At 60.6% G+C, this 461,373-nt stretch carries 385 protein-coding genes, 4 tRNA genes and 1 pseudogene (2 of these 390 only partly in view); 141 read left to right on the forward strand and 249 right to left on the reverse strand.

The genetic code is table 11. From position 1 onward, the window contains the following. Both LVE68_RS00540 and LVE68_RS00545 read right to left on the reverse strand, forming a co-directional pair. On the reverse strand, positions 1-536 hold the 5' end (the start) of the coding sequence (locus LVE68_RS00540) for a DUF3604 domain-containing protein (RefSeq protein ID WP_232942148.1). The gene continues 1,504 nt to the left of window position 1, outside the view; 536 of the gene's 2,040 nt are visible here — the first part of the coding sequence; it begins with the start codon at positions 534-536; its stop codon lies off the left edge, out of view. Positions 537-770: 234 nt separating this feature from the next. Then, positions 771-2,387 (reverse strand): DUF1254 domain-containing protein, encoded by a 1,617-nt coding sequence (locus LVE68_RS00545; protein ID WP_232942150.1) that lies wholly within the window; start codon positions 2,385-2,387, stop codon positions 771-773. A gap of 251 nt (positions 2,388-2,638) precedes the next feature. Between LVE68_RS00545 and LVE68_RS00550 the strand changes: the two genes are divergently transcribed. Together LVE68_RS00550 and LVE68_RS00555 are read left to right on the forward strand one after the other, a co-directional pair. Continuing rightward, positions 2,639-3,751, forward strand: a complete 1,113-nt coding sequence (locus LVE68_RS00550; protein ID WP_232942152.1) for a cation diffusion facilitator family transporter — start codon at positions 2,639-2,641, stop codon at positions 3,749-3,751. Positions 3,752-3,961: 210 nt separating this feature from the next. Next, positions 3,962-5,641: an NAD-dependent malic enzyme gene (locus tag LVE68_RS00555; protein ID WP_232942154.1), complete on the forward strand. Its 1,680-nt coding sequence runs from the start codon at positions 3,962-3,964 to the stop codon at positions 5,639-5,641. 56 nt (positions 5,642-5,697) lie between these two features. Here LVE68_RS00555 and LVE68_RS00560 read toward each other — a convergent pair whose 3' ends face one another. The 10 genes from LVE68_RS00560 to LVE68_RS00605 all read right to left on the reverse strand — a co-directional run bounded on the left by LVE68_RS00560 (position 5,698) and on the right by LVE68_RS00605 (position 19,694). Then, the gene (locus tag LVE68_RS00560) at positions 5,698-6,525 is read right to left on the reverse strand and encodes an SDR family NAD(P)-dependent oxidoreductase (RefSeq protein ID WP_232942156.1); all 828 of its coding nucleotides are present in this window, start codon (positions 6,523-6,525) and stop codon (positions 5,698-5,700) included. 102 nt (positions 6,526-6,627) lie between these two features. Beyond that, the gene (locus LVE68_RS00565; protein WP_232942158.1) at positions 6,628-7,836 is read right to left on the reverse strand and encodes an efflux RND transporter periplasmic adaptor subunit; all 1,209 of its coding nucleotides are present in this window, start codon (positions 7,834-7,836) and stop codon (positions 6,628-6,630) included. Between the two features lies 1 nt (position 7,837). Continuing rightward, entirely contained in the window at positions 7,838-10,216 is a 2,379-nt protein-coding gene (locus LVE68_RS00570; RefSeq protein WP_232942160.1) for an ABC transporter permease, read from the reverse strand. A gap of 27 nt (positions 10,217-10,243) precedes the next feature. Beyond that, a complete protein-coding gene (locus tag LVE68_RS00575) occupies positions 10,244-10,972 on the reverse strand; it encodes an ABC transporter ATP-binding protein (RefSeq protein ID WP_232942162.1) in 729 nt (242 codons plus the stop codon). Between the two features lie 37 nt (positions 10,973-11,009). Further along, positions 11,010-12,341: an MgtC/SapB family protein gene (locus LVE68_RS00580; RefSeq protein WP_232942164.1), complete on the reverse strand. Its 1,332-nt coding sequence runs from the start codon at positions 12,339-12,341 to the stop codon at positions 11,010-11,012. A 270-nt stretch (positions 12,342-12,611) separates the two neighbouring features. Next, positions 12,612-13,478: a copper resistance protein B gene (locus LVE68_RS00585; protein ID WP_232942166.1), complete on the reverse strand. Its 867-nt coding sequence runs from the start codon at positions 13,476-13,478 to the stop codon at positions 12,612-12,614. 8 nt (positions 13,479-13,486) lie between these two features. Beyond that, on the reverse strand, positions 13,487-15,286 hold the full coding sequence (locus LVE68_RS00590; RefSeq protein ID WP_232942168.1) for a copper resistance system multicopper oxidase: 1,800 nt from the start codon (positions 15,284-15,286) through the stop codon (positions 13,487-13,489). 134 nt (positions 15,287-15,420) lie between these two features. Then, a complete protein-coding gene (locus tag LVE68_RS00595) occupies positions 15,421-16,719 on the reverse strand; it encodes a hypothetical protein (RefSeq protein WP_232942170.1) in 1,299 nt (432 codons plus the stop codon). Positions 16,720-17,194: 475 nt separating this feature from the next. After that, positions 17,195-17,704 (reverse strand): transcription elongation factor GreB, encoded by a 510-nt coding sequence (gene greB / locus LVE68_RS00600; protein WP_232942172.1) that lies wholly within the window; start codon positions 17,702-17,704, stop codon positions 17,195-17,197. A gap of 16 nt (positions 17,705-17,720) precedes the next feature. After that, complete coding sequence (locus LVE68_RS00605) at positions 17,721-19,694, reverse strand: S9 family peptidase (RefSeq protein ID WP_232942174.1); 1,974 nt, start codon at positions 19,692-19,694, stop codon at positions 17,721-17,723. A gap of 268 nt (positions 19,695-19,962) precedes the next feature. Here LVE68_RS00605 and LVE68_RS00610 point away from each other — a divergent pair, with 268 nt between their 5' ends. Continuing rightward, positions 19,963-20,817, forward strand: coding sequence for a 3-keto-5-aminohexanoate cleavage protein (locus LVE68_RS00610; RefSeq protein WP_232942176.1), 855 nt, complete (start codon positions 19,963-19,965; stop codon positions 20,815-20,817). Positions 20,818-20,977: 160 nt separating this feature from the next. Next, a complete protein-coding gene (locus tag LVE68_RS00615) occupies positions 20,978-22,456 on the forward strand; it encodes an alanine/glycine:cation symporter family protein (RefSeq protein WP_232942178.1) in 1,479 nt (492 codons plus the stop codon). A gap of 27 nt (positions 22,457-22,483) precedes the next feature. On the opposite strand, the gene LVE68_RS00620 is transcribed toward LVE68_RS00615, so the two are convergent. From LVE68_RS00620 to LVE68_RS00645, 6 genes are read right to left on the reverse strand one after another with little or no spacing between them, the layout of a single operon-like run. Next, positions 22,484-23,647: an acyl-CoA dehydrogenase family protein gene (locus tag LVE68_RS00620; RefSeq protein WP_232942180.1), complete on the reverse strand. Its 1,164-nt coding sequence runs from the start codon at positions 23,645-23,647 to the stop codon at positions 22,484-22,486. A gap of 43 nt (positions 23,648-23,690) precedes the next feature. Then, positions 23,691-25,742 carry an ATP-binding protein gene (locus LVE68_RS00625; protein ID WP_305080390.1) on the reverse strand — a complete coding sequence of 684 codons (2,052 nt, stop codon included), beginning with the start codon at positions 25,740-25,742 and terminating at the stop codon, positions 23,691-23,693. Next, positions 25,739-26,566 carry an enoyl-CoA hydratase/isomerase family protein gene (locus tag LVE68_RS00630; RefSeq protein WP_232942182.1) on the reverse strand — a complete coding sequence of 276 codons (828 nt, stop codon included), beginning with the start codon at positions 26,564-26,566 and terminating at the stop codon, positions 25,739-25,741. Before LVE68_RS00630 ends, LVE68_RS00625 begins: the two co-directional genes overlap by 4 nt. Then, positions 26,556-27,767, reverse strand: a complete 1,212-nt coding sequence (locus tag LVE68_RS00635) for an acyl-CoA dehydrogenase family protein (protein ID WP_232942184.1) — start codon at positions 27,765-27,767, stop codon at positions 26,556-26,558. The genes LVE68_RS00630 and LVE68_RS00635 overlap by 11 nt, the downstream gene beginning before the upstream one ends. A 45-nt stretch (positions 27,768-27,812) precedes the next feature. Further along, complete coding sequence (locus tag LVE68_RS00640; RefSeq protein ID WP_232942186.1) at positions 27,813-29,420, reverse strand: acyl-CoA carboxylase subunit beta; 1,608 nt, start codon at positions 29,418-29,420, stop codon at positions 27,813-27,815. Then, a complete protein-coding gene (locus tag LVE68_RS00645; RefSeq protein WP_232942188.1) occupies positions 29,420-30,313 on the reverse strand; it encodes an SDR family oxidoreductase in 894 nt (297 codons plus the stop codon). The genes LVE68_RS00640 and LVE68_RS00645 overlap by 1 nt, the downstream gene beginning before the upstream one ends. Before the next feature lie 180 nt (positions 30,314-30,493). On the opposite strand from LVE68_RS00645, the gene LVE68_RS00650 reads away from it, so the two are divergent. After that, positions 30,494-31,150 (forward strand): TetR/AcrR family transcriptional regulator, encoded by a 657-nt coding sequence (locus LVE68_RS00650; protein WP_232942189.1) that lies wholly within the window; start codon positions 30,494-30,496, stop codon positions 31,148-31,150. 266 nt (positions 31,151-31,416) lie between these two features. Further along, a complete protein-coding gene (locus tag LVE68_RS00655) occupies positions 31,417-33,879 on the forward strand; it encodes a hypothetical protein (RefSeq protein WP_232942191.1) in 2,463 nt (820 codons plus the stop codon). A gap of 38 nt (positions 33,880-33,917) precedes the next feature. On the opposite strand, the gene yciH is transcribed toward LVE68_RS00655, so the two are convergent. Continuing rightward, positions 33,918-34,241, reverse strand: a complete 324-nt coding sequence (yciH, locus tag LVE68_RS00660; RefSeq protein ID WP_255774483.1) for a stress response translation initiation inhibitor YciH — start codon at positions 34,239-34,241, stop codon at positions 33,918-33,920. A 221-nt stretch (positions 34,242-34,462) separates the two neighbouring features. On the opposite strand from yciH, the gene LVE68_RS00665 reads away from it, so the two are divergent. Beyond that, a complete protein-coding gene (locus LVE68_RS00665; RefSeq protein ID WP_334078925.1) occupies positions 34,463-35,419 on the forward strand; it encodes an ion transporter in 957 nt (318 codons plus the stop codon). A gap of 35 nt (positions 35,420-35,454) precedes the next feature. Here the strand turns inward: LVE68_RS00665 and LVE68_RS00670 are convergent, their stop codons facing one another. Beyond that, complete coding sequence (locus LVE68_RS00670) at positions 35,455-35,919, reverse strand: PaaI family thioesterase (protein ID WP_232942193.1); 465 nt, start codon at positions 35,917-35,919, stop codon at positions 35,455-35,457. A gap of 108 nt (positions 35,920-36,027) precedes the next feature. Between LVE68_RS00670 and LVE68_RS00675 the strand changes: the two genes are divergently transcribed. The 7 genes from LVE68_RS00675 (at position 36,028) to LVE68_RS00705 (ending at position 41,966) form a co-directional block, all read left to right on the forward strand. Next, a complete protein-coding gene (locus LVE68_RS00675) occupies positions 36,028-37,173 on the forward strand; it encodes a serine hydrolase domain-containing protein (RefSeq protein ID WP_232942195.1) in 1,146 nt (381 codons plus the stop codon). A gap of 19 nt (positions 37,174-37,192) precedes the next feature. After that, positions 37,193-37,429: a SlyX family protein gene (locus LVE68_RS00680; protein WP_232942197.1), complete on the forward strand. Its 237-nt coding sequence runs from the start codon at positions 37,193-37,195 to the stop codon at positions 37,427-37,429. Between the two features lie 789 nt (positions 37,430-38,218). Further along, positions 38,219-38,869 (forward strand): OmpA family protein, encoded by a 651-nt coding sequence (locus LVE68_RS00685; RefSeq protein WP_232942199.1) that lies wholly within the window; start codon positions 38,219-38,221, stop codon positions 38,867-38,869. Positions 38,870-39,362: 493 nt separating this feature from the next. Further along, the gene (locus LVE68_RS00690) at positions 39,363-39,731 is read left to right on the forward strand and encodes a hypothetical protein (protein WP_232942201.1); all 369 of its coding nucleotides are present in this window, start codon (positions 39,363-39,365) and stop codon (positions 39,729-39,731) included. A gap of 459 nt (positions 39,732-40,190) precedes the next feature. After that, a complete protein-coding gene (locus LVE68_RS00695; protein ID WP_232942203.1) occupies positions 40,191-40,694 on the forward strand; it encodes a hypothetical protein in 504 nt (167 codons plus the stop codon). A gap of 63 nt (positions 40,695-40,757) precedes the next feature. Beyond that, on the forward strand, positions 40,758-41,126 hold the full coding sequence (locus LVE68_RS00700) for an STAS/SEC14 domain-containing protein (protein ID WP_232942205.1): 369 nt from the start codon (positions 40,758-40,760) through the stop codon (positions 41,124-41,126). A gap of 36 nt (positions 41,127-41,162) precedes the next feature. Continuing rightward, the gene (locus tag LVE68_RS00705; protein ID WP_232942207.1) at positions 41,163-41,966 is read left to right on the forward strand and encodes a class I SAM-dependent methyltransferase; all 804 of its coding nucleotides are present in this window, start codon (positions 41,163-41,165) and stop codon (positions 41,964-41,966) included. 31 nt (positions 41,967-41,997) lie between these two features. On the opposite strand, the gene LVE68_RS00710 is transcribed toward LVE68_RS00705, so the two are convergent. The 4 genes from LVE68_RS00710 to LVE68_RS00725 form a co-directional block, all read right to left on the reverse strand. Next, positions 41,998-43,383 carry an L-serine ammonia-lyase gene (locus LVE68_RS00710; protein ID WP_232942209.1) on the reverse strand — a complete coding sequence of 462 codons (1,386 nt, stop codon included), beginning with the start codon at positions 43,381-43,383 and terminating at the stop codon, positions 41,998-42,000. A gap of 162 nt (positions 43,384-43,545) precedes the next feature. Further along, complete coding sequence (gene cmoB / locus LVE68_RS00715) at positions 43,546-44,523, reverse strand: tRNA 5-methoxyuridine(34)/uridine 5-oxyacetic acid(34) synthase CmoB (RefSeq protein ID WP_232942211.1); 978 nt, start codon at positions 44,521-44,523, stop codon at positions 43,546-43,548. 15 nt (positions 44,524-44,538) lie between these two features. After that, entirely contained in the window at positions 44,539-45,276 is a 738-nt protein-coding gene (gene cmoA, locus LVE68_RS00720; RefSeq protein ID WP_232942213.1) for a carboxy-S-adenosyl-L-methionine synthase CmoA, read from the reverse strand. 81 nt (positions 45,277-45,357) lie between these two features. Next, on the reverse strand, positions 45,358-48,288 hold the full coding sequence (locus LVE68_RS00725) for an insulinase family protein (RefSeq protein WP_232942215.1): 2,931 nt from the start codon (positions 48,286-48,288) through the stop codon (positions 45,358-45,360). A gap of 222 nt (positions 48,289-48,510) precedes the next feature. On the opposite strand from LVE68_RS00725, the gene LVE68_RS00730 reads away from it, so the two are divergent. The 3 genes from LVE68_RS00730 to LVE68_RS00740 are packed head-to-tail and all read left to right on the forward strand — an operon-like array spanning position 48,511 to position 50,364. Further along, a complete protein-coding gene (locus LVE68_RS00730) occupies positions 48,511-49,224 on the forward strand; it encodes a DUF599 domain-containing protein (RefSeq protein WP_232942217.1) in 714 nt (237 codons plus the stop codon). Between the two features lie 15 nt (positions 49,225-49,239). Continuing rightward, the gene (locus LVE68_RS00735) at positions 49,240-49,578 is read left to right on the forward strand and encodes a nucleotide pyrophosphohydrolase (protein ID WP_232942219.1); all 339 of its coding nucleotides are present in this window, start codon (positions 49,240-49,242) and stop codon (positions 49,576-49,578) included. 6 nt (positions 49,579-49,584) lie between these two features. Beyond that, complete coding sequence (locus tag LVE68_RS00740; RefSeq protein WP_232942221.1) at positions 49,585-50,364, forward strand: methyltransferase domain-containing protein; 780 nt, start codon at positions 49,585-49,587, stop codon at positions 50,362-50,364. A gap of 85 nt (positions 50,365-50,449) precedes the next feature. On the opposite strand, the gene LVE68_RS00745 is transcribed toward LVE68_RS00740, so the two are convergent. Then, positions 50,450-50,962 (reverse strand): molecular chaperone DnaJ, encoded by a 513-nt coding sequence (locus LVE68_RS00745; protein WP_232942223.1) that lies wholly within the window; start codon positions 50,960-50,962, stop codon positions 50,450-50,452. A gap of 39 nt (positions 50,963-51,001) precedes the next feature. After that, positions 51,002-52,267 (reverse strand): porin, encoded by a 1,266-nt coding sequence (locus LVE68_RS00750; RefSeq protein WP_232942225.1) that lies wholly within the window; start codon positions 52,265-52,267, stop codon positions 51,002-51,004. A gap of 171 nt (positions 52,268-52,438) precedes the next feature. On the opposite strand from LVE68_RS00750, the gene LVE68_RS00755 reads away from it, so the two are divergent. Together LVE68_RS00755 and msrA are read left to right on the forward strand one after the other, a co-directional pair. Next, positions 52,439-53,065: a class I SAM-dependent methyltransferase gene (locus LVE68_RS00755; RefSeq protein WP_232942227.1), complete on the forward strand. Its 627-nt coding sequence runs from the start codon at positions 52,439-52,441 to the stop codon at positions 53,063-53,065. Between the two features lie 40 nt (positions 53,066-53,105). Then, on the forward strand, positions 53,106-53,735 hold the full coding sequence (msrA, locus tag LVE68_RS00760; protein WP_232942229.1) for a peptide-methionine (S)-S-oxide reductase MsrA: 630 nt from the start codon (positions 53,106-53,108) through the stop codon (positions 53,733-53,735). Between the two features lie 103 nt (positions 53,736-53,838). Here msrA and LVE68_RS00765 read toward each other — a convergent pair whose 3' ends face one another. The 6 genes from LVE68_RS00765 to LVE68_RS00790 all read right to left on the reverse strand — a co-directional run bounded on the left by LVE68_RS00765 (position 53,839) and on the right by LVE68_RS00790 (position 61,227). After that, complete coding sequence (locus LVE68_RS00765) at positions 53,839-54,684, reverse strand: sulfurtransferase (RefSeq protein ID WP_232942231.1); 846 nt, start codon at positions 54,682-54,684, stop codon at positions 53,839-53,841. A 212-nt stretch (positions 54,685-54,896) separates the two neighbouring features. Next, complete coding sequence (locus tag LVE68_RS00770) at positions 54,897-56,147, reverse strand: DcaP family trimeric outer membrane transporter (protein WP_232942233.1); 1,251 nt, start codon at positions 56,145-56,147, stop codon at positions 54,897-54,899. Between the two features lie 121 nt (positions 56,148-56,268). Continuing rightward, positions 56,269-57,393 carry an amidohydrolase family protein gene (locus LVE68_RS00775; protein WP_232942235.1) on the reverse strand — a complete coding sequence of 375 codons (1,125 nt, stop codon included), beginning with the start codon at positions 57,391-57,393 and terminating at the stop codon, positions 56,269-56,271. Between the two features lie 216 nt (positions 57,394-57,609). Continuing rightward, the gene (locus tag LVE68_RS00780; RefSeq protein ID WP_232942237.1) at positions 57,610-59,307 is read right to left on the reverse strand and encodes an alpha/beta fold hydrolase; all 1,698 of its coding nucleotides are present in this window, start codon (positions 59,305-59,307) and stop codon (positions 57,610-57,612) included. 47 nt (positions 59,308-59,354) lie between these two features. Next, the gene (locus LVE68_RS00785; RefSeq protein WP_232942239.1) at positions 59,355-59,972 is read right to left on the reverse strand and encodes a trimeric intracellular cation channel family protein; all 618 of its coding nucleotides are present in this window, start codon (positions 59,970-59,972) and stop codon (positions 59,355-59,357) included. A gap of 70 nt (positions 59,973-60,042) precedes the next feature. Then, positions 60,043-61,227 (reverse strand): acyl-CoA dehydrogenase, encoded by a 1,185-nt coding sequence (locus LVE68_RS00790; protein ID WP_232942241.1) that lies wholly within the window; start codon positions 61,225-61,227, stop codon positions 60,043-60,045. Positions 61,228-61,595: 368 nt separating this feature from the next. Here LVE68_RS00790 and LVE68_RS00795 point away from each other — a divergent pair, with 368 nt between their 5' ends. The 3 genes from LVE68_RS00795 to LVE68_RS00805 are packed head-to-tail and all read left to right on the forward strand — an operon-like array spanning position 61,596 to position 67,497. Continuing rightward, positions 61,596-63,041, forward strand: coding sequence for an efflux transporter outer membrane subunit (locus LVE68_RS00795; protein ID WP_232942243.1), 1,446 nt, complete (start codon positions 61,596-61,598; stop codon positions 63,039-63,041). Further along, the gene (locus tag LVE68_RS00800; protein WP_232942245.1) at positions 63,041-64,333 is read left to right on the forward strand and encodes an efflux RND transporter periplasmic adaptor subunit; all 1,293 of its coding nucleotides are present in this window, start codon (positions 63,041-63,043) and stop codon (positions 64,331-64,333) included. The genes LVE68_RS00795 and LVE68_RS00800 overlap by 1 nt, the downstream gene beginning before the upstream one ends. After that, positions 64,330-67,497, forward strand: coding sequence for an efflux RND transporter permease subunit (locus tag LVE68_RS00805; protein WP_232942247.1), 3,168 nt, complete (start codon positions 64,330-64,332; stop codon positions 67,495-67,497). The genes LVE68_RS00800 and LVE68_RS00805 overlap by 4 nt, the downstream gene beginning before the upstream one ends. On the opposite strand, the gene LVE68_RS00810 is transcribed toward LVE68_RS00805, so the two are convergent. The 4 genes from LVE68_RS00810 to phhA form a co-directional block, all read right to left on the reverse strand. Continuing rightward, the gene (locus LVE68_RS00810; protein ID WP_232942249.1) at positions 67,472-68,641 is read right to left on the reverse strand and encodes a cation:proton antiporter domain-containing protein; all 1,170 of its coding nucleotides are present in this window, start codon (positions 68,639-68,641) and stop codon (positions 67,472-67,474) included. The genes LVE68_RS00805 and LVE68_RS00810 overlap by 26 nt on opposite strands. A gap of 112 nt (positions 68,642-68,753) precedes the next feature. Next, positions 68,754-70,382, reverse strand: coding sequence for an aminotransferase class V-fold PLP-dependent enzyme (locus LVE68_RS00815; protein ID WP_232942251.1), 1,629 nt, complete (start codon positions 70,380-70,382; stop codon positions 68,754-68,756). Between the two features lie 135 nt (positions 70,383-70,517). Further along, complete coding sequence (locus LVE68_RS00820; protein ID WP_232942253.1) at positions 70,518-70,988, reverse strand: Lrp/AsnC family transcriptional regulator; 471 nt, start codon at positions 70,986-70,988, stop codon at positions 70,518-70,520. 271 nt (positions 70,989-71,259) lie between these two features. Further along, on the reverse strand, positions 71,260-72,075 hold the full coding sequence (gene phhA / locus LVE68_RS00825; protein WP_232942255.1) for a phenylalanine 4-monooxygenase: 816 nt from the start codon (positions 72,073-72,075) through the stop codon (positions 71,260-71,262). A gap of 202 nt (positions 72,076-72,277) precedes the next feature. Here phhA and LVE68_RS00830 point away from each other — a divergent pair, with 202 nt between their 5' ends. Continuing rightward, positions 72,278-73,714 carry a TyrR/PhhR family helix-turn-helix DNA-binding protein gene (locus LVE68_RS00830; protein ID WP_370636704.1) on the forward strand — a complete coding sequence of 479 codons (1,437 nt, stop codon included), beginning with the start codon at positions 72,278-72,280 and terminating at the stop codon, positions 73,712-73,714. 32 nt (positions 73,715-73,746) lie between these two features. On the opposite strand, the gene LVE68_RS00835 is transcribed toward LVE68_RS00830, so the two are convergent. After that, positions 73,747-74,106: a DUF962 domain-containing protein gene (locus tag LVE68_RS00835; protein WP_232942259.1), complete on the reverse strand. Its 360-nt coding sequence runs from the start codon at positions 74,104-74,106 to the stop codon at positions 73,747-73,749. A 264-nt stretch (positions 74,107-74,370) separates the two neighbouring features. On the opposite strand from LVE68_RS00835, the gene LVE68_RS00840 reads away from it, so the two are divergent. Next, on the forward strand, positions 74,371-75,594 hold the full coding sequence (locus tag LVE68_RS00840) for a CaiB/BaiF CoA transferase family protein (RefSeq protein WP_232942261.1): 1,224 nt from the start codon (positions 74,371-74,373) through the stop codon (positions 75,592-75,594). A 57-nt stretch (positions 75,595-75,651) separates the two neighbouring features. Here the strand turns inward: LVE68_RS00840 and LVE68_RS00845 are convergent, their stop codons facing one another. The 3 genes from LVE68_RS00845 to LVE68_RS00855 form a co-directional block, all read right to left on the reverse strand. Then, positions 75,652-76,212, reverse strand: coding sequence for a serine O-acetyltransferase (locus tag LVE68_RS00845; protein ID WP_232942263.1), 561 nt, complete (start codon positions 76,210-76,212; stop codon positions 75,652-75,654). 149 nt (positions 76,213-76,361) lie between these two features. Further along, positions 76,362-78,386 (reverse strand): CocE/NonD family hydrolase, encoded by a 2,025-nt coding sequence (locus tag LVE68_RS00850; RefSeq protein WP_232942265.1) that lies wholly within the window; start codon positions 78,384-78,386, stop codon positions 76,362-76,364. A gap of 38 nt (positions 78,387-78,424) precedes the next feature. Next, the gene (locus LVE68_RS00855) at positions 78,425-79,744 is read right to left on the reverse strand and encodes an ATP-grasp domain-containing protein (protein WP_232942267.1); all 1,320 of its coding nucleotides are present in this window, start codon (positions 79,742-79,744) and stop codon (positions 78,425-78,427) included. Positions 79,745-79,971: 227 nt separating this feature from the next. Here LVE68_RS00855 and LVE68_RS00860 point away from each other — a divergent pair, with 227 nt between their 5' ends. Beyond that, positions 79,972-80,625 carry a lysozyme inhibitor LprI family protein gene (locus tag LVE68_RS00860; protein ID WP_232942269.1) on the forward strand — a complete coding sequence of 218 codons (654 nt, stop codon included), beginning with the start codon at positions 79,972-79,974 and terminating at the stop codon, positions 80,623-80,625. A gap of 97 nt (positions 80,626-80,722) precedes the next feature. Here the strand turns inward: LVE68_RS00860 and asnS are convergent, their stop codons facing one another. The 5 genes from asnS to metH all read right to left on the reverse strand — a co-directional run bounded on the left by asnS (position 80,723) and on the right by metH (position 89,013). Next, positions 80,723-82,123: an asparagine--tRNA ligase gene (asnS, locus tag LVE68_RS00865; protein ID WP_232942271.1), complete on the reverse strand. Its 1,401-nt coding sequence runs from the start codon at positions 82,121-82,123 to the stop codon at positions 80,723-80,725. A gap of 203 nt (positions 82,124-82,326) precedes the next feature. Then, positions 82,327-82,881: a DUF934 domain-containing protein gene (locus tag LVE68_RS00870; protein ID WP_232942273.1), complete on the reverse strand. Its 555-nt coding sequence runs from the start codon at positions 82,879-82,881 to the stop codon at positions 82,327-82,329. Further along, positions 82,868-84,526, reverse strand: a complete 1,659-nt coding sequence (locus LVE68_RS00875; protein WP_232942275.1) for a nitrite/sulfite reductase — start codon at positions 84,524-84,526, stop codon at positions 82,868-82,870. Before LVE68_RS00875 ends, LVE68_RS00870 begins: the two co-directional genes overlap by 14 nt. Positions 84,527-85,036: 510 nt before the next feature. Further along, positions 85,037-85,294: a DUF2970 domain-containing protein gene (locus LVE68_RS00880; protein ID WP_232942277.1), complete on the reverse strand. Its 258-nt coding sequence runs from the start codon at positions 85,292-85,294 to the stop codon at positions 85,037-85,039. Between the two features lie 23 nt (positions 85,295-85,317). Beyond that, complete coding sequence (metH, locus tag LVE68_RS00885; RefSeq protein ID WP_232942279.1) at positions 85,318-89,013, reverse strand: methionine synthase; 3,696 nt, start codon at positions 89,011-89,013, stop codon at positions 85,318-85,320. 296 nt (positions 89,014-89,309) lie between these two features. Between metH and nfuA the strand changes: the two genes are divergently transcribed. Further along, on the forward strand, positions 89,310-89,912 hold the full coding sequence (nfuA, locus tag LVE68_RS00890) for a Fe-S biogenesis protein NfuA (RefSeq protein ID WP_232942281.1): 603 nt from the start codon (positions 89,310-89,312) through the stop codon (positions 89,910-89,912). 74 nt (positions 89,913-89,986) lie between these two features. On the opposite strand, the gene LVE68_RS00895 is transcribed toward nfuA, so the two are convergent. From LVE68_RS00895 to murI, 7 genes are all read right to left on the reverse strand, one after another. Beyond that, positions 89,987-90,979, reverse strand: a complete 993-nt coding sequence (locus LVE68_RS00895; protein ID WP_232942283.1) for an endo alpha-1,4 polygalactosaminidase — start codon at positions 90,977-90,979, stop codon at positions 89,987-89,989. 449 nt (positions 90,980-91,428) lie between these two features. Continuing rightward, positions 91,429-91,572: a DUF3096 domain-containing protein gene (locus LVE68_RS00900; RefSeq protein WP_232942285.1), complete on the reverse strand. Its 144-nt coding sequence runs from the start codon at positions 91,570-91,572 to the stop codon at positions 91,429-91,431. A 137-nt stretch (positions 91,573-91,709) separates the two neighbouring features. Then, complete coding sequence (trxC, locus tag LVE68_RS00905) at positions 91,710-92,165, reverse strand: thioredoxin TrxC (protein ID WP_232942287.1); 456 nt, start codon at positions 92,163-92,165, stop codon at positions 91,710-91,712. 133 nt (positions 92,166-92,298) lie between these two features. Beyond that, complete coding sequence (locus LVE68_RS00910; RefSeq protein WP_232942289.1) at positions 92,299-93,372, reverse strand: 3-deoxy-7-phosphoheptulonate synthase; 1,074 nt, start codon at positions 93,370-93,372, stop codon at positions 92,299-92,301. 202 nt (positions 93,373-93,574) lie between these two features. After that, positions 93,575-97,093 carry a UvrD-helicase domain-containing protein gene (locus tag LVE68_RS00915; RefSeq protein WP_232942290.1) on the reverse strand — a complete coding sequence of 1,173 codons (3,519 nt, stop codon included), beginning with the start codon at positions 97,091-97,093 and terminating at the stop codon, positions 93,575-93,577. Continuing rightward, a complete protein-coding gene (locus tag LVE68_RS00920) occupies positions 97,090-99,858 on the reverse strand; it encodes a PD-(D/E)XK nuclease family protein (protein WP_232942292.1) in 2,769 nt (922 codons plus the stop codon). Before LVE68_RS00920 ends, LVE68_RS00915 begins: the two co-directional genes overlap by 4 nt. 46 nt (positions 99,859-99,904) lie before the next feature. After that, positions 99,905-100,837: a glutamate racemase gene (gene murI, locus LVE68_RS00925; RefSeq protein ID WP_232942294.1), complete on the reverse strand. Its 933-nt coding sequence runs from the start codon at positions 100,835-100,837 to the stop codon at positions 99,905-99,907. 87 nt (positions 100,838-100,924) lie between these two features. Between murI and rmuC the strand changes: the two genes are divergently transcribed. The 4 genes from rmuC to bla are packed head-to-tail and all read left to right on the forward strand — an operon-like array spanning position 100,925 to position 104,728. Then, the gene (gene rmuC / locus LVE68_RS00930) at positions 100,925-102,394 is read left to right on the forward strand and encodes a DNA recombination protein RmuC (protein WP_232942296.1); all 1,470 of its coding nucleotides are present in this window, start codon (positions 100,925-100,927) and stop codon (positions 102,392-102,394) included. A gap of 6 nt (positions 102,395-102,400) precedes the next feature. Continuing rightward, on the forward strand, positions 102,401-103,333 hold the full coding sequence (locus LVE68_RS00935) for an AEC family transporter (protein WP_232942298.1): 933 nt from the start codon (positions 102,401-102,403) through the stop codon (positions 103,331-103,333). 11 nt (positions 103,334-103,344) lie between these two features. Continuing rightward, the gene (locus tag LVE68_RS00940; RefSeq protein ID WP_232942300.1) at positions 103,345-103,809 is read left to right on the forward strand and encodes a DUF2489 domain-containing protein; all 465 of its coding nucleotides are present in this window, start codon (positions 103,345-103,347) and stop codon (positions 103,807-103,809) included. A gap of 43 nt (positions 103,810-103,852) precedes the next feature. Continuing rightward, positions 103,853-104,728 (forward strand): subclass B3 metallo-beta-lactamase, encoded by an 876-nt coding sequence (bla, locus tag LVE68_RS00945; protein ID WP_232942302.1) that lies wholly within the window; start codon positions 103,853-103,855, stop codon positions 104,726-104,728. Here the strand turns inward: bla and trmA are convergent, their stop codons facing one another. Next, on the reverse strand, positions 104,729-105,817 hold the full coding sequence (gene trmA / locus LVE68_RS00950; protein ID WP_233006745.1) for a tRNA (uridine(54)-C5)-methyltransferase TrmA: 1,089 nt from the start codon (positions 105,815-105,817) through the stop codon (positions 104,729-104,731). Between the two features lie 176 nt (positions 105,818-105,993). On the opposite strand from trmA, the gene LVE68_RS00955 reads away from it, so the two are divergent. Then, positions 105,994-106,398, forward strand: a complete 405-nt coding sequence (locus LVE68_RS00955; RefSeq protein WP_232942304.1) for a secondary thiamine-phosphate synthase enzyme YjbQ — start codon at positions 105,994-105,996, stop codon at positions 106,396-106,398. Positions 106,399-106,792: 394 nt separating this feature from the next. Continuing rightward, a complete protein-coding gene (locus tag LVE68_RS00960) occupies positions 106,793-107,875 on the forward strand; it encodes an alkene reductase (RefSeq protein WP_232942306.1) in 1,083 nt (360 codons plus the stop codon). A 216-nt stretch (positions 107,876-108,091) separates the two neighbouring features. Here LVE68_RS00960 and LVE68_RS00965 read toward each other — a convergent pair whose 3' ends face one another. From LVE68_RS00965 to LVE68_RS01005, 9 genes are all read right to left on the reverse strand, one after another. Further along, complete coding sequence (locus tag LVE68_RS00965; RefSeq protein ID WP_232942308.1) at positions 108,092-108,427, reverse strand: TusE/DsrC/DsvC family sulfur relay protein; 336 nt, start codon at positions 108,425-108,427, stop codon at positions 108,092-108,094. Further along, positions 108,427-108,708, reverse strand: a complete 282-nt coding sequence (gene tusB, locus LVE68_RS00970; protein ID WP_232942310.1) for a sulfurtransferase complex subunit TusB — start codon at positions 108,706-108,708, stop codon at positions 108,427-108,429. The genes LVE68_RS00965 and tusB overlap by 1 nt, the downstream gene beginning before the upstream one ends. 3 nt (positions 108,709-108,711) lie before the next feature. Then, positions 108,712-109,074, reverse strand: a complete 363-nt coding sequence (gene tusC / locus LVE68_RS00975) for a sulfurtransferase complex subunit TusC (protein WP_232942312.1) — start codon at positions 109,072-109,074, stop codon at positions 108,712-108,714. Positions 109,075-109,084: 10 nt separating this feature from the next. Beyond that, positions 109,085-109,477 carry a sulfurtransferase complex subunit TusD gene (gene tusD / locus LVE68_RS00980; protein ID WP_232942314.1) on the reverse strand — a complete coding sequence of 131 codons (393 nt, stop codon included), beginning with the start codon at positions 109,475-109,477 and terminating at the stop codon, positions 109,085-109,087. A 91-nt stretch (positions 109,478-109,568) separates the two neighbouring features. Next, the gene (locus tag LVE68_RS00985) at positions 109,569-110,246 is read right to left on the reverse strand and encodes a Bax inhibitor-1/YccA family protein (protein WP_232942316.1); all 678 of its coding nucleotides are present in this window, start codon (positions 110,244-110,246) and stop codon (positions 109,569-109,571) included. Positions 110,247-110,312: 66 nt separating this feature from the next. Beyond that, entirely contained in the window at positions 110,313-112,772 is a 2,460-nt protein-coding gene (locus tag LVE68_RS00990) for an endonuclease/exonuclease/phosphatase family protein (protein ID WP_232942318.1), read from the reverse strand. A 19-nt stretch (positions 112,773-112,791) separates the two neighbouring features. Next, positions 112,792-114,066, reverse strand: a complete 1,275-nt coding sequence (locus LVE68_RS00995; RefSeq protein ID WP_232942320.1) for a glycosyltransferase — start codon at positions 114,064-114,066, stop codon at positions 112,792-112,794. Next, positions 114,063-116,324 carry a hypothetical protein gene (locus LVE68_RS01000; RefSeq protein ID WP_232942322.1) on the reverse strand — a complete coding sequence of 754 codons (2,262 nt, stop codon included), beginning with the start codon at positions 116,322-116,324 and terminating at the stop codon, positions 114,063-114,065. Before LVE68_RS01000 ends, LVE68_RS00995 begins: the two co-directional genes overlap by 4 nt. Beyond that, a complete protein-coding gene (locus tag LVE68_RS01005; RefSeq protein WP_232942324.1) occupies positions 116,324-117,034 on the reverse strand; it encodes a TVP38/TMEM64 family protein in 711 nt (236 codons plus the stop codon). Before LVE68_RS01005 ends, LVE68_RS01000 begins: the two co-directional genes overlap by 1 nt. Positions 117,035-117,255: 221 nt before the next feature. Between LVE68_RS01005 and LVE68_RS01010 the strand changes: the two genes are divergently transcribed. Further along, entirely contained in the window at positions 117,256-118,017 is a 762-nt protein-coding gene (locus tag LVE68_RS01010) for a TorF family putative porin (RefSeq protein WP_232942326.1), read from the forward strand. 127 nt (positions 118,018-118,144) lie between these two features. Then, positions 118,145-119,608, forward strand: coding sequence for a betaine-aldehyde dehydrogenase (gene betB / locus LVE68_RS01015; protein ID WP_232942328.1), 1,464 nt, complete (start codon positions 118,145-118,147; stop codon positions 119,606-119,608). Positions 119,609-119,685: 77 nt separating this feature from the next. Here the strand turns inward: betB and betA are convergent, their stop codons facing one another. The 4 genes from betA to rne all read right to left on the reverse strand — a co-directional run bounded on the left by betA (position 119,686) and on the right by rne (position 127,654). Further along, complete coding sequence (gene betA, locus LVE68_RS01020) at positions 119,686-121,395, reverse strand: choline dehydrogenase (protein WP_232942330.1); 1,710 nt, start codon at positions 121,393-121,395, stop codon at positions 119,686-119,688. Between the two features lie 9 nt (positions 121,396-121,404). Further along, positions 121,405-123,471 (reverse strand): choline BCCT transporter BetT, encoded by a 2,067-nt coding sequence (gene betT / locus LVE68_RS01025; RefSeq protein WP_232942332.1) that lies wholly within the window; start codon positions 123,469-123,471, stop codon positions 121,405-121,407. A gap of 774 nt (positions 123,472-124,245) precedes the next feature. Further along, positions 124,246-124,333, reverse strand: a tRNA-Ser gene (locus tag LVE68_RS01030). 156 nt (positions 124,334-124,489) lie between these two features. Next, positions 124,490-127,654 (reverse strand): ribonuclease E, encoded by a 3,165-nt coding sequence (rne, locus tag LVE68_RS01035; protein WP_232942334.1) that lies wholly within the window; start codon positions 127,652-127,654, stop codon positions 124,490-124,492. A 770-nt stretch (positions 127,655-128,424) separates the two neighbouring features. Here rne and rluC point away from each other — a divergent pair. Continuing rightward, positions 128,425-129,417: a 23S rRNA pseudouridine(955/2504/2580) synthase RluC gene (gene rluC, locus LVE68_RS01040; protein WP_232942336.1), complete on the forward strand. Its 993-nt coding sequence runs from the start codon at positions 128,425-128,427 to the stop codon at positions 129,415-129,417. Positions 129,418-129,456: 39 nt separating this feature from the next. Further along, positions 129,457-130,101 (forward strand): HAD family hydrolase, encoded by a 645-nt coding sequence (locus LVE68_RS01045; protein WP_232942338.1) that lies wholly within the window; start codon positions 129,457-129,459, stop codon positions 130,099-130,101. 15 nt (positions 130,102-130,116) lie between these two features. On the opposite strand, the gene LVE68_RS01050 is transcribed toward LVE68_RS01045, so the two are convergent. Next, complete coding sequence (locus LVE68_RS01050) at positions 130,117-130,725, reverse strand: Maf family protein (protein WP_232942340.1); 609 nt, start codon at positions 130,723-130,725, stop codon at positions 130,117-130,119. 108 nt (positions 130,726-130,833) lie between these two features. Here LVE68_RS01050 and LVE68_RS01055 point away from each other — a divergent pair, with 108 nt between their 5' ends. The 21 genes from LVE68_RS01055 to LVE68_RS01155 all read left to right on the forward strand — a co-directional run bounded on the left by LVE68_RS01055 (position 130,834) and on the right by LVE68_RS01155 (position 148,591). Beyond that, positions 130,834-131,376: a YceD family protein gene (locus LVE68_RS01055; protein ID WP_232942342.1), complete on the forward strand. Its 543-nt coding sequence runs from the start codon at positions 130,834-130,836 to the stop codon at positions 131,374-131,376. 75 nt (positions 131,377-131,451) lie between these two features. Then, positions 131,452-131,643, forward strand: a complete 192-nt coding sequence (gene rpmF, locus LVE68_RS01060) for a 50S ribosomal protein L32 (RefSeq protein WP_232942344.1) — start codon at positions 131,452-131,454, stop codon at positions 131,641-131,643. 3 nt (positions 131,644-131,646) lie between these two features. After that, on the forward strand, positions 131,647-132,681 hold the full coding sequence (gene plsX / locus LVE68_RS01065; protein ID WP_232942346.1) for a phosphate acyltransferase PlsX: 1,035 nt from the start codon (positions 131,647-131,649) through the stop codon (positions 132,679-132,681). A gap of 24 nt (positions 132,682-132,705) precedes the next feature. Next, on the forward strand, positions 132,706-133,650 hold the full coding sequence (gene fabD / locus LVE68_RS01070) for an ACP S-malonyltransferase (RefSeq protein ID WP_232942348.1): 945 nt from the start codon (positions 132,706-132,708) through the stop codon (positions 133,648-133,650). Between the two features lie 17 nt (positions 133,651-133,667). Then, positions 133,668-134,423, forward strand: coding sequence for a 3-oxoacyl-ACP reductase FabG (fabG, locus tag LVE68_RS01075; protein WP_232942350.1), 756 nt, complete (start codon positions 133,668-133,670; stop codon positions 134,421-134,423). 223 nt (positions 134,424-134,646) lie between these two features. Next, positions 134,647-134,883: an acyl carrier protein gene (gene acpP / locus LVE68_RS01080; RefSeq protein ID WP_067080870.1), complete on the forward strand. Its 237-nt coding sequence runs from the start codon at positions 134,647-134,649 to the stop codon at positions 134,881-134,883. 196 nt (positions 134,884-135,079) lie between these two features. Next, positions 135,080-136,321, forward strand: a complete 1,242-nt coding sequence (gene fabF, locus LVE68_RS01085; protein ID WP_232942352.1) for a beta-ketoacyl-ACP synthase II — start codon at positions 135,080-135,082, stop codon at positions 136,319-136,321. A gap of 63 nt (positions 136,322-136,384) precedes the next feature. Further along, a complete protein-coding gene (locus LVE68_RS01090; RefSeq protein ID WP_232942354.1) occupies positions 136,385-137,146 on the forward strand; it encodes an aminotransferase class IV in 762 nt (253 codons plus the stop codon). Beyond that, on the forward strand, positions 137,140-138,237 hold the full coding sequence (gene mltG, locus LVE68_RS01095) for an endolytic transglycosylase MltG (protein WP_232942356.1): 1,098 nt from the start codon (positions 137,140-137,142) through the stop codon (positions 138,235-138,237). The genes LVE68_RS01090 and mltG overlap by 7 nt, the downstream gene beginning before the upstream one ends. A 2-nt stretch (positions 138,238-138,239) precedes the next feature. Then, complete coding sequence (gene tmk, locus LVE68_RS01100) at positions 138,240-138,860, forward strand: dTMP kinase (RefSeq protein WP_232942358.1); 621 nt, start codon at positions 138,240-138,242, stop codon at positions 138,858-138,860. A 37-nt stretch (positions 138,861-138,897) separates the two neighbouring features. Further along, positions 138,898-139,923 (forward strand): DNA polymerase III subunit delta', encoded by a 1,026-nt coding sequence (locus tag LVE68_RS01105; protein ID WP_232942360.1) that lies wholly within the window; start codon positions 138,898-138,900, stop codon positions 139,921-139,923. Positions 139,924-140,003: 80 nt separating this feature from the next. Further along, complete coding sequence (locus LVE68_RS01110) at positions 140,004-140,354, forward strand: PilZ domain-containing protein (RefSeq protein WP_232942362.1); 351 nt, start codon at positions 140,004-140,006, stop codon at positions 140,352-140,354. A gap of 7 nt (positions 140,355-140,361) precedes the next feature. Next, positions 140,362-141,138, forward strand: coding sequence for a TatD family hydrolase (locus LVE68_RS01115; RefSeq protein WP_232942364.1), 777 nt, complete (start codon positions 140,362-140,364; stop codon positions 141,136-141,138). Positions 141,139-141,165: 27 nt separating this feature from the next. Further along, on the forward strand, positions 141,166-141,795 hold the full coding sequence (locus LVE68_RS01120; protein ID WP_233006746.1) for a dUTP diphosphatase: 630 nt from the start codon (positions 141,166-141,168) through the stop codon (positions 141,793-141,795). 87 nt (positions 141,796-141,882) lie between these two features. Beyond that, positions 141,883-142,863 (forward strand): malate dehydrogenase, encoded by a 981-nt coding sequence (locus LVE68_RS01125; RefSeq protein ID WP_232942366.1) that lies wholly within the window; start codon positions 141,883-141,885, stop codon positions 142,861-142,863. Between the two features lie 187 nt (positions 142,864-143,050). After that, positions 143,051-143,569, forward strand: coding sequence for a DUF2244 domain-containing protein (locus tag LVE68_RS01130; RefSeq protein WP_232942368.1), 519 nt, complete (start codon positions 143,051-143,053; stop codon positions 143,567-143,569). 185 nt (positions 143,570-143,754) lie between these two features. Continuing rightward, positions 143,755-144,231, forward strand: coding sequence for a thioredoxin-dependent thiol peroxidase (gene bcp / locus LVE68_RS01135; RefSeq protein WP_232942370.1), 477 nt, complete (start codon positions 143,755-143,757; stop codon positions 144,229-144,231). Between the two features lie 565 nt (positions 144,232-144,796). Continuing rightward, a complete protein-coding gene (locus LVE68_RS01140; protein WP_232942372.1) occupies positions 144,797-145,243 on the forward strand; it encodes a helix-turn-helix domain-containing protein in 447 nt (148 codons plus the stop codon). Between the two features lie 106 nt (positions 145,244-145,349). Further along, on the forward strand, positions 145,350-145,682 hold the full coding sequence (gene yajC, locus LVE68_RS01145; protein ID WP_232942374.1) for a preprotein translocase subunit YajC: 333 nt from the start codon (positions 145,350-145,352) through the stop codon (positions 145,680-145,682). Between the two features lie 117 nt (positions 145,683-145,799). After that, entirely contained in the window at positions 145,800-146,813 is a 1,014-nt protein-coding gene (locus LVE68_RS01150) for a D-cysteine desulfhydrase family protein (RefSeq protein ID WP_232942376.1), read from the forward strand. Positions 146,814-146,932: 119 nt separating this feature from the next. Next, complete coding sequence (locus LVE68_RS01155) at positions 146,933-148,591, forward strand: alanine/glycine:cation symporter family protein (RefSeq protein WP_232942378.1); 1,659 nt, start codon at positions 146,933-146,935, stop codon at positions 148,589-148,591. A 91-nt stretch (positions 148,592-148,682) separates the two neighbouring features. Here LVE68_RS01155 and LVE68_RS01165 read toward each other — a convergent pair whose 3' ends face one another. Both LVE68_RS01165 and LVE68_RS01170 read right to left on the reverse strand, forming a co-directional pair. Beyond that, the gene (locus tag LVE68_RS01165) at positions 148,683-150,824 is read right to left on the reverse strand and encodes a M4 family metallopeptidase (protein WP_305080391.1); all 2,142 of its coding nucleotides are present in this window, start codon (positions 150,822-150,824) and stop codon (positions 148,683-148,685) included. 447 nt (positions 150,825-151,271) lie between these two features. Further along, entirely contained in the window at positions 151,272-152,606 is a 1,335-nt protein-coding gene (locus LVE68_RS01170) for a glutamine synthetase family protein (protein ID WP_232942380.1), read from the reverse strand. Between the two features lie 220 nt (positions 152,607-152,826). Between LVE68_RS01170 and LVE68_RS01175 the strand changes: the two genes are divergently transcribed. From LVE68_RS01175 to cysB, 5 genes are all read left to right on the forward strand, one after another. Next, entirely contained in the window at positions 152,827-154,134 is a 1,308-nt protein-coding gene (locus LVE68_RS01175; protein WP_232942382.1) for an NAD(P)/FAD-dependent oxidoreductase, read from the forward strand. A gap of 169 nt (positions 154,135-154,303) precedes the next feature. Further along, complete coding sequence (locus LVE68_RS01180; protein ID WP_232942384.1) at positions 154,304-156,664, forward strand: TonB-dependent receptor; 2,361 nt, start codon at positions 154,304-154,306, stop codon at positions 156,662-156,664. Positions 156,665-156,796: 132 nt separating this feature from the next. Further along, positions 156,797-157,483: a TetR/AcrR family transcriptional regulator gene (locus LVE68_RS01185; RefSeq protein ID WP_232942386.1), complete on the forward strand. Its 687-nt coding sequence runs from the start codon at positions 156,797-156,799 to the stop codon at positions 157,481-157,483. Between the two features lie 20 nt (positions 157,484-157,503). Then, entirely contained in the window at positions 157,504-158,388 is an 885-nt protein-coding gene (locus tag LVE68_RS01190) for a 5'-nucleotidase (protein WP_370636828.1), read from the forward strand. A gap of 239 nt (positions 158,389-158,627) precedes the next feature. Further along, positions 158,628-159,599, forward strand: a complete 972-nt coding sequence (gene cysB / locus LVE68_RS01195; protein ID WP_232942390.1) for an HTH-type transcriptional regulator CysB — start codon at positions 158,628-158,630, stop codon at positions 159,597-159,599. 10 nt (positions 159,600-159,609) lie between these two features. On the opposite strand, the gene LVE68_RS01200 is transcribed toward cysB, so the two are convergent. The 7 genes from LVE68_RS01200 to ppsR all read right to left on the reverse strand — a co-directional run bounded on the left by LVE68_RS01200 (position 159,610) and on the right by ppsR (position 166,249). Beyond that, positions 159,610-160,716, reverse strand: a complete 1,107-nt coding sequence (locus tag LVE68_RS01200; protein WP_232942392.1) for an ABC transporter permease — start codon at positions 160,714-160,716, stop codon at positions 159,610-159,612. After that, positions 160,713-161,666: an ABC transporter ATP-binding protein gene (locus tag LVE68_RS01205; protein ID WP_232942394.1), complete on the reverse strand. Its 954-nt coding sequence runs from the start codon at positions 161,664-161,666 to the stop codon at positions 160,713-160,715. The genes LVE68_RS01200 and LVE68_RS01205 overlap by 4 nt, the downstream gene beginning before the upstream one ends. Further along, complete coding sequence (locus LVE68_RS01210) at positions 161,656-162,708, reverse strand: HlyD family secretion protein (RefSeq protein WP_232942396.1); 1,053 nt, start codon at positions 162,706-162,708, stop codon at positions 161,656-161,658. Before LVE68_RS01210 ends, LVE68_RS01205 begins: the two co-directional genes overlap by 11 nt. Further along, positions 162,701-163,351 (reverse strand): TetR/AcrR family transcriptional regulator, encoded by a 651-nt coding sequence (locus LVE68_RS01215; protein WP_232942398.1) that lies wholly within the window; start codon positions 163,349-163,351, stop codon positions 162,701-162,703. The genes LVE68_RS01210 and LVE68_RS01215 overlap by 8 nt, the downstream gene beginning before the upstream one ends. A gap of 180 nt (positions 163,352-163,531) precedes the next feature. Beyond that, complete coding sequence (locus tag LVE68_RS01220) at positions 163,532-163,834, reverse strand: hypothetical protein (RefSeq protein ID WP_232942400.1); 303 nt, start codon at positions 163,832-163,834, stop codon at positions 163,532-163,534. A gap of 164 nt (positions 163,835-163,998) precedes the next feature. After that, entirely contained in the window at positions 163,999-165,336 is a 1,338-nt protein-coding gene (pabB, locus tag LVE68_RS01225) for an aminodeoxychorismate synthase component I (protein ID WP_232942402.1), read from the reverse strand. Between the two features lie 85 nt (positions 165,337-165,421). Next, on the reverse strand, positions 165,422-166,249 hold the full coding sequence (gene ppsR / locus LVE68_RS01230) for a posphoenolpyruvate synthetase regulatory kinase/phosphorylase PpsR (protein ID WP_232942404.1): 828 nt from the start codon (positions 166,247-166,249) through the stop codon (positions 165,422-165,424). A 170-nt stretch (positions 166,250-166,419) separates the two neighbouring features. Here ppsR and ppsA (LVE68_RS01235) point away from each other — a divergent pair, with 170 nt between their 5' ends. The 5 genes from ppsA (LVE68_RS01235) to LVE68_RS01255 all read left to right on the forward strand — a co-directional run bounded on the left by ppsA (LVE68_RS01235) (position 166,420) and on the right by LVE68_RS01255 (position 175,355). Continuing rightward, on the forward strand, positions 166,420-168,789 hold the full coding sequence (ppsA, locus tag LVE68_RS01235; protein WP_232942406.1) for a phosphoenolpyruvate synthase: 2,370 nt from the start codon (positions 166,420-166,422) through the stop codon (positions 168,787-168,789). 531 nt (positions 168,790-169,320) lie between these two features. Next, a complete protein-coding gene (locus LVE68_RS01240) occupies positions 169,321-169,890 on the forward strand; it encodes a L,D-transpeptidase family protein (RefSeq protein WP_232942408.1) in 570 nt (189 codons plus the stop codon). A gap of 154 nt (positions 169,891-170,044) precedes the next feature. Beyond that, the gene (gene rraA, locus LVE68_RS01245; protein ID WP_232942410.1) at positions 170,045-170,524 is read left to right on the forward strand and encodes a ribonuclease E activity regulator RraA; all 480 of its coding nucleotides are present in this window, start codon (positions 170,045-170,047) and stop codon (positions 170,522-170,524) included. A gap of 313 nt (positions 170,525-170,837) precedes the next feature. Next, positions 170,838-173,081, forward strand: coding sequence for an acyl-CoA dehydrogenase (locus LVE68_RS01250; protein ID WP_232942412.1), 2,244 nt, complete (start codon positions 170,838-170,840; stop codon positions 173,079-173,081). A gap of 48 nt (positions 173,082-173,129) precedes the next feature. Continuing rightward, on the forward strand, positions 173,130-175,355 hold the full coding sequence (locus LVE68_RS01255) for an acetyl-CoA hydrolase/transferase C-terminal domain-containing protein (RefSeq protein WP_232942414.1): 2,226 nt from the start codon (positions 173,130-173,132) through the stop codon (positions 175,353-175,355). Between the two features lie 56 nt (positions 175,356-175,411). On the opposite strand, the gene aceA is transcribed toward LVE68_RS01255, so the two are convergent. Continuing rightward, positions 175,412-176,746: an isocitrate lyase gene (gene aceA / locus LVE68_RS01260; RefSeq protein ID WP_232942416.1), complete on the reverse strand. Its 1,335-nt coding sequence runs from the start codon at positions 176,744-176,746 to the stop codon at positions 175,412-175,414. Positions 176,747-177,256: 510 nt separating this feature from the next. Further along, a complete protein-coding gene (locus tag LVE68_RS01265) occupies positions 177,257-178,855 on the reverse strand; it encodes an isocitrate lyase (RefSeq protein WP_232942418.1) in 1,599 nt (532 codons plus the stop codon). A gap of 115 nt (positions 178,856-178,970) precedes the next feature. Here LVE68_RS01265 and LVE68_RS01270 point away from each other — a divergent pair, with 115 nt between their 5' ends. Beyond that, positions 178,971-179,906, forward strand: coding sequence for a LysR family transcriptional regulator (locus LVE68_RS01270; RefSeq protein WP_232942420.1), 936 nt, complete (start codon positions 178,971-178,973; stop codon positions 179,904-179,906). Positions 179,907-179,984: 78 nt separating this feature from the next. On the opposite strand, the gene LVE68_RS01275 is transcribed toward LVE68_RS01270, so the two are convergent. Next, the gene (locus tag LVE68_RS01275) at positions 179,985-181,100 is read right to left on the reverse strand and encodes a cyanophycinase (RefSeq protein ID WP_232942421.1); all 1,116 of its coding nucleotides are present in this window, start codon (positions 181,098-181,100) and stop codon (positions 179,985-179,987) included. Between the two features lie 335 nt (positions 181,101-181,435). Here LVE68_RS01275 and LVE68_RS01280 point away from each other — a divergent pair, with 335 nt between their 5' ends. Continuing rightward, positions 181,436-183,613, forward strand: a complete 2,178-nt coding sequence (locus LVE68_RS01280; protein WP_232942423.1) for a malate synthase G — start codon at positions 181,436-181,438, stop codon at positions 183,611-183,613. A gap of 139 nt (positions 183,614-183,752) precedes the next feature. Here the strand turns inward: LVE68_RS01280 and LVE68_RS01285 are convergent, their stop codons facing one another. The 7 genes from LVE68_RS01285 to LVE68_RS01315 form a co-directional block, all read right to left on the reverse strand. Beyond that, positions 183,753-184,277, reverse strand: a complete 525-nt coding sequence (locus tag LVE68_RS01285) for a DUF7931 domain-containing protein (RefSeq protein WP_232942425.1) — start codon at positions 184,275-184,277, stop codon at positions 183,753-183,755. Next, complete coding sequence (locus LVE68_RS01290; protein WP_232942427.1) at positions 184,270-184,689, reverse strand: GNAT family N-acetyltransferase; 420 nt, start codon at positions 184,687-184,689, stop codon at positions 184,270-184,272. Before LVE68_RS01290 ends, LVE68_RS01285 begins: the two co-directional genes overlap by 8 nt. Before the next feature lie 19 nt (positions 184,690-184,708). Further along, the gene (locus LVE68_RS01295) at positions 184,709-185,875 is read right to left on the reverse strand and encodes a cupin domain-containing protein (protein WP_232942429.1); all 1,167 of its coding nucleotides are present in this window, start codon (positions 185,873-185,875) and stop codon (positions 184,709-184,711) included. A gap of 10 nt (positions 185,876-185,885) precedes the next feature. After that, the gene (gene purB / locus LVE68_RS01300) at positions 185,886-187,259 is read right to left on the reverse strand and encodes an adenylosuccinate lyase (RefSeq protein WP_232942431.1); all 1,374 of its coding nucleotides are present in this window, start codon (positions 187,257-187,259) and stop codon (positions 185,886-185,888) included. Between the two features lie 15 nt (positions 187,260-187,274). Then, positions 187,275-187,910: a high frequency lysogenization protein HflD gene (hflD, locus tag LVE68_RS01305; protein WP_232942433.1), complete on the reverse strand. Its 636-nt coding sequence runs from the start codon at positions 187,908-187,910 to the stop codon at positions 187,275-187,277. A gap of 80 nt (positions 187,911-187,990) precedes the next feature. Beyond that, complete coding sequence (gene mnmA, locus LVE68_RS01310; RefSeq protein WP_232942435.1) at positions 187,991-189,127, reverse strand: tRNA 2-thiouridine(34) synthase MnmA; 1,137 nt, start codon at positions 189,125-189,127, stop codon at positions 187,991-187,993. 106 nt (positions 189,128-189,233) lie between these two features. Further along, positions 189,234-189,821 (reverse strand): pseudouridine synthase, encoded by a 588-nt coding sequence (locus LVE68_RS01315; protein WP_232942437.1) that lies wholly within the window; start codon positions 189,819-189,821, stop codon positions 189,234-189,236. A 153-nt stretch (positions 189,822-189,974) separates the two neighbouring features. Here LVE68_RS01315 and icd point away from each other — a divergent pair, with 153 nt between their 5' ends. Beyond that, on the forward strand, positions 189,975-191,225 hold the full coding sequence (gene icd, locus LVE68_RS01320) for an NADP-dependent isocitrate dehydrogenase (protein WP_232942439.1): 1,251 nt from the start codon (positions 189,975-189,977) through the stop codon (positions 191,223-191,225). Between the two features lie 267 nt (positions 191,226-191,492). On the opposite strand, the gene cspD is transcribed toward icd, so the two are convergent. Then, a complete protein-coding gene (cspD, locus tag LVE68_RS01325) occupies positions 191,493-191,771 on the reverse strand; it encodes a cold shock domain-containing protein CspD (protein WP_305080392.1) in 279 nt (92 codons plus the stop codon). Positions 191,772-192,047: 276 nt separating this feature from the next. Here cspD and clpS point away from each other — a divergent pair, with 276 nt between their 5' ends. Together clpS and clpA are read left to right on the forward strand one after the other, a co-directional pair. Next, positions 192,048-192,425 carry an ATP-dependent Clp protease adapter ClpS gene (gene clpS / locus LVE68_RS01330; protein WP_233006747.1) on the forward strand — a complete coding sequence of 126 codons (378 nt, stop codon included), beginning with the start codon at positions 192,048-192,050 and terminating at the stop codon, positions 192,423-192,425. Between the two features lie 112 nt (positions 192,426-192,537). Next, the gene (clpA, locus tag LVE68_RS01335; protein WP_232942441.1) at positions 192,538-194,814 is read left to right on the forward strand and encodes an ATP-dependent Clp protease ATP-binding subunit ClpA; all 2,277 of its coding nucleotides are present in this window, start codon (positions 192,538-192,540) and stop codon (positions 194,812-194,814) included. A gap of 85 nt (positions 194,815-194,899) precedes the next feature. Here clpA and infA read toward each other — a convergent pair whose 3' ends face one another. From infA to trxB, 4 genes are all read right to left on the reverse strand, one after another. After that, positions 194,900-195,118 carry a translation initiation factor IF-1 gene (infA, locus tag LVE68_RS01340; protein ID WP_010130378.1) on the reverse strand — a complete coding sequence of 73 codons (219 nt, stop codon included), beginning with the start codon at positions 195,116-195,118 and terminating at the stop codon, positions 194,900-194,902. Between the two features lie 128 nt (positions 195,119-195,246). After that, positions 195,247-195,966 (reverse strand): arginyltransferase, encoded by a 720-nt coding sequence (locus LVE68_RS01345; protein ID WP_232942443.1) that lies wholly within the window; start codon positions 195,964-195,966, stop codon positions 195,247-195,249. Then, on the reverse strand, positions 195,963-196,691 hold the full coding sequence (aat, locus tag LVE68_RS01350; RefSeq protein WP_232942445.1) for a leucyl/phenylalanyl-tRNA--protein transferase: 729 nt from the start codon (positions 196,689-196,691) through the stop codon (positions 195,963-195,965). The genes LVE68_RS01345 and aat overlap by 4 nt, the downstream gene beginning before the upstream one ends. Before the next feature lie 156 nt (positions 196,692-196,847). Next, positions 196,848-197,792, reverse strand: coding sequence for a thioredoxin-disulfide reductase (trxB, locus tag LVE68_RS01355; protein ID WP_232942447.1), 945 nt, complete (start codon positions 197,790-197,792; stop codon positions 196,848-196,850). Positions 197,793-198,233: 441 nt separating this feature from the next. Between trxB and LVE68_RS01360 the strand changes: the two genes are divergently transcribed. The 3 genes from LVE68_RS01360 to LVE68_RS01370 all read left to right on the forward strand — a co-directional run bounded on the left by LVE68_RS01360 (position 198,234) and on the right by LVE68_RS01370 (position 202,626). Next, positions 198,234-200,576 (forward strand): DNA translocase FtsK, encoded by a 2,343-nt coding sequence (locus LVE68_RS01360; protein WP_232942449.1) that lies wholly within the window; start codon positions 198,234-198,236, stop codon positions 200,574-200,576. An 84-nt stretch (positions 200,577-200,660) separates the two neighbouring features. Next, positions 200,661-201,272: an outer membrane lipoprotein chaperone LolA gene (gene lolA / locus LVE68_RS01365; protein WP_232942451.1), complete on the forward strand. Its 612-nt coding sequence runs from the start codon at positions 200,661-200,663 to the stop codon at positions 201,270-201,272. Beyond that, positions 201,265-202,626, forward strand: a complete 1,362-nt coding sequence (locus tag LVE68_RS01370; RefSeq protein ID WP_232942453.1) for a replication-associated recombination protein A — start codon at positions 201,265-201,267, stop codon at positions 202,624-202,626. Before lolA ends, LVE68_RS01370 begins: the two co-directional genes overlap by 8 nt. A 66-nt stretch (positions 202,627-202,692) precedes the next feature. Here the strand turns inward: LVE68_RS01370 and LVE68_RS18145 are convergent. Next, positions 202,693-202,794 (reverse strand): annotated as a pseudogene (locus tag LVE68_RS18145) (SDR family oxidoreductase); the annotation flags it as partial. A gap of 170 nt (positions 202,795-202,964) precedes the next feature. On the opposite strand from LVE68_RS18145, the gene crcB reads away from it, so the two are divergent. The 4 genes from crcB to LVE68_RS01390 all read left to right on the forward strand — a co-directional run bounded on the left by crcB (position 202,965) and on the right by LVE68_RS01390 (position 206,484). Beyond that, entirely contained in the window at positions 202,965-203,339 is a 375-nt protein-coding gene (gene crcB, locus LVE68_RS01375) for a fluoride efflux transporter CrcB (protein WP_232942455.1), read from the forward strand. Positions 203,340-203,356: 17 nt separating this feature from the next. Further along, a complete protein-coding gene (gene serS / locus LVE68_RS01380) occupies positions 203,357-204,634 on the forward strand; it encodes a serine--tRNA ligase (protein ID WP_232942457.1) in 1,278 nt (425 codons plus the stop codon). Between the two features lie 48 nt (positions 204,635-204,682). After that, positions 204,683-206,062: a siroheme synthase CysG gene (gene cysG, locus LVE68_RS01385; RefSeq protein ID WP_232942459.1), complete on the forward strand. Its 1,380-nt coding sequence runs from the start codon at positions 204,683-204,685 to the stop codon at positions 206,060-206,062. A gap of 158 nt (positions 206,063-206,220) precedes the next feature. After that, positions 206,221-206,484, forward strand: coding sequence for a hypothetical protein (locus LVE68_RS01390; protein ID WP_232942461.1), 264 nt, complete (start codon positions 206,221-206,223; stop codon positions 206,482-206,484). A 23-nt stretch (positions 206,485-206,507) separates the two neighbouring features. On the opposite strand, the gene LVE68_RS01395 is transcribed toward LVE68_RS01390, so the two are convergent. Then, positions 206,508-208,862 carry a penicillin acylase family protein gene (locus LVE68_RS01395; RefSeq protein ID WP_232942463.1) on the reverse strand — a complete coding sequence of 785 codons (2,355 nt, stop codon included), beginning with the start codon at positions 208,860-208,862 and terminating at the stop codon, positions 206,508-206,510. 291 nt (positions 208,863-209,153) lie between these two features. Between LVE68_RS01395 and LVE68_RS01400 the strand changes: the two genes are divergently transcribed. The 7 genes from LVE68_RS01400 (at position 209,154) to LVE68_RS01430 (ending at position 219,249) form a co-directional block, all read left to right on the forward strand. Beyond that, on the forward strand, positions 209,154-211,724 hold the full coding sequence (locus LVE68_RS01400) for a TonB-dependent receptor (RefSeq protein WP_232942465.1): 2,571 nt from the start codon (positions 209,154-209,156) through the stop codon (positions 211,722-211,724). A 164-nt stretch (positions 211,725-211,888) separates the two neighbouring features. After that, the gene (egtB, locus tag LVE68_RS01405) at positions 211,889-213,196 is read left to right on the forward strand and encodes an ergothioneine biosynthesis protein EgtB (protein ID WP_232942467.1); all 1,308 of its coding nucleotides are present in this window, start codon (positions 211,889-211,891) and stop codon (positions 213,194-213,196) included. Next, on the forward strand, positions 213,193-214,161 hold the full coding sequence (gene egtD / locus LVE68_RS01410; RefSeq protein WP_232942469.1) for an L-histidine N(alpha)-methyltransferase: 969 nt from the start codon (positions 213,193-213,195) through the stop codon (positions 214,159-214,161). Before egtB ends, egtD begins: the two co-directional genes overlap by 4 nt. Next, positions 214,133-214,771, forward strand: a complete 639-nt coding sequence (locus LVE68_RS01415; RefSeq protein WP_232942471.1) for a DUF411 domain-containing protein — start codon at positions 214,133-214,135, stop codon at positions 214,769-214,771. Before egtD ends, LVE68_RS01415 begins: the two co-directional genes overlap by 29 nt. 49 nt (positions 214,772-214,820) lie before the next feature. Then, on the forward strand, positions 214,821-215,816 hold the full coding sequence (locus tag LVE68_RS01420; protein ID WP_232942473.1) for a hydrolase: 996 nt from the start codon (positions 214,821-214,823) through the stop codon (positions 215,814-215,816). A gap of 248 nt (positions 215,817-216,064) precedes the next feature. Then, positions 216,065-216,928, forward strand: a complete 864-nt coding sequence (fdhD, locus tag LVE68_RS01425) for a formate dehydrogenase accessory sulfurtransferase FdhD (protein ID WP_232942475.1) — start codon at positions 216,065-216,067, stop codon at positions 216,926-216,928. Further along, positions 216,925-219,249 (forward strand): FdhF/YdeP family oxidoreductase, encoded by a 2,325-nt coding sequence (locus LVE68_RS01430; protein WP_232942477.1) that lies wholly within the window; start codon positions 216,925-216,927, stop codon positions 219,247-219,249. Before fdhD ends, LVE68_RS01430 begins: the two co-directional genes overlap by 4 nt. 18 nt (positions 219,250-219,267) lie before the next feature. Here the strand turns inward: LVE68_RS01430 and LVE68_RS01435 are convergent, their stop codons facing one another. The 14 genes from LVE68_RS01435 to LVE68_RS01500 all read right to left on the reverse strand — a co-directional run bounded on the left by LVE68_RS01435 (position 219,268) and on the right by LVE68_RS01500 (position 231,003). Beyond that, complete coding sequence (locus LVE68_RS01435; RefSeq protein WP_232942479.1) at positions 219,268-219,588, reverse strand: YidH family protein; 321 nt, start codon at positions 219,586-219,588, stop codon at positions 219,268-219,270. A 216-nt stretch (positions 219,589-219,804) separates the two neighbouring features. After that, positions 219,805-220,449, reverse strand: a complete 645-nt coding sequence (locus tag LVE68_RS01440; RefSeq protein ID WP_232942481.1) for a lysophospholipid acyltransferase family protein — start codon at positions 220,447-220,449, stop codon at positions 219,805-219,807. 143 nt (positions 220,450-220,592) lie between these two features. Next, positions 220,593-220,859: a hypothetical protein gene (locus tag LVE68_RS01445; RefSeq protein WP_232942483.1), complete on the reverse strand. Its 267-nt coding sequence runs from the start codon at positions 220,857-220,859 to the stop codon at positions 220,593-220,595. Positions 220,860-220,976: 117 nt separating this feature from the next. After that, positions 220,977-222,014 carry a hydrogenase expression/formation protein HypE gene (gene hypE, locus LVE68_RS01450; protein ID WP_232942485.1) on the reverse strand — a complete coding sequence of 346 codons (1,038 nt, stop codon included), beginning with the start codon at positions 222,012-222,014 and terminating at the stop codon, positions 220,977-220,979. Continuing rightward, on the reverse strand, positions 222,004-223,107 hold the full coding sequence (gene hypD / locus LVE68_RS01455) for a hydrogenase formation protein HypD (protein WP_232942487.1): 1,104 nt from the start codon (positions 223,105-223,107) through the stop codon (positions 222,004-222,006). The genes hypE and hypD overlap by 11 nt, the downstream gene beginning before the upstream one ends. Next, the gene (locus tag LVE68_RS01460) at positions 223,104-223,343 is read right to left on the reverse strand and encodes a HypC/HybG/HupF family hydrogenase formation chaperone (RefSeq protein WP_232942489.1); all 240 of its coding nucleotides are present in this window, start codon (positions 223,341-223,343) and stop codon (positions 223,104-223,106) included. Before LVE68_RS01460 ends, hypD begins: the two co-directional genes overlap by 4 nt. Beyond that, a complete protein-coding gene (gene hypF / locus LVE68_RS01465) occupies positions 223,334-225,658 on the reverse strand; it encodes a carbamoyltransferase HypF (protein ID WP_232942491.1) in 2,325 nt (774 codons plus the stop codon). The genes LVE68_RS01460 and hypF overlap by 10 nt, the downstream gene beginning before the upstream one ends. Continuing rightward, positions 225,648-225,920, reverse strand: a complete 273-nt coding sequence (locus tag LVE68_RS01470) for a hydrogenase/urease maturation nickel metallochaperone HypA (protein ID WP_232942493.1) — start codon at positions 225,918-225,920, stop codon at positions 225,648-225,650. The genes hypF and LVE68_RS01470 overlap by 11 nt, the downstream gene beginning before the upstream one ends. After that, positions 225,920-226,402: a hydrogenase maturation protease gene (locus LVE68_RS01475; RefSeq protein WP_232942494.1), complete on the reverse strand. Its 483-nt coding sequence runs from the start codon at positions 226,400-226,402 to the stop codon at positions 225,920-225,922. The genes LVE68_RS01470 and LVE68_RS01475 overlap by 1 nt, the downstream gene beginning before the upstream one ends. Beyond that, complete coding sequence (locus LVE68_RS01480; protein ID WP_232942496.1) at positions 226,399-227,730, reverse strand: Ni/Fe hydrogenase subunit alpha; 1,332 nt, start codon at positions 227,728-227,730, stop codon at positions 226,399-226,401. Before LVE68_RS01480 ends, LVE68_RS01475 begins: the two co-directional genes overlap by 4 nt. Next, positions 227,717-228,541 carry an oxidoreductase gene (locus LVE68_RS01485; RefSeq protein ID WP_232942498.1) on the reverse strand — a complete coding sequence of 275 codons (825 nt, stop codon included), beginning with the start codon at positions 228,539-228,541 and terminating at the stop codon, positions 227,717-227,719. The genes LVE68_RS01480 and LVE68_RS01485 overlap by 14 nt, the downstream gene beginning before the upstream one ends. Before the next feature lie 40 nt (positions 228,542-228,581). Beyond that, complete coding sequence (locus LVE68_RS01490; protein WP_232942500.1) at positions 228,582-229,388, reverse strand: FAD/NAD(P)-binding protein; 807 nt, start codon at positions 229,386-229,388, stop codon at positions 228,582-228,584. Then, a complete protein-coding gene (locus tag LVE68_RS01495; RefSeq protein WP_232942502.1) occupies positions 229,385-229,867 on the reverse strand; it encodes a cyclic nucleotide-binding domain-containing protein in 483 nt (160 codons plus the stop codon). The genes LVE68_RS01490 and LVE68_RS01495 overlap by 4 nt, the downstream gene beginning before the upstream one ends. Then, the gene (locus LVE68_RS01500) at positions 229,867-231,003 is read right to left on the reverse strand and encodes a 4Fe-4S dicluster domain-containing protein (RefSeq protein ID WP_232942504.1); all 1,137 of its coding nucleotides are present in this window, start codon (positions 231,001-231,003) and stop codon (positions 229,867-229,869) included. The genes LVE68_RS01495 and LVE68_RS01500 overlap by 1 nt, the downstream gene beginning before the upstream one ends. Positions 231,004-231,136: 133 nt before the next feature. Between LVE68_RS01500 and LVE68_RS01505 the strand changes: the two genes are divergently transcribed. Together LVE68_RS01505 and ppsA (LVE68_RS01510) are read left to right on the forward strand one after the other, a co-directional pair. Continuing rightward, on the forward strand, positions 231,137-231,688 hold the full coding sequence (locus tag LVE68_RS01505) for a GNAT family N-acetyltransferase (RefSeq protein WP_232942506.1): 552 nt from the start codon (positions 231,137-231,139) through the stop codon (positions 231,686-231,688). 131 nt (positions 231,689-231,819) lie between these two features. After that, positions 231,820-234,240 (forward strand): phosphoenolpyruvate synthase, encoded by a 2,421-nt coding sequence (gene ppsA, locus LVE68_RS01510; RefSeq protein WP_232942508.1) that lies wholly within the window; start codon positions 231,820-231,822, stop codon positions 234,238-234,240. A 233-nt stretch (positions 234,241-234,473) separates the two neighbouring features. On the opposite strand, the gene LVE68_RS01515 is transcribed toward ppsA (LVE68_RS01510), so the two are convergent. Then, positions 234,474-237,140, reverse strand: coding sequence for a cation-translocating P-type ATPase (locus LVE68_RS01515; protein WP_232942510.1), 2,667 nt, complete (start codon positions 237,138-237,140; stop codon positions 234,474-234,476). A 261-nt stretch (positions 237,141-237,401) separates the two neighbouring features. Here LVE68_RS01515 and LVE68_RS01520 point away from each other — a divergent pair, with 261 nt between their 5' ends. After that, complete coding sequence (locus tag LVE68_RS01520) at positions 237,402-238,520, forward strand: glutaredoxin family protein (RefSeq protein ID WP_232942512.1); 1,119 nt, start codon at positions 237,402-237,404, stop codon at positions 238,518-238,520. A 73-nt stretch (positions 238,521-238,593) separates the two neighbouring features. Here the strand turns inward: LVE68_RS01520 and LVE68_RS01525 are convergent, their stop codons facing one another. From LVE68_RS01525 to atpD, 8 genes are read right to left on the reverse strand one after another with little or no spacing between them, the layout of a single operon-like run. After that, complete coding sequence (locus tag LVE68_RS01525; protein WP_232942514.1) at positions 238,594-239,505, reverse strand: F0F1 ATP synthase subunit gamma; 912 nt, start codon at positions 239,503-239,505, stop codon at positions 238,594-238,596. After that, positions 239,502-240,977 carry a F0F1 ATP synthase subunit alpha gene (locus LVE68_RS01530; RefSeq protein ID WP_232942516.1) on the reverse strand — a complete coding sequence of 492 codons (1,476 nt, stop codon included), beginning with the start codon at positions 240,975-240,977 and terminating at the stop codon, positions 239,502-239,504. Before LVE68_RS01530 ends, LVE68_RS01525 begins: the two co-directional genes overlap by 4 nt. Next, complete coding sequence (locus LVE68_RS01535; RefSeq protein WP_232942518.1) at positions 240,974-241,723, reverse strand: F0F1 ATP synthase subunit delta; 750 nt, start codon at positions 241,721-241,723, stop codon at positions 240,974-240,976. The genes LVE68_RS01530 and LVE68_RS01535 overlap by 4 nt, the downstream gene beginning before the upstream one ends. A 15-nt stretch (positions 241,724-241,738) precedes the next feature. Then, a complete protein-coding gene (locus tag LVE68_RS01540; protein ID WP_232942519.1) occupies positions 241,739-242,014 on the reverse strand; it encodes a hypothetical protein in 276 nt (91 codons plus the stop codon). Beyond that, positions 242,007-242,705 (reverse strand): F0F1 ATP synthase subunit A, encoded by a 699-nt coding sequence (locus LVE68_RS01545; RefSeq protein ID WP_232942521.1) that lies wholly within the window; start codon positions 242,703-242,705, stop codon positions 242,007-242,009. The genes LVE68_RS01540 and LVE68_RS01545 overlap by 8 nt, the downstream gene beginning before the upstream one ends. Further along, a complete protein-coding gene (locus LVE68_RS01550) occupies positions 242,706-242,984 on the reverse strand; it encodes an AtpZ/AtpI family protein (protein ID WP_232942523.1) in 279 nt (92 codons plus the stop codon). It lies immediately after the preceding gene. Positions 242,985-242,990: 6 nt separating this feature from the next. Then, positions 242,991-243,401: a F0F1 ATP synthase subunit epsilon gene (locus tag LVE68_RS01555; protein ID WP_232942525.1), complete on the reverse strand. Its 411-nt coding sequence runs from the start codon at positions 243,399-243,401 to the stop codon at positions 242,991-242,993. Beyond that, positions 243,398-244,804 carry a F0F1 ATP synthase subunit beta gene (gene atpD / locus LVE68_RS01560; RefSeq protein ID WP_441338253.1) on the reverse strand — a complete coding sequence of 469 codons (1,407 nt, stop codon included), beginning with the start codon at positions 244,802-244,804 and terminating at the stop codon, positions 243,398-243,400. The genes LVE68_RS01555 and atpD overlap by 4 nt, the downstream gene beginning before the upstream one ends. 234 nt (positions 244,805-245,038) lie before the next feature. Here atpD and LVE68_RS01565 point away from each other — a divergent pair, with 234 nt between their 5' ends. The 3 genes from LVE68_RS01565 (at position 245,039) to LVE68_RS01575 (ending at position 248,649) form a co-directional block, all read left to right on the forward strand. Beyond that, positions 245,039-245,530 carry a hypothetical protein gene (locus tag LVE68_RS01565; protein WP_232942527.1) on the forward strand — a complete coding sequence of 164 codons (492 nt, stop codon included), beginning with the start codon at positions 245,039-245,041 and terminating at the stop codon, positions 245,528-245,530. A 177-nt stretch (positions 245,531-245,707) separates the two neighbouring features. Then, positions 245,708-247,543 carry a DUF389 domain-containing protein gene (locus LVE68_RS01570; RefSeq protein ID WP_232942529.1) on the forward strand — a complete coding sequence of 612 codons (1,836 nt, stop codon included), beginning with the start codon at positions 245,708-245,710 and terminating at the stop codon, positions 247,541-247,543. Between the two features lie 92 nt (positions 247,544-247,635). Continuing rightward, on the forward strand, positions 247,636-248,649 hold the full coding sequence (locus LVE68_RS01575; protein WP_232942531.1) for a zinc-dependent alcohol dehydrogenase family protein: 1,014 nt from the start codon (positions 247,636-247,638) through the stop codon (positions 248,647-248,649). Between the two features lie 45 nt (positions 248,650-248,694). On the opposite strand, the gene LVE68_RS01580 is transcribed toward LVE68_RS01575, so the two are convergent. Further along, positions 248,695-249,564 (reverse strand): LysR substrate-binding domain-containing protein, encoded by an 870-nt coding sequence (locus tag LVE68_RS01580; RefSeq protein ID WP_232942533.1) that lies wholly within the window; start codon positions 249,562-249,564, stop codon positions 248,695-248,697. 144 nt (positions 249,565-249,708) lie between these two features. On the opposite strand from LVE68_RS01580, the gene LVE68_RS01585 reads away from it, so the two are divergent. Next, the gene (locus LVE68_RS01585; RefSeq protein WP_232942535.1) at positions 249,709-250,836 is read left to right on the forward strand and encodes an S-(hydroxymethyl)glutathione dehydrogenase/class III alcohol dehydrogenase; all 1,128 of its coding nucleotides are present in this window, start codon (positions 249,709-249,711) and stop codon (positions 250,834-250,836) included. Between the two features lie 13 nt (positions 250,837-250,849). Then, complete coding sequence (gene fghA, locus LVE68_RS01590) at positions 250,850-251,722, forward strand: S-formylglutathione hydrolase (protein ID WP_232942537.1); 873 nt, start codon at positions 250,850-250,852, stop codon at positions 251,720-251,722. Between the two features lie 38 nt (positions 251,723-251,760). Here fghA and LVE68_RS01595 read toward each other — a convergent pair whose 3' ends face one another. The 6 genes from LVE68_RS01595 to LVE68_RS01620 all read right to left on the reverse strand — a co-directional run bounded on the left by LVE68_RS01595 (position 251,761) and on the right by LVE68_RS01620 (position 258,456). After that, positions 251,761-253,194, reverse strand: coding sequence for an aldehyde dehydrogenase family protein (locus LVE68_RS01595; protein ID WP_232942539.1), 1,434 nt, complete (start codon positions 253,192-253,194; stop codon positions 251,761-251,763). A 50-nt stretch (positions 253,195-253,244) separates the two neighbouring features. After that, positions 253,245-254,885, reverse strand: coding sequence for an acetolactate synthase large subunit (locus LVE68_RS01600; RefSeq protein ID WP_232942540.1), 1,641 nt, complete (start codon positions 254,883-254,885; stop codon positions 253,245-253,247). A gap of 54 nt (positions 254,886-254,939) precedes the next feature. Then, positions 254,940-255,944, reverse strand: a complete 1,005-nt coding sequence (gene glsA, locus LVE68_RS01605) for a glutaminase A (protein WP_232942542.1) — start codon at positions 255,942-255,944, stop codon at positions 254,940-254,942. A 95-nt stretch (positions 255,945-256,039) separates the two neighbouring features. Continuing rightward, a complete protein-coding gene (locus tag LVE68_RS01610) occupies positions 256,040-256,537 on the reverse strand; it encodes a hypothetical protein (RefSeq protein WP_232942544.1) in 498 nt (165 codons plus the stop codon). Between the two features lie 85 nt (positions 256,538-256,622). Next, on the reverse strand, positions 256,623-257,363 hold the full coding sequence (locus tag LVE68_RS01615; protein WP_232942546.1) for a ZIP family metal transporter: 741 nt from the start codon (positions 257,361-257,363) through the stop codon (positions 256,623-256,625). 175 nt (positions 257,364-257,538) lie between these two features. After that, positions 257,539-258,456, reverse strand: coding sequence for a pirin family protein (locus LVE68_RS01620; protein WP_232942547.1), 918 nt, complete (start codon positions 258,454-258,456; stop codon positions 257,539-257,541). A gap of 261 nt (positions 258,457-258,717) precedes the next feature. Between LVE68_RS01620 and LVE68_RS01625 the strand changes: the two genes are divergently transcribed. The 3 genes from LVE68_RS01625 to LVE68_RS01635 all read left to right on the forward strand — a co-directional run bounded on the left by LVE68_RS01625 (position 258,718) and on the right by LVE68_RS01635 (position 260,964). Further along, complete coding sequence (locus LVE68_RS01625) at positions 258,718-259,569, forward strand: mechanosensitive ion channel family protein (protein WP_232942549.1); 852 nt, start codon at positions 258,718-258,720, stop codon at positions 259,567-259,569. A 144-nt stretch (positions 259,570-259,713) separates the two neighbouring features. Next, complete coding sequence (locus LVE68_RS01630) at positions 259,714-260,310, forward strand: FMN-dependent NADH-azoreductase (protein ID WP_232942551.1); 597 nt, start codon at positions 259,714-259,716, stop codon at positions 260,308-260,310. Positions 260,311-260,466: 156 nt separating this feature from the next. Then, a complete protein-coding gene (locus tag LVE68_RS01635; protein ID WP_232942554.1) occupies positions 260,467-260,964 on the forward strand; it encodes a nucleoside deaminase in 498 nt (165 codons plus the stop codon). Between the two features lie 4 nt (positions 260,965-260,968). Here the strand turns inward: LVE68_RS01635 and LVE68_RS01640 are convergent, their stop codons facing one another. The 5 genes from LVE68_RS01640 to LVE68_RS01660 all read right to left on the reverse strand — a co-directional run bounded on the left by LVE68_RS01640 (position 260,969) and on the right by LVE68_RS01660 (position 270,827). Then, a complete protein-coding gene (locus LVE68_RS01640; RefSeq protein ID WP_232942556.1) occupies positions 260,969-263,305 on the reverse strand; it encodes a TonB-dependent receptor in 2,337 nt (778 codons plus the stop codon). A 48-nt stretch (positions 263,306-263,353) separates the two neighbouring features. Continuing rightward, complete coding sequence (locus LVE68_RS01645; RefSeq protein ID WP_232942558.1) at positions 263,354-264,148, reverse strand: DUF547 domain-containing protein; 795 nt, start codon at positions 264,146-264,148, stop codon at positions 263,354-263,356. Between the two features lie 125 nt (positions 264,149-264,273). Further along, positions 264,274-266,349 carry a TonB-dependent receptor gene (locus LVE68_RS01650; RefSeq protein WP_232942560.1) on the reverse strand — a complete coding sequence of 692 codons (2,076 nt, stop codon included), beginning with the start codon at positions 266,347-266,349 and terminating at the stop codon, positions 264,274-264,276. A 117-nt stretch (positions 266,350-266,466) separates the two neighbouring features. Continuing rightward, a complete protein-coding gene (locus tag LVE68_RS01655) occupies positions 266,467-269,649 on the reverse strand; it encodes an efflux RND transporter permease subunit (RefSeq protein WP_232942562.1) in 3,183 nt (1,060 codons plus the stop codon). 11 nt (positions 269,650-269,660) lie between these two features. Beyond that, entirely contained in the window at positions 269,661-270,827 is a 1,167-nt protein-coding gene (locus LVE68_RS01660) for an efflux RND transporter periplasmic adaptor subunit (RefSeq protein ID WP_305080393.1), read from the reverse strand. A 254-nt stretch (positions 270,828-271,081) separates the two neighbouring features. On the opposite strand from LVE68_RS01660, the gene LVE68_RS01665 reads away from it, so the two are divergent. Beyond that, positions 271,082-271,726, forward strand: coding sequence for a TetR family transcriptional regulator (locus LVE68_RS01665; protein ID WP_232942564.1), 645 nt, complete (start codon positions 271,082-271,084; stop codon positions 271,724-271,726). Between the two features lie 55 nt (positions 271,727-271,781). Here LVE68_RS01665 and LVE68_RS01670 read toward each other — a convergent pair whose 3' ends face one another. From LVE68_RS01670 to LVE68_RS01710, 9 genes are read right to left on the reverse strand one after another with little or no spacing between them, the layout of a single operon-like run. Continuing rightward, entirely contained in the window at positions 271,782-273,476 is a 1,695-nt protein-coding gene (locus LVE68_RS01670) for a Na(+)/H(+) antiporter subunit D (RefSeq protein ID WP_232942566.1), read from the reverse strand. Beyond that, positions 273,469-273,819 carry a hypothetical protein gene (locus LVE68_RS01675; protein WP_232942568.1) on the reverse strand — a complete coding sequence of 117 codons (351 nt, stop codon included), beginning with the start codon at positions 273,817-273,819 and terminating at the stop codon, positions 273,469-273,471. Before LVE68_RS01675 ends, LVE68_RS01670 begins: the two co-directional genes overlap by 8 nt. Before the next feature lie 4 nt (positions 273,820-273,823). Beyond that, positions 273,824-275,290: a proton-conducting transporter transmembrane domain-containing protein gene (locus LVE68_RS01680; RefSeq protein ID WP_232942570.1), complete on the reverse strand. Its 1,467-nt coding sequence runs from the start codon at positions 275,288-275,290 to the stop codon at positions 273,824-273,826. After that, positions 275,290-276,771, reverse strand: coding sequence for a monovalent cation/H+ antiporter subunit D family protein (locus LVE68_RS01685; protein WP_232942572.1), 1,482 nt, complete (start codon positions 276,769-276,771; stop codon positions 275,290-275,292). Before LVE68_RS01685 ends, LVE68_RS01680 begins: the two co-directional genes overlap by 1 nt. Then, positions 276,765-277,172: a cation:proton antiporter subunit C gene (locus LVE68_RS01690; protein ID WP_232942574.1), complete on the reverse strand. Its 408-nt coding sequence runs from the start codon at positions 277,170-277,172 to the stop codon at positions 276,765-276,767. The genes LVE68_RS01685 and LVE68_RS01690 overlap by 7 nt, the downstream gene beginning before the upstream one ends. A 1-nt stretch (position 277,173) precedes the next feature. Next, the gene (locus tag LVE68_RS01695) at positions 277,174-278,190 is read right to left on the reverse strand and encodes a DUF4040 domain-containing protein (RefSeq protein ID WP_232942576.1); all 1,017 of its coding nucleotides are present in this window, start codon (positions 278,188-278,190) and stop codon (positions 277,174-277,176) included. A 14-nt stretch (positions 278,191-278,204) separates the two neighbouring features. After that, positions 278,205-278,609 (reverse strand): monovalent cation/H(+) antiporter subunit G, encoded by a 405-nt coding sequence (mnhG, locus tag LVE68_RS01700; RefSeq protein ID WP_232942578.1) that lies wholly within the window; start codon positions 278,607-278,609, stop codon positions 278,205-278,207. Beyond that, positions 278,606-278,917: a monovalent cation/H+ antiporter complex subunit F gene (locus LVE68_RS01705; protein WP_232942580.1), complete on the reverse strand. Its 312-nt coding sequence runs from the start codon at positions 278,915-278,917 to the stop codon at positions 278,606-278,608. Before LVE68_RS01705 ends, mnhG begins: the two co-directional genes overlap by 4 nt. Next, positions 278,917-279,387, reverse strand: coding sequence for a Na+/H+ antiporter subunit E (locus LVE68_RS01710; protein ID WP_233006750.1), 471 nt, complete (start codon positions 279,385-279,387; stop codon positions 278,917-278,919). Before LVE68_RS01710 ends, LVE68_RS01705 begins: the two co-directional genes overlap by 1 nt. Positions 279,388-280,347: 960 nt before the next feature. Here LVE68_RS01710 and LVE68_RS01715 point away from each other — a divergent pair. Together LVE68_RS01715 and xthA are read left to right on the forward strand one after the other, a co-directional pair. Further along, the gene (locus LVE68_RS01715) at positions 280,348-282,453 is read left to right on the forward strand and encodes a carboxy terminal-processing peptidase (protein WP_232942582.1); all 2,106 of its coding nucleotides are present in this window, start codon (positions 280,348-280,350) and stop codon (positions 282,451-282,453) included. A gap of 105 nt (positions 282,454-282,558) precedes the next feature. Further along, positions 282,559-283,374 carry an exodeoxyribonuclease III gene (xthA, locus tag LVE68_RS01720; protein WP_232942584.1) on the forward strand — a complete coding sequence of 272 codons (816 nt, stop codon included), beginning with the start codon at positions 282,559-282,561 and terminating at the stop codon, positions 283,372-283,374. A gap of 48 nt (positions 283,375-283,422) precedes the next feature. Here xthA and modC read toward each other — a convergent pair whose 3' ends face one another. Genes modC through modA form a run of 3 tightly spaced genes read right to left on the reverse strand, consistent with a single transcriptional unit; the run spans position 283,423 to position 285,931 of the window. Beyond that, entirely contained in the window at positions 283,423-284,547 is a 1,125-nt protein-coding gene (gene modC, locus LVE68_RS01725; protein ID WP_232942586.1) for a molybdenum ABC transporter ATP-binding protein, read from the reverse strand. Beyond that, on the reverse strand, positions 284,544-285,245 hold the full coding sequence (gene modB, locus LVE68_RS01730; protein WP_232942588.1) for a molybdate ABC transporter permease subunit: 702 nt from the start codon (positions 285,243-285,245) through the stop codon (positions 284,544-284,546). The genes modC and modB overlap by 4 nt, the downstream gene beginning before the upstream one ends. A gap of 2 nt (positions 285,246-285,247) precedes the next feature. Next, positions 285,248-285,931, reverse strand: coding sequence for a molybdate ABC transporter substrate-binding protein (modA, locus tag LVE68_RS01735; RefSeq protein ID WP_232942590.1), 684 nt, complete (start codon positions 285,929-285,931; stop codon positions 285,248-285,250). 308 nt (positions 285,932-286,239) lie between these two features. On the opposite strand from modA, the gene LVE68_RS01740 reads away from it, so the two are divergent. The 3 genes from LVE68_RS01740 to arsJ are packed head-to-tail and all read left to right on the forward strand — an operon-like array spanning position 286,240 to position 288,920. Continuing rightward, positions 286,240-286,584: a metalloregulator ArsR/SmtB family transcription factor gene (locus tag LVE68_RS01740; protein WP_232942592.1), complete on the forward strand. Its 345-nt coding sequence runs from the start codon at positions 286,240-286,242 to the stop codon at positions 286,582-286,584. 50 nt (positions 286,585-286,634) lie between these two features. Beyond that, positions 286,635-287,639 carry an ArsJ-associated glyceraldehyde-3-phosphate dehydrogenase gene (locus LVE68_RS01745; protein ID WP_232942594.1) on the forward strand — a complete coding sequence of 335 codons (1,005 nt, stop codon included), beginning with the start codon at positions 286,635-286,637 and terminating at the stop codon, positions 287,637-287,639. Positions 287,640-287,684: 45 nt separating this feature from the next. After that, a complete protein-coding gene (arsJ, locus tag LVE68_RS01750) occupies positions 287,685-288,920 on the forward strand; it encodes an organoarsenical effux MFS transporter ArsJ (RefSeq protein ID WP_232942596.1) in 1,236 nt (411 codons plus the stop codon). Between the two features lie 23 nt (positions 288,921-288,943). On the opposite strand, the gene LVE68_RS01755 is transcribed toward arsJ, so the two are convergent. Continuing rightward, positions 288,944-289,756, reverse strand: coding sequence for a S1/P1 nuclease (locus LVE68_RS01755; protein WP_232942598.1), 813 nt, complete (start codon positions 289,754-289,756; stop codon positions 288,944-288,946). Positions 289,757-290,015: 259 nt separating this feature from the next. Between LVE68_RS01755 and LVE68_RS01760 the strand changes: the two genes are divergently transcribed. Then, complete coding sequence (locus LVE68_RS01760; RefSeq protein ID WP_232942600.1) at positions 290,016-293,171, forward strand: TonB-dependent receptor; 3,156 nt, start codon at positions 290,016-290,018, stop codon at positions 293,169-293,171. Positions 293,172-293,231: 60 nt separating this feature from the next. Here the strand turns inward: LVE68_RS01760 and LVE68_RS01765 are convergent, their stop codons facing one another. The 16 genes from LVE68_RS01765 to LVE68_RS01840 all read right to left on the reverse strand — a co-directional run bounded on the left by LVE68_RS01765 (position 293,232) and on the right by LVE68_RS01840 (position 308,929). Continuing rightward, complete coding sequence (locus LVE68_RS01765) at positions 293,232-295,439, reverse strand: hybrid sensor histidine kinase/response regulator (protein WP_232942602.1); 2,208 nt, start codon at positions 295,437-295,439, stop codon at positions 293,232-293,234. A 53-nt stretch (positions 295,440-295,492) separates the two neighbouring features. Then, positions 295,493-295,696: a DUF2788 domain-containing protein gene (locus LVE68_RS01770; RefSeq protein WP_232942604.1), complete on the reverse strand. Its 204-nt coding sequence runs from the start codon at positions 295,694-295,696 to the stop codon at positions 295,493-295,495. A 97-nt stretch (positions 295,697-295,793) separates the two neighbouring features. Then, positions 295,794-296,063 (reverse strand): acetyltransferase, encoded by a 270-nt coding sequence (locus LVE68_RS01775; protein ID WP_232942606.1) that lies wholly within the window; start codon positions 296,061-296,063, stop codon positions 295,794-295,796. A 217-nt stretch (positions 296,064-296,280) separates the two neighbouring features. Next, complete coding sequence (gene gspM / locus LVE68_RS01780) at positions 296,281-296,772, reverse strand: type II secretion system protein GspM (RefSeq protein ID WP_232942608.1); 492 nt, start codon at positions 296,770-296,772, stop codon at positions 296,281-296,283. Between the two features lie 35 nt (positions 296,773-296,807). Then, positions 296,808-298,202, reverse strand: a complete 1,395-nt coding sequence (gene gspL / locus LVE68_RS01785; protein ID WP_232942610.1) for a type II secretion system protein GspL — start codon at positions 298,200-298,202, stop codon at positions 296,808-296,810. Further along, positions 298,199-299,215, reverse strand: coding sequence for a type II secretion system minor pseudopilin GspK (gene gspK, locus LVE68_RS01790; protein WP_232942612.1), 1,017 nt, complete (start codon positions 299,213-299,215; stop codon positions 298,199-298,201). Before gspK ends, gspL begins: the two co-directional genes overlap by 4 nt. After that, the gene (gene gspJ, locus LVE68_RS01795) at positions 299,205-300,038 is read right to left on the reverse strand and encodes a type II secretion system minor pseudopilin GspJ (protein WP_232942614.1); all 834 of its coding nucleotides are present in this window, start codon (positions 300,036-300,038) and stop codon (positions 299,205-299,207) included. Before gspJ ends, gspK begins: the two co-directional genes overlap by 11 nt. Further along, a complete protein-coding gene (gene gspI / locus LVE68_RS01800) occupies positions 300,038-300,463 on the reverse strand; it encodes a type II secretion system minor pseudopilin GspI (RefSeq protein WP_232942616.1) in 426 nt (141 codons plus the stop codon). Before gspI ends, gspJ begins: the two co-directional genes overlap by 1 nt. Then, positions 300,453-301,031, reverse strand: coding sequence for a type II secretion system protein (locus tag LVE68_RS01805; RefSeq protein ID WP_232942618.1), 579 nt, complete (start codon positions 301,029-301,031; stop codon positions 300,453-300,455). The genes gspI and LVE68_RS01805 overlap by 11 nt, the downstream gene beginning before the upstream one ends. Before the next feature lie 18 nt (positions 301,032-301,049). Next, positions 301,050-301,478 carry a type II secretion system major pseudopilin GspG gene (gene gspG, locus LVE68_RS01810; RefSeq protein ID WP_305080394.1) on the reverse strand — a complete coding sequence of 143 codons (429 nt, stop codon included), beginning with the start codon at positions 301,476-301,478 and terminating at the stop codon, positions 301,050-301,052. A gap of 56 nt (positions 301,479-301,534) precedes the next feature. Further along, the gene (gene gspF / locus LVE68_RS01815; RefSeq protein ID WP_232942620.1) at positions 301,535-302,752 is read right to left on the reverse strand and encodes a type II secretion system inner membrane protein GspF; all 1,218 of its coding nucleotides are present in this window, start codon (positions 302,750-302,752) and stop codon (positions 301,535-301,537) included. A 2-nt stretch (positions 302,753-302,754) separates the two neighbouring features. Then, positions 302,755-304,251: a type II secretion system ATPase GspE gene (gspE, locus tag LVE68_RS01820; RefSeq protein ID WP_232942622.1), complete on the reverse strand. Its 1,497-nt coding sequence runs from the start codon at positions 304,249-304,251 to the stop codon at positions 302,755-302,757. Then, on the reverse strand, positions 304,248-306,230 hold the full coding sequence (gene gspD, locus LVE68_RS01825) for a type II secretion system secretin GspD (protein WP_232942624.1): 1,983 nt from the start codon (positions 306,228-306,230) through the stop codon (positions 304,248-304,250). Before gspD ends, gspE begins: the two co-directional genes overlap by 4 nt. 81 nt (positions 306,231-306,311) lie before the next feature. Continuing rightward, on the reverse strand, positions 306,312-307,013 hold the full coding sequence (locus tag LVE68_RS01830; RefSeq protein ID WP_232942626.1) for a type II secretion system protein N: 702 nt from the start codon (positions 307,011-307,013) through the stop codon (positions 306,312-306,314). 237 nt (positions 307,014-307,250) lie between these two features. Beyond that, a complete protein-coding gene (locus LVE68_RS01835) occupies positions 307,251-308,180 on the reverse strand; it encodes an electron transfer flavoprotein subunit alpha/FixB family protein (protein ID WP_232942628.1) in 930 nt (309 codons plus the stop codon). Beyond that, positions 308,180-308,929, reverse strand: coding sequence for an electron transfer flavoprotein subunit beta/FixA family protein (locus LVE68_RS01840; protein ID WP_232942630.1), 750 nt, complete (start codon positions 308,927-308,929; stop codon positions 308,180-308,182). Before LVE68_RS01840 ends, LVE68_RS01835 begins: the two co-directional genes overlap by 1 nt. Positions 308,930-309,297: 368 nt before the next feature. Between LVE68_RS01840 and LVE68_RS01845 the strand changes: the two genes are divergently transcribed. Then, the gene (locus LVE68_RS01845; RefSeq protein WP_233006752.1) at positions 309,298-310,920 is read left to right on the forward strand and encodes an electron transfer flavoprotein-ubiquinone oxidoreductase; all 1,623 of its coding nucleotides are present in this window, start codon (positions 309,298-309,300) and stop codon (positions 310,918-310,920) included. 176 nt (positions 310,921-311,096) lie between these two features. Beyond that, a complete protein-coding gene (locus LVE68_RS01850) occupies positions 311,097-311,726 on the forward strand; it encodes a cysteine hydrolase family protein (RefSeq protein WP_232942631.1) in 630 nt (209 codons plus the stop codon). 99 nt (positions 311,727-311,825) lie between these two features. Here the strand turns inward: LVE68_RS01850 and LVE68_RS01855 are convergent, their stop codons facing one another. The 4 genes from LVE68_RS01855 to LVE68_RS01870 all read right to left on the reverse strand — a co-directional run bounded on the left by LVE68_RS01855 (position 311,826) and on the right by LVE68_RS01870 (position 318,055). Then, positions 311,826-314,549 (reverse strand): TonB-dependent receptor domain-containing protein, encoded by a 2,724-nt coding sequence (locus tag LVE68_RS01855; protein WP_232942633.1) that lies wholly within the window; start codon positions 314,547-314,549, stop codon positions 311,826-311,828. A gap of 118 nt (positions 314,550-314,667) precedes the next feature. Next, positions 314,668-316,317 (reverse strand): serine/threonine protein kinase, encoded by a 1,650-nt coding sequence (locus tag LVE68_RS01860; protein WP_232942635.1) that lies wholly within the window; start codon positions 316,315-316,317, stop codon positions 314,668-314,670. A gap of 501 nt (positions 316,318-316,818) precedes the next feature. Further along, positions 316,819-317,385 carry a DUF1285 domain-containing protein gene (locus LVE68_RS01865; protein ID WP_232942637.1) on the reverse strand — a complete coding sequence of 189 codons (567 nt, stop codon included), beginning with the start codon at positions 317,383-317,385 and terminating at the stop codon, positions 316,819-316,821. After that, positions 317,378-318,055 (reverse strand): TetR/AcrR family transcriptional regulator, encoded by a 678-nt coding sequence (locus LVE68_RS01870; protein ID WP_232942639.1) that lies wholly within the window; start codon positions 318,053-318,055, stop codon positions 317,378-317,380. The genes LVE68_RS01865 and LVE68_RS01870 overlap by 8 nt, the downstream gene beginning before the upstream one ends. A gap of 352 nt (positions 318,056-318,407) precedes the next feature. On the opposite strand from LVE68_RS01870, the gene tesB reads away from it, so the two are divergent. From tesB to LVE68_RS01900, 6 genes are all read left to right on the forward strand, one after another. Further along, positions 318,408-319,253, forward strand: coding sequence for an acyl-CoA thioesterase II (tesB, locus tag LVE68_RS01875; RefSeq protein WP_232942641.1), 846 nt, complete (start codon positions 318,408-318,410; stop codon positions 319,251-319,253). A 70-nt stretch (positions 319,254-319,323) separates the two neighbouring features. Next, positions 319,324-319,400: transfer RNA gene (locus LVE68_RS01880), tRNA-Pro, on the forward strand. A 152-nt stretch (positions 319,401-319,552) separates the two neighbouring features. Further along, positions 319,553-320,794: a hypothetical protein gene (locus tag LVE68_RS01885; RefSeq protein ID WP_232942643.1), complete on the forward strand. Its 1,242-nt coding sequence runs from the start codon at positions 319,553-319,555 to the stop codon at positions 320,792-320,794. Positions 320,795-321,308: 514 nt separating this feature from the next. Further along, positions 321,309-321,382, forward strand: a tRNA-Cys gene (locus LVE68_RS01890). Between the two features lie 87 nt (positions 321,383-321,469). After that, positions 321,470-321,556: transfer RNA gene (locus tag LVE68_RS01895), tRNA-Leu, on the forward strand. Between the two features lie 411 nt (positions 321,557-321,967). Then, on the forward strand, positions 321,968-323,299 hold the full coding sequence (locus LVE68_RS01900; protein ID WP_232942645.1) for a S8 family peptidase: 1,332 nt from the start codon (positions 321,968-321,970) through the stop codon (positions 323,297-323,299). A gap of 85 nt (positions 323,300-323,384) precedes the next feature. Here LVE68_RS01900 and pgsA read toward each other — a convergent pair whose 3' ends face one another. The 13 genes from pgsA to LVE68_RS01965 form a co-directional block, all read right to left on the reverse strand. Beyond that, positions 323,385-323,966 (reverse strand): CDP-diacylglycerol--glycerol-3-phosphate 3-phosphatidyltransferase, encoded by a 582-nt coding sequence (gene pgsA / locus LVE68_RS01905; RefSeq protein ID WP_232942647.1) that lies wholly within the window; start codon positions 323,964-323,966, stop codon positions 323,385-323,387. A 98-nt stretch (positions 323,967-324,064) separates the two neighbouring features. Continuing rightward, entirely contained in the window at positions 324,065-325,912 is a 1,848-nt protein-coding gene (uvrC, locus tag LVE68_RS01910) for an excinuclease ABC subunit UvrC (protein WP_232942649.1), read from the reverse strand. Positions 325,913-325,969: 57 nt separating this feature from the next. After that, positions 325,970-326,623 carry a response regulator gene (locus tag LVE68_RS01915; protein WP_232942651.1) on the reverse strand — a complete coding sequence of 218 codons (654 nt, stop codon included), beginning with the start codon at positions 326,621-326,623 and terminating at the stop codon, positions 325,970-325,972. Positions 326,624-326,909: 286 nt separating this feature from the next. Next, positions 326,910-327,545, reverse strand: a complete 636-nt coding sequence (locus LVE68_RS01920) for an alpha-ketoglutarate-dependent dioxygenase AlkB family protein (RefSeq protein ID WP_232942653.1) — start codon at positions 327,543-327,545, stop codon at positions 326,910-326,912. Between the two features lie 27 nt (positions 327,546-327,572). Next, a complete protein-coding gene (murB, locus tag LVE68_RS01925) occupies positions 327,573-328,589 on the reverse strand; it encodes a UDP-N-acetylmuramate dehydrogenase (protein WP_232942655.1) in 1,017 nt (338 codons plus the stop codon). 1 nt (position 328,590) lies between these two features. Continuing rightward, on the reverse strand, positions 328,591-329,361 hold the full coding sequence (kdsB, locus tag LVE68_RS01930; RefSeq protein WP_232942657.1) for a 3-deoxy-manno-octulosonate cytidylyltransferase: 771 nt from the start codon (positions 329,359-329,361) through the stop codon (positions 328,591-328,593). Beyond that, complete coding sequence (gene lpxK / locus LVE68_RS01935) at positions 329,354-330,385, reverse strand: tetraacyldisaccharide 4'-kinase (protein WP_232942659.1); 1,032 nt, start codon at positions 330,383-330,385, stop codon at positions 329,354-329,356. Before lpxK ends, kdsB begins: the two co-directional genes overlap by 8 nt. Positions 330,386-330,393: 8 nt before the next feature. After that, a complete protein-coding gene (gene msbA / locus LVE68_RS01940) occupies positions 330,394-332,214 on the reverse strand; it encodes a lipid A export permease/ATP-binding protein MsbA (RefSeq protein ID WP_232942661.1) in 1,821 nt (606 codons plus the stop codon). Positions 332,215-332,337: 123 nt separating this feature from the next. Next, complete coding sequence (locus LVE68_RS01945; RefSeq protein ID WP_232942663.1) at positions 332,338-332,757, reverse strand: ExbD/TolR family protein; 420 nt, start codon at positions 332,755-332,757, stop codon at positions 332,338-332,340. A gap of 10 nt (positions 332,758-332,767) precedes the next feature. After that, positions 332,768-333,388 carry a MotA/TolQ/ExbB proton channel family protein gene (locus tag LVE68_RS01950; RefSeq protein ID WP_232942665.1) on the reverse strand — a complete coding sequence of 207 codons (621 nt, stop codon included), beginning with the start codon at positions 333,386-333,388 and terminating at the stop codon, positions 332,768-332,770. Positions 333,389-333,601: 213 nt separating this feature from the next. Continuing rightward, positions 333,602-334,393, reverse strand: coding sequence for a hypothetical protein (locus LVE68_RS01955; RefSeq protein WP_232942667.1), 792 nt, complete (start codon positions 334,391-334,393; stop codon positions 333,602-333,604). Positions 334,394-334,431: 38 nt separating this feature from the next. Further along, positions 334,432-335,289 carry a hypothetical protein gene (locus LVE68_RS01960; RefSeq protein WP_232942669.1) on the reverse strand — a complete coding sequence of 286 codons (858 nt, stop codon included), beginning with the start codon at positions 335,287-335,289 and terminating at the stop codon, positions 334,432-334,434. A gap of 254 nt (positions 335,290-335,543) precedes the next feature. After that, positions 335,544-338,045, reverse strand: a complete 2,502-nt coding sequence (locus tag LVE68_RS01965) for a DNA internalization-related competence protein ComEC/Rec2 (RefSeq protein WP_232942671.1) — start codon at positions 338,043-338,045, stop codon at positions 335,544-335,546. A 283-nt stretch (positions 338,046-338,328) separates the two neighbouring features. On the opposite strand from LVE68_RS01965, the gene LVE68_RS01970 reads away from it, so the two are divergent. Then, complete coding sequence (locus tag LVE68_RS01970; RefSeq protein ID WP_232942673.1) at positions 338,329-339,297, forward strand: porin; 969 nt, start codon at positions 338,329-338,331, stop codon at positions 339,295-339,297. 136 nt (positions 339,298-339,433) lie between these two features. Here the strand turns inward: LVE68_RS01970 and LVE68_RS01975 are convergent, their stop codons facing one another. Further along, complete coding sequence (locus tag LVE68_RS01975; protein WP_232942675.1) at positions 339,434-340,918, reverse strand: bifunctional 2-methylcitrate dehydratase/aconitate hydratase; 1,485 nt, start codon at positions 340,916-340,918, stop codon at positions 339,434-339,436. 169 nt (positions 340,919-341,087) lie between these two features. Between LVE68_RS01975 and LVE68_RS01980 the strand changes: the two genes are divergently transcribed. Both LVE68_RS01980 and LVE68_RS01985 read left to right on the forward strand, forming a co-directional pair. Continuing rightward, entirely contained in the window at positions 341,088-342,041 is a 954-nt protein-coding gene (locus tag LVE68_RS01980; protein ID WP_232942677.1) for an MlaD family protein, read from the forward strand. After that, positions 342,038-342,673 (forward strand): ABC-type transport auxiliary lipoprotein family protein, encoded by a 636-nt coding sequence (locus LVE68_RS01985; protein ID WP_232942679.1) that lies wholly within the window; start codon positions 342,038-342,040, stop codon positions 342,671-342,673. Before LVE68_RS01980 ends, LVE68_RS01985 begins: the two co-directional genes overlap by 4 nt. A 1-nt stretch (position 342,674) precedes the next feature. Here LVE68_RS01985 and LVE68_RS01990 read toward each other — a convergent pair whose 3' ends face one another. The 7 genes from LVE68_RS01990 to LVE68_RS02020 all read right to left on the reverse strand — a co-directional run bounded on the left by LVE68_RS01990 (position 342,675) and on the right by LVE68_RS02020 (position 349,152). Then, positions 342,675-343,241: a cytochrome b gene (locus LVE68_RS01990; protein WP_232942681.1), complete on the reverse strand. Its 567-nt coding sequence runs from the start codon at positions 343,239-343,241 to the stop codon at positions 342,675-342,677. A gap of 101 nt (positions 343,242-343,342) precedes the next feature. Next, positions 343,343-343,657: a hypothetical protein gene (locus LVE68_RS01995; protein WP_232942683.1), complete on the reverse strand. Its 315-nt coding sequence runs from the start codon at positions 343,655-343,657 to the stop codon at positions 343,343-343,345. 38 nt (positions 343,658-343,695) lie between these two features. Continuing rightward, complete coding sequence (locus LVE68_RS02000) at positions 343,696-345,009, reverse strand: sulfite oxidase (protein ID WP_232942685.1); 1,314 nt, start codon at positions 345,007-345,009, stop codon at positions 343,696-343,698. A gap of 290 nt (positions 345,010-345,299) precedes the next feature. After that, positions 345,300-346,607: a serine hydrolase domain-containing protein gene (locus LVE68_RS02005; protein ID WP_232942687.1), complete on the reverse strand. Its 1,308-nt coding sequence runs from the start codon at positions 346,605-346,607 to the stop codon at positions 345,300-345,302. Between the two features lie 159 nt (positions 346,608-346,766). Then, the gene (locus LVE68_RS02010; protein WP_232942689.1) at positions 346,767-346,940 is read right to left on the reverse strand and encodes a hypothetical protein; all 174 of its coding nucleotides are present in this window, start codon (positions 346,938-346,940) and stop codon (positions 346,767-346,769) included. Between the two features lie 111 nt (positions 346,941-347,051). Further along, on the reverse strand, positions 347,052-348,248 hold the full coding sequence (gene purT, locus LVE68_RS02015) for a formate-dependent phosphoribosylglycinamide formyltransferase (RefSeq protein ID WP_232942691.1): 1,197 nt from the start codon (positions 348,246-348,248) through the stop codon (positions 347,052-347,054). A 55-nt stretch (positions 348,249-348,303) separates the two neighbouring features. Continuing rightward, the gene (locus LVE68_RS02020) at positions 348,304-349,152 is read right to left on the reverse strand and encodes a PA4780 family RIO1-like protein kinase (RefSeq protein ID WP_232942693.1); all 849 of its coding nucleotides are present in this window, start codon (positions 349,150-349,152) and stop codon (positions 348,304-348,306) included. A 646-nt stretch (positions 349,153-349,798) separates the two neighbouring features. Here LVE68_RS02020 and LVE68_RS02025 point away from each other — a divergent pair. Continuing rightward, positions 349,799-350,233: an OsmC family protein gene (locus LVE68_RS02025; protein WP_232942695.1), complete on the forward strand. Its 435-nt coding sequence runs from the start codon at positions 349,799-349,801 to the stop codon at positions 350,231-350,233. Positions 350,234-350,288: 55 nt separating this feature from the next. Here the strand turns inward: LVE68_RS02025 and LVE68_RS02030 are convergent, their stop codons facing one another. Further along, a complete protein-coding gene (locus tag LVE68_RS02030) occupies positions 350,289-351,212 on the reverse strand; it encodes a M14 family metallopeptidase (RefSeq protein WP_232942697.1) in 924 nt (307 codons plus the stop codon). Between the two features lie 270 nt (positions 351,213-351,482). After that, on the reverse strand, positions 351,483-352,310 hold the full coding sequence (locus LVE68_RS02035; RefSeq protein WP_232942699.1) for a DUF2306 domain-containing protein: 828 nt from the start codon (positions 352,308-352,310) through the stop codon (positions 351,483-351,485). A gap of 303 nt (positions 352,311-352,613) precedes the next feature. Here LVE68_RS02035 and LVE68_RS02040 point away from each other — a divergent pair, with 303 nt between their 5' ends. From LVE68_RS02040 to LVE68_RS02050, 3 genes are read left to right on the forward strand one after another with little or no spacing between them, the layout of a single operon-like run. Further along, positions 352,614-353,861, forward strand: a complete 1,248-nt coding sequence (locus LVE68_RS02040) for a sensor histidine kinase (protein WP_232942701.1) — start codon at positions 352,614-352,616, stop codon at positions 353,859-353,861. Continuing rightward, on the forward strand, positions 353,861-354,553 hold the full coding sequence (locus LVE68_RS02045) for a response regulator (RefSeq protein WP_232942703.1): 693 nt from the start codon (positions 353,861-353,863) through the stop codon (positions 354,551-354,553). The genes LVE68_RS02040 and LVE68_RS02045 overlap by 1 nt, the downstream gene beginning before the upstream one ends. Then, on the forward strand, positions 354,540-354,986 hold the full coding sequence (locus tag LVE68_RS02050; RefSeq protein WP_232942705.1) for a hypothetical protein: 447 nt from the start codon (positions 354,540-354,542) through the stop codon (positions 354,984-354,986). Before LVE68_RS02045 ends, LVE68_RS02050 begins: the two co-directional genes overlap by 14 nt. A 38-nt stretch (positions 354,987-355,024) precedes the next feature. On the opposite strand, the gene LVE68_RS02055 is transcribed toward LVE68_RS02050, so the two are convergent. Then, positions 355,025-357,454 carry a DNA polymerase II gene (locus tag LVE68_RS02055; protein ID WP_232942707.1) on the reverse strand — a complete coding sequence of 810 codons (2,430 nt, stop codon included), beginning with the start codon at positions 357,452-357,454 and terminating at the stop codon, positions 355,025-355,027. A gap of 189 nt (positions 357,455-357,643) precedes the next feature. Continuing rightward, entirely contained in the window at positions 357,644-358,198 is a 555-nt protein-coding gene (locus LVE68_RS02060; RefSeq protein ID WP_232942709.1) for a hypothetical protein, read from the reverse strand. 272 nt (positions 358,199-358,470) lie between these two features. Here LVE68_RS02060 and LVE68_RS02065 point away from each other — a divergent pair, with 272 nt between their 5' ends. Next, complete coding sequence (locus LVE68_RS02065) at positions 358,471-359,433, forward strand: IS110 family transposase (protein WP_232942711.1); 963 nt, start codon at positions 358,471-358,473, stop codon at positions 359,431-359,433. 28 nt (positions 359,434-359,461) lie between these two features. Here the strand turns inward: LVE68_RS02065 and LVE68_RS02070 are convergent, their stop codons facing one another. From LVE68_RS02070 to LVE68_RS02125, 12 genes are all read right to left on the reverse strand, one after another. After that, positions 359,462-359,923: a hypothetical protein gene (locus LVE68_RS02070; protein ID WP_232942713.1), complete on the reverse strand. Its 462-nt coding sequence runs from the start codon at positions 359,921-359,923 to the stop codon at positions 359,462-359,464. A gap of 299 nt (positions 359,924-360,222) precedes the next feature. Further along, positions 360,223-361,404, reverse strand: a complete 1,182-nt coding sequence (locus LVE68_RS02075; protein ID WP_232942715.1) for a hypothetical protein — start codon at positions 361,402-361,404, stop codon at positions 360,223-360,225. 120 nt (positions 361,405-361,524) lie between these two features. Then, on the reverse strand, positions 361,525-361,992 hold the full coding sequence (locus tag LVE68_RS02080) for a transposase (protein ID WP_232942716.1): 468 nt from the start codon (positions 361,990-361,992) through the stop codon (positions 361,525-361,527). Positions 361,993-362,004: 12 nt separating this feature from the next. Next, on the reverse strand, positions 362,005-362,217 hold the full coding sequence (locus LVE68_RS02085) for a transposase (protein ID WP_232942718.1): 213 nt from the start codon (positions 362,215-362,217) through the stop codon (positions 362,005-362,007). 152 nt (positions 362,218-362,369) lie between these two features. Next, on the reverse strand, positions 362,370-364,652 hold the full coding sequence (locus LVE68_RS02090; protein WP_232942720.1) for an AAA family ATPase: 2,283 nt from the start codon (positions 364,650-364,652) through the stop codon (positions 362,370-362,372). A 162-nt stretch (positions 364,653-364,814) separates the two neighbouring features. After that, positions 364,815-365,504 carry a hypothetical protein gene (locus LVE68_RS02095; protein ID WP_232942722.1) on the reverse strand — a complete coding sequence of 230 codons (690 nt, stop codon included), beginning with the start codon at positions 365,502-365,504 and terminating at the stop codon, positions 364,815-364,817. A 20-nt stretch (positions 365,505-365,524) separates the two neighbouring features. After that, positions 365,525-366,004, reverse strand: coding sequence for a hypothetical protein (locus tag LVE68_RS02100; protein WP_232942724.1), 480 nt, complete (start codon positions 366,002-366,004; stop codon positions 365,525-365,527). 418 nt (positions 366,005-366,422) lie between these two features. Further along, the gene (gene prpF, locus LVE68_RS02105; RefSeq protein ID WP_232942726.1) at positions 366,423-367,601 is read right to left on the reverse strand and encodes a 2-methylaconitate cis-trans isomerase PrpF; all 1,179 of its coding nucleotides are present in this window, start codon (positions 367,599-367,601) and stop codon (positions 366,423-366,425) included. 292 nt (positions 367,602-367,893) lie between these two features. Continuing rightward, positions 367,894-370,506 (reverse strand): Fe/S-dependent 2-methylisocitrate dehydratase AcnD, encoded by a 2,613-nt coding sequence (gene acnD / locus LVE68_RS02110; protein WP_232942728.1) that lies wholly within the window; start codon positions 370,504-370,506, stop codon positions 367,894-367,896. A 314-nt stretch (positions 370,507-370,820) separates the two neighbouring features. Continuing rightward, entirely contained in the window at positions 370,821-371,948 is a 1,128-nt protein-coding gene (gene prpC / locus LVE68_RS02115; RefSeq protein ID WP_232942730.1) for a bifunctional 2-methylcitrate synthase/citrate synthase, read from the reverse strand. Positions 371,949-372,032: 84 nt separating this feature from the next. Continuing rightward, on the reverse strand, positions 372,033-372,911 hold the full coding sequence (gene prpB, locus LVE68_RS02120) for a methylisocitrate lyase (RefSeq protein WP_232942732.1): 879 nt from the start codon (positions 372,909-372,911) through the stop codon (positions 372,033-372,035). Between the two features lie 3 nt (positions 372,912-372,914). Beyond that, on the reverse strand, positions 372,915-373,589 hold the full coding sequence (locus LVE68_RS02125; RefSeq protein ID WP_232942734.1) for a GntR family transcriptional regulator: 675 nt from the start codon (positions 373,587-373,589) through the stop codon (positions 372,915-372,917). Between the two features lie 321 nt (positions 373,590-373,910). On the opposite strand from LVE68_RS02125, the gene LVE68_RS02130 reads away from it, so the two are divergent. Further along, on the forward strand, positions 373,911-374,435 hold the full coding sequence (locus LVE68_RS02130) for a DUF2062 domain-containing protein (RefSeq protein ID WP_232942736.1): 525 nt from the start codon (positions 373,911-373,913) through the stop codon (positions 374,433-374,435). Here LVE68_RS02130 and LVE68_RS02135 read toward each other — a convergent pair. The 5 genes from LVE68_RS02135 to LVE68_RS02155 form a co-directional block, all read right to left on the reverse strand. Further along, positions 374,421-374,732: a hypothetical protein gene (locus LVE68_RS02135; protein ID WP_232942738.1), complete on the reverse strand. Its 312-nt coding sequence runs from the start codon at positions 374,730-374,732 to the stop codon at positions 374,421-374,423. The two genes, LVE68_RS02130 and LVE68_RS02135, sit on opposite strands and share 15 nt — an antisense overlap. Positions 374,733-374,759: 27 nt before the next feature. Then, positions 374,760-376,022, reverse strand: a complete 1,263-nt coding sequence (locus LVE68_RS02140; protein ID WP_232942740.1) for a lipoprotein-releasing ABC transporter permease subunit — start codon at positions 376,020-376,022, stop codon at positions 374,760-374,762. Beyond that, entirely contained in the window at positions 376,015-376,773 is a 759-nt protein-coding gene (gene lolD / locus LVE68_RS02145) for a lipoprotein-releasing ABC transporter ATP-binding protein LolD (RefSeq protein WP_232942742.1), read from the reverse strand. The genes LVE68_RS02140 and lolD overlap by 8 nt, the downstream gene beginning before the upstream one ends. 90 nt (positions 376,774-376,863) lie before the next feature. Continuing rightward, on the reverse strand, positions 376,864-378,108 hold the full coding sequence (locus tag LVE68_RS02150) for a lipoprotein-releasing ABC transporter permease subunit (RefSeq protein ID WP_232942744.1): 1,245 nt from the start codon (positions 378,106-378,108) through the stop codon (positions 376,864-376,866). Positions 378,109-378,310: 202 nt separating this feature from the next. After that, on the reverse strand, positions 378,311-379,942 hold the full coding sequence (locus LVE68_RS02155; protein WP_232942746.1) for an alpha/beta hydrolase: 1,632 nt from the start codon (positions 379,940-379,942) through the stop codon (positions 378,311-378,313). Positions 379,943-380,140: 198 nt separating this feature from the next. On the opposite strand from LVE68_RS02155, the gene LVE68_RS02160 reads away from it, so the two are divergent. Then, on the forward strand, positions 380,141-380,452 hold the full coding sequence (locus tag LVE68_RS02160) for a hypothetical protein (RefSeq protein WP_232942748.1): 312 nt from the start codon (positions 380,141-380,143) through the stop codon (positions 380,450-380,452). 59 nt (positions 380,453-380,511) lie between these two features. On the opposite strand, the gene LVE68_RS02165 is transcribed toward LVE68_RS02160, so the two are convergent. From LVE68_RS02165 to LVE68_RS02215, 11 genes are all read right to left on the reverse strand, one after another. Further along, entirely contained in the window at positions 380,512-380,976 is a 465-nt protein-coding gene (locus LVE68_RS02165; protein WP_232942750.1) for a thioesterase family protein, read from the reverse strand. Further along, on the reverse strand, positions 380,973-382,370 hold the full coding sequence (sthA, locus tag LVE68_RS02170) for a Si-specific NAD(P)(+) transhydrogenase (RefSeq protein WP_232942752.1): 1,398 nt from the start codon (positions 382,368-382,370) through the stop codon (positions 380,973-380,975). The genes LVE68_RS02165 and sthA overlap by 4 nt, the downstream gene beginning before the upstream one ends. A 121-nt stretch (positions 382,371-382,491) precedes the next feature. Further along, positions 382,492-382,731 (reverse strand): (Na+)-NQR maturation NqrM, encoded by a 240-nt coding sequence (gene nqrM / locus LVE68_RS02175; protein WP_232942754.1) that lies wholly within the window; start codon positions 382,729-382,731, stop codon positions 382,492-382,494. Beyond that, entirely contained in the window at positions 382,728-383,732 is a 1,005-nt protein-coding gene (locus LVE68_RS02180; RefSeq protein ID WP_232942756.1) for an FAD:protein FMN transferase, read from the reverse strand. The genes nqrM and LVE68_RS02180 overlap by 4 nt, the downstream gene beginning before the upstream one ends. An 83-nt stretch (positions 383,733-383,815) precedes the next feature. Further along, a complete protein-coding gene (gene nqrF / locus LVE68_RS02185; RefSeq protein WP_232942758.1) occupies positions 383,816-385,039 on the reverse strand; it encodes an NADH:ubiquinone reductase (Na(+)-transporting) subunit F in 1,224 nt (407 codons plus the stop codon). A gap of 18 nt (positions 385,040-385,057) precedes the next feature. Continuing rightward, on the reverse strand, positions 385,058-385,666 hold the full coding sequence (gene nqrE, locus LVE68_RS02190; protein ID WP_232942760.1) for an NADH:ubiquinone reductase (Na(+)-transporting) subunit E: 609 nt from the start codon (positions 385,664-385,666) through the stop codon (positions 385,058-385,060). A 3-nt stretch (positions 385,667-385,669) separates the two neighbouring features. Next, on the reverse strand, positions 385,670-386,326 hold the full coding sequence (locus tag LVE68_RS02195; protein ID WP_232942762.1) for an NADH:ubiquinone reductase (Na(+)-transporting) subunit D: 657 nt from the start codon (positions 386,324-386,326) through the stop codon (positions 385,670-385,672). Between the two features lie 2 nt (positions 386,327-386,328). After that, entirely contained in the window at positions 386,329-387,111 is a 783-nt protein-coding gene (locus tag LVE68_RS02200; protein WP_232942764.1) for a Na(+)-translocating NADH-quinone reductase subunit C, read from the reverse strand. After that, the gene (locus LVE68_RS02205; RefSeq protein ID WP_232942766.1) at positions 387,104-388,315 is read right to left on the reverse strand and encodes an NADH:ubiquinone reductase (Na(+)-transporting) subunit B; all 1,212 of its coding nucleotides are present in this window, start codon (positions 388,313-388,315) and stop codon (positions 387,104-387,106) included. Before LVE68_RS02205 ends, LVE68_RS02200 begins: the two co-directional genes overlap by 8 nt. 2 nt (positions 388,316-388,317) lie before the next feature. Next, positions 388,318-389,658 carry a Na(+)-translocating NADH-quinone reductase subunit A gene (locus LVE68_RS02210; protein WP_232942768.1) on the reverse strand — a complete coding sequence of 447 codons (1,341 nt, stop codon included), beginning with the start codon at positions 389,656-389,658 and terminating at the stop codon, positions 388,318-388,320. A 369-nt stretch (positions 389,659-390,027) separates the two neighbouring features. Next, the gene (locus tag LVE68_RS02215; RefSeq protein WP_370636830.1) at positions 390,028-391,488 is read right to left on the reverse strand and encodes a glyceraldehyde-3-phosphate dehydrogenase; all 1,461 of its coding nucleotides are present in this window, start codon (positions 391,486-391,488) and stop codon (positions 390,028-390,030) included. A 309-nt stretch (positions 391,489-391,797) separates the two neighbouring features. Here LVE68_RS02215 and mfd point away from each other — a divergent pair, with 309 nt between their 5' ends. From mfd to LVE68_RS02230, 3 genes are all read left to right on the forward strand, one after another. After that, positions 391,798-395,253, forward strand: a complete 3,456-nt coding sequence (mfd, locus tag LVE68_RS02220) for a transcription-repair coupling factor (RefSeq protein WP_232942770.1) — start codon at positions 391,798-391,800, stop codon at positions 395,251-395,253. A 63-nt stretch (positions 395,254-395,316) separates the two neighbouring features. After that, positions 395,317-396,045 carry a peptidoglycan binding protein CsiV gene (locus LVE68_RS02225; RefSeq protein WP_232942771.1) on the forward strand — a complete coding sequence of 243 codons (729 nt, stop codon included), beginning with the start codon at positions 395,317-395,319 and terminating at the stop codon, positions 396,043-396,045. 59 nt (positions 396,046-396,104) lie between these two features. Then, complete coding sequence (locus LVE68_RS02230) at positions 396,105-397,340, forward strand: DUF819 family protein (RefSeq protein ID WP_232942772.1); 1,236 nt, start codon at positions 396,105-396,107, stop codon at positions 397,338-397,340. A 281-nt stretch (positions 397,341-397,621) separates the two neighbouring features. Here LVE68_RS02230 and LVE68_RS02235 read toward each other — a convergent pair whose 3' ends face one another. From LVE68_RS02235 to LVE68_RS02250, 4 genes are all read right to left on the reverse strand, one after another. Further along, entirely contained in the window at positions 397,622-397,837 is a 216-nt protein-coding gene (locus tag LVE68_RS02235; RefSeq protein WP_091512424.1) for a cold-shock protein, read from the reverse strand. Between the two features lie 315 nt (positions 397,838-398,152). Beyond that, positions 398,153-399,250, reverse strand: coding sequence for a mechanosensitive ion channel family protein (locus LVE68_RS02240; protein ID WP_233006754.1), 1,098 nt, complete (start codon positions 399,248-399,250; stop codon positions 398,153-398,155). Between the two features lie 151 nt (positions 399,251-399,401). Further along, on the reverse strand, positions 399,402-400,427 hold the full coding sequence (gene nagZ, locus LVE68_RS02245) for a beta-N-acetylhexosaminidase (RefSeq protein WP_232942773.1): 1,026 nt from the start codon (positions 400,425-400,427) through the stop codon (positions 399,402-399,404). Positions 400,428-400,489: 62 nt separating this feature from the next. Next, positions 400,490-401,128, reverse strand: a complete 639-nt coding sequence (locus LVE68_RS02250; protein ID WP_232942774.1) for a TetR/AcrR family transcriptional regulator — start codon at positions 401,126-401,128, stop codon at positions 400,490-400,492. Positions 401,129-401,262: 134 nt separating this feature from the next. Between LVE68_RS02250 and LVE68_RS02255 the strand changes: the two genes are divergently transcribed. Then, positions 401,263-401,583, forward strand: a complete 321-nt coding sequence (locus tag LVE68_RS02255) for a DUF6763 family protein (RefSeq protein ID WP_232942775.1) — start codon at positions 401,263-401,265, stop codon at positions 401,581-401,583. A 9-nt stretch (positions 401,584-401,592) separates the two neighbouring features. Here the strand turns inward: LVE68_RS02255 and LVE68_RS02260 are convergent, their stop codons facing one another. Then, positions 401,593-402,234: a TIGR00730 family Rossman fold protein gene (locus LVE68_RS02260; RefSeq protein WP_232942776.1), complete on the reverse strand. Its 642-nt coding sequence runs from the start codon at positions 402,232-402,234 to the stop codon at positions 401,593-401,595. A gap of 175 nt (positions 402,235-402,409) precedes the next feature. Here LVE68_RS02260 and lexA point away from each other — a divergent pair, with 175 nt between their 5' ends. Beyond that, positions 402,410-403,015 carry a transcriptional repressor LexA gene (gene lexA / locus LVE68_RS02265; RefSeq protein ID WP_232942777.1) on the forward strand — a complete coding sequence of 202 codons (606 nt, stop codon included), beginning with the start codon at positions 402,410-402,412 and terminating at the stop codon, positions 403,013-403,015. A 330-nt stretch (positions 403,016-403,345) separates the two neighbouring features. Here lexA and LVE68_RS02270 read toward each other — a convergent pair whose 3' ends face one another. The 4 genes from LVE68_RS02270 to LVE68_RS02285 all read right to left on the reverse strand — a co-directional run bounded on the left by LVE68_RS02270 (position 403,346) and on the right by LVE68_RS02285 (position 407,697). Then, positions 403,346-403,600 (reverse strand): hypothetical protein, encoded by a 255-nt coding sequence (locus LVE68_RS02270; protein WP_232942778.1) that lies wholly within the window; start codon positions 403,598-403,600, stop codon positions 403,346-403,348. A gap of 162 nt (positions 403,601-403,762) precedes the next feature. Next, positions 403,763-404,260, reverse strand: a complete 498-nt coding sequence (locus LVE68_RS02275) for a DUF6586 family protein (protein ID WP_232942779.1) — start codon at positions 404,258-404,260, stop codon at positions 403,763-403,765. A 5-nt stretch (positions 404,261-404,265) separates the two neighbouring features. Continuing rightward, positions 404,266-406,965 carry a type I DNA topoisomerase gene (topA, locus tag LVE68_RS02280; protein ID WP_232942780.1) on the reverse strand — a complete coding sequence of 900 codons (2,700 nt, stop codon included), beginning with the start codon at positions 406,963-406,965 and terminating at the stop codon, positions 404,266-404,268. Positions 406,966-407,175: 210 nt separating this feature from the next. Continuing rightward, positions 407,176-407,697 (reverse strand): hypothetical protein, encoded by a 522-nt coding sequence (locus tag LVE68_RS02285; RefSeq protein WP_232942781.1) that lies wholly within the window; start codon positions 407,695-407,697, stop codon positions 407,176-407,178. A 154-nt stretch (positions 407,698-407,851) separates the two neighbouring features. Here LVE68_RS02285 and LVE68_RS02290 point away from each other — a divergent pair, with 154 nt between their 5' ends. Continuing rightward, positions 407,852-408,292 (forward strand): universal stress protein, encoded by a 441-nt coding sequence (locus LVE68_RS02290; RefSeq protein ID WP_232942782.1) that lies wholly within the window; start codon positions 407,852-407,854, stop codon positions 408,290-408,292. A gap of 99 nt (positions 408,293-408,391) precedes the next feature. Here the strand turns inward: LVE68_RS02290 and LVE68_RS02295 are convergent, their stop codons facing one another. Then, positions 408,392-410,263, reverse strand: coding sequence for an ATP-binding cassette domain-containing protein (locus LVE68_RS02295; protein WP_232942783.1), 1,872 nt, complete (start codon positions 410,261-410,263; stop codon positions 408,392-408,394). A gap of 158 nt (positions 410,264-410,421) precedes the next feature. Between LVE68_RS02295 and LVE68_RS02300 the strand changes: the two genes are divergently transcribed. Beyond that, positions 410,422-412,383 carry a transglycosylase SLT domain-containing protein gene (locus LVE68_RS02300; RefSeq protein ID WP_232942784.1) on the forward strand — a complete coding sequence of 654 codons (1,962 nt, stop codon included), beginning with the start codon at positions 410,422-410,424 and terminating at the stop codon, positions 412,381-412,383. 114 nt (positions 412,384-412,497) lie between these two features. Here LVE68_RS02300 and LVE68_RS02305 read toward each other — a convergent pair whose 3' ends face one another. Further along, positions 412,498-412,767: a glutaredoxin family protein gene (locus LVE68_RS02305; protein WP_232942785.1), complete on the reverse strand. Its 270-nt coding sequence runs from the start codon at positions 412,765-412,767 to the stop codon at positions 412,498-412,500. A gap of 3 nt (positions 412,768-412,770) precedes the next feature. Then, on the reverse strand, positions 412,771-413,655 hold the full coding sequence (locus LVE68_RS02310) for an FHA domain-containing protein (RefSeq protein ID WP_232942786.1): 885 nt from the start codon (positions 413,653-413,655) through the stop codon (positions 412,771-412,773). Between the two features lie 446 nt (positions 413,656-414,101). Between LVE68_RS02310 and LVE68_RS02315 the strand changes: the two genes are divergently transcribed. Genes LVE68_RS02315 through LVE68_RS02325 form a run of 3 tightly spaced genes read left to right on the forward strand, consistent with a single transcriptional unit; the run spans position 414,102 to position 417,915 of the window. Next, the gene (locus tag LVE68_RS02315; RefSeq protein ID WP_232942787.1) at positions 414,102-415,007 is read left to right on the forward strand and encodes a PP2C family protein-serine/threonine phosphatase; all 906 of its coding nucleotides are present in this window, start codon (positions 414,102-414,104) and stop codon (positions 415,005-415,007) included. A gap of 14 nt (positions 415,008-415,021) precedes the next feature. Continuing rightward, positions 415,022-417,493: a bifunctional serine/threonine-protein kinase/formylglycine-generating enzyme family protein gene (locus LVE68_RS02320; RefSeq protein ID WP_232942788.1), complete on the forward strand. Its 2,472-nt coding sequence runs from the start codon at positions 415,022-415,024 to the stop codon at positions 417,491-417,493. Between the two features lie 32 nt (positions 417,494-417,525). After that, entirely contained in the window at positions 417,526-417,915 is a 390-nt protein-coding gene (locus tag LVE68_RS02325; protein ID WP_232942789.1) for a hypothetical protein, read from the forward strand. Positions 417,916-417,944: 29 nt separating this feature from the next. Here LVE68_RS02325 and rlmKL read toward each other — a convergent pair whose 3' ends face one another. After that, positions 417,945-420,122, reverse strand: coding sequence for a bifunctional 23S rRNA (guanine(2069)-N(7))-methyltransferase RlmK/23S rRNA (guanine(2445)-N(2))-methyltransferase RlmL (rlmKL, locus tag LVE68_RS02330; RefSeq protein WP_233006755.1), 2,178 nt, complete (start codon positions 420,120-420,122; stop codon positions 417,945-417,947). Between the two features lie 644 nt (positions 420,123-420,766). On the opposite strand from rlmKL, the gene rmf reads away from it, so the two are divergent. Further along, positions 420,767-421,018, forward strand: coding sequence for a ribosome modulation factor (rmf, locus tag LVE68_RS02335; protein WP_232942790.1), 252 nt, complete (start codon positions 420,767-420,769; stop codon positions 421,016-421,018). A 100-nt stretch (positions 421,019-421,118) separates the two neighbouring features. Here the strand turns inward: rmf and LVE68_RS02340 are convergent, their stop codons facing one another. Together LVE68_RS02340 and LVE68_RS02345 are read right to left on the reverse strand one after the other, a co-directional pair. Beyond that, positions 421,119-422,198 carry a quinone-dependent dihydroorotate dehydrogenase gene (locus tag LVE68_RS02340; RefSeq protein WP_232942791.1) on the reverse strand — a complete coding sequence of 360 codons (1,080 nt, stop codon included), beginning with the start codon at positions 422,196-422,198 and terminating at the stop codon, positions 421,119-421,121. Positions 422,199-422,234: 36 nt separating this feature from the next. Then, positions 422,235-427,133 carry an NAD-glutamate dehydrogenase gene (locus LVE68_RS02345; protein ID WP_233006756.1) on the reverse strand — a complete coding sequence of 1,633 codons (4,899 nt, stop codon included), beginning with the start codon at positions 427,131-427,133 and terminating at the stop codon, positions 422,235-422,237. Between the two features lie 310 nt (positions 427,134-427,443). Between LVE68_RS02345 and LVE68_RS02350 the strand changes: the two genes are divergently transcribed. The 8 genes from LVE68_RS02350 (at position 427,444) to LVE68_RS02385 (ending at position 436,726) form a co-directional block, all read left to right on the forward strand. Further along, positions 427,444-428,418 carry an AAA family ATPase gene (locus tag LVE68_RS02350; protein WP_232942792.1) on the forward strand — a complete coding sequence of 325 codons (975 nt, stop codon included), beginning with the start codon at positions 427,444-427,446 and terminating at the stop codon, positions 428,416-428,418. Next, positions 428,418-429,407, forward strand: coding sequence for a DUF58 domain-containing protein (locus LVE68_RS02355; RefSeq protein WP_232942793.1), 990 nt, complete (start codon positions 428,418-428,420; stop codon positions 429,405-429,407). Before LVE68_RS02350 ends, LVE68_RS02355 begins: the two co-directional genes overlap by 1 nt. Then, positions 429,404-429,970, forward strand: a complete 567-nt coding sequence (locus LVE68_RS02360) for a DUF4381 domain-containing protein (RefSeq protein WP_232942794.1) — start codon at positions 429,404-429,406, stop codon at positions 429,968-429,970. Before LVE68_RS02355 ends, LVE68_RS02360 begins: the two co-directional genes overlap by 4 nt. Then, a complete protein-coding gene (locus tag LVE68_RS02365) occupies positions 429,963-431,009 on the forward strand; it encodes a vWA domain-containing protein (RefSeq protein ID WP_232942795.1) in 1,047 nt (348 codons plus the stop codon). Before LVE68_RS02360 ends, LVE68_RS02365 begins: the two co-directional genes overlap by 8 nt. Beyond that, positions 431,006-432,973, forward strand: coding sequence for a VWA domain-containing protein (locus LVE68_RS02370; RefSeq protein WP_232942796.1), 1,968 nt, complete (start codon positions 431,006-431,008; stop codon positions 432,971-432,973). The genes LVE68_RS02365 and LVE68_RS02370 overlap by 4 nt, the downstream gene beginning before the upstream one ends. Before the next feature lie 68 nt (positions 432,974-433,041). Next, complete coding sequence (locus LVE68_RS02375) at positions 433,042-434,706, forward strand: BatD family protein (protein WP_232942797.1); 1,665 nt, start codon at positions 433,042-433,044, stop codon at positions 434,704-434,706. A 270-nt stretch (positions 434,707-434,976) separates the two neighbouring features. After that, positions 434,977-435,765 carry a glycosyltransferase gene (locus LVE68_RS02380; RefSeq protein ID WP_232942798.1) on the forward strand — a complete coding sequence of 263 codons (789 nt, stop codon included), beginning with the start codon at positions 434,977-434,979 and terminating at the stop codon, positions 435,763-435,765. A 7-nt stretch (positions 435,766-435,772) separates the two neighbouring features. Beyond that, on the forward strand, positions 435,773-436,726 hold the full coding sequence (locus LVE68_RS02385) for a hypothetical protein (protein WP_232942799.1): 954 nt from the start codon (positions 435,773-435,775) through the stop codon (positions 436,724-436,726). Positions 436,727-436,740: 14 nt separating this feature from the next. On the opposite strand, the gene LVE68_RS02390 is transcribed toward LVE68_RS02385, so the two are convergent. The 20 genes from LVE68_RS02390 to rfbD form a co-directional block, all read right to left on the reverse strand. Continuing rightward, positions 436,741-437,994 (reverse strand): hypothetical protein, encoded by a 1,254-nt coding sequence (locus LVE68_RS02390; RefSeq protein WP_232942800.1) that lies wholly within the window; start codon positions 437,992-437,994, stop codon positions 436,741-436,743. Positions 437,995-438,053: 59 nt separating this feature from the next. Then, positions 438,054-439,268: an NAD-dependent epimerase/dehydratase family protein gene (locus tag LVE68_RS02395; RefSeq protein ID WP_232942801.1), complete on the reverse strand. Its 1,215-nt coding sequence runs from the start codon at positions 439,266-439,268 to the stop codon at positions 438,054-438,056. Between the two features lie 609 nt (positions 439,269-439,877). Beyond that, on the reverse strand, positions 439,878-440,567 hold the full coding sequence (locus LVE68_RS02400; RefSeq protein ID WP_232942802.1) for a hypothetical protein: 690 nt from the start codon (positions 440,565-440,567) through the stop codon (positions 439,878-439,880). A 310-nt stretch (positions 440,568-440,877) separates the two neighbouring features. Then, positions 440,878-441,873 carry a hypothetical protein gene (locus tag LVE68_RS02405; RefSeq protein ID WP_232942803.1) on the reverse strand — a complete coding sequence of 332 codons (996 nt, stop codon included), beginning with the start codon at positions 441,871-441,873 and terminating at the stop codon, positions 440,878-440,880. A 3-nt stretch (positions 441,874-441,876) separates the two neighbouring features. Beyond that, the gene (locus LVE68_RS02410; protein WP_232942804.1) at positions 441,877-442,335 is read right to left on the reverse strand and encodes an adenylyltransferase/cytidyltransferase family protein; all 459 of its coding nucleotides are present in this window, start codon (positions 442,333-442,335) and stop codon (positions 441,877-441,879) included. 26 nt (positions 442,336-442,361) lie between these two features. Further along, positions 442,362-443,855, reverse strand: coding sequence for a LicD family protein (locus LVE68_RS02415; RefSeq protein ID WP_232942805.1), 1,494 nt, complete (start codon positions 443,853-443,855; stop codon positions 442,362-442,364). 179 nt (positions 443,856-444,034) lie between these two features. Then, the gene (locus LVE68_RS02420) at positions 444,035-444,862 is read right to left on the reverse strand and encodes a sulfotransferase family 2 domain-containing protein (RefSeq protein ID WP_232942806.1); all 828 of its coding nucleotides are present in this window, start codon (positions 444,860-444,862) and stop codon (positions 444,035-444,037) included. A 123-nt stretch (positions 444,863-444,985) separates the two neighbouring features. Next, positions 444,986-446,737, reverse strand: a complete 1,752-nt coding sequence (locus tag LVE68_RS02425) for a hypothetical protein (protein WP_232942807.1) — start codon at positions 446,735-446,737, stop codon at positions 444,986-444,988. A 122-nt stretch (positions 446,738-446,859) separates the two neighbouring features. Next, positions 446,860-449,577, reverse strand: a complete 2,718-nt coding sequence (locus tag LVE68_RS02430) for a glycosyltransferase (RefSeq protein WP_232942808.1) — start codon at positions 449,575-449,577, stop codon at positions 446,860-446,862. Between the two features lie 27 nt (positions 449,578-449,604). After that, positions 449,605-449,880: a hypothetical protein gene (locus tag LVE68_RS02435; RefSeq protein ID WP_232942809.1), complete on the reverse strand. Its 276-nt coding sequence runs from the start codon at positions 449,878-449,880 to the stop codon at positions 449,605-449,607. 32 nt (positions 449,881-449,912) lie between these two features. Beyond that, positions 449,913-450,677: a sulfotransferase family 2 domain-containing protein gene (locus LVE68_RS02440; protein WP_232942810.1), complete on the reverse strand. Its 765-nt coding sequence runs from the start codon at positions 450,675-450,677 to the stop codon at positions 449,913-449,915. Then, positions 450,665-451,180, reverse strand: a complete 516-nt coding sequence (locus LVE68_RS02445) for a hypothetical protein (protein WP_232942811.1) — start codon at positions 451,178-451,180, stop codon at positions 450,665-450,667. The genes LVE68_RS02440 and LVE68_RS02445 overlap by 13 nt, the downstream gene beginning before the upstream one ends. An 883-nt stretch (positions 451,181-452,063) precedes the next feature. Further along, positions 452,064-452,831, reverse strand: coding sequence for a hypothetical protein (locus LVE68_RS02450; RefSeq protein WP_232942812.1), 768 nt, complete (start codon positions 452,829-452,831; stop codon positions 452,064-452,066). Beyond that, entirely contained in the window at positions 452,832-453,671 is an 840-nt protein-coding gene (locus tag LVE68_RS02455) for a sulfotransferase family protein (RefSeq protein ID WP_232942813.1), read from the reverse strand. Between the two features lie 6 nt (positions 453,672-453,677). After that, positions 453,678-454,961, reverse strand: coding sequence for a polysaccharide pyruvyl transferase family protein (locus tag LVE68_RS02460; RefSeq protein WP_232942814.1), 1,284 nt, complete (start codon positions 454,959-454,961; stop codon positions 453,678-453,680). A gap of 33 nt (positions 454,962-454,994) precedes the next feature. Then, positions 454,995-456,821, reverse strand: coding sequence for a glycosyltransferase (locus tag LVE68_RS02465; RefSeq protein WP_232942815.1), 1,827 nt, complete (start codon positions 456,819-456,821; stop codon positions 454,995-454,997). A 47-nt stretch (positions 456,822-456,868) separates the two neighbouring features. Further along, entirely contained in the window at positions 456,869-458,281 is a 1,413-nt protein-coding gene (locus tag LVE68_RS02470; protein WP_255701148.1) for a mannose-1-phosphate guanylyltransferase/mannose-6-phosphate isomerase, read from the reverse strand. A 31-nt stretch (positions 458,282-458,312) separates the two neighbouring features. Beyond that, complete coding sequence (locus tag LVE68_RS02475) at positions 458,313-459,185, reverse strand: NAD(+) kinase (protein WP_232942816.1); 873 nt, start codon at positions 459,183-459,185, stop codon at positions 458,313-458,315. A 408-nt stretch (positions 459,186-459,593) separates the two neighbouring features. Continuing rightward, positions 459,594-460,706, reverse strand: coding sequence for a dTDP-glucose 4,6-dehydratase (gene rfbB, locus LVE68_RS02480; RefSeq protein WP_232942817.1), 1,113 nt, complete (start codon positions 460,704-460,706; stop codon positions 459,594-459,596). A 50-nt stretch (positions 460,707-460,756) separates the two neighbouring features. Next, on the reverse strand, positions 460,757-461,373 hold the 3' portion of the coding sequence (rfbD, locus tag LVE68_RS02485) for a dTDP-4-dehydrorhamnose reductase (protein ID WP_232942818.1). 292 nt of this gene lie beyond the right edge of the window; the window shows 617 of its 909 coding nt (coding positions 293-909); its start codon lies beyond the right edge, outside the window — the gene reads right to left on this strand; its stop codon occupies positions 460,757-460,759.

The following is a 461,373-nucleotide window of genomic DNA, read 5'->3' on the forward strand; positions in this document are numbered from 1 at the left end:
GTCGGGTCCTTCAGCATTTCCGGGTTGCCGTCGATGATCTCGTTGATTGTACCCATGCCATCGGAGTGATCGGTGATCATGAACCAGTCGTAGGGCCGGTGCAGCTTGGCCTCAATGCCGCTGTTGGACTTCACCTCTTCACCCTGTGCAAAGCGATAGGCGTCGTCAGGAGTGAGGATTGCGCCATCCATGCCTGCATCCGCCGACCAGCCGGTATGTACGTGGCTGTCGCCGAAGTAGGCCTGGGTAGGGTAATCAGCGCCGTCAGCGACACCATTACTCGTTGAAGAGTCCGCTGTTGTACTTTTGACGGCCGGCCCCTTCGCGGAGTAGGGATTGGATTCGGGGTCGCTGTCCAATTCCGCAGAGTCATCCGCCCCGAATTCCTCCCCGATGATCTGGTCACCCCCTGTGCCGAGTTCTTGTTCACCGTTGACGTCAGGGCTTTCCCCGGCGGGAGATTCCTTATCACGGTCACCTCCGCAGCCCACCAGGAGGATGGTTGCGAGCAGGATGGGCAGGCCGATTTTGGTCATGGGGTGCCTCTTGGTTCTATTGAAAGGTTACCCGGATTACCCGTGAGAGTTCCGTGTAGTAGTAATAGCAGAGTAGTCCCAAGGGAATTGCCGGAGACACACAGATAAACACAGCCATTGGTGATGGCCACGGCTGGAGTGTCAACTGATACAGGAGGAGACGACGGCGAATGTAATGGTTTCCGACATCAGGCGCTGGGCCAGTGCGGCTACTCGCCATTCCTCCTTGTCCTGCTATTTAATCTCCTCGATCTCCCCAGCGCGCCACTCCTTGGTAAAGAAGGGCTCCAGCGGGCTGTAGAGCCGCAGAATAGTGAACCAGCCCTTTCCCGGGGTTGTCTGGATCCAGTTACCACTTGCTACACCGTCTGGTTGCTTCGGAGCGAAGTAAATAGTGGTTGATCCATCGCGACCTGGTTTGGCTGCCGGGGTTGGATAGGACTGGCTGCCAGCGCGTGGAAAGCGCTGCGGTGTTGCCAGCATGGAACGGGTCTGGTTGTCATAGGCGGTCAGCGACCAGAATTTTCCCGCCGGTATGTCCTTCGGCAGTGTGACCCTGTAGGTCTTGGCGCCGTCGAACGGTTCGCCGTTGGCGTCCGTAAAACCCATCAGGTATTGGGAGCCGACGTCGGGAATGCGCATGATCATCCCCGGCGAGTCGAGTGTATAGGCGAAATAAAAGGCAGTACGGGAGTCAAGTGTGCGTGCACCGGTGGGAGGGAAGGGCTTGAACATGCCGTCTTTGGTGAACTTTGGCGGCGGTGTTTCGAAAAAGGCGCCGCCTTCCCATAACATATTGCCCCACATGGAATCGGGGTAATAGGCCCAGTCCGGGTGGACCATGGGCCAGCGCCAGTTGAGAATGCGGCCAGTGGCGTTGCCTGCGGCGGCGGCATCGGTCAGGATCTTCTTCATCCGCACGTCGGGCTTGAAAGGCTTACCCCGGACGATGCCGATTGCTGCCAGTTGGCCCGCCAGTTCCACGTCGTAACTTCCCGCAGGTTCATTCTGCAGGTTTGCGTTAATCATTTCGAAGAAGCCGAAGTCACTCGGGGGAATTGTGTTGAATTTCTTTCCGCTTGCCTCGATAAAATGAGTCTCGGGAACCGGGGGATTCTTGCCAAGACGCACCTTGCCTTCCAGTGCCGTGGCGATACTGGTGCCATGGCCGCCAGGGGTATAGGGGTATATTTTCAGGGATTTGCGGATATTGGCCACGGCCGGGGCGGGGTCATTGTCCACCAGGTAGGTTCGGGCGGCGTAGAGGAGGTGGTTGGTTTTGGAGTGTGCGATAAAGAAGCCACCCTCCGGCAATGAGCCCTCATATCCAGGTGGAACCAGTAGATACTTGCCACCCGCACCGCGATCGGGACCGGGAAACCCGATGTCGATTACCCAGTTGAACCACATGTCGTTTATGGTCCCCAGACCCATCGAAGGCTGTTCCAGTACCAGTGGTCCCTTCGACAGGTCCAAAACTGCCATGTAATAGACAGTGTCCGCATTCGCGGTCAAAAACAGCGAATTGGAGTCCATCAATTCGGAGAATATGACGATGTCGTTGTCCTTCGCCCCGATGCTGTGCAGGCCTTCCCGAATTGCGTAAGCCGATGCCCCGCGAAAGCTGTTGTTGAAGGCCTCCAGGGCACGGGTGAAGTCCAGGGTGTCACGGACAGTCCGGGCAGTGTCCGGGGTCGGGACCCCATTGACGAATTCCAGGGTGCCTATTCGGGTGTCGATCTTATCTGGTGTGGTAATTGCTGCCGGCACTTCGGGGGCAGCGTGCGCTGGTGCAAAGGCGAATATGGTTGTTGCCAGAGCACTGTAAACCAGGCTCTTGAGATAGATCACTTGTTTCACTCCGGGAAAAAGGTCGCCTTCAAGAGTAAAGTTGATTCTGGGTGTCACTGAGCTACTGGATGGAAAGAGTGCCGCCAATCATGGCAACTACTATATATGCTGTATTGAGGCGGTGGAGTCAAAGGGGGGCCAGTGCCCTCGAAATCCGGCCACTGGTTTCGGCGCTATTCATCATTGGCGCCCATTGATGCCGCTAAGGCAAATCATTAACTTCAACAAACAGCAGAAAACTGGAAGCACCAATGGCCCAAGGCTCCAAGAAAGCGGTTTTCTATGCCATCTGCGTCAATGGCATCATCACCGTACTGAAAGGATTTGCAGCCCTTGCAACACATTCGGCCGCAATGATGAATGAAGCGGTACACAGCCTGATGGACACACTCAACCAGGTGTTCCTGATGATCGGTCTGTTGCGTGGTGGCCGGCCGGCCGACGAGAATTACGCCTTCGGCCACGGCCAGAAAAAGTACCTCTGGAACCTGTGGAGCGCCATTGGCCTGTTTTCCATCGGCTGTGGCCTGGGGCTGGCCCACGCCTGGCATGCCTACCACCAGCTGCATGTTTCAGAGCGGCCGACCGTGGTGTCGATCCTGGGCGTGGAAATTGCCCCAATCTGGATCTCCGCCGTGGTGCTGTTTATTGCCCTGGTGCTCGAGGCCTATGTGCTGTTAGTGGCGGCGAAGGAGTTCCGCGCGCAGATGCGTGCCCGGGGGGCCACCAACCCTTTCCGTTTCCTGCGGGAAGCCGACGATCCCACATTGATCGCGGTCTTGCTGGAGGACTCAATCGCGGTGACCGGTGTAATTCTTGCTGCCACCGGTATCGGCCTGGCCCAGGTAACGGGTGACAAGATCTGGGATATCTGGTTCTCGGTGGCCATCGCCGTGATGCTGGGCCTGACGGCGATCTTCCTGGGCGCAATCAATATGCGTTTCCTCACCAGTATCCGTGATGTGGATGCCGAGAAGGCTTTTGCGGAGATCTGCCGGGGGCGCCGGGATATCGAGCGCTTCCATGACCTGCGCTCGGTGATTGTCGACGAGACCCACGTGGTGGTGGTAGCCGAGGTGGAACTGCGCGAGGAAGTGCTGGTAAGGGATATGCGTGAGCGCATCCAGGCCCACGAAAAAGCACTGCTGGAGCGGGTGCCCGAGCATCGGCGCACTGAAGCGGTCCGGGCCTACGCCCAGGACCGCGCGGTGGTCCAGGCCACGCTGGAGCGCACCGAGCGGGTGATCGACGAACTGGAATCGGAACTCAAGGCGCGCTGCCCGCAGGTGTTCCACCTCACGGTAGAGGTGGAGGGGATTGCCCAGTCGTCGGTCCTGGATGAGCCCGGAGAGTTGTTATCCTGAGCGCGCCGCGTTAGGCTCTCCGCCCGCACGGTCACGTGCGGTGACAGCCCGTTTCAGGCTGGAAAACCAGTGTTTTTGTGACTGCAGCAAGGGCTCTGTTCACGCCGGTTGGCGGTGCAGCACCTTTACCTGATTCCCGAACAATGAATGCTGCGTGCCGGTGCGAATGGCCGGCGGCAGTTCGATATACTTCCAAGAAATACCGAGTCGATGACCAACGAAGATAAACGCCCCCTCTATATTCCCCACGCCGGTCCGTCCCTGCTGGAGATGCCCCTGCTGAACAAGGGCAGCGCCTTTACCCTGAAAGAGCGGCTGGAATTTAACCTGGTGGGGCTGCTGCCGAACAATGTAGAGACCATCGAGGAACAGGCGCGCCGCGCTTATCACCAGTACCAGCAGTGCAACTCCGACCTGGAGCGGCATATCTATCTGCGCGCTATCCAGGATGACAATGAGACCCTGTTTTTCCGCCTGATCGAGGAGCATATCGAGGAGATGCTGCCGATCATCTACACCCCGACGGTGGGCAAGGCCTGTGAGGAGTTCTCCAATATTTACCGCAACCACCGCGGCCTGTTTGTGTCCTACCCGGACCGCGAGTATATGGATGACATCCTGCGCAGTGCCACCAAGGACAATGTGAAGGTAATCGTCGTCACTGACGGTGAGCGGATCCTGGGGCTGGGCGACCAGGGCATTGGCGGTATGGGTATCCCCATCGGCAAGCTGTCCCTGTATACCGCCTGTGGAGGCATCAGCCCGGCTTACACCCTGCCGGTGACCCTGGATGTGGGGACCAACAACCGCACCCTGCTGAATGACCCCATGTATATGGGCTGGCGCCACGAGCGTGTGTCGCAGGAGGAGTACGATGAGTTTGTGGCCGAATTTATTGCGGCGTGTAAGCGGCGCTGGCCCAAGGTGCTGGTCCAGTTCGAGGATTTTGCCCAGACCAATGCCATGCCGTTGCTGGAGAAGTATCGCGATGAGCTGTGCTGCTTCAACGATGATATCCAGGGGACCGCTGCGGTTGCCCTGGGAACCATGCTGGCAGCCTGCAAGGCCCGTGGCGAGAGCCTGAGCGACCAGCGTGTGCTGGTCGTGGGGGCCGGCTCGGCCGGTTGTGGTATCGCCGAGCAGGTGGTCAAGGCCATGGTGGACGAGGGAACGAATGAATCCAGGGCCCGCGAAAACCTGCTGATGTTCGATCGCTACGGCCTGGTAACCAGTGATATGAAAGGCCTGCACGGCTTCCAGTCACGCCTCGCCCAGGATCCGGCCAAATACCCAGGTGTAAGCGAGTGGGACCTGCTGCAGCTGGTGCAGGCGGTCAAGCCCACCATCCTGATTGGTGTTTCGGGGCAGGGTGGCCTGTTTTCCCAGGAAGTGATCGAGGCGCTCCATGCAGGCTGCCCGCGGCCGCTGGTGATGCCACTGTCGAATCCCACATCCCGCGCCGAGGCCAGCCCGAAGGAAATCCTCACCTGGACCCGGGGCGAGGCCATGGTGGCCACCGGCAGCCCCTTCGAGCCGGTGGAGCTGGATGGACATTCGTACCGGATCGCCCAGTGCAATAACGTCTATATATTTCCGGGGGTTGGCCTGGGTGTTATCGCCGCCGGTGCCTCACGGGTGACCGACGGTATGCTGATGGCGGCCTCCAACGCCCTGGCTGAAAACGCACCGGTGGCCAAAACCGGTGAAGGTGCGTTGCTGCCGGCCCTTTCCAACATTCGCGAGATCACCAGGTATATTGCCCTGAAGGTGGGCCAGCAGGCCCAGGAAGATGGCGTGGCGCCGGTTGTGAGCGAGGAGAAGCTGAGTGCCTCCATCGAGCGCAATTTCTGGTACCCCGGTTACCGCAAGTACCGTCGGCGTTCGTTCTGATATGTCACCCTGTAGAAGCGGCCCATGGCCGCTCCTACAGGGAACTTTTCCTTCCGCTAACCCGATTCCTGTAGCGTCGAGGACTGCCTGCGCAACACCCGCACCAGCACCATGCTGCATATCCGGTAAAACAGCCGCGGGAACACCCGGTTGGCGAATGCGGTGAGCTTGCCCCTGGTGCCCGGGATAATCTGCCACTTGCCCCGGTCCAGTCCCGCCAGTATCTCGTCGCAGGCGGTATCCACATCAAGGGAACCGGCGACCTTGCGCAATTCCATCGACACCGGGTTGCCGTCCAGCTTCTCCTTTTCCACCATCGGCGTGCGCACCTCTGCCGGGCAGATACAGCTGACGCCGATGCCCAGTGGCTGGTATTCGAACCTGAGGGTAGTGGCCAGCCCCACCACGCCGAATTTGGATGCGCCGTAGGCGGCGTAGCCGTAGTTGCTGGTGAGGCCGGCAAGGGAGGCTACCAGGGCCAGGCGGGAACCGGGTTGCAGGTGGGGCAGCACGGCGCTGGCAAAGTGGAAGCTGCCATTCAGGTTGACGTCCACCACACGGTGGAATTCTTCTGGAGAAAGGTCGGGGAATGCCCGGTTGACGACAATACCCGCAGAATTGAGTGCGAGCTGCGGGTTGCCGAATGCTGCCACCGCCTGTTCGGTTGCGGTCTGCAGAGTTTCCTGGTGGGTGACATCGGCCTGGAAAAATTGCCAGCGGCAGTTGCCCTGTTCGGCGGCATCCCGTAGCTGCTCCCCTGCCTGGTCGGGCAGTTTCAGGTCGAGCACGGAAACACTGGTACCCCGGCGCAGGAGGCGCAGGGCAATGCCCAGGCCCAGTCCACTGCCGGCCCCGCTGATTACAGCATGAGTCCAGTTGATCATTATTGTTCTCCCCAACGCTGGTCCGGCAAGTCTGGCATATGGCGCGTTACCGGGCAATCTGTGGGCCCGGAGCGAAACCAAGGGGGGCAACAATGCAGGCGATTACAGATGCCGGGCTTCCACCTCCACGCCGTCCTCGATCCGTTCGCTGGGATGCAGTACCAGTGTCTCTCCTTCGCTGAGCCCATCGAGCACTTGTGCCTGCTGGCCATTGTTGTGCCCGATTGCGACGACCACCCGCTCGGCGCGGTCGTTGATTACCCGGAACACAGCCCACTCACCCTGGTACCGGAAGAGAGCACCGGTAGGCACCTGCAGGATATCCTCGCCACGCCAGATGCGCACCGCCGCGTCTACGCGGTAGCCATGCCCGAGTCGCTGCCAGCTTTCCCGCGGGTCGGTGAAGTCGATGATGACATTGACGCGCTGCTCCTCGATACCCAGGGCAGAAATCTTGGTAAAACCAAACGGCTCCACCAGGCGGACCTTGCCATTCAGGGGCTTTGCGCCGCCCCAGCTGGTCATACGGACATAATCCCCCGCTTCGACCTGGACCGCATCCCTGGAAAGCAGGTCGACTACTATCTCCAGCTGGGCCGGGTTGCCGATTTCCAGCAGGGGCGTCCCGGCATTCACCACGTTTTCACTTTCCTGCCGCACCTGCAGCACCCGGCCACTCACCGGGGCCTTGACCCTGACAATATCCTCGGGGCTGACCGGCTTGCCCTGCCGTGGTTCAATCAGGGCAGCGCGAGCGCTTTCCAGCTCGCTACGGCGAACATTCTCAGCGGCTTCGGCAGTGTCCACCGCCGCTTCGGCACTGTCGAGGGCCAGTTCTATCCGCTCCAGTTCCACTCTCGAGATATGGTCTTTCTTGATCAGGGCCCGGGCGCGCCGCGCATCAGCCTGCGCGAAATTGAGTTGTGCTCGCGCATCCCGGAGTTCCGCCCGGGCCAGCTCCAGCGCTGACTCCGCACTGCGCACCGCTGCCGCTGCCTGGTTGCGGGTGCGTTCGTCGAGAAACTGCGGGTGGGTAGGGAGAAGTTGCGCCAGCTCGGACTCCCCGGCAGTAACGTTATCACCAACCTCGTTCTCCACCCGTAGGAGGTAGCCGGTCACCGGGGCGGAAACCACGAAGACATCCCGGACCCGGGTGTAGCCCTCGTCGCGCACGTAGACCTCCAGGGGGCCGCGGGTAACCCGGGTAAGGTCCACCGGCACTGGCTCGGGCAGGAATGCGTAGGCAAAGAAGAGCCCCAGGCCAGCCAGCAGCCCGATAATTACCAGTCGGCGCAGGAGGTTTGCGCGCATATCACTCCCGTGTCTTGAGGACCGCGATCAGGTCCAGCCTGTCGATGCGCCGGCGTACCAGCAATCCGGAGCCGAGTGCTGCGAGCAGGACCACCAGCGCGGCATAGCCATAGGTGGATGGGCCGATTACCAGCGGGATACGGAATAATTCCGTGTCAAAAGACATCACCAGAGTGGCCGCCAGCAGGTAGCCGAGCAGGGCGCCCAGTGGCAGTGCGATTATTGTCAGCAGCCCCAGCTCGCCCAGCAGGATGTAGGAAATTTCGCCGCGGGTCAGGCCCAGCACCCGCAGGCTGGCCAGTTCCCGGCCGCGTTCCGACAGGGATATGCGCGCGTTGTTGTAGACCACGCCGACGGCGATCAGTCCGGCGAACAGGGTGTTGAAAAAAACAAAGGTCCCGAGGCTGTCCTGCAGGGTTTCATAAAATGCATTCTGCGCCTGTTCCTGGAGGCTGACGCCAGCAACCAGCGGGGTGTTCTTCAGTTCCCGGTACAGCGCGTCGGTCTGCAGCGGATCTACCAGCAGGTATGTGCCGTTGATGGATGTGTCCTCCCCGAGCAGGCGATTCAGGTGCGCCAGGTCCATATAGGCGGCTGTGCCCATGTAGGTCTTCACCACGCCACTGACCGGCACATCCAGTTCGGGGCGGCGTCCGGTGCGCACCTCCACCCGCAGTAACTCACCCGGCCCGATCTGCAGCAGTTCAGCAAGCTTGTCCGACAGGACAATTCCCGCGGGCGGAACCTCCACGGGCTTCAGCTCGGTATCCACGACACGGCTCAGTTGTGCGTCCGGCAATATACCGACGATGCTCTCCCGACGCATGCGCGGGCCATTGCGCAATACCACCGGGATGGCGCGGAAGGGCTCCGCGGTAATGACGCCGGGCGCATGCATGACATCGTAGATGGCGCGATCGTTGCGTGGGTCGAAGAAATTCACGGTCACATCCTGCCGGTCGATGACATTGAAGCTGATATCCACCATATACATCATGGCATCCATCGAGAAACTCGCGCCGATCAGCAACCCCATGGACATGCCAATGCCCAGCACCGCCATGGCCGCCCGGCGGGGCCAGCGGTAAATATGGCGCAGGATCATGCGAGTGGGCTGGTCGATCCATGCCGACAGGCGCTCGATCCAGCGGGCCGAGCGGCTGTAGTCGGGGGGAGGCGGGGGAACCATGGCCACCGCGGGTTCCAGTTGCATGACCCGGCGCACCGACGAGAAGGTGCCGGCCACGGCCACCAGCAGGCTGACCCCGACCGCCACCAGGTAGACCTGCAGGGGCGCGCGAAACAGCAGGAAGGGAAACTTGAAAAAGTCCTGGTACATGTTGGCCAGCCCGCGCCCCAGCCAGGTACCCAGCACGATGCCGACCAGGATCCCGAGTAGCACAATCACACCGATCATCTTCAGGTAATGGATCGCCACATCGCGGTCGGTATAGCCAAACGCCTTGAGCAGGCCGATCTGTTCGCGTTCGGTATCTATCAGCCGCCCAACCACGACATTGAGCAGGAAGGTGGCCACCAACAGGAAAATGGGTGGCAGGATCCGCCCGATGGTTTCCAGCTGGTCGATTTCGTTGGTCAGGAACTGGTCTGAGATTTGCTGGTCGCGGCCGTACGCACCGGTTGCACCATAGCGTTTCAGCAGGGTGTCCAATTGATCGATCAGCGCATCCTCATTACTGCCGGCGGAAGTGAGCAGTACTGCTTCGTTGAAGGCGCCATCCAGGTCGAACGCATTGGCGAGGGCTTCCCGGTTCATCCACAGCACGCCAAAGCGCTTCTTGTCCGGCACGATTTCCCCGGGTGAAATCGCATAGATATATTCCGGGGACAACACGATGCCGGTGATGGTCAGCCGCTTGCGGGTGCCATTGAGGATGGCGTGGAGATGGTCCCCCGGTCCCAGTCCATGGGCTTCGGCGAAGGCGTCCAGGGCCAGGACTTCCTCCTCATGTTGTGGGTCCACGTAGCGCCCGCGGCGCAGGACTATGTCGTTGATGTGTGGCGTGGGGACTTCCGGCAGTGACTGGATTTCGCCGGTAATCGGCGCACTGGAGCCTTCCACATCCAGGATCACACCGGCACGGATTCGGGTTTCCGCCCGGCGCACCCCGGGCAGGGCAGTGATTTCGTCCAGCAGTGCATTGGGGGCCCGCTTTACCGGTGCGACCACATCCGCAAAGCGGTAGCGCTCGTAGTAGGCGGCGCGGGTTTCGGAAAGCGACAGCAGCATGCCCCGGGACATCAGGTACATGCCCACGCCACAGCCGATCACAATGGCAATGGCCAGGCCCTGTCCCTTGATGGCCCAGAGGTCGCGGACAAGTTTGCGGTTCAGTGGCTTGAGCAGTTCTATCAGCATTGGCAGCGCCTGCGGGGTAGACGGCCCTTACCAGCTGAGCTGGTCCGGTGCACAGGGTTCCGGGTGGCGCTCGCTTCTCTGAATACGGCCATCGGCCATATAAAGCACGCGATCGGCCATGTCCGCGATACCGGCATTATGGGTGATGATCATGGTGGTGGTGTCCAGCTCGCGGTTGGCGCGGGCGATTGCTTCCAGCACCACAATTCCTGTTTTACTGTCGAGCGCGCCGGTGGGTTCGTCGCAGAATAGGACATTGGGTTGTTTGGCAATTGCGCGGGCGATGGCGACCCGCTGTTGCTCCCCGCCGGATAGCTGGGCGGGGAAATGTTCCATGCGCTGTTCCAGGCCCACCAGGCGCAGCGCCTCCTCCGGACGCATGGGGTTCTTTGAAATCTCGGTTACCAGGGCGACATTCTCGCGGGCGGTAAGGCTGGGAATCAGGTTGTAGAACTGGAACACAAATCCCACATGCTCGCGCCGAAACAGGGTCAGGTGGCGGTCATCGAAGGCTGTCAGTTCACGCCTGCCGAAAAACACCCGCCCCGAAGTGGGGGAATCGAGTCCACCGAGGATATTCAGCAGGGTCGACTTGCCGCTGCCGGATGGGCCCAGCAATACCACCATCTCCCCGCTGGGAACTTCCAGGTCAACGCCACGCAAGGCGTGCACAGTGGCTTCACCGCTGCCATAGGTTTTGGTGAGCTTCTCGGCACGGAACGCGATGGCCTCACTGTCAGTGGCTGTGCTCTCCATCGAGTGCCTCCATGTACCTGCAGCGCGGCCGGCCTGCTCAACCAGCGCCCGTTGGCCAGAGGAATATCACGGCAATGCCGGTAATAAAGGGTAAGGTAAACAGCAGCAGCACCCCCCTGAACAGCGCCCAGCCACCCAGGGCACCGGCAGCGCCCGCCTTGAAAACCAGGTTGGCCAGTGTCGCGATGATCATTGCACGCCAGGCGGTGGCGGCTTCCAGTGCCCCCCTGCCGGCCAGGTTGGCGGTGGACAGGGTAATGGCGTCCACGTCGGTAAAACCGGAAATCAACGCCACGACATAGATACCCTGGTTGCCGAAATAATCCTTGGCCGCGGCGACGGCGAGTAAGACCAGGGCATACATCAGGCCAAACACCAGTGCCGGGGTCAGTTCCGCCGGGTTGGTCTGCTCGGGCATCTGGTCTTCCCGGGCCCCGATTCTCAGGTAGCCCAGCCCGCACACCGTGACACTTACCACCAGCATAACCGCCAGGGGCGGGATGAGTTGCAGGACCATGCGCGGCGCAACCACGGCAATTTCCACGAACATGCGCAGGAACATGCTGGTGGAGGCAATCAGGATCACCAGGGCTGCCAGCCTGACCAGCGTTGCCTGATTGCGCGCCCTGCGCGCGTAACTGACCGTGGTGGCGGTGGAGGAGATCAGGCCACCAATAAGCCCGCTGAGCAGCGTGCCGGTGCGGGCGCCGACGATCTTGTAGGCGCCATAGCCGCCGAGGCCAATGCCCACGATCAGCACGACAAGCAGCCAGATCTTGAAGGGATTCAGTACATCGTAGGGGCCGAAGGTCCGGTTGGGGAGAATCGGCAGGATGATCAGGGAAATCAACGCAAACTGCATGATGGCACGCAGGTCTTTCTCCGGCAGGTGCTGGGCAAAGGCGTGCATACTGGGCTTGAGGTGTAGCAGTATGGCGATGGTGCCACCAACCGCCACGGCGATGGATTTCTCGCCCACCATCACATAGGCCCCCACCAGGTAGATCATCAGTGCGGTGATTTCCGTGGTAATGCCGGTGGTTTCCTCCTCGCCACGGAGTCGCTCAACATTGCCGAGAATGAGCAGGATAGTGACGCTCAGGAGTCCTGCGGGCACCAGCCACTGGGCCTGGTAGACCATGCCGATACGTGCCGCGAGGGCGCCAAATACCGCAATCAGGGGAAAGGTGCGAATGCCACCAATGCGATCGGTGGTGCGCTCGCGCTGCAGGCCCACCAGCAACCCCAGGCTGAGTGCGATACCGAACGCGATGGCGCTATCCAGGTCGACGTAGCCAATAGCGCCGGGTATCTCGTTGCTGGCGGGGTTCTCCAGTGGCTGTCCGGGGGAACCGGGGCTTCCTTGCAAGTCAGGGTCCATTTATTGGGATTATGCTGTCGGATCATTCAAGCCAGCCGGCATGGGGCGAATGCACTGGTGTGAGTTTTTCGTCAGTCCGGCAGGCGTCCTTAATCTGTCGCGGGTGAGTTCATCCTTTAATATAGTCGCTGGCCGCGGGCCCTGTGGCGGCCTGGTGATCCCGGGGGCGGCGGGGAGCAGGTGCCGGGATAGACATCACAGCCTGATCTGGCGTTGCTCTCAACAGCCTGTGCCACAGGAGGCAGCGGCGGCCAGTTATCAGAACCAGAAGCGCACACCGGCTACTGCGAAGGTGAATTCAGAGTCCTCCCCATCAGCTTCGACCAGGTCGGCGGATTCCCCAATCTTGCGTTCCCAGGAAACACCGAGGTAGGGGGCAAACTTGGGTGTAATCATGTAGCGCAGGCGCAACCCCAGCTCGATAGCGGTAAATCCCTCGCCAATGTTGTAGGCCGGGATATCGGAGAAAGAGAAATCCGTTTCCAGCCTGGGCTCCAGCACAACCCGTTGGCTGAAGTGGAAGCCCCGCTCTATCTCCAGCCGCCAGGAGACATGGCCGTCTTCGCTGATGTAGCCGGTCAGGTCGGTTTCAAAGCCATAGGGTGTCATTCCCTGCAGCCCCGACGCCAGAAACGAGCGACTTTCGCGGGGATTGAAGTCGTGTCGTATACCCAGCTGGTAGTCCCAGAAAGGGCGGATGGCGTGGTTCCAGAAAACCTCGAGCTTTGCCGCCTCGGTCTTGCCGCCGGCTTCCCGCTCGCCCTCGGACTCCAGATACAGTTTGTTATGGTCGCCACCATACCAGGCATCAATTTCCCAGAGCTGCTTTTCGGTATCACCGTCGCGTTGGTACTCGAGTCTCTTGCCCAGCACCTGCATAAATTTCTGGTTGTCGTGGATGGGAATAACACCAAAGTTTCCCTGGGGTTTTCCCGTCGCATCTTCTGCGTACTTGCGAATCTGCTTTCCAGGTTCAGGGGGCAGTGGCGGGCTCCGGTAGCCTTCCGGTTTGGGCTCGGTGCCATCCTCTGAGGCCTGGATCGGGACATTTTTCGGGGGCTCCGACGCTGCCGCGAAGCTCACCGGCAGCAACAGGAGAAGGGGCAGGGCAGGGTAGTTTTTCATAAGCTTGCTCAGGCAACCCGTACCACCTGGAACATCCCCGCCTCCATGTGGTAGAGCAGGTGACAGTGGAACGCCCAATCGCCTTTTTCGATGGGTGTAATCAGCACCGACAGCACCTCTCCCGGCTTGATCAGGATGGTGTGCTTGAATGGTATCCGTTCATTATCCTCGCCGTTTTCCAGCTGCATCCACATCCCGTGAAGGTGCATCGGGTGTTCCATCATGGTGTGGTTGACCATGAACAGCCGCAGCCTTTCGTTGTACCTGAACAGGTAGGGACCGGGTTGTTGGGTAAATTTCTTTCCATCCAGCGAGAAAATAAACCGCTCCATATTGGCGGTGATGTTGATGGTCATTTCGCGGTCGACCGTGGCGCTGTAGGGCTGGGGCTCCGCGGAAACCAGGTCAGAGTAGGTAAGGACTTTCCAGCCATCGTTGCCCAGGCCGATACCGGGCTGATTGAGCCGGCGCTGCGGATTCATCACCACCATGGCCACATTGGGGTTTTTCCTGTTGGGCAGGAAAGGCATAGGGCCATTGGGTCCAGGGATGGCGTCATCCTGCATTTGCAGGCGCTTGCGGTGCAGCTTTTCCTTCATTGCCTCTGACATGCCGCCGAAATACCGGCCCTTCATCATGCCCATGCCAATATCTTCCAGCTTGCGATCCGGCACTGGTCGCAGTTCCGGTACCGGTGCGGTCATTCCGGGTTCCGGGGCAAGGGTCCCGCGAGCGTAGCCGCTGCGGTCGAGCGACTCGGCAAACAGGGTGTAGGCGCGGGCTTCCCGCGGCCTGATGAGTACGTCATAAGTCTCTGCTACACCAATCCGGAATTCGTGGCAGCGTACCGGCTGCACTGCCTTGCCGTCGGCCATCACTACTTCCATATCCAGGCCCGGGATGCGCACATCGAAGTTACTCATTGCCGCGGCATTGATCACCCTTAACCTGACCGTCTCACCCGGAAGGAACTGGCCGCTCCAGTTCATGTCCGGCGAATGACCGTTCATCAGGTAGGTATAGATATACCCGGTGACGTTGGAGAGATCGCGGGGGCTCATGTTCATCCTGCGAAATGGCAGCAGTTCGGCATTGGCTTCTGCAAAGCCTTTTTCCCGCACCTCATGCAGATAGTCGAACACGGTGCGCTTGTAGTAGATGTAGTGTTCGGGGTTGAGATTGATATTGCGGAACAGGGACTCGGGATCGGTAAACGCCCAGTCTGAAAGGACGATTACATGGTCGCGGTCGTAGTGGAAGGGCTCACCGTCCTTCGGGTCAATCACCAGCGGGCCATAGGTGCCGGTCTGCTCCTGAAAACGTGAGTGGCTGTGGTACCAGTAGGTGCCCGCCTGTACCACCGGGAATCGATAGCGGTAGGTCTCGCCCGGTTGGATCCCATTGAAGTTCACCCCGGGCACACCATCCATGCGGAAAGGTACCAGGATCCCGTGCCAGTGAATGGAAGCGTGCTTTGTTCCATCGAGGTGGTTGGTGACATCCATTGTCACGGTATCGCCCTCGCGCCAGCGGATCAAAGGGCCGGGGACGGTGCCGTTGATGGCAGTGGCTGTGCCGTAGCGACCGTCGATACCCAGGGGGGTATATCGCAGCGCCAGGTCAAAATAGTCCTGCGGATGGTAATCCCCGATCCCGCCATGCAGGTTGCGGGGTGAAGCGAGCGCCCAGGAGGCCAGGGGCAGCGCCCCATTGATACCGGTGGTAAACAGGCCGACGCCCAGGCCCCGGAGAAACTGGCGCCTGCTGCAGGTTCCGGCCGTGCGATACGGCTTTTGCCTCGATTCCATTGTGACCTGTTTCCCCGCTGGCGAGATGGGGGAACTCTAGTCTATCCGTGTGGGCGCCGCGCGGATCGGGCCGCCGGCTCAACAAAGAAAAGAAGCCGGGGACCCGTATTGAATGTGCATTCTGCAGCCGTGGCTCAGCCGGCGGAACCCACGCCACAGGAGCCCAGGCGTTGCTTCCAGAGCTGTTCATTGGCCAGGAAATCCGCATACTCCTCGCGGAAATCCTCACAGGCTGCGGTCCCGTCCTCGGAGGAAGCACAGCAGGTCAGCGCCTTCCTGAGTTCGCGCTCGGAAACACTGTCAAAGGCGGTGGAATCGTCCGGTCCGTACATGATGCTGTCTTCCCAGGATTTCACCGGGCGCCAGGAATTATTGCCGTATGCCCCGCCATAGAAGCAGCCGGCGCCGGCTTCGCAGTCCAGGCCGATATCCTCGGTCCCCCAGACTGGCGCGCAGTTGGAGCCGAAGTAGTCGTCCGGGGTTTCCGACCAGGCGCAGCACTGGTAAACCCCGTTCTCGTCTTTGGTGCAGTCCCCGTCCTCGAGCCGGTTGTGGCTGACACACTGGTCACGGGTAGTGAGGGTGGGGCAGACGGAAGTCTCGGACTGCGTGTACTCGGAAGCCGGTTTGAAAGAATTGCACCATTTGGAGCAGCCGGGACCGTCCAGGTTGCGCCATTCCCGCGAGCGCTCGCTGGGCCAGCCTTCCACGGCATCGCCGTTCTTGTTGATGCCTCCACCGTAGAAGTCCGCCAGCCCGAAGTTGTGGCCCACTTCGTGGATTACGGTATTGGTCTGTTTTTCCAGCACTGTCTCCTGGTCCAGGTTCGAGTTCGATCCCACGTAAATTACTTCGCCGGCCGAGCCGCCGTTGGGAGAGTCCGCGAACGCCACCTTGATCAGCCCATTGATGTCACTGACATCGCACTGGGCCAGGATTTCCTGGTGGATTTTTTCGTCGTCGCACTGGAGGAGGTCACCGCCGTTGAGGCCCTGGTTGGTGCCCTTGCAGTTGAAGTCCTCGCCACTGCCGACATCCAGCTGGTAGAAAGCCAGGTGGCTGAAGTATTCGCTGAATGGGGGAATCGCCTGGAATTGCTCGTAAACCGCATTGTTGACCAGCTCGTCAAAATACGGTGCGTCGTTGATATTGAGGAAAAATATCTTCAGCTCGGCGTTTTCGCTGCCCTCGAAGGGTACGCAGTTGCCGACGGAGACATAGTCTCCGGGAAGCAGGCCGGTTGTACCGGTATTGCCGGAACCACCGCTATCGCCGCCGTTGCTGCCACCACTGTCACCGGAGCTGCCATTGTCAGTGGAACTGGAGCCGGGCGGGCTGGAAGGGGAGTCATCGCCACCGCCGCCACCACTACAGGCGGACAGCAGGCAAATAGAGACCATCAACAGCAGAGTGCGAATACAGGGAGACATCATTGGAATCACTTCTGGTGGCTATTTTTTATACATTTCGCGGAGCCGCGCTGCGTGTTATGTCCGCTATGCACCTGCAGCCTTCAATGACCTAATGGTCGCCTCATGGCGACCCGAAACTCCCTGTCTTTTTGGTGAACAAATTTTATGCAGCGCTTTTCGCCAGCCGCACACCCCATATGCGCGACGCAATTGGCGCAAAATGATACAGATTGATTTCGCTTTTGCATACCCTGCAAACGAAGTGGTTAGTAATTGATCAATTGGGGTTCCCCTTAAAATTGCAGGGGGGCGCATGCGAAGTGAGGTATGTGGTAATCGCCGGGAAGAACCCGGGCGAACTCCAGGAAGTTTCACGGCCGGAGAGAACCAGGAATCGGCTGAGCTGGATCCACTGCCGGCTACCGTTTATTTGATAGTGCCGTGAATTAATGATGAGGCAGGTTTTTTACTGCCGCCGGGAGTAAACGACGGTCATTCAGTCGGCAGCTTCCTCGTATCGGATTTCCAGGACGTAATAGGTTACCCACTGCTCCTCAATGCGAATATCCACCTCGTCGTCCAGTCGCTTGCCCAGCAGCGCGCGGGCTACCGGCGAGTCCATGGAGATCAGTCCCTCTTTCACATTGAATTCGTCCGGGCCCACAATGCGATAGGTACTGGTGTTGCCCTTGTCATCCTCAATGGTGACCCAGGCCCCGAAAAACACCTTGTCGCGCTCTTCCGGGATACGGTCCACCACCGTGATTTCTTCCAGGCGCTTGGTGAGAAACCTTACCCGGCTGTCGATTTCCCGCAGGCGTTTCTTGCCGTAAATGTAATCCGCATTCTCGGAACGATCGCCCAGTTTGGCAGCTTCACTCACGGCATTGGTTACGCGCGGCCGTTCCTCTTCCCACAGGAACTTTACCTCAGCGCGCATGCGGCGGGCGCCCTCGGGAGTGATATAGCGTGAGCCGCGGGGCCGCGGCGGTCTCCATCGTCCCACTGGAATTCAGCTCCTGTTATCCGTTGGCACTTTGCTGACTGAGATTCTCGATCTCGATACCGGGGCCGGGCTCCGCCAGCGGAAAGCCGAAAATACGGCTGTAAAACTCCAGCTCTGCAGACAGTGCCATCTTGATACTGTCGGCGGCGCGGAAGCCGTGCCCCTCCTCGGCAAAGGTAATGTAGGCCACGGGAATACCCTGCTGACGCAGGGCATCGACCATCGCTTCGGCCTGGTTGGGCGGCACCACTTTGTCTTCCATCCCCTGGAATACAATCACCGGGCAGTTGAGTTGCTCCACGTGATTGATCGGCGAGCGTGCACGGTACAGCGCTTCCGCAGCGGGCCACGGACCCACCAGCTTGTCCAGGTAGCGGGATTCGAATTTATGGGTGTCGCGGGCAAGCGTGGTGAGGTCGCCGACGCCATAAAGGCTGGCGCCGGCCTTGAAAGTGTGATGGAAAGTGAGGGCGGCCAGCACGGTATAGCCCCCGGCACTGCTGCCCTTGACCAGGAGCCGCTGCGGATCCGCAAGGCCCTTCGCAACCAGGTATTCCGCCCCGGCACAGACATCCTCTACATCCAGCACGCCCCAGCCATCCTTGAGGCGGTCGCGGTAGGCGCGGCCATAGCCGGTGCTGCCGGAGTAATTGACGTCCAGTACGGCAAACCCGCGACTGGTCCAGTACTGTATTTTCAGGTTTAGCCCGGCTGAGGTGGCCCCGGTGGGACCACCGTGGCTGAGGACTAGCAGCGGTGGCAACTCGTCCCCGGGACCGGTGTAGTCCGGGTTCTGCGGCGCGTAATAGAAGGCAAATACGTTCCGGTCGCCCACCGGGTACTGGATAGCCTGGGCCTGGGAGAAATTGTTTGCGGGCAGCCCTGCGCTATTGCTGCGGGCGATCTTGGTGAGTTGCCCGGAGTGGTCGTCAAAAGCGACTACTGAGGAAAAATCGCCGGGGGATGCGGCGATGAATACCGCCTTATGGCTCTCGCAGTGCAGGCTCTCGATATCGCAGTAAGGTTGCTCGATTCGCTCATGACCCCCGCCTTCCAGGTCAATGCGCCCGAGCTGCCAGCGACCCTCTTCGGTGTAGGTACAGAGTATCGAGTCACTGGTCAGGAAACTGTAAGTGGACATACCAAAGACCCACTGCGGCGTGGCGAACTCGGCGTCCTTCTCCCATATCGGTTTATCGTCGCCGCGACGATAGATATTCCACCAGTTACTGCGATCAGAAACATAGAACAGTTCACCCCCGGGGGACCACTGGGGCTGGAAGATTGATTCCTCCGCGCCGCCGGCAATGACTTCGATATTTCCGGGAATGCCGTCTTCATCCAGGTTTGCCAGGCAAAGCTCGGTTCCATCCCAGGGCATATTGGGATGGAACCAGCGCAGGAAACTGAGCCGCTGGCCGTCCGGGCTGAGCCGGGGGTTGGAGTAGAAGTCAGCTCCCTCTACCAGCACATCGGGTTCACCCTGCGTGGCAGTTTCCCCCAGTGGGACAGCCACAATGCGTGCCACTGGTTCATCGCCGCCTTCACATGGGCGGTAGTCCTCCTGGATACAGACCAGGCGATTGTGGTGCTGGTCCAGGGAAAAATCTGCGTAGCGGCAGGGATCATCCGGTGTGAGAGGCTGTGGCTCGCCACCCTCCAGCGGCATCCGGTAAATGCGCTGGTCCGTTGCGAGCACAAAGTACACCTGGTCCCCTGCAACCAGGTAGCTGGCGCCGCCATATTCATGCGCCTTGGAGCGGACACTGAGCGGGGCAGGGGTGATATCCCGGGTACCATGCTCCGGGCAGTGCTGGACCAGGACCGAGCGCCCCTTTTCTGCCGGGCGGGATTCCAGCCAGTAATAGCGGCCGTCTACCAGGCTTGCTTCACCGAGTCGCACGCTGCCCTTTACCAGGAGGTCGGCGGTAACGGCAGATTTCCAGCTGCCGTAGGGTGCGGCGGTAATGCCGTTGGGCTGCTCGCTCATGAATTGGTCTCCATTCTACCGCTGTTTATTTCGGGGCTGCTTGCCCGACTTATGGCGCGCATTCTGCCGAGCCGCCAGGCCGTGTACAAGTCGGCTTTGCCGGCCCGGCGGCCTGTGGTAGCCTGACAAACCAAGCAATTGCTTGGTTTGTGTTCTGTTCCAGCCGGCCCGGATTGCGGCCTGCGGCGCGAATTCCACTATGCCCCGGGATGGCGAGGTGCTTGCCCCGGGCCCGGGTTCCAATAAAGATAATTCAGGAGTCCTGCCCATGTCCGATGAAGTTGTCATTACCTGTGCCCTGACCGGCGTGCTCACCAATCCCCAGCAGCACCCGGTACCGGTCACGCCGGAAGAAATGGCTGCCTCTGCCCGCGAGGCCTTCGATGCCGGGGCGTCGGTGATGCATGTGCATTTCCGTTCCCAGGAACCGGGTATGGGACACCTGCCCAGCTGGGATCCCCAGGTGGCCGTGGCCATTGCCGAGGCGATTCGCCATGCCTGTCCGGGCGTAATCCTCAACTTCAGCACCGGCACCATCGGTCGGGACCAGCAGGGCGCGCTGGACTGCATTCGTGCCGGGCGGCCGGAAATTGCCGCCTGCAATGCCGGCAGCCTCAATTACCTGAAAGCCCGTTCGAATGGCACCTGGGCCTGGCCGCCGATGTTGTTCGAGAACACGGTGGAGAAAATTGAGGAGTTACTGGAGGTCTGCCGCGAGACCGGCACACGGCCGGAGTTCGAGTGCTTTGATGTGGGCATTGTCCGCTCTGTTGGTATGTTCAGCGATGTAGGTATGGTCGAGCAGCCCAACTATAACCTGGTGATGGGAGTCGCCTCGGGCATGCCCGCGGACCCGGACCTGCTGCAACTATTAACGCGATACATGCATGAAGGAACCCTGTGGCAGAGTACGGTGATCGGGCGCCAGGAAATCTGGGCACTGCACCGCAAGACCGCCGAACTTGGCGGCCACCTGCGCAGTGGGGTGGAGGATACTTTCTACCTCTCGGATGGCTCGCGTACCAGTGGCAATGGCCCGTTGATCGAGGCGCTGGTTAATTTGGCGGAGGAAGCCGGTCGTACCGTCGTGTCCCCGCAGCGGGCGCGGGAGATTTTCCTCTAGGGGCATGGGCCCCGTCGCCGGCAGGGGACCAACCGGTCTGCCACGGGTCATATAGTTCCCTCGGGGTAAACTAGTCTTAAACGCAGGTGTAGTCTTTTCCGCCACCAGTTGCGGGCCGGTGTCGTGCCCGCAAACCGGGGCCAACCAGCGGAGTGGCCGAATGCAATCCTTCCTTGATGCACTCTCGACAGTAATCGGCTGGGGCAACTCCCTTGCCTGGGGGGGGATCGGTGGTTTCTGGTGGCTGGGAGTCCTGATTGCGGCGTTGTTGCCCGCAGGCCTTTACTTCACCATACGCAGCCGGTTCATCCAGTTCCGCGCTTTCGGTCATATGCTCTACGTCATGCGCTGTAGCCTGCGCCGCGAGCACTATGACTCGGTTTCCTCATTTGAGGCCTTTGCCACCAGTGCCGCCGCCAGGGTCGGGACCGGTAATATTGCCGGTGTGGCGGTGGCGATTACGGCCGGTGGCCCGGGGGCTGTCCTGTGGATGTGGCTTGTGGCCCTGGTGGGCATGGCCACCAGTTTTGTGGAAAACACCCTGGCGCAGACCTATAAGGAGCGCGGGGAGGAGCACGGTACTTTCCGTGGCGGCCCCGCCTATTACATCGAGAAAGGCCTGGGTCGCCAGTGGAAATGGCTGGCGGTGGTGTTCTCGATTTTCCTGGTGATCAGTTTCGGCTTCTTCTTTAACGCCGTGCAGGCCAATGCAATGGCTTCTGCTATCAGCGCCGCGTTCGAGATAAACCCGCTGCTGGTGGGAGTGATTGTTGCCCTGGTGGCGGCAATGATCGTTTTCGGGGGGATTCATACCATCGGCCGCTTTGCCGGGCTGGTGGTACCGGTGATGGCGCTGGCCTACCTGGCCATTGCGATCCTGGTGATCTTTATGAACCTGGGTGAGCTGCCATCCGTGCTGGGCCTGGTAGTCAGCAATGCCTTCGGCGTGCAGGAAGCCGGGGCGGGTGCTTTCGGGGCGGTTGTTGCCAATGGCATCAAGCGTGGTCTTTTCTCCAATGAGGCCGGTATGGGCTCATCACCCAACGTGGGTGCCGCGGCGGACGTAAAGCACCCGGCGGTCCAGGGCTATGTGCAGATGGCGTCAGTATTCCTGGATACCATCCTGATCTGTACGGCGACAGCGGCGATCATCCTGCTGGCTGATGTGCATATGGTGGGTGACATCGAGGGCGTGACCCTGACCCAGGATGCGCTGGCCAGCGAAGTGGGCAGCTGGGGCAGCGGCTTTATTGCCATCGCGCTGATCTTCTTTGCCTTTACCTCCATCATTGCCAATTATTACTACGCGGAAACCAATATTTTCTACCTCTGGCACACCCGCACATCGATCCTCTGTTACCGGGCACTCTATATCCTGTTTATCCTCTTTGGTGCCTGGGTGGCGGCCAGTGGCAGCTCCGACAATTTCGCGCTGCTGTGGAATATGGCCGATATGTCCATGGGCTTTATGGCGACGGCGAACCTGCTGGCGATGCTGTTACTGTCCGGGGTGGCATTCCGGGTAATGGCTGACTACGAGGAACAGCGCGCGCGGGGCATTGACCAGCCGATGTTCGATGCACGCAAGCACAATATCCCGGGGGTGGAGCACGATGTCTGGGACGCTGATCGCTGGTAACTGTCCCTCTCTTCTCTGTGGTTGCCGTCAGATTCCCATCTGCCGCGACGCCAGGTCCCGCAGGATTTCCTCGGAACCGCCGCCGATCGCGTTGACCCGGACTTCGCGGTAAATGCGTTCCGTGCGGCTGCCACGCATATAGCCCGCGCCTCCCATAACCTGCATGGCTTCGCGGGCACAGAGTTCCATGGTTTCGGTGGCCTGCACCTTCAGCAGTGATACATCGGCAACCCCGAGTTCACCACGCTGCTCGGCAGCGGCACAGAGTTCCAGGTAGGCGGCGGTGGCGTTGATGCGCTGCAGCATCTGCGCAAACTTGTGGCGGATTACCTGGTGGTCGGCGAGCCGCTTGCCGAATGTCTTGCGCTCCCTTGCCCAGTCGATCGCTTCCTGCAGGCAGACGCGACTGTACTCTACGCAGGACGCGGCGATGCCGAGTCGTTCGCTGTTAAAATTGTGCACGATCGGCAGGAAACCGGCATTCTCCTCCCCGACCAGGTTGGCCCTCGGGACGCGAACCCCGTCGAAGAAAATACTGGCAGTGTCGGAGCACCACCAGCCCTGTTTCTGCTCCAGCGCCTGGCGCTCCACGCCGGCTGCATCGGCCGGGATCAGCAGCAGGGAAATTCCCCCGAAGCCTTCGCCGCCAGTGCGCACCGCGGCGGTGAACCAGTTGGCCCGCATACCACCGGTGATAAAGGTCTTTTCGCCGCGGACGATAAAGTCATCGCCATCCCGCTCGGCGCGGCACTGCAGGTTGGCAACATCTGAGCCGGCACCGGGCTCGGTGACCGCGAGGGCAATATGCCTTTCGCCGCGCAGTACCGGGGGAATCACCGCCTCCCTGAGGGCGGGACTGCCGTAATGGACGACTGGTGGCAGGGCGATGCCGTGCACCATCAGGCTGGCGTAAAGCCCGCCCGCGCCACACCGGGCGAGTTCTTCGGCGGCGACAATGGTGTGGAATATATCCCCGGGAATGCCGCCGTAGGCTTCGGGATAACCGAGAGGTAACAGGCCGACATCCGCCGCTTTGGGCCACAGCTCCTGTGGCAATTGGCCTTCCTCATCCCACTGGCTGACAAATGGTGCAATCTCTCGATCGACGAAACGGCGCAGTTGCTCGCGCCATTGATGATGCTCGTCGGTGCGGAAGGGGCTGTACAGGCGGCTGGAATCAATGTCGAACACAGGCTGTCCCTCTGGTAACCGTTGATGCACTTTGGTGGCCGGGTCAGGATGCGGCGGTGGACTGCTCGGCGGAGGAGAGCATTGCTTCCGGTTCTATCCGTACCAGCAATTGCCCACCGCGTACCTGCTCCCCGGGCCGTGCGGCAAGTTCAGCGATGACACCGTCGCAGTCGGCCCTGAGCGCATGCTCCATTTTCATCGCCTCAACCACTGCGACGGAATCGCCCTTGCGGACCGGCTGGCCCTGTTCCACACAGAGCTCAACCACGGTGCCATCCATGGGAGCCTTGAGGGTGCCGCTCGCCGGCCCTTCCATTGTACGTGCCGGGGCATGGGTACAGTCCCGCCATGCCAGCTGCCTGCCCCCGACCAGGGTAACCAGCTCGGAGGCGCGGTGATGAAAGACGACAGTTTCCTCCACTCCATCGACTGCCAGCAGCACCTGCTTTTCAGCAGAGCGCATCAGTGCCATCTCGAGGGTCAAGCCTTCGCAGTGGACACGATAATGCCGCGCGCGAAGTGGGAGCAGCTGGCACTCGAAACTGTTATTTTCCTGTTGCAGGCGGTAAACCAGTGGTGTGCTGTGATCGCCGCTGCGCCAGTCAGCCCGATGGCGGCGCAGGTCTGCAGGATCGAGCAGGCCGTGATGCATCAGCACTACTGCGATGGCGGCGTGCCGGGGAGTCGCCTGGGCACTCTCCGGGGCCTCAACAAGGTATCTTCCCTCATTGCCCAGGAATGCAGTTGTGGCCTGGCCGGCGGCAAATAGCGGGTCGGCCACCAGCCGGTTGAGGAAATAGCCATTATGTTTCGGGCCGATCAGTTCGAGCCGCGCCAGGGCGTCGAGCATGCGCAGCCGGGCCTGTTCCCGGTCCCGGCCGGCGGTAATCAGTTTGCCCAGCATGGGGTCATAATACGGGCTGACAAGGCCACCGTTGATGACCGCGTGATCGCAACGGATACCATCACCGGCAGGTGTCCGCCAGTGGAGTACCTCGCCGGTCTGGGGCAGGAAATCGCGATCCGGGTCTTCCGCATAGAGTCGTACCTCGATGGCATGGCCACAAAGCTGGATCTCGTCCTGGGTCACTGGCAGCGGCTCACCACGGGCGACGGACAGTTGCCAGGCTACCAGGTCGAGGCCGGTGACCATCTCGGTCACCGGGTGCTCAACCTGCAGGCGGGTATTCATTTCCAGAAAGTAAAAGTTCCCGCTTTCGTCCAGCAGGAATTCCACTGTGCCGGCACCGCGATAATCGCAGGCGCCCGCTGCCGCGATAGCCGCGCTACCCATGCGCTGGCGCAGGCCAGTATCTACTGCGGGGGAGGGGCTCTCCTCAACAATTTTCTGGTGCCGCCGCTGGACCGAGCAATCCCGCTCGCCCAGGTGGACAATATTGCCATGGTTGTCGGCGAAGACCTGGACCTCTACGTGACGGGCATTGACCAGTGCTTTTTCCAGGATAACTTCGTCGCTGCCAAAGGCACTGCGGGCCTCGCTGCGGGCTGAGCGCAGGTGGGCCTGCAATTCCTCGGCGGATTCCACCAGCCGCATGCCGCGGCCACCACCGCCATCGGCGGCCTTGATCATCAGCGGGTAGCCGATCTCTTCAGCAGCGCGGACCAGGTCGTTGTCGTCAGCGACCGCGTCACCGGCGGCAAAGCCAGGTATGCAGGGAACCCCGGCATCAGCCACGAGCGCCTTCGCGCGGCGCTTGTTGGCCATGGCCTCGATGGCCTGCGCCGGCGGGCCGACAAAAAGAAGCCCGCTTTCCGCACATGCGCGGGCGAAATCGGCATTTTCCGAGAGAAAACCGTAGCCCGGGTGCACGGCGTTAGCGCCAGCCCGTTGCGCGGCATCGAGTATCTTGCCGATATCCAGGTAGGATTCCTGTGGACTGCACCCGCCAATGGCGACGGCGGTATCGGCCATGCGCGCGTGCAGGGCGTCCCTGTCCGGCTCACTGTAGATGGCCACCGTACGGTACCCCTCACTGCGAGCAGTGCGGATAATGCGCACGGCGATTTCGCCCCGGTTGGCCACCAGAAGTGTGGGGCGGGCGGACGCTGGTGACTTCTCTGGTATCTGCATCATTGCTGCTGCCACTCCGGGGGGCGCTTCTCAATAAAGGCCCGGGTTCCCTCTCGGCCCTCGTGGCCCTGGACCGCATCGGAAAACTGTCGTGCAGCGTGGTCCAGCAGTTGGTCGAGGTCGCCAGCGAGCGGTACGGGGCTGCTGTCGAGGAGCAGCCGCTTGGTGGCGGCGAGCGCATCTGGTGCGCAGCGACCCACCGCCGCGAGCTGCTGTGCTACTGCGGTATCGAGTTCCCTTGCGTCTTTCACCGATGCGTGCACCAGGCCGATGCGCAGGGCCTCTCCGGCACCGATACTGGCGCCGGCGAGCGCCAGCCTGCGGGTCTGCGATGACCCGATACGCGCAACGATAAATGGGGCCACCTGTGCCGGCAGCAGGCCCAGGCGGGTTTCCGGCAGGGAGAAGCGGGCGGTCTCGCTGGCAATGGCGATGTCGGCGACGCAGGCCAGGCCCAGGCCGCCACCCATAATGGCCCCCTCGAGCGCAGCGATGGTTACCAGCGGTGAGCATTCGAAGCGTTGCAGCAGTTCGCCGAAACGGCGATTCATGGTTGCGAATGCATCGCTATCGCCGGCCTCGACCCGCTGCTGTGCGGCGAGCAGGTCAGTGACATCTGCGCCGGCGGAGAAATTCTCCCCGGAACCGCGCAATACCAGTGCGCGGATTGCCGGGTCCTGTTCGGCCTGCTCCAGTTGCGCCAGTAGCCCACCCACCATCTGCAGGCTGAGGGCATTGCGCTGGTCCGGGCGGTTCAGGGTCAGGAAAACTGCATGCCCCTCGTGGCGGGCCAGCAGTTCACCGCTTACTGTTGTGTCAGTGTGCACGCTGGGTTGCCTCCGCTTTGCCGGCATTTGAGCCCGTCGCTTCGGGTTTTCTCGCCCGGGGCAGAATCCCCATCAGTTTGCAGATGATGCCCAGCATTACCTCGTCTGCCCCCCCGCCGATGGCAGTGAGCCGCGAGTCCCGGTAGGCGCGGTTGATGGGCGTCTCTTCCATGTAGCCCATGCCCCCCCAGAACTGCAGGCACTGGTCGGGAATGGAGCGGGCCAGGCGCCCGGATTTCAGTTTGGCCATGGATGCGAGCGTGGTGACGTCCTCGCCCGCCACGTAAGCTTCTGTGGCGCGCCAGGTGAGCGCCCGCAGGCATTCCACCTCGGTCTGCATCTCTGCAAGGTTGAAATGCACCGTCTGGTTATCCAGCAGGGGGCCGCCAAAAACGTCGCGTTCACGGGTGTAGTTGATGGTGGACGAGACACAGTTTTCCAGGCCGCGAATAGTCAGCAGGGCACCGGCCAGGCGTTCCTCCTGGAACTGCAGCATCTGCAGCAGGAAGCCGTCGCCCTCGTTGCCGATACGATTACCCTGTGGGACCCGGACATTGTCGAAAAATACCGGTGCGGTTTCCGAGGAGCGCATGCCCATTTTTTTCAACCGGTCCCCGACCCGGACGCCGGGCGCGTCGGCGGGAATAACCAGCAGGGACTTGTTCCGGTGGGGCTTGCCCTCGCCGGTGTTCACCAGGGTGCAGAAAAAGTCGGCCCGGGGGGCATTGGTGATCCACATCTTGCTGCCATTAACAAGGTAGTCATCACCGTCCGGAATGGCCGTGGTTTTGACACCGGCCACATCGGAGCCGGCACCCGGTTCGGACACGGCGATGGCGCCGATCATTTGTCCGCTAATCGCCGGGAGGAGAAACTCTTCCCTGAGTGCGTCGCTGGCGAAATTGGCCAGCGCCGGTGTCGCCATGGCGGTCTGTACCGCAATTGCCAGCGGCACACCGCCACAGTGGGCCGCGCCAAGCTCCTCGAGGAAGACCGCCTCGTAGCTGAAATCGAGGCCCAGGCCGCCGTACTCGGTGGGCTTGCTGATGCCCAGCAAACCCAGTTCCCCCAGTTTTCCGAACAGCTCCCGGGTGGGGAATTCGCCCGCTTCCTCCCATTCGGTAACATGGGGATTGATTTCGCGCTCGACAAAATTGCGCACGGTGCGCTGAAGCTCGCGATGCTCGTCAGTCAGTATCATGGCGTTGTCCCTGATTCCTTGAACCTGGTTACCAGTCCGGCGCGGCTAGAACCTCGCCACACCGAAAGTATTTTTCCGCTGCGGCGCCAGTTCTGCTTCCCGGCATATTTCCAGCAGCATACCCAGCAGCCTGCGGGTATCGCGCGGATCGATGATACCGTCGTCCCACAGCCGCGCACTGCAGGAGAGGGCGTCCGAGCCGGCCTCCATGAAGGCGGCGGTGTCCTGCTCCAGTTTGTCCAGTGATGCCTCGTCGACAGCGCCGGCACGCTGCATTTTCTGCTCGGTCACTATCCGCAGCACCTTGCCCGCCTGCGCTGCACCCATCACCGCGGTGCGCGAGTTTGGCCAGGCAAAAATGAAGCGCGGGTCGAACCCGCGGCCGCACATGGCGTAATTGCCGGCGCCGTAAGAGCCACCGATCACGATGCTGATCTTGGGCACACTGGCATTGGCCACCGCCTGGATCATCTTGGAGCCGTGCTTGATGATGCCGTTGCGCTCGACTTCCGTGCCGACCATAAAGCCGGTGGTATTGTGCAGGAAGAGCAGGGGAGTGTTGCCCTGCTCGCACAGCTGGATGAACTGCGCCGCCTTGTTCGCCCCGGGGGGAGTGATAGGGCCATTGTTGCCAATTATCCCGATCACGCGGCCCTCGATCCGGGCATGGCAGCACACCGTCTGCCGGTCAAACTCCGGCTTGAAATCGAGGATGGCGGAGTCGTCGACCAGGCGCGCCAGCACTTCGCGCACATCATAGGGGCGCCTGCTGTCGGCAGGAATCAGCCCCAGTAGCTCTTCCTCGGGGTGACGGGGAGGGCGCCAGTCTTCCGTAGCCGTTGCTGGTGTTCCAGCGGGCAGGGCGGCGATTATCTCGCGGGCCATGCGGATACCATCGGCATCGTCTTCGGCCAGGTAGTCGCCGCTGCCGGATTGCCGGCAGTGCATTTCGGCACCGCCCAGGGTTTCCTCGTCGGCGATTTCACCGGTGGCGGCTTTCAGGAGTGGGGGGCCTGCCAGGTACATTCCGGTCTGTCCCCGGACCATTACCACATAGTCGGACAGGCCCGGTTGGTAGGCCCCACCGGCTGTGGCCCCCCCATGCACCACGGTGACCTGGGGGATGCCGGCAGCGGACATGCGGGCCTGGTTGGCAAACCCGCGACCGCCGGGCGCAAACGTCTCGTTGGCGAACATCAGGTTGGCGCCGCCACTCTGGGCCAGGGTAACCACAGGCAAGTGGTTTTCCCGTGCGATCTGCTGCATGCGCAGTGCCTTGTCCATTCCCGCCGGCGAGATGGTGCCCCCCTTTACTGCATAATTGTCGACGCGCACCATGCAGCGTCGGCCGCTGATCCTGCCGATGCCGCAGATGGCGCCGCCACCGGCACCGCTGCCGTCGTTATCGTCGTAGAGCCGGTAGCCCGCCAGGGAACAGAGTTCAATAAATGGGGCGCCGGGATCCAGCAGGCGGTTGAGCCTCTCCCGGGGCAGGAGCCAGCCGCGCTGGCGATAGCGATCGCCTTTGTCCGCCGCCACTGCCACCGGGCGTTGTTCGGCCTCGCGGAAGCGCGCGATGGCCTGGAGCATGGCTTCGCGGTTTTCGGCGAACTCCGCCGACCCTGTTTCCACCTGTGACTCGATTGGCTGCATCAGAGTTTGCCCTCCGCCTCGAGTTCGGTGACCACAGCCGGTTTTACGCTGCGATGGAATCCCTCGAAGCGCTTGCGGTTCCTGGCCGGGGCCGGTTGCCACAACGGGGAGTGGTGCTTGAGACTGGAGCCACCATCGATGCGCAGGGTCTGTCCGGTAATGTAGCCGGCGGCTTCGGATAGCAGGAAGCATACCGCCGCGCTGATCTCGGCCTCCTCACCCAGCCGGTAAAGGGGAATGCTGTCGCGAAACCCAGGAAGCAGTTGGCGCAGGAAATCCGGGTCATAGGTATCGAAACCGCTGGAGAGAACGTAACCGGGGGCGACCGCGTTCACGCGCACGCCGCTGGCTGCCCATTCCACCGCGGCGGTTTCCGTCAGGTTGTCCATACCGGCGCGGGCAGCACCGGAGTGCCCCATGAGGGGCATGCCGCCCGCATTGTCGGCGGTGATATTGACAATGGCGCCACCGTCGCGCTTCATCGACTGGGTGTAAACCTCCCGCGCCATCAGGAAGCCACCCAGCAGGTTGCTGCGAACCACTGCCTCGAACCCCCGGGCTGAAATCTGCTCGAGCTGCGAGGGAAACTGGCCGCCGGCATTGTTGACCAGGCCATGGATACGGTGGTGGTCCCTGAGGATGGTGCCCACGGTCGCGCGCACACCGTCCTCGTCGCGGATATCGAGGCAGTGGTAGCTGCTGTCGCCGCCATCCTCCCTTATCTCACCGCTTACGCGTTGTAACTTCTCTTCAGTGCGGCCGACCAGCACCACGTGGGCACCGAGGCTGGCCAGTTCATGAGCTATGCAGCGACCGATACCACTGCCGCCGCCGGTGACAATATGGACCTGGTCGGCAAAGCTGCCCGGTCGCAATTGGCTCTGGTAGGGCATGGAGCTCTCCTGTCTACCGTGTGACCCTGGGGTTGTTATTGTTTGTGCGGTTACCCGGGACCCGGCAGTTGCGCGAATTTTGCTGGCAGCATCTTGCACGGGACGGGCACATTGAGCATGATGGTCAACGCTACCAAGCAAGCGCTTGGTTATCAATAGTTTTGATTCGGGGGTGAGTCTGTGTCGGGCAGTAATGCGGTGGCGAAGAGTGGTGCGAAGTCGGGGGCTGGATCCGCGGAACTGGTGCAGGCGCTGGTGGCGGGCGGGGAGCTGACTGACCCGGATTCGCCGCGGGGGCGACTGCTCAACGCGGCGGCTCGGCTGTTTGTGGAAAAAGGTTTTGCGCGCACCACAGTGCGGGATATTGCCGCTGAAGTGGGGATACTGTCCGGCAGTATTTTCCACCATTTCCGCAGCAAGGAGGCCATTCTCTGCCAGGTGATGCGGGAAGTAACGACCTTCGCGCGGGCGCGCATGGAGCAGGCGGTTACCCGGGAGCGCTCACCTCGGGGCAGGCTGAGGGCCTGCATACTCTGCGAGCTGGAAGCCATCCACGGTAGGGCCGTGCCCGGCTTTACCATCCTGGTATCGGAATGGCGGAGCCTGAGCCCGGAGAGCCAGAAGCAGGTCCTGCGCCTGCGGGAGGGCTATGAGCAGCTGTGGCGGGAGGTGCTGGCAGATGCCGGCCGGATGGATGATCCGGCGCTGGCCCGGCGACTGCTGCAGGGCGCACTGTCCCACAGTTACAACTGGTACCGGCCGAAAAGGCAGGGCTTGTCGCTGGATGAGCTGGCCGGGCAGGTCCTCTCCCTGTTCGCCCGCCAGGGCGCTGCCTGAGCAGTATGCATGCTTGCTGCTGAGACGCGGTTATCACTCGGTGTGTGTGCGACCACGCTTTTTTCCCGGAATGACCCTTATGGGCCAGGGGCTGTGAGAACCAGTGCCCACCCTGGCCAATAATAATAAATTAGTCTTCGTGCACACTGCCCGACACCCCGGGAAAATAACAGGAACAAGTGTCACCGGAGCGCGCGATGTCTGCCGAGCTATTTCAAGTTGTATCTGCCGGGAAAACCCTGCGTGGTAAGCCCCCGGGAGAAGTCTTGCAGGCGGCCGCAAAGGCCTTTTCCATCCCCGAGGCAAAGGCGCGCAAGCTGCTGTTGAAGGGGTGGGTGATCAGGGACCGCCTCTCTTCCCAGCAAGTACTTGAATACCGTTCACGCCTGCAGCGTATCGGGCTTCGGGTCGAGGTTTTCCCGGCGGGCCAATACGACAACCGGGCACTCATAGCCCGGCTGGAGCACGCGCGAAAGAGACGCCGCCCGGAAGAGCCGGTGGCGAAGTCATCGCCGGGGGATGCTGCAGTCGCCCCTCCACCGGCTCATGCCACCCCGGCAGGGCGTAGTGAGAAGCAGCCGGTGAAGGGGACGCAGGGAGCGCGCGGTTCCAGGGCGCAGCGGCAACTTGAATCGTTGTTCGATGGCAGCGATGCCACTATTGCTGATCCCCTTTCATCCCGGAGTGCTCTATTGGCTGGTTTGCCCGGAGCCGTACTCGTTCCAGCGGCGTTCTCTCTATTGCTGGCGATTTGCATTTACAGTGCCGGCAGCGCCCTGTGGGAGTTCGGCCTGGCGCTGGTGGCCGGTGAGGCGGGCCCGGGATCGGTCGCCGGCCTGCTCCTGTCACTTCTTTTGAGTGGGTTGGTGGCCGCGCTACTGGCATGGCCATTTTTTGGTGCGCCGCGGCTTGCGCGGGACCTGTTGCCAGAGGCGCGTCCGCTCAAGCGCAGTGACGCCCGCGGACTCTACCTGTTACTGGATGTGCTGGCTGAAAAGACAGGCCTGCCCCGCACACCTGCGGTGACAGTTACCGCGGGCAGTGATATTCGGGTAGAGGCAACGAAGCTGTCGGAGGCCTTCAGGCAGAACCTGCCGCTCCAGGTGGGTCTGGGCACGGCCTATTGCCTGACCGGTAATGAGCTGCTGGCGCTAGTGGCGCGACAGCGTGGAATTTACCGTGGTCGCCTGCGGGCGACAGTCGCATGGTTGGCCCTGGAAACACCGCGGCGCCTGCAGTGGATGCAATGGGCGATGGAAAATGACCGCAGCGTTATCGCGCCGGCCGGTAATACGGGCGCGGCAATGCGACCATTGCACCACTTGCTGACCCTGTGCGGTCGCGGTGTGATCCCGATCCTGGACCGGCTCGAGGCATTCCACCAGGTAGTGGCGGGCCCTGCCGCGCGCATGCTGGAGCGGGAGGGTGACCGCTGTGCCGCCTGCCTGATCGGCAGTGACGCGATGGCGCCATTTGCGGAAAAGTGGCATCACATGGTGCATGCGGACCTGGTGGTGGCCGAGGTCAACCGCGAGGCCTCCATCGCGGGCCAGCGCCTGGAGAACTACCCGCGCGCTATTCAGTGGACCATGCGAAACCTGGACCGGGAGACCCTTTCCAACCTGGAGCTGGCGATGGGCCAGCGATCTGATTGCTGGGATACCGCCGCACCGGCGGATAACGACCGGATAGCGGCGGCCGAGGAGCTGGGCCTGCCTGCGGCGATCCGCACAGAGTTCTCCGTGCAGCGCCTGATCGACGACCTGCCTGGCCTGGCAGTGGATGTCAGTGCCGATATTGCCGCTCCGGACACGCGGCCAGTCGACAACCAGCAGCTGCTCACTTCCAGTGAGGACGCCGAGCAGGCCCTCCGGGTTATCGGTGAATATTTCAATCGTATCCCGCCTCGCCGCTTCCTGCTCCTGGAGCCGCCGACTGAGGAGAGCCTGGCGGCCATGGGGCTGCAGGAGTGTATCGACTGGCTGCGCACCAGGTTGGTGGAATTGCGCGAGCTTACAGGTCGCCTCGATGAGCTGGCCGTGCGCACACCCGCGGCGGAACTGGGTATCGAGTTATTGCGGCATTCCGTAAAAATACAGCCTTCTGACTTCTATCTCGAGGGTTCGGGCGCAGCTGCGGCAGAGGCGACCCTGAGGGAGTTCCGGCAGCAGCGCGATGGCGCGCAGGTGCAGTACCTGCAGATCCAGGGAGTATTCGCATTGCGCCTGAAGCGCGCGATTGGGTCCATGAAAAGCGATGACCGCAGCTGGGCGGATTCTGCCCGGCGCGAACTTGAGGCATTCGGCGGCCTGGCACCTCACCTGGACCGGCTCGATGAACTGGCGCGGATTCTGGGCCTCGGGATTGACCGGCTGTCACTGGACTCGGGCCAGCGCGAGACCCTGCAGAAATTCCATGGCCTGGCCCGGCGCGGCCTGCAGATCGTCCAGCACCGGGTGGAAAACAGCGAGACGCTCACCAGCCTTGGCCTGGGCGCAGCGCTGGAGCAGCGGCTGGCGGGTGCGGGACGTGTCGGTATGGAGGAGTTGCCCGGGGAGCGCCAGGCGCTGGTTGACGCCCTGCAGGAAATGGAGCTCCGTTGCAAAACCGTCAGTGCCACGGTCAACGAGCATTACCACCGGCACATCGCGCGGCTGCTCAGGCAGTGTCTCGAGTTGGAAAAAGCCCTGCAGGTGAAGCCGTTGCGGCTGGTGGGGGAGCTGAGCTAGGCAGGGCTACCCTTTGCCGGCGCAGTTGCGCGCCGGTTTCAGCCTCCGGCGAGCTTGACCTTGAAATCGCGCGCCTCCAGCAGCGCCTTGATTTCTGCGCGCTTGTCGCCCTGGATCTCGATGACCCCGTCTTTGAGGGCGCCGCCGCAACCACAGCGCTTCTTCAGCTCGGCCAGCAGTAACTTGAGCTCACTGTCGGTGCCCGGTACGCCGCGCACGCAGGTCACCCCCTTTCCCTTGCGCCCCTTGGTCTCCCGCTGGATGCGTACTACTCCGTCGCCCTCATGGCGCCGTTGCTGTTCCGGTTGTTCTTTGATCCGCCCTACATCGGTGGAATATACCCGGCGGGTATCTTTAGCCATAATCGCTGCCTTCCGCTCGTTCTCCAACTGCGGGAAGCCCGGTACCGGCCCGGGGCCGCTGAATTGGCGGTCCCGGCCAGTTGTACTTCATGCCGAGGCTCCCCGGCGGCAAGATTACAGGCAAAGGTCCGCCGGTGCCATCTGAAGACATTGTCTGGTCCCCCTGCACTCTGGCAGGGGGACGGCTGTGGCGCTATAGTCATGGCTATTGTGGAGGGGATATGGCATTAACCGGAAAGAGAAAGTGGCTCAACGAAGTCATCTTCGGCACTGACACGCCACTGGGGAAAGGGTTCGACGTCTTCCTGATCTGGGCCATCCTGATCAGCGTGTTGCTGGTGCTGCTGGTATCGGTGGAGAGTATCGCCGGCCGCTATGGCGAGTTGTTCTTTATCCTCGAGTGGGTTTTTACCGCGCTGTTCACGGTCGAGTACCTGGCGCGGATTTACTGTGCGGTCGACCGGCGCAGTTATATTTTCAGTTTCTACGGGGTTGTCGACCTGCTGGCGATCCTGCCCAGTTATCTCGCACTACTCTTTACCGGGGCAAGTTACCTGCTGGTTATCCGCCTGCTGCGTGTACTGAGGATTTTCCGGATTCTCAAGCTGGTGCGCTACCTGCGCGATGCCAACCTGCTGCTGCGCTCCCTGTGGCAGGCGCGACGCAGGATCCTGGTGTTTTATGCCGGTGTGCTGGTGGTATGCATTATTTTCGGCTCGCTGATGTTTGTGGTTGAGGGACCTGCACACGGGTTTACCAGCATTCCCAAGAGTATTTACTGGACCATTGTCACCCTGACCACAGTAGGTTTTGGCGATATCACACCGCAGTCGCCACTGGGCCAGGGGATTGCATCACTGACCATGCTGATCGGTTACTCCATTATCGCGGTGCCCACTGGCATTGTGACCGCGGAGCTGGCCTCTGAGCTGGGGCGGGAACGCCTGTCGATTCGCTGCGACAATTGTAGCCGGGCAGGTCACGACCGCGATGCGGAATACTGCAAGCATTGCGGTTACAAGCTGGAGGACGTGGAGCGCGAAGCGGAGAAGAAGCAAGAGCGGAAAGCGGAAAAGAAAGCTGAAAGAAAGGCTCACAGGAAGGTGCGGTCCTATGCCGAGGAGGAGAGCCGGCGGCAGACCGGCAAACCCGAATCTGGTGGGGACGACAGCGGGTAGGCTGGGCCTGTCCGCTACCGCCATCACCTGGTGCGTTACCAGTTGTCGGGCACCCTGACCGCTACCACGTCAGCAGTGGCACAGACCCGGCCATCGCTGGACAGGGTGCAGGCCAGGACCGTCTTGCGCTCTGACCGTTTGGTAATCTTTGCATCGAGTACCACCGGCTTGTCGATTGCGGCCGGGGCCTTGTACTGCACATCCAGTTTACCGGTCGCATACCAGATTTTATCCCCTGTCCCCACCTCACGGCCGGCCTGGCGGTATCCGTCGGCAATCGCAGTACAGATGGTGTGGCAGTCGATTACCGTGGCAATGATGCCGCCATTGAGGTAGTGGGTGGGCCCGGCACAGTGGTGGGTTGCCGGTATGAACTCGCAGTGACTGCTGTCGGGCCCGGTCCAGTAGCTTTTGATCTGCAGGCCCGCGCTGTTCTCGGGGCCGCAACCGAAGCAGTGGTTATGCGGGATCTGGTCCTGGATTGCGGTTTCTGCTGGCATGGGTCCCCCTGGAAGCCGTCATTACAATAGCTGGCAATGCTAACCATTTGCGCGGGGAAGGGGAAGAAACTACCCTTGCGCCTCGTTTTTGTTGCTGGACAGGTATCGATGGAGATTTACGGACACTGCGCCCCCGGGTTCGAAGCACTGTACGACTGCTTTGCCGACAACTTTCGCCACCATGGTGATACGGGAGCGGCCTTTGCGGTCCGCCAGGACGGCGAGACAATTGTGTCCCTATGGGCCGGGTTCGCCGACCGGGCCGGAGAGGTGCCCTATACAGAGGATACACTGGCCAATGTATTCTCCTGCTCCAAGGGCGTGCTTGCACTGCTGACCCTGCAGCAGGTGGCGGCGGGCCGCATTGAGCTGGATCGCCCGGTTGCAGACTATTGGCCGGAGTTCGCGGCCGCGGGCAAGCAGGCGGTGACGCCGCGCCAGCTGCTGTGCCACCGTTCCGGTGTGGTGGCTTTCCGGGAGCGGATGGAGGACGCGGTCATCTATGACTGGGAGCGTTCCTGTGCGGCGGTGGCTTCGACCGAACCCTGGTGGTCGCCCGGTAGTCGCCAGGGTTATTCCCCGTTCCTGTATGGCTGGGCCCTGGGCGGTTTGCTGGAGCGTGCCTGCGGTGAGTCCCTGCGGACGCTGTACCGCCAGTCCCTGGCCGAGCCGCTGGAGTTGCACGGTGGCTTTGGCGGTGTGAACCATCTTTCCGACCGGCTGGCGGACGTCGTTCCGTTGAAGCAGCCCCTGCCGGAGCTGCGGGAGAACGCAGTGGGCCGGGCAATGAAATCGGATCGTGAAGGGCCGGTTGCCAGGGCCTTCACAAACCCTATGAGCCTGATGATGAGCAGCAACAGCGAGCAGTGGCGCGGGGCGCTGATTCCGGCTGCAAACGGGCACTTCAGTGCGCTCGACCTGGCAACCATTTACGGTGACCTGGCGGGAGAGGAGCCGGCGATGCTGCCCCGGGAAGTGCTCTCAGAGGCGGTGCGACAGCAGAGCTGCGAGCGGGATACGGTGTTGCAGGCGGAGATCAGCTTCGGTTGCGGTTACATTCGGAGTGGCTCTGCGGCTGACCTGCGGTTTGGCAGTGAGCGCGGTTTCGGCCACCCGGGAGCTGGTGGCAGCGTTGGCTTTGCCGATCCCGAAACCGGCATCGGGGTCGGTTACGTGACCTCGCGACTGGGGCAAAGCCTGTTTATGGACCGGCGCGCTGTGGCGCTGGTTGACCTTCTGTATACCTTTCTGTGAAACAACACCGGGTGGCCCGATGAGTGAAGAACTGGCAGACCTGCGCAGCCGTGTCGAGGAGCTCGAGACTCGCCTGGCTTTCCAGGAGGATACCCTGGTGCAGCTGAATGATGTGATTGCCGAACAGGATGCAAATATCAGGACCCTGGTGGCACGGCTGCGGGAAATGGGAGAGCGTTACCGGGACCTTAGCGATGAGTTGCACGGTGGTGGGCGCGGTGGCGCGGATGCCAACGAGAAGCCCCCGCATTACTAATGGCTCGTTCATGCCCGCCCGGAACTGAAGGCGGGGACCTGTAGACCTGGCTGCCAGTGGATCCGGGATTTTGGGTGTAGCTTGCTGGTCAAAATATGATCGATCTTCATCTGGGCTGGTTGCCGTGCAGCGGGCTCGGAAAACAGCCTGGAACTATTGCCGCCAGGGACATAGTTACCGCTTCTTCATGCTTGTATAACACGATCGTCTTGGTTCAGCGCCATGTTCGACTGGTGAAGTCCTCGATGACGATTATTTTGCAAAAAAATTCCGGGTTTGCCCTCGTCAAGTGTTGACAAAACTTTTTCCACATGGCGAAGGGGCCATTGTGAATGCTTGGTCAACTTTCCCTAGTTGGTACGATAACTTTTGATGTAGTCGTAACATATTGTTTTTTAAGGATAAAATCCGAAGATTAAAAAGTGCGCAAAACGCTGGGAGCAAGTGAAGTCGCCGCTTGGCGTAGTCTTTTACCCATTCATTAACAGAGTTATCCACAGAAGTTGTGGAAGATATGCCGGCGATACCCGGGTTGTGGCGGTGCAGCATTTGCTGCCCGGTCATGTGGATTTCAACGTGCATGCAGAAAATACCGACTTCTGTTGTCCATAAATGCGCATTGCTTTATGGACCTCGGCGCAAATTCCGCCTAGTCTTCGCAACCTGAGGAAGGGGGGCGGTTCAGCTGCGAGTCAGCTGTTCCGCGGCAACATTTCCACTAATGCGGCGGGCGCCTCTGCCACGCCGCGACGTAATTCCCGTTCACTAAAAGCGTTAGGAGAACCTTACATGAAAAAATGGGTCGCAATTCTCGCACTGGGCTCACTGGTTGGCTGTACCACGCTGGATCCGTACACCGGCGAGAGCAAAACCAGCAACGCCGCGAAAGGTGCCGGTGCCGGTGCCGTGGCGGGGGCTATCATCGGCGCCGCGACTGCCAGCAAGGATGACCGCAAGAAAGGTGCGATCACTGGTGCCCTGGGTGGTGCCGCAATCGGTGGTGGCGTGGGCTACTACATGGATCGCCAGGAAATGGCACTGCGTGAGCGCCTGGAAGGCACCGGTGTGCGTGTCCAGCGTGAAGGTGACAATATTCGCCTGATTATGCCGGGCAATATCACTTTCGCCACTGATCGTGCTGATATCCGCCGTGACTTCTATGACACCCTGGATTCCGTAGTACTCGTTCTCAAGGAGTTCGACAAGACTGCCATCCGTGTCAGCGGGCACACTGACAGCACCGGTTCTGACGTCTACAACCAGACCCTGAGTGAGCGTCGCGCCAACTCTGTCGCCAGTTTCTTTACCAATGGCGGAATTGCCAGCGGTCGTGTCCAGGCTGTGGGTTACGGTGAGCGTTACCCCATTGCCGCAAATGACACCGCGTCCGGTAAGCAGGCGAACCGCCGCGTCGAGCTCGAGTTGCTGCCGATCAAATAATGTGAGACAAAAGAGGGCACTTCGGTGCCCTTTTTTGTGCACGGCACATACTGGATGTCGTCACTTTCCCTGCCTCGGGGGAATGTCCGGCACCATTTCTGCCATCGGTGAAAGTACAAAGGAGTAAAGTACACAGGAGTATTGGAAACTTCCTGTCGTAATGTTGGCGGCAAGCGCCGGGTAGCTGAGACCGACAGAGGCCTGACAGCCCCGAACAGGGTAGTGAGATAAAAGGGATACCAGACACAAGGGAGTGAGAACGGTGAAGAACTTCTTGCTGGGCCAGGATATTACTTGCGATAAAACCCTGCAGGGCCTTACCTGCCGAATACCCCGATCCTTTTGCCGGTCAATATGTTCAGCTGCACTGCTCGCCATGCTGCCGCTCGCCGGTCCCTCGAGTGCAGCCAGCAACCCCGGCGAGGCGTCTGGAGTTTCCTCCGGGCCAGATCAGGAATCCACCCTAACCGATAGTGGCTCTGCGGTAACAACTGTGGGGAGTGTCGGCAATGCCATCGCCACACGCTATCAGGAGGCGGCATTTGTCGCAGAGGTGAAAATTGCCGGGATTCACCGCGACGTGGACCAGGCCCTGTCGGAGCCCGGCATGGTGGCGATCAAGGGCTACGTTTACTCGGCCGTATCAGAGCAGGTCTGGAAAGGCGAGTCCAACCGGCTGGTGGCTTTCCGGCGCGGGCTGGATGCGTGTGAGAAAAAACTCCAGAAAGGTGCACGCTACCTGATTTTTGCCAGTCCCGATATTTACGGCAGGTTGCAGTTGCACAGCTGCGAGGCTGCTGTGCCGGAGTCCGAGGCGGCGCCCCTGTTGGCACGCATGAAGGAGTCCGGGCTGCAGGGGTAGGGGCGCTCTGGTTGGGCTCCAGGCTTGTCTGGGGTACTGCCTGCCACCACACTGCGAACAGCGAGTGATATCCGCTGCCGGCGTTCCCTGGTTTGTCGCGGATGTCGCTTGATGCCCCGGGTGTCTCGCCGTTAATCCCCGTCAGGGTCGCCTGATCGACATCTTTTTAAAACTATTCGTTATTACCACAGCGCCGGCTACAGCAAGACTGCCTGAGGTATAGGAACAATGTTCCTTGAATAACCCGATTGGCGAGTTATTCTTATCAATATTGGCGCCAACATCTTCCAAGTTGAGTCAACAGGCGATACCTCGCCCGGCGTCATGGACAGGCAGCGGGAAAACATTTTCCCGGCCCTTCGGGAACCGACCTTGATTGCGGCCGTCCCGGAGCGGGCCCCGGGCTTTCCGCGGCGATGTCTTGAATTCGTGTTACAGCCAGGGCTCAAAGGTGGGTTTATGAAAAAGTTACTGCTTCCGCTGATTATTCTGCTGCTGATTATCGGGTACTTCATGTCGCGGGGCGGCGATGATACGGCCGGCGATGCTTACGATTCGCTCGAGACGCCTGACAGCGAGACCATGGACCAGGGTACGCCGGACACCACGACCCCCGATGAGTCCCAGACTCCGCCGGACGGCATGGGTACCATGGAATCACCGGACACCGCGCCCGATACCGGCACCCCCGATACTGATACTCCGCGGGAAAGTGATGAGCCCGATACCGTGCCGCCGGGCGAGGAGAGTGCCCTCGAGAGAGAGGCGGAGGAGGCAATGAAAGCCACCAAGGAGGCGGCCGAGGAAACCGGTGAAGTGATTGAGGGTGCGGCTGAAAAGGCCGGCGAGGCGATTGAAGATGCCGGCGAGGCCACCAAGAAAGCGGCCGAGGACACAATGGACAGGATTAGCGGCGACGAGGATAAGGAAACCAAGAGCACTGATGAACCTCAGAATCAGTAACAGTATCCCCGGTTACCGGCAATCGGCGCAGCTTTCCCGCGGCGCCGATTTTATGTGTTGGCTATGATCGAGCATCACTGGCATCGCAATCACTCCGTGCTGGAGGTTGTGCCCAGGGCACCGCTGCAGAGGGAAGACTTTGAGGCGTTGGCACAGCAGGTTGATCCGGTAATCGAGGAGCATGGCAGCCTCGCCGGGGTCCTCATCAATGCCGCCAGCTTCCCGGGCTGGGAGGACTTCTCCGGGCTTGTTTCGCACTTCACGTTTGTACGCGATCATCACCGCAATGTGCACAAGATTGCGGTGGTTTCCGATCAGCCCCTGCTCGGGTATATGCCGCGGCTGGTGGACCATTTTGTCAGTGCGGATGTGCGTCCGTTTCCCGGCGAAGAACGGCGGCGCGCACTGGAATGGCTGGCCGAGCCCGGTTAGTATCCGCGTTTCTGCAGTAACTGGATCGGAACCCGCGTGACCCATACCCTGGCAGTGATCGCCGCAGCACCAGAGTGGCTGCCGGCTGCACGTGAACTGGCGGTGCAGCTTGGCCTCGAACTGCTGCAGGAAATCGACCCCACCCAAATTTCACAATACCCCTATGTTTTGCGGCGTGGCGAGATGTTGCAGCTGTGCGCTACCGGTCGCAAGGCGCCCGGTCCCGTAACGGTGGACTTTGTCAGCGGTGCCGCGGCCCATCGACGTAAATACGGCGGGGGCAAGGGCCAGCAGATCGCCAAGGCCGTGGGCATCCGTGCGGGGTTCAGGCCGCGGGTGGTGGACGCTACCGGTGGCCTGGGGCGCGATGCGTTTGTACTGGCATCACTGGGTAGTGAGGTAGTGCTGCTGGAGCGTAATCCTGTTGTCCGGGCGCTGCTCGCCGATGGCCTGTCGCGCCTGCGCGCGGCGGCCGAGCTGGATCCTGAACTTGCGGGAGTTGCGGCCCGCCTACAGCTGTCCGATGCTATCGAGGATTCGGTGAGCTGGCTGCAGGCGCAGCCGGCCGAGTCGATCCCGGTGGTATACCTGGACCCGATGTTCCCGGCACGCGGCAAGAGTGCGAAAGTGAAAAAGGAAATGGCCGCTTTCCACCAGCTGGTTGGCGAGGACCTGGATGCGGATGCGTTGCTCGAGCCGGCCCTCGCCGCCTGCTACTACCGCACCGTGGTCAAGCGTCCGCGTCTGGCGCCCTGGCTGGCAGGGCGAAAGCCGTCATTGTCGCTGGAAGGGAAGTCCGGGCGTTTTGACCTTTATACCAGGCACGGAGTGCCCGGCTGACGCGCGGGCACGGGGATGGCGGGCTCGATCTTCAGCAGTTGACGGCATTCACAGCCAGGCCGCCCTGGGATGTTTCCTTGTATTTGCTCTGCATGTCGATACCGGTCTGGCGCATTGTTTCGATCACGCTGTCCAGGGGTACGATGTGGGCGCCATCACCGCGCAGCGACAGCCGGGCGGCATTGATGGCCTTGACTGCCCCCATGGTGTTGCGCTCGATACAGGGAACCTGCACCAGTCCGCCGATGGGGTCACAGGTAAGGCCCAGGTTGTGTTCCATGCCGATTTCGGCCGCGTTTTCGATCTGCTGGTTGCTGCCGCCCTGGACCGCCGCGAGTCCGGCGGAAGCCATGGAGCAGGCCACCCCGATTTCGCCCTGGCAGCCAACTTCCGCTGCGGAGATCGATGCATTCTTTTTGAACAGCATGCCGATGGCGCCGGCAGTGAGCAGGAATTTCACCACCTGGTCTTTCAGGTCACCGTGTTTTTCCGGCTTGTGCACAAAATTTACGTAGTAGGCGATGGCTGCGGGGATTACCCCGGCTGCACCATTGGTGGGAGAGGTCACGATACGGCCCCGGGCTGCATTTTCCTCGTTTACCGCCAGCGCATAGAGGCTGACCCAGTCCAGGATAGCCAGGCCATCCTCACGCTCCTCACGGCTCTGCTTGCTCAATTCCTGGTACATTTCCGCGGCCCGGCGACGGACCTTCAGCCCACCCGGTAGCAGGCCATACTGGTGACAGCCGCGCTGGATAGAGGCGTCCATCACCTGCCAGATTTCCCACAGGCCATCTTTCACCGCCTGCTCCGGGCGGAAGGCCTTTTCGTTTTCCATTGCCAGTTCGGCAATGGTCCAGCCGTGTTTTTCGCAGATTGTCATCAGCTCGGCGGCATTGCTGAAATCATAGGGGAGCAGGGTGGCGATCTGGTCCTTGTGGGCAAAGTCCTCTTCGGAGAGTACGAAGCCGCCGCCGATGGAGAAATAACTGCGCTCGAACAGCAGCTCGCCGTCGGCATAGGCCTGGCAGGTCATGCCGTTGGCATGCTGTGGCAGGAATTCGTCCTCATGGAAAACCAGGTCATGTTCGCGAACGAAGCGAATGTCGTGGTCCCCATGCAGGCACAGTTGCTCACCGCGCTCGATGCGCGCCAGCTTGCTGTCGATGCTGTCGACGTCGATGGTGTCGGGGGATTCCCCCAGTAGCCCCATCAGTACCGCCATATCGGTGCCGTGGCCGATGCCGGTCAGGGCCAGGGAGCCGTAGAGGTGCACCTGGACGCGGTCGGTCTGCCTGAGTTCACCGCGCTGCCCGAGATCCGATACAAACTGCCGTGCGGCGACCATGGGCCCCACGGTATGCGAACTGGAGGGGCCGATACCGATCTTGAACAGTTCGAAAACGCTGATACTCATTGACGCTGGCGCTCCTGGACTGACTGGTCCGAAAATTATGGTGTGGTCACTTTGCCGCAACGTGGCAGACATTCAAGGCACACGGCGGCATTCCACAGAATATCCTTCCACTACAGTCTTTGACCGAGTTTAAGTGCCTAAATTGCGTCTTTGTGGCACAAGCTACGGTGTATTTGCGACCAGGATGGCCCTTTTGGGCGCGGGGTGACCCTCGATGGTGCGGTCCGGGAATTCCGGGTCGAGGAAGTCGGCCAGGGACTCAAAATGCATCCAGTCGGTCCGGCGCTGCTCACCCAGGCTGGTGGGGGCAACATCCACCGTGCGCGGATTGGTAAATCCACTTTTGCGCAGCCAGCTTTCCAGGGTCGCACAGCTGGGCAGGAACCAGACATTGCGCATTTTGGCATAGCGCCCCTCGGGCACCAGGCACTGGCCCAGCTCCCCGTCGATCACCAGGGTTTCCAGCACCAGCTGGCCACCGGGCCGCAGGGTTTCGCGCAATTCGCGCAGGTGGGCCATGGGTGAGCGGCGGTGGTACAGCACCCCCATGGAGAAAGTGGTATCAAAGGCGCGCAATTGCGGCGGGACTGACTCGATGCCGATGGGCAGGACATCCACCGGCAGTTCGTCTCCCATGTACTTTTTAAGCGCATAAAACTGGGCGACGAACTTGGCCGAAGGGTCAATGCCGATCACGCGGCGCGCACCCGCGCCATACTGGCGCCAGCAGTGGTAGCCATTGCCGCAGCCGACGTCCAGTACCAGACGATTCTCCATCGACTCCAGGTGCGGCAGGACACGCTCCCACTTCCAGTCCGAGCGCCACTCAGTATCGATATGCAGGCCAAATATTTCCCAGGGGCCCTTGCGCCAGGGGTGCAGGCGGCGCAGCTCGCGCTCCAGGCTTTCCAGTTGTCCCGGTGTGGCGTCACCGGCCTGGCCGATCACTACGCCATCGACAAACTCGGTGGAGTCGCAGGTGATTGCGGGCAGGTTGCTCAATGCCGCGCGCCAGTCGGGCAGGTCGCCCCAGCGATGCTCGCTCAGGCCGGCAGCTACCTGCTGGGGCAGCGTGGCCAGCCAGCCGCGCAGGGCAGGGGTATGCTGGAGGCCTTGATAGAGCTGGGTGTAGTCGATCATTGCTTGTTCCCGACCTCAGTGCGGTGCCTTGATGGCGATCATCGAGGCAAAATTAAAGCACTGGAACCATACGTCGACACTGCCGAACCCGACTCCCTTGAGGCGGTCCCGATGTGCTGCCAGGGTCTCCGGGATGAGGACGTTCTCCAGGGCGGAGCGCTTCTGTGCCACTTCGAGTTCGCTGTAGCCATTGGCGCGCTTGAACGAGTGGTGCAGGTCGATCATCAGCTCCTGGTGGTCGCGATCCTCGAAGGCGACTTTTTCCGACAGGATCAGGACTCCGCCCGGTCTCAGCCCCTCGAATATTCTCCGCAGGATACTTTCCCGCTCGGCAACGGGAATGAATTGCAGGGTGAAGTTGAGAACCACCACGGAAGCGTTTTCGATGGCTACATTTTGCAGGTCATCACAGATTAGCTGGACCGGGAGTTGGCCGCTGTCTGCCGCCAGGACAGTGCGGGCCCTCTCAACCATCGCGGGTGAATTATCGATCGCTACGATCTCGCAGTCCGCTGCCGGGATGCGGTGGCGCATGGCCAGCGTGGCAGCGCAAAGGGAGCTGCCGAGGTCATAGCAACGGCTACCCGACTGGGCATAGCGCTCGGCCAGGGTGCCGATCATGGCGACGATGGTGGTATAGCCCGGCACTGAACGCTGGATCATGTCCGGGAAAACATCCACCACGGACTGGTCGAAGCGGAAGCCCGCCACGTCGCCCAGGGGATTGGCGTAAATGCTGTCTTTCTTGCTCATGAATTTCTGCAAAGCGATTGCGTGGAATAGGCTGGTGGCCGTCGGTGCACTGCACCCGGCGGCCAGTGTGCCCATTTCCGCTTAGAGCTTTTCTTCCTCCAGCCCGAGAGCCAGTCCCGCCTCGCGACCCTGGTTGCCCGTGACTACCGCAGTACCGGCCTTTTCCGGGCTCAGGTAAGTGGCTGCCACGCGTTGCAGGTCGCCGAGTTTTACCTCGGTAACACGGCGGCGGAACTCTTCCCTTACCTCGTGGGTACGGCCGTAGAGCGCGGAGTGGAATGCCTTCTTGGCCTCGCCGGAAGGAGAACCGGGCTTATCCAGCCCGCCGACCACCCCGAGGATGGCCTCTTCCACCTGCGAATCCTGGTGCTGCCCATTGGCGAGCCACTCCAGGGAGGCATCGAAATCCTGCAGGGTCTCCGCCATGCGCGGGTCGCGATAAGAGAAGAATCGGAAGACCCCCAGGTTGTTGTCATGGCCGGCACCGCCGCCGTACGCACCACCCTGTTCGCGGATGGTGCGGTGCAGGAAGCCATTGCGCAGGAAGCCGCCCAGCACTGCCAGCGGGGCAGAGTCGGGGTGGCTCATGGGGACGGTCGCATAGGCTTTGGAGCAGAAGTTGACCTGGCTATTAGCCAGCCACAGCTCCCCCACCTGGTGGGGGTTGAATGAGCCGTTCTCGGTCGCGCCGGCACCGCTGGCTTCGTTGCCCAGGCTGGCCATGGCGCGGGTAAACTCCGGCAGTTTTTCCTCTTCCCCCACCAGCAGGAACTGTCGCTCTGCTGACAGGATCTTGCGATGGATCGCCTGCAGTTTCTCCTGGAGGACGTCCAGTCCACTGTCATCGAAGCTGCGCACCAGGCCCTTAAGGTGGCGCAGGCCCAGTAGTCCCCCGGTAGCGTGGCTCTCAAAGGCGGCACGGTTGAAACCGGCACTGGCGGCGGCCATTGCCAGTGCATGGCCGTTGCCCACCACGCCCTGTTCCCGACGCGCCAGCGTCTGCAACATCAGCTCGCGGATACGCGGCAGTTCGTCGAACCGCACCTGCTCCAGGGTGGCGTCCATAAGTTCCGTGAGCGCTTCCTGGTTTGGCGCCAGTGCCTTGCCGGACAGGACGAAATGCCCGCGCAGTTGCTGCAGGTCGTCGATGGCGGTGCGGCTGCTGGTAAAGCTGTGCAGCGCACCGCAGACGCGGGCCTGCCACTGCTGGACTTCCAGGTAGTCCTTCTCGCCCAGGCCGACTTCACTCAGCACCTGGCAGTAGTAGGGCAGGAGCTGCTTTTCCTCTTCGGTGAATTCCGGCAGGGCGCAGACCACCTGCTGGTAAACCAGGCCGTTGGTGCCGGCGCTATAGCGGGTCAGTTTCTGCCGCCCGACTTCCACTTCCTCGCCCTCGACCCGGGGCATCTCCGGTGGGATGTCCTCCACCCCGACCCGCGGCAGGATTGAGGCGTCGTCCTCGCGCTCCTGTCGCTCCTGCAGGGCGCTGGCGGTCTGGATAATCTGCTGTTTCTCGCCCTCGCTCAGGGCTGCCCGGATCTCCGCCAGGCGCGCTTTCTCGGCCTGGTCGCGGCGCCCGGCCAGCTCAGTGTCGGGGCGCAGCACCAGGCGGACCCGGTGCTGGTTGTCCACCAGCAGTTCGCGGGCCACATCGGCGATGAAGCGGGGGTCCTTGATCTGTTCGCGCAGCTTTTCCAGGGTGGCATCAATATTGAGCAGGCCAATGGCATCGCCGCGGTGGGTGGCGCCGGTGAGGGCGGTCATGATCAATTGCAGGCCGTAGGGGAAACCATCGCCGCCGATCTCCCGTTGCTGCAGCTCCAGCTGGTGCAGGCTGGCGGCAAGTTGCTCGTAGGGGATACCGTTTTCGGCCACGTCCCGCAGCACATCCATGACCTGCTGCTCCAGTTCATCGGCACGGTCGCGCTCGCTGCCCTCAATGCCGCAGACAAATGCCATCTCCCGCTGGGTATCGTCGAGGCCCAGGAGCGGGGAGGGCGAGGTACCCAGGTCGGTGGTTTCCAGCAGCTTCATCAGTGGCGAGGCACTGTTGTCCAGCAGGACGCCTGCCAGCAGGTGGGCGGTCAGCACGGACTCGAGATCGGTGACATCGCCCAGCAGCCAGGCCAGCACGATATGGGTCTTGCTGCCTACGTTCCCGCTGTCGCCTTCTTCGCTCTCGGTTTCGCTGAGGGGGTAGAACTCCTCGACCGACACCGGCGCCAGGTAGCGGTCTTCGCGGCCGACCTCGATGACCTTGTCCAGTTTCTCAAACCTGCCCAGGGCCTTTTCCTCAAAGGCTGCCTGGTGCTCGGCGGCGGGGATGTCCCCGAATGTCATAAAGGTGGCATTACTGGGGTGGTAATGGGTGCGGTAAAACGACTGCAGTTGTTCATAGGTGAGCTTGGGAATGTCTGCGGGCTCCCCGCCGGAATTCCAGTGGTAGGTGGTGGTGGGGAACAGGTAGCGACTGAGCGACTGCCATAGCTGGGAGGTGACAGAGCTCATGGCACCTTTCATCTCGTTGTACACCACGCCCTTGTACACCAGCTCGCTGTCGGCGTTACCCGCCTCACTGAATTCCAGCCGGTGCCCCTCCTGGGCGAAATCCAGCGGGTCCAGCTTGGCGAAGAAAACTGCGTCCAGGTAGACATCGAGCAGGTTGTTGAAGTCCTTGCGGTTCTGGCTGGCGAACGGGTAGGCAGTCCAGTCGGAACTGGTAAAGGCGTTCATAAAGGTGTTGAGGGAACGCCGTATCATCATGAAAAACGGGTCGCGTACCGGGTACTTGTCACTGCCACAGAGCGCCGTATGCTCGAGGATGTGGGCCACCCCGGTAGAATCCTGGGGCACGGTGCGGAGGGCCACCAGGAAGACGTTCTCCGGGTTGTCCGCAGCGATATGCAGGTGCTGCGCGCCTGTCACCTTGTGGCGGTATTCCTCCACCCTGACGCCGAGGGACTCAATCTCAGCGCTGGTGACCTGTTCGAAAGCGGGATGTGAATTACTCAAAAGACAGCTCCATGAGTTAGCTTGCGGGCCGGTGATGCCGGCTGCTCCGGGCGGGCCCGGCAGGATTTGGCCGTTATTCTACCGCCTCGCCGTCCGGGAAAAACAGTGTTGACAAGGGTGCCAGCAGGCCAAAGACTGCGGACAGCTGTTCCAGGCTCTGGCGTCCCGGCACTATAGCCGGGATTCCGGCAGGATAAATGTAGACGAATACGGAGACAGACGTTGACCTGGTTGGACATTGCCAGCGTGGCTGGATTTCTTGTTACCTGGGGCGGGTATACGCTGTTCGCCCGCAAGAAAGCGAAGGTGTCGTGGTGCCTCGCTTCATCCATGCAGTGGTACCGGGTGGAGTGGATGCTGCGGATGCTCGATCGCGACATGCGTATGCCGGATGCGGCGATCATCGGTAACCTGGAGCGGGTGATCGGCTTCTTCGCCTCTACCAGCATCCTGATCCTGGCGGGCCTGGTGACCGCGCTGAGTGCCAATCAGGCGGCGATCAAGGTCCTGAGTACCCTGCCGTTTGCCGAAGAGACCACGGTGCAGCAGTTCGAACTCAAGATCCTGCTGCTGATCCTGATTTTTATCTTCGCCTTCTTCAACTTCACCTGGTCGCTGCGGCAGTATTCCTTCGCCAACGTCCTGATCGGTGCGGCCCCGCTGCCCGACGCGGATGATACGTCCGACGAGGAGCGGCGCCGCTTCGCCATCAGCACCGCCAAGGTGATCGACCAGGCGGGTCACAGCTACAACTACGGACTGCGCTCATACTATTTCGCGATGGCGGTAATGGGCTGGTTTGTTCACCCGTTGCTGTTTGTTGCCGGCTACCTGGTGGTGGCGCTGGTATTGTTCCTGCGGGAATTCCGCTCGCGCACCCTGCGGGCAATCCTGGCGGCCGAGGGCAAGGTCCTCGAGCGTGCCGGGGAAAGCTAGAGAGGGGGAGTGACTATGGATACCGGGCAAATCCTGCGGGAATTCGATGCCATTGCGCGGGCGCGCGACTGGCAGTCACTGCATTCCCCCAAGAACCTGGCCATGGCGCTTGCGGTGGAGGTGGCCGAGCTCGGCCGCCACCTGCAGTGGCGCACCGATGGCGATATCGAGCAGCTGCTGGCGGAGCCGGAAAGCGAAGCAAGGGCGGCCATGGCATCGGAGCTGGCGGATATCCAGATGTACCTGCTCAAGCTGTCGTCGGTGATGGGGGTCGACCTGGAAGCGGCCGTTGCCGGCAAGATCACAGAGAACCGGCGGCGCTTCTTGCCCGCCGAAACGGGCCGGGGTGACTGAAGCGCAATGGCGGACAGGAACTTCGATGACCTGGCAGAGCGTTTCCGCAAGCGTATCTACGGCGGGCTCAAGGGCGATATCCGGCTGGCGGTACTGAACCGGGACTTGCAGCCGGTGCTGGACACCGGCGCCAGGCTGCGGGTGCTGGATGCCGGTGGCGGCCAGGGACAGTTCGCGCTCGACCTGGCGGAGGCGGGTCACCAGGTCACTATCGCCGATATCTCCGCCAGGATGCTGGCGCAGGCGCGGGAGCTGGCGGCCGAGCGCCACCTGCAGGAGCGGGTTGCGTTCGTGCAGGGGCCCCTGCAGGCGCTGGGGCGGGAGGAAAAGCACCAGGGCAACGACCTGGTACTGTGTCATGCAGTGCTGGAGTGGCTGGAGAAGCCACATGAGGCCGTACAGCAGCTCGTGCAGATGCTGCGCCCGGGGGGGCATTTGTCCCTGACGTTCTACAACCGGCGCGCGCTGGAGTTTCGCCTGCTGCAGCGGGGCAGTTTCCGCCAGCTGGATCGCAATATCGACAGTGGCTACTGGGGCGGCCACCCTGGCAGCCTGACCCCGGATAACCCGCTGTGCCCGGAATGGGTGCAGGACTGGGTGCTGCAGGCAGGACTGACGGTAACGGCACACAGCGGTATTCGCTGTTTCAACGATTTTATGACGCCCTCGATCCGCGACAAGCTGCCTGCCAGTGCAGTAGTGGGAAAGGAGCTGGAGTTTTCACGGCGGGATCCCTACCGGCAGCTGGCGCGTTATGTGCACCTGCTGTGCCGGAGGCCCCTCTGATGCGGGGTAGGGTGATTTTCAGGGCGGGCTGGTAGGGCTTGCAGCGGGGGCGGCCTGTTGGAAAGCTGGCCAGGTCATTAATTGGCTAGAGCTGCTTCAGGAGTAATTCCTTGGCGGCATTGATGCGGGAAGCCAGGTAGTCGTTGCCGCCCCGGTCCGGGTGCATCCTCTGGATCAGGCGGCGATGGGCGGCGAGTATTTCTTCCCGGGTCGCACCCTCGGGTACATCGAGAATCCGGCGTGCCTCTGCCACGGTAAGTGGGCTCTCGCCCGTGCCCTGCGTGGATTGCCCCTGTGTATCCTGTCCTGACTCCTGTTGCCGCGCCTGCGCGTGGCGGGCAATCAGTGGAGCCAGCCAGGGCAGGTGCCGGCCCAGCCAGCCCAGGATGCGGCCCAGTACCGGCAGTACCAGCGCCACGGCGGCACCGACCCAGTGCAGGCGGCCCGTGACAGCCAGTAATACCGCCACCATTGCCACGGCCAGCAGCGTCCACTGCAGTAACAATTTGCGGCGTTGGCGCGGGGGGCTGGCGGTAAATTTCTGCCAAGCAATCCAGGCAAAGATGCCGAGCGCAATCAGCAGGATGATTCTGGCCACTGGGTGTTCCTTGTTAAATAACCCGGGGCCGTGAGGTTATCAGATGTCGACGCGCATGCCGACCGCAATCACATCACCGGCGAACGCCGCACCCAGCGAGTTACTGTCATCGATGGTGTTTTCCGTATACAGCTTGACACGGTCGCTCCAGCGATACTGGAAGCCGATGAAATACTTTTTAAGCTCGAACAGGTCCTCGTCGATCAGCGCCTCCTCGAAACCGGGATCATCGGAGCGCAGGATATTGTGGCCGAAATAGAACGAGTAGCAGTCCTTGAGGCCCCAGGTGTAGGTAAAGATGGACTCACTGCCTTCGGCATCGAAGAAGTTGGTAATGCCCTCGGTGGAGCCCTCCGGGGCCAGCTCATTGTTCTGCGAGCGCTGGGCCACAACCCCGGCGTAGAGGCCTTCCTGGTAGGGCCCTTTGCCGTATTGAAATCCGGCGATCAGGGCCCAGGAGTTACTGCTGGCACCGATACTGAAGTCGGTCCTTATCAGGATCGGATTGAGGGGGTCGGTAATATCGAACACGCGCCCGCGCGTGGTTTCCAGGTCAATCTTCACGCGGTTATAGGCCGCGCCGAGTGTGAGGCCGTCGCCGACATCGGCCGTATACTGGAGTGAAATCGAGTGTCCCAGCCCGAATTCACAGTCTCCCTCCGGGCACTCCAGCAGCAGGTCTTCGCCGACCACGTTCTCTACTCTGACATCAATCGGGGCGGTGTGGGCCTGGTATTGCAGGCCAATCTTCATTTCGCCGCCCAGGCCGGCCCAGCTCTTGTGCCAGGTGATGGCGCTGTCGGCGCGACCGGTGCCGAGGATGCCGCCATCGCTGCCCAGCGAGAAGGCACCGCTGGCAAGGCCACCGGAAATCTCATACCAGTCGGTATAGCCAGCGACATCGTAATAGACGGCCCATTGCTTGCCGGCGACGAAGTCACCCCAGTGTTCGTGCTTGGCGAATACATGGCCCTGGCGGATAAACAGCGACCGACCGCGATCGCCCAGGCCCGCCTGTTGGTCACCGGCGATGATCAGCGGTTGCCCCGCCGAGATCGCATTGACCCCCCACTCTGCATTGAAACCGACATTCCAGTCCTTGTAGGCAGAGGTATTGAGGCCCAGGCGAATGCGGTTGAAGCCATCATCCAGAAAGGTGTTGCCATCGGTATTGATCTGGTTTGCGCTGAAATACCCGGAAATAAACAGCGTGACCTCATCCGATTCGTAAACCGGGACTGCGTTCGCCAGGCTTGCGCCGAGCAGGGTGACACCGGCGATACCGGTTGCTATATGCTTGTACATCCTAAGTCCACGATATCCATGTGGTGATTCACAGTGCATTGCACTGCGATTGGTCATTGAAAAATAGCCCAGTAAGCTGAAACCACAGTCCTAAATAGTTAAACTGGCGCCCAACTGACGGCTACTGCCTTGTTTTGGTTGAGCGAACTGAACCCGGGAGCTGAAAAAAACGTGACTGGCACGCAAAACGATACCCGTCGCCTGTTCGGGCTGACCGTACGCAAGAACGCCCATCCGGATATGCGCCGCCTGCGGCGTGAAGCCGGTGACCCCACCCTGCACGGCAACAAGTTCTGGAAGAGTTCCTGCCTCACCATGGACTACCTCAAGCGCCATCCCCTCAGGAAGGGCGCACGTGTGCTGGACCTGGGATGTGGCTGGGGGCTGGGTGGAATCTTCTGTGCAAAGCAGTTTTCTGCTGATGTGACTGGTCTGGATGCGGATCCCAGCGTATTCCCCTTTGTCGACTATCATGCAGAGTTGAATGGGGTCGATGTCAAAACCTGGCGCTGCCGTTACGAGAAAGTCACTGAAAAGGACCTTGCCGCCTTTGACGCGATCATCGGGACGGACATCTGTTTCTGGGACAAGCTGGAGGCGCCACTCTTCAACCTGACGCGCCGGGCATTGCGGGCCGGCGTGGAGAGGGTGGTCCTGGTGGATCCCGGCCGCTCACCGTTCCGGCGACTGGCGGAGCGCGCACAGGACAAGCTGGGGGCGGATTACCGGGAATGGCAGGTCAGCAGGCCGATGAAGGCCAGCGGCTGCATCATGGTTGCCGGTGAAGCCGGGAGTTAAGATTTACCAGGGCCAGCCGGCCCGGAGAGGTGGAGAGACGATGCAATACGACAAGTTCAAGATGCCCTGCGCGGACCAGATACTGCCGGGCCGCAAAGAGCCCATGGACATCACCGGGATTCATTTCGTCAACGACAAACCCATGAAGGGACCATTTCCCGAGGGAATGCAACAGGCCATTTTTGGCATGGGGTGTTTCTGGGGGGCCGAGCGCCTGTTCTGGGAAATCGACGGAGTGTACGTCACAGCTGCCGGATATGCGGACGGCTGTACCGAGAACCCGAATTACAAGGAAGTCTGCAGCGGCCGCACCGGCCATGCCGAGGTGGTACTGGTAGTGTTTGACCCGGACAAGGTGAGCTACGCGCACCTGCTGAAGCGCTTCTGGGAAGAGCATGACCCCACCCAGGGTATGCGCCAGGGCAATGACCTGGGTACCCAGTACCGCTCCTGTATTTTCTGTTTCGACGAAACCCAGCTGGAACAGGCGAAGAAGTCGAAAGAGAAGTTCCAGGCGGCCCTGCAAGACAAGGGGTATGACGAAATCACCACGGAAATCGCCATGGCGCCGGAATTCTATTACGCAGAGGAGGAGCACCAGCAATACCTGGCGAAGAACCCCGAGGGTTACTGCGGCCTGGCGGGTACCGGCGCCTGCCTGATTCGCTAAGGTTTTTCCATAGCCTGATGAGTGGCCGACGCGGCCGGCCCCGATGCGACCAGCAGGGTGCCGGCCGCTTCTGTTTTGGGGCTGGGCGGGCCGCTACCCGGCGTCAGCCGGCCTCATGGGAAGTGGGATGCAGTATGTGGGCGCACCAGTCGCTCCAGCTGCCCGGGTACAGGCGTGCATCGTCCCGACCGATGAGATGCAGGGACAGCAGGTTGACGCAGGCGGTGACGCCGGAGCCGCAGTAGCAGATCAGTGGCTCATCGGAACGGACGTCCTGCCAATGCTCCCTGAGCGCCCGTGGCGATTTCAGTCTGCCGTCCTCCCCGGTGTTTTCCTGCCAGGGTTTGTTGATGGCGGAGGGGATATGGCCCGCCACCGGGTCCATGGGCTCGTCAGTGCCGTCGAAGCGCGCCGGGTCCCGGGCATCCACCAGTTGCCAGGCGGGGTTGGCCAGGCCCGAGTAGATCTCCCAGTGGTCGGCGACCGCGGCGGGATCCGGGCTGGGGGCAAAGGTGCCATGGGGCACCGGTTGCGCCTCGCCGCTTTCCACCGGCAGGCCGGCATCGCGCCAGGCCGAGAAACCGCCATTCAGCACAGATACCCGCCCCAGCCCGAAAAAGCGCAACAGCCACCAGGCGCGCGCGGCAAAAGCCAGGCGCTGGTCGTCGTAGACCACCACACGGGAATCGGCACTGATCCCGAGCCGGCGGGCAACCTCGGCAAATTGCTCTACCGAGGGCAGGGGGTGACGGCCACCATAGCGCTCGTGCGGCCCGGAGAGGTCCCCGTGCAGGCTCGCATACTGGGCCCGCGGGATATGGGACTGCGCAAACCAGCCCTGGCCGGCATCCGGTTGGGCGAGGTCGTAACGGCAGTCAAGGATAACGAGTTCGGGATCCTTGAGGAGATCCGACAGTTCGGCAACTTCGATAACGGCCTGGGTATTCATCTTCCGTAACGTCTTTGTATTGTTATGAGGTAGAAATTACGGACAAACGGTGGCCGTGTCCAGCCTCTAGCGGATGACAGTTGGCGGGGTAAAGACGGCGCTGAGCCAAGCGGCTCCAGTTGCCGCGGAATGGAGCCAGCTGGGTGATGCGGGGGGCATCCCGCGAGGCAGCCGGGCTGCGCCGGGTCCTGGCTGGTGCTCGCGGGGGCAAGTCAGTCTCCAACGAGGTCCATATTGAATTTGTACTTGAAGGAAAACTGCAGGCGCCAGTCCTCCGAGCGAAAATCGTCCCGGGCCTCGCGGTCGGCCCAGATCAGTTCCGGGCCCAGGATTACACTCTTCACCGGGTGGTACAGCAGGTTGATGGACGCATACTCACCCTGTTCATAGGCCCGCTCCAGCTGGCCATCGGTATTGTTGATGTCGAGACCCGACCAGCCGACGCTAGTCGTCCAGTTGTCGTTCCAGTCAATGTCCAGGTATGCCATGAGTCCCAGCATCGGCAGTGGCTCACCGGTGAGAGGGGTTACCGGGTTGTTGAAGTTTTCCACCACGCCGATGTCCGCGGGCGCATCATTCATATAGCTCTGTATGCCTTCCCCGTAAGTTGCACTCAGGTTTAGCTCGGTATAATCCATCTTGATACTGCCGGAGAAGTTGATGCCCCAGCCGGTCACATCGCCGTCCAGGTCAAACTCACTATTCGGTGAATTCTGCCATTCGATCCGGCGGGCGAGGGCGGCCATCTGGAAGTGGCCCCAGTGGGTCGATTGTCGGTACTGGGCGGTAACGTCCGGAAGGCGGAAATGCCCCACAACGCCCTCTAGCTGGATAAATTCGTCGTAGTCGCTCTCGTCCCGGGTTGCCCCGGGGCGTTCCAGCGCCACTGCAAAATGCGAATCACCGTCCCTCCAGGGAGTCCAGCGAAGCTGGACATTGCGGAAGAAAGGAATGCCGTTGGGGCCCCACTTCTCTACCACATTGGGGAATATCGAGGAGTCCATGAACAGGGTCCAGGTCTGGCCTGCGCCCACCTGGCAGAATTCCGCCCAGCCATGGCGAAAACGGAAGGTGGTCTCCCCGACATTGCTGCCGGAACCAAAAAGTTCGTATTCAAACCAGGTCTTTACCTCGCCACAACGGGTTTGCCAGTTTCCCTTGAAGCCCATGCGTGTCTGCCGCACGCTGGCATAGAAATTTCCATCCGGTGGGAATTCATCCTCGAACGCTGGCAATTTGGTAGGCCGCATGACATCAAACCAGTCGTCTGCTGTCTGGTTCTTTTCGTATCCCATATCCAGCTGGATAGTGGTGTAGAGGTTGAGGTGTGGCTTGCCGAACAGCTCACCGCCGTCCTGTGCGGCAGAGACCGGTGCTGTTAACCATGCAAGTGCCAGGAATATTGCCGGCCGCAGTCGCAGTCCTTGCCGGGGGAAGGCAGCGTCAGGTTGTAAAGCTCTCATGAATCTTCCGTGATCATTGCCGGGTGTGGACCGGGGCCATTCCCGGCCCCTGTCGGGTGGAAGCTGCCCCGGAAGCGGGACAGTCAGCAGTTGCAGGTGCGTACGCAGGTAACAGGGCGTTTCACTGCTTTACGTTTTTCTCTTCCCAGGCGCGCACCTTGCGCCGGCCTTCATTGAAAATACGCTCGTAGTTGCCCTTGGTAATCTTCTCTTTCGCTTCCGGTGTGAGCTTGTCCCAGACCGGATTGTACTTTTCATAGACCGCTTTCTGCGCTTCGATGGAGTCGGGGGCAACCACATCGGAACCGAACAGGAACCGGTCGGGATACTTGTTGAGAAGGTCTGCTGTTTTCTGTACAGCCTCTGGAGTCTCCGTGGCGTACTTGGCCACTTCATCCCAGGAAATATCGATATTCACGTGCTTCATCTTGGGATTGGTGACAATCTTTTCCGCGATCGCAAGCTGGTCCTTGATTGGCCTCACCACACGCCCCAGTCCCATATGGGCCCAGATAATGGTTGTCTCCGGGTGGCGCTCAAAAAGGGCCTTTAACTGCTTCAGGGCAAAGGGTTCCTTGCCCGGCTTGGGAAATGGCGTATTGATATCGTTGTGGAGGATGACCACCAGGCCGGTCTCCCCGGCAAAGTCGAAAATTTTGTCGAGCGCGGGGTCCGTGAGGCTGGCGGTATCGCCCGCGACCTTGGACGATACAAACTCCTTGTGGATGGTGAATTCCCCGATCCCGGAAAATACGCCCGGGTAGGTTTCCAGCACGCGGCGGATGTGGTCGGCAGCGTACATGTCTGCCGGGTTGAAGCCGGTGATCATGGGGTCGAGCCGGGCCTTCTGCTCGTCCGAGAGGCTGTTATAGGCCTCGGCAATGTGGGCGTCGGTGAAGGAGTAGTAATACAGGGGTGAGTCCGACTCGAGGTAATAGGTTGGTGCTGTCTCGCCGGTATTCTCGTAAGACCAGGTTTGCTGCAGCGGAATCCCGAACAGCGTAGAGCGCCCGACAGTGTCACCCATTATGTCCAGGTAATCGTCAATATCGGTGCCTTCCTGAACGTAGTTGGTCAGGTGGAAATGGGAATCGTGGAAGAGGGCATCTTCGGGAACACTATTGTCCTGCCCTGTGGCTCCACTGGCGAGCAGTGTCGCGAGACAGAGGGCTACACAGGGAGCCGGTCCCTGCCTGTGGATTGTCCGGAGGAAGGTGCCAAGGTTGCCACTTGAAACACGCGCCATATGAAATTCTCCAATGCTCGTCGAGGCGACTGGTAACGGTAACCGGGCAGAGAGTCCTGACAGGAAACCCCGTTTAGTCTAGAAGGCTGGGGCGCATGGGCGTGGCAGGGGCCGACAACTTCGATATCGTTTCCCCGTGGGGGCGAAGGGAAAGAACGGGGGAAGGTAGGGGCGGAAAGATAGCGGCGACACCTCTGGTGCGCCGCCCCGGGACAATTACTGCGCAGCAGGTGTTTCCTGCGACACCGCGTCGCTACGGCTGCCGGGATCCGCCGGAGAGGTCCCGTCGGTAGCCTGGCCGGTTGCCTGTTCCGGCGGCTCTGCGAGCGGATTCTCCCCGTTGTCGCCCGGGTGCTCCTCGGGTTGCACGGGAGCCTTTTCCGCTGCGAGTTCCTCCTGGCGGCACTGGGCAACCCCCTCTGTGGCGTCGTTGCCTGGGTTGTCGAGGAAGCGGGCGGCGGCGCTCTCGGCGCAGTTACTGGCGGAGATCACATCATGGGCGAGTTTCGGGAACAGCAGCCACTGGTGATTGGGCAGTTCCTGCCGGGCCTCGTCCGCATCCGCGGCATCCAGCACCGGGTCCAGGGCGCCGTGCAGTACCAGGGCCGGTAACGGTGTGCGGATCGGCCTGGACTCGTCCAGTGGTGCCGAGGGAATGGCCCAGATCCGGCACTGTACCTGCAGGAGGTCGACATCGGCGCGCACAGCGCCACCGAGGATGCCCGATTCTGCCGCTTCTGCCCGTGCCCGGTCGAAATTAACGAACGGCGCCTCCTCGTGGCAGAAATGGCTCACCCCGGCGGCATCCCCGAAATAGGGGTCCAGCAGGATGTTCATGAATTTGCCGATCGCCTCTTTTACCGGGGCATTGTTGCCGTTTTCCAGCCCCTCGATCACTCGCGGCAGTTCCGGGTAGAAGCTCTCATCGTACAGGGCCTGGAACAGGACCCGCAGCAGCCGCTGGCCGGTCAGTACGAACGGGTATTCCTCCTCGGAGTAGAGATGCCGGATATCAATCTTGCGTGGATTCTCGTCCAGGGTCTGCACCAGGCTTTCCAGGCGGCGTTGCAGGTCCGGATAGCGGCTGTTGCACTGCTTGTCCTCGCGGCAGAAATCCAGGCCCCGCTGGTACGCTTCCAGGGTGTCTGCAGGCAACTGCTGGGTGTACTTGATTTCCGGGAATACGGCGCTGTTCAGCACCAGCGCACGCACCGACTGGGGGAAGTCCCGGGCCACGGTAAGGGCGTAGCGGGAGGCGTAGGAGACCCCGTACAGGTTGAGCTTGTCGAGATCCAGCTGTTGGCGCAGGGCATCCACATCGCGGGCCACATTGGCGCTGTGGTACTGGGCCAGGTCAGCCTGCTCGCTGAGCCGGCTGTAGCAGCGCTCCATGCTGAAGGTGAAGACCCGGGCCTCCTCATCCCGCGACAGGTGGCGCTGGAAAGCGGTCTCCGCATCCCGGATAAACTCGTCACAGGTCAGCCGGGGCCGGGCCATGCCCGTGCCGCGGGGGTCCATCACGATCAGGTCGCGGCCATCGTCGACCGTCATCTCGGCATAGTTGATCCACAACCACTCGGAGGCGTTTTCAGGTTCCAGCCCCAGTGCCGCACCGGGGCCCCCCGCGCCGAGGTGGAGTAGTGGAAGCTTGTCGGGATCCGGCTCGAAAGCGACAAACCGCACCACCGGGAACTGGATCCGTCGACCGGCCGGCTCAGCGTAGTCCTCCGGTACTTCCATCATGAAGCACTGTGCCAGGGGCCAGTCGCCATCGGTCTCGAACCAGCAGGGCTTGGGGACCAGTCGAGTGGGCTCTTCGCCCACGGCGGCCGTGCGCGGGTCGCGTTCGCAGGCCCAGAGCGTAGCGCACATCAGCAGCGCCAGGGCTGCCCTGGCAATACGGAGTTCAGTCAAGCGTAGTCACCTGTAATCTACGGACCGGGGATTTCGGCCGGTTGCTTTCAATGGTTGCCGAACCGCGCAATAGGCGCGCTCAGGTTCCAGCGCAGGGCGGCCAGGCGGATACCCAGGGTAACCAGTACGGCGATGGCCACCACCGCCTCACCGGGAAGTTTACCGCTGGCGTCGAGTAACACCAGTGTTGCGGCACCGGAGAGCGCAGCGGTGGCATAGATTTCACGGCGCAACAGCAGGGGGATGTCACCTGCCAGGATGTCCCGGATCAGTCCGCCAAAGGTGCCGGTCATGACGCCCATGACAATGGCGATGGCGGGGCTATGGCCAAGGTCCAGGCCCTTCTGGGTGCCGATCACCACAAACACTGCCAGGCCCATGGCGTCGGCAATTTTCAGCAGCCGCATCGGCACCTGCAGGTAGCGGATCAGGTAAAAGCTGACCACTCCCGTACCCGCCGCCAGCCACAGGTAGTGGCTCTCCTGCAGCCAGAAGACCGGGATATTGAGGATCATGTCGCGGGTGGTGCCACCGCCGGTAGCGGTGACACAGGCGAGCACCACTGCGCCGAACAGGTCCATCTGCTTGTGGCCGGCGGCGAGGACACCGGTAAAGGCAAAGACCACAATGCCGATAAGATCGAACCAGTACAGCAGTTGTTCCATTGGGAGGTGCCCGTGTTGAGAGTGCGCCTGCAGGCCGCCCGGGGGCGGCTACAGGCGCATCATACAGGCATCAGAAGAAGGCTTGCAGCCCGGTCTGTGCCCGGCCCAGGATCAGGGCATGCACATCGTGGGTACCCTCGTAGGTGTTGACCGCCTCGAGGTTCATGACGTGGCGGATCACATGAAACTCGTCCGAGATACCGTTACCACCGTGCATGTCACGGGAGACGCGGGCAATATCCAGCGCCTTGCCGCAGTTGTTGCGTTTGACCAGCGAGATCATGGTGGGGTCGAAATCCTTGCCTTCATCCATAAGGCGACCCACCCGCAGGGAAGCCTGCAGGCCCAGGGTGATTTCGGTCTGCATGTCGGCCAGCTTCTTCTGGAACAGCTGGGTCTGGGCCAGCGGGCGGTTGAACTGCTTGCGGTCCAGGCCGTACTGGCGCGCCGCGTGCCAGCAGAATTCCGCCGCACCGATGGCGCCCCAGGAAATGCCGTAGCGGGCCCGGTTGAGGCAGCCGAACGGGCCGCGCAGCCCGCCGATATCGGGGAATTTGTTCTCTTCCGGCACGAACACATTGTCCATCACGATTTCACCGGTGATGGAGGCGCGCAGGGAGAACTTGCCCTCGATCTTGGGGGCGCTCAGGCCCTCCATGCCCTTGTCCAGCACAAAGCCGCGGATTACATCGTCGTCATCCTTGGCCCAGACCACGAATACATCGGCGATGGGGCTGTTGGTAATCCACATCTTGGAACCGCTCAGACGGTAGCCGCCGTCGACCTTGCGGGCGCGGGTCTTCATGCCACCCGGGTCGGAGCCGGCGTCGGGCTCGGTGAGGCCGAAACAGCCGACCCACTCACCGGTGGCCAGCTTCGGCAGGTACTTCTCTTTCTGCGCCTCGCTGCCGTAGGCGGAGATGGGGTACATCACCAGGCTCGACTGCACGCTCATGGCGGAGCGGTAGCCGGAATCCACGCGTTCCACCTCACGCGCCACCAGGCCGTAGGAAACGTAGTTGAGTCCCGCGCAACCATAGCCCTCGATGGTGGAGCCCAGCAGGCCCAGCTCGCCCATCTCGTTCATGATCTGGCGGTCAAACTCCTCGTGGCGGTTGGCCTCGAGCACCCGCGGCATCAGCCGCGTCTGGCAGTATTCGCGCGCCGTGTCGCGCACCATGCGCTCCTCGTCGGTGAGCTGGCGGTCCAGGAGCAGGATATCGTCCCAATGGGCGAGTGGTTGCTGTTTGCTCATTATTTGTCTCGTCTACCTTCGCTGTCGGTTGCTTCCGGGGCCGGCCCCGGGCATTGCTGCTTGCATGGTAATCAGTTGCACCATAATTGCCACGGGTAGGTCCGCGACCGGCGCCTGACTGGGCGGCCGCTAGTATGGCTATGGTCATCCTTGCTGGAATTTGTGATCACTTTCCAGTGGTGGCCATGATACCGGAGTCCGCGGCAGAGGGCACTCCCCAGTTCCGGATGGAAAGGCCATTACCACCCGAAGAACGTAGAGAGGAGCGAGAGCGGAAGGGTAAACAAGCGTAAATACGCTTGTCCGGGCGCCTGGCTGCGCAATAATTTCCCGGCTTTCGATTGAATAACACAACTGGCGGACGTTTTTTGTCTATTTCGCGAATACTGGCACTGCTGTTACCCCTGTTGACGGCCTGTGCCACCCAGCCATTGCCACCGGGACTGCCGCAGCAGGCCCTGGGGTTGCCGGACGCCTTTTCCCTGTCGGGTGAGGCGGAGCCGGGATTGCGCTGGTGGGACAATTTCCGGGATCCGCAGATGGACCTGCTGGTCACCCGAGCGCTCGCCGACAGCCCGGACCTGCGGGGGGTGCTGTGGCGCCTGCAACAGGCCGAGGCCACAGCGCTCGGGGCCCGGTCGGGCCTGTGGCCACGGCTGACCGGCGGCCTCGACCACACCGAGCAGCGCCGCTCCAGTAACAGTGATTTCGACTTTTCCGGTGGTGAGAACGAGGGCGGCAGCTGGAGTGGCCGCCTGGCGGCCAGTTACGAGGTGGACCTGTGGGGGCGGGTGCGCTCCGGTGCACTCGCCGCGGAGGCAGCGAAGCTGGCGCAGGAAGAGAGTCTGCAGGCGGCCGCACTCAGCCTGGCAGCGGAGGTGGCTGCCACCTGGCTGCAACTGCGCGAGCAGTGGGGCCAGCGGGAGCTGCTGGCCAGGCAGCTGGATACCAACCGCAAAACATTGCGGGTGCTGGAACTGCGGTTTGGTGGCGGTACCAGCGCTGCCGCGGATGTCCTGCAACAGCGCCAGCTGGTGGAGCAGTCACAGCAGGAGCTGGATGCGGCCGGGTTCAATATCGAGATATTGAAAGTACAGCTCGCCACCCTGGTGGGCGTGAATACCGGTGAGCTCGAAACCATGGTGCAACCGGCGGCAGGTCTCCCGGCGCTGCCGGCACTGCCCGACACGGGGGTCCCCTCCCGGTTACTGCTGCGCCGTCCCGATGTGCGCGAGGCGCAGCGGAACCTGCTGCAGGGCCACTACCTGGCCAAACAGGCCTGGGCCGAGCGGTTGCCGGTGATCAGCCTGTCGGCGATCTATAGCGGGGGCGGTCCGGCCATCAGTGATATCGCCAGGGACTGGTTGCTGACCCTGACCGCCGCCGCCGAGGGAGTGATTTTCGACGGCGGGCAGCTGTCGTCAGAGCAACAGCGGCAGCAAGCCGCGGAGCAGGAGCAGTGGCAGCTCTACCGGGCCACGGTACTCGAGGCCCTGTCTGAGGTGGAGCAGGCGCTGGTGCAGGAACAGGCGGTGCGCGTGCGCCTGGAACACCTGCGTGAACGGGCGGCGCTGTCTGACCTGATTGTGGAGCGCCAGCGGCGCGCCTATAGCCGCGGCACCGTGGATTTTCTCAATGTCCTGGCTGCCACCAATGACCAGCAGAGCCTGGAGCGGCAATTACTCACCGCCAGGCGAGAGCTGATCGAGAACCGTGTAACCCTCTACCGGGCGCTGTCCGGTGGGATACCCGGAGAGGACCTGCCCCCGGCGCTGCCGGTGGAGCTGGAGTTGTACCGGGCGGGGGAATCCTGATGGCGAGACGCCTCAACTGGAATTTCGTATTGCCCATTGGGTTGCTGGTTGGTGCCGTGTTGCTTGCCAGTTGGTTCCTGCGGGAGAGACCCACCATGAGCCGCGCCGACCGGGCACCGCCTGCTCCGACCGTGGATGTCGCCGTGGCTGAGCGCGGGCGCTTCCCGGTGACCGTGGAGGCGCTGGGCCGGGTGCAGGCCCGGGAAATGGTGGAATTGCAGCCACAGGTGGAAGGTCGGGTGGACTGGCTCGATTACGACCTGGGGCAGGGATCGACACTGGAGGAAGACCAGCTGCTGGCCCGTATCGAAACCGAGCCCTATCAACTGGCCCTGCAGACCGCGCGCAGCACCCTGGCCGAGCGACGTGCCGAGTTACAGCAGGAGCAGGGCCAGCGACAGGTGGCGCAGGAGGAGTACGAGTTGCTGGGCAGCTCACTGCCGGAGGCGGACCGCGCCCTGGTACTGCGTGAGCCCCAGCTGGCGGCAGCCCGTGCCCGGGTAGATGCGGCCGAGGCCCAGCTGCGGCTGGCGCAACGGGACCTGCGCCTGACCGAGATCCGCGCGCCTTTCAAGGCATTGCTGGTCAGCCGCACTGTCGATGTGGGGGACAGGGTGGGGCCCGGTACTGTGCTCTACGAACTGGCCGGGGCCGATCGCTTCCATATCGAGGTGGAGGTGCCGGCAAACCAGCTCGCGCGCCTGCGTAGCAAGGGCGTGGAGGTGAATGTGCAGGGGAGCCAGTGGCCGGCCAACCGTTTTCGGGCGGGCCGTTTCGTGCGGCTGATCCCGGTGCTGGAAGAGCAGGGCCGGCTCGCGCGGGTACTGGTGGAGCTGGAGGACCCGCTGGCGATCGCCAATCCCGGCGAGCCGCAGCTGTTGCTGAATGACCTGGCACGGGTCCGTATTGTCAGCCCGGCGTCACAGGACCGCGTGCGGGTGCCGTTGTCGGCGGTGCAGGACGGCGATGTGGTCTGGGTCGTGGCAGACGGCAGGATCCGTATACAACCGGTCGAGGTGGCCTACCTGAGTGGCGATTTCGCGCTGCTGGATGAGGGCCTTACCGGTGGTGAGATCCTGGTTACCACGCGCCTGAATACGGTGATCGATGGAATGAAGGTCAGCGTCGCTGCCCCGGCCACGATGCGTGGCAGCGAGCGGCCCGCCGGGGACCCGAACCGCGCCGGCAGGCGCCCCACGAGTCGCCCGCCCGGGTCCGGGCAGGCTGGTCCCGCGGAAAGGCCGGCCGATGATCCGGCCGCACCAGTGAAGGACCGGGGAGTGCACAAATGAGTGACCCGTCTGCGGAAAAAACCGCACGCCGCCCGGTGGTGGAGACCCGCGGTGGCGCCATTGCCTGGATGGCCCACAACCATGTCACTGCCAACCTGTTGATGCTGGTGCTGATCGTTGGTGGGCTGGCATTTTCGATGATCGTGAAGAAAGAAGTATTCCCGGATTTCAGCCTGGACATGGTGACGGTGCAGATCTCCTATCCCGGCGCCAGTCCCGAGGAAGTGGAGCGCGGCGTGCTGGTGGCGGCCGAACAGGCGGTGCAGGGCATTCCCGGAATCCGCGAGATGCGTGGCAGTACGGGCGAGGGCAGTGCTTCGCTGACCCTGGAGCTGGACGAGGACGCTGACGGCAGTAAGGTCTACCAGGATATCCAGCAGGCGATCGACCGTGTAACCACCTTCCCCGGTGATATCGAGCGCCCGCAGGTGAGTCTTGCCGACCGCCAGCGGGATGTACTCGACCTGGTGGTGCACGGCGATATCGACGTGCGCGCGCTGCGCGCCATCACCATGCAGATTTACGAGGAGCTGGAAGCTCACCCGGGTATCACCTCGCTGGAAACCTATGGTGTGCGGGATTTCGAGGTGGCGGTGGAAGTCCGGCGTGAGGACCTGCGTCGCTACGGCTTGTCGTTGCCAGATGTGGCGGCACTGGTGCGCGATGCGGCGGTGGATGTGCCCGCCGGGGGCGTCAAGACCGGGGCCGGCGAGGTGCTGGTGCGGGTTACCGAGCGCCGCGACTGGGCGCGGGAGTTCGGTGATATCGTGGTGGTGCAGGGCACCGGTGGGGGCACGGTGCGGCTCAGGGATATCGCCACGGTGCGCGACGCGCTGGTGGAAGAGCCGCGCAACATGACCTTTAACGGCGAGCCGGCAATGGGCATCGACGTGTTCCGTATCGGTACCCAGACCCCCATGAGTGTCAGCGCGGCCACGCACGAGGTGTTGGCCGAAGTGCGTCGCACCCTGCCGGAGGGTGTACAGATCAGCGTGCGCGATGACGACTCACAGATTTTTCGCGAGCGCCTGTCGTTGCTGCTGAAAAACGGGTTTATCGGGCTGATGCTGGTATTCCTGGTCCTGGGGGCTTTCCTGGAGTTGCGCCTGGCTTTCTGGGTGACGCTTGGTATTCCCACCAGTTTCCTCGGTGCACTGCTGTTCCTGCCGGCGATGGATCTCTCCATCAATATGGTGAGCATGTTCGCGTTCATCATTGCGCTGGGTATCGTGGTGGATGATGCGATCATCGCCGGGGAAAATATCTACGAGTGGCGGCGGCTGGGTTACAGCAACCTGGAGGCGGCGATTGCCGGTGCGCGGCAGGTGTCGGTGCCTCTCACATTTGCCATCCTCACCAATATCGTTGCCTTTATACCGCTGATGCACCTGCCGGGATTCATGGGCAAGATTTTCGGCATTATCCCGCTGGTGGTGGGTTCGGTATTCGTAATCTCCTGGGTGGAGGCGCTGTTTATCCTGCCGTCGCACCTGGCATATTCCCGGCGCGGTTACCGTAACAACCAGGCGCGACGTTTCGCCGCGCGCCAGAAAATGGTTGCCCGCAGTCTTGATCGCTTCGTGGAAAAGCGCTTCAGGCCATTCCTGGACCTGTGCATCCGCCATCGATATACGACCATTGCGGTGGCACTGGCGACACTGATGGTGGTAACCGGCTATGCCGCCAGCGGGCGTATGGGGTTCACCCTGATGCCCAGGGTTGAGCGGGACTCGGGCCGGGTGCAGATCACTTTTCCGGCGGGCACCGCGGAACAGCAACTCGAGCGTGCCCGCGCCCAGATTATCGACGCCGCAAACCGTGTCCTGGATGAAAGGGGGCGGGAGGATGTGTTCCTGGGAATGCGGGGGTTGATCCAGGGCAATGAGGTGCAGGTGGATGTTTATTTTGTGCCTTCCGACCAGCGCACTTTTACCACCGGGGAATTTGTCCGTGACTGGCGGCGCGCGGTGGGGCCGGTGGCCGGGGCCCTGAGTTCCCGTTTTGCCGCGGACCGCGGCGGTCCCGGTGCCGGTCCGGCGCTGACGGTTGAGCTGCGCCACACGGATACCCGGATCCTGGAAGAGGTGGCGCTGCGGCTGGCGTCGGCGCTGGAGGATTTCCCCAATGTCAGCGATATCGATCCGGGTATTTCGCTGGGCAAGCAGCAGCTGGACCTCACCCTGACGGAAACCGCGAAGAGCCTGGGGCTTACCGCGGAGGAAATCGGCCGGCAGTTGCGCTCATCGATCTACGGCGCCGAGGCCATGCGCCAGCAGCGCGGGCGCGACCAGGTCAAGGTGATGGTGCGGCTGCCGGAAGCACAGCGGGGCACCCTTGAAGACGTGTCCAGTATCATGATCCGTGCCGGCAACAACCTCTGGTTGCCGCTGCCGGACCTGGTCGAGGTGGACAAGGGGCGTGCCTACGCCGGTATCAACCGGCGCGAGGGGCGCCGGGTAATGACGGTGACTGCCAACGTCGAACCCTCGGACCAGGCCACCCTGGTAATCAACGAACTGAACGCCTCCGTGGTGCCACAGTTGCGTGCAGAGTACGCAGGGCTGGGCATTTCCTATGAGGGACGCCAGGCCGAGGAGCGCGAGGGGCTGTCGTCCCTGGGGCTCACCTTTTCCCTGACCATGGCGGCGCTCTACCTGCTGCTGGCGATTCCGCTGAAGAGTTATATCCAGCCGCTGACGGTGATGGTGGCGATTCCCTTTGGTGTCATCGGCGCGGTGCTCGGGCACCTGGTAATGGGTTACGGGCTCAGTATGGTCAGCCTGCTGGGGATGGTGGCACTGGCTGGGGTGGTGATCAACGATACCCTGGTCATGATCGAGTACGGCAACCGCTTGCGGGAAGAAGGTGTCGAGATCACCGAGGCGATCAAGCGGGCCGCGGCGCGCCGCTTCCGGCCGATCATTCTCACCACTGTCACCACTTTCTGCGGCCTGATGCCGATGATTTTCGAAACCTCGGTGCAGGCGCGCTTTATGATTCCCATGGCCATCTCGCTGGGCTACGGCATCCTCGCCGCAACCACCATTTCCCTGTTGCTGGTGCCCTGCCTGTACCTGATGTTTGCGCGGGACATTCCGGCCCGGTTCGGGTTGCTGCGCACCGGCCGGCGCTCCCCGCTCAGTCCCGACGCAGGTGGTCCTTGATGGCGATCGGGTTGGGGAAATTCAGCACCACAATATAGGACGACACCAGGAAGGTGATAATGGCGGTGGCCTGGATCAGGTGCGAAGCGGCACTGCCGATCAACTGCTGCCCTGCGGCGAGGAAGGCAATCAGCAGCGAGAATTCACTGATCTGCCCGAGGCGAAACCCCACATCCCAGGACAGCACATTCTGCTCGCTCTGGTTTCCCAGCAGGTAACGGAACACCACCGGCTTTACCGCCAGCACAGCCGCCGCCGTCACCAGTGCGGGCAGGGCTATCTCCGGCACCATGGCCAGGTTGAACTGGGCCCCCAGGCTGAAGAAAAACAGGATCAGGAAGAAGTCCCGCAGCGGTTTCAGGCTCAGGGCAATGTACTGGGAGATGGGACTGGTGGCGAGGGTGATGCCACCAATAAAGGCGCCGATTTCCCGCGACAGGCCCGCTATCTCGGCCACTTCCGCCATACCCATACACCATCCCAGTGCCACCAGGAAGACGTATTCGTGGAACCGGTCGAAGCGCGTCAGCAGGGGCAGCAGGACGTATTTCACCACCGCCCAGGCGGCGACCACCAGCAGGGGCAGGGCGGCAAACGACATGCCCAGGCGGACGAAATCGACCTCGCCGGTACTGCCACTCAGGAGGATCATCAGGCAGGCAATGGCGACGAAATCCTGGAACAGCAACAGGCCCACCATGATCTCGCCCAGGTGCTTGTGGTGCAGTACGGTCGTGGGCAGCAGCTTGATGCCGATGATGGTGCTGGAAAACATCATCGCCATGCCGATCACCCAGGATTCGGCGTTGGTGAAACCGAACAGCTGGCCGATGGCATAGCCCATTCCCAGGAACAGCGCACAGCTGATCAGGCCCACAAACGTGGCCTTGCGCATTACCGAAACCAGTGCCCGGGGCTGCATGTCCAGTCCCAGCAGGAACAGCAGGAAGATGATGCCGATGGTGGACATGTCGGCCAGCAGCTGGACATTGTTGACCACGCCCACGCCGGACGGGCCCAGCAGCACCCCCAGCGCGATATACGCTACCAGCAAAGGCTGCCGGCCATACAGCGCCAGGGTGGCAATCAGCGCGGCGCCGCTGAAGATCAGGAAAAAAGACTGGAAGAGGGAGGTTTCCGCCACTGTCGCTCCTTGTGTCGCTGTCCCGTCCGGGGCTGGTCCCCGCATCCATTATCCACGGAAGCCGGCGCAGCGGAAACCACCGAGGCAATGTCGCCCCGGCAGGGGCGAACATTCAGAGGTTGAACCAGCGCAGGTTCTCGGCCCGCTCCGACAGGATCGGTTGGGCGCAGGTCTTGCCCTGTGGTGCGCGCAGGATCTCCCGTGCTTCCGCCAGGAAACCGTCCAGTGCGCCGGTCACCGGGGCCGGGATGTCGGTGCCGGCACTGTCGATCTCCAGCTGCAGTGGCGGTTCGGCCGCCTCGCCCTGGTAGCGCCACACCCCGCCGGCGGCGTCATACTGGTAATAGGGTAGAAGCCGGTAGCCTTCCGCGGCGATGATCTCGATGGCCTCGATCAGGTAATCGGCAGTCTCCTGGTCGAGGAAGTAATTGAAGTTGAGGCGCACCCAGCCTGGCTTGAGGATACTCTCGCCCTCACTGACCAGTTGTTCCAGCGCGGCGCTCTGTTCCGGGGTCAGGTGCAGCAGCTGGTGGCCGTAGGGGCCGGCACAGGAGCAGCCACCGCGGACCTGGATGCCAAACAGGTCGTTCAGCAGGGCCACCACAAACCCGTGGTGCAGGGGCTTGCCGTCGCGAAGAATGTGCATCGATACGATGCTCACCCGCGGTGCCCCGGTACCACCGAGGATCTCGATATTGGGGTTCTGTCCCCAGCGGCTGAAGGCGCGGTCCAGCCACTGGGCCTCCCGCGCCTCGATCTCAGCCGCGCCTACCCGGTCTTTCAGTGCAAAGACCATACCGGCGCGCACGGATTCCACGATGGCCGGGGTGCCGGCTTCCTCGCGACGCTCACCGGCGGGGAGGTAGGTGTGGCTCTCGGGGCCCACCCAGGAGACGGTGCCGCCTCCGGGTACCGCCGGCTGTTCCGCCGGCAGCAGGGATTTGCGCACCACCAGCAGGCCCGGCGTGCCGGGGCCACCGACGAACTTGTGCGGTGACAGGAACAGCGCATCCTTGCAGGTGCTGTTGCCATCCCCCTGCATGTCGATCTGGACGTAGGGCCCGGCGGCGGCGTAATCCCAGAACGACAGGGCGCCGTGGCGATGCAGCAGTGCGGTCACGGCATCCACGTCAGTGCGGATACCGGTGACGTTGGAGGCGGCGGAGAAGCTGCCGATGCGTAGGGGGCGGTCCGCGTACTGGCGCAGTGCCTGTTCCAGCGCCTCGAGGTCCACGCTGCCATTGTCGCCCTGTGGAATGGTCACCACCTCCGCGACTGACTCGCGCCAGGGCAGGTCGTTGGAGTGATGCTCATAGGGGCCGATAAACACCACTGGCCGTTGTGCCGCGGGGATTTCCGCAGAGGCGGCGCCGAAGCGCTGGTAATGGTCGGCGCGCAGTCCCAGGCAATCCACCAGCCGGTTGACGGCGGCGGTGGCACCGGCACCGCAGAAAATTACCGCGTGCTCTTCTCCGGCATTGACGGATTTGCGCACCGCCGCCCGTGCCTGCTCCCGGAAAGCTGTGGTCTGGCGGCCCGTCGCCGATGTCTCGGTATGGGTGTTGGCATACCAGGGCAGGACCTGGTTACGAATGGCATCCTCGATAAATGTCAGGCCGCGACCGGATGCGGTGTAGTCGGCGTAGACCAGTGGCCGGGTGCCGAAGGGGGTGCTGAGCGGCAGGCGCTCACCGATGACGCTGGAACGGATACGCTCGAGAAGGGGGGCAAGGTCTTGCATGTCTACCTCTACTGCCTGACGGCCCGGGACGCGCCCCGGGCCCCACGCCGGCAGTGCTTCCGCTGCGTGGGGTGGTGCGTGGCCCGCCGTCGATCGTTGTTAAAATTATCGGGTACGGTACTCGAGCGGCCGGTGTCACTCTCCGGAGGGGATCGGCAGTTCTGTGGTGCTCTTGATCTGCTCCATGGCAAAGTTGGAGACAATATCGCTGATGCCCACCTGGCGGATCAGTTCCTTGTAGAAGCGGTCATACGCGGCGATATCACTGACTACGATGCGTAGCAGGTAATCGTACTCACCGGCCATGCGGTAGCAGTCGACCACCTCGGGCAGTTTTGCCACCAGGGCCGCAAATGATTCGGCCCACTCGGCTGTGTGCTGGTCGGTTTTCACCTGGGCGAAAACCGATACCGGCAACCCCAGCACCTCCGCATTCAGGAGGGCCACCTTGCGGCGGATGATGCCGCTTTTTTCCAACTTCTGGATCCGCCGCCAGCATGGGGTCTTGGTCAGCCCCACACGCTCGGCCAGCTCTTCAATGGAGAGGCTAACATCTGATTGCAGGATAGCAAGAAGTTGTCTGTCAATCGCGTCAAGTGAGGACATTGCTCTACAAGGCTCCCTATAACGCGGGGTGTGTATCCCTGAACCGTAAACTGGGGGCCGTCAATGGCAACAAAATACCCCGGCTAATTTGTATGCAGTGCGGGGATCCGACGTTGGGAATCGTTGGCCTCTCACTGCACTCACACCGGTAACGTTAATCTCCGGTGAGGCGAGTCGGTAGCCCGGATTTCTCCCCGGGGCTGGGGAGTGGGGAAGCGGGAGGTGGGCATTGCCGAATGCGCGCCACAGGGGGCCTGTGGCGCGTACCGGGTCAGGCTGCGTTCTTGGGCGGGAAGCGGGGCTCGAACAGGCCCCGGTCGATGGCCTCGCGCACATGGCTCATCAGGTCTATTTCGGTGAGCTCCTGCAATTGCTGCAGGTCGTTCAGCACGTAATAAATCGGCTGTACGATATCGATGCGGTAGGGGGTGCGCAGCGCATCGAGCACGTCAAAGTCGTAGCGGGCCGGTTCATCGCCCAGTGCATACAGGGTCTCCTTGGGAGAAGACAGGATACCGCCGCCGTAGATGCGCAGGCCGTCACTGGTCTGCAGCAGGCCAAATTCCACCGTAAACCAGTACAGGCGGGCCAGGTACGCACGCTCCTTGGGGGATGCCGCCAGGCCCAGCTGGCCGTATTTCTGTGTGAAGTTGGCAAAAGCCGGGTTGGTCAGCATGGCGCAGTGACCGAAAATCTCATGGAAAATATCCGGTTCCTGCAGGTAATCGAACTCCTCCGGGGTGCGGATAAAGGTGGCGACCGGGAATTTGCGGTCCGCCAACAGCCCGAAAAAGGTCTCGAAGCCGATCAGGGCGGGCACCCGTGCAACTTCCCAGCCGGTCTCCCGACGCAGGACGCTGCTGACCTCTTCCAGTTGCGGGATGCGGTCCCGGGGCAGGTCCAGGAGCTCGAGGCCGCGCAGGTATTCGTCGCAGGCCCGTCCGGGCACCACTTCCAGCTGGCGTTCGATCAGGCGCTGCCAGGTCTGGTGCTCCACATCGGTGTAGTGGATATAGCCCTGCGCGTCCGGCTCCCGGGCCACATACTTGCTCGGTTTCTTGCCGTTGGCTTGTGATTCTTTCTTCATGGCTCTGCTCTCCCGTCGCTCCGCTTTTGACGTCCCTGCGTACCGATGGCCGCAGGGTCCCGCGGGCGCGTTAACTCTTTGTTGTTATCACCCGTACATTCTTAGACAGGCGCAGGCCCGAACGGCAGTCCCCGGGGCCCATAGTTGCGCCCTGGTGTGCGCCGGGACTAAGATTTCTGTAAATAATTGTTTACAGATTCTTATGCGAATAGAAATAACATGTGAAAATCGTGTAGGTATATTGCAGGAAATTACGGCCATATTTGCCGATTTTCGCGTTAACGTGACTTCCGGTGAGCTCGGTGGCGACAGTGGTGACAAGGTCTACCTTTCGGCGCCGGGGATGCTCAATACCCAGTTCAGCGCGATCGAGAAATCCCTGTTGCAGGTGCCCGGCCTGAAACGGGTACGCCGTATTTCCCTGATTCCCTCCGAACGCCGCCACTTCGAGCTGGACACACTCCTGCGCCATGTCTCGGAGCCGGTACTCTCGGTCGACCGCGAGGGGCGGGTGGTCGCGGCCAACCTGGCCGCAGCACGGGCCTTCGGCGTCAGTATGGACCGGGTGCCGGGCATGCAACTGCAGCGCTTCCTGCCGCTGCTGCAGGTGGCGGAGTTACTGCGGGATTTTGCCGTGCCACGCTATGGGGTGCCGGTTACCGTGCGCGGGCAGGATTTCCGGCTGGAGTGGGTACCCATTGCACTGGGGGACGACAGCGCGGTGGAATCCCTCGCTGGCGCAGTGTTGACCCTGCAGCCAGACGCAGATACAGCGGCCCTGTCGCGACTGCCATCACCGGTAGCGTTGTGGGATTTCGATCTTCGCCGGCAGGCCTGCCTGGACCTGCAGGAAATGGCGGCGTTGGCGTCGCCGCTCTTGATAACCGGAGAGGCGGGAAGCGGCAAGAGCACCTTTGCCGGCGCGGTTCATTACCTGTCGCCGCTGGCTTCCCGGGGGGACTGTATGCGCCTGGATCCTTCCCAGGGATTCGAGGCAGGCTTGCCTTCCGGTGCCTGGCCGGATGCCGGAACCCTGGTGATCGAGGAGCCGGAGCGGTTGGCCCCGGCCGCGCAGCAGTCACTCCTGCGGCAGCTGCGGGCGCTGCCCCGAACCGTCCGGGCAGTGGCCACGAGCCAGCAACCCGCGCTCCTGCAGCCGGCCCTGGCCCAGTTTTTCTCTGAACTGGTACTGGAGCTGCCACCCCTGCGCAGTATGCGTCCCGCGATCGGCCGTTTTGCCAGTGCGACATTGCGAGAGCTGGATAAACCCGGGGCGGCGGGTCAGCGGGAAGGGCTGGCCCTGGGCGAGCAGGCTGCGGAGTGCCTGCATGGGTTTGACTGGCCCGGTAACTTTGCCGGCCTGCATGATTGTCTCGCCGCGGCCGTGCGCCGCTGTCGCGCCCGAGGGGCAACGGAGATCAGCGCTGGGGACCTGCCACAGCCGGCACGGGCGGGAGATGGACTGCCGCTCGACTGGGCGCGGGGCCTGGGTTACCGCGAGGTGATGGACAAGGTGGAGCTGGGGCTGCTGCAGGCGCTGCTGGAGCAGCGCCTGTCGACCCGCGAAATGGCCCGCAGGCTGGGGATTTCCCATACGTCAGTAGCCAACAAGTTGCGCCGCCACGGCCTGGCCCGCTGAGGCCGGGCGGCTCCTCGGCTGTTGTCCGCGGTTCAGCGCTGGATCCGCCCCAGCAGCATATCCCGGAACATCACAAAGTCGCCCAGCAGGCTGTAGAGGGGATGCCTGAACGTGGCGGGGCGATTGTGCTCAAAGAAGAAGTGGCCGGCCCAGGCAAACCCGTATCCCGCCAATGGCATGGCCAGGAGCCAGAGCAGGTTGCCGGTAACCAGCGTGAGCAGCAGCAGCGCGATCACCAGTGAAGTGCCGACAAAATGCAGGCGCCGGCAGGTGATATCGGCGTGCTCACCCAGGTAATAGGGATAGAAGTCGGCGAATGAGCGGAATGCTTCCGGTTGGCCTTCCTCTCCAGGTGTTGAAGTGTGGGATTCTTGCCGGGATTCTGTCGTCATCACTGGGCCCTCCTGTGCTGGGCAGTGTGGGTATTTTTATTCTCGCCAAGAGTGTACGCCCGTACGCGGCCGGCTCCAAGCCGGCCGCCGGCGGTAAACCCCGGCGCCATTCCCTGTGGTGGGGGCCTCTCCCCGGGCACCGGCGAAGCTTCTGGCAACAGCGCGCCGGAGAATCTGGTAGTCTGCGTTCCGGATTTGAGCCCGCCGGGCCTGTGCCACCATTGCAGTAGGTCACGGGTGTGAAGAATAAAGGAGTACACAGTTATGCCGGGTCCGCTTTCCCACCTGAAGGTTCTCGACCTGAGCCGGATTCTCGCCGGCCCCTGGGCGGGGCAGGTCTTTGCCGATTTCGGTGCCGAGGTAATCAAGGTTGAACGCCCCGAGCGCGGCGACGACACACGCCACTGGGGCCCTCCCTACCTGAAAGACGGCCAGGGTGCCGACACCAGTGAGGCGGCTTACTACCTGAGTGCCAACCGGGGCAAGAAATCACTGACCCTGGATATCACCACGGAACAGGGACAGCAGATTGTGCGTGACCTTGCGGCGCGCTGCGACGTGCTGCTGGAGAATTACAAGGTGGGTGGCCTGGAGAAATACGGGCTGGATTACGCGTCCATCCGCGAGATCAATCCCGGCATCATCTATTGCTCCATTACCGGCTTCGGCCAGACTGGCCCCTATGCCAACCGCGCCGGCTACGACGCCATGATCCAGGGCATGGGAGGCCTGATGAGCCTTACCGGGGTGCCCGAGGGCCAGCCGGGCGCGGGCCCGCAGAAAGTGGGTGTCGCGGTTGCCGACCTGATGACCGGGATGTACGCGGTGTCGGCGGTGCTGGCAGCGGTGATCCACCGGCAGCAGACCGGCGAGGGCCAGTATATCGACCTGGCACTGCTGGACACCCAGGTGGCCTGGCTCGCCAACCAGGCGCAGAATTTCCTTACTTCCGGTCGCAGTCCCGAACGCCAGGGCACTGCCCATCCCAATATCGTTCCTTACCAGGCGGTACCCTCCCGGGACGGTTATTTTATGCTGGCGGTGGGCAACGATGACCAGTTCAAGCGCTTTTGCCAGATTGCCGGCCTGCCAGAAGTGGCGGAGCAGCCCGCGTACGCTACCAACGCGGCGCGGGTGCTGGCGCGGGAGAAGCTGGTTCCGCTGATCGAGCAGGCGACCCGGGAGCGGGATTCGGACTGGTGGCTGGAGAAACTCAGTGAAGCCCACGTACCCTGTGGGCCGATCAATAACCTGCAGCAGGTATTCGGGGATCCCCAGGTGCAGGCGCGGGAAATGGTGGTGGAGCAGGAGCACCCGACCGCGGGCACTGTGCGTACCGTGCGCAACCCGGTGCTGTTTTCTGCATCGCCGCTGCAATACGACCAGGCCCCGCCGGTGCTCGGCCAGCATACCGAGGAGATCCTGCGGGACCTGCTGGGCAAGGGCGCCGGCGAGATCGAAGAGTTGCGCAAGCAGAAAATTGTCTGATTACGGGGGCTGACCCGGGGGGAGCAGAGAGGCTGCCCCGGGTTGTACTGCCGGTGTTCACTCCGCCAGTGTTGCAGCCCGGTCCGTTGGGGACTCACCTGGAATTGGCCCGGAACTTTCCCGCCTATCGCTCAATGTGCTGGTCCTGGCGACCTGTGCGGGAATGCCGACAGCGACGGCACCGGCGGGAATATTCTCCAGAACCACCGCGTTGGCGCCAATACGCGCATAGTCACCGATGGTGACAGGCCGGATAATTTTAGCCCCGGCCCCGATGTCGACATTGCCCCCCAGAGTGACCCCGTTCACCAGGGTGACCTGCTGCAACAGCAGGCAGTTGACTCCCACACTGGCACCGGGGTGAATGACAACCCCGTTGGGGTGGGGCATCTGCAGGCCGCCGCCAATGCGACAGTTCAGGGGGATATCCGCCCCGGAAACGATGCTCCAGAAGCGGTGGCGCACTACCGCCAGCTTGCGGCGGAGCCTGTCCAGTGGGCCGCTGCCGGCAGACTGGTACTCGCGTATGCTTTTCAGCAGCTTGCGCGATGGGTCCCAGAAGCCCCTGGGCTGTTCGCGCGTCCAGTCGGGCTCTGTGGCGGAAATCTCCTGTGGCATCCCTGTTATTCCATCCCTGTATTTTCCACTTGCTGCGGGCGGGGTTTGCCCGCGCCGGCGTCCGGGCAGACAACATAGCATTGCTTGCCGGATCCGGGAAATGAAGAAAGCAGAAAGGAACAGCCTGCAGGCACCGGCCAGTAAACTGGTCAGAGGAAATCCCGGGGGATCTTCCGTTGCCAGTTTTCCGCGTACACCCGGCCATCGCCCTCCCAGGCATCCAGTTGTGCGTGGATATAGAAAAAGTCCGCATCCGCAGTGAGCACTGTGCGTGTGGTGGTGCGCACAGACCAGTCGCCACGGGAAAAAGTGCGTTCGGTACGGGTCTCGCCCTTCAGGGAGTTGAAGTCGTTTTCCTGGAACGTGTACCAGTTCCAGATGCGGCTGGCGAACTCCAGGTCGATCTCATCGATGCGGATCAGGCCGTCATCCTTGATCACCTCCAGGGTCCAGATATCCTCGGCCAGGTCTGAATGCACCAGCCAGTTATTGTGTGGGGACTTGATATATTCAGATTGTTCCGGCTTTGCTCCCACCGGTTCGTCGAACTGGATATCCGCATCGCTGGCGCGGGGCTTGCGCAATGGCAGCACCAGGTTGCTGGAGGAGCAGTAAATATCCAGCCTGACCGGCCGTGGTGGCGGCCAGGCCAGGGCCCAGTAGGAAGTCGATACGCTCACCCGCAGTCGGTGGCCCTTCGGGAATACCTGGGCGACATGGTTCATTGCCACGTTGATGCGGTATTTCATTCCCGGCACCAGCTCTGCGGGTTTGTCGTGCCCGTGCCTGTGGGCCAGGTTGAACAGGCCGTAGGTAACCCGGGTCGCGGCCCCGTTGGGATTTACATCCGAGAGCCGCACCGCGACCATCGCCATCGGTTGCGAAGAGGAGAGTTCAATCTCCATGCGCGGTGCGCCAAGGATCTCGATATCGTCCTGCAGGGGTGCGCTCTGGAATACCAGCGCTCCGCCATCCTCCTGGCGCTGGTCGTGGGGCAGGTCGGGGGCGGCGGTGTACGAGCACCATTTACCGGCGAACAGGCCAACGCTGAGGGGGGACTGTACGCTGAGCACATTCTCCATCACACAGGGTGGCTCGTTGCCGAACAGTATCCGGTAGGCGGAGAGATCGTAGACACGCTCGATGATATTGTCCGAGGGCCAGCTGTCCTCGCCGACCCAGCGCCCCGGCCGCTGCCAGTAGTATGTGGTGGGGGGAACACTGTCCTGCATCCACGCCCGCAGGGTGGGTTCGCGGGTAATACCGGTTTCTTCTCCCTTGAGCCACTGGTCCCACCAGCGCAATGCCTCGCCGAGGAAGTCGATGGCCGGGCCCGGTATTCCCTGGTGGGGATACTTGTGGCCCCAGGGGCCGATCAGGGCCATGCGGGGCCCCTGCAGGTGCTGCAGCAGTCGGAAGATGGCGTTGGTATAACCATCGGCCCAGCCGCCCACCAGCATCGTCGGGACCTGGATGGCGTGGTAGTTCTCGCTGACGGAACCGTGTTCCCAGTAGCCATCCCGGTACTGGTGGCGCAGCCAGATATCCAGCCACAGGCCACTGCCGCGCAGTCGCTCCAGCCACATATCGCGCCACCGGTCGCCCACCAGTTCGGGGTCCGGTGGGCAGGTATTGATGGAGAACATGGTGGTGGCCTCCGACAGGTTGTCGGTGAGCAGGCAGCCGCCCATGTAATGCATGTTGTCGACGTAAAGGTCGTCGGTGGAGCAGCAGGACACGATGGCCCTGAGCGGTCCGGGGCGCCGCGCGGCCACCTGCAGGGCATTGAACCCGCCCCAGGAAATACCCTGCATGCCGACACTGCCGTCACACCAGGGTTGCCGCGCAATCCAGTCAATGGCTTCCACCGCGTCGCTGAGCTCCTGCTCCCGATACTGGTCGATCATGACGCCGCTGGACTCGCCGCTGCCACGGAGGTCCACGCGCACACAGGCGTAACCATGCCCGGCATAGTAGGGGTGCATGATGGAGTCACGCAGGCGCGTTTTATCCCGCTTGCGGTAGGGAATATATTCCATGATGGCCGGTACCGGCCGCTGGGGGGCATCCTCCGGCATCCAGATACGCGCCGCCAGCCAGCCGCCGTCCGCCAGCGGGATTTCGATATGTTCGATCGCGGTGATCTTGCACGGGAATTCGGTCACTACCCGCATCGACACTCCCCAGGCGAAGGCTTGCGTGAACGCTGATTTCAGAAGCGAACGCTCTCGAACTGGAACGGCTCGAAACTGCGTCCGTCTGCAAATTCGAATCTCAGCTGGCCGGCCAGTTTCCGGTAGGTTTCCAGGAGTTCATCCTGGTCCTGGGCGCCCAGGCAGATATCGGCTATCTCATAACTGTAGCTGTCCTGGCCTGGCAGGTCGCTCAGTTGCTGGCCCTCTTCTACGATCGGGTGGATGCGGCAACCGGGGATTGACGCTTCCAGGGCCCGTATTTCCGCCTCCGGGGGGACGCGGGTGACGACGGTGTCGTGATAGCGGCGCAACATGAATTTTGCGGCACACCTGAACGGGCCCTGGAGTATGGAAAAGTCCGTGACGCGGTCGAGCGCGACGTCCAGGGCCGCTTCGTGGTTCGAGACGCCGTGGACCTTGACGAACTGGTCACTGTGGGACTGGGAAATCCGGGTATTGATTTCCAGCACCCGGAAACTGTCGGTGGCCGGGTCCCAGAAGAACTCGATCCCGAAGGCGGAGTTGTCGAAGCCGATCTGGCGCAACAGGCGCTCGCCGGCGGCACAGATCTTTTCCTGCGCATAATCCGGCCACACTGACGGGTATTCGTAGCGGGTGAAACTCTGGTTGCGGCTGTCCTTGACGGTATCGACAATCCCGTGAACCCGGTAGCGCCCATTGATCATGGTGCCCTCGATACCGCATTGCTTGCCGCTCAGGAGCTTTTCCGCCAGGCACCAGTTGCCATCCACTGAACCGACCTCGGGGGGAATGTCGACCCGGTCGAGGGCGTAATTGAGCAGCTCCCCCAGCTGGCGGATCTCGCCGCGAATAATGCCGATTGCGCGGTGGAAGCCCGCTTCGTCCTCGACCCGGAAGCCGAGCTGGGAGGAGTGGCTGACCACTGGCTTGAGCCAGAACGGGAAGCCGAACTGGAGTTGGCCCAGGGGATCGTCCGCAAACGGGTCCACCGGGCAGAAGTCCGGTATCCAGTCGGGCAGGGCGGCACGCTGTTCCAGCCGGCTCCAGTACTTGTGCTCGCATTTCAGCACCGCCAGCAGGTCTGCCGAGCGCAGGCCGTGTTGCCGGCAGAGGATGGGGTGCAGGGTGCTGGAGGGGAAGTCCCAGTGGTTGATGATGCCGGCGAGCTCGCCGTTGTAGGCGCTGACCTGCTGTTCGGCGTCGTCGAGCAGTTGCGCCATGGGCCGTTCGGGAAACCAGACGATCTCGTCGTCGGTAAAGAGTTTATGCCAGTGGAACTGTTCTGCACCGCGCACCGCATTCAGGTACTCGCGGTGCAGGGGCGCGAGCCCAAAAACAAAAAACTGCCTGGCCATGTCACTCCCCGTGGGCAGGTATATAAACATCAGGTTTTTGCAGCATAGCAGCCCAGATCTGGCCGAGTGCTGCATGCCGGTGTTGAATTCCTGTATTTCCACAGCGGCTTTCAGTCGGTGAACTTCCGGGTCAACAGGAAAGATTCCTGCGCCAGTGCTAGATTGGTAAAAGACGAATTCCAAGACGGTGAGAAGTGATGTCTGTCTCAGGTTTTCGGCGCAGGGCAATGCCCCTGGTCGGTTGTTTCCTCGCGCTATGGGTTCTTTCGTTACTGGCCATGGATGCCCAGGGGGCGGCGAGCCGGGTCAGTTGCGGAGACCTTTCAGGCCTGGCAATAGAAAACCTGGTGTGCCAGGATGCGGAGCTGGGCGCCCTGGATCGCGTGCTGCGGGAGGTGATGGACGGCGCCGCGACCTTACGGGATCTCGGTGGGGCGGCGCGCAAGCGCCTGCAGGCCTCCCAGCGCGACTGGCTGGAATCGCGCAATGGCTGCTGGCAGGCGGAAAACCCTCGCACCTGTGCATTGCGCCACTATCGTCGCCGCATCGCCGAATTGCAGGTTGAGCTGGCGCTGGCTGGCCCCGCGCGGGTAACCCGGTATGACTGTCGTGGCGAAGCCCTGACCCTGCGATTTTACGATACCAGCGTCCCCTCACTGACAGCAGCGTTCCGCGGCCGGGATATCTTTATGGTGCCCCCCGGGGGTGTCCCGGGCAGGCGCTATGCGGGGGCATCCCTGACCCTGGAGCTGGGCGATGGCGAGCTGCTGTTGCAGCCTGCCGGCAGCGCGGACGCCCCCCTGAGATGCGTTGACAGTCGCTGGTATGCAGGCCAGCAACAGCACCGCAGCGCGTTCGCCCAATGCGGGGACCGGCCCTAGGTCAGGGCGGTCACCAGTTTTCTGGTCGCGCCAGAAACAAAAAGCCCCGGCTTCGGGCCGGGGCTCTGGCGGTGCGCTATCGGTCAGTTGATAGCGATCAGAAGGCTGCGTTGCGCGGTGTGCGCGGGAAGGGGATCACGTCGCGGATATTGCCCATGCCGGTGACGTAAGACACGATCCGGTCGAAGCCCAGGCCGAAGCCCGCGTGGGGTACGGTGCCGTAACGACGCAGGTCCCGGTACCAGTCCAGGTGCTCTTTGGGGATTTCCATTTCGTCCATGCGCGCGTCAAGCTTGTCCAGTCGCTCCTCACGCTGTGAACCACCGATGATTTCACCAATACCCGGGGCGAGGACATCCATCGCCGCGACGGTCTTGCCGTCGTCATTCATGCGCATGTAAAACGCCTTGATGTCCTTGGGGTAGTTCATTACCACAACGGGCTTTTTGAAATGCTTCTCGGCCAGGTAGCGTTCGTGCTCGGAAGCCAGGTCGATACCCCAGGAAACCGGGAACTCGAACTTCTCCTTGCAGTTCTCCAGGATCTCGATGGCCTCGGAGTAATTGATACGTGCAAAGTCGTTCTCGACGATGTTTTCCAGCCGGCTGATGGCTTCCTTGTCGATGCGCTGGGCAAAGAATGCCATGTCATCGGCACGCTCTTCCAGTACTGCCTTGCACACGTATTTCAGCATCTTCTCTGACAGCGCTGCGATATCAGCCAGTTCGGCGAAGGCGATCTCGGGCTCCACCATCCAGAATTCCGCCAGGTGGCGGGTGGTGTTGGAGTTTTCCGCGCGGAAGGTCGGGCCGAAGGTGTACACCTTCGATAGAGCCAGGCAGTAGCTCTCCACATTCAGCTGGCCGGACACGGTGAGGAAAGTCTCCTCGCCAAAGAAATCCTCATTGAAATCCACCGCACCCTTGTCGGTGCGCGGCAGGTTCTCCAGGTCCAGGGTGCTGACGCGGAACAGCTCGCCGGCGCCCTCGCAGTCGGATGCGGTGATGATCGGGGTGTGTATCCAGTTGAATCCCTGCTCGTGGAAAAAGCGGTGGATCGCCTGGGCGATGCAGTTGCGCACGCGGGCCACGGCGCCGCCCACGTTGGTGCGCGGGCGCAGGTGCGCGTGTTCGCGCAGGTGCTCCATGGTATGGCGCTTGGGGGACATGGGATAGGTGTCCGGGTCCTCGACCCAGCCCACTACATGGACTTCGCTCGCCAGCAGCTCGATTGCCTGGCCCTTGCCCTCGGACGGCTTGATGGTGCCGACAATATCGACGGCACAGCCGGTGGTAAGGCGCAAAACCTCGGACTGGTAGTTGCTGATGGATGACTCGACCACCACCTGCAGGGGATCGAAGCAGCTGCCATCGTGGACCGCCAGGAAGGACAGCCCGGCCTTGGAGTCGCGGCGGGTACGGATCCAGCCCTGCAGCCGGGCCTGTTCGCCCTCGCGACCGCTGGATTTCAAAAGAGTATCTACAGACTCGACTTGCATTGTTCTCGCTCTGTATTGGCTAGTCATCGGCGGTGCCTGAATTTTGCACAGTACCGCGCGGGTCAATTACGGCGGGCATATTGGACTGTTGGCGAGCGGAAATCCAGCCCCCGGGCGGGTCCCAGGGGGGTGGTGGAACCTGGGACGCGCCCTGCGGACGACCAGGGGGAGGGAGGGGCCCGTCGTCGCCGACGGGCAGGGTGTTATCCCGCCAGGGGGCGGCGGCGAAAGATGGGCCGGGATTCGTCCACGGCGGCCTGGTAGCTGTCGCTGAAGTCATGCAGGGACGGGAGCAGGTCTTCCAGGGACTCCTCGCCCTCGTAGGCATAAGCGTCAAAACCGCAGCGGCGCAGGTATGTCAGCTGGTCGCGGATAAAGGCGCCCACAGCACGCAGCTCGCCGGTAAAGCCAAAGCGCTCGCGCAGGAGCCTGCCAGTGGTAAAGCCGCGGCCATCGGCGAACGCCGGGAAATGCACGGCAACCAGGGGCAGCTCGCGGGCCGCCTCACCGAGCAGGTCGGCGGTCTCGTTGCTGTCGAGCCATACGCCGATCTCCCCGCTGCGGTCGGACAGGTCCTCGCGCAGTCGTTGCCAGACCGGGAAAGGCAATATGACCTTGCCCGGAGCCAGCGTATCGGCGGTGATCTCCGGGGCCTCATCGCTGGCTGGCAGCAGTCGCCATTCATTACTGGCGACAGCGCCACCGCGGATCAGCTGGGCCGGGTTCTGGGGTTGCGGTCCGGCTTTAGGCTTTGGCATAGACTCTCTCCTTGAATGGCTGCAGGCCAATGCGCTGGTAGGTATCCAGGAACAGCTCGTCCGGGCGGCGCTGCTCCACGTAGATATTGAGGATTGTGCCGATCACGTCGGGGACCTCGGCCCGGGAGAAACTGGGACCCAGCACTTTGCCCAGGCTGGCATTCTCCGACGAGCTGCCCCCCAGCTGCACCTGGTAGAACTCCTCTCCCTTCTTGTCCACGCCGAGGATGCCGATATGGCCCACATGGTGGTGGCCACAGGCATTCATACAGCCGGAGATGTTCAGGTTCAGGTCACCCAGGTCGTAGAGGTAATCCATATCGTCGAAGCGGCGCTGGATCGCCTCTGCCACAGGGATCGACTTGGCGTTGGCCAGTGAGCAGAAATCGCCGCCGGGGCAGCAGATCATGTCGGTCAGGGTACCGATATTGGGTGTGGCAAAACCATGCTTGCGGGCGGCCTGCCACAGGGCCTGGAGCTCGTCCTGCTGCACGTCTGCGAGCACCACGTTCTGGTCGTGGGTGACCCGTGCCTCACCAAAGCTGAACCGGTCAGCCAGGTCGGCAATGGCCTCCAGCTGGGAATCCGTTACGTCACCCGGCGGCACGCCGGTGGGCTTGGTGGACAGCCGCACGGCCCGGTAACCGGGAACCCGGTGCGGGAAGGTGTTGCGTTCCAGCCAGCGTGCAAATGCCTTGTCGCCATCCGCCTGCGCCTGCAGGTCGGACTCCGTCGCGGCGGCATCAAACCGGGCGTAATCCGGGGCGTCGAAGAATGCGCGCGCCCAGTCGAGGGCCTCGGGCGTCAGGCGGTCGGCGCCGTCCCTGATCTGCTCCCATTCCCGCTCCACGCGGCGGCCGAACTCTTCAGGGCCCAGGGCCTTGACCAGGATCTTGATGCGGGCCTTGTACTTGTTGTCACGGCGGCCCAGCTGGTTGTAGACCCGTACAATGGCCTCGAGGTAGGACAGCAGGTCCTGCTCCGGGAGGAAGTCCCGGATCAGCTCCGCAATCACCGGGGTGCGGCCCTGGCCACCACCCACATAGACCTGGAAACCGATCTCGCCGTCGCGCTCGATGATCTGCACCCCGATATCGTGTACCCGGATCGCGGCCCGGTCTGCCTTGGCGCCATTGACGGCTATCTTGAATTTGCGCGGCAGGAAAGCGAATTCCGGATGGAAGGTGGACCACTGGCGGATCAGCTCGCAGTAGGGCCGGGGGTCGGCGATTTCATCGCGGGCGACGCCGGCGTAGGGGTCCGAGGTGGTATTGCGGATGCAGTTACCGCTGGTCTGCACCGCATGCATTTCGACTTCCGCCAGCTCGGCCAGGATTTCCGGCACATCCTCCAGGCGCGGCCAGTTGAATTGCAGGTTCTGGCGGGTGGTGAAGTGGGCATAGCCCTTGTCGTAATCGCGGCTGATGCGCGCCAGGCGTCGCAGCTGGTCGCTGTTCAACAGCCCGTAGGGCACGGCAATACGCAGCATGGGGGCCAGGCGCTGGATATAGAGGCCATTCTGCAGGCGCAGTGGCAGGAACTGCTCCTCATTCAGTTCACCGGCAAGGTAACGCTCGGTCTGGCCGCGGAACTGCGCCACGCGTTCGCCGATGATGGTCCGGTCCCGTTCGTCATATCGATACATAAGAGCTTGATTCCATTGCCTTTTTTGCGCAATCCGGAGCAGCGGGAAAAGCTCCGCTGATTCTCCGATGGCGCATAACATACCAGCGCGCTTATGCAAAAAATAACAATATTTTTTGCTAAATCAGTAACTAATGGTTATATGCAAGACGGGGCCGGACAGGCCCGGGGCCGGTGCTGTGCGCCACCCGCTTGCGCTGCCTGTGGCTATTTGCTCTACTTGGCTGACCGTTGCAAAACGGCCACAGCTACCTGAATAAGAATAATGCGTAAGCGGAGTTTTCCGATGAGTGAAGAAGTAGTTGTATCAAATGATAGCGATAATGCTGTAGATGCCATCGCCGCGGTGGCGCTGGTTGCCATTTTTGTGGTCACCTGTGTTTACTGGGTAGCTTCCCAGTAAGCTGCCACAGCCCCCAGCCGCCCGGGTAGTTGCGGTACCGGGTGGGCTGATCACGCCCCTGCGATTCCTGCCTCCCGCTGGCAAGCCCGGTGACACGCGTCGCTGGTGTCAGCCCATGTTTCCCAGCACCAGTTTCACCACCAGCACCAGTGTCAGCACGAACAGGCCGGTGAAGATAATGCCGGCGGCAATATAGGTCTTGATATTCCCGCCGCGGAAGTCGCGCTCGCGATTCCTGCTGCTCTGGACTCCGATAGCGGCGGCCAGGGTGCTCAGCACGACCTGGCCGAATGAGGGGGGCTTGCCTTGCGCTTCAGCGTCACGCTGCCCATCCCTGTCCCGGTTTTCCTGTGGCTCGTTCAGCATGGGGCTCGATTCCCGTTCATTGCTTAATCGTCGAGATTGGGGCGCAACCAGCGCTCCAGTTCCTGCTCGCCCATGCCCTTGCGTTCGGCGAGGCTCGCCAGCTGGTCGCGGCCGATTTTGCCAACATTGAAGTATTTTGCCTCCGGGTGCGCGAAATACCAGCCGCTTACCGACGCCGCCGGCATCATGGCGAAGTGGGAGGTCAGGCTGATACCGGCGTTTTCCCCGGCTTCCAGCAGCCGGAAGAGTGTCTCTTTCTCGGTATGGTCCGGGCAGGCCGGGTAACCCGGGGCAGGGCGGATACCGGTATAGGCCTCGCGGATCAGCTCCTCGTTACTCAGGGATTCGTCCGGGGCGTACCCCCAGTAGTCGGTGCGCACCTGGCGGTGCAGGTGCTCGGCCAGGGATTCCGCCAGGCGGTCCGCCAGGGCCTTGACCATGATTGCGTTGTAATCGTCATGTGCAGCCTCGTATTCCGCCGCCAGCTCGTCGGCGCCAATACCGGCAGTCACGGCGAACCCGCCCACATAGTCGGCCACGCCGGAGCCCACAGGTGCAACGAAGTCCGCCAGGGAGCGACACAAGCCATCGCCGCCGCGCTTCTGCACCTGCTGGCGCATCTGGTGGAGTCGTGCCAGCTCGGTGGTACGGGACTCATCGCTGTAAACCACCACGTCATCGCCGTCGCTGTTGGCCGGCCACAGGCCGATCACTGCACGGGCCCGCAGTAGCTTTTTGTCGATAATCTGCTGCAGCATCATGCGGGCGTTCTTGTACAGGTCTGTGGCTGCCTCGCCGACCACTTCATCGTTGAGGATGGCCGGGTACTTGCCGGCCAGGTCCCAGGAGATAAAGAAAGGCGTCCAGTCGATGGTGTCCACCAGGGCGTCCAGGGGAATATCGTCGAGCACGGTGACGCCAGGCTTGCGGGGGGCTGCCGCGGTGTAGCCCTGCCAGTCGAATTGTGGCGCCGCGGCCAGCGCCTCTTCGTAACTCAGGCGCTTGTCATTGCGCTTGCGGTTGGCCGTGCGATGGCGAACTTTCTCATACTCTGCGCGGATGCCCGCCACGTAACCCGGGCGGTGCTCGTCCGAAAGCAGGTTGCTGGCAACGCCCACTGCCCGCGAGGCGTCGGGAACGTAAACCACCTGGTTACGCTTGAACTGCGGCTCGATCTTCACTGCCGTGTGGGCCTTGGAGGTGGTGGCGCCGCCGATCAGCAGGGGCAGGTCGAAACCCTGGCGTTCCATCTCGGCGGCAACATGGACCATTTCATCCAGGGAAGGCGTGATCAGGCCTGACAGGCCGATAATGTCGCAGTGTTTTTCCCTCGCGGTCTGCAAAATGGTCTCTGCGGGGACCATCACGCCCAGGTCGATCACCTCGAAGTTATTACAGGCCAGCACCACGCCCACAATATTCTTGCCGATATCGTGCACATCGCCCTTGACCGTCGCCATGAGGATGCGGCCATTGGGCTTGGTGTCGGCGGTCTTCTCCGCCTCGATATAGGGCTGCAGGTAGGCCACTGCCTGTTTCATCACGCGGGCCGACTTGACCACCTGGGGCAGGAACATCTTGCCCTCGCCAAACAGGTCGCCGACCACGTTCATGCCGTCCATCAGCGGGCCCTCGATCACCTCCAGTGGCCGGCTGGCGGCCTCGCGGGCAAGCTCGGTGTCTTCCTCGATATAGGTGGTGATGCCCTTGACCAGCGCGTGCTCGAGGCGCTTGTTGACTGGCCACTCGCGCCAGCCCAGGTCCTCCTTGCGCGCCTGGCCGGCACCATCGCCGCGATATTTTTCTGCTATCTCCAGCAGCCGCTCGGTGCCGTCCAGTCGCTTGTTGAGGACCACGTCCTCGACGTGCTCGCGCAGTTCCTGCGGCAGGTCGTCGTAGACCGCCAGCTGGCCGGCGTTGACGATGCCCATGTTCAGGCCGGCCTTGATGGCGTGGTAGAGGAATACCGAGTGGATCGCCTCCCGCACCGGATTGTTGCCGCGGAATGAGAAGGAAACGTTGGAGACCCCACCACTCACCTGTGCACCCGGCAGGTTCTGGCGAATCCAGCGGGTGGCCTCGATAAAGTCCACCGCGTAATTGTTGTGCTCATCGATACCGGTGGCGACGGCAAAGATGTTCGGGTCGAAGATGATATCGCCCGGGTTGAAGCCCACCCGGTCCACCAGGATCCGGTAGCTGCGCTCACAGATTTCCCGCTTGCGCTGGAATGTGTCCGCCTGGCCTTTCTCGTCAAACGCCATCACCACCACAGCGGCGCCGTAACGCAGGCACAGGCGGGCCTTGTCGACAAAGTCCTCTTCGCCTTCCTTGAGGCTGATGGAGTTCACGATCGGCTTGCCCTGGATGCACTTCAGGCCGGCCTCGATAACCTCCCACTTGGAGGAGTCCACCATAAACGGCACTTTGGCGATTTCCGGCTCGGTGGCGGCCAGGTTCAGGAAGCGGCGCATGGCGGCGACCGAGTCCAGCATCGCCTCATCCATATTGACGTCGATTACCTGGGCACCGTCCTCCACCTGCCGGGCGGCCACCTCCAGCGCGGTGTCGTAGTCGTCGTCGAGGACCAGGCGCTTGAAGCGCGCAGAGCCGGTGACATTGCAGCGCTCCCCCACGTTGACGAACAGGGAGTCCTCGTCCACGGTAAAGGGCTCCAGGCCCGACAGGCGCAGGGCTGGCTTGATCTGGGGGAGTTTGCGCGGCGCGATATCGGCCACGGCAGCGGCGATGGCCGCGATGTGCTCGGGGGTCGTGCCGCAACAGCCGCCGAGGATATTGATAAAGCCGCTGCGGGCGAATTCCGCCACGATCGCCGCGGTCTCTTCCGGTGTTTCGTCGTACTCTCCAAACTCGTTGGGCAGCCCGGCGTTGGGGTGGGCAGAAACATGCTCGGCGCAGACCCCGGAAAGGGCCTCGACATAGGGGCGCAGTTCGGTGGCGCCCAGGGCGCAATTCAGGCCGACACTGAGCGGCCGTGCGTGGGCAATGGAGTTATAGAATGCCTCGGTGGTCTGGCCCGACAGGGTGCGGCCGGAAGCATCGGTGATGGTGCCGGATATCATGATCGGCAGTTCGTGGCCCAGGTCGTCGAACAGGCTGTGCAGGGCGTAGATGGCGGCCTTGGCGTTCAGGGTGTCGAAGATGGTCTCGATCAGGATCAGGTCACTGCCGCCCTCGATCAGCGCGCGCCCGGCCTCGCGGTAGTTCTCCACCAGTTCGTCGAAAGTCACATTGCGGGCACCGGGGTCATTGACGTCCGGGGAAATACTTGCGGTACGCGAGGTGGGGCCCAGTACACCGGCGACCCAGCGGGGCCGGTCCGGTGTCGCCACCTCATCGGCCACGCGCCGGGCCAGCTCTGCAGCGGCGCGGTTCAGCTCGGGAACCAGGTCTTCCAGGTCGTAATCGGCCTGGGACAGGCGGGTGGAGTTGAAGGTGTTGGTCTCGATAATGTCGGCGCCTGCCGCCAGGTAGTCGCGGTGGAGGCGCTCGACCAGCTCCGGCCGCGTGATCACCAGCAGGTCGTTATTGCCCTTGAGGTCGCCCTGGTGGTCGGCGAACCGGGCGCTGCGAAAGTCGTCTTCCTGCAGTTTCTCCCGCTGGATCATGGTGCCCATGCCGCCGTCCAGGATAACGATGCGCTGGGCGAGCGCAGACTGGAGTTGCTCGAGGCGTTGACGGCGGGACTGCTGGGACATTGACGATTCCTTGCTAAGCATTCGGGTCTGGACCGGTGTTCGGGCTGCCTGGCTCTGGGCCATGGGCTCTGAACCTTTGTGGTCGCTGAGTCATTTCAGGGCGGCCATATTAACACGGAGGAGCCCGCCTGCATTGCCCGGAAAGTGATTGGGGTTCGATATAACCGCTTGATCTTAAAGGGAAGTTACTGGTTATTTGGGCGGATTTGGTGCGATCTGGCGACTGCCCAGGTTTAACTCGGGCGCAAGTGAGAGTAAAATACCCGACAAGGAAACTCGGTTATTTGAGAAGTTATATGTCACAAGAACCTGCAGAACTGAATGTCACCATTACAGAGTCCGCCCGGGAGTACCTGCGCGAGCTGCTGGAGAAGCAGGATTGCGAGGGCATTGCCATACGCATGTTTGTCTCCAATCCGGGTACACCGAACGCAGAAACCTGTATTGCCTATTGCCGCCCGGGCGAGGAACAGGAAGACGATGTGATGATGGAGCTGGACGGCCTCAAGGCCTTCTTCGAGGGTCGTTCTGTGCCGTACCTGGACGAGGCCAAGGTGGACTACTCCTCGGACAAGATGGGTGGCCAGCTGACCATCCGTGCGCCCAACTCGCGCATGCCCAAGATCACTGATGACAGCCCGATCGAGGACCGCATCAATTATGTCCTCTACAACGATATCAACCCTGGCCTCGCTGCCCACGGTGGCCAGGTGAGCCTGGTGGAGTTCACCGAGGACAACTATGCGGTCCTGCAGTTTGGTGGCGGTTGCCAGGGCTGCGGCATGGTGGATATGACCCTGAAAGAGGGTGTGGAGAAAACGCTGAAGGAGAAGGTTCCGGAAGTGGTCGGGGTGAAGGACATCACTGACCACACCGACAAGTCCCAGGCTTACTATTGAGCCGTCTCCAGGCATGAAACGAAAGGCGGGCCCCAGGGGGCCCGCCTTTTTTTTGCCGGTTCATGCCTCAGGGATTATTCCGCCTCAAAGAACTCGTATTCATCCACGTAGTCGAGGTAGACCCCGTCAAACGCGGAATCCAGGATCCGGTCGAGATAGTCATCGCCTGAACCGAACAGGATGTCCCGCCACCCGTCCTCCCAATAGCGCACGTGGTAGTTCCCCGGGTTACCGGCCACCTCCTCCACCAGCCAGGTTGGCGGGTTGGTGGGCCAGCTGTTCTGCCAGTAAAAGCGGTTGCTCTCGGCCTGGCCGATGCTCATGTAGGCCAGCAGGAGTCGCCGGCCTCCATCGGGCTTGAGTTGCAGCTGTTGCAGCTGGGCGGCGGTATACGGCTGGCCGTTGAAAAAGAAATCCAGGATCAGCAGGTCATAGTCCGTTGCGGCGAGCGCGTCGATAAGCTCCTGGCGCGTGGAATAAAGCCGGGGGTTGGTCAGGTGCAGGAAGTTGCGGGCCTGCGCCAGCGTATCGATATCGCGGCGATTCAGGCCGGGAATCTCGGCCGGGTAGTCCGGGATGCTATCCAGCTGGCGGTTGGGGGCCACAAAGCCGGTAAAACCGGCATCCTCGATCAGGCGATACGCTTCGTCGATATTGCGCTGGCTGTTGGCGAAGTCGGTTACCAGGACAGTGATACTGGCATTGTCGACCGCCAGGTCGAGCAGGTCGCGCAGCCGCTGGCTTTCCTCATCGGGCGTTGGCTGGTCGACGTTTTGGGCACCGAAAAACAGTCCCTCAACCCCGAGGCCGTTGACCGCCTCCAGGTAGGCTTCCTGGATTGTCCCGGTGCTCCGCCCGTCACTGGTAACCAGTCCGGTGCCACCCTGTGGGACAACAATAAAGTCCTCTTCGATATCCCTGGCGTAGGTGCTGATGTCCCGCACCAGGTTGCGCATGTCGATGCGGTAATTGCGTTTTTCGGTCTGGAATCTGAACTCGGGCAGATCGTCGAAATCGCAGGCGACCAGTAGCAGTGGTACCAGCAGTAACACCAGGTATCTTTTCAATTCTCCTATCCTCCCTGTTCCGCCCCGGTTAATGCCTCTCCGTCCCCACGCAGAATTTGCGGGCGCTCACGTGGCTGTCTGGCAGTGTTCCGGGCTCGTCGTTGGCGCGCTATTGCCAGCACCCCGGTTTCGACATCATAGCTGCCTGAAACACTAACAGGAGAAGCGTGGTGATACCTGATGCGGTGCACATTTCTGGTCCTGGCGGAACCCGGGGGTGCGGGCCAGGCCGCTCGCTGCTCTCTGGTTACCGCGTCGTGGGGATTCCAGGTAGCGCAGTACGGCAAGGGGCGAGAGGTTGGGTTGGAGGGGGATGGCGCCAGTAGTCCGGGAAAGCACCAGCGGGGTTTGGCTATGCGGGAGCTGTTACGGCTCCCGCCAACCGGCATGCACCGGGACTGTGGACCCGGTACACACGGTTGCTGAACAAGCTGTAGGACGCAGGTGGGTCAGATGTGGATGTTGAGAATCTGGATCAGGCCGATGGCAATGAGGTAACCGGCAACGATGTAATTCAGTAACTTCGGCTTGATCAGGATAGCCACGCCAGCCAACAGTGCGAGAACAGGAGCGAGTTCGAGGTGTAAGGTCATATCAAATACCCTTTGGTGTTGTTATGTGCCAAGAGGGTAAACGCTGATTCGTAAATGAAGCAAGCGACCGTGTGGTGATCACGGAATTTCGCAAGGGGCGGGTTTACCCGCAAGGTGGGGCAATCGTTCCTGCAGTGCTATAAGCCGAGAGTAGCCAGCTGTTGCTCCAGCCATTGCTGGAATTGTGCCCGGGGCAGGGCGCCGGAAAGCCGCGTGAATTCCTTCCCACCATAGAACAGCACCAGTGTGGGAATGGAGCGAATCTGGTAGTTCGTGGAGGTCCGGGGGTTGGCCTCCGTATCGACTTTGGCGAATATGACGCGGGTCGCCATTTGGCTGGCTACGTCACTGAAGACCGGTGCAAACTGCTGGCAGGGCCCACACCAGGAGGCCCAGAAATCCACCACCAGAGGCAGTCCGGTTTCGCCGACCAGGCGGCCGAAATTGGCGTCCCCCGCGCTTATGGGTTTACCGGTGAGCAGCCTCGTGCGGCACTTACCACACAGGGGGCGGTCAGCGAGCCTCTGTGGGGGAATCCTGTTGATGGCACCGCATGCGGGGCAGAGTATTTGCAGGGGAGATTTGTCTGTCATGCCGGGGTCCCTGTTGGCGCAGCCAGGCAAATAATGGCAAGCCAGCCCCGGGGGTTCAAGTCGGCCCCGGGAGAGGTATGGGAAGGCGGTTGAGGGAGGGGGCAGGCCCGTTGGCGGGCCCGCACGGGAGGCACTAGCTGTTCCGCGCCTGCAGGGGATCGCGCAGTTGTTCCGCCATCTTGAGCAGCAGCGATTCCGTGGTTTCCCAGTCGATGCACTTGTCGGTAACAGAGACGCCGTACTCCATCTGGCTGTGGTCCTCCAGGATCTTCTGGTTACCCGCCTTCAAATTGCTTTCCACCATGATGCCAATGATGGAATTGTTGCCGTCGATGATCTGGTGCGCGACATTCTCCACCACCAGTGGCTGCAACTCGTGGTTCTTGTTGGAGTTGGCGTGGCTGCAGTCGACCATGATGTTGGGGACCAGGCCGGCTTTCTCCAGTTCCTGTTCGCACATGGCGACACTGACGGAATCGTAATTGGGTTTGTCGTTGCCCCCACGAAGTACCACGTGGCCATAGCGGTTGCCGGCGGTATGGATGATGGAAACCTGGCCGTCCTTGCTGATACCCAGGAAGCGGTGGGGGTTCGCGGTGGACTGCAGCGCATTGATGGCCACATCCAGGCTGCCGTCGGTTCCGTTTTTGAAGCCCACAGCGGAAGACAGGCCACTGGCCATTTCCCGGTGGGTCTGGGATTCGGTGGTGCGCGCGCCAATGGCAGACCAGGAGATCAGGTCCTGCAGGTACTGCGGGGAAATCGGGTCCAGCGCCTCGGTGGCGGTAGGCAGGCCCAGCTCGGCGATATCCAGCAACAGCTTGCGACCGATATGCAGCCCGTCCTGGATCTTGAAGGAATCGTTCAGGAAGGGGTCGTTGATCAGTCCCTTCCAGCCAACCGTCGTGCGGGGCTTTTCAAAGTAGACACGCATGACAATCAGCAGGGTATCGGAGACCTGGTCGGCCACTTTTTTCAGGCGCTGCGCGTAGTCGATGGCGGCGTCGACGTCGTGAACAGAGCATGGGCCGATTACCACCATCAGGCGATGGTCCTTGCGGTCAAGGATATCGCGTACGGCGGCGCGACCGGCTGCCACGGTTGCCTCGGCGGCCGGGGACACCGGCAGCTCGGCCTTGAGCTGTTCGGGGCTGATCAGGATTTCCTGGGAGACGACATTCAGGTCGTCGAACTGCTGTGTGGTCATGGTACTAACTTTCGCTGTTACTCTCTGTGGAACCGGCCCTGTTGAACCGTGCCTGTTATACAGGGCCGCGCCGCGACCCCCAGGGAAGGCATATCCTACTCACAGCCGGCGACAAGGGCGAGTGTTTCAGGTGAAACCAGTTTTGCGCCGTTGATTAGGATGAACCTTTAGGCTCCATGCCGGTATTGTGGCGCAGCCGGGATCAGAACTCCGCCAGTCGTCGCAGCAGGGGGAAGTACAGGGCGCAGCGGATATCCCGCTCGCCCCGCTCGAAGAATAGCCGTCGGTAATTCTCCAGCTGGCCCCGGTAGCGCTCTACCTGGGCCGCAATAAACTCCGCTTCATCCTGCCCGTCCAGCGGTTCTGCTGTCTTGTAATCCACAATCCAGCGGATGCCATCGGTATCGATAAAGGTGCGATCCACAATATGGCGTCGCAACTGTCGCCCGCCACTGTGAATTTCCAGTTCGCTGGCCGCATCGCGGTGGTTGTGGTCCAGCAGCCAGCGGCCCTGGGTGCACCCCAGGGCATTGCGGATGGCGAGCTCCACCTTTTCCCGCGCCGTCGCCAGGCCGTTACCGTGCAGGCCCAGCTGGCGCAGGCGCAGGTCCCACAGCGGGCGTTGCGCCTCGATACGGTTGTCACCCCATTGACCGGGTCCGGTTTCGGCGATGGTGGCCAGGGTTTCGTGGGCGACGGTGCCGGCGTGGCGCAGCCAGCGTTGCGCGACCCGGCCGAGCTCCGGGATATTGGGTTCGTCACTTTCCCGCGGGCGATAGTCTGGCATGCGGTAGGGCGCCAGCCATTCGGTTGCCGGGATTGCTGGTGCCTGCCAGCGTGCCGGGAGGCGCAGGAAAAAGTCCCGGTCGCCGGACGAACTGTCGCCGCCAGGCTCGTTCGCCGTTATTTCATCCGGCTCAATCCAGTGACACCATTCCGTGGACTCTGACAAAGCGGGCCAGATACCAGCCAGTAGCGCGGCGCTGCCGGGAGCCTTGAAGCCCGGTTTCTTGTCTTCGCGCTGGACACAGGCCAGCAGGTGCAGGGAGCGAATGGCCCGGGTGCAACCCACGTAGAGCAGGCGTGTGCCCTCCAGGCGCTCGCGTTCGTTATTGTCGTATTTGAGGTAATCGAACAGTGGGTCCTTTTCCCCGCGGGCACTCTTGGGAGCCAGCAGGAAGCGGCTGTCACCGTCGCTGTTGAGCCACTCGGCCCAGCGCAATAACTGGTCGCCGCCGGGTTTGCCGCCCTGGTCCAGTCCGGGAATCAACACATGTTCGAATTCCAGTCCCTTGGATTTGTGGATCGTCATTACCTGGACTGCCGCGTCCTCGCCCGGGCGGGCGAAAAGCTTCTCCAGCGCCAGCTGGAACTGCTGCCAGTCTCCGATGCTCCCACCCTGGTCGTGTCGTTCCAGCAGCCGGAAATAATCCTCCACGTTCTCGATCTCGGTGGTCCTGGCAATGCAGGCGGGTCCACCCAATGCCAGCCACAGGCCCTCAATCCAGAGGCGCAGGGGTTTGCGGCCACGCTGTTGCCGGGCACGCAGCAGCACATTGCCCGCCTGCTGCAGGCGTTCGCGCCCGTCACTGGAAAGGCCCTCGATGGTGCCTGCACTGGCAATGGCCGCAAGCAGTGGGAGGGCTGTGGCATCTGTAGCCGGGCGCTCACCGTTGCCCCAGTTGGCCAGGGTGTGGAGATCGGCCCAGCTGAGCCCGCACCAGGGGGCGCGCAGCACAGCGAGCCAGCTGAGCCGGTCGCTGGGGTCGAGCAACGCACGCGTGAGGCTGAGCAAGTCCAGGATCACCATCTTGCTGGCCAGCGGCGCCAGTTCGGGAGCCTGGTAGGGGATGCCTGCAGCGGCCAGTGCCGGCAGTACCTGGTCGAGGTGTTTTTTCTTCCGTACCAGGATGGCAATGCGCCCGCCGGGATCATTTTGCTGCAGTTGCTGCACCAGCCGGGTTACCTGCGCAGCTTCCGCCGCCCGGTCCGGGTCTTCGATACAACCGTAGAACTGAACCGCAGGGGCGGGCCAGCCATTGCCGCGGAAGGCGATGGAATCCAGGTAGCGCACGGCGCCACGGCCGATATTGTCCTGCGCCGGGAAAGCACCCCGGAATACCTGGTTCACCCAGTCCACCACCGCGCTTTCGGAGCGGAAGTTTACCTGCAGGTCCAGCGGCTCCAGCGCTACCTCGCCAATCCCGTGGGCACGGGCCTCGAGGAAGATTCCCACGTTGGCGTTGCGGAAGCCGTAACAGGACTGCATGCCGTCGCCGACGATAAACAGGGTGCGACCGTCCTCCGGCTGCCACCCGGCAGTGAGTTTTTCCAGCAGCTGCAATTGCATCTGCGATGTGTCCTGGAACTCGTCGACCAGAATATGCTGCACCTGCAGGTCGAGTTTCAGCGCCAGGTCGGTGGGCGCATCGCTGTCACCCAGTGCTACCAGTGCCGCCTGCGCCACTTCGGTATAGTCGGTGGCGCCCAGCTGCTGGAATACCAGCTTCAGCTGGGCCACCAGCCGTGGCAGGACTTCCGCCATGGCTTCCAGCAGGTCCCACTGTTGCTGCGGCAGTGCCGAGGGCAGGCGGCGCACTTCATTGATTGCCGCCAGCAGTGCGTCGTTGTCCGCCAGTTCTGCCAGCAGGTCCTTCATGCGTGCCTTGTTCGCCTGGGCGCGGTCGTACCCCGGGTCGGTCTTGGCGGGGGAGATAAAACCCAGTTTCTTGTTCAGGCCGCCGCCCTTGCGCCACTCGCCCCTGGCCGTCACCAGTAACTCTGTCAGCGCCGTCCAGGTGGGTAGCCCGCCGTGGTCGGTCGGTGGGGCGCCGCTGATGCCGGCGCAGCGGGCCAGCGGATGGGCCGGGTTGTCCCGCTGCAGGTTGCCGCCGGCGTAGTCCGCCAGTTGCAGCAGTTCGCCGGTGACACTACCCAGTGCGCCTTGCAGCCGCTCGAGGTTTTCCGCTGTCATTTCGTCTACGACGAAATGGAAGTATTCGCGTGCGTCGGCACTGTCGCTGCTGCCAATACCCACCAGCTGGCCGAGCCACTGTTCGCGTTTCTCCAGCAGCATCTGCAGCAGCTTGTCGAGCTGGCCCAGGTCGTTGTCCAGGTGCAGCAGCAGTCGCTGCAATGCCGGGTCGGGAGATTCGCTGGCGAGCCCCTCCAGCAGTTTTGCCACGGCCATCTGGAAGGCGACAGCCGGCTGTTCCAGCGGCTCCCCGGGCGCACCCAGGCCGCTGTCGAGTGGTAGCTGGCTGGCCAGGCTGCGGCACAGGCCGTCGATGGTCTGGAAGCGTAGCCGCTGGGGCGCCTTCAGCAGTTGCCAGTTATGGCGCTGGTCCTGCTCCAGCAGCTGCCGGGCCAGGTCCCAGGTGACGGCGTCGTGGGGGTTGCCCGGGCGCGGTTCATCGCGGGCCTGGAGCAGCGCCCGGACCAGGCGCTCGCGCATCTCGCCAGCGGCTTTCCGTGTGAAAGTGATGGCGAGGACATCCTCGGGCTGGCGGCTGTGGGCCAGCAACTTGAGTACACGCTGGGTCAGCAGCCCGGTCTTGCCGGAGCCGGCCGGCGCCGACACGGCAAAGCTGCGGGTGATATCCAGGGCGGCGGCGCGGGCGTCGGCATCGGCCGGCCGGCGGGTCTCACCGGCTGTGCTTGCCTGGGTATCGCTCCCTTCCGGTGCCTGAGGGCCCGGTTGTACCAGGTCGAATTCGCTCATGATTGGGACTGCTCCCGTTCCGGCCAGCGGTTGAGCGGCCAGAGGTTCTCGTAATTGTCACTCTTGATGCGGTCGAACTGCAGCGAGGCATGACCGGTGCGGTATTCGGTGGCGAGCATTTCCAGGCTCTGCTGCCAGTGCTCCGCCAGCTGTGCCCAGTTGCCGAAGGGGCCGTCTTTCTCCAGGTCGCCCACGGCCTTGATGCCGGCCACCGGTTGCTCCAGTTCGCCGGTGCCACTCCAGGTACATTCGCCAAAGCGTACCTGGCCGAAGGCGATGGCACGGGCATCGGGCCGGGCCAGTGCGTACATGGGCAGCTGTGGCTCGCGCAGCCTCTCCTGTTGCCAGTCCCTTACCGATGGCTGGCGGCTCTTGTAATCGATCACCATGGCAGCCCCATCCGGCAGGCGATCCAGGCGGTCCAGGCGCAGCTCGAAGCGCAGCCCGCCGATTTCCATTGCCTGCTGGAACTCGGTGGCCTCCACACGGAATCCCGGCCGGGTCATTTCCAGCTCCAGCCACTGTGCCAGCAGGCGCTCAAGGCGCTGCTGTTCCAGGCGCCAGAAGCCTTCTGGCAGGTGCGCCTGGTGACGGCGGACCTGGCGAATTGCCTCCGTGACGGACGCACTGATGGTGCTGTCCCGCGCTTCATCGGAAAGCTGGTGCAGCTGCGAAGAATCGCCGCAGCGTTGCCAGAATTCCGCCAGCGCCTCGTGCATCAGCTTGCCCCTTTCGGCCGGGTTGAGGCCCAGGGTCGGTGCGTTGTAAGTCACGGCCCCCAGCCGGTAATGCAGCTGCGCGTTGAGTGGGCACAGGGCCTGGGCCTTGAGCACCCCGGAGCCGCCCCGTACCGGGGCGCACTCGGCAGGGCGCAGGGCGGGAAACACAGGGTCCGGCACGGTTTCCAGTTGGGCGGACTGCGCCAGTGCGCGGTAGTGTTGCGCCAGCGTATAGCCGCTTGCAGCGTCGCTGTCGCAGGCCACTCCGCTTTCCGGTTGCCGGGTGGAGGGGGGCTGCGGGGGGAACAGGGCGCTCAAACCCTGCTCGACGCCGTCGGCCTCGCGGGCATAGCTGACGTCGACCTCACCGCTGGCGCCCAGCAGGTCGGCGGTGAGTTCCGCCGCCAGTTCCAGTTCGCGCTCGGCACTGGCGCGGGGCATCTGCCAGTGTTTCTGCCACTGTACCGGCAACAGTGGATTGGGCGCCGGGGCCGGCGGCCACTGCTGTTGGCCAAATCCCACCAGCCGCAGGTGGTCAAAGGACAGGGCGCCGGCCTCCAGGACCCCGAGGATCTGTACCGGCCCGTCGCGGGTTTCCGCCTGGAAGGGGGTGCGGCTGGCAATGCGCCGCAGGTGCTGCAGCGCCTGGTTGAGGGTCAGGATACCGGTGAAGGGCGACAGTGCCGCCAGCTCTTCCAGTACCTGCTCCCAGAGGCTCAGTTGCTGGTACTCCTGGCTGTCCGGGTTGCGCGGCCCGGGCCAGCCCAGGGCACCCAGCACGCGGGAGAATCGCTCTGCCCAGGTTTCCGCCGGGGCTTTGTGCCAGCGGCGCGCCCAGTCCCCAACCGTCTCCAGCTGCCGGGGCAGGACCGGCTGCGCCAGTTCCAGCTTTTCCGCCAGTTGTTCGGCGCAGTAGCGCAGGGTGTCGCCGCGCACCTGCCACAGCTCGCGTTTCTGTAGCTGGCGGAACAGGGCGCAACGCAGGGCGGTCTCGCTGTCCTCATCGGCAGCCGCGGGGCCGGGTTGGCCATCTTGAACCTCGCTGGCTGCGCCCCAGAAGGGGTTGAACAGTAGGTTGCGCAGCTGCGAGTAGTCCCACTGGTCCTGGAGGATCTCCAGTAACTGCAGGGCACCGCCGCCAACCGGCGTCTGGGCCAGGGGAGTACCCGCGGAAAAGTTGAAGGGCAGGGTGTAGCGGGGCTGGTCGGGGTCCAGGGCCTGGGGTTCCAGTACCCGCGCGAAGATGGTTTCCACCAGGGCCCGGCACTGGCCCAGGTTATTGACCACGATGCCCAGGCTGGCATGGGAATCCCGGGAGAGGTGCCGGGCGGCCCAGCGCGCGGCGCTGTAAAGCTCCTCCTCCAGGTCGGCGCAGGGGACGATGCTGACCCGGCTGTCGAGGCGTGTAACCGGGTGGCGCTCGACGGTAGCGGCAGCCGAGCCAATGATATGTTCAGCCAGCGGTGAGACCTGCGCAAATCCCGCCATGGCGATGCGGGGCAGGGGGGGCAGCACGCCCTCGGTAAACGCGCGCGCCAGCAGCAGGTCGCGCATGTCGGGGGTGATGGCATCGCGCTCACCCAGTTCGCGGATAAAGGCCTGCACCAGGTCGAACAGCGGAAAGGCGTCGCGGGCCAGGGCGAACTGTTCCAGGTGCGGGCCGATGGCGTCTTCCAACGCCTCGCCCTGGAGCTGTCCCAGGTCGAGGATGCGCCACTGGAGCAGCTGCGACAGGGCGGCATCGGCGTCCCGGCACAGCTGCTGGCTGTTCAGCAGCTGGCGCTCGATGGTCTGGTCCAGGGCGCGCTGCCACAGCAGCTGGCGCTGTTCCGGGTTGAGTACCGGTTTCCACGCGGGTTGCCAGCCCTGTTGCTGCAGCCGGAACCAGGTGCTGTCGAGCCAGCCCTGTAGCGATTCCACAGCCGGGGGCGCCCAGTTCTGCCGGTCTCGCTGGCTGCTCGCATAGACCTGCTGGCAGCGATTGCGCAGTCGATTATTGGGTGTCAGCAGCAGCCCGCCCTCGGGCAGCTGGGATAGGATGTCCAACGCGGGAAACGCCGGTTGCAGCATGGGATGGTCCCCGACCGGTGGGTTATTGGTGTTTCTGTTGTTGTTTGCGATCCGGCGCCGAAGCGGGCGCAGCGGGTCCCGGGCCGATGGTCTCACTGTGCAGCGGGAACTCGCTGAAGGCGGTGGCGATCCGGCCCCCGGTGTCCGCGGCCGTCATCAGCAGGGCGCCGTCGCTGGCTGTCCCGGCCAGGGTAAGCTCCAGCTCCCCCAGCCACCACTGTACCCGGCGGGCGATCGCGGCACCGGAATCCAGCCACTCTACCGGTTGCGGCGCGTAGCGATCCAGTTCCTCCCGCAGCAGCGGGAAATGGGTACAGGCCAGCACTACCGTATCAACCCGGTCGCCGCCCGGCACGTCGAAGATTCGCGCCAGCACCGGCGCCAGCTGGTTGCGGGAGACCGGTTCGCCGCGCAGCTTCGCCTCGGCCAGGCGTACCAGTTCCGGTGCCGGGACGTTAATGACCTGTGCGCCATCGGCAAAATCCCGGATCAGCCCGCGCGTGTAGTCGCGATTCACCGTACCCTCGGTCGCCACCAGGGCGATAGTGCCCGTGTGGCTGGCCCGGGCCGCCGGCTTGACTGCCGGCACCACGCCGACCACGGGGCCGGGCAGGGCGGCGCGCAGCTCCGGCAGGGCCAGGGTGCTGGCGGTATTGCAGCCCACTACCAGGATATCCGCCCCGCAGCGCTGCATCATCGCAGTCGCAGTGGCCACGATCCGCGGGCGCAGTTGCTCCTCGCTCTTGTCGCCGTAGGGGAAAAAGCCGTTATCCACCCCGAAGTGCAGGGTCAGGCCCGGCAGCAGGGTGCGTATCTCCCGGGCGATGCTGATGGCACCCACCCCGGAATCGAAAATCAAGGCACTTGGGGGGCGATTGCCGCCCTTGTTAGAATGTGCGTCGCTCAATGGAATGGCATCCAGTTGCATCACTCGGGTCCGCTTGGCCGAAAGCATACCAAAATCCCGGCGTGTCCACGCGGCTTCGGCTCCCGCAAGGATCCATTCCATCCGGACGCAATAAACCAGAAACAGAGTCCCCCTATGGAAGTATTTCCCCTGCAGTTGAACGCGGAACAGGTCCTGGCCGCCGCACTGGTGGTGTTGGTGTTAGCCATTGGCCTTTGTGCCCTGGTGCGCCGCGGGCCGCTGCGCGCACTCGAGCAGGTGCGCAGCGACACTGAAACCCAGCGGGCGGAGCTGGAGGCCTGCCGCAACGAGCTGGGTGTGGCCCGGGCGCGGCTGGAGGGCAGCCGCGAGCGCGAGTCACAGCTGGTAACCGAGCAGGACAAGCTGCGGGCGGAACTGGCGGACAAGTCCCAGCGCCTGGTTCGCAGCCAGGTACTGGTGGAAAAGAGTGAGGCGGCGCTGGCGGAGCAACGCCAGCTGCTGGAGCAGACCCGCAAGGCAATGGCGGAGCAGTTCGAGAACCTGGCCAACCGGATCTTTGAGGAAAAACAGCAGGCATTCGTGCGGCGCAGCGAGGACAGCCTGCGCAAGAGCCTGGACCCACTGGAGCGCCAGCTGGGGGATTTCCGCAAGCGGGTGGAGCATGTCTACGACCGGGAGAATGCCGAGCGCAACTCCCTGCTGGGCCAGATCAAGGCGCTGCGCGAGCAGACCCAGCGTATCAGCGATGAGGCCCTCAACCTGACCTCGGCCCTCAAGGGGGACAGCAAGGTCCAGGGCAACTGGGGCGAGGTGGTGCTGGAGCGCCTGCTGGAGGAGTCCGGCCTGCAGAAGGGGCGTGAATACGAGACCCAGGTCACCATTACCAGTGACGGCAAGCGTCGCCAGCCGGATGTGATCGTACGGCTGCCGGAAAACAAGGACCTGATCATCGATGCCAAGGTCTCACTGACCGATTACGAGCGCTACGCCTCGGCGGAGACCGACGAGCAGCGTACCCAGGCCCTGAAGCAGCACGTGAACTCCCTGCGGGCCCATATCGCAGGGCTGAACAAGAAGGCGTACGAGCAGCTCGAGGGTGTGCGCTCGCTGGACTTCGTCTTTATCTTCGTGCCCATCGAAGCCGCTTACATGCTCGCCATGCAGGCCGACCCGGGCCTGTTCCGCTATGCCTATGACCGCCATATCGTGCTGGTGAGCCCCACCAGCCTGATGGCCACCTTGCGCACGGTGGAAAACATCTGGCGCTACGAGAAGCAGAACAAAAACGCGGAGAAGATTGCCGCCGAGGCGGGCAAGCTGCACGACCAGTTCTCTATGGTGCTGGCGGCCCTGGACGAGCTGGGCAACCGCATCCGCCAGACCGAGGAAGCCTACCAGCAGACCTACAAGCGGCTTGCCAGCGGGCGCGGCAATGCGGTCAAGCGAATCGACAGCCTGCGCAAGCTGGGTGCCAAGACCCGCAAGCAAATCGACCCGGCCCTGCGCGAGAAGGCGGAAGACGCCCACCGGGCCGCGCTACCGGAACCGGAGGCAGAAGCAGAGACAGAGACAGAGGCAGAGCTGGAAGTGAGTACCGGGGAATCGCCCGAGCTGGAAAGCTGATTGCCGATGGAAACTTTCGCCTTTGCGCTGTCGGTTACCGGCCCCATCTTCCTTACCCTGTTGATCGGCTATTGCCTGGCGCAGGTGGGCCTGCTGCGGGAATCGTTTGTCGACGATGCGTCGCAGCTGGTGTACCTGATCACGCTGCCGGTGCTGCTGTTTATCAATATTTTCACTTCCGGTGCGGAGCTGGCCGAGCAGTGGCCGCTGCTGCTGGCCGGGGCCGCCGGCACCCTGTTGACGATGCCGCTGGCATGGCTGGCGGCACGACCGCTCGCACACGGGGACCGCAGCGCATTTATCCAGGGCGCCTTCCGCGGCAACCTGGGGATTATCGGCCTGGCCTGGGCGCTGAATGCCTACGGCAACAGTGGCCTGGCGCAGGCGGCACTGCTGATGGCAGTGGTCACGATCCTGTACAACCTGGCGGCCGTGACACTGTTTGCGGCCTACAGCCTGCAAACCCGCTTCAGCTGGCGGCGCCTGTTGCGGGATATTGCCCAGAACCCGCTGATCATCGCCATTGTGCTGGCACTGGTTTTCCGCGAGCTGGGCCTGCGATTGCCGGAAATCCTGCTGCAGACCGGGGATTACCTGGCTTCCATCACCCTGCCACTGGCCCTGCTGTGCATCGGCGCCAGCCTGGACCTGAGCCAGTTGCGCCAGAGTTCCGCGGGGGCGGTGGGCGCATCGGCATTCAAGCTGTTGCTGGTGCCGCTGGTGCTGCTCGGCTGTGGCTGGCTGCTGGCGTTGCCATCACAGTCACTGGGGGTACTGTTCCTGATGGCTGCCGCCCCCACCGCCACGGTTTCGTTTATCATGGCGCGCGCGCTCGGCGGCAACAGCCAGCTGGCCGCCAATATTGTCGCGCTCAGCACATTGCTGTCGATTATCACCGCCAGCCTGGGGCTGGCGATCCTGGAATCCATCCTGTCGTAGAAGGGGTTGTTATGACCGAGTTTCCCACCTGGCTGCTGGTACTGGCAGCGCTGATCATCTTTGCGCTGGCCGCGGTGGCGGGCTACTACGTGCGCCGCCTGCAGTTAGCGACCCGGAAACAGAAACAGCAGCTGGCCGAACTGGAGCAGGCGGCAGAAGAGCAGCGCCAGCGGGTCAACGACAGTATCCAGATCATCGCGCGGACACTGCTGGACGAGGGGGTCGGCATGACCGAGGCCGCAATCCGTATTCGCGTGTTGCTCGACGCGCTGCAGGTGGAGCAGGCGGTGAAAGATGAATTTGTGGCTTTCTACACCATTGCCGACAAGACTGACCATATCCCCATCCTGCAGGAGTGGAAAAAGCTCTCGCCGAAAGAGCGGTTCAGGTTTGAAAATGAAATGGTGGCGCTGGAAGAGGAATACCGGGATTTTGCCCTGGACGCGGCCAAACGGATCCTGGGCAGGCAGTTCTGACAATTGCCACTGGCCCGAAATAAATAAGAAAAAGGGAAATCCTATGTTGCCGAAAATGCTGGTTTCGATCTGTGTGACTTTCTGCCTGGCCGGCACTGTGCAGGCGGCCAGTGAAAAGTGCCGGAATGATGATGGCTGGGAGTCCCCGGCACCGGCAACAAGGATTTTTGCCAATACCTGGTATGTGGGGACCTGTGGGCTGAGTGCGGTGCTGGTCACCTCGGCGGATGGTCATATCCTGCTGGATGGTGGCACCGCCGGCGCCGCGCCGCTGGTTGAGGACAGTATCCGCGCGCTGGGATTCCGTCCCGGGGATGTCCGCTTTATTCTGAACTCCCACGAACATTTCGATCACGCCGGTGGGATCGCACAGTTGCAGCGGCGCACGGGTGCCACTGTGGTGGCGCGGGCGCCCGCGGCAGAGGTGCTCGAGCGGGGCGCCAGCGATCGCGGTGACCCGCAGTTACTGAGCCTGCAAGAGTTCGCCCCGGTTTCATCCGTACGGCGCATCGCGGACGGGGACCACCTGCGGCTGGGACCACTGGAGCTGGAGGCAGTTGCGACCCCGGGGCATACCCCGGGCGGCACCAGCTGGACCTGGCAAAGCTGCGATGGCAGTGGCAACTGCCGGTCGATGGTCTATGCCGACAGCCTTACCGCGATTTCGGACGATGTATTCCGCTACACGGATTCCGATCTGTTGCCGGCGCTCAGGGAGACCCTTGAGCGGGTAGGGGAGCTGGACTGCGATATCCTGGTGACAACGCATCCCTCCGCCAGCCGCCTGTGGCAACGGCTGGGTCCCGGCGCCACCGAGCCGCTGGTGAACCAGTCTGCATGTGAGGAATACGCTGCGGCGGCCCGGCAGCGGCTGGAAAAACGCCTGCAACGGGAATCGCAGGCACAGGGCGGCCGCTGACTAACGCCGCACCAGCAGCAGGCCGGTCTCGGTATGGTCGGTGTAGGGAAACTGGTCGAACAGCGCGAAACGCTCTATGCGGTGGGTCTTGCTCAGCGCCGCCAGGTTTTCCAGCTGGGTGTCGGGATTGCAGGAGATATACAGGATGCGCGGGAAGCGCGCGACCATGGCACAGGTGTCCGCGTCCAGCCCCGCGCGCGGCGGGTCCACCAGCACGGTGGAAAAGTCATAGCTGTCGAGGTCGATATCCCGCAGGCGGCGGAACGGTCGCACCTTGTCAATCGCCTGGGTGAACTCCTCACTGGACAGGCGCACGATATCCAGGTTGGTGATGCCGTTCGCGCGAATGTTTTCCTGTGCGGAAGCGACCGAGACCTTGGAGATTTCCGTTGCCAGTACCTTGTCAAAGTGCTCGCACAGGGGAATGGTCAGGTTGCCATTACCACAGTAGAGTTCCAGCAGGTCGCCTTCGCTGTCCCGGCAGGCATCCATGGCCCAACCGATCATGGCCCGGCAGATTTCCCCGTTGGGCTGGGTGAAGCTGCCCTCGACCTGCTTGTACTGGTAGGTCCTGTCCCCGATCTGCAACTTCTCGATGACGTAATCCCGTTCCAGCACCAGCTTCTGCTTACGTGAGCGGCCCAGGATGGGGAAGCCGAGCCGCTCCTGCAGGGCCCGCGCCTCGCGCTCCCATTCCTCATCCAGCTTCTTGTGGTAGATCAGGGTAACCAGTGCATCACCGCTCAGGGTGGTGAGGAACTCCGCCGAGAAGAGGCGCTTGCGCAGTATCTCGCTGGCATTCACCGCTTCCAGCACCTGAGGCATCAGGCGGTTCATCAGTTCAGAACCAACCGAGAACTCCTCGATGATAAAGGGCTGCTTGTATTCCCCCTGGCGGTACATGGCATAGTTCGCAGTACCCTTTTCCTGCCAGACCTTGAATTCCGCGCGCAGCCGGTAGTGACTGGGCGGGGAGGGGAACACCTCTGGGGCCAGGTCGGTATAGGCGCTGTAGCGCTCGCGCAGCCGTTCCGCCTTCTCTTGCAGCTGGGCGGGATAATCGTCGGTGTTTACTCGATGCAGGGCCATACCGGTAACAGTCTCAAACAGGGGCCAGTCGCTGTGGCCGGGAACAGGGGCGCGGATTATAACGATCTGCAGCCCGGCCGTATAATCCCCCATAAAGATAGTCCGGCGCAGGAGCCGTTCCCGTATGAATGGCCCCGTACCAGTAAATTCGTTCCACGACAGGAAGGAGGTTGCCCGTGGCAGTAGGAGAGATAGAAGTCGCAGTCAGTGGACAGGGGTTGCATGAATTCACCGCCGAGGCAGAGCGCTGGCTGGCGGCACAGGGAGCCAGCGAGGGGCTGTGCACTCTCTTTATCCAGCACACCTCGGCAAGCCTGCTGATCCAGGAAAATGCGGACCCCTCGGCCCGCCATGACCTGGAGCAGTGGCTGAACCGCCTGGTGCCGGAGAATGACCCGCTCTATACCCATACCATGGAGGGCCCCGACGACATGCCGGCCCATATCAAGGCGTCGTTGACCGCCACCAGCCTGTCGGTGCCGGTGAAGGATGGCCGCCTGATGCTCGGTACCTGGCAGGGGATTTTCCTGTGGGAACACCGCCACCATCGGGGACGGCGCCGGGTGATCCTGCATGTTTAATAGCAGGAGGCCTGAACATTGCCCTGTGAAGAAGGGCATGCCGTAGCTTTGCGAGAGCGCCCGCAATGCAATTGGACGATTCCTGCGGTCACCGTTCTGAAGCGGCAAAATAAAATCACCCATGGCTTTCTCTGCTTACCACTGCAGCAGGCTCGATAAGCAGCTTTTCAGAGAGCATCCCAGTTGTAGAATTGAGCAATCATGGGGCAGGTTCCAGTTACCGAAAATTTCGCTCTATCGCCCACAATCCTTTTTTACCGTGAATACCTTCGATTGACCCGGTGAGCACTGCACCAGTGCTCTCCAGCACCGTAAGGTCGAAGAAGTCTCTGTGCCACTCTGTCCCGAACAGGACTTGGAGGGGCAGGGCGCATTATCGAGGATGAGAACAGATATGAGCGATCTCTTTACTCCCCTGAAACTTGGCGCCGTTGCGGCGGAAAACCGGGTCCTGATGGCGCCATTGACACGCTGCCGTGCCGATGCAGAGCATGTGCCTACGGACCTGATGGTGGAATACTACAGCCAGCGGGCCACTGCCGGCCTGATCATTGCGGAAGCCACCATGGCAATGGAGGGGGCTTCGGCGTTCTGGCGCGAGCCGGGCATCTACTCCGAAGCTCAGGTGACCGGATGGCGGAAGGTTACCGATGCCGTACACGCGAAGGGTGGCAAAATCTTTTTGCAGATCTGGCACGGTGGTCGCGCCTGTCATCCACTGCTAAACGACGGCCGTGAGCCGGTCGCCCCAAGTGCATTGCCGATTACCAACGATGAAGTCCATACCCCGGCCGGTAAAAAGCCCTACACGGTCCCCCGTGAGCTGCGCGATGACGAGATTCCGGAAATTGTCGAGGGCTTTGCGATCGCCGCGGAGAATGCCAAACGCGCGGGGTTTGATGGCGTTGAAGTACACGGAGCCAACGGCTACCTGCTGGACGAATTCCTGCGCGATGGCGCGAATCTCCGGGAGGGGCCCTATGGTGGCCCGATTGAAAACCGCGCGCGCCTGCTGCTGGAAGTACTCGATGCCGTCTGTAACGTATGGGGCGCGGACCGGGTCGGGCTTCGCCTGTCGCCGCTGAACAGCTTCAACAGCATGAAAGACAGCGATCCTGTCGGCCTGGTCACCTGGCTGGCGCAGCGCCTGAATGAATATGGCCTCGCTTATCTGCACTTGATGCGTGCCGACTTTTTCGGTGAACAGCAGGCAGATGTGATATCGCCCGTGCGGGATCACTACCGTGGCAACCTGGTTGTTAATATGGGATACAGCGGTGCGGAGGCCGATGCCGTAATCGCCCGGGGCCAGGCGGATGCGGTGGCCTTTGGCGTGCCGTTTATCGCCAATCCGGACCTGCCCCGTCGCCTGCGCGAAGGCGCGGAGCTGAGTGAGGCGGATCCTTCGACTTTCTACACCCAGGGCGGGGAAGGCTATATCGACTATCCGGCGCTGGAAGAGCTGGTCGAGGCTTGATCGAGCCTGCGGGAGACAAGTGTCTCCCGCAGTTCCGGGGCATTTTGACGCTTGATGTTGTTGCCAATGATCAAGACACGCCCCGGTAACAGGGATGACGCTGTCCAGTGCATCCAGGTCCTGTGGGTACCCGGCGAACCAGGCCGGGAAGCCCTTGAGGAAGTTGCTAGCTTTCCGCACGCACAGCGCAAATTCGGGTATAGGGAGTAAGTCGCCTCAGAGGCAATTGGTGGGCTTGGGCAGGCCGGCGATCTTGCTGCCGAGCTTGGCCGGGCTCTCCGGGAACAGGCGCATCAGGTAGATGCTGCGGCCCTTGTCAGGACCCAGGTGCAGGGCCACATATTTCACCAGCGGTCGCATGGCGGGGGACAGTTCGAACTCCCGATAGAAGTCCTGTAGCAGGCGGATAACCTCCCAGTGCTCCCCGGTCAGCTCAATTCCCTCGGCCTGTGCCAGGGCCTCGGCCACAGCCGGGCTCCAGTCGTCCCGGTTGCGCAGGAAACCTTCCTTGTCCAGCGGGATATCCCGCCCCTCAATAGTTATCTTGCCCATCACTTGAACCAGCTGACGATTGGGTTGTGTTCGGTACACAGGGACACCCATTGGGCGTCGTCGATTGCCTCGATTTTACCAGGAATTGCCAGGCCACGTGCCCGCGCATCAGCGCCGAGGCAGTAAACCGGTTGTACCACTGGTGTATCGGTGAGGGCTCCGGCCAGGGCGTAAACCCCGTCCTCGATGAGCAGCAGGGCGTCCCCCTCGGCAAAAGCGGCAATGCAGTCCGCGAGCGCGGTGCTGGAATAGGGCGACTTGCTGACAATGTGCAGGGTCATGATTCAAAAACTCAGTACGGTGTCGTAGCCGGCGATCAGCCTGCCGGTGTCGGCTACGGGGTGCAGTGCTGGGCCATCCTTTGCCAGGTCATCCAGGGATAGGCCCCGTTGCGCCAGGCTGCGCTGGCAGACAAAGGCACGCTCGATATCAAAGATGGGTAGCGCCTGCAGGTTGCGTTGCAGGCTCTTCTGGTCGATCCCGGCCGGTTGCTGGCCGGGCACCAGCTGGAACACGCCATCCCCGCAGAACAGGAGGTCCGGAGCCTGTTCCAGCGCCGATGCTGCCAGCACGGCCTCCAGGCCCTCGCGGGCGAGGGCGTTGCCGTAGGGTGCCTGGCGGCACAGGGCGAGGGTTCGTCGGGCCATGGGGTTCTCCTCAGCTGCCGAATGTCACCAGGCGGTCGGAATGGGCTACCGCATCGGCCAGTTGTCCCAGTCCTGCCAGCACGAAGCCCTCGGCCAGGTTGGCGGCGGGCCGCTCCAGCCTCCTCGCCTCACTGTCGCTCAGCACCCCGCGCCGCTGGGCGGCGGCGATACAGATTACCAGGTCCAGGCCGTGCTCGGCCTGCAGGGCCTGCCAGGCGGGCAGCAAGTCGGGCTCATCCTGAGGTGGGGTGGCAAGGCTGCTGCCGTTGTGGACCCCGTCGCAGTAGAAAAACACCCGGTACAGCTCGTGCCCCTGGCCCAGCAGCGCCTGCGCAAAGCGCAGTGCACTGGCGGCAGACTGGCTTGAGTGTGGGGCGGCATAGACGGCGAGGGAGAATTTCATGGCAGCTCGGTTGGGGGTATCAGAAATGGCCGGATACAAAAGGCCCCGCTCAAAGCGGGGCCCCGTTGGAACTGTTCAGCCAGTGGCTGGATCAATCGTCGGAAGCGAAGCCGATGATGTGCAGCAGTGCGGTGAACAGGTTCAGGATATCCAGGTACAGGCGGGTGGTGGCCATCAGGTAGTTGGTTTCACCACCATTGATGATCGCACTGGTGTCATACAGGATGAAGCCTGAGAACAGCAGGGCGATAACACCGCTCAGTACCACACTGGCCAGGGGCATATGCACGCCGAAGAAGCCGGCAATCATCATGCCCAGGGCACATACGAGGACTGCGATCAGGCCCACGAACAGGAAGCCGCCCATAAAGCTGAAATCCTTGCGGGTGGTCAGCACGTAGGCGGACAGGGCAAAGAAGATCAGTGCGGTGGTACCCAGCGCCTGGGTGATCACCTGGGCCATGCCGGCGGCAACGTAATAGTTCAGCAGCGGTGCCAGGGAGGCCCCCAGCAGGCCGGTGAACGCAAATACCACGCCCACGCCTGCACCGGAATTGGCGGTGCGCGGCAGGACAAACCATACCAGCACAATCGCGGCGATGGAGCACACCAGCCCCATACCGCGGCCCATGCCCAGGGCCATGGCGACACCCGCGGTGAAGGCACTGAACAGCACGGTCATGGCGAGCAGTGCGTAGGTATTACGCAGCACCTTGGCCGATTCAGCGCGGTCCAGGGCGCCTGAGGGTGAATATACTTGCGGTTGCATTAGCTTCTCCTGCTATTGAACGATTGGCCAAATCATATAGGTGCTGGGTAGGACCATCAAGTTAGTTCACGCTTCTTCCGTCGCGGTGTCGCTGGCGCCCTTGTCGTCTCCCTGTCCGGGGAAGGCCAGGTCGGTCACCAGTGGCAGGTGATCCGACGCAACCTGCGTGAGTTCGGTGCGCGGGACCAGTACCTTGGACACTTTCATGCGCCTGCCAATGAATATGTAGTCAATCCTTGCCCGGGACAGGCGGCTGGGAAAGGTTCCACGGGGACGGTGGTTGGCGAGGTGCACCTGGGCATCATGCAGGTGCTCTGTCAGGCGCTTGTGTTCCGCGGAATTGGGTAGGGCATTGAAGTCGCCCAGCAGCACCTTGTGCCCGGTGCATTCCGGGTGACCCAGCCAGTCCGGGCCCAGCAGCGCGTCCACCTGGCGCAGCCGCTCCGCCTTGCTGAGGCCCAGGTGCGTGTTAACGATCTGCACTTTCTCCCCGTTGTGGTCCACCTCTACCCAGACCGCCCCGCGGGGCTCGTCCACAGTGGGCAGGAGGGACAGGGGCGCTGCTTCCGGCGGGCCCGGCAATATATCCTTCTTGATCACTCGCATGGGCAGGCGGGACAGGATGGCATCGCCGTAGCGCTCCTCCTCCAGGTGGATCGCCGGGTGGAACTGGAAATCCATTTGCAGGTAGCGCGCGATCCGTTCCGCCTGGTCCTCGCCACCGCTGCGGGGACGGCTGACATCCAGCTCCTGTAATGCCACCACGTCCGGCTGGTAGCGGGCGATTACGCGGGCGATCCTGCGGGCCGAATACTTGCCGTCCATGCCCAGGCAACTGTGCACGTTGTAGGTCATCACCCGCAGGGTTTTCACCGCCTGTGGCCGGTGCACCGGTACCAGCGGGTAATAGTGATGCAGGAACTGCTGTGCGGCACGGCGGAGGTCCCCGGCACGCCAGTAGCCCTGGGAGGGGCGCCGGATATCCTTGGGCAACAGGGCAAAGGCATTGGTCTCATTGGGGCCGGGGCCGCCGTGGCTGCCGTTTTCGACCGCGAAGGTCATGGGCTTTTCACCCGCGCACCAGCCACACATGATGAAGTCGCCGGCATCCGGGTGGTGACACAGGCGCGCCAGGTCGATGGCGGTCTGCTCAGCGAAGGGATGCTCGTCACCCATCAGGCGCAGGCCGTCCCGGGGCAACTCCACGGCGCCATCGCGCCACCAGCCATGCACCGGGGCATCGTCCTCGTCAGAAGCCCGGTACAGTACCAGCGGCACCGCTGCGCGCTCCACAATCATTCGCGCTATCTCGGCCCTGGGCGTGCCGTTGGTGCGCAGGTTGTAGAGCATGGCCACCGGTCCCAGCGCCGCCAGGGCCAGCGGAGGCTCGGAGGCCGATACGTCGGAGTCGTCCGGGGGAATGATTTTCTCGATCCACTCACTGCCGAACATGCGCGCGCGCTCCAGCTGCACCCCGCGGCGTCCGGTGCTGCGATAGCTGGCATTGTCTCCGGGAAGGTCGCGCAGTGATTCGGACAGGGCCTCACCGAGGCTGCGGCCATGGCGCACCTCGTAGGGTTCCGCCTGTTCCTGGCCGTGGTCGGAGAAGATCCACACATCGTACTGGCGCTTATCAGAGCGGTGTGCGGCCCGCCAGATTCGCGCGATGGCATCGTCGATACCCTTCAGCACCCAGTGGGCGAAAGCAGAATTGGGACCGCGCCGGTGTGATTGCTCGTCATACCCGAGCAGGTTGACGTAAATCACCGGCAGGCCCCGGGCGATATCAATCTTGACCCCGAAAGTGCACAGCTCGCGCATCAGTATGGTGACCGCCACACGGGTGGGAATAAACATCAGCTCGCGCCAGAAGTTCTCCCCGGCAAAAACACCGCGAATCGAGTCGATCACCGCGAGTACCAGTTCCACCAGCAGCAGTGCGCCGGTACGGACCAGGCCCCAGAGGTTACTCAGGATCAGCAGGACCACCGTGAGTGGGCCGGCCTCCCGCAGGGCCGGGCCCCAGCCACGGGACGCCGGGCAGAAGTGTGCCTCGCCGTCAGACGTGCCAGCCCGGAACAGGCTCAGGTAGCAGCTGCCATCTTTCAGCAACGGGTCGTCTACACGCGCCTCGAGTTTTTCCTCCACGGCGCAGGCGGCATCGGGATCGTACATACGCACCAGCTGCTGGGTGTCGCGCATCATAAAGCCGAATGCGGGCACAATTGCGCGCACGCCATAAAAGAGCTCCGCCTGTACGGCGGGAGTGGTTGAGGGCACGCCGGGAAACAGGTGATCGAGCTGGTAGTGTTCCTTGCGAATCAGTTTCTGCACGAAGGGCATTCTTTTTCTGGCGAGCGCCTTCTGCAGCTGCGGGTAGGCCAGTCCGTCTACCTGGATCAGGATCAGGCCGTGGTCACTGGGATGGCTGTCGCTGGTGGGGAGTTTGAGCAGCCGGGCCATCCAGGCGCTGCGGCTGAAGCGGCGGCGCAGGCGGCGCAGGGCTGTCTCGATACGGCTCATCATAGGCAATAAAAACCTGGCACTAGCGGCGCGGCGGCTGGCCGAAGGCGGCACCTGCGGCACTGGTTACGCCTTCGAGAATATCCCACTGGGCGGCGATGAGGTTGCGCAGCCGCATCCACTGGTCGTAAACGGAGTCGTCGAGGGACCAGCTTTTTTTCAGCAGTGGCTGGTAGAGGTCGAGGGCCCGGCTCGCGCAGCGGTCCATGGAAAATCCCCGGGCGGTTTCCAGGGCCCCCGCACACAGCTGCCGGCGATCGTCGGCCCCGCGACTGTGGAGCCAATCGATGGCCCGGCGGAATTCCTCCCGGTTTTCGGCCATTACCAGGCGCCCGTTGATGCCATCGCGAACCACCTCGCGGGTGCCGTTGGCATCCAGGGCGACTACCGGCACCGAGGCTGCCATGGCCTCGGTCAGGACCATGCCCTGGGTTTCGCTGGTGGAGGCGAAGACGAAGGTGTCCATCGCGGCATAGGCATCGCGTTGGCGTTCACCCTGCAGGGTTCCGGGCATATGGAGCCTGTCGGCCATACCGCGGGCACTGAACAGGTTTTCGATGACTGTACTGCTTGGACCACTGCCCACCAGCAAGAAATGGCTGTCCGCATGTGCCTGCATAAAGTCTGCAACCGCTGCTGCGGTGAACTCGAGGTTCTTCTCCGCCGCAAGCCTGCCCAGGTGGCCGACTACGAAAGCCCCGGCCGGTATGCCCAGTTCGGACCGTATGCTCGCGCCGTTACCTGGCAGGTACTGCTCTTCCTGCAGGCCCGTGGGCATCTCCTCGATCCGGGTTGTAACACCCCGCTCGCGCAGAATGTGCGCAATGCTCTCGCTGGGCGCGAAAACCAGGCTTGCCAGGTTTGCGTAACGGGTTCCCAGCTCGATCACAAATCGCTTGAGGGCCTGGGAATCCGCCGGCACATAATGGGTGTAGCGCTCGTACAGGGTGTGATGGGTAAACACCAGGGGAAGCCCGCGGGAGCGGGCAATCCTCACCGCTGTCATGCCCAGCAGGAAAGGGTGGTGAGAGTGGACGATATCCGGCTGGAAGTCGTCCAGGCGCTCGCTCAGGTGGCCGGAGAAGGGCAGGGCCACGGAAAAGTCGCTGCCATTGAAATTCTGGATGGCGTGGATGCGTATTACATCCTGTTCACCTTTGATGTACTGGGAAAACTCCGGTGCGACGATCAATACCCGGTGCCCGCGCGCCCGGTACTCTGCGGCAAATGCCGCTACCGAGCGCGCCACGCCGCCTACATGGGGCAGGTAGGTATTGGTGAGCATGACAATGTTCACTGGGCGGTGAGCTCCACTTCCTGGGAGCCGGGCGCTACCCTGGCGGGGGCAAACCCCAGCGCCCGGACTTCGATCGGGGGCTCTTCACCGTGCCATTCGGCCATCCAGCTGACCCGCGGGACAATACCGGGTATCACCTCGACAGTAATGCGTCCGAAGCGTGTTGGTGCGGGCCCGAAACGGACCGGCGCAGTGGCGGTCTGGTCGCTCAGCCACTCGGGGGGCAGGCCGGAAACAAGCACCAGTGTGTCTCCCTCCTCGCGCACAAAACAGTTGCGCTGCATTGCCACCCACTCGGCGGCGGCCCAGGCGTGCTGGCCGTCGCCCATACAGCCGCCCAGCGAGTGCGGGTGGATGGCTTCGGGCCACTGGCCAGTCGGGGACGCAAGCTGGGCGACATTGCGCATCAGCTCCACACAACGGGCATCGCCGGCGCGCAACAGGACCTGGGCGATATGCAGGGTGAGGTAGGCATTAATGCCGGAATGGATCATATCCTGGAAAAAGCCGCCGCTGACAAAGCACTTTTCCATCAGGAATTCCGCCAGGTCGAGCAGTCGGGGGTCCTCCGCTGGGTAGAGTGAGAGTGGGTAGCCGGCGGCGATGGAGCCGATGGCGCCAGGGTCGAGTCGCCGGTTGGGCGACGCCGGCATCGCCGGGCGGCCGAGTCGCTCGGCAGCTGCGGCCAGGCTGTCATCGATGGTTTTTTGGAAATCCTTCGCCTGGGCGGCAAAGCGGGTGCTGTCGTTGTGAAGCCCCTCGCGCTCGCACATGTCGGCGGCGGCATGCAAGCCGCCCACGCCCCAGAAATCATCCCAGTAATAGCAGTCATTTGGACCCAGGTGCTCGGCACTGAAGCCTGCGGGCAGCAGTCCACCGCAACGGCTTCCATCTTTGGGCAGGCGCTTGTCGTCGATCCAGCTGGCCCCGCGCAGCACGGCGTCCCTCCAGCCGGGCTTGAGCCGCCGGTTTGTAAGCTGGCAGAAGAGATCGAAGATCCACAGCGCCTCGCCGTTGGAGTCCCACTCACCATCCTGGGAATGGAAAAAGCCATCCCGTTTCTGCCGGTGCGGGAACTGGTCCAGGGCCCGCTCGGCCCGGTCCACGAGGCCGGCATACAGCAGGGACTGGATCATGAATGCCGCGTCCCGGAACCAGAAGCGCTTGTAGGTATAGGGGCCGGGGTAAACATCCTTGGGTGAGTGCAGGATCAGCGTGCGGATGGCGGCGTCGTAAAGGAATTGTATCTTCTGGTCCGGCACCACCATTGCGCAGTGGTTGGCCAGGGTCTCACCCCAGTTGCCGGGTTTAGTGGCGGCGGGGCTGCCAGACCGGCTCACCGGGTCAGGTTCCAGCGGAATTTTCACCTGTACATCGAGGGGCTTACCGGGCTCGATGCGGAACATGGCGGCGGCCGTCGCCATGCCCACTTCGCACTCACCATGGGTGCGGCCGCCCTCATCGTGCAGGTGCAGGTAGATATCACCATGGTGGTAGTCCGAAGCCAGGTGTCGTTCCAGGGCACGATCGAACTCGACAGCGAATTTTTTCTCAATCAGCCATTTGCGCCGGTCATTATCCAGCCGCACCTTGTGGACGAAACTCACCCCTTCCGGGTTATAGGGACGCAGCGCCACTACCAGCCAGCCGCCGGCGCCGCTCTCTGCCTGGAGGTCGAGGAGGCACTGCTTGTCGCCGTTGGAACTTTCCACCATGGCGTGGTTGCGCAGGTGCATATCAGCATGGCTGGACTCGGTCAGGACGCTGATGTTGTCGCCCAGCAACAGCTCCTGGCGGCACTGTTCCAGCCGCGAGGGTATCAATTGTTCACCGCTCTCGCTGACCACCCATGTGTCGATTGACCAGCCGTCGTAGTGGGGGGTCAGCAGCCCGCGCGGATCCACCAGCGGCATTTCCTCGTAGTCCGGCAGGCCCACGGCAGTCCAGTTCCGGTGACTCAGGTTGCAGTGCGTAATGGAAAACGCGCGGGGTATGAATGATTGGTCCAGCGGGTCGAACTGGCGTTCGACCCAGTAGGGCCAGACCCAGTCCAGGTTATGCTGGATTACCTTGCTGTTGATCAGTGCGCGGGCATGGAAGATCACCCCGGCACGCAATAGCTCGATCGGTTCAGCTACCTCTGACGGTTGGGCAAAACGCTGCAGGTGCGCCATGACTGACAGCGGGTCTAGAAAGCCGTGGGAGGTGGCAAATTTGCGGACAAAGAAACGCCAGGGCAGCCATTTCATCCAGGGCATTACAGATCCTCCCGTTCGATTTTCTGTGCGAGGGCGCGCCTTGCAATACGGGTGATGCCGATCAGCGCCACGACCGCCAGTACAAAGCCGATACCATATAGTGTCCACTCTACCGGCGTGCGCTCCGACTCCATCGCTCCCAGTGTGGCCAGGTCCGAAGCGATGGAGCCGACATATACATTGTGAACGGTCAACGGGATGATGCCGATGGAGTTACCAATGACAAAATCCCTTAACCGCACTGGCGTCAAACCGAAAAAATAGTTTGACAGCTTGAAAGGGAAAAGAGGCACCAGCCGGGTTAGCATTACCAGGCGCCAGCCCTCATCCTTGATCACCTCCCCCAGGTGGGGTGGCTTCACATGTGACATCAGCCACCTTGATGGCCGTGGGCCAAACAGGTAGCGGGCGATCAGGAAGGCAATGGTGGCGCCGAGGACGGTACCCGCGACTACCAGTACGGTTCCCTTGATTACGCCGAAAACAAATCCCGCTCCCATGGTGAATATCACGCCCGGGGCCAGCACCACGATGGCCAGTGCAATGACCAGGATGAAGAGCAGGCTGGCCTGCCAGCCACGGCTCTCCATCCACTGCAGCAGCTCAATCAGCCGGTCGTCCAGGTCAAAGTAAAAAAGCAGCCCAAGGCCAATCCCCACCCCGATGGTGCAGAGCACGATGATCCAGACGGGTGCGTACTTGACTGCCATAGGTTCGCTCAAAAAGGATTACGGAAGAACAACTTTCGCGCTCTTCCACATAAGCCTAGCCAAGTGACGGCTGTTTTGTTGGCAGCAATATCCCGCCTGGAGCTGAAAAAAGAGGAGGGCGTCGCCAGTTCCTTGAAAAATTGCCTCCTTTGCCTATATGTAGCCTACCTGCCAGAGAAAGGCGTTCCCGCATGACGGCAGGCATATCAAGGAAGACACGCATGCATCTCTCAACAGGCCACAATTTACTCGTTTCGGTAGCCCTGATCGCAGCGCTGCTGCCGCTGGCGTCCTTCGCCCAGGAGCCTGAAGAGGAGGAAAGTGAAGAGCCCTCCTTTGGCACCTTCGGTGGTAGTGCCATGCTTGCCAGTGACTACATGTTCCGGAGCATTTCGAACTCCAACCTGCGGCCACAGGTCCAGGCGGATATGAACTGGTCCCACGATGCGGGTTTTTACCTGGGTGTGTGGGCCTCCAATACCGACTTTGGTGGCGCCGGAAACAGCATGGAGCTGGATCCCTATGTGGGCATGGCCGGTAATTTCGGCGAAAGCAACTTCAGTTACGACATCGGCTATTGGTCGTACAACTATCCCGGCTCCGAGTTCTCTCTGAACTACGGGGAAGTTTATGTCTATGTCACCTGGACATTGGATGATTTCTCCATTACCCCCAGTGTCTGGTACGCGGACAACTATTTTGGTGAAGACTTCCTCGATGAGGTTTCGGCCCTGGCGTATGAGGTGACCCTCGCTTACCAGCTTCCCGATAACTTTTCCGCGTCTGTGCGGGTGGGTGAGCAGACATTCGAGTCTGCATTTGACAACCTTAATTATGTCTACTACGACCTGGGCATGGATTATACGATCGAGGACTGGACGATGGACCTGCGCTGGTATGACACGGACGGCGTAGACCCATTCCTCGCCAATCCCAAACTGGCTGATGGCGAATGGGTATTTAGTATCACCCGCAGCTTCTAGTCGGCCCTGTTATCGGCACAGGACTCCTGGCCCGGATGGCCCAGGGTACGCCGGCCTGTTGCCGGCAATTCCTGTTTACTCTCCTAAACTCTTCACATGAAACTACTCTGGCCTCCGGGAGCAGCCAATGTCGGATTCCAATGATCGCCTACTCTGGATTCATGGTGAATATGTCGCCCCTGTCGAGGGGGAATTTTTCGATACCCTAAACCCGGCCACCGGTGAGGTGATCTGCAGGGTCGCGCAGGCCGGCGAGTCGGATGTTGACCGTGCTGTGGAGTCTGCACGGAAGGGGCAGGCCGAATGGGCGGCCATGAGTGGCGCAGAGCGGGGCAGGGTGCTGGTGGAGACCGCGAACCTGCTGCGAGGACACTGCGACGAGCTTGCCCGCCTGGAGTCGCTCGATGGCGGCAAGCCAATTGCGGAAACCCCGGAAGCGGATGTCGGCTCTGCAGCAGACTGCCTGGAGTATTTCGGCGGGCAGGCGGCGTCGCTGCATGGCGAGTACCAGTCTGTGCCCGGAGGCTTTTTCTATACCCGGCCAGAACCCCTGGGCATCTGTGCCGGTATAGGTGCCTGGAATTACCCGATCCAGATCGCAGCCTGGAAATCGGCGCCGGCACTGGCAGCGGGAAACGCGATGGTATTCAAGCCGGCTGAGCTAACGCCGCTGTCAGCCCTGCGGCTTGCTGAGCTGTTCAAGCAGGCGGGACTTCCTGACGGTGTCTTCAATGTGGTACAGGGCTTTGCCGAGACCGGCAAGGCGCTGACCGCACATCCGGGCATTGCCAAGGTTTCGCTGACCGGTGAAGTGGGCACCGGCAAGGCGGTAATGCGCGCAGCCGCTGACTCACTCAAGGCGGTGACCCTGGAGCTGGGCGGCAAGTCGCCATTGATCGTGTTTGACGATGCCGACCTGGACAACGCTGTAGGTGCCGCGCTGCTGGGTAACTTCTACACGCAGGGACAGATCTGTACCAACAGTACCCGTGTTTTTGTGCAGGAATCCATCCACGATGCGTTTGTGGAGAAGCTGCTGGAGCGCACCGGGAAAATGCGAGTCGGCGATCCCCTGGATCCTGCAACAGACGTTGGGCCCATGGTCAGTGCCGAGCATATGGAAGGTGTGCTGGCCTATATGGAGAAAGGCAAGGAAGAGGGCGGCAAGCTGCTGATCGGTGGCGGCCGGGCAAAGGTGGATGGGCTGGAGAATGGCAATTTTGTCGAACCGACCGTTTTTGACGGCCTTAACGATGACATGACGATTGTACGGGAGGAGATCTTCGGGCCGGTGCTGTCGTTGCTCAGCTTCTCCAGCGAGGAAGAAGTGTTGCAGAGGGCCAACAATACCGAGTTTGGCCTGGCCGGGGGAGTCTTTACCCGCGACATCCAGCGGGGACACCGTGTGGCCGCGGCCCTGGATGCGGGTATTGTATGGATCAATCATTACAACCTGACCCCGGTGGAGATGCCATTCGGGGGGTTCAAGCAATCCGGCATTGGCAAGGAAAACAGCCGCCGTGCATTCGAACATTACACCCGGCTGAAAACAGTGTATGTCGCGGAAGGGGACGTGGAAGCACCATACTGAATATCAGCGCGTTGCCGGGGCCCGTCGTATTGCACTGGCCGGCCCCGGTGCCCTGTACCAGCGATCAACCAGGGCGATCAGCCAGAGCTTTTATCGAGCGCGCGGTCGGCACTCCCCTCCCGCTGGCTGTCCTCCCAACCCTCTGCAAAATAGCTGTCGGCCCTGGATGGGGCCAGCATACCCTTGCCGCGGATATGGTCCGCGCCTTTCTCACCAATCATGATTGTCGGCGCATTCAGGTTGCCGTTGGTTACTGTTGGCATGATAGAGGAGTCCACCACCCTCAGGTTTTCCACACCGTGCACCCGGCATTCGGGATCTACCACGGCCATCTCGTCCGTGCCCATGCGGCAGCTCCCCGCCGGGTGATAAGCGGTTTCCGCGGTCTCGGCCAGCCAGTTATCGATCTCCTCATCGGATTGCACATCCGGGCCGGGTGAAACCTCGTCACCACGATAGGGGTCCATCGCTGGCTGGGCGAAGATCTCGCGGGTAAACCGCAGGCCGGCCCGGAATGCCTGCTTGTCCTCTTCGCGGGCAAAGTAGTTGAAGACCATCTCCGGTGCCTGCCTGGGGTCTGCGGATTTGAGCTTGACCCAGCCGCGGCTGAGTGGCTTGTTACAGCCCAGGTGTGCCTGGAAACCATGCCCCTTGACTGCACTGGAGCCATCATAGGCGATGGCGCCGGCGAGAAAGTGGTACTGGATATCGGGATACTTGAGGCCGGCACGACTGCGGATATAGCCGTTGGACTCGAATTGATTGGAAGTACCCAGCCCGCGCTTGAACAGCAGCCAGTTGATACCAATCCAAGCCTTGGAAAGCGGACCCAGCGAGCCGTTGAGTGTGATGTTCTGCTTGCAGCGTTGCTGCACCCAGACCTCCAGGTGGTCGTGCAGGTTCTGGCCCACGCCCGGCAGGTCGTGCACCACGTCAATACCATGTTCCTTGAGATGTTCTGCCGGACCGATACCCGAAAGCATCAGTAATTTGGGCGAGTTGAAGGCACTGGCAGAGAGGATCACCTCGCGGTTGGCACGGGCGCGGAATGTCTTGCCGCCCTGCTGGTACTCCACGCCGATTGCCTTCTTGCCATCCATGATCACCCGGGTGGTGAGGGCGTGCATTTTCAGTTCAAGGTTACTGCGGCTTAATGCCGGCTTCAGGTAGCCCAGGGCTGTTGAGCAGCGCACGCCGTCGCGCACGCTCATGTCCATGCGCCCGAATCCTTCCTGGCGGTAACCGTTATAGTCCTCGGTATAGCCGTATCCCGCCTGTTTGCCGGCCTCGATAAAGGCGCGATACAGGGGGTTCTTCATGTTATTACCGTTACAGGCGGTTATCGGGCCCTTGTCGCCACGGTACTCGTCAGCGCCATAGACGCAGTCTTCCGAGCGGCGGAAATAGGGCAGCACATCGGCATAGCCCCAGCCCTCGGCGCCGTGCTCTACCCACTCGTCGAAGTCGCCCTTGCATCCACGGACAAAGGCCATGCCATTGATTGAGGAGGAGCCACCGATCACCTTGCCCCGGGCCTGGTGGATACGCCGCCCGTGAAGGCCGGGCTCAGGCTCGGTGTAAAACTCCCAGTCATACTTGGGCATATTGAGGGGTATCGAGAAGGCAGACGGCATGCGGATAAAGATGGAGTTATCCTTGCCGCCATACTCCAGCAGTAACACACTGGTATTGCTGTCCTCGGTGAGCCGGGTTGCGACCACGGCGCCCGCCGAGCCGGCGCCGACGACGATGTAGTCAAAGGTCTGGTCGAACTTCTTTTCTGTCATCACTTTCCCCTAGGCCGGACCTGGCTCACCCTCTTCACCGGGTGTACGGTTTGCCAGTTCCCGCTTCATGTGGAGGTATTGCATATGGGCGGTGAACTGGTCGACGATATCGCCAATCATTTGCTCTTTTGAATAGCCCATCAGGTCGTATGTCAGGCCGCCGACCCGCAGGTGTGGTTCAAGGCGGTAGTAACTGGAGCGTGGTTTTTCCGCCCGCATGGTAAACGCCGGCATCGAGCACTGGCGTGGCCAGATCTGGTAGGTGAAGTCGACTTCATCACCCATGTCCACATCCAGTGACAGGTGCAACTCATCGCCACTCCCGCCCGAAATACGCACCGGGTGCCCGCGCTCCTCAAGCTCTTCCTTGACGGCCTCGAACGCGGGCTTCGCGGTCCGTTCAATAAACTGCTCTACCTGCTTGAGGGTGGGGAAGCTGATGGCCCGGGAGAGCCGCTGTGTCCAGTTGGTCGCCCCCTCACCCGCGACGGTACGGCCCGAAAGGTGTCCTGCCAGCACGTCCTGCATACTCTCGGATTTCAGGCTCTCGAGGCGCAGCGCCTTGTTGAGGCCCATCATCATCATGATCAACACAAATGCGAATGGAAGGCCCATGATCACTACTGCGCTCTGCAGGGCTGCCAGCCCGTCGGTCATCAGTAGCGCTACAGTAACGATACCAATGATTGCGGCCCAGAGGATCCGCATCCATGGGGGGGCGTCGTGGTTCGGGTCGGAGAGCCGGCAGGTCAGGTTGGAGAGTACCAGTGACCCGGAGTCACCTGAAGTGACAAAGAAAACGATTGAGAGAATAGTGACTGCGATGGTGGTCAGCATGGTCCACGGCATCTGTTCCAGGAACAGGTAGATGGCAGACCCGGGCTTCTCAATTGCCTGGGCGCCAAACTCGGTGGCCCCGCCCAGCACCATGTCAATCGCGGAGTTACCCATGATTGCCATCCACGCGGCCATGAACATGAAGGGCAGGATCAGGGTGCCGGCGACAAACGAGCGGATGGTGCGGCCCCGGGAAATTCGTGCCAGGAACAGGCCGACAAACGGGCCCCAGGCAATCCACCAGGCCCAGAAGAAGATGGTCCAGGCATTCAACCAGTCCTGCGGCGGGTCGAAGGCAAAAGTATTGAATGAAAGCTCGATAAAGTTCTGGATGTAGTCGCCCATATTGGTAACAAAGGCGTCCAGCAGGAAGCGCGTCTGGCCACTGAACAGCACGAACAGCATCAGGATGATGGCCAGCAACATATTGAATTCCGACAGGCGGCGAATGCCGCGTTCCACCCCGGTGGCTGCAGAGATTGCCGCAAACACAACAATCAGGATGGCCAGGACCGACTGGGTGAACGTGCCCTCCGGTACGCCGAACATGTACTTGAGACCGAAGTTAAGCTGGATGATACCAATGCCCAGGCTGGTGGCGACGCCGAACACGGTACCCAGTACGGCGGCGATATCCACGGCATGCCCGATTGGTCCGTATATCCGGTTGCCAAACAGGGGGTAAAGCGAGGAGCGGATTGTCAGGGGCAGTCCATGGCGGTAACTGAAAAACGCCAGTGACATCCCCACCAGCGTGTACACGCCCCAGCCGGATAGGCCCCAGTGCAGGAAAGTGATGGCCATGGCATTGCGAGCGGCTTCCTCGGTCCCGCCTTCACCGACAGGAGGCGTCATAAACTGCGTTACCGGCTCCACAATACAGTAGAAAATCAGGTCAATGCCGATACCGGCGGCGAAGAGCATTGCGGCCCAGGTGACAACATTGAATTCCGGCTCTGCATGATCCGGCCCCAGCTTGATATCACCATACTTGGATACGGCGATAAAAATAACGAAGACCAGGTAGGCCACGACGGCCAGGAAGTAGAACCAGCCGAAACTGCCGGAGATCCATGCCAGCACACCGTAAATGACGTTGCTGGCCTGTTCCGTGAAGATCATCGCCCAGAGTGAGAACAGGAAGATACCGATGACCGAGCTCAGAAACACGAGCCACTTGATCTTTGCTTCTTCAGCTGTCGCCTTTGAGGACGCCTCGGAGGACTTGGGATCGTGCATATACGCTACTCGCGATATTGGGTGACATGAGGATAGACCATGCCCGCTTGGCGAGAGGGCATGGGAATAGGGTACAAACTTACTTTATAGACGATGGCGGGAGTATTTCATTACAGGATGTGGGCTCTGGGGTGCCTGATGGTTTCCTGCCCGCGGAAGTGGCGTGAATATGCTCCGGGAGTGGGCGGCTTCGCTGGCTGTGCAGTGGCCTCGAAAAATTCGCTCGGGACTGTGTCCTGCCGTCGTGAACTTCGGTGCCCCAGTTTGCGAGACAAGTTGGTCGGGTCGAACGAGGGGCCTCATCCAGATCTACCCCGCCACCATATAAAAAACACGGCATGAAGCCGGGTTTCTTTATATGGCGGTGGGGCAGGGATGCGCTTCGCTTCTCTCGCGGCTCTCTGGGCGTCGCCCTCCGAGTCGAACGGGGTTCTCATCCAGATCTACCCCAGCACCACACAAAAAAGCCCGGCATAAAGCCGGGCTCTTTTGTATGGCGGTGGGGCAGGGATGAGCTCGCTGCGCTCACTGGTCTCCGCGGGCTTGCGCCCGCTCCGGCTCGAACGGGGGCTCTCATCCAGATCTACCCCGCCACCATATAAAAAAACCCGGCATGAAGCCGGGTTTCTTTATATGGCGGTGGGGCAGGGATGAGCTCGCTGCGCTCGTTGGTCTCCGCGGGCTTGCGCCCGCTCCGGCTCGACCGGGGGCTCTCATCCAGATCTACCCCGCCACCATATAAAAAAACCCGGCATGAAGCCGGGTTTCTTTATATGGCGGTGGGGCAGGGATTCGAACCCTGGGACCTGTTACAGTCAACGGTTTTCAAGACCGCCGCTTTCGACCACTCAGCCACCCCACCAGATTGTCCGGCGCATTATACCGACGTGGTTGTCGGGTACAAGAGCGTGGATAATTTTTTTAAGTAGTTCAATAAGTTAGCTGTATTTTTGAGCAATTTCGGCGCCTGGCTCGAGTGACGTTGGAGGCCCGTGGCGGGCACGGGCCTCCTGTCTGCTTAGCTCGCCTGGGCTGAACCGTCGTCGTTCGCCTGGCTTCCTTCCCGGGCAACACGTGGGTCGTTGGCCGGGCGGGCGATGGTGCGGGGCTTGTGCTCAATAGCGGCCGGGGTGGACGTGTCCAGCGGCTGCTTGAGTCCCATATCGCGCTGCTCCGTTACGATCGCCAGTGTACCCAGCGGTTTCGGGTTCACGCGCGGATCGTTGCTGGCTCGAGCGGGCGTAGCACCGGTCGGGGCTGCCTGCTTCGGCTCAGCTGCAACCGGGGCTGCTGTGGGTGCTTCAGCAGCCGGCTCCTCTGGCTGCTCTGCAGCTGCGGGTGCCTCAGCAGCTTCTTGAGCCACTGCTTCCGGTTGCTGGACCTCTGCCGCCGATTCGGCAGCTTCCTCAGGCTCGGGCTGCGCAGGTGCCATTGCGGCTGCTTCAGGCGCTTCGGCTTGCGCGGTATCGGCACGCGGCGCTTTGGCGGCTTCCTCTTCGGCAGTGACCTCGGCAGTGGTGACCTTGCTCTCGGCTTCCGGAGCCTTGGCGGGCGCACCTGCAGTTTCCTCCTCGGCAGTTGCCGGGCTCGGCGCCGGAGCCTCCTGTGGGCGCTGCTCGTCCCTGTCGCCACTGGGCTCAGCGGCTTTCGCGGAGCGCTCCGCCTCCTCGCCGGAATCCTTGCGTGCTTCCCGCTGGCGACGGGGTTTCCGCTCGACCTTTTCTTCCGCGGCCTCGCCCTCGGCTTTACCTTTGCCCTTGTCGCTCTCGGACTTGGCAGTCTCTTCCGCCCGGGCTTCCTTCGACTTCCGGGGCTGGCGCTCTGCCTTCGGCTCACGCTTGCCTTCCGTAGCGGCCTCCGGCTTCTGGCCGGCAGCAGCCTCTACAGTGGCCTGCTGTTGCTTGTCGGCAGATTTCTTGGCTTCGCCCTCGGCTTCGTCAATGGCTTCATTGACTTCACGATCCAGCTCTTCCTGGCTCTGGGCTACGGCAGCTGCTGCCTTGTTTTCACCGCGGCGACCGCGACGACGGGGCTGGGGCCGGCCGCGCACATTGCCGGGGCGGCGTGCGGGACGTTCCTGGCCTTCGGTTTCAGCTGTAGTCTCGGGAGCTTCTACCGCTTCCTCTACCGTTGCCTTCTCGGCGGTCTGCTGCTGGCCTTCCTCGCGACGGCGGCGACCTTCACCACCGCGACGGCGGCGGCGGCGACGCTGCGGACGCTCGGCGCCCTGGGCCTCATCACGCTTGGCTGTTTCGGGCCTTTCCTCGCGCTTCTCCTCACGCTTGTCCTGGCGTTTACCTTCACGTTTTTCAGCCTGCTTCTCGGGCTGCTTTTCCTCGCGGCGGGAGTCGTCGCGACGGCGACCACCACGGCTGGAGCGGCCACCACGGTTACCGCGCTGGCTGCCACCGCGGCCGCGCTTCTGGTAGTTCTTGCCGCCGCCCTTGGTCTTCTTGTGCTTCTTGGTCTTGTCCTCTTCCTCACCACCGGAGAAGAGGGCGGAGATCGCGCTGATCAGGCGTGCGACCAGGCCCGGCTCTGCCTTCTTGGCGGGAGCTGCCGGCTTCTCGGTGGGCGTGGGCGCAGGTGCGGTGTGGGCAATCTGCTGAACCGCCGGTTGGGCCGGGGCGCGAGCCGGTTCCTCTTCCTTGTCCGGTGCCTCTTCCAGGGTGCCGGCAATCTTGTAGGAGGTCTCCAGCGTCGCAGTTTCGTCGTCGCGCAGGCGCTGCACCTCGAAATGCGGGGTTTCCAGGTCGGCGTTGGGTACTACCACCACGCGGGTGTTATTGCGCGATTCGATCTGGGAGATCGCCTTTCGCTTTTCGTTCAGCAGGTAGGTGGCGACATTGACCGGGCAGATCGCGCGAATCTCGGCACTGCGCTCTTTCTTGGCCTCTTCCTCCACCAGGCGCAGGATGGACAGCGCCAGGGACTTGGTGCCACGAATGGTGCCCTGGCCGCTACAGCGCGGGCAGACACGGAAAGTGGTTTCACCCAGGGACGGGCGCAGGCGCTGGCGAGACATCTCCAGCAGGCCGAAGCGGGAGATGCGGCCGATCTGGACACGTGCCCGGTCCATGCTCAGTGCCTTCTCCATACGCTTCTCGACTTCGCGCTGGTTGGACTTGTTCTGCATGTCGATGAAGTCGATCACCACCAGGCCGCCCATATCCCGCAAACGCAGCTGGCGGGCGATTTCGTCCGCGGCTTCCAGGTTGATAGAGCGTGCGGTCTCCTCAATGTCGCCGCCCTTGGTGGCGCGGGAGGAGTTGATGTCGATGGAAATCAGGGCCTCGGTCACGTCGATAACGATGGAACCGCCGGAGGGCAGCTTCACTTCGCGCTCGAAGGCGGTCTCGATCTGGCTCTCGATCTGGTAACGGTTGAAGAGCGGGATTGCGTCTTCGTAGTACTTCACCTTGTTGCTGTAGTGGGGCATTACCTGGCGCGCGAATTCGGCGGCCAGCTGGTAAGCACCCTTGTCATCAACGATGACTTCACCGATATCGTCACGCATGTAATCGCGGATCGCGCGGATAATGACGTTGCTTTCCTGGAACAGGAAGTGGGGCGCCTTGGTTTCATCTGCTTCAGTCTTGATTGCTTCCCACAGCTGCAGCAGGTAGTTGAGATCCCACTGGAGTTCCTCACCGCTGCGGCCAACGCCGGCAGTACGGACGATAATGCCCATACCGGAGGGGACTTCCACGCTGGAGAGGGCGTCGCGCAGCTCGGAGCGCTCGTCACCCTCGATGCGGCGGGAGATGCCGCCGGCGCGGGGATTGTTCGGCATCAGGACCAGGTAGCGGCCCGCCAGGCTGATGAAAGTCGTGAGGGCGGCACCCTTGTTGCCGCGCTCCTCTTTGTCCACCTGGACAATGACTTCCATGCCTTCCTTGACCACATCCTTGATCTTGATGCGGCCTTCGATGTCTTTGGGCTGCTTTACGAAGTATTCGCGGGAGATTTCTTTCAAGGGCAGGAAGCCATGGCGCTCCTCGCCATAGTCGACGAAGGCAGCTTCCAGGGAGGGCTCGACGCGGGTGATCTTGCCCTTGTAGATATTGGCTTTTTTCTGCTGGCGGGTGCGGTTTTCGATATCCAGGTCGTACAGCCACTGGCCGTCGACCAGGGCTACGCGCAACTCTTCAGGTTGAGTTGCGTTGATCAGCATTCTCTTCATGCGTGTCTTGTATCCTTGCGTTGCGCAAAGGGGACACACTGGGGTCGCAGGCTTGTTGTCAGGTGCGATGCAGAACCGTCCGCATAGCGTCGCAGGGTACAGGGGTGCGCCTCTGCCGCAGGGGCAGGGTGGCGATGACCCGCTGGTCTCACTGCCGTACCTCGGGCCACACGCAATTGGCTGTGCAGCCTTCGGACCTCCGGTGCTGTAATGCGCACCGCCCGCCGGGCCGCGGGGATTTCCGCTACCGGCAGGACCGCCCTGTAGCTGGTGTGTCACACGCTAACCGGGCGGCGGGGATAACTTTTGTCGTCTGGCTCTGTTGTTTCCGGCTTGTGGCCGGGCCCCTTCATTTCTGTATTTGTGTCGCCCGGGCATGCCTGGTCTTCATATGCTGCCCGGTGGGCCAGTTCGATCGCTGGCCAGCTGAAACAGAGCGGGACGTAAAGTGTCCTGAGTCTTTCTTCAAGCGCTGCGGGCCTCAGCCCGTCTTACCTTCGCGATAAATGCCCGCCGTTCAGGCGGGGGTCAAAAGCCGACGAGGTGCCCGATACATTCTGGTAGTGGGGCTTGCCTCATCGACAGAGTTTTGTTGATGTCGCGGTTGTCCGCGCACCGGCCGATTGGCGGTATTTTCTCTTGAGCGATGCCTGAGCCCACAACTACGGGAGCCGCGCATCGCCGAAAACCAGCCCAATTCAGGCTGCCCGAATATAGCATGGCCCGGATGTTGCTTCAATTGCGGTCGCTCTGCGGCTATCATGCGCCCCATGCGAAGTAATGACCCCTCCGGCAAGGCCAACCCGGCCACCGATTCCACCAGTGCAGGCTCTCCTGGCGTCCGGTTCCTGACAGTTCCGCCCGACCTTGCGGGCCAGCGTATCGACAACTTCCTGCAGGCGCGCCTGAAGGGGGTGCCGCGCTCCCGCATCTACCGGATCCTGCGCAAGGGCGAGGTGCGCGTAAACAAGGGGCGGGTAAAGGCGGAATACCGGCTGCAGGCGGGTGACCAGGTGCGCGTGCCGCCGATCCGGACCGCCGAGCAGGCCCCGCCCGCCGTGGCCGGGGAGTCCCTGCGGAGCCTCGTGGAGCAATCCATACTTTATGATGAAAAGGGCCTGATGGTGATCAACAAGCCGTCCGGCCTTGCGGTACACGGTGGCAGCGGTGTGCGCCTGGGCCTGATTGAGGTCCTGCGGCAGATGTTTCCGCAGAGCCCCTTTATCGAGCTGGTTCACCGGCTGGACCGGGATACCAGTGGCGCCATTATGGTGGCGCGCAAGCGCTCGGTCCTGCAGCACGTGCAGGCGGAGCTCCGTGCCGGCCGGGTGGGCAAGTCGTACCTGGCGCTGGCCTGTGGTAAATGGCCGCGTGGGCGCAAGCTGGTGGAAGCGCCATTGCGCAAGAATACCCTCAAGAGCGGCGAGCGCATGGTGTCGGTGGCTGCGGATGGCAAGCCGTCCCAGACGCGCTTCCAGGTGCTGGAGCGATTTGCCGGGGCGACCCTGGTGTCTGCGGAGCCGGTCACGGGGCGCACTCACCAGATTCGTGTACACGCGCAATTTGTCGGTTGCCCGCTGGCGGGGGACTCCAAGTACACGCCGGATGAGGATAATCGCCGATTCCGGGAGCTGGGCCTGAAGCGCCTGTTCCTGCACTCGGCGAGCGTGTCCTGCTCCCTGCCTGGTGGGGAGTCGGTAAAAGTTGAAGCTCCGCTTTCCGGGGAGTTGGAGGCGGTGTTGGCGACACTGCGCCGGGGCTGACCCGGCAGTTGGCTAAAAGATGTAGAGCAGGTGACGGGAATGCTGGTAATTCTGGACTGGGACGGGACTGTCTGTAACTCCGCAGAGCGGATCGTGCTGTGTATGCAGCGGGCGGCCGAGCGTGCCGGCCTGCCGGTTCTCGCCCCGGAGGCGATTGGCAACATTATTGGCCTGGGCCTGCCGGAGGCGCTGGCGGCGTTGTTCCCCGAGGCTGACAGCGGGCAGCGCCAGCAGATGCGCGAGTTTTACTCGGAAGAGTGGCTTGCTGCCCGTGGCGAGCCGCTCCCCCTGTTCGATGGCGTGCTGCCGACCCTGGACAGGCTGCTGGGCAGTGGTCACCACCTGGCGGTGGCGACCGGGAAAAGTCGTCGGGGCCTGGATCGCGAACTCGGTGAGCGCGGCCTTCACGATCTGTTTCGCTCCAGTCGCTGTGCCGATGAAACGGCCTCCAAGCCGGACCCGCGGATGCTACAGGAAATCCTGCAAGAGACCGGTTGCCGGGCGGAAGAGGCGGTGATGGTGGGAGATACCGTCTATGACCTCGAGATGGCGGCGGCCCTGCAGATGCCGTCCATCGGGGTCAGCTATGGGGTGCATGAGCCCGAGCGCCTCCAGGCCTGGAAGCCCCGCGCCATTATCGATCATTTCTCAGAATTATTGCGCTGGCCGCCCCTCGTACCCTGAATTCCGGCGCCATGGTTACTCCCCTGTGGGGGCTTCAGGGCCGGAGAGTGGGTCGATGCCAAACTCCCCCAGCAATTTAATTAGTCGAATTAATGGAAGGCCAATCAGGCTGTTGTAGTCTGACCCTTCCATTTTTTCGAATAGTGCTATCCCCAGACCTTCCGCCTTAAACGAACCGGAGCAATCCAGCGGTTGTTCGCGCTCTACGTAGCTGCGGATTTGCTCCTGCGACAGGTTGCGGAAGGTTACGGTGAAGGCTTCCACTTCGGTCAGCTGGCGGCCGCTGCCTGGTTCCAGCAGGCTGACGCCGGTGTGGAAGGTCACGCGGCGGCCGCTACAGGCGGTGAGCTGGGCGATGGCGTTATCGCCGGTGCCGGGCTTGCCCAGCAGGGTGCCGGCGCACTCGGCCACCTGGTCCGAGCCGATGATCAGTCCGCGGGGGTAGCGGCCGGCAAGGGCGCTGGCTTTCTCTGCTGCCAGCCGGGCGGCGAGCGCGGCTGCAGTCTCTTCCGGCAGTGCTGCTTCATTTATATGGGGCGAGGCGCTTTCGAAAGGCAGTTGGAGTTGTTGGAGCAGGGCGCGCCGGTAAGGTGAGCTGGAGGCTAGAATCAGGGAGTGGGGCATGGCTTTGGTTGGTCCTTGCATGGCTGCCGGAGTCGGTTTGCAGTCCGGATATTGGGCGGACTGAATTGTTTTGACAAGGGTGGGGCGAGTCCATAGAATTGCGCGCTTATGTCGATACCCCCCTCTAAATCAGAGCTGCCGCGCCGCCTGGACGCACGCAAGCTGGCGCAGCGAGAGCAGAAGCTTTCGGGCACGGTTCCCCTGGCCCAGTTGGAGCGACTGAAGGCAGCGGTGGAGTCTGTGGAAGAGGATGTGCAGGCAGACCTGGAGTTCGCCAGGGACCTGCACGGTCACTTTACCGTAACCGGGCATCTGCACGGCGCGGTCACGCTGCTTTGCCAGCGCTGCCTGCAGCCCATGCCGGTGCCGGTGGAGGGAGAGTTCCATTGGGGGATTGTCTGGTCCGAGGAGCGGGGCAAGGCGCTGCCCAAGGACCTCGACCCGGTCATACAGGACAGTGACGAACTGGAACTGTATGAAGTGTTGGAAGATGAGATTTTGCTCAACCTGCCGATGGTGGCTTACCACGATGAGGAGTGTGTCGCCAGCGAGCACTTCCACGCTGGTGAAGAGTCAGCGGGGGAGGATGAGCAGCGTGAAAACCCCTTTAAAGTGCTGGAACAGTTGAAGGGTTCGTCGGGTAAGTCGTAACAGGCTCCCGCCGAGTTTGGGCTCGCCGGTAGGCGCCCCGGTTCCAGTGTAACTTGTTGATTTTAGGAGCAAGCCATGGCTGTTCAACAAAACAAAAAGACCCGTTCCCGTCGCGGTATGCGTCGTTCACACGACGCCCTGGACTCTGGTGCGGCTCTTTCCGTCGACCCGACGACCGGTGAGAAGCACCGTCGTCACCACGTGACCAAAGACGGCTTTTACCGTGGTCGCAAGGTGATTGATGTCGGCGGCTCTGAAGAAGAGTAAGTCTTGTCCAGCCAATTACGATTGGCCGTGGATGCGATGGGCGGGGACTTAGGTCCCCGCTCTGTCGTTCCGGCCTGCGTCAGGTTTCTCCAGCGTTTCCCCGAGGCGGAGCTGAAGCTCTTCGGCCCCCGCGAACTCCTTACCCGGCTCCTTGAGGAGCAGCACAAGCCTTCCCTGATCCGTCGCCTGCAGGTGGTGGACTGCGAGCAGGTCATTACCCAGCAATGCAATCCCATCCAGGCGGTGCGCCGCAAGCGTGATTCTTCCATGGGGCGCGCGTTACAGGCGCTCGCGGATGGCGAGGTGCAGGCCGTGGTCAGCTCTGGCAACACCGGTGCACTGCTGGCGCTCTCCCGCAGTATCCTGGGGACCATTGACGGCGTCCGCCGGCCGGCGCTGGGCAAGTCCCTGCCCACCGAGAGGGGGTCGTGCTTCCTGCTCGACCTGGGTGCCAATATCGATTGTACTGCCGAGGACCTGCTCCAGTTCGCGCGCATGGGTATTGAGGCCCAGCGTGTGCATGCGGACAAGTGCGACCTGCAGGTGGCGCTGCTCAATATTGGTGCCGAGGCGCACAAGGGTACCGAGGAGATTCGCCGCGCGGCAGAACTTTTCGAGGCCGACCCGGAAATCCATTACGCGGGTTTCGTCGAGGGGCACGATATTTTCACCGGGCGCGTGGATGTGGTGGTCTGTGACGGGCTGCTGGGAAATGTGGCAATGAAGTCCGCCGAGGGCGTCATTAGACTTATGGGTCAAAAAGCGTTTACGATCGAGAAAAAGACGCCGTTTAAGCGTTTTTTTGGCCAGTTAGCCATAAAGCTGTTGCGAAAATGGCGTACACAGGTGGAACCCGCCCGCTATAATGGCGCCAGCTTTTTAGGGGTGAGGGGCAACGTAATCAAGAGCCACGGTGGTGCCAGCAGTGAGGCATTTTTCCGGGCCATGATTACCGCCAAAGAGTGCGCTGATGCGGATCTCGCCGGCCGGGTAGGCCGCGCCATGTCAGAGATGCACCGGCAGGTCCCGCACCAATAATGCAACCAGGTGTAAGGATGTCCCATGACCAATGCAAGGCTCGCATTCGTCTTTCCCGGCCAGGGTTCCCAGCAGATTGGCATGCTGGCCGAGGCCGCGGCTGAATTTCCGGAAATCCGGTCCACTTTCGAAGAGGCTTCAGGGGTGCTCGGTTACGACCTCTGGGATCTCTGCCAGAACGGCGAACAGGCCGCAATCAATCTCACCGAACGTACGCAACCACTGCTGCTGACAGCCAGTGTCGCCCTGTATCGCGCCTGGAGCGCGAAGGGTGGTGCCCGCCCGGCATTGATGGCGGGCCACAGCCTGGGTGAGTGGTCCGCGCTGGTGTGTGCCGGCACCCTGGCGTTTACCGATGCGGTGGCCCTGGTGCGTGAGCGCGGGCGCCTGATGCAGGAAGCCGTGCCGGCGGGCGAGGGCGCCATGGCGGCGGTGATCGGGCTGGATGATGCCGCGGTGGAAGCAGCCTGCAGCGAGGCTGCCCAGGGTGAAGTCGTCGCGGCTGTGAACTATAACTCGCCCGGCCAGGTCGTAATCGCCGGCAGCAAGGCTGCCGTCGAGCGGGCAATCGAGGGCTGCAAGGCCGCGGGTGCCAAGCGCGCCATGCCGTTGCCGGTCAGCGCGCCGTTCCACACCGAGCTGATGCGGCCAGCGGCGGAAAAGCTGGCCCCAAAGATCGAGCAGACTGAGTTTCACGTGCCGGAAATCCCGGTGGTACACAATGTGCATGCGCGCAGGGAAATGGATCCCGCGGCCATCAAGTCCCTGATGGTTGAGCAGATCTACAGCCCTGTCCGCTGGACCGCCTGCGTGCAGGCGATGGCGGCGGATGGCGCCGAGCAGCTGGTGGAGTGCGGCCCGGGCAAGGTTCTTGCCGGGCTGGCGAAGCGAATCGACCGCGGCCTTACCGCAATGAATATTGAAACCCCGGCGCAGCTTTCCGAGGCGGCGCTGGCAACCGCTGAATAAGCGATCCTGGAGCAGTAATGACAATAACAACGTCCCTTAACGACAGGGTTGCCCTGGTTACCGGCGCGAGCCGCGGCATTGGCGCCGCGATCGCCGATACCCTGGGCAGCCTCGGCGCCACGGTGATCGGCACCGCGACCAGCGAGGCCGGCGCTGAGAAGATCAGTGCCCGCCTGGCGGAAAAAGGCATAAAGGGTGCGGGCAAGGTCCTGGATGTGACCAGTGCCGACAGCCTTGCCAGCCTGCTGGCGGCGATTAAAGAGGAGTTTGGTGCGCCCACCATCCTCGTCAATAATGCAGGTATTACCAAGGACAACCTGCTGATGCGGATGAAGGATGAAGAGTGGGCGTCGGTCATCGACACCAACCTGAGTGCCGTCTACCGTGTCACCAAGGGGTGCCTGCGGGATATGACCAAGGCCCGCTGGGGACGCATCATCAATATCAGTTCCGTTGTCGGCAGTATGGGCAACGCGGGCCAGAGCAATTACGCCGCCACCAAGGCCGGTGTGGCTGGTTTTGCCCGCTCCCTGGCTGCCGAGGTCGGTTCCCGTGGTATCACCGTCAATACCGTGGCGCCCGGCTTTATCGATACCGACATGACCCGCGTCCTGCCGGAGGAGCAGCGCGAAGTGCTGATGAGCAAGATTCCCCTGGGTCGCCTCGGGCAGCCCGAAGAGATTGCATCGGTTGTCGCATTTTTAGCCAGTGAAGCCGGTGGCTATGTGACCGGTGAGACCATTCATGTGAATGGCGGCATGTACATGGCTTGAGTTGGTTCTCAAAAACCAACCCTAACTGATTGATTGATAAAGATTTTATAGAGTAGTTTATGGCTGGGGCCGGCGGTGCATTACATACCGGAGAAATCAGGGTACAATGCCGCCTCGCATTAACCATAAGCTGTGTGAGCCGGTCGTTATAACCGCATCAAACAGCGGCTTAAAAGAATAACGACTAATACAGATTTTCATCCACTAGGAGTTAAATTGAATCATGAGCAGCATTGAAGAGCGCGTCAAAAAGATTGTTGCTGAACAACTGGGCGTAAAGGAAGAAGACGTAAAGCCTGAAGCCTCTTTTGTTGAAGATCTGGGCGCTGACTCCCTCGACACAGTTGAGCTGGTAATGGCCCTGGAAGAGGAATTCGAGACCGAGATTCCGGACGAGGAAGCCGAAAAGATCACTACTGTTCAGCTCGCCATCGATTACATCAAGGAAAACCTTGGTTAATCCGAGCTGGATGGAATAAGGCCGGGTCGACACATGATCGTCCCGGTCGCTTGAATATCGCGAGAGCCGTTCTATGTCCCATAGTTCGGCTCTCCTTTTATTGCCACTAGGAAAATGTGACTGCCGGATTGATCTTCGTCCGTAGGCCGCACGTAGAAAGTCCGTCAGTGCAGTATTGATTTTCGGGGGAGCAACAGTGTCGCGCAGAAGAGTAGTCGTAACCGGCATGGGCATGGTGAGCCCGCTGGGCAATACCGTAGACGAGACCTGGGCCGGGGTGCTGGCGGGCACCAGCGGTGCCGGACCGATCGAGTCTTTTGATGTTTCCGCGTTTTCCACACGTTTCGCGGCGACCGTAAAGAATTTTGACCCGACGCCCTACATGCCCGCGAAGGAAGCGCGCAAGATGGACGACTTCCTCCAGTACGGCATGGTTGCGGGTATCCAGGCAATCGAGGACAGCGGCCTGGAAGTCACTGAAGAGGATGCGCCGCGCATGGGAGCCTGCATCGGCTCCGGTATGGGTGGCATTGGCGCGATCGAGGATAATGCTTTCCTGATCGCGGAAAAGGGCCCGCGCCGCGTCTCCCCGTTCTTCGTGCCGGGAGCCATCATCAATATGGTGTCCGGCAACCTGTCGATCAAGTACGGCCTCAAGGGGCCCAATCTCTCCACCACTACTGCCTGCACTACCGGTACCCATGCCATTGGCCTGGGCCTGCGCACGATCCAGTACGGCGACGCTGATGTGATGGTCTGTGGCGGTGCAGAAATGGTAACCACCCCGGTAGGACTGGGCGGCTTTTGCGCGGCGCGTGCACTTTCCACGCGCAATGACGATCCGAAGTCCGCCAGCCGTCCCTGGGATCGCGATCGCGATGGTTTCGTCCTGGGGGAGGGCGCCGGTGTCCTGGTGCTTGAGGAGTACGAACGTGCCAAGGCTCGTGGTGCCAGGATTTATGCCGAGCTTACCGGGTTTGGCATGAGTGGCGATGCCCACCATATGACTTCACCGCCCGAGGACGGCGCCGGTGCCGCGTTGTCGATGCGCAACGCCCTGCATGACGCCGCCCTGACGGCAGGCCAGGTGCAGTACATCAATGCCCACGGCACCTCCACCCCACTCGGCGACAAGGCGGAAGTGGCGGCGGTGCGCTCGGTATTCGGCGATGTGGCGGAGCAGCTTGCGGTAAGTTCCACCAAGTCCATGACCGGTCACCTGCTGGGTGCGGCCGGCGCTATCGAGGCTATATTCTCTGTCCTCGCCGTGCGCGACCAGGTGGCGCCGCCCACCATCAACCTCGACAATGTCGACGAAGCCTGCAGTGGTATCAACCTGGTGCCGTGGGAGGCCCAGAAGATGGACATTGACGCTGTGCTGTCCAACTCTTTCGGTTTCGGTGGCACCAACGGCTCGCTCGTCTTCAAGCGTGCCTGATCCTGTTGTCCCCGTCGCCGCGAGGCGGCGGGGCGACGCTTTCCCTGGCCCGGTGCCCTCCCTGTGAACCTGCCCCTGTATTTCCGCAATGGAATCCCCGCCAGCGAGCTCCCGCCGGATGCCGGGCTGGGGGATGGCCTGCTGGAAACCATGCGGCTCGACCGCGGTTGCGTCCCGCTCTGGTACCTGCACCGGCGGCGGCTGTTGCGCAGTGGCCGGGTTACGGTTGAATCTCTCCGTGAGGTCGAGGCCCTGTTGCAGGAGCTGGGCGAGGTGCCCGGCGCAGCCAGGTTGCGCCTGCGGCTGGCTGCCGGGGCGGCGCCTTCATACTGGGACCTCGCGGTTCATCCGCTGGATCCGCGGGAGGGGATGCAGGGAGTACGGCTCTATCTGAGCGAAACACGCCTGGAAGCCACTGAAACTGCCAACCCCGGCTGCAAATTGCTGCAGCGCGGGCTGTATAATCGTGCCAGCGCCGAGCTGCCCGATTCCGGGATTACGGTTGATGCCCTGTTGCGAGACCGCGCCGGAAGGCTAATTGAGACTACCCGCTGCAACCTGCTGGTGCATTTGGCTGGCGACTGGCTGACGCCCGACCTGGGCCGTTGCGGTGTGCGGGGGGTGATGCGAGACTGGCTCGCGGAGAGGATAGCGCTGCACGAGGTCGATATTGATAGGGCCGCGCTCGAGCAGGCCGATGAACTGGCGCTCTGCAACGGTGTGCGCGGTGTGCTGCCGGTAGTAGAGCTGGATGGGCAGGTACTGGGGCCGGCCGGGCCGGAGACCCGCAGGTTACAGCAGTTAGTGACGGAAGAATTGTGGTAAAGAAAAACAAGCGTGCGAAGCAGGAAAAGCCGGCAAAGGCCACACCAAAGCGAGGTGGAAGGGCCTGGCGTTACCTTCTGCTGGGTACAGTCCTGGCGCTGGTGGCGGCAGGTGGTGCCCTCTGGGCCTACCAGAAAAGCCTGGTTGAGCCACTGGCCGTGGGCGAAGAGGGCCTGCGTTTTGAGGTGGCCAGCGGTGGGAGCCTGTCGAAAGCGCTCGACCAGTTGCACAGTGAGGGTGTGGTCAGCCTGCCCAAAGTGGTTCTGCTCTATGCCTACTACATGGACAAGACCGGAATCCACGCCGGGGAATACCTGCTTCCGCATGGCAGCAACGCGATGGACCTGGTGGAGCGGCTGCACACCGGGGATGTCACCCGCTACCGCGTGACCCTGGTGGAGGGCTGGACTTTCGCCCAGGCCCTGGCGCAGGTGCGGGCCGGTCGCAATATAGTCCAGACCGAGGTAGCGGCCGAGCCGGGGACCGCGGCCGAAGCCCTCGGCTTTGAGGGCGAGAGCCCTGAGGGCTGGATTTTCCCCGATACCTACATCTATCGCTCGGGCACCAGCGATATCGAGCTGTTGCGCCAGGCCTACCAGCGTATGCAGAAAGTGCTGGATGAGGAGTGGCAGGCACGGGACGAGGACCTGCCTTACAGCAGTCCCTATGAGGCACTGATCATGGCCTCGCTGGTGGAGAAAGAAACCGGGCAGCCATCCGAGCGCGATGAGATTGCCGGGGTATTCGTGCGCCGCCTTAACAAGGGCATGCGCCTGCAGACAGACCCCACGGTGATCTACGGCCTCGGTGAGGATTACGATGGAAACCTGCGGCGCGTGCACCTGCGCCAGGCGACCCCGTACAATACCTATGTAATCGACGGGCTGCCGCCCACTCCCATAGCCCTGCCGGGCCGGGAGGCCATCCGTGCGGCCCTGAACCCCAAGGACGGTGACAGCCTCTACTTTGTTGCCAAGGGCAACGGCTATCACCACTTCTCCGCGACGCTAGCCGAGCATAACCGGGCAGTGCGCGAGTACCAGCTCAAGCGCCGTGCGGACTATCGCTCAAGCCCGGACAAGGGAGAGTAATCGTGCGGGGAAAGTTCATCACGCTCGAAGGCGGTGAGGGCGTCGGCAAGTCCACCAACCTCCGGTTTGTGACCAGTTGGCTGGAGGAGCAGGGTATTCCCTTCGTGCAGACCCGGGAGCCCGGTGGCACGCCGCTGGCAGAGCAATTGCGAGAGCTGCTGCTTAGCCACCGCGAGGAAGCGGTGGACCCCACGGCAGAATTGCTGATGGTTTTCGCCGCGCGGGCACAGCACCTGGCCGAGGTCATACGGCCGGCCCTGGCACGGGGCGAGTGGGTGATCTGTGACCGCTTCACCGACGCCACCTATGCCTACCAGGGCGGTGGCCGGCAGCTGGACCGGCAACTTATCGCGCAGCTCGAACAGACTGTCCAGGGCGACCTGCGCCCCGACCGGGTACTGTTGCTGGACCTGGATCCAGAGCTGGGGCTTGAGCGTGCGGCCAGCACGGGCGCCGCTGACCGCTTTGAGAGCGAACAGCTTGCCTTCTTTCGCCGGGTGCGGGATGCCTACCGGGCGCGCGCGGATGCTGCCCCGGACCGCTATGCGGTGATCGATGCGAGCCAGCCGCTGGAGCAGGTGCAGGCGGACCTACGGCAGCACCTGGAAGCGCTCGTCTCCTGAGGGCGGGCAGAGGATTATTCGCGGGAGCAGCACACGCGTGTCAGACACCACATCAGCGAGCACCAGTATTCCATCTCCCCTGCCGTGGCAGGGGGAGCAATGGCAGCGGCTGGGCGCCCAGTGGCGCGCCGGGCGATGCCCCCATGCGCTGCTGCTGAGCGGCGCGGGTGGCCTTGGCAAGCGGCGCTTTGCCGAAGCCTTTGCAGCACTGGTGCTGTGCGAACAGCCCCGCGACGGGCTTGCCTGCGGGGATTGCCGTGGTTGTCGCCTGTGGCAGGCCGGCTCGCATCCTGATTTCCTGAGGGTGGAACCGGAAAAACCCGGCGGTCCGCTGAAAGTCGAGCAGGTGCGCCAGCTGGGCAGTTTTGTCAGCCGCACCAGCGGCCGGGAAGGCGCGCGCGTCGTCTGGCTGGCACCAGCCGAGGCAATGAACGTCAACGCTGCCAATGCGCTCCTGAAAAACCTCGAGGAACCGGCACCCGCTGTGCTGTTCCTGCTGATCTCGGACGCTCCCTCGGGCCTTTTGCCCACTATCCGCAGCCGCTGCCAGACCGTGCCGTTCCCGGCACCATCCCCGGACGTAGCGTTGCGCTGGCTGGGAGAGGGCGGCCTGGACGGGCAGGGTGCCCAGCGCGCCCTAGATCTTGCTGGTGGTGCTCCGCTGCTGGCCCTGCAACTGGCGGATCCCGAAGCACGGGAGGCGCGCGAGCAATTTCTCACCGACCTGACTGAGCTCACCCGCGCTAGCGCGAGTGCGGTATCCCTTGCCGGGCGCTGGGAGAATCCCCCGGAGGGCGTGGCGCTGACGCAGTTACTGCAATTCTGGCAACACTGGGTGGCGCTGATGATGCGCGCTCGCAGCTGTGACCTCACCGCCGATGAACAGGTCGTTGCCCTGTTGCAGCGGCTGCCCGGTACAGGGACCGAAAGCCTGCGATCCCTGTTTGCCTTCAGCGACCAGTTGCAGCAGGCCCGGCAGGGACTGGTGGGCGGCAGTAACCCGAACAAGCGCCTGTTGCTTGAAGAACTGATGATCCGCTGGTCCAGGCTCTTTTCCGCCTGACCGGGCGGCCGCTTCTGGACAGCTTTGGCGTGCTCGGCTAACGTAGCGGCAAATACAACGACAACAATCGAGGATGGACTATGACCGCCATGGGAGGGGGAGCCCGGGGTATCCTGACGCTCAAGATCCAGGACAAGTCGGTGCTCTATGCTGCCTATATGCCGTTCGTGAAAAACGGTGGCTTATTCCTGAAAACGGACAAGCCCTACAACCTGGGCGATGAAGTCTTCCTGCTGTTGAACCTGATGGACGAGCCAGATAAGGTCCCGGTGGCCTGCAAGGTGGTCTGGATCACACCGGCCGGTGCCCAGGGCAACCGGTCCCCGGGTGTGGGGCTGCAGTTCACAGACAAGGACAACCAGGCGCAGAGCAAGATCGAAACTTACCTGGCCGGCTCACTGGAATCCAGCCGGCCAACCCACACGTTGTAACTGATACATGATTGTTGACTCCCATTGCCATCTCGATCGGCTGAAACTCGACAAGTTCGACGGTGACCTGAGTGCCGTACTGGACCTGGCCCGCGAGCGCGGCGTGCACAAGTTCCTGTGCGTGGGGATCAGCCTGGACAATGTCGACCGGGTGGTGGAGATTGCCGGCCAGTATCCCGATGTGGTCTGCTCGGTGGGCATCCACCCGCTGGATGTGGACTCGGGACTGGCCACCGAAGAGCGGCTGATCGAGCTTTCAAAGAAGCCCAATGTGGTGGCGCTGGGTGAGACCGGCCTCGACTATTACTACAGCACCGATACCCGGGAGACACAGCGCGAGAGCTTTGCTGCCCACCTGCGGGCTGCCGGTCGCGCCGGCCTGCCTGTGATTGTGCACACCCGCGATGCGCGCGAGGATACCCTGGAGCTGATTCGCGAACATGGTGACCCGGACCATGCCGGTGTCCTGCACTGTTTCACCGAAAGCTGGGAAATGGCGCGGGCGGCGCTCGACCTGAATTACTACATTTCGCTTTCCGGTATCGTGACATTCAAGAATGCCGAAGAGCTGCGTGATGTGGCCCGCAAGCTGCCGCTGGAACGACTGCTGGTGGAGACCGATTCTCCCTACCTGGCGCCGGTTCCCTATCGCGGCAAGCCGAATATCCCGGCCTATGTGCGCGAGGTAGCGGAATTTATTGCCGACCTGCGCGGCCTGGCGCTGGAAGAACTGGCCGAAATCACCACGGACAACTTTAACCGACTTTTCCCCCGGGCTGCCTGAGCCCGCACGCAGGAAATATCCCCGATGATGCAACAACAGCTGCAGGCCATGCTGGCCCTGCAAGACGAGATCAATACGCTGGTTAACAATAACTGGCGTGAGCAGAACTTTGCCTGGTACCGCGCTATCTGGATAGAGAGCGCCGAACTGCTGGATCACTATGGCTGGAAGTGGTGGAAAAAGCAGCAGCCGGATATGGACCAGGTAAAGCTCGAATTGGTGGATATCTGGCATTTCGGCCTAAGCCTGGAGCTCCAGCAGGGGGCGCCGGAGAAAGTTGCCACCGATATGGCAGCCGAGCTGGCCGCAACGCGTCCCGGGCAGGGTGACTTTCGTGAGCATCTGGAGGCTTTCACGCTGAACACCCTGGCCAGCAGGCAATTTGACCTGGTTGGCTTTGCCCAGCTACTGGCGGACACCGGTATGACCTTCGACGAGCTCTACCGCCGCTATGTCGGCAAGAACGTCCTCAACCGTTTCCGGCAGGACAACGGCTACCAGGATGGCAGCTACGTGAAGAACTGGGATGGGCGTGAAGACAACGAGCACCTGGCAGAACTCAGCACGGCCCTGGACGCTGCCAGCAGTGATTACAGTGACCAGCTTTACCGGGCCCTGGCCAGCCGCTACGCGGAATCCACTGCTGCTTTGGTATGAACCCGGGAACATTCCCGGCGGGCCGCAGGTGAAATTTATCCGTAAGTCTCTATAATGCGGGCCGCTTACAGACGAGGGAGAACTATCGTGAAAGCACCTGTACGTGTTGCTGTGACCGGCGCCGCCGGCCAGATCAGCTATTCGCTGCTGTTCCGCATCGCCTCTGGCGAAATGCTGGGCAAAGACCAACCGGTTATCCTGCAACTGCTGGAAATCACCCCGGCCCTGGAAGCGCTCAAGGGCGTGGCCATGGAGCTGGAAGACTGCGCCTTCCCGCTGCTGGCGGGCATTGTCCAGTCTGATGACGCCAACGTCGCCTTCAAGGACGCACAGTACGCCCTGCTGGTCGGTGCCCGTCCCCGTGGCCCGGGCATGGAGCGCAAGGACCTGCTGGAAGCCAATGCGGCGATTTTCTCCGCACAGGGCAAGGCGCTGAACGACGTGGCTGCCCGCGACGTGAAAGTGCTGGTGGTGGGCAATCCCGCCAACACCAATGCGCTGATCGCCCAGCGCAACGCGCCGGACCTGGATCCCCGCAACTTCACCGCCATGACCCGCCTGGACCACAACCGGGCCCTGTCGCAGCTGGCTAACAAGACTGATTCCAGCGTCAACGACATTACCCACATGACTATCTGGGGCAACCACTCCTCCACCCAGTACCCGGACCTGCACCAGGTCAAGGTCGGTGGGGCCAGCGCCATGGATAAAGTGGAACAGGACTGGTACGAGAACGACTTTATCCCCACCGTGCAGCAGCGCGGCGCGGCGATCATCAAGGCTCGCGGTGCTTCTTCCGCGGCGTCCGCTGCCAATGCGGCGATTGACCATATGCGCGACTGGGCGCTGGGCACCGCCGAGGGTGACTGGACCAGCATGGGTGTCTTCAGTGACGGTTCTTACGGCATCCAGGAAGGCCTGATCTACTCCTTCCCGTGCACCTGCAAGAACGGTGACTGGGAAATTGTCCAGGGCGTCGACATCAATGATTTCTCTCGCGAGAAGATGTCTGCCACCGAGCAGGAACTGGCGGAAGAGCGCGACGCTGTAGCGCACCTGCTGCCGTAACCTGTCCAACGCCACCGGCCGCCATCAGCATGGCACCGGCCCGGTATCGGACAGAGAAGAGCCCGCACCTGTTGCGGGCTTTTTTATGCCTGCCCGGCAGGGATGCAGACCCGCCACCGGCGGCATTTTTGGCTCCCGGTTCGTCCTGACTACACTTGGGGATAAGTAGTATCAGGAACCCAGAACCATGGTTACTGAAGTCGGTCGCGTCTCCCGTGCCAATGCCTGCATCCTGCTGCAGCCCAACCAGTCACTCTCAAGCTCCGGAAACCTGTGGGTATTTATCTCCCTGCTGGCCGTATCCTTTGGGATCAGTGCCGCCTTTGCACTGGCCGGCGCATGGATGATATTGCCATTCGCGGGCCTGGAAATGCTGTTGCTGGGCATTGTGCTGTTTTATGTCTACGCCGAGGGCTCGCGTCGCGAGGTGATCCGCATTAACGGGGAGCGGGTGGTGCTGGATTGCTCCAGGGGGCACCGGGAGCAGTCTGTCTATCACCGGGAGTTTGAGCGGGACAGCCTGGTAGTCCTGGTGCGCATCGACAGTGATACGGAACCGGCATCAATCAGTTTCAGTGGTCCGGAAGGGTGCCTTGAGATAGGTGACTTCCTGACAGATGCCGAGCGCGCCGCCCTGGTGGAAAAGCTCAGCCAGTGTGGGATTTTTGCCCGGCGGGAGCGGGGATACAGCCTGCTGGAGCTGTGACGCCACCGCTGTATCCCCCCTGGGCGTTCAATCCAAAAATACATGTGTCGGGTGGATAAGGGCTGCCGGGCAGGGGCCTGGCGGGGTTTCACATGGCGGGTGAAAACGAATTCCGTGAGCCGCTTGCGCGGCTCCGTTATAATCCCGGTGCGCTAAAACAAACATGTTTAATTCAGGGGGTATCTGTGGCATTTCCCAAAATCGGCAATCTGGCACCGGCGTTTACGCTGAAAAATCAGGACGGCGAAAAGGTTTCACTGAAGGACTTTCGCGATAAAAAAAATGTGGTCCTCTATTTCTATCCCAAAGCCCTGACACCCGGCTGCACTACCCAGGCCTGCGGAATCCGTGACAGTGCGGAAGAGTTTGCCAGCCGTGACACGGTGGTGCTGGGACTCAGCCCGGACCCCGAGGCCAAGCTGCAGAAGTTCATCGAGAAACATGAGCTCAATTTCGACCTGCTGGCCGATGAGGACCACAAGATAGCCGATAAGTATGGCTGCTGGGGCCTGAAGAAATTTATGGGCCGGGAGTACATGGGGTTGCTGCGTACCACCTTTATCATCGACAAGAGTGGCCGGCTCCGCCATATCATCGATAAGGTCAAGACCAAGACCCACCATGAAGACGTGCTGGGCTGGATTGACGAAAACCTGGCCTGAGGTCAACCGCGGGGCCGCAGGGTTGAGTAGGGCGCCGCGGTCCCGGTCCGGCGCCCGGTTCCCCCGCGGTATCGTCCCGGCAATATCGCAAGCGTTCGATCATTCCTGACTTTCCTCGATAAGCTGGTCCGGCGCGCATTCATCTGACTTTCCCGAACCTGCTTTCAGGTTCAGTGAACCTGTTGTCGCCCTGTCAGTGGGTCTTTTTTCCTACCGTTATTGTCTTTCTGGCGCCCCAGCTCACGTGGATTTCAGCCAGTAAGATGTCATTTATGTGTTTTAAAAAAAAAGTTGCCTGTCGCGCCTTGCATTCTCCGTGATTGGTCTATACTGGCTTGTGTAAAGAAGCGCCGGCACAGGGAGCCTCCCTGGAAGGATGTTGCCGGAGGTAAGGTTAGTTTTTGTACAGTTCTGCGATGGATTCGAGGTCTGTTTCAAGTGTATCCCCGCAACGGGTGGTATTCGGCTCTTGAGGTCAGTGGTAGGGGCTAGAAAGTTTGGGGTTCGCAGGAAGCGGGCGTAGAAAAATAACCGCGGCTCACGGAACTTATTTAAGGAGCAGCTCATGAACCATATTCAGCCAGACCAGTCGTCTCTCTCTGAGGACAAGCCCCTGCAGCAGGCGCGTCTCTCGGGTGATCCCAATATCCTGGACCAGTTACTGGCACCGCCGGAAGCCACCAGCTTTGGAATTGCCGCGCGCGTGATCGATGTGCTGGAACAGCGGATCGGTAAAGCCTCGCTGGCGATCCGGCCGGTAGCCTCGGACCTGAGCATGTCCACCCGCACGCTGCAGCGACGGCTGCAGGAGCACAATCTCAGCTTTGCGGCCCTGCGCGACCATGTGCGTTTCCGCCATGCCGTGCATTTCCTCAAGGACACCGCATTGAGCGTGGATGGCATTTCCCGGATCCTGGACTTCTCCGACCGGACCAGTTTTACCAGCGCCTTCAAGCGCTGGACCGGTATGTCCCCGACCGGTTATCGACGCCAGGTCCGCCAGCGCTTCTGATGCCGGCCGACCCCACGGCAACTGCCGCGGGGTCGCCGATTGCCTCGGCAGGATAAACCCGTTAGAGTTGGCCACAATTTATTGGCTGACTTTTCGAGGTTGATTAATGAGCTTTTTCATTCCTGCCGCGGTTGCCCAGGAGGCCGCACCGGCACCCCAGGGAAATCCTATGGTTACCCTGCTGATGTTTGCTGGCCTGTTTGCGTTTATGTGGTTCTTTATTATCCGGCCGCAGCGCAAGCGCCAGAAAGAGCATCAGGAGCTGGTCAGCGCCCTGAAAAAGGGTGATGAGGTGGTGATGACCAGTGGCATGCTGGGCCGTGTTGAGAAGGTGGATGAGGATTACCTCGTTCTGGAAGTGGCTGACAACATGCAGCTGAAGTTCCAGAAGGTAGCCGTGCACGCTATCCTGCCCAAGGGCACGATCAAGAAGATCTAGTGCGCGCGGGCACCCCTACGGTTCCGTGAAAACCCGGCTTCAGCCGGGTTTTTTATGTCAGGGGGTTGCCGGATTTGTAATCAACAACAATATTTTTGATGCCTTCCGGGAGTGCATATGGACCAGCTGAACTTTCCTGCCCGCGTGCAACTGGCGCGCCTGCCCACCCCGCTGCAACCCCTCGACCGTATTACCGAAAAGTACTCCACCCCCTTTGACGGCCCGCGTATCTGGGTCAAGCGCGACGACCTGACAGAGGCGGCGATGTCCGGCAACAAGTTGCGCAAGCTGGAGTTTATCGCCGGTGCAGCGCTGGAGCAGGGCTGTGACACGCTCATTACCTGCGGCGGCCTGCAATCCAATCACTGCCGTACCACTGCCCTGGTGGGGGCCCGGCTGGGACTGAATGTGCACCTTATCCTGCGCGGCGAGCATAGCGGCGAGATGGACGGGAACCTGTTGGTGGACCGGCTTGCCGGTGCAAAAGTGTCCTTCTATCCCCAGCGCCAGTATTTTCGTGAGCAGCAGGAGATCTTCGCTCACTGGGAAAAGGTCTATGCAGACCATGGCCACAGGGCGCTGCTGATACCGACCGGTGCCAGCGATGGCCTGGGTATCTGGGGTTACCTCGACGGTTCACGGGAGTTGCTCGAAGACTGCCGGCGGGAGGGTTTTGAGCCGGAGCATGTTGTCTGCGCCACCGGCAGCGGGGGAACCCAGGCGGGCCTGACGCTCGGCTTTCACCTGGCGGGAGCGAAAACGCAGGTCACCGGTTACGCGGTGTGCGACGATGAGTCCTACTTTGTCCGCAAGGTACAGGAAGACGTGGCCCAGTGGGCGAGTAGTAATAATCAACAGTTTGATGAAAAAACACTCAGGATCGCCGTGAACGCCGATTATATCGGCCCGGGCTACGGGATTGCCGAGGAACCTGTGTACCGGGCAATTGCTGAGGCCGCGGCGCTGGAGGGACTGCTGCTGGACCCGGTATATACGGGCAAGGCGTTCGATGGGCTGCTGCGGGAGCTTGCCCGCGGCCGCTACCGGGACTGCGAGAACCTGGTCTTCGTACACACCGGTGGGCATTACGGGCTCTTCCCGCACCGGGAGCATTTCTCATTCCTGGGATGAAGTGGCATCGCTGTTCAGAGTTTCCCTAGCATCCCGGAAACTGCTAATCTGCGCAGCTATCTGCAGCTTAAGCTGTAAAAATAATCGGAAATAAATAATACAGAGTAGTGGGGGTCAACTTGGAATCCTTCAATCATCTGCTGTTGTCACTGGACGGCATGCTCGGTTCGGCATGGTGGTTCCCGTATGTCCTGCTTGGCGTCGGCGTTTTCTTTACCATCTTCCTGGGCTTTCCCCAGGTGCGGTATTTTGGTCATGCGATCAAGATTGTACGGGGCAAGTACGACAAGCCGGGGGATCCTGGTGACACCTCCCACTTCCAGGCGCTTTCCACTGCACTATCCGGCACCGTGGGTACCGGTAACATCGGTGGTGTTGGCCTGGCGATCTTCCTGGGTGGGCCGGCTGCGCTTTTCTGGATGTGGGTGACGGCCTTCCTGGGTATGACGACCAAGTTCGTCGAGGTGACGCTGTCACACAAATACCGTATCAAGGCCGCTGATGGTTACTATGCCGGTGGCCCGATGTTTTATATGGAACGGCGACTCAACATGAAGTGGCTGGCGGTGCTGTTCGCCGTTGCCACAGTAATCTGTTCCTTCGGTACCGGCAGCCTGCCGCAGGTCAATAACATCGCCCAGGCGATGTACGACACCTTCGGCCTCAACAAGGCCCTGACTGGTGGGGTATTGGCGATATTGCTGGGGATGGTGATCATCGGCGGGATTACCCGGATTGCCAAGGTGACCTCCACCATTGTGCCGCTGATGGCCCTGCTGTACGTCATCGGCGCCCTGGCGGTGATCCTGTACAACTATGAAAACATCATTCCGTCGTTCGCGGCAGTATTCAGTGACGCGTTTAACGGCTCTGCTGCAGCCGGTGGCTTCCTCGGCGCGAGCTTCGCCTACGCGTTCAACCGGGGCGTCAACCGCGGGCTCTTCTCCAACGAGGCTGGGCAGGGCTCGGCGCCGATCGCGCACGCCGCGGCCCGTGCCGATGAGCCGGTGTCAGAGGGCATGGTCTCGCTGCTCGAGCCTTTTATCGATACGCTGATCATCTGTACCCTGACCGGCCTGGTGATCCTCTCCTCTGGCGTATGGACCGAGAAACATTTCAATCGCTTCGAGCGCGCCGATATGGTCGCTGTGGCCGGGCAGTACACTGACCAGAACAGTGAGGATGTGAAGACACTGTTCAATTTCCTGAGTAACGGCGGCAGCGAGGTGAAGCGGTTCAATGGCTCTGTCGTGGTTGCCGATGGCCGTGCACTGAATGAGGGCGAGTTCACCCTGATCAATGCGCGCTCGGTGGCTGAGGATGTTGAGTTCCGGGTAGGGGATGACACTTTCAGCGGTGTGCTGACGGTAAGCGACGGGCGCTTCGTCAACCCGAATGTTGAGATCTGGGGCAATTCACTGGTGCACTCGGTAGCGCTGACCAATATTGCCTTCCAGCGCGGTTTCTTTGGTGACTACGGCAGCCTGATCGTGACGCTGGGGATCCTGCTGTTCGCCTTCTCGACCGCGATCGCCTGGTCTTACTATGGCGACCGCTCCATGATCTACCTGTTTGGTCCCAGAGCTGTAATGCCGTACCGCCTGGTTTATGTCATTGCCTTCTTCTGGGCGGCGATTGAGGACACCACGGTCATCTGGAACCTGTCAGCTGTAGCGATTGTGATCATGACGCTGCCCAACCTGTTTGGTATCAGCATCCTTGCGAAGGAGATGAAAGATACGGTCAAGGATTACTGGAAAGATCCCAGTCACAAGTAAGCACGGGACTGGACGAGGAAAGGGGCAGCGACAAGCTGCCCCTTTTTCGTTCAGGCCTGGCCGCTGTGGAAGCCGGTCGTAAATGCCCGCATCATGGTGTGGCTGAGGCCTCCAGGGTTACACCGTTATAGGAACGGTAGCCGCGGATGCTGATATGCCAGGTCCCGGACTGGGGATTGCTGAACGAGCACAGCTCGCTGTTGCCGTTCCGGTAGGGACGGCAGTCGTAACTGCTGGTAGTGGGCTGGCTGCCATAGCGAACATAAAGGTCGGCGTCACCGCTGCCCTGGGACATCTGCACCTCGAGCAGGGAGCGCCCCTCACCGACGTCCAGGGTGAAGTGCTGCCAGGACCCCTGGCCGCCGGAAAGCTCTGTCCGGGTCAAGCTGTCCCCGGCATCATCACTGTAGCTGCCCACGAGCTCCACGCCACTGAAGCTGCTGTAACCCCTGAGCATCACATGGTAGGTGCCGGCCTGGGCCGGGTTGAACGAGCAGTTTTCGTTGTTGCCATTGCGGTAGGGACGGCAATCGTAACTGGAGGTGGTGGGCGCCGAACCGTATTTAACGTACAGGTCTGCATCGCCGGAACCGCCGGAAATCTCAAAGCTGGTGCTGGTAGCTTCGGCGGGAACTTCGAGTGTGTAGAAAATCTCCTGCCCCTGGCTGCCCGAAAGGCCGCTGACGGGAACGCCATTTTCCAGTTCTGATCCCACCGGTGGCTGTGTATCGGTGCAGGCGGAAGTGGAGACGCCGACCGCATCAAACGCGTCAATTACATCGGCTTCGTCGTAACTGTAATCGCGGGTGGCCTCAACCACGCCACAGGCGCCCTGGTTGAAGTCTGTAGTGCTGCCCCAGTAGCTCTGGTTGGCCAGAACGAAGACGTCGAAAGCCCTGCGTGTATCCCATCCGGTGCTATTGGCCAGCAGGTAGAAGGCCCGGTTGAATACGCCGGAGCTGTGATGGACATCCATGCCGGAGTAGTAGTCGGCCGCATTACCGATGGAGTTGCCATCCCGGGTGGGGTCCTCGAAATAGCGCAGTGCACCGCTCGACTTGAAAATCTCCTGCCCGACCAGCCAATCGTTGCTGCCACGCATATAGTATTCTGCAGCCTCACCGGCCATATCTGAAAATGCCTCGTTGATGCCGCCGGACTGTGCCGAGTAGCGCAGGTTCGAGTTCTGCTCGGTAAAGCCATGGCTCACTTCATGGGCGGTGACGTCAAGGCTGACCAGGGGGTAAAAGCGGGAAGCCCCGTCACCAAAGGTCATCTGGCTGCCATCCCAGAAAGCATTTTCGTAGCTGTTGCCGTAGTGGACCCGCAGGCGCAGTTTCTGGGTCAGGGGCGCGGTGCCATACCAGTCGCTGAACAGGTCGAACACCACGTTGCCGAAATAGTGTGCGTCGTTCAGGGGGGAAAAGGCCCCGTTGATGTAGCGGTAGTCGTTGTAGGGGGTGCCGCTTGCCGGGCAGCTGTCGATCGCGAAAATACTGCCGCCGCTGGTGCGGTTGTCCATGTCGACGGTTTCCACGTTTGGCGAATCGTACCGGCAGTCACTGGATACCAGCAGGGTGGGGAAGTCACTGCCATAGTCGTAGCGACCCGTTTTCTCGTTACCCCCGGGGCCGTTTGCGTCCCGATTGGTGAGACCGTCCCATTGCGAGAGTACCTCCCCGGTAAGCGCGTCGATAAAGAAAAAGGGGCGGGCAGGGTTCTCGCCATACTCCACCCAGCTCACCAGGTAGGCCAGGCGCGCCCGATCCTGTTCATCCAGGTAAACGTATAATTTCTGCCGCTGGTTGGCTGCTGATAGCTTCAGGGCGTTGGCAGACTGGGGGGTTGCCTGCCCGGATTCCATGCGCAGTGCAATGCTCCGGGACATGGCCCGCGCAAGGGCATTTTCCGGTTTGATGGTAGGGCGAGTCGAGGGGACTTCGAGGTCGAGTCCGGCAATCACCTCGCCAGTGACCCGGGCAGTGTTGCCCTTACCGGAGCTGGTGACGGTAGCGCCCCATATCGGTATACCCCGGTGGGTCTGGCGGTAGCGGGTCACGGTCTTGCCATTGGGCAGGGTCCGGGATTTTACCTCTTCCAGGGTGACGTCCTGGGCAGCCTGGGCTGACTGGATGCTTTTCGACAGCAGGTCCGGGGTTGCCGGGATGCGGTCGGCCGCATGGGCGCCCAGGGTCATTGAAATCGCGCAGCTAAAACCGATTAAGTGCTTCATTGCTTATTATTCCTTTTCTATCCGGAAGGACGAGGCTGCGTTTGGTGGGATCGCCTCCGCACGCAACGCACAGGCGGGGAACGGCAATGCCAGCCGCCTGCGATATCGCCGCCATTGGGTTGGGCCGGGGTTGTGGGAACGAGGGCACCAGCGCAGGGGACCCCTGGCTCCATTTCCCTGATCCCACATCCCGGGTCGGTTCACCTGTTGGTGACAGGCGTGATCCAGATTAGCGGGCATTACAGGGGGGGCAATTGGCTCGGGAGAGCTATTTCGCGGTTTGGAAAGTGGGTCAAGTTTTTTTGCGCTGAAAGGATCTTTCCGTAAAAATCTGCCTAATTTTCACGAATAGTCAGCAAAAAAATTAAATTTATAATCAAAAAAGGCCCCTTTATTGGGGCCTTTCCGGCATTGGCGTTTTTCAGGAAGTGTCTGCTGTCGTGTCAATCAGACGTTCAGCAGCAGGTATTCACGCTCCCAGGAGCTGATTACCCGGTTGAATTCCTCGTACTCGTCGCGCTTGATGGCGCTCCAGGCACGCACGAACTTTTCCCCGAACATCTGCTTTGCCTCTTTGCACTCCGCCAACAGGCTGAGGGCATGCTCCTGGGTGCGGGGCAGGGAAATGGGTTCGGACGAGCAATCCCCGGCATAGGGCTCGCTCGGCTCGATACGATTGATAATGCCCAGGTAACCACAGGCGAGAGACGTTGCGATCGCCAGGTAGGGGTTGCAGTCCGCACCGGGGAAGCGGTTTTCGAGGCGCTTGCCCTGCGGTGAGCTGTCGGGTACCCGCAGGCCGGTTGTGCGGTTGTCATACCCCCAGTGCAGGCTGGTGGGGGCGGCAATTTCCGGCGTGAAGCGGCGATAGGAGTTCACATTGGGCGCGAAGAAACTGATAAAGCCCGGGGTGTACTTCTGCATCCCGCCAATAAAATGCATGAATGTCTGGTTTTCCCTGCCGTCCTCGTCGACAAATATGTTTCGCCCGGACTCCATATCCACAATGCTCTGGTGGATATGCAGCGCGCTGCCGGGTTCCTGTTCCATCGGCTTTGCCATGAAGGTGGCATAGATGCCATGGCGCAGGGCCGTCTCGCGCACGGTGCGTTTGAACGTAAAGACCTGGTCCGCCAGTTTTAGCGCATCCCCATGGAGGAAGTTGATTTCCATCTGGGCGGTACCGGACTCGTGGATCAGGGTGTCGACATCCAGTCCCTGTGCCTCGGAGAAGTCGTACATGTCCTCAATGATGGGTTCGTACTCGTTGGCCGCATCAATACTGTAGGATTGCCGGGTTTTCTCCGTGCGGCCCGAGCGGCCGATCGGCGCTGACAGTTTCTCGTCCGGGTCGAGGTTGCGCTTGACCAGGTAGAATTCCACCTCCGGTGCCACCACCGGCTTCCAGCCCATTTCAGCGTATTTCTCCAATACAAACTTGAGTATATTGCGTGTGCTGATGGGGTGCGGCTTGCCGTCCCGGGTGTAGCAGTCATGGATTATCTGTGCTGTGGGCTCGTTGGCCCAGGGGTTCAGGCGGATTGAGTCCGGATCAGGTTCCAGCAGCATGTCGGTATCCGCCGGGTCCACGAGCTCGTTATGCTCGTCGACGTAATCCCCGGTAACGGTCTGTACCAGGATACTTTCCGGCAGGCGGCTGTCCTGGGTGAGGAATTTGTCCGTGGGGGTAAACTTGCCCCGCGCGTTTCCGGACATATCGGGCACCAGACACTCCACTTCGGAAATATCGTGTTCTGCGAGCCACTGTTTAATCTTGTCCATTTTGCACCTTGATCTAAAAGATCTGCCCCTTGGTGGAGTTGCATTAGTATACGCCCGGTGTGAGACAGGTAGCATCACACCGGGGCTTGAGTGAGGCGGCGAAATCGCTGTTTCGCCACAGGCTTTGATTATGACAAGAAACCGAATTATTATTCAATATAAATTGAACGATTATTCGGTTTTCGGGCAATGCCCGGAGACCACCTGCGGAGATGATGAAATGACGGCCACCGGCACAGTGAACAAGTTGATCGGGCACACCGACTCATACTATGCAGCCAGCGCCAACCCGGCACCGGTGTACCCGGCCCTGGAGGGGAATGTGGAGGCAGACGTCTGCGTGATTGGCGCCGGCTACACCGGGCTCTCCTCGGCGCTGCACCTGGCAGAGCGGGGCTACAAGGTGGTGGTGCTGGAAGCGGAACGGGTCGGCTGGGGGGCCTCGGGGCGCAATGGCGGCCATGTGGGTGTCGGCCAGCGCAAGGGGCAGGAGGACCTGGAAAAGATGCTCGGGCTCGACACCGCGCGGCAGCTGTGGGACATGAGCGTCGAGGCGGTACAGCTGGTGGAGCACCTGATCGACAGGCATGGAATCGACTGTGACCTCAAGCGGGGCATCCTGCACTTGGCGGCCAAGCGCAGCGACAATGAGCACCTGAAGCAGGAGGTGGAGCTGCTGCGCGAGCGTTACGGCTACAAGCAGATCCGCTACGCCGATGAAGCCGAGGCCCGGACGATGGTGGGTTCCGAGCGGTACTTCGGGGCCCAGGTGGATGATGGCTCACTGCACCTGCACCCGCTGAACTTTGCCCTGGGCCTGGCGGACGCCGCCGCTGCTGCGGGGGTCACCTTTTATGAGAACAGCCGCGTCACAGGCTACCGCGGAGGCTCCCCGTGCCTGGTCGAGACCGCAAAAGGGCAGGTGCGGGCCAGGAATGTAGTGCTTGCCTGTAACGGCTACCTGGGCAAGCTGGAGCCGCGCATGGCAGGCAAGATCATGCCTATCAACAATTTCGTGCTGGCGACGGAGCCCCTCCCGGACGCGCTGGCACAGGATTTGATCGCCAATGACTACGCACTGCAGGACACCCTGTTCGTGATCGACTACTGGAAGCTGTCCGGTGATAACCGGCTGATCTTCGGCGGGGGCGAGAATTACACCTCCCGGTTCCCCCAGGATATCCGCGCGTTTGTGCGCAAGTATATGCTGGCGGTCTACCCGCAGCTGGCGGACACGCGGATCGATTTCGGCTGGGGCGGCACCCTGGCGATCACCATGAACCGGATGCCGCACCTGGGACGGCTGGAGCCCAATGTCTACTACAGCCAGGGCTATTCCGGTCACGGTGTCCCCACGGCGACATTCGCCGGCAAATTAATCTCCGAGGTGATCGCGGGTACGGAGGAGCGTTTTGATATACTGGCGCAAATTCCAACACCGACCTTCCCGGGCGGCACCTTGCTGCGCTGGCCGGGGCTGGTAGCGGGGATGCTCTACTACAGCCTCAAAGACAAGCTGGGTGCCTGATTCTGGTGCGTTCACGGTCGCCGGGATCCGGGGACCGACTGACTGCCAAATAGAAATTTGAATAAATATTCGGTTTGTGGGATAACACACTCTCAAGCTTTTCGATGGGGTACTGCCATCGGCGGTATTGGATGAGCAACCCTGAATAACAACAAAGACGGGGACGACCATGCCTGTTACAGATAAAACACTTTCCACGCGGAAACACCTGCTGGCCTCGGCCGTTGGTGCCGCCGTATTCGCTGTCGGTACCGGTGCCGGCGCGGCGCAGATCGAGGAGGTGACCGTCACCGCCCAGATGCGTGCCGAGTCCCTCAAGGACGTGCCGATGGCGGTGAGCGCCTTTACCGGTGAGACGGTCAAGAACAGTAACCTGAGCGACTTCAAGGACCTGTTCTCCCTGACCCCCGGTATTTCCGGCGAGACCACCGACTCCTATTTCGATTCGGTCTCCGTGCGCGGGGTAAACAACAACAGCTTCGGCAGCGGCAGTGACCCGGCGCTGGGGATTTTCCTCGATGGTGTCTACCAGAGCCGCACCGGTGCCACCCCGAGCATGTACGACCTGGAGCGGGTCGAGGTTGTGAAGGGCCCGCAGGGCACCCTGTTTGGCCGTAACACCGCCTCTGGTGCCATCTCCATGGTTTCCCGCAAGCCCGGCGATACTGTCGCCGGCGAGGTTTCCGTGGGCGCGGGCCAGTACGGGCGCACCGAGATCGAGGGCGGGCTCGACATGCCCGTGGGTGAGGACCTCGCGGTCCGGTTCGCCGGCAAGCACTTCCAGGAAGACGGCCATGTGGAGAACCTCGCCGGTGGTCCCGACCTGGGCGCCAGTGAGCTGAATGCCATGCGCATTACCACTGTCTACGACGGCATGGATAACACCACGGTAACCCTGCTGGCCCAGTATGAGGACCGCATCAGCGACGGCACCATCTACCGCGCTTTCGACACCGATGCAGGTTACAACTACCCGATCCCGGAAGGGGATTATGACCAGGTCTATAACGACGAGCGGGGCAAGGATGAGTCGCAGATCGGCGATGTGATCCTGACCATCGAGCACGATCTGGCCAGTGGCTCCACCCTGTCTTCGATTACCGGCTACAAGACCCATGACTACAGCTATGTAGAGGATTTCGACGGGACGCCTTTCCCGATCGATACCTACTACCGCGACCAGTCCGGTGACTTCTTCAGCCAGGAATTCCGCCTGACCTCCAACAGCAGCGGCCCGTTCAATTACGTGCTGGGTGCCTCCTACTACAAGGAAGAGCTGGATACCTACTTTGCCGGTGTCGACAACGAGGACTTTATCTGCGACGGCATCTATGCCGACGAGTGGGAAGAGGGCCTCGACAGCTTCGTCACCTGTGACGCACTGCCGCAGGATGTGCTGGACGAAGCCTTCGGCTTCGGGGGCGATTCCTGGGAATACGCCCCGGGTATGCTCTCTATCGAAGAGGCCTACACTGTCGGCGAATACTCCGGCTGGGGCGTTTTCGCCAATACCACCTACGACCTGGGTGAATCCACCACCCTGGGCCTGGGTGTCCGTTACACCGAAGACGACAAGATGTACAGCGTGGACTCCCCGTGGCCCGATACCTGGACCGGCGGCTGGAACTACCAGGCCATGTACACCAACGGTGCCATTATCGGGGACAACACCTGGAGCAACGTCTCCGGTCGAGCGACCCTGACCCAGGTGCTGAGCGACGAGCTCACCGCTTACGCCAGCGTGGCCACCGGCTACAAGTCCGGCGGTTTTGATTACCTGAGCTACAACGTTACAGATCCCGCCTACGGCACTGATGCCGACAGCCAGTACGAGTGGCTGGACGAGCAGGGCTATGAGGTAGACGCCAGCAATGCCGAACCGAGCAAGTTCGACGAGGAGAACGTCCTGTCCTACGAGCTGGGCGTGAAGGCGCGCCTGCTGGATAACCGCCTGGCCCTCAATGCCGCGGCTTTCCAGTACACCTATGATGACCTGCAGCAGGCTTTCTTCGTCGGTGCGGCGGCCATTACCCGCAATGTGGGCGAGTCCACGGGCCAGGGCCTGGAAGTGGATGCCCAGTGGCTGCTGACCGACAACCTGGACCTGTACATGGGCCTGGCGTGGCTGGATACCGAGTTTACCGGTGCCCCGGCGGAGCTGTGTGAAACCTGTGACGGCAACGAGATGGCGTTCTCGCCGGCCTTCTCCTCGGCCACGGTGCTCACCTACCACCTGATGACCGGTATGGGTGAAGTCTCGGTTTCCGGTGAATACACCTACACCGGCGAGCAGTGGTCCGACCTGGAGAACACCAAGGCAGTGCGCCTGGACGCCCGCAATGTGTTCAACATGCGAGTGTCGCTCACGTCCCAGGATGACAGCTGGACCGCGGGCCTGTACGCCGAGAACCTCACCGGTGAGGAGTACTACCACTGGGGTTACGCCGAGGCGCTGTACAACCTGCCGGCAACCAAGACCGACCCGTCGCGGGGCCGCGTACTGGGCGTCAACCTGGACTATCGCTTCTGATCCCCCATTGCTCACAGGATGGGAGTGTAAAAACCGGCGCAACGCGCCGGTTTTTTTATGCCCGTGAATGGTGCAGTCGGGACTGACGCCGGAGCTATTGATGGTAAACTGCGGTTACCTGAGAATGGGGGCATGGATTTGTCTAACTCTGAACAACGCAAGCGCAAGAGCCAGCTCGCCCCACGCCGTGAGCCGGTCCAGGCGCGTGCCCGCGAACGCACCCGCAGGATCCTGGATACCACCGGGCGGCTGCTGGAAGAAGTGGGCCTGAATGACCTCACCACCATCCTGATCGCCAAGGACCTGGGGGTCTCGGTGGGCTCCCTGTACCACTACTTTCCCAACAAGCACGCGATCCTCTACGCGATGGGGGAGCAGTGGCTCGCGAGTATGACCACCGCCCTGGAAGAGCTCGGCCAGTCCGGTGTGGAGGATATGTCACTGCAGGAGTTTATCGCCGAGCTGGTCGATCGCCTGCTGAAGGTCTATCGCGAGCAGCGGGGCCTGTTGCCGCTGGTGCAGGCAATGTGGGGTATTCCCGAGTTGCATGAACTCGACGAGCGCCACGACGAGCTGATCATCACCCACCTGAGTGATATGTTCCGGCGAATGGGCTTCGCCTGTCCGGACAATGAGATGAACCGCCTGGCCCGGGCCACACTGGAAACCTGCCACGCGGTCTTCCTGGTGATCGTCAACCAGCGCGGCGTGCGCTCCGATCGCACCCGCGAGGACCTGGAACGAATGCTGTTCACCCTGCTCAGCGACCGGCGCGACGACAGCCGCCCCAACGGCCTCGAAGACGTGGAGGGGCCGTAATGCCACGCACCGACAAGCTGGTGATTGCGATTTCCTCCCGGGCGCTGTTCAACCTGGGCGACAGCCACCGGGTGTTTGAAGAGCAGGGGCTGGAGGCGTTTTCTGCCTACCAGGTGGAACATGAGAACGACGTGCTGGAGAAGGGCGATGCCTTTCCCCTGGTGGAAAAGTTCCTGCAGATCAACCAGCGCCTGGAAGGGAATCCGCGGGTCGAGGTGATCCTGTTGTCTCGCAACAGTGCGGACACCGGGCTGCGGGTATTCAATTCCATCGAGCACTACGGTCTCGATATTACCCGCGCGGCCTTCTGCAACGGCGACAGTCCCTATCGCTATATCGCCCCATTTGGCTGCCACCTGTTCCTGTCCACTGACGGTCAGGACGTGCGCCGGGCGCTGGAGCAGGGCGTGGCCGCCGCGACCCTGGTGGCGGGTGGCGATCGCTGGCGGGAAGATGACACCCTGCGATTCGCCTTTGACGGCGATGCGGTGATTTTCTCCGATGAAGCCGAGCAGATTTTCAAGCGCGATGGGCTCGCCGCATTCGCAGCCTCAGAGCGGGCCTCGGCACAGCAACCGCTGGGTGGTGGGCCGTTCAAGGGCTTCCTGGAAGCCCTGCAGCAGCTGCAGGCCGAATTTGCCCCTGACAACTGCCCGATACGGACTGCCCTGGTGACGGCCCGCTCGGCGCCGGCACACGAGCGGGTTATCCGCACCCTCCGGGCCTGGAACGTGCGGATCGACGAATCAGTATTCCTCGGTGGCCTGCCCAAGGGTGAATTCCTGCGCGCCTTTGGGGCGGATGTCTTTTTTGATGACCAGCCGGCACACTGTGCTTCGGCCGCCGAGCATGTCGCCACCGGCCATGTGCCCCACGGCATCGCCAATCTCGAGGGGCAGTCCTGACAGCCTGTTGATTAGCGTCCGGGACGCGGGCGGGGCCGCTGAATGGCGGCAGGAACCACACTTGCCGTGTCTGCTGTCACACCATGGCCGATCGGCCGGTTATTGGCTTTGCCCGTCCCGGGAATTCGCTGCTATTCTTTTCTCGCATAAACTTTTATAGTTTTTATAACTGCCGTGAGAGCGGCCGGGGGAGTCCGGGCTTGATGCCGGGTGCCGGGGCCTGATGCCAGGGAGAAACCATGAAGCTGCAGCAGTTGCGATATATCTGGGAAGTTGCCCACCACGACCTGAATGTCTCCGCTACCGCGCAGAGCCTGTATACCTCACAACCCGGGATCAGCAAGCAGATCCGCCTGCTGGAAGACGAGCTCGGCGTGGAGATTTTCGCGCGCAGCGGCAAGCACCTGACGCGTATCACGCCTGCCGGCGAGGCGATCCTCAAGACCGCCGGCGAGATCATGCACAAGGTGGAGAACATCAAGCAGGTCGCGCAGGAGTTCAGCAACGACCAGAAGGGCAGTCTCTCGATTGCCACCACCCATACCCAGGCGCGTTACGCGCTGCCACCGGTCATAAAGTCCTTTATCAATCGTTACCCGGAAGTCTCCCTGCACATGAACCAGGGCACGCCGATGCAGATTTCCGAGATGGCGGCGGATGGCACTGCGGATTTCGCCATTGCCACCGAGGCACTGGAGCTGTTCAGTGACCTGGTGATGATGCCGGTCTATCGCTGGAACCGCTGCCTGCTGGTGCCAAGGGACCACCCCCTGTGCCAGCTCAGCAAACTGACGCTGGAGGAAGTGGCACAGTACCCGATCGTGACCTACGTGTTCGGCTTCACCGGCCGCTCCAAGCTCGATGACGCCTTTATGGAGAAAGGCCTGTCGCCCAAGGTGGTCTTCACCGCGGCTGATGCCGACGTCATCAAGACCTATGTGCGTCTCGGCCTGGGGATCGGGATCGTCGCCGATATGGCGGTAGACGAGGCGGACGAGGACCTGGTCGCGCTGGATGCGAGTGAGCTGTTCGAGTCCAGTGTGACCAAGATTGGCTTCCGCAAGGGCATTTTCCTGCGGGGCTTCATGTATGAGTTTATCCAGCAGTTCGCCCCGCACCTGACCCGCGAGCTGGTGGACCAGGCGGCCCATGCCAGCTCCCGGGCAGAGCTGGATGAGCTGTTCGCCAACCTCGAACTGCCGGTTTACTGAGCCGCCGGGTTCAGTCCAGGCGCTTGCTGAAGCGGCTGATTGCAAGGGTCATCATCAGGGTGATAAATGCCAGCAGCGCCAGCACTTCAGGCCACAACTCGTGCAGGTCGGCGCCCCGTAGCATGATGCCCCGGATCAGGCGCAGGAAATGTGTCAATGGCAGGATCTCTGCAATCCATTTCGCCGGTAGCGGCATGCCCTCGAAGGGAAACATAAATCCCGATAGCAATATCGATGGCAGGAAGACAAAAAACGTCATCTGCATGGCCTGGAACTGCGACTGGGCCCGGGTCGAGATCAGCAGCCCCAGGGACAGGTTGGCGAGGATCAGCAACAACGCTGCCCAGTAGACGTCGATGGCGCTCCCTCGCACCGGCACCCCGAACAGCCACATCCCCAGCAACAGGATAAGCGTGGTCTGCACCAGGCCGATAATGCCGTAGGGCAGTACCTTGCCCAGCATCAGTTCGCTGCGGCTCACCGGGGTGGCGATCAGCAGTTCCATATTCCCCCGCTCCCGCTCCCGCACAATCGCAACCGAGGTAAACATCACCATGGTCATGGTCAGTATGATGCCGATCAGGCCGGGTACGATATTGATGGCAGAAACGCGCTGGGGGTTATAAAAACTCACTACGCTGATTGGTGCACGGGGCAGGGGAATCGAGGCCCGGTCCCGCTCTGTGGCCGGCGTTGTCAGCGGCAGTTGGGCCAGCTGGGCAGCCGCACTCTGGACAACGGTATCGCTCCCATCCACAAGCACCTGCGCCACAGGTTCTCCCCGCGCCAGGCGGCGCTCGAAGTCCCGCGGTATTACGATGCCGACACTGATCTCGCCGCGGTGGATCAGGGCCATGACGTCCTCGGCTGTGGTGGCGTGTGCCGCTGGTCGGATGATATCCGTCGCCAGCATGTCCATTGCCAGCTGCCGCGACGCAGAGGTCTGTGCCTCGTCGACGATTGCCGTCGGCAGGTGGCGCAGGTTGAGGTTGATGGCATAACCGAAAAGGACCAGCTGCATCACGGGAATGCCCGCTATCATCGCCAGGGTTACCCGGTCGCGGCGCAGCTGTCGCAATTCCTTGATCACAATCGCCCAGAGGCGTCGCAGGTTCATGGTGTTTTCGCGGTCTCTCCCGGTGCCCGGTGAGTGGTGACGGCGACAAAGACATCCTCGAGCGTGGGGCGCGCCGCCGTGAGTCGCGCCTGCAGGCCAGCCTCCTCGAGCGCCCGGGACAGGCGCTCCTCGATACCGTCACCTGACTCGCACAGTATCCTCAGGCTGTTGCCGATCTGTGCCGCGCTGATGACTCCGGGCAGGCCCAGCACGGTGGCCTTGGCCCGGCGTGGCTGCTGGGCCTCCACGGCGATAGTGCGCCCTTCCAGTGAGCCGGTAAGTTCCGCGGGCGTGCCGTCGGCCACCAGCGTGCCGCGGTCCAGGATGGCAAGGCGATGACAGCGTTCAGCCTCATCCATGTAGTGGGAGGACACCAGTATGGTTGTGCCGGCGTCGGCAAGTTCGAACAGTTTCTCCCAGAAGTCGCGCCGGGACTCGGGATCCACCGCGCTGGTGGGTTCATCCAGGAACAATAATTCCGGGCCGTGGACAATGCTGCCGGCCAGTGCCAGGCGCTGCTTCTGCCCGCCGCTCAGGGTGGCTGCCAGTTGTCGCTCCATGCCGGAGAAGTGGAACTCCTCCAGCAGTTCCGCCACGCGTCGCCGTGCCGGGGCGGCCGCGAGGCCCTGGACAGCGGCGAGAAACTCCAGGTTCTCCCGCACCGTCAGGTCGCCAAACAGCGAGAAGTGCTGGGTCATATAGCCGATACGGCGCCGCAGCGCTTCTGCCTGCCTGGGGATCTCCATGCCCAGTACATCAATATTTCCCCCGCTCGGGGTGAGCAAGCCGCAGAGCATCCGGATAGTGGTGGACTTGCCCGAGCCGTTGGGGCCGAGGAAACCGTATACCTGCCGTTTATCGATGCGCAGGTCCACTGCATTCACTGCCACCAGGTCTCCGAAAACCTTGGTCAGCCCGCGGGCGATCACGGCCGCCTCCTCACTTGCCATCGGGCTGCGGCCCCCCGTCAGTTTGCATCGGTTTCGTCGTCACTTTCGCTGCGTTGCCAGTCGTTGCCACGCCGGAGGTGAATTCGGCGCGCAGCGGCAGCCCGGAGGGTAGCTGCGCTGCGTCAGCACCGAGCTGGATCTCCGCCAGGTAGCTGAGGCGGGAGACATCCTTGCCGCTGAGGGCATAGTAGGGCGTAAAGCTTGGCTCGCTGCGAATCGTGCGTACCCGTCCCTCGAAGCTTCCGGCGACATCGTCGATGTAAACCAGTGCGCGGTCACCGGTCTGGACGCCGGGGCGTAGCGACTGCGGGACGTAAACCCGGGCATAGGGTGCTTTTCCAACCAGCATGTTGACCAGGGGGGCACCAACCGGAGCCTCATCGCCGGTCCGGAAAGGCAGGTCGTCGATGCGCCCGTTGCGGGGCGCCTGGAGCTGAAGCTTATCGAGCAATACCGCCTGGAGGCGCGCCTCGGCCTCGGCCCGCTCCAGCGCTGCGCGCCCCTGTGCGAGTTGCTCCGCGCGGGAGCCACGTTGCAACTCCAGCAGGGCGGCAGTGCGCGATTCCACCTCGGCCGCCGCGGTATCCAGCGCCGTGCGTGCCCGGTCGATATCGGCCTGGGAAATAAAATCCTCTTCCTTCAGTGCCAGCAGGCGGTGATGGTTGTCGTATGCTTCCTGGCGTGTCGCCCGGGCGGACTCCAGTGCAGCCTCGGCACGCTCTATCTCCTCAATCCGCGGCCCTTCCTCAAGCTCATCCAACTGTGCCCGCAGTCGCGCAACCTCGGCCCGGGCAACCTGCAGCCGGGCGCGGGTGGCGCGCTCGTCGAGGCGCATCAGAGGCTGTCCTGTGGCTACATCCTGCCCTTCAACTACAAGGGTTTCCTCGATTTTTTCTGCCGCGGGAGCCGGTACCGAGATGCGGTCCCATTCCAGTGTGCCAAGGGCACCCGGTTGTTTGTTATCACAGGCTGCAATGGCCAGCACGGCCATGGCCAATGCCGCACGTAGTGTTCTTGAGCCGCTGAAAAAGCCCTCAGGCATGGTGACCCCCGATTCCCTGTGAAACCAGCGCCAGTGTGTGCCGCTCCATGGCCTGTGAATCGATATCCCTGGTGTCCATCAGGTTTCGCCAGACAGGGGCGGCCGCGGCCGGAAACAGGGTCAGGCCAACCAGTGATACCAGGAGTAGTCGCGGATCGATGTCTGGGGGGAGTTGGCCCCGATCTTTTGCAGCTGAAAATGCCGCGACGATCTGCTGGAAGAACTGTTTACCGGTTCGTTCGATCAAGGGGGCACGGAATACGCCGCCTTCAAGAAGTACTTCCCTGGTCCATAGTGGCGGCCACCAGGGATGCCGATCGACGGTTGCTGACACCGCTGAGATAAACCGGCGCACAAGGGCCTCGGGAGAGCCGCTGAGGCCCCCCGGGCCCAACTGCTGTTGGACTTCCTTCAGGAGGGGAAGAACACGCTCGTCCAACACCGCCTGCTGCAGGTGCTCGCGAGAACCAAAGTAATAATGGAGTAGGGCGGGCGTGACACCGGCTTCCCCGGCGATATGTTTCAGTGCGGTCGCAGCGACCCCGCGTTGGGAATAGCACCGTACTGCGGCATCTATGATCGCCGGGCGGAGGTCCGTGCTGGTACGGTGTAGCGGTCTTCCTGGTGTTCGCTTCCCGGTCATCAGTGTCTCCCCAGCCCGGCATGGAAATTGAGCAGTGCTACCCGGAGCTGACCGCTTAATATTAAATTTGAATTTAATTATAGTCAATGTCGCAGGCCCTGGGCTTCCCGCCTGGAGAGAATAGGGGGAAGCCCCGGGGCTGGGGGGGAGAGTCAGGGACTTAAACGAAACCCGTCCCGGTCAGGACGCTTCGGCGGCACGCTGGAGAGGTTGCAGGACTTCCTTGGCGAACTTGAAATAGACAGTGTAGACCTGGGGTTCCCCGGAAGCTGCACTGTCCTCGACGACAAAGAAGGGAGCGCGGGAAACACCGTATTGGCGCGCCAGGACCATGCCGGGACTGGCCTGGTCCCGCTCGTCGGCAACCACGGTCTCGTCGATCAGTCTCAGCTGGTCGTTGTCGCGCAGCTTCTGCTCCACGTCGCGGCACTTGGCGCAGGGGGAGCCGTCACTGAGAATCTTCTTTACCAGGGTAATGCGCATAAACCGGCTCCTGCTTTCATCCTTAGGGCTAACTTCCCTCCCGCAGGGGTAGGGCGTATCTATCCATTGTCTGGCGCAGAATCTAGCAGAGGCTTTAATAACCTGGAAATATCAAAGTGAGATACGGTAATAACTACTGGTTTTATGGGGACTGAAAGCGTTTGTCAGGCCATCGTCTCGAGCGTGGCCAGCAGCATGCCGATTTTGTTCAGGCACTCGTCGTGTTCCGCAGCGGGGCTTGAATCCGCCACGATCCCCCCGCCGGCGGCACCGGTGACAAGTCCGTCGCTGGTGCTGAAGGTGCGGATCGCAATATTGGTATCCGCACGGCCGCAGCTGCTCAGGTAGCCGATGCTGCCACAGTAGATGCCGCGGGGGCTCAGTTCCAGCTCCCGGATTATCTCCATGGCGCGGCGCTTGGGCGCCCCGGTGATCGAGCCCCCGGGAAAACAGGCGCCGAGCAGGTCGGTGAAATAGCTGCCCTCGGGCAGTTCGCCGGTAATGCGGCTGACAAGGTGATGCACGTTGGCAAAGGTGGCCAGTTCGAACAGCTCCGGCACGCGCACACTGCCGCTGCGGCAGCGCTTGCTGAAGTCGTTGCGAAGCAGGTCGACGATCATCAGGTTCTCAGCCCTGTCCTTGACGCTGTGCTGTAGCGCTTCGGCCACCCGGGTATCCTCGACCGGGTCCGGGTGCCGGGGTGCGGTACCCTTGATGGGTTCCGTCTGCACGCTGCTGCCGTCGGCGTGGATAAATCGCTCCGGTGACAGGCTGAGTATCTGCCCGCCCGCAAGGTCAAGGTAGGCCGAGAAGGGGCCAGCCACCTGGCTGCGGAGCGCCAGGTAGGCGGCCAGCGGATCCCCCTCAAAGGGAGCGGTAAAACGCTGGGTAAAGTTGGCCTGGTAGATATCGCCTGCACGGATGTAGTCGAGGATCCGCTCGATGCGCCGGCAGTAATCATCGCGGCTGAACTCATGGGCAAACGGCGCCCCCAGGGCAAAGCGCCCGGTGCTGGCTTCATCCTGCCAGGACACGGCGTTAAAGCGCGCTATCAGGTCGCGGACCTGGATATCTGTGCATGCCGGATGGAATACCAGGTGGCTGGCACACAGCTGGTGATCGACGATCAGCGCCCAGCTGTAGAGCCCGAAAAAACCGGCGGGAAGGCCGGTGGGACGCGGGTCCGGGGCGAGAAAATTCTCCGCCATACCCAGCTCGTAGCCGGCGTAGCCGATTGCGCCACCGCAGAATGGCAGCTGCGCATCGCTGTCCTGTGGCGCCAGCTCGCACAACAGGTCGTCCAATTCGGAAAAGGGTTCACGGGTGTGGGCGTCGAGCTCCAGCGTCGCGAGCGGGTCCGCGCTGATAATGTCGAAGCGCCCGCCGGGTGCTACCGGGCGCCCGCTGTCCAGCCAGACAGGCGCGGGCAGGTCCGCAATGGCCTGAAAGGCCATCGGCGTGTTGATCGAGTAGGGAATGGCGACGATCTGCAGTGATTTCATTCAGGCTTCTATACGCACCACGCGGGACCCGGGTTTCCCTTTTGGGGCTACCCAGGCCAAAAAAGGCGGCTACTTTACCGTAAATTCAGCCGACGCGCCGCTCTATTCCGGCCTGGGACATCAGCTGGGTTGCCAGTTCCTCCACGGACAGCTGGGTGGCATCCAGGTAGGGGATCTGCGCCCGCCGCAACATCTGCTCTACCTGGCGCACCTCGAATTCGCACTGTTCCCGTGAAGCGTAGCGGCTGTTGGCGCGGCGCTCCTGCCGGATTGACATCAGCCGGTCGGGATCGATGGTGAGGCCGAACAGCTTGCGCCGGTAGGGGCGGAGGATTTTAGGCAGCGAGGTGGAGTCCATATCCTCCTCGGTGATGGGATAGTTGGCAGCGCGGAGGCCGAACTGCAGCGCCAGGTACAGGCAGGTGGGGGTCTTGCCCGAACGGGAGACTCCCACCAGGATGATATCGGCGCGGTCAAACTCCCGTACCCGGCGCCCGTCGTCGTTGTCCATAGCGTAGTGCACGGCCTCGATACGGTCGGTATAGCGGCTGTCGTTGGCAATACCGTGGGACACATTGACCGTCTGGGCGGGGTCGCTGCCGAAGAGGTTGGCCAGTGGCGTCAGGTAGCTTTCAAAGACATCCAGCATCAACGCGGGGCTCTGGTGGAGCTGCGCGCGAAACTCATCAGCGACGATACTGCTGATGACAATAGGCTGGCGCCCGGACTCGTGGGCGGCGCGCTCGATCCTCTCCATCACCCGTGCCACCTTATCCGCGGAATCGATATAGGGCAGGGTCACCTGCTCCACATGCTCGCTGCGAAACTGGGCCAGCAGGCTGTGGCCAATGGCCTCGACCGTGAGGCCGGTGCCATCGGAAACGAAGAATGCGGTGCGTTTATCCTTTGCCATGGGGGTCCCCGGGAGCTGTTTGGGTGGTCATGCTACGGCTTTTCCTGTTTGTAGTCTCGCGCGCGTTTTTGTAGAAAAATTACAACATTTTCGGCGCAAATTGCGGGGTATTTTTTACAAAACCCATCCTTATAATCAGCGCCTCAAATCCTGCTGCAGAGGGCGCACAAGTGACGAGTTTTACCATCAGCTTCGAGCAACTGGGCATGGGCGATGTCGACAAGGTCGGCGGCAAGAACGCCTCCCTGGGAGAGATGATCTCTTCCCTCGCCGGTGCCGGAGTCAGTGTGCCCGGTGGCTTTGCCACCACGGCTGACGCTTTCCGCGCCTTCCTCGCCCACGAAAAGCTCGAGGAGCGCATCGCCGCCCGCCTCCAGACCCTCAATGTCGAGGATGTCAGGGCGCTGGCGGAAGCCGGGGAGGAAATCCGTGGATGGATTATCGAGACCCCGTTCCCGGCGGAGCTGGAACAACAGATCCGCGATGGCTACGAAAAGCTGGGCGGTGGTGAAACCGCCGTGGCAGTGCGCTCCTCTGCCACCGCCGAGGACCTGCCGGATGCCTCGTTCGCGGGCCAGCAGGAGACATTCCTGAATATTCGCGGTATCGATGCTGTGCTGACCGCGGTGAAGGAGGTCTTCGCCTCCCTCTACAATGACCGCGCCATTGCTTACCGGGTCCACACCGGTTACGCCCATGCCGGCGTTGCCCTCTCCGCGGGTATCCAGCATATGGTACGCAGCGATATCGGTGCCGCCGGTGTTATGTTCACGCTGGATACCGAAAGCGGATTCCGCGATGCGGTATTTATCACTTCCGCATACGGCCTCGGTGAGACCGTGGTGCAGGGCGCAGTGAACCCGGATGAATTTTACCTGTACAAGCCGGCACTGCTGGCTGGTCGCCCGGCAATCCTGCGCCGCAACCGCGGCAGCAAGGCGATAAAGATGGTCTATGACCAGGGGGGAGAATGCGGCCGTTCCGTCAAAACCGAGCAGGTGGCCGAGGAAGACCGGCTCACCTTCTCGCTGACTGACGAGGAATTGACCAGCCTGGCCCTGCAAGCCTGCAAGATCGAGGAACACTACGGCCGGCCGATGGATATCGAGTGGGCCAAGGATGGGGAAACCGGCAAGCTGTTTATTGTCCAGGCACGCCCGGAGACGGTCCGCTCCCGGGACGAAGGCACCAGTATCGAGCGTTACCACCTGCGGGAGCGCGGCGATGTGCTGTGCGAGGGCCGTGCAATCGGCCAGCGTATTGGCGCCGGTCGTGTGCGGGTGCTGGATTCAGTCGAGGATATGGCTGCAATGCAGGACGGTGAGGTCCTGGTTACCGATATGACAGACCCGGATTGGGAACCGGTGTTGAAAAAGGCCAGCGCTATCGTGACCAATCGCGGCGGCCGTACCTGCCATGCTGCGATCATCGCCCGCGAGCTAGGTATTCCCGCTGTGGTCGGTTGCGGCAACGCCACCGAACTGCTGCAGGACGGCACCCCGGTTACCGTCTCCTGTGCAGAGGGTGATACCGGTTTCGTAATGTCCGGTGAGCTGGAGTTCGAGCGCGAGCAGACCGAAGTGCAGGATATGCCCGAGCTGCCGTTCAAGATCATGCTGAACGTCGGTAACCCCGATCGCGCGTTTGCGTTCAGCCACCTGCCTAACGAAGGGGTAGGCCTGGCGCGCCTCGAGTTTATCCTCAACCGCATGATCGGCATTCACCCGAAAGCGCTGCTGGAGCTGGACAAGCTGCCGGAAGACCTGCAGAAAACGATTCGCGAGCGCATTGGCGGCTACGATTCCCCGGAAGACTTTATTGTCGAAAAGCTGGTGGAGGGCATCTCAACCCTGGCTGCGGCCTTTGCCCCGAACCGGGTGATCGTGCGGCTGTCGGACTTCAAGTCGAATGAGTACGCACACCTGGTGGGCGGGCAGCTGTACGAGCCCAGCGAGGAGAACCCGATGCTGGGCTTCCGTGGTGCCGCGCGCTACCGCTCTGACGACTTTCGCCAGTGCTTTGCCCTGGAGTGCCGTGCACTGAAGAAGGTGCGCGAAGAGATGGGGCTGGATAACGTGGAAATCATGGTGCCGTTCGTGCGCACACCTGCAGAGGCCGCCGAAGTGGTGTCCCTGATGGCGGACAACGGTCTCAAGCGTGGTGAGCGCGGCCTGAAAGTGATCATGATGTGCGAGCTGCCCTCAAATGCCTTGCTGGCGGAGGATTTCCTGCAGCACTTTGATGGCTTCTCGATCGGCTCCAATGACCTCACCCAGCTTACCCTGGGCCTGGACCGGGATTCCGGTCTGGTGGCAGAGCTGTTTGATGAGCGCGACCCGGCGGTTAAGCTGCTGCTTTCCAAGGCGATCCGCGCCTGCAAGAAGGCCGGCAAGTACGTGGGCATCTGCGGCCAGGGCCCGTCTGATCACAAGGACTTTGCCCGCTGGCTGATGGATGAGGGTATCGACAGCGTATCCCTGAACCCGGATACCGCGGTGGATACCTGGCTGTTCCTTGCCAGTGACCCTGAAGCGCAATAACCCAAAAGCGGCCCGTAAGGGCCGCTTTTTTTTTGCCTGCATTCCTGACATCAATCCAGGTTCGGATCCCGGTGTTACCCGGGACATTCACACTGCATTACCGGCGGGGATCAAAGTTTTATTGTGGGCCCACAAAGTAGCCTGCCGACCCCTTTCCTTTCCCCCCGTTAAAAATTCCGGCACTGAGTCATACCAATGTTACCAGCCCGGGACAGGTAGCGACCCAATTTCCCATTCTTTACCCCCTAACGACGAAACCTGTACCAGTGGAAAGCCATTCCCCGGTCGTAATTACCAGTGCCCCAAACCACCTCAATAACGGCCATCCGTGACAGAAGGAATCTGTCTAAGGGTCTCGTCTGGCGGCAATAGAATCGAATAGTGAATGGACCTGCTGCCGCTTTACTTTTGCCAAACAGGCAGTGGGGTTAAGAAGAAGCCAACGAATACGCGGAAGGGACCAGGGAATGAAAACTGATGACGCCCGTGCAGGCGCGATCAATGTCCGCGTCGAGTCAAGTGAGGTGATGTATGCACACGATCAGACGAGAATGGCCCCCACTCGCCTACGCGGGACTGATGCTCTTACTGCTCGCATTCCTGTCGGTTCCGGCCACAGCTAACCAGCGAGGCGTAAACTGGTTCGATGAGCAGGCCGCGGCATCGAGTTCCGGTGCACCATCAATCAAGATCAACCTGAGTGAGCAGCGCGCCTACTTCTACAAGGGCGGACGCCTTGTCGGGGTGTCCAAAGTGTCTTCGGGCAAGAAGGGCTACAGGACCAGCCCGGGGCATTTCCGGGTGCTGTCCAAACATCCCCGCCATCGCTCCACTATTTACGGCAGTTATGTCGACAAGCAGACCGGGCGAGTGGTTAAAGCCGATGTGAATACCCGTACCGATCGCCGCCCTCCCGGTACTTACTACCGTGGCGCGAAGATGCATTATTACATTCGCTTTAATGGCGGGATTGGGCTGCACGCGTCGGGGCACGTACCCAATTACCCGGCCTCGCACGGTTGTGTTCGCATGCCGCGGCATATGGCGCAGATATTCTATCGCTACGCCAGGATCGGAACGCCAGTGAGGGTCAGCTACTGATCGGGCCTATGCACACCTATCAGCGGCTGCAATACCGGGTACTATCCGTGGGGATAATGCCCGGTATTTTTGTGCTTGCTTGCAAGTGCCGGGTGCGGCGGCATACTGGAGTGCAATTACTGTATTTTCCTGACTAGGCGGAAGGGGGCAGCTTGTGAAAATTTCCACACCGGACCTTTGTGATGAACATGGAGATGGGCTTCAGGTACTGGAACCCATGATGGTGAACTACGGTGGGCGTGAATGTTTCGGCGGCCGAATCGTCACCATCAAGTGCTTCGAGGACAATTCCCTGGTGCGGGAGCTGGTGGCGGAGCCGGGACGTGGGCAGGTGCTGGTGGTCGACGCTGGCGGATCCATGCGCAGGGCCTGTCTTGGCGACCAGCTGGCAGAGAAAGCCGTGGTCAATGGCTGGGAGGGCATATTGATGTATGGCTGTATCCGCGATGTGGATGAGATTGGCGAGCTGGACCTGGGTGTGCAGGCACTCGGTGCACATCCGATGAAGACCGAGAAAAAGGGAGTCGGTGAACGGGACCTTCCGGTGACATTCGGCGGTGTTACATTTACGCCGGGTGAGTTCGTTTATGCGGATAACAACGGTGTGATTGTGAGTGCTGGAGCACTTCTGTAATAGCTTGTTTGCGGGCAGCTTTGCTGGCACCTGATCTGTTATTTGACCCCTGGCGTAGCATTCCCTAGCCTGACTCATGGCTGGGGATGGTTGTGCCCGGGGGATGTTTTCCCCCAACTGGCCTTGAGCGGCCTTATCCCCGGGAGGACGCTGATGTCTGTCGTCCTTCGTCGTCGAAATAAGTGTCAAATGTGTTAGGCCGCGGACCTCCGCTGCGATGCAATGCGCCCCGGTCGCCTATCATGTGAGCTGACACCGTCATGCATACGCGGGGGCTTTCAGTGCCCGCCCATCCAGCACCCGGAAGGAAACAATGAGCGACCTGCGAAAAAAATGGTTCACCGGCCCACTGTTAAACCTGATTAAAAAAGTTCTCCCGCCCATCTCCGAAACCGAGCGTGAGGCCATGGAAGCGGGCGAAGTGTGGTGGGATGCGGAACTGCTGTCCGGCAAGCCCAACTGGGACGAACTCCTGAGCATGGGGCCACCGAAACTTACCGAGGAAGAACAGGCTTTTCTCGATGGCCCGACTGAAGAGCTCTGCCAGATGGTGGACGACTGGCAGATCAGCTTCGAGGACCGCGACATTCCCGACGAGGTCTGGGAGTTCCTGAAGAAAGAGCGCTTTTTCGGCATCATTATTCCCAAGGAATATGGCGGTCTCGGTTTCTCGCCTACGGCCCATGCCGAGATTGTCACCAAGATCTCTACCCGCAGCACTACTGTGGGCGTCACCGTAATGGTCCCCAACTCCCTCGGCCCCGGTGAGCTGCTGATGGCACACGGTACCGAGGAGCAGAAGGATTATTTTCTGCCGCGCCTGGCCGACGGCCGGGAACTCCCGTGTTTCGGCCTGACAGGTGTGGAGGCCGGATCTGACGCCGCCTCGATGACCGACCGCGGGGTGGTCTGTTACGGCGAATACAATGGTGAGAAGACGCTGGGGATGCGCGTCAACTGGCACAAGCGTTACATTACGCTGGCGCCGGTGGCAACGATCCTGGGACTTGCCTTTAAGCTTTATGATCCCGATCACCTCCTGGGAGACGAGGAGGAGCTGGGGATCACCGTGGCCCTGGTACCCACCGATACCGAGGGTGTCACCATTGGCCAGCGCCACCTGCCGGCCATGCAGGCATTCCAGAATGGACCCAACTGGGGCAAGGATGTCTTTATCCCCATGGAGTGGATTATTGGCGGGCAGGAGAATGTGGGGCGCGGCTGGCACATGCTGATGAGCGCCCTGGCTGCGGGTCGCGGTATTTCCCTGCCGTCACTCTCTACCGGTGGCGCGAAGATGTCTGCACGCCTCACCGGTGCCTATGCGCGGGTGAGGGAGCAGTTCGGCATCCCGATCGGCAAGTTCGAGGGTGTACAGCACCGCCTGGCCGAGATCGCGAGCATTGCCTACGTGCTGGATTCCGCCCACAAGACCACCACCCGCGCCCTGGACGAGGGGCTCAAGCCCGCGGTCGTTTCGGCAATCATGAAGGCCCACGCTACCTACGGGCTGCGCAATGCCATCAATGACGCGATGGATATCCATGCGGGCAAGGCGATCATGGACGGACCGCTTAACTATATCGGCAATGTCTACCGGGCCGTGCCGGTGGCCATTACCGTGGAAGGGGCCAACATCCTGACGCGCAGCCTGATGATCTTCGGCCAGGGAGCCATCCGCTGCCATCCCTACCTGCTGGACGAGATGCTTGCGGCGGAAAATGAGGATACGGAAGCCGGCACGGAAGAGCTGGACGAGCTGTTGCCCAAGCACGCCTGGTTCCAGGTCAAGACGCTGGCCCGGGGCTTTTTCCATGGCTGGACCGTCGGCCTGTTTGCCAGCAGCCCGCGCGGCGTGGGCGCGGCGGCCAAGTACTATCGACAGCTGAACCGCTATTCCGCCATCCTGACCCTGGCTACTGAAATATCCCTGATGTCCCTGGGCGGCGAGTTGAAGCGCAAGGAGCTGATCTCTGCGCGCCTCGGTGATGTGCTCAGCCAGCTCTACCTGCTCAGCTCGACACTGAAGCGATTCAAGGACGACGGCAGCCCGGAGGCAGACAGGCCGTTGCTGGAATTCTCCATGCGCGCCGGTCTCCACAAGATTGAGGTCAGCCTGATGGAGGTCTACCAGAATTTCCCCCGTCGTTTCCTCGGCCACCTGATGCATTTCCTCACCATGCCCTGGGGCCACAGCGTGCATACCGCATCAGACCGCCAGGCCCGGGCCTGCGCCGAGCTCCTGATGGAGCCGTCCGAGACCCGGGACCGGCTTACCCGGGGAGTCTTCCTGGGTAACCCGGGAGACGGCGTGGACATCATGGAACAGGCTTTCAACAAAGTTTGTGCGACCCAGGAAGCCCGCGACAAGATGAAGAAAGCCGGGCTGCGGCAATTGAACGCAGACTGTATCGACAAGGCGCTGGAGAAGAAGGTGATCAGCGAAGAAGAGGCCAGCGCATTGCAGGAAGCCGCCGAAGCGGTCAACCTGGCAATCCAGGTGGATCACTTCGACCACCTCAGCCCCTGCGGCGACAAGGCGAAGCACGAGGAGTAAATCCGCACCCCGCCCGTAAACCGGGCGGGGCAGGGCAGGAGCAATTCCGTGGAGAAAGAAACACGGCGCCTAGACTGCGCCGAGGCCTGCGTCGATGCAGTGCTGGAAAAAGTGGGCAAACGAATCGTGCTGGGCCTGCCGCTGGGTATCGGCAAGGCCAACCACTTTGCCAATGCCCTGTATGCCAGGGCTGCCGCAGACCGGTCCATTTCCCTGACGATTTTTACTGCCCTGACCCTGGAGCGTCCCCGGGGCAAGGGGGAAATCCAGCGGCGCTTTATCCAGCCGCTGCTGGACCGCCTCTACAACCATTACCAGGATCTCGCTTTCACAGATCCCCGCCACCGTGGCCAGTTGCCGCCCAACATAGAAGTCTGCGAGTTTTTTATGCAGCCCGGGGCCTACGTGCACAACGCCACGGCGCAGCAGAGTTACGTCAGCTCCAACTATACCCATGTGACCCGCGACCTCTTCGACCGTGGGGTGAACGTGGTTGCGCAAATGGTGGCCCCGGATCCGGACGGTTCTGGAGGCGCGTACAGCCTGAGCAGCAATCCCGACCTGACTCTGCCAATACTGCGGGAGGCGGCGGCACGGAAGGACTATGAGCTCTACATGCTCGGTGAGGTCAATCCGCAGCTGCCCTTTATGCCCGGTGACTCGGTGCTGGAGGCCGGTGATTTCGATTTTCTGCTGGAAGGGGATGCCTTTGATACCCCGCTGTTCTGCGCGCCCACCACGCCGGTGAACTTTACCGAGTACAGCCTGGGATTCCACGTGGCCAGCCTGGTACCCGATGGCGGAACCCTGCAAGTGGGGATCGGCGCAATCGGTGATGCTGTCTGCCATGCGCTGCGCCTGCGCCATGAACACAATGATCTCTACCGGGGCATCCTGCAGGACCTGACCTCGGACGACTCGCTGCAATATCGCCAGCGCCTGCCCATGGAGACCGGGACCTTTGACCGGGGGCTGTACGGCGCCAGCGAGATGGTTCCACCCGGGTTCCTGCACCTGCGACGCGAGGGGATACTGACCCGGGAGGTGTACCCGGATGCCAGCCTGCAGTCCCTGCTGGACAGCGGAGCGGTAGAAGCGATTGCCGATGAGCAGCTGCTGCTGGCGCTCAGGGACTGCGGCAGGATCAGCTGCCCGTTGACGCAGGCGGACACTGAGTTCCTGCAGTCCATTGGTGCCATCGATCCCAGTTACAGCTGGCGTGGTCACAGGCTGCTGAGCCCGGACGGCGAGGAGGAGGAGAGCGATCTCCATAGTGCGCATGGCCGGCGGCGGCTGCTGGGTAGCCGTGCAGGACAGAAGCTACGCGGCGGCACCTGGCTTCACGGCGGTTTTTACCTGGGCCCGTCTTCCATGTATGCGGAACTTCGCCAGATGCCGGAAGACGAGCTTGCCGGCATCAATATGACCGCAATCGATTTCATCAATGATCTGCTGGGCGACACCGAGCTTAAAATTGCACAGCGGCAACAGGCGCGTTTCGTCAATGCAGCGATGATGGTAACCCTGAATGGGGCAGTGGTTTCCGATGGGCTGGCGGACGCCCAGGTGGTGAGTGGTGTGGGCGGCCAATATAACTTTGTTGCCCAGGCGCACCAGCTACCAGGTGGCCGTTCCGCAATCGCCCTGGCCAGCACCCGGGAAAGTCATGGCGAAACACGCAGTAATATCGTCTGGGAATACCCCCACTGTACCATTCCCCGGCATCTCCGCGATATTGTGGTCACCGAGTATGGCGTTGCCGACCTGCGGGGGAAAAGCGACCGCGACGTGATTGCCGCAATGCTGGCCATCTGCGATTCACGCTTCCAGGAAGAGTTGCTGGAAAAGGCCAGGTCGGCCGGCAAGATCGAGGCCGACTTCACCATTCCGCTGGAGTTTACGGAAAACACCCCTGAGCGTATCCGCGCGGCCTATAACACTGACGAGCGGCTGGCGCAGTTGCCTTATTTTCCACTGGGGACCGATTTCACGGAGGAAGAAGCCCTGTTGGCAGTGGCCCTGGGGCGGCTCAAAGTGCACAGCAAGAAATGGTGGAAGGTCGTGCCCCTGGCGCTGGCCGGGCGGGGCGCCTCTGCGGACCGCTCAAAGGAGGCGGACTACATCCACCGGTGCCTGGAGCGGATGGCATTCGAGGATACGGATACCTTCGAACATCGCCTCGAGGGTTACCTGGTTGCCGGGGCCCTGCGTCGCTTTGTGGACTTGCGCCGACCGCTGACTGTGGATGAGCCGCCCCAGGGCAGTGATGCATAAGAAAGGGCCGCAGGGCGGCCCGGAAAGTGAGTGAAATGATATTTTCAGCACGGGGCTTACTTGAACTGGTCTTCCTCGGTGGAGCCGGTCAGCGCGGTTACTGAGGACTGCCCGCCCTGGATGACATTGGTCATGTCATCGAAGTAGCCGGTACCCACCTCCTGCTGGTGCGCGACAAAGGTATAGCCTTTATCGGCGTCGGCAAACTCCTTCTCCTGCAGGCGCACATAGGCAGACATGTCTTCACGGGCATAGTCGTAAGCCAGGTTGAACATGCTATTCCACATGTTGTGGATGCCGGCCAGGGTGATGAACTGGAATTTGTACCCCATGGCCGACAGTTCCCGCTGGAACCTGGCGATGGTGTCGTCGTCCAGGTTTTTTCTCCAGTTGAAGGAGGGCGAGCAGTTATAGGACAGCAACTGGTCCGGGTAATCCTTGCGGATCGCCTCGGCAAATTTCTTCGCCTCCTCCAGGTTCGGGGTGGCGGTTTCACACCACAGCAGGTCGGCATAGGGTGCATAGGAGAGGCCGCGGGCTATGGCCTGGTCGATACCGGCCTTGACCCGGTAGAAACCCTCGGCGGTGCGTTCCCCGGTCAGGAAGGGCGCATCGCGCTCGTCGTGGTCGGATGTCATCAGGTCCGCGGCATTGGCGTCCGTACGGGCCAGGACAATAGTGGGAACCCCCTCAATATCTGTCGCCAGGCGTGCTGCTACCAGCTTCTGTATGGCCTCCTGGGTCGGCACCAGGACTTTGCCGCCCATGTGGCCACACTTCTTCACGGAAGCCAGCTGGTCTTCAAAGTGCACGCCGGAGGCGCCGGCACGGATCATGTTCTTCATCAGCTCAAAGGCGTTCAGGACGCCGCCAAAACCCGCTTCGGCATCGGCGACAATCGGCGCGAAATAGTCAATATAGCCGTCGTCCCCGGGATTCTTGCCGGTCTTCCACTGAATCTGGTCAGCGCGCTCGAAGGCATTGTTGATGCGGCGCACCACGGTGGGGACCGAGTCAACGGCGTACAGGGACTGGTCCGGGTACATGGTCTCCGAGCTGTTGGCGTCGGCGGCTACCTGCCAGCCTGACAGGTAGATGGCCTGGACGCCGGCCTTCACCTGCTGTACCGCCTGGCCGCCGGTCAGGGCGCCCATGGCATTGACAAAGTCCTTTTCCGGGCGGAAATCCGGCCGACCACCCTCGTTGATCAGCTTCCAGAGCCGCTCCGCGCCACGCCGGGCGATGGTGTTCTCCCGCTTGATGGAGCCCCGCAGGCGTACCACATCTTCGGCGCTGTAGGTGCGCTCAACACCTTTCCAGCGGGGGTTCTCCGCCCAGTCTTTCTCGATGGCCGCTATTTCGGCCTTGCGGTCATAGTTGCCGGTAGTCATCGGTTGCTTTCCCTCGAAATGGTGGCTGCGAATTAGGTATTGAGCATCTGGCGCCGGGACGGCCCGGCTGGCCAGTCTCCATGGTCTCTGTCGCGCCGTCGCCCGGCACCCGGCTGCGCTCCTGGCCCAGGGTGCTTCCTCATGAGCAGAGGCCCGGACTTGCCTGCGCCTTGCTGATACCGCTCAGCCACTGCATGTCGCCGGAAGGATTGAGCAGGGCAAACTTGAGCAGGTAACAGCCAGAATTAAAGACCAGAACACGGCCTGGCGTGGCCATAGCTTCCGCCAGATAGGCACTGTCCTCCCATAAGGCTAGTCGAATCTGGCGCGATATCCCCCCGATTCGGGCAGGCAAACACAAAAGGCCGCTGCTGTGGCCTGGTTCCCGGAGAAGGCCGGTTTTTCACCATCCATAAAAAAGGGGCCACCAAGTGGCCCCAAAAGTGAGTGAATAAGCTGCAGCAGTTGGCAGTATCTGGGCCTGCCAGGGCTGCTGCCTGATGACAGCGCTTAGCTGAACTGGTTCATGGTGTTGTCTTTACCCGCTGCCTTGAGGGCAGCTTCACCGGCAAAGTATTCCTTGTGATCGTCACCCATGTCGGAGCCCGCCATGTTCTGGTGTTTGACGCAGGCGATACCCTGGCGAATTTCCTTGCGCTGCACGCCTTCCACGTAACCCAGCATGCCTTTTTCACCGAAGTACTCCTTCGCCAGGTTGTCGGTAGACAGCGCGGCAGTGTGGTAGGTCGGCAGGGTGATCAGGTGGTGGAAGATACCGGCTTCACGGGCTGCATCTGCCTGGAAGGTACGGATCTTGTCGTCGGCCTCGCGGGACAATTCGGTATCGTCGTATTCCGCACTCATCAGGTTTTCGCGGTTGTAGGCAGAAACGTCCTTGCCTTCCTCCTGCCAGGCGTCGAACACTTGCTGGCGGAAGTTCAGGGTCCAGTTGAACGACGGGCTGTTGTTGTAAACGAGCTTCGCGTTCGGCACCTGCTTGCGGATTTCGTCCATCATGCCGCCGATCTGGCCGACATGGGGCTTCTCGGTTTCAATCCAGATCAGGTCAGCACCGTTCTGCAGGGATGTCACGCTGTCGAGGATACAGCGGGCCTCGCCAGTACCCTGGCGGAACTGGAACAGGTTGGAGGCCAGGCGCTTCGGACGCAGCAGCTTGCCGTCGCGGTTGATGATTACATCGCCGTTGGCCAGGTCGCCCGCGGCCACTTCCTCGCAATCCAGGAAGGAGTTGTACTGGTCACCCAGGTCGCCCGGTTCCTTGGTCACCGCGATCTGCTTGGTCAGGCCGGCGCCGAGGGAATCGGTACGGGCGACGATCACGCCGTCCTCTACACCCAGTTCCAGGAACGCGTAGCGTACCGCGCGGATCTTGGCCAGGAACTCTTCATGGGGAACGGTTACTTTGCCGTCCTGGTGGCCACACTGCTTCTCGTCGGAAACCTGGTTTTCGATCTGGATACAGCAGGCACCGGCTTCAATCATTTTCTTGGCCAGCAGGTAAGTCGCTTCCGCGTTGCCGAAACCGGCATCGATGTCGGCAATGATCGGGACAACGTGAGTCACGTGATTGTCGATCTTGTCGATAATCGCTTTCTCGCCGTCCTTGTCGCCGGCCTCACGGGCAGCATCTAACTCGCGGAACAGGCCGCCCAGCTCACGGGCGTCAGCCTGGCGCAGGAAGGTGTACAGCTCTTCGATCAGGGCCGCGACGGAAGTCTTTTCATGCATGGATTGGTCGGGCAGGGGGCCAAATTCACTGCGCAGTGCTGCGACCATCCAGCCGGACAGGTACAGGTAACGGCGATCGGTGTTGCCTTCAAAGTGCTTCTTGATGGAAATCATTTTCTGCTGGCCGATAAAGCCATGCCAGCAACCCAGTGACTGGGTGTACTTGGTGCAATCCTTGTCGTAAGCCTCCATGTCCTTACGCATGATATTGGCGGTGTACCTGGCGATCTCGAGGCCGTTCTGGAATTTGTTCTGGAGACGCATACGTGCCACGGATTCCGGGTTAATGGCATCCCAGGAGCTGCCATTGGCTTTACGGAGCTTGGCTGCCGCTTCGATTTCTTGCGAGTAAGTAGACATTGGCTTTGTTTCCTCGAAAAGAGATGACTGCGATTTGTTGTTGCATATGCTAGAGGCCTTGGCATAATTTGGCTAATTTATTGCCATTATTTTCACTATCAGTCAGATAAATACTATGAGCCTGGAAAGAGCCGACCTGAACCTGCTGGTCTACCTGGATGTGCTGTTGCGGGAGCGCAATGTCACCCGCGCCGCCAATTACCTGGGGCTGTCGCAGCCCGCCATGAGCAACGGCCTCAAGCGACTGCGGGAGCTGTTTGATGACCCGCTGCTGGTCCGCACCCGCGAGGGCATGATGCCCACCGAGCGGGCGCTGGAACTGCAGCCGATGGTGCGGGAAGCTCTGGCGTCCATCGACCGGGTAATCCAGCCCAACCGCGACTTCAAGCCTGACGGCGCCCGCCGGACCTTCCGCATCATGGCCAGCGATTACGCCGAGTCCACGCTGATCCCGCCGCTGCTGCGGCGCCTGCGGGACCAGGCGCCGGGCATCAGCCTGGACATCATGACGCCCAGTGACGTCAGCTTTGTCGACGTGGAGCAGGGCAAGGTGGATATGGTGATCAACCGCTTTGACAGCATGCCCCAGAGCTTCCACCAGGCCACCGTGTGGCGGGACAGCTTCTCCTGCGTAATGCGGGCAGATAACCCCATCCTGGAGGACTACACCCTGCAGTCGTACCTGAAGGCGCAGCACATCTGGGTCAGCAAGACTGGTATGGGTGTTGGCGTGGGGGTCAATCCCGAGGATGTGCAGCGCCTGGGCTGGGTCGACGAGGCCATCGGGCGCCAGGGGGAGAAACGCGATATCTCCGTGTTTACCCGCCACTACCAGGTTGCCATGCTGCTGGCGGAGCAGAGCGACCTGATTGTGACGGTGCCCACCCGGCTGGCGCAGCTGGCCAGCGACAACCCCCGGATCGCGCGCCGCGAGCCGCCACTGGATATCCCCCCACTGGAGCTGAAGATGGCCTGGAGCCCGCTGCTGCAGCAGAGTGCGCCGCATCGGTGGCTGCGGCGGCTGATCCTGGATATCGGGCGGCAGCTATAGGGCGCAGTCGCCAGCCACGCCACTTATCCCCGGGGCATCGGAGCTACCAGCGCCCGGGCCGGCCTGGAGGCTGGCGCTTCAGCAGCCGGTCTGGCAGTTGAAGTTGTCGTAGCCGGAAGTGGTATACCAGCTGCTGTTGCTACCGCCAGAGCCGCTCCAGTTACTGAGGTCGAAGCTGCCATGGCCGTCCGCGTCGCCCTGGATCCTGTAGACCGTAGCGGCCTGGCCACCGTTGTCCCAGACCAGGGGGGCGCCAGCGGTGATGCGCTCAGGAAAACTGTTGGGCTCCATGAAATAGGCCGCGCCTTCCCCGTAGACTGTGGCCACACCGTTGCCGTCCAGGGCGACGAAGGTCGCTTCCTCCAGCCCGATGGCTCGTGCGCCCAGGGTGCTCCGGTCCTGGATGCTGCGGGCCAGGAACCCGAATGTGCGTCCATGGCGCGTCTCAGCCTTGCGGCCATTTCCGGTGACCCGGTCCAGGTGGGTGTCGGTGATCACGCCGGCGAGTTGCGGGTGCAAGAGGAAATCGCCGTGATTGATGTCCTGGGTGTTGGCGTGATACGGGTCGTCGAGGATTTCCTTCGACAGGACGCCCAGGTTGGCAGGCGCATAGTAAGACTGGCCGAGAACGGCCAGGCCCGCGCTGGTGCCGGCGATCGGCGCCCGCTTCACGTTCAGGTGGTCATTGAGGGCATCTTCGACCAGGGTATCCTTCCAGAAGTCTTCATACTCATTCTGGTCGCCCCCGGCGATAAAAATGATCTCGGCATTCTGGATGTATGAAACCAGGGAGGGATCGTTGGCGGAGTTCCTGTCGTCGATTGAAAGCTCTGCCGCCGAGCCCAGGTCCGGGCCGAAAGTGTCGCACATCCAGTCTGCCTGGCCACCAGTACCGCCGGTGCGCAGTACGAGGTAGTCACCGCCGCGGGCGTGGTCAACCAGCCATTGGGTAGCGGCGATCTCGCCGGTGGCCCCGGCCTCAGCACCCCCGATGAGTAGTGAGGCCCGGGAAACGGAAGTGCTGTTGTCGGGCGTACCGCAGGCCTGGTAATACTCGGAGCTGCCACCGCCACCACCGCCGCCACCTCCACCGCCGTTTCCGCCACCGCCATCGTGGGGCGGCTTGGCCCAGGCGCCGGCGGCCATCAGGGCTACCATCGCAGCGATTGTCACTTGCTTCTTGCCTTGGTTCATAGAGGTACCTTTCTTATCAAGTTATTTTAAGTTTGCCTTCTCTCGCGCGGCGGCCGTGTATGGCCGTCCTCCTCCTGTGGTCTTTGCTCCCCTGCACCGCAGGGATGCATGACCGGATCGAGAAGAAGCTAGCATTAGGGAGTGGGAAGGAGTGGCGCCCATCCACACGGGGGAAAAAATTCGACAGAATGGGGCGAAAATTTAACAGTACGCCGGTAGCCCATTCTCACCGGAATTCACAATATGAATAGCGGGCATATAGTCAATAAATTAGTGTTATGTGGATGTGACTGTTTAGAATATGCCATCGCCATTAACCCGCAGGAGGCCTGGAAATGACGGAGCGAGTGAAAGTCGGGACGATGTTGGTAGCCAGGGAGCTTCAACAACTGATTGACGAGGAAGTGATCCCGGATACGGGAGTCGAAGCTGGCCATTTCTGGGCCGAGCTTGAAAAAATAGTCCGGGACCTGGCACCGGTTAACCGCTCCCTGCTCGACAAGCGCGACAGAATCCAGGAGCAGATCGACCAGTGGTACACCGACAATCCCGGCGCTTACCGGGACCTCGATCGGTATAAAGAATTCCTCCGCGAAATCGGCTACCTGGTCGCTGAGCCCGCTGATTTCAGTGCCGCTACCGAGAACGTGGACGAGGAAATCGCAACCATGGCCGGACCACAGCTGGTGGTGCCGGTAATGAACGCGCGCTATGCCCTCAATGCCGCAAATGCACGCTGGGGAAGCCTGTACGACGCCCTGTATGGCACCGATGTAATCAGCGAAGAGGGTGGGGCAGAGAAAGGTACAGGCTATAACCCGGTGCGGGGCGAGAAGGTGATTGCCTTTGGCCGGGAGTTCCTCGACCAGGCGGCACCACTCACCGAGGGCAGCCACCGCGATGCAGTGGAATACCGGATTAATGGGAACCTGGTTGAGGTTCTGTTGCGCAACGGTGATATCGCCACGCTCAAGAGCCGTGGCCAGTTCCTTGGCTTTAACGGCGATGCCAACACTCCCGATGCCATCCTGCTGCAGCAGAATGGCCTGCGCTTTGAAATCCAGGTTGACCGGGACAGCCCGATCGGCAAGACAGATGCCGCGGGCGTGAAAGATATCCTGATGGAATCGGCACTGACCACCATCATGGATTGCGAAGATTCCGTCGCAGCAGTGGACGCCGAAGACAAGGTTGTGGTGTACCGCAACTGGCTGGGCCTGATGAAAGGCAACCTTGAGGAGTCCATCGACAAGGGCGGCAAGACCTTTGTCCGCAAGTTGAACGCAGACCGCGAATACAAGGCGCGGGATGGCAGCAGCTTCACCCTGCCCGGGCGCAGTCTGATGTTTGTTCGCAATGTCGGCCACCTGATGACGAACGATGCGATCCTCGATGGTGATGGCAATGAGGTGCCTGAGGGGATCCTGGACGGCATGATCACCAGCCTGATCGCGCTGCACGATATCCGCGGCAGCGGGGAGCAGAAGAATTCCCGCAGCGGCAGCATCTATATCGTCAAGCCGAAGATGCACGGCCCGGAGGAAGTGGCTTTTGCCAACACCCTGTTCGACCGTATCGAAGATGCCCTGGGCCTGGAGCGCAATACACTGAAAATGGGCATCATGGACGAGGAGCGCCGCACTACCGTCAACCTCAAGGCCTGTATTGCAGCCGCGCGGGAGCGAGTGGTATTTATCAACACTGGCTTCCTCGACCGTACCGGGGACGAAATCCATACCTCCATGCTGGCTGGCCCGATGATCCGCAAGGGCGACATGAAGCAGTCCACCTGGATCAATGCCTATGAAGACTGGAACGTGGATGTAGGCCTTGCTACCGGCCTCAAGGGGCGAGCGCAAATCGGCAAGGGCATGTGGCCCATGCCCGAGAAGATGGCGGCCATGATGGAGGCCAAGATTGGCCACCCCATGTCTGGAGCCAATACTGCCTGGGTGCCATCGCCCACCGCCGCGACGCTGCACGCCCTGCATTACCACCGGGTGAATGTGGCCGAGCGCCAGGAACTGCTGGCGGCGCGCGAGCCGGCCAGTCTGGACGATATCCTCACGGTGCCGGTGGCAGAGGATACCGGCTGGAGCGCCGAAGAGATCCAGCGCGAACTGGATAACAATGCCCAGGGCATCCTTGGTTACGTGGTGCGCTGGGTGGAGCAGGGCGTGGGTTGTTCCAAGGTGCCGGATATCAACGATGTCGGGCTGATGGAAGATCGCGCTACCCTGCGTATTTCCTCACAGCATATTGCCAACTGGCTCAAGCAGGGCATTGTCAGCGAGGCGCAGGTCCGGGAAACCATGGAGCGGATGGCAGCGGTGGTTGACCGGCAGAATGCCGGTGACGACAACTACCGCAATATGGCCCCGGACTTTGACCAGAGCGTGGCATTCCAGGCGGCCTGTGAACTGGTGTTCGAGGGCTGTGCACAGCCCAATGGTTACACCGAGCCGGTATTGCATCGTCGCCGCCGGGAGTTCAAGTCCAGGCAGCGCGCCTGATAACCCCGGCTTTTTCCTGCCCGGATGCACCGGCTGCGGCCGGTGTGGGCGGGGACGGTGAAAGCTCTGCAGTAAAAAACGGGGGCTGACGTCCAGGGATGGGCATCGGGCAGGCCACCGTCCTGTTATCCCGCACCAGTCAGAGAAACAGCCTGCGCAGGGCGGGATCCTCTGATGCCTGTTCCCACTGCTGCTGGAATGTTTCTGCGAGCCGGCGGGCACGCACCCGGTCATCCGCCGCGTAAACCCCAAGCCATTGTTCGCGATCCTCGCGCAGCAATACGTCCCGGGTGTCACCGAGCACAAATTCCATCTGCGGTGTTTCCACCGTGGCATTGATGCAACGTAACTGGATGCGGCTGCTGAGTCGTTGCGCCAGGTTGTGGGTGCGGTTGAATTCTCGGGCGAGCCTGTCACTGTCGCGCACCAGGATCTGCAGCTGGGCATAGCGGCTGCGTCGGGCAAATTCGGAGATAGCCCCGGCCACCAGGTGGTCGCTGTAGAGCTCGTGTGCCAGGTGGCCAGAGAAAATAAACACGCGGCGACGGGCGCCCTGCAGCAGCTCGACCAGAGCAGTGCGGAAATCGCCGGCGTTTTCCAGCGGCCTGGCAGCTACAGTGGGTCCCGCTTCGCTGTTAGGTTCTTCCGTGTCGCGGTCAGGCAAGTGTCCGCTCCATCCGGATGTGTGCGATGCCCGCTTCCTCGAACTCTTCACCGACGGGGACAAACCCGGCCTTGCGGTAAAACGCCTCGGCATGGCGCTGGGCATGCAGGTAGACCTTCGGCAGGCCGTTGCCCCGCGCAAAAGTGCAGATGCTCTGCAGCAGCCTCAGGCCCAGCCCGGTGCCCCGCAACTCCGGCAGGATCGCCATGCGACCGATCTTCCCGGCCGACAGAATCCGGCCGGTCCCTACGGGAACGCCATCCTGCAGCACCAGGAAATGCTGGGCGGCATCTTCCTGGTCGTCCCACTCGATAGCAGGGTCTACGCCCTGCTCACGAATAAACACGGCGTCGCGGATTGCGCGCAGGTGCTCCCGGTCGCTATCCCAGTCGGCGGTGCGGATTTCCAGCATTGTTTCCCCGTTTGCCACTTCAGAAGTCCTCCGGCGGATAGATCAGCGTACCCTGGGCCACCAGCAGGTCGACCAGACCGTCCGCGCTGCCGATTTCGGGGAAATCGTCAATATCTCCCTGGTCGACCTGGTGGCTCGAACAGAAGCGCTCGGCAAAGGCCAGCGGTGCCGGGAATGACTCCCCATCGACGAACAGCGTTTCCGGGTCGCGGCAGAAGGCGCAGCGTGAGGCCGGGTTGAGTACCAGCATGGCGCCATCGGGCAGCTGTTCGCGCCAGTCGGTGGCTTCACCGGCATCCAGCGCGACCGTATCCGGGTACTTGGCTTCAGTCATCACCGCGCCGAACCACTGGGCAATATTCTGCGGCTGCAGCAGCCACTCCGCCAGCTGCCCCTGCAGGCGTGCCACTGCGGCGGGATCAATTTCAGCCGGCACTGTCGCGGGCTTGAGGCCGGGGTCCGAGTAGCGCAGGTGGTCCGGCAGGGCGTGGGCCAGCTCCGCCGCCAGGTCCTCGAGAATGGTTTTTGCGGACGGGGCACGGAAACCGATGGAGATGGTGGTGCAACCGCCTTCGGCGATACCCCAGTGGCTGTACTGTGGTGGCAGGTACAGCATGTCACCGGGCTCCAGCAGCCAGCTGTTTTCCGGTTCGAATTCCCTGAGGATATTCAACGGCGTTCCCTCGACGCGGGGGCTCTGGTCGTCCACGCGCGGGCCCTGGTGCCAGAGGCGCTTTCCCTCAGCCTGTAGCAGGAAGACATCGTAGTAATCGAAGTGGGGGCCCACGCTGCCCTGGTCGGCGGCGTAGCTGATCATCACGTCGTCCAGTCGCCAGTCGGGCAGGAACTGGAAGTATTCCTTCAGGTCCGCCACCTCCGACATCCACTGGTCCACCGCCTGTACCAGCAGGGTCCAGTGACTGCGGGGCAGGGAGAGGAAGTCCTCCTCGGTGAACGGTCCATTGCGCAGCTGCCAGGGACCCTCGTCACCGTGCTCCAGCACCAGCCGCGACTCTACGGACTCCTCCAGCGCCATCCCCGCCAGCTCCTCTCCGGTGATTGGCGGCTCGAAATCGGGGAAGGCATTGCGAATCAGCAGCGGTTTCTGCTGCCAGTAATCGCGCAGGAACTCCGCCACCGGCATCTCGCCGAGATGGGTGAGCGGCCGGGGCAGGGAAGTGGTCACAGCAGGCTCCTCAGATCTTCTTCGCCTGGGCGACGGCGTTGCCGATATAGCCGGCCGGCGTCAGCTCGTGCAGGGACTGCCTGGCTTCCTCGGGGATCTCCAGCTTGTCGATAAACGCCTTGAGGGTCTCACGGTTGATACCCTGGCCGCGGGTCAGCGCCTTGAGCTTCTCGTAGGGTTCCTCGATGTTGTAGCGGCGCATTACCGTCTGGATCGGTTCTGCCAGGACCTCCCACGCGTTGTCCAGGTCTTCCTCGAGGCGGGCCGGGTTGATCTCCAGCTTGCCCAGGCCCTTGAGGGTGGCGGCGTAGGCAATGGCTGCGTAGCCCGCACCCACACCCATATTGCGCAGTACGGTAGAGTCGGTCAGGTCGCGCTGCCAGCGGGAAATCGGGAGTTTTGCCGCCAGGTGCTGGAATACCGCATTGGCCAGGCCCAGGTTGCCCTCGGAGTTCTCGAAGTCGATGGGGTTGACCTTGTGCGGCATGGTGGAGGAGCCCACTTCGCCGGCGACGACTTTCTGCTTGAAATAGCCCAGGGAGATATAGCCCCAGATATCCCGGTCGAAGTCGATCAGGATGGTATTGAAGCGGCAGACTGCATCGAACAGTTCGGCAATGTAGTCGTGCGGTTCGATCTGGGTGGTGTAGGGGTTCCAGGACAGGCCCAGCGAGGTCACAAACTGTTCGGCATTGGCTTCCCAGTCGATTTCCGGGTAGGCGGAGAGGTGGGCGTTGTAGTTACCCACGGCACCGTTGATCTTGCCCAGCAGCTCCACCTCATGGATCTGTTTCAGCTGGCGGCGCAGGCGCGCCACCACGTTTGCCAGCTCCTTGCCCACGGTGGTGGGGCTGGCGGTCTGGCCGTGGGTGCGGGAGAGCATCGGGACGTCGGCGAAGTCCTGGGCCAGTTCGGCCACCTTGCTGACGATCTGGTTCATCGCGGGGAGCAACACCTGGTCGCGGCCGGCGCGCAGCATCAACGCGTGGGAGAGATTATTGATATCCTCGGAAGTACAGGCGAAATGCACGAATTCGCTGACCTGGGCCAGCTCCTCATTGCCGGCGATCTTGTCCTTGAGGAAATATTCCACCGCTTTTACGTCGTGGTTGGTGGTGCGCTCGATTTCCTTGATGCGTTCAGCGTCTTCCACCGAGAACCTGGCAATGATGTCGTCGAGTAACTGGTCAGTGGCAGCACTGAAAGCCGGGACCTCGGCGATTTCATCGTGGCGTGACAGCTGTTGCAGCCAGCGCACTTCAACTTCAACCCGCGCGCGAATCAGGCCGTATTCACTGAAGATGTCGCGCAGGGCCGCGGTCTTGCTTTCGTAGCGGCCGTCGATCGGTGAGACCGCGGTCAGCGCGGATAACTCGACTGTCATGATATTTCTCCGAAATTACATATTGGCTTGTTCAAGTTCCGCGATCAGTTGCTCGGTCGCGGCCAGCAGCTTCTTGCGCTGGAAAATCAGGTGCAGCCTGCTGCCGCCAAGCTGGCGCCACAGGGTCGCGGCGCGCACGCCGGCAAACAGCATGGTGCGAATCTCGTTGGCAATCCGCTGTTGCTGCAGGAAATTGAAATCGCCCAGTACCTGGATACGGAAACGGAAAGTGCTCAGGGTGTCCGTATAGATGCTCGCCAGGTTGGAAAACACGTTCTCGTGAGTCAGGCTGAAATGCTCGGCTTGTACCCGCGCCTTGTCCAGGCGGCTGCCAATGATGGCGAGCAGGTCCTGTTTCTTGGCCAGCTGTCGCTGCAGGTACAGTATGGACAGGGCATAGCGCAGGCAGTCGGTATATTCCGGATGCTGGCGTGTCCGCAGCAACTGGCTGGAGACCCGCAGTCCGGGCAGGAGCTTGTCGGCGCCGTCGAATACATCGTCGGCCCGATCGGGGTTGACCTGGAACAGGCTGTAAACCGCCGTCTGCAGCTGCTCATCGGGGGCACTGCCGGTTTTCGCCAGGCGCTCTACGAGCATGGATGCCTGGAATATCCCCGCCAGGGCAATTGCCTGGTCCCGCCACTTGCTCAAGTTCTCTCCTTAGACTGCTCTGTACTGTTGGCGATCGCCATGGCGACCGCACTACAACGTTGCTTGCTGCTCCCCGGGGCTTACCGGTATTTCTCCGGCACTCGCTCGCCGACGCCGGTGGCGCGCTCGATCACGGCACCGCCGAGGCAGATATCGCCATCGTAAAGCACAAGGGACTGGCCTGGGGTGATAGCCCGCTGGGGCTCATCGAAACTGACGTCCAGCTCACCATTTTCCAGGACCCGGACGTTGCAGTCCTGGTCCGGCTGGCGATAGCGGGTCTTGGCCCGGGCCCGGAACTGCTCACCGGGCGCGCTGCCGTTGATCCAGTGCGTCTGGGAGGCGTGCAGCCCGGTTCCATAGAGCAGGGGATGGTGCGCTCCCTGGGCCACGATCAACACATTGCGCTCCAGGTCCTTGCCCACCACGTACCAGGGGGCATCGCCGCCACCCTTGACGCCGCCGATACCCAGCCCCTGGCGCTGGCCGATGGTGTGGTACATCAGGCCGGCATGGCGTCCCATAACCTCACCCTCCGGCGTTTCCATATCCCCGGGCTGGGCCGGCAGGTATTGCTCCAGGAAGTCCTTGAAGCGTCGTTCGCCGATAAAGCAGATGCCGGTGCTGTCTTTCTTGTCGTGGGTTACAAAGCCGTTCTCTTCCGCGATCTGGCGCACCTCAGGCTTCTCCAGCTCGCCCAGTGGAAACAGCGAGCGGGCGAACTCTTCCTCGCCCACAGCGTGGAGGAAGTAGCTCTGGTCCTTGTTGGCATCCAGGCCCTTCAGCAGGTAGGTGTGGCCGTCGATGTCCCGGCGGCGGGCGTAATGGCCCGTGGCGATGGCGTCGGCGCCCAGCATCTCCGCGTACTCCAGGAAGACCTTGAACTTGATCTCCCGGTTGCAGAGGATGTCCGGGTTGGGTGTGCGGCCCGCGCGGTACTCCGAGAGGAAGTACTCGAACACGTGATCCCAGTACTCGGCGGCGAAGTTTGCGGTATGCAGCTTGATGCCCAGGCGCTCGGCCACGGCCTCGGCATCGGCGAGGTCGGCCTTGGCCGTACAGTATTCGGTACCGTCGTCCTCATCCCAGTTCTTCATGAAGAGGCCCTCAACCTGGTAGCCCTGCTGCAGAAGCAGGAGGGCGGCCACGGATGAGTCTACCCCGCCGGACATGCCGACGATGACGCGCTGGGGCTGTTTGACTGTAGATTCAGGCATGCTGGATGGGACTGGCTGTTACTGCTTGAAAAAGGGGCGCAATTTTAACCGCGAAAAGCCGCTGTGGCCATGTTTGGGTTGTTCTACCCTTATAGCCGGCCATCCTTCAGCGGCGGCGGGGTCGTCTTGCCGCCGGTGCCGCAACCGGTGCGGCGAATACCTCTTCCTGGCGGTGCTCGCCCGGCTGCAGTGTCCCCAGTTGCCAGCTGCCGATGGCCGTGCGGACCAGGCGCAGGGTCGGGTGCCCCACGGCAGCGGTCATGCGCCGCACCTGCCGGTTGCGTCCCTCGCGGATGGTCAGTTCGAGCCAGCTGGTGGGGACCGACTTGCGTTCGCGTACCGGTGGGTTCCGCGGCCACAGGTCCGGCGGGTCCAGTCGCCGCGCGCGAGCCGGGGCTGTGCGACCGTCCTTCAGTTCGACACCGCGGCGCAGGGCCGACAGGGCCTCGGCACCGATATCGCCCTCCACCTGTACCCAGTAAGTCTTCGGCAGCTTCTGGCGCGGGTGGGCGATCTGGTGCTGCAGGCGCCCGTCATCGGTGAGCAGCAGTAGCCCCTCGGAATCGAAGTCGAGCCGGCCTGCGGCGTAGACCCCCTTGCGACGGATGAAATCCGCCAGGGTGGGGCGGCCCCGCTCGTCCGTGAACTGGCTCAAAACGCCGTAGGGTTTGTTAAAAAGGATGATGTTGCTCATAAGCCGGTTTAAATGAGTATTGTAATCCAACTACAAAAATGAGTGGATACTGATATAATCCCGCCGATTTTTCATCCCGCCAGCGGAGAAGAAGAGGGCGGGGCAAGCAACACCCGACCGAAATAGTCAAAGAGTTTTGGGAGTTTAAACGATATGGGTCATATCCAAGTGCCGGCAGACGGCGAGAAAATTACAGTCAATTCCGACGGTTCGCTGAATGTTCCGAATCGCCCGATCGTACCGTTTATCGAGGGTGACGGCATCGGCGTGGATATCACCCCGGTAATGCGCAAGGTCATCGACGCGGCGGTCGAGAAGGCTTCCGGCGGCGACAAGGCCATTTCCTGGATGGAGATCTACTGCGGCGAGAAGGCTGCCGAGACCTACGCTGGCGACTGGTTCCCGGCTGAGACCCTGGAAGCCCTGAAAGAATACGCTGTGGGCATCAAGGGCCCGCTGACCACCCCGGTTGGTGGTGGCTTCCGCTCACTGAACGTTGCCCTGCGCCAGGAGCTGGACCTGTACGTGTGCCAGCGCCCGGTTCGCTGGTTCACTGGTGTACCTTCGCCGGTCAAGAAGCCGAACGAAGTGGATATGGTGATCTTCCGTGAGAACTCCGAGGACATCTACGCCGGTATCGAGTGGAAAGCGGATACCGACGAAGCCAAGAAGGTCATCAAGTTCCTGCAGGAAGAGATGGGCGTCAAGAAGATCCGCTTCCCGGAGCACTGCGGTATCGGCGTCAAGCCGGTTTCTGCCGAAGGCACCAAGCGCCTGGTGCGCAAGGCGATCCAGTACGCCGTAGACCAGGACCGCGACTCCGTGACCCTGGTACACAAGGGCAACATCATGAAGTTCACCGAAGGTGCCTTCGCCGACTGGGGCTACGAGCTGGCCCGTGACGAGTTTGGCGCGCAGCCGCTGGACGGCGGCCCCTGGCACAGCTTCAAGAACCCGAACACCGGCAAGGAGATCGTGGTCAAGGACGTAATCGCCGACGCCATGCTGCAGCAGGTACTGCTGCGCCCGGCCGAGTACGACGTGATTGCGACCCTGAACCTGAACGGTGACTACCTGTCCGACGCCCTGGCAGCCCAGGTTGGCGGTATCGGTATCGCCCCGGGTGCGAACATCTCCGACGAAGTGGCCCTGTTCGAGGCAACTCACGGCACTGCGCCCAAGTACGCCGGCCAGGACAAGGTGAACCCGGGCTCCCTGATTCTCTCTGCCGAGATGATGCTGCGCCACATGGGCTGGAACGACGCCGCCGACCTGGTGATCAAGGGTATGGAAGGTGCGATCGCTGCCAAGACCGTGACCTATGACTTCGAGCGCCTGATGGATGGTGCCGACCTGAAGTCCTGCTCCGAGTTTGGTGACGAAGTGATCAAGCATATGGCCTGATCCGTAAGTCGCGACAGTGACTGACGAAAAAGCCCCGCCTCGTGAGAGGCGGGGCTTTTTGTTTGCCTGTTATTTACCTGCTTGGCCGGGGCGGGGGTTGTGCGGGCTTGCCCGGCATATCCGGGTGCAGTGACCTGGCCTGCCAGGAGGGCGGTGCCTGATGCGGGTTTCATCCCGGCGGGGCTGTAAGATGCCCGCCGGGTTTCCTGCGGCAGTCACTGCTCGTGGCAAAAGGTGTGGGGTTGGCGGGGCGTGATGCGCCCGGGCTCAGCCGAGTGCTTCAGCCTCTTTCTCTCTCTGGCCGCTCTCTTCGCTGGAGCTGTCCTTTCTGGGCTGGGCCGCTGCGCCAACATTGATATTGGCCGCATGAAATCCCTTGTCACCCTTGATGATATCGAAGCTGACCTGCTGGCCTGCCTTCAGGGTTCGGTAACCCTCCATCTGGATCGCGGAGTAATGCGCGAACAGGTCTTCACCCCCTTCGTCCGCGAGAATGAACCCGTAGCCTTTGGCATTATTGAACCATTTGACGGTACCGGTAGGCATGGCGAAATCCCTCTAATTGCCGGGGCGACTGCAGGCCGCCTTACAGAGTGTCTTTTATCGTTATCGAAGCTTGTTGCTTGATTACCGCTTGCGTCCCTGCGGTAGCGCAGCCTCAGTGAGAGGCATGCACTACCTCTTGTAGCTAACTGACCTGCTAATGTCAAGGGGTGTGGATGCCTGCCCGGCAAGGCAAATGAGGGTACAATGCCGCCATAAAGCAAGGTGCCCGGAATGCCCGTGGCACTTAAGGTTGCCACCAATATATTGAAAATAGCTATGAGCAGGAATAGTGTGATTGAGCTCAGTTCCGGTGACGGGAATGACATTCCCTACGAAGACGATTTTGACGGTGATCTGGCGCTTGAAGAGGCGCCTGCGCGAGTCAAGCGTCCTCCCATGTACAAGGTCGTCATGCTCAATGATGACTACACCCCGATGGACTTCGTAGTGGAAATTCTGGAGATGTTTTTCGGGGCTGACCGGGAGCGCGCCACTCGCCTGATGCTGCAGATACATACAGAGGGAAAAGCGATCTGCGGTGTCTATACTCGAGATATAGCGGAAACAAAGGCAGCACAGGTCAATCAATTTGCCAGGGACCACCAGCATCCTCTGCTGTGTGAGATCGAAGCTGATGAGAGCGAAGAAGATTGATTCAGGTCCCGTTGCCCGAAAGGAATCGGGCGCATTCACAACCGCCGTTCCGCGGCGCGCACTGGACAGGTGAATGGCGGGTGATTAAGGCATACGAGGGTTCGAGGTTTAGATGCTCAGCAAGGATTTAGAGGTAACGCTCAATCTGGCGTTCAAAGGTGCGCGCGCCAAACGGCATGAGTTCATGACGGTGGAGCATCTCCTGCTCGCGCTGCTCGACAATGAATCCGCTGCCGATGTGCTGCACGCCTGTGGTGCCGACCTGAGTGCGTTGCGCCGCGAACTGCTGGAGTTTGTGGACTCTACCACGCCGTTGATTCCAGAGTCCGACACCGAGCGCGAGACCCAGCCCACGCTGGGATTCCAGCGTGTACTGCAGCGGGCGGTGTTCCACGTGCAGTCGTCGGGCAAGAAAGAGGTGACCGGTGCAAATGTGCTGGTGGCGATCTTCTGCGAGCAGGAGAGCCAGGCCGTTTACTACCTCAAGCAACAGAGCGTGGCCCGGATCGACGTGGTGAATTACATTACCCACGGCATTTCCCGGGTGGGCTCCAGTGGCAACAACACCCACAGCGCCGAACCCTCTCCCGAGCAGACGGACGAGGATCTGGCTCCGGGCGGCGAGCCCGGTGGCTCCGACCCCCTGGAAAGTTATGCTACCAACCTCAACCAGGAGGCAATACTGGGCCGTATCGACCCCCTGGTCGGGCGTGGCCCCGAGGTAGAGCGGGTAACCCAGGTGCTGGCACGCCGGCGCAAGAACAACCCGCTGCTGGTGGGCGAGTCCGGCGTGGGCAAGACAGCCATCGCCGAAGGCCTTGCACGCCGCATTGTGGACGAGGACGTGCCCGAGACGCTGCGCAATGCCACCATCTACTCCCTCGACCTGGGCTCGCTGCTGGCCGGCACCAAGTATCGGGGTGATTTCGAGAAACGCTTCAAGGCCCTGCTGGCCGAGCTGCGCAAGCGGGACCAGGCCATCCTCTTCATTGACGAGATCCACACCATCATCGGTGCCGGTGCGGCATCGGGCGGGGTAATGGATGCATCCAACCTGCTCAAGCCGCTGCTTTCCAGTGGCCACCTGCGCTGCATCGGTTCAACCACATTCACCGAGTACCGAGGCATCTTCGAGAAGGATCGGGCCCTCTCGCGGCGCTTCCAGAAGATCGACGTCAATGAGCCGTCGATCGAGGAAACGGTACAGATCCTGCGCGGCCTGAAGACCTGCTTCGAGGATCATCACCGGGTGCACTTCACCGATGGCGCCCTGGAGGCGGCAGCCCAGCTGTCCAGCCGCCATATCACCGAGCGCTTCCTGCCCGACAAGGCAATCGACGTCATCGATGAGGCAGGCGCCTTCCAGGCGTTGCTCCCTGCGGAAGAGCGCAAGGAGGTCATCGGGGTAGAGGATATCGAGGCGGTCATTGCCAAGATTGCCCGGATCCCCGCGAAGAGTGTGTCTGCATCCGACAAGGAGCAGCTGGCGCGCCTGGATGACAACCTCAAGATGGTGGTGTTCGGGCAGGACGAGGCGATCGGTGCACTGGGCACCTCGATCAAGCTCAGCCGTGCCGGCCTGGGTGCAGAAGAAAAGCCCATCGGCTCTTTCCTGTTCGCCGGCCCCACCGGTGTGGGCAAGACCGAGCTGTGCCGTCAGTTGGCCAAGGTGATGGGTATCGAGCTGATCCGGTTCGATATGTCAGAGTATATGGAGCGCCACACGGTGTCCCGCCTGATCGGCGCGCCTCCCGGTTACGTGGGCTTCGACCAGGGTGGCCTGCTTACCGATGCGGTCACCAAGCACCCGCACAGTGTGGTTTTGCTCGATGAGATCGAGAAGGCCCATCCGGAGGTCTTCAACCTGCTGCTGCAGGTCATGGATCACGGCACCCTGACCGACAACAATGGCCGCAAGGCGGATTTCCGCAACGTCATCCTGATCATGACCACCAATGCCGGTGCCGAGCTGATGAGCCGCCGGTCCATCGGCTTTACCTCGCAGGATCACTCCAGCGACGGTATGGAGCAGATCAAGAAGATGTTTACCCCGGAGTTCCGCAACCGCCTGGACAGTATCATCCAGTTCGGCGCACTCAGTTTCGATGTTGTGAAGACCGTGGTGGACAAGTTTATTGTGGAGCTGCAGGCCCAGCTGGATGAGTCCAGTGTTACGCTGGAAGTCAGCGAGGAGGCCCGGGAGTGGCTGGCACGCCATGGCTACGATGAGAAAATGGGTGCCCGGCCCATGGCCAGGCTGATCCGCGACAGGGTGCGCAAGCCCCTGGCAGAGGCGGTGCTGTTCGGGGACCTGTCCGAGGAGGGCGGTCGCGTCGAGGTCACTGTCGAGAACGACGAGTTGCAGATCAAGACCGCTGTGCCCGCCTGAACCGGTCCCGGACCGGGCGGGGCGACGCCCCCCAAACGAAAAAGGCCACCAGGGGTGGCCTTTTTCATGCCTGTTACCGGCTTCCTCAGCGGGCGCGGTAAGTGATGCGGCCCTTGCTCAGGTCATAGGGAGTCAGCTCTACCTTGACCTTGTCGCCAGTGAGGATGCGGATGTAGTTCTTGCGCATTTTTCCGGAGATGTGCGCGATCACCACGTGTCCGTTTTCGAGCTTTACGCGGAAAGTGGTGTTCGGCAGGGTGTCGATCACCTCGCCTTCCATCTCAATGTAATCGTCTTTCGCCATGCGGCAGTAACCTTCAAAATAACTTTATCTGACCTTTTACCCCGGCGGCACACAGGCCGGGCCGCGGTGCGACGGGCGCGTATTTTGCACGAAAAAAGACGGCAGGGCAAAACCCCGTGCCGGGACCGCTAGCCCGACTTCAGGCGCCAGCGGTTATCCCGCAGCAATTCCACCGGTTCAAAGCGGGTTTTATAGGCCATTTTCTGGCATTCCTCGATCCAGTAGCCCAGGTACAGGCTCGGCAGGCCCAGGCGTCGGGCCCATTCGACCTGGTAGAGGATGCAGTAACTGCCGAGGCTGCGCCGGGTCTCGTCCGGCTCGAAAAAAGTATAGATCGCTGACAGCCCCGCGGTGAGGAGGTCGGTCACCGCAGTGGCCACCAGGCGTCCGCGGGCGCGGAACTCGATATAGCGGGTGCTGCCCCAGGCGGGGGACAGGAAGTCGCGGTACTGGTCCCGGCTGGGAGGGTACATTTCCCCATCCCGGTGGCGCTGCTCAATGTAGCGTGCGTACAGCTGGTAGTGCTCGTCGGTATCGATGGTGTCGACATGGAAGACATCCAGGTCGCGATTGCGCTTCCAGCAGCGCCGCTGGCTGCGGTCGGGCACGAACAGGCCTACGGGTACCCGGGCGGGGACACAGGCCTTGCAGCTGGCGCACTGCGGCCGGTACAGGTACTCGCCACTGCGCCGGAAGCCCAGCTCTGAGAGCTGGCTGTACAGTCGCTGGTTGACCGGCGTCTGGGGGTCGATAAATACCGTGGTTGCTTCCCGCCCCGGCAGGTAGCCGCAGGGGTGGGGCAGGGTGGCCAGTAACCGTACCGAATCCAGCTGGGAGTACGTGCTCATAAGTCCTGCTCAATATTCCACGACAGTGTCCAGGGGCGCGGGAACCCACTCATTGCTGTTCCCCTGGCCAGAAGCCGTTCGAATGCCGTGCGCTCGATTTCCACTGCGCCGAGACTGGCCAGGTGCGGATTGCTTACCTGGCAATCAATCAGTGGGCAGTCCCAAGATTGTAACTGGCGGACCAGGTGGGCAAAAGCCACTTTGGAGGCATCGGTAGCCCGGTGGAACATGGATTCACCGAAGAATACGCGGCCGATGGCAAGCCCGTAAAGCCCGCCGACCAGGCGGTCTCCCTCCCACGTCTCCACGGAGTGGGCGTGGCCAAGCCGGTGCATCTCAACATAGGCGTCACGCATTTCGCCGGTTATCCAGGTGCCCTCATCGTCCGCGCGGGGCTCACTGCAGGCATCGATCACATCACTGAAACAGCGGTCGAAGGTTACGGAATAGCGGCCCCGGCGCAGGGTCTTACGCAGGCTGCGGCCGATCGAGTACTGGTCGGGTAGCACCACGCAGCGCGGGGTCGGGGACCACCACAGGATTGGCTGGCCATCCGAATACCAAGGGAAGATTCCACGCCGGTAGGCGGCCAGCAGCCATTCCGGGCTCAGTCGCCCCCCGACGGCCAGCAGGCCATTCGGCTCCCGCAGTGCCAGGTGGGTGGGGGGGAACTCCGGCTGCCCATCTCCCAGCAGGCTCAGGCGCTCTTCACTGTTCGCGGTCATCTCTTTCCGTATGTGCTCCTCGGGACTGGTCGCACAATGCCAGCTGGCGGCGTTGTATTACCTGGCGTTGTATTACCTAAAGCGTACAAAAGAAAAGGGCGATCACAAAGATCGCCCTTTAACTGGTTTGCGTTTACCGGCGCCGCCGGGATGCGCTCAGAGGCTGTCGAGGAAGCGCTCCGCGTCGAGCGCAGCCATACAGCCGGTCCCGGCAGAGGTGACCGCCTGGCGGTAGATGTGGTCCGACACATCGCCGGCGGCAAATACGCCCGGGATGGAGGTCTGGGTAGCATTCCCGTCGAGGCCGCTCTGGACAATGATGTAACCACCGTTCATTTCCAGCTGGTCGGCGAAGATGTCTGTGTTCGGCTTGTGGCCGATGGCGATAAACACACCGGAAACCTCCAGCTCCCGGGTGCTGTCGTCCTTGGTGCTGCGCAGGCGCACACCGGTCACACCATTGTCGTCGCCCAGTACCTCGTCCAGGGTGTTGTGCCAGCAGACATTGATATTGCCGTTCTCGACCTTGTCCATCAGGCGATCCTGCAGGATCTTCTCGGCCCGCAGTTCGTCGCGGCGGTGGATCAGGGTAACTTCACTGGCGATGTTGGACAGGTAGAGCGCCTCTTCCACGGCGGTATTGCCGCCGCCCACCACGGCGACCTTCTGGTCGCGGTAGAAGAAGCCATCGCAGGTCGCACAGGCGGAAACGCCGCGGCCCTGGAACGCCTCCTCCGACGGCAGGCCCAGGTACTGGGCGGAGGCGCCGGTTGCGATGATCAGGGCATCGCAGGTATAGGTCTCATTGCCCTTGAGTGTGAAGGGGCGCTGCTTCAGGTCTACCGAATCAATATGGTCAAAAATGATTTCGGTCTCGAAGCGCTCGGCATGCTGCTGCATCTGCACCATCAGGTCGGGGCCCTGTAGCTCGGCAACACCGCCCGGCCAGTTCTCGACTTCTGTGGTGGTGGTCAGCTGGCCACCCTGCTGCATGCCGGTAATTACCACCGGCTTCAGGTTGGCGCGAGCGGCGTAGATTGCCGCCGTGTAACCGGCCGGGCCGGAACCGAGAATAATCAGCTGATGATGCTTGTCACTCATAAATGGCTCTTCAACAAATCCGTTAACAACAGTGTATCCGCTCCGTTATGCGGGCGGCAGTCGGCCAATAATTGATCAGCCGAGGCTATCAGGTTGAGCGGTATCATAGGGGAAGGGCAGGGGGTAGCGAAATAGTTTGCCTCAATTTCAATGATTGCACGCCACTATCCCGCTGTTGGTAACCCGGCGCCAGCCGGCATGGCCGCATTCGGGGCCGCAGCCCGGGGCAGCAGTGGGGCCGGGCGAGAGACTTGTTGAACTGTCTCACAATTCTACTTAGGAAAACCCCCTAAGGTATTGATTTGTATGAATTAAAACTATCTTAAAGTAAACTCTCAGGCAGCATGAGAGTGGTATTTCAGGCGTCTCTGTAGTACACAGAGCACTTCCTCGGGGCAGGCGATGCCCCGGGGCCAATACAAGAATCATCGAGGTACGCCAGTGAAGGCCCAGAGCGCAACCGATAAAACAGATACCGAGGACGGAAGCCTGCCCGAGTCGCTGATCGCCCGGCTTTTGCGCGAGGGTGCCCTGATCGCACTGCTGGCCGGGGCCCTGTTGATGGCCATCAGCCTGGCAAGCTACAGCCCCCAGGACCCGGGCTGGTCCCACACCGGGCAGGGCGGGTCGGTACACAACGCCATCGGCCCGACCGGTGCCTGGCTGGCGGATGTGTGCCTGTCCCTGCTGGGTTGGATGGCTTACCTCTTTCCCCTGTTGATCGGCTGGCGCGCATTCGGGATCCTGCGGGATCGCAACGCCCGCTTTCACGGGCCCCTCTTCACGCTGCGCGTCACCGGACTGGCGGTGTTGCTGGCCACCGGCGCCGGCCTCGCCACCCTCTGTTTTGCCCAGGCCGAGGATCCCCTGCCGTTCTCCAATGGCGGGATTGTCGGGGCGGCGATGGCCCAGTCAATGGAAACCAGCCTCGGGTATGTCGGCGCCACCATCCTGCTGCTGGCGCTGTTCGCCATTGGCATTACCGTATTTACCGGCCTGTCCTGGCTGAAGCTGGCGGACAGTATTGGCCGCAACCTGCTGGGTTTGCTCGCCTGGCTTGGCCAGCGTTACCAGCGTGCGCGCCAGGAACGTGCGGAGAAGCGGGCGGCGCAGCAGGCTGTCGTGGTGCGCAAAGCGGCGGTGGCTGAGGAGAAGCAGCGCACCGCGAAACGTATCCCACCGAAAATCGAACCCACGTTGCCAGCGCCCAAGCCCAGTCCGCGGGCCGCCAAGGAAAAGCAGGGCGAGCTGTTCTCCAGCGGACCGGTGACCGGCACACTGCCGCCGCTGTCGCTGCTGGACCCCCCGGACAAGAACAAGAAAGCCGGTTTCTCCCGCGAGTCACTGGAAGCGCTGTCGCGCCTGCTGGAGCTCAAGCTCAAGGATTTCGGCGTGGTGGCAGAGGTGGTATCGGTGCTGCCGGGCCCGGTGGTGACGCGTTTTGAAATCCAGCCGGCACCGGGTGTGAAGGTCAGCAAGATCAGCAACCTGGCCAAGGACCTGGCGCGCTCACTGGCGGTCATCAGTGTGCGGGTAGTGGAAGTAATCCCGGGCAAATCCGTGGTGGGTATCGAGATTCCCAACGAGAACCGCCAGATGGTGCGCCTCTCCGAGGTGTTGTCGGCGGATGTCTACGACAACGCCAAGTCCCGGCTGACCCTGGCGCTGGGGCATGACATCTCCGGCCAGCCGGTGGTGGCGGACCTGGCCAAGATGCCGCACCTGCTGGTAGCGGGTACTACCGGTTCCGGTAAGTCCGTCGGCATCAACGTGATGCTGCTCAGCCTGCTGTACAAGTCCACACCGGATGAGGTACGCCTGATCCTGGTGGACCCGAAAATGCTGGAGCTCTCGGTGTACGAGGGGATCCCCCACCTGCTCACGCCGGTGATCACCGACATGAACGATGCCGCCAACGGCCTGCGCTGGTGTGTGGGCGAAATGGAGCGGCGCTATAAGCTGATGGCGGCCATGGGTGTGCGCAACCTGGCCGGCTTCAACCGCAAGGTACGCGAGGCGATCGACGCCGGCGAGCCGCTGGTGGACCCCACCTGGCAGCCGGACCCGGCCTCCAGCGTACCGGAGGCGGAGCAGACCCCGCCGCACCTCAAGCCGCTGCCGGCCATCGTGGTGGTAATCGATGAGTTCGCCGACATGATGATGATCGTCGGCAAGAAAGTGGAGCAGCTGATTGCGCGGATTGCGCAGAAGGCACGGGCCGCCGGTATCCACCTGCTGCTTGCCACCCAGCGCCCGTCGGTGGATGTCATCACCGGCCTGATCAAGGCAAACGTGCCCACCCGGATGGCCTTCCAGGTCTCCTCCAAGGTGGATTCCCGCACCATCCTCGACCAGGGTGGGGCCGAGCAGCTGCTGGGCCACGGGGATATGCTCTACCTGCCTCCGGGCAGTGGCGTGCCGGTACGGGTGCACGGTGCCTTTGTCGATGACCACGAAGTGCATAAGGTCGTGGCTGACTGGAGCCGCCGCGGCGAGCCGGACTTTATCGACGGCATCATCGATGACAGCAACAACAGCATCCCGGTGCCGGGGCTACAGTCCGAGGGCGGTGAAGACGACGATCCGGAAACAGACGCGCTTTACGACGAGGCCGTCGCCTTTGTGACCAAGTCGCGCAAGGCCTCGATCTCTTCCGTGCAGCGCCAGCTGCGTATCGGCTACAATCGCGCGGCCCGCATCATCGACGCCATGGAGGCGGCCGGGGTCGTTTCCCCTGCCGGCCACAACGGCAACCGCGAAGTGCTGGCGCCGCCACCCGCCTGATAGCCGGCCTGGCCGCCGGGTTCAGTTATTGTTCACATGCCGGCGGCTAGGCTTTAGGGAAAATACCAGCACTGGAGTCTCGCTATGAAACGATTTGTCACTGCCTTCGCGGCTTCCGCGGCATTACTGGCCAGCTCTGCCTGGGCCGATGCCACTGCCGAGCTGAGCCAGCTGCTGCAGCCCCTGGCTTCCATCTCGGGTAAATTCCACCAGACCCTCACCGACGAGCGCGGTGAGGTGTTGCAGAAAAGCAGCGGCACTTTTTCCGTGGAGCGTCCCGGGAAACTGCGCTGGGAAACCGGCGAGCCATTTCCGCAGCTCCTGGTGACCAACAACAAGAAGTTGTGGCTGTATGACCCGGACCTGGAACAGGTAACCATCCGCCCGGTCGACAAGCGCATGAAAGAGACACCGGCCCTGCTGCTGGGTGGCAAGGTCGGTGAGATCCGTAGCTCATTCAATGTGGCGAGTAAGGATGGTGCCTTCCAGCTCACCCCGAAAAGCGCCTCGGCACCCTTCCGCGCCATGGAAATCCGCTTTGCCGACAGCGGGTTGCCCGCAGCGATGACCGTGCGCGACAGCATGGGGCAGACCACTAAAATCAAATTCAGTCGCGTAAAGGCCAACCCGAGCCTCGCCGCTGCCCTGTTCAATTTCGAGCCACCGGCCGGGACCGACATTATTCGCGATGAGTGACCTGTTCCAGTCCGCCCCGAAAAACCAGCCCCTGGCCGCGCGTATGCGGCCCCGCAACCTGGCCCAGTATATGGGCCAGACGCATTTATTGGGCCCGGGAAAACCACTGCGGGAAGCGGTGGAGCGGGGACAGTTGCACTCTATGGTCCTGTGGGGGCCGCCGGGAGTGGGCAAGACGACCTTTGCCCGCCTGCTGGCGGAGGAGTGCGATGCCCATTTCACCACGCTTTCCGCGGTGCTGGCCGGGGTCAAGGATATCCGCCAGGCTGTGGCCCAGGCCGAGCAGCAACGAGCCCAGACCGGCCGCGGCACCATCCTGTTTGTGGATGAGGTGCACCGTTTCAACAAGGCGCAGCAGGATGCATTCCTGCCTTACGTGGAAGAGGGCACTGTCACCTTTGTCGGCGCCACCACGGAGAACCCCTCATTCGAGCTGAACAACGCGCTCCTGTCCCGCTGTCGCGTCTATATGTTGCGCAATCTATCGGAAGAAGAACTGCTGCAACTGTTGCACCGCGCCCTGGCGGAAGACGAGGCACTGCAAAGGCTGCAACCACAGATCGGCGAAGAGATACTGGCCAAGCTTGCGCGGGCTGCCGATGGCGATGCCCGCGGTGCCCTGAACCTGCTGGAAATCGCCTGTGACCTGTCGCGGGAAGAGGGCGGCCGCTACGTGATCGACGAGGCGGTACTGGCGGAAGTATTGAGCGCCGATGTGCGGCGCTTCGACAAGGGCGGCGACTATTTCTACGACCAGATCTCGGCGCTGCACAAGGCGGTGCGCGGCTCGGACCCGGATGCCGCGCTCTACTGGTTCGCGCGCATGGTGGACGGAGGCTGCGACCCGCTCTATGTCGCCCGGCGGGCAGTGCGCATGGCCAGCGAGGACATCGGCAACGCCGATCCGCGCGCATTACAGGTCGCCCTCGGTGCCTGGGATGTGCAGGAGCGCCTGGGCAGCCCGGAAGGGGAGCTGGCCATCGCGCAGGCAATTGCCTACCTGGCGGTTGCCCCGAAAAGCAATGCCGTCTACAGCGCCTACAAGCGGGTGCTGGCGGACGTGCGCCGGGACCCCAGCTACGAGGTGCCGATTCACCTGCGCAATGCCCCCACCAAGCTGGCCAAGAGCATGGCGCACGGGGCGGAGTACCGCTATGCCCACGACGAGCCCGACGCTTTTGCCGCAGGCGAGAATTACCTCCCCGAGCAAATCCACGAGCGAGTTTACTACCACCCGGTGCCCCGCGGGCTGGAGCTGAAGATCGGCGACAAGCTGGAGAAATTGAGGCAGCTGAACCGCGACAGCGCACAACAGCGATATGGCCGGGATGGCGGAGACCAGCAGAAACAATAAGGGCCCGCACATGCGGGCCCCTCGATGAAGGAGTGGGAAGGTCGACCAGGCTTTGAAGCCGCCATCGACGTCGTAGTGCGAACCGGTAATGAAGGCTGCTTCCGGTCCCGCCAGGAATGCCACCACCCCGGCCACTTCTTCCGGGCGGCCATGGCGCTTCAGTGCCATGAAGCACCGGGTGGCAGTGGGGTAACGGCAGGCGGCCGATTCGGACCGCCCCGGTGTCCGTGGCGGCGAATTCCGGTAGAATTCGGGTCATATGACCGGCCCGGAATCGGGCAGGGGGTTCAACGGCGGCGCTCTCTCCCCTACAGCGTCGATAGACACGGGAAAGTCGAATGCAGTGGCTGGCAATTGCAGTGGGTGGGGCGGTCGGAGCCCTGATCCGCCACCTGGTTAGCGTCTGGAGCTATCCGGTATTCGAGGGGCGCTTTCCGCTCGGCACCCTGATCGTCAATATCATGGGCTCTTTCCTGATCGGCGTGGTCTATGTGGCGATCATCGAGCGGGGTCTGCTCTCCCCGGAATGGCGCCTGCTGCTGATGACCGGGCTGTTCGGCGCCCTCACCACATTCTCCACCTTCTCGCTGGAAACACTGCTGTTGTGGCACAATAACCAGCCCCTGATGGCCCTTGCCTATATTCTGATCAGCCTGGTGCTCTGCCTGGCTGCCACCGGCGCGGCTATCGCCCTGACAATGAAATATCTATAAGCGGTAATCAAAGCACCATGCTCGACCCCAAACTCATTCGCACCCAGATGGACCAAGTGGCCGCGACTCTGAAAAAGCGCGGTTTCGAACTCGATACTGCCCGCCTCCAGGAGCTGGAGGAGCGGCGCAAGGAACTACAGGTTCGCACCGAAAGCCTGCAGAGTGAGCGCAACAGCAAATCGAAGAACATTGGTCGGGCCAAGGCGCAGGGCGAGGATATCGCCCCGCTATTGAAGGAGGTTGAGTCCCTGGGCGGCCAGCTGGGTGAGGCCAAGGAGGCGCTCGGCGAACTGCAGGGGGAGCTGGACGCGATCCTGTCGGCGATCCCCAACCTGTTGGATGACGCCGTACCGGAGGGTGAGACTGAGGACGACAATGTCGAGGTCCGCACCTGGGGCACGCCCCGCAGCTTCGACTTCGAAGTTCGCGACCATGTCGACCTGGGAGCCCAGCTGAACGGCCTGGATTTCGAGGTTGCAACCAAGCTCACCGGTTCCCGCTTCGCGGTAATGACCGGCCAGGTAGCCAAGCTGCACCGCGCACTGGCCCAGTTCATGCTGGATGTGCACATTGAGCAGCACGGTTACCGCGAGGCCAACGTGCCGGTGATCGTCAACAGCGACTCGCTGTTCGGGACCTCACAGCTGCCCAAGTTTGCCGAGGACCTGTTCAAGCTGGAAGACGAGCGGGATTTCTACCTGATCCCGACCGCCGAGGTGCCCCTGACCAACCTGTACCGCGATGAGATTGTCGAGGAGGGGGAATCCCTTCCGCACAAGTATGTGGCACACACCACCTGCTTCCGTTCCGAGGCGGGGTCCCACGGCCGCGATACGCGCGGCATGATTCGCCAGCATCAATTTGAAAAAGTTGAACTGGTCTGGTTCGCCCGCCCCGACCAGTCGGAGCAGGCCCTGGAGGACCTTACCGGCCACGCGGAAACCATCCTGCAGAAGCTCGGCCTGCCTTACCGCACAGTCATCCTCTGTGGCGGCGACATCGGTTTCGCCGCACGCAAGACCTACGATATCGAGGTGTGGATTCCGTCGCAGGACAAGTACCGCGAGATCTCCTCCTGCTCACTGGTCGGGGATTTCCAGGCGCGCCGGATGAAGGCCCGCTGGCGCAACCCGGAGACCGGCAAGCCGGAGCTGCTGCATACCCTGAACGGTTCCGGGCTCGCCGTCGGTCGTACCCTGATCGCGGTACTGGAAAATTACCAGCGTGAAGACGGCACCATCGAAGTTCCCGAGGCACTGCGCAGCTATATGGGCGGTATCGAAAGTATTGGCTGATGCCCTGTACCAGGGCGTGGGCCGCATTGAAATAACGGATAACAACCAGTGCGCTATATCCCCCTCGCATTTGACCTGATCGACCGCCCCTGCCTGCTGGTGGGTGGCGGGCCCGTCGCCACCCGCAAGGCACGCCTGCTCCGCAAGGCGGGCGCCCGCCTGGTAGTGGTCGCACCGGACATTACCGACGAGTTGCGTGAGCTGGTGCGCGAGAGCGGTGGCCAGTATTACCCGGAGCCGTATCGCACAGAATTTCTCGACCTTGGCGAGCTGGTAATTGCCGCGACCTCGGAGGAATCGGTCAATGCGATCGTGTCCGCCGATGCCCGGGCCCTGCGCCTGCCGGTCAATGTGGTCGACTCCCCCGAGCTTTGCACTTTTACGGTGCCCGCCCTGGTGGAGCGCGGTCCGCTGTCGATTGGCATCAGCAGCGGTGGCGCGGCCCCGGTTCTGGCGCGGAGCATTCGCGCGCAGCTGGAGGCTCTGCTCTCGCCGGCGGTGGCCTCCATGGCGGAAATGGCCGCGCGGACCCGGGACCGGGTAAAGGAGGCGTTGCCGGAGCCCCAGCGAAAGGATTTCTGGCAGTGGGTTTTTACCGGCCCGGTTGCCAGCAAGGTGGAGTCCGGCAAGCCGGAAGAGGGCGAGGCGCAGCTGCTCGAGGTGCTGGAAAAGTGGGCCGGAAGCCCCGAGCCCACCGGCGAGGTCTACCTGGTGGGCGGCGGGCCCGGTGACCCTGACCTGCTGACTTTCCGCGCGCTGCGGCTGATGCAGCAGGCGGATGTCGTGCTGTATGACCGGCTGGTATCGAAGGAAGTGCTGGAGTTGGTGCGCCGCGATGCCGAACGGGTTTACGTCGGCAAGAAAAAAGAGTTTCACTCGGTTCCCCAGGACAATATCAACCAGCTGCTGGTGGACCTGGCCCGGGAGGGCAAGAAAGTCCTGCGCCTGAAAGGGGGTGACCCCTTTATTTTCGGCCGCGGTGGTGAGGAGATTGACCGGCTGGCGGATGCCAGGATTCCGTTCCAGGTGGTACCCGGTATCACGGCGGCTTCAGGCTGTGCCAGCTATGCGGGTATCCCGCTGACCCACCGTGACCATGCCCAGTCGGTACGGTTTATTACCGGGCACCTCAAGGAGGGGGAGCTGGTCCTGCCCTGGAAGGAGCTTGCCTCCCCGGGCCAGACGCTGGTGTTCTATATGGGGCTTACCGGTCTGGATACCATCTGCGCGCAGCTTGCGGCCCATGGGCTGCCGGCGGAAACACCAGCGGCACTGGTAGAGAAGGGCACCACGCCGGAGCAGCGGGTCGTGGTCGGCAACCTGCAGACACTGCCGGACCTGGCCCGTGAGCGTGAAGTCCAGGCGCCCGCTCTGACGATTGTCGGTGGTGTTGTCAGCCTGCATGAAAAGCTGCAGTGGTTTCGCTGACGACGACTTCACTGCCCGGTTTTTTGCCGACGTGCCCGCCTGACCGTCGGGACCCTTCCACTGACTGACAGCTGCAACCACTTTGAACGGTGGCCACAAGCCACCCGAGACGTCACGGCTATCTATACTGCAGATAGATTTTCCCAGTGGTGTCTAGCATGGTTGTCGCGCTGATCCGATTTTATTGCACGCTTTTAGTGCACTGCTTTACGCCGGCGGAAGAAGAGATTTCCCTGCCGGACCCAAATGACAGCCATACCCGGCGCTATACCCGGGCTTACCGGGTAAAGCGGGGCTGGGTTAAGAATCTCTGGATTGCCGCATCCCTGTTGATGCTCTGTTTCCCATTGTTGCCCTTTGTGGCGGCGCTGGGCTTGCTGACTTCTTTCCTGTCTTTCGCCATCCTCGACGAAACTGCCTGAGACGCAGGCCCGGGCCACAACAGCTACTGGAGTGTCAGGGTGTAGCGGGTCTTGCCTTCCATCAGCGGTGAGGGGTTCCCCTCGACCCAGTCACGGTGGCCGTTAGCGAAGAAAGGCGAAAGCGGGTGGGCGCTCTGCCCGGTCGCCATATGGAAAATGGCGCTCTCCTCTGATCCCGGTGACACCACCATGCGCTGGGAGGCACCGGTGGTCGGGGACTGTGCGCGGGGCAGGTGGGTGTCGCCGGACAGCCGATCCGCCGGCATCGCGGTCAGCCAGTTTACCGGCGCCACTGCGCGGCCAAGCGGGTGCCAGATGCGGGCGGTATTCTGCACGCCCCAGGTCTGCTCCTGCAGCGGAAGCCCGTCCCGGGCCATTCTCTCCAGCACCGCGTCCAGGGCGGCCAGCTTCAGTTCGCGCCATGACGCGAAGTCCGGGTTGAGCAAATGCGCTGGCTCAGAGTGGTTCATTTCCCAGGCGGCATATTCCAGCTGACGCTTGCGCGGCCCGAAGGAGAAATCTTCCTGGAAGCGGCGCATGTAGGTCAGTACCGGCGCTGTGGTGAACTCCAGGAACTTGAGGCGGAAGTTACGTACGACTCGATAGCCTACGGAATCGGCGCTGGCCCGGGCGCCCCAGTTTTCCACTTCGGCCCGCACGTCGGCGTACTCATCCTCACCGTCTAGCAGGACCAGCAGCTGTTGTTGCCAGCGTTCCAGGAACAGTGCGCGGTCATCCAGTTGCAGGTCGAGCAGGTCCTGCTCGCTGAAGGAGTCCCGGGCAAACAGCGCATCGCGGATCTGGCGCTGGCGGGCGCCCAGGGCATAGCCGTGGTCGCCCATCACTGCCAGTTGCGGGCCGTCCATGACACGGCTGTTGGCAGTCCAGATGCGGTGAGAGGGCGGGTTGTAGACGCGGGGTTGCTCCTCAGCACCCAGGTAGCCGTCCCAGTAAGCGGTACCGTCGGCCCAGGAAACGGAGCGGCTGCCATCCAGCCCCACACGCCGGGGAATGGCACCGCCTACCGTCCAGCCGATATTCCCCTGGCTGTCACCGACCACCAGGTTCTGGTGGGGGATGCCCAGCCGGGGGCCCAGGTCGAGCGCCTCGCTGGCAGTTTCCACCGTTTCCATCAGCAGCAGGTTCAGGTTTCCACCGCGGGTGTCATGGGCCACCCAGCGGTAGGCCAGGGGCTGGCCACGGTGGTCCTCGCCCACTACCGGGCCCCAGATGGTCTTGCGCACCTCCAGGGTTTCCGGCTCCCCATCCCTGACGGCGATCTGCTCGGGCTCGACGGTAAACTCAGCCCAGCCGTCGGGGGTCCGGTAGCGGTCGCCTGCTTCATTCAGCTCCAGCGGAATCAGGTCGCCCCAGTCGCCCATGGTATTGGTAAAGCCCCAGGCCACGCGGCCATTGGTGCCGACGACGGCAATGGGGCCGCCGGGCAGGGTGGCCGCCCGCATCTTGCGATCGGTGCCGGGAATGCTCCAGGCCGCCCGGTACCAGATATTGGGCACGTCGAGCCCCAGGTGCATGTCATCTGCCAGCATGGCACCGCCGTGCGCTGTGAGCGCACCGCCGACAACCCAGTTGTTGCTGCCGTATACCTGGTCGTCGCTCTCCATGGGTTGGTAGGCAATGGAATCGGCCTCTTCCAGCAGGGCGGCGATATTGGTTTGCGGCAGGCGCACCGGGCCGCGGGCCTCGCCGATCAGGGGCGCGTCCCAGCTGCCGCCCTCCGGGAAGAAGAAACCGTAGAGGTCGTCCGGCAGCAGGTCGGCCAGGGCGGTGTCCCGTTGCTCGAACTTGCCGATCGGGCTCTGCAGGCTCAGGTACATGCTGAAGACGCTCAGCATGCTGTCAGCTGCGGTCCAGGGGCGGGGCTCCTGGTTGAGCAGTACATATTCCCAGGGCTTGCTGCCCAGTTCCTCCAGCCCCAGGTTGACCCCGCGCACGTACTGGGCCAGCACAGCACGCTGGTCCTCCGGCAGGGCCTCGACATTGCGCTGTGCCCGTTTGCGGAACTGGTGCACGCGCACTTCACGGTCATGCTCCAGCGCTGCATCGCCTACCAGCTCCGACAGTTCGCCAGCCGAGTTGCGGCGCAGCAGGTCCATCTGGAAGAAACGCTCCTGGCCGTGCAGGAAGCCCAGGGCGAAGGCGATGCTGTCGCGGCTGGTGGATTCGATGAGGGGAATTCCCTGGGCGTCACGCCGCACGGTTACCGGATGATCCAGCTGGCCGGTTTCCAGGCTTCCCTCCAGTAGTGGCAGGCTCTGGCGCAACCATAGCCACGCCACCAGCAGGCCGATGGCTATCAGGGCTGCCAGCAAGAGGGCAGTGCGGGTCAGGAAGCGAAGCGGGGCATTGAGGGACATGCGTACATCCAGTGGAGCTTAGGGTTGTGTTATCCGGAGATATTATCAGCCACTCGTGCACCAAAATAGTTACCGGAGGACATCGACGAGTCACAAATATGCCTTTTCTGTGGAATAGAGTGCCATTAGAGTCCGCCACTAACTGGTTACCGCCTGCAGAACTGACTGGTCACTAGAAAAAAGTCATAACAGGCTTTCACATTTGTTTTTTGGCACGTAATATGGCGCCCAATAACAAAAACGTAACTGAACATCACGCTTTTCTATAACAACAAACGCGAGGACGCGATGATGCACGACGCCGATCAGACCGGTAGCAACCGGAACTTCCGTCTGTCCATTCTCTCCCAGGCTGTTGCCTTTGCCACCGCCATCAGCGGCTCTGCCTATGCGGCCGAGATCGAGGAAGTAGTGGTAACCGCGCAGAAGCGCTCGGAGAACCTCCAGGATGTCCCCATTGCGATTTCCGCCTTCACCGGCGACAACATCGAGAAGATGGGCGCACAGAGCCTGACCGACCTGGGTAAGTCCACGCCCGGTGTCGAAATGAATAACGACACAGCCCTGCAGCCGACCTACAACATCCGCGGCATCCAGACTTCCGACTTCACCGTTGGTTCTGACCCGGCCGTGGCGGTGTATGTCGACGGTGTCTACACCGGCCGTGGCGCCGGCGCCGAGGTGCCGCTGGCTGATATCGAGCGGGTAGAGGTATTGAAAGGCCCGCAGGGTACCCTGTTTGGCCGCAACGCCACCGGTGGTGCCATCCATATCATCACCAAGCGCCCGTTCAACGAGGACCAGACCCAGGTCTCCATGACCGCCGGCAACTACGGCCGCCTGTCCTCGGATGTGATCATCAATCGCGCCATCAACGACCGCGCGGCGGTGCGCCTGACAGCTTCCAGCGACAAGCGTGACGGCTACTACCCCAACGCCCTCGACGGCGCTGACTGGGGCGGCCAGGACACCAAGACCCTGCGTGCGTCCGTATCACTGCTGCCCACCGACGACACTGAAATCCTGTGGCGTGGTGAATACAGCCGCCTGGACCAGAACGGTGCCACCCGCGTCTCTACCAACGACGCTATTTCAGTTGGCGGCGGCGATGTCTTTGGCGACGTAGCGCTGGACTTCAATAACCTGGAAGAGCGCGACCTGTACGGTACCTCCCTGCAGGTTACCCATGACTTCGATAACGTTACCCTGACCTCCATCACGGCGTATCGCACTTTCGAGGCCTATATTCGCCAGGATGAGGACGGCGCGAACAACCCGGACTTCTTCTTCGGTTCCGCCAACTACGATGACCAGGAGTACTTCTCCCAGGAATTCCGCCTCAACGGCGAGAGCGACACCCTGAAGTGGACCCTGGGTGCCTCCTACTCCCAGGAGAAGCTCGAGCACAATACCGAGGCGTTCTTCACCCCGAGCACCTTCGAGTCTTTCGCCCTCTACACTGCGCTGCGTGAGAGCCCGATGGACCTGCTGGGCCTGGCCGGTGCGCTGCCCCCCGAAATGCAGCAGCCGGTTATCGATGAGCTGACCCCGCAGCTGATGGCCATCTCCCAGATGACCGACGAGCAGGTTCGCGAAGTTGTTCCTGGAGCACGCGAGATGATTCGCGGCTACGGCCTCGACGGCGCCCTGATCGCCAGCTTCTTCGGCCAGAACCTGCTGCCGTCCCTGGTTGCCCGGGCGCAGCAATCCCCGGAAGCCTGGGGTCAGTTCCTGAGCACCTTCTCCTGCGCCCCGGCGCTGAGCGACCCGGCCCTGCTGCAGGGCTGCCTGTTCCAGGGAGCGAATGCGTTCGTACAGGGCACCGATGCCAACTGGCGTGAGAACGTGCTGAACACCGGTGATTACCGCTCTGCGGCCATCTATGGTGATGCCACCTGGTCCCTGACCGATCGTATGGACCTGACTTTCGGCCTGCGTTATACACAGGACGAGAAAGACTTCAGCATCGACACCCAGTACCAGAACGAACTGTACGGCCTGCCGTTCGGTATCGCGTTCTTCAGCGGTGGCCAGCCGATGATCTCCGAGTCGCCGTCCGACAGCTGGTCTGACCTGTCCGGTCGCGTGGTGCTGGATTACACCTGGAACGACAACGTCATGACCTACGCCTCGCTGGCGAACGGCTTCAAGGCAGGCGGCTTCAACAGCCTCAACTACGGTGAGAATATCGAAAACTCCTTTGACCAGGAGAACGTTACCAACTTCGAAGTGGGCATGAAGTCCAACCTGCTGGACAACCGCATGCAGCTGAATGCGTCCCTGTTCGCTTACGAGTACGAAAACCTGCAGGAGCTGAGCCTGATCGGCTTCCCGATCCCCAGCTACAACCTGCGTAACGCAGACGCTGAAGGCCAGGGCGCAGAGGTGGAGGTGCTGTTCGCAGCCACTGACAACCTGCTGATCGGCGGTAACTACTCCAACCTGCAGACCGAGTACACCCGTTACCAGGTGATCGAGGCTGCCGGTGAAACTGCCGAGGATGACCGTACCGGCCAGCCGCGCGTCGGCACCCCGGAAAACAAGTTCAACCTGATGGCGGAATACACCATCGGCATGAACTCCGGTGCTGATGTCGTCCTGCGTGGTGACTACAACTGGACTGACGAGCGTGTCGGTACCATTTCTGATCCGTCCCTGGTGGTTCCGGACTACAACCTGCTGAATGCCCGTGTGGCATTCCATAGTGCCAGCGATACCTACAGCGTATCCGCGTGGGTCCAGAACCTTACCGACGAGGAAGTGGTGGGCTCCTTCGGTGGCCCGGGTAGTGCTATCGGCTCCGAAACCGGCTGGCGCTTCCAGCCGCGCATGTTCGGTGCGGACGTGACCGTTCGCTTCTGATCAGCGTGCTTTCAAAGCAGTAGGAAAAGGCCGGCATTCGCCGGCCTTTTCTTTTTCTGGCGAGGCAATCAATACAAAGAAATAAGCGCCAAAAAATCCCGCCGCACTGGCAAATCTATCGGAATCACGCCAAAACTGCGTATGATCAATGAAAAGCAGCAGCAGTGATCCATCGCATGACGTTACTGGCGCGAGAGGTATCTGACGAAACCCAGGCTGAACTCATCTCCCGGTACCAGCGAGTGCGGGCCGAGACAGAGGCACTGGCCGATCCACTCTCGGCAGAGGATATGCAGCTGCAGTCCATGCCCGACGCCAGTCCCAGCAAATGGCACCTGGCCCATACCACCTGGTTTTTTGAAACCTTCATCCTGCGCAACGCGCTGCCCGGCTACCGGGTGTTCAACAGCCACTATCACGAGCTGTTCAATTCTTATTACAACAGCCTGGGTACGCCTTTCAGTCGCCCCCGGCGTGGACTGCTGTCCCGGCCGGACATAGACAGTATCTTTGCCTATCGCCAGTCCGTGGACCTGGCCATGCAGGAGCTCCTGTCCGACTATCCGGCTTCTGAGGCTCTGCAGGCACTGGTTGCCCTGGGCCTGAACCATGAACAGCAGCACCAGGAACTGCTGCTCACCGATATCAAGCATGCCTTCTCCATTAACCCCCTGCAGCCAGCCTATGCAGATCTCTCCTGCGACCCGGAAGAAGAGGAGGGCGCCGATGCGCCGGCACTCCGGTGGCTGGAAATTCCCGGCGGGGCCTATGCCATTGGTGCCGAGGGGGACCATTTTTATTTCGATAATGAGAGCCCGGCACACCAGCAGCTGGTGGAGGATTTCCATATCGCATCGCGGCTGGTAAGCAACCGCGAGTTTATCGAATTTATTGAGGATGGTGGCTACCGGAACCCGAGGCTCTGGCTCTCCGATGGCTGGTCATTGCTGCAGCAGGAGCGTTGGGAGAAGCCGCTTTACTGGCAGCAGAGGGAGGGGCGCTGGATGCAGTTTACCCTCGGTGGGTTACAGCCGCTGGTCGATGGTGAACCCGCCTGCCACCTGAACTTTTACGAGGCTGACGCGTTCGCTACCTGGGCCGGCAAACGACTGCCGACAGAAGCGGAGTGGGAAGCCGCTGCCTGCCAGATCCGCCAGCCCGACCAGCTGGCTTCTGCCAACCTGCTGGAGAAGCGCCAGTTCCGCCCACTTTGCGCAAGCGCGGGCCAGCACCAGTTCCTCGGCGACCTGTGGGAGTGGACCTCCAGCGCCTACCTGCCATATCCGGGCTTCCGCGCCAGTGATGATGCGGTAGGTGAATACAACGGCAAGTTCATGTGTAACCAGAAAGTATTGCGAGGTGGCTCCTGTATTACTCCGGCAGATCATATCCGTATGACCTACCGTAACTTCTTTTACCCGCACCAGGGATGGCAGTTTACCGGTGTCAGGCTGGCAGGAGACCCAGTATGAATATGGCCTTATCGCCAGCGAATGAAGTCAGTGAAACAGAATTTTTCCGCCGCGATGTCATTGCCGGCCTGCGCAAGGAGCAGAAAACGCTCCCCTGCAAATACCTCTATGACGAAGAGGGGTCGCGCATCTTTGAGCAGATCTGCGAGCTCAGTGATTACTACCTGACCCGCACCGAAGCCGGGATTTTCCGTGACCACCTGCCACATATGGCGAAGCTGATCGGGCCCGACAGCGTGATTATCGAGCCGGGCGCCGGTAACTGCGAGAAAGTGGAACCACTGTTGCAGGCGCTGGAAGAACCGCGGGTATACATCCCCATGGACATCTCGCCGGAAATCCTGCTCGCTGCACGAACTCGCATTCGCAGGCAATTGCCTGACCTGAAAGTGGAGGCGCATGTTGGTGACTTTACCGCACCGGAGGCCTGGCAGGGCGTGTCGAGACAATCCCCTGGTGGCCGGCGGGTAATCTTTTTCCCGGGGTCCACCATTGGCAACTTTGACCCTGAAGCAGCGCGCCAGCTGCTGGCGGATTTTGCGGCCCATCTCTCTACCGGGGACGGCATCCTGATTGGCACCGACCTGGTCAAGGACACGGTCGTACTGGAGCGGGCTTACAACGACAGCGAACATGTTACCGCGAACTTCAACAAGAACCTGCTGACACGTATTAACAGTGAGCTGGGTGGGAATTTTGACCTGGACGCCTTTGCCCACCGCTCATTCTACCATGCGCTCAAGCAGCGGGTGGAGATGCACCTGGTGAGCCTCAAGCCCCAGCGGGTGCATATAGCAGGCGAGTGTTTTGATTTTGCCGAGGGCGAAACCATTCACACGGAAAACAGCCACAAATATACCCTGGAGGGGTTTGCTGAAATGCTCCGTGAAGCCGGCTTTACACTGGTACACCAGTGGACCGATGGGGGAGGCCTGTATGCCATTCATTATGCGGAAATCCGCTGAATCATCGGTTGTTTCCCCGCTTGCCCTGGTGGTGGCAGTGTTGTGCCTTGCCATAGTCAATCCCACCCGTGCCGATGATAGTGCGACTGAACCGGGGCGAACTGCTGAGCAGCAACAGGCAGCAGTACAACAACCGGTCATCACGGTCTACAAGCATCGCTTCTGTTTTTGCTGCAAAAGGTGGATGGAGCACCTGCAGGGCAATGGCATGCAGACACCGGTGGTGAACGCCAGCAACGATGAACTCAGCGAATTGAAGGGCAAGTGGCGCATCCCCACTGGTATGCAGGGATGCCACACCGGCGTGTTCAATGGCGAGTATGTATTCGAGGGCCACGTGCCAGCCCGGCTGATCCGGAAATTCCTCGCCAATCCTCCGGAGGGTAGTATTGGGTTGACCGTGCCCGGGATGCCGAAGGGGAGCCCCGGAATGTACGACGGTGATAAATTTTCCCCCTATACCGTTTACCTGGTGATGCGTGATGGCGATTACCGGTTTTACGCACGGGTCGAGCAACCGGAGGCTGGCCCGGAAGGTGACGCCGCGATGACCGCCGAGCGCGCTGGAGAGGTAAGTGCAGATGCCGGGTCCCCACAGGGCGGTTCCTGACCCCCTTGTTTCTGGTAAGGTAGCGCCTCCCCGAACCGGATTGACTTGCATGACAGAGAAGTTTCGCCCGGCCACCGGCCTGGGCAATTGTCACCTCCAGACCGTATTTCCCCGATTCCATCGCCCGAAGCCCTGGGTCCGGACACACAGCCGTTGGCTCCATACCCCGGATGGGGATGTCATCGCGCTGCATATGCCGGAGGAACTCCACGATGATCCTGCCAGGCCTCTGGTGCTGGTCCTCCACGGACTGGAAGGCTCGGTCAACTCTCCCTATGCCCAGGGCATCATGCAGGCATTGCAAAAGCGCGGCTTCCAGGTTGCGGTAATGCATTTTCGTGGCTGCGGGGGCATCCCCAACAAGCTCCCGCGGGCCTATCACAGTGGCGACAGTGATGATCCGCGCTGGCTGGCGGGTGTCCTGCGCAGGGAACTGCCGAATACACCATTGATGGCCGTAGGCTATTCGCTGGGCGGGAATGTATTATTGAAATGGCTGGGGGAGGACAGCGACAGCAGCCCCCTGGTGGCGGCAGTGTCGGTTTCGGCTCCGCTGGACCTGCATGCCTGCAGCCGCAGGATCAACAGCGGGCTTTCCCGGGTCTACCAGCGCCACCTGCTGGACAGCCTGCGCCAGAGCCTGCGCCGCAAGAGCGCCGATGTTGAGCTTGCCCGCCAGCTACCGGACGTGAATGATGCCGAGCTGTTCCGCAACTTCCGCGTTTTCGATGACAAGTTCACGGCGCCCTTGCACGGCTACCTGGATGTCGAGGATTACTACACCCGGGCGTCCAGCAAGCCGCTGCTCAGGCAGATAGCAAGGCCGACCCTGATAATTCACGCACTGGATGACCCCTTCATCTGCCCGACGGCAGTACCGGAACCGGATGAATGCAGCCCCTCGGTAGAACTGGAGATCTCTCGACGGGGTGGGCACGTGGGCTTTGTCAGCGGCAGCCTGTGGCGGCCGGAGTACTGGCTGGAAATCCGTATCCCCGATTTTTTACAGCAAATAGCCCGCTCTCTCACCGCGACCCCGGCATAGCGCAACCAAAATAGCTGGCTTACCTGATCCTGTTATGCCCCCAGCTGCGCAGGCCCTTTATGCAGGGCCATCTGCATGGCCTTTTTTGGCGGGTTGTCCGTCAAGCGACCCCGGCCTTCAGGCATATAATCAGGTCCCCGGACAGGAGCCAGCTTCAGGCGGATTAAGGGATGTCACCGTTAAAGTCCGGTTGCTGCGGCTGACCCAGGTTGGCTGGCGGCCAATCTTTCAGCCGGAGGAGCGCGAATATGCCCGAATGCCAATCCGTGGATGCAATCCCCGGGAGTCGGGAGGCTGGCACTGATACTTACTGCTTACCGGAAGGCGGGGATTCCGGGGCCGACCGTTCTCAGGCCCACCGCCAGGGGCTGGCACAGGAAGCCGCAATTGCCATCAGCTATAACGGCCTGAATCACGCCGTAATGATGGCGACCCCGGACAACCTGGCGGATTTTGCCGTTGGGTTCAGTATCAGTAACCGGGTTATCGATTCTCCGGATCAAATTCTCGATATCAGTGTCGACTACCAGCAGCATAGCGCCTGCCTGGAGATCACCCTGGTCCAGCGGGCACTGCACGGCCTGAAAGCCATGCGGAGAAACCTGGCAGGCAGCGGCAGCTGCGGGCTCTGCGGAACCGAGGCGCTTCAGCAGGCCCTGTTACGCCCCCCGGCGAACTCGATTGGCCCCAATCGGCCCCTCCCACCACAGGCCCACCTCCGCTCGGTGCGGGAACGCTTTCAGCAGGTACAAAAACATCGTCACCACAGCGGGGCCATGCATGCCGCACTGTATGTGAGCTCGCACGGACAAACGTTACTTTGCCGGGAAGATATCGGTCGCCACAATGCGCTGGATAAACTGCTGGGTGCCTGCTTTCGCCAGGGAATCGCACTCGAGCAGGGATTCGTTGCGGTTACCAGCCGCTGTGGCCTGGAGCTGGTGCAGAAAGCGGTAAGGGCGGGGGTCGGCACCCTGGTGAGCCTGTCTGCACCAAGTGATTTCAGCGTGCGCTGGGCCCGGGACTGTGGCCTCAACCTGTTACACCAGACCGCCCGGGGCGAAGGGCGGATCTATAGCCCGGCACCGGAGTCGGATGAGGAACGCCTATGAAGCCCCCGATAGAGCCCTTTCGGTTTCACCCCTATCGCAGGCCCGCGGCGGGGTGGGGCGCCCTGCGCAGCGTGGCCCATACGACCCGGGCCAGCCAGCAGGCCCTGAAAAACCTGCTGTTGCTACTGCGTATCAATCACCACGGTGGATTTGACTGCCCGAGCTGTGCCTGGGGTGAGGCCCCTGATGAGGGCCGGATCCGCTTCTGCGAGAACGGCGCCAAGGCCACAAACTGGGAGGCGACCAGTCGCAGGGTTGATGCCGCATTTTTCCGGGAAAACAGCATCACTGACCTGTTGCGACACACGGACTACTGGCTTGAGTTCCAGGGCCGGCTGACCGAACCGATGTACTTTGACAGTGAGGGTGACCATTACCGTCCGATTTCCTGGGATGCAGCGTTCGAGCTGGTTGGCCGGCACCTGAATGCGCTTGCGTCGGCGGACGAAGCCGCCTTTTACACGTCCGGGCGCGCCAGCAATGAAGTGGCTTTTCTCTACCAGCTGTTCGCGCGGGTTTTCGGTACCAACAACCTCCCGGACTGCTCCAATATGTGTCACGAGGCAAGCGGCTATGCCCTGAAAGAAAGTATCGGGGTGGGGAAGGGGACCTGCACCTACGAAGACCTCGAACAGGCGGATACCCTGTTTATTTTCGGCCAGAATCCGGGCTCCAATGCGCCTCGCATGCTGGACCCTGTCAGCAGGGCGGTCAAGCGGGGAGCACAGGTAGTGGCAATCAACCCGCTTCGGGAAGCGGGCCTGCAACGGTTCCAGGCGCCCCAGAACCCGGTTGAAATGCTGACAGACGGAGCGACACCAACCAGCAGCGCATATTTTCGCCCCGCACTCGGCGGTGATATGGCAGTGGCACGCGGCGTGGCCAAGATTTTGTTCGAGCGACAGGAAAGGGCGGACAACGATGGTGGCGCCGGCCCCCTGGACCTTGAATTTATCCGTGAGCACTGCAATGGCTTCGGCGAATACCGGGAACTGGTAACGGAGACTCCCTGGGAGCATATCCTGCAGCAGAGTGGGCTTAAAAAAGAAGAGCTGGAACAGATCGCCGATATTTATGCTCGCGGTAAACGCGTGATTTTCTGCTGGGGCATGGGGATTACCCAGCATTATCACGGTGTGGCGACGATACAGGAGCTCACCAACCTGCTTCTCCTGCGCGGCCAGATAGGCCGGCCCGGCTGCGGTGCCAGCCCGATTCGCGGGCACAGCAATGTCCAGGGTGACCGGACTATGGGCATCAACGAGAGGCCCGCTGCGGATTTTCTCGATTCCCTGGAAAAGCGCTTTGGTTTTAGCTGCCCACGGGAACCGGGTGTGAACGTGGTGCAGGGCATCGGCGCCATGATCGAGGGCCGGATCAAGGTGTTTATCGGTCTGGGGGGCAACTTTGCCCAGGCGACCCCGGACAGCCAGCGTACGCACGAGGCGCTGCGATCGTGTGATTTAACGGTCCAGATCAGTACCAAGCTCAACCGCAGCCACCTGGTTACCGGTCGCGAGGCCCTGATCCTGCCGTGCCTGGGGCGCACGGATATCGACGAGCAGGCTGCGGGTCCCCAGGCGGTAACGGTGGAAGACACGTTCAGCATGGTGCACGCATCCTATGGGCAGCTGCGGCCATTGTCGTCCCGGATCCGCTCGGAATGTGCCATAGTTGCGGGCATCGCCAATGCCACTGTAGGTAGTGAGATTGTCGACTGGCTGCATCTGGTGGAAGACTACAGCCGGATCAGGGACCTGATCGAGAGCGTCATTCCCGGGTTTGATGACTTTAACCGCAGGATCGGGCAGCCCGGCGGCTTTTACCTGCAAAACGCGGCGGCCAAACGACACTGGAAAACCGCTTCCGGCCAGGCCAGCTTCAAATCCAACCCGCTACTGGATTCGCTGGTGCGAAGTGAGATGTGCGACAAGGGCGAGCGCCGGCCAGATCTGCTACTGCAAACCATGCGCTCCCACGACCAGTTCAACACCACTGTATACAGCCCAAACGACCGCTACCGGGGTATCACCGGTAGCCGCCAGGTACTGTTCGCCAATCGGGAGGATATCAGCCGGCTGGGTTTCAGCGAGGGACAGCGAGTGGACATCGTCTCCCTGTGGGATGATGACGTCGATCGGAGAGTGGAGGGATTTACCCTGGTTGCCTATGACATACCCCCGGGGCAGGCCGCCGCCTATTACCCCGAGACCAACCCGCTGGTGCCACTGGAGAACTACGGTATAGGCAGTTTCACACCGGCATCGAAGCTGGTCGGCGTCTGCCTGGAGGAAAGCGCAGCAACAGAGCGTATCCTCTGATCCCCGGGCGAGCCCTGGTCACGCCAGGTGCGCGGTAAAGACGGCCATCAGGACAAACAGGTCGGCGATCAGGATCACCAGCAAGAGGTCAAATTTACTGACCTTATCATCGGGCTCGGCCTGGTTATCGATTTGCTTGCGGTGCACGCGCATTCGCAGGTATGCCAGCAGGATCACCAGGCCGCCACTTGCGAGCATGGCAACCTCGGACCACGGTGACACCGGTTGCTGGCCCAGGCGGCCCGCGGCAAGCCCAAAGCCGACGACAGCCACGGCGGTTCGCACCCAGGCGAGAAAGGTGCGCTCATTGGCGGCGTGATCGGGGAACCTGCTTGCCATAACGGTTGCCAGCACCAGATTCAGGGAACAGGGGTGCAATTGTAGCTCCCATTGTTGGTGGCAGGTGTGTTATGTGAATACTTAATTTAACATAATCTATATTATGCGAACTATGGTTGGGGGAGCCGACAGCCAGTGCTTGTCCTGTATGGCCAGCTAAACCAGGCGGTTCCTTCGAGCCCACCAACGGTAAGCCACGTGACTTACCGCGAACGTTCAATCTCTGCTCACCAGCTCACTCGCCTTCTTATCCACGGCTTCTAGCGCCTGGTGGACTTTATCTTCCCAGAATGGAATATCTTTGTGATCAATGTCGGACGGAATTCGTAGCGGTTCACCGGCAACAAGTGCCACCCGCGTGAACATCCCCGGCAGTTCCATACGGTCCCATCGCCGATTCATGACGTGTTTGCGACGGCTTGCAGTGGACACGGGAACAAGGAGAAAACCCAGTGATGAGGCAAGCTCAATCGCCCCCCTTTTTACCACATGATAAGGCCCGAGCGGTCCATCCACGGCAAGCGCGGCAGCAGATTGCGTAACTAGCTCGGCCCGCATGAGATCAAGCAAATTTGCTTCGTTATACCGGGCTGGTAACTGGATACATGTATAGCCAAAGTGACGGCATATCTCACAGATAATTGCTCCCCGAAACGAATGGCTCGCAAAAACACAAGCCTTTCTCCCGCGTAACAGGGTGAACAGCGGCAGATACTGGCCATGCCAGAACACAACTATAAGCCGCTTGCCCCTGTAACGCACATCATCCAGGCGGTCCAGCCCCTCGATTTCAACGCGCCATGTTGTGCATTGCAGCCGCAGAATCCCTGCGCCAATCAATCCCAGAATACGTGCCCACATGCCTGATCTCTGATGAGCTCCTTTGCGGCGATCACCCCACACCTGAATTGCCCCTCCTGGCTCACATTAGCGGACGTTAGTTGGTGCTTTGCTCCTGGGCGTGAGTCCCTTCAAGTTAGCCTGCAGTCACGATTCGCACATCCTCAGATGTCGTCAATATCCATCTGGCCCTCCAGACCCTGAACGCGACGCAGCAGCGACGGCTTTGCGATGCGGTGCAGGCAGTGGTCGCGAACAATCGCAGTAAGGCCCTTGCTGGTATGAAGTGTTGACATGTATTCGCGGACCCAGGTGCGTGCCTCAGCCTCTGTGCCGAAATCTGCGCAGACAAGCTGCCATAAGAACTGGTCCAGGCTGATAGATACCCGCTTTGTGTCCGCATTCCTGCCGTCGATGATGATTGACGCCATATTGAGCTCACATAAAGTTTTATGTGCATTATACATAACTATTTATGGCGAGCCCGCGCGAACGGTTTACATAAATATTTATGTGCGTGCGCCTCACTGCCTTGGCCATGGAATCCTTCAACAGATCCGCGGCAGCTGCTCGCCGGGCAGCCGGTGCAACAGCCGCTCACAGCCCAATGCGTTCTGCAGAATAACCTGCTGGCGATCTCCACCAGTAACTGTTCCGATGGCCCGGCTCCCCACTGTGACTGGATCTGATTCCAGCACGGCGAGTGCCGATTCAACCTGGTCCGCGGGCACAAAGGCAATAAAGCGCCCCTCATTGGCCACATATAACGGGTCCAGGCCCAGCATTTCGCAGGCGCCCCGCACGGCATCACAGGTGGGAATGTCGGCCTCCCGCACCAGGAATTCCCTGCCGGCGGTTTCCGCAAGCTCCACCAGTGCCGTAGCCAGGCCGCCGCGGGTCAGGTCACGCAGGCAGTGGATGCTGATGCCTGCGTCCAGCAGATTTTGCACGGGGCGGTGCAGGGGTGCGCAGTCACTTTGCAGCGGGGAATCAAACTCCAGTCCCTCGCGACGGGCCATTACCGCCATGCCATGGCGACCGATATCCCCGGACAGCAGAATCACGTCACCGGGCCGGATCTGGCCGGGTTCTATCGTGAACGATTCGTGCAGTACGCCAATGCCGGCGGTATTGATATAGATACCATCACCCTTGCCCCGCTCCACCACTTTGGTGTCCCCGGTCACCAGCTGCACGCCACAGCGCGTGGCCGCCGCGCCCATCGAGGACATCACCCTGGTCAGGGTATCCAGGGGCAGCCCCTCTTCCAGGATCAGGCTGCAACTCAGGTACAGCGGCCTGGCACCACTCATGGCCAGGTCGTTTACGGTGCCGTATACCGCGAGCCTGCCGATATCGCCACCGGGGAAAAACAGTGGAGTAACCACAAATGAGTCGGTGGTGAATACCACCTGCCCGGTTGCCGGTGGTAGCGTAGCGCTGTCGTGCCCCTGGGCAATCCAGGAATTATTGAAATGCGGGAAGACACAATCCCGTAGCAACCTCTGGCTGAGTTCTCCCCCACTGCCGTGGCCCAGGCGCACGATTTCGCCGGTATCTGCAGGTAGTGGGCAGTCAATGTTCATTGGCAGGTTCCTGTCTGCGGTAGCCGTAGTAGGCGGCACAGGCGCCCTCGGATGAAACCATGGGCGCGCCGAGGGGCTTTTCCGGTCGGCAGCTGTTACCAAAATGTGGGCAATCACCGGGTTTTTTATGCCCCTGCATGATCTCCCCACTGATGCAGCCACTGGTATCCGCCCGGGCAATAATATCGGTGCAGAACCTGCGCCCGGCATCGAACAGGGCGAAGTCCTGCCGCAGGCGCAGCCCACTGGCAGCGACTGCGCCAACCCCGCGCCAGTTCTGGTCGACGACTTCGAATACCTGCCTGACCATTTCCTGTGCGGGCAGGTTGCCATGGCGTTCTACTGCGCGGGCATACTGGTTTTCCACCCGGCAACTGCCCTCCTCCAGCTGCCGCAGGCAGAGCATCACACCCTCGAGGATATCCAGCGGTTCGAAGCCGGTGACCACAATGGGGATCTGGTATTTCCTTGCCAGTGGCGGGTACTGCTCGTAGCCCATTACCGCACACACATGCCCGGCCGCCAGGAAACCCTGCACGCGACAGTTTTTCGCAGAGCAGATGGATTCGATCGCCGGTGGCACCAGGAAGTGGGAGACGAGCAGGGAGAAATTCCGCAGGCCCTTCTCCCGGGCCAGGAATACCGCCATGGCATTTGCGGGGGCAGTAGTCTCGAAGCCTATGGCGAAGAAGACCACTTCCCTGTCCGGATTCTCTTCTGCCAACGTGACCGCCTGCAGGGGCGAATAGACGATACGGATATCCCCACCTGCGGCCTTGACCGACAGCAGGTCACGATCGCTCCCGGGCACCCGCAGCATATCGCCGAAGGAGCAGAAAATAACCTCCGGCCTGGAGGCAATGGCGATCGCGCGGTCGATGGCTTCCAGCGGCGTCACGCATACCGGGCAACCCGGTCCATGGACCAGTTCCACTGCAGCAGGCAGGAACTGCTGTAGCCCGTATTTGACAATGGCATGGGTCTGGCCGCCACAGACTTCCATAATGGTCCAGGGCCTGGTGTTGAGCCGGGCAATTTCTGCCGCGACCTTTTCGATACTGTCCCGCTGGCGATACTCATCCAGGTATTTCATGGTTCACCCAACTCCCCAATCTCCTCCAGGTAACGGAATATCCTGCGGGCCTCATCCTCGTTGACCCGGCTGATGGCAAACCCCACATGAACAATCACATAGTCACCTACGTCGGCTTCCGGGACATACGCCAGGTTCACCTCCCTGGAGATGCCGCCAAAACTGACCCTGGCACTGCGCTCCAGGGGCTCGGTGTTGAGAAACGCCTCCACGCGTCCGGGGATACCTAAACACACAGGGTACTGCCCTCCCCTTTATGCGTCCCAGGGGATGCCATACAGCAGGCATAGTAAACCTGCCCCAGCGCGATACCACCGTCGTTCGGAGGCACACTGCCGTGGCAGTGGACACGGAACCCGGCCTGCCGCAACAATTTCGCAGTGGTCTCAACCAGTCGCCGGTTCTGGAAAACCCCGCCGGACAGGAAGATATTGTCCTCCCCGGCTTTTTGCGCGATGGCCAGTATCATCCGGGCCAGGGTGTTGTGAAACGCGGCAGCCCTGTCCGCAACTTCGGTCCCTGCAGCTCCTGCTTCCAGCAACGCGGTAATAACCGGCGCCCAGTCGACAAGCCAGAGACCGCCACGCTGCTGCAGACCGAATGGGTAACTGGATGAATCATCTGATTCCAGTGCGGCATGCTCCACCGCCATCGCCGCCTGCCCCTCAAATGTGACTTCAGAGGCAAGACCCAGCAGTGACGCCACCGCATCAAACAGGCGACCGACGCTGCTACAGCGGGGGCTGTTGAGTTCCCGTTCGAGCATGCATTTGAGAATCCTGATTTCGCTGCTGCTGAATTGCCTGCTCAGGTATTGTTGGGTCTCCGCCCCGTCGCCCAGGGCTTCGAACAGCACACTGGCGCCAGTTCGGCGCGGCTCCCGCACAGCACGCTCGCCTCCCGGGAGAGAGAATTCCCGCAGGCTCGCAAACGGGGTAACCGTAGTGCTGCCATCCCAGCGCAGGAACTCTCCTCCACGTATGGCGCCGTCGCCATCATAGCCGGTGCCATCCCAGCAGATACCCAGGGCGGGCCCATAGTGGGCATGTTCTGCCATGCAGGAGAAGAAATGGGCCCGGTGGTGTTGGATACCGGTATTTTCCAGCTCACTGGATCCCGCCCAGCGGTGTGACGCATACCCGGGATGCAGGTCGTTGAGCAACACGCATCGATCCAGCTGGTAGAAACGCATTAGGTCTTCGATTGCTCCCCTGAAGGCTTCCATTGCCATCGGGCTGTCGAGGTCACCGATATGCTGGCTCAGCTGCACGGTATTCCCCCTGGCAATAGCCACGCAGTTTTTCAGGTCCGCGCCTACAGCGACCCGGTCAGTACTGCTGGCCTGCCCAGGTAACTGTAATGGCAGTGGTGCATAGCCACGCGCCCGGCGCAGCATCACCGGTTGGCCATCGATGATCCGCTGTACCGAGTCATCCAGTGCGCGCACAATGGGGCGGTCATGCAACAGGAACTGGTCGGCGATCCCGCCCAACCGCTCAAGTGCCTGGGCATTGTCGGTGCAGATGGGCTCCCCCGCCAGGTTGCCACTGGTGGCAACCACCGGGCGTTGCAGTATCTGCATCAGCAGGCTGTGCAGGGGAGATGCCGGGAGCATGACTCCCAGTAAGGGATTCTGCGGGGCGATACTTGCAGCGATATGCATGTCAGCCTGACCTTTTGCCGTCAGCAGGACAATCGGTCTCTCCCGGGAACAGAGCAACGATTCCTCCTGCCTTGAGACATGGCAGTCCCTGCGCACAGTGGCGAGGTCCGGGTACAAAACCGCGAAAGGCTTGTGCGGACGCTGCTTGCGCTGTCGCAGCCGCCTTACAGCGTTCTCGTTACTGGCATCGACCAGAAGCTGGAAACCGCCAACGCCTTTGAGGGCGACAACCTGGCCGCTATCGATTGCGGCTGCTGCCAGTTGCAGGGCCTGCCCCATGAGCGCGATAGAGCGGCCCCGCTGATCCACAAGTTCAAGCTGAGGGCCGCATTCGGCGCAGGCATTGGGTTCCGCATGGAATCGCCGATCCCGGGGATCCGTATATTCACGGTGGCAATGTTCGCACAGGGCGAAGCTTTTCATTGCGGTGTTGCCGCGATCGTAAGGCAGGCGCTCCAGGATGCTGAAGCGCGGGCCGCAGGCCGTGCAGTTGATGAAGGGGTAACGGTAACGGCGGTTCGCCGGGTCGAACAGCTCGGCCAGGCAGTCATCACAGGGCGCCAGGTCGGGCATTACAGTCGCGGACGGTGCGGCACCGCTGTCACTCTCACGGATACAGAAACCGATATCATCCCGCAGGGGAACGGGTGTGCTCACCAGCCGGTCGATGCGGCTGTGTTTGGGTTTGTGCTGTTGTAGTCCCTGCACAAAATCCCGTATTTTTGCGCTCTTGCCCTGCACTTCCAAGCACACGCCCCGGGCGTCATTGGCGATCCAGCCATGCAGCCCACTTCCGTGCGCCAGGCGGTGCACAAACGGGCGAAAGCCGACCCCCTGGACCACCCCGCCGATCTCGATACGCAGGCGCTCTACCGAATTATTCTGCATCGGTGCCCTCGAACTCCAGGCTGTCCAGTACGATCTGCTGGGCCTCGGAATGGTGTATATCGGACAGTTCATCGATATACAGTCGCAGGCCTTCCAGGGGCGTGCCCGCAGTCTCACGCTCAAAGTGTTCACGCAGGTGATCCGCCGAGATATGTGCCAGCGCACCGAGGCGAAGCCTGGCGGCAACCAGCCTGCCCCTCTCGCGACCGGCCAGCAACCGGATCTTTCCTACCAGGTCCTTGATCAGGGACTGTTCGTGCATCAGGGGCCTCCTGCCTGAACTTTCAAAAATTCCAGAATTTCCTGTTCGACCTGCGCTGCTGCGGCTTCCACCGCGGGCGTCATGGTCGCGCTGGTGGAAAAGTCCTTGCCGCAGATGGCAAATATCCTCAGCGTCAACGGCAGTGAATCGAGCAGCCTGGCGAGCTCCAGGGTTTCGGCCAGCGTAAAGCCATGGCTTGAAGTAATACTCAGGCCTGCGGGCAGGGTTTCATCCAGTCCGTCCAGACGAATGATTTCACCCGGTGCCGTGCCGGAGACCACCATAGCGTCCACGAGCACAACCGGGCGAGCCTTCCAGTCGTCCAGAAGCCTCGTCATATCACCGCTGTTTTCAATATACTCGGCAATACCGCCGAGCCTGTCGCGCAACCGGTGTAACAGGTACGGGCCCACACTGTCGTCACCGCGAAAGCGGTTGCCCAGGCTGATGATCGCCCACCCCTTTACCGTGTCCCGTGTCACCCGTCGTTTCCCCCGGAGTTGCCTCCCGCGTGTTCCAGGTGCAATTGGAGGAAATGGGTCGAGCAGGAGATGCAGGGATCGTAATTGCGAATCGCCTGCTCACACTGGGCCTGCAGCCGGTCCTCAGGCAAGTGCAGGTACTGCGGCAGCATATGGCGCAGGTCATCCTCGATGGTCTTCTGGTTCTGGGAGGTGGGCGCGACAATCCTGGCGTCAGTGATCTTGCCTTTATCGTCGATCCCGTAGCTGTGGTAGAGCAGCCCCCGCGGCGCTTCCGTTGCCGCGCACCCATGGGACTCCCGCGGCTTCGTTTCCAGGTAAGCCTGCTGTGGCTGCTGGTAGTTGTCGATAATCCGCAGGGCCTCGTCAAACGCGTAGAGCACCTCCAGGCTACGGACCACAATGCTCTTGAATGGGTTGGCGCAGAATGGTGGGAAGCCGACATCCTCTGCCGTCTCCTGTACCAGAGGCGACAGGCTGTCGTAATTGAGGTTATAGCGGGCCATGGGGCCGACAAAATAGGCTCCCCGCTCCACCAGCGTACTGTGCAGTGCATTGGAGTACTCGATATGTTCTTCCCGGAAATGCGCATCATAGGCCTGTACCGGGATGTCCAGGCCGCGGGTGGAGACGATACGGCCTTCATTCATCGGGTATTCGTTCGGATGCGAGAGAGCGACAAACTCGTATTGATCGGCCGCGGCCCGTTCGAACTTCGGGAATGATAATGACGCAGCCCATCGAACCCCTTCCACTGCCAGATCCCGCGCCCGCAGCAACTGCTGTCGCAATGGCTCCAACTCGGCCCTCACCGGCACCCGGTAAAACCCGCCGACGCGCACATTGATCGGGTGAATTTCCCGGCCCCCCAACAGGCTCACCAGTGCATTGCCGGCCTTTTTGATCGCCAGCCCATCCTGCACGATTTGCGGGTGGTCCTTTGCCATCGCCACAGCGCTCTCATAGCCGAGGAAGTCCGGCGCGTGCAGCATATAGATATGCAGGCTGTGGCTCTCAATCCACTCACCGCAATAGATCAGCCGGCGCAGTGCCCGCAGTTCCGGTGTGGGGGCCAGGCCAAGCGCGTCCTCAATCGCATGTAAAGAACTCATCTGGTAGGCCACCGGGCAGATACCACAGATGCGCGCGGTAATATCCGGGGCCTCAAGGTAGTCCCTGCCGCGCAAGAATCCCTCAAAGAAACGGGGCGGTTCGAAGATTTTGAGTTTGACGTCGTGCACACCGCCATCGTCATAACGGATATACAGCGCCCCTTCGCCCTCGACCCGGGCCAGGTAATCCACCTTGATGGTTTTAGTCCTGGCCATCGGCCTGCTCCTGGTTGCCGGTGCTGGCCTGGCGGCGGCTTTCCCGCTCGAAAGCCGGCGCGGCCGCATTGAAGTTGCGCAGGTTCTCAATGATCGTGACACGTTCAGCGCCGAGCTCTTCCCGCCACCAGTGGCACAGGGACTCCGTATTGGGGTTTTCCTTGGGGCCATAGCAGCTGTAACAGCCGCGGTTATAGGTGGGGCAAATGGCCCCGCACCCGGCGTGTGTTACCGGGCCCATACAGGGCGTTCCGTGGGCTACCCAGACACAGACATTGCCCCGGATCTTGCACTCCACACACACCGAGTGCGGCGGCACCTGGGGTGGGCGTCGGTGCAGGAAGGCGCTGATGACCTCCAGCAGTTGGCGCTTGTTGATCGGGCAGCCCTGTAACTCGAAATCCACCGGCACGTGGGCGCTGATGGGAGTCGAGGTTGCCAGGGTGGCGATGTATTGCGGGTGGGCGTACACGACAGCGGTAAATTCCTCTACATCGGCAAAATTGCGCAGTGCCTGGATTCCGCCGGCGGTCGCGCAGGCGCCGATCGTTACCAGGGCGCGGGACTGGGCGCGTACCTCACGAATGCGGAGCGCATCCTCTGTGGTGGTGATGGATCCTTCCACCAGGGAAAGATCATAGGGGCCCGCCACCTGCCGGCTGCTGGCCTCCATGAAATAGGCAATATCGATTGTGTCCGCCAGCTGCAAAAGTTCATCTTCACAGTCAAGCAGGCTGAGCTGGCAACCGTCGCAGGAAGCGAATTTCCATACCGCCAGTCTGGGTTTGGTGGGCTCTTGCATATGGCTCATCGCCTGCGAGTAGGCTCCTGCCCCTCAGTCACCTGAATCATTACAGGGCCCTGATGTTGAACCACTGCCGGATATCCCCGTAGCAGAACACCGGGCCGTCCTTGCAGACAAAATTCGGGCCCCACTGGCAGTGTCCACAGTGTCCCGTTGCGCACTTCATATTGCGCTCCATGGAAAGGAAGATAGCTGATTCCGGTACCCCCGCCTGGCGCAGGGTCCGGATGCAGAAGCGCATCATGATCTCCGGGCCGCAGACGAAGGCGACCGTCCTGGCCGCGTCGAACTCGGCTGCCTGCAGGGGGTCGGTAATAACGCCGATATGCCCCTGCCACTCGTCGACGGCGTGATCGACCGATTGCACCAGTTCCAGCGCTTGCATCCACCGCTCCAGTTCCGACTGGAAGAGACGCTCTGCCGGGCGTCGCGCACCATAGAAAAGCCTTACGCGACTGGTCTGGATACCGCTGCGCAACACGCTGTAGATCACCGGTCGCAACGGGGCCAGGCCCAGCCCACCGGCGATAATCACCAGGTCACTGCCGGCCGCTATTTCCAGCGGCCAGCCATTCCCGAAAGGGCCCCGAACACCCACCTGGTCCCCACGCCGCAATCGTTCCAGCGCGGCCGTTACCTGGCCCTGTGTGCGGATGGTATGAACCAGGCTCCCGTCCCGCGATTCCGGGCCACTCATCGAGATGGGGACTTCGCCGGCACCGAAGGCATAGAGCATGTTGAACTGCCCGGGACGAAAGGCATCCGAATCGTCCTGCTCAGGGGACAGATGCAGCGTGAAGGTGCCGGGATATTCCTCCTGACGATGCTCGATACGGTACATCTGCGGAATCACTGGCGATCCCCAACCAGCGGAGACGGTTGGGCGTAAACATCCAGCAGCTGGATTCGCGCAGCCTGTAGCCGCTCGGTGGCGATCCGGGCAAAGCGCTGCATCAGCTGGAACCCCAATCGTGGCTCTGCCTCACATTTTTCCCGCAGGCACTTGCCGTTGAGGCGTATCGCGTGTACCTGATCCATCGCGCGGCCGTCGAAGGTCCACTGGTAGGGGGGGAACAGCCAGGACCAGCCAAAGACGTCGCCGTCATGGAGGGTCTGCAGGCAGATTGGCCCACGATCCGGACGGTAGGTTTCCACTGCGACCCTGCCCTTGCGAATCAGGAAGAAGTAGTCCGCCGGCTCGTTCTCCTGTGCCAGGTAGTCCCCGGCAGCGTATATAGCGTTCTCTCCGCAGCCAGCGATGAACTCCAGGTCTGCCGGGGCCAGGTCGCGGAAGAAAGGGTGTTCACGGAGCATGTCGGGGATCTTCTGCATTATTGCTCCGGGCCGGGTTTCTCGAGTTCACGGATGTTCCGCACTTCCTCGGTAAGGTCGATACCCACCGGGCACCAGGTAATACAGCGCCCGCAACCCACACAGCCGGAAGAACCGAACTGGTCGTGCCAGGTGGCCAGTTTGTGGGTCATCCACTGCCGGTAGCGAGATCGCGTATCGGCTCGTACGGGACCACCGGTGACATAGCTGAAGTCAGCGGTAAAACAGGAATCCCAGCGCTCCCAGCGTTCGGCATGGTCGCCACTCAGGTCGGTGGTGTCCTCCACCGTGGAGCAGAAGCACGTCGGGCAGGCCATGGTGCAATTGGCGCAACTCAGGCAGCGCTCGGCGACCTGGTCCCACGATGCACTCTCGTAGTTGCGGTAGAGCAGTTCCTTCAGGTCGGAGCTGTCAAACCGGCGGGGCCCCTCTTCCATCTGGCGCACGGCATTCTGAACGCCCCGGGCCGCAGCCTCCTCGTGCCGTTTCCCAGAAGGCGTCACCGGTAACTGGCGCAGGACCTGGCTGCCGCGGTATGAATCGCTGCCAATCAGGAAATAATGCTCATCACCATCGATTACTTCGGTCATCGCCAGGTCAGTGGCGAGGGTCACCTTCGGTCCAGCATTCATCGAGGTGCAGAAGCAGGTGGCGGCTGCGGAAGTGCAGTTCACCGCGACAATAAACAGATTGCTGCGCCTCTGGGCGTAATTTTCATTGGAGTGCTGGTCGTCGACAAATACCCGGTCCTGTATGGCGATGGCATGAAGCTCACAGCTGCGTACGCCGAGAAAAGCCATTCGGGGTGGCTCTTCAGTAATTTCCGTTACCTGGATGTCATTAGTGTCCTTGCGCGCCTTCCATACCTGTCGGCGCGGCAACTGCAGGAATTTTTTCCATGAATGCGGCCCGACCGCATAGCCGAAATAGGCGTCATCGTCACGGCGCTCCAGGCGGTAACAGCCCTTTTCCTGCCTATCGGTCCAGCCCTGAGGCAGGTCTGCGGCGGACGCAACGGTGTCGTAGGTAATTGCCTTGTCACGCAGCACAGGTCCCATCACCTGGAAGCCTTCCTTTCGGATCGCCTGGACCAGGAGGTCGAGGTCACCTGCCTGCAATATAAAGTCCTGCATCATGTGCTGCCGTGACCGTTATTCCCCCTGGTGCGCGTAAATAAATCTGTGCGGTTGGCCCTAAGTACCAACGCAGATCTATTATTTAGGCTGATTGTAGGAACCGGCAGGCCAGCTTGAGAGGAGGCAGGTGACAATGTCCGAGGAGCAGCACCAAGAGGCACTATCGCGAACTGTGACGGAAAAGCTCCGGAATGGCCAGGTGGTGACAATACGCCCAATAAACCGGGGCGATATTGACCTGGAGCGGGAATTTATCACCAACCTGTCGGCGGAGTCCCGTCATTTCCGGTTCCTGGGCGGTGTCGGAAAACCGAGCCAGCAGATGCTGGAAAGGCTGACAGATGTCGATCACAACCAGCGCGAGGCATTTATCGCCATCATCAGCGAAAACGGGGCAGAAAAGGAAATCGGTGTCTCCCGCTACGCGCTGGAAGCGGGTGGCGCAGCTGCTGAGTGTGCCGTCGTGGTTGCGGACGACTGGCAGATGCAGGGCCTGGGCACCCTGCTGTTGAATCGACTGATCGAGTCGGCACGGGCCAGGGGCGTCGGCCACCTCTACTCGATTGACTCGGCGGAAAACACACGGTTGCAGAAAGTAGCCAAAGCCATGGGTTGGGAATGCCATACGGATCCCGAGGATCACACCCAGCTCATTTACCGGCTTGATCTCACCGCAGAATCGTAACCAGGCAGGCATGGCGGGGGGCGCGCCGGGGCGCTCCCTCCCCCCCCCTCTCCATCAGCTGATACTACTGCACCCGCCGGTTTCCTCAACGTACCCTGTTTACCCAGCCGTCTCGCCCGAGGACCCGTATCATGCCGCACAGTCATTACATCCGTTGGTTTGAGTGCATCTCACTGGGCGATATCGCGGAAGTTGGCGGAAAGACCGCCTCTCTCGGTGAAATGTACCGGGCCCTGGCGCCCCAGGGCATTCGTGTCCCCAACGGGTTTGCCATCACCGCCAATGCCTACCGCGCAGTACTGGACCAGGGCAATACCCGGGATACTTTGCACGAACTGCTGCGTGATGTCGGCAATGCCGGAGGTGATAAGCAGGGCCAGATTGCCGCGGAAGCCCGTAAAGCCGTGTATGAATCAGGATTACCGGACGACCTGGCCCGGGAAATCACCGATGCCTATGTCGAACTGTGCGAACAGTATGGCCCGCAGCTCAGGGTTGCCGTGCGCAGCTCCGCCACCGCAGAGGACCTGCCCGACGCCAGCTTTGCCGGCCAGCACGACAGCTTCCTCAATATTGGTGACTCCGAAGGGCTACTGGAGGCCTGTCGTCGCTGTTTTGCGTCGTTATTTACCGAGCGTGCAATCAGTTACCGGGAGCGCAACGGGTTCGATCATTTCAAGGTGGCACTCACCATCGCGGTGATGAAAATGGTCCGGGCGGACCTGGCCGCCAGTGGCGTTATGTTCAGCCTGGACACGGACAGCGGTTTCCGCGACGTAGTCTTTATCAATTCGGCATATGGGCTGGGCGAAAATATCGTCCAGGGGGCCGTGGACCCGGATGAGTTCTACGTGCACAAGCCAACTTACGAGCAGGGCCATCGTTGTGTCTTGCGCCGCCAGCTGGGCGCCAAGCAGCAGACACTGGTCTGCGATGAAGACCTGAACAGCCAGGAGCTGCATAACATCGATACCCCCGGGGCCCGTCGCGAAATTTACAGCCTGGATGACGACGATGTACTGACCCTGGCGGATTACGCGATTCGCACCGAGAAGCATTACAGCAGCGTACGGGGCGTGGACTGCCCCATGGATATGGAGTGGGCAAAGGACGGCGATGACGGGCAGCTGTACCTCCTCCAGGCGCGGCCGGAAACCGTTGCCTCGCAGAAGCCGCGTAACCAGCTTAAGCGTTACCATTTCAGGGAAAAGCCAGACAGCGAATCCCTGCGCGCCAGCGGGCGGGCTATCGGTACCGGTATTGCCAGTGGCACCCTGCGCAGGGTGGACAGCGTGGACCAGCTGGCAGGCTTCGGGGATGGCGAGGTACTGTTCGCCGAAAGCACCAGTCCCGACTGGGGCCCGGCCATGCGGCGCGCGGCGGCACTGGTTACCGAGCGTGGTGGCAGGACCTGTCATGCGGCCATTGTTGCGCGGGAATTTGGTATCCCGGCGGTGGTCGGCATTGGCGACGAAGGCCGCAACCTGCAGGCGGGCCAGATCGTCACCCTTTCCTGCGCCCAGGGTGACGTGGGCAGGGTCTACGACGGGGAGATACCGTTCGAGGTAACCACGATCGAGCTGGACCATGTTCCCCGGCCAGAGACCAGGATGATGATCAACCTGGCCAGCCCGGACCAGGCATTTCGGCTGAGTGCCCTGCCCTGCGATGGTGTCGGCCTGGCGCGTATGGAGTTTATCGTCAATGAACATATCATGGCCCACCCGATGGCGCTGGCCCACCCAGAGAGGGTCGAGGATGAAAAGGACAGGCAAAAGCTCCAGCAACTGACGGCCGGTCACGAAAGTGGTGGGGCATTTTTCATCGAAAAACTGTCCGAGGGAATCGGCACCATTGCCGCTGCTTTCTACCCCCGGCCAGTGATTGTCCGTACTTCGGATTTCAAGACCAATGAGTACGCGCGGTTGGTGGGTGGAGCCGGCTTCGAGCCCCATGAAGAGAACCCGATGCTGGGGTTCCGGGGGGCCGCCCGGTATGCCCACGAGGCCTATGCCGATGGCTTTGCGCTGGAGTGTGCCGCCCTGAAACGGGCACGGGAAGCAATGGGCCTGGATAATATCAAGGTGATGATTCCCTTTTGCCGACGCATTCCCGAGGGCGAGCAGGTGTTGCAGGCGATGGCTGACCACGGGTTGAAACAGGGGAGGAACGGCCTGGAGGTCTACGTCATGTGCGAGATCCCCAATAACGTGGTGCAGATAGACGCATTCAGCCAGCTGTTCGACGGTATCTCCATCGGCTCCAATGACCTGACGCAGCTGGTGCTCGGTGTAGACCGGGATTCAGACATTGTCGCCTTTGATTTCGACGAGCGGGATCCTGGCGTATTGGAAATGCTGCGGCTCGCTATTGAGGGCGCACAACGCAACGGTATTCCGGCCGGTATCTGCGGCGAGGCGCCGTCGAACTACCCGGAAGTGGCCGAGTACCTGGTGGAACTGGGGATCGATTCCATCAGCCTGAGCCCGGATGCATTGTTGCGCACCATCGAGAGGGTGGCGGCCATCGAGGAAAAGAAAAAATCGGGATAGGTGCAGCCGGCGGTCGCGTCGCGGCCAGCGGCCGCTCCTGCGGGTGGGGATGCGCACTCACCGATTTTGTAGGAGCGGCTGCCAGCCGCGATTACCTCCGGGTTATCGAGCCCCGATCGCGGCCGCGGGCCGCTCCTACAAGGGGTGAAGCACACTCACGGATTTCTTAGGAGCGGCCCATGGCCGCGAAAAATATGTCCCAGAAGATTTCCCAAACGTGGCGGTTCACCGCGCTATCCGGCAGCTGTATTACTCTCGCGCCAGTTCGAAATGCGCAACAGCAGCTCCATCGCCAGCAACTGCAGCATCGCCAACGACAACAGGCCTGTCCAGTGTGCCAGGCTCACTGGCGAAACGCCCAGCACACCCTGCATCAGAGGCGAGTACATCGACAGGATATGCAGACCCTGGGCCGCCAGTGTCCCCAGTAGCAGCACCGGGTTGGAGAAAAACGGCTGGTGGAAGATGGAGCGGACTTCCGAGCGGCTGTTGAACACCTGCACATTCTCAAACAGCACCATCAGCAGCAGCACACTGTTACGCGCCTGCTCTACCTGCCAGCCCTGCTGCAGGAGCCAGTAAAAGCAACTGAAGGCGACACCGCCCATCACCAGGCCGGAGGTAATGACCCGGCGTAACATCAGCGGATCGAACAGCGACTCCCTGGGCGGGCGCGGCGGGCGCTGCATCTCATCACCCTCTCCCGGCTCCAGTGCCAGGCCCACGCTCTGCACACTGTTGGTAACCAGGTTGAGCCATAACAGCTGAACCGGCGTCAGCGGTAACGGCATTGCGAAGGCGGTGCTCAAGACGAACAGGACAATTTCAGCGGCGCCAGTGGAAATCAGGAAGAACACGACCTTACGGATATTCCGGTAGGCGATGCGCCCCTCCTCTACCCCGGCCACCACCGAGGCGAAATTGTCGTCGGTCAGCAGCAGGTCAGCGGATTCCTTCGCCACCTCGGTTCCCCTTTCTCCCATGGCCACACCGACATGGGCGCTATGCAGCGCCGGGGCATCGTTGACCCCGTCTCCGGTTACCGCGACAAACTCACCCTGGCGCTGCAGAGATTGTACAATGGTCAGCTTCTGGTCCGGCGAAACCCGCGCGTAAACACGGGTACCGGATGTCAGCTGGTCGACAGCCCTGCTGCCCTGGGCCTCCGCCCGTGCCAGCTCCATACCGGTCACAGCCCCGTCTTCACGGTCCGCAAGTTTCAGTTCCCGGGCGATGCTCAGGGCAGTGTGCGGATGGTCGCCGGTGAGCATGCACACATGGATGCCGGCGGTACGGCAGTCCGACACCGCCTGTGCCGCTTCCGGGCGCAGTGGATCCACCATGCCGACCAATCCCAGCAGGCAAAGGTTATGCAGCTGTTCGGGGAAAACACGGTCGCTTGCGGGCAGTTTGCCCTCGGCCAGCGCAAGGACCCGCGCCCCGCGCTCGGCCAGGCTCTTCATCGCGTCCAGAGCGCGACTGTTGTCCAGGGGGACATCGCCCGCTGCAGTGGCCATGCTGCTGCACATGGGCAACAGTTTTTCCAGCGCGCCCTTCACGCAGCTAAGTCCCCGTTCGCCGTCATTGTGCAGGGTCGCGGCATAACCCAGAGCGGGTTCGTAGTGGATCTGGGAGCAAAGCGGATATCGAGCCAGTAAATGACCGCGCTCGATACCACATTTACAGGCCATGGCCAGTAGTGCCTGGTCCACAGCGTCGCCGCTGCCCTGCCACTGGCCATCATCTGTCTTGTGTACCTCCGCCTCGTTGCAGAGCGCGGCGACGCGACACAGTCGCTCAATCACCTCGTCGCTGGGATGATTTGTGCCGATGTGGTAATTGCGGTCGTCCAGCAAGGCCACCTCGCTGGCCGTGAGCCGGTTCTCTGTCAGGGTGCCGGTTTTATCAGCGGCAATAACGGTGCAGGAGCCCAGGCTCTCCACGGCTACCAGTTTGCGGACAATGACATGCCGCCTGACCATACGACGTGTGCCAATGGAAAGCACCACCGTCAGCGCCATCGGCAGGCCCTCGGGAATGGCAGAAACTGCCAGGGCTACCGCCGTCATGAATATCAATAGTGGCGGGGTATCCCGGGCGAGTTCGATCGCAGCCAGCAGCGCCACGCTGACCAGTAACGCGATGGTGAGTTTTTTGCTGAAGCGCTCGATACGCTGGAACAGCGGTGGCTTCGCCTCCTCCGCAGATTCCAGGCTCAGGCTCAGCTTGCCAACCTCGGTCGCGAGGCCGGTACCGGTGACCACCCCCCTGCCACGGCCCGAGGCAACCAGGCTGCCAGCGAAACACTGGTTGAACCTTTCCGCCAGCGGTGCGTCCGGTGCACAGAGTAGGTCACTGTCCTTGCCCACCGGCAATGACTCACCGGTAAGGACGGACTCATCCACTTCCAGGCCTTTTGCCTCTAGCAGGTACAGGTCGGCCGGTACCCGATCCCCTGAACCCAGCAGCACCAGGTCTCCCGGTACCAGCTCCTCTCCAGGAATCTCGATGGTTTCGCCGTCCCGCACTACCTGTACCCGGTTCACCATCAGTTTGCGCAGGGCCTGCGCACTGCGATGGGCGTGGTACTCCTGCAGGGCCCCGATTAACGCATTGAGCAGCAGAATCAACCCGATAAACGTGGCATCCGCCAGTTTGCCGACACCCAGGGATACCGCCATCGCCGCCAGCAGCACATAGATCAGTGGGCTGGCGAACTGGCGCAGGAAGAGCCGCGGGAACCCGGGCAGGCGTGGCGTTGGCAGCGCGTTGGGGCCATATGTTGAGAGCCGCCGGCTGGCCTCTGCCGTGGTCAGGCCCGCATCGCTACTGTCGAGTAACGCGGTCACTTCCCGGGGCGACAGGGATTGCCACTGGCGCTGGGGGTTGCTGTCAGGCATTGCAACTCGGGATTGGGGGAACTGGATAAACAAACATTAGCAGCCCCGGCCAGATCGGCGGGGCGTTCTCCGGCAGTGCCAACCGGGGAATCCAGCTGCATTCCGGGCTAGCTATACGGTTGCACTCACGGCCGGAAGCCTGCCACTGCCATTACGTCTTTACTGAACAGTGACATGCCAATACAGCGGTTGCCAATGAGTTTTCTGCAAACACTTCGGATGTGCTGGCCAGTCTTGCCCGCCCCAGGCTGGCGAGTACGATTGTCGGTTCCTGTCCGGACCATGCTGGTTTTGCTGTCACTGGCCGGTGCGGCAGTGGCGGATCAGGCGAAAGCGGAACAGGTGCTGGAAGTATTCGTGCGGGATGGATGTCCCCATTGTGCCGCAGCCAAGGAATACCTGCCACAGTTCGCCCACGAGCACCCCGGGCTGCGCATTGTCTACCGCTCACTGGACAGTGACCCGCGAGCTGCTGAGGACCTTGCCCGGCACTCACGCCGCGCCGGCGCCTGGCCACCGGGCGTGCCCACTTTCGTGATCGAGGACCGGGTACTGGTGGGTTTTGCCAGCCCCGCGGTTACCGGGCCGCAACTGGCGGAACTGGTAAAAGGAGGCGCCGCAACGCCGGGAAAGACTGAAGCGGCAGGCCCCGGCGGACTGGATGTCGCCGACCTGGGCCTGCCGCTGTTCACAATCGCCCTGGGGCTGATCGACGGCTTCAACCCCTGCGCCATGTGGGTGTTGTTGATACTGCTCTCGATACTGGTCAGGTTGCAGGATCGCCGTCGCATGGCACTGATTGCGGGTACCTTTGTACTCGTCAGCGGGGCTGTTTATTACGTGTTTATGGCAGCCTGGCTGAACCTGTTCCTGCTGGTGGGGGTTTCCGCACTGTTGCGCTGGTTGCTCGGAGGCGTGGCGCTGGCGATCGGTGCCCTCAACCTCCGGGACTTTTTCCGCAGCGGCGTCCGCAGTGGACGCGAGTACACGCTGTCGATCCCGGAATCCGCCAAACCGGGGCTCTACGAGCGGCTGAGGCGGGTACTGCGGGCCGATAGCCTGGCAGCGTCACTGGTTGGCGTTGCGCTGCTCGCGATCCTGGTGAATTTTATCGAGCTGCTGTGCACGGCCGGGCTCCCGGCAATCTATACAGCGGTACTGTCCCGGCAGGAGCTGGGGGCCGGCGCGTATTACGCCTACCTGGGGCTTTATATCCTTGCCTACATCGCCGACGACCTGTTGATGGTAAGCATCGCGGTTATCGCCCTGGGCAGCCGCAGGCTGACAGACAGGGCCGGGCGCTGGCTGAAATTTACCAGCGGGCTGGTGATGCTGGTCCTGGGCGTGATCCTGGTGCTGTTCCCGCAATTGCTCGTATAGCTTGCTGGCCTGGCCATCGTTGCGGTAACCGGACCCCGCTGAGAATCCAGCCTTGCATCGCACGAAGCGGTGATTACCGGTTGGCATCCCCCTTGTCTCTCTCGTTATCCCCCTGCAGGGATTCCTGATCGCGAGGCATACTGGCGCTGTCTGCATTCAGCAGGATCACTTCGATCTCCTCGGTGATTTCCTCCTGCCGAAGCTGGCTGGCTTTGCGATGCAGCAAATCCAGTTTCTCATCCAGGTAATGACTGGCACCTTCCAGGTGCTGCATGCGTTGCTGGTTCTCAGCCATCAGTGACAGGTAAATGATTTTCTGCAACGACTGCAGAAGGTATTCCTCCGCCAGTTCACGCACAAGGGTTGCCGGGGAAAGGTTGAGTTGCGGTGGGCAAGGATAACGCTGCACGCGATTTCGCAGCCCCTGGAACGGCGGCAAAAGCTCATCCTCCACCACCGCCTTCCGCTGTGGGTCCCGGTAGAGCACTGTAAGTGCCGTGGCGCTTGCACCCTGCAGCTCAGCCAGCCGCACCAGCAGTTGCTGCAGCCGCGAGTTGACCTCATCCGCCAGCGCTGCACCGTCCAGCGCCGCGACAAACCGGGGATGGCCCTCCAGCCTTGCGCATAGCCGGCGTCCCCAACCGATAATACCGGGCCAGGCATCGCTGCGGACCGGTTCCCGCGCGAGGCACTCCTCCAGCCTCTCTACCAGGCTCTCATTAAAGCTTCCGCAGAAGCCACGTTCGGAGCCGATCAGCAGGTAGACGTGGCGCAGCTCCCCCACCGGCGATGGCAGAGCATCGGGAAAATAGCTGAGCAGGTCTGCTGCCGCAGTGTTCATCGTCTCGACTACCCGGCGCTGGCTGTCAAGAGTCTGCGCCAGCCGGCGAACCTCCATAAAGGCCATCGCTTTCATTGCTCCGACAATCTCACGGGTTTCGCCCAGTTGCCTTTCGTGCCGGGCCAGCTCCTGCTGGCGGCTCATGTTGCTGCACCCTCAACAGTGGAGAACACCTCCCGGGTTAGGCAGGTCCAGTGTCGGCGCGGGTCGTCCAGGACTAATTCACTGGTTTCCATCCTCGCCTGCAACTGTGCCAGGAACTGCCGCACCTGCTGTGGGTCCAGGTTATCGAGCAGGCCATCGTTAAACGCAACCATCCACGCCAGCTGGTACTCGATCGACAGGGGCGCAAGGCGCTCCTGCTTGAGAACTTCCCGCAGCACCCGGCCACGCCGGATAGCCTTTTCCATTCCCGCTTCCAGCCGGGCACCAAAGCGGGTAAACATTTCCAGCTCGAGAAACTGCAGGTAATCGAGCTTCATACGCCCTCCTTCCCGCTTGACCGCCGGGTGCTGCGCACGGCCGCCTATCCGGGATACCGACATGGGGATATCGATGGCGGGCCGGAACCCCGCAGTGAACAGTTCACGGTTCAGGTAGACCTGGCCATCGGTGATGGAAATCAGGTTGGTGGGGATATAAGCGGCGATCTCGCCCTGCTTGGTCTCCACAATTGGCAGCGCGGTCATGCTGCCGCCACCCTCATCCGGGCCCAGGCAGGTAGCACGCTCCAGCAGGCGCGCGTGGACGGAAAAAATATCGCCTGGATAGGCCTCGCGACCCGGCGGGCGCCGCAACAACAGGGACAGTTCCCGATAGGTTTTTGCGTGAGTAGAGAGATCGTCGTATACCACCAGGGTGTGGTGGCCCCGTCGCATCCAGTACTCGGCTATGCTGCAGCCGGCAAAAGGCGCCAGGTGCTGCAGCCCTGGTAGTGCGCTGGCTTCCGCTACCACCACGGTGGTGTAGTCCATGGCGAAATAGTCCCGTAGCAGGCGGATGCTGTTCACCACTGCCGAGCGCTTCTGGCCGATCAGCACATAAACACAGCGCACGCCCGAGTTGCGCTGGTTGATCACCGCGTCCAGGGCGAGCGCGCTGCGCCCCAGGCCCTCGTCCCCGATCAGCAACTGTCGCTGACCGCAACCGATGGGGATAAGCGTGTCCAGCACCTTGTTGCCGGTATACATCGGCCGATGCACGAAGTCCCGCTGCGTAATCGGTGGAGACGCCATTTCCATACGTCGCCAGCCCTGGCTATCCACTGTCCCCTTGCCATCGAGCGGATTACCCAGCGGGTCCACGACCCTGCCCAGCAGTGCATCCCCCACCGGCAATCCCAGTGGCCGCGGATACCGGTGTGCGGTTGTACCGGCAGTCAGTTGCTCGGTCTCTGTCAGCAGCACAGCGCCCAGCAGGTTGCCCGAGAGGTCGAACACAAGGCCCCGGCTGCCATCGGCGAATTCAAGCAGGTCATCCATAGCCGCGGTTGGCAGGCCTGCGACCCAGGCGATGCCGTCACCGACTGAAACCACCCGTCCCTGCTCGTGGATGCGCAGCTGTGGCCGATAGCCCTCCAGCCAGCGTGCCCGGTCCGGCAATAGCCTGTCGTTCACGATCCCGCCTGTGGCAGTTCGGTAAATGCCTGCAGCTCGTCCCGGACACTGGCCCCCAGCTGCCACGGGCCGACAGTAATGCGCAGGCCAGCTAGCAACTTCGGGTCCTCGACAAAGTGGCAGCGGATACCAGGTTGCAGGACCTCGCCCAGTACCTCCTCAATGTCCCTTCGCTGGTCCTCCTCCAGCGGGAAGGCGCTGGTGACCTCAGCCAGTTCGCCCCGCTCCGCAAGCTGCTCCCGCAACGGCGCGCGCTGTTCATCCGGGAGCTCATCCAGGGAGCGCAGCAGGAGCTCCAGCAGGCGCTGCTCGAGCTCCGGCCCTGCGCCCTGCTGCAGTAGCCGTGCCGCGAACTGGCCGCCCTGGCGCAGGGCTGCCTGCTCCAGCTGCCGCTGTAGCTCCCTCCGCTGGCGCTTGTCGGCAACCTCTGCCTGCTGGCGCCGCTGTTGCAATGACTCCTCCAGTTCTGTTTGCCGCTTTGTGCGTTCGGTGCGCATCTCGGCCTGGAGTTCCTCCCGCATCTGCTCGCTCTCAATTGCCCACTGGGACAGCCGCTGCTCGTATTGCCGCTGTAGGCTGGCGGCCTCCGCACGGGTCTGTTCAGCCGTGGCCAGGCTTTCCTCGATGCTTTCTTGCCGTCGGGCAATAACGGATTGCAGCGGCTTGTAGAAAAACCGCTTGAGGATCCACACAAGTACCAGGAAGTTAATGATTTCCAGCAGGAAGGTCGACCAGCTGAGCTCCACGGCTTACCCCTCCTGCTACGACGCCGACTCGAGCAGGTATTCCAGCAGTGGATTGCGGAACAGGATGATCAGCGCAATCACCAGCACATAGATTGCCAGGGATTCAATCATAGCCAGGCCGATAAACAGGGTACGCATGATCGAACGTTCTGCTTCCGGCTGTCGAGCCAGGGCATCCAGCGCGCTGCTGATGGCCCGCCCCATGGCAAATGCGGGAAGCAGCACGCCAATCGCGATGCCCAGCATGGCTGCGATGGTTGAAAGCAGCGCAAACCAGGATATGTCATTCATCGCGCTCTCCTTGCGGCTGTTGCCTGAGTTGTTGGGACTGAAGCCCACCGGCAATATAGATCAGCGCCAGCATGCCAAAGATATAGGCCTGTACCAGGGCTTCGACAATATGCAGCATCAGTATAGGAACCGGGGCCAGGAATCCCGCTACCAGCAGTATCAGCAGTGCCGCCATTTCCAGGCTCATGATGTTCCCGAACAGGCGAACTGCCAGTGCAACCGTGCGGGTGACCTCGCTGATCAGGTGGAACGGCAACAGCAAGGGGCTGGGGGTCAGGTAATGGCGCAGGTAGGGTCTCAAACCCTGGCTGCGGATACCGAACCAGTGCACTGAGAGGAATACCAGTATCGCCAGGGCTGCGGTGGCCGACAGGTCCCGCGTCGGTGAATGGACCCCGGGCAGCAGGCCGCAGAGATTGGCCACCACCAGGAAGATCCACAGGGTGGCAATAAACGGCAACAGCAGTCTGACATGGTCCGGCGCCACTGCGCGGATGGCACCCTCTATGGCCCCGACGACCCCCTCGGCCACAGCCTGTGCAGGGCCGGGTCGTTCCCGCAGGCGTCCCGAAATCAACCAGGCCATCAACCAGAGCCCCAGCATTACTGCCCATGTGGTCACTACTGTGCCAGTGACCTGGACCGGTCCCAGATTGAAGAATACGGTGGGAAAGAGCTCGCCGTCGCGCATTCACTTTTCCCTGATCAGCAGGTAGACATTGGTGGCGCCTACCACCAGCCCGACAAAAATAAGGCTCAGGGTCCAACGGGTGGAGTAGCCCCCGGCCAGGCTGTCCAGCCAGAGCCCCAGGTAGGCACCGCCGACGACCGGCAAGACAAGCACCAGACCCAGGGTGCCAATATAAATGGTCTGTGCGAAAAGGGTGGGCCGTTCCCGCTCTGCCCTTCGCATTCTCCGCGCCTGGCGCTCGACCCTGTTCTTCAGGGCCCTGTCGTTGTCTTCCCTCATTGTGGTCTACTCCTGCAGGATCTGCTGATGGCCCGACTCCCAGAGACGCTTGAGCAACGATTCCTCAAGGCGCCGGAGACTCTCTTTCATATCCTGCAGCGCCCGCTCTTCCTCCAGTAACTGCTCCTGCAGCAATCCGGAGATCCGTTCGTAATCCCTGTCGACCATAAAGTGCCGGGTGCAGACCTGCAGCCGGTTGTCGAGAAAATAGAGCAGCCCGCCGGGCAGTGCCAGGTAGTGCCATTCCCCGTCGATACAGCGAAAGCGGCTCAGGCCGAACACCAGGGAAGTTATGCAGCGCATATGGCCGGCGAGGATACCGAAGCTGCCGGATGCATCCTCACCGACGAAAGAAATGACACCCTCGACCTTCCGCAGCTCGGTGGCGGAAAGCAGTTCCAGGGTAAAGCTGTTCATTTTGCCCGGTCCCGCATGCTGCCGCGCATGTAGCAGTCGTCTTCCCCCAGCTCATCATAGTCGCCACGCAGGAAGGCCTCGCAGTCCGCAAGGGTTTCCTCCAGGGGGACAGAGACGCCTGCGATACCCGTGTGGGAGGCGATGACGTTAAAGGGTTGGGTCAGGTAGCGTTGCAGTTTACGGGCACGCAGCACAATCCGTCGATCCTGCCGGGACAGCTCCTCGATACCCAGCATGGCGATAATGTCCTCCAGCTCCCGGTAGCGTGCCAGGTGTTCGCGCACTCCCTCGGCCACTGCATAATGGTGGTCGCCGACAGTCTGGCGGTCCATCGCGCGGCTGGCGGACTGCAGCGGCTCCACAGCCGGGTAGATCCCCTTCCCCGCCTGCGCCCGGGATAGCACAACCGCAGAGTCCAGGTGGCCCAGGATCGCGTCCACCGCCGGGTCGGTCATATCGTCGGCGGGCACATAGACTGCCTCTACCGCGGTAATCGCCCCTGAGCGGGTGGAGAGTATGCGCTCCTGGAGCTCGGCCACCTCACTGATCAGGGTGGGCTGGTAGCCGACCGTGGCCGGCATTCGGCCAAGCAGGCTGGAAATCTCACTGCCGGCCTGTACGAAGCGGAAGATATTGTCCATTACGAACAGTACTTCCCTGGCCACGGAATCGCGCAGGTACTCGGCGTAGGTAAGCGCCGACAGGCCGATGCGAAAGCGCACCCCCGGCGACTCGTCCATCTGGCCAAAGCACATCAGGGTCTGGTCCATAACCCCCGCCTCGCGCATCTCGTGCCATAGCTCGTGCCCCTCGCGAATCCGCTCTCCCACACCAGCGAATACAGAGACGCCGCTATGGAGAGCGGCCACGGCGTGCATGAACTCCATCACCAGCACGGTCTTGCCTACACCAGCACCGCCGAACAGCCCTGTCTTGCCGCCGCGCACGAAGGGGCACAAAAGATCGATCACCTTGATACCGGTCTGGAGGATGTCACCGGTATCGACCGCATCCCACAGGGCAGTCGGTGGCGTATGAATATTCCGATATTCATCCGTTTCAAGCGCAGGCGCGCCGTCGAGCGGTTCACCAAAAATATTCAACAGGCGTCCAAGGCAATCGATGGAAACCGGGACGTGCAATGGCGCGCCGGTATCGTAAACCGGCCTGCCCCGGCACAGCCCGCCGGTGCGGTGCAGGGTAATGGCCCGCGCGTGATGCTGGTCCAGGTGCTGGTGGACTTCAAACAGGTAAGTCTCACCATCGACAAAAGCCTTCAATGCCCTGCGCAAAGGCGGGAGCCGCTGGCAACGGATCACCACCACCGGGCCGTGTACCTCGGTAATGACACCGATTTGGGCTGCCGGGGTGACGCTGCACTCATCAGGACTTAACTGATCCACAGTTCTCCTACTCGCCGAATCTGTTCCCCACAGGATAGAAACACCAGGGGTGCGCGAGCGACTTATCGACAGGGAGGGCAAATCATTGCAGCACCGGGCGCCTGTCTGCCCGTAAGCCTTGCCCCCAGCATAGCTGCACATCCCGGTATATTGGCAGCCAAATGCGCAGCTTTCAGGCCCTTCAATTGATAATTCTGTCAAGCTTCTCCGGAGCAATCCGAATGGGCCGTTACCATGAAAACCGTTAGTTCGATCGGGAAGATACTGCTCCTGCTATTGACACCACTGGCGGTGAGCGCCGAGCCAGAAGAGAAACAGGCCGTGGAGACCTTTATCAGTGAGTTTATGGAGGATTTCTCTGACAGCAGCCTCGCGCCAGCCAGAGTAGCTGATGAGTACTTCGCCGGAGCACCGGTTTTTTACGTGGGCGAGATGCCCGGGCTGAGTGATAGCCCGGAAATTAGCGCGGTGATGTTGAATGTTTTCCGTGAAAAGTTTCATGTTACTTCCCACCCCTTCACCAGGCATGTAATAGAGACACTGTCGGTCGGCGATGATGGAACTGCCGCGATTCTTGTCGCCTTTCGCCGTCCCCACGAAACAAATCCCCGAGTGGACGATTTCTGCAATATCTTTAGCCTTGCGAAACTGGGTGGCGCCTGGAGGATTACCACCTGGTCACTCTTTGCATTGGGCGGCGCTCCGGACTGCTCCCGGCGGTTTTAGCTAACCCCCCCCAGGCAAGTTTGGTGCAAACTGGTTCGCCTACCACCCTTTCATGTCGCGTATTCGCGCTCACCGGCCAGCCGCGGTAAACGGTTGCTCGGGAAGGGCTATATTGAACTCGCTCGGCCTGTTTTTTTGCCAATAATCCACCGAAGCCACGCAGTTGAGGTTGACTCAATGGCCGTCCTTGCCCTGATCAGAAATCACCGGGAACTCGGTCAGGTGCTCCCTCTGGCAGCGGAGGTCGCACAGGCGCGCGATACGTCTGTTTGCGCTCTCTGCTGGCAATACGCTGAAGCTCCGCCTCCAGGCGGGGAATCCAGAAACAGCAGCCTGAGTGAAGCGGCCAGCCGCTACCTACAGGAGCATCAGCAGGTACCTGCACTCGCGCGACTGTCGAAGTACGACAACTGCGAGATACGTGTCCAGCCGTCTCCCGATGCAACTGAGAGTGCGCTTGAAATTGCGAAACATGAGGAAATCCAGTTCCTGGTCGCCACCGCAGATGATCAGGACGGTGCCGAGGGCGCAACCTACGCTACCAATAGCCTGCTGAAAAAGGCCCCCTGTAGTGTGGCCATTCTGTTTGGCGGCCCCGCACGCACCAGCCAAGCCAGGAAAATATTTGTCCTGGCTGATGACAACCCACACGATGGCGCGGCCCTTTTCCTGGCGCACCAGCTGGTAGAAGCCAACCAGGGTGAAATAACTCTTGCCCGCACTGAGGCCGATTATGAGGATGTGAATATAGAGGTCGGCCAACAGGGCTTGAATCAACTGATACGGGATACCGGCCTGGAAGATAGTGAGCACATTGAATGCCAGATCCTGCGCAAGAGTCAGCGCGCAAAAAATGCCAGGACAATGGACGCGCACGACCTTGTGCTGGTCGGAGCCAACTCCAGCTTTGTGAGCACGATCATCGAATTCACTCGGCACCCTGCGGTTGCGGTGATCAAGCGCGCCCCGGCGCTGAAACCCTGGCGGCATGGCACTATCGGTGAGGAGTGGAACCCGCTTCTCAGCCCCGCGGATTACGCCGACCTGCTTGGCGCCTTGCGCCGCGGTTCGCTGTTAACCCTCGATTTCCTGATTATGCTGGGCCTCGCGACCATCGTCGCATCCATGGGGTTACTGCAGGACTCCCCGGCGGTAGTGATCGGCTCTATGTTACTGGCCCCGCTGATGACCCCGATGCTCGGCTGCGGTATGGCGCTGGCGCAGGCCAATCCGAAACTGGGAAACACCTCGCTGGCCTCCATCGGTTCGGGCACGCTCCTGACCGTATTGATCAGTTTCGTGATCGGTGTGCTGACTCCCGGCGTCGAACTCACCCCCCAGATTTATGCCCGGGGCGCGCCGAATGTGCTCGACCTGGTAATTGCCGCAGCATCCGGTGCCGCTGCCGCGTATGCATCTGCGCGCCCCAACCTTGTCGGTTCCATCGCCGGTGTCGCAATTGCTACTGCACTTGTGCCGCCCCTGTGTTCAGTCGGCATTTCCATTGCCTATTTACAGTTCGGTAATGCCAATGGTGCGGCATTGTTGTTCCTAACCAACTTTATCGCCATCGTACTTTTCGCAGCCCTGACCTTTCGATCGATGGGTGTCCGTACGACACGAACGCGCTCTCGGCAGCGTCGATGGGTGGCTGCTACTGTGGCGGTAATGGCGCTGGTAACAATTGTGTTGCTCGGCCCGTTGAAAGTCTCTCTGGTCAGGGACCTGCTACAGGGCAAACCAAAACCCAATCTGTACCCCCTGTCCCGAACGGTGATCGAGCCCCTGAAAGATTACGTAGAGGAAAACCCCGACGTTGAGATTTTAACCGCGGGCCGCCCGGCATCACCCTACCACCGTTCGGATGTGGTCCTTGTGATCGGTGCGCCATTTGACCTCGACAGGCAATATGCGCAGGAACTGATCAATATAGTGAGACGGGAGATGCGCGACCCGAACCTCAAGATCGAGGTGCACTGCGTGAGGGAGTTGTGGCAGGAGAGTAGCAACTGAATTGCATAGCCCTGTATAGGGCGGGATCCCGGCCGGGGCACACCATTGCGGGTATTCACAGCCCTGCCCTACATAGATGAAAGGAGAGGAAAATGAAGGCTTTTGTCGTAAAGGCACCCGGCGGGCTCGACCGGCTCGAAATCACGGAGAGGCCGGACCCGGGCGAACCCGGCCCGGGAGAAATCCGGGTCGCACTGCATGCCACGTCTCTCAATTTCCACGATTACCTGGTAGCTGCCGGGCAGATTGCCACGGAAGACGGCCGGGTACTGATGTCCGACGGCGCAGGTACTGTGGAGGCTGTCGGCGAGGGCGTCACCGAATTCAGTCCCGGTGACCAGGTTGTCTCCTGTTTCTTTCCGCAGTGGTCCGATGGGCATGCAGGGCTGGGCGTTGGCAGCTTCGCCGGTACCCCCGGGGATGGCATCGATGGCTTTGCCGCGAGTCACGCGGTGCGCCCGCAGAGTGCCTTTACCCATGCACCCCACGGGTGGAGCCACACAGAGGCGGCAACCATTACCACCGCCGGGCTTACCGCATGGCGTGCACTGGTTGTCGATGGGGGACTCAAGGCGGGTGACACGGTACTGACACTGGGAACCGGGGGCGTGTCCATTGCCGCCCTGCAAATCGCCAGGGCCATGGGCGCCAGGGTTATCGCCACTTCGTCTTCCGACGAGAAACTGGAGCGCGTCAGCGACATGGGCGCCGGTCACACCATCAACTACAAGCGTGAGGAAAACTGGGGCAAAAAAGTACTGGAACTCACCGACGGCCGGGGTGTGGACCACATCGTAGAGGTCGGGGGGCCCGGCACCCTTGAACAGTCCATCAAGGCAGTCCGTATCGGCGGGCATATCGCCCTGATCGGTGTATTGACCGGCACATCCGGCGAGGTGCCCACCGCGATGCTGATGGCCAAGCAGGCTCGGCTACAGGGGTTGGTCGTGGGCAGCCGCCGTAACCAGCAGGAGTATGTGGCCGCGCTCAACCAGACAGGAATCCGCCCGGTAATTGACCGCACTTTCCCGTTCGAGGAGCTGGGTGACGCTTTCCGCTATGAGGAGAGCGGCGCGCACTTTGGCAAGATCTGTGTAGAGTGGTGATGCCGGTGCGGCCCCCCCCCTGCAGAGCCGATGCCATGTTCCGGGCTAACCGATAAACTCGCCCAGGTAGTCCAGCAACATGCTCACCTTGGGCGACAGGTGACGGTTGTGGGGGTAGACGCCCCAGATACCGTCATCCTCCTCCCGGTAGTGCTCCAGCAGGGAAATGAGGCGGCCTGAACGCAAGTGTTCGTCGACGTAGTAGTCCGGCAATTGCACGAGACCGATCCCCTTCAGCGCCGCATCTACCAGCGCCTGTCCACTGTTGCAGCGGATACTGCCACTCACCCGGATATCCCTCGATCGCCCCTGCTCCCGGAAGCGCCAGTATTCGAGGGTCCCCGGCAGGCAGTTGTGTTGCCCCAGCTCCGACAGGCTGTGGGGTTCACCGTGGGCGGCCAGGTAAGCGGGGGAGGCGCAGACATACAACGTGCGGGATCCCAGTCGCCGCGCCATCATGCTCGAGTCGTCCAGCTTGCCCAGGCGGATGGCGAGATCGTAGCCCTCCGCCACCAGGTCCAGCTTCTGGTTGGTCAGCTGCATATCCACTTCCAGCTCCGGGTAGCGGAGGGCAAAATCATTTACCAGTGGCGCCAGTGTGGTCTCGCCGTAGGTGACGGGGGCGGTCAGCCTGAGCCGGCCCCGTGGCACCTGCTGCAGGTCGCTTACAGCCCGCTCAGCCTCCTCAAGGCCGTCGAGAACCTGGCGGCAATGCTGGTAGTACACCTGCCCCACCTCTGTCACCGACACCTTGCGCGTGGTGCGATACAGCAGTTTGGTCGACAGCCTGGACTCGAGGGCGCTGACCTGCCGACTGACCTGGGCGGTGGAGATCCCCAGCCTGCGGGCGGCGCCGGTAAAGCTGCCGGCCTCGGCCACTGCGACAAATTCACTGACTCCTTCCCACTCGCGCATTGCTTGCCCCATCAATACTTCGCCACAATTATTACCACCTGGTAAATATGATTTACCAAAAGCGCCGATTATAACCCGAATGGAAACAGTTAGACTGCCCGCCATATCGCGGCATACCGCCGCCCTATTACCGAGGAGAGCCTTATGACCGGGACCATCAAAGCCAGGGCCGCCGTGGCCTGGGGAGCGGGACAACCGCTATCGGTGGAGGAAATTGATGTGATGCCACCGCAGGCCGGCGAGGTCCGCATCCGTGTGGTTGCCTCCGGGGTGTGCCACACCGATGCCTTTACCCTGTCCGGTGACGACCCGGAAGGTATTTTCCCGGCCGTTCTCGGCCATGAGGGAGGCGGTATTGTGGAATCTGTGGGTGAAGGCGTGACCAGCCTGGCAGTAGGCGACCATGTGATCCCTCTGTACACACCGGAATGCGGCGAATGTAAATTCTGCCAGTCCGGCAAGACCAACCTGTGCGGCAAGATCCGCGAAACCCAGGGCAAGGGGCTGATGCCGGACGGCACCACCCGTTTCTACAAGGATGGAGAGCCGATTTACCATTACATGGGTTGCTCAACCTTCTCCGAGTACACGGTGCTGCCGGAAATATCGCTGGCCAAGGTGGACAAGGCGGCACCACTGGAAGAAATCTGCCTGCTGGGCTGTGGTGTCACCACCGGTATGGGCGCGGTAATGAATACCGCAAAAGTTGAGGAGGGAGCGACCGTCGCCATCTTTGGCCTCGGCGGTATCGGCCTGTCGGCAGTGATCGGCGCCACCATGGCCCGGGCCGGGCGTATCATTGCCATCGACATCAATGAGGGCAAATTCGACCTGGCCCGCCAGCTGGGTGCCACCGACTGCATCAACCCGAAGCACTACGACAAGCCGATCCAGGATGTGATCGTCGAGCTGACCGATGGGGGCGTGGACTATTCCTTCGAGTGTATTGGCAATGTCGACGTGATGCGGTCCGCGCTGGAATGCTGCCACAAGGGCTGGGGTGAATCGGTCATCATCGGTGTGGCCGGGGCCGGCCAGGAAATCTCCACCCGTCCGTTCCAGCTGGTCACCGGCCGGGTCTGGAAAGGCACCGCTTTCGGCGGGGTCAAGGGACGTTCCGAACTACCCGAGTACGTGGAGCGCTACCTGGCCGGAGAGTTCAAGCTGAACGATTTTATCACCCACACCATGGGATTGGAGGCCATCAACGAGGCCTTCCACCTGATGCACAGCGGCGAAAGCATTCGCTCCGTGATCCATTTCGATCACTGACCGGGGCCTTCCCATGACCTTTGAAAACCTGAGCAGTAACAAGAGCTTTGGCGGCTGGCACAAGCAATACCGCCACCGCTCCGATGTACTCAACTGCGATATGCGCTTTGCCATCTACCTGCCGCCGCATGCGGCAGATGGCCAGCGGGTGCCGGTGCTCTACTGGTTATCCGGCCTGACCTGCACGGATGAGAATTTCATGCAGAAAGCCGCCGCCCAGCAGATTGCCGCAAGGCTGGGCATGGCGCTGGTGGCGCCGGACACCAGTCCGCGAGGCGAGGCGGTAGCCGACGACGAGGGTTACGACCTGGGCCAGGGCGCGGGGTTCTATGTCAATGCCAGCCGCGATCCCTGGAGCCGTCACTACCACATGTACGACTACGTACTCGATGAGCTACCGGCCCTGGTCGAAGAAATGTTTCCCGTAAATGACAAGCGGTCCATCAGCGGCCACTCCATGGGTGGCCACGGAGCCCTGGTGCTGGCGCTGCGCAACCCCCGGCGGTTCCATTCAGTGTCTGCATTCAGCCCCATTGCCAACCCGGTCGACAGTACCTGGGGCAGGAAGGCATTTACGGCTTACCTGGGAGAGGACACCGCGGGTTGGGAAGCCTACGATGCGAGCCTGCTGATGCGTAGTTTTGCGAACGAGGCACAGGTACCGGCACTGGTGGACCAGGGTCAAGCCGACAACTTCCTGTCAGAACAACTGAAGCCGGAAGCACTGCAGATGGCAGCGCTGGTCAGCAACTACCCGCTGCAATTACGGCGCCATGATGGTTATGACCACAGCTACTTTTTTATTGCCAGTTTTATTGGCGAGCACCTGCAGTTCCATGCACGGCATCTGGGACTCCAGGCACCTGCACCGGGTAGCTGGAGCTGACAACCGCTGGCACCAACTGGCCGGGAGGCTGGCTGGTGCTACCCCGCCGGTGTACGAATCGCCAGTAGGCGCTCCTCGGTCATGTCGGCAATCGCCCAGCGAATGCCCTCGCGGCCCAGGCCGGAGTCCTTGACCCCGCCATAGGGCATATTGTCGACCCGCCAGCTGGGGACATCACCGATAATCACGCCACCCACCTCGAGCTGGTCCCATGCTTTCTGCGCCCGGTAGAGGTCGCGGGTAAATATGCCTGTCTGCAGGCCAAAGGCGCTGTCATTGACCCGCGCCAACACGTCGTCGAAGTCTTCGAAAGACTCGAGGACAGCCACTGGGCCAAAGGCTTCTTCCTCTACCACTGCGCAGCCCCGGGGCACATTCTCCAGCAGGGTCGGGTCCAGCATGGCCCCGTCCCGCTCGCCACCGCACAGCAGTGTTCCACCCTGCTCTACCCCTTCCCGGATCCAGTTGTGCAGTCGCGTGGCTTCCCCTTCGGAAATCATCGGGCCGATAAAGGTTTCCTCGTCGTGCGGGTCCCCCTTGACCAGCTGCCGCGTGCGTTCGACCAGCCGTCGCTTCAGCTCTGCATAAATACTGCTGTGCCCGTATATCCTCTGCACACCGATACAGCTCTGGCCGGACTGGTAAAAGGCACCGAAAACCAGGCGCTCGACCGCGTCGTCCAGGTCGGTATCCGCATCCACTACACAGGCCGCGTTGCCCCCCAGTTCCAGCACCACTTTCTTGCGTCCAGCACGGGCTTTGAGGTCCCAGCCGACGGCCGGTGACCCGGTAAAACTGAGCAGTTTGAAACGATCATCCACGGTAAAGAGGTCGGCGCCCTCCCGGTGACAGGGCAGCACCGAGAAGGCTCCCTTTGGCAGGTCCGTCTCCGCCAGGACCTCGGCAATAATCAGCGCGCCCACCGGCGTGCGACTCGCGGGCTTGAGCACAAACGGGCAGCCGGCGGCGATCGCCGGCGCCACCTTGTGGGCGGCCAGGTTCAACGGGAAGTTAAATGGCGAGATAAACGAACAGGCCCCCACCGGTACACGCTTGACAAAACCGCGATAGCCCCTGGCACGGGGAGATATTTCCAGGTTGATGACTTCGCCATCGATACGTACCGACTCCTCTGCGGCTACCTGAAAGGTGTCGATCAGCCGCGTAACCTCGCCGCGGGCATCCCCGATGGGTTTGCCGGCCTCGATGCAAAGTGCCTCGGCCAGCTCGTCATAGCGCTCCTTAAAACGTGTGACACAGTGGTTGAGTACCGCCTGGCGCTCGTACGGTGCCATTGCGGCCATCGGTTTCTCGGCTTTCACCGCCCAGTCGATGGCCCTATCGATGGTTTCTGTCGCTGCCAGCGCCACCCGGGTGGCCACATCCCCGGAATATTTATCGAGCACTTCCAGGTCGGTGTTGGCCGCCACCGCCTCATTGGCCAGGTAATAAGGATAGGATTCCCGGAGCATGCCGCTCTCCTTCTGGTATTGTCAGGTGGCCCAGCCGGGCTGGCCATTAATCACAGCTTGCCGGACAGCTCACGAATTTCGCGGTTGAGTATGCGATCGTTGTCCGCGTAATCGACCTGCACGTCGATCAGGTGCACGCCGCCCTCCTGACAGCACTTCCGGATCAGTGGCTTGAGTTCGGCGGTGGCCTTGATGCGATGGCCCCTGGCCCCGTAGGCCTCCGCGTAAGCAACGAAATCCGGGTTGCCGAAGTCCAGCCCGAAATCGTGGAAGTCCATCTGCTTCTGCTTCCACTTGATCATGCCGTAACCATCGTCGCGCAACAGCAGGATGATCAGGTCCTGCTTGAGCCGTACGGCAGTCTCCAGCTCCTGGGAGTTCATCATGAAGCCGCCGTCACCACAGATGGCCATCACCTTGCGGTCCGGGAAGACCAGCTTGGCCGCCATGGCCGATGGCAGGCCGGCACCCATGGTGGCCAGGGCGTTGTCCAGCAATACGGAATTGGGGGAGTGCGCAGGATAGTTACGCGCGAACCAGATCTTGTACATGCCGTTATCAAGGGCAAGGATGCCGTCCTGCGGCATGACATCGCGGATTTCCTTCACCAGGCGTTGCGGCTTGATCGGGAAGCTGTCATCGCCACAACCATCGTGAATATGTTTCTGCAGCGCATCACGAATCCGGTGTGCGTCGGAAAAACTCCAGTGATCCTGGGGTTCCAGTCGCTCTTTCAGCTGCCACAGGCTGTTGGCGATATCGCCTACCACCTCGATCTGCGGGAAATACACCGGGTCCACCTGGGCTGAGTTGAAGTTGATGTGCACCACCTCGGCACCGCCGGGGCGCATAAAGAATGGCGGTTTCTCCACCACATCGTGGCCGACATTGATAATCAGGTCGGCCTGGTCGATGGCCCGGTGCACAAAATCGTGATCGGAAAGTGCGGTGTTACCGATAAAGTGCGGACCCGACTCGTCGATCACACCCTTGCCCATCTGGGTGGTAACCGCGGGAATGCCCAGTTTTTCGACGAACTCCCGCAACATTTTGGCGGTCAACTTGCGGTTGCCCCCCGCACCAATCAGTAACAGCGGTCTGCGCGCGGCGGTGATCGCCTCCGCTGCCTGGCGGATCGCTTTTTCTTCGGCAATGGGCCGGCGGGTATAGCTGGGCTCCAGTACCGGCATGGTGGAATGCTCGTGGGCAATATCCTCGGGCAACTCCAGGTGCGTCGCGCCGGGGCGCTCCTCCTGCGCCTGGCGGAAAGCCTCCCGCACATGGGCAGGCACATTGTCACCACTGACGATGGTGCGCGTGAACTTGGTCAGGGGCTGCATCATGTCGACGATATCGATAATCTGGAATTGACCCTGCTTGGAGCTCTTGATGGGTTTCTGTCCGGTAACCATCACCATGGGCATGGCGCCCAGCTGGGCATAGGCGGCGGCTGTCACCAGGTTGGTGGCGCCGGGACCGAGTGTAGACAGGCACACAGCGGATCTGCCGGTCAGCCGGCCATAGGTTGCAGCCATAAAGCCCGCAGCCTGCTCATGGCGCGTGATAATGAGCTCGATCTTCGAACCGCGGAGGGACTCCAGTAAATCGAGGTTCTCCTCGCCCGGGATGGCGAATACATATTCAACGCCCTCGGCTTCCAGTGCGCGTACAAACAAATCGGATGCTTTCATTGACGTCTATCCTGTTACTCTTGTGACTACTTATCGCTCTGCCTTACAGATATATCATTGTCGCGGCTTGGATGCGAACAGGTTGAGCGCCATGCGCTCGGAGAGGTAGCGGGTCACCTGGAGCCCCTTGATACTGTTACCGGCGTCATCCAGGGGCGGGGAAAAGGTGGCCAGGCCGCCCTTCCCGGGGATCACCGTAATCAGCCCCCCGCTGACACCGCTCTTGCCGGGCAGCCCGGTCTCGTAGAGCCAATCACCAGTCAGTTCATACAGCCCGGCGGTTGCCAATACCGCCAGCACCCGCTTGGATACAGCGGTACCCACGACGCGCTCACCGGACAGCGGGTTCACACCGCCGCCGGCCAGTGTGGCACTCATTACTGCCAGGTCCCGGGTCGTGACATTGATAGAACACTGTCGTGTGTAGACATCCGTTGCCTCCATGGCGTCGCAGTACATCCGCTCATATCCCTCGAGCAATTTAGCGACGCCGCGATTGCGCTGGTTGGTCGCCATCTCCGAGTTGTAGGCAGTTTCATTAATTTCCAGTCGGCGACCCGCGAAGCGGGACAGACCGTCTAGCACAAAACGCCATTTTTCCTCCGCGGTCTTACCCGGCGCCAGGCTGGTGGTGGCAATGGCACCGGCATTGACCATGGTATTGGTAAGGCGATCGGGGCTGAGTTCCAGGGCGATCACGGAATCGTAGGGCATGCCGGTAGCGTTGACGCCAATCTTCCTGCGGGCCTCCTCCACGCCTATGGCCTGGCATACCAGGGCGAACACAAAGGGTTTGGACACGCTCTGGATCGTGAAAGAGTGATCCGCATCACCTTCTGCATGCTGGGTGCCATCGACGCTGGTGATGCACGCGCCAAACAGGTCCCGCGGCACCTCTGCCAGCACCGGGATGTAATCCGCCACCCTGCCCTCGTCGCCAACCCGGTACAGCTCATAGGCATCGTGTAGCATGGCCGCTACCGTGCCGGCGGCCGGGAGGCTGCCGGTGGAAATAATCGAGGTCTTTTCCTGGGCCTCTGGCGGTAGGGGTTCGTGCATGGCGAGGGGTCCGGTGCCTGGCAAATCGGGATGCGGCTGCCGGACCAGTCTAGACCAGGGAGCGCCCTGTCTCGCAGCCGCAGCCGCAGCAGGACTCAGGGACGATAGTGGCTGGGCAGGTGCGAGAGGTTATCCAGCTCGCACTCCTCACTGTAGTGAATCAGCGCGCGCTCTATCCTGTCTGGGATATGGTTACGCAGCTTCCCGGTCTCGGCGATGATCGCCTCCTCAATATCGCTCAGCGAAACCTGCATCAGGTCATAGCGGACAAGCACCTCTTCCCCTTTAATCCAGAGACCGTCGATACCCTTGAGTGACTGAACTGACGCCATCACCCGGTCACGGGCCTCTGCATTGAGCTTTTTCGTCAGCCTGATCCTGTGGGCCTTGAACACAGCGGTACCGAGCTGTTTCTCCGCCAGCCCGAAGGTGGCCTCACCCACATACAGGTGTGGCCAGCGCTGGAAGCGGGAACGGCAGTGCTCGGAGCAGAAAGAATACTTGATATGCCGGTGTTGCCAGCTGTGAGCCCCCTCCGGCACCGTGGCACCGCAGACCGGGTCGCGCGACTGTCCAAGCAATGAGTGAGCCATCGGCTGTACCGTTGTGTTCGGGTGTTCGTGCTATCCGTAGTTTAGCAAGGGGCCGACACCATGCCCGGGACCCCCCGGCTAAAGGTCAGTGTGCAACATAGCGTGCCAGGGCGAACATCAGCAGCAGCCCAAGGGCAAAGAAACCGAAATGGACCGCCGCGGCGCCGGCGCCCCCGCGATGCTTGATTTCCGGGATCAGGTCCGAGGCGGAGATGTAGATAAAGCTGCCAGCCCCGAACAGGACCAGTGTGCCCAGGTCAAAGTGGCGCGACAGCAGGTAAGCCAGTAATGCGCCCAGGGGAAATGTCAGGCCGGAGATAAAGTTCCAGGCCAGCGCCCGGCGGCGCGACCAGCCACCGTGTACCAGCACTCCAAAATCCCCAAGCTCCTGGGGCACCTCGTGTGCCGCAGCGGCAAGCCAGGCGGCAATACCTGCGCGCGCATCAATCAGGAAGGTGCTGGCAACCGCCAGCCCGCCGATAAAGTTATGGATCCCGTCCCCGAGCAGGATCAGGTAGGTGACCGGCTCCCGGCTGTTGGAGTGGGTGCCATGGGAGTGGTGCCAGCTGAGTAACTGTTCAAGCAGGAGGAACGTACTGAAACCAACCAGGACCCAGAGCCCCGCATTGAGCGGTCGAACAGATGCCAGCCCCTCGGGCAGCATGTGGAAGAAGGCCCCACCCAGTAGGGTTGCCGCCGCCAGGGACACCAGCGGCAACAGGATCCTCTCCAGGGTGGCTTCGCGCATCAGCAGGCTGATGGCACCGGACATGGCGATGCCACTCATCAGCAGTCCGCCCCCCAGGATCCAGGGGAGTTCAGTCATTGCACTCATGGGTCGCCGGGGTTGCAGGATGCCTTGCCATAGCGGTTGTTCCCTGGTCCATATCCCCCGCAAGGATAGGTCCTCCCCCTGAGTCGCCAGCTTATTCCGGGGGCAGCTTTCGTTAAATTGCTATCAGCCCCGTGGGTGGCTGCGGGCGTACCGTGCGCCCGGGTGGCTACTTATCCGGGAAGGGTATGTACTCTTCCTCATCACCGGGGACCCTGGCGAAATTGCCCTGTTTCCAGTCATTCACAGCCTGGTCGATCCGTTCAGCCCTGCTGGATACAAAGTTCCAGACAATATGGCGCCGGTCGAATGGCTCGCCACCGATGATCGCAATGCGACTCTCCTCGGCAGCCACGAGTTCCACGCCGGACTCCTGGCGGAAGACCGCCATGCTGAATTCCGGTATCTCCATATCGCGCGCATTGAGCTTTCCGGCGGCCACATAGACGGCCCTTTCCTCGACATCCGGCAGGGTGATCCGCTGGCCGGCCTGCAGGTGTGCCTCGACATAAAGGGTTTCCGCATAGGTCTTTACCGGGGATTCGACACCATAGGCGCTGCCCATGATCACGCGGACCGGCACATCGTCCACGGTAATGGCGGGGATCTTCTGTGACGGGTAATGATGGAACTCGGGGGCAATCTCCTCCTGTCCCTTGGGCAGGGCCAGCCAGAGTTGCAGCCCGTGCAGGCGGTGGGACAGGCTGCGCACTTCGTCGCGCTCCCGCTCCGAGTGGACAATGCCACTGCCGGCGACCATCAGGTTGATGTCCCCGGGCCTGATCGGTTGCAGGCTGCCCAGGGAATCCCGGTGCAGGATCTCCCCCTCGAACAGGTAGGTGACGGTACAGATACCGATATGCGGGTGCGGCCTGACATTGATTCCCTGCCCCGCAGCAAAGTCAGCCGGGCCCATATGGTCAAAGAAAATCCACGGCCCCACCATTTGCTGTTCGCGGCTGGGCAGTGCGCGCCGTACGGAAAAACCACCGAGCTCCCGCGATTTTGGCTCGATAATTTCGGCGATGGCGCCGCAACCCACAACGAAATCGCACTCCTGCTCCGCGGTCCTGGTCAGATTGCTCACGGTTGTTCCCCTGCTCTGCTGCTGTCGATGAATCCTGGTTATTTGATTCCGTTCCCCGGCTGCCCGGGACATATGCATTATGCGGGGACGGAGCCGCATCTGCTTCGCAATCTATCGAACTCAAGGTTCGAAAGGATCGATAGTCCCTGAAAGCCAGAGTCTATCCTTTTTAGAGTCATCGTCGTCTGTCCTTGTGGCATGCAAAGCATTAATATGCCCGCTCACCAGAGATGACCAACCTGTAGTGAAGATGGGGTATCAATGCTACAGCAACTGCTAGAAAACAAATTATTGCTGTCAATACTCGTTATTGTCGCAATCCTGATGCTGCGGTTCCTGCTGGGTTTTGTATTTGCCCGCCAGAAACGCTGGGCAAAACAGGATCGCCGTCGCCGCATCAACACTGTCCATAATCTCAGTAATCTCCTGATCGTCCTCGGGCTGGTTGCGGTCTGGGTATCGGAGTTGCGGGAATTTGCCCTGTCCATCGCCGCCTTCTCCGTGGCGATCGTCATCGCCCTGCGGGAGGTGGTGCAGAGCCTGGTGGGCAAGATTTACCAGGCCAGCATGCGATCGTTCCAGGTGGGCGACTGGGTCAAGGTTGGTGACCAGTTTGGTGAGGTCATCGACAGCGACTGGCTGAGCACGACCTTGCTGGAGATCGATCCCCACGGGCTGGGCAGTGGCTATACGGGTATCACCCTGTATATCCCCAACAACGTGTTTTTCACCAAGCCAGTGAAGAACCTCAATTTTATGCGCCGGTATATCGAGCACTCGTTCTCGATCGTGCGCGAGAACAAGGGAGGCAACCCTTTTGCCGCCAAGGAATTCCTGCTGGAGCGCATCCGCGAGCACAGCGAGGCCTTCCACGAGGTGGCGGCCCGCTACTGCCAGATGATCGAGCATCGCACTGGCGTCGAGCTGGTGGGGACGGACCCCAAGATCAGTTTTACCACCAACGAGTTCGGCCATGATGTTGTCACCATCACCCTGTTCTGCCCCCGGGAAGAGGCGCACGATATCGAGCAGAATGTGACCGAGGACCTTTATAACTTCTGGTACAGCGGGCCCCAGAACCAGCTGGCGACCGGGGAGTCTGGCGAGGCCTGATCCCTGCAAGCCAGCGGCCACCGGCAGGCTCGGGGTTCATTCTAAAAAGTAGGTGTCTTCTACCTGAATTTTGCGATTTTCTGTCGAATTCCTGAGTGTTTAAATGCCTCCATCAAACGCAGCACTCCGATGGAGGTACAAGCAATGACCCGTTTACTGAAAATCAAAGCCAGCCTGTTCAACAATGATGGCCAGTCTTCCCAGCTGGTGGACGCCTATGCCGACAAGTGGCTGCAGGAGCACTCCGGCGCTACCGTTACAGAGCGCAACCTGGCCGATGAGCCGGTGCCCCACCTGGACCAGGCGCGCTTCGGCGCTTTCACCACCGCACCCGAAGAGCGCAATGACGCCCAGAGCGACGTAGCTGCTTATTCGGACCAGCTGATCGGTGAAGTGCAGGAGGCCGATATACTGGTGCTGGGCGTACCTATGTACAACTTCAGCGTGCCCTCGACCCTGAGCGCCTATTTCGACCATATCGCCCGGGCCGGTATCACCTTCCGCTATACCGCCAACGGACCGGAGGGCCTGCTGAAAGGCAAGAAAGCGGTGGTGTTTATTACCCGCGGTGGCGTTTACGGTCAGGATCACGCGCAGACAGCCTATCTTCGTCAGTTCCTGGGCTTTATAGGTATTGAGGACGTGGAGTTCGTCCACGCCGAGGGCCTGGCCATGGGGGATGACTCAAGGGATGAGGCTCTGAATGCGGCGCGCGAGCGTATTACTGAACTCGCGGCCTGATACCATTAACGACGACCGGCGGGGCCTGATCGGGCACCGCCGGCCCCACCTCGCAACCGCCGCGACTCCCCCTCACTGATTCGCGCTCTATATTCCCGGCCCCCACTACTCACCGCCAGTTCCACTAGGCTTTGGGAATGGCAGGAGGCAGCCGGCATGCGATCAGATCCCGACAACAACTCAGCAGAAAAGCACCACCGGCAATACCTCGAGCGGGCCGTGGCCCTGGCAGACGCCAATGTAAGGGAGTCGGGCGGGCGGCCATTTGGCGCTGTGCTCGTCCACGACGGGCGGGTGATTGCCGAGGGCGTGAATACCATCCACGAAAACAGCGACCCTACCGCACACGCGGAATTAGAGGCGATCCGTGCGGCCACCACCGCTGCGGGTGACCCACGGCTGGACGGCACGGTGATGTACGCAAGTGGACATCCCTGCCCCATGTGCCTGGCGGCCATGTACCTGTGCGGGGTGAAGCGCGCCTATTACGCCCTGTCCCAGGAGGACGGCGAGGCCCACGGTCTCTCGACCGCAGATATTTATGCCGAGCTGGCGCGGCCCGCCGGGCAGCGTACCCTCAGGATGATCCATATCCCGCTCGACCACGGCCCGGATCCCTACACCAGCTGGAGTGCGCTGCAGGAAAGGTCCTGACGCCTCAGAAGCGGTGCGTTAACGCCAGATCGATATGCCGGGGTAATTCCGGGAATACCAGCGTGGAACCGAAATAGCCCCCCTCGAATACCGGAGCCCAGTTCTCCTCGTCAGTCAGGTTGAAAATATCCAGCCGCACGGCAGTGTTCTGCTGGTTAAAGCGGTACTCGATATTGGCGTTGAGGGTGAACTGCGCAGGTATCTCCACGGTCTGCAGGTAATCCAGCGGGTAGCTACCGGAAAATACCGCGGAGCCGCCGAGAGACCATGCCTCGTTTAACCGGTAGCCCGCAGCTGCGGATGCTGTCCATTCCGGCAGGCCCTGCAGGCGGGCATCTGCTGGGGCGAAGCCGGCAAAGTTGGGCGCCCCCAGCCCGGTTCCCGCCACAATATCCGGGCGTGAATCGTCGAAGGCATCCAGCACCTGCTGCGAGTCCTGGAATGCAGCGGAATTGTCAAAATTTGCCTCCAGGTAGCTGGCGCCGGCACTGGCCCAGAGTTTCTCGCCCCGGTAGAAGAGCTGCATCTCGAGTCCCTGCGTGCGAATCCCCGAGTTACTGCCGTCGCGGTTGCGCAGGCTGCGGGTCTGGTCGAACAATGCCGCATCGGCATACCAGGGGCTCCCATCGGGCTGGTACTTCAGGCCCACCTCATACAGCGTGTTTTCAGTGGCAAAGTTCAGTGGACTGATGGTGTTGTTACCGGACAATACATTGCCGCCCCCCAGGCTGTTGGACGTGGACTCCTGGTAGGCAAGCGTGGCATAGCCGGTGAAGGCTTCCAGGGGGCGGTAGTGAAGGCTGGCGCTGCCGGACTTCAGCCAGTCGCTGTAATCGTCACTGGCACGCTGCACTCCTGCCGGGGCCAGCGGGTCCCGCGCCTCCACATCGTAGTAGTCGCCGCGCAGCCCGGCTGTGATCCAGAGCCGTTCGGTAAGATCCTGGCGATGCTGCACAAACAGGCCGGTCTGCAGGCTGCTGGAATCGGTGGTGTCGGACAGGTTGAAGTCGCCCGCCCCGCCTCCGTCGAGGTCGTACTGGCCGCCGGGTGACACGAACACACCGGGCCGCAGCTCCACCAGCCGGGCCTTCTGCGCATCGGTCAGCGGGATGCGGCGGTTTTCCAGTGGCCCGGTGAGGTCGATGGGCAGGTCCGCCTCGGTGGTGAACTGGCTGTAGCCCAGCACATCGTTGTAGCGCAGGCCGATACCGGCGACCGTATCACCGAAGTGGAGTTCTGTCCGGTTCTCCAGGGTATCTGCCCCGTCGATAATCTCGACAAAACTGTTCTGCGCTATCTCCTCCCGTTCCAGGTGCTCATAATAGGTACGGTTAATCAAGGCCAGCCCGTCTCCCAGTTCACGTTGATAGACGGAATGCAGTAACAGGGTCTCGGCGCCATTGATATCCAGCGGATCGGTGAGCACGGTACTGCGGTCTATCTCCACCAGGCCGGCGGGACTTACGATTGCGCCGGCGCCGGGAACAGTGGAGCCATCGGGCCGCACGCCCTGTCCCTGGACGTAGAGGCCGTCATCGATCAGCTGCTGCGTGGGGCGGTTGATACCGGCGTTGTCGGTCCACTCGACGTCGTAGTATTCCAGCGATACATTCCACTCACTGCTGCTGTCGGGCCTGAGGCGATAAGCGAGGAACAGGTTGTCACTGTCCATCCCGGCGTAATCGTAGAAGCTGCCCTCGTCGCGGTGCTCATAACTGGCCCGTACCGCCGAGCGGTCCTGCTCCAGTACCTGGGAGTAATCCAGCTGGCTGCGGTAGCGATCCCATTCGCCGCCGCGAACCTGTACAGTGCCGCCGGAATCATTTAGGTCCGGACGCTTGGGTTGCAGGTTGACGAAACCACCGGTGCGCTGGGTGCTTCCGAGGATCACAGAGGGTGTGCCGCGCACCACGTCCACCTGGCCTACGGCATTGAATGAGAGGGGAATTCCCAGGCCGTTGTTACCCACCTGCCGACGCATGCCGGCTTCAAAGACCTCACCCAGCTGGCCCCGCAGTGTTGGCAGGCTGGGCGCACCAAAACCGGTTGCGCCGTAGGTATTCGGCGTGACGCGCTGGAGATCGCGCAGGTCCTCCACCGCCACCGCCTCCAGCAGCCACGCGTCGATAGGGGTGACCGAGCGCGCGATATCCTCGCTGGTAAGGCCGGAACCGAAGGCATCGCTGACGGTATTGTCCGCAATTCCCGCACGGGCCGGGTCATCCTGGCTGCCTACTACCTCCACCAGTTCCGGCTCTCCCTCCTGGGCGATGGCCGGGGCGGCGGCAAGCAGCAACACGGAGAGCGCGATGGGTTTTTTGCGGAAGGTAATGTCGGTCATTCCTGGCCTCTGTTGGTTATCCAGAATTCTGTCTGGTTGTCTTGTGTGTCACCGGCGGTTGTTATCGTTCAGGCGCCAGTCGTATTCGAGATAGATGATATCCATTTCATTGGCCCGCAGGGCCGCAGCCTGTGCGGCACTCAGGCCCAGTGCCTCGCGGTAATCCAGCAGGAACTCGCCAAGACTACTGTGGCCGCGCCAGCCTCGACTGAAGTCGTCGCGATACCACTCGAATATCGGTGACAGCCTCAGCCCCCCTGGAGTGGCGCGGTTGCGCGAGCGATCCGACAGGAACCGGCGAGCCTGCTGCTCCAGTTGCTGTTCCAGCCGCTCCCCGGTATAGGCCTCCTCGCGCAGCATCGGGCAACCGACACTCGCACAATTGACGGCGAAATGGATGCGGGGCTCATTGAAATCCCGGCGGATCATGCCGTGCTCAATCTCGTCCAGAGAATACCTGCGGCCGAACAGGGCGACGAACTCCCGGCGCCAGGGTGCACCCGGAAGCCAGCCGATATCACGGATGGAATCAAGGCCCGGGTATTCTGCCAGCACCAGCTGGATGGTCGCGGCATTATAAGCGTTGATGAGGAAAGCCAGTTGGTCAGCCTCTTCCCAGCCATCAAAGGTATTCCGGTCCACCTCGGCCAGTTGTGCCAGGTAACGGACCAACTGTTGCCGGTCTGCCTGCATTCCCCTGTAATCCACGGTAGAGGAGTGACCGCCATCAGCCAGGATTACATGATCCTGCAACAGGTTCGACCAGATGTGGTGATCCGGAACAGTGGCCCGGGCCAGGGTAAACTGGCTCAAGAGCAGGATGATAACGAGAATACGCGGCATCGGGTGACTCTTATCGATCGCTGGTGACGGTTTCCGCCTATGCTGGAACAAGAGTCGTGCCGGGCGCTGATTTATTACAGTCAATCGCCACTGCCATTATCCGGGTCCTCGATAGTATCCGGCTGTCACAGCTGCAATGCTAACTCGGCATAGAGAGACCGTGATTCCCCGGGGAAGTACCGGTCGCCACTGAAGTTACTGAAATCCGCACGCTCCGCGTATTCCTCATCCAGCAGGTTGAGTAACCGCAGGCCTACTGACCAGCCCTCGCCCAGCTGCCGGGTGGCGCGCGCGTGCAGCAGGTCATGGCCCGGGTAGCTGTGCTGGTTGAGTGGATCTGTGTAGTAGCGCCCCTGGTGCAACCATTCGAGTTCCACCTGCGTGGCGGCATCCGGCTGCCATTGGAGCCGGGCCGAACCAAAACTGCGCGGCGCGGAGTCCAGCAGCCTGCCATCCAGGGCGATTCCCTCTAGCAGTCGCTCATCGTCGAAGCGGTGCTCCGCATAGCTCGCTGACACATCCACCAACCAGTTCGGTGCCAGCTGGTAACCCAGTGCCAGCTCCAGGCCCTGATGGCTAGTGGTCCCGCCGGACCGGTTAAAGAAGTCGGCATCGCGAAAGATCACATTGTGCTTCTCCATGGCATAGCCGACCAACTCGTAGTCGATGCGACCTCCCCCACCCCGCAGCCCAAGTTCGACGCTGCGAATCTCCACGGAGTCCAGGTCAGCCACTTCCTGCTCCCGCTGCAGGCGGTAGAGCTCCGTCGCCTGGGGGGCACGAAAACCGTGGGCCAGGTTTGCGAACACTTGATGGGCAGGCGTCCAGTCGTATACCAACCCCAGCTGCGGTGACCAGTTTTCAAAGCCATCGCGACGATCGGCGGGACGGCTATAGCGGCAGCCGCCAAAACCACAGCTGCTGCCATCCTCGCGGGATCGGCCGGCCAGCATGTGGTTGTCATAGTCATAGGACAGGCTTTCCAGCCGCAGCCCCGCCTCCAGGACCAGTTGTTCCGTCAGCCGCAGGGATGCCAGTGCATAGGGCGACAGTAACAACGCATTGACTCGATAATCGTAATGCCGACCCGGTGGCACGGTTTCCGCCAGGAATTCGGATCCTGTGGCAATGCCGGACTGAGACTGGCGCAGGGAGGCCCGGGTATATTCCCCATCGAGGCCCGTTGCGACGCGGAGCGAATCACTGACTGGCAGTATAAGGCTGGTCCGTACACCGGCGCTGCGATGGGCTGTTTCTTCGAGGGGCTGTCCGGGCAGGAAGTGCTGCAGGAACTGCATGTCCCCGTAGCGGGCGTACGGCGTGACCTGCAGGGAATAGCCGTCGCCCCACTCGGTTGCCATGCTGTGCGACAGGCGTGCGGTGCGCACATTGCGAAAGGCCTCGGGGTTTGGGTTTGAGCGCCGCAGCGTGACGTCCCGGTAGGCTTCCTCCCCCACCACATAACCGGCGGTCTCCTGCTCCAGGTTGGTGGCATTGAAGCGGGTCTCGGAACTGGACTGCCCCCTGCGGTGCACCACGGTCAGCTTCTGCTGGTCATAACCGGAACTGGCCCGGTAACCGCCGTCACTGGCCAGGGAGATGGCGGTAAGCAGGCCCGACTCAGTCCCGGTAGCAGTGGGGACACGGCTGGAGAATTTCCAGCGGTCGTTGGGCCCGGCTTCCAGGCTCATGGCTCCGGTGTCCCCGGATTGGTACGACGGGCCCAGTACATTAATCACCCCGTGCATGGCGCCCGCCCCATGTAAGGTGCCCGCCGGTCCACGCACTACCTCGATACGCTCTGCCTGCTCACTGTGTGCCGCAAACAGTTCATTCACATTACAGAAGCCGGCGGGAAACAGTGGGATGCCGTCCTGCATGGCCAGCACGCTGCCGCAGGCACCGGCGCCAGTCAGTACCGGTGAACGGAGTGCCGGCAGGTATTCCTGCCCGTTACCGCGGCTCAGGTTTGCCCCGGGAACCCGTGCCAGGCTCTGCTGGATATGGCTGTGGTTCACCAGTGCCAGCGCATCGGCACCCAGCACCGCCATGCTGCCGGCGTAGTCAGCCCGACTGCTGTGCAGCGGGCTGCCGGTGACCACCACGGTTTCCAGCTGGCCACGAACTTGCTCCACGGCCTGGTCGCTGGCAAAAGCGTCCCCGCTCAAAAGTAACGCCGTCACGAGTGCCGCCCTGCGCATCCCGGTCTCCTGTTGCGATTATTTGCTGCGCATTCTAACGCACAAAAAAAAACGCCGGCGAATGCCGGCGTTTCCAATCAGGCGGGATGCGCCTGTTGTCAGGTCATATTCGCCCGGTCAGGTCACATCTGCCGTCGCACTTTCACGCAGGTCTCCCCTGGCGGGCGCCACTGGTTCACTTGCGGACTCTTCCGTATTGCGTGAGCGACCAAACAGCCGCTGTACGATAACGAAGAACAGCGGGATAAAGAAAATCCCCAGCGATGTCCCAACCAGCATGCCGCCCAGCACCCCGGTACCGATAGCCTGCTGGGCACCGGAACCGGCACCGGAGGCAATGGCCAGCGGCAGTACACCCAGGCCAAAGGCCAGCGAGGTCATCAGGATCGGGCGCAGGCGATCGCGCACTGCGCGCATGGTGGCCTGCACCAGCTCCATGCCCTCTTCCAGGTTCTGCTTGGCGAATTCCACGATCAGGATGGCGTTCTTGCTGGTCAGGCCCACGGTGGTGAGCATGGCCACCTGGAAGTAGATATCCCGCTCCATGCCGCGCAGCGTGTTCGCGAGCACGGCCCCGAGGATGCCCAGCGGTGCGACCAGCAGTACCGCAGTGGGCACCGTCCAGCTCTCGTAGAGAGCCGCCAGGCACAGGAATACGATCAGCAACGACAGCGTATACAGCAGCGGTGTCTGTGCCCCCGCCTGGCGCTCCTGGTAAGACAGGCCGGTCCATTCCAGGCCGACGCCGCCCGGCAACTCGCTGACCAGTCGCTCCATCTCCGCCATGGCCTCACCGGAGCTGACACCCGGTGCGGCAGAGCCGTTGATCTGCATCGCCGGAACGCCGTTGTAGCGCTCAAGGCGCGGGGAGCCGTACTCCCACTCGAAGCTGGCAAAGGTCGACAGCGGCACCATTTCGCCGTCCCGGTTACGCACGGACCACTTCTGGAAATCCTCCGGCACCATTCGATACGGCGCATCAGACTGCACGTAGACCTTCTTGACCCGGCCACGGTCAATAAAGTCATCGATATAACGGCCGCCCCAGGCGGTGCCGATGGTGGTATTGATCTCGTTGATCGAGAGACCGAGTGCAGCTGCCTTCTCGGTATCAATGTTCAGGCGGAACTGGGGTGTATCGTTCTGGCCATTGGGACGCACATTTGCCAGCAGCGGGCTCTGTGCCGCCGCACCCAGAAGCTGGTCGCGCGCTTGCGTGAGCGCCTCGTGCCCCAGGTTGGCATTGTCCTTCAGGTAGAAGTCAAAGCCGCCGGAGGTACCCAGGCCCGGCAGTGCCGGGGGGGAGAACGCGAAGGCCATGGCGTCCTTGATCTGCATCAGCGCGCCCATGGCCCGCATGGCTACCGAACCCGCGTCCTGGCCAGGCTCCTCGCGCTCTTCCCAGTCGTGCATATTGATGAAGGCAATACCGTTGTTCTGGCCGCTACCCGCAAAGCTGAAGCCCTGCACGCTGAATACAGATTTAACGGTGTCCTGCTCGTTCTCGAGGTAATAGTCCTCTACTTTCTTGATCGACTCCATGGTGCGCTGCTGGGTGGCGCCCACCGGAGCATTGATCATGGAAAACAGCACACCCTGGTCCTCTTCGGGAAGGAAGGAACTGGGCAGGCGCAGGAAGAGCACCAGCATCACAGCGGCGAGGCCGGCAAACAGCAGCATAAAACGGCCGCCCCGCGCCACGATCTCGCGTACACCACGCTGGTAGCCGGCTGTTCCGCGTTCAAAATTGCGGTTGAACCAGCCGAAGAAGCCCTTCTTCGCATGCCCCTCGCCTTTCGCAATTGGCTTGAGCATGGTGGCGCAGAGGGCCGGTGTCAGCACGATGGCCACCAGCACCGACAGTGCCATGGCCGCGACGATGGTGGCCGAGAATTGCCGGTAAATTACCCCGGTGGCGCCTTCCATAAATGCCATGGGCACGAATACCGCCGAGAGCACCACGCCGATACCCACCAGCGCCCCGGTGATCTGCTTCATCGACTTGCGAGTGGCCTCTCGGGGCGAAAGGCCCTCTTCGCTCATCACCCGCTCTACGTTTTCCACCACCACAATGGCGTCGTCCACCAGCAGGCCGATGGCCAGTACCATGGCAAACATGGTGAGCATATTGATGGAGAAGCCCATCGCCGCCAGCACACCGAAAGTGCCCAGTAGTACGACCGGCACGGCAATAGTGGGAATAATCGTGGCGCGGATGTTCTGCAGGAACAGGTACATCACCAGGAATACCAGGATCACCGCCTCGATCAGCGTCTTGATCACGCCCTTGATGGATACCTCGACAAACGGTGTCGAGTCGAATGGCACCACGGTCCGGATCCCGGTGGGGAAATAGGGCTCCAGCTCCTTGAGCTTCGCCCGCACACCGTCGGCCGTCTCCAGTGCATTGGCGCCAGTGGCCAGGTTCACTGCCAGGCCGGTGGCCGGCTGGCGGTTGAAACGGCTGATGAAATCGTAATTCTCCGCACCGATCTCGACCCGCGCGATGTCCCCCAGCTTGAGCACCGAGCCATCGGGATTGGAGCGGATCACAATGTCGCGGAACTGTTCAGGAGTCTCCAGCCGGCCCTGGGATACCACATTGGCATTGAGCTGCTGGCCATCGATGGCCGGGGTTCCACCCAGGCTGCCCACCGCCACCTGCTGGTTCTGCGCCTGTACCGCCGCGATCACATCACTGGGGACCAGCTTGTAGGTTTCCAGCTTGTTCGGATCCAGCCAGATACGCATGGCGTACTGGGAACCGAATACCTGCACACCGCCCACGCCGGGCACCCGGCTGATAGCGTCGACAATATTGGCATTGATATAGTCGGCGATATCCGCACGGTCCATGCGGCCGTCCTCGGATACGAAACCCACGACCATCAGGAAGCCGCTGCGGCCCTTGCCAACATTCACCCCCTGTCGCTGCACCGCTTCCGGTAACAGCGGCAGGGCCAGTTGCAGTTTATTCTGCACCTGTACCTGGGCAATATCGGGGTCTGTGCCATTGGCGAAAGTCAGCGAGATATTCACCCGGCCATTGGATTCGCTGGTGGCGGACATATACAGCAGCCCATCGAGCCCGGTCATGCCCTGCTCGATAACCTGTGTCACCGATTCCTCCACCACCCTGGCAGATGCACCGGGGTAGCTGGCACTGATGGATACCGTGGGGGGCGCGATATCCGGGTAACGCTCTACAGCGAGCTTGCTGACCGCGAGCCCGCCACCGAGCATCACGACGATCGCGATCACCCAGGCAAAGATGGGACGGTCAATAAAGAAAGATGCCATGGTACGCCCCCTCAGGAATCAGCTGCAGCAGCGCTTTCCGCCGCAGGGGCAGGCTGTTCAGGTTCAGCGGACACGGTGGTGACCTCAACGCCCGGGCGGACTTTCTGCAGTCCCTCGACGATAACCCGGTCACCCGCCTGCAGGCCGTCCTCAACCAGCCAGTGGCTGCCAACGGTCTGGCTGACAGTCAACGGGCGCATTTCAACCTTGTTATCTGTGTTCACGACCATGGCATTGGTGTTGCCCCTGGGGTCGCGAGTGACGCCCTGCTGCGGTACCAGGATCGCATTATCGCGCACGCCGCGGCCAACCACGGCACGGACGTACATGCCGGGCAGCAGCATGTGCTCGGGATTGGGAACCACGACCCGCAGCAGGACACTGCCGGTGGTGGGGTCCACGGTGGCCTCGGCAAATTCCAGCTTGCCCTTGTGCTCGTAGGTAGATCCGTCATCAAGCAGGATCGTCACCGGGAGATCTGTGGTGTCTTCCACTTTACCGGCCTCCAGGGCACGGCGCAGTTGCAGCAGCTCGCTGGTGGACTGGTTAAGGTCGACGTATATCGGGTCGAGTTGCTGGATAGTCGCCAGTGCCTGTGCCTGGTTCGCTGTCACCAGGGCACCCTGGGTCACTGATGATTTGCCGATCCGGCCACCGATCGGGGCACTGATGCGGGCATAGTCCACCGGGATACGACTGCGCTTGACCGACGCCAGGGCATTGGCAACCGCGGCCTCGGCCTTCTTGAGGTCCGCGCGGGCACTGTCGTTATCCTGCTTGCTCACCGCGCCGGTTTTCACCAGGTTGGCGACACGGTCGGCGCGCAGCCGCGCCACCTCAAGCTCGGCCCGGGCGCTCTGCAGGTTGGCCCGGGCGCTGTCGTAGTCGGCACGGTAAGTGGCATCGTCAAGCTGGTAAAGCGGCTGGTCGGCCTCGACAATCCCGCCCTCGCGGAACAGCTGCTGTTCCACCAGGCCGTTCACCCGTGGGCGAACCTCGGCGACTTTATACGGATTGGTACGGCCCGGTAACTCACGGGTCAGGGTTACTGACTCGGGCTCCAGGGTCACCACCGCCACCTCCGGCGCCATTTGCGGCCGTCCGCCCTGGTCCTGGCTACATGCCGTCAGCAGTGACAACGCGGCCATCAGGCCGGCCAACAGATTCCGTTTCCGCATCTACACCTCTCCAGTGACCCGATGGTCCAAATGCTGCCAGCGGACCGGATGGTCAGTTCGCTTTGACAGTTATGAATGGTTAACAATGCCGCGCATTCTATCGCTTCGCCGAGATGTGCAGCAAGTATTCATTCATGCATGAATATGAATTAAACTTCGCGCCCGGATGGACCGGTAGCGCCGGCCATCCTACCCCGTATGTGGACCAATCCCGCGGGCGAATAGATAAACGGTTGCCACCAGAGGACAGAAAGTTGGCCAATAAGCGGAAAGAAGACGCGCTGGAGACAAGGGAACGCATCCTGGATGCGGCCATCACAGTATTTCACCAGCAGGGCCTGGCGCGTCCGTCACTGACCGAGGTGGCAGAGCTCGCGGGCGTCACACGCGGTGCGGTATACGGGCACTTCCGCAACAAGGCCGATGTCTTCAATGCCCTGGCCGAGCGGGTCCAGTTACCGGGTGAAAAGCTGTGCGAGGAAGGCGGCTGCGAGCCACCGGAGAACCCGCTGGGAGTCCTGCGGACCCGCTGGCTGTGGCTGTTCCAGGAAGTCGCGTGCAACCGGGACTGGCAGCTGATCCTGGATATCATCTTCCATCGTTGTGAGCTGGTCACAGAGAGCGGCGAGATCCGCCAGCGCATGCTCGACTGCACCGAGGAGGGACAGGAACGGGTCCGCCAGCTGATCAGCTGGGCGGTTGACCGGGGCCAGCTGCCCGGCGACCTGGATATCGACCTGGCAGCTCCACTGCTGCACAGTTCGCTGGTTGGCACCCTGGGCGACTGGCTGCTCCAGCCCCGCGACCGGGACCTGGCCTGTATTGGCGAGCGCTACCTGGATGCCATGATCGAAATGCTGCAGCACTCCCCTACCCTGCGCCGCAGTATACCCGCCTGAGTATTGGGGGGCGCATGGCACACAAGCGCGATGCCCCTCCCCGTCTGCAACCGACTTACAGGGCGAAGCCCAGTAACAGGTAGACGCCCAACAGCAACACCACCCCCGCGACCATACTCCCGGTCAGCCAGCTCCGTGCCAGCACGCCCGCCGGCCTGTGGTGGCTGGCGACCGAATCCATCAGGGCCCCCACGCCACCAATGGCCGCGCGGCGGACGCGATTGTCGAGGCGGAAGGCGGCGGTCACAAAGCCGCGTATTGCCTGCGGGAACAACCGGCGGTACAGCCATTCAACGTCCAGGTTGACCGACGGCAATTCCGGCGGGTACAGGCGGCGCAGGTTCAGCCATACAAACGCCAGCGCAGAGAAGAACAGCAGCTGCAGCTGGGTCAGCACATGGGTGACGTCGTAAGGTGTATACGCCATCTCATGGGGCAACAGGCTGTAGAGCGCTTGCGGGTAAATACCGATGGCCAGGCACAGGGACGCCGCAATTGTCATTGCCACCAGCATATTGGCAGGCGGCTCCTTCGCCCTGATACCCGAGTCGTGGGCAAAGAAGGCGAAGTACGGGATCTTGATGCCGGCATGGTGGAAGACACCCGCGGACGCAAACAGCAGGATCAGCCACACCCAGTCATAACCATTCTTGATCGCCGCACTCATCACCATCGACTTGCTGACAAAGCCGCTGAACAGCGGGAAGGCGGAAATCGAGGCCGCACCGACGATGCACAGGATGGTGGTCTTGGGCATGGTCTTGTACAGGCCGCCCAACTCCGAACCATTGATGCGGCCGGTGACGTGCAGGACTGCCCCCATGGACATGAACAGCAGCCCCTTGAAGATCACATCGTTAAACGCATGGGCCACAGCGCCATTGATGGCCAGTGAAGTACCGATACCAATACCCACCACCATAAAGCCCAGCTGGTTGATCAGGCTGTAGGCCAGCACCCGGCGCAGGTCATTCTCGATCACGGCATAAAAGATCGGGAAACAGGCCATGGTCGCACCGATGTAGACCAGCAACTCTGTGCCCGGATAGGCCCGCGCCAGTGCATATACCGCCGCCTTGGTGGTGAATGCACTCAGGAACACAGTGCCGGTCGGGGTGGATTCCGGGTAAGCATCGGTGAGCCAGTTGTGGAAGAAAGGGAAGGCACACTTGATACCGAAGGCCAGGAAGATCATCCAGCTGTAGGCGTTGTCGCCCAGCCCGATCTGCCCGAAAGCGAGAGAGCTGTGGGCCTGGCCGTAGAAGATAATCCCGCCTAGCAACAGCAGGCCCGAGAGAATATGCAGCGTGAAGTACCGCAGGCCGGCCATATACGCGCGGCCATTGCGGCGCGCCCAGACCAGGAATACGGAAGTGACCGCGAGCAGCTCCCAGAAAATAAACAGGGTCAGCAGGTCCCCCGCAAATACTGCGCCCAGGGCACTACCGGCATAGAGCAGGCTGGCCACCTGCTGCAGGGTGTCGCGCACATGCAGTGCGTAAATGATCGCAATCAATGCCGCCACATGGAACAGGTAGCCGAATAACAGGCTCAGCTTGTCTGCACGGAAAAGCAACAGGTCAAATTCGAGCACCGAATAGGCCCCGAAACTGCCAGCGCCCAGCATCCACAGGTTGGCCAGTCCCAGCAAGGGTACAGCGATCATTACCAGCGCGCGCGGCCAGCCACGCAGGACCAGTGCCAGCAATGCGGCGACGAAAAACGGAATGAAAGGTGCCACCTCAAACATGTTCCTGACCTCCACTCATCCCTTCCTCCTGCGACCGTGATTCCGTACCGGTCGCACCATTGGCCCCGGTAGCCGTATCACCGCCGAGCTCCAGCCGGTCGTAATAGTCTTCCGGGCGCATCAGGAACTTGCGCATCCACTTGGCAATGATCACCAGGATCACACAACCAACGAATCCATACAGCGGGTAGAATCCGGGTAGCCCTTCCCAGCCGTGTTCTGTATGCCGGTGGACCACGAAATCCGCGAGCACCAGCAGCGCGCAGATCGCGTAGAAGGTGCGCAGGATCCGCTGGATATTCTCCGGCTTGTCGAAAAAGTCTTGCTTGTCACCAGTGCTCATCGGGTCAGATTCCGGCCTTGATCAGCTGATAGATAATGTCGGGGTAAATCAATAGCAGGACACAGCCCGTGGCTGTAATCCCCAGCGCCAGCAACGACGGCCACGGGGCCTCGCGTACGGCGACACTGGCGTCGCCGGTATCGGCCGGTAACGCATCGGAGAAAAATGCCCGCAACGGGATCGGTAACAGGTAGGCGATACTGAGCAGCGAACTCACCATCAGCAGCCCCATCAGCCACAGCTCGCCTGCCTCCAGGGTACCCAGTAACAGGTACCACTTGCTCCAGGTGCCGCCGGTTGGCGGAATACCGATAATACAGAGGCTGGCGACCAGGAAGGCGCCCATGGTAATTGGCATCTGCCGGCCCAGGCCGCGCAACTGCCCCACCTCGGTTTTGTGGGCAGCCACCAGGATGGCACCCGCACAGAAAAACAGGGTGATCTTGCCAAAGGCGTGCATCACGATGTGCATCGCACTGCCGGTCATCCCGGCGCTGGTCGCCAGTAGTGCGCCCAGGGTGATATAGCCAAGCTGGCTCACGGTGGAGTACGCGAGACGCTTCTTCAGGTTTTCCTGCCGCATTGCCACAATGGCGGCCAGCAGGATTGATGCGCCCGCCAGGTAGAGCAGCCACTGGGTGGCGGGAATCTCACGCAGGGTCTCAAGGCCAAAAATCAGCAGGCACACCTTGAGCAGCACAAAGACACCCGCCTTTACCACCGCAACCGCGTGCAGGAGAGCACTTACCGGAGTTGGCGCCACCATGGCAGCCGGCAGCCAGCGATGAAACGGCATGATCGCCGCCTTGCCCACACCGAATACATAAAGGACAAGCAATAACGACAACAGGCCTGCCGGGGTATCCCCGCTGAATACGCCCCCGCGCTGGAAAGACAGTGTCCCGGCCAGCAACCAGGTGGCGATGATTGCCACCAGGAAGAAAGCCACCGAGGTGCCCAGCAAGATGCCCAGGTAAACGCGACCACCCTCCCGCGCCTTGTCGGTACCGGCATGGGTGACCAGCGGATAGGTACACAGCGTCAGGATCTCGTAGAAAACGAACAGGGTGAACAGGTTCTCGGCAAAGGCGATGCCCATCACCGCAGCGATGGAAATCGCAAAAAATGCAAAGAAGCGGGTCTGGTTCTGCTCGCCGTGCCCCCGCATATAGCCAATGGCGTAGAGCGTGGTGACGATCCACAGGCCACTGGCGACCATGGCAAACAGCAGCCCCAGGGGCTCAACCCGGAATGCCAGCGCCAGTCCCGGGAGCACCTCAAGCCACAACAGCTCTACCGCCTGCCCCGCCATGATCACCGGGTAAAGGTTGCAGACCGAGGCAAACAGCAGGGTGCCGGCGACCAGCGATACGCTCTCACGCAGGTTCTGGTGCTTGCCCGTGAGCGCGATACCGGCCGCTGCCAGCAGGGGAATCAGGAGGCTGAGTTGCAGGAGGCCTACAGCAGACATTATTGGATACCTCCCAGCAGGTACTGCGCCACGGCACCGGTGACTTCAACCGGCAGGCGCGTATCGATACCAAAGTAGATGTTCGCGCCGATAAGGATCCACGTAGGCACCAACAGGGACAGCGGGGCTTCGCCAACAGTCACGTCCCCGCCCGCGGGTGCCTGACGGAAGTATCCCGCCTCTACCAGGCGCCAGACATAGATTGCAGCGATCAGCGAGCCGAGCACCACCAGCAGTGCCACCAACCACATATCGCTCTCGATAGCGGCAGTAATCAGGTACCACTTGCTGACAAACCCCACGGTGAGCGGCATGCCGATCAGGCTGATCCCGCCGATCACGATGGCCGCCATGGTCCAGGGCATGGTGCGCCCGAGACCGTTGAAGGCATCGATCCGGCTGCTGCCCAGGCGATAGACCAGGCCTGCCAGTGCCAGGAACAGGCCACCCTTCATCAATGCATGGTTGAACAGGTGCAACAGTGTTGCCTGCATGGCGACGACACTGCTGATACCGATACCCACCACCATGTAGCCGATCTGGGCAACACTGGAATAGGCCAGCATCCGCTTGATGTCTACCTGGTAAATGGCGACAACCGAGGCCACAAACACACCCACCAGGCCCAGGCCGATAAACAGGGACTGTAATGGCAGGCTGGTGAGTGAGAAGTCGATACCGAATACGGTGACGATAAAACGCACCAGCAAGTACAGGGCCACCTTGGTGGCTGTCGCTGCGAGAAAGGCGGTAACGATGGACGGTGCAAACGCGTAGGCGTTGGGCAACCACATATGGAGCGGGAACAGTGCCAGCTTCAGGCACACGCCGACAACAATAAAGGCGAAGGCAGCGAGTACTGTACTGGAGCTACCGAGCTCGGGGAGGCGCAACGCCAGGTCGGCCATATTGAGGGTACCGGTCATCATGTACAGGAAGCCGATACCAATGAGGATAAACGTCGCCCCGATGGTCCCCATGATCAGGTACTGGAATGCGGCCCACAATGAACGCCGGTCCCGCCCCAGTGCAATCAGTGCATAGGTGGCGAGGGAAGAGATTTCCAGGAATACAAATACATTGAATACGTCACCGGTAGCGACGATACCCAGCAGCCCGGCAAAACACAGCAGGTAGAGGGTATAAAACAGTGTCTGCCGCAGGTCATCCATTTCGCGCTGCACACTCTGCCGCGCCGCGGCAATTACTGCAGTGCCCAGGCCGGTGACCACCAGCAGCACCCAGGCGTTGAGCAGGTCGATCCGGTATTCAATCCCCCAGGGCGCCTCCCAGCCCCCCAGACGGTAGCTAATGGGCCCGGAGTCGATCACCTGCTGTAGCAGCAGGACACTGACAACCAGTGCGCCAGCACTGACCAGCAGGGAAAAGAACCAGACCAGGCTGGAGCGCCGGATCAGCATGCACGAGGGTGCGGCTACCAGCGGCAGGATAACCTGTAAAATCGGTAAGTGGCTCAGCACTGCACTTCCTCCGCCTGCATCTCACGCTTCTCCTGTTCTGCCTGGATCTCACGCTTTTCTTCCTCTGCCTGGATCTCACGCTCCTCTACCGAGCCATAGGCCCGCATGATCCGGATCACCAGGGCCAGGGCCAGCGAAGTGGTGGCGATGCCGACCACAATTGCAGTGAGGATCAATACGTGGGGCAGTGGGTTGGAGTAGACATTTTCCCCCTCTATCAGGATCGGCGCCGCACCGCCATCCACTTTGCCCACACTGATATAAAAGATGAAAACAGAAGTCTGGAAGATATTCAGGCCAATGATTTTCTTGATCAGGTTGCCCTGTGCCACAACCATGTACAGGCCAATCATCATCAGCGCGATAACAATCCAGTAGTTGTACAGCGATGTTATTAACACCTTATCCGGCCCTCCCCGGGCTTAACTGCTCCGGCGCATCGTTGCGATCCTGTAGCTGCTCCGAGAACAGATAGAACACCAGCATCATCACAGCGGCCACAGTAATGCCGACCCCCAACTCGATGACGATAATACCTATGTGCTGCCCGCTTACCGGGTCTCCGGCAAGCGCACTGTAATCGAGGAAGTTTTTACCGGTTGCCATGCCCAGCAGGCCTACTGAACCGTAAATCAGTACTCCCAGGGCGGCGAGGAATTGCACCAGGCCATTCCCGGCCACACGGCGAACTGCGTCGAGGCCAAACACCAGGGCGTAGAGGATAAAACCAACAGCGAAGATCACCCCGGCCTGGAAGCCGCCGCCGGGGCCGTACTCACCGTGAAACTGCACGTAGAGCGCATATACCAGTATCGGCGGAATCAGTACCTTTGCTGCCATACGCAACACCAGGTGCTGGCGCGGTATAGCCTGGAGGGCCGTCCCCGTCTCGCGCGCCCCCCGCATTCCCAGCAACAGGCTCAACACACCCAGGCCGGCAGTAAAGATCACCACCACTTCACCGAGGGTGTCGTAGGCGCGATAACTGGCCAGTACCGAAGTCACGATATTGGGGATGCCGATTTCAGCCATGGAATCCTGGATATAGCGGGGTGCCACGTGGGTCTGGGCTGGCGCGGTGGGGTCGCCAAACGCGGGCATATCCAGTGTTGCCGCCACCAGCAGGGCACCAACGGTGGCCACCAGGCCCAGCGCCAGCAGGGCGCGTTTGCGATCGGAACGCTGCTTGCGGCCGCACAGGGCCAGCGTGGCCAGGATCAGCAGCGGTGAAATACCCGCACCCACCGCAGCCTCGGTAAAGGCCACATCCACCGCACCCATCGTCATGAAGAAGCTTGCGGACAACAATCCGTAAATGCCGGCCAGCATTGCGGCACTGAAGAGATCCCGCGTCCAGGCGATAGCCACCGCTGTGGTCAGCAAGAGGCTAAGCAGGACAATATCGAGTACTAAATCCATGTGGTCACCCCAGTTCAGGCGCGGTCGGCATTGGCTGCGTCCGCCTCGAGGGCCGGTTCCGCGATTTCTGTCCCCTGCCCCGGTTCAGGGAATGCCTCATCGGCACCCTGCTCTGCTACCGGCTCCAGCCGCAGTGGGCTGTGCTGGGCGGCCTTGGCGAGTGCATGGCTGGCAGCGGGACTGGTAAAAAAGATAAACAGGAGAATCAGGCCCAGTTTGAACAGTGCAAGGCTCCAGCCGGCCTGCAGCATCAGCGCACAGACAATCAGGAAGGTGGCCAGGGTATCGGTCACCCCCGCCGCATGCATGCGTGTATAAAAATCAGGAAAGCGCAACAGGCCGACTGCCCCTGAAACCATAAACAGGCAGCCCAGCGCCAGCAGTAGCCCGCTCAGGCCGTCCACCAGCAAATCGCTCATGAGCCAGCCCCCCCTTCACCAGGGGTATATTCATGCCGGCCAGCCCCTTGGTCCCGGCTACCGGAACGAAACTCGAAGTAGCGCAGCACGCCCACCACGCTGACAAAATTGATCAGTGCGTAAACCAGGGCAATATCCAGGAACTCGGGCTTACCCAACGTGAAGCAGATCACCGCGATCAACACCACCGTTTTGGTGCCAAACACGTTCACCGCCAGGATACGGTCATAGATGGTGGGACCCAACAGGGCCCGGACAAGTGCCAGGACCATAACCACCAGCAGAGCTAAAATTGTTGCAGCGAGCATTATTTTTCCAGAGCCCTCACTTCGCGTTCCATTTCCCCACCGCGCAGGTCTTCTAACCCGCCGGCAGTCAGTGCATGCACCAGGACCTCATCGCCCTCGATATCCACAGCCACGGTACCCGGTGTCAGGGTAATGGAGTTGGCATAAAGCACCTTCCCCAGATCGGAATGGAAGCGTGCGGGGATCCGCGCGCTCACCGGACTGATGGATGCAGGCCCGCGCCATACATTAATCACCACGTCGATATTGCTACGCACAATCTTTGTGAAAAGCCACCAGTAGTATCGCGGCAGGCGGGACAAAAGATGCACGGGCTGCGACTCCTGGTCTATCAACCCCATGCGCCGTGCAATCACCATAACCAGTAATACCGAGACCAGGCCAAAGGAAAGCAGGAGCCCGGTGTAATGGCCGGAGTTGGCCAACCAGACGAATGCAAGAATCGCGAACAGTGCCAGTGTGTAACGCATCAATGGACTCTCGTGGCCAGGGGGGAGATAACGGTGCGCATGGCGGGATTAGCGCGCTCTGCAGATGGCATAGGCACCGGCCCACAAATTCGGGAAACCGTGCAGGTCGCCGCTGGCAGAACAACGTGGGACACGTGACTCAAGCGGGGACATGAGTCCTCCGCACAAGGAAAGCAGCAAGGGTCTTTTTGTTGTGGCCATACCTGCCTGTTTTGTGCGCAATTTATTGTCAACCAGGTCGGCCCACTTATAGGGGACCAGGCCCTGTGTATTCATCGTTCTTTTGCTTGCAACGTTCCCGACCACTGCAGCACTTTCTGCCGCAAACGTTGTCGGGTTCGTAAGAAAAATCTCACCAACCGTATCAGTGTGTCAAGAGATACAAGAGATTCACATAGTCCCGTCACGCCCATCGCCCGACTTTCCGGTCCCCCTGCGCTGGTCACCCCCGGTCCCGCCTATTCGCTAAGGGAACCGTAGCTTCTTCTCACAGCCAAGTAATGGTGCGGGTTTGGAGGTGGCCGCCAGGTCCGCAGTAGTCCTCCAGGAGTGCCCCACCTGGCAACCTCGGGACCAGTTACCGAAAAGCGGTCACATCCAGGCGGTGACCAGTGCGTCGAAGGTGACTGGGTGGCAAATTGGGAGCTGGGGCCGGCTATTGCGAGTTGCCGGGCAGTAGTCACAGGGCCAGCTGCTGTGCAAAAAAAGAGCAGAATCTCGGATCAGCGCAATCTACTATCGTGCCAGTTGAGTATATACACGCGTCAAACCGGTCAAATACGCAACAAAATGTCTAAAATAAGCCCTTCACGACACCGTCTGCCTCGGATGAGAGGCAACTCATGCCTTTTGGAGCTTTCAGCCTTTATACTTGTCCTAAGCTATAAGTCGCCAACGCCCCGGGTTCGTTCCCGCCGGGTTGCGCGGCGCCTTGAAGTAGGACGTATAAAGAGACTCCCTATGCTTACCAATCGGATCACATCCCTGTTCTCCGGTCTCCTGATTCTTGCCTTTACTGCCGCTACCCCGCTTCACGCGGCAGAGGTGGACACCCTGCAGCCCGAGGACGGCCAGGGTGGCACCGCGCGCGAGATCGTGGGCAAGCTGGAAATGCTGCACTACAACAAGCAGAAGGTGGGCGATGAGATGTCCGCCGAACTGTGGGATGAGTACATCGATGCCCTCGATCCTACCCGCAGTTATTTCCTGGCGTCAGATATCGCCGAGTTTCGTGAATGGCGCGACGACCTGGATGACCAGCTGCGCACAGGTGAGGTCAATGCCGGGTTTGAGATCTACAACCGCTACCGCCTGAGGGTTACCGACCGGTTGAATAATATTCTGTCGCAGCTGGACAAGGGCCTGCCCAGTTTCGACTTTACCCGCGATGAGTCACTGGTAATGGACCGCGAGGAGGCCGAATGGCCGGGTTCCATCAGTGCCGCCGATGAGCTTTGGCGCAAACGACTCAAGTCCAGCATCCTGAACCTGCGGTTGACCGAAAAGGAAGACAAGGAAATCCAGGAAATGCTGGTGCGCCGCTACCAGGGCCAGCTCAAGCGTATCAAGCAGCAGACCAGCGACGATGTGTTCGAGCTCTACATGAACTCGCTGACGCGCCTTTACGACCCGCACAGTAATTACCTGTCACCGCGCTCGCTGGAAAACTTCAACATGAGCATGTCCCTGTCGCTCGAAGGTATCGGCGCGGTCCTGCAGATGGAGGAGGAGTACACCAAGGTAGCGCGCCTGGTTGCCGGGGGGCCGGCGGATCGCACGGGCAAGGTCAAGCCCAACGACAAGATCGTCGCTGTGGGCCAGGGCAAGGAAGGCGAACTGGTGGATGTGATTGGCTGGCGCCTGGACGATGTCGTCGACCTTATCAGGGGCTCTGCAGGCACCTTTGTGCGCCTGGAGACCATCCCCACCGGCGGCGACGGCTCCCATCGCACCATCCTGATCAAGCGCAGCAAGGTGAAGCTGGAAGACCAGGCGGCAAAGAAAGCGATCTTCGAATTCTCCGATGGCGAGAAGAACTACAAGGTTGGCGTGATCAACCTCCCGACTTTCTACATCGACTTCGAGGCCTATCGCCGTCGCGACCCGAACTACAAGAGCACCACCCGTGACGTGGCACGCCTGCTCGACGAGCTGAAGGCGGAAAATGTCGACGGTATCATCCTGGACCTGCGGAACAACGGCGGCGGCTCCCTGCAGGAAGCCACTATGCTGACCGACCTGTTTATCGACCAGGGTCCAGTGGTGCAGATCCGCCATGCCAACGAGCAGATCTCCCGCCACAACCGCTCCCGTTCACGGGCCATGTATCGCGGGCCGCTGATGGTCCTGATCAATCGCCTTTCCGCCTCGGCGTCAGAAATTTTTGCCGGCGCCATCCAGGACTACAACCGCGGTATCGTGGTGGGTAACCAGTCTTTCGGTAAGGGCACTGTGCAGACCATGGCGCCGCTGAAAGAGGGGCAGCTGAAGATCACCCAATCCAAGTTCTACCGGGTCTCCGGCGATAGTACCCAGCATGCTGGTGTGACACCGGACATTTCCATGCCGCAGCTGATCGATGCGGAGAGCGTTGGTGAGAGTGCCTACGATACCGCCCTGCCCTGGGACCGTATCCACGCCGTGCCGCACGCCAAGTACTTCAACCTGAAGGAGATGCTGCCGGACCTGGTCAGCAAGCATAACGAGCGCACGGCAGCTGACCCGGACTTCATCTACCTGCGAGAGCAGTTCAGCTTTGAGAGTGAGCGCGCCGACCGCAAGTTTGTCTCCCTCAACGAACTGGCCCGCAAGCAGGAGCGTGAGGATATCAATCAGCGTCTCCTGACAATGGAGAACCGCCGCCGCTCCGCCAAGGGGCTGGAACCCTATGAGTCCTTCGAGGCTTACGAGGAAAGCGAGTCTGAGAACACTGCAGCCATTGGCGGGCCGGTAGAAATCAAGCTGGAGGATGACCCGATCCTCAACGAGGCCGGATATATCATGTCCGACTTTATTGGCATGACCGAGAAAACCGCCAAGGCTCCGCCGCAGGTCGCCAATTTCTGACTGTTCCGGACGGCGGGCCCGGCCGGGCCCGCCGTAACACCGGTATCCATTTGATATTATGCAGGTTGGGCTATGCCCGACCTTTTTATTTTGTGTGGGGGAAAAATGAAAGTCGTTTCATTCAATGTAAACAGTATCCGTGCGCGACTGCACCAGCTGGAAGCCCTGGTGGACAGCCATGCCCCGGATATTATCGGCCTGCAGGAAACCAAGGTCACCGACGAGGACTTCCCGGTGGATGCAGTGCGTGACCTGGGTTATGAGGTGATCTATTTCGGCCAGAAAACCCATTACGGTGTCGCCCTGCTCTCCCGCTACCCGTTTATCGATCGTGAATACGGTTTCCCCAAAGACGAGGACAACGCCCAGCGGCGCATGGTCGCGGGCAAGTTCGATATCGGTGGCGACTCTCCGCTCACCGTCATCAACGGCTACTTCCCCCAGGGTGAAAACCGCGAGCATCCGGTCAAGTTCCCCGCCAAGCGCAAATACTACGCGGACCTGGACGACTACCTGCAGACCACCTGCAAACCCGAGGCGCCGGTGCTGGTGATCGGTGATATGAATATCTCCCCCACCGACCTGGATATCGGTATTGGAGAATCCAACCGCAAGCGCTGGCTGCGGGATGGCAAGTGCAGCTTCCTGCCGGAAGAGCGTGAATGGCTGGAAAAAATCCAGGGCTGGGGCCTGGTAGACACCTTTCGCAGCAAGCACCCCGATACTGATGACATCTTCAGCTGGTTCGACTACCGCAGCCGCGGCTTCGACCGCGATCCCAAGCGCGGGCTGCGTATCGACCTGATCCTCGCCACCCAGATGCTGGCAGACAAATGCGTGGACGTGGGTGTGGACTACGATATTCGCGGCATGGAGCGCCCCTCGGATCACGCCCCGGTTTGGGCCGACTTCGAGCTTTAAACCACGCCCCGCCCGGCTATCCGGGCGGGGATAAAATGGCCGCCGGACTCAGTTGACGATTGCGGCTGACTTGACCTGGGCCCAGACCCGGCTTCCGGCGGCGAGTCCCAGGTCCGCCAGGGAACGTCGGGTAACCCGGGCCAGTATCACGCTACTCCCCATACGGAGCTGCACCAGGGCCAGGGCACTGCCCTCCTCTGTTGCTATGGCGGACACGGTTGCCTGCAGCCGGTTCAGGATGCTGGTGTCGTCGTGGCTGTGCAGCGCAATACTGACATCCCGGGCGAAAATCCGGACCCGCAGCGACCTTCCAACTGTGAGGCCATGGTTCGCCAACCACAGGTGCCCCCCGGGTATACTGATCCGTGCCAGGTCCCATTGCGAGTCACACTCCGTGACAGACCCTTCCAGTACAACACAGCGCTCATCATCCGGTGCCACAGGCATATAAGGGTCTGCCAGTATTTCAGCCTGGCTGCCCGCCCCCACCTGGCGCCCGCGTTCCATGACAATGACGTGATCCGCCAGGCGGGCGATCTCGTCGAGGGAGTGGCTGACATAGAGAATTGGCAGCGCAAACTCCTCCCGCAGCCGCTCCAGGTAAGGCAGGATTTCCAGCTTGCGACCTGTATCCAGTGACGCCAGTGGTTCATCCATCAGCAGCAGCCTTGGACAGCTCAACAGCGCGCGCGCGATGGCCACCCTCTGCCGCTCCCCGCCGGACAGCTGGTGCGGGTAGCGCCCCAGCAGCGGCCCTATAGCCATCAAGGCCTCGACATGTTTGTAAAGCCCTGGTGGCGGCGCCGGGCGCGCCCGGCGAAATGCATACTGCAGGTTTCCATCTGCGGTCAGGTGATTGAGGAGGGAGGATTCCTGGAATACGTACCCAACCGGTCGCCTGTGCGGCGGCATGAACACAGCCGGGCCTTGCCAGGTTTCCCCGCCCACTGTCAGTTGGCCGTCATCACTTTTCTGCAGCCCCGCGATGCACCTCAGCAATGTAGTCTTGCCCGATCCTGACTGGCCGAAAATGCCGGTAATTCCGCTACCGGGCAGCCTGGCATCCACACACAGGGAAAACCCCGGGTCACCTGCGCCGGCAGGGTAACTGAACTGGAAGCGCGCGATAATCTCGTCCGCTGGCACGGCTTCCTGATTCGCTCCCGGCTTCATTGTACGGCCCCCATGCGCAGCGCGGCATGCGAGCGCTGGTGACGGAAACCGTAAAGCGCAAGCAGTACCACAAATGAGAACAGCAGCATGCCACCAGACAACCAGTGAGCCTTGTCATACTGCATCATCTCAACGTAATCGTAGACCTGCACCGAAACCACGCGAGTCTCTCCGGGAATATTGCCCCCGATCATCAGGATGACGCCAAACTCCCCTACCGTATGAGCGAAGCCCAGGATCGCGGCACTGATAAACCCGGGCCGGGCCTGGGGCAGCACCACCGTAAAGAAGCGGTCCCAGGGCCCCGCCCGCAGGGTCGCGGCTACTTCAAGTGGCCGCTCCCCAATCGCCTCAATCGCATTCTGGATTGGCTGGACCACGAACGGCAGCGAATAGAACAGCGACGCCACGACCAGCCCCCAGAACGTAAACGGCAGGGTGCCCCAGCCCAGTGAGGTGGTGAGCTGGCCGATCGGCCCGCCGGGCCCCATGGAGAGCAACAGGTAAAAGCCCAGTACTGACGGGGGCAGCACCAGGGGCAATGCCACCAGCGCGCTCACCGGCCCTTTCCAGCGGGAACTGGTGCGGGCCAGCCACCAGGCAATGGGTGTACCCAGCAATAGCAGCAGTATGGTCACCGTCACCGCCAGCCGCAGGGTCAGGCCAATGGCAATCCAGTCCGCCTCGGAAAAACCCATGGCTATTCCTCGCTCACGGGTAGCTGGTAGCCGCGGGACTCGATCAGGGCCGCAGACCTGGGCGAGCGCAGGAAAGCGAGCAAGGCGCGGGCGGCCGGGTTTTCTGCGCCTTGCTCCAGGAGTACTGCATCCTGGCGGATCGGCCGGTGCATACTGGAGGGCACCACCCAACCGGAGCCCCGCGCGATTCGCCCCTCTTTCATTACCTGGGATAAAGCAACAAATCCCAGCTCCGCATTGCCAGTGGCGACAAACTGGAACGCCTGGGAAATATTTTCACCCTGCACCCAGCGGCTGCGAGTCGTCTCAACCAGCTCCAGCGAGCCGAGCACCTGTACGGCTGCGGCGCCGTAAGGGGCCAGGCGTGGATTGGCGAGCGCAAGTTTGCGATATCCGCCTTCCCGCAGCGCCCCTGGGCCGTCGGATACCCTGCCGGTTACAGGAGACCAGAGCACCAGCCGGCCAATGGCATAGGTGAATGCACTACCGGGCTCGGCCAGGCCGGCATTCAGGAGGGCGTGAGGCTTGGCCTGGTCGGCCGAGAGGAAAATATCGAAAGGGGCGCCATTGCTGACCTGGGCGAAGAATTTTCCGGAGGAACCGAAAGCCAGGCGCACCCGATGTCCGGTGGACTCCTCGAATGCTGCCGCGATCACCTTCATGGGTGCGGCAAAATTGGAAGCCACGGCCGCAATTACCTCTTCGGCCCGGGCAGGCAGCACAATGGCGGTGAGTATTAATGAAAGGAGTATCCGGCGCCCGCGCAAATTCCCTCCCCGCACCTGGCAAGCTGCTGTCTGCCCCTTCACGAGGCGGCCATCTCCACATAATTACTCTTATACTGCACGATACACCCATGGCCTACAAGCACGGCACCATCGGGACTTTCATGCCCCGGCGTGTGCCGGTATGGCATAAACATTCCCACTGCCACATATATGGATTTCCATATATACTGCCCGGAGTTATTCAACATTACCCCGGGGACCCGGCCTTGAGCCCGTTGCAATTCTATAAGTGCCTTGCAGATGGCACCCGCCTGCGTAGCCTGCTACTGATTGCCCGGGAGGGCGAACTCTGTGTATGCGAACTGGTGGAAGCCCTGGGCGATAGCCAGCCAAAAATATCGCGGCACCTCGCCCAGCTCCGTGAGTGCGGCCTGCTGAGCGACCGGCGCCAGGGGCAATGGGTATTCTACCGGCTTGCCCCGCAAATGCCGGAATGGGCCACGGCTGTCCTGCAACATACTCTTGAGGGCGATGAGGCGTTGCTGAGTGAGCCGCTGCAGCGACTTGGGGGAATGGCGAACCGCCCCGAACGCTGTTCTAGCAACTGCTGAGCGAGCTCCCGCCCGAACCCGACAAACCACTTTTCAGGGAGATTTCTGTAATGGCAATCAGGATAGGTATCAATGGTCTCGGGCGGATCGGCCGCCTGTGCCTGCGCGCCGCATGGGACTGGCCGGAGTTCGAGTTTGTGCAGGTCAACGATCCGGGCGGCGATTCTGCCACGTTCGCGCACCTGCTGAACTTCGATTCCGTACATGGCCAGTGGGAACATGAGGCCCAGGCCGGTGAAAATACCATCGTAATCGGCAATAAAAACCTGCGGTGCACAAATAACCGGGAGATTGGCGACACTGACTGGTCCGGCTGTGACCTTGTAATCGAGGCCAGCGGAAAGATGCGCAGCACAGACCTGCTGCAGGCCTATCTCGACCAGGGCGTGGCCCGGGTTGTAGTCAGCGCCCCGGTAAAGGATGCCGCCGTACTGAATGTGGTGATGGGTGTGAACCACAACCTGTTTGACCCGGATCAGCACAAAATCGTCACTGCCGCGTCGTGCACCACCAACTGCCTGGCACCGGTAGTCAAGGTACTGCACGAAAACCTCGGTATCCGCCATGGGTCCATGACTACCATCCACGATATCACCAATACGCAAACCCTCCTCGATGCGCCCCACAAGGACCTGCGCCGGGCCCGCGCCTGCGGAATGAGCCTGATTCCCACCACCACTGGCTCAGCCACTGCGATTACCGCAATTTTCCCCGAGCTGGAGGGCAAGCTGAACGGCCATGCGGTACGCGTACCACTGGCTAATGCCTCCCTGACCGATTGCGTGTTCGAAGTTGGGTCCGCCACTAGCGCTGAAGAGGTCAATGAACTGTTCCGGCAAGCTGCCGAAGGGCCCCTGCAGGGCATCCTCGGCTACGAGGAAAGACCACTGGTGTCCATCGATTACCGGACCGATCCGCGCTCCAGTATCGTCGATGCGCTCTCGACCATGGTGGTCAACGGTACCCATGTAAAGGTCTATGCCTGGTACGACAACGAATGGGGCTACGCCAACCGCACCGTGGAACTGGCACGCATGGTCGGGGCCAGGCAGTAAGGCAACCCCTCTCACGGGCACGTATTGAGATAGGTCAACTTGTCGATGTTTCAGCACCTTTCACCGGGAATCAGGCAGTACCTGGTAGTAACCGGGAATTACTGGGCGTTTACCCTTACTGATGGTGCCCTGCGCATGCTCGTGGTACTGCACTTTCACGAGCTGGGCTATTCGCCGCTGCAGATCGCGCTGTTGTTTTTGTTCTATGAATTCTTTGGTGTGGTCACCAACCTGCTGGGAGGTTGGCTGGGCGCCCGCGTAGGACTGAACCGCACCATGAATATCGGGCTTGGGCTACAGGTCGTAGCGCTTTCCATGCTACTGCTGCCATCGCCGATGCTGACCGTCCCGTGGGTAATGGCGGCGCAGGCCCTGTCAGGTATTGCCAAGGACCTCAACAAGATGAGTGCCAAGAGCGCCATCAAGTTACTGGTCCCGGGTGAAGCCCAGGGGACCCTGTATAAATGGGTGGCAATACTCACAGGCTCGAAGAACGCCCTCAAGGGTCTGGGCTTTTTCCTCGGGGCCCTGCTGCTGAGTGCAATCGGCTTTACCGCTGCCATTGGCGCAATGGCTCTGGCACTGTTCCTGGTCTGGCTCCTGAGTATCTGCCTGCTGAAGAAAGACCTGGGCCGGGCAAAACAGAAGGCAAAATTCCGGGATATCTTTTCCAAAAGCCGGGCAATCAACCTGTTGGCAGCTGCGCGGTTGTTCCTCTTTGGGGCCAGGGATGTCTGGTTTGTTATCGCCCTGCCCCTCTACCTGGGAATGGAATTCGGCTGGGACCACTGGCGTATCGGTAGCTTCCTGGCCATCTGGATCATAGGCTACGGCGTCATCCAGTCACTCGCCCCCAGGTTCACCGGTTCCGTCGCAACCAGTGGTTCCGCCAACCGGGCCGCGACCGGCTGGGCACTGTCACTGGCGCTTGTAACCGCCGCCATCCCCATAGCGCTGCAGGCAGGGCTGCCGCCCCAGGCCAGCCTGCTGGGGGGACTCCTGTTGTTCGGGGCGCTGTTTGCCGTCAACTCGTCACTGCACAGTTACCTGATTGTGCGCTATGCCCGCGAGGACGGCGTATCACTGGATGTGGGCTTTTACTATATGGCGAATGCCATGGGCCGCTTATTGGGGACGGTGCTTTCCGGCTGGGTATTCCAGGTGGCAGGCCTGAACGCCTGCCTGTGGATCTCGGTCGGCTTTATCCTGCTGGCCGCGGCGTTTGTATGGCCACTGCCGGCGGAAACGGCCAGGGCCAGCCATTCCGCCGGGAGCCTGTAGCGCCCAGTGCCGGCCCCCCGCCGCTACTGGCGCGCCGGCGCCAGCGCGTTATTCAACAATGCCGCCAGCCTTACCCCGGCCTGTTGCAAGCGCCTTTCGATAATCGGCCGGTTGCGCAGGTAGTAGTCTTCACCAAGTACCCGGCTCTCTGTATACGCATACTCATGCACCAACTGGTGGGACTCTGCGGCCCAGTCCTCCGGCGTGCCCCGGCGCCATGCATCTAACGGCCTTTTCCCCAGCCCGGCGGCCTGCTTTTCCGCGTATGCCTGCCAGTCCGTCAGGAAGCCCCCCGGCAGGAAAACATCCCACAGCGCATGGAGGTTGGTGCCAAACCCGAAAAATTCCACCTCCACATCATTGCCCCCGCGGTCTGTGGCCAGTCCGGTGTGGAGGGGCTGGTGCAGGTCACCGACGAAATGGACAATAAACAGCAGGGCCTCCGCCCGCTCTCGCTGTGGTGCATCAGGATCAGCCAGGATTTGCCGGAACTTTGCAATGGCCTCCAGGATGCATCCCTGCTCCGGGCAATCCCGGCCCGGCTGGTATCCAGGCCAGTGACGCGGGAGACTGATGTAATGCAGGGGGGCAGCCCAGTCGTACTGCCCATCACCACGGATCCGATCCGCCCAGGTCGCAGCCTCGGCCAGGCTCCCCTCTCCCTTTACGTCCAGCAGTTCCTGAACCGGTTCCTGCACTGAAGAATCAAGTAGCCTCCAGGCGATCTCCCCGGTTACCCGATGACCGTCCTCCCCCCAGCCCCAGGCCGTGGCGGAAAAGCAATTCAATATCAATGCAACCAGCAATGCAGTCACTGCGGTACTGCTATTCACCATGTTCAAAGTCCTTTGATTATTTGAGTGCCCGAGGATAACCACCTGTCATGACAGTTTGTAATCAGTAACAAAAATATAACCGCACGGAGATAAACCGGAAACCTCACCGTCACAGCAGGTTAAAGCAAGGCTGTTACAAAGTGTCCGCGCGACCGGGCTCGCGTAAACAACAAAAAACAGTCTCTGGCGGGCATGCTGCAACGCGGCAATTCCCAGGGGCAGGAATCTCAACCACCCTTCCAGGGAGCAGGAGTATTCAATGAAACGAATTAATTTTACCCGCGCACTGCTGTCAGCAGCAGTGTCGGCTTCCATCAGCTGCGCACCGGGCGTCATGGCCCAGGAAACGAGTGCCGGCATTCGGGGACAGCTGACCGGACTCGACGGGCAGCCGCTGGATAACGCTACTGTGACCGTAGTGCATACCCCGTCAAACAGTCGCCGGGAGATCACCAGCGGCGAATCTGGGCGCTTTAACCTGGACGGGCTCCGGGTAGGCGGCCCTTACCGGGTGATCATCGATGCCCCCGAGGGGCGGCGGGTAGTCGACGGGGTTTATCTCTCACTGGGTGACACCCTGCCGCTGAACCTGAGCCTGGCGCCGGAGGCGATGGAAGAAATCAGTGTGGTGGCCAATGTCCAGGACCCTACTGCCACTGCGGTAGGGCCCTCCTCGCACTTCAGTCTTGACGACCTGGAAAGTGCCCCGGCGATTAACAGGGACCTGAAAGACCTGGTACGGCTGGACCCGCGATTGTACGTCGATGAGGCCTTTAACGATTCAGTACAATGTGCCGGCGCCAACCCGCGCTTCAACAGCCTTACTGTCGACGGCGTGCGGATGAATGATAATTTCGGCCTGAACAGCAATGGCTACCCTACCGAGCGGATGCCTTTCTCCTACGATGCCATCCAGCAAGTGGCCGTGGAGCTCGCCCCGTTCGATGTCCAGTACGGCGGTTTCAGCGCCTGCAACATCAATGCAGTTACCAAATCCGGGGACAACCAGTGGCACGGGTCGGTGTTTTACGATTACACCGATGACGGCATGCGCGGAGACCAACTGGAGGGCGACGATATCAATATTGCCCCGTTCGATGAGCAGCGCTACAGCACCACCCTGGGCGGCCCGATTATCCAGGACAAGCTCTTCTTCTTCGCCGCCTATGAAAAGCTTGACGGCGTGGCGACTTTCGATCGGGGCCCGGCCGGCAGTAACACTGCCACCCCGGTCCAGGGTGTCTCGCAGGCACAGCTGGAGGAAATCCTGCGTATCTCCCGTGATATTTACGGCTATGACCCGGGTGGGCTCCCATCCAGCCTCCCGGAAGAGGATGAGAAACTGCTGGTCAAGTTTGACTGGAATATCACCGATACCCAGCGGGCAGCCTTTACCTACAATTACAATGATGGCTTCAGCATTGCCCAGTCCGACGGCGACCCGGATGAACTGGAGCTTTCCAACCACTACTACGAGCGCGGCGCAGAGCTCAATGCTTACGTGGGACAGCTGTATTCCGACTGGAGTGACATCTTTTCAACCGAGGTCAAGATCGGCTACTCGGAACTGGACAACCGCCAGCTCTCGCTGGGAGGCACCGAGTTTGGGGAGGTGCAGATTCGCACCGAAAACGATGACGACGGTGATGGCAATGCGTCCCGGGCGACCGTTTATCTCGGCGCTGACGATTCCCGCCATGCGAACAAGTTGAGCTATGAAAGCCTCAGCCTGAAGCTCGCCGGCAACCTGCAGCTGGGTGAGCACCGCCTCTACGGTGGCTATGAGCGCGAGACGTTCGATGTCTTCAATATGTTTGTCCAGGAAGCCGAAGGCGAGTACCGCTTTGGCAGTATCGCGGAATTTGCCGCAGGTACCCCTTCCGTCCTGATTTACGAGAATGCCAGCGGGAGCAATAATCCCCAGGACGCTGCGGCCGAATTCAGCTATGCCATCGACACCTTCTACCTGCAGGACGAGTTCACCTTTGCCAGTGTCGACCTGACCCTGGTGGGTGGCTTCCGCTACGACCGCTATAGCAGTGATGAGCGGCCGGTAGACAATGGCGATATCGTTTCAGCTTACGGCTTCTCCAACCGGGCCAACCTCGATGGCAAGGACCTGCTGCAGCCACGTATCGGCTTCAACTGGAGCCTGGCCGACAGCGCTGAGATTCACGGTGGTATCGGCCTCTATTCCGGCGGCAATCCCAATGTCTGGATTTCCAACAACTATTCCAACGACGGCGTTACCCAGATAGAGACTTCACTCGCCGATTTCAGCCAGCAGAGCCTGTTCGACCTGGCCTGGACCGGCTCCGGCCAGCCGATCTACGACGTGCCGGCGGAACTCTATGACGCGGTCGCCAGCGGCGAAGGTGACAATGGCGGAGTCAACCTGCTGGACCCGGATTTCGAAGTGCCCTCGGTCTGGAAATATGCAATCGGTGGCAGCTACGAATTTGGCGACGGCTACCTGGCATCAGCCGACCTGCTTTACAGTGACTACCAGGATGCGGCAATCGTACGCGATATCTCCCGCGTCCAGGTGGGCACAGCCATCGACGGCCGCCCCATTTATGGAAGCGACACGGGGCGTTCGCAGGACTTCATGCTGACCAACGCCCGGGGCGATAGCGGCTACTCAACCGTAGTCTCCCTGGGGCTGAGCAAGTCCTTCGAGTCCGGCTTGAGCGCTGCTGTGGGCTACGCCTACACCGAGGCAGAGGATGTCAATCCCATGACCAGCTCGGTCGCGTTTTCAAACTACGTGAATATTGCCACCGCCGACCCTGAGAACCCGGGTACCGCGACATCCAACTATGTCGTACCCCATCGGTTCACCCTGAAGCTGGACTACGCACAGGAGTTTTTCGCCGGCCTGGAGACCCGCATCACCCTGTTCGGCTCCGCCAACGAGGGGCGCCCCTACACCTACACCTTCGATGACGGCTTCAAGTTCGGTGACTCTACCGGCTTTATCTCGCGGCACCTGCTCTATGTCCCCAGTGGTCCGGACGACCAGAATGTCGTCTTTGCGGAAGGTTTCGACACGGATGCTTTTTTTGCTTTCCTGGACAGTGAGGAGCTGGACCGGGGTGGGATAGCGGAGCGCAATGAACTCAGCAGCGACTGGTGGACCAAGTTCGACCTGAAGATCAACCAGGAACTGCCGGGCTTCCGGGCCGATGATCGCGCCAACGCCTACTTTGTGGTGGAGAACCTGGGCAACCTGCTGAACGATGAGTGGGGGGTAATGTACGAGGGCGGCTTCCCCCGTTACCAGGCGGCGGTCAGTGCCGGCGTGGACGAACAGGGACGCTATGTCTTCGAGGAGTTCCTGGATCCGGCGGGCCAGACCCGGGTGGCAGATGCCTCCCTCTGGCGCGCGCGGCTGGGCATTCGCTACCAGTTCTGATGTAACGACGTAGCCCTCAACCCGGGGCCAGCAAGGCCCCGGGTACCTGGCTCAGCTTACTCAGGCGTCGCCCAGCCAGCGTTCCAGGGTTTCCTGCAGGGATTCCTTGTTCAGCGGCTTGGTCAGGTAGTCGTCCATGCCTGCGGCCAGGCAGCGACCCTCGAACTGCTCTTCGGTGGTACTGGTCAGGGCAACAATGGGCATCCGGTCATCCGGCGAGTGCTCCGACTCCCAGTGGCGCAGCCGATCGATGATCTCCGCACTGTGGTCGGTATTCTGCTGGCAGTCCACCAGTAGCAGGTCGTAACTCTTATCCCCCAGCCGTTCCAGCGCCTCTTCCACTGCCGCAGCCACATCCACCTGGTACCCGAGTGCGCTCAGCATTTCCTCAGTCACCCCCTGGTGCTGGCGGGACTCTTCGATCAGCAACAGCGACCGCTGGCGGGGGTGGGCACTGATGGTGGAAACGATACGCCGGCTGGCCTTCTTCACCCCACCAAACAGCCGTTCGATCAGGGCATCATGCAGTTCCTTTCGGGTGACCGGCCGCCGGATGTACTTGGCTTCGGGCAACGCCTGCATCAGCGGAGCGAAATCGACCTTGTGTCCCGGCGCCCCCAGGCACACGACTTTAGATTGAGTCCCATCGCCATTCAGGCTGTTGAAAAACTCCGAGACCTCCACCAGCATCTGCCGGGCCCCCATGGCTGGCACCATGATCAGGAGTTGCTGCCGCTCCACTGCCCGCTGTAATTGCAGCACGGTCTCGCTGTTGGACCTGGACCACTTGCCGCAATCCACTTCCATGCCAAAAGACCGCAGCTGTTGCACCAGGCCGGAAACAAACAGGCCGCCCTCGTGCAGCACCAGCACTTCGCTGTCCTGCAGGCGACGATCGGGAGTCAGGTAGACCCTCTGGTTAGGCTCCATCGCAAGTTTGACCACCACTTCATAGCGGTTGCCCTCGGGCGTGGAGTTCACCTGCAGGTAGCCTCCCATTGCCTCGGCCAGTCCCTTGGCGATTGAGAGCCCCAGCCCGCTGGTCACCTGGTTGGTGTCGAGGCGGGCAAAAGCGCCGAACAGCTCGCTTTCGTCAGGCAGGATCTCTCCCCGGCCATCGTCATTGAGGTGGATGGTAAGCTGGCCCTCGAAACTGGTAATCGGGGCAAAATTCACCTGGCCCCAGAGCTCGCCGGCCTGGGCCACCGCAGTGGCGGAGTCAACCAGGTTTCGGATCAGTTGTGCGGTTTTGCGGTTGTCGCCGGTCACCATCACCGGGAGGTTGTCGTCAATCTGGAAGTTGAACTCCAGGTTCTGGCGATGAGCGGCCCGGGCGGCAAATTTGAAGGACTTTTCAATCGTCTTGACCAGGTTGAAAGGACCCTGGCGCAGCCGTATATCCTTGCGCGCGACACGCGTGAAAAGGCCGACGTTATCCACCAGCTTCAGCTGCTGGCTGCCGGCGTTCTTGGCCAGCCTTACCCATTCCCGCTGGCGCTCGCTGAGGTCGTCTGCCTCGAGAAGCGCCAGTGCGCCGAGCGAATCGGACAGCTGGCTGCGGAATTCCTGGCCGATATTGGCGACAAACTCGTTGGTAAGCTCAACCGCTGCCTCAGAGTGCTTGCGCGCGGCCGCCAGGTTGCTCGCCCGCTGCTGCAGTTCCTGCATTGCCGACAGGCGGTCCCAGTAATTCTGCGATTCCCTCCGCGCCTGGTGAGCGGTCAACCAGATAAAGGCAAAGGTCAGGGCACCATAGATGGTGCCCAGGATATCGGCGGACAGGATCGCCTTGACCGCGGCTGGAACCAGGCACGCGGAGACGAACCAGATAAGGAAGCGGTGGTATGGGGCAAAGACCGAGGCCACACTGGAGCAGAAAACCACCGTGTAGAGCCAGAGGAAATGGGTCACCGGGGCGAAGCCCAGTAACCACTCGTGGAACAGCAGGATTACCCCCCACCAGGCCGCCCCGAGGGTGGAAACGAAGAAGTACCGTCGGCGCCAGCGCACCGGGCCGGTGGCATAGAGGTGGCTGAAGCGGAATACATAGTAGCCCCGCACCAGTGTCAGCAGCACCAGCACCACACCCAGTACCAGCAACAAGCGTGGAGCCTGCAGGCGCAGGTCGCCCATGGCGGCGGCGATCGCAAAAGCCAGCAGGGTCAGCAGCATACCCCGGCGGCTGTATTTGGCGATCCGGGTATCAGTGGCCCGGCAGACTCGCCGATCTTTCTGTACCTTGAGTTCTGGGCGGTCAAATATTGGCATTATGCCCTTCCCTGAATAGGCCCGGCGGCCCGAATGCATGCATCGGGTAATCCCTAGCCGATACCCATGACTTCTACCAGCACCGTCTTGATAATAAACCCGAGGAGGCCGAGGCCCAGTGCCAGGAAAAGAATGAGGGTACCGAACCTGCCGGCCCTGGACTTTTTAGCCAGGTCCCAGACGATAAACAGCATAAAGAGGATCAGGCCACCGATACCCAGCCAGAGGGAGTACTCTTCAAATTGCGCAAACGTCATGGGTTACCACAGATACAAATTTGGCGCGCATTTTACATTTTACCGGGTCCACCCGCGAGTATTTTGCCGCCTAATGGCCAACTCTCCCGGGAGAAATTCAGGCCCCCTGGTAATAATCACCATCTTCGGCACGTGTGCCGCATTTCAGGCGCCGCACTTCGCGGTCGCGGTAACGGCTGTCATGCCAGCAACGCGGTAGTGCCTCACCGGAGAGGAAGCTCAGCTGGGTCTTGTCAAAGACCTCAGGATCCTGCACCTCCTCGCCCCACAGGTATCGCCCCACCACCGTCAGCTCATAGGGATTGGCGAGCGTTACGATATCGGCCACTTCCACGAGATGGTTGGTCGAAGTATCTCTGAACAGCATCTTGGCACCCTATTCATCATCTCTATCGACAGTATAGGGGCAATTTGTGGGAACCGGCCGGCTGTGGTGTAGAAATTCAGAAGCGGCCCAAACTTCATGCAAGCCCGAAAAAATCGAAGCCCTGCGTGCTATAGGGCCGATTACCATACGATTTTTACGAATTCAGCTACCGACAAAACATCGAAAGTATCGAGGTTTACCTGCATCGATACCGGAGTCAGCCCTCCAGCGTGAGTCTCGCCGATACCATGCCCTCTTCAGGCAGCGCATCCAGGTTTACCGTCCGGAGCATAAATTTCTGCTCTATGAGGGTATTGAACCAGGGCCGCAGGTCCTCGTAGCGCGCGCGCTCAATCCAGAGCCGAATCCTTCCCTGCCCCTCGGGCTCGAAGCGCTTGATGGTAATCTGGTGGCGCTCTGCTGCGGCCGTGACACGCTGCAGCAGGGTGCCCGCGCCCTGCTCGGTCATCGCGCCCGCTACCGGGTCCAGCTGCTCCAGTACCGGGCGCTGGGATTCAATCCAGGCGACAAGCTCCCGTGACTCCTCTGCCCTGGCACGGGCATCGTCGAAGAAGTGCTTGGCGGGCATAAACAGGCCGTAGACCAGGAACATCCCGCCGAGAAAAAGGGTCAGGGCCCCCAGGGCCCGCTGGTCATTGGGCGGCAGGGCCCGCCATCGCTGCTGCAGTTGCTCGATCTTTTCTTTCATCTTCCAGGGTGCTTATGTCTATTTATTGTGCTTGCTCAGCGCAGCCGGATCCGGCCCGAAACTCCGTCTTCGAGCTCGTTGGCAGCCAGCAGCTCGGCCCGGTACTGCCCGGAGGACAGGCGTCCCACAAAGCCATCCAGCTCCCCCAGGCTCGCGGCCTGCAGCTGGATCACCATCTCCCCACGGTTGCCATCGAAGCGCAGGGACTGAAGCTGTAATGGCTCCCCGCGGTGCTGCTCCCATGCCTGGCTGAGTGTGGTCACCTGTCGGGCGAAGCCGGCACCACCATTACCGGCCTGGTTCAGGTACCCCTGGATCTGGCGGCGGACATCGGCACCGGCACGTGCATTGGGAAATAGCTCGGCGAACAGCGCCCGCGCCTGCGCGTCCTGTTGCCCGGCCTGCCAGCTGTAATAAGCGCCGCCGGCGAGGAACAGCATCAACTGCAATACAAAACACGCAGCGGCCACCTTGAGTGGCTTTATCCACCAACTGGACTCATCCGCGCTGCCCACGGGCCGATAATCCCCCACCAGCAGGTTGGCCAGGAGGGGAATCCTGAGCCGGGAAAGCAGGTACTCCCCGGCATCCCCTTCAACCCGCTGCAGCCCATGGCCGAACAGCGACTCCAGTTCAGCCACGGCCATTTCGTCCTGCTCACCCGCACCCAGCAGGCTCAGCGAATGATCGGCCCGGGAAACCTCACCTACAGGGGAGCCACCATCCGGAGATTCACCGGACCGCTCGTCACCCGGCTCCGCCAGCGAGGCCAGCAGAGGCTGCAGGTAACGCCGGCGCACAGTGAGGCCATGCCCGGCGGCACGCCAGATATGGGCCCGATCCCCATCGAGCCACAGGCTTACGTCAGTATCGAGGAGATCCAGCAACTGGTACTCCGGCAGGGCTGCAGCCACTGGCCATTGCAGGCGTTGCAGCTGGGCACTGAGGGCCGCCATCTTCTCGTGACGGATCGCGTAAACCGAACAGAGGTCCCCGGTGCGCGGCTGGCAAACAAAATGCAGGTCTTCCACATCTTCCGCTAGGCGCTCCTCGACCATATAACCCACGGCGCTGCTCTGCTTTCGTGCCGCCCTGGGAATCGACTCGACGCCACTCCAGACCCAGCTGCCGGGCAATAAAAGGACGACCCGTGAACCCACAGGGAACTCCGGCGTCGCCGCACCGTCGACAGCTGAACCATCGCCCTCACGGGGCTCCACCATACCTGCAGAGACAGGGGCCACTGCGGGAGCGCTGTCGGCGGAAAAGGCACCGGCGAACTCCGCGTCGACTGGAACCGGGCGCCAGCCCTGGTCCGTCCAGGACTGCACGGTAACCCGGTCCGCCTCAGCCGTCTCGGCCAGTCGCAGCAGCACCAACGGCTGCCGACTACCTGCTAATTCTTTGCGCTCACTTAAGGTTTCAGTCATACGTCATTGTTTTCATTGGTTTTTTCGCCTGAAGCTGATTCGCTTTCAAGTAATTCCCGAACTTCATTGCCGGAGAACATGCGTCGCTGGCGCTGAACCATCGATACTTCGCCGCGCCCCTGATCGAGCCTGAAGGTCGTCTCCCAGTACTGCCGGTTTTCCGGCCCCGGCCCGAGCTGTACCGCAATCTGGGCGAGGAAGTACTGGCTATGGAACACCAACCCGGCGACTCCCCCCAGGCCGTAAGGGGCGAGTTGCGAGGCTTCGGTAAAAACCCCGTCCGCTTCACGGAAGCTCTTGATCTGCGATGCCCTGGCCCCCGGGGCCATGGCTTCCAGCAACTCCGCCGGGGCAAAGTTTACATTGATCACGGTACCCGACTCCGGCAAGGCGCAAAGGAACGGACGCAGGGCCTCCCAGTCCTCGCGCTCCATACCCTGCACTGCCGACAACTCCGAGATATCGGTAATCGGGATATCCGGGGTCCGGTGCGCGATCTCGCGTCCCAGGTAGCCATTGTCCTCAGTGCCCGGGGTCAGCGGCGTATCACCGCTGTCGACCCAGTCGAGCATTGCCGAGGCCAGGTCCCCCTTGCCGCTGACACTGCGCACCAGGCGCTCAAATATCGCCCGCTGGTCCGCCGATGCCTGCCCGGATCCGGCGAGATTATTCACATTAAAACAAGAATTTAAGTCCTTGATTTTAATGCGCATTTTTCCATTATCAGGATTGAATTGCAGGGCTTCGAGTGCCCAGCTGTCGAGTGCCGAGTCAGCCGACTGCGGATTCTCGCGATCCTGCTCGTGGTCACGCTCAAGCGCAATCTTTGTCCAGGCTTCCGCCCCGTGCACAAACTCCGCCATCTGCGTGTTGGCCAGCAACGCCGCTGTCCGGGAAATAGCGATGCGATTGCGCAGGATGGTATGGGTCACAGCAGCGATCGCAATTACCATCACCAGCAATACGGTGATCAGCGCGACACCCCGCTGCCCGGCCATGGATTTAGGCGTCATCCCGGGCCTCCCCGGAGCGTTCACCTGAGTCCTCACCCGAGCCCTCGTCAGTTCCGGGCTGGTCGCCTGCCCCCCCGGAGTCACCGGCACCATCACCGGGGTCTTCCTCGCCCCCGGGCCCCCGGCCACCGCCGGAGCCTGAAATAAACGAGGCGACCTGCGGCAATGTGTAGACTCGCCGCATTTCACCGGCATTGCGGGTTGTTACCAGCATTTCCACCGCCCGCGGCAAACGGCTGTCCGGCGCACCGGTCCCGGAGTTCGACCCGAGCGGCGGCCACTGGTCCAGCCACGCCTCGCTGTCGCCGTCGTAGTAGCGGAATGACAGGTTGTCCACGCCGGCAAGGAGTGGCTCGGTGATTGCCTCGGTGTCGGGCGCACGGTCCAGCACCCGCCAGCGCCGCCGCAGTAACAGGCCGCCAGTCTCGCTGGTGGAGTCCGCGCTGTCCTCCGGGAAACCCAGGCTGTAGGCCAGTCGCTGCAGCTCCCCGCGGGGTTCCCCGGTCAGGTTGGCGGCCCCCAGGCGGGTAAACTCAAGCTCATCGGCATCGCCGCGCAGGGACGGTTCATAGCCCGTGTAGCCGTTCTTTACCGGTCGCGCAGTAACCTGGCGCATATCGTCCTCGATCCGGTACATGGCCATGGAAATACGCCGCAGTTGCTCGGCCCGGGCCTCGAGAGCCCGGTCGGTACTCTGGAAGGAGTCGAGCAGCGCGTAAGACCCGATACTGATGATGGCTACCAGCACCAGCACCACCATTACCTCAATCAGGGTAAAACCGTGCTGGCGGCCGATTGGCCGGGACACTGGAGAGGCCGCCATTACTGGCGCCTCCCACCCGATGGTGCATTGCCGGCACCGGCGGTCGTGACGCCTCGCGCGGCCCAGGCATCCAGTGTCAGGCTCGGGGTTTCACTGTCGGGTTCGGCCACCTCGATGATGATATGCCGCAGGCGCTCTTCATTAGTGCTCTCGACCCGCGCGGTAACCTGCCATTCCCGGGCGCCCTGGGGCACGCGCTCGGTTTTCTCCCCCAGGGGCGGCCAGTCTTCTTGCAGGCGAATCTCCGCCAGGGCCTGCTGGGCGATCCAGCTGGCCGCCAGGCGTTCCTCCATCAGCGCCTGGTGTCGCACGCTGTCCTGCATGGTTTTCAGCACGCTGGCCGCGATCACGCCGAAAATGACCAGCGCCACCAGGACTTCGACCAGGGTAAAGCCGCCTTCGCGGCGGCTACGCTCAGAGGTCATCGGCCTGCCATTCCAGCTCGAGGCCATTGAGGCTGCTGTATGAAATCTTTGCCGCCCGGGCATAATCGCCGTTCTCCACCAGGATGACCGCCAGCTCCACCGGCAGCACTTCGCCGCTGGAGAGTGCCACAAATTGTGGGACCTGGGCTTCATCATCCCCGGACCCGGCGGGGGCAAATGCGGATTCTTCGGCACCGGGCAATTCGGCCTGCTCCAGCACCTCAAGGCGAATATTGTCGGGAAGGCGGTGTGCAGCAAAGCGGCTGGCCGAAGACCGGCCGGCCCCCTTCCCTCCCGGTTTTTCCCAGCGCATGGTGGCCGGCTCGAAGCGCACCACTGAATACTCGCCGCGCTCGAGCCGCACGCCGTAATGGGCCTTGTCGATCACCGCGCGATCGGCGACCAGCCTCAATATATTTGCCAGGCGCTGGGTCTCTCCGGTCCACACCCGGTGCCCCGCACTCCCCAGTGAAATAACCGCCATGCCGGCGAGCGTGGCAATAATCACGATCACCACCAGCAATTCGATCAGGGTAAAGCCACGGCTGCGGCGAAGCGAAGCGCCCATCACAATCGGCGTCAGCGGTTACAGTTCGCTGACAAAAATGTCCGAGGCCTCTCCCTCACCACCGGGCTTGCCGTCGGCACCCAGGCTGTAGAGGTCGTAAGGGCCCTCTGTGCCGGGACTGATGTACTGGTACTCATTACCCCAGGGGTCCTTGGCCTCACGCTTGAGGTATGGCTGGGTCCAGTTCTTGGCTTCCGGGAAGCCGGATGGCTTGCTGACCAGTGCCTGCAGGCCCTGTTCGGAACTGGGATAGACAAAGTTGTCCATGCGGTACATATCCAGCGCGGTCTCGATGGCGCGCAGGTCGGTCACCGCCGCCTTTACCCGCGCCTCGCCGGTCCGGCCCATGATGTTTGGTACCACCAGTGCGCCCAGGACCCCGAGGATCACGATCACGACCATGATCTCGATCAGCGTAAAGCCACCGTTTCTCTTCATTGTTTTCATCTTTTCTACCCTCTTGTTTCCAGGCCGATGCGGGACCCCCGGGTACCGTCCAGCCTTTATACCACCATCTGGTTCATGCTCATGATCGGCATCATGATCGCCATGACAATAAACAGTACTATCCCGGCCATGATCAGCAGCATGGCGGGTTCGAACAGGCTCACAAAGGCGGTTACCGCCCCCTGCAGGTCCTGCTCCTGGGATTCCGCGGCCCTTCCCAGCATCTCGTCCAGGGTGCCCGAGGACTCACCACTGGCGATCATATACACCATCATCGGCGGAAAGTACTGAACATCCTCGAGCGCACGCCTCAGGCTGCCACCCTCGCGTACGGACTTCTGTGCGGTTTTCAGCCGCTCCTTGAGGTATTCGTTCGACATTACACCACTGGCTATTCCCATGGCCTGGACCAGGGGTACGCTGCTGCCGGTAAGGATCGCAAGGGTGCCGACATAGCGTGCGCTCTGTGCGCCGCGGACCAACCAGCCGATCACTGGCATTTCCAGAAGCCGGTGATGGAAGCGATAACGGATTGCCGGCCGGCGCAACAGCGCGACCACCAGCCCCACCAGCACGGCGAGTGCGGGCGGCACCAGCCAGCCCCAGGCAGAGATGAAATCGCTCATGGCCACCAGGATGCGTGTCGGCAGTGGCAGGGCCTGGCCGGTTCCGGTAAATACCTCGATCACATCCGGTACCACATAAACCATCAGGCCGGTGACAACCAGGACGCAGATAAATACCAGCACAATCGGGTAAATCAGGGCCAGCTGGACCTTCTGGCGGAATTTCTGCTGGTTCTCGGTGTAATCCCCAAGTCGCTCAAGCACTTTATCGAGGTGGCCGGAGTGCTCACCTGCCTCGACAGTAGCACGATAGAGTCCCGGGAAGGCCCGGGGAAAACTGCCCAGTGCCTGGGCGAAACTGTGCCCCTCCAGTACCTTGCCACGCACGGCCAGTACGATCCGGCGGATCTTGTGGTTACGGGTCTGGTTGGCGATGGCCCCCAGGGACTCCTCCAGCGGGATACCTGCACGCAGCAGGGTCGCCAGCTGCCGGGTCAGCAATGCCAGGTGCTTGACGCTCAGGCCGGGGCTTCCCGCCAGCAGGCCGCCCGAATGGCTCTCTGCCGGCCCCGCGGCCGGCTCCACCTCGAGTGGCACCAGCCCGCGTGAGCGCAGCTGCTGCCGCGCGGCCCGGGCACTGTCGGCTTCGAGGGTGCCGCGGTTCTTGCGGCCCGAGTCGGTCAGGGCGATGTACTGGAATGCGGCCACAATCAGGACTCCTGGGTTACCCGCAGGACTTCTTCCAGTGAAGTCACACCGGACAGCACCTTGGCAATGCCATCCTCCCGTATGCTGGGGGCCACCTTGCGGGCCTCGATCACCAGCTTGCTCTCTGAAGCCCGGTCGTGAATCAACTGGCGCATGGTTTCGTTGACCGGTACCAGCTCATAAATACCAACCCGGCCGGTATAGCCGCTGTGGTTACAGGCCTCGCAGCCACGGGGTCGATAAATCGTGACATCCTCGTCACCGCCAATCCCCAGCATGCGGCGTTCAGTGGAATCAGCCGGGTGTGCCTCGCGGCACTCCTCGCACAGCACCCGCACCAGCCGCTGCGCCAGCACGCCGATCAGGCTCGATGACAGCAGGAACGGCTCGATACCCATATCGACAAGGCGCGTTACCGCGCCCAGGGCGGTATTGGTGTGCAGGGTGGACAGTACCAGGTGCCCGGTCAGGCTGGCCTGGATGGCAATCTGCATGGTTTCGAGGTCACGGATCTCACCGACCATCACCACATCCGGGTCCTGGCGCAGGATCGCACGCAGGCCGCGGGCAAATGTCATATCAGCCTTGGTATTGACCTGGGTCTGCCCCACCCCCTCGAGGTTGTACTCGACCGGGTCCTCAACCGTCAGGATGTTCTTCTCGCGGTTGTTGATACTGCCGAGTCCGGCATAGAGGGTGGTGGTCTTACCCGAACCGGTGGGCCCGGTTACCAGCAGGATACCGTGGGGACGGGTCAGCAGGTCGGTCATTACTTCAAGGTCGTGGCCGGCCATGCCCAACTGGCGCAGGTCCATCTTGCCTGCCTGCTTGTCCAGCAGTCGCATCACGACCCGCTCGCCGGCACTGGAGGGCATGGTGGAAACACGCACATCGACCTCGCGGCCGGCCATCAGCAGGGAGATCCGGCCATCCTGCGGGACCCGCTTCTCCGCGATGTCCAGCTTCGCCATTACCTTGATACGGGAGACCAGCAGTGGTGCCAGGGCCCGGCGGGGCTCCAGTACCTCGCGCAACACGCCATCCACGCGGAAGCGCACCACAAGGCGTTTCTCGAATGTCTCAATATGGATATCCGAGGCCCCCTGCTTGAGGGACTCGGCAAAAATGGCATTAATCAGCTTGACGATGGGCGCATCGTCTTCCTGCTCCAGCAGGTCCTCGGTCTCGGGCAGCGCATCGACAACGGCAGCCAGGTCCAGCTCATCGCCAAGTCCCTCGACATCCGACAGGTTGCCACCCTCGCGGTTTTCATAAAGTCCCTGCAGGGCCGCCTGGAACTCGCTTTCACCGACCGCCTCGATATCCAGTTCGGCGCCGGTCAGCCGCTGCACCTCACCCAGTACGGTCGGGTTGAGTGGCGCCACATACTGGCAACGGGGCTGCCCGTTCACATCCACCAGCAGCACCCGGTGGCGCTTGGCGAAGGCATAGGGGAGACGCCGGGAAGACGCCGCCGCGGATACCGCATTGGCCGTCATTTTTCTGCCCCTGCCTCTTCCGCTTCCAGCACCTGGACCGGGGGGGCAGATTCGGCATCATCGTAGGAGCCCGAAGGTGGCAGCAGGTCCGGGAGCACGTCACCCCGGTGCCAGTCCCAGATGTAGCTGGTGTTGTCCTTGATGTCCAGCTGCTTGCGCTGCAGGTCCAGGTAGCGCTTGCGCGTCTCCTCGTAGCCGGCGCGGCGCGTGGTGAGGATCCGCGGGCGCAGGAACACCATCAGGTTGGTCTTGGTGACATCCTTGAAGCTGGACCGGAACAACCGCCCAATGCCGGGAATATCCCCCAGTAGCGGCACTTTTTCCTTGGTCTCGGTAACCTGGTCCTCGATCAGGCCACCCAGTACCAGCATCGCCCCATCGTCAATCAGTACCCGGGTACGGATCTCGCGCTTGCTGGTGACGATATCCGAAGCACCCTCGTTGGTGGGGAGCACGTTCTCGACTTTCTGCTCGATATCCAGGGTTACAGAATTATTGTTGTTCACCCGCGGGGTGACCTTGAGGGTGGTACCGATATCCTGCCGCTGGATGGTGGTGAACGGGTCATTGTTGCTGCCGGACAGCAGCTGCTCACCGGTGATAAACGGCACGTTCTGGCCCACCAGGATTTCGGCTTCCTCGTTGTCGAGCGCCATGATGGTGGGCGTCGAGAGGATATTGGCGTTGCTCTCCCGCGCGATTGCATTCACTGCCACGCGGATATCGGTACCACTCAGGTAACCCAGGTTCAGTGCGCCCGGGACCAGCAGGTTGCGGGGATCCAGTGAGAAGGGATTGAAATCCTCACTGACGACGTTGCCGTCCTCGTCGACCACGTTACTGCGGGCGGCATCGTTGCGGAAACCCGCCACTACATCGTCGCTGGCGCCGGCGATCCACCGGATGCCAAGCTCGTTGCCGGTACCCTCAGTCACTTCGACAATAATCGCCTCGATCAGCACCTGCGCCCGGCGCACATCCAGCTTGGCAATCACACCCTTCATGGTTTCCAGCAATGCTGGCGGTGCGGTCAGGACCAGGGAGTTGAGGGATTCATTGACCTGGATGCTGACCTCGACATCGGCCGCCTGCTGGTCCTTTTCCGTCTTCTGGATACTGCCACTCATGCCCTCGAGAATCGGCTTCAGGTCGGCAGCCTTGGCATACTGCACGTAAATGACGGCGGTATTGCCGTCCCCCTCGAGCGGCTGGTCGAGCCGCATGATCACGTTCTTGAGCTGCTGGCGGGTCACCGGGTCGCCGGTCAGCAGTACGGAATTTGAGCGTTCATCGACCGCAATGCGCAGCGGCTGGGCCTCGTTAGCCTGCTTGCCGCCGGACTGCAGCAGCTCGCTCAGTACCTGCTTGACCTCCTTGGCGGAGGCAAACTGCAGCGGCACCAGCTCGATATCGATGGCCCCGGCACGGTCCAGCTGCCGAACCAGGCGGACAATCTGGTCAATGTTGGCGGCGCGATCGGCGATGATAAGGGTGTTCGTGTCGGAATAAGCAGCCAGGTGGCCGGTCTGGGGGATCAGGGGCCGCAGCATGGCGATCAACTGGGTCGCGGAGATATTTTCAACCCGCACCGTGCGTACTACCAGTGACTCCGCCGGTGCGCGCGAGCTGTCGTCGGTGACTGGTATCGCCTGCTGCTTGGCCAGGGCATCCGGCACCACTTTCCAGGTACCGCCCTGCTCCACCAGGCTGAAGCCGTTGACCTGCAGCACCGACATGAAGACATCAAAAGCCTCCTCATGGGTCATCGGGTCGCCGGCCACCACCGTGACCTTACCCTTGACGTTCGGGTGAACGATGATGTTCTTGCCGGTGAAGTCAGCTGCCCAGTTGATCAGGTCGCGAATATCGGCGTTATCGAGAGACAGGGTGACTCTTTCCGGGGATTGCGCCACGACTGACGTTGCTAGCAATGCCACTGCAAATGCGGCTAGCAGCCGCCGGTAAACCATCCTGATCATTGATTAACTGACTCTTATTTGAGATGTCGCGATGCAAATTTGGGACGTCGCGATGCAAAAATCTTGTTGTTTTATTCAGTACTACTGGGTCTGGCGCTCTGCCCGGCGCTCCTTTGCCAGGCGCCGCAGCTCCTCCAGCCGATCGCGCACCGAGGCCCGTGACCGCTCGTTATTGGTGTTGCTACTGCTCGAGCGGAGCGCCGCCCTGGCCGCAGCGCTGGCACTGCTGGCCGAATAGTTGCGTTGGGGAACACTGGGCCGCCCATCCGCATCGGGATAGGTCAGCTTTTCCATCTGCCCCCCGCGTTCCAGCACAATATGGTCAACAGCCACCGAGTGCAACTTTGCGCCACCGGGCAAAGCTTCACCGACGTAAACCCGTTCGGCCGGCTTGCCCCGCTCGGCCACCAGTGCACTGGCGCGCTGCTTCTGGCTGCTGTCCAGTACGCCTGACAGCACCAGGTTCAGCTGGGTGATGGGTATATTGGCCAGATCCAGTTCCGGTTCTTCCCCACGCTCTTCGGCCGCCGCCGTGCCGAAAAATGCAGTTGCAGGCAGGCGTGCGGAGCGCGCATTGGCTACCGGACCGGCCTCACGGGAAGCAAGGAGAGAGCCCTCCGGGGAAGAAGGGATGAGCAGTGAGCCATAGGCGGTCGCATTCAGCAGCAACCACCCACCGGCCACGGCGGCTGCGGCCACGGTGCTGCGCGGAAGTGACTTGCGGCCTTCAGTGCGCGCGAAACGATCGCGAAAAGCACTGAACGCACGAGATACTGCGGTCATGGAACACCCTGTGAGTCAATAACGAGATCGACTTACCTAAACTGTTATTGACGCCTATTGTCTTTGGTCACACCCGGAAAGGCAATGTTCCGTATTTGGCGTCGGGTACCACTTAGAGGGCACCCACAGGTATCCAGACGAGAAAAAGTCCTGATACCGCCCGGCATTGCCTGGCTGGCGCAAAGAAGGCGGCCCGGGGGCCGCCTTCCGAATGCCGGGTAGTATATTAACCCAGGATTACAACTTTGTTTCGAGCTCCGGCACGGCGTCAAACAGGTCTGCCACCAGGCCGTAATCTGCCACCGAGAAGATCGGCGCTTCCTCGTCCTTGTTGATAGCGACGATCACCTTGGAATCCTTCATACCTGCCAGGTGCTGGATGGCACCGGAGATACCAACGGCGATATACAGGTCCGGGGCTACGATCTTGCCGGTCTGGCCCACCTGCATGTCGTTGGGCACGAAGCCCGCATCCACGGCTGCGCGCGACGCACCCACAGCGGCTCCGAGCTTGTCGGCAACCTTGTAGAGCATCTCGAAGTTGTCGCCATTCTGCATGCCGCGGCCACCGGAGATGACCACCTTGGCAGCCGTCAGGTCCGGGCGATCGGACTCGGCGAGCTCCTCACCGACAAAGCTGGACACGCCGGCATCATCGGCAATATCAACGGCTTCCACCGTCGCAGAGCCGCCCTCAGCGGACACGGCGTCAAACGCGGTAGTGCGCACAGAAACCACCTTGATGGCATCGGAGCTCTGCACGGTGGCAATGACGTTACCGGCATAGATCGGGCGCTTGAAGGTATCGGCGCTCTCGACTGCGATGATGTCGGAAATGGGCTGCACATCCAGCAGCGCCGCAGCGCGTGGCAGCATGTTCTTGCCGGTGGTAGTGGCCGGGGCCAGCACGTGACCGTAGTCCTTACCCAGGTCAGCAACCAGCTTGGCCACGTTTTCTGCCAGCTGGTGGCCGTAGGCTGCGTTATCGGCAACCAGGACCTTGCTGACACCTTCCACCTTGGCAGCCGCCTCGGCAGCCGCGCCGCAGTCGGCACCGGCAACCAGTACGTGAATATCATCACCAATCGCCTTGGCAGCAGCGATGGTGTTCAGTGTCGCGCCCTTCAGTTCGGCGTTGTCGTGTTCCGCAATAACCAGGATGCTCATCAGATTACCTTCGCCTCGTTCTTCAGTTTTTCCACCAGTTCCGCTACGTCAGCGACCTTCACGCCCGCCTGGCGCTCAGCCGGCGGCTCGACCTTCAGGGTCTTGAAGCGCGGGGCAATATCGACACCCAGCTCAGCCGGGGTGGTGGTATCCAGCGGCTTCTTCTTGGCCTTCATGATGTTCGGCAGGGAGGCGTAGCGCGGCTCGTTCAGGCGCAGGTCGGTGGTGACAATGGCCGGCAGCTTCAGCTCAATGGTCTGCAGGCCACCGTCGATCTCGCGGGTCACCTTGGCAGAACCGTCTTCCACGACCACCTCGGAAGCGAAGGTACCCTGGGCCATGCCGGTCAGTGCGCCCAGCATCTGGCCGGTCTGGTTGTTGTCGCCATCGATGGACTGCTTGCCCATGATGACCATTTGCGGCTCTTCCTTCTCAACGATGGCTTTCAGGCACTTGGCCACGCCCAGGGGCTGCAGTTCTTCATCGGTCTCGACCAGGATACCGCGGTCGGCACCCAGGGCCAGGGCGGTACGAATCTGTTCCTGGCACTGCTTTGAGCCCATGGAAACAACAACGATCTCGCTGACTACACCCTTTTCCTTGAGGCGAACCGCCTCTTCGACGGCTATTTCACAGAAGGGGTTGATCGACATTTTCACGTTTGCGGTATCGACGTCGGAACCGTCCGCCTTCGGGCGAACCTTGACGTTGTAGTCCACAACGCGTTTCACAGCTACAAGAACTTTCATGGAAATCCCGTCTCGCTAATCTATTTTGGAGCCGCGACTGACAGGTCATATCGCGAACAAATATGATTCTTCGGTCAAACAGTTGTTTGAACGCGGTGTATGTTGAGCCTTCTAATGCGCAAAATCAATAGGCTGATAATAGCTGTCCAGACTATTCATATGACTGATGACCGGGCATCCGTGTCGCCGATAAACCGGCGCAAGCCGTTGAATTTCGGCGCATTTGCCACGGGAATTGAATACTCCTGCAATTGGTAGGGCTGTTCAAACACCGTTATACTCGCCGACCAATATAAGAACCGTGACCCCTGTGGTCCCTGAATACTCGAGTGCAACCAGCGGAGGAGAGCGCCGTGGAACGCGAATCAATGGAATACGACGTAGTTATCGTGGGCGCCGGTCCGGCGGGATTGGCGGCGGCCTGCCGTATTCGTCAGCTCAACGAAGACATCTCGGTGTGCGTGGTCGAGAAAGGCTCCGAGGTGGGTGCCCATATCCTCTCCGGCGCTGTATTCGAGCCCACCGCCCTGAACGAGCTCTTCCCCGACTGGAAAGAACGCGGCGCGCCGCTGAATACCCCGGTCAAGGGTGATGACATCTATGTAATGGGCGGTGCAGAAAAGGCCACCAAGGTGCCCAACCTCTTTGTGCCCAGCACCATGCACAATGAAGGCAACTATATCATCAGCCTGGGCAACCTGTGCCGCTGGCTGGCGGAGCAGGCGGAAAACCTGGGCGTGGAGATCTTCCCGGGCTTCGCCGCAGCCGAAGTCCTCTACAACGAGGACGGCTCCGTCAAGGGTATCGCCACCGGGGATATGGGTGTCGGCGCCAAGGGCGAACACAAAGACGCCTACATGCCGGGCATGGAACTGCATGCCAAGTACACCCTTTTTGCCGAGGGCTGTCGCGGACACCTGGGCAAGCAGCTGATCAGCAAGTTCAAGCTGGATGAAGGCAAGGACCCTCAGCACTACGGTATCGGCATCAAGGAAATCTGGAAGGTTGCCGACGACAAACACCAGGAAGGCCTGGTAGTCCACACCGCCGGCTGGCCCCTCGACGAGAGCGGTTCCCACGGCGGCGGCTTCCTGTATCACCTGGAAGATAACCAGGTCGTGGTGGGCCTGATTACCGACCTGGCCTACAGCAACCCCCACGTCAGCCCGTTTGACGAGTTCCAGCGCTACAAGCACCACCCGGTAATCAAGCAGTACCTGGAGGGCGGCCAGCGCGTGGCCTATGGCGCCCGCGCCATCACCAAGGGCGGCCTGCAGTCCCAGCCCAAAATGACCTTCCCGGGCGGCCTGATGATCGGCGACAACGCCGGCACCCTGAACTTTGCCAAAATCAAGGGCAACCATACCGCCATGAAGTCCGGCATGATCGCTGCCGAGGCCGTGGCAGAAGCCCTGGCCGCAGACCGGGCCAGTGACGAACTGACCGGATACAGCGACAAGTACCGCAACAGCTGGGCCTGGAAGGAACTGCACAAGCAGCGCAACTTCGGCCCCGCCCAGCACAAGTTCGGCAACATTCTCGGGTCCGCCTACGCCTTCCTGGATATCAACATCTTCCAGGGCAAGCTGCCGTGGACCCTGCGTGACACCAAGGCGGATCACGCCCAGCTCAAGCCGGCCGCGGACTGCAAGAAGATTGACTACCCGAAGCCCGACGGCGTGCTGAGCTTTGACAAGCTCTCCTCGGTATTCATCTCCAACACCAACCATGAGGAAGACCAGCCCTGTCACCTGACACTGAAGGATGACGAGATCCCGCTGAACCACAACCTTCCCATCTACGACGAGCCGGCGCAGCGGTACTGCCCGGCGGGCGTATACGAAGTGGTTGAAGATGCCGATGGCAAGCGCTTCCAGATCAATGCGCAGAACTGCGTGCACTGCAAGACCTGTGACATCAAGGACCCGACCCAGAATATTGTCTGGATCGCCCCTGAGGGCGGCGGTGGTCCCAACTACCCCAACATGTAAAGTTTCCAGGCGCCTTCGGGCGCCTTTTTTTTTGCCCCCAATATCAAGCCAGCCGGCCACGGGGATCACCCCTGGTCCCGGTGGCGGGCCCCGCCAGGCCTTCACTCCTGTCTACACTGAAGCATACCGCCATAGAAGAACGTCGCCCTGCGACACCGCGAAGACAGGTTATCCGGATGAAAGCCGCCCTACTCTGCATTGACCTCCAGTACCTTGTGGCCGCTCGCGGTCATGGGATATTCAGCGCCGACAGCGAGGCACCCTTCGACCAGCCGGGCCAGGAATACTATTTTGACCGGCTGGAGAAGCTGGCCCTGCCGAACATCCAGGAGTTACAGGCGATCTTCCGCGACAAGGGCCTGGAGGTGATCCACCTGCGCACCCGCTGCAAAACCACTGACGGGCGCGACCGGACTTACTGGCACAAGCGGCGCGAACTCTTGTGCCTGCCCGGCTCACGGGAATCGGAATTTCTCGATTCAGTGCGGCCCCGGGAGAACGAGCTGATTATCAACAAGACCGGCTCCGGCCCTTTCGGTAACAGCAATATCCACCCCCTGCTCACCGAGCTGGATATTTCCCAGCCATATTGCTGCGGTGTGTTTACCCATCAGGGTGTTGAATCCACCGTCCGCGCCCTGGCCGACTTCCATTACCGTCCAGTCCTGGTCACAGACGCCACGGCCACGGGCAGTGAACAGGTGGAGAAAGACACTGTGGACCGACTACAAGGGGTTTATTGCGATGTCATCGAAACCGAAACGCTGGTAGAAGACCTGCGCCAGCATATACGCTCGGTACGCTGATACAGCACTTCGACGACATCCGGACAATAAAAAACCGGGCGCTGGAACCAGCGCCCGGTTTAAGCTTGCCTGGTCTGCCTGGCAAGTCCCTGTTTGTTCTCAGAACTTGTACTGCGCGCTCAGGGCAAATGAGGATCCCGGCTGTTCTTCGTAAACGATGACGCCCTCCCGCTCGATCTCTACAGACTCATCCAGCAGGTTCTGCATCTTGGCCTTGATGGTTAACTCCTGGGTGGGATACCAGGAATAAGTCAGGTCCAGCGAGTGGAACGGCTGCTCGAATGCATCCGGCGAGCCGTTACGGCCGGCCAGGTACAGGCGCTCACCGAATACGTTGTAACCCAGGGTAGCCGCGTGGTAACCGTCGGGCGAATCAAAACCAACCAGCATATTGACCACGTAATCGGAAGCACCGGTCATTTCACGCACGGCGTTGGTCGGTGCGTCCGCCTCAGTGCCGGCAACCAGCTCTGACTCCTGCAGGGTGATATTGCCCTGGACAAAGAAACTGTCCATGGTTTCGCCCAGGAAGCCCATGGTCTTCAGGCCCTCAATCTCGACACCGGTGATCTCACCGGACTCGGCATTGATAATCTCCCGCGCGACGTTGGTATCACTGGAGCCCAGCTCGAAGAATTCGATCGGGTCGAGGATGTCCTTGTAGTAGGCAGAGAGAGTCAGGTTGTCGCCGTTGTCCAAGAACCACTCTGCGCGCAGGTCATAATTGGTGATCTCGGACGGGCGCGCACTGGGATTACCCTTGATCTGCTCATCGGTGATCGGGTCGATATAGATGGCATCGGTGATCTCACGCAGGTCGGGACGCACCGCGGTCTTGCTGGCACCAAAGCGCAGCTGGAAGGTTTCGGCCCAGAGATTACCAATATACGTCAGTGCCAGAGATGGATAGACCGCATCTTCGCTGAACGTTGCATCTTCCAGCTCCTGGCGATCCATGGTGACCTGCGGATCATCGATGGTGTAGCCGTAGGGGTTCCAGTCCAGCGCCACCTGGTTGTAGTCCTCCCAGCGGGCGCCGGCGGAGACACGCCAGGTTTCATTCAGTGTCCAGTCGAACTTACCGAACGCGGCATCGGTCAGGGTTGCGGCGATATAGCTCTGGTTGTTTGCACCGGCGCGATCGAACACAAAGTTGTTGTTCGAGTCGGTGATGTTCTGGTCGCTGAGCACCTGGTCCAATGAACCGTTCAGGGAATCAACACTGTCGACATCCAGGGCACCCAGGCGGAACTCGGTCTCCTTGTAGGTACGCCCCTTCTCTGTGCGGGCAAAGCCACCGCTCAGCTCCAGTGTGGAAGAAGAGAACTGCAGCGGCAGGGTTGCAATCCAGCCATAATCCTTGACCGTGTCTTCCAGATCCGTAAAACGGAAACCTGAAGTATTGGTGCCAATGCTGACGGCCGAGCTGACAACTGCACCGGATTCGTCAGTAGTGGTATCTGCATTCACTGACACCTCATTGGGAATATCAGTGGCAGCGGTGGCTTCGGAATAGAACCAGTCGAACGCCAGGTCTTCCGGCACCCAGTTGAGCATGCCACCGGGCATCATTTCCCTGGTCTGGGCACCAACCACATGGCTGCCCTTGACCTGGTTAACAAACAGGTCGCGCTCTTCGTACTTGATGCTGTACTCACGGAAGCCCCGGCCGTCAGCGAGCTGGCGATTCTCGTTGAAGTAGTCGCGGATGGCAGTTTCGTCATCGGTATTGCGCAGGTACAGGCTGGTGCTGGAGATTTCGTGATCATCCCCATAACGGACACCCAGGTTCAGGTTACCGCTCAGGTCGACAGAATATGTGGACTTGTTCTGGGTATCGAATTGCTGGTCGGGCGAGCCGAAGCTGCGCTTGACACGCTCCTCTTCACGCCACTTGTTCTTGTAGGAACCCCCGGCCAGGAAGCCCACTTCCAGGTCATCACCGATATAGAAGCGATTGCCGACACTGCCCTTGATATCAGTATCCGGCGCACTTGATTCCTCCTCAATGGCGACATCGCGGTTGAGGTACAGCGCCATCTCACGATTCAGCTTCTGCGCCGCAGAGAAGGCATCCTGCGGGGAATCGTATTCAACGCCTTCTTTTTGCAGGGTATCCCGGATATCGGCTACACCCAGGCGCCCCTGGAAACGCTCCAGGTACCAGTCTATTTCACCGGCAAGTTCCCGCGTTCCATCGTCAGTGCCGAAATCATCATCGTCACCGCCACGATAGCTCAGCACATCCCCGTCGGTCTCCGAGTTCGTGCCGGTGCCGAGCTCAAGAGAATACGTCAGCGACTCCGGGATGCCCCTGGTGCGGATATCAACGTTACCGCCCCCAAAGGTCGCAGCCTTGTCGGCAGAATAGGATTTCTGCACGGCGAGGGAATCAACCACCGAGGTGGGGAAAATATCCAGGGGGATTACATTACGGGTCAGGTCCGGTGAAGGGACCGTAGCGCCATTCATGGTGGTGCTGGAATAGCGCTCACCCAGGCCGCGTACATAGACAAACTTGTCGCTTACCAGTGAAAGGCCGGAAACGCGGCGGAGAGCTGCGGCAACCGTGGAATCACCCACGCGCCCGATCATCTCCGAGCCCAGCACGTCAGTGACGACCTCTTCCTCCAGGCGCTCACTGACCAGCATCTCCGCCGAATCACGCAGGCGGCCCTGGACCATCACTTCTTCGATTTGCTGTGCTTGTGGAGCGGGAACATCATCCATCTCCACCTGGGCCCAGGCATTGGGCGTCAGGGTCGAGGCCGTGGCGATAGCCAGTACCAGCGGCGCTCTTTGAAACTTTTCGATCTTAACCATTTCCAGGCCTCTTATATTTCCTGTTGATCCTGCGGTAGAAGCAAACAGGGCGCCGACTCCCTTTGCGAAAGTGGCGCCCCGGGTGATCAGGGACCAGGCCCCCGATCAAGTGCCCTGCTTAGTTTGCAAACCACAGCGGCTCGCCGTCGTGCAGGCCGTAGGTCCAGCCCTGGGTCCAGTCCAGGTCACCCTGGCTCAGCGCACCGAAGTAGGCGCGGGAGATTGGGCTGATGCTGATGGGTGCATCGTTGACCATCATGTTCCCGGTAGCGATGGAGAACACAGAGGGGGTGCCCTCGAGAAGCTGCAGCTGGGTAGCGTTCATTGCGGTCGGGTCAACGGCGCCGGTGATATCGGCGAAGACGTTGTTGTTGGCAACGGCCCACTCTTCCAGGGTCTGTGAGCCAACCGGGCCACCCTTGGTGCGATCTTCACAGGCGAAGATATTGGACTCGATCTGCAGTTGGGTACCCATTTCCGCTTCAACCAGGGTCTCCGGGTCTTCAACACGCAGGCAGTAGTTGCTGCCATCAACACCGGTAGTGTCCGCATTGAAGGAAGCCAACACCATGGAGTTGGTGATCTTCGGGAAGATGGCTTCACGGAAGCGCCAGCCGGCACCCGGATCGTGGGTAGCGGTATCAGCACCATTGGCGGAGATAATGCAGGTAAGCCCGTCGATGACCGGACGGCTGTTGATACCGGCAGAAATCATCGCATCAATAGTAGCGGCGTCTTTGTCATCGTAGCTGCCGATACCGTCAGACTCGATGCAATGGTTGCCATCGGTTTCCGCCTGAATTACCAGCGCGTTGGTGATGGAGCCGTTCCAGCCCTCGTCAATATCGATCGAGTCATCGCGCACGTACATGGCCAGGTAGTTTTCGAAGCTGACCGCGCCGCCGAACATCTCGATGCCGTCGTCGTAGGTGGAGTAAACCTGCAGGTTCTTGACAATGGTCTCGCCGCCCACGGCACTGAAGGTAATACCGTTCAGCTCGTCACCGTTGGCCACTTCCGCACCGGTGTGCTTGACTCGCACGTATTCCAGCTGGCCGGAGCTGTCACTGTTGTTGTCACCACCGTAGTTGGACTGGTCCTTGCCGGCAGCGCCTTCGGCCAGTACGTGACACTCGGAAGTGTTCAGGCTGGCGTCGTAGCTACACTTGTTGGTGATACCGAAACCATTGATCACCATGCCGCCCCACTGCTGTACCGCATCGAAGGCAACGGCGTTGTCAACGGCATCAGAGGTGGAAGTGAAAGTGATCGGGGCATCTGCAGTACCCACCGCGAACAGCTGGGAGCCACGGTTAACGACCATGAACTTGGTGCTGTCCGGGAAAGCGATGGTGGAGCCGGCCTCGATGGTCAGCTTGGCGCCGTCGCCCCCTTCAGCAATGCCGGCCGCCGCCATGGTCGCATCGTCGTCGTAGTTGTTGCCGACAAACAGGCTGCCTTCAAAGATGTGAACACCACCGTTGTCCAGCGCAGGGATAAACAAGTCCTGGGTCAGGGCGTTACCGGAGTCAACAAAGCTCGCCGAGTAGGTGCAATTTGCACCGTCGAAGGAGCCCTGCATTACCTGCCCGCTCTCCTCGTAAGAAGCGCAAGGGTTATTTGCGTCGGTGGGAGTGCCACCGCTTACAGAATTGTCGACTGAATTGTCGACAGTCTCCGGCTCGATGCTGATACCACCGCTGTCGCAGCCGGCTAGCAGGGCGGCAATGGCCGCGGAAAGCAGCAGCTTCTTGTTCACGTGTTTCATGTTTCCCCCTAACGGAAGTGTTGCAAATTTGGGCAGCCAAAATTCTGACTTTTTTCTTCAGCTGTGCGTCCTGAATCCAAAAGCGTTTTTTCAGCAACCCGGAAACCTTAAATTTTTTGTTCGCCTTGGCGATTCGGACGAGGGGGAGTGTAGGAATGCATTGTTGCGAAAATGTTACTTTTCGGTTGTTTTCCAAAAAAACTTGCAACATCTGGCATGAATAGAAACAAAGATTACACTTATGTTGCGCCCATGTTTCAATCGAATAGTAATCGATCAAATGGAGGACAAATTCTATTCGGGGGAGATACAGCCAGAGGGCAACGGGGAAAAATTGCGGTTGGAATTACCAGCGTTACCTGGCCGGTAAGACAAAAAAAGTGAAGCCACTTTTAATGTCCCGTACTGGTCGGGCGGAGGAAGACAGGGATCTCTATCGGGCAGACAATAGGAATATAATTGCGCAAGGGAACCGGCTTCCGGCAGCCGGGGCGCTGCTACTCAGTATTGCCCCAGCGGCCATTCGCCTCCAGCACTCTTGATGACAAGGGTATCCTGTGGTCCCTCTGCGGGCGTCGCGGCCCAGCCGACGAGTTCGTAATAGACGTCACGGGAAATCCGGGCGAATAACCCGTTGCGCACTTCTATATAGGGAATGGGTTGCGGCGGACGGCCAAACGGACGCAGCTCCCACTGGTGTTCCGCATCCAGGGGCACCACGTCGCCGGTATTGGTGGTGAAGAGCAGCTTGTCCTCGCCGTGCTGCGAGTCACCCTCCTTTCCGCGTGCGACCTGGGTAGCGAGGAATGGCACATCCTCAACCCGGATACGCCATTTCTCCACCGGGGTTACCAGGAAGTACTCATCGCCCTCGCGCTTCAGGATACTGGCAAAGAGGTTCACCAGCGGCTTGCGGCGGATGACAGTGCCCTCGTGTACCCAGTTTCCGTCGCGACGAATGAGCATGTCCATATCGCCGCAGAGGTCCGGGTTCCAATCGGAGACTGGTGGATGCCCGCTGAACTCTTCCTGTAAGCGCTGCAGTTGCTGGAACAGGGGTTCAGCCAAAAGAGGAACTCGCGCTACCTTCTGACGGGGAGCCACCTTCAGGCCGGCGGCCGGACACGTCACCAATATGGACACCCACATCCATAATGAACTCCATCAGTCCCTCACGGTCCTCGATCACATCGGCAAAGGACCGGGAGTGGTAGAGTTCGACGGCGCCCTGTACCAGGGCCCAATATGTGGAATAGTAGAAGTAGGCTGGCACCTTCTTGAGCACGCCCTGCTCCATCCGGCGCTCGAATACGCGGTTCAGTGCCGACGCATTGGAGTTACGGATGGCATGGAGTTCGGCGATCATTTCCGGGGCCAGGTTCAGCGCAATGATTTTCTCTTCGAGGCGCTGGAACAGGCGGTCCTTTGCCGGGTCGGCCATCCGCGATTCGAAGTAGGCGCGGGCCGGGGCGGTAATGTCTCCCTGCTCTGCCGTCGCTACGGCGGACTTGAGGCGCTCGGTCAGGGCCTTTTCGTAGTCCATCAGCAGGCGCATGTATATCTCTGTCTTGGAGATGAAATGCTTATAGATGGTGCCCTTGCCGATATCGACCCGCTCGGCGATCTGCTCGACAGTAACCTTCTCCTCGCCATGCTCGAGTAACAGTTCGAGCGCTGCATCAAGGATCCGCTGCTCCCTCGCGCGGAAGCGCTGAACCTTCTCCTTTGCCTTATCCATACTTCCGACCTTAGGTGCCATACGGTTTTGAGACTGAAATTGACTATCCATTCATGAATGATAGGCAATTAGTGGACATTGGAAAAGCGTTGCGGGGGACTTTGTGTGGAAAGCGCCGCTCGATCACGCGCCCCGCCGCCCCCGGAAGCCCTTGCGCCGGCATGGGCTGGGCCCAACCCAGTCGCATATGGCGCCAACAGGTCCATCATGGCCCGCTAAAGGAACATCCATACTGAGCAGATTGGTAATGGTCGTACCCTCCCGGGTTGTTATCATGCGCCGCTGGAATGCCCTCGGTTACTGGCCAATACTCAGACCGGGGCGATGGATCACTCAGAAAGTAAGGCACACAATGGAAAAACTGAGCAAGCTGCTGGACGTAGAGGAGCTGGACCGGAATCTGTTCCGCAGCCGACAGCACGTGGAAAACTACCGCAAGGTGTTGTTCGGCGGCCAGGTGCTGGGACAGGCCCTGACAGCGGCCACCCGTACTGTTGAGAACCGCCTGCCCCACTCCCTGCACGCCTACTTCCTGCGTCCCGGCAGCAGCGACCTGCCCGTGATCTACGACGTGGACCCGATCCGGGATGGCGGCAGCTTTACCACCCGGCGAGTGGTGGCCAAACAGCACGGACGTGCCATTTTTAACATGTCGGCGTCCTTCCAGATCCAGGAGCCGGGCTTTGACCACCAGGTGGACATACCTACCGACGATGTCCCCGACCCGGAGTCGCTGAAGAACACCCAGCAGCTGGCTGAGGAGGCCGGGCTGGTCAGCGAGGCCCACGACCAGCGGCGCTATATGATCGACTTCCGCCCGGTGGACCCAGAGAGTTATTTCGACCGCAAGCAGCGCGAGGCCCGCTGCATGTTCTGGTTGCGGGCCGAGGGAGAGATGTCGGATGACCCGCTGGAGCACCGCTGTGCCCTCTCCTACGCCTCTGACCTGGCGCTGCTGGGGACCAGCCTGCAACCCCACCCCATCTCCCTGTTCGACCCGCACCTGATGCCCGCGAGCCTGGACCACGCCATGTGGTTCCACCGGGACTTCAGGGCGGATGACTGGCTGCTCTACGTCACTGACAGCCCTTCCGCCAGCGGTGCCCGGGGCTTCTGCCGGGGCCAGCTGTTCACCCGCGACGGTGTACTGGTGGCGTCCACCGCCCAGGAGGGGCTGATCCGGCAAATTAAAAAGTAAATCAATGGTTTACAAGTGGAAAACGGCTGTTATAATGCCGCTCGCTTCGTTGATGAGGCGACACACAAATCGGTGAGTAGCGCAGCCTGGTAGCGCACTTCCTTCGGGAGGAAGGGGTCGGAGGTTCGAATCCTCTCTCACCGACCAATTACGAAAAGCCCGCTTTATAGCGGGCTTTTTTTATGCCGTGTGAAACCCATTCCCCTCTCGAATCATCACTTCGGTTGCCTCAATCCAGATGGCACCGTTACCCTCTTGCGCTGTCCAATCCCACTGACAACCTCACAGCGACAGGAAAGATGTTTAGAAAACTGCACTCCCTGCTGGGTCCGCTTCTCGTCTGTACGGTATTTGCCATATCTACGCCAGCCGCAAGCAGCGAAACCTTCAAGCTGCTGTACCAGGCAGAAATCCAGCCCGAATCGGGCCGCGCCCTGGTCGAAATCCGGCTAGAGGGTGAAAAGTTACCCCGCAAACTGGAACTGCATCTCAACCCTGAGCGCCACCAGGAACTGGAAAGCGACGGTGACCTGGAGGTCAATGGTGACGAGGCGGTGTGGCACCCCAAGGGTAAATCTGCCAGCCTGCGCTACCAGTTCACAATCAACGAACAGAAGGGATCCGGCAGTTTTGATTCCCGCATTACTGACAAATGGTCAATCCTGCGCAGTGACAAGCTGATCCCGCCGATTTCCGCCACTATGGAGAGTGGCCTGCGGTCCCGGGCCGAGCTGAAACTGGTACTGCCCGAGGACTGGTCGTCCGCCCTGCCCTACAAGGAAATTGCGGACGACCACTACCGTATCAAAGATCCTGGCCGGCGCTTCAAGCGACCCAAGGGCTGGATGATCGTGGGCCGGATTGGCAGCCGGCAGGACATCATTGATGGCGTGGACACCACTGTCGCCGCCCCGCTGGGCCAGAATGTGCGTCGCCAGGACACCCTGGCTTTCCTCAACTGGAACCTGCCTGAGCTCAAGAAGGTATTCCCGGAATTCCCGCAACACCTGCTGATCGTCAGCGCTGACGATCCCATGTGGCGGGGTGGCCTGTCGGGCACCCGCTCACTCTTTATGCACTCCGACCGCCCATTGATCAGCGGGAACCGCACCAGCAGCATGATCCACGAACTGGTGCATGTGGCCACCGGAATCCGCGGCGACCACCAGAGTGACTGGATCGTGGAGGGCCTGGCCGAGTTCTACTCCCTGGAGATCCTGCGGCGCACCGGGGGCATCAGTGAGCGCCGCTACCAGGGAGCAGTTGATGAACTGGAGGAATGGGGCAAGGAAGCCCCGACATTGCTGGTCAAGCGCTCGTCCGGGCCTGTCACCGCACGGGCGGTCGGTATCATGCGCCAGCTGGACCGTGAAATCCGCGCGGCCACCGATGGGAAAGCAAGCATTGACGACGTGGCCCGGGCACTGGCTGAAGACCGGGGCAAGGTAACCCTGGCCCGGTTCCGCAAGCTGGCCGAGGAAGCCGCCGGTCGACCGGTCAAGGCCCTGGACAAGGACAACCTCCGCGACGCGGAACAGTGAGCAAATGACAGGCAAAAAAAAGCCCTGACGACGGGGGGGGGGAGAGCGTCAGGGCCAAGACCATTAGGAGTGAAACTTGGAGGATTTCATCCTTGCTACACAGCGGACAGCTGCCGTATGGGGCGCGTCCTACCGGCATTACTGAGCACCTTGGGGGGGAATGTGCTAGCCAGTTAAAGCAAGTATTGGCGAAGTCGCCGGGATTGCCAGTACGGCCAGTAGAAAATCTTAGAACAATTGGTAATAGTTTGGAGCGCGTCCATAGAGAATGCGCTTAAAACACGCCAGCAACCCACACGCCAGGTGCCGGGATGCGGATAGCGGATGAGCGGCCCCCCTCTCACGCAAGAACGCTTGACTAATCGCGCCCAATCCCTAGAATAGCGCCTTCTTCGCACCCGTGCGGAGACGTAAGTATAAGAAAATGCTGGGATTTTTCGGCTCCATCCGGTAGAATCCAGCGCGTTTTCAAGCCCGCTGACGCGGACGCTCTTGATTCAAGAGCACACAATATGGCTAGGTGGCAGAGTGGTTATGCAGCGGACTGCAACTCCGTGTACGCCGGTTCGATTCCGACCCTAGCCTCCATATTCCCCTCACCTGCCCGAATCGCGGCGGGTGATTCGCGAGAGCCCCTCTGCGGATAACCGCAATACCACCTGCTCTCGCAACCCTGCCCGGGTGGTGGAATCGGTAGACACAGGAGACTTAAAATCTCCCGGCCTTACGGCCGTGCCGGTTCAAGTCCGGCCCCGGGCACCAATCCCTGCGTCCACTCCTGCGCGACCAACGCCACTATTCCCCGACCCGATCCAGGCCCTGTATTCAAGCCAGCCCACAAGAAACAAAAGCCCAGGTTTAGCCCGTTAACTTCCACGCCCCAATCGGCACCAGGCTGATGACGCTGCGCGGGCAACTTACCTGGTACCATCTTCAAAGATTGGGGTTTCGAATCCAGACTCAATGCGCGCCATTAACGAATGCGCATCCTACCATCTCCACTTCCTGATCAAACTTTATTGTTATTTGGTCAAATAATATTTACTCGCACCCGAGCGACCGTTTAGATAGGTACAAGCGCCACTGCGCTGTTTTAAGCGACTTCTCAGGAGTTCGCGGTAGGGAAGCCGCCACCAAAATAAAGTTCGAATAAGCATTGAAGGAAGGAACCCTATGTTACGCAAGCAATTTATCGCGCTCGCCTCGACGCTGGCGATGGGCATAATCGCCTCGCCGGCGGCCCTCTCAGAATCGTGGGTAGTGGTCGCCCATGGCAACGACGTAAAACAGCAGACACTCGACGAGATAGCCGCAGCAGGCGGCACCGTAACCCGCCACATGCCGCAAATCGGTGTGCTCAAGGTCGAGGCCGGCAGCAATTTTGGCGAAATTGCCCGCACAATTTCCGGGGTAAAGCACCTGAGTGCCGACAACACCTTCCAGTTCTATGAGCCGGTAACTTTCGATGGCCCTACCCTGGACTACGCCGGCAACCCGCCCAGCAGCGGCGATGATGATTTCTTTTTTGACCTGCAGTGGGGACACGACGCAGTCAATGCACCCGAGGCCTGGAATGCAGGCTTTACCGGCCGGGGTGTGCGCGTCGCCGTGATCGATGGCGGCTTTGATATGGACCACCCGGACCTCGCACCGAATATCGACTACAACGCTAGTGCCGATTTCACCGGCGAGGGCATCGGCTACAGCTTTGATGACGCCTTCAGTCACGGCACCCATGTGGCGGGTACCGTCGCCGCGGCCGACAATGCCTTCGGTACAATCGGTGTCGCCCCCGAAGCCACGCTGATCCTGCTGAAAGCCCTGGGCGATGCAGGCACCGGTTCGTTTGCCGATGTGGCCGCGGCCATCGTGCATGCTGCAGACGTCGATGCGGACGTGATCAATATGAGCCTCGGGGCGTCCTTCCCAGCCAGTGATGAGGGTGCTGCGGCGCTGAAGGTAATGATGTCCAGGGCCACGAATTACGCCCATCACGCCGGGGTAACCATCATCACTTCGGCCGGCAACGATGCGCGCGACGGCGACAAGGATACCAACGTGGTTACCCTGCCCGCCGATTCGCCCCACGCAATCTCCATCTCCGCCACCGGCCCCAAGGGATGGGCAGCCGGCGAGGAAAACCTTAACCAGCTGGCAGTCTACTCAAACTACGGCCAGTCGCTGATCGACTTTGCCGCACCGGGTGGCGACTACGAGTACTACTTTACCAACCCGGAGCCGGCCTGTGCGGTTGCCGGTTTAGTGCGCTCCTGCGGAGTGTTTGATTTCGTATTCAGCACCGGCAACGGAGGCTGGTACTGGTCCGTGGGCACCAGCATGGCCTCTCCGCATGCCGCCGGCGTTGCCGCCCTGATGATCGAAGCGAATGGTGGCTCTATGCATCCGGCCCAGGTAGTGGCAGACATGGCCCAGCAGGCGCTGGACCTGGGCAAGCCTGGCAATGATGACGATTTCGGTGGCGGGATGCTGCAGGCACCGCACTAAACCATCACCGGCAGTTGCAACAAAAAAGGCCCGTACCAACGGTACGGGCCTTTTTCGTGCTGGATTTTTTCATTACATCCTGCGGCTATTCGCCAGCACTTTCATCCTTGCTCTCACCACTATCCATCAATGCCGGCCAGGCGGCGCGCAGGTAGATGAACATCGACCAGAGCGTAAGCGCAGCGGCGGTGTACAGGAGGATGTAGCCGATCGTCTCCATCACCGGGTATTCCCGCACGTCAAATGCCAGCAATACGATGATTGCAGCCATCTGTGCCGTGGTTTTTACCTTACCAATAAAGGAGACCGCAACGCTGCTGCGCAGGCCCAGCCCCGCCATCCACTCTCGCAGTGCCGACACCGCGATCTCGCGACCGATAATCACGGCTGCCGCAATAGTAAACCAGGCATTCTGGTGCAGGCCCACCAGGAGGACCAGCGCGGTCGCCACCATGAGCTTGTCCGCCACCGGGTCCAGGAAGGCCCCAAATGGCGTGCTCTGGTTCATCTTGCGGGCGATATAGCCATCCAGCCAGTCAGTGATGGCGGCGAGGGAAAAAATAACGGCGGAGGCCAGGTAGCTCCACTTGTACGGCAGAAAGAATACCAGTACCAGGACTGGTATCAGTGCGACTCGAAAGAGCGTCAGTTGATTGGCGAGTGTCATGCTTTTCCCTGTACTTACGGTGCGGGTACGTTACCAAGTCGCCACTGAAAAAGAAACTTTAAGCGCCCCGCAGTCACGTGCCGACAACAAACGGAACCTCAATGGCTGTGCAACGCCGAGTATATATCCTCTGCCAGCTTACGGCTCACCCCTTCAACCGCGGCGATTTCCTGTACGGTTGCGCGCCGGATTTCCTGCAGGCCGCCAAAGTGACGCAGCAGGGCACGCCGCCGGGCCGGGCCGACGCCGGCAATGCCCTCAAGGGGGGACTCGCGGCGCTTCTTGTCGCGCCTCTGCCGGTGCCCGGTAATGGCAAAGCGATGCGCCTCATCCCGTACCTGCTGGATCAGGTGCAGCGCTGGCGAATCGGCCGCAAGCACCAGCTCGCGACCGCCCGCAACCACGTATAAGGTTTCAAAGCCCGCCTTGCGGGTGGTGCCCTTGGCCACGCCGACAATCTGCACGCCGACGACACCCAGGGCATTCAGTGTATCCACGGCCTGTCGCACCTGGCCCTTGCCGCCGTCGATCAGGAGGATATTCGGGAACTTGCCCTCCCCGCTCGACAGTCGTGTGTAGCGCCGCTTGAGTGCCTGGGCCATGGCCGCATAATCATCACCGGCCTGGATGTCGTCGATATTGAAGCGGCGATAGTCAGACTTCACCGCCCCGCCGGTGTCGAATACAACACACGAGGCCACAGTGGCTTCGCCACTGGAATGACTGATATCAAAGCACTCCAGGCGCTCCGGTAGCTGCTCCAGTTCCAGCACCTCCTGCAACGCCTCAAACCGGCTTTGCAGCTTCTGCTGGGCCGCGGTACGGCTGCCGAGGTTCTGCGCCGCAGCCTGTTGCGCCATGGTGACCCAGGTAGCGCGGTTGCCGCGTAATTTATGGGAGATGGTAACCTCGCGACCAGCCTGCTGGCCCAGAGCCTCCTGCAGCGCTTCCCGGTCCTCCATGTCCTCGGAGGTGAGAATCTCGCGCGGCACCTCCCGCTGGCTGCCGAGGTAAAACTGGGGAATAAAGGCCGACAACAATTCACTGCTATCGAGACCGAGCCGTTCGGCCGGGAAGAAGCTGCGGCTGCCGAGGATACGCCCCTGGCGGATAAACAACACATGCACACAGCAGGCACCACCCTCAGTGGCCACACCCATGACATCGGCGTTGCCAGTGGAGCGCTCGGCCACCTGGTCGGCCTGGAGGCGGCGCAGGTCTGCAATCTGGTCGCGCAACCGGGCAGCCCGTTCAAACTCGAGCTCGCGCGAGGCCGTATCCATCTGGTCGGCCAGCTCGCGCAGGATGGTGTCGCTCTTGCCCGCCAGGAACATCTCCGCGTGGCGCACGTCAGCTCGATAGTCCTCCTCGCTGATAAAGTTCACGCAAGGGGCTGTGCAGCGCGCGATCTGGTACTGCAGGCAGGGCCGCGAACGGTTGCGGAAAACACTGTCCTCGCAGGAGCGGATACGAAAGGTCTTCTGCAGGAAGTTGAGGCTGTCCCGTACCGATGAGGCATTCGGGTAGGGACCGAAATACTGCCCCTTTTTCCGTTTGGCGCCGCGATGGAAAGCAATCCTGGGGAAGGTATCGGCACTGGAGAGAAAGATATAGGGATAACCCTTGTCATCCTTCAGCATCACATTGTAGGGCGGATGCTGCGACTTGATCAGGCTCTGTTCCAGCACCAGGGCCTCAGTCTCGCTGCGGGTGACAGTAATTTCTATGCTGTTGATGCGCTGGACCAGGGCCATGGTCTTGGCCGTCAGGCCCGAAGCACGGAAATAGCTGGACAGCCGGCTGCGGAGGTTCTTGGCCTTGCCGACGTACAGGATACGCCCCTCCGCGTCGAACATCTGGTAGACGCCAGGCTTACGGGTAACGGATTGCAGGAAACGCTTGCTGTCGAAGGGATGAACAGTGCTCGAAGCGTCACTATCTGTCATGGATTTCGCCAATTACTGCTGAGCGGAATACAAAGTGAGCCAATTCCCCCGGGGAATTCAGAGCACTGCTTCGGGATCCAGGACCTGGTACTTGACCGCCAGCAGTGTCAACTCGACGTCACTGTGGATACCGAGCTTATCGAAAATACGGTAGCGATAGCTGTTCACTGTCTTCGGGCTGACAGCAAGTGTCGCCGCGATATCAGCCACCTTGCTGCCATTCACGATCATGGTGGCAGTCTGCAGCTCGCGCTCGGAAAGGTCGTCAAACGGAGAGGACTTGCTGGAATTGCCATTCACCTTCCGCAGTGCCATTTTCATGGCAACCGAGCTGCTGAGGTAGACGTTGCCGGAGTGGACTGTCCGAATGGCCTTGACCATCTCTTCCAGGTCGGCGCCCTTGGTGACATAACCCAGCGCACCGGCCTGCATCAGCCGATCCGGGAACATTTCGTCATCCAGGGCACTGACTGCCACAACACGGGATTCCGGGCAGCGCAGCAGCAGTTTACGGGTGGCCTCCATCCCTCCCATGCCCGGCATCTTGACATCCATCAGGATGACATCCACCGGCTGCTGGCGAACAAAAGCGAGTGCGTCCTCGCCACTGCTGGCCTGGCCGACGACTTCAATATCAGAGACGTCACCGAGCATGCGCGAGATTCCCATGCGCACCAGATCGTGATCGTCAACCACTAAGACTTTGATCAATTTAGCCCCAACTACGGATTATGCAGGTTCCGAACCTTCCCTTGTCCGGGCTTGCATTCTTTTTTACAGATTTTTATACCCGGCCGACATCACCGCCGGGCGAATCCACAGAGCCTGCAGTCAAAATACCAGACAAATCACCGGGTGCAAAGATACCTACATCACGCAGTGGGAGCGACAGTCATGTCCGCTGCTAACCAATCTGTCCCAATATAACCAAATGACATGAAAGGTCGTCCCACAGAGCCGTTCTTCGTGTCGGCGCCCCCGAAAGACGACGGCAGGCTTAGCCGGGAAAGGTACGGAAGGTCAGGCTGACGCGCTGCGCCAGGGCCCTGCGGGACTTGGCCACCTGGTGCAACCAGTGCCCCTGGACCGCGCCGGAGGTCAACAACAACGTCCCCTGCCCCAGCTCCAGGCTGGTGCGCCCGCCTCCATCACGCCGCTTGAATGCCAGCCGCCGGGGCGCCCCCAGGCTGAGGGTGGCGATTACCGGGTGCGGTCCCAGCTCGCGTTCGTCATCAGCGTGCCAGCCCATGCTGTCGGATCCGCCACGATAATGGTTGGCCAGCACCGAATTGAAATGGAAACCGCAGGACTCCAGCCGGGTGCGAACCCGCACCAGTGGCCCGATCCAGGCCTGCGCCACCTGCTCCAGGCCCGACCAGCGGTAAGTGATACCCGGGTCGGCGACGAACGCGTGGCGCCGGGGGATCGGGTGACTGCGGCCGAACATGCGTATCTCGGGTTGGTCCCACTGCAACTGGCCGAGGCAGGCATGCATCAGGGCGGACTCCTCAGCGGGACCCAGCCAGTGCGGGATCAGCAGGCCGCTGCCGGGCTCCAGGTGGACCCACTCCGCGTCCGCCCAGCTGGCGGCCAGCTTACCGGCCGTTGCCCGGAAGGCATCTTCGTCCAGCATCTGCCAGGCCTCCGCAGTCGCTACCGGTCAGGGATAGAACCGGGGTTCAGGCTCGAGCTCCACACCGTACTTTGCGTGAATATCGGCGGCGATCTCCTGTGCCAACCCGGTCACTTCGGCCCCTGCGCCGTGGCCCGGGTTCACCAGCACCAGTGCCTGTCGCTCGTGCACGCCCACTGCACCCTGCCTCTTACCCCGCCAGCCGGCACGATCAATCAGCCACCCTGCCGCCAACTTCCAGCGTTCACCCACCTCGTAGGCGACCAGGTCGGGATGCGCCTTTTTAAGTTCGCGGTAGAGGTCGCCGTCGATAATGGGATTCTTGAAAAAGCTGCCGGCATTGGGGATCTGTGCCGGGTCGGGCAGCTTGCTGTTGCGTACAGCGATAACGGCCTCCGCTACAGCGCGCGGCGTCAGGCCGCTGCTATCAATCTGTTGCTCACGGAAATACTGTTGCAGGGCCGGGTAATCAACCCGCGGATGCCACTCACCGTGGAGCTCCAGGCTTACGCTGGTAATGATGTACTGGTCTCGTGCCCTGCCCTTGAAGACACTGTCACGGTAACCGAACTCGCAGTCTGAGACGGAAAAACTGTGTATTTCGCCAGTGGCGATATGCAGCGCCTCGAGGCTGCTGAAGCTATCCCGCAACTCTACGCCGTATGCGCCAATATTCTGGATCGGCGCGGCACCAATCCGGCCGGGAATAAGGGCCAGGTTTTCCAGCCCGCCCAAACCACGGTCCACAGTTGCCATTACCAGCTGGTGCCAGTTTTCCCCGGCCCCTGCCGTCACCAGGGTGCGCTCGCCCTGCTCGCGGACTTCCAGGCCCGGATTGTCCAGGTGAATCACCAGCCCGGGGAAATTGCCCGTCAACACGATATTGCTGCCGCCACCAAGCGGCAGGATCGGGAGTCTTTTCCGGCGCGCGAACTCCAGAGCCTCACGCAGCTGGTCAAGGTTCTCCACCTGCGCGAAGTGTGCTGCCCGGGCAGCAATAGCCAGGGTGTTATAGGGCTGCAGGTCTACATCGGCCTGGATCATGTTACTCCGCCAGCAGGGTACGCATGCGCTGCAGGTCCTGCTCCGTATCCACACCACCGGGAACGTCTTCACAGGCATCAGCCACGTGGATGCTCTCATCGTGATAGAGGAAACGGAGCTGCTCCAGGGATTCAAGTCGCTCCAGCGGTGCCACCTCCCAGCTGACAAACTTTTCCAGCAGGGCCACCCGGTAGCCATAGATACCGATATGGCGGCGCGGGACAAAGCCTTCAGGCAGCGCACCCCGCTGCACGGCAAAGGCATCCCGCGGCCAGGGAATCGGCGCACGGGAGAAATACCGGGCCAGGCCGGATTCCGCCGTCACAACCTTGACGATATTGGGGTTCAGGAAGTCATCCACATCCCGGATGGGCTCCGCCAGTGTGGCCACGCCGGCTGCGGGGTTGCCAGCCAGGTTGGCTGCCACCTGGTCAATCACTGCCGGGGGGATCAGGGGTTCATCACCCTGCACATTCACCAGGATGCGCTCCCCGGGCAGCGCCAGGCTGCGGGCCACCTCGTGAAGGCGATCCGTACCCGACACATGGTCAGCAGAAGTCATGCAGACCTCGCCACCGAAAGCCCGCACGGCTTCAGCCACGCGCATATCATCGGTGGCGACAAACACCCGTTCGGCGGCACTTTCCGCCGCCCGTTCGTAGACGCGCTGCACCATCGACTTGCCGGCGATGTCCGCCAGTGGCTTGCCCGGCAGCCGGCTGGAACCGTAGCGCGCGGGAATTACAACATCGAAAGGAACGGGCTCACTCATCGCTGGAAAAGTCTTGCAGGTGTTGGTGGATTCTCTGGTAGAAAAGGTCCGGCAGGATGGCGCGCACTTCCAGTGCCCACCAGTGGCCCTGCCAGAAATCGCGGCACTTTACCGCGTCTTTCATGGTCATGATCACCGGCGTTTCACCATCGAAATGCAGCTCCTGGGGACTGAACTGGTGGTGGTCGGCAAATGCCTGCTCCATTACCTGGTATCCCATCTGGCGCAGCTCGCGGAAGAAACGCTGCGGGTTGCCGATGGCCGCCACCGCATGGCATGGCCCCACTTCCGGACCCGAGGCCAGCTTGAGCGTGGATGTCTGGTCCAGGTTGAACTGGTGCCAGCTGGCCGGCCGCAGGTTCATGGCAAAATCAATCTGGTCCCCGCAGTACTCTTCTACCCGCTCCTCGGGCTCGCCATTCACCACCACAATATCGACGCTTTCGAGGCGCTCCGGTGGCTCGCGCAACGGGCCCCGCGGCAACAGGTGGCGGTTCCCCAGCCCGCGCTGGCCGTCGATCACACAGATCTCCAGGCTGCGCCACAGGCCATAGTGCTGGAGGCCGTCATCGGAGAGAATGACATCGCACTGGTGATAATCCACCAGTGCCCGGGCCGCCTCATTGCGATCCGGCGAGACCATAACCGGCAGGCCGGTAATCAGGTGCAGCATCAGCGGCTCATCGCCGGATTCGAGCGGATGGGACTGCGCGGTGACCTGGTACGGGTACTCTTTCGCCCGGCCGCCATAGCCGCGGCTGACGATACCGGGATTGAAGCCGCGCTCCCCCAGCCAGCGCGCCAGCTCCGCCACCAGCGGCGTCTTGCCGGCACCACCGACGGTGATATTGCCTACCACGATTACCGGTACCGGCAGCGGTTCCGGGGGGCTTTCGCGAAAAGCGCGCCGGCGGAAGCCCGTGACCGCCCGGTAGATGGCTGACAACGGGGTAAGGAGTGCCGTCGGGGAGAGCCGCTCCCGGTCCGGATACCAGTGCTTGTTGAACCAGTCTTCCATCGACATCCGCCCGCTTATCCCGCCGTCTGCTGCTGCAACAGCGCCGCATAGCGGCCGCCGTGCTCTATCAGTTCCTGGTGGTTACCGCTTTCGATGATGCGCCCCTGCTCCATGACCAGGATCCGGTCCGCGCCCTCGATGGTACTCAGGCGGTGTGCGATCACGAAAGTGGTACGATTCTTCATTACCTCTGCCAGTGCTGCCTGGATGCTCCTCTCGGACTCGTTATCCAGTGCCGAGGTCGCCTCGTCGAGGATCAGCACCGGCGCATCCTTGAGCAGCGCCCGGGCAATCGCCAGGCGCTGGCGCTGGCCGCCGGAGAGCATCTGGGCGTTGTCCCCCAGCCGGGTGTCCAGTCCCTCGGGAAGCTCCGCCACAAAATCAGTGGCATGGGCCAATTCAACCGCTCGCTTCACCGCCTCCGGCGGGGAGCCTGCCAGCTCACCATAGGCAATGTTGTTATAGACAGTATCGTTGAACAGCACGATGTTCTGGGAAACCATGCTGATCTGGCCCCGCAGCTGCTCGAGGGGGACATCGGCAATATCGACGCCATCCAGCAGGATGCGTCCACTGGTAGGATCGTAGAAGCGCGCCAGCAGGCTGACCAGGGTGCTCTTGCCCGACCCGGAAGCCCCCACAAGTGCCACCGTCTGGCCGGCCGCCACCTCGATATCGATATCGCTCAGCACCGCCGGGGCGGCCTCGTCATAGCGGAAGCCCACGTGCTCGAAAGTGACTGCACCGTTCACCGGTGACGGCAGTGATGCCGCGCCACCAGTGGGTTCACGGGGGGAGTCAAGTACATCGAAAATGCTCTCGGCGGCGGCGATACCCTTCTGGATGTCGGCGTAAACCTCGGACAGGCTCCGAACCGGCTTGGCCAGCGATGCCGCCGCACCGATGTAAGACGCGAATACACCGGCGGTCATGGACTCGACCATGCCCGGTGCCAGTGCCAGCCATACAATGGAAGCCGTCGCCAGGCCCACCAGTATCTGGATTATCGAGACGCTGCCGTTATTGGCCACCACCAGCTTCATAAACTGTTGGCGGTTGTTGTCACTGGCCGATTCGAAACGGGCATTCTCATACTTCCGCCCGCCATACATGCGCACTACCTGGTAGCCGTTGATCGCCTCCTGGGTGACATGGGTAACATCACCCATACTGTTCTGGATGCGGTGGCTCAGCTTGCGAAAGCGCTTGCCCACGATGCGCACGATAAAAGCGATCAGCGGTGCAAACAGGAAAAACGTCAGGGTCAGTTTCCAGTTGACCAGCAGCAGGTAGGTCAGCAGCCCCAGCGCGGTGAAGGACTCGCGTATCAGGACCTTCATCGCCTTGGTAATCGAATTGGTGACCTGCTCCACGTTGTAGGAAACCTTGGAGATCAGGTAGGCGCCGGTGTACCGGTCGAAATAGGCACTGGGCAACTGGCCGATCTTGACGAACAGGTCGGTGCGCAGCTGGTGAATCACTGCACGCGCCACATAGGCCAGGCCGTAGCTACCGATAAAGTTACCGGATGCCCGCAGGACGATAATCGCCAGCATGGCCAGCGGCACCATCCAGCGCGCAGCTTCCTGCGGCATGACACCGCCGGGGAAGTAGCCGGCCACCCATTTCGCCAGAAACCCCTGCCCGACCTGGATACCGGAGCCCACGGCATCCAGCAACAGCTCGGTCACCGCGATCAGGCTCACGTTCATGGTGGAGAACAGCAGGAAACCAAGGACTGCCAGGGCGAAAATCGGCCAGTGTGGCAATGCGTAGGAAAGCAGGCGGCGGTAGGTCTTTGTCCCGCTTGGCGGGAGCCCTGGGGCATTATCCATAGATAGCCATATCGTACAGCGGACGGGGATCGCGGCGATCAGCCCCCGGAGGGTACTGGCGCGGCGGTCTCCGGCCTCAGGCATCCGGCAGGCGCATCTTGCGACCCGCCAGACCCCTGTCGGTTAACTCTCTTCCGGTTGCCGCGTGGTAATGCTCAGGTGGACAAAACCCAGCTGCCCCGCAGCATCCATGGCGCGCACCACAGCCTGGTGCTCCGCCGTGGCATCGGCAGTAATAATCAGGGGGCGATTGTACTCGCCCGCAGAAACTTCCGACAGGGCCGATTTCAGGGTAGTCAGCTTTTTATTGACCAGGGCACGCCCGTCCACGGAGTAAGACCCATCCGCGTTAATCAGCACCTCGATACTGCGCGGCGGGTTTTCCGCCTGTGGGCCCGCTGCCTCGGGGAGATCCAGCTTGAGGTGGCTCTCTTTGGTAAAGGTGGTGGAGACCATGAAAAAGATCAGCAGCAGGAATACCACGTCAATCAGTGGCGTGAGGTTGACCCCGTCCTGCTCTTTGGCTTGGCGGCGAAACTGCATGAGCTATACCTCAGGCCGTTTCAACGCGGCGATCACTGTGCAGCGCATCAACCAGCTTGACGGCTTCCTGCTCCATGGTGACTACGATTGTATCCACCCGGCGCTGGAAATAGCGGTGCGCCATCAGGGCGGGAATAGCCACGGTCAGGCCTGCGGCAGTCGTAATCAGCGCCTGGCTGATCCCCCCGGCCAGCACACCCGCATTACCGGTGCCTTCCAGCATGATCGCGGTAAACACCTGGATCATACCGACCACGGTACCGAGCAGGCCGATCAACGGGGCCACGGCCGCAATGGTGCCCAGGGCGCCGAGAAACCGTTCCAGGTCGTGGATCACCTGGCTCGCGGCCTCTTCAATGCTGTCTTTCATCACGTCGCGCCCATGGCGGGAATTGGACAGGCCGGCGGCAAAGATCCGGCCCAGCGGGCTGGAGTCGCGAAGTTCCTTGAGCTTTTCGCCGTCAATCTGGTTATTTTTGAGCCAGCTCCAGACTTCCCCGAGCAGGCCTCGCGGCGCGATACGGCGGGGATTGAGTGTCCAGAGACGCTCGATAAAAATAGCAATAACCGCGACAGAACAGAGCAGGATCGGCAGCATCAGCCAGCCGCCGGACTTTATTATCTCTAACACTTTTCTTATTACCCGTACTGCGAAAGGTAGAGCAGCACTTTACCACAGCTGTTGGCGCCAGCTAAGTCTTGCCAACGGCGTCTTTTCCCCGACTGTGACATGGGTTACATCGTGGCGCAGGAGCGGGCCCGTTTTACCCGGACATAAAAAAACCGCCGGCAGTGCCGGCGGTTCAGGTTCGACGCCTGGTGGCCTGGGCCAACCAGGATCAGGTTAGCGTCCCGGACGCTCGGGCTTGGCCGGCTTTTCCGGGCGCTCCGGCTTTTCCGGACGCTCGGGCTTGGTGGGCCGCTCCAGCTTGGCCGGGCGTTGCGCCTTGGCCATGCGGTCGACCTTATCCACCTTCGGGCCCGCAGTTTCCGGCTTCATGCCTTTTTCCATTGCGGTGGCCTTCTCGGCCCGCTTGTCCTGCCCGGTCATCTTGTCGGCCTTGGCAGTACCTGCGGTTTCCGGGCGATTGGAACGGATGCCGCTCATCACCTCACCCAGGTTGAAACCCATCGCCTTTGCAATCTGGCCCCAGCCCATACCCTCTTCGACACGCATGAACAGGATTTCATTGATGGCATCATCGGCAGTCATGCCGGTCTCACCCTCGAGCGCCTCAGCGGCAGAGGCCATGGCCATCTGCTCAGCCAGTGCCAGGGTGATCACCACATTGCCGTAACCCATACCGACAGTAGTGCCTTCGCCTTCAACTTCCTCGACATCATCGGTCTCGACCACATCTTCCGCGGCGTCACCCTCTACATCACCCTCGGCGTCTTCCGGCGGAACGTATGTGAGCTCGCCACTGCGCAGGCCATCGACGTAGCTCTGGGAATCCTCGCCGAGGAAATCGCCGAACATGCCGGCGATGCTGCCGGAAGGTACATCAGAAACTGACTCAACCACTTCAGTGTCAGTAGCATCGTTGTCCGGCATCTCATCCTGGGCCCATGCTGCGCCCGCGAGCATTGCCGACAGTACAGCGGGAAGTACTGCATTCTTATATGGGATCTTCATCGCTCGTTCTCCTGTGAGTACTATATTTTTGCCGGCACTTACTGGCCCGGGCGGTAACTGATTTGGACGCCAAATCCAAAATCGGGACTGCCTTCCGACAGCCCCTTGTAACCGTAGAGCATGCCGCTCCACTGTTCGCTCAGTTTCTGGTTCAGGTAACCGAAAAGTTCTGTGGAAGGATCACTGGTCTCAGTGGTTGCCTGCTGGTAATCGAGGGAAGCCCCGACGCTGGTGTTATTGCCGAGGCGATAGCCGCTACCCACGGAGGTGTACCAGACATCGTTGATCTCTGTTTCCGGCAGGTCACCCTTGATCTTTCGTGCAAGAGTGGCGAAGGGGGTAAAGTCACCGACCACGGTAAATACTTCCGCCTGCAGCGTGTAGTCCGGCTCACCGGTACCCAGCCCCTTTTCCTCATCGGCGGTCGGCACCTTGTACTTGCCTGACAGATCCACGAACCAGCGTTCCGCAATCGGGTCGAGGCTGTAGGTACCCGTCAACCACAGGTCGCCGAGCCCCGACTCCTTGACGGTTTCAACATCGGTAGTATCGGCACCACCACTATTGCCAGGGCCGAAGCCACCGCCATTTCCAGTGTTGCCATTGCCGCGGCCGACAACCACGCCACCGTCACCACCGGGCACTACACCACCCGGGCCCTCGATCTGCACGAAAGGCAGCGAGGCTTTGAAGGTCCAGCTGGCAGAGGGCTTGTAGCTCACGGTAAAAGGCGTGGACATGATGTCGGTATCGACCGAATCACCGTAGTCACCGCTGCTGATATCCGTACCAAGGGAATACTTCCACTCGGGCTCGGCCATCGCCTGACCGGCCGACATCGCGGTCACCGCGGCAATCGCCCCGCACAAGAATTTCCTGTTCGTATAACGCTTCATCAAACACACCACTACTTTATGTTTTATGCCCGCAAGCATGTCCTGACTGGTCAACACCGAGATCGGTCGCCCTGCTTATTTTTTGATCGACCGCACTGCTCGGAATTTAATCAAATATTAACAATTATTAACGGATCCGATTTGACAGGCATCACAATAAAAGTTCCCTGCCAGGCTGCACGGGAAAAGTGTGACGATGGTCCCACTCAAGCAGGGAGGCCTATCCTGCGAAGCCTGCAGGCGACCCTGTCCGCCTATTTTTTAACCGGTCCGTTCAGCCAGAACTTACCATTAACACGGCCGAACGTGATATTTGGTTCCCGCGAAATTACATCCCAGGAAAAAAAAAGCGCGCCGGAGTCGGCAGTGTTGTACACGCGCGCACCGGAAGCGCGGTAGCGTGCGACGACTTTGGGGTGAGGATGGCCGAAGTGGTGGCGAAAACCAGCACTGAATACGACATGCCGTGGACTGGCCCAATCGACAAAGCGCCGGGAGGAAGAAGAGCCCGAACCGTGGTGGGGAGCCACCAGCAGGTCAAACGGCCCGAGGGATGGATAGGTGTCAACCAGCCGCGACTCGACTCGCGCAGAGATATCCCCTGCCAGCAGGATCCGCAGGTCGCGCCAGTACAGGGCGACCACGCAACTGTGGTCGTTATCCTCACCGCTGACCGATGGATCCCCGGGCCAGAGCACTTCCGCCCAGGCCGCCCCTACATGGAAGGTGTCACCGGCCTGGCAGCGCGCCGCGGGCATGCCCGCTGCCTCGCCCAGCCGGGGGGCGAGCGTCCCCGGCGCCCGGACCTGTCCCGCCGGCACACTCGCCAACAGGTCCGCCAGGCCGCCGCTGTGGTCGCTGTCACCGTGACTGACCACCACCGTATCAAGCGACCCGATGCCCTCGCCCAGCAGGTATGGCGAGACAATTGCCGCACCGGCGTTCCAGCCGCTGCGGGAACGGGGCCCGGTGTCGTAAAGCAGGTGCGCCTGTCCCGTCCCCGCCAGCACCGCAAGGCCCTGCCCCACATCGAATACCGTCAACCGTAACCCCCGGGGCTCGCGCTGCTCCGGGAAGAGCAAAGGCGCGGCGAGCAGTATTGCGAACAGCCAACCGCAATGCCGGCCGGGAATCCCGTTTGGCAGTGCCAGCAACAGCAGGCAAACCGCGCACAGCGCCAGGCTCGCCGGGCCTCCCGCAAAACCCAGCGGTTGCCAGGCGCCCAGTGAACCCACCAGCCCCAGAAATTCCATCAACAGGTCCAGCTGCTGTCCCGCCAGCCCGATCAGCAGCGCGCCCGCCCCGCTCTCACCCAGTAAGGCGCCCAGCATCAACAGCGGCAGGATCACAATGCCGATCCATGGAACCGCAACCAGGTTGACGGCAAAGCCCGCGATACTGACGCCGGAAAAGAAGAGAAGCGAGGGCACCAACAAGAACAGTGTCACCACCCACTGGCCACGGGCCAGCCCCAGAGTCCCCCGCCACAGCTTTTGCGCCCACAGGCGTGTAACTCCCACCACCGTCCCGCCTGCCAGGTCGTTGCCGGCGCGGGATCGACTCCCGCTCCTGCCGCAGAAAGCCAGCAACAGGGCCCCTACCGCCACAAATGAAAGCCAGAAACCGGGACTGAACGCCGCCAGCGGTTGCAGCGTCAGCACCAGAGCCAGCGCTACCGCATAGGCGAGGCCGGCACTGGTCCGCCGCCCCCAGGCCAGTGCCAACATAAACACTGCCGTCATCACCATGGCCCGCTGTGCTGAGAGCGGGGCCCCGGCCAGCAGCGTATAGGCCAGGGAAGCCAGGATTGCCGCGCCACCCATGACCAATGGTGACAGCTGCCAACCCGCCCCTCCTGCTACCCGGCACAGCAATCCCGCCGCCAGGGCGAAGAAACCGGCCACCATGCCCACGTGCAGGCCGGATATCGCCACCAGGTGGGCAGTTCCGGTGACACGCAGCAACTGCTTATCCCTGTGGCGCAGGCCACTGCGGTCCCCCAGCAACAGTGCCTGCACCAGCTCCAGCCGTGGCGGGTCCTGGCGCGCAAGCCGGTCCCGCAGCGACTCCCGCATTACCTGGATCCCCGGTGCCCGGCCCAGGAAGCGGGGTGTTGCGTCCCGGGGCCGAACGTAGCCAGTGGCGTATATCCCCTGGCGCAGCAGCCAGCCCTCGTAATCGAAACTGTGGGGATTCACACTTCCCCTGGGGCGCTTGAGGCGCACGGGTAGCAGCCAGCGCGTTCCCGCTCTCAGTCTCGCGGCGAAATCCGGCGATGCCCGATACCAGGTGAGGCGCAGCTCCTGCCCTGGCATATTGCGGGTAATCCCGGCCATATCCGGGGCTCCCAGTACACGGGCGACGAACCGGACGTCCTGCGGCCCATCCACCGGATCGCGGCCAGCGGCGCGTTCGGGCAGCGAACTGATTTCAACAGGTAACAGGAAGTCGGAGCCATGGAGCTCCAGTGGCAGGCGGTCGTGCAGGGCCTGCTGGTTTGACCACAATGCCCAGCCCGACCCCAGGCAGGCCGCCAGCAGCAGCGGCAGGAGCTGTCGCAGGCCAGGGCGGGCCAGGCACAGCAGTGTCGCCAGCCCCCATACTCCAAGCCACGCCCCCAGCCATACCCACCAGCCCGGAAGCTGTGGCAGGTACCCGGTGCCTGCAATGCCGCAGGCATAGCACCACAACATTAATATCGTGGGGGCCTTGAATCCCCCGCACGGCCGGCCGCCGCCGGCCAATCTCCCCAGCATGGCAAATCCTTTTGCGACGCTCCTGTGACCGAGGCTCGGCTCTCCCCTGGCCGGGCTGCACCGGCAGGACCAGGGCTGGCCAAAAATCAGGCAAACCCAGCCCGGACACCTGTCATTAGTGTCACTGACGGCACCAATCAGTCACATTTCATTAAAAAAAATGACTTCTTTAACTTTTTTGTAATATTGCGCCCGCAGAATGCGCAGCAACTCGAGGGATGGCCGGCATTCGGACAAATAAACGGCCTACCCGGATTCCAATGAAAACTGTGCGAGACCACCGATGAAAAAGACCGCTATTTCCCTGGCTATGATCGCTGTGGCCCCTGCCCTGGCGAATGCCCAGGCAGAATCAGAAGCCCTGACACTCTACGGCAAGGCCAATGTCACTTTCCAGTCCGCGGATGAGGGCGATGGCTCCACCACCGGCCTGAAGAGCAACGCCTCCCGCCTGGGTGTCAAGGGCGAGCTGCCTTTCGACAATGGTCTGACCGGCATCTACAAGATGGAATACGAGACCGATGTCGACGGCGAGGCTGAAGAGATTTTCAAGCAGCGCAACATCTACGCCGGCCTCGAGGGCGGTTTCGGCCAGGTGATCGGCGGCAAGTTCGATACCCCGCTGAAGAAGGCGCAGAAGAAAGTCGACCTGTTCGGTGACCTGGAAGGTGACATCAAGAGTGTCATCACCAAGAGCGACAACCGCGAGGCCAACAACCTCCAGTACTCCACCCCTTCCTTCGGTGGTTTCAAGGCTACCGCGGCCTACATCAGCCACGGTGACGAGGAGCTGACCGACGGCGAAGGCGCACCGCTGCTGGACGAGAACGGCAACGTGATCACCCGCGATAACGGCACTTCCGTGTCTTTCGCCTACGACAATAACGGCATCTACGTGGCCTACGCCTTCGACCAGGACGTGGAAGCCAACGACTGGAACGTGCAGCGCCTGGTGAGCCAGTACAACATTGGCCCGGTGCAGGTGGGCGCCCTGTTCGAAGAGCAGGAAAAGCCCGACGGCAGCACCCAGGACGGCTGGATGACCTCCGCCGCCTACAAGATTAACGCCTGGACCATGAAGGCCCAGTACGGCCAGTCCGACATCGTTGTGGAAGATGCGGAAACCTACAGCGTGGGCCTGGACTACAAGATGTCCAGCGCTGCCAAGGTCTTCGCCTTCGTCACCGACGAGACCGCAGCCAACGACTACGAGCGCAGCTACTTCGGTGTGGGTACTGAACTGAAGTTCTGATATCAGGCTTCGGTAGACACAAAAGAGGCGGCCGCTGGGCCGCCTCTTTTATTTTGGGCGAACACAAGGTTCGCCCCTACGGCCACCCCACAGGCCATCAAGTGGATACGGAAACCCCTGCATACGCCTGCCGGCATCAGATCACGAACAAATCCATAAATTCATGTACCGGCAGCTGCCCCAGGGTTTGCCGATCACTGCAGAGCGCGAAAATTTCGCCGCAGCGCCTGGCGGGAAATCGCGTCGCCAGGCTGTCCCGGAATTTTTGTTCAAGCAGGGGAATCCCCTCTTCCCTGCGGCGGCGATGCCCCACCGGGTACTCCACTTCGATTTTATCCGTTGAACTCCCATCCCTGAAAAAAACCTGCACCGCATTGGCAATGGACCGCTTGTCCGGATCCAGGTAGTCGGCTGAGTAGCGCGGTTCCTCGATAACCTCCATTTTCTCCCGAAGCCGGTCTATCTCCGGGTGTGCGTTATGGAAACCATCTTCATAGTGCTCGGCCCGCAACTCCCCGAATATCAGTGGTACCGCTGTCATATATTGCAGGCAATGGTCTCGGTCCGCCGGGTTCGCCAGCGGTCCTTCCTTGGAAATAATACGGATGGCGGACTCGTGGGTGGTGATAACAACCCGGTCGACTTCATCGAGTCGCCCCCCGACCTGGGGGTGCAGGGTCACGGCCGCCTCGCAGGCGGTCTGGCTGTGGAACTCGGCGGGAAACGAGATCTTGAACAGGATGTTTTCCATCACATAGCTGCCATAGTCCCGCGGGAACCTGAATTGCCGCTCCCCCTCCGCCTTTACCTTCTGGTCCGCATTGGTCTTGCTGAATGACACATCGTAGAAGCCCCACTGCTTCGCGGTCAGCGCCCCCGGGATCCCCATCTCGCCGCGCATGCAGATATCGGCCAGCTGCACGCCGCGACTGCTGGCATCACCGGCAGCCCAGGACTTGCGCGAGCCGGCATTGGGGGCGTGGCGATAGGTACGCAGCGCACTGCCATCCACCCAGGCCTGCGACACCGCCGCCATCACCTGCTCGCGATCACCGCCCATCAAGCGCGCGGCCACTGCCGTGGAAGCCACCCGCACCAGCAGTACATGGTCCAGCCCCACGCGGTTGAAACTGTTTTCCAGTGCCAGCACACCCTGGATCTCATGGGCGCGGATCATTGCATCCAGCACATCGCGCACCCTGAACGGCTCCCTTCCCTGAGCCACATTCTGCCGGGACAGGTGGTCAGCTACCGCCAGGATCGCCCCCAGGTTATCCGACGGGTGGCCCCACTCCGCCGCCAGCCAGGTATCGTTGTAATCCAGCCAGCGGACAATACAGCCGATATCCCAGGCCGCCTTGACCGGGTCCAGGCTGAGTCGTGTTCCGGGAACCCGCGCCCCATGCGGCACCCGGGTACCGTCGACGACCGGCCCCAGCAGCTTGGTGCACTCGGGAAAGCCCAGCGCCAAGAGCCCACAGCCAATCGAGTCCATCAGGCAATAGCGCGCCGTATCCCAGGCTTCTTCCGACTCGATTTCGTAATCCAGCACATAGTCAGCGATATCCTGGATTACCTGGTCATACTCCGGACGAATATTCTGCTCCACATTGCTGGCCATTTCCGGCTCCCTCCAGCGTCTATTGGTTGGACTACTTGTGTCTTTGCATGCGCCCTGCAGCTTCGCCGATCTGCGCAGTTGTCGGCATATCCATTTAGCTTGTCGCGGTTTGATCTAGACTTGGTGTGGCCACGACCCCGGCCAATCCCCCAGCAGCGGAGGAAGCCCGATGACAATCAGCATAGCGAACCGGGCAAGGCTGGCATTCGCGATGGTGGTGCTGCTGGGCCTTGTGGCCTGGGCTGTCTGGTACTACCTGGCAGCGGGCCGGTTTACGACCTACCAGATTGTCACCGAGGATTCCGTGTCCGGGCTGATCACCGGTGCACCGGTGGAATTCCACGGGGTGGATGTGGGGAGGGTCACACAGGTCGAGCTGACCGGCCCCCACTCTGTTCGCATCCTGTTTGAGGCGGAGAATGACGCCCCCATTTCCCGGGCGACCGTCGCCACTATCACTGCCCGCGGACTCGCTACGCGGGGATTCACCGGCTACGTGTACGTCCTGCTGGAAAATACCGGAACAGGCCAGGGGCCACTTACCGCCGCCCCCGGCGACCGCTACCCGGAGATACCCACCGCGCCATCCCGGTTTGTGAGCCTGGATACCGCCATCAGCCAGGTCAACCAGAACGTACAGCAGCTGACCGACCTGCTCCATACCCTGCTGGACGAGAAAACCATTGCCTCGCTCCGCTCCGCCGCGCACGACCTGCAGCAGGTCAGCCATATGCTGGCGGAAAACCAGGAAAAGCTCGGCTCGCTCATCGCCAACACCGAACGGGCCAGCCGCCGGCTCGGGCCTCTGCTGGATTCCAGCACCGACACGGTCCAGGCCCTGCAGCAGGTGAGCCGTATGCTGGCCGGGCACCAGGAGAGACTCAGCACCATTATCACCAACACCGAGGCCGCCAGCGGCAGGCTGGGACCGCTGCTGGACTCGGGCAATGACTCGGTCAACGCACTCCAGCAGCAGGTGCTGCCCGAGGCGTACCGGACCATGACCGCCCTGGGCAGGCTGACCAATTCGATGGAGCGCCTGACGGTCAAGATCAATCGCGACCCGTCAATCCTGCTGCGCGGCAGCGCCCAGCCACCGCTTGGCCCGGGCGAAAGCGAATGAACGCAATCCGCTGCGTGCGCCACTGGGCCTGCGCCCGGGCCGGCATCCTGCTGGCGGCACTGTCCATGGCAGTACTTGCCGGCTGTTCGCTATTCTCCCCGGTAGAGGACGATATCCAGGTGGGCGTGATCGACCAGCTGCCGACCGAACTCCCCCGGCGGGAACCCCATGCCGCCACATTGATGGTGCTGCCGCCGGCCATCAACCCCGTCTACGACACCGTACGGATGGCCTACCGCCTCCGGCCACACCAGGTTGAGTACTTCAGCCGGCACGAATGGGGCGCGACACCAGCGCAGATGCTGCAGCCCCTGCTGGCCCGAACGCTGGAAAACACCCACTACTTCCATGCCGTACTCAGCCCGCCCTACTTCGGCCCCTACCACTATGCGCTGCGGACCGAGATCCTGGAGCTGACGCAGGACTTCACTTCCGAGCCGGCCACCCTGCAGCTGTCCCTGCGGCTGCAGCTGGTGGATGGCGACTCAAACCGGGTTATCGCCGAGCGGGCCATCTCACTGCGCGAACCCCTGCTGCAGCAGACCCCCTACGCCGGCATCGTGGCCGCCAACGAGGCCACCGCAAAAAGCCTGCGACAGGTCGCCTGGTTTGTAATCGGGGAGATGCCCTGAGTCAGGCCTGGTTGCCCGCCCCGGGCAGCATCTTTTTCAGGGTGTTGTCGCGGGAAAGGAAATGGTGCCTCAACGCCGCGCCCGCATGGATCACGATAAAGCCGATCAATGCATAGCCCAGCCATTTGTGAACCTCGATCAGTACCTGGAACCGGTACTCATTCTGGGCAATCAGGTCCGGCAGCCGGACGCCGAAGGCGTATACCGGAATGGCCGCGGCGGAAGACATCAACCAGCCGGTCACCGGCAGCGCGAACATCAAGGCGTAGAAGCAGAGGTGAACAAACCGCGCCGCCACCTTCTGCCAGTCCGGGAACTGCGTGGCCAGCGCCGGCAGCACATTGCCGAGGCGCCATGCCAGCCGCACCGCAGCCAGTCCGAGCGCCACCATGCCATATTCCTTATGCAACAGGACCAGCCCGATTTTCCTCTTGTCGAACCCGACATCCGGCAGGCCGCTCATATACAGGCCGAGGACGACCAGGCCAATGAGCAACACGGCCATCAGCCAGTGGAGTGCGATGGCGACGGTGCCGTAACGCTGTGGGGTGTTTTTAAGCACGGTCATCGATCACGTCGGTCAGGGCTGTCCACGCATGCTTCATTTCCTATAACGGATGACGGCGGAGATGACAGCGAAAGAGGTGCGGGAATAGAATGCTGGCGCGGTCAATCACCATCGGTACCGTAGTGCTCTGCCAGGTAATTCGTGATGCGCTCGAGTGTTTCCGGGGGGAGTTGCGGCATACCCTGGGTTTCGGTCATCCATTTCAGGGTGTCCTGCCAGGCCGCCTTGCTGAGCCGCTGTTGCTTGACGATCATCAGCGAATGGCAGGCGGAACAGAGCCCGTACACTTCCTCCCGGCCTTCACCGGGCGGGAGACCGCCGAACTCCTGCGCAGCGGGGGCGGTGTCCTGGGCCAGGGTTGTGCCGGGCAGCCCCACCGCGAGCGCCAGGAGCAGTCCAGCGCAGCTGCGCGCCATTCGGCCTCGCCTGTCCATTCGCTTTTTCCGGGCCACCGTTAAACCACCGTAACCGCCACGCGGTGATAGGAGTTGTTAAGGTAACCTTTGGGGTTCCAGGCAATGCCGAAGGGCTGGCTGACGCCATCGCTGTCGACGGCCCTGGCCCAGACCTCGTAATACCCCTGCTCCGGGAATTTCACCTTCGCGCGAAAGCGCTGCCAGGCAGCCTTGTTTGCGGGTGGAGACAGGTCTGCCTTCATCCAGGTTGCGCCGAAGTCGATGGACAGGTGTACCTCGGACACCTCGCGATCGCCGGCCCAGGCATGCCCGCGCACTTCCAGCTCGCGATTGTTGAGCTTTGTGCCGGTCTCAGGCGCGGTGATCAGGGACTTCACCGGCATGCGCTCGATGATCACGAAATCCTTTTCGTCCACTTTCTGGCCCGGTGCCACGGGATATTTGGGTATGCGATAGGCGGTGCCGGTCATCTTGGGGCCATCGTGTACCTGGTCGCGCACCTGGATGCGTGTCAGCCATTTTTGCGAACAGGAGCCGGGCCAGCCCGGGATCACCAGGCGCAGCGGGGCGCCGTTCATCGGGTGGATATCCTCGCCGTTCATGGCAAAGGCGATCAGGTTCTCCTCCCCCATGGCCTTCTTGATAGGCACACCACGAGAGAGCGGCAGCTTGCCGGGGATACCGGACAGGTGGGTGTCGGCGCCATAATGTGCCGTATAGACTGCACCGGGTTTAATGCCCGCCGCCTTGAGCACATCCGCCAGGCGCACGCCGGTCCAGGCCGAACAGGCGACGGCGCCATAGGTCCACTGGTTCCCCTTGGCCGGTGGCTTGAAAAAGGCCCGCCCGTTGCCGCCACATTCAATGGCCAGGTTTTGCGTAACCACTTCGAACTCTTTCTTCAGGTCGGCGATGGTCAGTTTCAGCGGCTTGTCGACAAGGCCGTCAATGGTCAGCTCCCAGCTGGCGGCGTCCACGTCAGTGGGTGGTGTGCCGTTATTCCTGATGAAGTGGCGGTTCTTCGGGGTCACCTCGTCGTCGAGCAGATGCGCTGGGGTTTCGGCATTGACCGGCCTGTCGTTCAACACGATCAGCCCATCCTTGCCTTTCAGCGTGAATGGCCTGGTTTCATCTGCCAGTGCGGCGGGGATCAGGCCCGATGGCATATTGCGGTGAAACGGAATCGCGCTTACCCCCAGGGCAGCCGCCATGGTCCCGAGCCCCAGGCCCCTGAGAAAGCCACGCCGGTCTGGATTCGGTTTACGGCCAAACACCGCTTCGTCCGCCCGCTCGGGATCATCACCATACAGCGCATGGAGCCCGACACTCCGGGGTTTGTCCTCCTCGCTCATCGCCCGCTTCCTCCAGACCCTACCTTCCTGAATGATCGGAAAGTATAGTCAGGCGTATTCGCTAAAAGGCGCCACCATCGCAGAAGATGGTTTAGCGTGGCAGGGTTTTAATGGTGTTGGCCAACTGTCAGAAAAATAGCTCTAAGGGATGCCTGGTGCCCCTTAGACCAGCCCTCACTTTACGCGCATCCGGGCCAGGCTTCCCGGATACCAACTGGCTTGTCAACGGTAACTTTTCCAACCACTGCGCCCCGTGAAACCCAGTCGGCACCTGGTGATGCCTGTCGGGTTTATTTATCGTCGAACAGGCCCGAGGTCGCAATCGGGCGCGCAAAGCGGTGGCCCGAGTGGTCGTCATTGCTGACATTGAAATAGACGATCACCAGATCCCGCGATGGCGATACGTAAAGGCCCTGGGTCATCAGGCCGCCTTTCCACATATCCCCGTCGGGCCAGATTACATCCCACTGGCGGCTGTTGGCGATAAAGTCATCCGAGCCGAGGTAATCGGCGAACACCGCGCCGTCAAACCCCGCCATGACAAACTCATGCGTGCGTACCTCGTTGCGAATACGATTGAGGATCTCGTCCGAAACGACCTGCTCGACGGCAACCTTGTCCCAGCTCGGCGTGTAGAGCATGCCGAAGCGGGCAAAGTCCCTCAGGTTGCTCGACACCAGCCCGTGCGCCGCTGCAATGCCGTCCGGCGTCAGGTGGATTTGCAACACGCCCTCGGCGCCAACCTTCGACCAGACACGACGATCGAAGAGCTGCGGCCAGCGCTCGCCTTCCACCTCCTCGGCCAGCAACACCAGCATTTGCGTCAGCCCCGAGGCATACTCGAATGCCAGGCCGGGCTTTTCTTTTTTCGGTGTACTTCTCAGTACGTCGCGCAGTTTCTCGACGCCCCTTGTTTTATTCGGAAAACCGAACTCGGCTTCATATACACGGCGGGCAATGTTGTCGGGGTCGAAGCGGGATTCAGACGTATCCTCAAGGTCCATGCCGGTGGCCATATCCAGCACATCCCCGGTGGTGACACCATCCCAGTCGGTGCCCTTGAAGTCGGTCAGGTACTTCGTGATCGGCGCGTCTTCATCGATTTTGCCCTCACTGATAAGTTGGTCAATAACCAGGCTGGCAGTCGGTTTGGCTGAAGACATCCAGAGGTGATAATCCGCGGGTCTCATCCGCGGATATTTCTCGTAGACGATATTGCCCTTATGAACCACAAGAAAGGCCTGGGCGGTATCGGACTGCTCCAGGAACTCGTCCAGGGTCAGCGGTCCTTCCAGCTCGCTTTCGGATGTCATTTCGGCTTTGATTTTGCCGACTTGCGGCATCGACTTGCTGCCAAGGGGCATCACACCCGGCCGCGAGGGGAGTATGGCCGTCGGCATGAATTCTGACGCGCGCATGTTGAAATAGGCGGAAGGATCGCCACCCCGGAACAGTTCGTTGTAATCGGCTTTGCGCGTCTGTTTTTCGAGCTCCAGCGGGAACCCATCGACGAACTCGTCGAGCGGCGTATTGTCCTGCGCCACGGCGACCGCAGCTGCCAGAACGAAAGCTGACGACACCAGTTTCCTTCCAGGCATGGCTTCACTCCTCCGGAGTATTTTTGTCGACAATGCCGCCATTCCTGACCCGGTCCCAGTGCTCATGGGGGTGAACGGCAAGGTGGGTACGCCCCACGAGGCCGGCCTGGCGGGAGCGGCCATGGCAAAAACTACTGGAGTTTAGCCCAGTGCCCGCCCCTACCGGTGGGCCAGCACGTACACGATCGCCGCGCACACGGCGACGGCCTGCGCGGAATTACATTGTCCGGGCGTGGCGCGGGGACTGTCGGCGTAGACCTCGGTGGTGGTCTTGTAGGGGGCGTTGGTGATGCTGGCGCACAGGCCCAGCTTTTTGAGCGGGTATTCGATCACGCCGCGCGCGACCACCGGCGAGCCGATGACCTCGTTGTTTGTCGTCGGCCGGGGCGATATGGGTGACCAGACGCAGGTTCAGAGCACTGAAGCTGGCGGCTGCTACTGCCGCTACAGCTTTACCTCGATATCGGCAATCACCGCATTGGCGGTGTTGCGCGCAGTTTCGGTATCGTCGGCCCGCGCCAGGGCGACACCCAGGCGGCGCTTGCCGGCAATTTCGGGTTTACCGAACAGGCGCAGCTGGGTATCGGGACGCGAGAGCGCGGCGCCCAGGTTGCCGAACTGCACCTGGGTGGAATCGCCCTCCACCAACAGCACCGATGAAGCGGAGGCGCAGTGCAGCTGGATATTGGGAATGGGCAGCCCGAGAATGGCCCGGGCATGCAGGGCAAACTCGGAGAGATCCTGCGAGATCAGGGTCACGAGGCCGGTGTCGTGCGGCCGTGGCGACACTTCACTGAAAATCACATCATCGCCTTTGACAAACAGCTCCACGCCAAACAGGCCGCGGCCACCGAGATTGTCGGTCACCGCTTTGGCAATCTCCTGCGCGCGGCCCAATGCCGCTGCCGACATCGCCTGCGGCTGCCACGACTCCTGGTAATCCCCATCCGCCTGGCGGTGGCCAATGGGCGCGCAGAAACTGGTGACAATATTCCCGTTGCCGTCATCGTGGCGAACGGTCAGCAGGGTGATTTCGTAATCGAAGTCGACAAAGCCCTCGACTATCACCTTGCCCTTGCCGGCGCGGCCACCCTCCTGTGCATAGGCCCAGGCTTCCTCAACCTGTGAGGCATCCCGCACCAGGCTCTGGCCCTTGCCCGATGAACTCATGATCGGTTTGACCAGGCAGGGAATGCCAATCTCGTCGACAGCGGCCTTGAATTCGGCCTCCCCGGCAGCAAAGCGATAGCGGGAGGTGGGCAGCCCAAGGGTTTCCGCCGCCAGCCGGCGGATACCTTCGCGGTTCATGGTCAACTGGGTGGCCCGCGCGGTGGGGATGATATTGACCCCCTCCCCTTCCAGCTCGGCCAGGGTGTCGGTGGCAATGGCCTCGATTTCCGGCACCACCAGGTGCGGCCCCTCCTGTTCGATCACGCCGCGCAGGGCATCGCCATCGAGCATATTGATCACATGGCTGCGGTCGGCGACCTGCATCGCCGGGGCATTCCCGTAGCGGTCCACCGCAATGACTTCGCAGCCGAGCCGCTGCAGCTCGATCACAACTTCCTTACCCAATTCCCCGGCGCCGCAGAGCAGGACGCGGGTAGCGGTAGAAGAGAACGGAGTGCCCAGGGTAGCCATAGAGTTTTTGCCTTATTGTGAATGTTGCGCGAGGAAGATCATCAGCATCAGCGGCCTACGATCCTTCCCAGGCCGGAGCGAGGCGCTCGGCCTCTTCTTCAAGCACGTCATCGATGACGTCCATCAGGTCCCCGACGTCGACGCTGGTCGTGTCTTGCTCGAAATATCCAGTAAGGGGACTGTCCGGGTGCAGTTCACCCGCCTCATAAAGGGCCCAGATTTCCTTGCCGTAATCGGTGGTCAATAGCTCCGGGGCAAAGCGGCCGAAATAGGCCCGCATATTGTTGACATCGCGCTCCAGCATCATGGCGGCGTTGTTGTTGCCGGCGGCATCCACCGCCTGGGGCAAATCGATGATGACCGGGCCGTCGCGGTCCAGCAGCACATTGAACTCGGAAAGGTCACCATGCACCAGGCCGGCACACAGCATGCGCACCACGTCGGCTATCACCTGGCCGTGGTAATCCCGGGCCTGCTCCGGGGTCAGCGTGACGTCATCCAGCCGCGGGGCGGCATAGCCCTCGTCGTCGGCTACCAGCTCCATCAGCAGCACACCGTCGACGAAGCCGTATGGTCGGGGGACGCGCACGCCGGCCGATGCCAGCCGATACAGGGCATCCACCTCGGCACTCAGCCAGGCCTGTTCCTGCTCCTTCTGGCCGTAGCGGGTCTTCTTCGACATCGCCCGGGCGCGGCGGCTGTTGCGCCCCTTGCGGCCTTCCTGGTACTGCACCGCCTGCTTGAAGCTGCGCTGCCTGGCCTCCTTGAAGACCTTGGCACAGCGCAAGCCGTCGCCGCAGCGCACCACATACACTTGTGCCTCCTTGCCGCTCATCAACTGGGCAATGACCTCCTTGATCATGCCGTCGTCGACCAGCGGTTGTAATCTCTTGGGTACTTTCATGCTTCTGCTCTGATCGTTGGCGGAGGCGGTCCGCTGGCCGGGTCGGGCCGCGCTCGGCCTGCAGCCGCCAACTCTCAGTCATATTACCGGTGCGCCAGCGCGTAGTCGATCGCCGCACACACCGCAACGGACTGGGTAGTATTGCGCTGCTCAGGCGTGGGACGGGGGCTGTGCGGGTAGACCTCCGTGGTGGTCTTGTAAGGGCGCTGGTGATACTGGCACACAGGCCCAGCTGCTTGAGCGGGTACTGGATGACACCCCGCGCGGCCACCGGCGAGCCGATGCCGGGGCGGAGTGGATCACCTTCTCCACCGCCGCGATCACCGCCTGCTGGAATTCGGGCTGCGGGTGCTCGCTGTCATCCACCAGGTAGAAGCCATCGGGAATCCCGCGGTTCGAGCGGCTTGCCGGCGCGGGCGGCCTGGTCCCGTTTATTTCTGGATGACTTGATCCTAATCAGGACGGGCGTTTTGTCTGACGGTACCGTTCATGCGGCGTTTCTCTTCAGCCACTGATTAACGAACAGCCATGAGGCATCAGGTGTTCGCGGTGACAATGTCCCTCGTGTTATGCACTGCCGTGAATAGTCGCGGAAAGACGACGGGACTACCCGGCATAAATCAATGACTTGATTGTAGGAGGTTTCGTGGACGCATTTCCCCACGAGTACAAAGTGGCCGCCAGTGCGGCAAGTGAAAGTGAAATCACCCTGACTGCTGAAGGGCTGGAGGCCCTCCCCTCTGCGGCACCGGCCCAGTTCGGCGGGCCCGGCGACCGCTGGTCACCAGAAGACCTTCTGGTAGCTTCCGTGGCGGACTGTTTCATTTTGACCTTCCGCGCCATTGCCAAGTTTTCCAAGCTTGAATGGACATCACTGGAATGCAGCGTCACCGGCATTCTGGATAAGGTCGAACGCACACCCTGCTTCACCGCTTTCGAGGTGAACGCCAGGTTGCAGGTACCAGAAGGCACCGATACAAATAAGGCGCACAAGCTGCTGGAAAAGTCTGAGGCGAGTTGCCTGGTGACAAATTCCCTCAAGTCCTCCATAACGCTGAATGCAGAGGTCACGGTTTCGTGACCTCCGGTATCACCCTCCGTTAGAGCGCGTCGCCGGCAACACGCACCTCGCCTTCTTACCGGTGTGCCAGCGCGTAGTCGATCGCCGCACAGACCGCGGCCGCCTGGGCGGCATTGCACTGCTCGGGCGTCGCGCGGGGGCTATCGGGGTAGACCTCGGTGGTGGTCTTGTAGGGGGCGTTGGTGACGCTGGCACACAGGCCCAGCTGCTTGAGCGGGTACTGGATAACGCCGCGCGCAACGGCCGGCGAGCCAATGAGGTTGCCGTCGGCATCCGCCGGGGCGATATGGGTGACCTTCTCCACCGCCGCAATCACCGTTTGCTGGAACTCCGGCTGCGGGTTCTCGCTGTCGTCCACCAGGTAGAAGCCATCGGGAATCCCGCCCGGCGTGAACGGCTTGCCATCGCGGGCCGCCAGTGCGGGGCGGAACTCGGATTCGTCGGTATCGGTGGTCTCGTGCAGATCGATGTGCATCAGCACACGGTCGCGGACCGGCGCCACCAGCCGCATCAGCGCCGCTGACTCCTGGGCGGGGCTGTTTTCGTAGAAGGAGCGGTTCGGGTCGATCGCCTGGGCGTTCCAGCGCTGGATATGCTCATAGCCCCAGGGGCTGACACAGGGCGCGACCAGCAGGTTGACGCGGTCCGCGTACTCCGCGGCATGCTGATCCACGAACTGCAGCGCACCGTGAACGCCACTGGTTTCGTAACCGTGCACACCGCCGGTCACCAGCACCACCGGCAGGTCATCGTTCCAGTCGCGGCTGCGGATTGCCATCAGCGGATACTTGTCGGCGCCGTATTCCAGAAGGCCGTACTCCTCCACCTCGAAACGCGGGCGCAGCTGCTCGATCTTGCTTAACACCTCAGACTCGTAGCTGCGCTGGCGGGCCTGGCGTGACAGCCACTCGGAGCGCTCCGCGTCGCCCCAGGGCGTGCCGGGGGTACCAATCGGGTAGGCTTCGGGGGTCGTGTTCATCGCGCTTGCTCTCCAGTGATGGTCGATACTGGCGGGGATTCTACACCCGCACAGCCACATCGTGGAGCCGGGCGACTCCGCGCAGCGAATGACGAACTTGGCGTGCCCAGTGGGCCGCTCGTGAAGTTCGGTGACAAAGGAGCACAGTCAGGTCGTTCAGATCAAGGCGAGAAAGCGCTGGAATAGCAGCGCTATTTCAAGCTTTCTCAACGCGGAGCTGGACGGTCTGGCGCAGCGAACTATTACCGAACTTTGCGTGCGGCCCACTACCTACATCCGTGGCAACCACATACCCATGGTCGCAGCAAAGATACCAACGGCCATAAAGGCGGTGAGCGGCACCAGCGTACTGACAAAGGCAATCTGAGTACCCTGCCCGGATTCGCGCTTCTGGCAATGGAAATACCACTGCAGCATGGCCAGGGGAAGCAGGTACTGGCCAACGCCCAGGGCGTACAGGAAGGGGCCGGTGAAGGAGTCCCAGTCGACTCCCCACCCACCGGTCAGCATTGCCCACCCCATCAGGGCCACACGAAAGAACCATACCGCGCTGGCAGCCATAAACAGGCGCAGGGCCCAGCGCCGGTGCCCGGCAAAGCGGCCGGCCACGGCGTTGCGTACCGCCAGGAACGCAAACACCAGGATCAGTATGCCGTCGATGGAGATGGTGACCTGGGACACCAGGTCGCCAATGGTGTGACGGGTCCAGGTCATGTACAGCCCGCCGACACTGCTGATGACGGCCGCCAGCAGGTAGCTGCGCCCCAGCCAACGATGGAATGTGGGTGCGTGCCGGCGCACGGCAGGCACCAGCTGCAGGGGACCGCCGCCGATCACTATCGCGGCCAGCAGGACGTGGGCCACCGCAGCGATGTTGCCCAATGTATCCCCCTCGCGAAAACCCGCGGGCAAGTGCAGCCCCTGCAGGCCGTGAAGCCCGGACTGGGCAATGGGCGGGTAGAACACGGCGAGGATGTAGGCCAGGAATATCCCGTGGCCAATCGCCGCTATGCAAAACCACGTCTTTACCGATAGATTGACGGCCCGCCGGGCATCGAATTGGCGCAGCAGTGTGGGGCTGAGTACAGCGTTGTTCATCGTTGTTCTCCATGCATTGATAAAGCGGGACGCACGACATACTTTTCTCCCGTGTGGTCCTCGCAGGCCTGGACTGAATGTGCCTGCCGGACATGGTCGGCCTTTTATAACCCCTGCACATCCGCCACAGGCAGGAATCTGGCCTCCCCCAAAAGGGGGAGTCCCCCCTGCTGTGCCCTCACCCACAAGGCCCATGACAGCCTGCCGGGCCTGGTTTAGCATGCGGAAATGAAATCGCCGTCTCCCACCACGCAGGCATCGCATTCAGCTGATGGCAGCCCCGAATTGGCCAGCCCCCAGTTAATGAGGCAAGAGTTAGCGAGGCAAGAGTTACCCAGGCTCCCGGTCTGGCAGCCCATCCGCGGGCCATTCGAGCGCTGGCCGCAGCTGACCGACCTGCTGATCGTCCTGTTCGCCTTTTTGCTGACGCTGCTGATGTGGTCGCGGGATGACACACACCAGGTGCTGGCCCTGCAAAGCATTTGGGATGTCGCCGCTTTCCAGTGCGCCTTCATCGGCTGTTTCGCCCTGCTGTGGCGCCGCACCCACCCCTGGCAGGTGCAGGCCGTTATTCTCGGGGCCACGCTGGTGCTGGAGCTGGGTTTGCCGGCCGAGGGCATCGTTGCCCTGGCGTTTTCTCTCTACAGCCTTGGGCGCTATGAGGCCAACACCCGGGCCAGCTGGATCGCGATGCTGGCGACGCTGGCTTTTGTGTTGATCGACGAGAGGGTGCTGGCCAGGCCCACGGCCGGGGGCACCGTGGCGGTGATGCTGGCGTGGGCACTGTGGTATACCGGCCGCCGGTTGCGCTTTCGCGGCGAGTACCTGCGCTTGATGGAAGAGCGAGCCCGGTACCTGGAACGGGAGCGCAACGCGGAGTCCGAGCGGGCTGTCGCGGCCGAGCGCACCCGGATCGCCCGCGAGATGCACGACGTGGTGGCCCACCAGGTGAGCCTGATGACGGTCCAGGCCGGCGCCGCCCGGACCATCGGCCGCAACAACCCGGAGGCGGCCAGTGAGGCCATGGCCTCGGTGGAAGCTGCTGGTCGCCAGGCGCTGACGGAGATGCGCCACCTGCTCGGCGTACTGCGCCCGGCCAGTGATGCCGCCGCCCTCGCCCCGCAGCCAGGACTGGCGGACCTGCCCGCCCTGATCGACAAGGTCCGGGAGGTGGTGGCCAGGGTGGACTACGCCTCTCACGGCGAGCTCGACGATGTGCCTGCCAGGGTCGCCCTTGCCGCCTACCGGATCGTGCAGGAATCACTGACCAACGTCATCAAGCATGTGGGTGCCGGGGCCAGCGTCCGTGTCAGCGTGAACGCCGAAGCGGACCATCTCGCGATCTGTGTGCGCGATGACGGCCAGGGCCCAGGTGAGACAGACGCGCGGCGCTCTCACGAGCAAAGTGGAGAGCAAGCCGGCGGTGGGCACGGCATTGCCGGCATGCGCGAACGCGCGGAACTGCTCGGCGGCTGGCTCAATGCCGGCCCCGCCGAAGGCGGTGGCTTTGAAGTGACCGCACAACTGCCCACCATGGAGAGGGGGAATTAATGATACGAGTGATGGTGGTGGACGACCAGGCGCTGGTGCGTCGCGGCTTTGCCCTGGTGCTGGATAACGAGCCCGATATTGAGGTGGTGGCCGAGGCCGGCACCGGCATCGAGGCAATAGAAGCCGCACGGCAGCATCAACCGGATATCATCCTGATGGATATCCGCATGCCCGAGATGGACGGGCTGGAAGCCACCGCGCAGATCTTAAAAGCCGGGGAGGCAGCCGAAGCCAGTGACACCCCCTGCCGGGTCATCATCCTGACCACCTTCGATCCCGATGAGTATGTGTTCCGTGCGCTACAGGCAGGCGCCAGTGGTTTTGTGCTGAAGGACATTCCGCCGGAATCGCTGGTGGAAGCGGTGCGCACCGTTGCCGATGGCGGTGCCATGCTCGCGCCCGGTATCACCCGCCGCCTGATCAGCCAGTTCGCGCAGAAGATGGGCACCGGCCGCAACCTGGCCGAACGCCTGGAGCGCCTGACCACGCGGGAGCGCGAGGTGCTGGCCGCGATCGCCCATGGCAAGAGCAATGCCGAGATCGCCGAAACCCTGTTTATTGGCCCGGCCACCGTCAAGACCCACGTATCCAGCGTGCTCTCCAAGCTGGGCTTGCGCGACCGGGCCCAGGCCGTGGTGTTCGCCTACGAATGCGGGCTGGCCACCGCCGGAGGGCGCGATGTCGGATTCTGATTCAAGACAAGATCTGCAGCGCAATTCCCTGTATAGCCTCGCGGCCGTCGGTGCGGTGCTGCTGGGTGCCCTGCTCACCCTGGGCGCCTACGGCCATTTTGCCGCTGTCTGGGGGCAGATGATAAGTGAGGATACTGCCCTGCCCCGTCGCCTGCTGCTGATGTTGCCCGGGGTGACGCTCGCCGGTGCCGCCGTGTTGAACATCCTGCTCAGCAAGCCGCTCTGGCAAGCCCGCGGCTACGCACTTACCGCCACCCTGGTGGGCAACCTGGTTGCTACAGCTTATCTCGTCTACCTGCTTGTAAGAGGCGTACCGGGCCACCCCATTGGAATCTTTCTGGCCCTGGAAATGTCGCTTGTCATCCTGCTGGTGAGTATACGGGCGGGGCTGGTGTGGCCAGCGCTAGCTGATGCCAATATAGAAAAGTCATAGAGCACCAGTATTTTTCCCTGACCCCTACATTCTGATGCTCAATCGGTCACGCCAAACAGGCCCAGCTGGTCATCCACCAGGCTGTCAAAATCCAGTTCTATGAATGGCAATATGGCATCGGCCACCGGCTTGAGCTGCCGGTCGATATAGTGCTGGTAATCGATCGGTGACTGGCGGTAATCCACCGGCTCCGGGCCATTGAGGGTGATCACGTAACGGATCCAGCCCTTCTTCTGGTAGCGGGGTGGCAGCCCCTGCTGGCGGCGGTGTTCATCGGCCATGCGCGCCGCACGTACATGGGGCGGCACGTTTTTTACGTATTGCTCCAGCTTGCGCCTGAGCCGCTTGCGGTACACCAGCTGCTCGTCCATGTTTCCGGCCCGGGTTTTCTCCACCGTCTCGCGGATATAGTCGGACGGGTCCTCGCCGTGAAACACCATCCCGTAGAGCTGGGTCTGGAACTGCTTGGCCAGGGGCGTCCAGTCGCTGCGCACGGTTTCCAGGCCCTTGAATACCAGCTTTTCCTCACCCCCGTTCACCACCAGGCCCGCATAGCGCTTCTTGGAGCCGGCCTCCGAGCCGCGAATGGTGGGCATCAAAAAGCGCTGGTAGTGGGTTTCAAATTCCAGCTCCAAATCACACTCCAGCGCCAGCTCTTCCTTGAGCTTGTGCCGCCAGCGCGTGTTGATCTCGCTGGCCAGGCGCTTGCCGATCGCATCTGCCTCATCAACGCTGGGCTGGCCGCTCAGCCAGACAAACGTGGAATCGGTGTCGCCGTAGATGACCTGGTGGCCCAGCTCCTCGATCCAGCGGGCCGTCTGCTGCATGATCTCGTGACCGCGCAGGGTGATGGAGCTGGCCAGGCGCGTGTCGTAGAAACGGCAGCCCCCACTTCCTAGTACCCCGTAGAAGGAGTTCATGATGATCTTGATGGCCTGAGAGCGGGCGGCATCCTGCTCCTGCTTGGCGATGTCCCGCTGGGCCCAGAGGTTGGTAATGATGTCCGGCAGGAAATGCTTGTCACGAGAAAAGCGCGCGCCGCGAAAGCCGGGGATGCTGTTTTCATCCACCCGGTCATCCGCCGCGCCCTCTTCCGATTCCTCTTCCGCTCCCTCTTCCAAACCCTCGCCCGCCGCTTCAGCCAATCCCTCAATCAAGCCCATGGGGTCGATCTTGAAGGTGCGGATTATGCTGGGATACAGGCTCTTGAAATCCAGCACCAGCACGTTGTCGTACAGGCCCGGTCGGGAGTCCATCACATAGCCGCCCGGGCTGGCCAGGCCGCCGTCGGCCGGCAGGTTGGGCGCCACATAGCGGCTGCGGTGTAGCCTGGGCAGGTAGAGGTTGGTAAAGGCCGCTACCGAGCCGCCGCTGCGGTCGAGCTCCAGGCCGGTGAGCTGGGCCCGCAGGCGCAGGTAATCCAGCAAGCGGGTGTGCTGAAATATGTCCCAGACCAGGCGGCAGTCTTCCAGGTTGTACGCGGCCAGCTTGGGTTTGTTATGGCGAAAGTCGTGTTCAATCGCCGCCAGGCGGTTGTCCACGTCTTCGGTGTCCTTGCCCCTGCCCAGCAGGGTCTGGGCCACGAACTCCAGGCTGAAGCTTTCAAAGTTGTAGGTGGCATTCTTCAGTCCGTCGATGCCGTCCAGCACCACCCGGCCCGGGAGCGTAACGAAGCCCTGGCTGCCTTCCCGGCCATCCCGCCAGCGGGCATCTGTGCCACCGCGCCCCAGCTTCAGGCGCAGGCCATAGCGCCCGGCCCTCTTCAGCAACAGCCGAAAATCAAAGTCCACCACGGCCCAGCCGATGATGATGTCCGGGTCCAGGTATTGGATCCTGGCCTCCAGGGCCTCGAGCAGGGCCCGTTCGTCATCCACCCAGTGGATGGCGGTGTCGGCGCTCTGTGGTTGGGCCTCCGTTAAGCCCACCATCAGCACCTCTTCCACGCCATGACCATAGAGACCGATGGAATACAGCTCACCCTGGCCGGAGCACTCCACGTCCAGGGAAACCACCTTGAAATCCGGCTGCATCTCGGCGCCCTTGAGGCGCACCTGGCGATATTCCGTATAGCCGTCCCTGGCCTGGGCCACACCTTCAAAGTAGAGGCCACCGCGGGCAAAGCGCTCCATCAGGTAACGGTCGTGGAGACGAAAGTCCGCTTCAAACACCTCAATGCCGCGATTTTGCAACAGCGTCTGGGCCCGGCGGTGGGCGTCGATGGTGGGGAAATACAGCATGGCCGCTTCCTCGCGGCCAAAGGTCTGGAAGCCCAGCTGCTGCCAATCGCTGGGCACGCCGGCCAGCGCCTCTGTCACCTGGGCCCGGTCCGCCACCTTCACCATAAAGACCGGGCGCTCTCCTTCAATGACCAGCTTGACCGGGCCCTCTAGCGTGGCCAGCCAGTAGTGGATGCAGGTACTGCCGCGCTGGTCAAAGCTGTGGCGGCTGAGGAGAAATCCTTGAGGCAAGAGGCGGTTCCGGGTTAAGGCTTCGGTTGAGGCTTTTCTTGGTGATGGGCGCCATTCTACTGGATAAATACACAGATATCAGCAATCGCCAGAGATAGACGAAAGGGCTCTGGCGACCTACCTAAGCCGAATGGAGAGAGGAAAAACGCACCGAACGCAAAGTTATCCACAGAACCCAGGAGGCAACAGTCAGGTGACCGGATGGCCGTCCCAGTTTGTTTTTAGAGGCACATTGGACGAGTGCCAACGGCTAACGTAGCTCTGGATATCACTCAAATCGGATTCAACCAATTTCTCCAATTTGGACAATCTCTTAGACAATCCCTTCCTGGTTAAATATCCGCCAATTTTGTGTTGAGGCATGCCAGCTAATATTAGACCTCTAGGTGGGGCCAGCCTGGTTCTGGTTCGACTGTTTGGAGGCAGTTGAAACTGTAATCCATCAATGCCTGAGAGGCTTTCTATAGTTTGGCATTTCGGCGACAAGCTAAAGATATTTAAGTGCTCCTGAATCCAATTGTCTCCAAGGCATATATCGACTTCAATTATTTGGAGTTCCGATTTATTCGTAAGGCGACAAAGCTCGTAGCTATATCCTCCAATATCATCCTTGCCAAACCAGGCGTTTGAAAAAGGTGATTTACAGAACCCTTGTTTTTCTAGTGCAGGAAGGCCCTTTTCAAGAAATATCCTATTCCTCTCCTCCTTCAACTCCTTTTGAGAAACGCTATAAAATAAGCTCACGCAACCTCTCCTCTGCGCTTAAAGCTATACTCAGCCCGCTCGTCAGCAATCGGCTGCAGCTTCTTGTATGGTGAAATCCCCCAAAAATTCGGTAAGGTGAGGCCCGTAACTTGCCACGAACAAGTTACCGGCGTGACAGCTCGATGCAGCGCAGGTGCAGGCGATGCCTAGCCCGTTAACAAGCATGTAGCGTCACGCCGACCCTATGTACAACCCGAACAGTCGAATGGGCCTCACGAGCCCGAATGTAGCAAGGATGGGAAGATCTCACAATGAACAAGAAGGCTACAGCAGGGGTAAATGTTGGCGTGGATGTCGGTAAGACATTCCTGGATATCTACATCCACGAGCGTGATCGGTATTGGCAGATTGAGAACACCCGATCTGATATCGGTAAATGGATTAAGGCGATTCGCCGCTTCAACGTTGAGAGAGTGGTCATGGAGGCCACCGGTCGCTATGAGAGGTTGCTGTATGAGCTGCTGGTGGAGGCGGGGCTACCGGTGGTTATCGTGAACCCGCGGAACGTGCGCCGGTATGCGGGCGCCGCAGGGCAGCTCGCCAAGACCGACAAGGTCGATGCCAAGCTGATTGCCGCTTTCGGGGCTGTGATGCAACCAGAGGTATTGCCGCCCGAGTCGAAAATTCAACGGCAGATCAAAGACTTACTGGCACGGCGCCGTCAGGTTATGACCATGCGCACCATGGAGCTTAACCGGGCTAAAATCATGCCCAAAGCATTCCAGGCTGACTATCGCCGCCACATCAAGTTCCTGGATAAGGAAATCGAGCGCGTGGATCAGAAGCTGGATAAGGCGGTAAAGAGTGAGGAGCTCTGGCGCGCCAAACGGGAACAGCTCGAAACTGTACCAGGCGTCGGCAAGCTGCTGGCCACCACTCTGATCGCGGAGCTGCCCGAGCTGGGAAGCCTCAACCCGAAGGAGATTGCTGCCCTGGTTGGTGTGGCGCCCTTCAATCGCGATAGCGGCATGCTGAGAGGCAAGCGAAGAATTAAGGGAGGGCGGGCACAGGTCAGGACAATCCTGTACATGGCGACGCTTTCAGCGACGATCCACAATCCGATGATCCGTGATTTTTACAGTCGCCTGGTCAGTGAGGGCAAGCACCGGAAAGTCGCGCTGACGGCGAGCATGCGGAAGATGATTGTAGTGCTAAATGCGATGGTGAGGGATGGGACTTACTGGGGAGAGTGCGATGTCAAGCAGGCTGCTTGACATCACAGTCGCTTGTTATGCATGCTGGCTATGGCTTGCTAAACAGACGAGCCCAATAGTTTTTACCCCAATATGCAGCTAGTCGTTCTATATTTAGGAAATACTTTTCAACGGCCTCCGGGCTCTCCTGGTCCAGTTCTAGCCAAGTTTTGCTCGGCGCCAAATACAATGAATATGTATCTCCATCATAAGGCCTGAACTGCCTTGCTTCGAAATCAGGGGATAACAAGCAATTTATTACCAGGAACAACTCTTCATGTTTCAGACCCGATTTGGCCTCAACACTTTTTTGGCCATAATGTATTCGAAAAGTATCTTCATCTACCTCCTCCACCAGAAGTTTATCTCCTGTAAGAAAAGCAGAAAATGCATTCACCACTTCGTCTAGTTGATCTCGCCAATCAATAACCACGCAATAATCACTACCACCAAAGACGGCTATAGCCTCCGAATCACCACGTAGAACCTGACTAATTAGCTCCTTGCTCACAGAAGCAGACCTCCAACGCGGACTTTGAATACACAATAAATAATGTCAGATCACCATTTTGGCTTGACATACTATAAATCAAATTAACGTCACAAAGTTGATCTGACCCCATTTATTCTTGCTCGATAAATGCACAGGCGTCAGCAATCACCAGAACTGGACGAGCAGGGTCTGGAAGCCCACCCAAGCCAGGGGTGAGAGGGAAAAGCGCCCCCACTCCAATGAACGCCATAACGTTGATCTACCCCCATTTTCAGACAGCTCAATCGATCCGCCGGCGTGCTGCATTGGAGGGGCGGTTAAGGCCCACGCACCAGGCGTTTCTGATCACGCCTATCCGTTTTCTTTTTGGACTTCTTTTCCTTTTCCCGTTTCTTCTTCTTTGGTTGCTCGTTCTTGGGTTGCTCGCGCTCCTGGCGCGGAGCTGGCTTCGCGGCAGTATTGCGCCGATCATTTGGCGCATTGCGCTGGCGCTGGGGCTGGCTGCGCTTGTTTTGTTGCTTGGGCTTCTCGCGCACCGTGCGGCGATCGGTTGCCGGATCCTCTAATGCAGGAACAACTCGTGGGCCGCGAATGCCGGTGGGCTTGTCCGCGAGTTTAACTGCCCGCTCGTCCCGACTTGGATTCCGACGTGGCTTCCGGCGTTCATTACCGCGATCCCAGCTCCGGTTATCCGCCTGAGACGCCCGCCGCTTTGGCTCGGCTGTGGCAGCAAACCCATGTTCACCGCGTCGGCCACGATGCTGGCGCTCCTCACGACGATCCCGGCCCTTCTCACGATGATCCCGGCCCTTCTCACGATGATCCCGGCCCTTCTCACGACGATCCCAGCCCTTCTCACGACGATCCCAGCCCTTCTCCCGACGATCCCAGCCCTTCTCCCGACGATCCCAGCCCTTCTCACGACGATCCCAGCCCTTCTCGTGTTGATCCTGGCGCTTCTCACGGCGATCCCAGCCCTTCTCACGACGATCCCGCCCCTTCTCACGTTGATCCTGACCCTTCTCCCGGCGATCATGTCGATGCGCGTTGCTGTCATATCTGTCCCGCCGGTCATAACCGTCGTCATGAACGTGCCGGCGCGGCGGTCTGTAGTCGTGTCCTCCGGCATAGCGATGGCCGTGGCGGCGCAAGCGCGAATGCCAGCGATCATTGAAGTTTCCCGAGATAGTCAGATTCGGGGCCGGATACCAGGGGCCACGCCAGTGATTGGCACTGATCCAGTGGTCCTGATACCAACGATAGTAACGCCCCTGTCGATAGAAAACGTCGCTGCGGTCGTAGAATACGTAGACGCCGAGCGTATCGTCGTAGTAGCGATAGCCGGGATCGGTGATCACTGAATAGGAGTAAACCGGAGGAGCCTCCCGGACATAGGTACTCCCGACGAACACCGGCGGGGCTGCTGGGTAGGTGACACAGCCACCGAGCGTCAAAGTGATGGTGAGAGCGGCGAGTAATCGGTATGGGACCTGGCGCATGGTGCGTTTTCCTTGGATTCACACCTGCTTTTTAACCCGGCACAACTGAATCGCCGCTGAATCTACTTTGAACAAATGAATAACGGGGTCAGATCAACATTGTGTCAGGAACACCAACATTCACGGCAAAGCGATGCGCGGCCGACCCAGCGGAGCTTGCGTCACCCGCCGGGCAAACTGTTCCTCGATCTGCGCCTTGAACCGGTCATTACCCAGCGCCAAGCCCCTGTTTAATGCACCCCGGATCTTGTCGAGAGCGGCCGCATCCAGCGCATGGCGGAACAGGGCCCGGTAGCGCTCCTGGCGCTGCTTCGGGTAGCGACCGAGCGCCAGATGCTGCATATGAGGTATAAGCAGGCTGGATGACCCGCCCAGCCCATTGCAGCCATAGCTGGACCAGAAATACTCCCCCGGATCTGGCACCATGCCCGCGCGCACCGGATTTAGCTCTATATACCGATAGCACTGCAGAAGATAATCCTCAGACTGAACCGGGCAGGATTTGTAGCGCTCCTCCCGCAGAGTTTCCGAACGCCGATACTCCCGGTTGAAGTAACGCTCATAAATACGCCCAAGGGCCTGCATCATCCTGCTAGTACCCTAATCAGACTGCGGGGTTACCAGCAGATTGACGTGATTGGTCATCAACACCCAGGCATGTACCTGAATATCGAATTCCTTTGCATACTGTTTTAGCCAACTGGCGTAGGCGATCATGTCCTGTTCTGAACAGAAGCAAACCTGCCGGTTGTTGCCCCGCTGTATGACATACTGCGAAATCCCTGCAGGTCCGAGGCGCGGCAATCTGGCCATCGAGCTTTCCCTTCCCTTTTTGCCAAGGCCATAGACTAATGAATGGAAAACTCAGTGGGTGTTAATAGGTGTCATAATGTTGATGTGACCCCATTTATTTAAGAGCCTCCAATTCAACTAACGTCATAATTTTTATCTGACCCCATCTATTTTTAGGCAACACCAGCATGAACTATCTTAATAGCTCTTTCTGCAAAATTAAGGAGCTCTCCATCTACAATCTGAACCTGATCTGCAGCGGGATTCGTATCGTGATGAAACTGACCAGCATAGCGATTGATCTCATTAAGTTCAGTGGTGATATTTTGCGCGTGGACTAATGGACTCGGAGGTTGGGCATTATTGATTTGATCTATTATCTGTCCAAACAATAACCCGCTGGTTATCATCCCTGGGAATCTCCTATGCAAATAACCTTCAAGCATAGGTCTAATTGACCTCGCTATCTCCATACTGCTTTGTGCATTCCCAGCCATATACTCATCTAATACTCTATGACTCCTGAAGTACGCACCTTCGCACTCCTGATCAACGTTAATCTCATCAAAATCACTATAACGATTAGCGACCGCTTTTAACTTAAAACACTTAACATTATTTGGGTTCTCCGTTCGCAATACGTCATCTCGAAGGTTGCGCAGGAAATGAACATCGTGCGCGAGGACTATAATCTGTTCACAATTATCGTGTAGACGCTTCAATACAGTACGAGTTTGTTGCTTACGATTAAGGTCTAAGCTACACATTGGATCATCGATTACAATTATTTTATTAGATATGTCAGGATCAGACTCTGCCGAGGCTATAAAGAATGCAAAAGCCAATGTTCTTTTGTCACCTTCACTTAGCGATGTCTTAAAATCCGGCACACCACCATTCAACGCAATGTTTCCACCACGCATTTGAAGCGCATAATCGCTTCTTAAGCCGCCACGGTAGTTAAAATCAATATTAGGGATGAGAAATTGGGCGCCAAACCCTCTCAAAAGCTCGTTAATACGATCTTTGTAGCTCTCAAGTGTTAGCTGCATGATCCGATTTAACGTATCTTTTTTTAATTGCTTTTCTCTTTTTGCATCAGCATCCTGATTTCGTTGCTCTTCTAATTGAGCTAGAAGAGCAATAACATCCTGCCTATGACGTGTTTTTGCCAACTCCAAATCACGAATTTGCTGCTGCATGTCCTCAACATTTAATGCAGTCAAACCAGCTTTGTATTGTGAGATCTGTTCTGAAGCGTTCTCAATTGTCTCATTACAAGCGGTAATTACATCTGTAATGGTTTTCCATTGTCTATCGATTAAGTCTTTATCCTCTTCTGTACCAACCTCATCTAGCAAATTGACTTCTTTTCTGTTTTTTAAGTTTTCCAACATTGCTTTAATATTTGAAAGAGCGTTCCTTGCTGAGCTTTCGTCGAATACAGGCGGTGAAACATCTACATGTTCTTGCCAGCCATCTACAACAGCACTAGCTGTTTCAAACCGTGCTCTTAATCGATTAATTATTTCATTATCACAAGCCGCATCCACAAGTGCGGATAGCTGAGCAACATTGGATTTAAGCTGATTATAATCTTGATTAAAATAGCTACGATATGCCTGTATTAGATCCACACCTTCTAAAGATTGATTGCAGAACAGGCAATTTTCTTCTTCTCCATATGCATAACCATCACTTATCCATTTTTCTAAGCGATCTTTGTTATGGTTGCTTAAATGATTCCTTACCCTTTGCTCTGCAGCCAAATCAATATTATTAAGTGATGTGGCAAGAACCCTAAAAATTGGCTCAATATCCAGAGTGGGCAAGGGTAGTTGCTGCGGTTGCGCCTTTGCCTGAATAAGTTCTATATTTCGAGCTTCGACTATTTTTGCATTAAGGGCTAATATTTGCTCATCAGCATTAGGAACTTCTGCAATTTGTTGAAATTGCGCTAATGTTACGCCTTGATGTATGAGTGATAATTGGCTTACTGTTTCGCGAACAGCATTACTGGTCGCCTGGACGGCATTATCTGCATGATCATATTCTCGCTGAGCAACTACTGCGCTCTCACCCAAAGCGAATTGCAAAAGGTTTTTACGTTGATCAGGAGTAACCTTGCCACCGGCGTAAACATTTTGCTCTACAAAGTCAGCATCAAATACTAGAAGTTCCGGGCGCCCAATATTCCAATTACCATTTTGAAATACAGCGCGCTGACCGTTTGAGAACTGAAGTGTTGCTTCAGGGTTTTGATTTCCGTCAATCGTACGGCGATTTAAAAGCAAAGCAGGATTGTTTGTAGAGCAGGAGCGAAATAATGAAGCTAAAGTTGATTTTCCACGCCCGTTGTCCGCATAGATAAAAGTAGCTTTTTGCAATCTTTGGGCTCTTCCATCTGCATCATGCAATAGCCCAATACCTTTTATCCGATGTATTCTTTCTAACATTTAAATCCCTGTTTTACAAAAAGAGTTCGACACTCCGCAATGTCTCAAAGCACATATCGCCGCACTCAGTGACAACTTATTTTGTGAGCGTTTTACTTAGAAATAGATGTGCACAAAACTAGCAAAGGCCCTATAAAATAGGGCTGCCGCTACAGAATATTCTCAACTCTGATACGGCAGCGCAATAACATACACAGCACTTTCAGCTCTAGGTATACCAGTCTGACTCTTACCATTGGGACGATCATAACCTTCACGATCATCCAAAGGTTGAATCATAGCTTCTCGGATAGATTCAACATAATCTTTTGCGTCGTTTATAGCCTTTACTTTTTTACCTACCGAGCACCCCATAACTTGCTCTATAAAAAGCCCCCATCGAGGAGCTTTTGCAATAGACTTATGAGGTGTACGAGCTTGACTGTTATCATACCAAGCATTTAGATCTCTCTTTTCGCTCTGCTTTGGCCGCCAGAAAAGGCAATGATGTATTGCCTGCCGTTTGAACTCACGATTAACGAATGTAGGTAAGCAGTAGAATATTTCCGGGAACTTCATTACTAGATCGAATTGTCCTGGAGGATTATGAAACTTCCAGTTGAGCCGACCGAAGTCTTTTGGTCTCTTTCTATTGTCTTTGTACTCAACTTTTTTAAGCTGTAATCCTACCAGCTTCTTACCAACTACCAACTTTTCATCTGCAGGCCAACTCACCTCTTCATCCGGAGAGACCGCCCAAATCGCAACTTTCACTCCAAGCGAAATGAAGTAATTTTCAATACCTTGGATAATCCAAGCCTCATACTCCCTCTCCAATGGAGTGGAAAATTTAATATCTAATGGATGCATCATAAACCTTGAGAGTTAACGCCTCAATCAGCCGCGTTATTGGCCGACTGCATTGATTTGTTAGGGTTATTGCGACGGTCTATAACCGTTTGCCTTGTGTAAATCGGCGCAACATTAACCCGTTTCATTCCTAAGTCCCGTCTAATATCGACTCTCAAAGCATTAACTAATCCATCCGCACTATATATTTTTTCATCCGACAGTTTCTGTACAAGCTCATTCGTTAACTTTACCTGCTCTTCATTTCCATAAAGGTGAATCATTACAATGGCTTGCTCAACCTCCCGGGCATAGGTTTCAAGCTCACCCTCATGATTTTCCCTTGCAGGGATTCCTTTATCCAATCCCAGACGAATAAGTAGATCGTATGAATTGGATAGGGCTTCGATCCGCCGCTGCCTTCTAGCATTTTTGAGATCCCTTCGCGAAGTGAAAAAGTGAGTAATTATCCACCCAACAGATGCAACCGAAACGATTACAAAAATTTTTATGTAGAACTCCATAGGATACAATTCCCAATACTGCTTAACGGTTTACTCAAAAGACGTGCCTATAAAACTCAGTTCTTTTCAACTCGGCCCGGCTTTACAAGGGATCTATAGAAAAGCCCTCAAAATCAGTAGCTTACCGAAGCTTCGAATATTTCTCTTCAAAATTAGCCTGCAGAGCGTCTTTATAATTCTGGATATACCGCAGTCGATGTTATTAGAATTGCTTTTTAAGTCAATTACTTAGCCTCACACCAATCAATTCAGTGATTCTTGCTGCTGATCTAGCGGTTCCCCACTCCGCTTTGTCTGAATTTTGTACAAAACCTTTCAGGCACAAAAAAGCGAGCCTCAATTGAGGCTCGCTTTTTCGACTTCCGAAGCCAGCTTGAACAGTACCCACCGCTATTCGCGGCTCATACTGCGAAGCAGACTAAAAGGAATCGCCGGGAACTCGCACCCAACCTTCCATCAAAACCCGCGCACTGCGGCTCATAATGGCCTTGGTAGCAGTCCACTGTCCGTTGACCACTTCCGCTTCTGCCCCCACCCGCAAGGTCCCGGACGGATGGCCGAAGGTGACGGCATTACGCTCCCCTCCCCCTGCGGCCAGGTTCACCAGTGTACCGGGGATGGCAGCGGCAGTACCGATGGCAACCGCCGCAGTGCCCATCATGGCGTGGTGGAGTTTGCCCATGGACAGGGCGCGCACAAGCAGGTCGATATCGCCTGCTGCGACCTTCTTGCCGCTGGAAGCCACATAGTCCTTGGGAGGCGCCACGAAGGCCACCTTGGGGGTATGTTGGCGGCTGGCCGCCTCTTCCACGTTGCTGATCAGGCCCATTTCCTTTGCGCCATATGCACGAATAGTCTCGAACATGGCGAGCGCCTTGTCGTCACCATTGATGGCTTCCTGCAACTCGGTACCCACGTACCCAATTTCGTCGGCGTTGACGAAAATGGTGGGGATGCCGGCGTTGATCATGGTGGCCTTTAGCGTGCCCACGCCCGGTACCTCCAGGTCGTCCACCAGGTTGCCGGTGGGGAACATGGCTCCCTCGCCGTCCGCCGGGTCCATGAACTCGATCTGCACTTCGGCCGCCGGGAAGGTGACGCCGTCCAGCTCGAAATCGCCGGTCTCCTGCACTTCCCCATTGGTGATGGGGACCCGGGCGATGATGGTCTTTTTGATATTGGCCTGCCAGATACGCACGGTGCAGGTGCCGTTGTCCGGGATGCGGTCCGGATCGACGAAGCCGCTGTTGATGGCGAAGGCACCCACGGCGGCGGTGAGGTTGCCGCAGTTGCCGGACCAGTCAACGAACGGCTTGTCGATGGCCACCTGGCCGAACAGGTAATCCACGTCGTGGTCGGGCTGCTCGCTTTTCGACAGGATCACGGTCTTGCTGGTGCTGGAGGTGGCGCCGCCCATGCCGTCGGTCTGCTTGCCGTAGGGGTCGGGGCTGCCGATTACGCGCAGCAGCAGGTTGTCGCGGGCTTTTCCTGGTACCTGGGCGGATTCTGGGAGATCCTGTAGGCGGAAGAAGACGCCCTTGCTGGTGCCGCCGCGCATGTAGGTGGCGGGGATTTTGATTTGGGGGCTGTGGGTCATGGGAGCCTCGTTAACTCTCTAATTCGAAAAGGGTACGCCGCCGGGTTGGGTGGATATCCTGTCTCGCCTTGTGCGGCCGAAGGGAGCGGGCGGACACAAGGTCCGCCCCTACGGGCGATACATTTGGGGCCGAGCCGGGTACCGACACGTCCGGGGAGTGGGCGGACACGAGGTCCGTCCGTATGGACGATATTCCCGGGGCCGGGTCGGGCACTGGCACATCCGGGGTGTGGGCGGACACGGGGTCCGCCCCTACGGGTGATACCGCCTGGGCCAGGCCGGGCACCGGCAATCAGGCGACCTCTTCGGCTTCCAGGAAGTCCTTGGCGAAGCGCTGCAGTACGCCGCCGGCGGCGTAGATGGAGACTTCTTCCTGGGTATCCAGGCGGCAGGTTACCGGCACCTCGACCTTCTCACCATCCTTGCGGGTGATGACCAGGGTCAGGGGTGCACGGGGCCGGAGTTCACCGATTACATCGAAGGTCTCGGTGCCGTCGATGCCCAGGGTTTCACGGGTGGTGCCCGGCTGGAATTCCAGCGGCAGCACGCCCATGCCGATCAGGTTGGTGCGGTGGATGCGCTCGAAGCCTTCGGCCACGATGGCTTCCACACCGGCCAGCGCTACGCCCTTGGCGGCCCAGTCGCGGGAGGAGCCCTGGCCGTAGTCGGCGCCGGCGATAATGATCAGCGGCTGCTTGCGCTCCATATAGGTTTCGATGGCTTCCCACATGCGGGTCACCTGCCCTTCCGGCTCGATGCGGGCCAGGGAGCCCTGCTTCACCTCACCGTTTTCGTCACGCACCATTTCATTCAGCAGCTTCGGGTTGGCGAAGGTGGCGCGCTGGGCGGTGAGGTGGTCGCCCCTGTGCGTGGCGTAGGAGTTGAAGTCCTCCTCCGGCAGGCCCATTTTCGCCAGGTATTCACCGGCGGCGCTGCTGGCCAGGATGGCGTTGGATGGCGACAGGTGGTCGGTGGTGATGTTGTCACCCAGCACGGCCAGCGGACGCATGCCTTTCAGGCTGCGCTCTCCCGCTAAAGCGCCTTCCCAGTACGGCGGGCGGCGGATGTAGGTGCTCATGGGGCGCCAGTCGTACAGCGGTTTGCCCTTCTCACTCTCGCCCTTCTCCAGGTCGAACATCGGGATATAGACCTCGCGGAACTGCTCCGGCTTGACGCTCTCTTTCACAATCGCGTCGATCTCTTCGTCGCTCGGCCAGATATCCTTCAGGGTTACCGGGTTGCCGTCCTTATCATGGCCCAGTACATCCTTTTCGATATCGAAGCGGATGGTGCCGGCGATGGCGTAGGCCACTACCAATGGAGGCGAGGCCAGGAAGGCCTGCTTGGCGTAGGGGTGGATACGGCCGTCGAAGTTGCGGTTGCCGGACAGTACGGCGGTGGCGTACAGGTCCCGGTCAATCACTTCCTGCTGGATTTTCGGGTCCAGCGCGCCGCTCATGCCGTTACAGGTGGTGCAGGCAAAGGCCACCACGTCGAAGCCCTGTTGCTGCAGCTCCGGCAGCAGGTCGGCTTCTTCCAGGTACATTTTTACGGTCTTGGAACCCGGTGCCAGGGAGGTCTTCACCCAGGGCTTGCGGGTCAGGCCGAGCTTGTTGGCGTTGCGGGCGATCAGGCCCGCCGCAATCATGTTGCGCGGGTTGCTGGTGTTGGTGCAGCTGGTGATGGCGGCGATGATCACCGCGCCGTCGGGCATCAGGCCCTCTTCTTCCTTCCATTCCTCTTTCCAATCACCCTGGGCAATACCGCGGTTGCCCAGTTCGGACACCGGCAGCAGTGCGTGCGGGTTGGACGGGCCGGCCAGGTTGCGGCCGACGGAGGAGAGGTCGAACTTCAGTACGCGCTCGTATTCGGCGGTTTTCAGGCTGTCTGCCCAGAGACCGGTTTCCTTGGCGAACTTCTCTACCAGGGCTACCTGCTCGTCGTCGCGGCCGGTCAGCTTCAGGTAGTCGATGGTCTGCTCGTCGATGGCGAACATACCGGCGGTGGCACCGTATTCCGGGGTCATGTTGGCGATGGTGGCGCGGTCGCCCAGGCTCAGGCTGGAGGCGCCCTCGCCGAAAAATTCCAGGTAGGCACCCACCACGCGCTCGCGGCGCAGGAACTCGGTCAGGGCCAGTACCATATCGGTACCGGTAATGCCGGGCTGCAGCTTGCCGGTCAGTTCCACGCCGACGATGTCGGGCAGGCGCATATAGGAGGCGCGGCCCAGCATGACGCTCTCGGCTTCCAGGCCGCCGACGCCTACGGAAATCACACCCAGCGCATCCACCATCGGCGTGTGGCTGTCGGTACCGACACAGGTATCCGGGAAGGCGACGCCATCTTTCTTCTGCACCACCGGGGACATTTTCTCCAGGTTGATCTGGTGCATGATGCCGTTGCCGGGCGGGATCACGTCCACGTTCTCGAACGCGGTCTTGGTCCAGTTGATGAAGTGGAAGCGGTCCTCGTTGCGGCGCTCTTCCACCGCGCGGTTTTTCTCGAATGCGTCCTTCTCGAAGCCCGCATGCTCCACCGCCAGCGAGTGGTCGACAATCAGCTGGGTGGGCACCACCGGGTTGACCTTGGCCGGGTCACCGCCCTTCTCGGCGATGGCGTCGCGCAGGCCGGCCAGGTCCACCAGTGCGGTCTGGCCGAGGATATCGTGGCAGACAACGCGCGCGGGGAACCAGGGGAAGTCCAGGTCGCGCTTGCGCTCAATCAGCTGCTTGAGGGCATCGGTGAGCATTTCTGGCTCGCAGCGACGCACCAGGTTCTCTGCCAGGATACGGGAAGTGTATGGCAGTTTTTCATAGGCACCCGGCTGGATTTTTTCGACGGCCTCGCGGGTGTCGAAAAAGTCGAGGTCTGTGCCGGGGAGTTTTTTGCGGTATTCGGTATTCATAGTGTGATCAATAATTTGGGGTCCGCTGCGGGGCCCATCGAATGTTTTGTAGCGGTATTTCTGCAATCAGGTCCAGCGCCCTTCCAGGCTCGGCCTGAAGCACGGCAATCCAACCGAATGCAGACAACCACCGCTGGGCAATGGGAAGGCCCGGTTGACGGTGGCTACCCCCGCGACTGTCTGCGAGAGGGATCTCGCAGACAAGCCCCCATGGATGGGTTTACGGCGGGTCGCGGGGGCGGTCACCGGCGGCCGGGCCGCCACTGCACCTGAGCAGCGGCACAACCCTCACGGCCGGTGGCCGTTAAACGCGATTAGCCGCGCTCCGCGATCGGCGTCACCTTGCGCAGTTCCGGACCGACATATTCCGCGCTCGGGCGGATAATGCGGTTGTCGGCGCGCTGCTCGAACACGTGGGCGGCCCAGCCGGTTACGCGGGACATCACGAAGATCGGCGTGAACAGCTTGGTGGGAATGCCCATAAAGTGGTACGCGGAAGCGTGGAAGAAGTCGGCGTTACAGAACAGCTTCTTCTCGCGCCACATCACCTCTTCACAGCGCACGGATACCGGGTACAGCACCTCGTCGCCAACATCGGCGGCCAGCTTCTCGGACCACTGCTTGATAATGGCGTTGCGCGGGTCGGACTCGGTGTAGACCGCGTGGCCGAAGCCCATGATCTTTTCCTTGCGCTCCAGCATGCCCAGCAGCCCTTTCTCGGCCTCGTCGGCGGAGGAGAACTTCTCGATCAATTCCATGGCCGCCTCGTTGGCGCCGCCGTGCAGCGGGCCGCGCAGGGAACCGATGGCACCGGTGATGCAGCTGAACAGGTCGGACAGGGTGGAGGCACAGACGCGCGCGGTGAAGGTGGACGCGTTGAACTCGTGCTCGGCGTACAGGATCAGGGAAACGTTCATCACCTGCGCGTGCAGCTCGTTCGGCTTCTCACCGCGCAGCATATGCAGGAAGTGGCCGCCGATGGAATCGTCGTCGGTCTCGGTCTCGATACGCACGCCGTCGTGGGTATAGCGGTACCAGTAGCAGATGATGGACGGGAACGCCGCCAGCAGGCGGTTGGCGCGGTCGTACTGCTGGTCGAAGGACTCCTCGCCCTCCAGGTTGCCCAGCATGGAGCAGCCGGTGCGCATCACATCCATCGGGTGCGCGTCGGCGGGAATGCGCTCCAGCACTTCTTTCAGCGCCTGCGGCAGGCCGCGCATGCCCTTGAGGGTGCCCTTGTAATCTGCCAGCTGCGCACTGGTGGGCAGCTCGCCGTTGAAGATCAGGTAAGCGACTTCCTCGAACTCGCAGTGTTCTGCCAGGTCCTTGACGTCATAGCCGCGATAAGTGAGGCCTGAACCGCTTTTGCCAACGGTGGAAAGTGCGGTTTTACCGGCAACCTGGCCGCGCAGGCCGGCGCCTCCTACTTTTTTCTCTGCCATCTTCTGATCCCCTTTTTTAGGAAAGAATTTTTGCTTCGCCATGCCGGGGCCCGGTATGGCGATGGGTAAATATCGAACTCGGGTTTACTTCTTGAACAGGTCGTCGAGCTTCTGCTCGAAGTCGTGGTAATTCAGGTAGTCGTACAGTTCGGCGCGGGTCTGCATGGTGTCCACCACCGCCTGCTGGTCGCCGTTTTCCAGGATGCTGGTGTAGACGTTTTCCGCGGCCTTGTTCATGGCGCGGAATGCCGACAGCGGGTACAGCACCATATCAGCACCGGACTCCGCCAGCTCTGCCTTGTTGTAGAGCCTGGTTTTGCCGAACTCGGTGATGTTGGCGAGGATGGGCACATTCAGCGCATCCTTGAAGGCGCGGTAATGCTCCAGCTCGGTGACCGCCTCGGCGAAGATGCCGTCGGCACCGGCCTCGATGCAGGCCTGGGCGCGCTCGATGGCGGCGTCGAGCCCTTCCTGTGCAAAGGAGTCGGTACGGGCCATGATAAAGAAATCGTCGTCGGTACGGGCGTCAACCGCCGCCTTGATACGGTCGACCATCTCTTCCTTGCTGACAATTTCCTTGTTCGGGCGGTGGCCACAGCGCTTCTGCGCCACCTGGTCCTCGATGTGTACCGCGCCGGCGCCGGCACGGATCATTTCCTTGATGGTGCGGGCAATATTGAAGGCACCGCCCCAGCCGGTATCGATATCCACCAGCAGCGGCAGTTCGCTGGCGGCGGTAATGCGGCGTACGTCCTCGAGCACGTTGTCCAGGCTGGTCATGCCCAGGTCAGGCAGGCCGTAGGAGGCATTCGCAACCCCACCACCGGACAGGTAAATCGCCTTGTGGCCGATACGCTCCGCCATGATGGCGCTGTAGGCGTTGATGGTCCCCACAACCTGCAGCGGGTTGTTTTCGGCGAGGGCACGGCGAAAGCGCGCGCCAGCAGAGAGAGTGTGGCTCATTGGCTACCTCAGTTTGTTTTCTATGTTTTGCCGGGAGGCGCGGATATGGCGGCGCATCAGCAGCTCCGCCAGGTCACCGTCCCCGGCCTCGATGGCTTCGATGATATGACTGTGTTCACGGAAGGCCCGCTGGGCACGGGGGCTGGCCATACCCAGCTGGTACCGGTACATGCGCACCCGGTAGTACAGGCGGTTGCACAGGGTGTCGATCAGCAGGTCGTTGCCGGAGGCCTGCACGATGCGGAAATGGAAGTCGAAATCGCCCTCGGGCTGGAAATAGGCGGTACCGGCCCGCAGCTCTTCCTGCTGCTCATGGTGCTCGAGCATCCGCCGGAGTTCCGCCAGGTCGGCGTCTGTGCGCTGGGTGGCCGCCAGCCGGCAGGCCATGCCCTCCAGCGCTTCACGCACGTCGTAAAGCTCCAGCAGGCCGCGCTCGCTCAGGTCCACCACCCGGGCGCCGACATTGACACGGCGCTCCAGCAGGCCCAGCGCCTCGAGCCGCATCAGGGCCTCGCGCAGGCTGCCCCGGCTGGCCTCAAAGCGACGGGCCAGTTCCGGCTCGCTGATCTTGCTGCCGGCGGCAATCCGCCCCTCGACGATCTCAGCGCGCAGGGTCTCATACAGGCGGTCAGCCAGGCTCTGGCCGGCTACAGCGTTCTGTGAAGTGGCTGCTTTCAAGCTGGGCTTCCCCTACTGGCGCAAGATTGTCGACAATCTGGATGTGGCGGACACCATAAATCAGGTGAAAGCACCCGTCAACCGGCAAAATATGCCCCAATTGTTGACAATAGAGGCGGAAATTGTACGAAAGGCACAATAGTAGTCTTGAGGGCCCTGAGCGGGCATAATAGCGCCCGCAATGGCTGGGCCGTGCCGCCCACCCGGCCACAATCTATCCTTGAGAGTGAGCCAGGACAGGTGGCGGACCGGACCCGCCCACCTCCCCTGAGAGTTGAATCATATTCGTCCGGGCCGCCGGTCTTCGGGTACAGTGACGTTATGCCGAAAAGTATCATCAGGCGCTGGCTGCCAACCCCCGAACAGGTGCGGGCCAACAGGGGCCTGGGCTTTCTGGGGACCCTGCTGCACGATCCCAACCTCTTTCACCTGAACCGGCACTCGGTTTCTGTCGCATTCGCCGTGGGTGTCTTTACCAGCTTCCTGCCGCTACCCGGCCAGATGGTAATCGCCGCCCTGCTGGCGCTGTGGTTCCGCTGCAACCTGCCCCTGTCGATGATACTGGTGTGGATCAGCAATCCGGTCACTATGCCGGCAATTTTCTACAGCACCTACAAGCTGGGCGCCTGGATCCTGGGCACGCCGCCCCTGGACTTCCGGCTGGAACTGTCATGGGAATGGCTGACCGGCGAGGTGGGTAAGATCTGGCTGCCGCTGTTTTTCGGCTCGCTGCTGAGCGGGATCTTCTTCGCGACAGTTTCTTATTTTGGCATGCAGGCCCTGTGGCGCTGGCACGTGGTGAAGCGCTGGAAGATGCGCCTGGCGCGGCGCTCAGCGATCCAGTGAAGCCCCTGGCTGCCCGGGGTTGTTAACCCGATTCCAGCAGTAGGCCACTGCGGAGTAATAGGCCAGAAAAAAGCAGAGCATTACGCCCAGTAGCGGCAACAATTCTGCGGTGCCCAGGCCCTTCTTCAAAAAAAGAATCACCGACACCAGGCACCACAGGTAGAGTGGATAAAGGGTCGCGCAGGTAAACAGCCGGAAACGCCCGAATGGCTGCCCCTCATCGGGACGAAGAAAGGGAAATGGCCACCAGAAGATCGACGGCCGGTGTATGGCCGCCATAAATCGCACAAAACTCATTCCCCCTCCCTGAGACCCTGTTTTTATTTATTGCTCGTTCCGCAACGCTGCTGCCGGCTGCACCCGGCTCGCCTGCAACGACGGGTACAGGGTAGCCACCAGGCTCAGGACAAAGCCGGCCCCCACCACCAGTGCCACGTCACCCCAATGCAGCTGCGAAGGCAGGTAGTCCACCGGGTAGACGTCGGACTTGAGAAACTGGATTCCAAACAGGGACTCGAGCCCCGCCACCAGGTCCGTCACCACCAGTGACCCGAGCACACCGAGCAGGCCACCCACGGTGGCACCAACCAGCCCTACCAGCGCACCCTGGCTGACAAACGTCAGCAGGATCTCGCGGGTGCTGGCACCCATGGTGCGCAGGATGGCGATATCGCTGTGTTTGTCGATCACCACCATCACCAGGGTGGAAACCACATTGAAGGCGGCAATGGCAATAATCAGCAGCACCAGCAGGCCCACCAGGTTGCGCGACATCTGGATTGCCTGGTACAGGTTGCCGTGGGTACGGCTCCAGTCACTGCCGTAGAAATTCTGGGCCGGCAATTCGCCCAGCAGTTGCCGCATGATCCAGTTTGCCTCCAGCATTTCACCCACACGCAACTGGACGCCGGCGCCCCCGGCACCGCCCGCCAGGTTGCGGGCCTGGTCCCAGCTCAGCAGGGCCAGGCTGTGGTCCAGCGCGGTGCCGGAGTGGAATACATCCACCACCTGGAAGCCCGCCAGCCGTGCGGCACGGCGGCCGCCCTCGGCCCCGCCACTGTTGGGCACAATCAGGGACAGGTGCTCGCCCCGCTTGACCCCCAGCTTCTCTGCCAGCCCACGGCCCAGGATCACGCCCGGCTCCGCCGGGTTTTCCAGCGCGGCAAAGCTGTCCGGCGACACGAACTCGCCAATGTTGGAAACCCGGGTAATGGTATCGGGGTTGACCCCCTGGGCCAGCAGGGGCGTGACTTCCCTGCCCTTGCGCGCCAGCGCATTGACCTGCCAGACCTCGGCGGCCGCCTCCACTGCCGGGGCCGCCGCCAGCTGGTCACGGATTGCCGGCCAGTCGACATCGGGACTGCTGTTGTAGATGGTGGCGTGGGGCATGATGCCCAGGATCCGGTCGCGCAGTTCGCGATCGAAACCGTTCATCACCGACATCACCACGATCATCAGGGCCACACCCAGTACCAGGCCCACCATGGACAGGCCGGAAATAAAGGACACCAGGCCGGCGGAGTCTTCACCGCGACGCTGCGCGCCGGCATAGCGCAGGCCGATATAGGTGGGCAGCGGCCTAAACATGGTCGCCCTGCTGCCAGTCACTCTCGAGCCGGCCGTCGATCAGGTGGAGCGTGCGGTCCAGTGCCGCCGCCAGGTCCGGGTCATGGGTAACGATGACAAAGCTGATACCCAGCTCCCGGTTGAGCCTGTCCATCAGGCCGTGGATTTCCCTTGCCGTGGCCCGGTCCAGGTTACCGGTGGGCTCATCCATCAGCACACAGGCCGGATGCGTCACCAGCGCGCGGGCGATGGCGACCCGCTGGCGCTCGCCACCCGAGAGTTGCGATGGTTTGTGGTCGAGGCGTTCCCCCAGCCCCACCGCCCGCAGCATGGACGTGGCCTCTTCCCGGGCCTCGGCAACCGGGCGCTTGCCGATCAGCAGCGGCATCGCGACATTTTCCAGGGCGGAGAACTCCCCCAGCAGGTGGTGGAACTGGTAAACAAACCCGAGGCTGCTGTTGCGCAGCCAGCCCCGTTCATTGGCATTCAGCGTGGCCAGGTCTTTGCCCGCCACCTGGACCTCACCCGAGGTGGCGGTGTCCAGCCCGCCGAGCAGGTTGAGCAGGGTCGACTTGCCGGAGCCAGAGGCCCCCACGATCGCCAGCTTTTCCCCGCGCCGCACTTCCAGCTCCACACCGCGCAGCACTTCCAGCTCGTTGGTTCCCTGTCGATAGGATTTGCGCAGGCTGCGGCAGGACAGGACCACCACATCATTGTGCGTGTCGTTGTTGCCGGTCTCCGGCTTGTCTTGCAGTTCTACTTGGCTGTTCATCATTTATTCGGGCCAGTCATTTTCATTGTCGGTCGCGGCGGCCGTTGCCCGGCGGGCCGCATTCCGGGATGCGTTATTCGTTCGGTGCTTTTACTCGTAGCGCAGCGCCTCGGCGGGCTCAATCTGCGCGGCGCGCCAGGCGGGGAACAGGGTCGCCAGCAGGCTCATCAGGATTGCCGCGGTCAGCACGGTGACGGCGTCCGCGGTCCGGAATTCAGAGGGCAGGAAGCTGACGAAGAAAACCCGCGGATCAAAAATCTTGGCACCGAGGACATTTTCCACCCAGCTCACCATATCGGTCAGGTTGAGGGCAATCAGGATACCCAGAAGCGCCCCGGCGACGGCGCCGATAATCCCGATGGCGCTGCCCTGCACCACGAACACGCCCATGATCTGCCGCGATGTCAGCCCCAGGGTGCGCAACACGGCGATGTCCGAGCGCTTGTCGGCCACCATCAGCACCAGCGCGGAAACAATATTGAACGCAGCCACCGCGACAATGATCATCAGCATCAGTGTGACCACGGTTTTTTCCATTTTCACCGCCTGGAACAGGCTGCCCTGGGACTTGCTCCAGTCTTCACCGCTGAAGCCCTCACCCAGCTCATCCGCATAACCGGAAACCCTGCCCAGGGCGTTGTTCATATCGTCGAAGCGCAACTGCAGGCCCTGTGCCCTGCCGGGCATTCGCAACAGGCGGCCCGCATCCTCGATATGCACCAGGGCCATGCTCTGGTCCACCTGGGCACCGACAGAGAAAACACCGCTCACGGTAAATCGCTTGGTGCGGGGAAAGATACCGGCCGGGGTAATCACCACTTCCGGCAGGGTGAGGATGACACTGTCCCCGGGAATCACATTGAGCTGGCGCGCGAGGATACGCCCCAGGACGATGTTGTAGCTGCGCGGCTGCAGGCTGTCGAGGCTGCCCAGCACCATGTGCTCCCCCACCTCGCTGACATTACGCAGGGCCACCGGATCCACACCCTGGAACTCCACCCCGTAGCTCTCATTGCCGGAACCGAGCAGGGCAAAGCCGCGCACAAACGGGCTCGCTGCCTCCACATGGGGCTGCTGCACCAGTTGTTCGGCGGCGCCGCGCCAGTCCTCCAGGCCTCCCTCTTTCTCCACAAAGCCGTGGGGCACCACGCTGAGGATCCTGGTTTTGAGTTCACGGTCAAAACCGTTCATCACGGATGTCACCACAATCAGGGCCATGACACCCAGTGCCATCCCCAGTAGCGAGAAGCCGTTGATAAAGGAAATAAACTGCTGTCGGCGGCGGGCGGCTACGTAACGCAGGCCGATAAAGAGGGGGACGGGACGGACCCACATAATTCACATAACTCCATTGCGGGGCGGTTGTGGCGCTCTGTTCGCCCATTGCGGCCAGTGGCCATCCGCCCCCGGACCAGCAGGGCCCTGCAGCCCAGACTGGCCACCGGCTGCCCGGCGACATCCCGGCAAGCCTAAAGAGGCGATCATAAGACGTGATTTAAACGGATATGGCGCGAGAAATCCAAGGAATTGGACACATTTACCGCTTGTTGTATCCCTTCAGCTTTTCCCGCAACCGGTCCAGGTCAGCCTCACCCCAGCCCTGCGGTTCGGTCAGTGCCAGCCAGGCACGGACGTAGTCGGCCGGGGCATAGCTGTGGCCGAAACCCATCGGCGCGATACCGGCATGCATGTCCGCCGCCAGATGGAACATGGTGACGATGGGATACCACTGCAGGTCCGGCGAGACTTCGGGCCCGCGCGGCTTGTTCATCCACGCCGGCTTGCTCCACAGCGCATCCGGGGTAAAGAACACTATCGGGTCGCTGGAGTGTTGCAGGAAGGCAAGGCGGAAATCCCCCCAGGGGGCGCTGCCCCGGTCATAACCGCCGAAGTGATTGCCGAACCGCACCACGGCACCGTCGCCAAACTCGGGCAACCAGGCGGGGGAGCCGGGATCGCGGTTGGCGGTAACCGCGCGCCAGGTATCGGTGCGGAATGGCGGCCCGGTCCACAGGGCACCGTGGAAGGGATCATCAATGATGTCGTAGAAGTCGAATGAGCGGTCGGAATTGAGCGCGCCCAGGCTGAGGCCGAAGAGGTACAGCCGGGGCCGGGAATCGCGCGGCAGTGATCGCCAGTGCCCGTATATGGCCTGGAACAGGGCTTCCGCCGACTCACGCCCGTAGGCGTCTTCCGTCATCAGTGCAATCGGGCTCGGCAGGTAGGAATACTGCATGGCCACGCTGGCTATATCACCCCGGTGAAGGAACTCGACGGAATTGATGGCTCCCGGGTCCACCCAGCCGGTCCCGGTAGGCGTAATCAGGATCACCACCGAGCGCTCAAAGCCCCCGACCCGGATGAACTCATCCAGCGCCAGTTTGGCGCGCGCCTCCGGCGTTTCCGCCGCATTGAGCCCCACGTAGACGCGGACCGGCTCGAGGGCCCTGCCAGCCACCTCGCGGATATCGGCCTGTGTCGGCCGCAGGGCCAGGTACTGCCGCCCCTGGTGCCCCATATCCTGCCAGCGCACCAGGGAGTTGGCGCCCCCGGGGCTATCCGGGTTCTCGGGGGCCGGCATATCCGGCGCAATGCGCGCATCGAGTTTCTGGTAAATCGAATCCGTGACCCGCAGGCCGATATTAATCAGGACGTCGTTGACTGCCGCCCAGAACAGCGCGAATGCCGCCACCAGTCCCAGCAACAGGGAGACCCGCCGGGGAATAAAGCGTTCCAGGTGTCGGGACAGGAAGCGCATGATGCGGCGGAACAGCCGCGCCAGCAGGAGAATCACCAGGAAAAGCGCCAGTGCGGCCAGGGTGATGGTCACCGGCCGGCCGCTGTCCACGTCCTCCAGCCCCATCAGGGACCGCACGGAATTCTGCCACCCGGTTGCCTGCCAAAGGAAAGCGAGGGCCAGCAACACACAGGCCACCGCTGTGACCCAACCGATCACCCTGCGGGCACCTTCACGGGGAACAGGCAACTCCAGGAAGCGCCACAACCACACCAGGAGCACGCCGATGCCATAGCCGGCGGAAAATGATATCCCCGACACTATGCCCTGCATCACGGCATCGCGGGGGATCAATGAGGGAGTCAGTGACAGGGCAAAGAAGATGGTGCCAAGCAACACCCCGGGTATGGAGAGGAAATGGGCGAGTCGCATCCGTGACTATCCGCAGGACAGGATTCTTCTCTCAGCCTAGCACAGGCAATCCGATACCCCGGCCAGCGCTGCTGGCCGGTCCCGGGCCAGACTAAAAACGTGAATAATGCCAAATGTTTAGGCACAATATCTGCTTTAATGGCTGCAAAGCTGGCCAGCTTGAGAATAACGACAGAACCTGTTCGCCGGAGAACAAGAATGCACAACAAACCGACTAACCGTGACGCCCTGCCCCGCCTCGGAATGCTGGCAGGTATCCTGGCACTCGGTATCTCAGTGGGAAGCCTGGCTGAAACTGTTGAAGTACCCGTGGGGGAACAGGGCCAGGTCGCCGAGGCATCAACCATGCGCGGACTGGACAAGGACCAGGTAACCGCACGCCTGGGCGAGCCGGTCGGCATCCAGGGCCCTGTTGGCGACCCCGCCATCTCGCGCTGGGAGTATGCGGATTTTTACGTGTACTTCGAGTGGGACAAGGTGCTGCACGTGGTCAGCAAGCCGCGGGGCTGAGGCCCGCCTGCGCCAGGAAATATGGCCTGGCGCCAACCGGGCCGCTCTGGCAGGGCCCGTCAGTAGAGAAAGGTCGCGGTTCCCGTGGCAATCAGCTCCCCGGCATCGTTGAGCAGTTCCATCCGGGTTACCACCAGCTTGTTTCCAGCCCTCAGGATGGAACCGTGGCATACGAACCGCTCCCCCCTGCCCGGCTTCAGGTAATCGACCCGCATATCCACGGTACCGAGCTTTGACAGCCGCTCGGTTTTCTCCTTCCAGTCAATATCCCCCATACGCTGGTAGGCGGCCACCATAGCCGTCAGCCCACCCACGGTATCCAGGGCAGTGGCGATCACGCCACCGTGCAGGATCTTCTTCCAGATATTGCCGATTAGCTCCGGGCGTAGCTCGAAGGATGCCGAAAGCCGCTGGTTCTCCAGGTCGAGCTCCTGCATCTGCAGCCCGATCTGCTGGTTGAAGGGAATCTGCTCAAAGAATCCCCTCACCAGCTCGCGGAACTCGCTGGGCGACGGTTCCGTCACAGGCGCATTACCCGGTTGAGCCCGTCCAGGGCGGCGCTGCGATAGGCCTCTGCCATGGTCGGGTAATTGAAGGTGGTGTTGACGAAGAAGTCGATCACGTTATTGGGCGACGGTTGCTTCATGATCGCCTGGCCAATATGCACGATCTCCGCGGCCTCGGCACCGAAACAGTGGATGCCCAGGATCTCATGGGTCTCGATATGGAACAGGATCTTCAGCATGCCCACCCGTTCACCGGAAATCTGCGCACGCGCGGTGTGCTTGAACAGTGCCCGCCCCACTTCGTAGGGCACCCGGGCGGCAGTCAGCTCAGACTCGGTCTGGCCCACGGATGAAATCTCCGGCAGGGTGTAGATCCCGGTAGGGGCATCCTCGATCACCCGGTGCCCGCGACCGGCGATAGCTGCGGCTACCGCCCTGCCCTGGTCGTAGGAGGCACTGGCCAGGCTCGGCCAGCCGATCACATCGCCCACCGCGTAAATGCTGTCCACGGCGGTGCAGTAGTGCTCATCGACCGTCAGCTGGCCGCGGTGGTTGGCCTCCAGGCCGACATTGTCCAGGCCCAGTGAGCCCGTATTACCGGAGCGGCCGTTACACCACAGCAGTGCGTCCGCGTGGATACGCTTGCCGGACTGCATCTCCATGATGACGCCGTTATCGGTGGGCACCACCTTGGCGTACTCCTCCTGGTGGCGGACGGTCACGCCCATATCCCGCAGGTGGTAGCTCAGTGCGTCGGAAATCTCATCATCGAGGAATTCCAGCAGGCTGCCACGGGTATTGATCAGGTCGACCTTGATCCCCAGTGCGGCGAAGATGGAGGCATACTCGCAACCAATCACACCGGCGCCGTAGATCATCATGGAATGCGGGGTGTGCTGCATTTCCAGGATGGTGTCGCTGTCGTAAACCCGCGGGTGGTCAAAATTCACATCGGCGGGACGGTACGGGCGCGAGCCGGTGGCGATCACAAACTTGTCGGCCTTGAGTACCTCTACGGCGCCATCCTGCAGTTGTACCTCAACGGTATTGGCATCGCGGAAACGGGCTTCACCGAGAATCAGCTCAACCCGGTTGCGGGCATAGAAACTGGTGTGCATCTCCACCTGGTAATTGATGACCTTGTGCACCGATTCCATTACCTGCGGAAATGACAGCCGGCACGGCTCGCCCAGCGCACGGAACACCGGCTGGGTGTTGTAACGCATAAGCTGCTTGACCGAGTGGCGCAGGGCCTTGGACGGAATGGTGCCCTTGTGGGTGCAGTTACCACCCACCGCCGGGCGCTTCTCGATCACCGCTGCGCGCATGCCTTTCTTGGCTGCGCTCATGGCCGCCGCCTCGCCGGCGGGGCCGGATCCGATCACTACCAGGTCAAATTTCTGTTCTGCCATCTACCAGCTCTTAATAGTTTTGGTTTTGTTTAGCGTAGAAGCGGCCCGCGGCCGCAAAACCGAACAGGCCGCAGGGTATCGCTGCCACGGGGCGCTCCTGCGGACTGGTTAACAGTTATTCTCAGTGCTTGCGGGTGGCGTCGTAGGCCAGGTCAGCCTGTTGCGCCAGCTGCTCCTGCCGCTCCTGCTCCTTGCGGCACTCATCATCGTCGCCACCGCAGATATCGCAGTTCTCCTTCAGGCCCAGGGTGTTCAGGCCACCGCAGGAGCCCTTCAACGGCTTGTTCTGGACGATGGCGCCGACCGCCATCCCCGCAATTACCAATACCATGGCAACGAAGGCAAAAATATAAACAGTCATGATTCAGACTCCTCCAGGTAGGGAGCAAATGCGCTGCTGTAACGCTCTTGGAAACCGTTCCCGGTTTTTACCAGCATGAAAACGGCCAAGCCCTCCCGCTCTGCCAATTGTAACCCCGCTTCCGCACCCATCACATTCAGGGCGGTGGCGAGGCCATCCGCCTCGGCACAGTTATCGGCAATCACCGTTACCGAGGCCAGTCGATGGGACAGCGGGCGACCCGTGCGCGGGTCGATACTGTGCGAGTACCTGACACCATCGCGCTCGTAGTAATTGCGGTAGTCGCCGCTTGTAGCCACTGCACGGTTGCTTACCCGCACCGGCTTGTGCACCACCTGCCCTGCGGCAGTGGGACTCTCGATGCCGATACGCCATTCCCTGCCATCCGGATTCCGGCCACTGGTTCGCAATTCACCACCAATTTCCACCAGGTAATTGGTGATGCCCTGCCCTTCCAGTAACAGCGCAACCCGGTCGACACCATGGCCCTTGGCGATGGCCGAGAGGTCGAGCTGCACATCCCGCTTGCGCGTCAACCGGTCCGGATTGCGCTGGAGCGCCAGTGCGTCCGACCCGATCTCGGCGAGCAGCCTGTCGATCTCCGCCTGCGCGGGCACCTGCTCGGGCTCGGCTGTCGGGCCGAAGCCCCACAGGTTCACCAATGGCCCCACTGTGATATCGAACGCGCCGTCACTGCGCCGGTAGATATCCAGCGACAGCTCCACCACCTTTGCCAGCGGTGCACTGACCGGTACCGGCTGCCCAACCGGCCCGCCATTGAAGCGCATCAACTCCGAGTCGGGGATATAGGTGGACATCTCCTGGTTAACAGCTTCGAGCTCACTGTCCACCAGTGCCTGCACCGATTCGCGATCAACGCCGTCGGGCGCATCCACCACGGTGATGTGATAGCGGGTACCCATGGTGGGTCCCGTCAGTTTCCAGCTCTGCTCCCCGGGGACACACGCCGCCAGTACCAGCGCTGCGAAAACCGTACACACAAGCAAAAACAGGGCCCGGAATGCGGGCCCTGTTTTTGTTGTTATCGGGTGCTTAACTGCTCTGGGCAAATCAATCACTCCGATCAGCCGCCAAAGTCATCCAGCATGATGTTGTCATCCTCAACGCCGAGATCCTTCAGCATGTTGATAACAGCAGCGTTCATCATGGGCGGCCCGCACATGTAGTACTCGCAGTCTTCCGGTGCCGGGTGATCCTTCAGGTAGTTTTCATAAACCACGTTATGGATAAACCCGGTGTAGCCACTCCAGTTGTCTTCCGGCTGCGGATCGGACAGGGCCACGTGCCACTGGAAGTTATCGAACTCGTCCTGCAGGCCGTTGTAGTCGTCCTCGTAGAACATCTCACGCAGGGAGCGTGCGCCATACCAGAAGCTGATCTTGCGCGTGGAGTTCAGGCGCTTCAGCTGGTCAAAGATATGGGAACGCATCGGGGCCATGCCGGCACCACCGCCGATAAATACCATCTCGTTATCGGTGTCCTTGGCGAAGAACTCACCGAAGGGCCCGTAAACGCGGATGGTGTCGCCCGGCTTCAGGTTGAAGACGTAAGAGGACATCTGGCCCGGCGGCACACCTTCGGTGCGCGGCGGCGGGGTGGCGATACGGATGTTGAACTTCACCACGCCCTTCTCTTCCGGGTAGTTGGCCATGGAGTAGGCGCGTACCACCGGCTCGTCCACCTTGGACTCCAGCTTGAAGAAGCCGAAGTTCTCCCAGTCGCCACGGTACTCTTCATCGATATCGAAATCGGAGAATTTCACGTGGTGGGGCGGGGCCTCCAGCTGTACGTAACCACCGGCACGGAAGTCGACGTTCTCGCCTTCAGGCAGCTTCAGGGTCAGCTCTTTAATAAAGGTGGCCACGTTGGGGTTGGATTCCACAGTGCATTCCCACTGCTTCACACCGAACACCTCTTCCGGCACCTCGATTTCCATATCCTGCTTTACTGCAACCTGGCAGGACAGGCGCTTGCCTTCCTTCGCCTCGCGCGGGGTGAAATGGGCCGCTTCGGTAGGCAGCATATCGCCACCACCGGCAGTGACCTTACACACACACTGTGCGCAGCTGCCACCACCACCACAGGCGGAGGCCAGGAACAGGTTGTTGGCCGCCAGTGTCTGCAGCAGCTTACCGCCGGCCGGCACGGTGAGGGTCTTCTCACCGTTTACCAGGATGTTGACGTCGCCGGTGTTTACCAGGCGGGAACGGGCAACGAGGATTACCGCCACCAGTGCCAGCACGATGACGGTAAACATCGCAACGCCGAGAATAATTTCCAGATTCATCGTATTGCGCTCCCCCGATTAGATATCGATACCACCGAAGGACATGAAGCCGAGTGACATCAGACCAACGGTGATAAAGGTGATACCCAGACCCTTCAGGCCATCCGGTACATCACTGTACTTGAGTTTTTCGCGGATACCCGCCAGTGCGGTGATCGCCAGTGCCCAGCCGAGGCCGGCACCGAAGCCGTAGGCCACACTCTCGCCGAAGTTGTATTCGCGCTCCACCATGAACAGGGACGCACCCAGAATGGCGCAGTTCACGGTAATCAGCGGCAGGAATACACCCAGGGCGTTGTAGAGCGCTGGTACGTACTTATCCAGGAACATCTCGAGGATCTGCACCAGGGCGGCAATCACGCCGATATAGGACAGCAGGCCAAGGAAGCTCAGGTCAACGTCCGGGTAACCCGCCCACGCCAGAGCCCCGTCTTTCAGGAGATAGATGTAGATCAGGTTATTGACCGGAACGGTCAGGGTCAGCACCACGATAACCGCGATACCCAGGCCCACAGCCGCCTCGATCTTCTTGGACACTGCCAGGAAGGTACACATACCCAGGAAGAAGGCCAGAGCCATGTTCTCGACGAACACGGCCCGAACTACCAGAGAAATATAATGTTCCACTTATCAGGCCTCCTGCGCTTTGGTGTTGTGCGCAATCTTGAACTCGTCCTCTTCCACCTGCGCAGGCTTCCAGGTACGGATCGCCCAGATAAACAGGCCGATCAGGAAGAAGGCGCTCGGCGGCAGCAGCAGCATGCCGTTGGGCACATACCAGCCACCGTTATTGACGGTCTGCAGGATCTCGACGCCCAGCAGCTTGCCGGCACCAAACAGTTCGCGGATGACCGCCAGGCCAATCAGGATCACGCTGTAGCCAAGGCCGTTACCCAGGCCGTCGAAGAAGCTGGCCACCGGGCCGTTCTTCATGGCGAAGGCTTCCGCACGACCCATCACGATACAGTTGGTGATGATCAGGCCGACAAATACGGACAGCTGCTTGGAGATGTCGTAAGCCAGGGCCTTGATCACCTGGTCCACCAGGATTACAAGCGAGGCAATCACGGTCATCTGCACGATGATGCGGATACTGCTCGGGATCCGGGTACGAATCAGGGACACCAGTACGTTGGAGCAGCAGACCACCACGGTCAGGGCCACACACATTACCAGTGTCACTTTCAGGGAGCTGGTTACCGCCAGTGCGGAACAGATACCCAGGATCTGCAGCGCAATGGGGTTATTGTTAAAAATAGGTTCCAGCAGAGTGTCTTTGACTTTCATGCTTACGCCTCCCCTGCTTTCAGGTTTTTCAGGAAGGGACCATAGCCCTCACTGCCGAGCCAGAATTCGATCAGGTTGTCGACACCCTTACTGGTCAGGGTCGCGCCGGACAGGCCATCGACCTTGTATTCAGCGTTCGGGGTGTTGCTGTCGACGCTACCCTTGATAACGCTCAGGGCAACATCACCATCCTGGTCGTACACTTCCTTGCCTTCCCAGATCGCCTTCCAGTTGGGGTTGTCGACTTCACCGCCCAGTCCGGGAGTTTCTTTATGCTCATAGAAACCCAGGCCGGCAACGGTGTTGAGGTCACTCTGCAGGGCCAGGAAGCCATACAGCTGACCCCACAGGCCGTAACCGCGAACCGGCAGGATGATCTTCTTCAGCTCACCGCCCTCTTCCACCAGGAATACTTCCTTGATGTTCTCGCGACGGATGATCTTGGCAACATCCTGCTCCGGGGTCAGCTTTTCGCTGGCATCCGGGACCTTGGCCGCTGCACGACCGCTGCCACCAGCCGGTTGCTCATCGGTGAACTTGCCGGTGCGCAGGTCGACGAACTTCTTGGTGACGTTGGCAAATGCCTCTTCCACCGCCGCCTTACCGGCCTGGTCGGGATCGATCAGGCCACCGGCCAGCAGTACATTGCGCTTCAGGTCCAGCGCCGCATTGGCCTGCTGCATGGGTTTCAGCATAACGGCCGCGGTGGAGACCACGACGGAACACACGATACACAGCACCAGGGCTACGATCAGGGTTCCCTTGACAGTTTCTTTATTAGCCACGTGCCAACCTCCGTTTGATATGGGACTGCACCACGAAGTGGTCAAACAGCGGGGCGAACAGGTTGGCGAACAGGATCGCCAGCATGATGCCTTCCGGGAAGGCGGGGTTCACGACACGGATCAGCACGGTCATGACGCCGATCAGGATGCCGTAGTACCAGCGGCTCATGTTGGTCATCGCCGCCGATACCGGGTCGGTGGTCATGAAGATCAGGCCAAACGCGAAACCACCGACTACCAGGTGCCAGTACCACGGCACATTGAAGAACGGGTTGGTGTCGGAGCCGATGAAGTTGAACAGCGTGGCGGTGGCCATCATGCCCAGCATGGTACCGGCAACGATGCGCCAGCTGGCGATCTTCATGGTCATCAGGATGGCACCGGCAATCAGGATCACAAAGGTGGAGGTCTCACCAATGGAGCCGTGCATGTTGCCGAAGAACGCATCCCACCAGGTCAGCGGACCGGCGGCAGCGGCCACCACACCGTTCTGGACACCCTCGTTGGCCAGCACAGACAGCGCGGTAGCGCCGGAGTAACCGTCGACGGCGGTCCACACCATGTCACCGGACATGGAGGCCGGGTAGGCAAAGTACAGGAACGCACGGCCGGTCAGCGCCGGGTTGAGGAAGTTCTTGCCGGTACCACCGAACACTTCCTTACCGATCACCACGCCGAAGCTGATACCCATACCTACCAGCCACAGCGGCAGGTCCGGCGGGCAGCTCAGTGCGAATAGGATAGAGGTTACGAAGAAGCCTTCGTTCACCTCGTGACCGCGCACTGCGGCGAACAGTACTTCCCAGATACCGCCGACCACGAAGGTGACGAGATAAATCGGCAGGAAGAACATGGCACCGTAGACAAAGTTGTCCCAGGTGCTGGCCGGGTTGTAGCTGGTCAGCGCACCGATAATCGCGTGGCGCCAGCCATCGAACTCGGTAGTGCCCATATCGGCAATAATCAGGTTGGACTGATAACCGATATTCCACATACCCCAGAATGCGGCCAGCATCGCGCAGGCCCACACACTGATCATGATGCGCTTCAGGTCAATACCGTCGCGCACATGCGCGGTGGTCTTGGTGCGTTCGGCGGGCTGGAACAGGCCAGTGTCGATCGCCTCGTAAAGCGCGTAGAACTTTTCGTATTTACCGCCCTTGTGGAAGTGCGGCTCAATGGAATCGAGGAATTTGCGCAGCATCCTTAACCCTCCTTCTCAATACGGGTCAGGTTGTCCCGCAAAATGGGGCCGTATTCATACTTGCCCGGGCAAATGAAGGTACACAGGGCCAGATCTTCTTCGTCCAGCTCCAGCGCGCCCAGCTGCTGGGCAGTGGCGGTATCCCCCACGATCAGTGCACGCAGCAGCTGTGTGGGCAGGATGTCCAGCGGCATGATCCGCTCGTAGGCACCGATCGGCACCATGGCACGTTCCGAGCCATTGGTGCTGGTGGTGAAGTTGAACTTGCGGTTCTTGAACAGGCGCGAGAGGTAGATCGGCAGCGCGGAGAAGCGCTTGTTACCTGCGCGCAGGTAATGCAGGAACGGACGCTCATGGCCCTCTTCCAGCACGCTTACCTGGTTGGCGTAGCGGCCCAGGTAACCCAGCGGGCCACTGGCCTTGCGACCGCCGAAGACGGAACCGGAGATGATGCGGTTATCGCCTTCCTTCAGGGAACCTGCGGTCAGCTCCTCGAGGTTCGCGCCCAGGCGGGTACGCAGCAGGCGGGCTTTTTCCACCTGCGGGCCACCCAGGGCCACCACGCGGTCGGTGAACAGGCGTCCGGTCTCGAACAGCTTGCCCACGGCAATGACGTCCTGGTAGCCAATGGTCACAACACTGCGACCCGGCTTGACCGGCTGCAGGAAGTGGACATGGGTACCGGACAGGCCGGCCGGGTGCGGGCCGGCGAAGGCTTCACGGCTGATACCGGCACCTTCCGGCACCGGGATATCGGCGTCCGGGGCCGTGCAGACAAAAGTCTTCGGCGCCAGCTTGGCCAGGATCTCGACCCCGCGGGAGAAGGCATCGCGCTGCTCGGCAATCACCAGCGCCGGGTCACCCGCCAGCGGGTTGGTGTCCATGGCATTGATGAAGACGGCTGAGGGCTCGGCATCCAGGGCCGGGACCTTGCTGTACGGGCGCGTGCGAAGGGCGGTCCAGAGACCGGACTGCACCAGGTTCTCACGAACCTGCTCCGCGGTCAGGGTCTTGAGCTGCTCGGCGCTGTAGGAAGCGAACTGCTCCGCCTCGTCGCCGTCAATCTCGATCACCACAGACTGCAGCACGCGGCGGGCGCCGCGATTAATGGCGACTACCTTACCGGCCGCGGGTGCGGTGTAGCGCACACCCTCGGTCTTCTTGTCGGTAAACAGCAGCTGCCCCAGTTTGACGCTATCCCCCTCTGCCACCGCCATGGTCGGCTTCATCCCGTGGTAATCGGGGCCGAGCACAGCGACGGTCTTGAGCGCAGGTCCATCATGGATGGCCTGCTCGGGCGCGCCGGATATGGGTAAATCCAATCCCCGACGGATCTTTCTCATACGCCTATGCCTAAGTTACTAGTTTAAGAAACTGTGCGAATACAGCTGTCAGACCGGTGACATCTGGCCCGGCCCGGGGGCTGTATCCAGGAATTCACGCTTTGCGAGGACTTAAACCGCAGTCACCCGATGGACGGGCGGGAGGAGCTAATCTCGGCGCACGGTGGCCCCACTAAAATCGCGCGCATTATAAAGATGGGACCGTTGCTTTACCAGAGCAGAAGTGGCCGAAATGGCCGATCAGAAGGAAATTTTTGCTGGAAAAACAAGGATTTGAGGTGGGGAGCCGCGGAGGTCCGGGGCTCGGCCCCCGCCGGCATGAGGCCGGCGGGGCCGGCGGCCACTGCTGTGACCGCAGGGACAGGTCGGTCAGTCGCGCTTCGGGAACAGCTTGTAGCGGACGCCGGCCATGTCCTCCAGGCAGCGGACCACCTGGCAGCTGTAGCCAAACTCGTTGTCGTACCAGCAGTACAGCACCGCATTGTCGTCCTCGACAATGGTGGCATTGGAGTCGAACACACAGGCACGGCGGGAACCCACAAAGTCACAGGAGACCACTTCCGGGCTGTTTGTGTAGTCGATCTGCTGGCGCAGCGGTGAGTGCAAGGCCACCTCGCGGACGTACTCGTTCAGCTCTTCCTTGGTGGTTTTCTTGCCCAGGCGCAGGTTCAGGATCGCCATGGACACATTCGGGGTCGGGACCCGGATGGCATTACCGGTCAGCTTGCCCTTCAGGTCCGGCAGCGCCTTGGCCACCGCCTTGGCGGCACCGGTCTCGGTCAGCACCATATTGAGCGCTGCGGCACGGCCACGACGTTCACCCTTGTGGTAGTTGTCGATCAGGTTCTGGTCATTGGTATAGGCATGGACCGTTTCCACGTGGCCATGCTCGACACCAAAGCCGTCCATCATTGCTTTCAGCACCGGCACGATCGCATTGGTGGTGCAGGATGCGGCGGAGATGATCTTGTCATCGTCGGTGATATCACCGTTGTTGATACCGTAAACGATGTTCTTGATGTCGCCCTTGCCCGGGGCAGTCAGGATCACCTTGGAGGCGCCGGGGCTCTGCAGGTGCTGGCTCAGGCCTTCCTCATCACGCCATACGCCGGTGGAATCCACCACGATCGCATCGTGGATACCGTGGGCAGTGTAATCGACCTCCTGCGGGGAGTTGGCGTAGATCACCTTGATCTCATTACCGTTGCAGATCAGGGAGCTGGTCTCCTCATCAACACGGATGGTGCCCTTGAAAGCCCCGTGGACAGAGTCGCGACGCAGCAGCGAGGCGCGCTTCACCAGGTCGTTGTCCGCCTTGCCCTTGCGCAGCACGATTGCGCGCAGGCGCAGCACATCACCACTGCCGGCCTTCTCGATCAGCAGGCGCGCCACCAGGCGACCGATGCGGCCGAAGCCGTAAATAACTACATCGCGCGGCTCGGGAATCGGCTTGCCGGCACCCTCTGCGCCGGCCAGCTCTGCGCGCACAAACTCATCCACGGACATGCCGCGGTCGTCACGCATATATTTGTTGGTCAGCGTTCCCAGGTCGATATGCACCGGCCCCAGGTCCAGCTTGGTAATCGCTTCCAGCACCGGGTAGGTCTCCCACTCGGAGAGTTCGTTACCCTCGACCTGCCGCACGAAGCGGTGTGCCTTCATGATGCTCAACACGGAGCGGTTTACCAGGTTGCGGCCGTACATGTAGATGCCGGCATTACGCTCACGGTTGAGCTTGCCGATCATCGGGATCATGGATTCAGCCAGCGCTTCGCGCTCTTTCCAGTCCTTGAAAAAATCCGCGGGCTTGGGTCGCTTCTGAGTCACTATCAGACACCTCTGCAATCAGTTGTGTAGGCAGGCAAATCGCGGCCGGAAAAAGGCTCCCAGGCCGCGTGGCTGCGCATTATCAGGATATGCCCCGGGGCGCGCAACCGGGCAAAAAAACACCAAAAAATTGTAGTAAAACTACCAGTTCATCCCCACCGGATCCCCGGTCCCGGAATCGCTTCACACCCCACCTTTAACGACCCGAATGGCGCCCACGGACAGGACCGGCCTGCACCGCGATCTGTTCGCAGTTACAATAACCGCCGCCCGGGCCGAGGCCCGCCTGAAAGCGTGGATATATAAGGAAAGATGACAGATTTGCAGCCCCTCTCCCCGCCCCCCTTCCGATCCGGAACTGACCGCCAGTTCTGGGGTGGACTGCATGGCGCGGCCGCCGCACTGGCGATCCTGAATACCGCCCGGCAAAGCCACGCGCCGACCCTGCTGGTGGCCCGTGACAGCCTGGAAGCCCAGCGCCTGGAAGCCCAGCTGAAATTTTTTAACAGGGGTTTGCCGACGGAGATCATCCATTTCCCGGACTGGGAGATCCTGCCGTACGACACTTTCTCACCCCATCAGGACATCATCTCTGACCGCCTGGCCGCCCTTTACCGGCTGCCGCAGATGGGGCCGGGTATCGTAATTGCCCCGGTAAGCACCCTGCTGCACCGGCTGCCGCCGCGGGACTATGTGGCTGGCAATGCGCTGATCCTGAAGGAGGGACAGCAGTTCGACCTGGACACCCAGCGCCGCGTACTCGAGCAGGCCGGGTACCACTGTGTCGATACTGTCTATGAGCATGGCGAGTTCGCGGTACGCGGCGCCCTGATGGATATCTTCCCCATGGGCAGCTCCCTGCCCTTCCGCATCGACCTGTTCGATGACGAAATTGAGAGCCTGCGCACCTTCGACCCTGAGACCCAGCGCACCGTTGAGACAGTGGACAGCGTTAACCTGCTGCCGGCGCGCGAGTTCCCCATGCACAAGGCCGCCCTGAGCGGCTTCCTGCAGAACTGGCATGAGCAGTTCGACAGCGATCCCAGCCAGGTCTCCATCTACCAGGACATCAGTGCGGGGATCGCCCCGGCCGGCATCGAGTATTACCTGCCACTGTTCTTCGACCGCTGCGACAGCCTCTTTGATTACCTGCCCGAGGGCAGCGCGGCCTTCCTGCAGGGGGAGATCCAGGAGCCGCTGGAAAACTTCTGGCGGGAAGTCAGCAACCGCTACGAGAGCCGGCGCGGCGACCTGACCCGGCCAATCCTCGAGCCGCGGCAGATCCTGCTGGAAATCAACGAGTTCAATGGCGCCCTGAAAAACCTGAAACGGGCCATCTTCTCTTCCGATGAGGTTCCGGAGGCGGAGGGCAATTACAACTTTCCCACCGTCACCCCACCCAGGCTGCCGGTGGACGGCAAGGCCGAAAATCCCCTGGCCGCGCTGGAAGCCTACCTGATGGAATACAGCGGCCGGGTATTGTTCTGTGCCGAGAGCAGCGGCAGGCGTGAATCCCTGCTGGAACTGCTGGACAGCATCCGCCTGAAACCGGTGCTGTTCAATTCCTGGTCCGAGTTCCTGGAAAGTGACGAGACCCACGGCATTACCGTGGCCCCCATCGACCAGGGACTGTGCCTGCGGGAGCCCGCCCTCAACGTGATCGCGGAGCCACAGCTGTTCGGCGAGCGGGTACTGCAGCAGCGCCGGCGCAAGAAAGCCAAGGATGACGCGGAAAACGCGGTCCGCAACCTGGCCGAGCTCCGCATCGGCGCACCGGTAGTGCATATTGACCACGGCGTCGGTCGCTACCGGGGCCTGCAGCACCTGGAGATCGACGGCCAGCCGGCAGAATTCCTGACCCTCGAGTACGCCGACGAGGCCAAGCTCTATGTCCCCGTGGCCAGCCTGCACCTGATCAGTCGCTACTCCGGGGCAGACGAGGCACTGGCTCCACAGCACAAGCTCGGCAGCGAACAGTGGCAGAAAGCCAAGCGCAAGGCCGCCGAGAAGGTCCGTGATGCCGCGGCCGAGCTGCTCGACATCTATGCACGGCGCGAAGCCCGCGTCGGCCACGCCTTCGCCGACCCCGGACTCTCGTACCGGGAATTCGCGGCGGGCTTCCCGTTTGAGGAAACACCGGACCAGCAGCAGGCGATCGAGGCAGTGGTGGCCGACATGCTGTCAGCCAAGCCCATGGACCGGCTGGTCTGCGGCGATGTGGGCTTCGGCAAGACCGAAGTGGCCATGCGCGCGGCATTTGTTGCCGCCCATGCCGGCAAGCAGGTTGCCATGCTGGTACCCACTACCCTGCTGGCCCAGCAGCACTTCCAGTCCTTCCAGGACCGTTTCGCCGACTGGCCCGTCAATATCGAGGTGATCTCCCGCTTCCGCAGCGGCAAGGAGGTTGAAGGGGTCAAGGACCGTGTCGCCAGCGGCAAGGTCGACATTCTCGTGGGCACCCACAAGCTGCTGCAGAGCGACCTGGACTTCAAGAACCTGGGCCTGCTGATCATTGACGAGGAACACCGCTTCGGGGTGCGCCAGAAAGAGCGCCTGAAGAGCCTGCGGGCCGAGGTGGATATCCTGGCACTCACCGCCACCCCGATTCCCCGGACCCTGAATATGGCCATGGCCGGCATCCGCGACCTGTCGGTGATCGCCACGCCCCCGGCGCGCCGGTTGTCGGTAAAAACGTTTGTGCGGGAGCGGGACGAGGCCCTGATCAAGGAGGCGGTGCTGCGGGAAATCCTGCGCGGCGGCCAGGTGTATTTCCTGCACAACGAGGTCAAGAGCATCGAGCGCATTACCCGGGAGCTGGAGGCCCTGGTTCCCGAGGCCCGTATCGGTATCGGCCATGGCCAGATGCGTGAGCGCGAGCTGGAACAGGTAATGAGCGACTTCTACCACAAGCGCTTCAATGTGCTCGTGTGCACCACCATTATCGAGACCGGTATCGACGTACCCAGTGCCAATACCATCCTGATCGAGCGTGCCGACAAGTTCGGCCTCGCCCAGCTCCACCAGCTGCGCGGCCGCGTAGGCCGCTCCCACCACCAGGCCTACGCTTACCTGCTGACCCCGCACAAGCGCTCGATGACCGCCGATGCGGTGAAGCGCCTCGAGGCCATCAGTGAGGCCCAGGACCTGGGCGCCGGCTTTACCCTGGCGACCCACGACCTGGAAATCCGCGGTGCCGGTGAACTGCTGGGTGAGGAGCAGAGCGGCCAGATCCAGAGCGTCGGCTTCACCCTCTATATGGAAATGCTGGACCAGGCGGTAAAGGCCATCCGCGAGGGACGCACACCGAATATCGACGAGCCGCTGGAATCGCCGGCGATCGACGTCAACCTGCGCGTACCGGCCCTGATCCCCGAGGATTACCTTCCCGATGTGCACGGGCGCCTGATGATGTACAAGCGTATCGCCAACGCCCGGGATGCCCAGGAGCTGAAAGAGCTGCAGGTAGAGATGATCGACCGTTTCGGGCTGTTGCCGGAGCCGGTCAAGCACCTGTTCCGGACCACCGAGATAAAGCTGAAGGCGGAGCAGATGGGCATCCGCAAACTGGAGGCCTCGGCCGCGCGTGGGCGCATCGAGTTTTCCGAGGAAACCGCCGTGGATCCACTCACCCTGGTCAAGCTGGTGCAGAACCAGCCCGGGCGCTACCAGCTGCAGGGTGCCAACCAGCTCAGTTTTGCCCTCGACGAGGAGGGTGCGGACATGCGCCTGAATCAGGTCGCAGGAGTGTTGGAGCAACTGGCGCAATGATAGACTGTGCTCTTTGGCGCCGTGCGTCGGCGCCCCAAACATAACAAAGCAAGCGGTATCAACATGACCCGATTCATCAAACTGTGCACCGCCCTGCTGCTGGCTACCTGCGCTGCAGGCACCCAGGCCGCCAGCTATGCCGGCAATACGTTCGAGATTGAAATGATCGTCTTCAGTCGCACCGCCGGCATGGAGGGCGCTCGCGAGGACTGGCCGGCCGCGCCACGACTGTCTTACCCGAGCCGCTGGATCGATTTCTCCAGCACCGATGACGGGGGCAATCCCGTACTCACACAGGTCGCTACCCAGCTGGATAACAAGGCCGCCGCCCTGCAGCGGTCCAGCAGTTACCGGGTACTGTTCCACAAGGCCTGGCAGCAGCAACTCTGGCAGAAGCGCCGCTCGCCCTCGATCCTGGTCAGCGGTGGCGAGACCTATGGCAGCCACAGCCAGCTGGAGGGCACAGTCAAGTTAAGCGTGTCACGCTACCTGCACCTGAGCACGAATCTCTGGATGAGTGAATTTGGGGGGCCGGAGACAGCCACCGGCGGGATACTCCTGCCGACACCAACAAAGCAGGAAGACGAGCCCCTGGACCTGGCCACCGGCAGTGCCGGCATCGCGCCGCTGCGAGCCGAATCACCAGCCTATGCCGCCCGGGTTGCAACGCTGCAGCAGGAGCGACGCATGCGCAGCGGTGAGCTGCACTACCTTGACCACCCCCTCTTCGGCGTACTGATCCAGGTACGCAAGGTGGATGAGACCGAAGAAGCGGCGGATGCGGGCGTATAGCCCGCACCACTGCGAAATAAGACCAATAACGACAATCCACAGACCCCCAGCAGGAATCCATGATTACCAACGACGCCATCATTCTCGGCATGCTGGCCGCAATTCTCGGCTTTGTCTTTTATACCGCTGGCAGCGAACACCGCTTCTGGAAACGCTTTTACCGCTTTGTCCCCGCACTGCTGCTGTGCTACTTCCTGCCCTCATTGCTGACTACATTCGGCATTATCGATGCCGAGGCATCGCAGCTTTACTACGTGGCCTCCCGCTTCCTGCTGCCGGCGAGCCTGGTGCTCCTGACGCTCAGTATTGACCTGAAAGGCATTGTGAGCCTGGGTCCCAAGGCGCTGATCATGTTCCTGACCGGCACACTGGGGATCGTGATTGGCGGACCGCTGGCACTGCTTGTCATGGCGCAGCTCGACCCCGGCATGCTGGGCGTCAGTGGCCCGGAAGCTGTCTGGCGCGGCATGACCACGGTGGCCGGCAGCTGGATCGGCGGCGGTGCCAACCAGACCGCCATGAAGGAAATCTTCTCCGTTGGCGACCAGGTGTTCTCGGCGATGGTGGCCGTCGATGTGATCATTGCAAATATCTGGATGGCCGCGCTGCTGATCATGGCCGGTAATGCCAAACAGCTGGACGCACGTCGCGGTGCCGACACCACGGCGATCACCGAATTGCGCGAGAAAGTCGAGGCAATCCAGAAAAAGCACTCGCGCATCCCCAGCCTGCCGGACCTGATGCTGATTGCGGCGGTCGGGTTTGGTGTCACCGCCATTGCCCATGCTTTTGCCGATACCCTGGCGCCGTGGTTCGAGACCAACGCGCCACAGCTGGCCCGGTTCAGCTTCACCAGCCAGTTTTTCTGGCTGATCATCATCGCCACTACCCTGGGCGTTGCCATGGCGTTTTCCCCGGCCAAGAAACTCGAGGGCGCGGGCGCCTCAAAGGTGGGATCGGTCTTTATCTATTTCCTGGTGGCCACCATTGGTACCCATATGGACATTACCGCGCTGCGCGACAGCCCGGAACTGTTCCTGCTGGGCGCCATCTGGATGGCCGTCCACGCCGGGCTCCTGTTACTGGTGGCCAAGCTGATCAAAGCCCCCACCTTCTTTATGGCGGTGGGCAGCCAGGCCAATGTCGGTGGTGCCGCATCAGCACCCGTCGTCGCTGCCGCCTTCCACCCCTCCCTGGCACCGGTGGGCGTCCTGCTGGCAGTAATGGGCTACGCGCTGGGCACTTATGCCGCCTGGTTCTGTGGCCAGCTGTTACGTGTGATCGGGGCAGCATAAGGCTGCGGACCGACAGCTGCCGGGAATGGAGCCCCGGCGCTGTCCACAGCGCTGGTATAGGGGGGCCAAGAGAAGAATGGTTCTCGATATCGTGGGGGAAGTGGAAGCAGGACGTATCCCACAGGCGCGCGAACATGAGGCGCTCACACCATATTACAGGCAGCGGGAATTATTTGAGGCGGGTTAGAAGAAAGCGACCTGCCAGCCCTGGTCAATGCGGCTGGGCCATTCCGGCCCGGTAAACATCAATTCAGACTGGCGAGATCGACAATCGGGTGGGGTCACTCACACGGAACGACGTCTTCCGCCAGCAGCCCCTTGTCGCCCTTCTGCATTTCGAACTCGACCGACTGGCCCTCGTTCAGGGTTTTGTACCCTTCGCCGCGAATACTGCGGTAGTGAACAAAGATATCTTCCGTACCCTCTCCACAGGTGATGAAGCCATAACCCCGGGCGTTATTAAACCACTTCACAGTACCTGTAACGCGATCACTCATTAAGACAACCTCATTATTGTTATTGCGCCCACCACCGGTGCAGCGAACGACTCTCCATTGCAGCGGCCGTTCCTCGGCTCACTGAACCACAATGTGTCCACCGGTTCACCAACGAACACACTACCTGATTCTTAGATAAAACGACGCCAGTGTCTAGGTTTGAGCGTGAAATAATTACTACAGATTTCGTGAGCTGCGCAATAAAAGGACAAAAAAAGGGGGCCAGGCCCCCTTTTCTGAACATTTGTGCTTTTCCTGTCTTGCCCCGGCCGTGTGCGCGCCGTGTCGGCAAGGCAAGCTCCCCTGCGATTCGCCCTAGGCCGTACCAGTCGCCTCGGGTGCGCCAATCCCGTGCAGCTCCGCCGGCAACTCCGCCACGTGCAATGTCGAAGTCGGGAAAGCGCAGGATGCGCCATGCTGTTCGACAATGTTCAGGGTTTTGAGCAAAACATCCTGCTTGATCTCGTGATAGCGGATCCAGTCAGTGGTTTTCGTGAATGTGTAGATAAAAAAGTCCAGTGAGGACGGCGCAAAACTGTTGAAGTTCACAATGAGCGTCAGATTGGTATCAATCTCCGGATGCTCCTGCAGCATCGCCTTTACATCAGCCACAATGGCCGCCATCAAAGGCGCATCCTGGTAACGGATACCAATGGTTTCAAAGATCCGCCGGTTCAGCATCCGGGAGGGATTCTCCACGGAAATCTGGTTAAAAACCGCGTTGGGGATATAGAGCGGGCGCTTGTCGAAAGTGCGGATCCGCGTAAGGCGCCAACCGATATCCTCAACCGTGCCCTCGATCTCTTTGTCCGGTGAGCGCACCCAGTCCCCAACCTTGAACGGGCGATCCAGGTACACCATCAGGCCGCCAAAAAAATTCGCCAGCAGGTCCTTCGCCGCGAAGCCCACCGCCAGGCCGCCAATACCACCAAATGCCAGCACGCCGCTGATGCTATATCCCAGGAACTGCATCACCACCATCGCCGAGGTGATGACAATGGATGCACGCACCAGCTTGCCCAGCGCCCGCACCGTAGTCGCATCCATGGGTTTGGCCATATACCGGGGATCGCGCAGGTTGTGCTCGACCGTCCGGGCGAATCGCAATGCAAACCAGGTAATGACCAGAATCAGCCCGATTTCCCGTACCGTACCAGCCAGGGAGAATATCTCTGCCCCGGTGGCCTTGCCCGCGCGCCCCGCCGCGATCGTGAGGCCAAACAGCCAGATCAGGACTGCGCCGGGTGGGTTCAGCGCCTTGACCAGCGCATCATCCCAGGCGTTGACAGTACGCTCGGCGCGCTTCTCCAGCCGTGCGGCAAAGCGCCCGAACAGCCATGCCGCCAGCGCGGTCACCAGGATGATCGTAAAGATTGCGACGATCCAGAACCGGTTGTCCCCGATCCAGGCCATTACCATCGACTGTGCAGATTCCACCAGCGGTTACTCCTGATATAGCGATATTCAGATTCAATGGTTGCGGAAAATAACGCGGGTGGCGGGGGGATTTCCAGCACCAATCCCTGAAGAAAACAGAATTAGCCCCCAGTGTCGGGGCAGTACTTCAGCCCCCACGGGCCAGCAGGTCTTCCAGCCAGCTCCGCGTACGCTGCCAGCGCTCGTCCTGCTGCAGTGCCTCCCAGCCCATTGCCCCGGGCTGGCCGCGCATGCGCCGGAGCCTGGCGGCAGACTCCGGGGGTGGTGTAAAGCCCTGTAGTGCCTCCAGGCATTCCAGCGCCCCCTGCCGGTTATTGCACACCACTCCCATATCGCAACCAGCATCCATGGCCGCCCGGATCCTGGCCCCATAACCGCCGGCGGCACCCGCGCCTTCCATTGACAGGTCATCGCTGAAGATTACACCGTCGAATCCCAGCTCACCGCGCAGTATCTGCTGCAGCCACAGGCGGGAAAAGCCAACCGGATTGCGGTCGACGCGAACAAAACGGATATGTGCGGGCATGACCGCATCCAGCTCCCCGGCCCCCATGCACTCGATAAAGGGCAGCGCATCGGAGGCCATTACTTCCTCCAGCGTGCGCTCATCCTCAGGCAATTCTTCGTGGCTGTCCTCCAGCACATGGCCATGGCCGGGAAAGTGCTTTCCGGTAGTCGCCATGCCGGCCTCGTGCATCCCCTCCATGAAAGGACGCACCCGGGAGGCGACCTGTGCCGGGTCTGCGGCAAAACTGCGGTCACCGACAATGCGGCAGTGCTGGTCATCGGCGTCCAGCACCGGGGCAAAGCTGAAATCCACATCCTCGGCACGCAATTCCGCCGCTAGCAACCAGCCCGCATCACGCAACTGGTCCGCATCCGCATTGGCGGCCAACAACTGCATGGAGGGGATGCGGGTAAAGTCGTCACGGAAACGCTGCACGCGCCCGCCCTCCTGGTCAACTGCCAGCAGGATCTCCGGGCGCAGGTCACGGATCTCGGTGACAAGCGCCCGCAACTGTGCGCGACTGCTGTAGTTGCGGGCAAAGAAAATCAGCCCACCCACCAGCGGATGGCGAAGCACTTCCCGGTCCTCTGCCGTGAGCTCGGTGCCCTCGACATCAACCATTACCGGACCAATCAATTCACCCATCTTATTCCCTCATTGCTTAACACTGGCGGTACAGCCTGCATCCGCCGGCGCTAAAGTCTCGCTTATGACTTCTCCGTATCCGCCCGCAACATGGCCGCAGCTGCGGGCACGAGGCGGTCGAGCGTTTCCGGCAGGCTGCTTTGCGCGTCGAAATCCTCCCTGAGGATAGCGTCGATGGCATCAAAGCTCGAAAGGGTAAAGATCGTCGCCCCCAGCATAAAATAGAGCCGCCAGTAGAAAGTGACCGGGTCGATTCCCGGCAATGCCTGGCTCAGCAGGCCGGCGAAACGACGATAGCTCTCGCCATAGCGGGACACGATATAGCGACGCAGGTGGCCCTGGTGTTGGGTATAGGCCATGCCCAGCAGGCGCATGAACCGCTGGGGATCACGCCCCTCCGCCGCCAGGCTCGCCACACCGCCGCGGAAGAGGCTACCCAACAGCTCCTCCACTTCCAGCTTTTCGCCTGCAGCCACCCGCCGGTCCAGGTCTGCGGCCAGGGTCTCTGTAAAGGGCGTCAAAAAACGCTCAAACACCGCCTGGATCAGTTCTTTTTTTGACCCGAAATGATAATTTACCGCTGCGAGATTGACCCCGGCGGTACTGGTAATGGTGCGCAGTGAGGTCTCCGTGAAGCCACGTTCGGCAAACAGTACCTCTGCGGCATCCAGAATCCGACTGACCGTATCTGTCTGGGTCATACAAATTCAAACCAACAATTTAAACACTTGTTTTGATCTGGCTGAGATTAGCACACTTGTATCCGAAAAATCGCGGGTACTGAAGGCGGCAGGCAGACATTAGATTGGAAGTCAAACGCAAGGGGACAAGGATCATGGCACATAGCCACCCTGACATAGGCAACTGGTTCGAGATGCTGGAGAGTGGACAACTGTTCGAGGTGGTCGCCCTCGACGACCTGCACAGGACAATCGAAATCCAGTACCTCGACGGCACCCTCGATGAGCTGGACATGGAGCAATGGCAGGTATTGCCGCTGGCTCCGGCTCCTCCACCCGAAGACGCCAATATCGCCTATGGCATGACCGCACGGGAGCACAGCCCCAGCTCCAGCGATCCCGGCATACCCGAAGAGCAAAACCCGCTGGATTACCTGGAGGGAGAGAGCTTCAGCGGTACCGATGAATCCCTCTGAACCGACTGACTACTGCTCGCGCTCGCGGATGTAGTCGATAATAATTTCTGCCGCCTCATCGACGGTATCGACAACATGGAAGAGGTCCAGGTCGGATGCGTCGATACATTTGCTCTGCAGTACCGTATCCACCAGCCAGTCGCGCAGGCCCGCCCAGTAACGGCGCCCTACCAGAACAATCGGGAAATGAAGGACTTTCTGCGTCTGCACCAGGGTCAGGGCCTCGAAGAGCTCGTCCAGCGTGCCGTATCCGCCTGGCAAGCCGACAAACCCCACGGCGTGCTTTACGAACATGAACTTGCGCACAAAAAAGTAGCGAAAGTGGAGGCTGATATCCTGGTATGGGTTGGCCGTCTGCTCGAACGGCAATTCAATATTGAGGCCGATGGATGCCCCCGGCTGCGGGTGTGCCCCGCGATTGCAGGCTTCCATCAATCCCGGCCCGCCGCCGGTGATTACCGAGATTCCCTCCGCAGCCAACAGCTCCCCGAGCCGTACTCCCTGTTTATATTCCGGGCTTTCTTCGGTAAACCGCGCGCTGCCAAATACGGTCACCGCACCAGTCAGCGCAATCAGGCGCTCTATTCCATCCACCAGCTCGGACTGGATACGCAGGACGCGCCAGGCCTCGGGCATCTTGGCATCTAACATTCCACTTTCCCTGTTCTGTCGCGTTTCTCAACGCTTGTTATTTTGTCGGTTCTTCCCTGTCTCTCCCTCCAATGTAGCAGTATGTGACGACAGCGCTGTGAATTTGCGCCGGGGGTAAATCTGTATATAATCACAGCAACTGTATAAAAATACAGACACACGACCAGGTGAATCTATGACCAATCTCACGGCCCGCCAATCCCAGGTACTCGAGCTGATCAAGACCTACCTCGATGAAACCGGCTATCCCCCTACCCGCGCGGAAATTGCCCGGCAGCTGGGGTTCCGATCCCCCAATGCCGCCGAAGAACACCTCAAGGCGCTGGCCCGCAAGGGTGCCATCGAAATGGTGGCGGGAGCCTCCCGCGGAATCCGTATACCCGATTATCACCCGGGGTTGCCGATCGTCGGTCGTGTAGCAGCGGGTAACCCGATACTCGCCGAGGAAAATATCGAGGATTACTGTGACCTGCCCACAGACTTCTTCCACCCGCCGGCAGATTACCTGCTGCGCGTCCACGGAATGAGTATGCGGGATGCGGGAATTCTCGACGGCGACCTGCTGGCCGTGCAGCGCACTGACCAGGTACGCAATGGGCAGATCGTTGTCGCCCGGATTGAGGACGAGGTAACCGTCAAGCGCTTCCGCCGCAAGGGCAACCAGGCAACCGTGCAACTGCTGCCGGAGAACGAGGAATTCGATGTAATTCAGGTAGATATGCGCGACAAGCACTTTGTCATTGAGGGCCTGGCCGTGGGCGTGATCCGGCAGAGTCCCTGACCCGGGCACACTCTGTAACGACGAAACCCCTGCCCTCCCAGTTGGGCAGGGCCTAACCCCCTATCTTCTCAGCAACACCACGCCTTCGCACTATTCCGCGGGTTTCGTATAGTCCCGCGGGTACCTGCCGCCGTCCGTAACTGTCACCAGCATCAGCCACGCACACGCGTCTGCGCCCCTGGCGTGCGCCCGGGCAGGACGGCGCGGCGGCCTGGCACAGTTCAACAGCCGGTTCGGGATGGGTATCAGGTGGGCCCGGTGAGGGGCTGGAGGGTATTGGATGGGCGACCAGCAGCAGCATCGGCTCGCTGGCCGGCCCCGGCGAGGGGATCAGTGGATTGTGTGGTTAACAGGCTCCAATTCCTCTTCCTCGAGGTATTCGGCCGCAATCTCATCAATATTCTGCACGGCGTCGATGCCGGCTTCCAACATGGCACGGGCCACTGCAATCTTGTGCTCGCGCAAGAATTCAGAGCTGGCGTCCGAAAAATGAATACGCACCAGCGGATCCTCCTTCTCCCCGGCACGGCGCAGGGCGACATCGCCGTTGGCGAGTTCGATAATTTCAAAAGTTTCGGAGGACATTCGCTTCTCCTGCAACATCAAGTTTTGCGCAGTGTAACACAGGGAAGGAGGTAGAATCAGTGTACGGGAGGCTCCGGACTGGCCCGCGGGCCTGGGGCGGCCAGGGCTGCTGCAGCCGGAGCGCAGCAGGCAGTTGCTGGATCGCGGCCCCCGGGTTGGCCGCTAATACTCTTCCATATGCGCTCGCTGGCGCCGGATTAGCTCCACCATCGACTCCCGCCAGTTCCGCAGGGCATCCAGGTCAGGGGCGGCAGATTGCCGTGAAAGGTCGCGAAGGGGAATTACCTGCGCCGGGGAGCCCGCTCCATTGCCTTGCGAGGCGCGGCTACCGGAGAATTGCCATAACCCCAGCCAGGCCGCTTCTATACCCGCCAGCCAGCTCTCCGGGTCCCCTGCCAGGGCCTCCAGTTCGGCCGCCTCGGAAGACGACATACCGCGGGAGGCAGCATCACGGGCGAGCTGCCCCGGCGACTCCGGCTGGCTGCCCAGTTGCAGCTGGTGCGCCAGCTCACACAGGAACGCCCGGTATGCCAGCCACAGTTGCAACACCACGGCATCCTGCACGGCAGCCTGGTGCAGCCCCCCTGCGGGAGCGGACTCAAGCAGTAGCTGGCTTTTGCGCAATGCCGCGGCCACGCTGCCGGTGTAGGGGTTGGCCATAGACCCTACTTGTCCTTGGCGGCGGCTTTCTTGCGTGCCGGCTTGCGTTTGGTCGCCGCTTTCTTGGTCGCCGCCTTCTTGGTCGCTTCCACCTGCCACTTGCCATCGCGATAGAACGCGCGCCAGCCGGTGGCCTTGCCGTCTTCCTCGGACTGTACGTACTGCTCCTGGGTCTTGCGACTGAAGCGAATTACCGTATCGCGGCCCTGGTCGTCCTCGGTGGGCGCCGAGAACAGGTAACTGTACTTGGGATCGATCTCATCCTTGTGCGGCAACACCTCTTTGACCAGCGGTGCCCGCGTCTCGCGGTTCTTGGGGAACTGGCTGGCGGCAAGGAAAAGCCCCGAGGCACCGTCGCGCAGGATATAGTGGTCTTCCACCTTCTGGCAGGGCAGTTCAGGCATGGGCACCGGATCCATTTTGGGCGGTGCAGGCTGTCCATTCTTGAGCAGCTTGCGGGTGTTCTTGCACTCGTCATTGGTGCAGCCAAAGTACTTGCCGAAACGGCCCGACTTGAGCTGCATGTCGCTGCCACACTTGTCACATTCAATCACCGGGCCATCGTAACCCTTGATCTTGAAGGTGCCCTTCTCTACCTCGTAGCCATTACAGTCCGGGTTGTTGCCGCAGATATGGAGTTTGCGCTGCTCGTCCAGCAGGTAACTGTCCATGGCCGTGCCGCACTTGGGACAGCGCCGCTTCTCTCGCAACTGGCGGGATTCCGCGTCCTCGTCCTTGTCGGCATCCACTGCCTCGTCCCCGGACACCAGGTTCATGGTGTTGGTGCATCGTTCCTTGGGTGGCAGCGCATAGCCGGAACAGCCCAGGAAAACCCCGGTGGACCCGGTGCGGATCTGCATATGGCGCCCGCACTTACTGCACTCGATATCGGTGTCTGTGGGCGTGTTGCGGCGCATGCCGCCCTCTGCCGCCTGGGCTTTCTCCAGGCGCGAGGAGAAGTCGGAATAAAATTCGTTGAGCAGGTCCTTCCAGCCCTTGTCACCTTCGGCGACAGAGTCCAGTGACTCCTCCAGGCTGGCGGTGAACCCGTAATCCATCAGGTTCTTGAAGCTCTCGCTCAGGCGGTCGGTGACGATGTCCCCCATCTTTTCGGCATAGAAACGGCGGTTCTCGAGCCGCACATAGCCGCGATCCTGGATGGTGGAAATAATCGATGCATAGGTCGAGGGCCGGCCGATACCGCGTTTTTCCAGCTCTTTTACCAGCGCCGCCTCGCTGAAGCGCGCCGGCGGCTTGGTGAAATGCTGTTTCGGGTCGAGTTTCTTCAGGGCCAGTTTTTCACCGACCTTGACGTCCGGCAGCACCGCATCCTCTTCTTTCTTACTGGTCTGCGGGGCCACCTTGAGGAAACCGTCAAAACGGATAACACGGCCACGGGCACGCAGCTCGAAGTCCCCGGCGGAGACAACAACCGAGGTCGAGGTAAACTGTGCCGGGGTCATCTGGCAGGCGACGAACTGCTGCCAGATCAGGTTGTACAGGCGCTCGGCATCGCGCTCGACACCAGTCAGCATATTGGGCTGCATCCGCACATCGGATGGGCGAATGGCCTCGTGCGCCTCCTGGGCCCCCTCTTTGCTGGCGTAATTATTGGGGCTGTCCGGCAGGTACTTGTCACCGAACTTTTCACCAATAAATTCCCGTGCGGACTCCACTGCCTCCTTGCTGAGGTTGGTGGAGTCGGTACGCATATAGGTGATGTGACCCGCTTCATACAGGCGCTGGGCAAGCATCATGGTTTTCTTGACGCTGAAACCAAGGCGGTTACTGGCCGCCTGCTGCAGTGTCGAGGTAATAAATGGTGCTGAGGGCTTCGAGCTGGTGGGCTTATCGTCCCGGGCACTGACGGTAAAGTCGCTGCCCTGCAGCGCTTTCGTCGCCGCCATGGCCTGCTCTTCGTTAGTGGGCCGGAAGGCCTCACCCGCCTGCTTTTTCACTTCCAGGCGCAGGGCGTTGGCTTTCGCGGTCTCGGTGTCGGCGAACAGGGTCCAGTATTCCTCGGGTATGAAGGCGCGGATCTCGCGCTCGCGTTCCACCACAAGGCGCACCGCTACCGACTGCACGCGCCCGGCGGACAGGCCGCGGGCTACCTTCTCCCACAGCAGTGGCGAAACCATATAGCCAACGATCCGGTCCAGGAACCGCCGCGCCTGCTGGGCATTGACCCGATTGATATTCAGCCGGCCGGGATCCTTGAACGCTTCCTGGATCGCAGATTTGGTGATCTCGTTGAACACCACGCGCCGGTAGCGATCCTCATTCCCACCAATGGACTCGCGCAGGTGCCAGGCAATGGCCTCCCCCTCGCGGTCGAGATCCGTCGCGAGATAGATATGATCGGCGTTCTCCGCCAGCTTGCGCAGCTCGCTGACCACCTTTTCCTTACCGGGCAGGATTTCGTACTGGGCCTCCCAGTTGTGGTCGGGGTCAATCCCCATGCGCCGGATCAGCTGTTCGCGGTTTTTCTTGCGCTTGTACTTTTCCTTTGCCTCCGGGGACAGCTTGCGGGTTTCCGCCGCGCGACGGGCGCGCTCTTTCGGATCCACAGGTTGCTTGTTACCCCCGGCGGTGGGCAAATCACGAATATGACCGACGCTGGACTTCACCACGAAGTCCTTTCCGAGATACTTGTTGATCGTTTTTGCTTTGGCCGGTGATTCGACGATGACCAGTGATTTACCCATAAGTACTTGTTTTTTAATGAAAATTTCTTAGTGCTAAGACTCTGGCACCGCCACTTTGGACAGGCCGCTGTGCGCGAATATATAAGCCCCGCCCCCAGTGGGGTCAAGCGAGAGCGCCAAAATAGTTGCCCCGCCGACCCTCACAGGGATGACCCCGGGGGCCTCTGCCGGGCCCCTTCCCGGCGGCCTCGCAGTGCAGCCCGGGAGCCGCTATCGCCCCCCGTCAGCGGGGGCGGGACGGCGGATCGCCTCCTCGATTCCAGGCCGGAACTTTTCCAGGGCCCCAAGGAGGCTATCCATACCGGAGTCACCGCTCTGCTCCCGCCACTGGATGCCCAGGCCGGCCTGGGTGGCGTGCAGGGCGAGCGCATCCGGCGGCATCGAATCCAGCAACTCATGCAGCAAGGGCCAGGCCTGCCGGGGCGCCGACTTGTCCCCGCGCCAGTCCCAGCGACCGCTGAAATGCATGCCGTGTTCCATTCGCTGCAACTCGAGCACCCAGCCGGTTTCCAGGCGTCGTGGATCTTCCCAGCGGGAGATGTAAACCGCCGCGGTGCCCTGCCCCTGGGATTCCGGTAACCGGGACATCTGCACCACCATACCCGCGCCGGCTGCACGCTGCCGGAGGCCCGCGAGCCGCCGGTCCCGGCTACTGGGCTTGAGCCACATCACGGGACCAATCACGAGTGCGATCGCGAGAATGATGATTAGCACTGGAAGCCAGCCAGACATGCGAACTCCATTTCGGTGATTGAGGCGCCTATTGTGTTGCGCCCGATGCCAGTTGTGTCAACCGGTTTGTTTTACATTAGACTCTTTCGAGGGTAAAACTGATCGAGCATTCGGGACAGTTATCACCAGCCAATAAAAAAGGAGCAGCATGCCGATGGCCAGTTATAAGAAGATTCTCGTGGGCCTGGACCTTTCCGAGGATTCCTCCCAGGTACTGAAAAAAGCAGAGGAAATTGGCAAGGCATTCGGGGCAGAGCTGAGCCTGTCTCACGTGATTGAACCCCTGACGTTCGCGTACGGCGGCGATATCCCCATGGACCTGTCGGAAGTGCAGGAACAACTGCAGGACCAGGCCCGGGACCAGCTCAAGAAGGCCTCGGTATCCATGGGCATTCCCGAGGAACGCCAGCATGTGGTGCTGGGCCAGCCGGCTTCAGAGATTCATCGCCTGGCAGAGGAGATTGGCGCCGACCTGGTGATCATCGGCAGCCACGGGCGTCACGGCCTGGCGCTGCTACTGGGCTCCACCGCCAATGGCGTTTTACACGGAGCAGGCTGTGACGTGCTGGCGGTGCGCGTGCACTCCGACGAGTAAGACGAATAGAAGGAGGGAATGCCGCTCGTGGACGGCAGCACTAGCCTGACACTTCCGCAGCGGTGACGGCAACGCCGGCACTCGGGCTGAACGGGCTCCTCAGGCGCCCTCATCCAGCTCGGCCCAGCGCTCAAATGCCGCCTCCAGCTCTGCCTGGCGATCTGCCAGCAGGCGCAACCGCTCCTCTACAAGAGACTGCTCCTGCTGGTAAAAGCCCGGGCCGGAAACCTCTTCTTCCAGCTCGCCGATTTGCTCTTCCAGCGATTCTATTTTGCCCGGCAGGCTGTCCAGCTCACGCTGCAGCTTGTAACTGAGCTTTTTGCTCTTCGCAGCGGGTTTCGCCGCTGGACCCTGGTCATCCCGCGGCTTTGGCTTTTCCCCAGCCTTTGCAGCGCCCTCTCCTTCCGGCGAGGTGAACCGGCCACCCTGGCGCAGGAAATCCTCGTACCCGCCCACGTACTCGCGCACGACACCATTACCCTCGAAGGCCAGGCAGGAGTCCACCACATTATCCAGGAAGGCCCGGTCGTGACTCACCAGCAGCACGGTGCCGGAAAAGTCCAGCAGCAGCTGCTCCAGCAATTCCAGCGTTTCCACATCGAGATCGTTGGTTGGCTCGTCCAGTACCAGGATATTGGCCGGCTGGCTGAACAGTTTTGCCAGCAGCGCACGGTTGCGCTCCCCACCACTCAGGGCCGACACCGCTGTGCGCGCCTTTTGCCCGGAGAAAAGGAAATCCGCCAGGTAAGACATGGCGTGGCGAGTCTTGCCGCCGACGGTAATTGACTCGCGCCCACCGGCCACGTTGTCCAGCACGGTCATTTCCGGGTCCAGCTGGTCCCGTCGCTGGTCGAAATAGGCTACCTGTTGTTTCGTCCCCAGGCGCACGTTGCCGCTACCTGGTTGCAGCTCGCCCAGCAGCAGCCGGATCAGGGTGCTCTTGCCGGCGCCGTTGGGCCCGATCAGTCCCACCTTGTCACCGCGCATCAGGGTGAAATTCAGGTCCCGCACCAGCGGCGGCTCCCCCGGGTAGGCAAAGCTGACATCCGTCAACTCGGCCACCAGCTTGCCCGACAGCTCGCCGGAATCAACGGACAGCCTGGCCGTGCCCTGGCGCGAACGGCGCGCCTCCCGTTGGCGACGCAGGTCCTGCAGGGCGCGCACCCGGCCCTCGTTGCGGGTCCGGCGGGCCTTGATGCCCTGGCGGATCCAGGTCTCCTCCTGGGCCAGCTTCTTGTCGAACAGGGCCTCGTGGCGGGCCTCCTCGGCCAGCAGCTTTTCCTTTTCCGCCTGGTAGCGGTTGAAGTCGCAATTGAAGACCCGCAGGACGCCCCGGTCCAGGTCCCAGACCGTGCGGGCCAGTCGCTGGGCAAGCGCACGGTCGTGGCTCACGAACAGCAGCGCCCCGCGAAAGGTGTCCAGGAAGTTTTCCAGCCATTCGACGGCGGCAATATCCAGGTGGTTGGTGGGCTCGTCCAGGATCAGCAGGTCGGGCTCGATCACCAGTGCGCGGGCCAGGGCCGCACGGCGCTGCCAGCCTCCGGATAGATCGCCGACAATTGACGCCGGGTCCAGGCCCAGGCGGTCGAGCACACTATCGATACGCGGCATCAGGTCCCAGCCATGGGAATCCTCGATACGTGACTGCAGGTCAGGTCGGGGATCGTCGCGGTAATCCGCCAGCCACAGGCCAACCTGGCCCAGCCCCCCGGCGACGAAGCGGTAGACACTCTCGCGGCACCCCGAGGGCAACTCCTGCTCCAGGGCCGCAACCACAGTACCGGTGGTGCGCACCAGCTCGCCGCCGTCGGGGTCCACCTGGCCGCCAATCAGGCGCAGCAGGCTCGATTTGCCCTCGCCATTCCGCCCCACCAGGCAGATCCGGTCACCGCGATCGACCATGGCGCTGACATTGTCCGCGAGGACCTGGGTTCCATACCGCAGGCTCACGGCATCCAACTGAAGCAACATACTTTTACAACTACACTATTTGAGGGTGTACCCGTTCTCATTCTCGCCCGGGACTGTTGCCGGCCGGCGATTCGGGCTTGTGCGAAAAGGATATTTTACGCATTATTTGACGCGCTGTTTTACTTTTACCGGCGCGAGTTATCAATCGGGTGAGTACTATGTCGATTGACGCAAAGGGAATCGCGTTAACGCTGTTCCTGGTGCTGGCTGCCTTCCCGGCACTCGGCGAAACCAACGCGGAAAAAGCAGTTGCCCAGCGGGAGAAACTGCAGGAAGCCCGCGAGGCTATTGGCCGCGGCGATACTGCCGAGCTCAAGCGCCTGAAACAGGAGCTGCAAGACTACCCGCTCCTGCCCTATCTCGACTACTGGGCCATCAGCCGGAAAATCCACCGCCTCCCCTACGACGAGATCGACCAGTTCATCAGCCAGCACCGGGACACCGCCATCGGTGACTGGATGCGCGTGCGAATCCTGCGCGAACTGGGGAGTCGCAAGCGCTTCCGCGCCTACCTGAAGTACTACGAACCGGACAAGATCACCCGGACCTCACTCAAGTGTTACTACGCCGACGCGCTGTCCCGTCACGGCGACAAGGATACCGCATACGCGCTGGTTGAGGAGCTGTGGATGGTGGGCCGGTCGCAGGCCGAGGAATGTGACCCGGTATTCAACCGCTGGATGAAAGACGGCGGCCTGACCCCCGAACTGGCCTGGGGTCGCCACCTGCTGGCAGTGGAGAACCGCAACCTGGACCTGGCGGAGTATATCGCCCGCAAAATGGAGCCCGGACAGGCCCGCCTTGCCGAGCTGCTGCGCTCCGTGCACCGGGATCCCGGCCAGCTCTCCAATTACACGCGCTTTATCAATGAGCGCCCCGAGTACCGGCAGATTGTCCTGCACGGGCTCGAGCGCCTCGCCCGGAAAGATGCCCGCCAGGCAGAGCAGGCCTGGCAGCGGTTCGAGACCAGCTACCTGTTTGCCGATGCAGAGCGGGAACAGCTGCTGCGCAACCTGGCCCTGCAGTTTGCCCGCCAGGACGATATCGACGGCCTCCGGGCCTTCTTCAAGCGGACCGAGAAGTTTACCGACCCACGCACCATCGGCTGGCTGGCAAGACAGTCGATGCGCGAGCTGGACTGGGCCCAGGTGGAATTCTGGATCGATCGCCTGCCCGCAGAGGAACAGCTACAGGATGTCTGGCTCTACTGGAAGGCGCGCTCCCTGGAAGAGCAGTACGGCAAGGGCCGCGCGGACGAGGCTGTACAGCTCTATCGCCAGGCGGCGGAAGAGCGCAGCTATTACGGATTTCTATCGGCCGACATTCTTGGGCTGAACTACAGCTTCGTCGATCGTCCCGCCAAGGTCACACCGGAGCTGGTAGAGGAGATGGCTGCCCGCCCCGGCATGCTGCGTGCCCGTGAACTGCAGGCCATTGGCGAGCTCTACCATGCCCGGCGCGAGTGGAATTATGCCACCGAAGGGCTGGGTCACACGGAGCTGCTGACCGCCGGCAAGGTCGCCAGTGCCTGGGGCTGGTACCACAAGTCGATCCGCTCGGTGCTCGCCGCAGACTACCTGGACGACCTGGAGCTGCGCTTCCCCCTCGCCTTTGCCGATATTGTGACCGATGTCAGCAACCGGATGAGCGAGAAAACCGCGCTGGACCCCTACCTGATCTACGCCGTAGCGCGGCAGGAAAGCCATTTCGCGCACGACGCCAGGTCCCACGCCGGTGCCCTGGGCCTGATGCAGCTACTCCCATCCACTGCCCGCGCCACGGCCCGCAAGGCCGGGGTGAGCTATCGCCGCAGCTGGGACCTGCTGACCCCGAAAACCAATATCGCACTGGGCAGCTTTTACCTGCGGACCCTGCTGAACCGTTTCGACAACAACCGGATCCTCGCTGCCGCGGCCTATAACGCAGGGCCCACCCGGGTGGCCGGCTGGCTGCGGGAAACCGGCCGACAGCTGCCCTACGACGTTTGGATTGAGACGATTCCATACCACGAGACCCGCAAGTACGTACAGAATGTACTCGCGTACTCGGTGATCTATGCCTATCGCAGCGGCACGACAAAACCTTTATTGAGGGATAACGAGGCCGCCAGCAAGCTCTGAGCCTGGAGGGTCCGGGGGAATCCCGGACCCTGGCGTGAAAGAAGCAAGCCTGCACAGGAAAGAAAAGGAAATGAAACCGGGAGCCCGGGCTGACTCTCCAGCCCTGGCCTCCAGCTATGGGTGCCGGATACGCACCCGCAGCCAGTCCACCAGCCCATCGCGATCGAACGGCCACCCCAGCACATCCTCCGGATCGCCGAGGCCCACAACCGGTATCCGGGTACCGAAGCGCTGCTCCAGGTCGTCATCAGCGGCGATATCCACTTCCCTGAGCCGTAACCCAAAGCTATCCAGCACCGGCCAGATTTCTGCCTTGGCCTTCTCGCACAGGCTGCAGCCGAGGGTGGTATAAAGCAGAAGCTCTGCCGGTTTATCTCCCGCCATGATTCAGAGCAGGCCCTGCTGGCGGGCCCAGAGAACACCTGCCACACCCAGCCCCAGCAACAGCACCACACTGAACCACAGCCAGGGGCTGCCACCGGCCTCGGCGGTGGCTGCGTCACCAGCGTAGCGCTGGCGCTCGCGGGTCATTTCCGCTTCAGGTACTGGCTCGCCATGGACCGCCGACGCCTGTGCCTGCCCGCCGGTATGCTGTGTCGCAGGCTCATGCTGCGGCGGAATTGTCACGGCGGGGCGCACAGTGGTCTTGTCGAGTTCATCCGCGGGGCCCACCACGCTGAAGCTCAGGGTGTCGAAACGCAGTTCATCACCGCGGCGAACCCGCGTCTCGGATACCCGGCGGTTGTTCAGGTAAGTGCCATTGGCGGAACCGAGATCCACCACGAACAGCAGCCCGTCGCGAACCTCCAGGCGTGCATGCCTGCGGGAGAGGTGTGACAGGGAAAAAGTGATATCGCACTCATCCGAGCGCCCCACCACACTGGTCTCCTTGACCGGGAAGACCCGCCCGGCGATGGCCGGATGATTGGCTCGCAGCGCCCACGAAACGGCACTGCTGGCAGAAGAGCCGGACCGGAAACGGGTCACTTTGGGGTCGACAACCCCGAGCTGGCGATCACCGACTGTGACACGATCGTTCAAATTCAGCTGGCACGGACCGGTAACGGGCTTGCCATTCACAGCCAGCCCGCCATAACCGGCAAGGTCGCGAAGGGTCAGTGTGTCACCGTCGACGACAACCTCGGCGTGCAGTTTTGCCACCGAGTCGCTGGCGAGGGTCAGGTCACAGGTCGAGGCACGACCGATAGTTACCCTTGGCGCCACCAGCCAGACGCCCTGTCCGGCATCCTTGAGATCGCAGAGTTTAAACATTGATTATGTTCCTGATGATGCGGGGTCAGGCACGCCATCACCGGGGAAGGGTTCATAGCCTTGCCCCGGCCGGCGTTTCGACTCACTACTTTATTGTCCCTGAGGCTCCGGGAAGAGTTGTGAGACCACCCATCTTGTTGTTAACGGAAAAAGTCTATCACGAAGTTTTTGCATGGCATGTGATTGGGTTTGCAGCGTACAATCTCTGACTGCAATATGCTCCCTGTCACAGAATTCCTGCCTTTCGCAGTAAGCCCCAGGCGTTCTCTGGCAGTCCTTCCCGCTGCTGTGCCCACGGAAATGCGAAGTACGGGAAGGCATAAACTCAGCCCGGTTAAGGAATCGGCGCCCCTGGTTATCTGTTGCACAGTCACGCAACTTTGACGGGAAAGCCCCTCTGGTGGCTGGCGCCAAAAACCACAATAAGACACAGGTAGTTGCACGCAGTGAGTGAAGCCAAAGTACGCGATGTATCGAGGCACACGGTTCCCCAGCGACCGGCAGAGCCAGAACCGCCGGCGCGCAGCGCTGGCGCGACACACCCCGGCTTCAAGCGCGAGCAGAACGAGGACGCACTCTGGTCCGATGAGCAGCGCGGCGTGTGGGTTGTGGCAGACGGGCTGGGTGGCCACCAGGCCGGTGAAATCGCCAGCAAGACGGTTGTGGAGGAAATCCAGCGCTCCTCCGCCACCGACCGCCACTATGAACACGCGCTGCAGCGTGCCCATGCCCTGCTCCTGGGTGATGAACAGAGCACTGGCAACATGGGCTCTACCGCGGTGGTGGTAGCCGAGGAAGGCGCATATTTCCATATCTACTGGGTTGGCGACAGTCGCGCCTATCTCTGGTCTCCCGGCGAGGGGAACGGCCAGCTGAAACAGCTCACCAACGACCATTCCTACGTGCAGATGCTGGTCGACTCCGGGGCCATCAATCCCCAGGAGGCCGCCAGTCACCCGAACCGGCATGTCATCACCCGCTGCATCGGCGGCAGCACCAACCCCAGCCTCGATGTGGACCGCATGTCATCCCCCTGGAGGCCAGGCGACCGCCTGCTGCTGTGCAGCGATGGCCTCAGTGCAGAGGTCGAACCGCAGGTGATCGCGGAAATCCTGGCAAACAATGCCGATTGTCGCCGCGCCGCAGACCTCCTGGTTGCCGCCGCGCTGGACGCCGGAGGTAAGGACAATATCACCGTGCAAATCATTGACGCACCGGACCCGGCCGCCACACCGGGTAAAAACACCGCTGCCGCCAACGGCAACACCGTCCGGATTATCCTGGCAGTGTTGGCGGCCACCGCGATAACCATGGTTTTTACCGGCTGGCTTCTCGGCCTGCTACCGCGTTAGGGAAAGAAAGATCGATGGAGGTTGTCAGCAACAGTAACAACACGCTGGAGATACCGGGTTACCGCATCCTGAAGAAGATCAACCAGGGCGGGATGTCTACCGTGTACCTGGCGGTACAGCGCAGCGTGGGCCGGCAGGTGGCACTCAAGGTGATGTCGCCGGTCCTGAACGCCGACCCGATTTTCAGTGAGCGTTTCCAGCGCGAAGCCAATATTGTTGGCCAACTGTCACACCCCAATATTGTCGGCATCCACGATATCGGCCGCTTTCGCAGCCTCAACTATATCGCCATGGACTTTATGCCGGGCGGCTCTGTATCCGACCGGTTCTCCAACGGTGTCATCGACCCGATGGACGCCCTCAATATCACGCGGCAGATCGCCCTTGCCCTGGACCACGCCCACGGCAAGGGGTACGTACACCGGGACCTGAAACCGGAAAACATCCTCTTCAGGGAGGACGGGTCCGCGGTCCTGACGGATTTTGGCGTCGCCCGCGCCGTGGCGCGCACCACCCGTATGACCAGCAGTGGAATGGTGGTGGGCACCCCGCACTACATGAGTCCGGAGCAGGCACGTGGGGCGGCCATCGACGGACGCGCCGATATCTACAGCCTCGGCATTGTTTTTTATGAAATGCTCACCAGTGTCGTGCCCTTCCAGGCCGATGAGGCGGTGGCCATCGCCATCAAACACCTCACCGACCCGGTGCCGCGCCTGCCGGCCCGGCACTCCCTGTACCAGGGATTGATCGACCGTTTCCTGGCGAAGGACCCGCAGGATCGCTTCCAGCGTGGACTCGATGTAGTCGACGCCATCGACCAGCTGATCGCCACGCTGGCGGGCAAGCCCTCGCCCCGGGCCACCCAGCTGAACAACACCGCCGTGCGTACCTCTAGCCTGGTGCGCGCCCTCATCATGACCCTGTACGGCACCGCCCGCGACCACATCGCCGCAGCCTGGGCCCGCTGGCGGGACAAACCCCTGCACACCAACCATCCGCGCGCCGAGCAGGCCACCATCATGCGGATCCAGGAGGTGATCCAGCAGGCCCCCAGGAAAAAAGTACAACAGTGGACCTTCGGCTCGGTAACCGCCGGCGGGCTGCTGGTCGCCTGGATCCTGTTCAGCCTGCTCAGCTACCAGTACGACTGGTGGTCGGATGATTCCGCTATTAGCAGTGCCAGCGAATTCACGGCAAGGTTACTGCTACCCGAACCACAGGACGATCCGGTAGACACACCCGAGGCACCCCCCGCCGGCGACACCCAACCGGTCGCCGCTGCAGCAGCTACAACCGACCAGGGAAACCAGCAACCCGCCGGGGAGACTGACACCACTGGCCCGGCAGGGAATGAAGCCGAATCCGGAGCAGTCATTGCAGAGCAGCCAGCCGATTCACCCGGGGAAGCTGCAGGAGACACCCAACCAGCGGGGAGCGGATTAGTCGCGGACGCGACTGGCGCGGAGACCGGCGAGGATCCCGGGACTGGGGCTGGGACCGAGACAGCAGCCGAAGCAGCCCCGGGCGGTGCGGAAAAGTTCACGCTCAATGTCAGGACCCGCCCCGCCAACGCGCAGGTCCGGATCATGAATATTGCCCCCCGGTACGAGGCCGGCATGGCACTGGCGCCGGGACGCTACGATGTGGAGGTGAGCAGGCCCGGTTATAACACCGAACGCCGCTGGATCCAGATCAGCAATGCAGACCGGGATGTCTCCATCCGGCTCGCGCGCAGTTACCCGCGCGGCGAGGTATTGCGCCCTGCCCTTGCCGATGGTGGCAGGTCGCCCAGCCTGGTAATCGTTGGGCCCGGCAGCTTTACCATGGGAGATGACAAACGGGCTTCGGCGAGTCCCGAGCACCGGGTTTCCATTGAGCAGCCGTTCGCGATTTCCCGGCACGAAATCACCTTCAACCAGTACGACCGTTTCGCGGAAGCCACCGGTGCCGCACTGCCGGGCGACGAGGGCTGGGGGCGCGAGCACCGCCCCGTCATCAATGTTTCGTGGAGAGATGCACAGGCCTACACGCGCTGGCTTTCGGAGCAGACCGGCAAACGCTTTCGCCTGCCAAGCGAGGCCGAATGGGAATACGCTGCCCGCGGCGGTGAAACGCAACCTTTCTGGTGGGGCGATGCAGACCCCAGGGGTAAGGCCAATTGCCGGCGTGGCTGCGACAGCGAATTCGTGGGCATTTTCCGGGCCGGCAGCGCTCCTGTAGGCCACTATGCGGCCAACGGCTTCGGGCTTTTTGATACTGCGGGCAATGTCGCCGAGTGGACCCGGGACTGCTTCGTGGCCGACTACCAGAATGCCCGCAGTGACGGCCAGCCGGCAAAGGTGAAAAACTGTAACCTGCGCACCGTGCGCGGCGGCTCTATGCGCGATCCGCTATACAACGTGAGTTCCGTGCACCGGGCCGGGCAAAACGAGATTTCCATGTCGAAAGAGATTGGGTTTCGTGTAGTCATGGAACTCGACTGAACCCGGGTGAATTACTGGACAGGAAACAGGCCATGAGAAAGATCCCGCAATTTACGACTTACCTTCTGGTTGCCGGCCTTATGGCCGGCTGCAACGGCGTCGACTTCCGGACGAATGTGGGCCCCTATGCCAAGAGCCGTATCGCCAGCGCCGGAGTGCGGGAATACTCGCCCGTGGAGATCGGCCGCTACGATGCGGTTTCACTCGGCTTTGTGGATTCTTCTGCATGCCAGGACCGCATCGACGCACCGGAACCGGAGCGCTCGGACCTCGTTCGCAAGATGAAGCAACGGGTGCACGACATGGGCGGCAACGGCATTGTGGTGGAAAGCTGCGGCAAGGCTGCGCTGGGCACTTGCCGGGTGTACCTGGAATGTCGAGGCATGGCCTATTCAGTGCCCGAGCGCCAGAGCCGCCCTTAAACGGCCGGCGCTCCCTCCCCGAAAAGCGGTCAACCCCGGCGTATTTCCCAGACATTATGGATCTTCGGGTTGCGCTGGAAATCCCGGTCCAGCAGCTGGCTGGACAGTTCCCTCACCGCAAACTCTCCCGAGACACCCTCCCCCATCTTGAAACTGCGCAGGTTGTTGGAGAACAGCAGCGTCCCGGACGGTGCCAGCAGGGCCATGCACTGGCGAATCAGGGATTCATGGTCACGCTGGATATCGAGCACGCCACGCATCCTGGCAGAATTCGAGAAACTCGGCGGATCCAGGAAAATCAGGTCGTACTCCCCGCGGCGATTTTGCTGTGCGGACTGCAACCATTGCAGGCAATCCGCCTCTACCAGCTGGTGGCGGTACGGATCCAGGCCATTGCGACGGAAGTTACGTGCCGCCCAGGCCTGGTAGGTTTTGGACATATCGACGCTGGTACTCTGCGCGCACCCGCCCAGGGCCGCCTGCACTGTGGCGGTGCCGGTATAGCAGAACAGGTTCAGCAGTTTCTTGCCTGAAGCCAGCGTTCTCAGGTGTTGCCGGACCGGGCGGTGATCCAGGAATATCCCGGTATCGAGGTAATCCCAGAGATTAACCTCGAACTCGGCACCGTACTCCTCAACCCAGAAAGACCTGCCGGAGTCATCGCGACGCTGGTACTGGCTGCCACGGCCCTTGTGGCTGTGACGGCGTCGCTCCTTGATACTGATATTGCGTTGCGGGATGTCGAGCACCACTTCTACCGCGCGCACCAGTTCCCGCAGGCGGGCCCGGGCCTTTTCCTCGGGTATCTGTGCCGGGGCGCGGTACTCCTGCACGTGGGCGAAGTCTTCTCCCTCCAGTGAGCGATAGAGGTCAATTGCCGCGGCGTACTCGGGCAAGTCCGCGTCGTAAAGGCGGTAGCAGCTGAGACCGCCCTTGCGGGCCCATTTACCGGTTGTCCGGAGGTTCTTGCTTAGCCGGTTGGCCACCATCTCTGCCTCTGCCGACAGGCGCGGGCCGCCAGTACCAGCCTGCCCGCCAGCCTCCGCAGCGGCACGGATCTCGAACAGTAATAACTGGCTGGGGATACTGCCGTTGTAGAGTTTGTACTGCTTGTGGGAACGCAAGCCGGTAGCATGGCCAAGCTCTGGGTTCCCGGTAAAGATACCCACCAGCCAGCCCGGGAACTCTGCCTTGAGCTGGCGTCCCAGCTCGGCATAGGTCTCCCGCAGGGCCTCCTGCTCTCCCAGGCGCTCTCCGTAGGGAGGATTGGTTAACACCAGGCCCGGCTTGATCTCGCGATGGCTGGGCACCTTGAAGGCGGCGACCGGCCGGCAACTGACCCGGACCTGGCGCTCCAGGCCGGCCCGCGCAATATTGGCCTCAGCCGCGAACAGCACCTTGGCGTCGGCGTCATAGCCGCGGATCTCGGGAAGTTGCCGCTGCATGCCGTTCCGGCGGCGCTCCAGGGCCTCCTCCCGGAGGCGATTCCAGACATCACTCTGGTGGTTGAGCCAGCGCTCGAAACCAAAGCTCCCCCGCAACAGTCCCGGTGCAATATCCGCGGCCATCATGGCACCTTCAATCAAAATCGTGCCCGAGCCACACATGGGGTCGAGCAAAGCCCCGCCGTTTGCCGCAATATCCGGCCAGCCACTGCGCAGCAGCAGGGCCGCCGCCAGGTTTTCCTTGAGCGGCGCGGCGCCGATATGTGTGCGGTAGCCGCGCCTGTGGAGACTATCCCCACTCAGGTCGAGGGCAATATCGAGTGAATCCCGCTGCAGGCGCAGTGCAACTGTCAGGTCCGGTTGGTTCCGGTCTACCAACGGCCGCTCCCCGGTCTTCTGCCGAAGCCGGTCAACCACGGCATCCTTGGCCTTCTGCGCGCCGAACTGGCTGTTGCGAATTTCGCGGTTGGTACCGGAGAACTGCAGCCAGAGCTTGCCGCTGGGATTGATATGCTCCTCCCAGGGCAGTGCCGCCACTGCACGGTACAGGTCATCGGCAGTGCGCACTGTGGTCCGGTCGAGACGCAGCAACACCCGGTTCGCCAGTCGGCTCCAGAGGCAACACCGGTATGCCAGCTCCAGGTCACCGGCAAAATGCACCGCAGCCGGCTGCTCCCGCAACTCCACCGCGCCCAGGGCCTGCAGTTCACTCGCAAGCAGGCCTTCGAGACCACGGGGGCAGGTTGCAGTCAGGGGGATCATATCTTTTGGCAAAACTTCTCTTCCACGCTCTATTTGCTGTTCAGAAACGGCTATAGCGGTTTCTTCTATCAATCAGGTTTTTGAGACCCAAGCGATCATTCACACAAAGGCAACATTCTGCTCTACTGGAAATCCAGATAAAACAAACGCCGGAACACAATTACCGGCAATCGCCAGAGTCAGGGCGGGAACCTGTGCAGCTCCCGGCAAACTGTTCCAGAGACCGGCTCCTGCGACCCACTTATTGCGCCCAGCGGCTGTTCCACAGCACAAAGCCAGAATGTGAAATTCAACGCCTCAGGCTGACCGGTCACCAATAAACGGTCCCGTACATACTATTTCCGGGGGCCATGAATGCTTAAAAATATACTTGATGCTGTCTTACCCGACAGGCTTACAGGCAACACTTGCCAATGACAGTCGCCTGTTTGCGTCCCGCGCTTCCAACCCGGGGAGAATGCTTGGATTCCCCGGTGGCCACAGTAATCTAGAAACAGCAATACAGAACTAACCACCAGGCGGCAACCCGGCCATAACTTTCACTAAGCTTAGGGATAAAGGACCATAAAAAGTACGCAAAGACCATCTGCGGGCCAGAAGGTCCGTAACAACCAGCCCAAACTGACCGAGAGGTGCTGTATACGATGAAACGCCAAAAACGTAACCAGTCCAGCAGAGCCTTTTGCAAGGGATACCTTGCCGCCACCCAGAGAAGACCCATGGACAGCTGTCCCTACATGAGCGGATACCTTCACCAGGAATGGGTAAATGGATGGCGCGACGGCCGCCAGGATTACTGGAACGGATTTGGGGACTCCACGAAGGCCCAGAAACTAGAAACCTACCGCACCGTAAGTACCAATATCCACCATCCCAACGGGTGGAGCACCGTCTGAATAAAGGCAGGCGCCCGGTGGCTGGGATCAGCCTCCGGGCGCGTTCCGGCCCGATTTATACCATCCCCCGACGCCCACCAGGGAACCCGACTCCAGGGTCCTAGCGATTCTCACCTTCCGCCTGGGGCTGGGCGGCACGCTTTTCATCGATACCACCCTGGCGACGCAGCAGCGCAATCGCCTCGACCGCCTCGCGAATGACCGCCGGCCCGCGATAAATGAAGCCCGTGTAGATCTGTACCGCGGTGGCACCCGCGCGGACCTTCTCCACCGCACTCTCGCCATCAAAGATACCGCCGACACCAATAATCGGCAGGGCTCCCTGTAGCTCGCCGGACAGGATCCGGATTACATTGGTCGACCGTTCCGCCAGCGGCCGACCACTCAGGCCGCCCTCTTCCTGGCCATGGGGTAAATCACTGACGGCTGACTTGTCGACAGTCGTGTTTGTGGCTATCACCCCATCGATCTCGTACTTGCGCAGTGCGGCGGCCACTTCGGCAATCGCCTCCTCCTCCATGTCGGGGGCAATTTTCACTGCCAGGGGGACATAGCGATCGCCATCCTGTGCCAGCTGCGCCTGCTTGGTCTTCAGCGCATCCAGCAGGCTATTGAGGCTTTCCCCGAACTGCAGGTCCCGCAGCCCCTTGGTGTTGGGGGATGAGACATTGGCGGTGATGTAGTCCGCGTACGGATAGACTTTCTCCATGCAGTGGCAGTAGTCGTCCGCTGCCCGCTCAACCGGGGTATCGAAGTTCTTGCCTACATTGATGCCCAGCACCCCGCCGTAGCGACGGCGACGCACGCGCTCCACCAGGTAATCCACGCCCTCGTTATTGAACCCCATCCGGTTGATGATCGCCTCGGCCTCTTCCAGGCGGAAGATCCGTGGCGAGGGGTTGCCGGGCTGTGGCCGCGGCGTCACTGTGCCGACCTCGACGAAGCCAAAACCCAGGGCGCCCAGCCCATTGAATGCCTGCGCATTCTTGTCGAGGCCTGCAGCCAGGCCTACCGGATTGGGCAGGGTCAGCCCCATGACCTCCACCGGGTCGTCGGCCGGCGGGTCAGCAAACAGTGACAGTAGTCCCAGCCGCTCCGCGGCCCCGATACCATCCATGGAAATATGGTGCGCCCGCTCCGGATCGAGGGCGAACAGGGCCTTGCGTAGATACGAATACATGCTCTCTCGTTACCTGAATGTCTTACCGTGTATCACTTATCCAGCCGGGATCTCGTCCGGATCCGTAAGGCTTTCCTGGTCGGCGGTGGCATTGGCCAGGTACATCAACTCCCGCAGGGCCACCGTGAACATCGCGAAATCCGTGCTCGGTGCTGCCCGCAGCTCGGCCAGGATGCCATTCCAGCGCTGGATTGCGGGCGCCATGATAGCCTTCCAGCGGTCCATCGCGCCATCCACATCGAGATCGCTCTCCGCCGCCAGGCGCAGGATGTTCACCGCCAGGCTGCTCAGCTGGTTGTCCAGGTCATCCATGCTGGTCTCGCGCGCCTGTGCATGCCAGAAGCTCTCCACCGGAAGGTCGATGATCTGGCCGCCGAACCAGGGCAGGTCCAGTGCGTCGGCCAGCTGGAAGTAGATCCGCGCCACCTCTTCCACCGGGCGGTTGCTGACCCGCGCCGACTCGGAGATACCCAGGGCGGAGTACAGGTAGGTGGGGGAAGCCGCAAGCAGTGCGACACCCTCCGGGATACCGCCAGCCAGCAGTTCCTCGTACTTCTCCTCCCACAACTGCCTGGGACGGCCGCTCAGGACCTCCGGCAGGGCCTTGATCACCCGCTGTACCGAATCCCGGTACGGCATCTGCCCATCAGTAGCATCCAGGTCACTGCGGCGATTGCGGATAAACCAGCGCGCGGCACGGCGCACGCGGCCGATCATCGAGTTCAGCAATTCCAGCTGCAGGTCTGCCGACACCTGGTAATCCAGCGCCGCGATAGCCTCCTGGAAGTCGTCCATGAGGTAGACGTCACGGGCACTGATGTAAGCGGCGGCGATGCTATCGATATCCGCTCCGGTTGCACCACTGATGCGGTGGTAGAAAGTGATCCCCATATTGTTGACCATCTCATTGGCCACCTGGGTCGCCACTATCTGGCGGCGCAGGGGATGGTCGTAAACCATCTCCCGGTAGCGCGCCACCAGCTCCTCGGGGAACGCCGATTCCACGGCTTCCAGCACCCGCGGGTTCTCGATGATCGCCGCCTCCAGCAGCTCTTCCTTGAGCTTCACCTTGACGTAGGAGATCAGTACCGACAGCTCGGGACGCGTCAGGTACTGCCCCTTGTTCTGGCGCTCGTTGATCTGCTCGTTGTCCGGGATAAACTCCAGTGCGCGGCGCAGGCGGCCCTCACTCTCCAGGGCGTTGATGGTGCGGCGATACTCGTCGAGGCGCTCCGGCACCTGCCGCTCGGCAACACTGAGGGCCTGGGTCTGCTCGTAGTTGTTGTGCAGCACCAGCTCCGACACCGACTCGGTCATTTCCTCCAGCATCTGGTTGCGCTGCTTGCCGGTGAGATCGCCATTGGCCACCACCTTGTCGAGGAGAATCTTGATATTCACCTCGTGGTCCGAACAGTCCACGCCGCCGGCATTGTCGATGAAGTCGGTATTACAACGGCCACCTTTCAGGGCGAACTCAATCCGGCCACGCTGGGTCATGCCCAGGTTCCCGCCCTCGCCAAACACGCGTGCACGGAGTTCATGGCCGTCCACGCGCAGGTTGTCGTTGGCCTTGTCGCCCACCTGCGGGTGTGATTCCGTCGAGCCCTTGACGTAGGTGCCAATGCCACCGTTCCAGATCAGGTCCACCGGGGCCTTCAGCATCGCGTTGATCAGCTCGTTCGGGTTGAGCTTGTCCGCCTCGATCGCAAAGGCCTCTTTCATTTCCGGTGTAATCGCGATCGACTTTGCACTCCGGTCAAAAATACCGCCGCCCTTTGAGATCAGCGAAGTATCGTAATCCGTCCAGCTGGACCGGGGCATATCAAACAGCCGCTTGCGTTCGGCAAAGCTGGTGGCGGCATCCGGGTTGGGGTCAACGAAAATATGCAGGTGGTTGAACGCGCCTTTCAGGCAGATGTGTTCGGACAGCAGCATGCCATTGCCAAAGACATCCCCCCCCATATCGCCAATGCCGATTACCGAGAAGTCCTCTTCCTGGACATTCACGCCCATCTCGCGGAAATGGCGCTGTACTGAGACCCAGGCGCCGCGGGCGGTGATCCCCATCTTCTTGTGGTCATAGCCCTGGCTGCCTCCGGATGCGAATGCATCACCCAGCCAGAAGTCGTATTCCGCGGCAATGCCGTTGGCGATATCGGAGAAGCTCGCGGTGCCCTTGTCCGCCGCCACAACCAGGTAGGGGTCGTCCGCATCCCGGCGTACCACCTGCTCGGGGGGCAGCACCTCGCCCTCCTTGAGGTTGTCGGTAATATCCAGCAGGCCGCGAATAAATGTCTTGTAGCAATTGATTCCCGCCTCGAGCATGGCTTCGCGACCACCATCCGACGGTGGGCGGCGCACCACAAAGCCGCCCTTGGCGCCACTGGGCACAATCACCGCATTCTTCACATTCTGGGCTTTCACCAGGCCCAGGACCTCGGTACGGAAATCCTCCAGCCGGTCGGACCAGCGCAGCCCGCCGCGGGCCACCTTGCCGCCCCGCAGGTGGACGCCCTCGACCTGGGGCGAGTAGACGAAAATCTCGAACTCCGGCCGCGGCTCCGGCAGGCCCGGGATATTGCGCGGGCTGAACTTGATGGAGATGTAATCCTTGGGTTTGTCGTCCTCGGCCGGCTGGAAGAAGTTGGTGCGCAGGGTGGCAAGGATCAGGTCCAGGTAGCGACGCAGTACCTGGTCCTCGTTCAGGTTGTCCACCTTGTCGAGGCCATCGTGGATCTTCTTGACCAGGCGCTCTACCCGCGTCTGGTCCTGCTTGTTGCTGCTGCCCACCCGCGGATCGAACATGGCCCGGAACAGGGCTACCAGGTTACGGGTAATCTCCACATGATTGGCGAGCGTCGCCGCGATATAGGGCTGGCTGCCGCTGAACTTGGTCTGCTTCAGGTAACGGGCGTAGGCACGCAGCATGGTGACCTCGCGCCAGTTCAGGCGCGCCGCCAGCACCAGCCGGTTGAACCCGTCACTCTCGGCAACACCATTCCAGATGGCCGCGAAGGCATCCTGGAACAGGTTGCGGGATGCCTGGGCATCGATGCGGGTCGGCAGGCCGAACTCCAGGTGGAACTCGTGCATCCATACATCGCTGACGCCTTTCGGCCGGATGGTATAGGGGAACTCGCCCATCACCCGCAGGCCCAGGTGCTCGAGCACCGGAATTACATCCGAAAGTGGCAGGTTGCCGCCCCAGTTGAACACTTTGAAACGCAGGCTGCCCGGGGCAGCGCCCACCGGCTGGTAAAAGCTCATCGCGACGCGGTTGTGGGGGTTCAGCTCCGCCATTGAGGAGATATCCTGCACCGCGATACGAGGCTCGAAGTCCTCGCGGTAGCCGGCCGGGAAGGCGCGACCGTAGACACCGTAGAGTCGGTTGCCCTCTTCCTCGCCGTGACTCTCAACCAGGGACTTATGGAAAACGTCTTCCCAGGAACGGGTTATATCCACGATCTGCGCCTCCAGTCGCGCCTCGTCAATCTCCAGGGTCTCGGCCGGGTCGACCCGGAATACGAAATGCACCCTTGCAAGAATGGATTCAGAAAAATAAGTGGTAAATTCGGATTCACGGGCATCGATCGCCTTGGCGATATGCGCGCAGATCTCCTCGCGGACATCACTATTGAATTGTTCCCGCGGTACATAAACGGTTGCGGTAACAAACTTGCCAAAAGGATCGCGACGCATGAACAGCCGGATGTGGGCCCGCTCGTTCATGCTCAGCACGCCCATCACCGTATCGAACAATCCCTGCGTACTGCTCTGGAACAACTCATCCCGCGGAAAGGTATCCAGTATGCGGCGCAGCGCCTTGCCGTCGTGGCTGTGCGGGGAAAGACCGCTGGATTCCATGATCGAGGCGATCTTGCGGCGAATAATCGGGATCTTGACCGGGCTCTCGGTATAAACCGGCGAAGTATAGAGCCCCATGATCGCGGACTCGCCAATCACTTCACCTTCGGCATCGTAGCGCTTGATGGTCACATAATCGGAATAGGCGGCGCGATGAACCCGTGATTTCACCGAGGACTTGGCGAACGTCAGGTAGTTGGGCCCCTGGTAAAAACGCTGCTTGCCTTCGTTAAAGGCAGCTTCCGGGGTGGGTTCTGCTGACTCTTCTAGCTTCTTGAAAATCCCCAGCCGGCGGTTCTCGACCTCACACAGGACCTTGCGATCCCCCTGCTGGGTAAATTCGTACTCGCGGTAACCGAGGAAGGTGAAGTTGCCATCGCGCATCCACTGCAGGAACGCACAGGCCTCCTGCAGGTTGGCGTCGTCCTCGGCCACGCCGTTATGCAGCTGGTCCTCCATGGCGCTGCAGGTATCCAGCATCGGCACATAGTCATCAACAACCAGCTCGACATCACCCAGCACGTCTTCCAGGGCCGATGACAGGTCGGCGTGGCGGCCGGCGGAGGTGTCCAGGTTGATTTCCACGTAGACCAGCGCCTCGGAAGTGGCGCCGACGGGCACGTCGTCATCGGGCTTGAGGCGGGGCAGCAGTTTCTTCAGCTTGCCCTTGGCGGTGCGCTCCAGATGCAGCACCGTACTCTTGATAGAGTGGATAACCGTATCGCGGCGGTTGATTTCGATACGGACGGAGTCCACCAGGAACGGCATATCCCGCTGCAGGACGCCCACCACCGTGTGGGAGCATTCCCATCCGTCATCCTCGAGGCGGGGATTGAAAACCCGCACCTTCGGTTTGCCCGGGGTCCGCTGCTGGATAAAGTCCCACCAGGTGTAAATACAACCGTAGACATCGGCCATACGCCGGCCGGCAAGGTCCTCGAGCGGGTACTGGTGCAGGAACTGCTCGGCAAATGCCACCACCGGTTCCGCCTTGTCACCCAGCTTCTCGCGGATTAATACGCTGACCTGTTCAACCAGCTCCTCGCGGCTATCGGTGATCACCGTGGCCATATTCACACAAAACCTCCAAAGTTCACTCAGTGGCGCCGGCAGGAATGGTTGGCCGGCTTATCCTTATAGTCTTCGCAGCTTGTGGCCGCGCATCATCATCGCCTTGGCCGCCCGCCAGCTGGTATGGGCCTGGCTGGGCGGCGAACTTTTGAGCAGACCGGCAGCCTAATGCAACCGGCGGTTGCCTCTCCGCTGTGTGCCGCTAGAATCAACGGAATCACGTCTCCGGTCGCGGGCGACTATATATAAAAGATGATAGATAGCCGCCCGCGGGAAAGGGAGCAGGACCATCCTCGACAGAAGAGACATTATGGAATCGACGACGCAAGATATCAGGGATCGCGTTAGGGCCCTGGGCGAATGGCTGGAACAGCAGATCATCGGCCAGGAAACACTGGTCAACCGCATACTCATCGCCCTGCTGGCGGATGGCCACCTGCTGGTGGAAGGTGCGCCGGGCCTGGCGAAAACCAAGGCAATCAAGACGCTCGGCGATGCTATTGAGGGAGATTTTCATCGCGTCCAATTTACGCCGGACCTGCTGCCGGCGGATATTACCGGCACCGATATCTACCGACCGGAAACCGGAGAGTTCCATTTTCAACCAGGGCCAGTGTTCCACAACCTGGTGCTGGCGGATGAGATCAACCGCGCGCCGGCGAAAGTCCAGTCCGCCCTGCTCGAGGCCATGGCCGAGCGCCAGATCAGTGTCGGCCGCAAAACGTATCCGCTGCCCCAGCTGTTCCTGGTGATGGCCACACAAAACCCTATCGAACAAGAGGGTACCTATCCGCTGCCTGAGGCACAATTGGACAGGTTCCTAATGCAGGTGAATCTTGCCTATCCCGATGCTGGCGCGGAAGCAAAAATATTGCGACTGGCCAGATCCGAGGCCAGTATTGGCGAAAATCGCCCTACCGCCGTGGTCAGCCAGGAAGAGGTTTTCCGCGCCCGCAACCAGGTGCTCGAATTGCAGATGGTGGAGGCCGTCGAGACCTATATTGTCCAGCTCGTCATCGCCACCCGCGAGCCGGCGAAGTATGACAGCGAGCTCGCCAGCTGGCTAGATTTCGGTGCCAGCCCCCGGGCCACGATTGCCCTGGACCGCTGCTCCCGCGCGCGCGCCTGGCTCGCCGGCCGCGACTTCGTCACCCCGGACGATGTGATGGAAGTCGCGCCCGATATCCTGCGCCATCGCCTGTTACTGAGCTTTGAGGCCGAGGCTGCCGGCATAACCGCGGACCAGGTGATCCAGCGGCTGCTGCAACTGGTGCCGGCAATCTGATGCCAAAAGCGGTTTCCCATATCGAACTCAGCCCCCGGGGCGCCTATCCCGAAGTGACGCCACTGGTGAAGCTACGTTACATCGCGCGCCAGCTGCAGATGTTCCAGCCCCGCCTGGCCCGCAGCGACCAGGCCGGCGGGCTGCTGACCCGTTATCGCGGCCGCGGGATGAATTTCGAGGAAGTACGCAACTACCAGGCCGGCGACGATGTGCGCTCGATCGACTGGCGCGTAACCGCCCGCACCGGCGAAACCCACACCAAGCTTTACCAGGAGGAGCGCGAGCGCCCGGTGGTCATCCTGGTGGACCTGCGATCGCCGATGTTCTTCGGCAGCCGCCGCGCGTTCAAGTCGGTGGTGGCGAGTGGTATCGCCGCGGCCCTGGGCTGGGCCGGCCTGCACCACAGCGATCGCATCGGCGCCATACTGTTTACCGACGATGGTATCGATACCGTGCGCCCGCGCCGCAGCCACCACGCGGTGCTGGCAATGATCCACGCGATGGTCGAACTCGCCGGGGAATTGCGCAACCCGGTACCCGCCCCCGGCAGCCAACCGCTCACGGTCCTGCTGGAAGAGGCACGGCGTATCAGCCGCCCGGGTACCGCACTGTTCCTGATATCCGATTGCCACGACCTCGATGACAGCTGCGCCCAGGCCCTGTACCTGCTGACCCGCCACGCCGACCTGCAGGTGCTCCGCATCACGGACCCCCTTGAGCTCAACCTGCCCCGGGAGTCGCTCACCATCTCGGACGGTCGCCAGCGCACCTTCCTCAATGGCAATAACCGGCCACTGCGGGAGCACTTCGCCGAGCGCCAGGCGGGAGCGCGGGAGGCCGTGGAGCAACTGTGCCGGCGGCACCGGTTGCCGCTGCTCGACTTCGACACCAGCGAACCGCTGGTGCCTGCCCTGCTCAGTTACTTCGGCACCCGCCAGCCGGATACCTCCCCGCGCGGCTCCACAGCCGATAAGGTGGTGGTCCCATGAGGATCCCCATCGCCCAGCAGGCACCGGCCCAGCCGCCCCTTTCGCCAGAGCAACAGGAACTGCTGGCACAGCTGCGGGATATTCACGAGCCGGCACCACTGGCCTGGTGGCCGCCTGCGCCGGGCTGGTGGTTGCTGGCCGCCCTGGTGGTGGCAGCGGTGATCCTGGCCGCACTGTGGATACAGCATGCACGGGACCGGGTGCGCCGTGGACGCTACCGGCAGGAGGCGGTTCGCCTGCTGCAGGAAGTCGATATTGAAAGCCCCCGGGCAACCGAAGAGCTCAATGAGATCCTCAAGCGGGTGGCCGTCGCCAGCTACGGCCGCCGCCGCGCCGGCACCCTGACCGGCAGGCAATGGCTCTCTTTCCTGGAACAGAGTGGCGGCAGGCCCTGCCCGCCCATGGCACAGCAAGCGCTACTGGAACAGCTTTACCGACGCGACGCATTCGACGCGGATGCCAACAGCGCCCTGCAGCAGTTCGCCATCGACTGGGCCAGGTCGCACAAAACCCGTATTGATGATGCCCGGAGCACAAACATAACGGAGGCCCAAAGTGTTTGAGTTCGCTCTGCCCTGGGCCTTCCTGCTACTGCCCCTGCCGCTGCTGACCCGGCAGCTGCTGCCCCGCTCCCGGCCGCTGGACAGCGCCCTCAAGGTGCCCTTCTATGCCGAGCTTTCCCAGCGCGGCAGCGGCACCCCGGGGAAAATGGCCAACCTGCTGTTGCTGTGGCTCCTGTGGCTGCTGCTGGTCGCGGCAGCCGCCCGCCCGCAGTGGTATGGCGAGCCGATTACGCAGACCAGCAGTGCCCGCGACCTGCTGCTGGCGGTGGACATTTCCGGCAGTATGGAAACCCCGGACATGCTGCTCAATGGGCGACCGGCAATGCGTATCGATGCCGTCAAGCGGGTTGTGGGTGACTTTGTCGAACGGCGCCAGGGCGACCGCCTGGGCCTGGTGCTGTTCGGCACCCGCGCCTACCTGCAAGCGCCACTCACCTATGACCGGGAAACCGTGGGCACCCTGCTGCAGGAGGCACAGATCGGCTTTGCCGGCCAGGGCACCGCAATCGGCGACGCCATCGGCCTGGCGGTTAAACGCCTCACCCAGCGCCCCGCCGAGCAGCGGGTCCTGATCCTGCTGACTGACGGCGCCAACACCGCCGGCGAAGTCGCCCCCCTCAAGGCCGCTGAACTCGCCCAGCAGGCCGGCGTCACTGTATACACTGTGGGCGTGGGCGCGGAGGAAATGGTACGCCCCGGGCTGCTGGGCAGCCGTTTCGGGTCGCGGCGCATCAACCCGTCCCGGGACCTGGACAGCGAAACCCTGCAGGCTATTGCCGACCGTACCGGCGGGCAGTATTTCCGCGCCCGGGACCCGGCGGAACTGGCGCGCATTTATGAAGAGCTGGATCGCCTGGAGCCTGTGGAGCAGGAAGCCGCCTCCTACCGTCCGCTGCGCTCACTGTTTATCTGGCCCCTGGCAGCAGCCCTGTTGCTGGCACTGCTCTGGGCACTGGTACCCCTGGGCCGCTCGGGCATCACATTCCTCGCCGGACGAGTTGGGGCAAGACAGCGCCAGCGTGGGGAGGAAATGACATGAACCTGCTGGCCGACCTGCAACAGTTTCATTTCCTGCGGCCGTACCTGTTACTGCTCCTGCTGCCGGCCGCACTCGCGTGCTGGGGCCTGGCGCGAACGGTGTTCAACAGCGGCCAGCTGCAGAAGCTGGTGGATGCCGACCTGCTCCCCCACCTGTTACTGCGGGGCGGGTCACGCCGCCCGCTGCTTTTTTCGCTGATCTTCCTGCTACTGGCGGGCATGATCATCGCACTCGCCGGGCCCACCTGGCGCAAGCTGCCGACCCCGGTATTCAGCAACCAGGATGCCCTGGTGATACTGCTGGACCTGTCCCCGTCGATGATGGCCACCGACCTGTCACCGGACCGCCTTACCCGGGCACGGCTGAAAGTGCTGGACATCCTCAAGCAGCGGGAGGACGGGCTGACGGCCCTGGTCGCCTATGGCGGCGAGGCCCACGTTGTCACGCCATTGACGGAAGACACCGCCACCATCGCCAACCTGGTACCGGCGCTGTCACCGAAAATCATCCCTGTACCGGGAAGCAATATTGAAATGGCTGTGGAAGCGGCGATCCGCCTGCTACAGGATGGCGCCAACGGTCGCGGCCGTATCCTCGCCGTGACAGATGGTATTGACGACGCGGCGCTGGGCCCCCTGGCACAGATGATCGACAGTTCGGCCATCGATTTTTCCGTACTCGCCGTGGGCAGTGGCGAGGGCAGCCCGATCCCGCGGGGTAACGGCGGTGGGTTTATCACCGACGCTAACGGCGCCATCGTGATTGCCGGCTACGATGAGGGCCAGCTGCGCAAGCTCACCCGCAAGGGCGGCGGCCGCTTCGCAGAAATTGCCGTAGACGACCGGGACATCACGCACCTGATGGCCCGGGGAGAAACGCCCGAGCAAGCCGCCCTGACCGAACGCGAGTTCGACCAGTGGCGTGAGGAGGGACCCTGGCTGGTGCTGCTACTGCTCCCCCTTGCCGCCCTGCTTTTCCGGCGCGGGGCCCTGGCCTGCACCCTGCCACTGGCACTGACATTGCCAATGACCCTGGCGCTACCCGAGCCGGCCACTGCGGATGGATCGCGCCAGGCCCAGGCTGACAGCCAGGCCGATATACCCCAACCAGGCGGGACCCGGCCCGACTCCGCCCGGGCCGGAGCATCGCGATCAGGCGGGCTGTGGCAGGACCTGTGGCTGCGCGAGGACCAGCAGGCCCGTCGCCTGCTGGAACAGGGCAACCCGGGACAGGCAGCAGAGCTATTCGAGGACCCCCAGTGGCGCGGCACAGCGAAGTACCGCGCCGGGGACTTCCCCGCTGCCGCCAAGCAGTTTTCCCGCGGCGGCAGCGATCCCGAGAGCCTGTACAACCTGGGCAATAGCCTTACCCGCCAGGGACGCTTCGACGAGGCCATCGCCGCCTACGACGAGGCTCTCGAGCGCCAGCCGGTATTCCCGGACGCCGAACACAACCGCGAGATCGCCCGCAAGCTCCGCGAACAGCAGAAAAAACAGCAGGAGCAGCAACAGCAATCACAGCAGGGCCAGCAACAACAGCAGCAGTCCGGGGACCAGCAGCAACAGCAGGGCGAACAGCAACAGGACCAGCAGGGACAACAGGACGGCGAGCAGCAGTCCGGCTCCCAATCCGGCCAGTCTCCCCGGGAACAGGAGCAACAGGCCGGCAAAGACTCACAGTCCGGTAGCGACGAAGAACAGCAGCAAAGCCAGCAACAACAATCCCAGGGCGGCCAGGGCGAAGAAACCGACCAGGAAAGCGATTCGCAGCAGAAACAGCCAACCGCCGAAAACGCGCTCGACCCGGAAACGCAGCAGGCCCTGGACCAGTGGCTCCGACAGATTCCCGACGATCCCGCCGGACTGATGCGGGAGAAATTCAAGTATGAGAGCCTGCAACGCCGGCGCGAGTACCGCACTGGCGACTGGAAGCCGCCGGAGAACGGAGCCACAGAAAGATGGTAGCCTCACTGTTCAGATTTACTGTAGGAGCGGCCCATGGCCGCGAAAAACCAGGAGAACCCTTTAGCTGCATGTTCAGAGTCACCCTGCTGCTCATCGCAACCATGCTACTGCTCCTGGCCAACACCGCCGTCGCGGACAGCGAGCTCACCGCCACCGTCGACCGCAATACCATCGGTGTGGACGAGACTTTGAACCTGCGCCTGCGCTATTCGGGCAAGGAGAGTGGTGGCCAGCCGGACTTCGAGCTGCTGGAGCAGGATTTCGATATTCTCTCGCGGCAGCAGTCCAACCAGTACCGTGTAATCAACGGACGCGCCGAGAGTTATGTGGAATGGATGCTCACCCTCGCCCCCAAGCGCGAGGGCCGGCTGTTCGTCCCCTCCCTTCACCTCCACGGCCAGGTATCAGATGCCATCCCCATTACTGTCACCGAGGCCGGCTCGGCCCCGGACAGTGAGGACCGCAAGGCATTCCTGGAAGTGGAACTGGACAAGGAGCAGCTCTACGTCCAGGAACAGATGCTGGTGAAAGTGCGCCTGTATACTGTCATTGGCCTGCACGACATCTCCACTGAGCCGCTACAGATTCCCGGCGCCCATATCGAGAAAGTGGATGAGCAGCGCTATGAGCGACGCATCAATGGTGTCGGGCACGCCGTCTACGAACTGACCTACGCCATCTTCCCGGAGAGCTCGGGCAAATTGCGTATCCCCGCCCTCACCTACGTCGCGGTCGCCGGCCGGCGCGACCCCTTCTCCCTGTTCAATCGCAATACCCAGCGGCTGCGCCTGCGCTCCGAGGCAAAGGAGATCGAGGTACTGCCAAAGCCGGACAGCTATAGTGGCGAGCACTGGCTCCCGGCCGCCAGCCTGGGCATTGTCCAGAGCTGGAGCCAGGATCCCGACAGTTTCAAGGTGGGCGAGCCCATCACCCGAATCATCACCATCCGCGCCGAAGGGCTGCGCGCCGCACAGCTGCCACCGTTGCCCAAGATCAATGTGGATGGGCTCAAGACCTATCCCGACCAGCCCCAACAGGATGACCAGGCCGGCGCCAACGGCATCAGTGGCAGCCGCATCGAGACCACTGCCATCGTCGCCACCAAGCCCGGCGAGTACCGGCTACCCCCGGTGACCCTCAGCTGGTGGGACACCAAGTCCGGGCGCCAGCGCGTGACCCAGCTGCCCGCGTTCCGGTTTACCGTCAGCGGTACACCCGCGGCTATGGGCAGTAACGGCAGTCCAACCGCCCTGCCCGGTCCGGCCCGCACCAGCCAGCTACCCGCCGAGAACTTCTGGCGCACCCTGGCCATTGCCGCCGTGGCCTCGCACCTGTTGTGGATTTTCTACTTCTGGTGGTTCCGGCGGCATCTCGCGGCGCCAGCGCCAGTCAAGACGAGAAAACGAGCACCAGATGCAAGGTCTGAGGCCGAACGACTACTGCATGCCGCCGAAAGTGGGGACGCCGGACGGGTTCACCAGGCGCTCCAGGCCTGGCTAAAGGCACGCTGGCCCGACCTGGCAGGCAAAAGCCTCGATGAGATCAGAATGGAACTGGGGCTTGAGGAGCTCGAAAAACTGCACCTGTTGCTCAACGCCGCACTTTACGCGCAGCCGCCACGTCCCCTTAACCGTCAACAGGTAGAAATACTGGTACGCCGGTTAATCAAGACTGAGCGCCCTGTGCACGGCCAGTCCCGCGATGAGGCATCGCTGCCCGAGCTATTTAGCTAGCCGGGGGAGTCAGTGCCGCTGGCCGCCTGCCCCCATGGCTGCAGGCGGCCACAGCATGCGCACAGCGCTTTCGTGCCGGACATAAACTGGTTAGAATCAATCAACGCTACCAAGCGACACTAATCGAAGGCGTCGTGTCGAGGACCCCATACCGGTTTCAGCTTGCGGGCAAAAAGCCATAGTAGTGACTCCCTGGTCCCCCCAAATCACCGCAACCTCCTCACGCACACCTGCGAACGACGCCAACTATCAATTGACCTGAAACGCCTGATGCCCGCTACACCTGACACAGATGACCTCCATCACCGGATCTATGTTTCCGTTGTCTCCCACGGCCACGAAAAACATATTATCGAGACGCTGCAACCCGCTTCCTGGATAGCAGAGACCACAAGCGTAGTGCCACTGGTGCTCTCAAACCTGCCCAGCCCGCAATTACGCCAGTACTGCCAGGAATCAGGCATTCTCTATCTCGAAAACAGCGAGCCATTGGGCTTCGGGGCAAACAACAACAAGGCTTTCCGACATCTCGAGTCGAAGTTCGGTGTGAGCGACCAGGATTTTTTCTTTACCATCAACCCGGATATCCAAACCAGTGGTCGTGATATAGAGGCAATGGCCAGGAAGATGGAGCAGGAAGGGCTTAAAATTGCCGCCCCCAACCTGGTGAACCAGGAGAATGTCCCTGAAGACAATATCCGGAGCTACCCAAGTCTTATTGACTGTATTCTAAGGTTCACGCTTGGAAGTGAGAGATCCTGCGTAAGTAAAGCAGAAATACAAAGTACCCGGGAAACAGACTGGGCCGCCGGTGCTTTCCTCGGTTTCTCCGTCAACGCCTACAGAGCGGTCAACGGTTTCGATGAGAGGTACTTCATGTACTATGAAGACGCTGATATATGCCGGAGAGCCCGCCAACAAGGCATCGGCACATACTACCTGCCAACCATCTCCGCCACCCATCTTGCCGCCCGGGACAGCCGAAAACTGTTTTCCAGGCAGCTGATCTGGCATGTCACAAGTGCACTCCGGTTTACCCTCACGCGATCATCGAGCTGACCACCAGATGACCGACCTGATTCTACATATTGGAAGGCACAAAACCGGGACAACAGCAATTCAACGCTTCCTGGCAGCCAATCGCGACTGGCTGGCCCAACGCGGCTATATGTACCCCAAAACAGGTGTTCGGGGATACGGACATCACCGTATCGCTGAATCCATGCCCAGGCGCAGGATCGGCATAATTAATGCCCCTGAGGCGCGAGATCTCGCATCCAGCGTCCTGGAAGAAATCGGTGAAAATTCCGGGCTTACCCCGATACTGTCCTCAGAAGCCTTCCAGCAATGTCCACCCTGGATTGTCAGGCACTACCTCCGCGCACAGCAATGCAAGGTGATTGTCTACTTACGCAATCACCTTTCGTACTTGCCTTCAGCTTACACGCAGAAGGTCCATGCGACTGGTTACTCAGGCACACTCCAGGATTTTTACCAGGAATTCTACAAGCAAACTGACTACTTGAAGTTCACCAGGGGCTGGGAGCGAACATTTCCCGGGGGAGTAGACCTCAGGATCTACGACAAACCCCAACTGTACCGGGAAAATATTGTGCTGGACTTCATAAGGCATGCACTGGATATCCAGGAGGAAGAGGTATCACCCGAGAGGCTTCCCTCCGGCGATGCCAACCCCTCCCTGAATGAAAAGGTTGTCCAATTCAAAAGACATATCAACGAGACTGGGGAAGTGGCCCGCTATTCAGGAAAGGGCCTTTATCGAGCATTACCAAAGCTCAACCAGCTCTTTCCCGCACCAAAAGTGATGGTCACACCAGAGCTCGCGAGCAGGTTAATCGAACGCAACGCCAGACGTGACGGCATCGTGGCCAGGACCTACTTAGGCAAAGAGACCCTTTTCGATTATGACGGGGAACCGACAAGGAAGGAACAGCAGATTAGCGGGAATGACATTGCGGCAATGAGGGAAAAGCTCGAAGAGATACTTTCCCCCAGTTGAGCAGCCGAAGCCGCTCACCCCTTGAAGTGTACGCGAGCGTTGAACCCCATGGGGCTGTGAATCACGAACGGAACAGTGGAAACATAGCCGTTCAGTTTTAGGCAAGTCCCTGAACGCCGACGGATATCCCTGATAATCTTGCTCACATGCCGTTCATCCCCATCGGCGACCGCATCAATCCCATAAGAGTAAATCTGCCAGTCGTAGTGTTTGACAGCCCCATTACGAGCAAGCTCATCGAGTATTTTGATAGCCCCAGCCCGGGAGACAAGGTATCCGTCTGCCCCAATTGCACGGACATCAGACGCCACATCATCATAAGCCTGATTGATATTGACCAGCTTCATTGACTGACCAGGAACCCTCCACCAACCTGGAACAGACCGATCGTTGAGGAAACAAATATCAGCGTCTTTTGGTAAAGCGTCCAGCAGGCCTTGAAAAGAAAAGTGGAATGCAGGCAGGCCATCATCCTCGACTATCATCCCATAGTCGTGCCCTGATTCCACTATCACCTCAAGAGCCCTGACCTGAGATGACCAGCAGCCGACGGAATTTGGGGGTAACTCAGCCTTGAAGAGTGTCTGCTGCATCAGCCGGGGAACAGCACTACCAAGAACTCCGGCCTGTCGCCGGACATCACAGCCCACCTTGCGATACAACTGCTCGAGCCCCATAAAGCGATGGACGTCTCGATCCAGGTTAATACAGTGAACGGGTATGGATGCGTTCGAGGATTCAAATCGATTACTTCGGGTCAGGATGCTGAACTTACTGGATATTTCGCTGTAGACGTCTTCTCGGGCATGCCGCTTTACTTCGGCAAGCCGGCTGCCCAGATGATCCCAGTCGTGGTACGTCATTAACAGAGTTGAGGCAACCGTCGCTGTCCAGTTGCACTTGATATTGATACTCCGTGCGTATTCGATTGCCGCGTCGACATCACCACGTCGAAACATTACCTGGGATCGATTGATGGGGAGCACTGCAACGTCTCCAGCATCCTCATACTTGAAAGCAATGGAGTATGCAGAATCTATATCGCCGCGACTTATCAGGAAGGCGCAGACGAGGTTCAGGACCTTTCCGAAGGCCTGCCCACCACTTTTTAGAGCACTATTACAAGCGTCAATAAAGAAACTCAAGCGCTCACTGTTCGAAGAGAACCTGTTTCCGATCTCTTCAACCAATGCCCTTGGACTGTCAGAATCACATACACGATCAACAAAGTCAGTTGCGGGGCACTTCTTGAAAAAACTTAAAGGCATCTATCGATCACCTGAGTACGGTTAAAGGCCGCAATCATCTATGGTTGTCCTGCAGAGATTCAGGCTATTTGTGCCTCAGGCACATCCTGATCGGCCTCGAGCCTTTGCTGATTGGTCCAGTAGGATACACAGGGTATCTTCGACCGGTCACAACGGTCTTCGTATTTCCTGGCCACGTCATTTACCTCAGACAACAACCCTTCTGAGAGCAGGATGGGCTCCAAGCCCATTTCAAGGAAGCAGTCATTTGCCACGAACAGGTCGTTCTCTGCCGCTTCGTTCCTGGGATTGCTCATATAGTTGATCTCGACACCTGATAACTCCGCCACCAGCCTCGCAAGATCCCTTACTTTGTGGGTTTCCGTCATCTGGTTGAAAATCCGCACACGCTCATTGGATGCAGGCTCATTCTCCACTGCAAGACGAATGCAGCGAACGGTATCCCGGATATGAATAAATGCTCTTGTCTGGCCGCCAGTCCCATGCACAGTGAGCGGGAACCCAACGGCCGCCTGAACAACAAAACGGTTGAGGACGGTGCCGTAATCACCGTCGTAATCAAATCGATTCATAAGTCGATCATCGCGGCTGGTTTCTTCCGTGTTGGTACCCCAGACGATGCCCTGGTGCAGGTCGGTAATTCGAAGTTTGTCATTTTTGTTATAGTAGGCAAAAAATAGCTGGTCCTGAGTCTTGGTCATGTGGTAAATACTGCCGGGGTTCACCGGATACAGGATTTCCTGCTCTACCGTTTCGCCGGCATCGGTCTGAATCCGGACATTGAGATAGCCCTCAGGAATCTTCATTCCGGCGCTGCCATATCCGTAAACACCCATAGTCCCCAGGTGGACGAGATGGATATCAAGGCCGCTCTCGACTATCGCAGCCAGGACATTATGTGTAGCGTTCAGGTTGTTATTTACCGTGTAAATCTTATGCTTCGCTGATTTCATGGAATAAGGCGCCGCACGCTGCTCAGCAAAGTGAATGATGGTCGTCGGCTCAAATTCCAGGACCAGGTCCAGGAAGTCACGGTACTCACTGGCAACATCAATATTGAGGAAGCGGATCTCCCGGCCACTGACTTCCCTCCAGGCCGTCAGTCTCTCCTCGACAGGAGAGATAGGCGTCAGGGAGGTGATACCCAACTCATTATCGATATTTCTTCGTGACAGGTTATCAACGATAAGAACTTCATGCCCGTGCTCAGACAAATGCAGCGCAGTTGGCCAGCCACAAAAACCGTCACCACCGAGAACTAATACCTTTTTCATACCGATCCCTACTCAATTTTTTCCAACTGCTAAAGGGGGACGTAACCTAATGAAATAATGGCTAACGCCAGTGCGGCCATTTTTCAAAAAGGGCAGCACCCAAGCTATTATTCACGTAAGCAGCCCAGAAGCAGATATCAACAATGCCAACAACAGGACAATCCTAGTCCCTTGCTGTTACATTAATATGTAGAAACCATTGCAGAAATATTTTCAGCGGAAACGAAAACAATATCTCAGGTAATAAACCGGAGGGAGCGGAATAAGCAGTGGGGGATTGATAGCCGTATAGACCGTATGGGACCACCTATCGAACAAAGCTAAAGACTGGTTAACCAGGGAAAGGCGACTACTCCCCAAGTCAATAAGAGAGCAGCAAGCAAGAAATCGTCCAGGAGCCCACGAAGCTGGCCATCGCCACTGCTACGCTCAAAACCGTGGGCTAACACCTGATCAAAGGTATATCCTGGTAAATCCCCCGTCAGCCGAAGCAAGAGGCCTGCTTAACTACTGGAGAATCGGGTAAATTGGCACCTGAAACGCCAAAACACGAGAGTTTCGTGATCCCCACGCCTCAGGATCAAGCCAGGTGAAATGAGATAGTCCGGCCTACTTATCCCAGACTACATCACGATAGATTGAGTTTTCCTTCTGGAACCTGGACCAGTGCTGACTGGTGCCTCGAGTATTTGGCAAGCCCAGATGCACACCCTGGCGCCTGAAAAAGGCCCGCTTTGTAAATACAGACACCTGGGAGACAAACTCTTCCTGTATTTTGTATCCTGGCTCGTCCCCGTAAAGCGAATCACATAGCAATGAACGCCAAACACCGGGTCCAGTTACGTTAAACACATTATTCGGCCTGCCTGGATCGGTCAGGTTGGCGTACATCCTGTCAACAAGTTTCCCAAGCACAGGATGACCTTTTGGAGCGTAGAAAACACCATTAACGATAGTACCATCATGCCATTCACAGACATGAAACTTCTCCGGCTCGTTCTTGATAAACGGGGGAATACCTTTCAAGCCAAACTTGGAATCAATATAGCAGCCGCCCAGGGAGTACACGGCTAGCACGCGGAAAATATCAGACTTCATGGCCCAGGGAATACAGTTTTCGTAGGCCCTGAACCAGGCATCGCCATATTCACGCTTGATGAACCTGGCGGCCATTTTTGCATCGAACCCAAGGAAGTCTAAATCATCCTTTTCGTTATAAAATTCTTCATATGAATCGACCTTCCGCTTGAAGAAGCCGACAATTCGACGCAAATCATGTTGAAAAACTATTACATTCATCACTAACAACCGTGAGTATGGCCCTTCAAAAAGACCCGATTCCACAGAATGCCGCACGAATCTGCGGCATTCCAGTACAATAACTATAGATCTCCGCCTGGCCACGCCAGACAACAGGTTTAAGCTCAGGGTTTTCCCTGCAATCCAGAAGCCCAGGGACTCCCTGTAACGCACAACGACAGACCGGCATCCTATACCTATCCACAATCATGCGTTGGGGATTGTTACGGGATTATGAAGTGAAAACGCCAGTACTCAGTCGCACCGACCGCAGCCAAGAACTTGACTCTATCTATGCCTTCCCTTGCCTTCAGGTTTGCAGCAACTGCAAGGCCGCCTGACTATTCAAGTCAAGGAACTCACCGATCCGGACTACATCCTGGGCTGCAGTTATCGCCGGCTTGCGCTCAAAGAGGGCTGCGACGCTAGTAGAGTCCCAGCCCAGGTAACGGTTAAGTTGGCGCTGGAACCGGAAACGTCTGAACCATCCCGATAGCAGACCGGAGAATACCTCGAACCCCGGGGACTCGGTGAAAACCGGACCCTGCCCATCCAGCATCCCAGCGTCGGCGACAAACTGCCTGAGGCTACCCAGACTCTCTTTGTCGACCCGCATCCCCTCTTTATTCGCCCACCTGGAGATCTCTGCCAACACAGCACCACCACCAGGGTTGGACGTTTTCTTTACAGCGGGAATCTTATCGTGCGGGATATCAATCAGTGACAGAAGGTCCTGAACAACATCCAGCCCGCGGTAGTAGTGGCGTATACAGAGCTTTCCATTAAATATCGAAGTTAGCTGTGAACAGATGTTCAAGTAGCTCAGGGCACCGCCGCGCCAGACCGGGTAGAATTCATCAAACTTCAGGTGATTCCCCCTTCTCAGGCAAAACTCACGGTAATAGGAGCGAACGTAATCATAATAGTTACGAAGATACAGGACGCCGCAGACCTCGACACCCTGCGCCCTGAGCATATCACAGAGGGTTAGCAACCCCTTGTGCTCACTTGGACGTGACCACGCCTCGCAGGACAGGACTGACACTGGAGCCGGACTGGCCAGGATCTCATGAACCAGGTTTGTATGGTACTTATCGAGATTACGCTTCCTGCCATCACCGTAAACCAGACAGGCATGGCGTATACCTACGTCCGGCTCTGAGTAATATAGCCCGGCACCGGGGTACAGCACCCCCTCTTCCAGCAATTCCTGCGAACGCTGGTAGAGAAAGTTCTGGATACTGGAGGTCCCAGTCTTGAAAGTCCCTACGTGAATAAAGACTTTTTTTGGCTTCCCCTCGGCCATCAACTACAACCTTTGTGCGAGCGATATCAGGTGATCACAGACGTTCAGCAGCTCCTGCTTCTTTTCCTGCTTAACTGAAGAAACAAGCTCCTTGATCTCTGTGGTAGAGATATCCTGGGTCCTGGGAAGATAGATCACCTCAACAATATCTGCCAGGTCATCAAACTTTCCCGCCCAATCATCGCCCATTGCGAATATGGCAGCTTGCTCCCTGAGGATATCCTCGCGTTTCTGCTCCCAGTTCGATTCCGGGAACACGCTATCCACATAACGGCAGGCCTCCAGCATCTCTTTCCGCTGGGCATAGCTCATGATGGTACGCTTGCCCTTCAGCTCATTAAACTGATCGGTAGAGCAGCCAACGACCAGGCGATCACCGAGCTTGGCCAACCTCTTCAGTAGCCGCACATGCCCGACATGGAACAGGTCGAAAGTCCCATAAGTTATAACGGTTCTATTCATAACAGTATTCTCCGGATCGCCCTGACTCACTGTTTGCCGTGCTCATTCGCACGAAAGTGCTTGTCAGGCGTGCGCCAGGTCGCGCCATATCGAGCTGCCAGGAATTCCTCAATTTTGGCCGGGACAGAATAAAGGCGGCCAAAGAAGGGCCTCTCTTCCACCGGCAGCAAAATCGACGCAGGCACGCTGGAGTAATTAACATTGCGCATCGGCAGGAAGATCTCACTCGCCTCGCTATAGGCCAGGAAAATATCAACATGTACCTTGTGCACCCTGGAGAAAACCTGGACGAAAGGAAGGTTTTCCCTGCGATTATTGAAGTTAACCTGGGCACGAAACCCTGCGGAACCCAATACCGTAACGATATCACGGGCTACTTTCTCAAGGTCACCACACCCCTGACCAGGAATACACAGGAGGTCAATGTCGTCATCATGGGCAATAAAATCATTATCGCGATAAAAGCCCAAAAGGGTGCCGTAGCACAAGACAATTGGCCAATTGCAATCAGCCAGGGCTTCTGCAACCGCATCAATCGTATCAAGTAGTGTTTCCCGCGGATAACTGGACAGCGGCCGGGCAAACGTATGCGCTGCGGCAATCAACGGGTGGCCTAACTTTTGCTCGCCTATGACCCTGGCATCGGCCTCAATTACCTCCAGATGCTCCCGGGAGAGGGCACGACTGGCGATCGAGTAAATCTTGAATGCATCCCTGCGGTAGCCGTGGCACAGCAACATGTCGACCACAAAGCGGGAGGTAAGGAAGCCCATTTCTGAATCGTAGAAACAGAAAACATTCGCGAGCAGATACGCGAGATCCGAGCCCAGAAATTCTACGGAATCGGGACAGTCCGAGGGAAACTGGAACTCTGAAAAGAAGGAGTCCAATACCGAGCGCAACTGCCCTGGCCGGTTAACGCCTGCCCGCAGTCCAGAAACCAGTTTACTGACGCTCGATGGACAGCCTGCAGTCTCCTCAATGCTCCCAATGTTCGCATCCAGCCATGCAAGACGTGAATTCAGGTCTGAGCCATCATAGAAGCAGCGCCAGCCTTCCCCACATTTGGCGTTGATCCGTAAGCTCCTGGCTCTTTCCCAGAGACCATCTTTCCTGTTAACCACCCTCAGGGCCTGCAGAACGATGGGGGATGGGAAGCGAATAACCAGATAAGGCTGTTCCTCCATACGGGTCGAGAAGAAGGCGCTTGAACCGTCAGCAACCGCGACAATATCAAAAGCCTTATCACCCCGGGCTACAGAGCTCTGCTCAAAAGCCAGGTTGTCATAATCCTGCAACGCCAGCCACTTACCATCCACTTTAAACAGGATATTCGCCAGGTGCAGGTGATTGACGCCTGCCAGGTCTATCTTGAGCTCAGTAATCCGGTCGCCAATGGGCACTTCAAATGGCATCGACTCGACACCCAACAGCGGGGGGCCGATATAGGCTTTGCCCCAGGGGTATACATGGCCGCCCTTCCCTTTTCCCAGTACTGAACGAACTAAATCAATAATCATAAAAATTCCTGGTTCCCTGCCCGGGAGCCACGTACAACATCAACACCGAGCCCGCACCAACCAGTAAGCGGCTTGCCGTAACCGGTGTGCACAGCAGCTGTTGGAACCCCTCCTTATACAGCACCGGATGCGTCAGGCTGACGACTGGCTGGATATATCAGGGAGCTCTCTTTACGAATCTAGGCCCTTTTCTTATCTTCACTGAGCGCTTCACACCTGGCACGATAATCTGCCAACAGGGCATCAAAATTATCTGTTTTGTCGACCTTTTTCTCCAGGGAGTCTTTTGCCATCCGGTACAGGGCAAGATCAAAACTATTATTTTCAACCAGCAAGTCAAAAACCTCGCCTAGCTCATTGGCGATATAGTTAATATTGCGCTGCTCGCCTTTTACTGCCCGGCCTGTATTCTGGCGCAAATAACTCAGGTCAATATTCGGGAAGTGCTTGCCCAGTTCCTGCTCGATCACTGTCATTGAGCGATCGAAGTCCTCCACCAGACCGACCAGGGAACCATCCCCGAATCTTTTCGCAGCACTGGACAGATGGTTGAGACCGACATTTCTTGCATTAGAAACCTTAGGCCCAGAGGCGAGGTACGCAACCTGGTAGTCGCGAATCGTACGACCCACCTTAGGTTCCATCCGCCACTGGACGTAATCCTTAAAGCTGTATTTCTTGGCCGCCTTGGCACCGGGTGTTTCGGAATTCTGCTTCCGTTCGAAGCTGTACACTGAAAGCGCACGCAGCAGGGGGTGCCTCAGGAAGAAAACCGGGAGGGACTTGATACCTTCCAGACCCGATGTGTTACACATATGATGGGAGGAGAGAGCCTGAATGCCTGGGTTCTCTTCAAGGAACTCCTGCAGGTACTCGACACCCCTACTTCTCATAGGCATATCGTCGCGATGGTCACAGAATGCATCACCGAAATAGCGCCGCAAGGCCCAGTCAAAGGTTGTCCCCGCGTTCTTGAAAATATGCCCATGGGTGATCACTAAACGCATAAAACCACAATCCGTTAAATTAACAGCTGCCTGCTATCAAACAGGCCTTCATATCACTCGATATCAACCGCCGGGCTCCCGGTGGACGCTCAGCGAACCTACCGGTTGAAATTATTTTCAGAGTTAAGCGGTTTCCGCTATACCCTGCTCTTCGGCCATCTGGGACTCGTGCATCTCAATGATGCGCCCCACTACTTTGAGGCCCTCGCGCAATCGCCCACTCCTGCAATGCCGCTCCAGTTCAGCGAATAGAGTGCACAATCGAATGTGTGACACCACGCCCCCTACGTCCAGGCCTTCCGCGACCGCCCCGCTTGAAATAAGACGCTCGGCCATCTCCTCCGGAGAGTCGGACGGCCACAAGGAGAAGCCCACCGGCTCAAGCTTCCAGTCGCCCAGTCCCAATAGGGATACAGCCTCCCCATTACTAACGGCCAGCTGTTTGAGGACAGGATCGGGGGGAAGTAATTTGAGGGGCAAAGCTCGTACCCGCTCGGAAATCGCAGGAAGTGCTTCGAGGAAACTATCAAGAAGCTCCTTTTCGTCACTATCGGCCATCAGATACAGGCGTGACAACAGCGACAGGTTCAAGCGGTCCATCAACGTGGGATGAACGGAGCAATATTCCTCCACCAGGGCCTGGTCGAAGGTCAGTGGCAGAAGCCGCCGGCGCAAGCCGATAATCGCATCCTGGTCCCGTGCAAAGGCCCAGTCATTAGATAATTTGAAAGCGTGAACCTGGTGACCGTCAAGTTCAGCAATCCCGATGAAGCTGGGGATGATGCCCTGTGATTCGAGTTCCGGATAGAGCTCGAGTTCATTCTTGGCGGTTCTCGCTTTATTCGACTCGTATACCTTGAGGACCAGGATCTCATCCGCTGCCGCAACCTCAGTCGACGGCAAGCTGCACTGGACAAGGCTCATCCAGGGCAAGGGAGACTCCACCCATTCGCACCCCTGCAACTGCCCGGAATCCATACCCAGTGAATCCATTACACGGGCTACAAAGGCCGGCAACGATTCCCGGGACACGCTATCGATAAAAGCACGTGATCCCCCCGCCCCCTGGGATAGCGCGGCGTGCCCCCGGTAGAAAAGCTTCTGGATCGCCGCCTTCTTCTTCTTGAACCAGACAAGGTTCCCAACCTTCTGCGACAGGGCGGTAAGCAGCCGCCGGCTAAGGATAATAGAGACAATCGCCTGCAAAAATTCTGGTGGCTGCTCAGACAGGATAAATGCATAAACCAGGTAACAGAAGCAGGAAATAAAGACCAGGTTGGAAATCTTGCCCAGGACCGCCGGCGGGCGGGCGAGAAAGCTTTCAGCAAAGTGCTTCGAGACAGAAGCCAAAGCGATGACACCCAGTGCCGACAGGGATACAGCCACCACAAAGAACAGAAGGAACTGGGTGTATACCAGCCCAATAACACCGCTCAGGGCGACAAGGAGTAACGAACCGCCTCGTGCGTCCACTATCCCAGTGTATACGGATGTCAGGAAATCACTGTCAGCGAACCGGCCCTTTTTATGCTGAATGGCAAATTTCTCGGTGTACCTCTCGGCGGACCTCTTCAGGTACCAGTCTGCCATTAGAACGACAATATGAAGTACAACAATAAGTCCCGTAAGGATCCCGGCCCATTCTGGCCTGGAGAAGCCGGGCAAGACCTTGTCAAACATGACCGGCATCTCTGGCGCGGCAATGATAAGTACAATCTTGATGGGCAGGATGAAGACAAATAGCTCGAGAATGCTTTTGACAAAGCCGACTACGACGTCAATGAAGAACCGTACCGGCGCCACGGCTACAAATTCCCGGCAGACCTTCCTGCGGTTTGAGAAAAGCGCTGCGGTATTCTTCGTTAGACTAATCATGCAAAACCACTCGTTTTATCAATGCCCGTCGGGCAAAGACACACTCAATCAAATAGCCAGGGCCTGTCGCTTGACAGGCCCTGGGATTCAGCCAGAAGGTCACCTGGAACAGCCGGGGGTTCCTAGCCCTCACTTTCACAGGCAAAATGCTGCTCGATGGCTGCTCGCACGACGCCGGAACTAAAGTGATCCGCCACATAAGCGGGGCGTGCCGCCAATTGGCGCAGGCACCGGCTCTCATCCGTGTAAAGGCCAAGGAGCCTGTTCGCAAACTCTTCTGCCCCCTCGGCAATGTCCATCACCTGCTCGGGGACGGGGATACCCTCCGCGCCAATGGGTGTTGTAATCAATGGTACTGCCGACTGTATCGCTTCCAGTACTTTCCCCTTAACGCCAGCACCATAACGAAGCGGGACGACACAAACCCGAACCGAGCGGTAGAGTGACTCCAGCTCCCCGTCGCTGACAAAGCCATGAACGACAATGTTCTCTGACGCCAGGTTACTGATCGCTTCGGGCACATTCGAGCCCACCACATGCAGGCGCACATCCGGGTCGGAAGCCAGGATCCGGGGCATTACCTCGCCGGCAAACCAGAGCACGGCATCCACATTCGGTGTATGGGTAAAGCCACCCACGAAAAGCAGGTCCTTGCGGGCCGCGAAGTCGAAACTATCCACATCGGGCGCATCCAGCACGTACAAGGGCAGCTGGGCGACATTCGTGCCCGGTGATATCTCCTGTACCGCATTTACCTCTACATCGGAGGGGTAAAGCACGGTATCAACCTGGTCAAAAATCCTGGTTTCCCGCTTCTTCCAGTCATCAGCCACCTTTAGCAACTTGCTGTCGTCAGTGACGGCAGCCTCACGCTCGGTGCGCAGGTAATGCAGGTCATGGCCAAAATAGACCAGTCGCGGACAATCCTTCAGCGACTTGATCTCATCGATAAAGTCTTCAGTGATGTGCGGCCGATGCAGGTAGATTACATCAATAGACTTTGCATTCTCTTCCAACCAGAGCTTCCAGTTGCGCGCAAAGCGTTCACCATAGAGCACCTCGACTCCCAACTGCTGCAGGGTTTCGGTGTACGGCTGGTGAGGGAAAAAGTTTGCACCGAGGAACTTCACCCGATAGCCCATCTCCACCATGCTTTTCACATAGAGGAATGTAGAGCGCGAACCGGCATCCTTATCGTAAAAAGGCACATAATGGTCAATAAAGAGTACGGTGGTGCCGCTATTGTGGCGCTCACGCGCATCAAAGACGTCTGTCCCCAGGTCACGGTTCTCGGCGAGCAGCTCGCCACGCCACTTCTTGCGGAACACCCCCTGGTTAATACGCTGCTGCTTCTTGATACCGGAGTTCAGGTCGTTACCGTGACTCACGCCCTCAAAGTGCACCACTTCTGAAGCGGGCTGGTAAATGGTACGCAGCCCCAGCTTACGAATCTCAAACGCCAGGTCTGTATCTTCGTAGTAGGCCGGGCGGAACTGCTCGTCGAAGCCACCAATACGGTCCCAGACATCTTTGCGGAACAGGATGCAGGCACCAGAGATGTAATCGGTATCCCGGACATAGTTGAACTCAGGGGCATCCGGGGACTGGCCGCGGCCGTAATTCCAGCCACTGCCATCACGCCAGATAATACCACCCGCCTCTTGCAGGACACCGTCTTCGAATAGCAGCTTGGGCCCGACAAGACCGGCATCTTTATGCTGCTCGAATACGCCCAATAGCGCCGTCAGCCAACCCGGCTGCGGATTGGTATCGTTATTCAGCAGCAGTACGTAATCACCTCGGGCAGCGCGGACTGCGGCATTGCAGTTCCCCAGGAAACCCTGGTTCTCCGGATGACGGACTACGCGGACATTGCCGATACGGTCACCGAGTGTACGGGTTTCATCGCTGGAACAGTCATCAGCAACGATAACCTCATACTCAACGCCGTCGGTATGTGCCAGTACAGCCTGGAGGCAGGAGACTGTTGTCGCGTATTGGTTGTAAACCGGAATAACGATCGACACCAGCGGCGCCTTAACCTCTGGAAAGTTGAGTTCAACACTCTGTGCGGTTACATCATCCACCGGGAAGATCACAGGCTGGCGGGAAACGGAGCTTTCTGTAGGGAACCGCTGGTCGATCCAGGAAATACTATCCAGGGACTGCGAACCGACAAGCACTTGCAGCAGCCGCTTGACACGGGCCAAGCTCAACAGCCTCAAGCTACTGACTGGATGGCGCAGAAAATACCGGAAAACCTGAAGCAACAGGCTGAAACGCCCCCTGCCAGCAGCGCTTGCCCGGGCAAAGTCCTCTGGATGATGTCGTTTGAAGTCCCTGTAATCCCTAAATAGCCGGGCCAGCTGGCCTTGCCGCGGCGATTTCAGGGAGGCGAGCCGCAGGAAGGCCTCTGTTGCTCGCGCAAATATCGCCCGATTGCTACCAAACAGGCGCTTTAGCCGGACATTAAACTCGAGCAGCTTCAGGTAGACTTCTTCATTGCGGCGCTCGAGCGCTTCCATGTCCTCTGTATCAAACGGCGCCTCGTCCAATTCGACAACCTGTAACTCGTCAGCCTCGATCTCCAGCTCGAGCATGATGTCTTCTTGATCAACCTCAAGCATTGTCGGGTCAACAGGCCCTGCAGGACTCAGGCGTTTGCCGCCCTGAAGCTTATCCGCCTTTAAAGACAGCTTTCCAAGCTGGGAAGTCGGCAACTCTTCAAACATTTTCTCAAGGCGTTTAAGCCGAGCCACCAGGTCAATGTTTTCGCCCCTTTTATCGTTCAGGAGCTTTGCTGCCAACGTAATTTGTTCAGGCGGATTACTACTACTCATCAACTTTTTGCCATCAACGGTGGACTATCAACCCGCTTGCGCAAGCACCTCGCGCAGGGAGATATTGTGCTCTTCTTCAAACTGCAAAGCAGCCTCATACATCTGGGTCAGCTCACTTTTCGCAGATGGGCGGAATGTTAGATATCGAACGGCACGCTCGAAATGGCCGATTAGCCTACCCAGGAAGGAGCGGCGAAATGCATAGACCCGCGCGTACCCCAGGGCCAGGCGATTAAACAGGTACTCACCTTTTTCCTGCTCAGCCCGGTACTTCTCAATCAATAACTTATCAACCGAATCCATTTTTTCCTCAACAACAATAGAATAAACAAAAATCAGCCCGCTTGAGGTACAGTCGAGAAGAACTGTTGCCTGGCATATTTATAGAACTCCAAGTCGAGCTTGTTTTCTTGCTCCAGCAATCTATATAACTCAGCGCCCAATTCTGCGCGAATTCCAACCAGCTTGGCATCCAAGTTCTGATCCACTTTTTGTGTTGTATTTATCACTCTGTTAACCACATTCAATTCAGGAAAATGGTATTTCAGATAAAAGTGAGCCCGTACCAAAGACTCTTGAAAAAACTCAACCAAGCCGAAGAACGGTAATGAATCAAGTCGCTCTTTGGCCCGGGCGAGCCTTGCCTCCGGAGATTCGTCATGGACAGGACGCTTACCCTGTATAGCCACATTAGAAAGCTGACATACATGAAAATTGCTTATCGCGCCGCGATCATTATCAAGAACTTTCTCCTGCACATAATCGCTGAAGCTGCCTTTAGGTCTCTCTAAACCTAATTGCTTTTGCCACTCAAATAAGTACGCGGATTTTGCGCGTGCAATTGGGTGCCTGATAAAAACCAGCGGAAAAATTTCATACGCATCACTCAAGGGTAATGGTGTGAGCGCATGATGCGAAGAAATTGCACGAATACTTGGATTTTCGTCAATAAAGCGATCTAATTCATGGGGCAGGATTTTCGCGCTTGGATCAGATTTATCGAATGAAATCCAATGCTGCCCAAAACTATGCCGCAATATAGCATCTACTGACGATCCAGCATTTTTAAACAAATGATAGTGAACAATTAATTTTCGCACTTTCTGTTCACTTCCATTTTGCTAACATAGGTTCGAGGGCGGAAAACATCATACCCGGTCACAGCCAATCCAAGCTGACGACCATCAACGCCTTGTCCAATTTCACTAGGGCTCACTGTTCGCTTTAGCTGAACAGTAATTTCAGTCAGACACTGGGTCTTACAAGGCGGTATAGCAATCACTATACCCCGAGCTTTACCATCACAATCAATACGGAAAAATGCAGACTGATTGTCTACAAAAGCTTTGGCTTCGGTCACTTGCAATTCTTCAATCGCGGATATAAAGCTGAGGCGAAATATTTTCTCTGAATCACGTTCAACCGGAACTTGGAACTCTAAATCAGGTGATGGACCAGTCCACGCATAGGCTACCCCCTCATCTGTGTATTCAAGAGTATAAAAATTGGGCTTGTGAAACAATAAGCTAACTGGTACCTGGAACTCGTCCAACAATAAATTATCACGAGCTCGAGTGACCTCCTCTCCTTCGCCCACTAACACGCTAACCTCTGCTCCACCTTGAAACCCAGCCGTAGCACTTCGATCTTCACGATCTGACGCTCCAGCCCTAAATAAAGTCGACTGGTCGTCCGCAGGTAACGAACGCCTAACGAGAGCCCTTCACTATTGATCCCCATGCGGCAATTGACCTCAACTATCACTCAGGCTCTAAACGTCCCTGTTGAACCGATTGAGCCAGCAATACTGCAGGGCCAGCGAATTTCAAACCCACGAAGAGAACGCAAAACAACCACTTCGAATACTTTTTAACCTGAACATGGATTCCTTAAAGGTCAATTGTACCCCACTTATAGCAAGCCAATCACCCACACACCGCAAATTCGGGTGAAACTAACTGGCTACGAGAGACAGACGGTCTGCCACTAAGCCTAAAATTAAGGCAGCAACCCCGGGGACTGTCCCAGGGAGCAGGAGTAATATGACAAAAAGAGAGAGTACTTGTTTAGATTTATCGGTCCGGCCAAACCCCAATAGACATAATTGGCATGAAAAAAAGAGAACTAAAAGTAGGCCCATGGCGCAAAGCACATGCGCTGTTAATAAACGTATACACAATAATTTTTACGGTGAAAAAGCAATTCCAAATGAAACTGAGCATCTGCCTAAAAATGATCATGATAACTACACAGGGAAAAGGTGTGAACGTCGAGTTCGCTTGGCCAGATTTGATAGAAAACCAAAAGCAACGCTATGCTGCTAAAAAATAGTAAGATTCCAAGACTAACTGCAGCTAATCGAAAATACTGGTTATAAGCCGCACCTATCAATCTATACCTTTGGTCCAAAGAGACTGAAACCCTCTAACTAGGGCTTTTACAAATAGTTAAAGTCTATCAATAGAGCCAACCGCTAAAAAGTGGGCTTACTTTGTTTTTACGAATTGAAACCTTTCCAGCGCAAACTCATAAAACGCTAGATCGAGTTGATTGTGATCAATTAAACTAGTGTATAGCCTGTCTCCCAACTCGTCTCGTATACGGGCGAGCTTTTCTCTCAATGAGAGGTTACTCTTATCAGTGGCATTGACCTCATAGTTAACGACTCTTAGCTCGGGAAAATGATATTTCAAATAGAAGTGCATTCTCTCCAAAGATTCTTGGAAATGCTCAACCAAACCAAAAAAAGGAAGTGATTCGAGAAAACATTTTGCATCGTTAAAGCGTTTAACAGGATCTAAATCTCTAACAGGCCATCTACCACTTCTTACTTTATTGGCCAATTGATATACATGGAAATCTGCAATAACACCACCATTTCCAGGGTCAAGCTTCTCCTCTACATACTCGGAAAATGAGCCTTTAGGAACGCTGAGACCTTTCTGCTTCTGCCATTCAAACAGGTACGCTGATCTGGCCCGAATGATAGGATGACGCAGGAAAAAAATCGGAAATATTTCGTAATTTCCAGCTGGCAAGGGAGGAACTGCTTGATGTGAAGATACGGCACGCAAATCAGGCCTAGATATTAGGAAAGACGAAAGCTCATCAGGGAGTATTTTATTTCCAGCAGGACTCTTATCAAACTTCGACCATCTCTCTCCAAAACTGCTCTGTAATATTTCATCTATAGATGAACCAGCATTCTTAAAAAAGTGATAATGGACGATAACTTTTCTTTTTTTTTGGTTCATCTAAAGATAACCTAGCCGTTCCATTAGAGCACCACAATATTTCTCAACGATAGACACATCGCCTGCGGGCAAATCCTCACGCCAGGAGTCAGCACGCCCTTTTCGAATAAAGTTTTTTCGCCCGGAGACAGCTTGGGCTGAGTAATCTTCCAGAGGGCGATTCGAGAGAACATGCTGGATATCATTCTTTTTTACAGCAGCTCTAATCGCATCTTCAGGAACATTAATGTCGAGCCAACCATATATTGAATCGAGTGTTCCCACAGGATTTTCAATCAGCTGCTCATATTTGATTCTCTTTATTCGGTCACCAAGCAGATATTTGGCATGGTCTCCCTCTATGATATATCTAGACCAAGTTGCGCAAATATCAAACACGCTCTTTCTTGCCCAGCGCCCCCAAGACTCTTTTTGAGCTGCACGCCAAGAACTGACAACCGCCCTTGGATCCCTCACAATTTCGACCATTAAAAAAGGGATCCCTAGCCGGTTTATCAACTCAACGTAACGTATATTTGAGGGGGTTTTCTCTAAAACTATCTCCTCGGAACCAATTCCTTCCGCATACTTGTTAAAAACAGAATCAATGAAAGGCTTTACCAGCTCTGTTTCAAAACTCTTCTTGTCAAAAAGAGATCTAAGGCCATCCCCTGAGTTAAACAGGGACTTTTCTGAGCTGTAGAGCGAGCACAACTTTTCAACATAGACATCATATAAGTGCGTCTCATTAGGACGCGAATATACTGCTTCCGAATCTGCGAGTAATGTTTGAAGCCAAGTAGTGCCACTCCGTGGGCACCCCCCGATTAACAGCAATTGCGGTGCAGTTTTGTTTATCATTTATTATCACTCAACCTTAAATGCCGACATCCAGGCACCCAATGTTCGTTTGTCGCCATTACCAGAGTACTCATCTGGAATAGATGGGTTTTCAAATGAAAAAGTCAAATCTATATGACGATCCTCATTAACCTCAAGTGGAACATTGATCCACTGTGCGTCAGCCCCTCGCTTTAGTACTTCAGTTGCAATCAGACGCCCTTTAGAAAGAATCCGAACTTTTTCATAATCCTTCACCCCTTTATCCAATGTTCCTGTCAAGATTGAAAACTTCACAGGATCACTGCCTTTTACTGTAGAGGGTAAAGCAAACTGTAAATTTGCTTTTTTTGCTACAGACCACGAACTACCACTAATGACATCAGACCACCCATCACCTAGCACAGCCATATAATCTGTCGACTGATCAAAATCATACCTACGGGCCATCTCAAGCACTGGCAAATTAGTTACAAAGCTTTTGGCATCAAGATCTGAATATCTCTTAAAAGGGAATGATTCTAGTAGTGACTTAACGCCACACTTGAAATCAGGAACATTAACTACATCAATTGCTCTCTCAATCGAATCCACAGGTACCGGTGCAGCTCGCTCAGTACCACCGAAATAGTCTTCATATTTCAGGCTCGTCTCAAATCGGCTCTTATATAAAGTCGATGGTTTTCCTTCAGCATCAGCAAATACGATCCCATGAAGAGAACTAGAAACAACCCTCTGAGAAAGCCTAATGTGCGCAGCAACCTCAATTGGATCTAGAGTTGGGCTTAAATAAAGCCAATCTTTGGGTAGCTCAGCCTTTTCCGGAAAGTAAAATCGCTCATCATTAATATTTGGAATGAAGACAACTTCAGGTCTCTCCATTCCATTTCGCTGATAAAACGTGTCAAGTTCAGCTGCCTTTTTAACAATTTCATTATCGAACAAAAATGTAAATAGAATCCCCGGATCTCCATAGTTCTCCGCGACCTCAAAACCATACTGACGCATAGCGTCTCTGGTAACCGGCCCGCGTACAGAGTAAACCTGGATTTCCTTCTGGGTTTCCAGATTACGGACCCAGCACTTACCGTTTACACCCGACCCCCAGACCGCATCTCCATCAACAGCCTCATGAAGAATTGATCCTACAGATAGGAGCTTATTCTCATTACCTTTGGCAGCCTTAGCATTAAAGTTTAGGCCAAACTTCTCTGCGAGTCTTTCCACGATCATAGGGCCAATTTCATCTCCAAAATTGCCACCCACTTTCGGAGACCACTTATAAACGCCAACCTGTTTAACAATTTCCATAATAAAACCAAAAATACAATATGAAAGACAACTTTATACGGACTGGTAGATTTTCAAGTGCTGATCCGCAATAGATATCCAACTCATACATTTCTTTTTAAATAAAAAGCAGGCCGCTTCATTTTCAATTTTTTCCAATTGCTCCCGCTTAAAGACCGACAGAATAGCATTCACAGCATCATCGACATTATTCTTACGATAGACAACGCCTCTCGTGACGTTAAGGGACTCAGAAAGTGTCACCTCATCAGAGCATACGACCGGCACCCCAAAACTGTGAGCCAAAAAGACAACACCCGAATTTAATCGCTCAGCCCGAGGTATCAGGACAACATCCGCCTTCTTCAGCAGTGCCTTAACATGCTCATTTTGCACCCTCTGGTGAAGCCTTAATATCTTAGACCGCTCCGGATTTTGAATTCCTTTACGCTCCTTCCAATGCATCGCTTCGTCTGACACCGGGCCGGCCAAAATAAGATTATGCCCCTGTTGCGCAAGCTTATCGCCAACATTCAGAGAAAAATCTAATTCATCCTTATTGCGAATTCCGCCAAACACCAACACAGTCGAACCTGATCCATCTAACTGTGTTAATTCGGGCCAATCCTCTTCAACCATTCGGTAATAGTCAAAATCACCATGCCGACAAACATAGTGATTATCTTTTTCCACCCACTCACAACCTTTATATTGCTCTTTAATCTTAGCAATTGACTCGTTAGAGAGGTGAATAAAGGCACTCGCATACATTGCAACAATGTCTAGCAGCTTAAAACCAAGGCGGCCGAAATCTTTTTTAGGCAATAGATTATGGAAAGTGAAGACTATTTTTGTAGTCTCAGCGATTTCCTGAATCCGATGTTCAATTTTTTCTACCATTTCTTCTGTAGGGGCCTTCCAGCCACAGAGCACTTCCATCCACTGAATATGTAGAACGTCAATTTTACTATAATCAAGGTCCCAAAACCCATCTGCACCGGTAATCACGTTTGCGCCGGATAACCTTAGCCCCTTCGCTAACTCCATCGAATATGGATTATCCGGATCCATTTCATCAATATTGACACAACTGTGAACCGTCAATTTTCCCACTGAGAGATCAGATCTACGCGATTTAGGAAATCCACACCATGAAAAATCAAACGCTGAAAAGCACGGGGTATCATTTGTTACTCTTGAATATAGCGTAGAAAGTGCTTCAAAAAAATCTCTCCCATTGGTGAGAAAGCCCTCCCCCTTAATTTTGGGCCGGCTACATATTTCATCCCAAGCTTGCCTTTCAGATACGGAAAATTCGTACAACTTCCTCATTGGACCAGTATAGTGACGGATATAATCTTTAAGCTTTATATCCCAGGTATTGTTCCACTTTAGGGAAACATTCTTGAATCTTTCGTATTTTCTTAGCTCATGAATGACGTAACCATTTTCGCCCCACCCAACGCTATCAATTGATGCCAGAGGCTTGCCATAGCCCTGAAGAACCCTTTCCAGCATCGCTTTAACTTCTGTCGTTGATTTTATAATTATTACACCAGAGTTCGGTCTGCCAGAATGACCGTTTGCCAAATATGCATCGTAACCATCTTCAAAAAGCGCTTCGAAATTTGGACACTTTTTTTGAATAGCTGCATCACCGTCGACGAACATGATAGATTCGTAACCAGCATCTATCGCACCGATGAGAAGAGGAATTTTTAGCCAAGCGACTTCACGATTCAATACATCGGAGCCTGGACCACTAACTAATTGGTAATCGTGGCCGTACTTTTTCGCATAGCGACGATGACTTGTAATATTTCTCGCGAAAGCTTGATCATAACCATCTGTCGCGACTGTAAAAACTAAAGACTTTGCCATACCCAACTTAATAATTTCTTGATTTAGTAAAAAAATCTAGCTTAGCTTCAACTTCTGCCGTAAATGTCATCAAAACGAATGATGTCATCTTCACCCAAATAGCTGCCACTCTGTACTTCAATTAACTCAATCGGCAGGATTCCGGGGTTCTTCAGCCGATGCTTGGCACCAATCGGGATATATACGCTCTCATTCTCCGAAAGCATAATTTCTTCCCCGTCACGCTCGACGATGGCTGTTCCGGATACCACCACCCAGTGCTCCGCACGATGGTGGTGCATTTGCAGTGACAGGCTCGCACCCGGGTTCACCGTGATGCGCTTCACCTGGAATCGTGGCCCGCTGCCGATGGAGTCATATTTGCCCCACGGGCGCACCACCTCGCGGTGGATTTCGTGCTCATCACGCCCGGCTGTCTTGATCTTGCTGACAATGGCCTTCACTTCCTGGGCGCGGTCTTTTGGTGCAACCAGGGTCGCGTTCTTGGTGTCGACAATCACCAGGTCTTCCACGCCCACTGCGGCTACCAGGTGATCTTCACCGAATACCAGCGAGTTCTTGCAGCCTTCCATGATCACGTCACCCAGGGCGACGTTTCCGTCCTGGTCTTTTTCGAGTGCTTCCCACAGGGAAGACCAGGAGCCCACGTCGGACCAGCCACAGTCCAGAGGCACCACGTAGCCATTCTGTGTCTTTTCCATCACCGCGTAGTCGATGCTGTCTTCGGGGATATCTGCCACATCCTCACTGCGGAGTTTGATGAAATCGCTCTCCACCACGGCGTTGTCCATCGCCGTGGCAGATGCCTGCGCAATGCCACTGGCGTGTTCAGCGAGTTCGGTCAACAGGCATTTGGCCCCAAACAGGAACATACCGGCGTTCCAGTAGTGGTTGCCGCCATCTATATATTGTTTTGCGGTCTCCAGGTCCGGCTTTTCGACAAACTGCTCGATCTTGCGGATGGCGTCTTCGCCACCGTCAGCTTTCTGGATATAGCCATAACCGGTTTCCGGCGCGGTGGGCACAATGCCGAAAGTGACCAGGCCACCATCGACGGATTTCTGCAGGCCAATATCCACTGCCTGGTGGAACTGTTCCACGTCTTCAAGCAGGTGGTCGGCGGGCAGGACCAGCAGGTTGGTGTTCTCGTCTTCACGTGCCGCGGCGATAGCAGCAAAGGCAATCGCCGGCGCGGTGTTGCGCCCCATCGGCTCAGTGATCAGCGTGATTTCATCGAAGCCCACTTCCTGCGCCTGCTGGGCCACCATAAAGCGATGGTCTTCATTACACACGACAATCGGCTTGGCGAACCCGCGAACGCGCTCGAGGGTCTGCTGCAGCATGGTCTGCTCACCAGTCAGGCTCAACAATTGCTTGGGCAACATCTTCCGGGACTTGGGCCACAGCCGGGTGCCGGAACCGCCGCATAGAATGACTGGTGTAATACTCGTGTTACTCACGCTTAACCTCTATGTTCTCGTCGTGTTCTTTTTAGTTATTTTGCCAGTTCAGTTTTGAACGGCAGGTCTCGTAAAAATTGTGGTCAATCGGATGGATCAGGGTCAGCCGATGGGGTTTCTTATGGATGCGGATAACGTCACCGGGTTCCGTGATGATCTGGTCATGGCCGTCACATGTGACGTGTGGCCGTGCAACGTTGTGCTCCCCTACTATGACTTTGAACTCGCTACTTCCCTCAACAACAATTGGCCTGCTGCTGAGTGTGTGCGGGTTCAGGGGGACAAGCACGATGGCATCGAGCTTCGGGTGCATGATCGGGCCGCCGCCCGACAGGGCATAGGCGGTGGAACCGGTGGGTGTGGAGATGATCAGGCCGTCTGAACGCTGGGTGTACACGAATTGACCGTCGATAAAGAGGTCGAATTCGATCATGCGGATAAATTCGCCGGGGTGGATGACCACATCGTTCAGGGCGGAACCATGGCCCACGGGCTTGCCGTCCCGGGTGACCGACATATCCAGCAGGAAGCGGCTTTCCGCCATATATTTCCCGGCCAGCACCTCGCCAACTTTCTCTTCGATTTCATCGGGAGTGATGTCGGTCAGGAAGCCGAGGCGGCCGCGATTGATACCCAGCAGGGGAACACTGAACTTGGCCAGTGCGCGCGCAGCGCCCAGAAGGCTGCCGTCGCCGCCGACCACGATGACCAGGTCGCATAGCTCGCCCAGTTTTTCCCGCCTGGAGATACGTGCCTTGTGATTGCTGAGCGCTGTGGCGGTTTCTTGTTCCAGCACAACATTTAAGCCTTCCCGCTCCAGGAAGGCCATAAGGCGCTTTAGCGATAGAACCGCGCTTTCACTCTCTGTTCGGCCTATCAGGCCTATGTTGTGGAATTCTGACACCGATCCCCCGAGGTGCCCGAACCCTGGTCCGGCCACTAACCCTGTTTAGTATTGTTCTTTGACATCCGTGTCCACTTCATCCCCAGCCCCACTTCTGAAGAACGCTCAATCTATGAGCCAGTCGAGCATTTTTTAGCCCAAAATTCGGCCTGTGCCCGATCCAAAAGGAGATACTACCGCAAATCACTTTTGTGACGCAATTCTCAACCTATTACATGGGATTACACGGGCTGATTCGGAGACAACAGGAGTACGAACACACATGCCAAAGCATGAAGCTGGTGATGAAACGAACATCCCGGCCACAAAACCACCATGGCAGTTCAGTGCCGCCCATCACCATTTGACCAGCCCCTACTGCTCGACAGCTTTATTCAGAATCGCGCCTGGTCGGCAGTAGGCACAAGGTCAACCCTGGATCAAAGGACCCCACCAACCAGGGTTCGACAGGTACCACTCGACGGTTTTGCGGATACCTGACTCGAAGCTCTCATGTGGCGAGTAACCCAGCTCCTCGCGGCTCTTCCTGGCATCGATCGCATAGCGGCGATCATGCCCGGGCCGGTCCGTCACATAACGGATCAAATCCCGGCTCTTGCCGGAAGCGGCAAATGAGGCCGTGGGGTATTCTGCCGCCAGCTCGCCATTACTGGAGAAAGCCTCATCCATCAGCTGGCATACCAGGTTCACAATGTCGATATTGTGCCACTCGTTGTGCCCGCCGATGTTGTAGTTCTCGCCGATTCTACCCTTCTGGAGCACCAGTTCGATGCCCCTGGCGTGGTCCTCAACGTAAAGCCAGTCCCGCACCTGCTTGCCGTCACCGTATACCGGAATCGGCTTGTCATGCAGGATGTTGGTAATGATGAGCGGGATCAGTTTTTCCGGGAAGTGATAGGGTCCATAGTTGTTGGAGCAATTGGAGGTTGTCACCTCCAGCCCGTAAGTGTGGTGATAGGCGCGTACCAGGTGGTCAGATGCCGCCTTGCTGGCCGAATACGGTGAATTGGGTGCGTAGGCAGTACTCTCCGAGAAAGCCGGGTCCTGCGGTTCCAGGGTGCCGTATACCTCGTCGGTGCTGACGTGATGGAAGCGGTGCTTGACCGGCTCCAGCCCGTCCGCCGCCGGCAGGTCTATCCAGACCTTTTTCGCCGCCTTGAGCAGGCTGTGTGTGCCGATGATATTGGTCTCGATAAACGCATCGGGGCCGCTGATCGAGCGGTCCACATGGGACTCGGCCGCAAAGTGCACAATGGTGTCGAGCCCATGATTGATGAGGAGCTCCTCGACCAGTGCGGTATCGCAGATATCGCCATGGACAAAAGTGAAGCCGGGATTGGACTCGAGAGACTCAAGGCTAACCTTGTTTCCGGCGTAAGTCAGCGCATCCAGGACTACCACCGAGTCGCCGGGATATTGCTGGAGCCAGTAATGGACAAAGTTGGCACCGATAAAGCCGGCGCCCCCGGTTACCAGGAGCTTCCGTGGACCTTCAGCCGCTTGTTTTTCTGTCTGTGTCATTACGAGATACTTATTCGAGATTCTTGATTCTGGATATTTCGTTCTGTTGGTTACTGCCCTGCCTCGGCTTCGGCGAGGTCATCGAGCATACACCCCAGCTGGTTGCGCCAATGTTGCGGCTGCACAGCAAATTCTTGCGCAAACCCAGCCTTGTCCAGCACGCTGTACGCCGGACGAGTCGCCGGAGTCGGGTAATCGGTATGGGGGATAGGGTGGATGGGAATCCGGCCTTCCAGCAGGCCCCGCTCCAGGGCCAGCTCCTGGATGGCAACCGCAAAATCGTACCAGGAAGCGACCCCCGCGTCGGTCCAGTTGAGGATCCTGGTGCCGCCCGGATTCTGCCCCGCGCACATCATATCGCCAGCCGCCCAGATGGCCCGGGCAAGGGCACGCGCCCAGGTCGGTGTTCCCACCTGGTCACAGACAATCGAAAGGTGCTCCCGCTGCGGGTCAGACATGAGCCGCAGCATGCTCTTGACGAAGTTCTGCCCATGGGATGAATAGACCCATGAGGTGCGCAGGATCAGTGCATTGGGGAGTGCCCGGTCGAGGATTTCCTGTTCCCCCGCCAGCTTGCTGGCACCGTAGACGCTCAGTGGTGCCGGTTCGTCAGCGGCGGTATACGGGCTGGACTTGCTGCCATCGAACACAAAGTCCGTCGACAGGT

The organism is Microbulbifer sp. YPW16 (assembly GCF_021290385.1).
In the GTDB taxonomy this organism is placed as follows: domain Bacteria; phylum Pseudomonadota; class Gammaproteobacteria; order Pseudomonadales; family Cellvibrionaceae; genus Microbulbifer; species Microbulbifer zhoushanensis.

Excerpts from the sequence above, each read along its gene's own strand:
- LVE68_RS01845 (WP_233006752.1), top strand. The coding sequence starts at position 309,298 with ATGGAATACGACGTAGTTATCGTGGGCGCCGGTCCGGCGGGATTGGCG.
- tusD (WP_232942314.1), bottom strand. The coding sequence starts at position 109,477 with ATGAAATTCTCCCTCGCCGTCTATGCCGCCCCACACTCAAGCCAGTCT.
- LVE68_RS02305 (WP_232942785.1), bottom strand. The coding sequence starts at position 412,767 with ATGGCGGGAGATAAACCGGCAGAGCTTCTGCTTTATACCACCCTCGGC.
- LVE68_RS02250 (WP_232942774.1), bottom strand. The coding sequence starts at position 401,128 with ATGACCCAGACAGATACGGTCAGTCGGATTCTGGATGCCGCAGAGGTA.
- LVE68_RS01755 (WP_232942598.1), bottom strand. The coding sequence starts at position 289,756 with ATGGTGAATAGCAGTACCGCAGTGACTGCATTGCTGGTTGCATTGATA.
- LVE68_RS00585 (WP_232942166.1), bottom strand. The coding sequence starts at position 13,478 with ATGAAAAACTACCCTGCCCTGCCCCTTCTCCTGTTGCTGCCGGTGAGC.
- LVE68_RS01210 (WP_232942396.1), bottom strand. The coding sequence starts at position 162,708 with ATGCCTGAGGGCTTTTTCAGCGGCTCAAGAACACTACGTGCGGCATTG.
- LVE68_RS01345 (WP_232942443.1), bottom strand. The coding sequence starts at position 195,966 with ATGAGCACGTACTCCCAGCTGGATTCGGTACGGTTACTGGCCACCCTG.
- LVE68_RS02020 (WP_232942693.1), bottom strand. The coding sequence starts at position 349,152 with ATGAAAGTACCCAAGAGATTACAACCGCTGGTCGACGACGGCATGATC.
- LVE68_RS01580 (WP_232942533.1), bottom strand. The coding sequence starts at position 249,564 with ATGCGCGAGTGGGAAGGAGTCAGTGAATTTGTCGCAGTGGCCGAGGCC.
- LVE68_RS02140 (WP_232942740.1), bottom strand. The coding sequence starts at position 376,022 with ATGTTTAGGCCGCTGCCCACCTATATCGGCCTGCGCTATGCCGGCGCG.
- LVE68_RS00695 (WP_232942203.1), top strand. The coding sequence starts at position 40,191 with ATGAAAAAGTTACTGCTTCCGCTGATTATTCTGCTGCTGATTATCGGG.
- LVE68_RS01630 (WP_232942551.1), top strand. The coding sequence starts at position 259,714 with ATGACCCGTTTACTGAAAATCAAAGCCAGCCTGTTCAACAATGATGGC.
- LVE68_RS00680 (WP_232942197.1), top strand. The coding sequence starts at position 37,193 with ATGAGTGAAGAACTGGCAGACCTGCGCAGCCGTGTCGAGGAGCTCGAG.
- LVE68_RS00830 (WP_370636704.1), top strand. The coding sequence starts at position 72,278 with ATGCGAATAGAAATAACATGTGAAAATCGTGTAGGTATATTGCAGGAA.
- LVE68_RS01980 (WP_232942677.1), top strand. The coding sequence starts at position 341,088 with ATGACAATCAGCATAGCGAACCGGGCAAGGCTGGCATTCGCGATGGTG.
- LVE68_RS00875 (WP_232942275.1), bottom strand. The coding sequence starts at position 84,526 with ATGTATCGATATGACGAACGGGACCGGACCATCATCGGCGAACGCGTG.
- LVE68_RS00960 (WP_232942306.1), top strand. The coding sequence starts at position 106,793 with ATGAGCGATCTCTTTACTCCCCTGAAACTTGGCGCCGTTGCGGCGGAA.
- gspM (WP_232942608.1), bottom strand. The coding sequence starts at position 296,772 with ATGAAAGAAAAGATCGAGCAACTGCAGCAGCGATGGCGGGCCCTGCCG.
- LVE68_RS01240 (WP_232942408.1), top strand. The coding sequence starts at position 169,321 with ATGCACACGATCAGACGAGAATGGCCCCCACTCGCCTACGCGGGACTG.
- tusB (WP_232942310.1), bottom strand. The coding sequence starts at position 108,708 with ATGACCCTGCACATTGTCAGCAAGTCGCCCTATTCCAGCACCGCGCTC.
- LVE68_RS02160 (WP_232942748.1), top strand. The coding sequence starts at position 380,141 with ATGCACAACAAACCGACTAACCGTGACGCCCTGCCCCGCCTCGGAATG.
- LVE68_RS01005 (WP_232942324.1), bottom strand. The coding sequence starts at position 117,034 with ATGGCAGTCAAGTACGCACCCGTCTGGATCATCGTGCTCTGCACCATC.
- LVE68_RS01250 (WP_232942412.1), top strand. The coding sequence starts at position 170,838 with ATGAGCGACCTGCGAAAAAAATGGTTCACCGGCCCACTGTTAAACCTG.
- LVE68_RS01595 (WP_232942539.1), bottom strand. The coding sequence starts at position 253,194 with ATGCTCCGGGAATCCTATCCTTATTACCTGGCCAATGAGGCGGTGGCG.
- LVE68_RS01870 (WP_232942639.1), bottom strand. The coding sequence starts at position 318,055 with ATGGATAAGGCAAAGGAGAAGGTTCAGCGCTTCCGCGCGAGGGAGCAG.
- pgsA (WP_232942647.1), bottom strand. The coding sequence starts at position 323,966 with ATGACACTCGCCAATCAACTGACGCTCTTTCGAGTCGCACTGATACCA.
- acpP (WP_067080870.1), top strand. The coding sequence starts at position 134,647 with ATGAGCAGCATTGAAGAGCGCGTCAAAAAGATTGTTGCTGAACAACTG.
- LVE68_RS00820 (WP_232942253.1), bottom strand. The coding sequence starts at position 70,988 with ATGTCCTCACTTGACGCGATTGACAGACAACTTCTTGCTATCCTGCAA.
- LVE68_RS01470 (WP_232942493.1), bottom strand. The coding sequence starts at position 225,920 with ATGCACGAACAGTCCCTGATCAAGGACCTGGTAGGAAAGATCCGGTTG.
- LVE68_RS01430 (WP_232942477.1), top strand. The coding sequence starts at position 216,925 with ATGAAGCCCCCGATAGAGCCCTTTCGGTTTCACCCCTATCGCAGGCCC.
- xthA (WP_232942584.1), top strand. The coding sequence starts at position 282,559 with ATGAAAGTCGTTTCATTCAATGTAAACAGTATCCGTGCGCGACTGCAC.
- LVE68_RS02360 (WP_232942794.1), top strand. The coding sequence starts at position 429,404 with ATGAGGATCCCCATCGCCCAGCAGGCACCGGCCCAGCCGCCCCTTTCG.
- LVE68_RS02035 (WP_232942699.1), bottom strand. The coding sequence starts at position 352,310 with ATGAACAACGCTGTACTCAGCCCCACACTGCTGCGCCAATTCGATGCC.
- LVE68_RS00625 (WP_305080390.1), bottom strand. The coding sequence starts at position 25,742 with ATGATGCAGATACCAGAGAAGTCACCAGCGTCCGCCCGCCCCACACTT.
- betT (WP_232942332.1), bottom strand. The coding sequence starts at position 123,471 with ATGCACGATCCCAAGTCCTCCGAGGCGTCCTCAAAGGCGACAGCTGAA.
- mfd (WP_232942770.1), top strand. The coding sequence starts at position 391,798 with ATGACAGATTTGCAGCCCCTCTCCCCGCCCCCCTTCCGATCCGGAACT.
- aat (WP_232942445.1), bottom strand. The coding sequence starts at position 196,691 with ATGACCGCGAACAGTGAAGAGCGCCTGAGCCTGCTGGGAGATGGGCAG.
- gspK (WP_232942612.1), bottom strand. The coding sequence starts at position 299,215 with ATGACGCCTAAATCCATGGCCGGGCAGCGGGGTGTCGCGCTGATCACC.
- fabG (WP_232942350.1), top strand. The coding sequence starts at position 133,668 with ATGACAATAACAACGTCCCTTAACGACAGGGTTGCCCTGGTTACCGGC.
- LVE68_RS00770 (WP_232942233.1), bottom strand. The coding sequence starts at position 56,147 with ATGAGAGCTTTACAACCTGACGCTGCCTTCCCCCGGCAAGGACTGCGA.
- lpxK (WP_232942659.1), bottom strand. The coding sequence starts at position 330,385 with ATGTCGATGGAAGACTGGTTCAACAAGCACTGGTATCCGGACCGGGAG.
- LVE68_RS00840 (WP_232942261.1), top strand. The coding sequence starts at position 74,371 with ATGCCGGGTCCGCTTTCCCACCTGAAGGTTCTCGACCTGAGCCGGATT.
- LVE68_RS01765 (WP_232942602.1), bottom strand. The coding sequence starts at position 295,439 with ATGCCAATATTTGACCGCCCAGAACTCAAGGTACAGAAAGATCGGCGA.
- LVE68_RS02080 (WP_232942716.1), bottom strand. The coding sequence starts at position 361,992 with ATGATGCAGGCCCTTGGGCGTATTTATGAGCGTTACTTCAACCGGGAG.
- LVE68_RS00935 (WP_232942298.1), top strand. The coding sequence starts at position 102,401 with ATGGAAACTTTCGCCTTTGCGCTGTCGGTTACCGGCCCCATCTTCCTT.
- LVE68_RS00635 (WP_232942184.1), bottom strand. The coding sequence starts at position 27,767 with ATGATACTGACTGACGAGCATCGCGAGCTTCAGCGCACCGTGCGCAAT.
- rmuC (WP_232942296.1), top strand. The coding sequence starts at position 100,925 with ATGGAAGTATTTCCCCTGCAGTTGAACGCGGAACAGGTCCTGGCCGCC.
- LVE68_RS02430 (WP_232942808.1), bottom strand. The coding sequence starts at position 449,577 with ATGAGTAGTAGTAATCCGCCTGAACAAATTACGTTGGCAGCAAAGCTC.
- LVE68_RS00710 (WP_232942209.1), bottom strand. The coding sequence starts at position 43,383 with ATGAGTATCAGCGTTTTCGAACTGTTCAAGATCGGTATCGGCCCCTCC.
- LVE68_RS01805 (WP_232942618.1), bottom strand. The coding sequence starts at position 301,031 with ATGGGCGCTTCGCTTCGCCGCAGCCGTGGCTTTACCCTGATCGAATTG.
- LVE68_RS01000 (WP_232942322.1), bottom strand. The coding sequence starts at position 116,324 with ATGCCCTGGATGAAATGGCTGCCCTGGCGTTTCTTTGTCCGCAAATTT.
- LVE68_RS01860 (WP_232942635.1), bottom strand. The coding sequence starts at position 316,317 with ATGAAACACGTGAACAAGAAGCTGCTGCTTTCCGCGGCCATTGCCGCC.
- LVE68_RS02285 (WP_232942781.1), bottom strand. The coding sequence starts at position 407,697 with ATGTCTGGCTGGCTTCCAGTGCTAATCATCATTCTCGCGATCGCACTC.
- LVE68_RS01985 (WP_232942679.1), top strand. The coding sequence starts at position 342,038 with ATGAACGCAATCCGCTGCGTGCGCCACTGGGCCTGCGCCCGGGCCGGC.
- mnmA (WP_232942435.1), bottom strand. The coding sequence starts at position 189,127 with ATGCCTGAATCTACAGTCAAACAGCCCCAGCGCGTCATCGTCGGCATG.
- LVE68_RS00940 (WP_232942300.1), top strand. The coding sequence starts at position 103,345 with ATGACCGAGTTTCCCACCTGGCTGCTGGTACTGGCAGCGCTGATCATC.
- LVE68_RS01045 (WP_232942338.1), top strand. The coding sequence starts at position 129,457 with ATGCTGGTAATTCTGGACTGGGACGGGACTGTCTGTAACTCCGCAGAG.
- trxB (WP_232942447.1), bottom strand. The coding sequence starts at position 197,792 with ATGAGTGACAAGCATCATCAGCTGATTATTCTCGGTTCCGGCCCGGCC.
- LVE68_RS02310 (WP_232942786.1), bottom strand. The coding sequence starts at position 413,655 with ATGTTTAAACTCTGCGATCTCAAGGATGCCGGACAGGGCGTCTGGCTG.
- LVE68_RS01775 (WP_232942606.1), bottom strand. The coding sequence starts at position 296,063 with ATGCTGTTCAGAGATACTTCGACCAACCATCTCGTGGAAGTGGCCGAT.
- fabD (WP_232942348.1), top strand. The coding sequence starts at position 132,706 with ATGACCAATGCAAGGCTCGCATTCGTCTTTCCCGGCCAGGGTTCCCAG.
- msbA (WP_232942661.1), bottom strand. The coding sequence starts at position 332,214 with ATGGATAATGCCCCAGGGCTCCCGCCAAGCGGGACAAAGACCTACCGC.
- LVE68_RS01660 (WP_305080393.1), bottom strand. The coding sequence starts at position 270,827 with ATGCGGAAACGGAATCTGTTGGCCGGCCTGATGGCCGCGTTGTCACTG.
- LVE68_RS01770 (WP_232942604.1), bottom strand. The coding sequence starts at position 295,696 with ATGACGTTTGCGCAATTTGAAGAGTACTCCCTCTGGCTGGGTATCGGT.
- betB (WP_232942328.1), top strand. The coding sequence starts at position 118,145 with ATGTCGGATTCCAATGATCGCCTACTCTGGATTCATGGTGAATATGTC.
- LVE68_RS01960 (WP_232942669.1), bottom strand. The coding sequence starts at position 335,289 with ATGAAGCGTTATACGAACAGGAAATTCTTGTGCGGGGCGATTGCCGCG.
- icd (WP_232942439.1), top strand. The coding sequence starts at position 189,975 with ATGGGTCATATCCAAGTGCCGGCAGACGGCGAGAAAATTACAGTCAAT.
- LVE68_RS01205 (WP_232942394.1), bottom strand. The coding sequence starts at position 161,666 with ATGGCAAGTGAGGAGGCGGCCGTGATCGCCCGCGGGCTGACCAAGGTT.
- LVE68_RS01760 (WP_232942600.1), top strand. The coding sequence starts at position 290,016 with ATGAAACGAATTAATTTTACCCGCGCACTGCTGTCAGCAGCAGTGTCG.
- LVE68_RS01675 (WP_232942568.1), bottom strand. The coding sequence starts at position 273,819 with ATGAGCACTGGTGACAAGCAAGACTTTTTCGACAAGCCGGAGAATATC.
- clpS (WP_233006747.1), top strand. The coding sequence starts at position 192,048 with ATGAGCAGGAATAGTGTGATTGAGCTCAGTTCCGGTGACGGGAATGAC.
- LVE68_RS00790 (WP_232942241.1), bottom strand. The coding sequence starts at position 61,227 with ATGAGCAAACAGCAACCACTCGCCCATTGGGACGATATCCTGCTCCTG.
- fghA (WP_232942537.1), top strand. The coding sequence starts at position 250,850 with ATGACCTTTGAAAACCTGAGCAGTAACAAGAGCTTTGGCGGCTGGCAC.
- LVE68_RS02320 (WP_232942788.1), top strand. The coding sequence starts at position 415,022 with ATGGAGGTTGTCAGCAACAGTAACAACACGCTGGAGATACCGGGTTAC.
- LVE68_RS02260 (WP_232942776.1), bottom strand. The coding sequence starts at position 402,234 with ATGTTAGATGCCAAGATGCCCGAGGCCTGGCGCGTCCTGCGTATCCAG.
- LVE68_RS01290 (WP_232942427.1), bottom strand. The coding sequence starts at position 184,689 with ATGCTGGAAATCCGCACCGCCGACTGGGATAGCGACCGGGAGCACCTG.
- LVE68_RS00640 (WP_232942186.1), bottom strand. The coding sequence starts at position 29,420 with ATGCAGCCAATCGAGTCACAGGTGGAAACAGGGTCGGCGGAGTTCGCC.
- LVE68_RS02435 (WP_232942809.1), bottom strand. The coding sequence starts at position 449,880 with ATGGATTCGGTTGATAAGTTATTGATTGAGAAGTACCGGGCTGAGCAG.
- LVE68_RS01215 (WP_232942398.1), bottom strand. The coding sequence starts at position 163,351 with ATGACCGGGAAGCGAACACCAGGAAGACCGCTACACCGTACCAGCACG.
- LVE68_RS01110 (WP_232942362.1), top strand. The coding sequence starts at position 140,004 with ATGACCGCCATGGGAGGGGGAGCCCGGGGTATCCTGACGCTCAAGATC.
- LVE68_RS00985 (WP_232942316.1), bottom strand. The coding sequence starts at position 110,246 with ATGCAACCGCAAGTATATTCACCCTCAGGCGCCCTGGACCGCGCTGAA.
- LVE68_RS00855 (WP_232942267.1), bottom strand. The coding sequence starts at position 79,744 with ATGGCCAGGCAGTTTTTTGTTTTTGGGCTCGCGCCCCTGCACCGCGAG.
- LVE68_RS00675 (WP_232942195.1), top strand. The coding sequence starts at position 36,028 with ATGGAGATTTACGGACACTGCGCCCCCGGGTTCGAAGCACTGTACGAC.
- hypE (WP_232942485.1), bottom strand. The coding sequence starts at position 222,014 with ATGAACATTGACTGCCCACTACCTGCAGATACCGGCGAAATCGTGCGC.
- LVE68_RS02420 (WP_232942806.1), bottom strand. The coding sequence starts at position 444,862 with ATGCGTTTAGTGATCACCCATGGGCATATTTTCAAGAACGCGGGGACA.
- LVE68_RS02195 (WP_232942762.1), bottom strand. The coding sequence starts at position 386,326 with ATGAAAGTCAAAGACACTCTGCTGGAACCTATTTTTAACAATAACCCC.
- LVE68_RS01970 (WP_232942673.1), top strand. The coding sequence starts at position 338,329 with ATGAAAAAGACCGCTATTTCCCTGGCTATGATCGCTGTGGCCCCTGCC.
- LVE68_RS01955 (WP_232942667.1), bottom strand. The coding sequence starts at position 334,393 with ATGAAGATCCCATATAAGAATGCAGTACTTCCCGCTGTACTGTCGGCA.
- LVE68_RS01945 (WP_232942663.1), bottom strand. The coding sequence starts at position 332,757 with ATGCAGTTTCGCCGCCAAGCCAAAGAGCAGGACGGGGTCAACCTCACG.
- gspG (WP_305080394.1), bottom strand. The coding sequence starts at position 301,478 with ATGAAAACAATGAAGAGAAACGGTGGCTTTACGCTGATCGAGATCATG.
- LVE68_RS01435 (WP_232942479.1), bottom strand. The coding sequence starts at position 219,588 with ATGGCAAGCAGGTTCCCCGATCACGCCGCCAATGAGCGCACCTTTCTC.
- LVE68_RS00965 (WP_232942308.1), bottom strand. The coding sequence starts at position 108,427 with ATGGGCAAGATAACTATTGAGGGGCGGGATATCCCGCTGGACAAGGAA.
- asnS (WP_232942271.1), bottom strand. The coding sequence starts at position 82,123 with ATGCAAGTCGAGTCTGTAGATACTCTTTTGAAATCCAGCGGTCGCGAG.
- LVE68_RS01965 (WP_232942671.1), bottom strand. The coding sequence starts at position 338,045 with ATGCTGGGGAGATTGGCCGGCGGCGGCCGGCCGTGCGGGGGATTCAAG.
- LVE68_RS00560 (WP_232942156.1), bottom strand. The coding sequence starts at position 6,525 with ATGATCAACTGGACTCATGCTGTAATCAGCGGGGCCGGCAGTGGACTG.
- LVE68_RS01570 (WP_232942529.1), top strand. The coding sequence starts at position 245,708 with ATGGCCGTCCTTGCCCTGATCAGAAATCACCGGGAACTCGGTCAGGTG.
- LVE68_RS01650 (WP_232942560.1), bottom strand. The coding sequence starts at position 266,349 with ATGCGCAGGGCGGCACTCGTGACGGCGTTACTTTTGAGCGGGGACGCT.
- LVE68_RS00815 (WP_232942251.1), bottom strand. The coding sequence starts at position 70,382 with ATGCAAGACCTTGCCCCCCTTCTCGAGCGTATCCGTTCCAGCGTCATC.
- LVE68_RS01670 (WP_232942566.1), bottom strand. The coding sequence starts at position 273,476 with ATGTTTGAGGTGGCACCTTTCATTCCGTTTTTCGTCGCCGCATTGCTG.
- phhA (WP_232942255.1), bottom strand. The coding sequence starts at position 72,075 with ATGAAGAAAGAATCACAAGCCAACGGCAAGAAACCGAGCAAGTATGTG.
- LVE68_RS01280 (WP_232942423.1), top strand. The coding sequence starts at position 181,436 with ATGACGGAGCGAGTGAAAGTCGGGACGATGTTGGTAGCCAGGGAGCTT.
- LVE68_RS02395 (WP_232942801.1), bottom strand. The coding sequence starts at position 439,268 with ATGAAAAAGGTATTAGTTCTCGGTGGTGACGGTTTTTGTGGCTGGCCA.
- pabB (WP_232942402.1), bottom strand. The coding sequence starts at position 165,336 with ATGAAATCACTGCAGATCGTCGCCATTCCCTACTCGATCAACACGCCG.
- msrA (WP_232942229.1), top strand. The coding sequence starts at position 53,106 with ATGCAATACGACAAGTTCAAGATGCCCTGCGCGGACCAGATACTGCCG.
- purB (WP_232942431.1), bottom strand. The coding sequence starts at position 187,259 with ATGACAGTCGAGTTATCCGCGCTGACCGCGGTCTCACCGATCGACGGC.
- LVE68_RS00910 (WP_232942289.1), bottom strand. The coding sequence starts at position 93,372 with ATGACCACACAGCAGTTCGACGACCTGAATGTCGTCTCCCAGGAAATC.
- LVE68_RS01885 (WP_232942643.1), top strand. The coding sequence starts at position 319,553 with ATGTTTAGAAAACTGCACTCCCTGCTGGGTCCGCTTCTCGTCTGTACG.
- LVE68_RS02405 (WP_232942803.1), bottom strand. The coding sequence starts at position 441,873 with ATGGCCGAGGGGAAGCCAAAAAAAGTCTTTATTCACGTAGGGACTTTC.
- LVE68_RS02290 (WP_232942782.1), top strand. The coding sequence starts at position 407,852 with ATGGCCAGTTATAAGAAGATTCTCGTGGGCCTGGACCTTTCCGAGGAT.
- LVE68_RS01705 (WP_232942580.1), bottom strand. The coding sequence starts at position 278,917 with ATGCTCGCTGCAACAATTTTAGCTCTGCTGGTGGTTATGGTCCTGGCA.
- LVE68_RS00740 (WP_232942221.1), top strand. The coding sequence starts at position 49,585 with ATGGCGGACAGGAACTTCGATGACCTGGCAGAGCGTTTCCGCAAGCGT.
- LVE68_RS01050 (WP_232942340.1), bottom strand. The coding sequence starts at position 130,725 with ATGCCCCACTCCCTGATTCTAGCCTCCAGCTCACCTTACCGGCGCGCC.
- rmf (WP_232942790.1), top strand. The coding sequence starts at position 420,767 with ATGAAACGCCAAAAACGTAACCAGTCCAGCAGAGCCTTTTGCAAGGGA.
- LVE68_RS02295 (WP_232942783.1), bottom strand. The coding sequence starts at position 410,263 with ATGTTGCTTCAGTTGGATGCCGTGAGCCTGCGGTATGGAACCCAGGTC.
- cysB (WP_232942390.1), top strand. The coding sequence starts at position 158,628 with ATGAAGCTGCAGCAGTTGCGATATATCTGGGAAGTTGCCCACCACGAC.
- betA (WP_232942330.1), bottom strand. The coding sequence starts at position 121,395 with ATGACAGAAAAGAAGTTCGACCAGACCTTTGACTACATCGTCGTCGGC.
- LVE68_RS01220 (WP_232942400.1), bottom strand. The coding sequence starts at position 163,834 with ATGCGCATTACCCTGGTAAAGAAGATTCTCAGTGACGGCTCCCCCTGC.
- LVE68_RS02350 (WP_232942792.1), top strand. The coding sequence starts at position 427,444 with ATGGAATCGACGACGCAAGATATCAGGGATCGCGTTAGGGCCCTGGGC.
- LVE68_RS02030 (WP_232942697.1), bottom strand. The coding sequence starts at position 351,212 with ATGAACACGACCCCCGAAGCCTACCCGATTGGTACCCCCGGCACGCCC.
- LVE68_RS01395 (WP_232942463.1), bottom strand. The coding sequence starts at position 208,862 with ATGTCCCTCAATGCCCCGCTTCGCTTCCTGACCCGCACTGCCCTCTTG.
- LVE68_RS01635 (WP_232942554.1), top strand. The coding sequence starts at position 260,467 with ATGCGATCAGATCCCGACAACAACTCAGCAGAAAAGCACCACCGGCAA.
- LVE68_RS02465 (WP_232942815.1), bottom strand. The coding sequence starts at position 456,821 with ATGGCAAAGTCTTTAGTTTTTACAGTCGCGACAGATGGTTATGATCAA.
- modC (WP_232942586.1), bottom strand. The coding sequence starts at position 284,547 with ATGAAGCCGGGAGCGAATCAGGAAGCCGTGCCAGCGGACGAGATTATC.
- rluC (WP_232942336.1), top strand. The coding sequence starts at position 128,425 with ATGCGAAGTAATGACCCCTCCGGCAAGGCCAACCCGGCCACCGATTCC.
- LVE68_RS02050 (WP_232942705.1), top strand. The coding sequence starts at position 354,540 with ATGTCGGATTCTGATTCAAGACAAGATCTGCAGCGCAATTCCCTGTAT.
- rne (WP_232942334.1), bottom strand. The coding sequence starts at position 127,654 with ATGAAGAGAATGCTGATCAACGCAACTCAACCTGAAGAGTTGCGCGTA.
- LVE68_RS01175 (WP_232942382.1), top strand. The coding sequence starts at position 152,827 with ATGACGGCCACCGGCACAGTGAACAAGTTGATCGGGCACACCGACTCA.
- gspI (WP_232942616.1), bottom strand. The coding sequence starts at position 300,463 with ATGACCTCTGAGCGTAGCCGCCGCGAAGGCGGCTTTACCCTGGTCGAA.
- LVE68_RS01185 (WP_232942386.1), top strand. The coding sequence starts at position 156,797 with ATGGATTTGTCTAACTCTGAACAACGCAAGCGCAAGAGCCAGCTCGCC.
- LVE68_RS00915 (WP_232942290.1), bottom strand. The coding sequence starts at position 97,093 with ATGAGCGAATTCGACCTGGTACAACCGGGCCCTCAGGCACCGGAAGGG.
- LVE68_RS02150 (WP_232942744.1), bottom strand. The coding sequence starts at position 378,108 with ATGTGGGTCCGTCCCGTCCCCCTCTTTATCGGCCTGCGTTACGTAGCC.
- LVE68_RS01420 (WP_232942473.1), top strand. The coding sequence starts at position 214,821 with ATGACAGAGAAGTTTCGCCCGGCCACCGGCCTGGGCAATTGTCACCTC.
- LVE68_RS02065 (WP_232942711.1), top strand. The coding sequence starts at position 358,471 with ATGAACAAGAAGGCTACAGCAGGGGTAAATGTTGGCGTGGATGTCGGT.
- LVE68_RS02450 (WP_232942812.1), bottom strand. The coding sequence starts at position 452,831 with ATGAACCAAAAAAAAAGAAAAGTTATCGTCCATTATCACTTTTTTAAG.
- LVE68_RS01485 (WP_232942498.1), bottom strand. The coding sequence starts at position 228,541 with ATGAGCCATATGCAAGAGCCCACCAAACCCAGACTGGCGGTATGGAAA.
- uvrC (WP_232942649.1), bottom strand. The coding sequence starts at position 325,912 with ATGACAGATAGTGACGCTTCGAGCACTGTTCATCCCTTCGACAGCAAG.
- LVE68_RS01615 (WP_232942546.1), bottom strand. The coding sequence starts at position 257,363 with ATGACTGAACTCCCCTGGATCCTGGGGGGCGGACTGCTGATGAGTGGC.
- LVE68_RS01640 (WP_232942556.1), bottom strand. The coding sequence starts at position 263,305 with ATGACCGACATTACCTTCCGCAAAAAACCCATCGCGCTCTCCGTGTTG.
- LVE68_RS01170 (WP_232942380.1), bottom strand. The coding sequence starts at position 152,606 with ATGGACAAGATTAAACAGTGGCTCGCAGAACACGATATTTCCGAAGTG.
- LVE68_RS01180 (WP_232942384.1), top strand. The coding sequence starts at position 154,304 with ATGCCTGTTACAGATAAAACACTTTCCACGCGGAAACACCTGCTGGCC.
- nagZ (WP_232942773.1), bottom strand. The coding sequence starts at position 400,427 with ATGGGTGAATTGATTGGTCCGGTAATGGTTGATGTCGAGGGCACCGAG.
- kdsB (WP_232942657.1), bottom strand. The coding sequence starts at position 329,361 with ATGAGTGAGCCCGTTCCTTTCGATGTTGTAATTCCCGCGCGCTACGGT.
- LVE68_RS00665 (WP_334078925.1), top strand. The coding sequence starts at position 34,463 with ATGGCATTAACCGGAAAGAGAAAGTGGCTCAACGAAGTCATCTTCGGC.
- LVE68_RS02410 (WP_232942804.1), bottom strand. The coding sequence starts at position 442,335 with ATGAATAGAACCGTTATAACTTATGGGACTTTCGACCTGTTCCATGTC.
- nqrM (WP_232942754.1), bottom strand. The coding sequence starts at position 382,731 with ATGACTGTTTATATTTTTGCCTTCGTTGCCATGGTATTGGTAATTGCG.
- LVE68_RS01140 (WP_232942372.1), top strand. The coding sequence starts at position 144,797 with ATGAACCATATTCAGCCAGACCAGTCGTCTCTCTCTGAGGACAAGCCC.
- LVE68_RS01550 (WP_232942523.1), bottom strand. The coding sequence starts at position 242,984 with ATGAGGGAAGACAACGACAGGGCCCTGAAGAACAGGGTCGAGCGCCAG.
- prpB (WP_232942732.1), bottom strand. The coding sequence starts at position 372,911 with ATGAGCCACACTCTCTCTGCTGGCGCGCGCTTTCGCCGTGCCCTCGCC.
- ppsA (WP_232942508.1), top strand. The coding sequence starts at position 231,820 with ATGCCGCACAGTCATTACATCCGTTGGTTTGAGTGCATCTCACTGGGC.
- crcB (WP_232942455.1), top strand. The coding sequence starts at position 202,965 with ATGCAGTGGCTGGCAATTGCAGTGGGTGGGGCGGTCGGAGCCCTGATC.
- LVE68_RS01515 (WP_232942510.1), bottom strand. The coding sequence starts at position 237,140 with ATGCCTGACAGCAACCCCCAGCGCCAGTGGCAATCCCTGTCGCCCCGG.
- gspL (WP_232942610.1), bottom strand. The coding sequence starts at position 298,202 with ATGACTGAAACCTTAAGTGAGCGCAAAGAATTAGCAGGTAGTCGGCAG.
- LVE68_RS01370 (WP_232942453.1), top strand. The coding sequence starts at position 201,265 with ATGAGTGACCTGTTCCAGTCCGCCCCGAAAAACCAGCCCCTGGCCGCG.
- LVE68_RS01610 (WP_232942544.1), bottom strand. The coding sequence starts at position 256,537 with ATGGCTCACTCATTGCTTGGACAGTCGCGCGACCCGGTCTGCGGTGCC.
- LVE68_RS01990 (WP_232942681.1), bottom strand. The coding sequence starts at position 343,241 with ATGACCGTGCTTAAAAACACCCCACAGCGTTACGGCACCGTCGCCATC.
- LVE68_RS00800 (WP_232942245.1), top strand. The coding sequence starts at position 63,041 with ATGGCGAGACGCCTCAACTGGAATTTCGTATTGCCCATTGGGTTGCTG.
- prpC (WP_232942730.1), bottom strand. The coding sequence starts at position 371,948 with ATGGCAGAGAAAAAAGTAGGAGGCGCCGGCCTGCGCGGCCAGGTTGCC.
- LVE68_RS02075 (WP_232942715.1), bottom strand. The coding sequence starts at position 361,404 with ATGCGCCAGGTCCCATACCGATTACTCGCCGCTCTCACCATCACTTTG.
- LVE68_RS01415 (WP_232942471.1), top strand. The coding sequence starts at position 214,133 with ATGCCATTCATTATGCGGAAATCCGCTGAATCATCGGTTGTTTCCCCG.
- LVE68_RS00805 (WP_232942247.1), top strand. The coding sequence starts at position 64,330 with ATGAGTGACCCGTCTGCGGAAAAAACCGCACGCCGCCCGGTGGTGGAG.
- LVE68_RS01900 (WP_232942645.1), top strand. The coding sequence starts at position 321,968 with ATGTTACGCAAGCAATTTATCGCGCTCGCCTCGACGCTGGCGATGGGC.
- LVE68_RS02155 (WP_232942746.1), bottom strand. The coding sequence starts at position 379,942 with ATGCGACTCGCCCATTTCCTCTCCATACCCGGGGTGTTGCTTGGCACC.
- LVE68_RS02340 (WP_232942791.1), bottom strand. The coding sequence starts at position 422,198 with ATGTATTCGTATCTACGCAAGGCCCTGTTCGCCCTCGATCCGGAGCGG.
- cspD (WP_305080392.1), bottom strand. The coding sequence starts at position 191,771 with ATGCCTACCGGTACCGTCAAATGGTTCAATAATGCCAAAGGCTACGGG.
- ppsR (WP_232942404.1), bottom strand. The coding sequence starts at position 166,249 with ATGGCAAAGGATAAACGCACCGCATTCTTCGTTTCCGATGGCACCGGC.
- LVE68_RS01545 (WP_232942521.1), bottom strand. The coding sequence starts at position 242,705 with ATGCGCGACGGCGAGCTCTTTCCCACCGTATTCTTCAATCTGGGACCG.
- LVE68_RS01440 (WP_232942481.1), bottom strand. The coding sequence starts at position 220,449 with ATGTGGGCACGTATTCTGGGATTGATTGGCGCAGGGATTCTGCGGCTG.
- LVE68_RS02005 (WP_232942687.1), bottom strand. The coding sequence starts at position 346,607 with ATGCCTGGAAGGAAACTGGTGTCGTCAGCTTTCGTTCTGGCAGCTGCG.
- LVE68_RS02425 (WP_232942807.1), bottom strand. The coding sequence starts at position 446,737 with ATGATTAGTCTAACGAAGAATACCGCAGCGCTTTTCTCAAACCGCAGG.
- serS (WP_232942457.1), top strand. The coding sequence starts at position 203,357 with ATGCTCGACCCCAAACTCATTCGCACCCAGATGGACCAAGTGGCCGCG.
- murB (WP_232942655.1), bottom strand. The coding sequence starts at position 328,589 with ATGATCCAGGCCGATGTAGACCTGCAGCCCTATAACACCCTGGCTATT.
- LVE68_RS01265 (WP_232942418.1), bottom strand. The coding sequence starts at position 178,855 with ATGTCTACTTACTCGCAAGAAATCGAAGCGGCAGCCAAGCTCCGTAAA.
- LVE68_RS02275 (WP_232942779.1), bottom strand. The coding sequence starts at position 404,260 with ATGGCCAACCCCTACACCGGCAGCGTGGCCGCGGCATTGCGCAAAAGC.
- LVE68_RS00880 (WP_232942277.1), bottom strand. The coding sequence starts at position 85,294 with ATGCTGAACGAGCCACAGGAAAACCGGGACAGGGATGGGCAGCGTGAC.
- LVE68_RS01695 (WP_232942576.1), bottom strand. The coding sequence starts at position 278,190 with ATGGATTTAGTACTCGATATTGTCCTGCTTAGCCTCTTGCTGACCACA.
- LVE68_RS01495 (WP_232942502.1), bottom strand. The coding sequence starts at position 229,867 with ATGCAGAAGATCCCCGACATGCTCCGTGAACACCCTTTCTTCCGCGAC.
- LVE68_RS02370 (WP_232942796.1), top strand. The coding sequence starts at position 431,006 with ATGAACCTGCTGGCCGACCTGCAACAGTTTCATTTCCTGCGGCCGTAC.
- LVE68_RS00565 (WP_232942158.1), bottom strand. The coding sequence starts at position 7,836 with ATGCGCGCAAACCTCCTGCGCCGACTGGTAATTATCGGGCTGCTGGCT.
- lolD (WP_232942742.1), bottom strand. The coding sequence starts at position 376,773 with ATGAACAGCCAAGTAGAACTGCAAGACAAGCCGGAGACCGGCAACAAC.
- LVE68_RS01835 (WP_232942628.1), bottom strand. The coding sequence starts at position 308,180 with ATGAGCATCCTGGTTATTGCGGAACACGACAACGCCGAACTGAAGGGC.
- LVE68_RS00590 (WP_232942168.1), bottom strand. The coding sequence starts at position 15,286 with ATGGAATCGAGGCAAAAGCCGTATCGCACGGCCGGAACCTGCAGCAGG.
- lolA (WP_232942451.1), top strand. The coding sequence starts at position 200,661 with ATGAAACGATTTGTCACTGCCTTCGCGGCTTCCGCGGCATTACTGGCC.
- LVE68_RS01600 (WP_232942540.1), bottom strand. The coding sequence starts at position 254,885 with ATGAAAGCATCCGATTTGTTTGTACGCGCACTGGAAGCCGAGGGCGTT.
- rlmKL (WP_233006755.1), bottom strand. The coding sequence starts at position 420,122 with ATGATCCCCCTGACTGCAACCTGCCCCCGTGGTCTCGAAGGCCTGCTT.
- LVE68_RS01505 (WP_232942506.1), top strand. The coding sequence starts at position 231,137 with ATGTCCGAGGAGCAGCACCAAGAGGCACTATCGCGAACTGTGACGGAA.
- LVE68_RS02455 (WP_232942813.1), bottom strand. The coding sequence starts at position 453,671 with ATGATAAACAAAACTGCACCGCAATTGCTGTTAATCGGGGGGTGCCCA.
- rpmF (WP_232942344.1), top strand. The coding sequence starts at position 131,452 with ATGGCTGTTCAACAAAACAAAAAGACCCGTTCCCGTCGCGGTATGCGT.
- LVE68_RS02415 (WP_232942805.1), bottom strand. The coding sequence starts at position 443,855 with ATGATTATTGATTTAGTTCGTTCAGTACTGGGAAAAGGGAAGGGCGGC.
- LVE68_RS00860 (WP_232942269.1), top strand. The coding sequence starts at position 79,972 with ATGCCCCTGGTCGGTTGTTTCCTCGCGCTATGGGTTCTTTCGTTACTG.
- nqrF (WP_232942758.1), bottom strand. The coding sequence starts at position 385,039 with ATGAATCTGGAAATTATTCTCGGCGTTGCGATGTTTACCGTCATCGTG.
- rfbB (WP_232942817.1), bottom strand. The coding sequence starts at position 460,706 with ATGACACAGACAGAAAAACAAGCGGCTGAAGGTCCACGGAAGCTCCTG.
- LVE68_RS02375 (WP_232942797.1), top strand. The coding sequence starts at position 433,042 with ATGTTCAGAGTCACCCTGCTGCTCATCGCAACCATGCTACTGCTCCTG.
- nfuA (WP_232942281.1), top strand. The coding sequence starts at position 89,310 with ATGTCACAAGAACCTGCAGAACTGAATGTCACCATTACAGAGTCCGCC.
- clpA (WP_232942441.1), top strand. The coding sequence starts at position 192,538 with ATGCTCAGCAAGGATTTAGAGGTAACGCTCAATCTGGCGTTCAAAGGT.
- gspJ (WP_232942614.1), bottom strand. The coding sequence starts at position 300,038 with ATGGCGGCCTCTCCAGTGTCCCGGCCAATCGGCCGCCAGCACGGTTTT.
- tesB (WP_232942641.1), top strand. The coding sequence starts at position 318,408 with ATGGAAAAACTGAGCAAGCTGCTGGACGTAGAGGAGCTGGACCGGAAT.
- LVE68_RS00615 (WP_232942178.1), top strand. The coding sequence starts at position 20,978 with ATGCAATCCTTCCTTGATGCACTCTCGACAGTAATCGGCTGGGGCAAC.
- LVE68_RS02255 (WP_232942775.1), top strand. The coding sequence starts at position 401,263 with ATGGCACATAGCCACCCTGACATAGGCAACTGGTTCGAGATGCTGGAG.
- LVE68_RS00765 (WP_232942231.1), bottom strand. The coding sequence starts at position 54,684 with ATGAATACCCAGGCCGTTATCGAAGTTGCCGAACTGTCGGATCTCCTC.
- hypD (WP_232942487.1), bottom strand. The coding sequence starts at position 223,107 with ATGAAATACCTGGATGAGTATCGCCAGCGGGACAGTATCGAAAAGGTC.
- LVE68_RS02000 (WP_232942685.1), bottom strand. The coding sequence starts at position 345,009 with ATGAGCGAGGAGGACAAACCCCGGAGTGTCGGGCTCCATGCGCTGTAT.
- mnhG (WP_232942578.1), bottom strand. The coding sequence starts at position 278,609 with ATGAGCGATTTGCTGGTGGACGGCCTGAGCGGGCTACTGCTGGCGCTG.
- LVE68_RS02460 (WP_232942814.1), bottom strand. The coding sequence starts at position 454,961 with ATGGAAATTGTTAAACAGGTTGGCGTTTATAAGTGGTCTCCGAAAGTG.
- LVE68_RS02270 (WP_232942778.1), bottom strand. The coding sequence starts at position 403,600 with ATGTCCTCCGAAACTTTTGAAATTATCGAACTCGCCAACGGCGATGTC.
- LVE68_RS01390 (WP_232942461.1), top strand. The coding sequence starts at position 206,221 with ATGGTTGTCGCGCTGATCCGATTTTATTGCACGCTTTTAGTGCACTGC.
- LVE68_RS00735 (WP_232942219.1), top strand. The coding sequence starts at position 49,240 with ATGGATACCGGGCAAATCCTGCGGGAATTCGATGCCATTGCGCGGGCG.
- hypF (WP_232942491.1), bottom strand. The coding sequence starts at position 225,658 with ATGCAGAATAATTCGGTAGAGCGCCTGCGTATCGAGATCGGCGGGGTG.
- LVE68_RS00670 (WP_232942193.1), bottom strand. The coding sequence starts at position 35,919 with ATGCCAGCAGAAACCGCAATCCAGGACCAGATCCCGCATAACCACTGC.
- LVE68_RS01850 (WP_232942631.1), top strand. The coding sequence starts at position 311,097 with ATGAAAGCCGCCCTACTCTGCATTGACCTCCAGTACCTTGTGGCCGCT.
- LVE68_RS02040 (WP_232942701.1), top strand. The coding sequence starts at position 352,614 with ATGAGGCAAGAGTTAGCGAGGCAAGAGTTACCCAGGCTCCCGGTCTGG.
- LVE68_RS01200 (WP_232942392.1), bottom strand. The coding sequence starts at position 160,716 with ATGAACCTGCGACGCCTCTGGGCGATTGTGATCAAGGAATTGCGACAG.
- LVE68_RS00845 (WP_232942263.1), bottom strand. The coding sequence starts at position 76,212 with ATGCCACAGGAGATTTCCGCCACAGAGCCCGACTGGACGCGCGAACAG.
- LVE68_RS00550 (WP_232942152.1), top strand. The coding sequence starts at position 2,639 with ATGGCCCAAGGCTCCAAGAAAGCGGTTTTCTATGCCATCTGCGTCAAT.
- lexA (WP_232942777.1), top strand. The coding sequence starts at position 402,410 with ATGACCAATCTCACGGCCCGCCAATCCCAGGTACTCGAGCTGATCAAG.
- cmoA (WP_232942213.1), bottom strand. The coding sequence starts at position 45,276 with ATGAGCAAGAAAGACAGCATTTACGCCAATCCCCTGGGCGACGTGGCG.
- LVE68_RS02390 (WP_232942800.1), bottom strand. The coding sequence starts at position 437,994 with ATGCCTTTAAGTTTTTTCAAGAAGTGCCCCGCAACTGACTTTGTTGAT.
- LVE68_RS01655 (WP_232942562.1), bottom strand. The coding sequence starts at position 269,649 with ATGGCATCTTTCTTTATTGACCGTCCCATCTTTGCCTGGGTGATCGCG.
- LVE68_RS00610 (WP_232942176.1), top strand. The coding sequence starts at position 19,963 with ATGTCCGATGAAGTTGTCATTACCTGTGCCCTGACCGGCGTGCTCACC.
- LVE68_RS00750 (WP_232942225.1), bottom strand. The coding sequence starts at position 52,267 with ATGTACAAGCATATAGCAACCGGTATCGCCGGTGTCACCCTGCTCGGC.
- arsJ (WP_232942596.1), top strand. The coding sequence starts at position 287,685 with ATGTTTCAGCACCTTTCACCGGGAATCAGGCAGTACCTGGTAGTAACC.
- LVE68_RS02400 (WP_232942802.1), bottom strand. The coding sequence starts at position 440,567 with ATGAATGTAATAGTTTTTCAACATGATTTGCGTCGAATTGTCGGCTTC.
- LVE68_RS01995 (WP_232942683.1), bottom strand. The coding sequence starts at position 343,657 with ATGGCGCGCAGCTGCGCTGGACTGCTCCTGGCGCTCGCGGTGGGGCTG.
- yajC (WP_232942374.1), top strand. The coding sequence starts at position 145,350 with ATGAGCTTTTTCATTCCTGCCGCGGTTGCCCAGGAGGCCGCACCGGCA.
- LVE68_RS01120 (WP_233006746.1), top strand. The coding sequence starts at position 141,166 with ATGCAACAACAGCTGCAGGCCATGCTGGCCCTGCAAGACGAGATCAAT.
- LVE68_RS01920 (WP_232942653.1), bottom strand. The coding sequence starts at position 327,545 with ATGCTGGACGAAGATGCCTTCCGGGCAACGGCCGGTAAGCTGGCCGCC.
- LVE68_RS00835 (WP_232942259.1), bottom strand. The coding sequence starts at position 74,106 with ATGACGACAGAATCCCGGCAAGAATCCCACACTTCAACACCTGGAGAG.
- LVE68_RS01585 (WP_232942535.1), top strand. The coding sequence starts at position 249,709 with ATGACCGGGACCATCAAAGCCAGGGCCGCCGTGGCCTGGGGAGCGGGA.
- metH (WP_232942279.1), bottom strand. The coding sequence starts at position 89,013 with ATGTCCCAGCAGTCCCGCCGTCAACGCCTCGAGCAACTCCAGTCTGCG.
- LVE68_RS02085 (WP_232942718.1), bottom strand. The coding sequence starts at position 362,217 with ATGGCCAGATTGCCGCGCCTCGGACCTGCAGGGATTTCGCAGTATGTC.
- LVE68_RS01165 (WP_305080391.1), bottom strand. The coding sequence starts at position 150,824 with ATGAAGCACTTAATCGGTTTTAGCTGCGCGATTTCAATGACCCTGGGC.
- LVE68_RS02225 (WP_232942771.1), top strand. The coding sequence starts at position 395,317 with ATGACCCGATTCATCAAACTGTGCACCGCCCTGCTGCTGGCTACCTGC.
- LVE68_RS02135 (WP_232942738.1), bottom strand. The coding sequence starts at position 374,732 with ATGAGTTTTGTGCGATTTATGGCGGCCATACACCGGCCGTCGATCTTC.
- LVE68_RS02230 (WP_232942772.1), top strand. The coding sequence starts at position 396,105 with ATGATTACCAACGACGCCATCATTCTCGGCATGCTGGCCGCAATTCTC.
- LVE68_RS01625 (WP_232942549.1), top strand. The coding sequence starts at position 258,718 with ATGCTACAGCAACTGCTAGAAAACAAATTATTGCTGTCAATACTCGTT.
- LVE68_RS01315 (WP_232942437.1), bottom strand. The coding sequence starts at position 189,821 with ATGAGCAACATCATCCTTTTTAACAAACCCTACGGCGTTTTGAGCCAG.
- LVE68_RS01275 (WP_232942421.1), bottom strand. The coding sequence starts at position 181,100 with ATGAACCAAGGCAAGAAGCAAGTGACAATCGCTGCGATGGTAGCCCTG.
- LVE68_RS00990 (WP_232942318.1), bottom strand. The coding sequence starts at position 112,772 with ATGATGAGCCGTATCGAGACAGCCCTGCGCCGCCTGCGCCGCCGCTTC.
- LVE68_RS01975 (WP_232942675.1), bottom strand. The coding sequence starts at position 340,918 with ATGGCCAGCAATGTGGAGCAGAATATTCGTCCGGAGTATGACCAGGTA.
- LVE68_RS01010 (WP_232942326.1), top strand. The coding sequence starts at position 117,256 with ATGCATCTCTCAACAGGCCACAATTTACTCGTTTCGGTAGCCCTGATC.
- prpF (WP_232942726.1), bottom strand. The coding sequence starts at position 367,601 with ATGACCCACAGCCCCCAAATCAAAATCCCCGCCACCTACATGCGCGGC.
- LVE68_RS01840 (WP_232942630.1), bottom strand. The coding sequence starts at position 308,929 with ATGAAAGTTCTTGTAGCTGTGAAACGCGTTGTGGACTACAACGTCAAG.
- LVE68_RS02130 (WP_232942736.1), top strand. The coding sequence starts at position 373,911 with ATGCCGAAAAGTATCATCAGGCGCTGGCTGCCAACCCCCGAACAGGTG.
- infA (WP_010130378.1), bottom strand. The coding sequence starts at position 195,118 with ATGGCGAAAGACGATTACATTGAGATGGAAGGCGAGGTGATCGACACC.
- LVE68_RS01555 (WP_232942525.1), bottom strand. The coding sequence starts at position 243,401 with ATGAACAGCTTTACCCTGGAACTGCTTTCCGCCACCGAGCTGCGGAAG.
- LVE68_RS00870 (WP_232942273.1), bottom strand. The coding sequence starts at position 82,881 with ATGCCAAAGCCTAAAGCCGGACCGCAACCCCAGAACCCGGCCCAGCTG.
- sthA (WP_232942752.1), bottom strand. The coding sequence starts at position 382,370 with ATGGCAGAACAGAAATTTGACCTGGTAGTGATCGGATCCGGCCCCGCC.
- LVE68_RS02325 (WP_232942789.1), top strand. The coding sequence starts at position 417,526 with ATGAGAAAGATCCCGCAATTTACGACTTACCTTCTGGTTGCCGGCCTT.
- LVE68_RS01565 (WP_232942527.1), top strand. The coding sequence starts at position 245,039 with ATGAAAACCGTTAGTTCGATCGGGAAGATACTGCTCCTGCTATTGACA.
- LVE68_RS01150 (WP_232942376.1), top strand. The coding sequence starts at position 145,800 with ATGGACCAGCTGAACTTTCCTGCCCGCGTGCAACTGGCGCGCCTGCCC.
- LVE68_RS00575 (WP_232942162.1), bottom strand. The coding sequence starts at position 10,972 with ATGGAGAGCACAGCCACTGACAGTGAGGCCATCGCGTTCCGTGCCGAG.
- LVE68_RS01115 (WP_232942364.1), top strand. The coding sequence starts at position 140,362 with ATGATTGTTGACTCCCATTGCCATCTCGATCGGCTGAAACTCGACAAG.
- LVE68_RS00685 (WP_232942199.1), top strand. The coding sequence starts at position 38,219 with ATGAAAAAATGGGTCGCAATTCTCGCACTGGGCTCACTGGTTGGCTGT.
- LVE68_RS01525 (WP_232942514.1), bottom strand. The coding sequence starts at position 239,505 with ATGAGCCGCCAGCAGGAGCTGGCCCGGCACGAAAGGCAACTGGGCGAA.
- trxC (WP_232942287.1), bottom strand. The coding sequence starts at position 92,165 with ATGACAGACAAATCTCCCCTGCAAATACTCTGCCCCGCATGCGGTGCC.
- LVE68_RS00595 (WP_232942170.1), bottom strand. The coding sequence starts at position 16,719 with ATGATGTCTCCCTGTATTCGCACTCTGCTGTTGATGGTCTCTATTTGC.
- LVE68_RS01855 (WP_232942633.1), bottom strand. The coding sequence starts at position 314,549 with ATGGTTAAGATCGAAAAGTTTCAAAGAGCGCCGCTGGTACTGGCTATC.
- bla (WP_232942302.1), top strand. The coding sequence starts at position 103,853 with ATGTTGCCGAAAATGCTGGTTTCGATCTGTGTGACTTTCTGCCTGGCC.
- acnD (WP_232942728.1), bottom strand. The coding sequence starts at position 370,506 with ATGAATACCGAATACCGCAAAAAACTCCCCGGCACAGACCTCGACTTT.
- LVE68_RS01480 (WP_232942496.1), bottom strand. The coding sequence starts at position 227,730 with ATGGCCAGGACTAAAACCATCAAGGTGGATTACCTGGCCCGGGTCGAG.
- cmoB (WP_232942211.1), bottom strand. The coding sequence starts at position 44,523 with ATGATCGACTACACCCAGCTCTATCAAGGCCTCCAGCATACCCCTGCC.
- LVE68_RS00570 (WP_232942160.1), bottom strand. The coding sequence starts at position 10,216 with ATGCTGATAGAACTGCTCAAGCCACTGAACCGCAAACTTGTCCGCGAC.
- yciH (WP_255774483.1), bottom strand. The coding sequence starts at position 34,241 with ATGGCTAAAGATACCCGCCGGGTATATTCCACCGATGTAGGGCGGATC.
- LVE68_RS01055 (WP_232942342.1), top strand. The coding sequence starts at position 130,834 with ATGTCGATACCCCCCTCTAAATCAGAGCTGCCGCGCCGCCTGGACGCA.
- LVE68_RS01710 (WP_233006750.1), bottom strand. The coding sequence starts at position 279,387 with ATGCGTTACACACTGGCACTGTTCGCGATTCTTGCATTCGTCTGGTTG.
- LVE68_RS02205 (WP_232942766.1), bottom strand. The coding sequence starts at position 388,315 with ATGCTGCGCAAATTCCTCGATTCCATTGAGCCGCACTTCCACAAGGGC.
- tusC (WP_232942312.1), bottom strand. The coding sequence starts at position 109,074 with ATGGCCCGACGAACCCTCGCCCTGTGCCGCCAGGCACCCTACGGCAAC.
- modB (WP_232942588.1), bottom strand. The coding sequence starts at position 285,245 with ATGGGTTTTTCCGAGGCGGACTGGATTGCCATTGGCCTGACCCTGCGG.
- LVE68_RS00555 (WP_232942154.1), top strand. The coding sequence starts at position 3,962 with ATGACCAACGAAGATAAACGCCCCCTCTATATTCCCCACGCCGGTCCG.
- LVE68_RS02240 (WP_233006754.1), bottom strand. The coding sequence starts at position 399,250 with ATGGCCTGGATCGGGGACAACCGGTTCTGGATCGTCGCAATCTTTACG.
- LVE68_RS01715 (WP_232942582.1), top strand. The coding sequence starts at position 280,348 with ATGCTTACCAATCGGATCACATCCCTGTTCTCCGGTCTCCTGATTCTT.
- murI (WP_232942294.1), bottom strand. The coding sequence starts at position 100,837 with ATGCTTTCGGCCAAGCGGACCCGAGTGATGCAACTGGATGCCATTCCA.
- LVE68_RS00900 (WP_232942285.1), bottom strand. The coding sequence starts at position 91,572 with ATGACCTTACACCTCGAACTCGCTCCTGTTCTCGCACTGTTGGCTGGC.
- LVE68_RS02095 (WP_232942722.1), bottom strand. The coding sequence starts at position 365,504 with ATGATGCATCCATTAGATATTAAATTTTCCACTCCATTGGAGAGGGAG.
- LVE68_RS01745 (WP_232942594.1), top strand. The coding sequence starts at position 286,635 with ATGGCAATCAGGATAGGTATCAATGGTCTCGGGCGGATCGGCCGCCTG.
- glsA (WP_232942542.1), bottom strand. The coding sequence starts at position 255,944 with ATGCACGAACCCCTACCGCCAGAGGCCCAGGAAAAGACCTCGATTATT.
- LVE68_RS02045 (WP_232942703.1), top strand. The coding sequence starts at position 353,861 with ATGATACGAGTGATGGTGGTGGACGACCAGGCGCTGGTGCGTCGCGGC.
- topA (WP_232942780.1), bottom strand. The coding sequence starts at position 406,965 with ATGGGTAAATCACTGGTCATCGTCGAATCACCGGCCAAAGCAAAAACG.
- LVE68_RS02235 (WP_091512424.1), bottom strand. The coding sequence starts at position 397,837 with ATGAGTGATCGCGTTACAGGTACTGTGAAGTGGTTTAATAACGCCCGG.
- LVE68_RS00785 (WP_232942239.1), bottom strand. The coding sequence starts at position 59,972 with ATGGAACAACTGCTGTACTGGTTCGATCTTATCGGCATTGTGGTCTTT.
- LVE68_RS01645 (WP_232942558.1), bottom strand. The coding sequence starts at position 264,148 with ATGCCGCGTATTCTCGTTATCATCCTGCTCTTGAGCCAGTTTACCCTG.
- gspE (WP_232942622.1), bottom strand. The coding sequence starts at position 304,251 with ATGACGGCCAATGCGGTATCCGCGGCGGCGTCTTCCCGGCGTCTCCCC.
- LVE68_RS00700 (WP_232942205.1), top strand. The coding sequence starts at position 40,758 with ATGATCGAGCATCACTGGCATCGCAATCACTCCGTGCTGGAGGTTGTG.
- LVE68_RS01130 (WP_232942368.1), top strand. The coding sequence starts at position 143,051 with ATGGTTACTGAAGTCGGTCGCGTCTCCCGTGCCAATGCCTGCATCCTG.
- LVE68_RS01400 (WP_232942465.1), top strand. The coding sequence starts at position 209,154 with ATGCACGACGCCGATCAGACCGGTAGCAACCGGAACTTCCGTCTGTCC.
- gspD (WP_232942624.1), bottom strand. The coding sequence starts at position 306,230 with ATGATCAGGATGGTTTACCGGCGGCTGCTAGCCGCATTTGCAGTGGCA.
- LVE68_RS01540 (WP_232942519.1), bottom strand. The coding sequence starts at position 242,014 with ATGAATGACATATCCTGGTTTGCGCTGCTTTCAACCATCGCAGCCATG.
- LVE68_RS02090 (WP_232942720.1), bottom strand. The coding sequence starts at position 364,652 with ATGTTAGAAAGAATACATCGGATAAAAGGTATTGGGCTATTGCATGAT.
- LVE68_RS02385 (WP_232942799.1), top strand. The coding sequence starts at position 435,773 with ATGACCGACCTGATTCTACATATTGGAAGGCACAAAACCGGGACAACA.
- LVE68_RS00850 (WP_232942265.1), bottom strand. The coding sequence starts at position 78,386 with ATGCGGGTAGTGACCGAATTCCCGTGCAAGATCACCGCGATCGAACAT.
- aceA (WP_232942416.1), bottom strand. The coding sequence starts at position 176,746 with ATGACTACCGGCAACTATGACCGCAAGGCCGAAATAGCGGCCATCGAG.
- LVE68_RS01500 (WP_232942504.1), bottom strand. The coding sequence starts at position 231,003 with ATGATGCAGGACTTTATATTGCAGGCAGGTGACCTCGACCTCCTGGTC.
- LVE68_RS02355 (WP_232942793.1), top strand. The coding sequence starts at position 428,418 with ATGCCAAAAGCGGTTTCCCATATCGAACTCAGCCCCCGGGGCGCCTAT.
- LVE68_RS01680 (WP_232942570.1), bottom strand. The coding sequence starts at position 275,290 with ATGTCTGCTGTAGGCCTCCTGCAACTCAGCCTCCTGATTCCCCTGCTG.
- LVE68_RS01830 (WP_232942626.1), bottom strand. The coding sequence starts at position 307,013 with ATGACCGCAGTATCTCGTGCGTTCAGTGCTTTTCGCGATCGTTTCGCG.
- LVE68_RS00645 (WP_232942188.1), bottom strand. The coding sequence starts at position 30,313 with ATGCCCTACCAGAGCCAATTGCGACCGGGCAGCTTTGCCGACCAGGTC.
- LVE68_RS02380 (WP_232942798.1), top strand. The coding sequence starts at position 434,977 with ATGCCCGCTACACCTGACACAGATGACCTCCATCACCGGATCTATGTT.
- LVE68_RS00605 (WP_232942174.1), bottom strand. The coding sequence starts at position 19,694 with ATGAGCGAGCAGCCCAACGGCATTACCGCCGCACCCTACGGCAGCTGG.
- LVE68_RS01270 (WP_232942420.1), top strand. The coding sequence starts at position 178,971 with ATGAGCCTGGAAAGAGCCGACCTGAACCTGCTGGTCTACCTGGATGTG.
- purT (WP_232942691.1), bottom strand. The coding sequence starts at position 348,248 with ATGGCTACCCTGGGCACTCCGTTCTCTTCTACCGCTACCCGCGTCCTG.
- LVE68_RS02210 (WP_232942768.1), bottom strand. The coding sequence starts at position 389,658 with ATGAGAAAGATCCGTCGGGGATTGGATTTACCCATATCCGGCGCGCCC.
- LVE68_RS01445 (WP_232942483.1), bottom strand. The coding sequence starts at position 220,859 with ATGGCGTCAATCATCATCGACGGCAGGAATGCGGACACAAAGCGGGTA.
- LVE68_RS02345 (WP_233006756.1), bottom strand. The coding sequence starts at position 427,133 with ATGGCCACGGTGATCACCGATAGCCGCGAGGAGCTGGTTGAACAGGTC.
- LVE68_RS00775 (WP_232942235.1), bottom strand. The coding sequence starts at position 57,393 with ATGGCGCGTGTTTCAAGTGGCAACCTTGGCACCTTCCTCCGGACAATC.
- LVE68_RS01575 (WP_232942531.1), top strand. The coding sequence starts at position 247,636 with ATGAAGGCTTTTGTCGTAAAGGCACCCGGCGGGCTCGACCGGCTCGAA.
- LVE68_RS02300 (WP_232942784.1), top strand. The coding sequence starts at position 410,422 with ATGTCGATTGACGCAAAGGGAATCGCGTTAACGCTGTTCCTGGTGCTG.
- LVE68_RS02100 (WP_232942724.1), bottom strand. The coding sequence starts at position 366,004 with ATGGAGTTCTACATAAAAATTTTTGTAATCGTTTCGGTTGCATCTGTT.
- egtD (WP_232942469.1), top strand. The coding sequence starts at position 213,193 with ATGAATATGGCCTTATCGCCAGCGAATGAAGTCAGTGAAACAGAATTT.
- trmA (WP_233006745.1), bottom strand. The coding sequence starts at position 105,817 with ATGGCCCTGCATCGAGTAAACACCGACGATTATCCCGCCCAGCTGCAA.
- fdhD (WP_232942475.1), top strand. The coding sequence starts at position 216,065 with ATGCCCGAATGCCAATCCGTGGATGCAATCCCCGGGAGTCGGGAGGCT.